We start from the raw sequence: 378,470 nt of genomic DNA on the forward strand, positions 1-378,470 counted from the left end.
CTGTTCGCCATCTGTTTTTGCATTCATGAAGGCTTATCCGACGGGTTTGGTGCGGCGTTTGGCTGGGCCGGCTTGTCTTCACTTGGGGGGGCTATGGAGTCGCCTTTCTGATCCTGGTCCGGCTCAGACTGTTGCGCGCTCGCTGACTTGCCGGCAGGTTTATCCGACAAGACCATATGCTCATATTTTTTGGCTTCATCCAGAGCACCACGCACGGTCTTTTTTACGTCATCCAGGCCCACATCACCGGCTTCGCTCAGCTCTTTCCTCAGCTCTTCGGCTTTCAGTTGGCGATCCAGCTCCGAGGTGAACTGGGTGACCATGCGGCGCGCGCCACCAACCCAGCGCCCAGCCGCCCTCGCAGCCGTGGGAAGCCGTTCGGGGCCAAGCACCAATAGAGCTATAACGCCGCAAATCAGCAGCTCAAGAAAGCCGATATCAAACATCTTGTCTGGTCTCAGCTTTTGGCTTTTTCCTTGGGCTTGTCTTCAGCCGCCTGTCGCGTCTGTTCTTCCTGAGTGCCTTCCAGCGAATCCGGGTCGCCCGGTTTGCTGTCTTCGTCATTCATGGATTTTTTGAAGCCGCGAATCGCTCCACCAAGATCGGTGCCAATGTTGCGCAGCTTCTTGGTTCCGAACAACAGAATCACAATGCCCAGTACAATAAGAAGTTGCCAGATGCTGATGCCCATTACGGGATCCTCGTTTTGATGTTTTCGTAGATTAGCATTATACGTTACCAGAGCCGGGTGGCGGAAACCCCCGTTAGGGGTATTACCTGCTCACTTGCTCCGGGACGCCTTTTCTTCCAGCCCGGAAAGGTCGAAACGGCTGCTCAACTCAGCCAGTATATCCTTGGAACTCAGGCCCAGGTTGGAAAGCATAACCATGCAGTGAAACCAGAGATCTGCTGTTTCACTGATGACTGCCCTGGTCTCCCCCGAGTGCTCCGCATCCTTGGCGGCCAGCAGTGTTTCTGTACACTCTTCGCCAACCTTTTCCAGAATCTTGTTCAGGCCTTTGGCGTGGAGGCTGGCGACGTAGGATTTCTCAGGGTCGGCTGATTTACGGGCTTCCAGAACCCGTGTCAGATTTTCCAGAACATCACTCAATACATCCACTCCTCAGTTACTGCCATAAATGGCATCCGGATCTTTAATGACGGGTTCAACGCCCACCCACTGGTCGCCCTTTAATGAGCGGTAAAAACAGCTACGCCGGCCAGTGTGGCATGCAATGCCGCCTTTTTGCTCTACTTTTAGCAGGATAACGTCCTCGTCACAGTCGAGGCGAATATCCTTGACCACTTGCTGGTGCCCGGACGTTTCGCCCTTGCGCCAGAGTTTACCCCGTGAACGTGACCAGTAAACCGCCTGGCCCTCTTCAGCTGTGAGGCGAAGGGATTCCCGGTTCATCCAGGCCATCATCAGGATATCGCCCGTGGCAGCATCCTGTGCGATCGCAGGAACCAGGCCGTCCGCAGTCCAGCGAATGGCATCGAGCCAATCAAGGGTGTCTAGATTATCAGATAAGTCTTTCATTTTTATGAATCCTGAGCATTTAGTCGCCGCAATCCCGACGCCATGGCCGTCGCAGCGAACACGAGCATAAGCGCGACAAAGGTAATGGTAATTTGATACCGGCCATTCAGAGTGTTGATCACAGCCTCGTAGGGGGGCTTCGGGTTGACCAGCAATGGCACCTCGTCTCCCGTTTGTAGTGATTTAAGGCGCCCGAAAAAGTCCAGAATCCCGCGCCTTGTTACAAACTGATGGGTCTGGCCCTGAATACTATAACGGATAGTGTAATCCCTGTACTGATGGGCGGTTACATGGCCAATAGTTGGCTGCGATTCAAAATGCTTTGAGGTTTCCCATACAAAAGACAGAGTACAGACAACCAGTAGAAGGACGAATATCCGGGTCAGAGCAGCGTGTGGGGATGCGTTCATGGAGCTTTTGCCTTGTATGATCTATAGCTTCGCACGAAGCAGGTTCAAACCAAGCCCGATGTACACAAGCCCAGTGACTTTACTTATCACTCCAGACAGGCGCGAGTCCGACCTGGCTGCGCTTGAAAAGCTGGCAGCAAATGTGACTAGAAAAAGACACCACAAGGTGCCGCCCAGCACAAAAATACCGCCTAAAAACAGAAATACTGCCGAGCTGTTACTGGCTCCGGGCGCCACAAACTGCGGCAGGAAAGCGAGAAAGAAGATTGCGATTTTCGGGTTCAACAGGTTGGTCAGAAAACCCTGGTAGAACAGCTGTGAGCGGCGCCGAAAGGCGGTTACAGAGGCTGGCGCGAGCTTGTTGTGAGCGCGCAGGGCCTGGATGCCAAGGTAGGCCAGATAGGCAGCTCCAACAAACTTGACCGCTGTGAATGCCAGTGCAGACGTTGCCAGCAGTGCTGATAGCCCGGTTGCAGCAAACAGGGTGTGTGCCAGTATGCCCGCGCTTACACCGAACACCGATAACAGCCCGGCAACGCGCCCCTGGGACAGGGTTCTGGCTAAAATGTACACGGTGTCTGGTCCTGGAGTTATCCAGAGTAAAAAGCTCGCACTGAAAAACAACCAGAACTCGTGGGCCTGCAGCATCTGAGGCTCCTGCCTGTATTTGTGACTTCGCCGCCAATATACCCGCTATAACGACAATTCATCCAGAGCAGGGTGTGTTCTTCGAATGCGGCACCGGACCCTGGCAAACGACTCGGGATGAATTTATCGCAACCTGGAAAGCATTGTTAAACGCAGGCTGCTGTGCCAAGTTTACTATCGATGTTGCGGCTTGCGGTAGACATAGCAAGCTGGATATTCCTTTTATCCCGGCGGCGCTTTGTTTTTACGTCGCCCTGTTAACTTGAGGAAATCGTTATGAACAAAGACATCATTGAAGGCAATTGGAAGCAGCTTAAAGGTAAGGTACGCGAGAACTGGGGCAAGCTGACAGACGACGATCTGGATGAGATCGCCGGCCGCCGCGACCACTTTATTGGTAAGGTTCAAGAGAAATACGGCACCACCAAAGAGGACGCGATGAGAGAGTGGGAAAAGCTCACTAATTCCTGAGCATCCATAGCCGCTAAGACCTTCAAAGCCGGTATCTGCTCAACCACAGGCACCGGCTTTGAGCTACACACCCGGAAATAAAACTGTGAGCAGTTCCCAGCGAAGTGACAGGCATCAGGCAAAGCCTGGTGGAAAAGGTTTACACCCCAAAAATCTTCACAAGCAAGGCTACGATTTTACATCCCTTATAAAAAGCCACCCGGCATTAACACCCTACGTTAAAGCAAACGCCTACGGTAACCTCTCCATAGAGTTCGCAGATCCAAAGGCAGTAAAATTGCTGAATGCCGCCCTGTTGAAACACTACTACGGCATTGTTGGCTGGGATATTCCGGAAGGCGCGCTTTGCCCTCCCATTCCGGGGCGAGCAGATTACATTCATCACGTGGCTGAACTGTTTGGGGAGCTTGAGCCATTTGCGAATCAGGCTAGCACCCAAACCGGCATAACCTTGCTCGATATAGGCACAGGGGCTAATGGCATATACCCGATACTGGCATGCCAAATGTACGGCTGGCATTGCGTTGGCAGTGATATAAGTGCTCAGTCGCTTGAAAACGTTGCCCGCATTATCGCCAACAACCCCATACTGAAAGACCGTTTCACCCTGCGCATGCAAAGTGACAGGCACAAGATCTTCGACGGAATTATTCGGGAAGGAGAGTTTTTTGATGTCAGCGTGTGCAATCCCCCCTTCCATGCTTCACAAGACGAAGCACTCAAGAGCAGTCAGTTAAAGCTGAAAAACCTTGCGCGCAACCGGGGTGAGACAAAGCCCGGGGCTGCATCGCAAGCTCTGAACTTTGGTGGCCAGGAAGCGGAACTATGGTGCAAAGGCGGCGAACAGATGTTCCTTAAAAAAATGATAAAAGAGAGCCAGCTATTTGCAGTGCAATGCCGTTGGTTTACAAGCCTGGTTTCGAAAGCCGAGAACGTAAAGCCCTCCACCAAACTGATGCGCAAGCTTGGGGCGACCGAGGTACGGGAAATCGAGATGAGGCAGGGGCAAAAGGTTACGAGAATATTGGCCTGGTCATTCGCATAGGCTAATCAATTATGCCTTGGCCGACACTTCTCAAAACCTCGGGATCAATATGAATTTCAAACGCGATAGATGCTGCTTTAACAGCAAGTGCCACAAACAGGCCTGTTAGCATAATCCCGCACCAGGCAATGGCGATAGAGAGTACTTTTGAGGGTTTACGCAACGGGCGCATGTCTCCGTAGCCAACGGTAAAGGCCGTTATAAACGCCCAGTAAAGCGCATCGAACCTTCCCCAGGACTCCAGGCGGCCAACAAACAATCCGAGAGCAATAATAGAAACACAGATCGAAAGTAGAATCGGGAGCGAGAAGTACGTTCCCCAAAGAAACAATTTAAAAAATGTAATCGAAAAATCCATAGTTTATCTGCTTTGGGTCAGGTTTTTTGGCTACACGTTTAAATCAAATCCAGCGCCGGACACGTGCCTTGTACGCAGTATATTCTGAACCGAAGATCGCATCGAGAGCGCGTTCTTCCGGAATAATCTGAAATCGGGTTATATAGAGCGCAAACCCGATAGGGCCGAGCAATGCTCCGGGAGAGGAAAGAAAGACAGCCCAACCAATCAGCACTAGCACCATGCCCACGTACATGGGGTTACGCGTAACCTTGAATATTCCGGAAGCTACCAGCAGAGATGCCTTTTCCGGTCTGGTTGGGTTGATGGTGGTTTTCATTCGGCGAAAAGAGATAACGCCAACCAAACTTATGCAGCCGCCAAGTAGTGCGACTGAGGTGGCCGCAATGACTCGAATGGTGTCGTGAAATTGGAGTGGCGGTGTCACCAAATCCATGCCCCACATGATAAGCGCCGCAATAGCGGCAACTGCGGGAGGTGGGATTCTAAGCTCTAGTGACGACATGCTTGTGATATAACTCCTAGCGTTTTCTCGAACTATGTCATATCCGATGAACAAAGATAATACTTGGAATACGATGCCGGAGCCTCTATGAAACGTGTGATCATACCTAAAGCTGGAAGCAGCAGTGTACTGGCACTCAAGGAGTTTCCAAGCCTGGAGGTTGGGCCAGGTGAGGTGCGAATTTCGGTTAAAGCCTCGGGGCTGAATTTTGCCGATATTATGGCGCGCCAAGGTTTGTATCAGGATGCCCCAGGCTTTCCCTTTACGGCCGGGTATGAAGTGTCAGGTGTGATCGACTCCATTGGCGACGGTGTCGAAGAAAAGTGGTTGGGTAAGCCTGTAATGGCTTTGACCCGGTTTGGCGGCCATGCCTCCCAGGTAGTTGTTTCGCTCAACCAGATCTTCGAGAAACCAGGCCGGCTCTCCTACGCGCAAGCTGCAGCTATCCCCGTGAACTACCTGACCGCATGGCAAGCCCTTGTTATTTGCGGCGCACTGCAACCGGAAGATACAGTGTTGATTCACAATGTGGGAGGTGGAGTAGGCCTTGCCGCATTGGATATTGCACAACACATTGGTGCCACCACCATTGGGACAGCCAGCCCTGGAAAGCATGAATACTTATTGTCTCGCGGGCTTAACTACGCCATAGATTACCGAAATAGCGACTGGTACACAGAGCTGATGCACCTGACTGATGGCAAAGGCGCTGAGCTGATTCTTGACCCGTTGGGTGGAGAGAGCTGGCGTAAGAGTTACAAGGCGTTGCGTGCGTCCGGGCGCTTGGCGATGTTCGGAATATCGGCCGCATCTGGCAATGGCATTGGCAGCAAGTTGGCGCTGGCGAAAACCGCAGTGATGATGCCCATTTTCCACCCCATCAGTTTGATGAACGAAAACAAATCTGTATTCGGAATTAATATGGGGCGGCTTTGGCATGAGCCTGAAAAGATCCGTGTGTGGATGGGCAAAATCATAGCAGGCGTGGAGGAGGGTTGGATCAATCCCACCATCGCCGAGTCCTTCAGCTTTGAGGATGCCGCATTGGCCCACGACTACATCGAAAGCCGTGCCAATATAGGCAAGGTAGTGTTAACCCCCTAGCTGCGTTGGCAGCGCTGAAGCGTACCTGTGATCACAGGAGGGTGCCGGGATTATGCGCGCCCTTCCAGCTTGGACACCGCATTTGAAAGGTTCTCCCTGGCTTGGCGCTCACGTGCTTCCGGGAATATCCCGGACGTGTAAATCTGCGGGCGCTCCATAAATCCCCGGAGCACAGCGGCACGCTTCTTTCGGTAGATAAACGAAGGCACGAGCCGGTACTCCTTGCGAACCCCTTGCTCAAAAATCTCGTAGGTTTCCGGAGACGTTCCCAGAATCGAAAGATCAATATCCACAAGAATCGATTCGTCACGGGATTGGGTAGGTGCATCATGCTCGGTGACCATAATGAGCCTGTGAACACGATCGATTTCCTCAGCGCTTGCGCCGGACTCTGCCAAAAACGAAGCTGCCCAATCGGCGCTTTCCAGTTCATTTTTGCTGGATAAAGGCTTGTAAATGGCATCGTGGAACCAGAATGCGAGCTCCACCTCTCGCGGGTGGTCAAGCAAGGCCGAGCAGTTATCCAAATGCCGAAGGCAGGCTGAGATATGCTCCAGCGTGTGGTAATGCCGGCCCTTCCCGGAATAGGCGGTGATCAGGGAATCATAGGTTTCCTGATGCGGGGCAAAGCCCCAGGTACCCATAAGTTGCGCCCACCGGTCATTATCCATTGTTGCCTCTTGAAAACTTTTTGCGCCAGGAACCAAGCGCCAGCTAAGCGCAGGGCTGCAAAGAAAACAGGAAAAGCCCGAACCAGACATTCGCTAATAAGATCAAAACCTTTATCGCATCTCTGGCAAATGACGGAATGTCTTTGGATTGGTAAAGATAGCCGATGACGACCCACTGAATAAATAGCCACGCATACGTGAGGTAGAGAAAACCCTTGTGGCATGCTGCATTGGGCGATGTGTAATAGGTGTAGAACCAAGCAAACGCAGTTCCTGTGACCATAATCAGGAAAGCCGCGGTAGAGAGCAGGTTTTGCCATTGTGGATAGTCGGTGCTTAATAGATTCTCTTTGACCTGCTTGAGTCCCATGGTCGCTCTCAGCGGCTGCCACGCCAAACCAACGCCCCTGCTGCAGCAAGCAACACCCAAGACCACACTGGCGCGTGTTCTGCCCACTCACGGGCTTCTGGCTGGGTTCCGATAACAGCTGCGGCAACCAGTGCTATCGCTGCAATCCCCCGGCGCCAGCGGCGGTCGCTTCTGAGCTGTTGTTCGCGGAGCAGTGCCAGGGTGTCCTGGTTCTGTTTCTCGGTGGGGCCGGCGCTGCGCAATTGCAGTAGAGCATCGTGAACCAGTTGGGGCATTTCAGGGGACTGTTCCAGCCATGAGGGCAGGTGGGTTTGCAGGGATTTTATCAGGCCGCTTGGGCCTATCCGCTTGCGCATCCAGCCTTCCAGGTAAGGTTGGGCCGTGCTCCAAAGATCCAGTTCCGGGTACAGCTGGCGGCCAAGGCCCTCTACGTTCAGCAGGGTCTTTTGCAGTAGAACCAGCTGTGGTTGCACTTCCATGTTGAAGCGTCGCGCGGTCTGGAACAGGCGTAGCAGGAAGTGACCGAAGGAAATGTCTTTCAGGGGCTTCTCAAAAATCGGTTCGCATACGGTGCGGATGGCCGCTTCGAATTCGTTTACCCTTGTATCTGGTGGTACCCAGCCAGATTGAATGTGAAGCTGCGCCACTTGCCGGTAATCTCGGCGGAAGAAGGCCAAAAGATTGCGCGCCAGGTAGCTTTGATCGTCCGGCGCCAGGGTGCCCACTATGCCAAAGTCGATGGCGATGTATTTCGGGTCTGCGGGGTTGGAAACGTCGACAAAAATGTTTCCCGGGTGCATATCGGCGTGGAAGAAGCTGTCCCGGAATACCTGGGTAAAGAAGATCTCGACGCCTTTTTCAGCCAGCACTTTCAGGTTTACGCCAGCCGCTTCCAGTGCGGGAACATCGGCAATGGGAATGCCGTAGATACGCTCCATTACCATCACGTTTTTGCGGGTGTAGTCCCAGTCGATAAACGGAATGTAGATCAGCGAGGAGCCTTCAAAGTTGCGGCGCAACTGGCTTGCGTTGGCCGCTTCCCGCTGCAGGTCCAGTTCGTCATGAATGGTGGAATCGTAGTCGGCCACCACTTCTACCGGGTGCAGTCGCTTGCCTTCTGTCCAGTATTTCTCCAGCAAGTTGGCCATCAGGTACATCAGAGCAAGGTCCTGCCGGATCACTTTCTCAATACCCGGGCGCAGTACTTTCACCACAACATCCTGGCCGTTCAGCAGAGTAGCCGCATGAACCTGTGCAACGGAAGCCGAGGCCAGCGGGTCTGCGCTGAACTCTTTGAATAGCTCAGCTACCGGCGCTCCAAGAGACCCCTCAATAATGTTGCGGGCAACGTCGCTGGAGAAGGGCGGAACGCGGTCCTGAAGGGTCTTTAGGGATTCCGCCATATCGTCTGGTAACAAATCGCGGCGGGTGGAGAGTATTTGGCCGAACTTTACGAATACCGGGCCAAGCTCTTCCAGGGCCAGGCGCAGGCGATCACCGCGGCTAAGTTTTGGTTGCGGAAAAAGATGCCAGGGCGCCAGCAGAAAAAATACCTTCAGCGGTGCGGGAAGCTCCGCTATTGGTAAAAACGTGTCCAGCCGGTAGCGGCAGAATACCCAGGAAATGCGAATCAGGCGTTGCAGGCGGGTCACGGAGTCTCCGGTTTGTCAGTAGTGCCGCGGCTTTCAATCTGGCTTATGCGCGCTGCCAGGCGCTCGGTGCGCAGGTTCAGGGCGTCTATGTCTTCGAACGTGGCTTCCAGTTCGCGGCGGCCGGGCAGGGCGCGGCTTTCCTCATGCACATATTCTTCAATGTTTGCGTTCAGAGCGCCGAATGCCTGTCGGCTCCAGCTGACGGCGTTGCGAATACGCTTGCCGATGAAGTGAGTCGGCACGTCGCCTATGTGTCTTGCCATGGCCGCTTCCCAGTCCGGGTTCAGCTTGTCCAGCGCGCGTTGGAACTGGTGTGCCAGGGCGGTGTCACCGGTAACGCTCAACCGGTTATCGGTGAATACACGGTTATCACCGGTGGCCAACGCTGCGAAGGCCAGGGGCTTGCCACTGATTTCCAATGCGGGATCTTCAACTGGCTGGCTGCGCACCTGCACCCGATTGCCTGCTCTGTGCAGTGAGCAGGTAAGAGAAATCGGGTGGGTAATGCGGAACTGTACTGGCCCTTCAAGAGAGCCCAGCAGCGCCTGCTGGCCGGCGGGGTCCAGTTCAAGCGCGTGGTTCAGTGCCCGCTCGATTATGGCAGTTAGCGCCGTAAGCAGGGTCGGGCCGGGAAACATCAGGGTTTGGTTCCCACGTGCAGGGCAACAATACCGCCGGTCATGTTGTAGTACTTGCAGTTCACCATGCCCGCGTTTTCCATCATGCCTTTGAGCGTGTCCTGATCCGGGTGCATGCGGATGGATTCGGCCAGATACTTGTAGCTCTCGCTGTCGCCGGCGATGAGCTGGCCCATCAGAGGCAGGGCTGTAAACGAGTAGGTGTCATAAGCCTTGCTCAGCAGCGGGTTGGTGGGCTTGGAAAATTCCAGCACCATCAGCTTCCCGCCGGGCTTGAGCACTCGCATCATGTCCCGCAGAGCCTGATCCTTGTCGGTTACGTTACGCAGGCCAAATGCAATGGATACGGCGTTGAAGCTGTTGTCCGGGAAGGGTAGGTGCTCTGCATCGGCTTGCACGTACTCAATGTTGCCGGCGTAGCCGCGATCGGTCAGGCGGCTGCGCCCAACCTGCAGCATGGAGGCATTGATGTCGGCGAGAACCACTTTGCCATCACGCCCAACCAGATCAGAGAACTTCATGGTGAGATCGCCGGTGCCACCGGCAATATCCAGAACCTGGTGCCCCGGGCGAACGCCGGAAAGTTCGATGGTAAAGCGCTTCCACAACCTGTGAACACCCATGGACATAAGGTCGTTCATGAGGTCGTATTTGCCTGCGACGCTATGAAAAACCTCGGCTACCTGGCTGGCTTTCTGGCTCTTGGCCACATTGCGGAATCCGAAGTGTGTAACGTCGTCCTGGCTGTTGCCGGGAATGGTTGGCGTTTGTTGCTCGCTCATGGGGCATGTCCTGTCAGAATCTGAACCCCGTATTCTAACGCTTGACGGAGTTGCTACAAGGGTAGCTGCACGTTTAATACCGCCTTACACTGTAAAACCGTTCAATTTTGAAGAGAAAACTGATTCATGTCCGTAATCGATGTACATCGCGCCCACACTCTTGATAAAGAACATGCTCGTGAAGCTGCAGAAGCGCTTGCCAAGGATCTTTCCAGCAAGTTTGAGCTCAATTACCAGTGGGAAGGTGATCAGCTCAAGTTCAAACGCTCGGGCGTTAAAGGGCACTTGAACATTACCAGCAACGACCTCAATGTGCGCCTGGAGCTGGGTATACTGCTACGGCCTTTCAAATCAAGGATTGAACAGGAAATTCACAGCCAACTTGATCAGATTCTGAAGGCTTGATCGATCAAAGGTCACCCGGGAGCGCAAATGGCTCAGGGTGGCCGTTGAGAATGTTTTCCATAACCCGCTGTTCACGGGTTACCAGCCGCTCAATCAGCAAGTCCACCTTGTCCATTTTGCGAAATGCAGAGTAACCCCGATGCAGGAAGTTGTGCAGATCACTCAGGTCGGCCATTTCCGCGGGCGCTCGGCTCATTGCAAGCAGCCAGCCAAGGGTTCTGTTGCGCACATAACGATCCAGCTGCTGCCCCACATCGGCGACTAACACAACCTGCCTTCTGCGCTGTTCCAGTTTCTGGCTGGCACGGTAAACGTCACAGTAGTGTTCTGCGGTGACCAGGTGTGCAGGGATGCGGCGCTCATCAAGCAGCTCCGCCAGCTCAAGATCCAGTTGCTGGGTAATCAGGTTCAGCTCCACCAGTCCGGCCAGTACTTCAAGTTGTTGATCCGGCAGCCATTTGACCATTTTCGGGAACACCCGATCTATGTTGTCGTCGCGGCGGGTCATGCTCGAGGGTGCGTAAAGGTCAGTTAGCAGAAACTCCAGGCCTTCGTGATAGCCAGGGTGCTGATACAAATCCTGATGAGTCGCCTTCAGGCGCCCAGCCTGCCAGTCAGCGATAACAAATGTGTTATCGAGCAGCCGGTGATTCGTCTTGTGGAGGCGGAAATCGTGATATTCCAGCAAAAGTTTCTGCAGGCGGCTGGCGCTTTCTGAGCGCACGACTGTGCCAACAAGGCGCTCACGATACATGGTGCCAACTCCGGTGGTTCTGCTTAGAAGCGGACAGTTTACCGAAGGGGAGCTCTATGTGCAGCAAACCCGGCCAAGTGCCGGGCGCTGCATCATGAGCAGAGGTGTTTAGCCCTAGCCTTGAGCAACAGCGGCCAAAGACTCAAAACCCGGCAGCCACTCTTTGCTATCGAGAGTTACGAAGTGGCTGGGCGCGCCTGTTTCGATAATGCGCATGGTGGTGGGGCTCTGCCGTGCGCTGGCAAGCATGGCCTGCCGATCCAGTATGCGGTCTACACCGGGAACCAGGAAGGTGCCGTGGCGCACGTGCTTGTACACGTTGGTGTCGGTGCGCTGCATCCAGTCCAGTATGTTCTCTATGTTGCGAACAATCGTCAGTTGGTCACGTGTAGAGTAAAACAAACTGGCCAGCAACTGCTTTTTACGCGGGTTCATTTTCCCGAAGAAGGATTGGCCGTAAGCAGACGCGGGTGCGTTGCTGATCAGGCGGATCAGCCAAGGCCACATACCGTGGCTGACAGGCTCCAGAAGAGCAGATATTAAAGGGCTGATTTTGCCTTGGGGAAGTGCCGGTGCTTCAAGAACCACTTCAACGTTTTCGTAAAGCTCCGGGCGCTGTTTTATTGCCTCCAGCGTCACTGCTCCGCCCCGGGAATGGCCGTGAATGCGCACATTTCGGGTGCTGGGCAAGTTTGAAAGCGCCTGGTTCAAGATGCAGGCATCGTATTCAATGGTGCCTTCCAGGTGCTTGATCGGAACTTCCCATTCGGGGGTTTCCGGCGTTACGCCATTCACCGGGATGTGATAATTGCTGCAGGTAAGCAGGATCAGTTCTGTTGTTGGTGCGTCATAGGTCTGAGTGAAGTAGCAATGATTTTCCAGAAAGCCATGAACGCCAATAACGGTATGTTCGGCCTCGCCACTGTGATTGCGAATAGACACTGCACCTTCGCCAACACGGTATACGCGCCCTGAGAACATCTCTGAATAGGCGCTGTCGATTGGTCTGATGAGCTTGCGAATGTGGCTTGCTTTCATACTGCATCTCCTCCCAGCACGGCAGTTGCCTGTTTTTAGAGTGTGGTCATTTGACCTTGGTTGTGCTGGTAACCTTGTTGTACATCGCTTCGCTCTGATCTTTATTGGCGCTGGTAACGCAGTTTTTGCATGCCTGCGGCCAATAGGCAGTCGAAACCTTATGCTAATAACTATTACACCAAGCCTTATAACCAGTATAGGGTGAAGGTATATATATGTGTAACATTTTGTAATCTTGGGTGCCGTGCAGCTTTGTGGAGCCAGTAGTGTATGTCTGGCACAATGTCCGACTCTGTGTTTTTCACTTCACCACTTCCGGGGATGTTCGGGTTTGAGTCACGAGCAAACGCACCTCATGCTGCCTGCGGATTCCGCCTGGCTGGCCTTGGAGTCCCCCAAAAACCCTATGACTATCACCGTCATGTTTCGGGTCGAAGGCCTTACTGCGCCCAGACTCCGGGAGTTTATGCAGGTTTACTGGATGGCGTGGGAGCGCTTCCGGTATATGCCGGTCAAACGTGCGCCAGAGTGGTATTGGGAGCCAGATCCGGTTTTTGATATCCGGCACCATCTGGATGTGGTGCTTGATCGCTTCACGGAAACGTCTCTGCAGGAGTGGGTTTCAGAGCGACTTAATCAGCCATTTCCTGCCTACCGCCCCCCATGGAAGTTTTGGTTGGTGCCTAATGCTGAGGGCGGCGCCGCATTGTTACTTCGAATACACCACTGCTATGCCGATGGCGTTTCTCTAACGGGTATTTTTGATCGCCTGTGCTCGGCTTCGCCACAGCAATACCCGGCAATATATGGCGTGCAGCAAACGGAAGGCTTTTCCCCTTGGGTATCCGCGGCCAAAGACCGGCTTGAGCAACTGGTTAGCGGAGACTTGGCTTCTGATGCGGGTACTGATAACCAGAGCCCGGAATCGGAAACTCAGGGGGGCAGCTGCAGCGAATGGTTGGAGAAGCTGGCTCACAATGGTTTGAAGTTGGTTAATGAGATGAGTGATTTTCTGGCTGAGCCGGAGGATACACCGTCAGATCTCAAGAGGCCGTTACTGGGCCAGCGCCATTGTCGCTGGTCGGAACCAGTCCCTCTCGACCAGTTTCGGTCAATTGCCAAGGCGACCAATGTCACCATTAATGATGTTTTGCTCAGTTGTGTAGCGGCAGCAGTTCGACCCCGCCTTGGAATTGCTGGACCGGCACTGGACGACGCCATGTTGCATGTTGCGGTTCCTGTGGATATTCGCAGCCGCCTGCCGGAAGACCTGCAACCAGAGCCGGGAACACTTGGCAATTATTTCGGTACTGTGTTTGTCCCTCTGCCCATCGATGGTGAGAGTGCGTTGGAGCGGCTCTATCGCATCAAGCAGGAAACCCGTCGCCTCAAAAAGAGTTGGCAGCCCGGCATAGCCTGGGGTTTGGCGGCCTGTGCCTCTCTTATCCCGGAAGCATTGCGCCAGCCACTATCGGATATGTTCTATCGCAAAGCCAGTGCTGTGGTCTCCAACGTTCCCGGTACACGGGAGGCGCGCTACATTGCCGGTTGCCGAATAACCGAACAGATGTTCTGGGTGCCTCAGGCAGGCGATATCGGGCTTGGAGTCAGCATTGTCAGCTATGCCGGGCAGGTTCAGTTCGGTGTGGTTGCAGATGAAGCAATTCTGACAGACCCCCAGGAGTTTCTTGAAGACTGCGTGCAGGAGTTGTCAGAACTCCCCGGAGGTTCACCTATTGTTGTTTGAGGTCTACAGTGAATGAGTAAACGCGTATGACCGCGTTGTCATTCACAACCACAACAAAAGGTGACGACCATGATATATGCACAACCTGGAAAAGACGGCTCCGTCGTTTCCTTCAAAACCCGTTACGGAAACTACATTGGTGGCGAGTGGGTTGCTCCGGTTAAAGGTGAGTATTTCGAGAACATAACGCCGGTGACTGGTGATGTGATTTGCGAGATTCCCCGTTCCACCGCTGAAGATATTGATTTGGCTCTGGATGCTGCGCACAAGGCTGCACCCGCCTGGGGCAAAACCTCTCCGGCAGAACGCTCTAACATTCTGCTCAAAATTGCTGATCGCATTGACGCCAATCTGGAAAAGCTGGCTGTCGCAGAAACCTGGGACAATGGCAAGGCGATACGTGAAACCCTGAATGCTGACATTCCATTGGCAGCAGACCACTTTCGTTATTTTGCCGGTTGCATCCGCGCCCAGGAAGGGCACATGGGCGAGATCGACCACAATACGGTGGCCTATCATTTCCATGAGCCCCTCGGAGTGGTGGGGCAAATCATTCCCTGGAACTTCCCGATTCTGATGGCTGTATGGAAGCTTGGCCCTTGCCTGGCGGCCGGCAACTGTACGGTGCTCAAGCCGGCAGAACAGACGCCCGCCAGTATTCTGGTGCTTATGGAAATCATCGGTGACCTGCTGCCGCCGGGCGTCGTTAACATTGTTAACGGCTACGGCATCGAAGCGGGTGAAGCGCTGGCAACCAGCAAGCGCATTGCCAAAATTGCCTTCACAGGCTCAACCCCGGTGGGCTCGCACATTCTTAAGTGCGCGGCGGAAAACATCATTCCGTCAACGGTTGAGCTGGGTGGCAAATCTGCCAACATCTACTTCTCTGATGTTATGAAGTCTGAGCCTGAGTTCGTGAGCAAGTGTGTGGAAGGTCTGGTTCTGGCGTTCTTCAATCAGGGTGAGGTGTGCACCTGCCCATCTCGAGCGCTGGTGCAGGAAGATATGTACGAAGAGTTTATGCAGAAGGTAATTGAGCGAACCAAATCCATCAAACGTGGTAACCCGCTGGATACGGATGTGCAGGTGGGTGCCCAGGCCAGCAAGGAACAATACGACAAGATTATGTCTTACCTTGAGATTGGCAAGCAGGAGGGCGCCGAGCTACTCACCGGAGGGTTCAAGGAAGAAATGGGTGCCGAATTCAAAGACGGCTTCTATATTCAGCCCACTCTGTTCAAGGGCGACAACAAGATGCGGGTGTTCCAGGAGGAGATCTTTGGCCCGGTTGTAGGAGTGACTACGTTCAAAACCGAAGAGGAAGCTGTGGCGATTGCCAACGATTCCGAGTTCGGCCTGGGTGCGGGCGTCTGGACCCGCGACACCAATCGAGCTTATCGGGTAGGGCGTAACCTTGAGGCCGGCCGGGTGTGGATGAACTGTTATCACGCCTACCCGGCACACGCAGCCTTTGGCGGTTACAAGAAATCCGGTATTGGCCGTGAAACCCATAAGATGGCGCTGGAACACTATCAGCAGACCAAGTGTATGCTGACCAGCTACGACATCAACCCGCTGGGCTTTTTCTAAGCCGGCCATAACAAGCAGGCCCATGCATGGGCCTGCTTGTGTTGATTTCACTCCTTTGATCAGCCCCACGTAAGACCTTCTTACAGACAGCTACGCTCTTGCCACGGAATACTGCCCCCAACCGGCCCTGATACCGGAATGATTTCAAACATCTGAGGGGGAAGCAGATGAAAGCAAGAGCGAATTTGTGCGGCAGTAGATTTAAAACAATCAGGTACTTGGTCGTGGCCATGCCTGTGTTGTTTTTTGCCGGGTGTGGTGGGGATACAGAGGTGTCCAGCCCATCTGATTTCGAAGCACCGAGAGAGCCAGTAAACCTGGGCGGCGATGGGGATCTATACGCCCCGAACCGGTTGCTGGAGATTAATATATCCATGGCCGCCAGCGAGTTTGACCAGCTCCGAGCTGAAGGCCGAACATTGGCCAGTACGGCGCGAGAGTGCCTGTCCGATTACGACTACACCGAGTTTTCAGCCAGCGTCACCATCGATGGTGTTGCCATGAAGGATGTGGTGGTTCGCAAGAAAGGCTATATCGGCTCGCTCAGCCCGAGCATCCCCTCCCTAAAACTGGATTTTAACGACCTTTGGGATGGCAGAACTTATCAGAACAGTTCCCGGATGACCCTGAACAACAACCGTCAGGATCCATCCAATGCCCGCCAATGTCTGGCTTACGAGCAGTTTCGTCAGGCCGGCATTGCAGCCCCCCGGTGTAATTACGCCCGGGTTCGGGTGAACGGCCAAAATCTTGGCATCTTTACCAATGTAGAGCCCATCAAAAAGCCATTTCTTGCCCGTGCCTTTGGTAATGATGACGGCAATCAATATGAGGCACAGACTTCTGATTTTGGCACCTGGTTAAGCCAGAGATTCGAGAAGAAGACCAACGAAAAGGAAAACGACCGCAGTGATCTGCAATCGGTGACCGATGCGCTGGCGCTGCCAGATGACCAATTGATGAACGTGCTGCCGCAGCTGGTGGATGTGGATCAGTTTATTCGCTTCTGGGCCGTTGAAACCCTTATTGGTGCCTGGGATTCCGCTACCGGCAACGCCAATAACTTTCATATCTATCGATCCCCGGCTGATGGCCGCTTCCATTTCATTCCCTGGGGGGCAGATACCGCCTTTCGTGGAGAGCACCCGCTGAAACCGGGCACCGGGGTGTTCTACAGAAACTTTTCTCTGGCAGACCGCCTGTTTAATCTTCCGCAATACCGGGCTCAATACGAAGCTGAGTTGGAGGATTTGCTGGCGACCCAGTGGAACGAGAGTCAATTGCTACAGGAACTGGAGCAGGTTCGGGTGCTGACGGGTATCTCTGAGGCCAGTGTGGCCAGCCTCAAAGCATTTATAGCGGGCAAGGGTGAGCCCGCAGATGACAGTTATCGCATGCCTCGCAGAGTTGCACTGGAGCAGGCGCTGGCGGAAGACCCACCTTCTGGTGCGGTATACCGGCTTGCGGATACCCGGCCCGATTGCAGTGCGCCGGTTACCACACCTTTAACCGGCAGAGTGGCTGCGTTGAATGGCACGGATACTGGAGCTTTCCAGTTCAATCTGCCGAGTGGGCAACCTGTAACGGCCAGCCTGACCTTTGCGTCCTTCGGTGTGGATAGTCTGGTTTACTCCGTGGACACTGAGTCCTCACCGGAAGTTATTAGCTTGTTGCTTATTGGTGTGGATGCAAGCAACGCCTATAAGCCCTACGTTCTGCAACTGTTTATCGAAGCATCAGACTATGTGCCAGGCACCCATGAATTTCATGGTTTTGCCACCAACGCCTTGCTGTTCGAAGTGGATGAGAGTCTGCCTGGCGATGTGCGCACCTTGGCTCTTGGGGCAAAGGGCAAGGTCACTTTCATCAAGGTTGGCACAGGTGCCAGCGCAGGCGATGTTGAGTTGACGCTGGATGCGACACTTGAGTATGGGCCTGATGTGCAATGAATATGGCTGTTCTCAATCCTCTGGCAGGCTTTTGTGGCCACGGCCTGGCCGACCAGATGCGGGTTGCGTTGATGGACCGGGTCGATGCCAAGTTTGTGGTGCGGCCTGGGGCTCTGGAGCAGTGCCTGCAGGGCCTGCGAGGTGCCTACACGATACTGGATATGGATGGATGCCGGCGCTTTGTCTACGACACCCTGTATTTTGATAGCCCGGACCGGCGCCTGTTTCTGGACCACCATAACGGCAAGCTCAATCGGCTCAAGGTTCGGCTAAGGCACTATCGCCATAGCAAGATCATGTTTCTGGAAGTGAAAAAGAAAACCAATCGCCAGCGCACGGTAAAAACACGGGTGCCGGTTACGTTTGAATCCTTCGTGGATGGCTCGGCCACAAGGTTTCTGAAAGAGCAATCAGGCCTGCCGGTTGCAGGGATGCAGCCGGCTCTTTTTGTGTCCTATCAGCGCATTACCCTTATTAGCACCCAGAACCCTGAGCGGATCACGATAGACACTCAGCTTGCCTTCCACTCCCCCGACCGAACCCTGTCTGTTGACCTGCCTGGCGTGGCCATTGTGGAAGTAAAGCATGATCGTCACTCAGGGTGCTCCCCCATGCTGCAAAGCCTGGCCAGGCACGGCTGCCGCCCGGTGGCATTCAGTAAATACTGCGTGGGCACGAGCCTGCTTTATGGGTCTCAATTAAAAACCAATCGTTTCAAGCCGTTGCTAAGGAGTCTTTATGGAATCGGCAGTTGATCTCCATTTTGTGATCCGGCTGATCATCAACACGGTTTCCGTATTTGTTCTGATTCGGTGCTATTACGCCTTTTCTCGTCACAGGGAGAACGCGGCCTCTTTCATTCTGTTTGGGGTGGGCGTTTTTCTTGTTACCTCGTTACTGCACTCGGTTACGGTGACCATGGGCTTTGCGTTCGGTCTGTTCGCAGTGTTTTCAATGTTGCGCTATCGAACGGAGGCGCTTGGCATCAAGGAAATGACTTATCTCTTTCTGGTGATTGCCATGGCACTGCTGGCGGCAGTGGGCACTATGCAGCACTACGAACTGGCGGGGCTGAACCTGCTGATTATTCTTTTGGCACGGGTTCTTGAAACCCGACTATTGCTACCCCGGCACGGAGAAAAAGAGGTCGAGTACGAAAAAATCGAGAATGTACATGCCCGGCAACAAGCGGTGTTAATTGCAGATTTGCGCGAGCGAACCGGGCTGGATGTGTTTCGGGTAGATGTGGTGTCCATCAGCTATCTGCGGGATACCGCTATGCTCCGCATGCATTTTCGTCTGGAAGGGCACAATGCTTGCTGACCTCCACCGGACCTGGCTGATAGCAGGGTTGGCGTTGGTTGTTTTGCTTCCGCCATCAGCGTTGAGGGCTGACCCGCTGGAACTGGATCTTGGTGGGTATATTGCCGCCGGAGTTGACCGTTTTGGGCCTTTTTATAATGAAGAGGGCGACCCTGATACCACCAGAGGCATCGTGCGCAACGCCAAACTGGAACTTGAAATGGAATGGGGAAGCAATTGGGCTGCAGAAATAGACGGAAGCTACAAGGCTCGGGGTAACCGCGGGGAAACCGAACTGGGTGATGCGTATGTTCAATACCAAGGCGCGAACGGGTTTGAGGCAAAGCTGGGGCGCTTCAAAGAGCCTTTTGGGTTTGAGCGTCTTACTGGTTATACCAACATCAGCACCAGTGAGCGCTCGATGGTGACATCGGCTTTTGCGCCAGGTCGTTCGCAAGGCCTGGCGATTGGGCAATTGAATAAAGCCAACACCTGGTTTTTCGGCGTGTTTACCAAAGAACCGGAGGGGGAGGAGACCCGGGCAGTGACGGGCCGCTACACCGTTGCTCCCGTTCAGAATAATCGGAACACACTGCATTTCGGCATCGCCGCATCCTGGCGCGATTTGAATGGCGCTCGGTTTCAGGTCAAAGATAGAGGCGAGGTGTTCAGTGCTGACAATATCCTGCGCAGTCCGCGCTTTGAGGCCCGGCACACTACCTTGGGAGGGCTGGAAGCAGCCTGGTCGTCAGGGCGGCTAACTGTGGTGAGTGAGGCGATGGCGCAGCAGGTTGAACGTGAGAACGGAGAGCACTGGCGGTTTAGCGGTGCTTACCTGCAAGCAGGCTTTTTCCTCACCAATGACCACCGCCGATACAAACACGGTGAGTTCAAGGGCCCCGATTCGCCGGGGCCGGCGGGGGCCGTTGAATTGGTGGCTCGCTATAGTGCGGTCGACTTGCAGGACCGGGATCTAGGCGCGCGAGCGGCGATTGCGCTGGTCGGGGCAAACTATTACCTGGGTAACCAGTTTCAGCTTCGGCTGAACTGGCTGGTACCAAAGGTGGAGGGCACTATCCTCGCACCAGACCCGACTGGCAATGCGTTCACGCTGAGAGTGCTTTTCCGGTATTAGTGTGGTGACTGAGGCAGAGTAAGGATAACTTCCGTCCACTCACCTGGCTCGCTGCAAATCTCCATCTGGCCGTTATGGTGACGCATGATGGTCTGGCAGATACTCAGCCCGAGGCCAAGATTGTCCGGCGTCCTGTTGGTTGAGTAGAAGGGGTCTGTCAGCCGTTTAATGTCCTCGGGTGCTATGCCATGGCCATTGTCCCGTATGCCTATAGTCAGGTTCTCAGCCTTTGGCGTAGCCGTTATGTCGATGCGCCGCGACGCCCGCCCCTTTTCCAGTGCGGATGCCGAATTCAGCAACAGGTTTACAAAAACCTGGGTCAGCGCCGACGGATAACAGGCCACCGACATATTTGCCGGAATGCCAAGACGCACATCCGTGCCCCTGAGTTGGTGTTTGCATAAGCGCAGAGCCGTTTCAAAGAGAGCGCCCAAATCGGCTGTTTCTATATCGTGATCCGGCTCTGGCCGCGAGAAATCGATCAGGTCAGACACTATGTCGGCGATGCGTTTCTGGTGCAGTGCCGCATCGTCCAGTGCTTCTGACAAGTCGCTGTTCCGGTTGATGGCACTGGCGTAGTCCACGGCCTGGCTGGCGCAGTTCAGCGGGTTCATGATTTCATGCAGAAGACCTTTTGCCATATGGCTCAGGGCCTGATGCTTTTGCTCCTGGGCCAGCCTGCCTTCGGTTATCTCCAGTGCATGCAAGGTCCGAGATAGTTTGCGGTTGCGATCTTTGAGCAGGAATTGCAGGGCTAAAAGATTGCGCAAGAACATGCGAAAAAAGTGAGCCGATACAGGGGCAATGAGTAGGCACATCAACACCAGCCAGTTGGTGAGTATTGCTGTTAGCGCGCTGCCAAAGTCACTGGCCGGTACAGCCAGTGCAGTAGCCACCGTCAACAGGCCCAGGTTAATCACCAGTATGATGATGGTATGGACCATGGACAGGGTGATGATCCCTACGGAGCTTATGAAGAGAAGCAGGCCCACGATAGGGGGCAGCGAAGCACTGGTGACGATGTAACCCAAATAGCTGAACAGTGCCATGTGGAAAAACACCAGATAGACAATCAAAGGAGACGCTCGTCGCAGCCCCGTAAAGCGGTGAGCGGCTATCAGCCCTGCAAGAACGGCGGTGTAAAACAGGTGAGTACCGCTAATACCCGGCGCTGTGGGCGATAGGGCAAGCCCAGACAGGAATATGAGAGTCCCGATAAAGGTGATGCCCAGAGACACATCCGCAAAAAGTGGCAGCACCCGGAACCGGGACTGGCTGCGATAGAAGCGCTCGTAACGTCGCTGCTGGTGTGCTGGCAACTGTCGAACCTGATCCATGCCGGAGAGCAATGTCATGCCGCGGCTCCATTGTGGTGGCGTTTCATGAACAGGATCAGTTCTGGCAGGCGCTCGAACCCGAGCTTGACGAAAATTCTGTCCTTGTAGGAGTGCACTGTTTTGCAGGACACACCTAACTGTTCGGCAATATCCTTGATGGGAGTGCGGCTGGCTATCAACCGGGCGACCTCTCGCTCACGGCCTGACAGCGCATTGTAGGCATTCAGCATACCTTGCGATGGCGCGTCCGGCTTTTGCCAGGCCCCCACATATACTTGCCCGTTGCGGATGTAGAACAGAGTTTTAACCAGATCTTGAATGGGCTGGTGTTTCGATACAACGGCCTTGATGCCAGCCTCCAGATAAATCACCAGCCTGTTGGCGCTAACCGGGGTATCTGAAATCAGTAACACCGCAATGGTCGGGTGTTCGCTCAGTGCATGCTCAGCAATGGTCAGGCCATCGTTGTCCGGCAAATTCTCTTCGATAATCAAGACGCCTGGTCGGGCAGATTCCAGATTTTTCAAGGTGTCGATTCCGCTTTCGGATTCACCCACCAGATCAATTTCGTTGTGCAACAGGAGCTGGAATAGCAAGCTGTCCCGAAACAGTCGCTGGCCAATGGTTACGTAAAGCCTTAGCTTGCGGTTACTCTGAGACATCAGACCACCGTTGCTTTAGCCAGCGGCAAGGAAAGCACAAGCTCGTACGACTGGGCCGCGCCGTTGATCTGTAGCCAGCCCCCCAGCTGGTACGTGGTTACGACAAGCAAGAGAAGCGCCACCTGTTGCTCCAGTAGTGGTCGGGATAGCCTCGTCAGTGGTGCAAGCAGGTGTGCATAGAGCTTCAGCGGAACTGTGCTGGCCAGTACCAGTTGATTGTCAGAAGACTGGCTCAGTTCCAGATTGCGCCAGTCCTGCCCGGAAGCTGCTAAAAGCGTTGTGAGCGTCTGGCAGAGCACTGACAGTGTTGATGTTGCGTTGTAGCGTTCATCTTTGGCCAGCCCGGCGCTTTGCAATGCAGCGCGAACAGACGCTTCGTCAAGCTTCGTGCTGGCAGAAGCGGTTACTTGCAACCGTGTTAGTTGCTGCTGTACCTGTTCACCAAATTGCTGAACCAGGTCCTTCTCAAGGTTGGTTTCGAGGCTCGCTCTCAGGTGTGATGAGTTGGCTGCCAGGCAAGGGATGGCATCCAGGGCCTGCAAAAAAAGCGACATGGCTGGTGCGCCAGCGGCGGCATTTACAGAGTCTGAAAGATTTTCCAGAAGCTGTGCACGGCGCTGTTTGCGTAGCTCTGAAAATTGGCGCTCCAGTTGAGATAATGTGTTTTCCCTCGCTGACGCCAAGGTCAGGTGCCGGGACACGGCCTCCTGAAAGAGGGGCAACAACTCCGTTGCCCGCCAGGGTTTCTTTTGGTATCGGAAAATCTCCCCCTCGTTCACGGCATCAAGCGCTACGCGCACTTCGCCGTATGCCGAGGTGAGGATGCGGATAGTTGCCGGGTGTGATTGTTTGAGTTCATCGATGAGTTCCTTGCCCTGCATGCCCGGCATTCGCTGGTCTGTCATTACTACAGCCAATGTTCCACTTTGTGACTGGATGGTTTCCAGAGCCTGCTCGGCACTGTCGGCGCACAGCACACGAAAATCGTTCTGCATGCGCTCCAACTGGCGGGCAAGGTACTTTGTGGCCGTCGATTCATCATCCACGATCAGGACGATCGGTGCTTCTGCGGCAGGCACTGAAACCCTGCCGGGCAAACCGGGTTTGCTGGCCAACGCGGAGGTAAGAACGTGGGAGCGTATGAGGTCCGGATCCACCGGCTGTTCAAAACAGCGATCAACCAGTCGCTGTTCCAGCAAAGAAACCAGCATGTCCAGCGGAACAGTATCGCTGATCAGGATTTTCAACAGGTCGGGGTGGGTATCTCGCGCATGCACCAGCAGCGGGGGGCTGGCTTGGATTGGCGACTGGCTTGCTAAAATGAACAAGGCGTTGGGTGACGCTGGGCCGCGTTCCAGGGCCGAGATAGCGGCTTGATCCGTTGGAAATGCATCAATGCGCAGGTCGTTACCGAGCTCTTCTTCAAAAATATTGCGCGCATTTTCGCAGTCGTAACGAAGGAAAATGTGTGGTTCTTCCGTAATGGCCATTGTGGGTGCAGTCCTGAAATCTCGCCTGACAAGAAGATTAGCAATCCCGGCACGCTTTGCTGTAGGAATTTCCTACAAACGTGCCTGGAGTCCGCTGTTCGTTGGGGTTATGTGACTGCATTGGCGTTTCTATCTTGAGAAAATATGCCGAGCTTTAGTTGATACACTAACGCGGTCGTGCCATACAGATGCATAACCTGATGCGTAAACGGATGGATAGGAGGGAGTGATGAGCGAGTACAGAACAGAAACCGACAGCTTGGGCGATGTCCACGTGCCGGCAGACGCTCTTTGGGGCGCCCAGACCCAGCGTGCCGTTGATAACTTCCCGGTTAGTGGTCAGCCCATGCCGCCGGCTTTTATTGCGGCGGTTGCCCACGTTAAACAGGCCGCTGCGGAAGCCAATGCCAGTTTGGGGCTGCTTGATAACAACCGTTGCGATGCGATTACCGACGCATGCCGAGCGCTCATTCGCGGAGAGTTTGCTGACCAGTTCCCGATTGACCGTTATCAGACCGGCTCGGGTACCAGCACCAATATGAATGTGAATGAGGTGATTGCGTCCATTGCCGGCAGAAACGGCGTAGAGGTGCACCCTAACGATCATGTGAATATGAGCCAGAGCTCTAACGATGTGATACCAACCGCTATTCACGTGAGTTCAGTAATAGGCATTCGGGAGCGGCTCATTCCCGCACTCATGCATATGTGCGGCGTAATATACGAGCGCGAAGCCCAGTTCTCTGAACAGGTGAAAACAGGCCGCACCCATCTTATGGATGCCATGCCGATTACCCTTGGGCAGGAATTGCGCACCTGGCGCGAGCAGCTGCTGGCGGTTGAGAAGCGCCTCGATGCTGCAGCAAATGAACTGCTTGCCGTTCCTCAGGGCGGCACTGCCGTAGGTACCGGCGTGAATGCCTTGTCGGAGTTTTCCGGTCAGTTTGTGAAGTTTCTCAAAGCCAACACCGGATACCCGTTCCGTTCCATGGAGCACAAGTTTGTAGGGATAAGTGCAGTGGATGGCCCGGTGGCGCTGTCAGCTCAATTGCGCGGGATGGGCATCGTTCTAACCAAAGTTGCCAACGATTTGCGCTGGATGAACAGTGGCCCGATTCATGGGCTGGCGGAAATCAGCCTTCCAGCCCTGCAGCCCGGTAGCAGTATCATGCCCGGCAAGGTAAACCCGGTAGTTCCCGAGTCTGTGGCCATGGTGGGCGCACAAGTAATGGGGCTGGACAGCGCCAATGCGATCGCAGGGCAGTCTGGTAACTTTCAACTCAACGTTATGCTGCCGCTTCTGGGGGCTAACCTGCTGGACATGATTGGCCTGCTTGGCAATGCAACCAACATGCTGGCGGACAAGAGCGTCCGGGGTTTTACTGTGAACACAGACACGCTGAATGCCAGCGTGGGCCGCAACCCGGTGCTGGTAACAGCACTGAACCCGGAGATTGGTTACAGCCTGGCGTCGGAGATCGCCAAGGAAGCATACAAAACGGGTCGTCCGGTTATTGATGTTGCAGAAGAGAGAAGTGGTCTTGCCCGAAAGCACCTGGAAGAGCTTATGGACCCGCTAAAGCTGACACGGGGCGGAGGCGATTGATGGGGGAACATTGATAAACTGATCTGTTTGCGGCCACAATCAGTAAACTGGTAAAGACACGCACACTACTAGCAGAGGTCATTATGACATCATCTTGCAGCATTCCAGGCCTGACAGTACCTCGCAGCCGCTTCCCGGAGCCGGAGCAGGATCTGCCAGCGGGAGACAGTGAGCAGAGAGTGGTTCTTGCCGGTGGCTGCTTCTGGTGTGTGGAGGCAGTGGTTCTGGCTCTGGATGGCGTTACACGGGTTGAATCCGGTTATGCCGGCGGATCAGCAGATACAGCCAATTACGACGCTGTGTGCTCGGGCACCACGGGCCACGCAGAGGTTGTGAACGTTCACTACGACCCCCGCCAGATTAGTTTCGGGGAGATACTCAGAGTGTTTTTCTCGGTGGCGCACGATCCAACCCAGCTGAATCGGCAGGGTAACGACCGGGGTACGCAATACCGCTCTGCGGTGTTTTATGAAACACCGGAACAGCGGCGGGTGGTGGAATCCTACATTCGTCAGCTTGATGAAGCCGGGGTATATCCTGACCCTGTTGTAACAACACTGGAGCCTCTGCAAGCATTTTATCCGGCTGAGGCACATCATCAGAATTTTGCGGCGAGGAATCCGTACCAGCCATACATCATGGCTGTTGCCGCCCCCAAAATGGAAAAGCTGGTTGAGGGCTTCAGTGATCGACTAAAACCGGAATACACCGATTCCAACGACAACCTGGCTTGAGGAGATAGGTAATGAGCAGTTCTGCTGCAGGTTATGACCTGACACCTCTTACAGAGGCACAGATTCAAGAGAAAGCCGCAAGCCTGACGCCAGAAGAGCGTCAGGTATTGCTGGATCATGGAACGGAGCATCCATTTTGTGGCACTTTGCTGGATAACAAGCTGGCTGGGGTCTACCACTGCCGGCTGTGTGATCTTCCGTTGTTCAGTTCAAGCGCAAAGTTTGATTCCGGCACTGGCTGGCCGAGCTTTTTTCAGCCATTCGACAAGGAACATATTCACTACATTGAGGATACAAGCCTGGGAATGTCTCGCACGGAAGTACGTTGCCCCCGTTGCGATAGCCACCTCGGACACGTATTCCCGGATGGCCCGCCTCCCACGGGGCAACGCTATTGCCTGAACTCCATTGCCATGGTGTTCAAAGAGGGCGATTGAGCGTCGTTTATCATCAGCAGCAACGACAGTTGCTGTCAGCTAGCGCTGGCAGCAACAACGGTTGATAGCAGGTAGCCGGTATAGGCAACGTAAACCAGCAAAAGAATAGAACCATCAAACCGGCTGATCATCTTGCGCCAACCGGTCATTCCGAAACCCATCACCAGCAGGCCAACCGTTAGCGCCAGCATCAGCGTCCAGTCCCGGTAAAGGACCTCCGGTTCTACCGATAGCGGTTGAATAACCGCAGCCAAACCCACAACCGCAAGCGTATTGAAGATGCCTGAGCCGAGAATGTTGCCCAGGATCAGGTCATGTTCGTTCTTCCTTACAGCGGCCAGAGCTGAGGCCAGTTCCGGCAGCGATGTGCCAATGGCTACGATGGTCAGGCCGATTACCAGGTCGCTCACACCAAGACTTTGGGCAATAGTAACTGCGCCCCAGACCAGCAGGCGGGAGCTGACAACAAGGAGAATGAGGCCAATGATCAGCCAGATTATGGCGGATCTCATGGGCATCAGATTATCGGTCAGCTGGGCATCGGTTTCTCCTCCCAGCGCGTCCCCCTTGCCTCGTAAGCCCTGAAAGATCGACCAGCCCATTACCACAGCAAACACACCCAGGAGTATCCAGCCATCCAGCCTGGAGAGTTCACCATCCAGTAATTGCGCACCGGCAATCAGGGTAAGGACCACCAACAGGGGAAGTTCTTTGCGGATTACCTGGGAGTGCACGGCGATAGGTGCGATAACGGCCGTAAGGCCAACAATTAACGCAATATTGGTGATGTTGGAGCCATAGCCATTGCCCAGGGCGAGCCCCGGGTTACCATCGGCCGCGGCCATAGCGGATACGGCCAACTCGGGTGCAGATGTGCCGAACCCGATGATGACCATGCCGATAAGTAGCGCGGGCATGCCCAGATGCTTGGCAACGGCGGCAGCGCCTTCAACAAATTTGTCTGCACTCCAGACCAGTAATACAAGGCCGGCGATAATTGCGCCAATAGCCATAACCATAGATTCAGCCCCAGTCATGTTGCATCTGAAAAGCAGGTGCATGAGCGCTCTGTGTAATCAGAGGCGCAAGCACCGGAAAGGTGTGCAAGATACCGCATATGTGCGGTTGAGGTCAGCCCCTTTCGGATGAGCTGGCGTGATCACAGGTTCACGGCGGCCTGCCGCCAGCCACATCAGGATTATTACCTATGATTCAGCGCAAGCCACCGTTCGTATGCAGGGCTAACAACCGTTAAACTAACGTGCAATTTACGCACAGGTCCGGGTTCTTTAATAATCACAATTTATATTTTTGTGAAAACCCGGATAATTACGCGCTCATTCAAAACGGACGCCCAAGGCAGCGCCACTTACCTCGCGACTTGCCCGCGCCCGTCAGGCCTCTTCTTGAATCTTGAAGGGGCGAAAGGCTCAATACTAGCTAGGATGAAAAACCAATGGCCGCTAAACAGGCAGACGTAGTGCTGGTCGGAGGTGGTGTCATGAGCGCCACCCTCGGCGTAATGCTCAGGCAGTTGGACCCGTCCCTGAAAATTATCATGCTGGAGCGTTTGGATCACGTTGCCCATGAAAGTACGGACGGATGGAACAACGCAGGAACGGGGCACGCAGGATACTGCGAGCTGAATTACACGCCCGAGACCGAAGACGGTGATGTAGCGATCGAGCGTGCGCTCCAGATCAATGCGCAATATGAGGTTTCGCTTCAGCTGTGGTCGCATCTGGTAGAGCAGGGCATGCTGCCCGAGCCATCAAAGTTCATAAACCGTACGCCGCACCAGAGCTTTGTTTGGGGTGAAAAAGATGTCGCCTTTCTCAAGCGTCGTTATGAACTTCTGAGCGCACACCACCTGTTCCGCGAAATGGAATACACCGAGTCCCCGCGAGAGCTTGAAAGCTGGATGCCTCTCGTTGTTGAAGGCAGGGACCCAATGCAGCGGGTTGCTGCAACCCGCATTCGCCATGGCTCGGATGTGGATTTTGGTTCGCTTACCCGCAGCATGGTTGAGTACCTGCAAAGTCAGCCCAACTTTGAGTTGATGTTGAGCTGCCCGGTGCATTACATCGACCAGCGCGATAATGGCCGTTGGAAAGTCAGGGTTAAAAACCAGCACACCGGTGAGCTCACAAAGCTGGAAACCGGCTTTGTATTCCTGGGTGCCGGTGGTGGTGCGCTACCATTGTTGCAGAAATCCGGCATTGCAGAAGCCCGAGGCTATGGTGGCTTCCCCGTTAGCGGGCAGTGGCTGGTATGCCGCAAGCCTGAGGTCGTAAAACAGCACCACGCCAAGGTATACGGCAAGGCACCCATTGGCGCACCGCCCATGTCGGTACCGCACCTGGATACCCGTATAATCAACGGCGAACCGGCACTGCTGTTTGGCCCGTTTGCCGGCTTCACGACCCGCTTCCTCAAGCAAGGCTCCATCTTCGATCTGTTTGGCTCGGTGCGCACCAGCAACCTCAAACCCATGTTGTCGGTGAGCAAGAGCAACATGGATCTTACCCGCTACCTGATCGGCGAAGTTTTCCAGTCCCACAGCGACCGTGTGGAAGCGCTCCGTAACTTCTTCCCGGAAGCTGAGGAAGAAAACTGGGAGTTGCGGAATGCCGGTCAGCGCGTGCAGATAATCAAGCAGGCTGAAGGCGGTGGCGGGAAACTGGAGTTCGGGACTGAAATCGTGGCCTCGAAAGACGGTACCCTGGCGGCTCTTCTTGGGGCATCCCCTGGTGCATCGACAGCTGCAAATGCAATGATCAGCGTTATTGAGCGCTGCTTTGCACAGAGCATGCAGACACCTGAATGGCAGGAGCGCATGAAGGTGATGGTGCCTTCCTACGGCCAGTCACTGGTGAATGACGGTGAATTGCTGGCGAAAGTACGAGAAAGAACGCTCTCTACCCTGAAGTTGAACGGATAATCGCTGAAACATCAGGGCGATCGGGATATCTATGTATAATCGGGTGATGCACTAACATCTAAGGGGTTTGGTGCAAGCCCCGAGGAACATCGTTTGAACGATCAATCATCTGACCATGCAGGTCCGGCAACGGATCTGCATGGTTTGGCGCACAAGCTGGATGATGCTATCCGTGCCTTGGACGAAAGCGAGAGTTTGGCCAGATTTGGCAAGCTCACCCTTGTATTCGAACTTGTGCGCCAGATACTCGTGCAGCCGGAAGGTTGCGCATTTGTTGAAGCGCGCGCAGAGCGCCTTGAAAAAGCCGGTGTATTCACAGGTTCGGACTGGGCAGAGCCCGCCACCTTGCTCCCCTCCTTAACCACCCACTCTTTGCAAAGCCCGAACGCAGATACGGTAGTAATCGAAGCACTTAGCGAGCTTCGTTTGCTGGCGGTTGTCCGGGGCGCCTATTTGCATCCTCTGGTGTCTGCTGAGCAGGCACGGGACTACCTGACGCAGGTTCTGGCAATTAACCTTGGCCTGCTGTTCGGTATGGCCGGCGAGGCGGAGCGTGAGCAGGGCAAGCTGGCACTTATCAGCCAGCACGTTGTGCAGCACGTGGCCGAGCATATTGGCTACGAACACGTTATTGATAGCCTGATTGAGGAGATTTGGCGCATTCTGCAGCAGCGCCCGATTCAGGTGGGTGACGCGCGCAAGATGATTACCCAGATTGCCATTTGCAGGGCTGAGCCCAATGTCGATCTGGGCAACGCGGGACGTGGTGCGGACCGACTCATATCCAGCTTGTACGGGCCGACTCGGGCGTGCAGCGAAGACCCGGGTATTGTGGTGTACCAGCAGCGGCTGGAATCCATGGATGGCCCAACGCTGCAGAATGAAGCTACCGGCTTTGCCCGTTCCATGCACGATACCGGCCTGGTGTCGCCCTACCATGCCTGCTTTGTGCGCTACATACTGGAGGGGCAGGATTACCTGCTCAGCGAAGCCCTGGGGCTCTCAAGTACCGGCCGCGATTGCATGATGTGCTACCGGGAACTGGTGTATGCCCTCATCACTGAAGGTGTTTTTCCTGAGACAGCGCAGGGGCTGTATGGCCTTGCACTGATGCTGGAGCGGGGCATTCTTTATCAGCCCCCAGTGGCACCCGCGCTCTGGCGCCAAGCCAGATTGAATCTTTGCCCAGAGGCCCGTGAACGCCTGCAGCTTGCCTATGGCTATCAACCTCAGGCAGGCGCCTGGTTGATCCAGGGTGTGCTTAATATGCTGGGGCAGCCTTTGGGCGTGGGGCAGGGTAACAATCCAACCTGTCAGTCTGCTCGAGCTCTGTCCATGTGGGCCTACAACGACCCTGACTATCTCTTGCAGATGGTTGCCTGGGCGGCCAGAGACAACGAAATTGTCATGCATTTTGAAGGGCAGCCGGTTTCTTCAACGCAAAGCCTTGGTGGTGTTGCTTCGGAAGTGACCTTGGATCTCGACCCGGTCTCGCTGGTTGTGGTGCCCCACCTTGACCGGGTATACGGGGAGATGGGCCGCATGTGCATAGGGCGTGAGGGCGACCCGCACCGGTGGGTAAACCCGGAATTCCATGGCTGGTCTGCCGGGCGAGGGTTTGCCATCAATGTGGATGTCGCTACCGGTAACCTGCAGGATCTCGAGGGGTTCATCAGGCATTTCTATGCCAGTTACCACCCTTATTACAATGGCAATCAACCTCTGATACACCCCCAGCCTGCAGGGATTGCCGTAACCGACAGGGCCGCACGTTTCATTGGCTGGCACGCGATTACCATTCTGCGGATAGCATTGGATCCGGAAGGCGAGATGCGCGCGTATTTCTACAACCCAAATAACGACAGTGGCCAAAACTGGGCTGATGATGTGCACGTGAGCACGGAAGGCATGGGGGAGCGGTTTGGAGAAGCGTCTCTGCCGTTCGAGCAGTTTACCTCCCGGCTATACATCTTCCACTTCGATCCACTTGAGCGGGGTGAACCGGCGGATGTTGGTGAGGAAGAGCTAAAGCGGGTAATGGCACGGGTCTATCGTAGTTGGGGAGAAGACCGGATGCCCGTTAATCATCTTCAGGCTGAACCACCCCAAGCAGAATAATCCGGTCATTCTCCTATTGCCTGGGCGGGCAGCCTCTGAGCATGGCGTTTAGCAATTCGTCTGCATCAAACTTGGTTAAGGCCTCGTTTGCGCCTACCTGATTGGCATAGCTCAGGCTCATTTGGCTGTTCAAGGATGTGTGCAGAATGATGAATGGCTGTTTCAGAGTAGCCCTGTCCCGAACGTTAAACGTCAATTCGTAGCCGTCGAGACCGGGCATCTCGATATCGCTCACCAGAATATCGACCGGTCTACCGAGTTCGTTATCGTTCAGCAGGATTTTCAGCGCTTCGTCACCGTTGGTGGTGACCTGGTAGGGGATGCCTTTGGCGTCGAGCACATCACACAGTTGCTTGCGAGCAACTCTGGAATCATCCACTAAAAGAATGTTCAGGGCTTTCAAGGCTTCGCGCTGCACGTCTGTGAGCGCAACATCGCGGGTTTCCAGCGAATCGGGGTATACGTTCGCCAGCAGAAGCTCAACATCCAACAGCTGAACAATCTCGTCATCCACGTTCAGCAGGCCGGTAATAAATGCCCTGTCGCCCAGCATCGCCGGTGGGGACGTCACCTTCTTCCAGTCTGTCTCGATGATTTTCTGCACACTACGCACCAGAAAGCCTGTTTCCTGGCGTTGAACATCCGTGATAATAATGGTCGACGTTTTTTGCTCGTCTGCGGTTAACGCCGGATAACCAACGGCCGCAGCCATATCAATAACCGGCACGGCTGAACCACGGAAACTCGTTGCTCCTACAACCGCGGGATGACTGTGAGGCATTTTGGTGAGCGGTTTGAAGGGCAGTATTTCGCGGATTTTCAGTGTGCCAATCCCGAATAGCCGCTTGCCGGACAGGTTGAATAACAGCAATTTCTGGGATTGTGTGGCTTTACTGGACATAACACCCGGATCCTTGAAGATAGCCCCCCTCATAATGCCAGAGCGAGTAAGGGGAGCAGATCACATTCGATACGGGCTAACGATAGCAAGCTTACGAGCCGTTATCATCAGAAAAGTTAGAGCAGTGATGGCAATGAGTGTTCGTGGCTTAAGGTACAACCGCATACGCGAGGATTTCCACCAGCATTTCTTCACGGGCAAACCCGGACACAATAATGGCGGCGCGGTTGGGGTAAGGCTCGGATACAAAATCTGCATATACCCGGTTCACCACAGCAAGATGTTCCCGGTCGGTCACGTATATAACAACCTGGGTCAGGTCGGATACACGGCTCCCCGCGCTTTCCAGTGTGTGCTTCAGATTGGCCAGGGTCTGGATAATCTGAGGCTCAATACCACCATCCACAACCTTTCCCTCTGCATCAATGGGAATCTGTGCTGTAAACAGCATGCCATTGCCCACGGTTGCCCAAGCCAGAGGGGACTTGGAAGCAGGTAAGTCTGTTTTAACCGGATATGGATTCATCAGTGACTCCTTAGTCGTTATCGGTTGTTCCGGCGCCTGCGCCCTGACGTGAATCGTCGGAAGCTTCCACCAGCATTTTCGTTGCCAGTACTTTGAGTCGCTCCCAAAGAACAGTGTCTACTTCGATGCCATCAACGAGTGATCGTTCATGCCAGTCCAGCATTGCGGCGCGGTTTTGCAAAATCAGGTCATTTGCTGGCGCTTCGGGCTTAAGGTTTGGCAGAAGGTCTACGTGGTTCACCATCACCAGTGTTATGCCGTTATTGGGCTCGGTGTCATCTGGAATGGATGGCAAGCCGTACATGCATATCTCTGGCTCAGCCTCGCCTGATTTAAAGCTCACCAGAATTTCCGTCAACGGCTCGTGAGAGTTGCGCCAGAATGCGGTAACACTCATGTCACGGCGGGCGATGCGGGAAAGGTATCCCACAATCAGCATCCGGTTATGGCAGTGGCGAATTTTGGTAACCGAGAGGCCTCTGGCCCGGCACTTTGCATAGCCCAGCTCAATTGCCAGGCTGGCGTGGCCAAGAATCGTCTTGTTCTGGGCATCTACAACGCACAAATCCGCATCCTGGTAGATCAGCTTGGGTGGCTGGGATTTGTCTTCGTTGAGCAGAAAGTCCAGACCTTTGCCCAGAGCCTCCAAGCCATTAAGGCCATGGGCTTCCATCCAGGCCACCATGTCAGCCGCATCGCTGGCATCGCCATCGTCAAAACCAATGCCTATGAATGCTTTTCGGGAGAGCCCTTGCAGCTCGTTGTATGACACTTTCATAGCTTGCCACCCAGGGTTTTCTGGTCGTTCACAATACTTTCGAGGCCAGGTTCCAGAGGAAAGCCCCAGTCATCCAATTGGTGTAACGGTAGCCTCGGATCGTTCAGCTCACAGGGTAGCGGCGCCCCCTGAAACAACGTGATGCGAACCCAGCGGTCAGACTTCGGATCAAACCGGCTGGCGCCAAAAAATGACAGTTTGGTCCTTAACAGGTGCATGGGTTTCATATCCCTGTGCCAGAGGTTTGCGCGGATCTCTCCGTAAGGTGTATCTCCGATGGTCTGGATGCGGCGTACGCACTCCTTTTGCCCCGGGTTGGCCAGGAGGAACTCCACTACTATGGCATTCGGGTTGCTCTCCAGAAATTCATCGAGCTTTGTAAGACAGCGGCTAATCCGTGGGCCAACCGCGAGGGCCAGTTCCTTCTCGGCGCCGGACTCCGTTCCGCGAATGCCTAACCTGGGTTCTTCTTTTTCGACGGAGCGATACCAGAACCAGTAGTTGTCATCCGGGCAGTCCTCGCGGTAACTCAGAGCCCAGTCAAACTTCTCGTGAATCAGGTCGCGCAGTTTCGAGGCTTTCATGTCGGGCTTCAGATCCATGGATTCCTGACAGCCCAGTTCATCATCAATAGGCTCAACCAGTTCCGGGTACAGCTCTATCAGCATGGTGTTGATGAGTTCCTGGGCTTCCAGGGAACAGTGATTCCCGGCCCAGCTTATGAGTTCTTTATAAAGCCCCTGGTGCGCTGGCGTGCGATCGAGCCATTCAATAACTTCAATAACCGACTTGGCTGTTTCCCGATTGCGCAGGGTCTGTTCTTCATCTTCAGTGATGGTCTGCTGCAGGTGCTTCAGAGCGCGAGCCATCAGAGATCGCAATGCCTTGTGGGTTTGTTCATTCGCAGGCTCTGCACGGGCAAAGGCCAGAGCGCGCTCCCTACCGTAAACCCACTGCTGAATCAGTTGCGGGTGGTTGATAAGAAACGGAGCCATACCAAGCCCCGTGGAATTGCCAATGCCCAAATAGCGTTGCAGCTCCGGGTGCAAAGGCACGGCCCGATCGGGCGACTGCACTTTTGCCAGATGATTCAGCTGTTCCACTGAGAACTGCCGTAGCACGTAAACGGCCAGCATCTGGGCTGCAAATGGACGATTAAAATCCGGATTGCGCTCAAGCCGGGCAAAGTCAGCAATGCCAAACTTGCCGTTGCCATAAACCGCCGTGGTTCTGTAGAGATAGCCAACGGCCGTTAGCCACCCAGGATCAGGTTGTTTTCCCGCAGAAAGAGCCGCCAGAAACTGGCTGAAATTGCGCAGGCTCCTGTTGGCCCGTGAGAGCACAAGTACCCTCGGGTGCTGGCGGCCGGCTTCCTGCAAGGGTACGTTGGCCGCCATTTGTTCCAGCAGCGAGCTTTCTGCTTCGCCTTCAACCAGGGCAAAGGTGACATCCCATGCTTCCGCTATTACCCGGTCGGACCGCTGTTCTGGCTCCAGATCCCTGGAAAAAATCACACACTCGTAGTAGTTACCCGGTGTTGTGATGCGGTAGATCGCCAGGCCGTGGCCCTTTGAATCCAGATCAAACACCGTATTGGTAATCTGCCAACTTTCAGCGATCATTTTTCGCATTAGCGATCTGACAAAGCTGAGCCGGCTGGCAAACATGCTGCCCAGCCGTTCCAGCTTCATCACCTCACTTGCAGGGCGTAGGTTGTCGTGTGGTGCGGATGCTGAGGTTGCTGAAATCATGATCTCACCCTTGCCCTTACAGGCATATCTACAGGCTAGTGTTCAAAGTTATCAGGATATGAGTTTCTGCTCTCGTGCCATGGCATAGGCCGCTTTGGGCCCAAGCCACAGCGATGGCAGCAGTACCAGCGACACCGGAATAGCGGTGATCACAATAAACTGTTGAAGCACACTGATCTGCCCGGCGCCCATGTACAGCAGGATGGCGGCCATGCCGGCCATCGCCAGGCCCCAGAAGGCCCGCACAAAGGTATTTGGCTGGTCGTGGCCTGAGCTTACTACGGCAATGGAGTAGCTCATGGAGTCACCTGTGGTGGCGACAAAAATGGTAGTCAGCACCAGAATTGCCAGCGCCATGAATGCGCCACCGGGAAGGGATTGGGCAACCGTGAGGGTGGCCACATCAAAGCGGAAGTTGTTCAGTGCTTCGGCAAGATCAATCACGCCGGTCATCTGGTAGTAAATGCCTGAGCCGCCCAGCAAGGTAAACCAGATAGTGGTGGCAATAGGCGCCATCACGGCAACCGCCAGGATCATGTCGCGGATGGTTCTGCCGCGAGAGATGCGGGCCACGAAGATTGCCATCAGCGGTGCATATCCAATAAACCAGGCAAAGAAGAATACGGTCCACCATTGCATCCACCAGCCCGGCGCCGTCTCAGCGGTCATGGTGGCCATTTCCATGAATGAAGACACGTACTGCCCCATGCTCTGGAAATAGGTGTTGGTGAGGAACAGTGTTGGCCCAAACACGAAAATGATCGCGGCGACAGCCAGCGCCAGAAACACGTTTAGCCGGCTCAGGAACTGTATGCCGCGGTGAATACCCGTTACCGCTGAGGTCACGTAGATAATTGCGAGAACCACCAGAATGGCCATTTGTGTGGCGAGACCGTCTGTCATGCCGAACAACTCACTGAGCCCAAAGCTCATCTGGGTGGCCAAAAAGCCGATAGGGCCAACGGTTCCGGCAACGACAGCAATCACGCAGCAGGCATCCACCACACTGCCCAGCCAACCGCACATAATGCGTTCACCAAATACCGGGTACAGCAGTGTTCTTGGCTGCAGCGGTTTGCCCTTCACATAGTGAGCATGGGCCAGAACAATCGCCGCGAGAGTTCCCAGAACCGCCCAGGCCAGAAAGCCCCAGTGCATGAAGGACTGTGCCATGGCATTGGACACCGCGGCTGCGGTACCAGGTTCTGTTGTATACGCAGGAGGTGTCACAACAAAGTGATAGATGGGTTCACCGGCCGCAAAGAACACGCCGCCGCCGGCCAGCAAGGTGCACATAATGATGGAGAGCCAGCGGAAGGTGCTCATCTCTGGCCGATCAAGGTTGCCGATCTTTGCCCTGGCAGCCGGTGTGCAAGCCAGGCCCATGGCGATAAAGAAGGTTGCCAGCAGCAACATCTGGAAGTAAGTGCCAAACACTTTGGCCGTCCACGCAAAGCCACCGCCAATCAGATCAGCCACGCCTTTAAGATCAAACAGCGAAAATCCGACAAACAGAACGATAAAGCCCACGCTTAACGCAAGGACAATGGGGTCGCCAAGTTGAGCTATAGAATAGTCTCCACCGGCCTTGATGTTGTTGTTTTTCATGATGCCTACCTTTGTTGTTTTTGCACCTTGCTCTATCTGTGCTGTTTGGCCATCCGTGCATGCTGGCATTTCAGGATCATTACAAAGGCTTGGTACCGATTTTCAGTTGGTTCAGCCAGTTAAGACCCATGATTTTCTCTATCTCTGTCTCGTTAAATCCTTTTTGTCGCAACCCCTCGATAATGGCAGGGAAGTCGCGGTTGTCCTTGAACCACGACAGAGGCCTGGGCCATCCGGCGTTGTTCTTGTTGCCCTCGCCAAAGTCCATTTCTTTCGACCAGCGGCCGTTGCGCATCCAGTCCAGAACCGACTGCGGCTGACCTTGGCACAAATCCGTGCCAATGCCGATGTGGTCTATGCCCATCAAATCCGCGGTATCGGCCACCATGTTGCAGAAGCTTTCGAGGGTGCAGTCCGGCCCGTCTTTCAGGTGAAAGGGGTATACGGAGAAACCAAGTAACCCGCCGCTTTCCGAAATGGCCTTCAGTACCCTGTCTGATTTGTTACGCTTCGCCGGATGAAACGAAGCCGGGTTGGCGTGGGAAATAATCACCGGCCGGCTGGAGAGTTCAATGGCATCCAGCGTAGATCTTTCCGAACTGTGGGACATATCGATGATCATGCCCACACGGTTCATTTCCGCGATGGCCTGTCGACCAAACCGGCTCACGCCACTGTCTTCAGCTTCATAACAACCAGCGGCCAGCAGGCTTTGGTTGTTGTAGGTGAGCTGCATGATCATCAGGCCAAGGCGGCGCATCACGGCAATCATGTCGATGTCATCTTCGATGGGCGAGCAGTTCTGGGCGCCAAAAAAGATGCCGATTCGGCCAGCTTCCTGTGCTACCTGGATATCCTCGGCTTCATAGACCGGCATGATCAGGTCGCTATGTTGTTCGAAGCGCCGGTTCCAGTCACCAAACCGTGAGAGAGTCTCCCGCGTGTTCTCGTGGTAAACCAGAGTGGCGTGCACAGCGGAAACACCGCCGGCACGCATCTGCTCGAATATCTCCCGGGACCAGTTGGAGTACTGAAGCCCATCAATGGTGAGCATGGAGTTCATCCTCTTATCAGGCCCGCACGTAGCAGGTTTTCACAACGGTGTAGAATTCGCGGGCATACTGACCCTGCTCACGGGGGCCGAAACTGGAGTTTTTGCGGCCTCCAAACGGAACGTGGTAATCCGTACCTGCGGTTGGCAGATTCACCATCACGCAGCCGGTTTGTGCCCGGGCTTTGAAGTCTGAAGCAATTTTTAATGAGTTGGTGATGATGCCGCCTGTCAGCCCATATTGGGTGTCGTTCAGGGTGGACAGCGCGGTTTCGTAGTCGGGTACCTTGATGACGCACGCAATGGGGCCGAATACCTCATCCCGGTTGATTTCCATATCATTAGTGGTGTCGGTGAAGAGCGTAGGCTGCATGTAGTAGCCATCGGTTTTGGTGTCTACTCTGGAGCCACCAAACGCGAGTGTTGCGCCGTCGGCCTTGGCGCGCTCAATCCACGCCATGTTGGATTCCAGCTGACGCTTGTCTGCGATGGGGCCAATCTGTACACCTTCTTCAAGCGCGTGACCGACCTTGGCCTGCTCAAGCCGTGCCTTCAGTTTTGATACAAACTCATCATGAACAGCTTCTGTCACGATCAAGCGCGAGGATGCGGTGCACTTTTGCCCACTACCTGAATAGGCACCGTTGAATGCGGCTTCTACGGCAAGGTCGAGGTCTGCATCATCAAGCACGATCAGGGCGTTCTTTGAGCCCATTTCGAGCTGGCACTTAACCAGATTGCCTACGGTAGCTGCTGCAACTCTGCGGCCTACCTCGAGGGAACCGGTAAAGGTAATGGCTTGTACATCCGGGCTGTTGATCAGTGTTTCGCCGGTTTCGCCACCGGAGCCCATCACCAGGTTAAAGGTGCCAGCAGGCAGGTTTTGCCTGCTGATAATTTCTGTCAGGGCCCAGGCGCTGGCAGGAACCAGGTTGGCGGGCTTGAATACCACCGCGTTGCCAAAGGCCAATGCCGGGGCAATTTTCCAAACAGCGGTTGCCATCGGGAAGTTCCATGGGCTGATGATGCCCACAACACCAAGCGGCTCACGCCGAACGTCGATTTCCACGCCAGGGCGAACGGAGTCTGCACGCTCATCAATCTGGCGCAGAACTTCGGCGGCGTAGTAATGGAAAAACTGGCCAGAGCGATAAACCTCGCCTTTGCCTTCTGCTAGAGGCTTGCCTTCCTCTCTGGAAAGCAACTCGCCCAGTTCATCCTGGCGGGCAATCAGCTCGTTACCGATTGCCATCAGAATGTTATAGCGCTGCTCAAGGCCACTTTGGCTCCACTGGGCAAAACCGCTTTGGGCGGCACTGATGGCCTCTTTGGTTTGCTCGTTGGTAGCCTGATCATACTCGCCGATAACATCGCTGAGATCAGACGGGCTGGTGTTGGTGATACTGCTAGCCCCGGTTACCCATTGGCCATTGATATAAAGCGGATGCGAAGTGGACATGACGACCTCCTTATTTACGATGCATGCATACTAGTCAAGATGTAATAATAAAAATAATCAATTATAAAGATTGAGCGATAAGGAGTGCTTATCAGGTGAGTGCAATATTGCCAGAGCTGAAAATTCAGCAGTTACGCTATGTGATCACGGTTGTGGAAGAGGGTAGTTTTCACGGGGCATCCCGGCGATTGCACCGTACCCAGCCAGCCATCTCAATGGCCGTGCGTGAGCTGGAAAACCGCCTTGGGCAGAACCTGTTTGAGCGTGGCGCACAAAACAAGTTAACGCCGTTTGGTGAGTACTGCCTGCCAAGGTTCCGTGATCTGGTAGGCCAGCATGACCGCACTGCAAAAGATGTGGTGAGCCAGGCTGGTGGGCAGCAGGGCCACATACACATTGCCACCGTGCCCTCGGTGGCCAGTCGGATTATGCCGTCGTTCCTGGCGGAGTTTATTGAGCAGTTTCCCGGTCTCAATATCAGTTTGCATGATGAAAACGCCCACTATGTTTGTCAGATGGTGGCGCACGGTGAGGTTGATCTGGGAATAACCAGTCTTTGGCAAAATACTGATGACTTGGAATACACCCACCTCTTTGAGGACAAGGTTGGGGTGGTGTGTCGTAAGGATCATGTCTTTGCTGCGGCAACGTCGCTGGATTGGCGCAGCTTGCAGGGTGAAAAGTTGATTCGGAACGGAACATCCCGGCTATTGATGGGCACTGAGGCTACGGAGTTGGTGGAGAACAGCGCTTTTTACATTTCCAATATGATTTCACTGATTGCCATGCTGGAAGCGGGTGCTGGCATAACAACCCTGCCGCGATTGGCGTTCCCGGAGCACAGCGCTAACCTTTGCTTTATCCCGTTAAGTGATCCGGATGTGGTGCGCAGAATTGGATTGGTGCAGGCGGCAAACCGCACGCTCAGCCCGGCAGCTCAAGCTATGCACTCTTTTGTTCTGGAGAAGTTGCAGTATGACGTGGTGTGACGGGGCAGGGTGCTGATGTGCTTGCCCCTCCCGCAAAGCAGAGCGCTTGTCGGGAGGAGCAAGAATGTTTCACAGCCTGAGAGCGACGCTCCCGAGGCTGCTGATCAGTATTGTTTATTCAGGAATCAGCTTCTGTTCCCGCGCCATGGCATAAGCCGCTTTGGGGCCGAGCCACAGAGAAGGCAGCAGGATCAGAGATACCGGAATGGCTGTGATCACAATGAACTGCTGAAGCACACTGATCTGCCCCGCACCCATGTACAGCAGAATGCCTGCCATGCCTGCCATTGCCAAACCCCAGAATGCGCGCACAAAAGTATTCGGCTGATCGTGGCCAGTGCTCACAACAGCAATGGAGTAACTCATGGAGTCACCGGTGGTGGCAACAAAAACCGTGGTTAGTACCAGAATAGCCAGTGCCATGAAGCCGCCGCCTGGCAGAGCCTGGGCAACCGTCAAAGTTGCTATATCGAAGCGAAAGCTGTTCAGAGCCTCAGTCAGATCTATCACGCCGGTCATCTGGTAGTAGATGCCTGAGCCGCCCAGCAGGGTAAACCAGATGGTAGTGGCAACAGGTGCCATAACCGCAACCGCCAGAATCATTTCACGAATGGTTCTGCCGCGAGAGATACGGGCAACAAAAATGGCCATCAGCGGTGCATAGCCAATAAACCATGCGAAGAAGAACACAGTCCACCACTGCATCCACCAGTCCGGGGCGGTATCGGCCGTCATGGTTGCCATAGCCATGAAGGAAGAAACGTATTGGCCCATGCTCTGGAAGTAGGTGTTGGTGAGGAACAAAGTAGGGCCGAAGACAAAAATAATGGCTCCGATGGCCAATGCCAAAAACACGTTCATCCGGCTCAAAAACTGAATGCCACGGTGAACGCCGGTTGCCGCTGAGGTCACGTAGATCATAGCCAAGGCAATCAGGATGGCCATTTGTGTTATCAGGCCATCAGTCAGGCCAAACAGTTCGCTGAGCCCAAAGCTCATCTGGGTTGCGAGAAAGCCGATGGGGCCAACAGTACCGGCTACAATGGCGATTACGCAGCAGGCGTCTACTACACTGCCCAGCCAGCCACTCATAACGCGCTCACCGAATACCGGGTAAAGCAGTGTGCGTGGTTGCAGTGGTTTGCCCTGCACATAGTGGGCGTGAGCCAGAATGATTGCGGCCAAGGTGCCGAGAACGGCCCAAGCCAGGAAGCCCCAGTGCATAAAGGACTGAGCCAGTGCATTGGAAACTGCAGCCGCAGTGCCCGGCTCTGAGGTGTAGGCAGGCGGTGTTACTACAAAGTGATAGATGGGCTCGCCAGCCGCAAAAAATACGCCACCACCGGCCAGCAGAGTACACATAATGATAGAGAGCCATCGAAAGGTGCTCATCTCTGGCTTGGCAAGGTTGCCAATCTTGGCTTTGGCTGCCGGGGTACAAGCCAGACCAATAGCAATAAAGAATGTGGCCAACAACAACATCTGGAAGTAAGTGCCAAACACTTTGGCTGTCCAGGCAAAACCGTTACCAATCAGCTCAGCTACGCCTTTGAGATCGAACAGAGAAAAGCCAACAAACAGCGCAATAAAACCAACGCTGAGCGTGAGTACTACTGGGTCGCCAAGCTGAGCTATTGAATAGTCTCCGCCTGATTTGTCGTTGCCCTTAATCATAAACTAAACCTTTTTTAATAAATTCTGGCGCGGGACAGTGCCATAAAAACCCTGCCAATACCAATCCAGGCCCGGTTTTTCTGCCCATGGAGGCGCTCGTTTGGCGGCTTCTGGGAAGCATGCTGAGGAACATCCGAACTCAGCAGTCATGTCGAGGTTCAAGAGTGATATCGGGAGGGCTATATCCAGTTGATGCTCGCAGGCTAGCTGGGCATTTCGACAGCTACGCTCAATCCCCTGGAAGTGCATGAGAAGGTTATGTTCCCACCGTACCGCTCAACGATCTCACTTACGATGGCGAGTCCCAGGCCATGCCCGGGTATCTGTTCATCCAGACGCAACCCGCGCTGGCCCAGGCTGGACATTTCATGAGCTTTGACTCCGGGGCCGTCATCAGTCACAACGATGCTGGCAATGCTTTTTCCTTGTGTCAGAGAAAGTTCAACGCACGAGGTCGACCATTTACCGGCATTATCGAGAAGGTTCCCTAATATTTCGTTCAGGTCCTGTTCCTCGATTGGCCAGTGACACTCGCCGCTGAGTGACGTTGACAGTTCAAACGACTTTTCGGGATAGAGCCGGCCCAGCATCCACAGGAGATCGCGGGCTTGCTGAACGGGATAGGCGCTTTTACCCACCTGAGGACCCGCAAACCGGCTGCGCCGCATTTCCGCTTCCAACTGCCGGTCAATATCACTCAGGCGCGATCCCATCTCGTGCCTCAGATCATTTTCCAGCGGGCGGCTGGTATCTTCGAGAACCTGCCTGACGGCAGCGATGGGCGTTTTAACGCTGTGAGACAGGTTTGCGAGCGCTTCCCGGGAGCGCTCAAGCCGCTGGTCCAGGGAGTCCAGAAGTTGGTTGAGTTGCTGCACCAGTGGCCGGAATTCTTCCGGAGCCTCCACGTTTATCCGGGAAATTTCACCGCTCTGTAGGCGCTTGAGAGCAGCTTGGAGCGAGACCACGGGGCGCATCGACAGATTGATGCCGAACCAGATAATCCCCACAAGCAACAAGATCAGCAAAATCGATACGATTGCTGTCCAGGCATGCAGTTCGGCTTGGCTGTTTTGCAGCGCGCCCATATCTTCTGAAACGATCACGGTGAAAGGTATATCGTTTGCCAAAAATGATTTTCGATAGGCGAGAATGTCGGAGGGCGCATTCGGAATCTCAGCACCGTGCACCCTGATGCTGTTCTGGTCATTCGATAACAGCATGGGGCTCAGCAACGGTTGCCAGGATTGTGGAGATATGACTGTTTGAGCCGGAGACTGGATAGCAAAAGCATGATGGAATACTTTCTCAAAATAATCTCCAGTCTTGAGCATGTCTGTCTGGCCATCAGCCTGGCGAATATGATGCTCCAGAAAAGCCACTTCATCCTTTAGGCGGCTCTCGACAAATTCCCGGGACATTCGTTCCAGAAGCAATCCATGCACAAACCATGCGATGGCCATCAAGCCTATGCCTGCGGGTAATAGCAGGAGCAGAAGTGCCCCTTTTATGGAAACAGGCTTTCTAAACAGTGTCATTAAACAGATATCCCTGACCGCGCCGGGTTGCGATGGTTTCTGCGCCAACCAGCTTTCGCAGGCGCCGGATGTAAGCTTCGATGATATTTTCGTTGGGGCTTTCGTTTAGATTATATAGCTGCTCCATGAGCTGCTCTTTGGAGAAAATATGACCAGGCCGTCCCATCAGACAGCGCAGTAACCGGAATTCCGTACCGGTCAGGCTGTGTTCCGTGCCATCTTCGATTTGCAGGCACTGCCGATTTTCGTCGAGTTCAAACCGCCCCACTTTTACCGTTGAGTGAACCCTGCCTTCGCTTCTGCGCATGATGGCATTCAAGCGGGCAATCAGCTCCTCCGTTTGAAAGGGTTTGGCCAGGTAGTCATCCGCGCCTGCTTTGAGGCCGTTTACCTTATCTTGCCAGTCCCCCCTTGCGGTCAGGATCAGTACCGGAAAGGCAACTTTGTTTGCGCGCCACCGTCTCAGCACATCCAGGCCATTTCCGTCTGGCAGCCCGAGATCCAGCACGCCTGCCTTGTAGTCTTCCTGCTCACCTAAAACCACCGCTTCTTTGGCTGTGTGGGCGATATCCACACTGAATCCAGCCTTCTCAAGTTGGCTAGAAAGCCCCTCCGCAAGCAGTCGATCATCCTCTACCAGCAGCAGTCTCATGTGTCGCTTCCTTCTTACGTCAAAACAGTCGGCAGCAGTGTCGCTTATCAAACTGAACTGAGCCTGAACTGCAAATAAATCCGGATTTTCAGAAAGAGTTCAGGTTCGTGCGCGATGGTATCAGGCGTTTTAGCACAACATTCACGTTGCGGGGCAAACACAGGTTTTGAACGCACGTTACGCCGCACCACAGGAGAAGATTTGATGAGTCTAGCAAAGTTCGCAGTTGCAGCAGTTGCCATTTCAATGCCCTTGGCAGCACTTGGAGCAGGTACCCACGGAGGTGGGCATGGTCACAGCGCCAAGAGCGGCGAACCGGGTAAAGCCTCGGACGCCAGCCGCAGCATCACCGTGGAGATGTATGACAACTACTACGAGCCTGAAAAAATCGAGGTAAAGCCAGGAGAAACGGTGCGCTTTGTCGTTCAGAACAAAGGGCAGTTGGTGCACGAATTCAATATTGGCACCCCCGATATGCACGAAGCACATCAAAAAGAAATGATGATGATGGTTGAGCACGGCGCTATTCAGGGCGGCAAGCTCAATCACGACATGATGGAAATGGATATGGGGCACGGCAAGTCCATGAAGCACGACGACCCGAACAGCGTGCTTTTAGAGCCGGGAGAGAGCCAGGAAATCATCTGGACGTTTTCCGAAAAGGGCAATATCGAGTTTGCCTGCAACGTTCCAGGGCACTATCAGGCAGGCATGTACGGCGAAGTGAATTTCAACTGAATCCTTTTGAACAAGTAAGAGTTTAGCGCGCCCGCTCAATAGCCGGCGCGTCGGGATCTTTGAATACGACGAAGTAGTTCGGGAGCAGTTGATCATGATGAGGACCCTTGTCGCAGGCGCATTGAGCCTGCTTTTGCCCGCTATTGGCTTAGCGGGTGAGTACAACCTGACCGTGGACCGAGTGACAATCGATACCGGGGAATTTGTGAAAGAGGGGGTTGGTTACAACGGCACATCTCCTGGCCCCACTTTACGCTTCAACGAGGGAGAAGAGGTTTCTATCAACGTCACCAACAACCTTGACGAGATGACCTCTATTCACTGGCACGGTTTGATTCTTCCCTTTGAGCAGGATGGTGTTCCAGGGATCAGCTTTCCTGGCATCAAACCCGGAGAGACGTTCACCTACAGGTTCCCCATTACACAATCGGGAACCTACTGGTTCCACAGCCACTCGGGCTTTCAGGAGCCGGAGGGGGCCTTTGGTTCCATTATCATCGAACCAGAAGGGCGAGAGCCGTTTCGCTACGATCGCGAATACGTGGTTCAGTTGACGGATAAACACCCGCACGCCAGCGAACGGGTTATGCGCAACCTCAAGATAACGCCGGATTACTACAACCGTAAACAGCAAACCGTGGGGGAGTTCTTTTCGGACGTTTCAGAAAACGGCTTCCTGAGCACGGTGAAAGAACGCCTGGCATGGGGCGACATGCGCATGATGCAGGCCGATGTTGAGGATCTGCAGGGTTTTACCGGCATGATTAATGGCAAAGGTCCGGAACAGAACTGGACCGGTCTCTTTGAGCCCGGCGAGCGAATTCGGCTGCGTTTTATAAACTCATCCGCAATGACCTATTTCGACATCCGGATTCCGGGCCTGAAAATGACCGTTGTCCAGGCTGATGGCAATAACGTACAGCCGGTCAATGTGGATGAATTCCGTATTGGTGTTGCGGAAACCTACGACGTGATCGTTCGGCCCAAGGACGAGCAAGCCTATACGATTTTTGCCGAGTCTATGGGGCGTTCCGGCTATGCGCGAGCAACGCTGGCGCCAGAGGAAGGAATGGAAGCGCCTGTTCCCGGATTGCGCGAGCCCGCACGATTGACCATGGCGGACATGGGCGGCATGCCGGGAATGGATCACGGTGACATGGGCAGTGCAAACAAAATGGCTGAGATGCCCGATATGGACCATTCCAATATGGAGGGTATGGATCATAGCGCCATGATGATGCCTGAAGGCGGTGCAAGTGATCCGTTTTACGCTAAAGGTAGCGGGCTGGTTCCAACCGCAGCCAATGGCGGCAAATTTCTATCCTATGCCGATCTGAAAGCACAGAAGCCTCTTTATGAAGAACGGGAGCCCGCACGAGAAATCGAGTTGCGGCTTACCGGCAACATGGAACGCTACACCTGGAGTATCAATGGCGTTAAATACGAGGACGCTGAGCCCATACGCCTGAAATATGGCGAACGAGTTCGCTTCAAATTTGTAAACGAAACCATGATGACGCACCCCATGCACCTGCACGGTATGTGGTCGATTCTCGATGTCGGTGCTGGCCAATGGAATCCGATCAAACACACAGTCAGTGTGCAGCCTGGTACGACGGTTTACATGGAAACCGAAGTGGATGCGCCTGGGCAGTGGGCCTTCCATTGCCACCTGACTTACCACATGGCGGCTGGCATGTTCCGAAAAGTGATTGTTGAGGGTGGGCCGGAATCCACTCAGGCCGCATTCAGTGAGCAGCCGAGCGAAATTGGGGGTGACGTATGAAGCTTTGGATGCCGTTGATTGCAAGTGCGGTTGTTAGCTTGAGTGTCATACCGGCGCTGGCGTCTGCTCAAGAGCGGATGCCGGATACCACCCAGCGTAAGCAGCCGCTGAAGGTGTGGGGCGCGCAGTTCGAAGAACTTGAATACCGTTACAGTGACAGTGATGAAGAAATAGGTGTTTGGGATGCGGATTTCTTTTATGGCACTGACAATTTCAAAGCTCGCTGGCTTTCCAGTGGGGAGTATTCCTTCGAAGAGCAAGCTTACGAAAAACTCGAAAACCAGTTGGTGGGGCAAATCCCGATATCAACATTCTTCGATGCAAAGGCCGGGGTACGATTCGACACTCCGGAAGGCCCGGATCGAACCTATGCAGTTCTCGGTGTGGCAGGCCTGGCGCCGCAGTGGTTTGAAATCGATGCGAACCTTTACGTGAGCAAGGACGGCGACACTTCTGCTGATCTGGATGCGGAGTATGAATTGCTGCTCACCAATTACTGGATACTCACAGCTACTTTCGATGCAACAGCAGCGTTCAGCGAGGATCGGGAAATTGGAGTAGGGAAGGGCCTGGTGTCCACAGAAACCGGGTTACGGCTGAGCTACGACCTTGTTGACCGCGCTTTCTCGCCTTACGTTGGTGTTGTTCACGAACGCAAATACGGTGATACAGCGGATTTTGCCAGGGCCGATGGCGGTAGCACGGAGGATTGGTTTGTAGTCGTTGGGGCGAGGCTCTCCTTTTAAGAGAAGAAGCATAAAGGAAGATAGATGAACACCACCACTGAATAACTTAGGTGCACGAATTGAATGCGTAAGGTAAAAATTTCATTTGGAATTCTTTTAGCAGGATTGATCAGTGGTTGCAGTGACGGGACGGTAGATGGCCGCTGGTACACCCAGGCCCAGGTCGAACGTGGCTCCACCGTATTCGACGACAACTGCGCAAGCTGTCACGGCTCCAACGCCCAAGGCGCCTTTAATTGGAGAAAACGGCTGGAGGATGGCTCCTATCCACCGCCACCACTTAACGGAACGGGGCACGCCTGGCATCATCCATTCGACATGCTGATGGGTACGATCAACCAGGGTGGCGCTCCCATGGGTGGCCAAATGCCCCCGTTCGGAAATGAACTCTCCAGGGACGATCAAAAAGCCGCCATCGCGTTCTTCCAGAGCAAATGGGATAAGCGGATTTATGATGCATGGTTTGAAAGGAGTGGGATGTAATTTGGCTTTTGGATCATTATGGAATGAATAGGCATAAAAAAAGCCCCGTTTCCGGGGCTTTGGGGCGTTTCAGTGGGTCTCGCTGGACCCCTTGAAACTCTTGGTTGGTGGAGACGGCGTCACCCAAATACCGCATATAACCTTTTGTTTTATATAGTTTTAAATAATATATTTTTGATCATTACCCACAAAATTACCCACAAAAATGGATTTGCAAAGCCTGCACAGGTGCTTGTGCGAATCTCACCGGAATAGACTGCCCCTGCCAACGAGAAATCGCAATTAGTGCTTCATTGTTTTTGAAATCAATGACGGATGGTCTTCTCATAAATCGTTATCCTCAAATCAGAAGTGTAACGCTACGCGGCCAACATAATCTGATCGATCATTTTCAAAAGTGATGGAATCCCTCGACCAAGATCCGTGCGTTTCGGTGGAGGGGCAGATTCGCAGATATGGTTTACGAAAAGGTATGAGTGGGAGACGCCACGGCTGAGTTCGCGAATTCTATCTCGGTCAGCACTTAACAGGGAAAGAAATGACGCCATTACTTCTGTAATCGAAGTTTGCTGGTAGTCCCAAGCATCTTCAGTTGGACAAGCGATCAACTGCGTCCGACTAGCATCGAATGCTCCGAGATCCCTTAAGCGATTGGCAAGTGTTTCGGCATTCTCAAAATCCCATGGCGCAGCGACTAAATCTTTAAAGATCTGTTTTTTTCGTTGCCAAAGAAGGATCAACACCAATGCTCCCACAGTGAAAGTCTTCTCGCCCGACGCTGTGCGCGTTTTCCGTAAGACGTCAAACGTTGCGGCTAACTGATGTTGGGATCGCATGTCCAGTACAAAAGCATCAGAGACCCACTCAAAGTCGCGAAAAAATGATTCGTGTTTCGGTTGATCTTCAATAATTGAACAAGTTACCAGAGAATTTAGGTCATCTTCGCCTACAATCATCCCGTACTCACCGGCTAATGCCTTGGCAAATTGATAATTGTCAGGAAGGCGGAGGTGAACTTCTCGAGAAAAGATCCGATTAAAGTACACCTCTGCGTCAAACCCTGGGCCATACATGCCGCATAGGGATGCTTGAAGCTGATCGCCGTCGGTGGCAAAAACAAAGAAAATGTTATCGACGTTGCAGATGTGTTTCACAACCTCGATCAGCTCGATCGTAAAGTTGGGACGGCATCGGTCTAGTTCATCGATAAAAATGAACAAGGGTGCTTTGAAATATTTGTTTCCAGCATTCTCATGCTCTTTTATGGTGTTTATTACGTTTGACAGCTTCTCTTTGAAACCTTCAACAGCATTCTTTCTTTCTTTCTCTGCCTCATAGGGATCAGCGGGTAACTTCATACCATCGGGCAACTGCAAGCCAGTTGTAATGGTCACCAATGAGCGCATCAACTGAAAGCCGTTACTTTTTAGGAAGGCGGTGAGTTTTTCGTTAGCTGCCTGACTGGTATCCGCATTTTTGACAACTTGCGCGTCGGTATTTTCTTGAGCAATTTCAGTAAGGCGTTGGCTGAGTTGGGAACTGATCTCATACAAGAAAGACATCAAAGGGTCTTTCGAATAATCGTTTTCCCACGCATTGAAGCCCAACACAATGTGGTTATGCTCCTCAAGGTCTTTTCGCCAGCGTTCAAGAAAGAATGTTTTTCCAAACCCCCATGAAGAATTTATATTTAGAACGAATTGAGACGTCCGATATTTGTATTGCTCCATTAAGAAATTTGTCAGAAGGTCTGCCTGCTCTTTCCTTCCCAGTTTGTCATCATCCCAATGATTGGTGACCTCATGGCTCTCGGTCGGCACTTCTGAAGGCATAAACAATTCCGTTAGGGTCGGTGACTGAGTTTAATCTGCATTTTCCTTTTTAGAGGAATTCGAAGATATCCCGAAACGTTTAAGTGTTACAAACTGTGTCAGGTGGATTTTTGAACTTTAGCTTGAAATTAGCTCAAGGATCATACGAAGCCCTCGATCCAATCAAATCTCAAACCTATATCACCTCTGTGAACCCAGGCACTGACAGTGCCTTCCCTCCCAATTCACAGAGGTAATTCCCAATGTCTGAACAATGCCCCAACTGCCTGTCCCGGCGGATTGGCAAGAACAACTATGGCAAGAAAACCGCTGGTGTGGTCGGTGCGTCTGCCGGTACCTACGGCGGCTATGCGGCTGCCACGGCCGGTGCCCAAGCGGGCGCCGCCCTGGGAATCGTTGCTGGTCCCGTGGGCGCAACCGTGGGCGGTATTGGTGGCGCTGTCATCGGTGCGCTGCTGGGTGGCGCTTCTGGTGCCTCCGCTGGCGTGATCCTGGGCGATGTCCTGGACGACCGTGTGCTGGATAACCACCGCTGCCTTGATTGCGGCTATTCCTTCAGTGTCGACTCTGACTCGTCAGACAACATTCGTTAATTCCCCCCATTCGTAAATTCAAAGGAGAACGACCATGGCTCACCTAATCGAGCAAATGGCCTACGTTGGCCAAACCCCCTGGCATGGCCTGGGGAATGAACTGACCTCAAATCAGCCTCTGGAAGTCTGGGCAAAACAAGCAGGTCTGGACTGGCAGATCCAGGAAAGCCCTGTCCGCTATGTCACTAACGCTAGTGGCACCCTAGGCGAGATCTTGTCTTATCCGGATTCCAAGGTGCTTTACCGGTCGGATACCAAAGCACCGCTTTCAGTAGTCGGTAACCGTTTCAAAGTGGTTCAGCCCGAGGAAATCCTGGAGTTCTATCGGGACCTGACCGAAGTCTCTGGTTTTGAGCTGGAAACTGCTGGCGTGTTGAAAGGTGGCCGGAAAATGTGGGCGTTGGCCCATACTGGCCAGTCCGGCACGCTCAAAGGCAACGATCAAACCAATGCCTACGTCTTGCTGGCCACCGCGTGTGACGGCACGATGGCAACGACATGTCAGTTCACCAGTATCCGCGTGGTGTGCAACAACACGCTGGCTGTTGCCCTGAAGGGCTCTGCGGCCAATGCCGTTAAGGTGAAGCACAACACGGCCTTCGATGCAGACCTGGTGAAGAAGCAACTGGGGATCTCCGTTTCCGCCTGGGATGACTTCATGTACCGCCTGAAGACCCTGAGCGAAAGGAAGGTGAGAGCCACAGAGGCTAGGAACTACTTCCTAAAGGTGTTCACTGACGATTCCGGCACCGGTGTCGGCAAAACTAACGAACGCTCCATGGCGAAGGCCCTGGGTCTGTATGAAGGCGAGGGTATGGGCGCCAACCTGGAATCTTCGGAAGGTACAGCCTACGGACTGTTGAATGCGGTAACGGAATTCATCGATCACCAGCGCCGGGCCAAAACCGTTGACCACCGGCTCGATTCCGCCTGGTTCGGAACCGGCGCAGCCATCAAGAACCGTGCGTTAGAGCAGGCCATGTCACTGGTGGCCTGAGCCAACCCCACAAATCTCAAAACCGCCATAAAGCCCGCCGGAGCCTGATGCTCTGGCGGGCTTTTTTATGTCTGGAGGACAATACGATGGGCATGAGTGCAAACACAATTCAAAAACAGCGACCGGCCTTACGCCTGGTCTCCACCAAGGGCCTCAGCAGGGATGAATGGCTGAAGGTCCGCAAGCAGGGCATTGGCAGTAGCGATGCCGCTGCAGCAGTGGGCATGAACCCTTACCAGTCCCAACTGGAACTCTGGATGGTCAAGACCGGCAGAGATGCGGGCCTGCCGAAACCGGACTCCGATGATCCCACCTCACCAGTCTACTGGGGCCATATCCTGGAACCAATTGTGGCCGAGCAGTACAGCCAGCAAACGGGCCGCAAGGTGCGCCGGGTGAATGCAGTGCTGCAGCACCCAGATCCTGAAAGGCACTGGATGCTGGCCAACCTGGATTACTCGGTCGTGGCCGATGAAGATGTGCAGATCCTCGAGTGCAAAACAGCCGGAGAATTCGGGTCACGACTCTGGAAAGAGGGCGTGCCGGATTACATCCAATGCCAGGTTCAGCATCAGCTGGCGGTTACCGGCAAGCACTCGGCAGACGTGTGCGTGCTGCTGTGTGGTCAGGAACTGAAGATCTACCGCGTTGACCGGAACGAGGAACTTATCAAGGCGCTGTATGTGCTGGAGCGCCAGTTCTGGGATTTCGTGGAAACGGATACGCCGCCACCCGTTGACGGTACCGATTCTGCCGAACGTGCCTTGCGCCACCTTTATCCGGTGGACCGAGGGGAGACCTTGGACTTCAGCCAAAGCAAGGAGCTGTCGGATGCGTTTGACGAGCTGCTGGCCATCCGTTCGGAAATGGAAAGCCTCAAATCCACCGAATCCCACCTAAAACAGCGAATCGAAAGCCAGATGGGTGAAGCGTCAAAGGCAACCTTCCCCAGTGGCAGCGTCAGCTGGAAGCGGAGCAAGGATTCCGTTGGGCTCAACGTGAAGCAACTGCTGAAGGATCAGCCAGATCTTCTGGATCAATACCCACTCACCAAGCTGGGCAGTCGGCGGTTTCTCATTCAAGCATAAAACCCCTATTGGCCACGCGGGCGTGACGATCGCCTCGTGGCCCTTTTTCTGAGGAGAAGCATCATGATTAAAGGTTTAGCCATCACGCCTCCCGTGTTGGGGCGTATTAGCATCGGTCGGGTCGTTGAAAAGAACGGCATCCGGCTGCCACAGAAAGACGACCAGTTCACCATCACCTCTCAGATTCAGGAGAAAGACTCCGGATGGGTTTTGCATCCCCTGGACGAGGAGCTCAGAAAGGATGCTCCAAACGGAAAACTGCGAACCATCCCGGTACGCATGCTGTTCAACGATGCGGATCTCAACCTGCGCGCCGAGTACACCATGTTTGACCGTAAAAGCGGGCGCCCAATGTGTGTTGGTAATGGCGAAACATGTAAGCGCCTGACGCAATCAGGAGTGCAGTCTTTGCCATGCCCGGGACCAACGTTGTGTGAGTTCGGCAAAGGTGGTCTGTGCAAGCCTTATGGCCGTCTGAACGTGAAGGTCGGTGACGACGATGATCTCGGCACCTTCATCTTCCGGACGACCGGTTACAACAGCATCCGAACCCTTGCGGCCAGGCTGAGTTACTACCAGGCAGTTTCTGGTGGTCTATTGGCGTACATGCCGTTGGAATTGAAGCTACGGGGTAAAAGTACGACGCAGAGTCACCGAACGCCGATCTACTATGTGGATTTGGTGATCAAGGAGGGGCTGTCATTGTTGGAAGCGGTGGCTGAGGCAAGGGAAAGGTTTAGGCAGTTCAAAGAAGAAGGCGTTGATCAGGCTGCGCTGGACGGGGCGGCTTCAAGGGGATTCGGTAATGCGCTGTTTGAGTATGATGAAGATGAGATGGATCAGGTTATTGACGAGTTCTATTCATCAGGAGCCAATGAAGGGTTGCGGAGCAGCTCCGAAATAATGTCAAAACTAAGAGAAGATTTGGATGCTCGACGTTTGGCTTCTGGATGAATTGTGAGGAGTGGCCTCTAGGCCACTCCTCACAAATAAGCCTGTTAAGGTCTTTTTTTTTGTGTACCTACGAAACCGATACGGTCTGTCAAATTAGCTTAGGCTTTGGCTTAAAAGTGGGTTTTCAAAATTGTTCTGGTCAACCGAGAAGCTGCCGAGCTCGGATTGGAAAAACGGTTTTAGGGCGACTAGTCTCCACAAAACGTCGAAAAGGAATGATAGATGACGGCTGTCAGAGAGCAGATCCAACAAGCGGACCAGGTAATTTGTCAGAATATTGAATTATTGGGTGATCAAAGGACGTTGCTCTCGCAAAACGTCCTCTCCCAACTACGAAACCTCGTCGAAGGAATTGTTGTTTATCTCCACAAAGGGGTTTCTGATGCTGACTTCAACTATTTAGCTGTTGAGCCCGGACTCGCGTTCGTTAGAGGGAAGGCAAAGCTAAATTTTCTTGGGAAATTCCACAAGCTGATTCAGAAGAGTTCTTCCCATTTTACGATGGATGGAGATACGTCAGAGCGTTTGATGCTTAAGTACTACGAGTATCTTCATCGCACCCGCAGCTTGCTTCGAGATCAATTCGGCATCGCTGTGCTTGCAAATCTTGAGGCCTTCCCGATCAATCTTGACCCATCGCTGCGTGAGTATCACGAGAAGATTGCTGCGCGAATTGGAGCGGCACGTTCAACTGACCTAAATAGAAGCCCAAGTGATCGATATTATATCCACAAGACACGACCATTCTTCTTTGGCGAGCGCATCTTCTACGAGGTCACGTTTTATCGCGCCGTTAACAAAGTGAGCAAATTCGATCGCATAATTGCATTCACCGACATCGACATAAACGACAAATACGCGGCGATGTTAACGCTTCAGCGGGATTCGATTGAAGTGCTTGGACGAACAATGCCGATCACAATTATTCGGAGGTGGGAAGTCTCGATCCGGCCGTGCGAGTTTAATAACTTTGCCCTGCTCTTAGGCTTCGCAATTAAGGTGCAGACTAAGTTAGCAGAATATCGCTACCTTATGAGTTGCCTAACGGAAGGGGGTGACGGGCTTCTCGAGTTCGTCGATATGTCGGACGAACGGTATGCGGCAGTTAGGGCGGCAGGCACGGCTGGAGGAGTAAAGCCGCAGATTTTTCCAGTGCTGGATTCAGTGCGCCGCATTGTGAGGTCTGCGGCTCCTGGTCACAACGTTCTACGTTATCTGTTGCTCCGAATGCACAACCAAATTCTTAAGTCGCAGTATGAGCGGACAGGCTGTGGCCTCCTCTCCGGATTGAGGCTTCGGTATGGCTGCACTCCCTTCGATACAATGCCATTTTGTACTTCGCTCCCAGGACACAATCCTCGTTATTGGGATATCGTTGAGAGCCTGGACGTGGCAAACCGGAACCATGAGCTGCTCGCGCGACGAGTGAAGAATAATGTCGAGCGTCACGGAATCCTTTATACGCCCATAGCTGGCCTGAAGGAGTTCGGAGACGTCAGCGGCCTAATTGGCGCGCATAACAACAAACTTTATTACAAGCATACTGAGCGCAGGTTAGAAATCGACAAAGGGCACGTTTTCGTTCGTGGTTATGAGAATGACACGGTAGCCATCATTGAGAAGCTTAAGGAATATGCATCTTCTGGAGTCGCCGGATACACGCAGGCTGTCCAACGCTGGTTAGATAATACGCCTCGTGGTATTGACGATCCTGTGAAAGAGATGGCACTCAAAAAGTTGTTTAGTCAATCTAGTGCTGCCCTAATTTATGGAGCCGCTGGCACCGGAAAAACCACAATGCTGGACAACATTGCGCACTATTTTAACGACAAGGAGAAACTTTTCCTTGCGCATACGAATCCCGCAATCGACAACCTAAGACGAAAGGTAACCGCGCAAAATTCCCAGTTTCGGACAATCAGTAGCGTCATCCGAAAGAATTCGGCTGATCGAGAGTACGATCTCCTTATAATTGACGAGTGCAGCACGGTTAGCAATGCTGACCTAATTAAAGTGCTTGAAAAAACTCCATTTAAACTTCTCGTTCTGGTAGGTGATGTCTATCAGATCGAGTCGATCCAATTCGGTAACTGGTTTGGTATCGTTGACTCCTTTATACCTGGCACGTCGGTTTTCGAGTTGACTACTCCTTTCAGAACCAAGAACAGCGCCCTGCTTCAATTCTGGAAAAAGGTCCGTGATCTCGACGATGATATCGCCGAAATCATGGCTCATAATTCGTATTCGACCGTTCTCGATAAGACTCTGTTTCAGAGTCAAGACCAAGACGAGATTATTCTGTGTCTGAATTACGATGGCCTCTATGGAATCAACAATATTAATCGGTTCCTGCAAAGCAGCAATCCTGGAGCAGCGACCACATGGAGAGTTTCCACTTATAAAGTCGGTGATCCTATTCTCTTTCACGAGACTGAAAGGTTCCGGCCAGTTATCTACAACAATTTAAAGGGAAGAATAGTCCGAATTGAACAAGGTCCTGGTCAGATTGAGTTCGATGTTGAGCTCGATCGACCGCTCAGCGAATTCGATGTGCATGACGTCGATGACCTTGAATGGATCGACGACTCAATCGTGCGGTTTTCCGTTTATGAGCAAGACACTAGTGATGAAGACGACGATTCACTGAATACGACCGTGCCATTTCAGGTGGCGTATGCGGTATCCATCCACAAAGCGCAGGGCCTTGAGTATGACTCGGTAAAAATAGTTATTACCGATGCAAATGAAGACGACATCACGCACAGCATCTTCTATACAGCAGTAACGCGGGCCCGGGAGAGCTTGCAGATCTTCTGGACGCCTGAGACGCAGCAGCGCGTTCTGAATAGCCTCACGCGCAATGTCAATCGAAAAGACGTAACCCTGCTGGCCAGTCGTCGCGGTCTTGCGCCGGTTTGAAAAGCTTCAACAGAGATTGGTTGCGAAGGGGTTGCTTTGGAGAAGGTGGGGAGCACGTCAGATCAGATGGTATCGATCTATGGTTTGGTCTAACCTGCTGATTAATTGAAGGGAGTTGCAGCCCTATGGAGTTCCACCTAACTTCTGTTCAAATTATCAGCAAGGAAGCGGGGAAGTAGCCTTGAAAACCAATTATGTACTGATCGACTTTGAAAATGTACAGCCGAACAACCTCGAGCTCCTAAAGGGGCATGGCTTTAAAGTCCTTGTTTTTGTTGGTTCGAAGCAGGTGAAAATTTCGTTCGATCTCGCTTGTGCAATGCAATCTCTCGGCCCTGACGCGGAATACGTGAAGATTGAGGGAAATGGACCGAACGCTCTGGACTTCCATATAGCGTTCTACATTGGGAACATCGCGGCAAACGATCCCGATTGCTACTTTCATGTGATTTCAAAGGACACCGGCTTTGATCCGTTGATCAAGCACCTGAAGACTAAAAAAATATACGCTCAGCGAGAAAAGGATATCTCCGAAATTCCACTTCTGAAGATCGCAAACTCCAAGTCTATGGCAGAGCGTATCGATGCCATCGTTGAGTTTCTTAAAGCCCGCGGATCGGCCAAACCAAGAGCCCTGAAAACACTCTCTAATTCAGTGAACTCCTTATTCATGAAGAACCTTGAAGAGGAAGAGTTGGCGAATATCATGGACGAACTCGTTCGTCAGAAAATCGTTATCACTAATGGGGCGAAGGTAAGTTACCAGTTACCGAGCAAGCCCTAAAAAGCTGTCTAAGATGACGGCTGTCAGGCCGAATTCCACTTCAGGTTTAAAGTCTGAGAGGTAGTATGGCATCACTTTATGACAAACCAGTGCGCTCACTTATGCATGACATGGTGCATGATATTGAGCTAAAGCCAGATGCCGTAATTTCGCGAGATCGAGTTCGGTCATGGTTCAAGGAGCGATACCCTAAGATCAAAGATGGAACGATTGCTGCGCACCTGCTTAGAATGTCGGTCAACTCGAAAAGCCGAGTTCATTACGGGGCTAAGCCCGGAGAGGACGATCTGTTCTTCCAGGTGGACCCAAAGCATTTTCGTTTATATCAGCGCCACAACGACCCAGCACCGATTTATCCAGGAGATGGCGTTGAACAGGCAGTAAAGGAAGAGGTTCAAGAGCTGGCAGAGGAGGGGAGTCCCGAGTTCGCTTACGAAAAAGACTTGCAGAACTACCTCTCAAAGAACCTTCATCTCATAGAATCTGGACTCACGCTTTTCGAGGACGAGGGGATTAACGGCGTTGAGTTTCCTGTGGGTGGAAGGTTTGTCGATATCCTAGCCACGGACTCAGACGGCAATTACGTTGTCGTAGAGCTAAAAGTATCCAAAGGATATGACAGAGTCGTCGGTCAGCTTCTGCGCTATGTGGCCTGGATACGGAAGAACCAGGCGGAACCCGGGCAATCGGTTCGAGGCATCATAGTTGCCCGACATATCTCAGAAGATTTGTTGCTCGCCTGTTCTGGCGTGCAGGGTGTTCAGCTTTTCGAGTATGAGTTGTCGGTCAGCCTCCATGAAGCGCGAGGGGTCTGAGATCGTAGGGGCGGCGGTAATGGTCGGGGGAAAGTTAAACTGCTTTCTGGCATCAGTCAGCCTCTAAATGGTGAGCTCTACTGCATTACGATTTCGCCCTCAATGCAAATCAATACTCGCGAGCGTGAGCGCCCACCCCGCGAATGGCCCGCCAAACCACCCTTTGTTAGACTGCTGGCGGACGAAAAGCACTTTGTGGTCTCAAACTCAGCGCCAGTGTAATTAGCGCCTAATCTTGATTCACCGCCGTTGAAGCGGCCGAATATTGCGCGACTTCGGACCTCTCAATTCTTGGAGGTCGATCACTGGGGTTTGTGCTATCGGCGCCGACGAAGAATAAGAACACTGTCAAGGAGTGAATGGCAGCCATGGATAAATTCCAGCTCAGTGAGCGCGATATCTGCACCAAGTTCATTACGCCGGCTATTCAGCAGGCGGGCTGGCAGCATCATCAGTTCCGCGAGGAGGTGAAACTCACTGACGGTCGGGTCATGGTGCGTGGCCAGCTCGCTGCGCGCATCAAGAACCCCGATGCCAAAGGCGGCCCCAAACGGGCAGATTTTGTGCTCTACGCAAGGCCGAGTGTTCCTATCGCCGTTGTGGAAGCCAAGCAAGCGAAATTCTCTGTGGGGCATGGCATGCAGCAGGCATTAGCCTATGCCGAAATGATTGACGCCCCTTTTGCCATTAGCAGCAATGGCGATGGCTTCTTGATCCACGACCGAACCGGCATCACGCAGCCCACCGAGCGCGAGCTCAAGCTCGGCGAATTTCCGGCATTGGAAGATCTTTGGCCGCTATACCAACAATGGAAAGGGCTGTCAGCGCCAGAAGCGGTCAAGCTCATTGAACAGCCCCTCTATACGGATGGCAGTGGTCGCGAACCCCGCTACTACCAGCGCGTGGCTATCAACCGTGCCGTGGAAGCCATAGCCAAAGGCCAGCAGCGCGTACTGCTGGTCATGGCCACAGGCACAGGCAAAACTTATACGGCATTTCAGATCATCTGGCGGATGTGGAAGGCCAAGGCAAAAAAACGCATCCTGTTCTTGGCAGACCGCAACATCCTTGTCGACCAGACGATGCAGCAAGATTTCGCCCCATTTGGCGAAGTGATGCACAAAGTGACCAATCGCGAGATCAAGAAAAATTATGAGATCTATCTCGCCTTGTACCAGGCGGTAACAGGTAAAGAAGAGTGGAAACAGATCTACAAACAGTTTCCGGCAGATTTCTTCGATCTGGTGGTCGTTGATGAGTGTCACCGCGGCAGTGCCGCCGATGACTCCGCTTGGCGTGAGGTGCTCGAATACTTTAACAGTGCTACCCACATAGGCCTCACTGCCACGCCAAAGGAAACCAAAGAGGTTAGCAACATTACGTACTTTGGTGACCCGATTTACGTCTACTCGCTCAAGCAAGGAATTGAAGACGGCTTTCTGGCGCCCTACAAGGTGATCCGTATTGCAACGGATTTGGATGCGATCGGGTACACGCCCGAGAAAGGCAAGGTCGACAAACATGGTCAGGCGGTAGAGCAGCGCCAGTTCAATACCAAGGATTTCGACCGCACTCTGGTGCTGGAAAAACGCACCCAACTGGTTGCCAGCAAAGTTTGGGAATACCTTAAAGCCACTGATCCGATGGCCAAGACCATCGTGTTCTGTGACGACCAGGATCACGCTGAGCGCATGCGGCAAGAATTGGTCAAGCTGATCCCGGCCGCCGCTAGCAACCGTCGTTACGTGATGCGCATCACCGGCGACGATAACGAGGGGAAAGCTCAACTTTCGTACTTTATCGATAACGACGAGCCCTTCCCGGTCATTGCCACTACCTCCAAACTGCTCACCACTGGTGTAGATGCCAAAACCTGCAAACTCATCGTTCTGGACCAGAACATCAACTCGATGACCGAGTTCAAGCAGATTATTGGGCGCGGTACTCGTCTGCGTGAGGACTACCAGAAGCTCTACTTCACCATCATGGATTTCAAGGGCGCCACACGCCTGTTCGCTGACCCGGATTTTGATGGCGAGCCTGTGGTGATTTACGAACCTGAACCCGGTGACCCTGTAATACCGCCCGACGATATCAACCCACCGACCACTTGCGAACCAGAGTCACCGCCGTACGGCCCCAGTCCCATCGGTGGCGACGACGCCCCAACCGGCGAGGACAACGGAGGCGGCCGCATTAAGTACGTGCTCGATGACGTGAATGTGCGACTCGCCGTTGAACGCTCACAATACCTCAACGCTGACGGCAAGCTGATCACCGAGGACTACCGTGTTCTGCTCAAGGACGATATCAAGAAGATGCTTAGAGCCGAGTTCGGTACAATGTCCGACTTTCTGCGTCGGTGGGGAAGTGCTGAACGCAAACAGGCTGTGCTTGAGGAATTGGCTGAGCATGGTGTTCCGCTCATCATCCTGCAGCAGGCAGTGGCCAACGGCAGCGAACTTGATGCTTTTGATTTGGTCGCCCATGTGGCCTTTGACCAAAAACCACTTACTCGCCGGGAGCGCGCCGACAATGTTAAGAAGCGCAATGTTTTTGGTAAATACGGCGAACAAGCCCGTGCGGTGCTCGGAGCTTTGCTAGAAAAGTTCGCTGATCACGGAGTGCAGGATATTGAAGACGCTAAGGTACTGGAGTTGCCGCCGTTCGATCAGTTCGGCAGTAAAACCCAGATTAGGCGTGGCATCTTCGGTAGCGTCGAGAAGTACACCCAGGCGGTACACGAACTCGAACAAGCACTCTATGACAACTCTGAACAAAAGGAAGCTTGAGCGGCAGATTAATGCCAGCTCTGGGTTCTACGATATGAGAGCAACACGATGAACCTCAGCAGTACCATCAAGTCCATTCAGGACATCATGCGCAAAGATGACGGAGTCGACGGAGATGCCCAGCGCTTGGGCCAGCTCACTTGGATGCTCTTTCTCAAGGTCTTCGACCAGCGCGAGGAAGAGTGGGAAGACGACGATCCTGACTATAAGTCGCCCTTACCTGAGCGTTACCGCTGGCGCAATTGGGCGGCCTACAAACTCGATTCAAATGGCAAGAGCAAGCCACAAATTCCAGGTAGTGAGCTCATCAGCTTCGTCAACAACGAGCTATTCCCGACGCTCAAAGACCAGATCGATGCCAGCAAGAGTCCGAAGCACAAAGTAATAAAGCAGGTCTTTGAAGACGCCAACAACTACATGAAATCTGGCCCCCAGATGTTGGCGGTCATCGAAAAGTTGGAAGAGGCAATCAACTTCCATGATTTCAAAATTCGCTCCAGCTTGGGCGATGTCTATGAGCAGATGCTCAACGACTTGCGTGGCGCAGGCAATTCCGGCGAGTTTTACACTCCAAGAGCTCTAACGGCCTTCATGGTTGACCGCGTTTACCCTAGCCTGAAAAAGCGCGAGAAGGTACTAGATCCAGCCTGCGGGACCGGTGGCTTTTTGAGCGCGGCCATCGACTACTTTCGCAACCAACTTACTACCAGATCCGGAGCGGAAGATCAGCGAGCGATAGATACGCTGATTAAAGGTTTTGAGAAGAAACAGCTCCCCCATCTGCTGTGCACTACGAACATGCTTTTGCACGGCATCGACGTACCTAGTCAGATCGAGCACAAAAACACCTTAGGAATCGGGTGGAATGAATGGAGCCCAAACGACAAAGTCGATTGCCTGATTACAAACCCGCCCTTCGGTGGTTATGAGGATGATACGGTCGGTGGTGACTATCCAGAGGATCTCAGAACGCGCGAAACCGCTGACATGTTTATGGCGCTGATCATCAAGAAACTGCTCAAAGAAAACGGCCGCGCGGCCGTCGTGCTGCCCGATGGTTTTCTCTTTGGGGAAGGCACCAAAAGTAAACTGAAAGAGCTACTATTGCGCGATTGCAAGCTGCATACCATCATTCGCCTGCCGAAGGGTGTTTTTTCGCCCTACACCACCATCAAAACGAATCTCCTGTTCTTCACCAAGGGTACCAGGGTGGCGGATGGCACGGAGCACTTCCACACAGACACCATCTGGTTCTACGAGCACCCCTACCCTGATGGCTATAAAAGCTATTCAAAGACCAAACCTATTCGGTTCGAAGAATTCAAGCCTGAGCAGGACTGGTGGGGCGAGGAGGCCAACGACTTTGCTGATCGTGTGGAAAACGAGTTCGCCTGGAAGTTGGATTTCAAAGCAAAGCGTCAGCAGGCCGAAGCCGACGCGCATCCACACTGGCAACGAGCGGAAAACCTGAATAACCAGGCCGCCTCGCTGGAAGGTGAAGCTAGCGATTTGCGAAAAAGCTTGGTTGGCAGTACTGACGCAGGCTACCGAGCTAAGGTTGAAGCCCAAATTGCTGACCTCCGCGCCCAAGCTGAGCCGTTGCGGTTGCAAGCGCGCGACGCCCAAGCGACTGGCGATCGAATTTACTGGCCTATTTTTAACCTGGACATCAAAAATCCCAATGCTCCGGAAGAAGAAAATCACGATCCTGATCTGCTGTTGGAAAAGTACAAAAGAATATTGGGTGAAATTGAAGAGACCGAAAATCAGCTTAAGAGTGAACTGGCTGCTGCATTGGCGCATCATTTCGCAGGCGAGGAAGCCTGATGGATGCGAAGCAATTTTTGGCAGAGCTTAGGCACTTTGTGGAGGCGCCGGGAGGTATCGGGCAGCTCCGCGAAATGATTTACCAGCTTGCTATTACTGGCGCGCTCACGCAGCAATTAGAGACTGACGGTGATGCGCGTGTACTTCTCGCTGATGTAGCTGCCACAAAGAATCGATTGATCAGGGAAAAATCATACAAGCGCTTGCCGAAGCTGGAGAGCGAGGCAATAGACTTGCCGAGAACAATCCAACTGCCCGAAACTTGGTGTTGGACTCGCCTCATTGATATTGGCGAAGTAAACCCGAGAAACGATGCACCTGACGATGCGGCAGCTTCTTTCATTCCGATGAGTGGCTTATCGCAAGCCCACAAGGGCCAACTGGCTCCCGAGGCGAGTAGGTGGGGAACTATCAAAAAGGGATATACCCACTTTGCCAATCGCGATGTCGTTGTCGCTAAGATCACGCCTTGTTTCGAAAATGGCAAGGCAGCTGTTGTTCAGGACCTGGAGCATGAAATCGGCGCGGGCACGACGGAGCTTCATGTATTCAGGCCAATTCACGCGGGTATCCTGTCAGGGTACATCTACCTGTTCTTGCGATCACCCTATTTTACGGTTGAGGGCAGAGAAAGCATGACAGGGACTGCCGGACAAAAGCGTTTGCCAGCGAACTACTTTGCAACTCGCGCTGTGCCCCTACCTCCGACCAAAGAACAATCTCGGATCGTTGCGAAGGTTGATGAAATGATGGCCTTGTGCGACACGCTGGAAGAGCAACAGCAAGCCCGTCGTAAGCTGCAAACCAACCTCCGTCAATCTACGTTACAAACGGTCGCCACTGCGACCAGTCCGTACGAACTACAAACTGCCTGGACCCGTTTGGCTGAAAACATTGGGGAATTATTTAATGCCACTGAGGATGTTGATGACCTACGGAAGGCTATTCTTGACCTCTCTGTGTCTGGCTATCTGAGTGCCCAGGATGAGCTAGACGAGTCGGCAACATACCTGAAAGCGAAAATTTTAGCTGCCAAAGAAAAGGGGATCGCAGACGGTTCTGTATCGCGAAAAAAACATGTCAAGCCAGAGGAGCTAAAGGAAACAATGTTGCCTCCCCATTGGGAATCCATCACATTGGATGAGGCGATTTCCAAAATTGATGCTGGTTGGAGTCCGGCGTGTTTGCCAAGAGCTCGTGGCGACGAAAGTAAATGGGGAGTGTTGAAAACAACTGCTGTACAGGTTTTACGTTTTCTTCCTGATGAGCATAAGGAGCTGCCCGCTTCACTTGATCCTCGCCCCCAGTATCAGATTAAAGTAGGGGACATTCTAATCACCCGCGCAGGCCCAAGGAACCGCGTGGGTATTTGCTGTGTGGTGGACTTTGCACCACCGAGGTTGATGATTTCGGACAAGTTAATTCGGTTTCATATCGTTGACGATCTTATCAATCCTCGCTTCGTTTCTCTTTGCCTATCTGCGGGAGAACCCGGTCGCATCGTTGAGCGACTGAAGTCCGGTATGGCGGACAGCCAGATGAACATATCGCAAGACAAACTGCGGTCAATAACTATCCCTCTTCCGCCAATCGAGGAACAACAGAGAATACTGACAAAGATCGACGGCTTAATGGATCTTTTAGACGCCTACTGCGAGCGACTTCGCAATAGTGAGCGCTTGGCGGAGCAGGTTGCGGCAGCTACAGTTTCAGCCCTCACCGGCATCGCCATCGAACAAGAAGAGGAACCCATGAAAGCTCCGAAAACTGAATTGGTTGCGCCGCTGCGCTTAGGCACTCTGCCTGGCATCAGGGACCAGGCCCCGTTGGCGACCATCTTGGCGCGCAACAACGGCGAGTTGACTGCAAAAGATTTATGGCAGCGTTTCGGCGGTGAGATCGATGACTTTTACGCACAACTGAAAACTGAAGTTGCCCACGGTTGGATTTTGGAGCCAGCACCCGGCGAGATGCGTGAGAAGCAGAACGACACGGTGGGTGCCTGATATGCAGTTGCGGCACCTTCATATTTCAGCCTTCCGTAACCTGCGGGATCTCGATATCGCTTTTGATTCCGAGTTGCAGCCTGCTCCTGGCTCGCCCTCGGATGCACCGCCTAAGTACATCCGTAGTCACGCATTGATCGGCCAGAATGGCACGGGAAAGTCTAATCTGCTCGAAGCGCTGATCATCATCTTCCGAGACGTGGATCTGGACCGCGAAGCGGCTTTCGATTACACGCTCGAATACAGTATACGAGGCCATGTAGTCCGCATTGAGGCGGACACATCAAAGCAGAAGCGACCTTATGTCTGGGTGGATGGCGACCGTGTTAATCAGGCGTATCTAATAAAAAACGACCCTCAGGATAAAGAACCACAGGACCGGCGTCGCGGTCCACGCCTACTTCCGACCCATATATTTGCCTACTACTCTGGACGAAACGAGCGCATCGAGGCGCTGTTTCAGGAGCACCAACGACGCTTTAACCGGCTTCAGGAAATCACAACGGACGAAGTGCTTCCTGAGCAATTGCTAGAGAACTTTACCGGCTCCGAGGCGGATATTCGCGCGTTGGAGGAGGCCAAGCGGCGTCGTGAGTCGCAGTTTAAGAAGGCGGGCGACGACCGCTTGCGCCGTTTGTTCTATTGCCGTGGTGGTCACAGTCAATTGGTGTTATTGGCCTGTTTACTGTCTGAAGACCCGATATTTCAGAAAGTCCTCGAAAATCTGCACATCGAATCCTTGGAATCTGCGCTGTTCGTTTTGAAAGAGCCACATCGCCTGCGCGAAAAGCGTCGAGGTGGAAAGTTCGACGAACAAGAACTGTATGAGGGCGATCCCCGTTTCTGGTATGCGCGTGGGGATGTAGTAAGTGAATTTCTCGATAAGCTTTGGCAAGTTTCCTGGGCTCCCATCGAACAGGAAGTTAGCAAGCAGATCGATTTTCGTGGCCGCACTGAGAAGCAGAGGCAGCTCTATCTATATGTTCCTAATCACGTAAAGCTCAAGGAATTAGGCGATCTTGTCGGTGGAACAGATAGTTTTTTCCGATACGCAGAGGGGGCTTATATTGGTGATTTGATCGACGAAGTGCGGATCACCGTCAAAAAGCGCGGCGGGCAAGGGGGAGAAGTAAGTTTTGCCCAGCTTTCCGAAGGTGAAATGCAGATGCTTACTGTGCTCGGCCTTATGCGCATCACTCGGGAGGATCAGTGTTTGTTTCTCCTTGATGAGCCAGATACCCATTTGAACCCAATCTGGAAACTACGCTATTTCGATGACATCGAAGGTGTACTAAACGGTGAGAAAGACAAGCTGGTACCAGGTGAATCACAGATTCTTATTACCACCCACGACCCGATCATGGTAGGCAGTCTCAAGCGCGAACAGGTGCATATTCTCCGCCGGCAGGATAGCAAAAGTGTTGTGCAAGTGCCCGACGAACATCCGCAGGGTATGGGTGTAACGGGGCTGCTGAAAAGCGAGCTGTTCGGTCTATCTTCTACGCTGGACACTGAAACCGAGCGCCGCTTGTTCCGGCGAAATGAGTTATTTGCGACGGATGATCGCAATCCTGATCAAGACGAAGAGCTTCGGCGATTGAGTGCTGAGCTTGCTGATTTGGGATTTTCGAATGCGGATTTCAAAGACCCGCAATACGCCAAGTTTGTCCGCAGGATGGCGAAACATACTCACTTCCATAAACCGGCACTCTCACCGGAAGAGCAAGCCGAGGAGGACCGTATCGCGGATGAAATAATCAGCGATATTCTGCGGGAGGAGGCTGAAAAGTGATTTTCATCGACCTCGAAAACAAGCTGCCCACCGACGCGGATTTGCGAGACGAGGTCCGATGGGGGCAAGCCGACTGGGATGCGTGGCTGGCGGAATCTGAGCACTTTGTCGAAACGCTGGCTCAGTTGAATGCAGCTGGAGATATTACCGGGCGCAACGAGTTTATTAATAGACACAGTGACCACTGGGGCAAGTTGAAACCCTGGTTGTTAGCGCTTTCCCGCGGAAAGTGTTGGTTTACTGAGGCGAGAGATATTGCCTCGCACCTTGACGTTGAGCACTTCCGACCCAAAAAGGCCGCCCGTGGTGTCAAAGGACCAGAGAGAGATGGATATTGGTGGTTGGCCTTTGACTATATGAATTTCCGGATTGCCGGTACAGTGCCGAATCGAAAGAAGGGTACATGGTTCCCGCTACGATACGGTTCCCCGTGCTCGTCGTATGCACGACGATGTGAGGGTGATGAACTACCTCATTTCCTCGATCCAACTAATGCTCACGACGTTACGCTGCTGGCATTCGACGAGGAGGGCAAAGCTGTACCTGCACCTGGTATAGAGCGTTGGGAGGAGATTCGAGTGAGGCGTACTGTTGATCGATTGAAATTGACAGAGCATCAAGCATTAGCTGAGGAACGTCGCAAGATCTGGCAGCGCGTGAATAGGCTGATCAATGGCTATCGGAAGGCTCTTTCCGAAACACGGTACTCCATTGCAGCTCATGAAAGAGTCAAGGGGTATGCTCGCGAAATTTTGATTCTCTCTAAACCGGATGCGGAGCTGTCTTCTGTCGCAAGGTGTTGTGTTCTTTTTCGCAATGACCCGCGTCTCTTGAGGTTGTTGGGATAACAGCGGAGAAAGCCGCAGGCTCTCTCAATGCTTCAGTAGTGATTTCTTTTTTGTGTTTACTGATAGTGCAAAAAAATCGAGTATGAGAGACGTCCGAATTTTCGAGTGAGATTCTTGTGAGTGAGGGGGAGGAGGTTTGAGGAATCTGGGTATTGATAGGGACACTGGAGATATATACATAGGGAGCCGAGACCGCCATCCTGAAAACTCTCAACAGCTTTCAGTTTTCCCCGTGCAAGTTTATGGGAGGTTCCCAGCGACTATTTCTGGCCCCAAAATCGATTCGTTTTCTATTTCTGAGTATGTTTTTCAGGAGCTGTCATTCGATCCCGTGACTCAAATAAGGCGTGGTTACGTGTGGCACCGAATGGACTCCCAGCCGCAGAGTTGGGGCCATCCTCCTAATCAAGAAGTGAATTTAATCGGTTTTCAATATCAGGGGTTCCTGGGCGTTTTGGGAGGCAGCCTACCAAGCCAAGTCCTCTTCACATTTGGTGGAGAGTCGAATTTTACGGTTGGCGAACTTGTCCATTTTGAACCAGATGCGATTGGTCAGGAACTGCTTACCATAAAGATGCGGCCGCAATTTGGATTTCTGCCTCGATTGAAAAAGAGCGCGATTGATGAGGGCAATCTCAGACGTTTAGAGACGGCTTTGAATGACGTTGCGATGGGCTACCGCTCGTCACCTCCTGCCTCTGTGATAGACCGCTGTAGGGATGCACTGACCGAAGTATTGTCTATTGCTCTAAACATCACAGACAAAGACTTGGGGCATTTGATCAAAAAGTACGATGCTAATGTTAACAACAACCAGCGAACGGTTGTTACAAATCTGGCGCATACGGTCAGCAGGCTACATGCGCGGGCAAAGCCAGCAGAATCTGGTTATCCTCCGATGTCAGATCGGCAGGCAGAATTGGCGGTGGGAGCCGTAGCGGAAGTTCTGATCTCGCTTGGTTGGGCGGAATGGTCGCAAAGCTAGGCAGAAGACTATATTACCTCATTGAGATGCACTCACCGTACCGGGATTCAGCCTCTCATAGCCCTGGTATGGCTGATATAAGTAATGCCAAAAGTACTCGATGGCGCCATCAATCATCTTTTGCGTGTCCGGAATGCTTGTAACTGGCCACTCCGCGCCACCATAGCGGAGAAATAACAGTTTGTATTTCTCACATGCTTTTGCGTTGAATCCGGCTGGTTTCATGCCCGCATAGACAGCGAGCGCGTCCCTCGCAGTTTCTCCTCGCAGTTCACCAAACCCGTTGACTCGGCAACAATCGAGCGCCAGGTCGAGTTTTTCTTTGGCTGTGGAAAAGTCGTTTTGCGACAAGGCGTGTTTTGCCTCGAATTGCAGGATGAATGCATCGAAGCGGTCTGAGGGAGATGCCGTACGGAGCCTCTTTAAAAGCGCTTCCACTATCGTCTCCGCATTGCCGGGGCGGCTACGTTTATCCGGATCGTTTAGGAACTGACCCAGAAGACAGATGTAGCTATACACCTTTTTTGTGCTCGAATCGGCTAACTGTATCATCCGGGTCGCCGCTGCCATTCTGGCCGTTAAATTGACGCCATCTATCGAAGCTAAATTGTTCAGGGCGACCCAGTTGTTCGTTTCGGGTATGGCTTTGTGTAATTGGCCCCAGTTCTGAGCGCTCAACAACCTTTCGGTCTGCTTTTCTACTTCTGCCATTGCCTCCAGAGTTTCGATTTTTGAAACAATCGATTTATTGAGCTCATTTTCCGGAGAATTGAGGGGGGCTTCGTCTTCGAGTGGTTCTCCTGGAAGGCTTTTTATAAAGTACTGGTTTAGTCGGTTCGAAAGCTGCTGTATGGCTGAGTCAAATGAAAGAACTGCCAGATAGGTAGTGCAGGCGTGGAGAGGTCGCCTTTTCTGAAGGCGTTGAGCAAACAGTGACTTTTCTTCATTTTCCGTTGTCGTTTGGTCGCAGCATTCAATGGTCAGATTGTAGATGTCCTGGAAAATCATGAACACCTGCAACGCCTTATTTGTATTTGGGCAGGTCCCAAGGAGGTTGCCCTCTCGGCCATGTAAGGTTTGATACAAGCGTTTGTAAGTATCTTGCGCCGCTGCGGCGATGCGAAGTCTATGGCGTACCCTGGCAATTGAAGGTGTCGCATATCGATCACAGAGCAGTGAATACGCATACTTTTTACCTTCGTCATCGGCTTTGCCAGCCATCAACAGCTCAGCGCCCTTGGCTCCACCGATGGGGATTTGGCGGCTGAGTTCTGTTTCCGACAGCCCCTTACGACGAACAAAGTCTACAAATGCAGTCAGTTTTTCGTCAGCGTTAAGGTTTTTGTTTCGCTCCAAACCGCCCGGAAACTGGAGTAACAAAGCGTCATTGAAGTAGGCCTCGATGGTATTCATTTCCGGAGTCGGGACGCCGGTGAACCAGCTGTTAAGGGTTTTTTGAATGGATTTGAAATCAGCAACAGCCTCTCCATCTTTGCTGAAGACAGTATTCGACTCTGCCAGCATCCTTGATAGATCGTTGATGCTATAGTCCATGAGATCAAGTAGCCACTCCAGCGTCTTCTGAACTGGCATCGTAAGTTCTGCAGGATTTTCGACCGATGGTGAGGGTAGGTACCAAAATTCGCCTCCCGGCATCCCCTCGTCGGTTCGAGCTTGGTAGTCCCAGAAAGCCAAGTGACGGGCAAGTCCGGGAGCATACACATGGGTAGAGAGCATCCAGAGAACCTGACGCATATCAGCTTGGCCAACCCAGGTATTTCTTTCCAGGAAACCGTTCAAGGTCTCCCACCGCGCAAAGTTTATTCTTGCATCTCTTCTCTGATCAGCATTAAGGCCGAGCGCCTTCAGAATGTCATCCGTGTAGTCTTGGATTGTTTTGAGCTGGTAATCAAAGCCTTTGCGAAACGATTCCAGCTGTTTGCGTTTTTTGTCAGGTGGGCCGGCCTGAAATACTTGCCTAAGGAAAGCCAAAACCGATTCCATCGGCGGAATTGAAGCCACTTCAGAGGTCCTTTGGTTTTTTTGAGGGGGTGGGAACTCGTTTTCCCCGGCAACGAGCTACGGACATTTATCTTCTCTTCTTCATCCACAGAAGGAGAGTTAACGATGCTGCACTACAGTGCTCACAATCCGAAACAACTGGTTATCAACTGGCATCTGACAGAAGCCTGCAACTATTCGTGCCGCTACTGCTACGCGCATTGGCAGCGCCATGAATCGGTGAAGGATCTCATTCGGCAAGACTACCAGATACATCAGCTGCTGTCGGAGCTGCGAGGATTCTTCGATCCGATTAATTCCCGGAACCCACTGGCTTGGAAAATGGCCTGGTCGAACACCCGGTTGAACATCGCTGGAGGTGAACCGCTGCTATTTCCCTCCGTTGTCGAGGACACTGTTAAGTTTGCGCGAAGGGTTGGGCTTCGGGCTTCGCTGATAACAAACGGCTCTCTTCTGACAGAGCGGATTGCCCGTCGCATTGGTGCGGGCCTGGAGGTGCTAGGAATCAGCATCGACTCAGCTCAAGCGCTCAGTAACCGCCTTATTGGGCGTATCAATTCGCAAGGGGAGTTCTTGGACTTGGGGCAGCTGCGAAGGGCTGTTGAAGTCATCAGGGAGCGGAACCCAGCGATTAAGATCAAGTTGAATACCGTTGTTAATCGGGTGAACTGGCAGGATGATTTCTCGGACCTGATATCGCTGATACAGCCCGACAAGTGGAAGGTTTTAAGGGTTCTGCCTGTGACGGATCAGTCCATGACTATCACAGATGAGGAATTTCAGTTCTTTTTAAATCGCCACCGAAAGTACCGCAAGATTGCCGTGATTGAAGATAACCAGGATATGGTGGAGTCCTACATCATGGTTGATCCCCAGGGCCGGTTTTTTCAGAACTCACCATGTTCAGCAGGCTATGAGTATAGCCAGCCTATCCTCGGGGTTGGGGCTGAAAAGGCATTCAGCCAAGTTAACTTCGATGTCGATAAGTTCAGCTCCCGATACCCCGGAAACGGCGGGGGAGTGGCATGAAGTATTCCTCGGATAAAGACGTCAACAAGTATGCAAAACAACTGGTTCAAGAGGGGTGGGGCTTCAAGCGTGGCAAGAAACACGGGAAGTTAATTGCCCCAGGCCGCAGGGGCATCGTAGTTGTACCGACAAGCCCAAGCAGTAAAAGAGCGGTTCAGGAGTTGGCGTGGGCCGTTCGTAATCTTTAACCTGCAGCGCGAGTTGACATTACCGCGCCTTGAGCTGCGCCTTCAAATTCCATGGCAGCAGCTCAAGGCCTCGGTTTCCGCTCATGGATTCCGGTAGGTCTTCACCAATCCTGGAAGCTGAGTACTCCTGCTCATAGCGAAGATCATCAGCCTGCGAAATGCTGAGGGGCCGGAATGGCGTCCCTTCAGGTCCATACATGGCCACTGTCTTCACACCCTTAAATTGCTCAACGATGTTCAGGAAGGTTTGTCTATCCGAGTGGGGATAGTGACTTTCGATCATCCGTGAGACCTTGTTTTGCAGGATATCCCGTTCTCGTGTTGTCGCTGTGGGGATAATGAACGAATGCGGGCCGGGCCAGCTATCCGGATCTGCGGGCTGAACCCAGTCCCGTTGAACCCGCTGAATCAGCCGCCCTTGAATTTGTGCGTTGAGCAGATCTCGCGAGACGCTCACGAGACATGTGAATGTTGGTGTGACCTGGAGCTTCCGGTCTGCTCCCTGATGTATCTCAACCTTCAGGAGCCGCAGCGCGGTTCTGACATTGTACCGCCAGAACGGTTGGCTACGGGCGATAGATATGTACTCTATCAGCGTCCCGAGCAGATTTTGGAAATCTGAAGCATCGCATGGCACGCCTGGTAATATGATGGCAACCCAGTGAGGCGCGCGTCTGGGATCGCTTTCAGAAGCGGGCATGGATTCCCTGTCAATCACCGACCGTAGTGCCGATGCCCAATTTCGAGCACGCCTTCGTTGGCAATCGGGGCAGAACCGGTGATGACAGGCCAGCAAGTATGGATTGGTCACGATACGCCCAAACGGATACGTTTTCACTCTTTGCCCGCACTCGCGAATCATTCTCGCTTGGTATTCTGTGTCTTCATTTCCGTCAAAATACGCCGCGACTTCCGCAGCCGTTGGCGGTTGGCTTGGATTGTTTTTCATACGGGTTACTCTTTAAGGCAAAGCGGGGAGGCGAGAAAAGGCGGGGAGTAGGTGTCTACTCAGTTGCCAGGGGTTCTGCTTGTGCCGAAGTTGTGGCTACCTGATCCAAATAGCTTGCTGGCAAGCTTCGCGAAGTAGCTGATGCGACGGAAAAGGTCGTCGTATCGCTCACCATTCCTGATCCGATAGATGGGATTTCTAGGGATGCTCACAAGCCCGTCAGCCACATGTGCGTCCATTCCTAGCGCACTGGCCCAGGCGCTGCTGATCATGCCGTAGAGGCTTCCTGAATAGGGATTGAACTCGCCTAGTCCGCGAAAGGTCTGCTTATTGAAGAAAAGCACGCAGTGATAGTGCGGATGGCCATTCTGTCCAAACTCCCTGGTCCAAATGAAATGGACTTCAGTCGGGTGGAACCTTATGCCATCTCGTATTTTCTTTGCTTGCCTCGCCTTTATTTTGGATTTCAATGAAGCCGTGAACCTGCTGAATACAGGGCGCCAATCTGGTTGACACCTCCAGTCGAACTGGAAAGGAAGTCTAAGGTCGACTCTGACGGCCATTACGCTGGGATGCTCCTGAAGCGCTCCCTGGATAGTTTCATCAATGCGCTGAAGGTAATTGTGAATGAACGGTCCCTGCTGCCAAACAAGAGGCATACCGTTGTAGTAATAGCCATTATAAATCCAGAGGTTTGGATCATAAGAGTGTCTGTAGAGGTAAGGTGTATCAATCATCATTATTTCCTTATTAGTCAATTACCAGACGCAGCAATCCCTAGGTAACCTGCTTGATGCATAGGCTTCATATAGGTATCTGATCTAGTTACTCGATTGGTTGTGATATAGCGATTAGATAGATGGCGTGATGCCGGTAAGTAAATACTATTTAAAACCTACATATAGATTGCCGACGCGCCCTGAATGTTGGGTTCAGTTTTCCCGATAGAGCATGAGAATTTCAAAGCGGTTTTACTCTGCATCAATATCAAGGTTTTTTGGATAGGCGCGGATTATTCACGAGGGAGTCAATCAAGCAACGGAATTACGGTTCATCGGGTGATTTTGGATATCACGGTTTTCAATTCTTTCTGTAATCCACCTGTGTACCTCGGCTTCAACCCACCCCACAGAGCGGCCGCCAAGCGGTATGGGTTCGGGGAAGGTGCCTGCGCTAACGTACTTATATATGGTCGAGCGGGCTAGGCCGGTCATGGCAGCGACCTGTTTAAGCCTGAGAATCTTCATGTTTGGTCTCCTATGATGTTTGTGTCCAAATCATAGGAGCGACCGTGTAAGGAATTATAGATGTCATTGGACGCTGGTAGAGCCTGACGGGATATTAAGAGCTTATTTAACCCTTCGATCTTTTTGATAGATACTTAGTACAAAGTCGATTAGATTCACCACAAGTCATCCTGATACGTATTCAGGTAAGCGCCATGAAGCATTTCGGCATCGAGGTTAGTGTTCTTTTAGAGTCATGAAAATCGACCGCCCTAAAATGGAATAACCGGTCATGATGTTGGAATACATGATGGAGTCGAGATGAGGCAACCCGAGGCTGAGTTGGCTCAGCGGTGTCTAAAAAATCCGGTGCCAATCAGTAATCGGCATACGAAGGTTGTACTTTAACGCAGCGCGAACAGCCATTCTGCCGGGTAAGCGCCGCTTTAGAAGTCAAAAAAACACCTACAAACCGCCTATAAACTGCCTATATAACACCTATTAAAAACCTATATCTGCGCTAGTTTTTGTGTATTTATGTACTATTTATAGACCTAGGTTTGGGCATTGGGGTAGGGTTGGTGGATGTGTCAAGGAGGTTGAAATGGCGATTAAGTGGACTTGGGAAAAGAGAAAGCCAGAAGGGCTGTCTGGTTTTAAGAACAGAGAAATGCTTTGGCTTTGGTGTCGACTTGAGGCAAATGGTTATATCTTGAATTCGAATCTAGTGAGTGATGCCGACAGTCGCGCTAATCACTTGATTGACAACATTGCAGATAATGAGACATTTGAGAGTCTGCGTTTTTATCGTGATGAATGCTTTTCGAATAGTTTAGATAGCTCTGAATTTGATTGGATTAATTATAACGATAAGAGGTTGGTGCATTGGCTTTTTGAAATGATTTGGGGAGGGTATACTGCCGTTACGGTTGCTTCGACAAGCTTTGACCAATCGGCTTTGAAGCCGCGTGAAGTAATAGAGCTGGCCTTTGATTTAAATAATTTGCCCATTAAAGTTAAAAAAGAAGTGATAAATAATCTTCGTAATAACTGGTCACTATTGATTGAGGTTGATCCTGGTCTTGAGTGGGTGGACAAGGAAAACGAAGATCAATGCAGATGGTTGGTCGATGAGATTAGGAAAAGTGACCTCGCTCCATATATATCCCCTGATTTGCAGTCTCCAGTAGATAATGAAGACCGTTTTCTCCTGTTTGTTAATACGCTAGATAGAACCGGCATGCCTTTAAAGCCCAAAAAATTGTTCTTAAGTGAAATGAAGGCGAAATGGCGTCGAAAAAATAAAAAGGCCGATGCAAAAAAAGTGCAGTGCAATCTCAATGTTCTTTCCTCAACAAAGGAGTATATAGAAAAAATCGCCAATGATCGGAGTCTAAAAATGGGTGAATTAATTGATGCGCTTATTGCTGAGGAAATGAAAAGGAAGTATTAATGAGTATTTTCTATTAGGCCATCAAGGTAATTAGCCCAAGACTGCATCATTTCTCGGCGGTCATCAATGAATTCGGTGCGGTTGTAGGCCCGCCCGTGCATATCGGCTACGCGATGACCTAACTGCATTTCAATCAGGTGAACGGGGTACTTGAGCTCCTCCTGCAGCAGAGTCCGTGCCATAGCCCGGAAGCCGTGGGCTGTCATTTTGCCCCCGTACCCCATCCGATCCAGTGCTGCTTTGATCGCCACGTTACTCATGGGGCGTTTCGCATCCCGGGCATTAGGGAATACATATCGGCTCCGATGCTGGGTGACTGGCTCTACTTCCTTAAGAGTGGCGACTGCCTGATGCGACAGGGGCACAATCAAGGGCGCGCCGTTCTTTGTGGTGGGTAGCTCCCACTGAGCCCTGTCGAAATCGATCTGCTCCCAAAGCATCTGTCTGGTGTCACCCGGGCGCGTAAACACCAGCGGCGAGAGCCTCAAGGCGGCTGACGTTGCAAAGTGGCCTTGATAGGTATGGATGTCTTTAAGCAGTTGTGAAACTTCATCGGGGCGAACCAGCGCGTGTTGGTGCTTCACCTGTGTGTTGGGTAAATAACCGGTCAGATCGCGGGTAACGTCGGAGTCGACCCTCGATGTTGCAACTGCATACCGGAATACCAGGCTGATAAGGGTTTTAACCCTGTGAGCGGTCTCTGTGTTGCCTTTTTTGACAATGGAATCCAAGACTTGCAGGACATCTGCAGGCTGAATGGAGCGGATAGGGCGCCTGGCTAGCAGAGGAAAAGTGTAGATTTCCAGCCTTCTCCAGTTCCGGACTGCATGTGCCTCGGTCACTTCAACTGAGTGCTTCTGCTGATACCAGTCTTCACAGAGGGTGCGGAAGGTATTTTCACCGTCGGATACTCTTTGCGTGGATTCCTGCCGTTTGTGAGCGCTGGGATCGATCTTCTGCTGAAGTAATACTCTGGCTTCATCCCGCGCCTGACGAGCGGCGGCGAGAGAGACTTGTGGGTAACTACCCAACGATAGGGTCTTCTCGTTACCCGCAAAACGGTACCGCAACCACCAGTACTTGGATTCGCCCTTGATGACCAGAGTGAGGCCGCCGCCGTCTGCCAGTTTCCGCATCTTCCCGAAATCTTTAGCATTTTTCACTTCGTTGGCGGAGAGTTTGTTGAGCTGGCGGGCCATGGGTATCCATTTTGTGGGTAACGGAACATGAAAAAGGGGCGTTACCCACAATGTTACCCACAAGTGACCGTGGATGCCAATGGATCAATATGGATGTGACAGGCATAAAAAAGCCCCGTTTCCGGGGCCTTCGGGCGTTTCAGTGGATCTCGCTGGACCTCCTGAAACTCTTGGTTGGTGGAGACGGCGGGAATTGAACCCGCGTCCGCCAGCACTGTGCCTTGAGATCTACATGTTTATGTCCTTCTATTGATTTAACCTCGAACGACCCGAAGGCCAGGGTGTAAGAGGCGAGTTCTTTAAATCTTAGCCGTTAGCCAGTGAACTCTGGATAACGGAGCATCCCGTAAGCGATGACGTCCTGAGATGTAGCTCTGGGCTACGGGCGACCCAGTCAGGACGACTAGCGGCCCTTAGGCTGCTAGTGCGTAGTTTTCGTCGTTTGCGACTATTGCGTTGCAGCTTTGGATTTACGAGATTCGCTGCCATCTCGACATGCACCCAAGGGTTCGCCACCAGCGTCGAAGCCATGTCGTCCCCTTACTCACAGTATATGTGGCCGCCTCGCTTAACTTCAAGGCCTCATTGTTGTTGTTTTGTGCGGTCTTGCCTGAAGGGCCAATGATTCTCAGGCTGACTGGTGTTTTTTGCTCTCATGCCGGCCTGCCAGAGCTGCGTGGCTCAAGGCCTCGAAGCTGTCCCGGAAATAGTCCATCACGTCATTCGGGTCGGCATGAATGGCTTTGTCCACAGTAATACCGAACTGCACCGTACCGGCGTAGCTGAAAATGCTCATGCCAATACCTATGTTGCCGCTTTGTGGCACCCAAAACATAGGCTGCACCAGTTTGCTCCCAGCCAGATAAACGGGTTCTCTTGGGCCCGGTACGTTTGTGAGTACCGCCGAGGCTTTATTGCTGAGGAGGTCCAGGGCTCGCCGCTCCAGAATGTCCGGGCCACGCCCGAACAGGTCCAGCAGGCTGTAGGTAACCTGGGCCTGATAGGACTGTTTGAGGCGGTTCATGTTCTCCTGCACCTGCTGGAAACACATTATCGGGTCTGCGATTTCAATCGGCAGGCATACCAGTACCAGGCCAAACTGGTTTCCAAGCGTTTCGATGGGCTGGTTAAGTGGCCGCAAGTTGAAGGGCACGGCAACACGTATCCCGCAGCCCGGGATAACTTCCTTGCTCGCTTTAAAGTGCCTGTGGAGTGCGCCGGTTGTGGCGCACAGGAGGACATCGTTAATAGTGCCACCCAGCGCCTTGGCACAGGCTTTTACTTCCGCAAGATCCAGTGGTTCCGCCCACGCTACCTGCTTGCGGCCAGAAAGTGGGTTTTTGAGGCCTGTTTTGGGTTCAAAGGGCGAAAGGCCCAGCTTTAGCAGGTCCACTGCAACACCGCTGGCAGTGCTGGCAAGCTTTAGGGGGTAGTTGGGTTGGTCCCTTACCGCCTGCATAAACAGGCGAGCCTGCTGTGTTGCTGCTTCGGTGGTATCAAGGGCGCGGTGCAGAACCCGGCCCACGATTGAAGATGAGGGCTGCTTTTGGGCTCGTGTCGGGAATGCTCTCTTGCTGCCGGGTTCCGGTGTTTTGTCTGTGAGTGACAGCAGCACCCGTACAAGGGAAATGCCATCTGCAATGCAATGGTGGATGCGTATCAGGAGCGCGCATCCGCCCTGGTAATTATCGATGTAATGTATCTGCCAGAGGGGGCGACGAAAATCCAGCGAGGTGCTGTTCAGATCACTGGTCAATGCCTGGAGTTCATTCTTTCCGGCTTTGCCAGGGAGAGCTATCCGGTGCAGGTGGTTGTCAATATCGAAGAGCGGGTCGTTCTGCCAGTAAACCTTGTCACCTTCATCAACAATGTGCTGGCGGAACCTCTGAAAACGCAGGAAACGCTCATTGAGGATGAGCTTGAGGCGGCTCGTTGCGATCGGTTTATCGAAAACCAGTACCGCCGAGATCATCATCGGATTACTGGCCGTGTCCATCCGCAACCATGAGCGGTCTACCGCCGTCATTGGGGTTCGTTTAGGTGGCATAGTTCCTCCCTCCGAGGTGCACCGAAACCGCAGTATAGGCAGGATAAAAAACGGTGCATAGAGAGGGAGTATGCGACACAAAGCACCTGCACTTTATGACGCGGATCAGTATAGGGTCGGCTAAAAACTGGTGTCAGGCGTTGCCATCACGCAGAATACGCTGCTTCTGGCGGTCCCAGTCGCGCTCTTTCTCAGTAGCGCGTTTGTCGAATAGCTTCTTGCCCTTCACCAAGGCGATCTCGCACTTTACCTTGTTGTTTTTCCAGTACAGTGCCAAAGGCACGCAAGTCTGACCTGCCTGGCTTGTTTCCCCGATCAGCTTCGCCAACTCCTTGGCGTGCAGCAGCAATTTGCGGGTGCGAGTAGGATCGGCAATAACATGGGTGGAGGCTTCTGTAAGGGGCTGAAAATGCCCGCCCAGCAGAAAAGCCTCGCCGTCTTTTAATAATACATAGGCGTCGGTTATCTGGGCCTTGCCGGCTCGCAGTGATTTCACTTCCCAGCCGAGTAAGACCATACCCGCTTCGAAGCGTTCTTCTATGTGGTATTCGTGTTTCGCCTTTTTGTTCAGGGCGATGGTACTACTCGGCGTACCGGGTTTTTTCTTGCTCATGAATCAATTATCCGGATGCGGACGAATGAACGGGCCGGCCTGTCGCAGGTCGGCAAAAGGCGCATTGTAGCTCAGGAGTGCCAGACTGGTCACGAAATCACCCTCAAAGGTACAGGCGGTTCGTGCGTGGAGGAGTCCTTCGGCTACAATACTTGGCCAGACACTTTCCGAGGCGAAAATGCCTACGCCATACCAAACACATATCGGGTCGTTTACCCGAAAATCAACCTTTTTCTGGGCTGCAGTGGGTGCAACTGTGGGCTTGGCAAACCTGTGGCAGTTCCCTTATCTGGCGAGCTTGCATGGTGGTGGGCTATTTATTCTCCTGTATCTCGGATGCCTGTTGCTGGTTACCCTGCCTCTAATGACTACTGAGGCGGTCATTGGCCGGCATGCCCGTCACGGTATTGTGTTGGCGATGGACGGGCTTATACGCAGCGCTAAACGTTCGAGAGCCTGGATGGCCGTGGGTCGACTCAGTATTTTGGGCGCATTCCTGGTCCTGTCGTTTACGGCGGTTTTCGGGGCGATTGCACTGGCCTATGTGTTTTACGGTGCCGTAGGACGGTTTTCCGGAGTTGGTCATGCAGAGGCTACCGGGATTCTTGCTGCGCTGGTTTCCGACCCCCGCGAGTTTCGCGTATTCATGGGTTGGCATGGGTTCTTCCTGGTGATGGTCTTGTGGGTGTCTGGGCAGGGTGTAGTTGGCGGGCTTGAGCGGGCCTTCAGAATCGTTGTGCCAGGTACGCTGATGCTTATGCTGGCGCTATTTGGGCTTGCTGCCTGGTATGGCCGGATTGATGGCGCCATGAGCCAGATACTCGAGATGCATCCACAGGATCTCACATGGGGCAGCCTGAGCGCGGCATTGTTTCATGCCTTTTATACCCTGGGATTAGGTATGGGTGTGTGGGCGGTTCTGGGTGCTTACACCACACCGAATACGCAACTCAAACGATCCATTCTGGCCGTTGTGTTGATGGATACGCTGGTTGCGATTCTGGCGGGGTTAATGATTTTCGCCATGGCGACGCAAGGCAGTGCTTTTGATGGTGAACGAGGCTTTAGCCTTCTGTTCGTATCGCTTCCGGTTTCGCTTGCTGAACTGCCTGCGAGTCAGTTTGTGATCGCAACTGTCTTTCTGATGGTAGTGATGATCGTCTGGTCGACGGCACTTGCACTGCTGGAGCCGGTCGTTGGCTGGTTCCGTGAGTGGACGGGAGCGCCCCGAGGGTTGTCTGTTTTGTTAGTGGGGTTGGTCGTGTGGCTTGCGGGGCTCGCTTCTTTGTTTTCATTCAATTTGTGGTCGCAATACCGGCTTGGAGGCGCCACGGTATTCCGCTGGCTTGAGTTGTTAACCGGCGGGTTGATGATTCCTTTAGTTTCGATTCTTATAGCGCTCTTTACTGGCTGGTGCCTGACACGCAATCTCTCAAAAAGCATGCTCGGAAAGACCCCGGGGCTTTTTGGCACAATCTGGTTCTGGGTTATGCGCCTGGTCCTGCCTCTGGTCGTTGCTTACATTGGCATTCACTACACTGCAGGTTCACTGGTAAATATGTGCGACACAGGCAGTGAGGCACTCTGGTGCGAACCCGGGCCTGGGCTGGTGCTCCAGGAACAAAATGGCACTCCACCACAAATAATTGAAACGGGTAGTGCGGGTGTTGTCGACGACGGGGCAGGAGAGGGTGCGGGTGAGTTGCTACCAGCAGAGCAGGCGACTGAGAACAAACCTGACCTGCCTCAGTCCCTCCCTCAAAATGCCCCTAAAGACGGTGATATCCTTTATCATAGCGTTTGATCGCAGGTGTGATTGTTGTTGTAGGGCCTGTAGTCGGCCTTAAAGTGTATTTGTAAGCAGGACAACCGGTTCCGATGGCTCATCAGATTGATAAAACAGCCCTGGTTATGCACTCCGCGGAGCGCATGTTTCACTTGGTTAACGATATTGCCCGCTACCCCGAGTTTCTTCCCTGGTGTGCGGGTGCTGAGATTCATCAGCAAAACCCTGAGCAAATTATGGCGTCGCTGGAAATTGCCAAGGGAGGCGTTCGCCATAAGCTCACCACCCGCAACCAGTTGCTGATGCCCGAAGCCATTGAAATGAATCTGGTGGATGGCCCGTTTCGCAACCTGAAGGGCCGCTGGCACTTTAAACCTCTGGATGAAAATGCCTGCAAGGTGATTCTGACGCTGGAATTCGAGTTCTCGGGTTCTCTTTCGCGCATGACCTTCGGGCCTGTATTCAATCAGGCAGCAACAACCATGGTGGATGCCTTCTGTCGTCGTGCGGATGACATCTATAAAGGGGGTGGCTGATGCTCAGGGTTGAAGTGGCTTACGCGCGGCCAGACAAGCAGGAAATAATATCGGTACAAGTGCCTGATGGCGCGACAGCCGTCGACGCTGCCCGGCTGTCAGGAATTGCCACTATTTTCCCGGAGATTGATGTGGACTCCATCAGTATGGGGATATTTGGCAAGGTGATAAAAAAGCCCGCGGATCACGAACTGCGAGAAGGGGATAGAGTTGAGCTATATCGCCCGCTCCAGATTGATCCGAAGCAGGCGCGATTGAACCGGGCTAAAAAGAAGCCCGCAGCTGATCAGTAGGCCGGGGTCTCGTTCAGGAGTTCTGCTTCATAGTGGGTATAACGGTCAGCGTCGTAAAAGACGATGATGCGCTGCTCTTCAATAGAGCCGCCTCTGCGTTGGAAGGTGTATACATAGTACTCCCGGGAGCTATCAACCGGGTTGAGCATTAAAGGGGTCCCGAGTAACGCCTGAACCTGGCTACGGGGCATGCCTTCGTTAAGTTTGGACAGCTCTTCATCGGTAACAATGTTGCCTTGCTGGACATTGATCTTGTATACGCCCGGGAAAGCGCAACCGGAGAGAATGATAGTAAGAATGAGAGCTGTGAGCTTTTGCATCGCCGGAGGAAATCCTCTATCTTGAAATCGCCTGCCAAGGGCAGGTGTGGCACGGGTTAACCGTTAAATGGCGGCTTCATCATACCGGAAGCCGTGAGGCACACCAAAGAGTGAATAGTAACATGTCATCTGAAAACGCCGAACTACGAAAAGTCGGTCTCAAGGTAACTCTGCCAAGAGTGAAGATCTTCAACATCCTGGAAAACGCCAAGGACCATCATCTCAGCGCAGAAGATGTGTACAAACGGCTCCTGGATCAGGGTGATGATGTGGGTCTGGCCACCGTATACCGCGTACTTACTCAGTTTGAGACAGCGGGACTGGTGTTACGTCACAACTTTGAAGGCGGCCATGCAGTATTTGAGATGGCCAGCGAAGATCATCATGATCACATGGTTTGTACCCAGACAGGGCAAGTGATTGAGTTTGTTGATGAAGTGATTGAGGAGCGTCAGCAGATAATTGCGAAAGAGCACGGCTATGAAATAGTCGAGCACAGCCTGATTCTGTATGTGAAACCCCTGAAGTCCTGAAACCGCAGAGTTATCCCCGAATAAAAAAGGGGCAGGCCGTGAAGCCTGCCCCAACAGCTCTCAGGGTCGAGAGGGGGAGTGTTTGGCGGCATCCGTTCAGTGGTGGGTCGCCTGTCCTTTGGAAAACATTTCTGTTGCGTGGGCTATGGTGTGCTCTGTCATATCAACACCCCCCAGCATTCTTGCCACCTCACTGATTCTTCCCTGATCGTCCAGCGATTCGATTTTCGAGAAAGTTGCGTCTTGCTGGGTGAATTTGCTCACAAACAAGTGCTGGTGACACTGGGCCGCAACCTGCGGCAAGTGAGTGACGCAGATAACCTGTCCGTTGGCTCCCAGCGAGCGCAGTAGCTTGCCAACCACCTCAGCTGTGCCGCCGCCAATGCCCACGTCGACTTCGTCAAAGATCAGGGTTGGAGTGGTAGACGTTTGCGCGACTACTACCTGAATTGCCAAGCTGATTCGTGAAAGTTCGCCGCCGGAGGCAACTTTTGCCAAAGGTCTTGCGGGTTGCCCCGGGTTTGCACTAACCAGAAATTCCACTTCTTCCAGCCCATGAGGTGCCGGTTCGTTCTGGTTGTTGTTGCTCAGGTGGGTAACAAACTGAACCGATGGCATGCTCAGCTGGGCAAGTTCACCGGCAATGCGCTGATCCAGCTCAGCTGCTGCTTTAGCGCGGAGATCGGAGAGTTTGCCTGCCAGTTCATTGAAGGTGGTGCGGTGGCTTTCAAGGTCTATTTCCAGTTGTTCCAGGCTGCCTTCGCCGCCATCCAGTTCGGCCAGTTCCGCACTTTGCCGCAAATGAAACTCCGGGAGATCTTCGGGGTTGATGCGGTGTTTGCGCGCCATCTGGTAGATGGCGCTTAGTCTGTCTTCAACTTCGGTCAGGCGCGCAGGGTCGGCTTCGTAGTCATCTACAAAGTGGCGAAGGTTGTCGCCCGCTTCACTGATCTGGATCTGCGCTTCGTTGAGCATTTGAATCGTGTCGGCCAGCGCAGGTATTTCAACCGGTAACTGCTCTAATTGCTGTAGCGCCTGGCGCAATAAGCCAGCTGCGCTGGTTTCATCTTCTGTGCACAGCAGTGCTGCCTGATGGCTATTGTGAAGAATTGCATCGGCCTGGCTCAGTTGTTCCTGCTCTTGCTCAAGTTGCTCTTGCTCCCCGATTTCGAGAGCAAGGCGGTCAAGTTCTTCCACTTGATAGCGCAGCAACTGCAGTCGGGCTTCGGACTCCTCTGCATTTTGCTGGCGCTCGATCAGTTTTGTGCGAATCTGGTTCCAGGCTTTCCATGCTTCGCGAGTCTGGTTGGCAAGATTTTCCGCGCCCGCGTATTCATCTATCAGCTTGCGATGGGTTTCTTTTCGCAGGAGTGATTGGTGCTGGTGTTGACTGTGGATGTCCATCAGCAGTCCACCCAGGTCTTTCAGATGCGCCAGAGGGCAGGGTTGGCCATTAATGTATGCTCGAGACCGACCGTCCTTGCTGATGACGCGGCGCAAAATGCAGTCGTTGTCGTCATCCAGTTCGTGGTTTTCCAGCCACTGTTGGGCATCTGATATGCCCGAAACATCAAAAGTGGCTGTAATGTCTGCACGCTTGGCGCCATGGCGCACAGCACCCGCATCGGCGCGTCCGCCCATGGCCAACCCCAGTGCGTCCAGCACAATGGATTTGCCTGCTCCTGTCTCGCCAGTAAGAGCTGTCATGCCCTTGCTGAATTGCAGTTCTACTCTTTCGGCGATCGCGTAGTTGGAAACGGTGAGCTGTGTGAGCATGCAGATAACCTCCGCTCTTGAAAATATACTGTTCGTTCATACAGTGACTGTGAATATATACAGGGGTTTTCGGGTTTGCAATCACTTCGCAGATATTTTCTCAAGGAATGGTGCTTTTAACGGTTGAAACCTGAGCGCTGAACCCCATATCGGTTCGCAATAGCATTCTTCTGGCTCCGTGGGGTCAGAGCCTATGTTCAATTGGCCGCGTTCAAGCCGGCCGCCGAAGATCTGGCAGGAGTATTCATGAGCACCGAAGAAAACCGCAACGAGCAGTTGGATGAGTTGAATGAAGCCGCCAAGGCAGCAGCTGAGGATGCGCAGTCTGGCGAGCAGGTAGTAGAGCAGGAAGAGGTTTCCGAGCTGGACTCCCTGAAAGAGCAGCTTCAGGATTCGCAGGAGCAAATGTTGCGCTTGCATGCGGAAATGCAAAACGTGCGTCGCCGCGCCGAGATGGATGTTGAGAAGGCGCATAAGTTTGCCTTGGAAAAGTTTGTTAAAGAGTTGCTGCCTGTGGCAGACAGTCTTGAGAAGGCGGTTGAGAGCACAGAAGGGCAGGAAGGTGCTGGTGAGTTAGTGGCGTCTATCCGTCAGGGCGTGGAAATGACGCTCAGCTTGTTTGTTTCCAGTCTGAAAAAATTCAATGTGGAGCCGCTGAACCCTGTGGGCGAGCCGTTTGATCCCCAGCAGCACGAAGCCATGTCGATGGTGCCAGCACCCAATGCTGAGCCCAACAGCGTGGTAGCGGTAATCCAGAAGGGCTACCTGCTGAACGGGCGCGTAGTGCGTCCGGCAATGGTGATGGTGGCCAAGGCTCAGGATGCACCAAAAATTGATGAGCAGGCTTGAAAAGTCACTTAAAGCGCCAATATAGCCATTAAGCAAAACTAACCGGATTTATATTTTTCCGGGCAACCATTAAGTACCGCATTCAGAAGAACTGGAGTGATTAAATGAGCAGAATTATCGGTATTGACCTTGGAACAACGAACTCGTGTGTCGCCATTATGGATGGCGATAAAGTCCGGGTTATTGAAAACGCAGAGGGTGATCGCACCACTCCATCTATCATCGCTTACGCTGATGACAATGAAATTCTGGTGGGTCAGTCTGCCAAGCGTCAGGCGGTTACTAACCCGCAAAACACAATCTTCGCTATCAAGCGTTTGATTGGTCGTCGTTTTAAAGATGATGTTGTTCAGAAAGACATCAAGATGGTGCCTTACAAGATTGCCGAGGCAGATAACGGCGATGCGTGGGTAGAAGTAAAGGGCCAGAAAATGGCTCCTCCCCAGGTGTCTGCAGAAATCCTGAAGAAAATGAAGAAGACTGCAGAGGACTATCTGGGCGAGAAAGTAACCGAAGCGGTAATTACTGTTCCGGCCTACTTTAACGACAGTCAGCGTCAGGCTACTAAAGACGCGGGCCGGATTGCAGGTCTGGATGTGAAGCGCATCATTAACGAACCGACTGCTGCAGCCCTGGCTTATGGTCTGGACAAGAAAACTGGCGACCGCACAGTAGCAGTTTACGACTTGGGTGGTGGTACGTTTGACCTCTCCATCATCGAAATTGCAGATGTTGATGGCGAGCACCAGTTTGAAGTTCTGGCGACCAACGGTGACACCTTCCTGGGTGGTGAAGATTTCGATATGAAAATCATCGAATTCCTGGCCGACCAGTTCAAGAAAGACAGCGGCATTGATCTGCGCGGCGACTCACTGGCCATGCAGCGCCTGAAAGAAGCGGGTGAGAAGGCCAAGATTGAGCTTTCCAGCAGCCAGCAGACCGACGTTAACCTGCCGTACATCACTGCAGATGCTAGCGGTCCCAAGCACATGAACGTGAAGCTGACCCGTTCCAAGCTTGAATCTCTGGTAGAAGATCTCGTTGAGCGCAGTCTCGAGCCTTGTAAGGTTGCCCTGAAAGACTCAGGTTTGAGCGTTGGTGAGATCGACGAAGTTATCCTGGTTGGTGGTCAGACACGTATGCCGCTGGTTCAGGAAAAAGTTAAGGCATTCTTTGGCAAAGAAGCGCGTAAGGATGTGAACCCGGACGAAGCTGTTGCAATGGGTGCAGCGATTCAGGCGGCCGTACTGTCTGGCGATGTGAAAGACGTTCTGCTTCTGGACGTAACTCCGCTGACCTTGGGCATTGAGACCATGGGTGGCGTTGCTACACCAGTAATCGACAAGAACACCACGATCCCGACCAAGAAGTCGCAGACCTTCTCTACGGCAGAAGACAACCAGACAGCGGTTACCATTCACGTTGTTCAGGGTGAGCGCAAGCAGGCGACGCAGAACAAGTCCCTGGGACGTTTCGATCTGGCTGATATTCCACCTGCTTCACGTGGCGTGCCGCAGATCGAGGTTACTTTCGATATCGATGCCAACGGTATTCTGAACGTGTCTGCGAAAGATAAGGCTACCGGCAAAGAGCAGTCCATCGTTATCAAGGCCTCTTCTGGCTTGAACGATGACGAAATCGAAAAAATGGTGCAGGACGCCGAAGCGAATGCTGAGGAAGATCGCAAGTTTGAAGAGTTGGTTCAGGCTCGCAACCAGGGCGACGGCATGGTTCACGCCGTGCGCAAGACCCTGACTGACGCTGGAGACAAAGTCAGCGACAGCGAGAAAGAGTCTATTGAAGCGGCCATCAAGGACTTGGAAGAAGCACTGACCGGTTCTGATAAAGACGACATCGAAGCTAAAACGCAGAAGCTCACGGAGGTTTCTGGTGAGTTGGCTCAGAAGATGTACGCAGATCAGGATGGCCAGGCACAGCAGGCTGGTGGACAGGAAGAAGCTCAGTCAGCCGACGATGCAGTGGATGCCGAGTTCGAAGAAGTTAAAGGCGACGAAAAGAAGTAATTCGGACGTTTATCAGGTAGTTGGTTGGAAAACGCGGAGTTGATCCGCGTTTTCCGCGTTTAAAAAACAGGGTTTTGAAGCATGGCCAAGCGCGATTATTACGAAGTTCTCGGGGTTTCCCGGAGCGCGGACGAGAAAGAGATTAAGCGAGCTTACAGAAAGCTTGCGATGAAATACCATCCCGATCGCAACTCCGAAGACAAAGACGCCGAGAGCAAATTCAAAGAGGCCACTGAAGCCTACGAAGTGCTGGCAGACCAGACCAAGCGTGCGGCATACGACCAATATGGCCATGCCGGCGTAGATGGACAAGCCGGCGGTGGATTCGGCGGTGGTGGTAACTTCTCCGATATCTTCGGTGATGTGTTTGGTGACATCTTTGGTGGCGGTGGCAGAGGCGGCCGCAATACCCGTGGTTCGGATCTGCGTTACACCCTGGAACTGGATCTTGAAGAAGCGGTAAAAGGCAAAACCGTAAAAATAACCATTCCCGGACACAGGGAGTGCGATACCTGTGATGGCAGTGGTGCGGAAAAAGGCTCCCGTCCTGAAACCTGCGGTACTTGTAAGGGTATGGGGCAAGTGCGCATGCAGCAGGGTTTCTTTGCCGTGCAGCAGGCGTGTCCCACTTGCCGTGGTTCCGGTCAGATTATCAAGAACCCCTGTAAGTCCTGTCATGGACAGGGCAGGGTGCAGGAAGAGAAAACCCTCTCTGTTAAAGTGCCGCCCGGTGTTGATACTGGCGACCGTATAAGGCTCTCCGGTGAAGGCGAGATGGGCATAGATGGTGGTCCGCCAGGCGATCTGTATGTGCAGATGTCGGTTCGTGAGCACTCAATCTTTACCCGCGACGGGCGCAACCTGTACTGTGAAGTGCCGATCAGCATTATTGACGCCACGCTGGGTGGTGAGCTGGAAGTGCCAACGCTGGATGGTCGCGTGAAGCTGAAAATCCCGGCCGAGACCCAAACAGGTAAGTTGTTCCGGTTGCGCAACAAAGGCGTTAGCCCTGTGCGCGGTGGCCCATCAGGTGATCTCTTGTGCCGTGTGATTATCGAAACACCGGTTAACCTGACCAAACGCCAGAAAGAACTGCTTCAGGAGTTTCAGGTAACTCTCGACGGCAGCAACAACGGCACGAACCATGCCCCGAAGAAAACGTCCTGGTTTGAGGGTGTTAAGAGCTTCTTCGACGAAATGAAATTCTGATCAGCTTCACATAAGGAAAAGGCCATGAGGGTAGCAATCATCGGCGCCGCCGGGCGCATGGGTAAAGTGCTGATTGAGGCGGTTGACGGCACAGAGGGGCTCGAGTTGGGCGCGGCCATTGTCGAGCCAGGCAGCAGCCTTATCGGAGCCGATGCCGGCGAAATGAGCAGCATCGGCAAAACCGGCGTAAAGATGGCGGGCGCCCTGGCTGACGTGAAAGATGATTTCGACGTGCTTGTCGATTTCACCTTCCCGGACCTCACCCTGGAAAACGCCGAGTTCTGCGCAGCCAACGGCAAAATGCTGATTATCGGAACCACCGGCCTGACCGATGCCGAAAAGCAGCAGTTGGCCATGGCGGCAGAATCTACCCAGGTAGTATTTGCGCCCAATATGAGCGTTGGCGTTAACGTAGTGCTCAACCTCCTGCGCACCGCTGCAGCAACGCTGGGCGACGACTATGACGTCGAAATCATCGAAGCCCATCATCGCCATAAAAAAGACGCGCCCTCCGGCACAGCTCTGCGCATGGGCGAAGTGGTTGCTGATGCACTGGGCCGCGATCTCAAAGAGTGTGCAGTCTATGGCCGTGAAGGCTTCACTGGCGAGCGTACCCGCAAGGAAATCGGTTTCGAAACCATCCGCGCCGGTGACGTAGTGGGCGATCACACAGTCCTGTTCGCCACCGAAGGTGAGCGCATTGAAATTACTCACAAGGCAAGCAGCCGGATGACCTTCGCAAAAGGCGCCATGCGAGCAGCTCTGTGGCTGAAAGACAAGCCTGCTGGCTTGTACGACATGCAGGATGTTTTGAGCTTGAAGTGAGCATTCTTTCCGAGGAGTTCTGACGACTTGCTCTGAGGCAGGGGCTTGGGATCTTTGCTCCGGGAATGTCGTAGGCCAGGGATGGCCGGAGACAAGCGCACATGGATGTGCTCGTAGCGGTTCCCGGAGCAAAGATCCCAAGTGCCGGCCGGTGTTTCAGCCGTACTCTAAAGCAGGGCGATTTTACATGGACACAAAACCGCAAATTTCATACAATAAGGCGGTTTAACTGCACCAAGCGTAGGCTTCGAAAAGCCCAAGGGACCAAAAAGTCCCCGGATAACAATAAGCGGGACGGAGTTTTTACTCCCTCTCGCTTTTTTGCGACCTGAATTTGCGCTTGCGTTCCTGCACGTGACGAAACGAAACGCCACTCGATGAGGATACAAGCCTTGAGCACACCCGCAATCCTTGCACTCGCAGACGGAAGCCTGTTTTACGGCACCGCCATTGGCGCTGACGGCGAAACCAGCGGCGAAGTGGTGTTCAACACCGCGATGACCGGCTACCAGGAAATACTGACCGATCCGTCCTACGCCCGCCAACTCGTTACCCTGACATACCCGCACATCGGAAACACAGGCGTAAACGAAGAAGACGTAGAATCAGACCGTATACAGGCTGCCGGCCTGATTATCCGCGACCTGCCACTGGTTGCCAGCAACTGGCGCAGCACCGGATCGCTCGACGAATACCTGCGAAGCAACAACATTGTCGGAATAGCCGATATAGACACCCGACGCCTAACGCGCATCCTCCGCGACAAAGGCTCACAAAGCGGCGCCATTGTGGCTGGTGCTGACGCCACTGCCGAGCGCGCACTGGAACTCGCAAACGCGTTTCCCGGGCTCGAAGGTATGGATTTGGCAAAAGTGGTTAGCTGCGAAAAGCCGTACAAATGGACCCAGGGAGACTGGACGCTCGGTAAAGGATACGCAGAAGGCGGCGAGACCAAGTTTAAAGTAGTGGCCTGGGATTACGGAGTTAAGTTCAACATCTTGCGCATGCTTGCCTCCCGCGGCTGCGAAGTCACTGTTGTGCCTGCCCAAACCCCTGCTTCAGAAGTGCTGGCCATGAATCCGGATGGCATCTTCCTGTCTAACGGCCCGGGCGATCCAGAGCCCTGCGATTATGCAATCAAGGCAATCCAGGAAGTGCTCGAAACCGAAATTCCGGTGTTTGGCATCTGCTTGGGGCATCAGCTTCTTGCCATTGCCAGCGGTGCGAAAAGCATGAAGATGAAGCACGGCCACCACGGTGCTAACCACCCGGTTCAGAGGATACCCAACGGCACAGTCATGATTACCAGCCAAAACCACGGCTTTGCAGTGGATGAGGCATCCTTGCCTGCGGTGTTGGAAGTTACCCACAAGTCGCTGTTTGATGGCACCTTGCAGGGTGTTCGCCGTACCGACAAACCAGCATTCAGTTTTCAGGGGCACCCCGAAGCAAGCCCGGGTCCCGGTGATGTGGCGTCATTGTTTGATGAGTTTGTCCAGCTGATGGAAGCCAGAACGGCCTGAAGCCGATTCATGGCAAAAGTGCCACACCAGACACGCGCCGCGTTTATGCGCTGCAAGAATTTAAATGTTGCTGACAGGTTTACCAAGACATGCCAAAACGGACCGATATTAAAAGCATCCTGATTCTGGGCGCAGGCCCGATTGTAATCGGGCAGGCGTGCGAATTTGACTACTCCGGAGCCCAGGCCTGTAAAGCCCTGCGTGAGGAAGGCTACCGCGTCATCCTGGTTAACTCGAACCCGGCCACCATTATGACCGACCCGGTGATGGCGGATGCCACCTACATCGAGCCGATTACCTGGCAAACCGTTGCCAAAATTATAGAAAAAGAAAGACCTGATGCCGTACTGCCAACCATGGGCGGCCAAACGGCACTGAACTGCGCACTGGAATTGGAAAAGCACGGAGTGTTGGCCCAGTACGGTGTGGAAATGATTGGCGCCAACGCCGACACCATCGACAAAGCCGAAGATCGGAGCCGTTTCGACAAGGCGATGAAGGCAATTGGCCTTGAGTGTCCTCGTGCCTCCATTGCACACACTATGGAAGAGGCGTGGAAGGTCGCTGCAGACATCGGCTTCCCGTGCATCATTCGTCCCTCGTTCACCATGGGTGGCTCCGGCGGTGGTATTGCATACAACCGGGATGAGTTTGAGGAGATCTGTACCCGCGGGCTTGATCTCTCGCCCACCAACGAGCTGCTCATCGATGAGTCGCTGATTGGCTGGAAAGAGTATGAGATGGAAGTTGTGCGCGACAAGGCAGATAACTGCATAATCGTGTGCTCCATCGAGAACTTCGATGCCATGGGTGTCCACACGGGTGACTCCATCACCGTCGCACCAGCGCAGACGCTGACTGATAAAGAATATCAAATCATGCGGGACGCCTCCCTGGCTGTACTGCGTGAAATCGGCGTGGAAACCGGTGGTTCCAACGTGCAGTTTGGTATCCATCCGGACACCGGCCGCATGGTTGTGATTGAAATGAACCCAAGGGTTTCCAGGTCATCGGCGCTGGCCTCCAAAGCAACGGGTTTCCCGATTGCCAAGGTTGCTGCCAAATTGGCCGTTGGTTACACGCTGGACGAGCTGCGCAATGAAATTACCGGTGGTATAACACCGGCATCGTTCGAGCCCAGCATCGACTATGTCGTTACCAAAATCCCCCGGTTTACATTCGAAAAATTCCCCCAGGCCGACGCCCGCCTTACCACCCAGATGAAATCTGTGGGTGAGGTCATGGCCATCGGTCGCACCTTCCAGGAATCCCTGCAGAAAGCCCTTCGTGGGCTGGAGGTCGGCTCAGACGGATTTGATGAGCGGCTCGAAGAATTTACCTCGGAAACCTCTCGTGAAACCCTCACTCGCGAACTCAGTGTTCCCGGTGCCGAGCGTATTTGGTACATCGGTGATGCGTTCCGTGCCGGGCTAACCGTGGAAGATGTATTTGAGTACACCCATGTAGACCCTTGGTATCTGGTGCAGATCGAAGATCTGATTCGAGAAGAGCAGGCGCTGAAATCAGCCGGTAAGGCCGATATTGATCACGCCACCCTGTTCCGCCTGAAGCGTAAAGGCTTCTCGGATGCCCGTTTGGCCAAGTTGCTGGGCATTACGGACGTGAGCATGCGTAAGCTGCGGCACGATCTGAATATTCGCCCCGTATACAAACGTGTTGATAGTTGTGCAGCAGAGTTTGCCTCCGATACCGCTTACATGTACTCCACCTACGAGGAAGAGTGCGAAGCAGAGCCGACTGATCGCGAAAAAATCGTGGTTATTGGTGGTGGCCCTAACCGGATTGGTCAGGGCATCGAGTTCGATTACTGTTGTGTTCACGCGGCACTGGCCATGCGGGAAGATGGCTACGAAACCATCATGATCAACTGCAACCCGGAGACGGTATCCACCGATTACGATACCTCTGACCGCTTGTACTTTGAGTCAATTACTCTGGAAGACGTGCTGGAAATTATCCACATAGAAAAGCCCAAAGGCGTGATTGTCCAGTATGGCGGGCAGACACCCCTGAAACTGGCTCGTGGCCTGGAAGCCGCCGGAGTGCCCATTATTGGTACCAGCCCGGATGCGATAGACCGCGCGGAAGATCGTGAGCGGTTCCAGCAGATGATTCAGCGCCTTGGGCTCAAGCAGCCGGAAAACGCCACCGTGCGCAGTCTTGAAGAAGGAATTGTTGCAGCCAGTAAGATTGGCTATCCGCTGGTGGTTCGCCCCTCCTACGTGTTGGGTGGCCGGGCAATGGAGATTGTTTACGGCGAGGACGAGTTGGTGCGTTACATGCGCAGCGCCGTGCTGGTTTCCAACGACAGCCCGGTTTTGCTGGACCACTTCCTGAATGCAGCCATTGAAGTCGATATCGATGCCATCTGCGACGGTACCGATGTCGTTATTGGTGGAATCATGCAGCATATTGAGCAGGCGGGTATTCACTCCGGTGACTCTGCGTGCTCCTTACCGCCATACACGCTGCCGCCGGAAGTTCAGGATGCCATGCGTGATGCGGTCAGGAAGATGGCTCTCGAGCTTGAGGTTGTCGGGTTGATGAACGTTCAGTTGGCATGGCAGGATGACGAGATCTACGTGATCGAGGTCAACCCGCGTGCTTCAAGAACGGTGCCTTTCGTATCCAAGGCTATTGGAGTGTCTCTGGCCAAGGTTGCAGCGCGTGTTATGGCGGGCACCTCACTTGCCGAGCAGGGCTTCACCAAAGAAGTCGTGCCCAGCTACTATGCGGTAAAAGAGTCTGTATTCCCGTTCAACAAGTTCCCCTCGGTTGATCCGATCCTGGGGCCCGAAATGAAGTCCACGGGTGAGGTAATGGGGCTTGGTGATAGCTTTGACGAGGCCTTTGCCAAGGCGTCGCTGGCGATTGGCGAGCGTTTGCCGTCCAGCGGAACCGTATTTATGTCGGTTCGTGATGTAGATAAGGCAGGAGCAATTCAGGTTGCCCGTGATCTGGTGGCTATTGGCTTCGAACTTGTTGCTACCACTGGAACTGCGAAAGCGCTCCGTGCTGAGGGCATCGAAGTGGAGCGGGTTAACAAGGTTGGCGAAGGGCGCCCGCATATTGTGGACGCCATCAAGAATGGCCAGGTTCAGCTCATCATTAATACTACCGAAGGTCGCAAGGCTGTGTCTGATTCGGCGCAGATTCGCCAGTCAGCTCTGCAGACCAAAGTAGCTTATACAACAACACTGGCGGGCGGCGAAGCCTTCTGTCGGGCCATCAAATTTGGCCCGGAGCGTACAGTACGCCGCCTGCAAGACCTCCACGCAGGGAAGTAAGATTATGAGTGATAGAGTGCCTATGACCAAGGCGGGCGAAGCCCGCTTACGTGAGGAGCTCCAGCAGCTGAAATCCAAGGATCGGCCGCGGGTTATTGCGGCCATTTCGGATGCTCGCGAGCACGGTGATCTCAAGGAAAATGCTGAATACCATGCTGCCCGTGAGCAACAGAGTTTCATAGAGGGCCGTATTCAGGAAATCGAAGGCAAGCTTTCTGCGGCGCAGGTAATCGACGTAACGGAAATGGAAAATACCGGCAGGGTGATCTTCGGCACCACGGTCCATCTGTTGAATATGGATACTGACGAAGAGGTGGTTTACAAAATCGTCGGTGAAGATGAGGCGGATATCAAGGAAGGCAAATTATCGATCTCTTCGCCCATTGCGCGGGCACTGGTAGGCAAGAGCGAAGATGATGTTGTCGCCATCCGTGTGCCATCAGGTACTGTGGAGTACGAAATCGGAAAGGTTGAATACATCTGATTTTGCAGCGCTGGTAAATCCAGCCCACAAAGAAAAGCCGGCTGAGTGATATGCAGCCGGCTTTTTGTTTTATGAGTTACAGGAAAGTCAGTTCCTGAGGCGCAAGAGGTTAGACAGCTTCGGGTTTGGCTTCTTGGCTCTGCGCAGCAACACAGCAATCTTGCCAATGGTTTGCACTAGCTCAGCGCCACTGGCTTCGCACAGGGCAGTGATTGCTTCCTGGCGGGCTTCCCGATCCTGGCTCGCCACTTTGATCTTGATAAGCTCGTGGTCGTTCAGGGCGCGCTCCAGTTCTTCCTGGAGGTTTTCGGAGAGTCCCTTGTCGCCCACAATGATGACGGGTTTCAGGTTGTGGGCGATGGCCCGGTATTCCCGGCGCTGTTCCGCTGAAAGGCTCATGATGTATTCTCTTTATCGGTGCAATTAACAAAAGGTCAGCGGCATATTCGCTGGCAACGTCGTATAATCGGCGGATTGTAACAGACAACCTTGTATACAGATCACCCTGCAGGCGTTGTAATTTCCGAGATAAGGCCCACATACAAGGAACATGGGGATTTATCCGGCGTTCAGGAACGTCTTCAGGTTGATCCGCAGCTACGTTTTTCTGTGGCCGTTACGGATGGGCCGTTTCTGGTGGATAGACGTATAATTGGTGTAAGGTGTCAGTAAAGAGTAGTTCCTTCGATGGCCTGCTCTTCAATTCACAGGTGATGATCCTTGAACGATATGGCAAAAAATCTGGTTCTCTGGCTGATAATAGCCGCGGTACTGTTGATGGTGTTTCAGAACTTCTCTCCCACCACCACCGGTCAGCAAGTCAATTACTCCCAATTCGTTGAGATGGTCCAGCAGGGCCAGGTCAATAAAGTCACTATTGATGGTCTGGAAATTCAGGGCACCCGTGGCGATGGTTCCCAGTTTCAGACAATTCGCCCACAAGTGGCGGACAACAAGCTGATGGACGATCTGCTGGCGAACAAGGTGGAGGTGATCGGTAAAGAACCCGAGCGCCAGAGCCTGTGGACGCAGTTGTTGGTTGCAGCTTTCCCGATTCTGATCATTATTGCGCTGTTTGTGTTCTTCATGCGCCAGATGCAGGGCGGAGGTGGTGGCAAAGGCCCCATGTCGTTCGGCAAGAGTAAAGCGCGCCTGATGAGCGAAGATCAGATCAAAACCACGTTTGCCGATGTGGCCGGTGTGGATGAGGCCAAAGAAGATGTTAAAGAACTGGTGGATTTTCTTCGGGATCCCAGTAAGTTCCAGCGTCTTGGTGGCAGCATTCCCAAAGGCGTATTGATGGTGGGGCAGCCAGGTACAGGTAAAACCCTGCTGGCCAAGGCCATTGCCGGCGAAGCGAAGGTTCCGTTCTTCTCGATTTCCGGTTCGGACTTTGTTGAGATGTTCGTGGGTGTTGGTGCATCCCGTGTGCGGGACATGTTCGAACAGGCGAAGAAACAAAGCCCTTGCATCATCTTCATTGACGAAATTGATGCGGTCGGTCGTCACCGTGGCGCTGGCATGGGTGGTGGTCACGACGAGCGTGAGCAGACCCTTAACCAGTTGCTGGTTGAAATGGACGGCTTTGAAGGCAACGAAGGCGTTATCGTTATCGCTGCCACTAACCGCCCGGACGTTCTGGATCCGGCGCTGCTGCGCCCAGGTCGTTTCGATCGCCAGGTGGTTGTTGGTCTGCCCGACATCATTGGTCGTGAGCAAATTCTCAAGGTGCATATGAAAAAAGTGCCCCTGGATGAGAACGTTGAACCTGCGCTGATTGCTCGTGGTACTCCGGGCTTCTCCGGTGCTGATCTTGCAAACCTGGTTAACGAGGCAGCGCTCTTTGCAGCTCGCCGGAATATGCGCCTGGTATCCATGGAAGAATTTGAGCTCGCGAAAGATAAAATCATGATGGGCGCCGAGCGCAAGTCCATGGTGATGAGTGAAAAGGAAAAGCTGAATACTGCTTTCCACGAGGCGGGCCACGCGATTGTTGGCCGGTTGATGCCTGAGCATGATCCGGTTTACAAGGTGAGCATTATTCCTCGTGGTCGCGCTCTGGGTGTGACCATGTTCCTGCCCGAAGAGGACAGGTACAGCCACAGCAAGCGCTTCCTGATCAGCTCTATTTGTAGTTTGTTTGGCGGTCGTATTGCGGAAGAGTTGACGCTAGGCTTTGACGGCGTTACCACCGGTGCCTCGAATGATATTGAGCGTGCCACCAGTCTGGCGCGTAATATGGTCACTCGTTGGGGCTTGTCCGAAAAGCTCGGGCCATTGCAGTACGATACTGACAGCGAAGAGCCGTTCCTTGGTCGTTCGGCCGGCCAGGCGCAAACGGTATACTCTCCCGAAACGGCGCAGCGTATTGATGAGGAAGTCAGAAATATCATCGATTCGTGCTACGAGAAGGCGACAGAGATTCTGGTCGCTAACCGGGATAAGCTCGATGCTATGGCAGAAGCCTTGATGAAGTACGAGACCATTGATCGTCATCAGATCGATGACATTATGGAAGGTCGCACTCCGCGTCCGCCCAAAGGCTGGGATGATCGGGGTTCAGCAGGTGGTGCCAAAGCAGGCGGTTCCGACAGTGCTTCCGAATCCAGGCCGGCTGACGATGGCAAGCGGCCAGATGTAGGTCGTCCAGCGGGAGAGCATTAAGCTTCCTGGCTTCAAAGCGCTCAAGCTGATTGACGCCGCCCTGACTATGGGCGGCGTTTGTTTTTGCAAGTTGCTCTTCCCCCGGTTCAGGTATGCCAGTCCAGAAAGGTTTTTTATGGAAATGAAATTTGCCGGACGAGCGTTGGACATGTCCCGTTGTCATGTAATGGGTGTCCTTAACGTGACACCAGATTCGTTCTCCGATGGCGGTCGGTTCAATCAGCTTGATGTGGCGCTTCTGAAAGCCCGTCAGATGGTCGCTGATGGTGCAGCATTTATTGATGTGGGTGGTGAGTCAACCCGCCCTGGTGCTGCAGTTGTGTCGGTCCAGGAAGAGCTTGATCGGGTTTGTTCTGTGGTTGAGGCTATTTCCCGGGAGCTGGATGTGGTGGTTTCCGTTGACACAAGTACTCCGGCAGTCATGGCTCAGGCGGTTGAACTGGGGGCTGGGCTCATTAACGATGTACGTGCACTGCAAAGAGATGGAGCCTTGGCTGCAGCAGCAGCTGCCGATGTGCCTGTGTGCATTATGCATATTCAGGGGGAGCCGCAAACCATGCAGGAGCGCCCCGAATATCAGAACGTAATGCGAGAGGTGGGGGAGTTTTTGGTTCAGCGCGTTCACCTTGCAGCGAAGGCTGGAATTTCTGCGGAGAACATCATTCTCGATCCTGGCTTTGGGTTTGGGAAAAACCTTGAGCATAATTTGCGCCTGCTGGCTAATCTGGATCAGCTTCGGGCGCTGGGGCATCCGTTGCTGGTGGGTATGTCCCGAAAGTCCATGCTTGGCCATATTACGGGTCGGGACGTTGATGAAAGGTTGCCGGCGAGCCTCGCGGCCGCGACAATATCTGCAATGAAGGGTGCCAGTATTATTCGTGTGCACGATGTCAGGGAAACTATAGATGCCGTCAAGATTGCGGCGGCCGTAAAGGGGGCAAGTTAATGGCCGGAAGAAAATATTTTGGAACCGACGGCATACGCGGCAGAGTGGGTGAGCATCCAATTACCCCTGAGTTTATGTTGCATTTGGGTTGGGCTGCCGGACAGGCATTCAAGAAAGCAGGTCAGCGCAACAGTGTGCTGATTGGCAAAGATACCCGCTTATCTGGCTATATGTTCGAATCTGCGCTCGAGGCAGGTCTGTCAGCAGCGGGAGTGGATGTGAAGCTTCTGGGGCCAATGCCCACGCCGGCCATAGCCTATCTGACTCGTACATTTCGGGCATCTGCAGGTATCGTGATCAGTGCCTCCCACAATCCCCATCACGACAACGGTATCAAGTTCTTCTCCGCTGAGGGCACCAAACTCGATGATGCTCTGGAGGCAGAAATTGAGCGTTGGCTCGAGACGCCCATTGAGGTTTGCGGTCCGGGAGAGTTGGGTAAGGCCTCAAGAATAGAGGATGCGCCGGGGCGTTACGTTGAATTCTGCAAGAGCACCGTGCCGAATGAGTTTACCCTGGATAACCTGAAGATCGTACTTGACTGCGCGCACGGCGCTACGTACCACGTAGCACCAAAGGTATTTCGCGAGCTGGGAGCCAAGGTGTTTGTTATTGGTGCGGAGCCAGACGGGCTGAACATCAATCTGAATGTTGGCTCTACACATCTGGATGCTCTCAAGCAGGCAGTTATCGATAAAGATGCTGATCTGGGAATTGCCTTCGATGGCGATGGTGACCGGGTACTTATGGTTGACCGTGACGGCTCCGAAGTTGATGGCGACGAGTTACTGTACGTCATGGCTGCCCAGAGGTTTGAAGAGGGGCGTCTCAAGGGTGGCGTGGTTGGTACGCTTATGACCAATCTTGGGGTTGAGTTGGCCCTGACAGAGATGGGGATATCATTCGAGCGTGCCAATGTCGGTGACCGCTATGTGATGGAGCGGTTGATCGCAAATGATTGGGTGCTAGGTGGCGAGGGCTCTGGGCATATGGTCATTCGGGATTGCACCAGCACCGGTGATGGTATCGTTTCGGCGCTCCAGGTGCTTTTGTCAATCTGGAAGTCTGGAAAAACGCTTGCTGAAATGCGCAAAGGCATGAGTAAGTTGCCCCAGACCATGATAAACGTGCGCGTAGAGCAGCGCTTTGATCCATTCAGTCGTGCGGATATTGTTGAGGCCGTGAAGAAAGCAGAGCTGGAGCTTGGTGATGCGGGCAGGATTTTGCTACGGGCATCGGGGACTGAGCCCTTGATACGAGTGATGGCGGAAGGCCGGAATGCCGGAGATATACGTCGCGTTGTGGAAAAGCTGGTGAAAGTTGTAGAAAACTCAACGCCCTGATTTTGTTGAATTCAGGCGGTTGTCTGTTATGAGGGACTGCTGTATAGTGCGCCCTCCCTTACATTCGGGAACTGTTATGCGTCGCAGGATTGTAGCCGGTAACTGGAAAATGAACGGGTCGAAAGACCTTTCGGAAAAACTGGTTGGCTATGTCCGGTCTGAGACCGGATCTCTTGATAATGGCGTGGAGGTTGTTATTATTCCTCCCGCACTATATGTCGGGGATGTGTTGAGGCTGGCGCAGGATGCTGTTTCAGTTGGCGTCCAGAATGTAGGGCAGTGGCAGGCAGGCGCCTATACCGGAGAGATTTCTTCGGAAATGGCAAAAGATGCCGGCTGTCGTTATGTGCTGGTTGGGCACTCGGAGCGACGTCAGCTTTTCGGTGAAACTGATGAGCAGGTCGCTGAGAAGGTGTCGCTGGTTCTTGCCAGTGGTTTGACGGCCATTGTGTGTGTTGGCGAAACGCTCGAAGAGCGGGAGTCCGGGCAGGCAGAATCGGTTGTTGCTGCTCAGGTTCGTGCAGGATTGTCGTCAGTAGTTCGGGCAGCAAGTAGCGCAAGTGCATGGAAGAATATCGTAGTCGCCTACGAGCCAGTTTGGGCTATCGGTACCGGTAAGACGGCTACTGCAGAAGACGCTCAGGCTATGCATGCATCAATACGCGGCGTACTTAAAGATATGGGCGCCCCGGCCGAAGAGATTTCATTGCTTTACGGCGGCAGTGTAAAAGCGGATAATGCAGCGGCGCTTTTTTCTGAGCCCGATATAGACGGCGGTTTAATCGGTGGCGCATCGCTGGTCGCAGAAGATTTTGTTAGTATTTGCCGGTATTTCCCGGCGGGTGCATAAAGTTAAAGGTTTGCGAGAATCGATATGGATTGGATGGAGACACTGGTAGTCGTTGTGCACGTGGTTATCGCGGTGGCACTGGTGGGTCTTGTTCTGATCCAGCAAGGCAAAGGTGCGGACGCGGGTGCAGCCTTCGGTGGCGGCGCGTCGCAAACGGTATTCGGTAGTCAGGGTAGTGGCAGTTTCCTGACCCGTATGACAACCTTGCTTGCAATCGTGTTTTTTGTAACAAGTTTTTCGTTGGCAGTATTTGCCAAGCAGCGCGCTGAGGTGGCTGGAGAAGCCGGTATTCCAACTGTTAAGGAATCCCGCCAGGCTCCGGTTCAGGATGCGGCTGGAAGCGAAACCGGGAGCGGGGAGTCTGATCTTCCCGAGCTCGAGTGAGGTTTGCCCAAGTGGTGGAACTGGTAGACACGCTATCTTGAGGGGGTAGTGGCGAAAGCTGTGCCGGTTCGAGTCCGGCCTTGGGCACCAATTGAATGAGAAAACGGCTTGGATTATCCAGGCCGTTTTTTTGAGCAGTCCTTGACCAGTCCGTTCGGCGTCTCTATACTCCGGCGGATATTGGAGTCTGACATCTTTTGTTGTTGGGCTTCTGGCAGGCCAGGTGTCTGTCAGCAGGAAGCGGTTTACCGGTTTGCTTCCTGCGAGTTCTTGCAACAAAAGGCCCCGGTTATCGGGGCTTTTTGATTAAGGGGCCTGGCGCAACAGGCCCTGGTGCGTAAAAAGGGCTGATCAACAGCCCTTTTTTTGTTTTTTGGGCCGGTAAATTTCATACGGAGACCGCCTAACTTGTCAGGCAAGCTTAAACAACTGGAAGACATTCTTCGCCCTGTGGTCGAAGGCATGGGTTACGAGTATTGGGGCATTGAGTATCGCTCCAAGGGCTATCAGTCCATGCTTCGGGTTTTTATAGACGATGCCGAGAAAGGCATTGGTATCGACGATTGCGAGAAAGTCAGCCGTCAGATTAGTGGTGTTATGGATGTAGAAGACCCCATCCAGACCGAGTACACGCTTGAGGTTTCATCACCGGGAATGGATCGACCGCTGTTCCGGCCTGAGCAATATCAGGCGTTTGTGGGGCATCAAGTACAAATTCGCTTGCGCATGGCGTTTGAAGGTCGACGCAAGTTTCAAGGGCTTATAAAGGGTGTGGAAGACGACGAAGTTGTGATTGTTGTAGACGATCATGAGTATTTGTTGCCTTTTGACAGCATTGAAAAAGCCCAAATCATTCCGGTATTCGAGTGAGCTATTTGAACAACTCAGTAGATGCACAGTTTATTTTCAGGGCAGGGCAATCCAATGAGTAAAGAGATCTTGCTGGTAGTTGAGGCCGTCTCGAACGAAAAAGGCGTCGAGAAGGAAGTGATTTTCGAGGCAATCGAACTGGCACTCGCCACCGCGGCAAAAAAACGCTACGAAGATGAAGAGTCGGATGTGCGTGTTTCTATCGACCGTCGCACCGGAGAGTATGAAACTTTCCGTCGCTGGCTGATCGTTGATAACGATGCGGTGCCTGCTCTTGGCACCGAGCTGACGCTTCAGGAAGCCGAAGAAATTGATCCCGAACTGAAACCGGGCGATACCTATGAAGAAAAGGCTGAGTCGGTTGCCTTCGGTCGCATCGGGGCTCAGGCCGCGAAGCAGATTATCTTCCAGAAGGTTCGTGAAGCTGAGCGCAGCAAAATTGTCGACAGCTACCGTGACCGTGTTGGCGAGCTGGTTTCAGGTACCGTCAAAAAGGTTACTCGGGATAACGTAATTGTCGATCTTGGCGCTAATGCTGAAGCCTTGCTGCCCAGAGAACACCTGATTCCGCGTGAAACCTTCCGCATGGGCGACCGGGTTCGTTCGCTGTTGCTGGAGATCCGCACGGATCACCGCGGTCCACAGCTGATTCTTAGCCGTTCGGCTCCGCAGATGTTGGTTGAACTGTTCCGCATTGAGGTTCCCGAGATCGCCGAGGACTTGATCGAAATTCGTGGTGCTGCCCGTGATCCTGGCTCCCGCGCCAAGATTGCAGTGAAAACCAACGACCGTCGTATTGACCCTGTTGGTGCTTGTGTAGGTATGCGCGGCTCCCGTGTTCAGGCTGTTTCCAACGAACTGGGCGGTGAGCGTGTTGATATCGTTCTTTGGGACGACAACCCCGCACAGTTGGTTATTAACGCCATGTCTCCGGCAGAAGTGGCCTCCATTGTGATGGATGAAGATCGCCACACCATGGAAGTAGCTGTAGCGGCAGACAACCTGGCTCAAGCTATAGGCCGTAACGGTCAGAACGTGCGCCTGGCGACCGAGCTGACAGGCTGGACTCTTAACGTTATGACTGAAGAGGAGGCCGGTGAGCGTCAGGAGCAGGAGTACAATACTCTGGTTGAAACATTTACTGCGCATCTTGATGTGGATGAAGAATTTGCCGGCGTGCTCATTGACGAAGGCTTTACCTCTATTGAAGAGGTTGCCTATGTACCCATGGAAGAAATGCTGGCAATTGAAGGTTTTGATGAAGACACAGTCACCGAGCTGCGCCGCAGAGCCAAAGATGTCCTATTGAACCAGGCTCTGGCTAGCGAAGAGGCCCTCGACGGCGCAGAACCCTCAGAAGATCTTCTGGGCATGGACGGAATGGATCGTGGTCTGGCGTTTAAACTCGCCGGCATGGGTGTACGTACCATGGAAGATCTGGCGGAGCAGTCGGTTGATGATTTGCTCGATATCGAAGGTATGGATGAAGAGCGTGCAGGCCAGTTGATTATGGCAGCACGCGCCCCCTGGTTTGAAGACCAGGCTTAATTCGGGAGGAGACCAGTATGGCTGAAGTAACGGTAAAACAACTGGCCGAAGATGTAGGCGCTCCCGTGGATCGTTTGCTGAAACAGATCGTGGAAGCTGGCCTGAAAGCCCGCTCGGAAAACGACGCTGTATCCAGTGATGAGAGGCAGCAGCTGCTGACCTATCTGAGAAAGACCCACGGTGAAGCAGGCGCTGAGCCGAACAAGATTACTCTCAAGCGTAAGACCACTACCACGCTCAAGGCTGGTAAAGCCAAGACCGTTAATGTGGAAGTACGCAAGCGCCGCACTTATGTCAAGCGTGCGGAGCTGCAACCGGAGCCAGAAGTGGCAACGCCAGCACCAGTAGCAGAAGAGTTGCCGGAAGAGCAAAAAGTAGAGCAGTCCCAGGCAGAGCAGGCGCCAAAGGTAACTGCGCCTCAGGCCGAGACGGAAGTGCCTTCTGAGGCAGCCAAGGTGGAAGGACCGGTTGTGGATGAGCCGGCAGCAGCTGAAAAAGCTGAGCCCAAGAAAGCGGCAGAAGCTGATCCGGTGATTGCTCCGGAAGATATCCCGATGCCGCCGCCTGAAGGTGATGGTAAAGATCGCAAGCCCAAGAAGAAGAAAGAAAAAGTTCGCGAACGTGGCGACGATGCTGAAGATGGTAAGCCCAAGAAAAAGCAGGCTGGACATCGTGGGCCACGCAGTCGTCCTGCAGATGCACCGCTGGTAGTCTCGGAAGATGATGATGACACCACGCTGCGCAAACCACTGCGGGCGAAAAAGAAACCCAAAGAGAAGCGTCATGGCTTCGAGAGGCCGACCAAACCAATGGTCAGAGAAGTAGAAGTTCCCGAAGTGATTACCGTTGGCGATCTTGCCCAGCGGATGGCCGTCAAATCCGGTGATGTCATCAAAGCATTGATGGGCATGGGCGTGATGGCAACCATTAACCAACCTCTGGACCAGGAAACATCGACACTGGTTGTTGAGGAGCTGGGTCACAAGGCCAAGCCGATTAGCGATGACGCTTTTGAGCATGACGTGCTCAGCGAATTCAAAGTGGAAGGCCAGGAAAAGGCCAAGCGTGCCCCTGTTGTGAGTGTTATGGGCCACGTTGACCATGGTAAGACGTCGCTGCTGGATTACATTCGGCGTACCAAGGTCGCTTCAGGTGAATCCGGTGGCATTACGCAGCACATTGGCGCATACCACGTTGAAACCGACCACGGCATGATTTCGTTCCTGGATACCCCGGGCCACGCGGCTTTCACAGCGATGCGTGCTCGTGGAGCCCAGTGTACGGATATCGTTATTCTGGTAGTTGCATCTGATGATGGCGTTATGCCACAGACTAAAGAAGCGGTGCAGCATGCCCGCTCTGCTGGTGTGCCCATTGTTGTGGCAATCACCAAAATGGACAAAGAGCAGGCCGACCCGGATCGCGTAAAGAACGAGCTCTCTGCTATCGAAGTTATCCCGGAAGACTGGGGCGGCGACGTACAGTTCGTACCAATCTCCGCGCACACGGGCGAAGGCGTTGATACGCTTCTGGAAGCAGTTTTGCTTCAGGCCGAAATTCTTGAGCTTGAAGCCTCTCCTGACGCGCCAGCTAATGGCGTTGTTGTTGAGTCCAGTCTTGAGCGCGGTCGTGGTTCTGTAGCTACTGTATTGGTTCAGAACGGTACATTGCGCCGGGGCGATATGGTTGTAGCTGGGTCCTTCTTCGGTAAGGTCCGGGCAATGACTGATGAGGCTGGCAAGCAAGTTAAAGAAGCGGGTCCGTCTATCCCTGTTGAGATTCTGGGTTTGAACGGTACGCCTAACGCCGGTGATGAGTTCTTCGCTGTAGCTGATGAGCGCAAGGCGAAAGAGCTGGCAGAGTTCCGCCACGTACGTGAGCGCGAGCAGCGTTTGCAGCGGGCACAGGCAGCCAAGCTTGAGAACCTGTTCGAGAACATGGGTAAGGATGAAGTTAAAACCCTCAACCTGGTTCTCAAGACAGACGTGCGCGGTTCTCTGGAAGCGATTACCAAGTCGCTGCAGGATCTGGGTAACGAAGAAGTTCAGGTGAAAATTGTGTCGTCTGGCGTTGGTGGTATTGCTGAGACAGATGTAAGCCTGGCTATGGCAACCAATGCCGTAATTTTCGGCTTCAACGTGCGTGCTGATACATCAGCCAAGCGCCTGGTTGAACAGGAAGGTCTGGATCTGCGCTACTACAGCATCATTTACAACTTGCTGGACGATGTTAAAGGCGCGTTGACAGGTATGTTGGCACCGGAATTCCGCGAAGATATTGTTGGCATTGCCGATGTTCGCGACGTGTTCCGTTCACCAAAGTTTGGTCAGGTAGCTGGCTGCATGGTGACCGAGGGCAACGTATACCGGAACAAGCCGATTCGTGTGCTGCGTGACAACGTGGTTATCTTTGAAGGTGAGCTGGAATCCCTGCGCCGCTTCAAGGACGACGTACCCGAAGTCCGTAACGGCATGGAATGTGGTATCGGTGTTAAGGGATACGATGTGAAGGTCGGTGACCAGATCGAAGTCTTTGATCGTATCAGGGTCGAGCGTAAGCTCGAATCCACGGGGGCCTAATGGCTAGAGAGTTCAGTCGTATTGATCGCATTGGCGATCAGATGCAGCGTGAGCTTGCCCTGCTGATTCAGCGTGAGGTCAAGGATCCGCGGTTAGGCATGGTAACGGTGAATGCGGTCAAGGTCAGTCGTGACCTTGGCTACGCCGATATCTATGTCTCCCTGTTGACTACCGAGGAGCTCACTGCTGAGTCTCCCGAGGTCGTGGATTCGATTTCCGTACTGAACAGAGCGGCGGGGTTCCTGCGTGGGCAAGTGGGAAGAGCCATGAAACTGCGGGTTATACCGCAACTTCGCTTCCACTTTGATGCGCTTCAAGGCTACAGCCGCAGAATGGACAACCTGATTCGCGAGGCGGTTGGCGACAAGCCAGCCGTTACGCTGAATGAAGAAAGTCAGGACGACAGTCAGAGTGATCCGGAGTCAAACGCTTGAGCCGCAGACGCAAAGGCCGTGAAGTTAATGGCATTCTGGTAATCGATAAGCCGTTGGGTATTACCTCCAACGGCATTTTGCAGCAGGTAAAGCGCCTTTACGGTGCTGCCAAGGCTGGCCATACCGGTGCTCTCGACCCGCTTGCAACTGGCGTGCTTCCCCTGTGTTTCGGCGAAGCGACAAAGTTCTCCCAAATGATGCTGGACAGCGATAAAGCCTACATCGCTACCGCGCGGCTCGGTGAGCGTACCGAAACCGGTGACAGTGAAGGCGCTGTGGTTGCTACCAAACCAGTACCTGAAAATCTTACACCGGAAGTGCTTGAGCCGGTGCTTGAACAGTTCCGTGGTGATATCCAGCAAGTCCCTTCCATGTATTCCGCGCTCAAGCACAATGGACGTCCGCTCTATGAATATGCCCGCGAAGGCATCGAAATTGAGCGCCCGGCACGCCCGGTAACCATTTACGAGCTTGAGCTTCTGGCTGTGCGCGAAAATGAGCTGGATATTGCGGTTAAATGCACCAAGGGTACGTACATTCGCTCACTCGTTGAAGATATCGGCGAGGCCTTGGGTTGTGGGGCTCATGTGATTGAGCTGAGGCGCACTCTGGCTGCCGGGTTTACCCTGGCGGATGTGCATGCAGTGCCTGATCTTGAGGCTATGCGAGAGCGTGATGAAAGTCTGGATGGCCTTCTGGTTGCACCGGATGCAGCACTTTCGATGTTCCCGGAGCACCGCCTGTCGGGGCAGCCTTTGGTGTCGATATTGAATGGACAACCGGTTAGAATACCGGGCCAGGCTTATGACGGCTTCGTTCGCATTTATGGCAACGAAGGTTTTGTCGGGCTGGCAGAAGCATTGCCGGAAGGCGAGGAGACCAAACTGGTTCCACGTCGGCTGGTGAGTGACAGCGGCAAGCGTTAAGCGCGCCGCTGTTTAGCCGGGCTGTAGAGATGCGCGGTTCGGCCGGATTAGACAGCATCGCAAACATTGAGGTGAGTTATGGCATTGTCTGCCAATGAGAAAGCACAGATCGTTAAAGATTATCAGCAAGCTGAAGGTGATACTGGTTCTCCGGAAGTGCAGGTTGCACTGCTGAGCGCCAACATCAACAAGCTGCAGGATCACTTCAAGGTTAACAAGCAGGATCACCACTCCCGCCGTGGCCTTATTCGGATGGTAAACCAGCGTCGTAAGCTGCTGGACTACCTTCGTAAGAAGAACGGCGATCGTTACCTGGAGCTGATCAAGCGCCTGGGTCTGCGTCGCTAAATCCGGTCTTACGACCTGACGGCTGCTCCGGCATTGTTCCGGAAGTAGCCACCAGCCGGCGGGTTCCTCAGGGGGCCTGCCGGTTGTGCTTTTCATCACTGCATTGAGTAATTTGGTGAAACTGGGCTTTTCTGTCGTATTGGAAAGCTGAATTAGATAGCAGGTTGTTGAAAGCCCGGGCGGTACGCGATGTCAGCGTGCCGACTATCCAGCCGGGGTTTTACAACAGCCTGTTAGCTTTCAGGCAGAGTGTCTTCAGAATCACACTTCAATCATTCTGAACAGATAACGCAGGAGTTCGTTGTGGATCTGCAACCGCGTAAGAAATCATTTGAACTGGGTGGCGAAACCGTCACTCTGGAAACGGGCCGTATTGCTCGTCAAGCTACAGGTTCCGTTCTGGTCACCATTGGTGATATTTCGGTTCTGGGTACTGTTGTTGGCGCCAAAGAAGCCAAGCCGGGTCAGCCATTCTTCCCGCTGACTGTTAACTATTTTGAAAAAACCTACGCTGTGGGCAAAATCCCCGGCGGTTTCTTCAAGCGTGAAGGACGTCCTTCCGAGAAAGAAACTCTGACGTCCCGTCTGATCGACCGTCCGATTCGTCCGCTGTTCCCGAGCGGGTACATGAACGAAACCCAGGTCATCTGTACGGTAATGTCGTCCAGCAAGAAGCAGGATCCGGATATTGCTGCCATGCTGGCTGCTTCAGCCGCTCTGGCTATCTCCGGTATTCCTTTTGACGGCCCTATTGGTGCTTGTCGCGTTGGTTACACCAACGAAAGAGGTTACTTCGTAAACCCAAGCTTTGAAGAGCTGGAAAGCTCACTGCTGGATATGGTTGTGGCCGGTACGGACGAAGCCGTACTTATGGTTGAGTCTGAGGCCAAAGGCCTGACCGAAGACCAGATGCTTGGCGGCGTGCTTTATGCTCACCAGGAAATGCAGGCAGCCGTTACTGCAATCAAGGAATTCGCAGCCGAAAATGGCAAGCCCCGTTGGGATTGGCAGCCAGCTGCTGAAAACACTGAACTACTGGGCGCGATCAAAGCCGAGTTTGCCGGTGCGATCGAAGAAGCCTACGGAATTCGCGACAAGATGGCTCGTTACGAGCGTCTTGGCGAAATCAAAGCCGCTGCGGTTGAAAAGCTTGCCGGCGAAGAGGAAGGCGAGCCTTCTGCGGAAGATGTTAAGAAGAACTTCGGTAAGATCGAGAAGGCAGTTGTTCGTCAGCAGGTTATCGACGGTAAGCCCCGTATCGATGGCCGTGACAACAAGACAGTTCGTCCGATCGAAATCGAAGTGGGCATTCTGCCAAGCGTTCACGGTTCTGCACTGTTTACCCGTGGTGAAACTCAGGCAATCGTTACGACGACTCTGGGTACTTCCCGCGACGTGCAAACTATCGATGCACTCGAAGGCGAGCGTAAGGATCCGTTCCTGTTCCATTACAACTTCCCTCCGTACTCGGTAGGTGAAGCGGGCCGTGTTGGCACCCCAGGTCGTCGTGAAGTTGGCCACGGGCGTCTTGCCAAGCGCGGTGTGATGGCTGTTATGCCGACTTTGGAAGAATTCCCGTATGCCGTTCGTTCGGTGTCCGAGATTACTGAGTCCAACGGCTCCAGCTCTATGGCGTCTGTTTGTGGTTCAAGCTTGGCGTTGATGGATGCTGGTGTTCCGCTGAAGGCAGCAGTTGCCGGTATCGCCATGGGTCTGGTCAAGGAAGGCGACAAGTTTGCCATCCTGACCGACATTCTGGGTGATGAGGATCACCTGGGTGATATGGACTTCAAGGTTGCCGGTACCAAAGACGGTATTACTGCACTGCAGATGGACATCAAGATCCAGGGTATTACTGACGAAATCATGGAACTTGCTCTTGAGCAGGCTTATGGCGCGCGTCAGCACATTCTGGGTGAGATGAACAAGGTTATCTCTGAGTCGCGTACCGAGCTTTCTCCGCGCGCTCCAAGCATCACTGCGATCAAGATCAACCCTGAGAAGATTCGTGACGTTATCGGTAAGGGCGGCTCCATGATCCGTTCTATCTGTGACGAAACTGGCGCTTCCATTGATCTGGACGACGACGGTAACGTGAAGATTTACGCAGATAACCAGGAAGCGGCTCAGGCGGCGGTTAACCGGGTTAAGGAAATTACTGCTGAGATTGAGGTTGGTGCTATCTACAAGGGCCGCGTTGAGCGCATTGTGGACTTTGGTGCCTTTGTTAACATTCTGCCTGGCAAGGATGGTCTGGTGCACATTTCCCAGATCTCCGAGCGCCGGATTGAGAACGTGACTGACGAGCTGAGTGAAGGTCAGGAAGTTCTGGTCAAGGTTCTGGATGTTGATAACCGAGGCCGTGTGAAGCTGTCCATGAAGGAAGTGAAAGAAGGCGAGCAGCCGACTGACTTTTCTGACTGATAGTTAGCAGCTAATAAAAACCCGCCTTTCCTATGGATTGGCGGTTTTTTTGTTTTCCGGGCTTTAGTTTGGGGAAGGCAGGGTGTTGGGGAGGGCTTTTCAAAACACGCTGTGAATACTTCCCTGTACGCTTGGCTACGCCATCCATGGCTCCGCACAGTTTTGAAAAGCCCTCCCCAACACCCTGCCGCCTGCGAAATTACTCCTTCTTCAAAAACTCCAGTACGGATTCCTTATAAGCAGGAATTATGAACGTAGCCGTATGAGGAGTATCTGTTGGCAGGAATTGCTTTGGTTCGCCAGCAGCTTCATAAAGCGCCTGCCCGTGGTGGAAAGGGATTATGCCGTCGCGCACGCTGTGGATGATCATAATCGGGGTGGGGCTAATATTGGCGATAAGGTCTACGCCTTCGTATTCGTCCGGGATGGTCCAGCTCAGGGGGATCTGGAAGGCCCAGGTTAACCAGAACTCTGAGAGCTTTTCTCTCGCAATGCCACGGAAGCCGGAGAAGGTGCCGTCGAGGATGATGCCGTTGAGTTCCGGGGTTTCGTTTCTTTGTACCCATTCGCTGGCGAGAGTTAGCCCTAAGGCGCCGCCCAGGCTTTGGCCCAGGAGGAAGATGGGGGTGTTTTTGGTTTCAGGCTTTGTGGCTAGCCAGCGCAGGCCGGTTTCGGAATCGTGCAGGGCGCCTTCTATGTCGGGCGCGCCTGTTGAGTTACCGTAGCCCCGGTAGTCTATGGCGAATACGTTGTAGCCTTCGGCTGGCAGCCAAGCCACGTTGAGCAGGTGGCTGCTGATGTTTTGGGCGTTGCCATGGAGGAAGTATACGGTGCCTTGTACTTCGCCCTTTGCGGGTAACCACCAGCCGTGGAGGGTTTCACCGTCTGCGGTGTTGAGGTGGATGTTTTCGTAGGAAAGATTCAGGCGATCGGGGGTGATGTAGGTGTTCTTGTCCGGAAAGAAGAACAAGCTGCTGCAGCCGCCCTGCATAAGTACTGCGGCTGAGACGAAAAGCGCCAGCAGGGGCGCTTTCAGCGAGCGTGTTTTCAGAAGTAAACGTGGAGTCCGGCGTGCCATGCGCTCTGGTACCTGTCGTAGTGATCTTCTCTGGTAAATTCGGCGAAGAGGCTGAATTCGCGGCCGAAGTGCCAGTCGCCTTTGGCGTAAAGTTGATCTTGCCGGTGTTGACTGCTGACGATCCAGGCCTTGGCTTTTGCACCGGCCAGCAGGCTGAATTGGTTGTTCTGGTGCAACAGGCCGATGTCAGCGCCGGGTGCCGCATCGTAGCCGCGACGAAGGTCGTCATCGATTTCCACATCTGCAGTAAAAACGGCGAAGGCCTGCGTTTGCTGGCCCAAGCGCCAGCTCCCACCTGCACCACCTTCCAGGTAGGGCGTCAGAACCCGTTTGTAGCCGGTATCGGTACGACGACCACCAAAGCCCACCTGCCAGGATAAAGGTGAGAAAAACGCATCTCTCGGGCTCAGGGAGCGGATTTCAACGCCAGTAAGCTGCTCTAGCTGAAGTTCGTCGTTGTTTGTGTAGTAGCGAGCATCCAGGCGCAGGAATTGTAACTGTGCCCCACTGCGATAGCCGGCCGGTGGGTCAAGAACGTCGTGGTAGGCCGGTCGGAATGTGAGCTGGGTAAACTCACGATGGTCCAACTGGCCGGCTCCCAGGCTTATGCGGAAAGTGTCATGTCCCTGATCGTCACGCACCTGAGGTTCTGGTGGTTCATCAAGGGAAACTACACCGTGAATTTTGCTGCGCTCGCGTAGAAGGTTGTGGGATAGAGGAGCAGCGACCTCTCTAGGCCAGCTATCCGCCTCAGTTTGATAGCGCACGTAATCGTAGGTGGCGTCTAGCAGGTGCGCCCGTTCTTGAGCTGGCAGGGCAAGTACTTCGTCGCTGTCTGGCTCCACATAGCCATTTGCGATGGCTGCGGCAAGAGTCTGCTGTGGTTTGGGTAGCGCATCCAGGCTGTGGGCTACAGCCGTGGCGGCAGACGCACGGTAGTGCACCTTCTCAACCAGATCTTTATCGACCACCCAGCGCACGGTGTCAGAAGGAATGGCGTGAGTGCTGACTTCGCCCAGGAGGTTGGTGCCAGGGCGCGCGATGTCGATGAGTGCCAGCAGCCGGTAGGCGCAGTTTTCATCGAAAAAGTAGTAATCAAAATTCCGGTCCCGGATTTCCCAGGCGTGAGCCAGCATGAAGTCTACTTCCTGCTGATTCAGGTTGAGTTTGTATTCCCAAAGATCCCGGTGCTCTATATCCGAGTAGAGCCGGATTTTTTCGTAATAAGGCTGAATGGTTGTAATGCCGGGGTAACCACCAAAGATTCCACGATAGGCGAACAGCAATTCGCTGTCGTGGGCAGCGGCATCAGCCGCATAAGAGATCGTATTGGCGAGCAGCAGGTTGGTTTGCTCGTCTTCCTGGGGTGGGTCCAGTCGCAGAAATGTGTGCCCGAACATTGATGAAGGGCTGTTCAGATATGAGGCAGCAAAAACCAGCGTAACGCTTTCAGTATTCAGCGTTTCCGTCCATTTCTGATAACCCGGGCACGCTGCTGCCGTTGCCGGTAGCTCCAGACGTTCACGAAGCCAGGCATCCCGCGCAGGAAAACGGCATCGGGCATGATTATCGCCGCTGCCAGTTTGTTGTATTGCTGCCAGTGTCGCCTCCAGTTCTGCCTTGGGGGAGGTTTTGCCATCCTCGCTCAGAAAAAAGTCCGGGTCGTCGGCTTGGCTGGTATGGCCATTCCCGAGCAGGTCGGGCTGATAATGAATGAGTGTGAGCCAGGCCGGATCCAGATGGAGCGGGTCTTTGGTGGCCTGAGTCTGAGCCTGTAGAGGTAAACTGGCGATGAGCCAAAGCACCACTGGCCCAATGCGAAGCGTTTTGCCCATGGGTTAATACAAGGTCCGGTCGGGAGTTATGAAGCGAGGGGAGCGCGCCATCCTTGGCGCTTGGTGCATCCCTACGGTTTAGCTATCAGGCCGCTACGTATTTGCTCAGCGACTCATTCTTCTCCAGCAGGGCGACGATTGCGTCTACTGCTTCACCAGAAGTGGTGTCGGAGCTTGGGAAGATAGCAGCAAAGTTGTCCTGCAGAATCTGACGGAAATCGCCACGATCTGCTTCTTCAACACCCAGAAGAACTGCCAGAGTCTCCAGGTTCTCGCCGTTGCCGCGAGACATGTCGCGAGCTACTTTGTCGATGTTGCTGTCCATGTACATCGCCATTGACTGAACAGACTCGTTGGTCGTGCAGCCCAATGTGCCAGAAGTCATGCCGAAGGTCTGGTTGCCGAATGTGCCGTTAGTTGTAGCAGCCAGTACGTGCGGAGCAATACCTGATTGGCCTTTCCAGATCATGGCGCCAACGCCACAGCCAGGCTGAGCAAAAGCCATGGAAGAAGCACCCAGAAGAATTGCACCTGCGATCAATTTTTTCATTATCCACTCCTTTGTATTTTATACAGTCGTCGCAAAATCCACATGGCCAGCTCGGTTGCTGGCTGTGGGGAACGGCCCTGACGGGCTCCCGTGGAGACAGGCATTAAGACCGTTGCCTTGAGTATAGTGCAGATTTGATAAAGGCAAGTCTACACTTCTGTGACTATTTGATTTCGCCAGACTATTTGCCTTTTTTCATTTGGCGGGATAGAAAACGGGCATAAAAAAACCGGAGCAGGCTCCGGTTTTGAGTCACGCGAATTGACGCTTAGCCCCCCAGATAGGCGTTTTGCACGTCCGGATTGGCGAGCAGGTTTTTGCCTGTGTCATGCAGGCGAATTTTCCCTGTTTCCAATACATAGCCACGGTCGGCGAGATTCAATGCCTGGTGAGCGTTCTGCTCCACCAGGAACACCGTAATGCCTTCGTCCCGCAGGTGGCCGATGATCTCGAAGATCTGTTTGATGATCAGTGGCGCCAGCCCGAGTGAGGGTTCGTCCAGGATGATCATGTGGGGGCTGCTCATCAGTGCCCGGCCTATGGCCAGCATCTGCTGCTCGCCACCAGACATGGTGCCCGCACGTTGATTCTCACGTTCTTTCAATCGCGGGAAGAGTTCGTATACATGGGCCTGGCTTTTGCGAATCTCGGATTTGCTGGTGAAGAACCCGCCCATGTGCAGGTTCTCTTCAACCGTCAGGCCAGAGAATATACGCCGACCTTCTGGCACTATGGCCAACCCTGAACGCATGATCTGCGCGGTGGGCTCGCGGGTGATATCCCGGCCTTCCAGAATGATGCGCCCGGACGTGGCTTGAGGCATTCCGCATACTGTCATCAGCAGCGTTGTTTTCCCAGCGCCGTTGGCCCCGATTAACGAGACAATTTCCCCTTTGTTTACCTCAACAGATACCCCATGCAGGGCCTCAATCTTGCCGTAGTGGGTGTGGACATCTTCTAGTACAAGCATGCTCATAGTCAGGCCTCGCCCAGGTAGGCTTTGATCACGTCGTCGTTGTGGCGGATTTCTTCCGGGGTGCCGCTGGCCAGGGGTTTGCCCTGGTTGATGACGTTAATCCGGTCGGAAATATCCATTACCAGGCTCATGTCGTGCTCAATCAGCACCACGGAAACGTTGTAGTCCTCTTTCAGGCTCACAATCAGCTGGTTGAGTTCTTTGGTTTCCGCCGGGTTCAGGCCAGCCGCGGGCTCGTCGAGCATGAGCAGTTTGGGCTCGGTGACCATGCAGCGAGCAATTTCAAGCCGCCGCTGCTGGCCGTAAGCCAGATTGCCTGCATCCCGGTTGGCGAGATCCAGAAGGCCAACACGCTCCAGCCAATAGGCTGCGCGATCCAGCGCTTTCTGTTCCCGTTCCTTGTAATTGGGCGTGCCCAGCAGGCCGGCAATCATGTTGGTGTTAAGGTGGCGGTGCTGGGCTACAAGCAGGTTCTCCACAACGGTCATCTGAGTGAACAGGCGCACGTGCTGAAAGGTTCGCACCATACCCAGCCGGGAAATCTTGTAGTCCGGTATACCCTGTATCTCTTTGCCTTCAAAAATGACTTTGCCGCCCGTGGGCTTGTAAAACCCGCTCAGGCAGTTGAATACGGTGGTTTTTCCGGCGCCGTTAGGGCCGATGATGGAAACGATTTCCCGTTCCTGCACGTCCAGTGAAACGCCGTCAACTGCCAGCAGGCCGCCAAAACGCATGGACAGATTTTGTACTTCAAGCATCGTCTGTCACCCCTGCTTGTTCAGTGTGATTTGGACACGGCGCACAGGCAGCAAGCCTTGTGGTCGCCACACCATCATCAGCACCATGGCAGCGCCGAAAATAAGCATGCGGTACTCGGAAAACTCTCGTGCCAGTTCCGGCAGGATGGTTACCGCAATAGCCGCCAATATAACGCCAAGCTGAGAGCCCATGCCGCCCAGAACCACGATTGCCAGGATGATGGCGGATTCAAGGAACACGAAAGATTCGGGGCTGATGAACCCCTGCTTGGAGGCAAATACAGTGCCCGCAAACCCGGCAAAGAAAGCGCCAATGGTGAAGGCAGATAGCTTGACCGCGGTCCGGCTAAGGCCAAGGGAGCGAGCTGCGATTTCGTCTTCGCGCAGAGCTTCCCAGGCCCGGCCAACTGGCATCCGCATGAAGCGTCGGATGATCAGCGCCGTAATAACCGCAAGCACCAGAGCAATCAGATACAGGAAGATAACCTTGTGCTCGCCGCTATAAGCAATGCCAAAGGTTTCGTGGAAGGAGGTGTTGCCTTCTTCCTTCACGCGTCGGCCGAACTCCATGCCAAACAGGGTGGGCTCGGGAATGCCGCCAATGCCATTGGGGCCGCCGGTCAGAGTTGTCCAGTTGTTGAGCAGGATGCGGATGATCTCGCCAAAGCCCAGGGTGACGATCGCCAGATAATCCCCCCTCAGCCGTAATACCGGGAAGCCCAGAATCATTCCGGTCAAACCGGCCAGCAAGGCCCCGATAGGCAAGGCCATCCAGAACGAAATGCCAGTGTACTGGGACAGCAGGGCGAAGGTGTAAGCACCAACTGCATAGAATGCCACGTACCCGAGATCCAGCAGGCCCGCGAGGCCTACGACTACGTTAAGGCCCAGAGCCAGCATGATATAGATCAGTACCAGCGTTGCCAGATCCACCGAGCCCCGTGACACAAGGAACGGCCAGAACAGTGCAAACACCACGATACCTGTCAGTAACCAGGATTCGAGCTTTACCCGTTTGTTCTGTTCCATTGGCTCTCTGCCGGCCAAGGGGTTGAGGTTGGGTAGCTTGCCCAGCGCGCCCATGAATGTATCGCGGAAGATCTGGAACACAAACACGGCAACCGCAGCCAGCACTATGGCGACATAGGTTGAGGTTTTTGCGCCGGAGAGCGTGATGTTGACGCCCTTGGCTTCGAGGCTAAGGCCAAGAATAGGGAAAGAAATGATTAGTGTGACAATCGCGCAGAACAGGGCGTGTCTTATGTTGTTAGCAGCCATCAGATCTTCTCAACCTCCGGTTTGCCGAGCAGGCCCGTGGGTTTGAACAGCAGTATGAGAATGAGCAGGCCGAAGGAGACCACGTCTTTATACTCACCGCTGAGATAGCCAGATGTCATGCTTTCCGAGACCCCGAGAATCAGGCCGCCAAGCATGGCGCCGGGAATGCTGCCGATACCTCCAAGTACTGCCGCGGTAAAGGCTTTGAGCCCCGCGATAAAGCCGAATAATGGATCAACCGAGCCGTAGTACATGCCAAGGAGCAGGCCGGCAACTGCTGCCAGTGCTGCGCCGATGATAAAAGTGGCGGAAATGATGCGGTTGGTGTCTATGCCCAGCAGGCTGGCCATGCCGATATCCTGGGAAACAGCCCGGCAGGCTCTGCCTGTGCGGGAGCGGGAAATAAAGAGCGACAGTGCGGTCATACAAATCAATGTGGTAATAAAGATGGTGATTTGCATATAGGAGAGCGACATCTCGAATGCACCATCAGCGCTGAAGTTGAACCCGCCTTCTATGAGCGCAGGAAAGCCGATGTTGCGGGAGCCCTGAGCCAGGTGAACATAGTTTTGCAAAAAGATGGACATGCCGATTGCAGAGATCAATGGGATCAGGCGGTGACGGCCGCGAACTGGCCGATAGGCGACTCGTTCTACTGCCCAGCCCATGGAACTGGAGACGAGCATGGCACACAGAAGTGCAACGATAAGAATCAGTGGTAGCCAGGCAAGGCCGAGAGCTGTCAGGCCGGTAATGGCGATGAGCGCGGTGTAGGCGCCGATCATGTAGATCTCACCATGGGCAAAGTTGATCATGCCAATGATGCCGTAAACCATCGTGTAGCCGATGGCGATCAGGGCATAGGCACTCCCGATCGTAAGCCCGTTAATGAGCTGCTGAGAGAAATAAAGGAGGTCTTGCATTATTGTTTGACTCCGGAGGCCCGCTCCCTCCGCTGTTTCAGCCTGGCGCAGGATAACTACGCCAGGAATGAGACAGAATTAACGGGAGCCTAGAAAAACACCTTCTCCCGGATCGCGGTGAGAAGGTGCTCTTTTGATTACCGTTTAGTAACGATCTGGCTTAGTTTACCGGAGTTTTGCTGCCATCTGAATGCCATTCGTACACAACAAACTCGAATGACTTCATATCGCCGGCTTTGTCGTACTGCACTGTGCCGATTGGCGTTTCAAAGCTGCCACTGCGAAGTGCTGCTGCCACGTCGAATGCATCCGTGGATTTCGCTGCTTCAATGCCTTGGGCAACCAACTGGACGGCGGCGTAAGATGTCAGCACAAACGGGCCTGATGGATCTTCACCTTTGGCTTCGAATGCTTTAACCAGTTCCTTGTTCTCGGCCTTTTCATCAAAGCTGGGTGGCAGAGTTACCAGAAGGCCTTCTGCGGCTTCGCCGGCAATAGTGTTGATGTCTTTGTTGCCAACGCCTTCAGGACCCATGAACTTGGCTTTCAGGTCTGCCTGGCGCGCCTGGCGCAGAATCAGGCCCAGTTCAGGGTGATAGCCGCCAAAGTAAACGTAGTCCACGTCGGCTTGCTTGAGCTTTGTCACCAGAGAAGAGAAGTCTTTGTCACCGGCGGTGACACCTTCAAACATGGCGATTTCGACGCCTTTGTCTTTCAGAGTGTCGCGAACGGCGGTGGCGATACCTTCACCGTACTGCTGCTTGTCGTGCACGACAGCAACGCGCTTGGGGTTCTGGCTGGCGATGTAGTTGCCGGCAACCGGGCCTTGCATGCTATCGAGGCCGATGGTGCGGAACACCAGTTCATAACCACGCTCGGTGATTTCCGGGCTGGTTGATGCAGGAGTGATCATCAGAATGCCTTCGTCTTCATAAATGTCAGACGCAGGCTGGGTTGAACTTGAGCAGAGGTGGCCAATGACATACTTGACGCCATCATTTACCAACCGGTTCGCAACAGTAACGGCCTGTTTGGGGTCGCAAACGTCGTCGTACTCTACAGCGACGAGCTTCTCGCCCATTACACCACCGGCTGCGTTGATCTGTGCAATGGCCATACGGGCGCCGGAGAACTGCATGTCGCCATACTGGGCAACCGGGCCGGTCATTGGACCAGCGATACCAATCTGGATGTCTGCAGCTGCGTAGCCTGCGCCCATGAGTGCAACGGAAGTGCTAACGGCGGTTACGAGTTTTTTTAGTGAAGTTGTCATTGAGTCTGTCCTGTTAGGTTCAGGGTTATTCTTATGTTCTCAGATAGCTAAACAAACACTACACATCCTGCCTTGTCAAGCTAGCCCGAGGCTTCTGCGATCATTTAACATTTTCCAGTTAAAGTCCCGGTGATGTAGAGATGATCTGTGAGTGCCAGTGTGCGGAAGCTTTCGTTGTCGCGCAACTGTTCAAAGCTCACATTAAAAAAGTATTGCGTGCAGTGGGGAAAAAAGGAAGCAGGCGCGTGTATTTGCTTGCATTCAGGGGTACGAAAACCTCTAATAGTTAGTGGTGTAAGCAATGGCCGGTAGGCCTTATTGGAGCAGTAATACAGTGCAGAATTATGAACATGTTCTGGTGGCACTCCGACGTGTTATCCGGGCAACAGATCTTCATTCCAAGCGACTCAGCAAGAATGCGGGGCTTACCGGGCCGCAACTCCTGATTATGCGGACCATCCGGGATCTGGGTGAAGTCACGATTGGCACCATTGCCGACAAGGTGAGCCTGAGCCAGGCAACCGTCACTACCATTCTTGATCGCCTGGAGCATCGGCAACTGGTTTACCGTGTTCGCAGTACGCAAGACAAACGCAAGGTTCATGCGCATCTGACGGAGAGTGGTGCCGACATACTTTCTCGCGCGCCCAACCCCTTGCAAGAAGACTTCATCAAGAAATTCCAGAGCCTTCATGAATGGGAGCAGAACATGATTCTGGCCTCCCTTCAGCGAGTCGCCAACATGATGGATGCCGACGACATTGATGCTTCACCCGTGCTGGATGTCGGCCCTGTGCTGAAGGATGATGGCTGGAAAGAAAAGGCCTGAGCCTTTTCTTTCCCCGGCCTCAATGCACCACTGAACCGGTTTTGGGTTTGTTGCCAAAGCACACCTGGAACACATCGTTATAGTGTCGGGCAAAGTTAACGGTCAGACCCTCTTTGAGATAGTCCGGTAGTTCGTCGTAATCTCCTCGGTTCGCTTCCGGAAGAATCAGGTTGCTGATTTTCTGTCGGCGGGCCGCGATGACCTTTTCGCGAATGCCTCCCACGGGTAGCACTTGGCCGGTGAGTGTCAGCTCTCCTGTCATTGCTGTGTTTTGCTGAGGTGCTTCCCGGCGGGCAATGGAAAGCAGTGCTGTTGCCATGGTGACACCTGCACTTGGCCCATCCTTAGGTGTTGCGCCTTCCGGTACATGAAGGTGTACGAATGACTTGTCGAAAAAGCCAGGGTCACCCTTGAACCGCTTCAGATTCGAGGCAACGTAACTGTAGGCGATCTCTGCGGATTCCTTCATGACATCACCAAGCTGGCCGGTCAGCTTGAAGCCTCGTTGGCTACTATGAATTCGTGACGCCTCAATGCTCAGCGTTGCGCCGCCCATAGAGGTCCAGGCCAATCCGGTGACCACCCCAATTCCTTTCAGGGCTTTCTCTTTGCGGAACGCAGGCTGGCCCAGATATTCCTGCAAGTCCGATACGCCTACCCTTATTGGCTCGTCCGGGGATTCGAGCAGCTTTACTATGCCTTTTCGCATGACCTTGTGAAGCATCTTTTCCAGATTCCGCACGCCCGCCTCCCGGGCATAGCCTTCAATAATCTGGCGGATGGCAGCATCGGTAATATTGAACTGCTTCTTGAGCAATCCGGCCCGCTTCAGTAGACGTGGAAGCAGGTGATGTTTGGCTATCGCCAGCTTTTCTTCGGTGATATACCCGGACAGGCGAATAACATCCATGCGATCCAGCAACGGGCGGGGAATGGTATCCAGTTGGTTGGCTGTGCAAATAAACAGCACCTTGGACAAGTCCATACGCACATCCAGGTAGTGATCCAGAAACTCCTTGTTCTGTTCCGGATCCAGGGTTTCCAGCAGTGCAGACGCGGGGTCGCCCTGATAAGACGCACCGATCTTGTCGATTTCGTCCAGCATGATCACCGGGTTGGCCACTTTTGTGTCTTTCAGTGCCTGCACAAATTTACCGGGCATGGCGCCGATATAGGTGCGCCTGTGGCCCTTGATTTCAGCTTCATCGCGCATGCCGCCAACGCTGAATCTGTAGAACTTGCGCCCGAGCGCGTCCGCCACTGAGTGGCCAATGGATGTTTTACCCACACCCGGCGGGCCAACAAGCAGTAGTATGGAACCGCTCACTTCGCCCTTGAACGTACCCTCGGCGAGGAACTCGATAATCCGGTCTTTTACATCATCGAGGCCATCGTGATCGCGGTTCAGAATGCTGCGGGCTTTTGCCAGATCAAACTGATCCTCGGAATGCTGGCCCCAGGGCACCTGGGTGAGCCAGTCGAGGTAGTTGCGGGTAACACCATACTCCGGCGATCCCTGTTCCAGAATCTGCAGCTTTTGCAGTTCTTCATCAAAGCGCTCCTGCACAGCCTCGGGCGGATCAAGTTCCGCCATGCGCGCTTCGAAGCGCTCTGCATCGGCCGTTTTGTCGTCTTTCGACATGCCCAGTTCGCGCTGGATAACCTTGAGCTGTTCTTTCAGGAAGAAGTCTCGCTGGTGCTTCTGCACCTTCTCATTCACTTCGTCGCTGATTTCAGTCTGGAGCCGTGCAACTTCCAGCTCTTTGCGCATCAGTAACAGCACCTTTTCCATGCGTCGGAGCAGCGGGACAGTGTCTATAACTTCTTGCAGCTCCGTGCCGGGCGCGCTGGTCATGGATGCGCCAAAATCTGTCAGCGGGGAGCTGTCTTCCGGACCAAAGCGGGAGAGATACTGCTTTACTTCCTCGCCATAGAGCGGGTTGGTGCGTAGCAGTTCTTTAATGGCGCTGATGATGGCAAGGGTGTATGCCTTTGTTTCATCGGCGTCTTCTTCGGGCTCCTGAGGGTATTCCACTTCGACCAGATACGGCGGTTTGCGGCGCAGCCACTGAACTATGCGGAAGCGCTGCAGACCCTGGGCTATAAATTGAACGTTGCCATCCTTGTTCTGCGCATGGTGAACCCGTACAGCGCAGCCAATCGTGGCCAGTTCGCCGCTCTCGGGTATGTTCTGCCCAGGCTGGTGATCATCGACGAAACAAATGCCAAGCATTTTGTGGTCGGTTTCGGCTACGCGTTTGAGGGTCTCCTGCCATGGGTTTTGATTAACCACGACAGGTTGCACCTGTGCCGGAAAAAATGGCCGGTTTGATACAGGCAATACATACATCCGCTTGGGCAAGGATTGTGCCGGCAGTGCCAACTCCTTGCTGTGTTCATTTTTGCCAATGTATTCGGTGATGTCTTCCTCGAATTCTTCCAGCGAGTCTTTGTCGGTGTCGTGATTCATGCTGCTAATGCTTCCTGATAAGAGGCGTGTCTGTTCACTACCTAGAGCCTAAAGTTATATTTTCAAGCTCAAGGGCACACAAGCCTTGGCCTGACGCTCTTGAATTCCAGTTCTGTAACCCCATTTATGCTTTAACCAATATACGAACATTTCAGGTGCCCTACATGAGCAGCTCTCCCCATATTTTTGAAGCCACCATGGAAAACTTCCAGCAGGAGGTTATGGATGCCTCCTCTACCACGCCCGTACTTGTGGATGTGTGGGCCGAGTGGTGCGCGCCCTGCAAACAGCTAATGCCTTTGCTGGAAAAGCTGGCTATCGAGTACGAGGGGGCCTTTCGGCTTGCGAAGGTCAATGCGGATGAGCAGGAGCAGCTAACTACCAGCCTGGGTGTGCGCAGCCTGCCAACCGTTATTATGGTGAAGGATGGACAGGCCGTTGATGGATTCAACGGGGCATTGCCTGAGAGTGAAATCCGCAAGGTGCTAGAGAAACATGTTGAGCTTCCTGAGGAAGCGCCATACGAGAAAGCCCACCGCATCTGGGAGGAAGGTGATGTTGATGAAGCGTTGGCTATTCTCACTGAGATGAACCGGAAAGATCCGGAAAATATGAAGGTGCTGATCGATCTGGCCCAGCTGAAAGCCGAAAGTGGTGACATAGAAACCGCCGAGCAGGTGCTTGAAAGCCTTCCGCCAGAGGAAAAGCTGCAGCATCAGGCAAAACAGCTGGCGGCCAGAATAAAGTTCCTGAAGCAGTCTGCAGAGCTACCGCCCATGAAGGATCTTGAAATGGCGCTGGAGCAGAACCCGAAAGACCCCAATGCCTTGCACCTTTTGGCGCTGCACAATGTGCTGCAGGACAAAAATGCGGAAGCGATGGAACTACTCATCAAACTTATGCAGGTAGACAGTAAATACAAAGACGAGGTGGCTAAAACCACCTTGGTTGAGTTGTTTGAGAAGCTGGGGAATAACAACCCGGATGTGCGCGTATACCGGCGCAAGCTTTATACCCTTATGCACTGATCCCATTATTTAGCGGGTTGTCCGCCATGACGATGGCCCGCTAACTTCCTCGAAAATCCCTGATAGCCCGTTTTTCTCTACATATCGTTGAGTTTCTTCTATAGTTTGGTTAGCGGAAGCAAGTAATAAGTTCCCGTAACAATAAAAACCAACTACGTGGGAGAGCTGATGGAGTCTCAATCGCTTCATGGGGCATATAGCCACCAGGAAGTCCTTCCAGATGAGCCTGAGTTGATTCGGTGCCTGTATGAGTCTTTACAGCACCAAGCCGGCTTCCATGATTTTCTGGCTATGCTGACGGCCGCCATTAACGGATGCGCAGCCCAGCTTTCCTTCATCCGCAAGGCGCCCCGGGCGATAGAGCATCTCTGGCACGCCGGGCTCTCTGATGAGGTTCTAGCCTGGTATCTTGACAACAATATGATTGAGCATGATGCAGTCACCAATTATGCGATTACTCAGCCGCCAGGCGAGTTCAATTCCGCCTTGCCGCTATTGGAGAATGGCCCGTCCCGGCGACGATTATGATCGGTGGGAGTCAGATCAGAGCATGCTTGATTCGGCGTGGTTGGTGGTTGATGCATCAGACACCCACATTATATTGCTTACCGTTCAACGTACTGTCGCTCAAGGCCCCTATGTACCGGGAGAGCTTGAAGCCTTGAACCGCCTTGTGCCATTTGTACGGCAAACGGTCGGCCTGGCGCAGACCTTTCACCAGCATCCAAGCGCGGAACAATCACTTTCAGCAATAGCAGAGCTGATTTCCGAGGCGGCGTTTGTTTTGAACAACCGGGGGCATGTGGTGCTTTCGAATCAGCGAGGTGATGAGTTGATGGGCCGGGAACAGTGCCTGGCTATTCGGGGTCAGCGCATCTGCTTTCAGTCCAGTGTTGTTCAAAAGGCCTTTCTTGGTGCAGTTACGCGCGCTTCTGGTGTCGTCGTAGGCGATGAGACCGCGCGTCCTGAAACCCTGATCATTGGTCGGGATAAAGAAACCCCGCTGGTAATGACCTTAAGGCCTCTTGAGCATAATGAGTTGCTGACCGGGGGTGTATTGATAACGGTGATAAATTCAGATTCGAGAGTGTTTCCCAGTGCCGAAGAGATTGCCGAGTACTTTTTACTTTCCCCGGTGGAAGCGGAGGTTTGTGAGGATCTTGTTACCGGCCTCAGCCTGAAAGACATTGCCGCAAAACGGCATAAAAGTGAGGCGACCATTCGTAGTTATCTGAAACAGATATTCCATAAAACCGGTCAGAGTCGGCAGGGGCAATTGATTAGTACGATTCTGTCGGCTTTGTTGCGGTAGATGTGCTGCTTGTGTGGTGAACAGCAGGGCGCTCGGATAAGGGGCGCTCTGCTGTTTCGGGTGTTTATTAACTGTTGGTTTTTACCAGAATAACGATGCCGAGCTCGTCAGGATCGCTTCCAGAATCAGCATGGCGGAGCGTGAAGATACCCAAGGTCGCGCCATTGTTGAAGAAGCCCTCGATGGTCATTGTGCCTTCAGTGTCTCCTACTGTAAGTGTCGCCGCCCCATTACTGGCGATATTGGCTGTAAGATCTGTACCTGACACTGTATACGTCTCGACTGAAATGTCGCCACCAAGATTCGGCTTTATGACTTCAATGAATGCGCCGTCCACAGTTCCCTCTATGGCGGAACTCATGTTCACATAACTGTTAAATTTGCTTGAAGAGAGAATGAGTTCGCCACTATCACTCAGCTGCATAGCCACCAGGAGCATTCGGTATTTGTTGTTCGTTACATCGGGCGCGACAGTTGGGAGCTTCAGCAAGAACGTCTGGCCAAAGTTTGCATCTTGCGTATTGGTGCCGTCCGCATCGGTAAAGGCGCCGTAAGTGAAGGTGCCGTCCCCTGCAAACGTGAGAGTGTTGGTCTCCGTGAGTAGTTCAATATGACTCGTGGACATGCCGGCCTCGATATAGACTCGGCCAAACTGGCCCACTAGATCAGTGTCGCTGAAATTTGTCGGTTGACGACTGAACATTTCGAGATTTCGGAAGATTTCGTCGCCACTTTTTTGTTGTGGGTCGATTGCATCCTTTATTCCATCGCCATTGGTATCAATGGTGACATACCGGACAGACGCTTCGTTTGTAAGAAGAAAGAAAAGCCCCGAATCGCCAACTTGTGAAAAGTTGTATGCCATTGGAGGGTAGCGCCAGCCAAAATCGCCATCGATATCTTCTTCGAACTCGCCAGAAACGGAAAGGATGCCATTGGCAGAGAGTTTCCCGGGGAAGGTCTCGTTGATATTGGGCTCCACCTCGCTCTCATAGTAAACGCTACCCTGGTTTACTGCTGTACCACGTAGGTCGCCGAATGCGCTTTCCTCGTTTAGAATTGTGAGTGAAAGATTGTTGGCTCCATTGTCTGCAAACGCAAAATCGCCCGTCCATACGTCGATTGCAAAGGAGCCATAGCCATTGCTCTCACTGTCACTGAGCCCGAATGAAAAAGCGGCGTTACGGTAATTTCCTGCAATGCTGGCAGCGTTACCGGCAGGTGCGGTGGAAACGGCCACTTCATTTTCAACGAAATCCCCTATTTCACTTTCCAGGGCTGCAAAAACGGCGTCCAGATTGGCTGCGGCTGCCAGAGTGATGTCAAACTCCTCCGCTCGGCCAGAAAGCTTAACAACATCCGATACTGCCAGTTGGTCCAGTGCTGCGCCTTGGTCGATGAACTTCTGCAGCACGAACTCGGATACCGGCGAGATGTCCACATCCCTCTCTACTACTTGGGCGTGGAGAGCATCATTGCTACCGGTAATTCTTACAACCAGGTTGCCTGCAAGATTGACTCCTTCAGGAAGGGTGAGGGTATAGTCCCCGGTGATTGAGGTTGCTGTAGTTGCCAGCACACCCCCTACTTGGGCCCCACTATTGTCGACCCGGATAAGTTCAACCGTCGCACCACTCTCGCTGCTCGATGATCCACCACAGCCAACAAGTAACAATGTGGAGGACAGCGCGCCCGCCATAGCAATATGTTTTATTTTTTTCCTTGGAAACCCCTTATGAATCGACAATGTTAACGGCGAAGAAGTTAGCATGTGCCTTTTGGGGTGCATGCCCCTATATGGGGGTGTCCCGGGTTCAGTATTTTCGAGGTGGTTGTAGCAAAAAGAGGGTTTAGCCCAGTAAGGGCAGGCTTTCGAGGGGGATAGGTGGTTAAACTGCAGATATATAAAGAAACACAATTCTACACTGTTTGACAGATTTTGAAGAGAAGACAGCATACTAAAAGGCCGGGTTAATCCTTCCACCCGGCCTCTCTCGCAATCTGCGATGCTGCTCATGCAGCAGCGTTAGCCAATCCCCTGCTTCATCGCCTCAAACTCATCCTCAAAGAAGAATTTCTCCTCACCAAACGCTGGCTCCAGCTCATGCAGCCAGGTAGCCGTCTCGCTGTATTTGGCGAAGAAAGGACGCTGTACCCAGTCCGGGTTGCGGCCCTGCAGGAAGCGCAGCACGAAGACTTTCTCGCCAGCGACTTCCGCAATGCCCTGAACTTCAACCTTGCCGGGGCCTGCGCTCATGCTGGGGCCGCGGGCGGTTCGGGCCAGGCCGCTGACCTTTTTCATGGCCTCGCGGTAAATGTTAAAGGCTTCGGCCAGGGGCACTTCAAAGTAGTTCTTGGCGCCTGTGTCCCGCTCCACAAACATGTAGTAAGGGATGATGCCCAGCTGTACTTCTTTCTTCCAGAGCCTGGCCCAATCATCCGCATTGTCGTTAACGTGCTTGATCAGCGGGCCTTGCGCGCGAATTTCAGCGCCCGTGGCGCGAATGCGGCGAATGGCCTCTTCGGCGATGTCGGTGGTGATTTCCTGCCAGTGGTTGTAATGGGCCATGATCGCAATGTGTTTGCCCGCATCCACCAACTTGGCGAACAGGTCAATCAACTCATCTGCATCTTTGTCGGTTACAAAGCGGTAAGGCCAGAAGGTCAAAGCCTTGGTGCCAATGCGAATGGTCTGGATGTGGTCGAATTCCGGCTGCAGCAGAGGCTCAAGGTACTGAGCCAGGCTCTTGGTTTTCATCACCATGGGGTCGCCACCGGTAACCAGAAGGTCAGTTACTTCGGTGTGCTCCTGCAGGTAGCCGTGCAGCTTGTCTGCCTCGGTGCTGGACATCTTCAGGTCTTTGTCGCCCACAAACTGCGCCCAGCGGAAGCAGAAGGTGCAGTAGGAGTGGCAGGTCTGGCCCTGGGCCGGGAAAAACAGCACGGTTTCGCGGTATTTGTGCTGCACGCCGTCGAGCACTTCGCCTTCCAGTTCCGGCATGTTCATTTCCATCTGGCCAGCCGGGTGCGGGTTCAGGTCGTCGCGGATCTCTTTGGCGACGGCCTGAATCTCTTTTTTCTCGGCACCTTCACGGTGCAGCTTGGCCATGCGCTCAAAGTGTTCGTCTTTGAGCATGCCCTTTTGCGGGAATACCAGTTGGTAGATGGGGTCGTTGGGTACTTTGTCCCAGTTGATCAGCTCATTGATCACGTATTCGTTTACGCGAAACGGCAGCACGCTGGCCACCACCTTCATTTCAAACAGAGTCTCTTCCGGAAGGTTCTGGATGATTTCGATTTTGTCTAGCTGGCGGTCTGTATAAACCTTGAAGCGTCGCTCCTCGAATTCTGTGGTGGGAATCCGATTAGGGAAGGTGACGATTGAATTCATAGTTCGCCCTCTGTGGTTAAAAGAATGAAGTGACTGGAGGGCAAAAGTAACGCCGCTCCGATGGCCAAAAAATGGGCAGGCGAGTATACATAAATTGTTGTTTAGTTTCAGGTCTAATTAAAAATGAGTTGAATAAAGTTGCTCCAGGTTTCAGTTGTTTTCTATAGCGTTGAAATATAAGAGTATTGTTTGAGTTTTTTCTCGGGTAGTTTCTGTTTTGATCATTTAGCGTGGTAATTAAAAAGTGATGGTTTGCGGGACTAAGACGTTGGTCTGAGGCTGGTTGTTTGGTGTTCGGAAAAAAGGCATTATTGCGTAACTAATCGAAATAATTTTGCTGTTTTCCGCAAGGCATCACGTTCTCAAGGGTGGATTTGGAGTTTTGTGTAGTAAAAAGACTACGGAATTTGGGCTCTTGTCCAGGGGGTTGGTCGAGTTCGTGTTGCAAGTTGGCCATCCTTATAGGGGGCAGGCAGTAAAAGTGGAAAAGCTGTTCTATGCTTGATGAATACAGTTTGTACCCTTGGCCGGTAAGTCTTCCGGCAGAACACTCATAGAAAAAACTGTCGTTGTCACAGTTTTTATTGTTACCGCATGCGCGGATGCCACGACTGGCATCTGCAGCATTTTTGGATGCGAAGGGGGAAGGTTTGATGTACCAGGATGATGATCCCATTGAAACGAGCGAATGGCTTGAAGCGCTTGAATCGCTCATGGAGAACGAAGGAATAGATCGGGTTAAGTACATTCTGGAGCGCCTCTCCGAACGCGCCAGCCGGGATGGTACCGAATTACCTTATTCGATCACGACGCCTTTCCGGAACACCATTCCAGCAACGCAGGAAGCGAGGATGCCGGGCGATCTGTTTATGGAGCGCCGGATTCGTTCGCTGATTCGATGGAACGCCATGGCCATGGTAGTGCGGGCGAACAAGCGCCCGGGCGATCTGGGCGGCCACATTTCCACATTTTCTTCGGCAGCCACGCTTTACGACGTGGGCTTCAACTACTTCTTCCACGGCGGTGATGAAAAGCGCGAGTCTGATCTGGTTTATTTCCAGGGCCACGCATCGCCGGGGAATTATGCCCGCTCCTTTCTGGAAGGGCGGTTCACAGAAGAGCAGCTTGATAAATATCGCGAAGAAGTTGACGGAGACGGCCTTTCTTCCTACCCGCACCCGTGGTTGATGCCGGATTACTGGCAGTTCCCTACAGTTTCCATGGGCCTTGGGCCGATTCAGGCTATCTACCAGGCCCACGTAATGAAGTATCTGGACAGCCGCGAACTCGTTGAAATGGGTGACCGCAAAGTCTGGTGTTTTGTAGGTGACGGTGAAACTGACGAGCCTGAAACGCTCGGGTGTATTTCAAAGGCTGGTCGGGAGAATCTCGATAACCTTGTGTTCGTAGTGAACTGTAACCTGCAGCGTCTGGATGGGCCGGTGCGGGGTAACGGCAAGATTATCCAGGAACTGGAAGGCGCCTTCCGGGGTGCTGGCTGGAACGTGATCAAGGTAGTCTGGGGCAGGGTGTGGGACACCTTGTTCGATCAGGACGAACACGGCGTTATGCAGCGTGCCATGGACGAGATCTGCGATGGCGATCTGCAGAACTTTACCCACAACGGGCCTGCTCACACCCGCAAGCATTTCTTCGGCAAGTACCCGCAGTTGGCCAAGTTGGTAGAAGGCTGGACGGACGAAGACATCAACAAGCTCAACCGTGGTGGTCACGACCCATACAAAGTATATGCCGCGTATAAAAAAGCGGCGACTGAGGCCAATGGCAAGCCCACTGTTATTCTCGCCCACACCATCAAGGGCTACGGTTTTGGTGCAGCGGGTGAGTCCCAGAATACGGCTCACTCCTTGAAGAAGCTGGATCTTGAAACCCTCAAATCATTCCGTGATCGCTTTGCGATTCCGCTGAAAGACGAAGAGCTGGAAGACGTACCCTATTACCGCCCGGCGCCAGACAGTCCAGAGCTGACGTATATGAATAAGCGCCGGCAGGAACTGGGTGGTTTCTATCCTCGGCGCCGCAAGGACTGCCAGCCACTCCAGATTCCTGATCTGGATATTTTCAAGCAGGTTCTGGAAGGTTCAAACGGCCGTGAAATATCCACAACCATGGCGTTTGTGCGGTTGCTTGGCGCGCTGGTCAAGGACAAACGCATTGGCAAGCGCATAGTGCCGATTGTGCCTGATGAAGCCCGCACCTTCGGAATGGAGGGCATGTTCCGCCAGCTGGGTATCTACACATCTGAAGGCCAGAAATATGTGCCCCAGGATCGTGAACAGATCATGTATTACCGGGAGGACAAGAAGGGGCAGATCCTGCAGGAAGGTATCAATGAAGGTGGTGCTATGGCCGCGTGGATAGCGGCTGCGACATCCTATAGCAACAACAACTTCCCGCTGATTCCTTTCTATGCGTTCTACTCCATGTTTGGCTTCCAGCGGGTGGGAGATCTGGCCTGGGCCGCGGGCGATATTCAGGCGCGTGGCTTCCTGATTGGCGGTACCGCAGGGCGCACCACGCTGAATGGCGAGGGTTTGCAGCACCAGGATGGTCATAGCCATGTGCTGGCAAACACCATTCCCAATTGTAAGGCCTATGACCCTGCCTTCGGCTATGAAATGGCTGTGGTAATTCATCGCGGTTTGAAGGAGATGTTTGAAGAGAACAAAAACGTTTTCTACTACATCACCATGGAAAACGAGAACTATGAACAGCCGGCCATGCCCAAGGGTTGTGAAGAAGACATCATCAAAGGCATGTACAAGTTCGAATCTGTTGAAGTGAAAGGCGGCAAGAAAAAGCTGCGTGTACAGCTATTGGGTGCAGGCGCCATTCTCAATGAAGTGCGGGCTGCTGCTCAGATGCTGAAAGACGACTGGGGTGTTGCCTCGGATGTCTGGAGTGTGACCAGCTTTAACGAGCTTGCCCGTGATGGTCAGCACGTGGAACGCTGGAACTTGCTGCACCCGGATGACAAAGTCCGCAAGGCCCATGTCACTCAGTGCCTGGAAAACCAGGTAGGCCCGGTCGTCTCGTCGACAGACTACATCAAGCTGCACTCCGAACAGTTGCGGGCGTTTATCCCCAAAACATTCCTGACATTGGGTACAGATGGTTTTGGTCGCAGTGACACTCGCGAGAAGCTGAGAAGCTTCTTCGAGGTGGATCGTTATTACGTAACGGTTGCTGCTCTGTCTGCCTTGGCGAAAGATGGCGAGGTCAAGCAGGAACAGGTTCTTGAAGCCATGCGCAAGTACGGTATCGATCGTAACAAAACGAACCCGGCGCACTGCTAAGGAGACCGTCATGAGCGAACAGGAAATCAAGGTTCCCGATCTCGGCGGGGCAGATGAAGTTGAGATAATTGAGATTCTGGTAAGTGTCGGCGATTCGGTGGAGGCAGAGGACTCGATTCTGACTGTTGAAACCGATAAGGCCTCCGTAGATTTGCCATCCCCTGGTGCCGGTAAGATCACCAAGCTTTCCGTGAAGGTTGGAGACAAGGTGAAAGAAGGCGACGTGGTGGCGATGATGGACGCGGAAGGCGCCGCTGGCGGAGCGGAGGATGAGCCGGAAGCGAAAGCAGAAAGTGGCGCCAGTTCCGATAACAAATCAGAGCCTGAAAAGAGCAAGCCGGAGCCGAAGAAAAAGTCTGGCGGCTCCCGCAAGGAAACGGTGCTGGTTCCGCCTCTGGATGGGATGGAAGAAGTGCCGGTTATCGAAGTCAACATATCTGAAGGCGATACCATTGAGGTAGATGCATCTTTGGTGACGGTTGAATCTGATAAGGCATCCATGGATATACCGTCACCTTATGCTGGCAAAGTGGTAAAGGTTCTGGTTGCCGAAGGTGACAAGCTTTCAGAGGGTGACAAACTTCTGGAGATGATGGTTGCCGACGACGGTGATGAAGAAGTTGAAGAGCAGAGCGAGGAATCGTCAGGCTCCAGCCAGGATTCGAAGCCTGAGCCCAAGTCAGAGGGAGCACCACCGAAAGAGCCGGAGGTGCAGCCGCAAAGTTCAACCTACGAGCCACCCTCACCGGGTGCCAGAGTTCATGCTGGCCCGGCTGTGCGCAAACTGGCTAGAGAGCTGGGTGCAGATATGACTCGCATCAAAGGATCTGGCCCGAAAAGCCGGATTCTGAAAGACGATGTGAACGACTATGTGAAAAGTCAGCTGCAACAGACTCAGCAGGGAGGCTCGGGCGCTGGTACGGGATCGGGAATACCGGGTGTGAAGCTGCCAGATTTCAGCCAGTTCGGCGACATAGAGCGAGAGCCTATGTCACGGATGATGGCGGTTACTGCCAGCAACATGCAGCGTAGCTGGCTTAATGTGCCCCACGTAACCCAGTTTGAGGATGCGGATATCTCCGATATGGAGGCATTCCGAAAATCCCAGAAAGCGGCGGGTGAGAAGAAAGGCGTGAAGATGACGCCTCTGCCGTTCATTCTGAAGGCCTGTGCAACGGCACTGGCCGAGCTGCCGCAGTTCAACGTGTCTCTTGATATGGAGCGCAAAGAGGTGGTTCACAAGCAATACATTCACATTGGTATTGCAGTGGATACACCCAACGGGCTGATGGTTCCGGTGATTCGTGATGTGGATCAGAAGGGACTGTGGGAGCTGGCGGCAGAAAGTGCCGAGCTTGCCCAGAAAGCCCGTGACAGGAAGTTAAAACCTGCAGAAATGCAGGGCGCCTGTTTCACCATCACAAGCTTGGGCGGTATCGGTGGTACGGCATTCACGCCGATTGTGAATTCGCCGGAGGTAGCGATACTGGGGGTTTCCAGAGCGGCTATGAAGCCTGTGTGGGATGGAAGCGAGTTTCAGCCAAGGCTGATGCTGCCGCTGTCTTTGTCCTACGATCATCGTGCCGTGAATGGCGCTGATGCGGCGCGCTTTACCTCGCTGCTCAGTCAGCTACTAGGGGATATTCGTACCCTGTTGCTCTAAGCTCTGGTAGGTTGATAACGTTGAATCCGCCTTCAGTCTTCCTGGCTGGGGCGGATTTTTTGTATTCTGTCACCATAAAGTGATTCAGAGACCCATCAGAGATGCTCGTCATGAACCCCGCTGAAGTTCTTTCCAAACCGCTAAAGCTCAAGAACGGATCCGTTATTCCCAATCGCTTCGCCAAGTCTGCCATGAGTGAGGCTCTGGGCACGATTGATAACCGGGCTACCCAAGAACTGGTTACGCTCTACCGCACCTGGGCTGAAGGCGGAACGGGGTTGTCGATTACCGGAAACGTGATGATCGATCGCCGGCATATTGGCGAGCCACAGAATATTGTGCTGGAGGATGAGCAGGACATCGAGCTTCTCAAGGCGTGGGCTGCAGCCGGCAAGGTGGGGGGTAAGCAGATCTGGATGCAGCTGAACCATCCGGGTAAACAGATCCCGAAGATGCTCAACAAGGCGCCGGTGTCGCCGAGTGCTATCCCGTTCCGCAAGGAAATGCAAAGCATGTTCGGCACGCCCAGAGCACTCACCGGGCCAGAAGTTGAGGACATTGTTCAGCGATTTGCCCGCAGTGCCGCCATTGCCGAGAAGGCAGGATTTGATGGCGTGCAGATCCACGGCGCTCACGGGTATCTGGTAAGTCAGTTTTTGTCGCCGCACCACAACCAGCGCACGGATGAGTGGGGCGGATCCGCAGCGAAACGGATGAGGTTTGTGCTTGAAGTTTATCGAGCGATTCGTGCGTCAACTCAACCCGGTTTTTGCGTGGGTATCAAATTGAACTCGGCGGATTTTCAGCGTGGTGGTTTCACCGAGGAGGAGTCCCTGGCGGTTATCGATGCTCTGGCGAGCGAGGGAATTGACCTGGTTGAGATCTCAGGGGGCAATTACGAGAGCCCTGCCATGGCGAAGGGAACCAATAAAGGCAAAGGGGATGGAGACGTAAAGCAGAGCACCCTGGCACGGGAAGCATACTTTCTGGCATTTGCAGAGAAGGTGCGCAAGCGCGCGGATGTGCCTTTGATGGTTACCGGGGGCTTTCGTACCAGCGAGGGTATGGCCCATGCTCTGGCCTCCGGAGCGACGGATCTGGTGGGATTGGCCCGGCCGCTTGCGGTGGAGCCGGATCTGCCCAACCGGGTCATGTCGGGGGAAGCCTTCACCAGCCTTGTAAAACCGATCAAAACCGGTATTAAGGCAATCGACAACATGGCGTTGATGGAGGTGAGCTGGTACGCGCGCCAACTTGGGCGCATGGGCAATGGCAAGCCGCCTCGACAGCACGACCGGGGGCTGTGGTCACTGGTTGAAGTACTGGGTGTAATGACAACCAGGGGCGTCAGAACCCGGTTGCGCGCTGGTGAATAGGTCCGAAATTATGAGCACAGAATTGAACCTCGCCGCTGTTATCTACGACAACGACGAGCAGCCCGTGGATAAACTGCTGCACATGGTCGCAGCGACACTGAACCAGCGTGGTGACAGAACCGCCGGTCTGGCGATGGTATTGAATGAACAGGGCCTGCGCCGAGCGCCAATGGCGCTTCAGGATCTGGAAACCGGCAAGGAATATTCCATTGCCCAGAACCTGGGGAAGGAGTCGCAATCCTGTTGCCTCGACCCGCATGGGCTTGCGGATGCAACCAAGGTGTTGCGAGCGTTACTGAATCAGCCGCCGCGGCTGGCTGTTGTGAATCGGTTTGGGCAGCAGGAAATAGATGGCAAAGGCTGCCGCGCAGAGATTATTCAGTTGCTTGATGCTGGTATTCCGGTTTTGACGGTGGTCAAGCGCAAGTTCCTTTCCCAGTGGCATGAGTTTGGTGGTGGCCAGGCAATAGACCTGCCTTTTTCAGAAGAGGCTGTGTTGCAGTGGTGTGACGGAGCTTTACAGCGGCGATAGCGCCAGATGTGCTGAGGCATCAAGTGGCGTAGTATAAGTGACTGATCCGCACACCTACTTACTTGCCTACGCCGGCAACTCTACTATTTTTATAGGCTTAACTGCTTTTCCGAGAGAGATCTATGAACAAAGAACCTGTCAGCCGAGAACTGTTTGATGAAGTTATGGTCCCCAACTACGCACCGGGTTCTATTATTCCCGTGCGAGGCGAGGGTTCCCGGATTTGGGATCAGGACGGCCGCGAGTTTATAGATCTTCAGGGTGGCATTGCCGTGAGCTGTCTCGGGCATTCGCATCCCGGGCTGATTGGTGCATTGATGGAGCAGGCAGAGAAAATCTGGCACCTCTCTAACGTGATGACTAACGAGCCGGCTTTGCGTTTGGCCAAAACTCTATGCGATCTCACGTTTGCCGAGCGAGTGTTCTTTGCCAACTCCGGTGGTGAAGCCAACGAGGCGGCGTTCAAGCTGGCACGTCGTTATGGCTGGGAGCACACAGGCCCGGAGAAGCACGAAATTATCTCCTTCAAGAACGCCTTCCACGGCCGTACCTTGTTCACCGTGAGTGTGGGCGGACAGGCAAAATACCTGGAGGGATTTGAGCCTGCGCCAGGTGGTATTCACCACGCAGACTTTAACGACCTGGAATCCGTCAAAAAGCTGATCTCCAAGGCGAAGACCTGCGCTGTGGTTGTGGAGCCGATTCAGGGTGAAAGCGGTGTGGTTCCGGCTGACCCTGAGTTTCTGGAAGGTTTGCGCAAGCTCTGTGATGATAACAATGCCTTGCTGATTTTTGATGAAGTGCAGTCTGGAGTAGGCCGTACAGGCCATTTGTATGCATATCAGATGTACGGTGTGGTGCCTGATATTCTTACCAGCGCCAAAGGTTTGGGCGGTGGTTTCCCGGTAGCCGCCATGTTGACCACGGCAAAAGTGGCAGCCAGCCTTGGTATTGGCACCCACGGCAGCACCTATGGCGGCAATGCGCTGGCCTGTGCCGTTGCCCAGAAGGTACTCGATACCGTGAGCCAGCCCGAGATCCTGAAAGGCGTTAAGGCCCGCGCTGATCACCTGCGTAAAGGCATGATGGATATTGGCAAGCGTTATGATGTCTTCAGTGAAGTGCGCGGTGAGGGGCTTTTGCTGGGTTGTGTGCTGACTGAAAAATGGAAAGGCAAGGCGAAAGAGTTTCTCAACGCTGGCCTGGATGAAGGTGTGATGGTGTTGATTGCTGGCGCTGATGTGATTCGGTTGGCACCTTCGCTGATCATTCCGGATACTGATATTGATGAAGCGCTTGAGCGTTTCGAAGCGGCGGTGAAGAGACTGACTGCCTAGGAGATCTTATGTGGTTGGTACGTCCGGCACTACCGGATGACGTGAACCAGATACTGGAAATTGCAGGCGCGGCTGGTTCAGAAACCGCCCGCCTTTCATCCACGCTGCCCCGGCAGCGTGAAGCCCTTGCCGAAAAAATAAAACACTCGCTTACTTCTCTCGCCGGTAAAACCATTGCTGGCGGCCCATTGCCAAGATTTCTGTTTGTTCTGGAAGATACCGCCACTGGCAGGGTTCACGGCGCAGCTGGTATCGATGCCCGCGCGGGCAATGGTCAGCCGTTTTATAACTACCGCCGTGATGCATTGATTCACGCCTCCCACGAACTTGGCATATCAAGCCGCGTAGATGTTCTCTATCCCAGCCACGGATTGACCGATCACACACTGCTGTGTTCGTTTTCCATTACCCCGGAATTGCGCAACACGGAAGCCTTTGAACTCTTGTCGAGAGCCCGAATCCTGTTCATTGCCGGGCATCGCGACTGGTTCACCCAGCGCGTTGCAGTGGAAATTCAGGGCGTTCAGCATGCAGATGGCAGCGTGCCATTCTGGGACAGCCTGGGGCGTCACTTTTTCAATATGGACTTTGAAACGGCGGACCAGCACTCGGGTGCGCTCAGTAAAACCTTTATTGCGGAGCTTATGCCGCCGCATCCTGTGTATGTCACTTTGCTTTCCGAGGCAGCGCAGGAGGCGTTAGGGCAGCCCCATGAACTGACAGTGCCAAACCTTGAACTGCTACAGAGAGAAGGGTTCCAAGCCGGCTGTTATCTGGACATTTTTGACGGCGGGCCAGTGCTGGAAGCGCGCACTGATGCCTTACACACGCTGGTGACCAGCCAGCTCAAAGCTCTCCATGGTGCTGTGGGTGATGCTGACGATGGAGGTGGGGATCTTTGCCTGATTGCAGCGGGTGACGGCGCCGGATTTCGTTGCACTCTGGCCCGCGCAGCCGGCACGTTTGAGGGTACCCTTAAGGTACCTGTGAAGGTCTGGAGTTTACTGGAGAAGACCGCTGGTGATGAAGTGAGGGTAGCGCCATGTTAGTCATCCGACCGCTCCAGCAAAGCGATCTTGAAGATCTCTATACTATGGCGCAGAGAGCGGGCAAAGGACTGACTTCGCTGCCAGCCGACCGGGACATGTTGCAGCGTAAAATTAACCAGGCGCAGGAAACCTTCAATCAGCGCTGTGCACCGGAAGCGGGCCTGTACCTGTTTGCCCTGGAAGATACAGATACTGGCAAAGCTGTAGGGATTAGCGGTATTCAGGCCCGTGTGGGCCTGGATGAGGTGTTTTATAACTATCGGCTCAGCGTTACCGTAAACGCCTCCAAAGAGCTGGGTGTGCATGTGCGTACGCCCACACTGCACCTTTCAAACGATATGACAGACACCAGCGAGATATGCTCGTTGCTGCTATCCAGCGATTACCACGGCGGTGGCAATGGTTTGCTTTTGTCCCGTTGTCGCTTCATGTTTCTTGATGAGTTTCGAAAGCACTTCTCTGAAAAAGTATTTGCAGAAATGCGCGGCGTGTCTGATGAGCAGGGAATGAGCCCGCTTTGGGATGCGCTGGGCAGCAAATTTTTTGATATGGAGTTTATAGAAGCCGACATGCTGTCCGGGCTTGGCAATAAATCGTTTATTGCTGAGCTGATGCCCAAGTACCCAATTTACCTGCCCATGTTGCCGGATTCGGCCCGGGCAGTTATTGGGCGGGTTCATGGCAATACGGCTCCGGCGCTCACCATGCTGAAAGCCGAAGGATTTAACTTTAATGGCATGGTCGACATCTTTGATGGTGGCCCGGTAGTTGAGGCGTTCGTGCACACCATTCGCACAGTTCGGGACAGCTTCAACCGCTATGCCTCGGTGACCCGCAAAGCCATTGATCTTGATGTGCCAGCTGATAAGCGGGTGATGATTTCCAATCGTTCGTTCCGTAACTTCCGGGTAACAACGGTGCCGGCCAGTTGCGTTGGCATAGATACGGTCAGTCTGCCACCGGAAGTGGCAGAGGCCTTGCAAATCGAATCTGGCGATCCGGTTCGGTTGGCGCCTCTTAAGGAAAGGTCTCAGGCACCGGCAAAGGCCGCAAACTAAAAACTTATTATTCCAGCAGCAGGAGAGTTAGTGATATGGCAAACCTGACAGGCGAACTGTTTATTGGCGGGCTTTGGCTGCAAGGCCACGGGGCCGCGTTTGAGTCTGTTCAGCCCGTTACCGGTGAGGCCGTATGGGAAGGCACCGGCGCGAGCCTGGCCGATGTGGATGCAGCCGTGCGGAGCGCGCGGGACGCCTTCCTGAAATGGCGACGCAAGAGCTTTGCCGAACGCCTGGCGGTTGTTGAAGCTTTTGCTGAGTTGCTGGACGCAAACAAGGAAGATCTGGCCCACCAGATTGGCCTGGAAACCGGCAAGCCCCTGTGGGAGTCCCGCACGGAAGTGGCTGCCATGGCAGGCAAAATCGGCATTTCGGTGAAAGCCTATAATGATCGCACCGGGCATTCTGAATCGGATGTCGCCGGTGGTCATGCAGTACTTCGCCATAAGCCCCACGGAGTGGTTGCTGTATTTGGCCCGTATAACTTCCCCGGCCATCTCCCTAATGGCCATATTGTGCCTGCACTGTTGGCGGGCAATACGGTTGTATTCAAACCCAGTGAGCTGACCCCCGGCGTGGCGGAACTGACGGTTAAGTTGTGGGAAAAGGCGGGACTGCCGGATGGTGTAATCAACCTGGTTCAGGGTGCTGCGGATACAGGCAAGTCGCTTGCGGGCCACCCTGCAATTGATGGTTTGTTCTTTACGGGTAGCTCAACGGTGGGCCATAAGCTGCATGAGCAACTTGGCGGTCAGCCGGAGAAGATCCTTGCCCTGGAAATGGGCGGCAACAACCCGCTGATTGTGCAAGATGTTTCGGATGTTGATGGCGCGGTCCATCACGCTCTGCAGTCCGCATTTCTGTCTGCTGGCCAGCGTTGCACTTGCGCGCGAAGGTTGCTGGTTCCAAAAGGCGCGAAGGGCGACGAGTTTCTGGATCGCCTTGTGACTGTGTCTGCCCGTATCCAGGTGGGGGAGTTTGATGACAAACCCCAACCGTTTATGGGGTCGGTAATCTCCGCACAGGCGGCGGAAAAGCTTTTGGCGGCTCAGGCCAGCATGCTCGAAAAAGGCGCAATATCGCTATTGGAGATGAAACAACTCAAGCCAGATACCGGCCTTCTTTCTCCGGGCATTGTGGATGTAACCGGGTTGGAACTGCCGGATGAGGAGTTCTTCGGGCCCCTGTTAACCGTCTACCGGTACAAGAGTTTTGATGATGCCCTGGAGCTGGCTAACAACACCCGTTATGGGCTTTCTGCCGGCCTGCTTTCAGACGACAGAAAGCTCTACGAACGATTACTGGAAGAGGCAAGGGCAGGCATTGTTAACTGGAACCGCCCTCTGACCGGCGCCAGTAGTGCCGCACCCTTTGGAGGCGTAGGCGCCAGCGGAAATCATCGGGCCAGCGCCTACTATGCGGCCGATTACTGCGCCTGGCCTATGGCCTCTCTTGAAGCGGGCAAAAGTGAGGTGCCGGAAAGCCTGGCGCCGGGCCTTAACTTCGATTCCTGATTGGCAACGTTGAGATTTATTCCCTGAATCCGGATGGACGGAATTCCCAGACATGGCAAAACATGCGGTAGAAGCAAACTTTGATGGCCTGGTTGGCCCAACCCACAATTATGCGGGCCTGTCCTGGGGCAATGTGGCATCGAAGTCCAATGTGAATGCGCTATCCAACCCCCGGGAAGCTGCGCTTCAGGGGTTGGCGAAAATGAAGCGCCTGGCAGATCGGGGCTACGTTCAGGGTGTATTGCCACCCCATGAGCGCCCTCATATACCTTCTCTGAAAGCGCTTGGGTTCAGCGGCACGGATGCACAAATTCTGGCGCGAGCAGCCAAATCCAGCCCGTCGATCTTGGCGGCTGTGGCCTCGGCTTCGTCCATGTGGACAGCCAATGCGGCTACGGTTTCACCCAGTGCCGATACAGACGACCACAGGGTGCATTTCACCCCCGCCAACTTGAGCGCCAAGTTCCATCGCTCCATTGAGCACAGGGTAACTGGCCGCATGCTCAAATCTATCTTCGCGGACGAAGGGTATTTTGCCCATCACCCGGCGCTGCCTTCGGTCAGTCACTTTGGTGATGAAGGCGCAGCCAACCACACCCGTCTTTGCGGCGGATATGGTGACCCGGGGGTGGAGCTATTTGTGTATGGCCAGATTGCATTCAACGAGCAAGCCCCGGCTCCGAAAAAATACCCGGCCCGGCAGACTCTTGAGGCCTCACAGGCTATCGCCCGTCTGCACGGCCTGAAAGATGGGCATCTGGTATTTGCTCAACAAAACCCGGCAGCCATTGATGCGGGAGTGTTTCATAACGACGTTATCGCGGTGGGTAACGGTAATACGCTCTTCTATCACGACCTGGCGTTTCTTGATGAACAGCGGGTGCTGTCAGATATTCGTGCCCGGTTGACTGGCGCTGAGCTGGAGGCTGTTCGTGTAAGCAGTGCGGAGGTGCCTGTTTCAGACGCGGTGGCTTCTTACCTGTTCAACAGCCAGTTGCTGAATACGCCCGATGGCATGTTGCTGGCGGTTCCGGGGGAGTGCAGGGAAGTGCCCTCTGTGAGCAAGTACCTCGATAAGCTGCTGGCCTCTGGCGGGCCTATTACCTCGGTGGAAGTGTTTGATGTGAAGCAGTCCATGCGCAATGGCGGCGGCCCTGCTTGCCTGCGTTTGCGAGTGGTTCTGAATGACGACGAACTAAAGGCCATGCATCGGGGCGTGATTCTGACCGATGCGCTCTATGAGCGCCTGACAACCTGGGTTGAAGCCCACTACCGTAGCGAACTTGGCAGGGAAGACCTGGCCGACCCCATGCTGCTGGAAGAAGTGCGCAAAGCGCTGGATGAACTGACCGGAATTCTGGGGCTGGGTTCTATTTACGATTTCCAGATGTAGCAGCCTTCCCCGTTGCTCAGAAAAAGCATGGTCAGGGTGCCGCAATCGAAGAAGCCAGCATATCCATCGTGTGTCGGATAAGGCTTTCGGCCGGGAAGTTATCGCCACTCTCGCTGGCTTCGGATTGGCACAACAAGAGAGCGCCGTGCAGTGCCCCGCGCAGATAGAGCGCGGTCTGCTCCGGGCTGTGGATACGTTGACGGCTCATGGTGCCATCTTTCAGCCCCAGTTCTATGGCCTCAGTCATCAGCGCCATCAGCTCTGTCTTTGAGCAAAGCATTTCTTTGGCTTGGGTTTCATCTGCCTCAGCCATAGCGGTGGAGGCTTTGGTGAGGGCAGAGAAATAATCTGGCTCATCCAGATAGAAGCGATAATAGGATTCCCCCATAGCGCGAATTTGCGCCAGCCCCGTATCGGCAGTCAGCCGTGCCTTTCTGAAGCGTTCATACAAGCTATGCCCTGCACGCAGCATGATGCCCCGTTGAATTGCCGCCTTATCCTTGAAGTAGACATACAGTAGAGCCCGGCTCAGGCTTGCCGTGCGGGCAATGTCATCCATGGAGGTGCGTTCGTAGCCCTTCTCTGAAAAGACCCGTTCAGCGGCGTCCAGAATCGTGTCGTAGCGGGCCTGTTTTTCCCGTTCACGGCGTGTTTTCAGCGGTTCAGTCATCGGGTTCTCTCGTCAGGCTCTTTCAACGGTTAATTTTTCAATTGGAGAATGAAAGCTGATTATTGACATAATGTCAAAGAATGACATCATGTCGGGCTTAACGCCCCGGATTTCCGCAGGAAGCGGTATCAACAACAACTTGAGCACGGACGAAAGGATACTTTATGACACCATCGCGTACCCCTGTTGCCCTTTTATTTCTTGCTGCCTGCGGCCTGTTTTTATCTGGTTGCCTGGCTGATGATGCCCCCGCTGCCTCGGGTGGGCATGTGGTTTCGGTGCGTGTTTCAGAGGTTACGGGTGGCGAAGCTCAGGAAATAACCCTGCGTTTTTCCGGCATTGTAAGGTCAACCCAGCGTGCAACGCTTACCTTCCAGGTTAGCGGAACGCTTCGGGAACGGGCAGTGGAATTGGGCCAGACCGTCGCCGCCGGCGACTTGTTGGCGCGAGTTTACAATCCGGCGCTGGAACCGGCGCGGGATTCGGCAAAAGCCAAGCTGGACGAGTTGAACACCCGTTATGATCAAGCCAAGCGTGAGTGGGAGCGTTCGAGTCGTCTGCACGAGCGGGGTGTTGTTTCAGAGCAAAACCTTGAGCAGATTGCGGCTCGCCGGGATTCGTTGAAGGCCAGCGTAGCAACAGCCCAGGCCGCATTGGCTGAGGCCGCTCAACTGTTGGAAGAAAGTGCTTTGCGAGCGCCGTTTGGTGGTCGTGTGGAAGCGCTACTGGTCGAAAGAGACGAGTTTGTAGCGGCCGGCCAACCGGTAATGCGCCTGTCTTCTCCTGAAGGTAAGGAAGTAGAGGTACGGGTGCCTGCCTACCTGCTCGCCCATGTTGCGGTAGATGAAGAATTGCCGGTATGGTCTGTGCAGAATCGAATTGAGGCTCCGGTACTTGGCTCGGTTGTTGAAATTGCTCAGGCGGGCGCTATCCGGGGTGAGTTGCATCCGGTTCTGGTTAGCTTGCCGATCAATACCCTGGATACCGGTGAGCCTGTTGAAGTGGGTATTACACCCACTCGGGAATCAGCCATGACAGTGCCGCTTTTGTCCGTGCTCCGCAGCGCGGATGGCATGACGGTATTTCGGGTACGTGAGGGCATTGCCCGGCGAGTTCCCATACAGGTTGAGCGTGTTGTAGGTGAGCGCGTTGTGGTGCGGACAGGTGAGCTGGAACCCGGCGATCAAGTGGTTTATGCAGGTATGACGCGCCTTGCAGACGGTGATGCCGTGGAGGTGCGCTGATGACGCGCCGTTTGCTCAATTACCAGCGATTGTTGGGCATGGTGGTTACCATGCTGTGTTTGCTAGGTATCGCGGCATACAGCACCATGCCGCGCCAGGAAGATCCCTCATTTCCCTACCGGGCCGGGCTGGTCTCGGTAAGCTACCCGGGGGCCAGTGCCGATGCTGTAGAGCGACTGGTGCTGAGACCTCTTAGCGATGAGCTGCGCCAGGTTGAAGAAGTGGATGTTGCCCAGGGCACGGCGCGCACCGGCGTTGCCCTTGTAAGATTGCGTCTCAACGATAACATCTACAATACAGACCCTGCCTGGGATCGAGTTCGCCAAGCAATGGAGCGTGCACAGCAGGACTTCCCGGACGACGTTGGTCAGATGGCTCTGGATGATCGTCTGATCGATAACCCGGCCATTGTTCTGGCTATTGGCGGCGCGCCTTCGGTGAGTGAGCTGACGGGTGTGGCGGAACGCCTGAAAGAAAACCTCTCCGATCTCAGCGGTGTATCCCGAATTGAGCTGGAAGGTGATGCCGACGAGCAGATTACCCTGGCTCTGGATGATGCGGCGCTTTACCGCCTGGGCATCTCGCCGGCGCGAATTCTGCAAACCCTTGCCCAGCGCAACCAGACCACCCCCGGCGGTTTTGTGGTTGTCGACGGCCGGCGATTGTCAGTGCTCCCCAATACCGAGTTTGCGGATATTGATGCCATTCGAGCGACACCGATCGAACTTCCGGACGGCTCTCAGGTGCCGCTGGCGGCGGCGGCCGATGTATGGCGTGGCCCCGCAGAGCCACGCCAGCCAGAAACCTGGTTCGATGGTGAGCGAGTTGTATTGCTCTCGTTGATTATGGAAGAAGGTTCGACTGACGCGATCCGCTTTGGTGAACGGGTGCGAGAACGGCTTGCCCAGATTCGCCCTGACTTTGAGCCCTACGAAATCCGCGAGATGTTCTTCCAGCCGGATAAGGTCTCGGAGCGCCTGGATAATCTGGCCTGGAGCCTGGTGCTTTCGGTGTTGATCATCGTGGCTGTGGTGTTCACCGGCATGGGTATTCGAATGGGCCTGCTGGTGGCTTCCATTCTGCCGATGGTGGCTCTGATCAGCGTTGGGCTTTACGATCTTGGCGGTGGCGTGCTGCATCAGATAGCCGTTATCGGGATGGTTATTTCCCTGGGTATCCTGATCGATAACGCCATTGTGATCGTGGAGAACATTCAGGGCCATCTGGATGAGGGCATGCGCCGTTTGGATGCTCTGCGCAAAGCGGTTAGTGAGCTTGCGGGACCACTGGGAGCTTCTACCGGCACTACACTCGCCGCCTTTGCTCCGCTTTTGCTTGCCAAGGGCGGTGCGGCAGACTTCACGCGGGGCGTGCCAGTGATGATCATGCTCACGTTGTCTGTGAGTTACCTGTTGGCGATCTCGGTGGTGCCCCTGCTGGCAGCACGCTTCCTCAAGCCCCGCCGCAATGCCGAGGCCGACCGGCTGCTAGGCCTGGCGCGTTTTCTTGGTGGCATGGTGTACCGCCATCCAAAGCGCCTGATTGCTGCTGGTGCTTTTCTGGTTGTGGTCAGTTTGTCCATGACGACATTTATGGCACAGCAATTCTTCCCCAATGCCGATCGGCCTCAGGTGATTGTCGAGCTCTTTATGCCCGAAGGCACAGATCAGCAGCGAACTGCTGAAGCGGCCGCCAATCTGGAGCACGCCATACGTACTCAGCCCAAAGCGCTACAAATTCACCGGTTTGTTGGCTTTACCGGCCCCGCATTCTATTACAACCTCCAGCGCGCACCTCAAGCACCAAACAGAGGCCGGCTAGTGATAGCGACACCAACGCTGGAAGACACAACCGAAATGATTCGCTGGATTCGTGCCCACGTAGATGAACAGATGCCCGAGCTGGATGTTGGCGTAGGTGTTCTGGGACAAGGGCCGCCAAGCATTGCCCCCGTGGAGGTGCGCGTTTATCACGCCGATGAACAGACCCGCACGCACGCGGTGGAACAGTTGTTCAGTGCATTGCGCCAAGTCGAAGGCACCGTGGATGTGCGGCACGACCTGAATATTGGTGTGCCCAGCATTGCCATAAATGTGGACGATGCCACCGCTGCAAGATACGGGCTTACCCGTGCGGATGTGGCCCAGAGCCTGTATGGCCAAAGCTTTGGTGTGGTTGCCGAGCGTTACCGCCAGGAGAAAGACCCCATACCACTGGTGCTGCGATCCCAGGAAGGCACGTCGCTGCCACTGGAACGATTGCTTTCGGTGAATATCTATAACGATCAGGGGCAAGCAGTTCCACTTTCTGCTGTTGCCAGTGTGGAGACCACTTGGGAGCCCGCCGCCCGCTATCTGCGCAACGGTACCCGACTCAATACAGTTACGGCTAACCTGCTGACGGGCTACAGCTTCAGCCAGGCGCTGGACGGATTGCAGCGCGCGCTGGAAGATAATCCTCTGCCTGAAGGTACCCGTTTGGAAATGGGTGGTGATGCTGAAGGCTCCGGCGATGCTAATGGCGCACTGCTAACCGCAGCACCCATTGGCATACTCTTGCTGCTCTTCTTCCTGCTGCTGCAGTTCAACTCATTCCGCCGCGTGGGCATCATTCTGCTGACCGTACCCTTGGCCACTGTGGGCATAATCCCCGGCCTGGTGCTTTCCGGCTCACCCTTCGGGTTTCAGTCGCTGTTGGGTGTGATTGCATTGGTGGGCATTGTGGTGAACAACGCCATAGTACTGCTTGATGTGATGGATAGAGAGCTGGAAAACGGCGAGAACATTCACGAAGCCATGCGCAAAGCCGTAATCCAGAGAACCCGGCCCATCCTGCTGACCACGGCAACCACCGTAGCAGGCCTGCTGCCACTAGCCTTCTCCAGTTCCACACTATGGCCACCTATGGCCTGGGCGATTATCTCAGGGCTGCTGGCTTCAACAGTACTGACCCTGCTGGTCATCCCCGCGGTGTGTACGCAGCTGATCAAGGTGAAAGTGGCTGAACCGGAAAACGCTCCGGCGTAGCGTTGTGCTGGCGGGGCTTAACGGGGCCTGATCAACAGGCCCACCCGCTGGCCAACCGGCACATCCCGGTTTGGAAACACAATCGCCTCTGGAATCTCGCCAACCTTGTAACAGGTATCGTCATCCTCCCAGATGACGGTACCCGGGGCGTACTCGGTAAAGTTGGCCACATCATCCGGAATGTGAAACTGAAAGTTTTTCCCTGTATTCAGAATCTCGTACACCACCTCAAACACCGTGAGATGGTCAAAGGGTGGTTGTGTGGCAGGAGCGGGTTCACCACAAAACCGCCGCCGAAGTGCATTTTTAACACCCTCGAATCGAGTGAGATCATTCATACCGAAAGGATGAACCTTGCCCAGCTCCACCGTAAAACTTTCAGCTCTCAGCACGGATGAGGAAAACGACGAAAACGTAGTGCCCACCTTATGCTGCAACAGCAGAGTTTCCACCTCCGCCTCCAGCAAGAAATCACACTGCACCTCCGGCACCTGCCTGCCTTCAACAAACGGATAAAGCGCAAACTTCTCCCGTTGGGAAGGCCTTATGGCCGTATGCAAATCATAGTGGGAGAGCGCATGTGGATGCGCCATGGCAAACTGGCGGCACGTCTCCTCAAGAAACTGCGCCCGAGCTGCTTCCGGCAGCCCCTTATACTCTGACCTGCCATGGGCACCGTTAAACAACCGGTTAAGATTCACATCCAGAAAACGCTCCCCGGCCACCATGGCTGGCGGGTTCCCAAGAATCAGCAACAGCGGACAAGCCAGCTGCCACTCTCCGTTCAACAGCTCGCTGAGCAGCGCGTTAAGAACTTCTATGGGAGCGGTTTCATTGCCGTGAATTCCGGCTGAGACAATCAGCGCCTCTTGATTCGGATTGGCACGATCAGGTGGCGGCGTAAGCTGTAAAACACCAACAGCTTTGCGGCTGATGCAGGTGCCATCAGAAAGGATGGTTTTGGTTTCCGGGAGATCGACTGCGGCGTGGGCAAGCGTATGAGCTAGCCAGTCAGGATTGGGTTCAAATAAGTGTATTTGTGCAGTTGCTGTCATGAAGGCTCCCCGAAGAGCTCGGAGGGCGGGCGGTTACGCTCCTTCCGGGAGTGTCTGAAGCCATGGATGGCTTCAGTCAAGCCCACATGGATGTGCTCGTAGCGTCTCCCGGAAGGAGCGTAACCGCCTGCCCTGGCACATTGTTTCAGGCGGTGCTTTTAATCATTGATCAAGAGCCCACAGGCCGCTGATGCCGCAACAAATGATTCTCAAGTTTGCGGAACGCAAACACCAGAATAAACGTAAGCACCATGTAGCAAAGCGCCACAAAAATAAACGCATCAAACGGCGCATAAAACCGGGAGTAAATATTCCGCGCAGCCCCCGTAAGATCCACAATCGTAACCACACTCGCAATCGCACTCGAGTGCAGCATGAAAATAACCTCATTGGAATACGCCTGCACCGCCCGCCGCGCAGCACTGGGCAACACAATACGCCGCATCCGCATAAACCAATTCATACCGTAAGCCTTCGCAGCCTCAATCTCACCATGGGGTGTCGAAATGATCGCACCGCGAATAATCTCAGTGGTGTAGGCGCAGGTATTCAAAGTGAATGCCAGCAGGGCAGGGTAGAAGGGCTCCCGGAAAATCTCCCACCAGAAAGTTTCCTGAATGCCGGGAATCTGGGCAACGCCATAGTAAATAATGTACAGCTGAATCAGCAGCGGCGTGCCACGGAAAAGATAGGTGTAAAGCCACACCGGGCCAGACACAAACGGGTTCTTAACCGTACGAAGAATTGCCAAAGGAACCGCAAACGCCAACCCGATAATCAGGCACAGAAATACCAGTTGAACAGTCGTAACCATCCCATCCCAGTATTCCATGATGGTCATGGCTGTAAAAATATCGTTTTTGTTGAGCCAGGCAGCAATAAAGTCGGGTGGCATCGTCAAGTCTCCTGAATCACGCCGACATTGGCTCGTTTGTCGAGCCACTTAATGAAAAGCTCGGAGCCTGCCGTGAGGGCGAGATACACAAACGCCACCGGAATGAAAAAGTGAAAGGGCATGCGCTCCGCCTTGGCCGCCTCCTCCGCTACACGGACCATATCCGTGAGGCCGATAATAGACACCAGAGCTGTGGTTTTGAGCAGTACCTGCCAGTTATTGCCGATGCCTGGCAGGGCATGGCGCAGCATTTGTGGAACCATCACTCTGCGGAAGGTGTGCCAGGTACTGAATCCGTAGGCGCGGGCGGCTTCAATCTGCCCGGTTTCAACCGCCAGAAAAGCGCCCCGGAAAGTCTCGGTCATGTAGGCGCCGAAAATCAGCCCTATGGTTATTACGCCGGAAATGAACGGATTAAACTGGAAGAAAAAATCGACTTCGTACGTCTCCCAAATATAGTCGGAGAGCATGTTCACGCCCACCTGGCCGCCGTAATAGAACAGCAGCATCATCACCAGATCAGGAACACCACGAATCAGGGTGGTATATGTGGTCGCAAGGCCAACAGCTACGCGGCTGCCAGACAGCTTGGCCGCCGCACCAATCAGCCCCAGAACGAGTGCCAGGGCAAGAGACAGGAAGGCCAGTTCAATGGTGACAACTGCTCCGTTCAGCAGCTCCGGGCCATAGCCTTTCAGATCAAACATGGGAATGTCCGGTAGTCAGGTGCAGCCGTTAAGGCTGCACCTGAGGCTGGTAGTGTTAAATCCTGACGGTCAGACTTTTACGTCGTAAGCGAAGTACTTCTTCATGATGGCGTCGTAGGTGCCGTTTTCCTTCAGCTTACGCAGTGCCGCGTTAACCTCTTCGGCAACATCTTTGTCGCGCTTGCGCATGGCAACGCCAACGCCTTCACCCAGCTTTACGGGCTCGCCAACTTCCTTGAAGCCTTCTTTCGTGAGAACAGTCTGTTCGCCTACCGGGTAGTCAACAAACACAACATCCAGACGCTGGCCTTCGAGATCCAGAACCATGTCATCTGCGGTGGTGTAACGCTTGATGGTTACTACGCCGCTCATTTCCTCGGTGACAAAGGTATCCATGGTGGTGCCACGCTGAACACCTACGGTTTTACCTTTCATGGCGCTCATGTCGGTAACGTCTGCGTTGAAGCTGTCAGGGCCAAACCAGCCGCCTGGGGTGTTGTAGTAGGGCTCGGAGAAAAGAACCCGCTCAGCACGCTCCGCAGTGATCGACATGGAAGACATGATCAGATCGAATTTACGGGCCAAAAGACCGGGGATCATGCCGTCCCAAGCCTGAATAACAAACTCGCAGTCTGCTTTCATTTCTTCGCACATGGCAGCGGCCAGATCAACTTCGAAGCCTGTCAGCTCACCATTTTCATCTTTGTATTCAAACGGCTCATAGGGTACGTCGAAAGCAATGCGCAAATTACGCTCATCTGCCTGTGCACCTGTGGCAAACATGGCCAGAGCGCAGCTTGCTGCAATTATCAGTTTTTTCATGTGTCACTTCTCCAGTGGGTCGCCTCTAGGGCGTTATTTTTTTGGAAATTATATGTCCAACAGCGATAAAGATAGCACCGCCTGTCAGAACTTGGGAGCCAGGAACTGTTTCATGCGCTCCGAGTCAGGGTTATCAAACACCTTCTGGGGTGTTCCCTGTTCCTCGATAACGCCCTGGTGTAAAAACAGCACCTGAGTCGACACATCCTTTGCAAATGCCATTTCGTGAGTTACTACGATCATGGTGCGGCCTTCCTCAGCCAGACTTTGCATAACTTTCAATACTTCCCCAACCAGCTCCGGGTCCAGTGCTGAGGTTGGCTCGTCAAACAGCATTACTTCTGGTTCCATCGCCAGTGCTCTGGCTATGGCTGCCCGCTGCTGTTGGCCACCGGACATCTGAGCCGGATAATAATCCTTGCGCTCGTATATTCCCACCTTGTTCAGGTAAGCCTCTGCCCGTTCAATGGCTTCCTTTTTTGGAACCTTGAGCACGTTGATTGGCGCTTCAATGATGTTTTCCAGCACCGTCATGTGAGACCAGAGGTTGAAGCTCTGGAATACCATGGAAAGCTTGGCGCGAATCAGTTCTACCTGCTTGTTATCTGCCGGAATACGCTCACCCTTCCGGTTGGTGGTGAACCTGATGGGGTCGCCGTGCACAATAATGTCGCCAGACGTTGGGGTTTCCAGCAGATTAATGCAGCGTAGAAAGGTACTTTTACCAGAGCCGGAACTGCCGATCAGAGAAACCACATCGCCTTTGCGGGTTTCGAGTGAAATACCTTTGAGCACTTCGAGCTCGGCAAAGGTTTTGTGTATGTCTTTGCAGATCAAAGGCGCTTGGTCCGCCATGGAGGGCTCCTGAAACTGAAATTCAAGGGCGCTTTAAGGGTTGTGGCGGCAGAAACCAATGCCGTGCGCACATACAATATTACTATTTCCCAGCGCCTCTATTTGAGATCCCGTATTGTGGCGGAATGAGTGTTCAATGCAAGCATTTTGCAGGTTTCAGCCGATGCTGGAGTGCTGGCAGCCTGCAGTTTCCGGAATAACCGGAATGCGTATAAGTTCGCTGCCTTCGTTCTCCATGTCGCGCAGTGATTCACTTACAAAGCGAACATGCGCCATGGCAACCTTTTGAGCACTGGCCGGCCGCCCGGCCATAATGGCTTCATACAGTTGCCGGTGCTGCTGCACAATTTTCTTACGCTTCTCGGCCCGAGGGTTGAGATTGGCGACCGATGCTTGCACCGTCATCAGCATCATGTTCTTAAGGCTGTTGAGTACATGAACCAGAATCGGGTTATGAGAAGCCTCAACAATTGCCTGATGGAAACCGTGATCCGGGCGTGCATTGCTTAGTGGGTCGGTTTCTTCCAGTGCCCTGAACGCTTTGGTGATCCGGTGATGGTCGAGGCTGGTTGCACGCTTTGCGGCCAGGAACGCTGCTTGCCCTTCCAACTGCTCACGAACTTCCAGCAAATCGTAGAGGGTTCGTGGATGCCCTTCAAAAAGATGCATCAAGGGGCCCTGCTCGCGGAGATCGTCAGACCCGGGCACCATTGTAGAAACGAAGGAGCCCTTGCCGTGGCGGGTTTCTATCACACCGCGCCCCTGAAGCTCATGAAGCGCTTCACGAATCACCGACCGCGAAACCCGAAGGCGCGCTGCAAGTTGCCGTTCTGAAGGTATTTTTTGTTCCGGCGCCAGGCCCCCATCAAGGATGAGCCTTTCCAGCCGGTATGAGACTTCACGTGAAATTGCCATTTTCTTGCCTGCGGGATCACTGGTCTGACCAGTGATGGTTGTAATTGTTGTTATCAGGTTAACGCTGCCCGCAATACGACAGCCCTTTGAATATGGCCGATTGGGCCGCGTTCGTCCATTTTGCCAGTTACAGAAACTGGTCGGACCAGTTGTCTCTTTGCTGGACTAAACAGGTACTGCCAACGAATATCGTTTTTGATGCCGGGTATGAAGCCGGTGTTGCTCAGAGCTCTACAAAAAACATAACAACAATTTTAACGGAGATGTCTCGATGAAACCGAGCAAGACCAATACTAATAATTGCGAAGCCGGTGCAGCTTCGCAGCGCAGGGGTTTTCTGAAAACCGCAGCCCTTGGGACCGCTTTGGCTGGTGCCCTGATGATGGGGGCAGGCCAGGCTCACGCTGCAACAACCTGGAAAATTCAGTCAGTTTGGGATGCGGGCACTGTCGGTTACGACCTGTTCGAAGAATGGTGCGAGAGCATCAAGGAAAAAAGCGGCGGAGAGCTTATTTTCAAGCCGTTCCCGGCCAAGGCGGTTGCTGCCGATAACAACGCCTTGTTTGAGGCTGTGCGTAATGGCGTGTTGCAAGGTATGAACCCGTTCACCTTGTATTGGTCTGGCAAGATTCCAGCATCGGTATTTTTGTCTTCCTATCCTGCAGGCCCGGATCAGCCGCACCAGTGGGACACCATGTTCTACTCCATGGGCATGTTGGAGAAGACCCGGGAAATCTATAAAAAGTACGGCTTGTTTTACGTAGGCCCCATTCAGCACGATGCCAACATCATTCACTCCAAAAAGCCGGTTAACAAACTGAGCGACTTGAAGGGCATGAAGATTCGTGTGCCCGGCGGAATGGTCGCCGAAGTGTTCCAGCAGTTTGGTGTCTCGACTGTAAGCTTACCCGGCTCTGATATTTTCCCTGCACTGGAGAAAGGCACCATTGATGCGGCGGATTATGTTGGCCCGGCGGTGAACTATGAGCTGGGCTTCTCCCAGGTAACCGACTACATCATGTTCGGCCCTCCCGGTGTTATGTCTATCTACCAGCCAGTGGACTTGATGGACCTCACCGTCAACTTGCGAAACTGGAACAACCTTGATCCGAAACTGCAAAAACTGGTTGAGGATGAAGTCCGCAATTACTCCCAGATTCACTACCTCACCATTCAGAAGCGCAACATCGAAGCCATGAAGAAGTTCCGGGCCGACGGCGATACGGTAACCCGCCTCAGCCAGGATGACCTTGCCGAGTTCCGCCGTGCCGCGATTCCCATCTGGTACAAGTGGGCAAACAAGGATGAGGATGCCCGCGCCATCTTCGACATGCAGCTTGAGTACATGATGAACGACACCGTTGGTTATGTGAGCGAGTCTGATCTGGAAGGCGTCAAAGGCAAGTAAGCCTGCGTTATCTGACAACAATAAAAGCACAGTGGGGAAGGCTAGGGATTGCTCTTGAAAAGCGGAGCGCCTCCTTCCCCGTTTTATGGCTGAGGTAGTAACGACATGTCTGATCTGGAAGGCTTCGGATTTGTAATGCCGCACTGGATGTATTGGGGCTGGCTGGCGGTGATGCCGCTCATCATGATGGGATGGCATAAGTGGGCTTGCGCTCGGGGCGGCGAACCCGCAGAGCCTGGCATGACGCCGGGTGAGTTGCAGGCTATGGAAGATGACCCTCTGGTTTACCTGAAGTTCGAAGGTAACTGGTTTACCCGCATTATTGACTGGATCAGTGAGAAATCTGGCGAGTTTGTCGCCTTTTGGACGGTCAACGCGGTGGTTTTCTATTTTTTCGAAGTTGTCATGCGGTACATGTTCAACCAGCCCACGGTGTGGGTGCATGAAGCCAGCTTCCTGTTGCTGGGGATGCAGTACCTGCTGGCAGGCGCCTTTGCCATGCTCCATGGCGCTCATGTGCGAGTGGATGTGGTTTACAACCTCTTGCCGGTGCGGGGCAGGATTGGCATGGATATTTTCACTTCAATGTTCTTCTTCGTGTTTGCCTTGGTACTCATGGTTACCTCCTGGACCTTCTTCGAGAATTCATACTCCATGAATGAAACCACTGTTGAGACCTGGGGCATTCAGTATTGGCCGGTAAAAGGCATGATGATGCTTGGCTCCACCTTGTTGCTGCTCGCGGGCATATCCAAGCTCATTAAGGATATTGTCCTGTTTGTTCGCCTGGGACAGGAGCGTGTCGCATGACTACCAGTACACCGACTGCTTCAGGTCCTACTCTGTCGGGTAAGCTCGGCACCTGGTTGATGATTCTGGCCACCATAGGGTTCGGGTTTGTCATCTGTGTCGAGATGATCAATATCCTGTTCTACGATCCATTCAGCGACGAGAAATTCCTTTTCAAATTTGCTGGCAGCCTTGCCAGTGTTGAAATCGGCCCGCTTACTTATCTGATGTTTGGCTCGCTTTTCGTTGCCCTGATGATGGGCTTGCCACTGGCCTTCGTTACGGGCGGCCTCGGGGTGCTGTTTGTGTATCTGGTGGGCGATTCCATGATGCTCAACATCGTGCCCAGCCGCATATTCCCGATGATGACCAACTCCGATCTGGCTGCGATTCCGCTATTTATTTTCATGGCGTCTATGCTGGAGCGTGCCGGGCTGATCGAGGAAATGTTCAGTGTGGTCTACAAATGGATGGGTGGCCTAAGTGGTGGTCTTGCAACAGCAACCATACTGGCCTCTACGCTTCTGGCTGCCATGGTTGGCGTAATCGGTGCTGCGGTTGTAACCATGGGAATCATCGCGTTGCCTGCCATGCTGAAGCGTGGCTACGACCACAAGATTGCCATTGGCTCCATTATGGCGGGCGGTACCTTGGGTATTCTTATCCCACCGTCCATTCTTGCCATACTCTATGCAGTGGTAGCGCAGCAGTCGGTGGGCGAGCTTTACCTGGGTTCAGTTATTCCCGGGCTAATGCTCTCCGGCCTATATATTGCGTATGTTCTGATTCGCAGTTGGCTGAACCCAAGCCTTGGGCCTCCTGTTCCGGTTGATGAGCGTATTTCCCTGAGGGAAAAGCTGCTTCTGCTGAAAGGTTTGATTGCTCCTCTGATTCTGGTGGCGCTGGTTCTTGGGCTGCTGTTCGGTGGCATAGCCACGCCGGTTGAGGCCGCGGGTATCGGTTCATTCGGTGCCATTGTGGTTGCCATCATGCACGGCAAGTTCAATATCAGTGGCCTGCGTGAAGCCTCCATAACCACGGCTAAAGCCTCTGCCATGGTGTTGTGGATCATGTTCGGGGCTTCTGTGTTCGTTGGCTTCTACATTCTGCAGGGTGGCCAGCAGTTTGTAACAGACTCCATTCTGAGTACCGGCATGTCCTCCTACGGCATTCTGTTTCTGCTGATGGGGCTGTTGATCGTGCTGGGCATGTTCCTGGATTGGGTTGGCATCCTGCTTTTGGCTGTTCCTATCTTCATTCCGATTGTGAAAGCGCTGACGTTTGAAGGCCTTTTCGGATTGCCACCAGTAGAGGGTGATGACGTCGTGCTCTGGTTCGGGGTGCTGTATCTGGTGAACATGCAGATGTCGTTCCTTAGCCCTCCCTTTGGCTATGCACTGTTTTACATACGTGGCGTGTGCCCTCCGGAAATATCCATGGGCACTATCTTCAAATCCTCCCTGGTGTTCCTTGCCATTCAAGCCTTTGGTTTGATGGTGTGCATCGCTATTCCGGGTGTTGTTACCTGGTTGCCAGGGCTGGTTTACGGCTGATCCATTCTGGAGGTTAGTAACATGTTAACTATCAAGAGACTTGATCTGGCCGAAGCCCGGCTGTTGATTGCCGGGGCGGCTGAAAAGGCCCGGGAAATCGGAGTGCCCATGTGCATCGCGGTTGTTGATGAGTCTGGCAACGTGATTGCCTTCGAGCGCATGGATGGAGGCAAAATCACGAGCGTTACCATTGCCCAGGACAAAGCGTTCACGGCGGCAGCGGCCAGGAAAGCAACCCATGAATACAATGCCGTTAACGTACCTGGCAGCCTGGCTTTTGGTATCCATACAGAAGTAGGCGGGCGCGTAAGTTCTGTGGGTGGAGGTTTGCCCGTGATCGTCGATGGCGAGGTTGTGGGTGGTATTGGATTGAGTTCCGGCACGCCACAGCAGGACATGGATTGCGCCCAGGCGGGGCTTGATTACTTTGCAGCCCAACGAGGCTGAAACAGGCGGTTTGAGGAAGGCCTTATGAAAACCAAGCCAACCATCAGCAAAGCGGAGCTGGCTGAACAGCTCCGGGCCTTTGTTGATGCAGATTTCGTTATCACTGATGACGAAACCATGAAGCCCTACGAATGCGACGGCATGTCCATGTACTGCGAAATGCCGTTGCTGGTAGTGCTACCGGAAACCGTAACCCAGGTGCAGCGGATTATGCGGATTTGCCATAAGCATGGGGTTCCGGTTGTTGCCCGCGGAGCGGGTACGGGGCTCAGTGCCGGTGCCATGCCGAACAAGGAAGGCGTGGTGCTGTCGCTTGCCAAGTTTAATCGCATTCTGAACATCGACCCGCTGGCACGAACGGCCAGCCTGCAACCTGGAGTTCGCAACCTCGCTATCAGCGAAGAGGCGGCTCAATACGGTCTTTACTATGGCCCCGATCCTTCGTCGCAGATTGCCTGCACCATTGGTGGCAACGTGGCGGAGAACTCTGGTGGTGTGCACTGCCTGAAGTACGGGCTGACGGTACACAATCTCCTCAGTGTGGAAATAGTCACCGCTGAAGGTGATGTGGTAACTGTGGGGAGCGACGGGCTGGATAGCTGTGGTATGGATCTACTCGCTCTGCTAACCGGATCGGAAGGCCTGCTGGGCGTGGTAACAGAAGTTAAAGTAAAGCTATTGCCCAAGCCTGAAGTGGCACAGGTAGTGATGGCCGGTTTCGATAGCGTACAAAAAGCGGGTGATGCCGTTGGTGGCATTATTTCCCACGGCATAATTCCAGGCGGCCTGGAGATGATGGACGGCTACGCCATTGTGGCAGCCGACGACTTTGCCGGTGCCGGCTACCCCCGAGACGCCAAAGCGCTGCTTCTTTGTGAAGTAGATGGCACCGAAGAAGAAGTTCACGAGCACATTGCAGAGGCCGAAGAGGTTTTCCGAAAGCTTGGCGCCACCTCGGTTCGCACCTCCCAAAGCGAAGAGGAGAGGGCGCTGTTATGGCTGGGCCGGAAATGCGCGTTTCCTGCAGTCGGGCGCATTTCCCCTGATTACTACTGCATGGACGGCACCATTCCCCGCCGACACATTGCTTATGTGTTGTCTGAGATGGACAAAATGTCTCAAGAGTTCGGCTTGCGAGTCGCCAACGTATTCCATGCCGGTGATGGCAATTTGCACCCGTTGATCCTGTTTGATGCAAACGTGCCGGGAGAGTTCGAGCGTACCGAAGCCTTTGGTGCGGCAATACTGAAAATGTGTGTGGATGTTGGTGGTTGTATTACCGGCGAGCATGGCGTGGGCGTGGAGAAGATTCGCCAGATGGCGATTCAATTCAACGATGAAGAACTTCAGCAATTTCACGATGTGAAAGCCGCGTTTGATCCAACAGGCATTCTCAATCCGGGCAAAGCTGTGCCTGCGCTGAAGTACTGTCAGGAATATCGGTCGCTCAAATACAAACAACACAAGCACGAACATACGGAAGCCGCACAACATGGCTGATATCTCTCAACAACTGCAGGAGCAAGTGCTCCAGGCCCGCGCTGGCGGGGAGAAGCTCAACATAGTGGGCGGCAACACCAAAGCCTTCATCGGCCGGGAGCCCAGTGCAGATGCCGGCACCCTCAACGTGAGCGAGCACACAGGCATAGTGGATTACCATCCCGTAGAGTTGGTAATGACCGTACGTGCAGGCACGCCCCTGGCTGACATTGAAGCGGTGCTGGCCGAACAAGGCCAAGCGCTCCACTTTGAACCCCCTCACTTTGGCCCAGAATCCACCATTGGTGGCACACTCGCCTGCAACCTGTCTGGCCCAGCCAGACCCTGGACTGGATCGGTCCGAGATCAAGTTCTGGGCATTCGCCTGATTAACGGCAAAGGCGAGCATTTGCGGTTTGGCGGCGAAGTGATGAAAAACGTCGCCGGCTATGATGTCTCCCGACTTCAAGCCGGAGCTTTAGGCACCTTGGGGCTCATCACTGAAATCAGCCTGAAAGTAATGCCCAGCCCCGCCGCTAGCATGACCTTAGTGCAGGAAGTGGGCATGGACGAAGTCCTCCACTACATGAACAGCCGCTCAGCCGAACCCAAACCCATCACAGCCGCCTGCTGGGTAGACGGCAAAGTCTATCTACGCCTCTCCGGAGCCAAAACAGCCGTAGAAGCCACCGCAGAAAAGTGGAGTGGTGAGGTAATGGAAGCAGGCGCAGAATTCTGGCGCTTAGTACAAGACATGCAGCACGACTTCTTCACCGGAAGCGACGAAGCGCTATGGCGATTCTCCGTTAACTCCACTGCTGCGAACCCCGCCATCGAAGGCGACTGGTTCATAGACTGGGCAGGCTCCCAGCGCTGGTTCCGGGGTACGGGACAGCTGAGCGATATGGAACCATTGGCTCGCGTCGCTGGCGGGCAGGTAGGCCTGTTCCGGGGTGGCGACAGAAGTGGTGAAGTGATGCACAGCCAGCCTGATGCGCTTAAAAGGATTCAGCAGCGGGTGAAGAACTCATTTGATCCCGACGGAATATTTAACCCGGGCAGGTTATATAGCTGGATGTAGATTCGCCAAAGTCAGAACAGCGATGGGGCGGATAACTCTCTGAAACTGTGCGAAGCCATGGATGGCGTAGCCAAGCGTACAGGGAAGTATTCACAGCGTGTTTCAGAGAGTTATCCGCCTCATCGCGACACCACCGATTTTGAAGCTTTAGCAGGCACGATATGCAAACAAATTTAGTCCAACAGTTCGCCAACACAACAGAAGGACAGGAAGCAGAAGCCATACTGCGGGCTTGCGTCCACTGCGGATTCTGCACCGCAACATGCCCCACCTACCAGGAATTGAACGACGAGCGCGACGGCCCCCGAGGCCGCATCTACCTCATGAAAATGTTCCTCGAAGGCGCCGAAGTTACCGAAAAAACCCGTGAACACCTCGACCGCTGCCTAACCTGCCGCAGCTGCGAAACCACCTGCCCCTCGGGCGTTAAGTACGGTCGCCTTCTGGATATCAGCCGCGACCTTATTGATAAAGAACTGCCACGCCCCCCGAAAGAAAAGTGGATGCGCTGGGCGCTCGCGCGAGTAGTCCCCAACCGGGTGCTGTTTGGATACCTGCTGAAACTCGGGCAAACCTTCGCCCCAATACTGCCCGCCAAACTGCGAGCCAAAGTACCCCCGAAAAAACAGGCCAGCCCCTGGCCCGCCGCAAGCCACAACAGAATAGTTTTGGCGCTGGCGGGCTGTGTACAGCCATCTGCAACACCGAACACCAACGCCGCTGCCGCTCGAGTGCTGGACAAGCTCGGCATCACCATGGTCGAAGCCCCGGAAGCCGGATGCTGTGGCGCGGTGAACTACCACCTTTCAGAGCACGAGAAGGGCCTGGAGCGCATGCGCCAGAACATCGATGCCTGGTGGCCAGCCATCGAATCCGGCGCAGAAGCGCTGATTATGACCGCCTCAGGTTGTGGCGCCATGGTGCAGGACTACGGGCACTTGTTAAGAAACGACCCGGTTTACGCAGCTAAAGCCGCTAAGGTCAGCGAGCTATGCACCGACCTTGGTGCATTTTTGCTAGAACAGGACCTCGAAAGCCTCAAGGTGCAGAACACCTCTGGCAAAGTTGCCTTTCATTGCCCCTGCACACTTCAGCACGCTATGAAGCAGAGCGGTGTTGTGGAGCAGGTGCTTACCAAGGCAGGCATCAGCTTGGCCATCACCAAAGACAAGCACTTATGCTGTGGTTCTGCCGGTACCTATTCGGTGTTGCAGCCAGAACTAAGCCAGAAACTGCTGGGCAATAAGCTCAAAGCACTGACGGTGGATAACCCTGACTGCATTGTAACGGCCAACGTAGGTTGCCAAATGCACCTTGAGACCAAAGCCCAAGTGCCGGTGCAGCACTGGATAGAGCTGCTTGATCAATAAGTAGTAAGGCTAGCCTGCTCTGTATTCCTTATGATGATTGTGATGCTCCCTCAGTGATTTCCGTCACTAAGGGAGTGTATTTTGCTGCTATGCGCTAGACTGCTAAGTTGTAAGCACGCTAACAATCCACGGTTTCAGCATCTTCTGCCTGGCCTCTCTCATTTGGATACCGATTTGAATACAACCCCTATGTCCCACCTTCAACTAGCTGTCCTGCTAGGCATGACCGTTGCCTTGGGGCCATTGGCACTTGATGCGTACCTACCGGCCTTCCCGGAAATCGCTGATGAATTAGGTGTTGGCCATGGAGGCGTCGGCCTCACGCTGAGCGCTTATATTGGCGCTTTGGGGCTTGCGCAGTTGCTGGGTGGGCCATTGTCCGACCGCTATGGCCGGCAGCGGATATTGTTCGCCGGGCTGCTGGTGTTTGCTATTGCCGCCTACATGGTTGCCCAGTCGGAAACGCTTACAAACATGCTGGGATGGCGAATCGTGCAGGGCATTGGTGGTGCCTTTTGTGCAGTGTCTGTGCCAGCCATTGTTCGCGATCAAACCAGTGGTCAGGATGCTGCCCGGTTGTTCGGGTTGATTGGCCTGGTTATGTTTATCGCGCCTGCCGCCGCCCCCTCCATAGGCTCAGCATTGCTGTACTTTAGCGAGTGGCACGTGATCTTCCTTATGCTGGCAGGCTACGCAGCCCTGCTAGCCGTTGTTCTGCACTTTATGCTTTTCCAGCGGTTACCTGCCCGGCAAACAGAGCGCACGCCAATAGTTACATTGATCACCAACTATGGGCTGGTACTCCGCCATGGTGTAACCATGCGCTTTGTTGGTCTGCAAGCCCTGTGCTTCAGCTCCATGATGGTGTTTATCACCCACGCATCCTTCATTTACCAGGAGTGGTTCGGGCTCTCAAATTCCATGTTCTCAGGCCTGTTTGCTGCAAACATAGTGGCTATGGCTGGCCTGAATCTGCTTAACCGCCGCCTGCTGAACAAGTATGAGTCGGTGCGGATTCTCAGAGCCTGTGTTTTTCTGCAGGCTGTAGCTGTCAGTGCACTGATTATATGTGCCTGGGCGGGCGCGCCATACTGGGTTATAGCTGGCTGCATTATTGTTGCGGTTGGATTTATGGGTGCCATTATTCCCAACAACATGGCCAATGCCCTGGAGTTTTTTCCCCATCTTGGCGGCACTGCAGCAGCAATGTTGGGTGCTGCACAGTTCACGATTGCGGGTGTGATAAGTGCACTGTCAGCCACCCTGGCTGGTGGAACCTTGTTGCCAATCGTATTGGTTATGGCGGTGTGCGTTTATGGCGCTGCTGTGCTGGCTGCTGGCGGACCAGCAGCCATTGAGCGTAAGAAACAGGAACTGGTTGCCACAAGCTAGCTTTTGACGCGCCGCGCCTTTGCTGCATTGCTCTGTTTGGCAATTGAGGCGCGGGAGCTGATGCCCTGATCAATGTACAGCACCGCATCTGGTATCTGGGGGAACATGTGTTCGGCCAGAAAATACTCACGCAGTGCCGCTGATTGTGTAAGCGTGTCGCGCACAGGGCCTATCAGGCTAACCAGATAAAACTCAATCCCTTGCTCCTGCAGATTTTCGATCACGCTCTCCAGCATGATCAGGGAGGTGCTGTCGATGCTGCTTACAGATTGAGCATCCAGTATCACCGCTTTCAAGGCACCTTCCGGCCGCTTCTTGATAAGGCTGTATAGCCGGGATTTGAAATAGTCTTTGTTGGCGAAATAGAGCGGCGCATCAAAGCGGAAAATCAGCAAATCCTTACGCACGCTAATGCTTTCGAATCTGTGGATGTTGCGATAAAGATCTTCGCCATCAAGCTTCCCAAGCTCAGCCATGTGTGGGGTTGTGCTGTTATAAATCACCAGCATCAAAGACACAGCCACACCAATAAGCAGGCCCTGCTGTACGCCCAGTAAAATGGTGATAACAAAGGTAACCAGCAGAATCAGAAACTCCCTCCTGTCCTGTTGGAACAATCCCTTTATCTCTTTGTACTTGAATAGCCCCAGCACAGACATAACGATAATTGCTGCCAGTGCCGCTTTCGGCAGGGGGTAGTCGGTGAATAGTGGTGTAAGGAAAACCACTGTAATGGCAATCAGACCAGAAGAGATGAGCCCTGATATTTGAGTCAGCGCCCCGGCCTCGCGCATGGCAGCACTGCGTGAAAAACTGGCAGAAACAGGAAAACTTCGGAACATGGCGCCCAGAGCATTGGCCAGGCCAAGCGCAATCAACTCCTGATTAGGCTGTACACTGCGCTTGTCCTTTGGCGATTCCTGGGATTTGCAAATCGACATGGTGCCTACAAAGCCCATGAGGGCTACGGTAAATGCCACCGGAAGTAACTCGCCGAGTTTTGCCATACTGAGCTCGGGGAATTGCAGAGAAGGGAAGCCCTGAGGCACAGAATTAATAACCTCAACACCAGCCTGGCCGGCATGGAAGAGCCCGGATAACAGCATGGTGCCAACCAGCAGAATGAGCGCGTTCGGCACCTTGGGTGCCCGGCGTTTACAAAGAAAAATAAACAGCAAACTGGCTACAGAAATTCCCACCGTAATGACATGCCAGTCACCAATTCTCAGTAATAGCTGATAGCAAAGGTCGAGCACGTTGGCACTTTCGACATGAACCCCAGTCAGGCTCTGAAGTTGGCTGCCGATAATGATGATGGCCGCCGCTGAGGTGTAACCCACAACAACCGGGTAGGAAAGAAAGTTGGCGATAAATCCAAAACGCAGCAGCCCGAACAGAAACTGAATCAAGCCAACCAGAAGGGTTAATTCAATCGCAAGCTGAAGGTATTGATCAGAACCGGGCTCGGCGAGCACACTGAGCCCGGAAAGAATAAGAATGGCATCCAGTGCCACCGGCCCGATAGAGATTTTGTTCGAGGTGCCCAGTAATGCGTAAAGCAGCGGCGGAAAGATCGAAGCGTAGAGCCCAAACTCTGGTGGCAAGCCGGCCAGCACCGCGTAGCCCATGCTTTGCGGGATCAACATGACGCCAATAGCCAGGCCCGACACCACGTCTTGTCTTAGGGTGTGGGCCGTGTATCCCTGCAGCCAGAGCAAGCCGGGAAATAGTTTGTAGAGCATAAACGCAGCTTATCGCTTGAGGGCTGGCCTACAAGTGTGTGGAAATCAATTGGCTGAATCAAGCAGTATCAGCGGGTGCCCTTAGTAGGCGCCGCGAATCAGATCGATTCCAGGCGTGAGCACTTCTCTCCAGGCTTCCCCAAGCTCCCTGGTGTATTCCGGGTCATGAAGGCGAACAGTTTTCAGTAACGCATCCAGCCACAGTGAATACCACTCGGGATTGATGTTGAAGTTTGAGCGGTTGTGGCTTTCGCCAAGCGCTCTGAGCTTGCGGTCTGACATGCCGCGAGACGTGAGAATCAGCTGCAAAACCCCGTGACGAAGAAGGTGTCGTTGTGCGGGCATATCTGTATTCACAAAGCGGTTCTTGATGGCATCCGAGCTCGACATGAAATGGTCGTAAAAATCCACGAAAAACTCATCACGGTTGCAGCACCTTCCGTAGCTTTGGAAAACCAGATCGGTGTTATTCATATGCGTTTAAAGGTCCTTCAGAATAGGGGGTAATTGAGTAGGGCGCTAAGGGTAATGGTTGGCCGTGTGTACTTCTGTTGAGTTTTGTTAACGAGTAGGAAGGACAGGTGCGCAGAAAACACGGCAGAGGGCAGACAGGATATGGGATGCGTGTCTTTCCTTATGCTCTTTGATGTATCGGTAAATGCTATGATGTGAGCGTTAGAGCACAACGGCCAATGGAGAGATTACTATGGCGAAAAAGAAGGCGATGCTTACAAAGCACAGTGCGGTGCAGCGGGAACTCAAAACCCCGAAGTATCAGATGCGCGTGGTTGAAGATAAGAGCAAGTACCGCCGCAACCGCGATAAGAGTGTACGGATGGAGGATTTTCGCAAAGCTGCCTGATGGGCTGTTTTACGAAAATTCTTCGTTCGTCCTCTTCGTTGTAATTCCCTCCAGAGATTTGCGTTTGGTGCCATTGAGCAGGTAAGCGCAGGCATACAGACAGACCACTACTACCACTGACAGGGCTGCTTTTTTCCACAGAGGCAAGCTGAACTGCTCAAAAAGCAGATGGCTGATAACAGGAAGAGTGGCTAAAAACAGGGCAATCGCCGTAATTTTTTGCCAGAGGTTTACTTCCGGGTCGTACTTTTTATAGTTCTCAATATCATAGGGCTTCCAGGGATCGTTTTCAGTGACATCCGCGGGGCGCCAGCCTGTTGGCATGAACCAGAGTTTGATTTTGTCGCTCCATTTTTCTGTATTCACTGCGTCTTTCCACAGCCTTGCCCACCAGTCAACATGAGCGTATAGAGGGTCCCAGCTTCGATAGGGCTTACGCACGCCGTAGATGCAGGGCTCGTCATCCCGCTCTTCTGCCCAGGTTCCAAAAAGCTTGTCCCAAAGCATGATTACCCCGCCGTGGTTTTTGTCGACATACCGTGGATTAACCGCGTGGTGTACACGATGAGCCGATGGCGTGTTTAAAATACCCTCAATAAACGGCACCCTGCCAATGGCTTTAGTGTGTATCCAGAACTGGAAGAACTTGTTCAGCAACAGAACGGTTGCGAAGACTTCGATGGGGCAGCCCATAAATGCCATTGGAAGAAAAATCGGGAATACCAAAGTGTCTTGCAGGGCGCCTTGGCGAAGGGCTACCGTAAAATTGTATTCCTCACTTTGATGATGAGGGAGGTGGCCATTCCACATAAAGTTGATGGTGTGGGACAGTCGGTGGCCCCAGTAGTAAAAGAAGTCGTAAACGAAGAAAAACAGAATCCAGGTAAACGCAGAGTTCATGCTCCATTCAAACAGGCCGAACCTGTTGGACAGATAGGCAAAAATCACGAACAAGCCACCCTTGGTGAACAGTTCGAATATCAGCGTGATTATTCCGCAACTCATGTTGGTGAGGCTATCGTTCACACGCAGCGAAGTCCGGTTTTTACGCCAGAAAAACAGTGATTCCAGACCTATAAACAGCAAGAAAAACGGAATGGAAAAAGCTACAAAGTGATCAGCCATTGCTACCCTCATTATTTTTATTGATGGCTTGAAGTTACAGTGGCAGCAAAACAAAAGCTTGTGCTAATGCGACACTTGGTTGTTTTTAGGCGCGGGGCCAAGGGCCTGTGGCATTTGGCAATGCCAGAAGCGGTCTATGCTATGGTGATTGAGTACTCAATAGAAATGGAGACGTGTCATGGCAAAAGATCCTGCCTGCATAGTGGTTGCATGTGACGGCTCAAAGCACTCAGCGGAGGCGGCCAGAATGGCGGCTTTACTAGCCAAGGCGACGGGGCAGCCACTCAAACTCTTAACGGTGTTTTCGAGTGCCCGGATAGAAAAAAAGGTAATTAGTGGAAAAATGCCGGAGAATATTGATGCAGAGGTGCAAAGCTACGGACGCGAAGTGTTTGCCGCTGCCAAGGAAGCTATCGGCGACGTTGTTGAGCCAGCTGTAGAAGTGCTACTCAGGGGTGACCCTGCCAAGGAAATTATCGACTACCTGGAAAGTAATCCGGGTGACCACCTGGTTTTGGGGAGGCGAGGACATTCTTTATTACGGAGTCTCACGCTTGGCAGTATCAGCGAAAAGGTCGTTCGGCATGCTACGGGGCCAGTTACTGTTGTGAATGGATGATGCGGATTTCCCCAAGGGCACCGACAAAAACACCTGGCAGAGGAATTTTATACATTCTTCTGCTTTGGGCTGTGAGTTTTGCGGGGTACGCAGCGCCGCCTCTGGATGTGAGTGGTGAAGAGATCCGGTTGGCGGACTTTCCGGTGGGTTATTTCGTGGATAACGAGCAATCGCTTGATTACGAAACTGCCCGCAATCACGCCTTCGAGCCCGCAAACAGCACCGCTACGCTCGGCACGGGGGCATCGGTTACCTGGCACCGGATTGAGCTGCATAACCCGGGGCTTGAGGCAAGGGCCCTGTTTCTGCACATGCCTGCGGCCTATCAGGTGCGGGCAATAGATATTTATGAGGAGCGTTCCCAAGGCTTGGTGGGCCGGGCGACGGTTAATCTTAACGATGCCAGCGACAACCCCCTGATGTATCGGGGCACAATCGTCTATCCGTTTTCGGTGCCAGCAGGAGAAACCACGGTTTTCTATATCCGCAGTCATCTGTATTCCCATCAGTGGTTTGCGGCGGAAATTTATGACGATAAGAACTCGCGAAAGGCTTTGGTTGGCGGCCATCTCGACATCGCACTGCTGGTAGGAATGATGATGGCGCTGGTGTTCTACAACGGCCTGCTTTACTTCGCCACCAGCAAGAAAGAGAACATACTTTACTCCCTCTACCTGATATCTGGCGTTATCTGGATAGCGCTTTCTTACGGATTGCTTGCCAAAGCGTTCAACGTATACGGAGATGCCGTTTTTATATTGAACCTTTCGGTATTTACCATGCCGATTTTTCTTGTGCTGTTCATGATGGTGATTTTCGAGACTCGAGGGTTTTACGTTACCGAGCATCGAATTCTGAAGGGATTGCTGGTTTTGCTCGTTGCAGGCTTCTGTTACGGCCTGTTTGATATTGAGGGGGCTTTAATACCCGCAAGCACCCTGGCTGCGCTAATGATGGTAGTCACTTTTTCGGTAAGCCTCTCGATATTACGCAAAGGCCACCCCTTGGCGAAATTCTTTCTCGTGGGGCACAGTTTCTTTGTGGTATTCAACGGCCTCGCGGTGCTGTTCTATAAGGGTTTGATTGAGCCAAACTACCTCAATAGCCGCGGTGTCGGGATTGGCATTGTGCTGGAAGCGATCACGCTGGCGTTCATCATTTCGTACCGGATTAAAGTGCTGGAGGATATCCGGGCCCAGCAGGATGAACTCAAACGACAGGCCGCCACTGATCCACTTACTCAGCTTTATAATCGGCGGTTTTTTATGACTGAGGGTGAGTGTCTGGTTCAACAGGCTAGAACTACAGGGGAGCAGGTGTCTGTCATTGCCCTGGATATCGATCATTTTAAGGCAGTCAACGACACCTACGGGCACCACGCCGGAGACCTGGTTTTGAAGGATATGGCGGGTATTTTTCAGAAATTCAGTCGAGACAGAGATCTGGTTGCCCGCTTTGGCGGTGAGGAATTTATGATTCTTTTACCCGGCGCCGACCACGTAGAGGCCGAAGGCTGTGCTGAGCGCATTCGCCAAGGCGTTGAAAAACATGTTGTCGAGGTCGGCAATGGTGTAAGCATTCGGATTACGGTAAGTATGGGCGTTGCACAAGTTAATAGTGCTGCAGAATCGGTTGAAGACGCCACCGAGCGGGCCGACAAGGCGCTGTATGAGGCCAAAGCCGGAGGGCGAAACCGCGTGTGCTCTGCGGCCTGATGGCTGTATTTCGAATAATGGATGCACAGAAACAACAAAACCCGCACGAGGCGGGTTTCATCTGAATTCTTAATGGTGCCCGGAGGCGGAATCGAACCACCGACACGAGGATTTTCAATCCTCTGCTCTACCGACTGAGCTATCCGGGCAAGTTGCTTTACTGCTATGCAACGGGGCGCTATTAAACCGGTTTCGGTGTAGTGAGTCAAGGCCGGCCCGGAAAAATATCTGAATCTTTTCAGGGTTGATCAGCCTTTGACCAAACCGGGGTTATTTTTCTGGTGGCACGTAGCCTTCAGCTTTGTCGTAAGGCTCGTTGTTAAAGAAGTGCTCCATTTGCGCCTGTATGTATTTGCGAGTGTTCGGATCAATCAGGCTAAGGTGCTTTTCGTTAATGAGCATTGTTTGCTCGTTTTGCCATTCTTCCCAGGCCTGCTTGGAGATGTTGTCGAAAATGTCCTGGCCTCTGGCGCCGGGCATGGGTGGAAAGCTCAGGCCTTCCATGTCTTTTTGGTATTTTCGGCAGAAAACAGTGCGGCTCATGATCGCTCCTGATGTCAAAGGTAAGTTGTTGGATGATAACAGATGGCACTGGCTGAGCCAGTGTGTGGGCTGTCGTCACAGCAGACTGACCTGCTCCGGGCTGGTGAGCAGTGTGCGGATTGGCGCTGGTAAGCCCAGAGCCAGGGCTTCGTGCCGGTGCAGCCATTTCTGATGGGCATCGTCCTTCACGGTGTTTTGCCTGGTTACATTCAGCCGAGCGGGCTGAATGTGCAGGTGGTAGTGGGAAAATGTGTGACGAAAGCCATCGATCAACTCTGGCTCTGTGCAATCAACCCCAAGGCTTCTCTCACAAGCATCCTGCAATTCATCTGCGCCATATGCCGGGTCCAGTTCAGGTAGGCTCCACAGCCCTCCCCAGATGCCGCTAGGTGGTCGGCGTTCCAGCAGTATGCGACCATCCCGGTCTTCAAGTATTACCATCCAGGTGGTTTTTTCCGGCTTCGTTTTTTTCGGTTTTGAGCCAGGGTAGAGGGTGGCTTCTCCTCTGGCGTATGCCGTGCAGCCTTTTTTCAGAGGGCAGTCCTCGCAGGCTGGGCGTGTGCGCGTGCACACCAGTGCGCCAAGATCCATGATGCCTTGGGTATAGTCCCGAACACGCTCATTGGGTGTGTGCGCTTCTGCGTGTACCCAAAGCTGCTTTTGCACTGAGGCTTGGCCGGGCCAGCCGGGAACGGCGTGGTAGCGAGCAAGCACCCGCTTTACGTTACCGTCGAGTATGGCTGCACGCTTGTTATACGCTTGGGCAACGATAGCGGCGGCAGTAGAGCGACCAATGCCAGTGAGGGTTTCCAGTTCTTCCTGTGCGGCCGGGAAGGTGCCGCCGAAATCTTCCATAACGGTGCGGGCGGCCTTTTGCAGGTTGCGGGCGCGGGCGTAGTAGCCAAGCCCCGACCAGTGGCTGAGTACGTCGTCTGTGGGCGCCTCCGCCAAAGATTGAACATCCGGGAAGCGCACCATGAACGCTTGATAGTAGGGGATAACGGTTGCTACCTGGGTTTGCTGAAGCATGATTTCAGAAACCCAAACCCGGTATGCCGTGCGGTTGTGGTGCCACGGCAGGTCATGCCTGCCGTGTTGGTCGTACCATTTCAGAAGATTTTCAGCGAAGCAGTCTGCTGTCACTTGAACAGGCCTTTGAGCGTATCTTTTACTTTATCGGCAGCCCCTTCTCCGAGACTCTCTTCCAGTTTTTCGCGTACTTTTTCTTCCGCCTTTCCCTTCGCCCTGTCCACTTCCTCATTGGCCTTTTTGCGCGCGGCATTGGCTGCAATGGTTTTTAGCGTATCGCGGAAGCGTGAGCCATCAAAGGAGCACAGGCTGGCTGCGCCGCCAGAGAAGTCGCCACGGCATTCCACCGGTATAACCACGTCTTCCACATATTCAGTTACGCGGCAGGCGTTGTCGCGGTGGATATCGCCCACAATTCTCAGGCCTAATTCGTAATCGACCAGGGTTTGCTTCAGGTCAACGTTGCCTTTGCCTTCCAGTTTCATGCCGGCGAGCGAGGCGACCAGATCGGTATTATTGAATACGTTGCCATCAATCTCGAGAACGCCATGCATGTCGTTGAACGGCGTGGTGTCGCCCCAGTCATCCGTTGACAGCTGGTCCTGGTTGACCAGAGCAATGCCTTGGCATGCCAGGTGAGTCAGGTTCATTTTGCGGAATTCACCTTCTGCAAGATTGAAACTGATCTTGCCGTCGGCCTTGTCTCTCAATACCGAGATGCGGTTGCCGGAGGTTGTGGCATCCACTTTGAGGTTAGCGCCACCGGACAGCATGGTGATTTCTGCAAGATCTGCCAGCAGAGGAAGCGTTTGCACATTGCTCACGTCTGAGTTGATGGTCCATTTTGGATTGTCGGTGCGGGCATCAATAGTGGCATTTGCGCCAAAGCTACCTTCATAGAGTTTGCCGCTGAACTCGTCCACTTTCAGTACGCCCTTGCTGGCGGTTGTACTGGCTTTGATCTCATTGATGCTCAGGTTGCTTACAATCAGTTCACCCAGTCCGAAGTTGATATCCAGCAGCAGGCCGCGCAGGGTTTCCAGTGGCAGCAGGTCGCCTTCCGTGCCGCTGGCAGCGGTTTGAGCAGGTGCATTGTTTTTTGCTTCAGCACCCTCAACGGCTGGAGGCAGGTAGCGATCTGCGTTGAGCTTGTCACCCTGAAGGTTGAACACAATGCCGCCATTGTCGAGGTTGTAGCTACCTGAACCTTTGAAGGTGGTGTCATCCAGTTTGATCATCAGGTCAGACAGCGCAGGCTTGCCTGCAGGGCCGCCGATATTGGTGGACAACGCGATGGCCTGAAGAACTGCTTCATCGGTTGTTGCAATAGCAGGTTGCCCCAGGTTTTCGAGCAGATCTTTAAGGGAAAACTCATCGATGGCCAGTGTGCCTTTGAGGGCTGGCTTGGCGCCAAAGCCTTTAACGTCCAGGTTCGTGTTCAGGGTCAGATTTGCGAGGCTGGCGGTAAAGTCGCTTAGCGTTGCAGTTTCATTTTCCAGATTGGCGTTCGCTGAGCCCGACAGCTTGGCGGTCACGGATTTGCCACCAAATGGCTCTCCGTTCATTTTGAATTCTGCTTTCAGGCCGGAGACTGCGAAATCGTTCAGTGCTTCGTTCGCGGCAAGACGGGCTTCGATGCTGCCATCCACTGCGAATTGTGGCTGGGCTGTTTCTACACGAAAACCAATTTCCAGCGGAAACTCAGAGCCCAGAGTGATATCGCTGGCGTTTACCGAAAAATCGTCAAGAGTCACCTTCTGGCCGGTGCTCAGATCGCTGTAATGCACCTGGGCATTGCTGATTTGCACGTTATCGACATTGAAGTTGAGGGCCTTGCCGCCTTGTTCATCGCTGGTATCTGCAGCGGCAGTTTGCTCTGGTGTGCTGGTAAGGTCCTGTCTGCCCTTGGCATCGCCTTCTGCGGGTTCAGGCATGATGCGAGTCCAGTTGCCTTCCCCCTGCTCGTTAATGCTCAGATGGGCCTCTAGCCCGTCGAGCACGAAGGTGTCTACCTGTGGCGACATGGCTATCAGAGACCAGAGGTCAATCTGCGCCACCAGCTGCTTCAGCGCAACGAAGCGCTCGCCATCCAGAGTGGCTTCTACATCGTTCAGTTCGAGCCCGAGAGGAATGAAAGACCAGCCAATATCGCCTTCCAGAATGAGGTCAAGGTTGGTGTTATCCTCAACAGCTTTTTCGATTTGCGGCTTGTAATCGTTCGGGTCGATAACAGCCATGGCTATAGCAATCGCGGCAATGGCGAGAATAATAACTGCAACGATGGCGATCAGCACATAACGTATGGCTTTCATGTTTCGGGCGTCCTTTTTGTTGCGAGAACTAGCTGCGAGAGTTTTCAGGATTCAAGGTGAATCCGTATGCGAATAAGCTAAAGGATAACGCAGGGTTAACAAATTAACAGGGTGGGAGTATGACAATGCCGTAGTGTTAGGCCAAAATACTCCCATTGTTTCTGCGCTGAAATTACTGAATAACCATAAAAAGGAGTTCGCTGTGGCTATTACTGTTTCGATTGAACTGAACCGAGAGCTCGAAATACCCGGCAGTTATGACGAGGTGTTCGACCTGCTGGCAGATGTGCCGCGCTCTGCTGCTCATTTTCCAAAAGTGAATAAACTCACTGATCTGGGTGACAACACCTACCGCTGGGAAATGGAAAAGGTGGGTATCGACAAGCACGCAATTCAGTCTGTGTACGCAAGCAAGTACGTTTCAGATAAAGACACAGGGAAAATCACCTGGGAGCCTGTGAAAGGCGAGGGTAATGGCGTGGTGCGTGGGTCCTGGGTGCTGAAGGCTAAAGGTGATACTGCCACCACTGCCAAATTTCAGACCAGTGCTGAGCTGACACTGCCACTGCCTGGGCTTTTAAAACTGGCCATCAGCCCTGTTATCAAACATGAGTTTAACGGCCTGGTGGATACCTATATGGCCAACCTGAAGAAAGCCTTCTGATTTTTTTTGGTCAGGCAAACTATCGTACCGATTAGCCCGGTTATGGGACTCCTGAGAGCATAAAAGGTATAATCCCGGAATTGATATCTTCCGGCGTTGTGCCACTTAATTTGCTACGGAGTCTCCATGGCCGAACGTAAGGCTCGGGTAGAACGAAATACCCTTGAAACCCAGATCACTGTCGACATTAATCTCGACGGCACCGGCAAATCCAGATTTGATACCGGAGTGCCATTTCTGGAGCACATGATGGAGCAGATTGCCCGTCATGGGATGATGGATCTGGATATCGTTTCCAAAGGCGATCTGCACATAGATGACCACCACACAGTGGAGGACGTTGGCATTACTCTAGGCCAGGCGTTCAAACAGGCTGTGGGAGATAAAAAAGGCATTTGCCGGTATGGCCACGCTTATGTACCTATGGATGAAGCCCTTTCGCGGGTTGCGATTGACCTGTCTGGTCGCCCTGGCCTGATTATGGAAGTACCCTTTACCCGGGCTGTTGTGGGTGGCTTTGATGTGGATCTGTTCGAAGAGTTTTTCCGTGGATTTATCAACCATGCCATGGTGACTGTGCATATTGATAACCTGCGCGGCAAGAATACCCACCACCAGATCGAAACTGTGTTCAAGGCATTCGGCCGTGCTCTGCGCATGGCGGTTGAAATGGATGAGCGCATGGCGATGGCGGGTGTTACCCCGTCTACCAAAGGTTCGCTGTAAGCTGCCATTCCAAGCCACTGAAGGACACAGAACTGACCATGAAAACCGTTGCCATCATAGACTACGGCATGGGTAATCTTCACTCTGCCCGCAAGGCGGTAGAGCACGTTGCCCCGGATACCAGAGTTCTGGTGACCGACAACGCAGACCAGATTCGTGAAGCCGACCGGGTGATTCTGCCCGGTGTAGGTGCCATTCGTGATTGCATGGCAGAAATTCGTCGGCTTGGTGTGGATGAACTGGTGCGCGAAGTTTCCCGCGACCGCCCGTTTCTCGGCATATGCGTAGGCATGCAAGCGCTGATGTCCCGCAGTGAAGAAAATGGCGGAGTTGACTGCATTGGTCTGTTTCCTTCAGAAGTCCGCTATTTTGGCGACAGCCTGGTAGAAAACGGCGAGCGCCTGAAAGTGCCACATATGGGCTGGAACGAGGTTTACCACACGGTTGAGCATCCTCTGTGGCAGGGTATTCCCGATGGCGAGCGCTTCTACTTTGTGCACAGTTATTACGCTGAGGCAGAAGCTAACGCAGACATCGCCGGGCGCAGCCATTACGGCGTTGATTTGGCAGCGGCAGTAGCGCGCAACAATATTTTTGCAGTGCAGTTCCACCCGGAGAAAAGTGCCGGGGCGGGGCTGCAATTACTCAAAAACTTTACTGATTGGAACGGAACATGCTGATTATTCCCGCCATTGATCTGAAAGACGGCCGATGCGTTCGCTTGCGCCAGGGTCGTATGGAAGATTCCACCGTGTTTGGTGGCGACCCGGTTGATATGGCCACCCGCTGGGTGGAGGCTGGAGCCCGTCGTTTGCATCTTGTCGATTTGAATGGTGCCTTTGCAGGCGAGCCGGTTAACGGGGAAATTGTTAAGGCCATTGCCCGGAAATACCCGGATTTGCCTATTCAGATTGGCGGCGGCATTCGCTCAGCAGAAACCATCGAGGCCTACCTGAAAGCCGGCGTGCAGTGGGTGATTATTGGAACCAAGGCGGTCAAAGAGCCTGAATTCGTGACGGAAATGTGCAAGCGCTTCCCTGGTCACATCATTGTGGGTCTGGATGCCAAAGACGGCCGCGTTGCTACAGATGGCTGGGCCGAAGTCTCCGAAGTTATGGCTATTGATCTGGCCAAGCGATTTGCCAACGATGGCGTTGAATCAATTGTGTACACCGACATCAACCGCGACGGCATGATGCAGGGCGTAAACGTGGAAGCCACGGCTGCTCTTGCTGAAGAAGGTGGAGTTCCGGTAATTGCTTCCGGTGGCGTAACCAATATGGATGACCTTAGGCGTTTGGCGCCAGTTGCCCATAAGGGCATCATTGGTGCGATCACTGGCCGGGCGATCTATGAAGGCACGCTGGATGTTGCTGAAGCTCAGGCGTTTTGTGACTCACTGAAAGGCTGATTAGGGCAAATATTATGGCATTGGCAAAACGCATTATTCCCTGCCTGGATGTGGACAAGGGGCGCGTTGTTAAAGGCGTAAACTTTGTGGATATCCGGGACGCCGGAGACCCGGTAGAAGTGGCTCGCCGCTATAACGAACAGGGCGCCGACGAGATCACCTTTCTGGATATCACCGCAAGCAGTGAGAGTCGCGATACGACCTATGAAATGGTTGAGCGCATGGCAGCAGAAGTCTTCATTCCGCTAACCGTTGGTGGTGGTGTTCGTGCCGTTGAGGACATCCGCAAACTTCTAAACGCTGGCGCAGACAAGGTCGCGATCAACACGGCTGCCGTGTTTAATCCAGAGCTGGTAAAAGAAGCTGCAGAGCGGTTTGGTAGCCAGTGCATTGTGGTTGCGATTGATGCCAAGCAGGTAAGTGCTGAAGGCGAAGAGCCCCGCTGGGAGATTTTTACCCATGGTGGGCGTAAGCCGACAGGGCTGGATGCCGTGGAATGGGCGTGCAAAATGGTAGAAATGGGTGCTGGTGAGCTTTTACTTACCAGCATGGATAGAGACGGAACCAAAATCGGTTTTGATCTGGGCCTGACTCGCGCAGTAAGTGATGCGGTATCTGTTCCTGTGATCGCTTCGGGCGGCGTTGGCGAGCTTCAGCATCTGGCAGATGGCGTCACCAAGGGTGGTGCAGATGCGGTGCTGGCGGCCTCGATATTTCACTTTGGTGAGTACACCATTCCCGAAGCAAAGGCCTTCATGAGGGCTCAAGGAATTGAAGTCCGGGATTAGTCTTTCTTGGCAAAAGCAGGTCGTATGGTCTGCTTTTCGCCTACCGCAAACATTCTCTGGTTGTTGTTGCGAATAGCCCATAGCCCGCTCACGGTAGCAATAGCGATGCCCTGCTCATCCAGTAGGGGAAGATGCTTTTCCAGATAGTCGACAGTCACTGTGTGTGGGTGGCCGATGCCAATCGCACTACCGTTTTCCTTCGCTTGCCGAATCAATTCCTTGAATTGCCGATCTACAAACTCTTCCGTTTGCTCGTGGTCCAGGAATACGTCCCGTGTCAGTGTGGGAATCTGATAAGCCGCGGCAACGTCGCCCGCAATGGATGAGGCAATGGTGCGGCTATCGACAAAATAAACCGGGTAGCGATACAGTTCCTTCATTACCCAATCCATGGGTTTCAGTTGCTGGGTTAGCAAGCTGCCCATGTGGTTATTCACACCTTGTACAAAAGGGATGGACTGCAAGGCCCGACGCAGGGTCGTTGTTAAGGCTGGCTCATCCATGTCTGGCGTCAAACCGCCAGGCCCGAGGCCAAAGTTCCGGGTGTTGGCCATAGGTGCGTGCAGCATGATCTCCTTGCTCTGGCTATGGGCCAAACGCGCAAGGGAGTCTGTGTGCCGCCGGTAGGGCAGAAACGCCAGGGTAAGCGGCTGATCCATATTGGCCAGGCGCTCGCCCTCGTGCAGGTTGTGCCCCATGTCATCAATGATGATGGCAATAGTTGGCGGAACACCCTGCGGGGCCGGATCTGCAGCTGCTTTACTGGCAGTAATGCTTGCCAATAAAGCCAATGCAAACCTCAGCAGAGTTGAAGTCGCCAGGGCTCGAATAGAGAGTGCCTTCACTGTGCTGCGTCAGCTCCCTTGCGGTTCAGAATGTTCAGCCCTTTCAGCAGATTGAGTGCTGAGCGTAGCTGATAATCCCTGTCGGCAATAGAGCCAGGTTGGTCTTCACCCTCCGACTGCTTGCCTTTGCCTTCCGTTTCTTCGTCCTGACCAATCAAGTGTCCGCTCAGATCCGCTTCGGTAAAAAATGGGCGGCTATCCAGTTCTTTCAGTTCGGCCGGCTTTACTTCGATGTCTGGCTTGATGCCGGTGGCCTGTATGGAGCGACCGTCAGGGGTGTAATAGCGCGCCGTTGTCATTTTGATGGCGTGAGTTTCATCCAGTGGGATAACAGTCTGAACGCTGCCTTTGCCAAAGGACTGTGTGCCCATAATGACAGCCCGCCTGTGATCCTGCAGGGCGCCGGCAACAATTTCAGATGCAGAGGCCGAGCCGCCGTTAATCAGTACAACAATGGGGGTGCCAGCCATCACGTCGCCATCTTTGGCGCTGAAGCGGAGGCGGGAACTCTGAATTCTGCCTTCGGTGTATACAATCAATCCTTCGTCCAGCAGGGCATCAGCGGTTGCTACGGCCGCCTGCAATACACCGCCGGGATTGTTGCGAAGGTCCAGTACCAATCCGTCCAGATCACCGCCGTGTTCTTTCTTCAGTTTGTTCAGGGCTTTCGTAAACTGTCCGCCGGTTTCAGCCTGGAACTGGGTCACCCGCACGTAGCCGTATCCGTTTTCGATCATGCGGCTCTTTACACTGGTTACCTTGATAACCGCGCGCTCAACATCGATCTCTATGGGGCCGGTTTGCCCCTCTCGCATAATGGTCAGCGTAAGGACGGTGCCAGGCTTGCCCCGCATAAGTTGAACGGATTCTTCCAGGCTCATGCCTTTTACGGGCTTTTCGCCAAGCTTGATAATCAGGTCGCCGGCCCGAACACCAGCTTGCTGAGCGGGTGTGTCATCAATGGGGGCAATAACCTTTATAAAGCCATTTTCCATGCCCACTTCAATGCCCAGGCCGCCAAACTCGCCGGAAGTGCTTTCTTCAAGCTCTTCGTAGTCTTTCGGGGCCAGGTAGGTGGAGTGCGGGTCGAGGTCGGAGAGCATGCCCTTAATTGCGCTTTCCAGCAGTTGGCGGTCCTCTACTTCTTCAACGTAGGCTGCCTTGATGCGGCTGAAAACCTCGGTGAATTTGCGCAGATCGTCCAGGGGAAGTTGTTTTTCCGGGTCAGGCAGGGTGATTTCAATGCGTTCACCTTCCTGAATGCCTTCCAGTACCTGGGTGTCGTCTCCCGGGTTATCCTGGGCGAAAGCCAAACCGGGGAGTGAGATGAAACAGACGGCAAGGATGGCTGAGCGCAAAGGTGATGCTTGGAGTGTACTTCGGACCCGTTTCATTCACATATCCCGTGGTTATTCCGGTAGTTGGACTGAACCTTCTATAATCCCGACAGTATGGCGGCAGCGGGCTCATTTGTCAGCCCCGGCCCGGCTGTTCAGTTGGTCAGCCAGCGGCCCGGGTTATCAGGTTTGCCGTTATGGCGAACTTCAAAATAGAGTGCTGGCGCGTCTGTTCCACCGGTACGGCCTGCTTGTGCGATGGCTTCCCCTGCTACAACCCAGTCCCCCGGGCTGGTGAACAGGCTGCTGCTGTGGCCATAGAGTGTCATGTAGCCATCGCCATGATCAATAATTGTTATCAGGCCAAAGCCCCGGAGCCAGTTGGCAAAAACAACCCGGCCATAATGAATGGCTTTGATCTCGGCTTCTTCCCCGGTCTGAATGATCAGCCCGTTCCTGCGCAGTTTGCCATCTGCGTATTTTTCTCCAAAACGACTGACTACCTTGCCTTGTGCAGGCCATGGAAGCTTGTTGCGCAGCGACGGGAAGGGCTTGGATTCATTGGGCGACGGGATGCTGGCGATGGCTTGCTGAACCTCGGAAAGCAGCTCCTCCAATCGCTTTCGATCGGATTCCAGTTCGTCTTTTTCGCTACGGTGACTGCGGATATCCTGGTTAAGCGCTGCGAGGGTTTTTTCGCGTTCCAGGCGGGACGCTTTTAACGCCTGCTGGCGTTTTATTACGCCCTCTTCAGCGTTCGCGAGTTCGGCCCGGGTGCTTTGCACGGCCGCTTGTGTGACCTTGAGTTCTTCGAGGTTCTTATGGAAAATTTCCAATCGCCGTACTGTGTCGCGACTGAGATATTCGTAATAGGTCATGGTCCGGGCAATGTTGTCCGGATTGATTTCGTTGAGCAGCACTTTTACAACGGGTGCATCGCCTTCCATCCAGGCGGTGCGTATCTGTTTTTTCAGGCTTTCCCTCTGGCTCTCCAGGGTGCGCGCCAGCTCCCGCTCTTCACTTTGCAGTGTGGTCAGCTTCTGCTGCTGTACCTTTACCTGTTCTCGCAGGGATCTGCGCTCGTGAGTCAACCGGCTGATGGTGCGTTCAGCTTCAGCCAGCTGTCGTTCAAGAGAGGAGCGGTCCTTTTCGGCATTGGCCAGCCATTTGTCGATACCCTCAATACGTTTCTTGAGGGCTTCGATCTGGGCTGGCGTTACCTCTTTAGCAAACGCTAACGGTGCTGCACCCAATAACAGTGCGAGAGTCAGCGTCAGTACTGCAGTCAGTCGCAATGCTGTGGCCTGTTTCCGGATCAACCGACTTTAACCAGGCTATGCCCGGTCATTTCCTTCGGTAGTTCCAGGCCCATCAATGCGAGCAGGGTGGGAGCTACATCGCTCAGGCTGCCGTCATCACTCAGGCTTACTTCGCGGCTACCTGTGTAGACCAGGGGAACTGGCCCGATGGTGTGTGCTGTGTGCACCTGACCAGAGTCGGGGTCTGTCATCTGTTCACAGTTACCGTGGTCAGCTGTTATCAGTGCCTGGCCACCGACTTCATCCAGTGCTTCAACTACGCGCTGTACGCACTGGTCGAGGCATTCTACTGCTTTGATGGCTGCATCCAGCTTGCCCGTATGGCCCACCATGTCGCCGTTGGCGTAGTTGCATACCACCAGGTCATACTTTCCGCTTTTGATGGCCTCTACCAGCTTGTCGGTAACTTCCGGAGCGCTCATCTCAGGCTGCAGATCGTAGGTTGCCACTTTAGGGGAGGGCACCAGAATTCTGTCTTCGCCGGCAAAAGGCGTTTCCTGCCCGCCGTTAAAGAAGAAGGTGACGTGGGCGTATTTCTCGGTTTCGGAAATGCGGAGCTGGGTTTTGCCTAGCCCTGCCAGGTATTCACCCAAACCGTTGATCAGCTGTTCTGGCGGGTAGGCGCAGGAGGTTTTGATATCTGCCGCGTACTCGGTGAGCATTACAAAGTCTGCGAGATTCGGGTGTTTCTTGCGTTCAAACCCGTCAAAACCCTCATCTACAAACGTGCGGGTCATTTCCCGGGCTCGGTCAGCCCGGAAGTTCATAAACAGGACGGCGTCGCCATCATTGATTGTGGCCGCAAGTTCGCCGGCGCTTTGTATGAGGGTTGGTTTAACAAATTCGTCGTTTTCACCACGCTCGTATGCTTGCTCCAGGCCTGAAACAGGATCGGCGGCCATGAATTCTGACTCACCTAACGTCATCAGGTTGTAGGCTGCTTCCACCCTGTCCCAGCGGTTGTCCCGGTCCATAGCGAAATAGCGGCCGACAATTGAGGCTACACGGCCTACGCCCAGACTTTTCAGCTTTGCAGCCGCCTTTTCAAGGGAGGGGCGAGCGCTGCGAGGTGGCATGTCGCGGCCATCGAGAAATGCGTGAATGTAGACTTCTTTAGCGCCCCTGGCAGCTGCAAGCTCAGCGGCTGCAAGCACGTGGTCTTCATGGCAGTGAACGCCGCCGGGAGAAAGCAGGCCCATGAGGTGAACAGCGCCGCCATTGCTTATGGCTTTGTCGATTGCTGCGCAAAGAACCTTGTTTTCGTTAAAGGTTCCTTCCTCTATATCCTTGTCGATGCGCGTCAGGCTCTGGTAAACCACGCGGCCCGCGCCAAGGTTCATGTGCCCGACTTCGGAATTGCCCATCTGGCCCTGGGGCAAACCTACAAACATACCGGAGGTGTTGATGAGCGTTTTGGGTCTGGAAGCCCAAAGCTTGTCCCAGAAAGGCGTATTGGCGTTGCTGATGGCGTTATCTTCGGCGGGTTTACGATGGCCCCAGCCGTCGAGAATTATCAGTGCTGTCGGCTTGCGCAATGCTGTCATCATTCAGTCCGGAGGTAGAGTTGCAGTAAATTTACAGAAGTAGGCGTGAAGCTTATCCATTTTTACACTTTGAGGCCACAGTCGTCACCTGTATGGTCACCTTCTGTCCGGCGAGCAGGCTGTGTATAATCCGCCCAAACTTATTTTCAGGGTAACCTCATGGATCGGTTGTTTGAATTTGTCGTTAACCACTACGTTCTCGCTTCACTTTTTGTGGCTTTTCTTGTTGCTATTCTGGTGCTGGAGTCCCGGCGGGGTGGAGCCAAGATTTCTGCTCAAGGCGCTGTTAGCCTGATCAACCGGGACGAAGCCATAGTGGTTGATATCCGTGACCGCAAAGAGTTTGGCGAGGGCCGCATTACCGGCTCAGTCAATATTCCGTTGAGCAGTCTCAAAAGTCGGGCTGCCGAGCTGAACAAGCACAAGAGCAAACAGATTATTGTGGCGGACAAAATGGGGCAGCATTCCGCCATGGCCGTCAAACAGCTGAACGCAGAGGGTTTCACCAATGTGGTGCGACTCAACGGCGGGGTTAGTGACTGGAAGGCCAGTAACTTGCCGCTGGTAAAAAAGTAGAAACTGCGACATAACTTGATCTGCGCGCCGATCTGCCGCACTGTTTCACATAACTGATCGACGCCAGACAGTAGACTGTCACGGCAGATGTAACCATAACAACGGGCCCCGAGCCCTCTCTACGACTCCCTACTAAAGCAAAAGGACTTAACATGGCTGAGAATCCGCAAGCCGCCGCAGGCAACGAAAACCAGAACCAAGCTCAGTTTGCTCTTCAGCGTATCTACGTGAAGGATCTGTCTTTTGAGTCCCCGAATTCACCGGTGGTATTTCAGGAGCAGTGGAAGCCCCATGTAAATCTGGATCTCAACACCGCTCACACAAAAGTAAGTGATAACCAGTATGAAGTGGTTTTGTCGCTGACCGTTACGGCGAAAATTGACGACAAGGTTGCTTACATTGTCGAGATTCAGCAGGCGGGTGTTTTCCTTGTTTCAGGTATTGACGGGCCGCAGCTTGGCCAGATGCTGGGTGCCTATTGCCCCACTATTCTGTTCCCCTATGCCCGTGAAGCAATTGATGGTGTTGTTAACAAGGGCAGCTTCCCGGCATTGATGCTGGCGCCTGTTAACTTCGATGCTATCTACGCTCAGGCATTGCAGCGCAAGCAGGAAGAGGCCGCCGGTGAAGCCGGTGCCGAGCAGAAAACTCACTAAGAGTGTTGCTCTACCCTGACTGCAAAAAAACCCGGCAACTGCCGGGTTTTTTGTTTATGAGGTGCTGCCTGGTGAGCCCTCAAAGCCCAGTTGCCTCCAGGCTTCGTAAACCACTAGAGCGGCGGTGTTGGAAAGGTTGAGGCTTCGGCTATTCGGGCACATAGGTACCTTCAGGCAATGCTCTGCAGATAATCCTTCGAGTACATCTTCTGGAAGGCCACGGGTTTCCGGGCCGAACATCAGGTAGTCGCCTTCCTGATAGGCCACCTGGTGGTAGTAACGGTGGCCTTTTGTGGTGAGGCCAAACAGGCGCCGAGGCTCCTCACTGTCGAGGAACGCCTGATAGTTTTTGTGCACTTTTACCGTGGCGTATTCGCTGTAGTCGAGCCCGGCACGCCGCATCTGCTTGTCCTCCAGAGTGAATCCCAGAGGCTCAATCAGATGCAGGTTGCAGCCGGTATTGGCGCAGAGCCGGATGATATTGCCCGTATTGGGTGGAATCTCCGGCTCGTACAGCACCACATTCAGCATTCGGCTTTAGCGCTCGACTGCAAGGGCAACGCCCATGCCGCCACCGATGCACAGAGTCGCCAGACCTTTGTGCGCATCACGGCGTACCATTTCGTGCAAAAGTGAAACCAGTATGCGGCAGCCAGAAGCACCAATGGGGTGGCCCAGAGCAATAGCGCCGCCGTTGACGTTTACTTTGCTGGTATCCCAACCCATTTCCCGGTTTACAGAGATAGCCTGGGCAGCAAAGGCTTCGTTGGCTTCAACCAGATCCAGATCATCAACGCTCCAGCCGGCCAGTTTCAGGCAGCGCTGGCTGGCGGGGATTGGGCCGGTTCCCATGATGGTCGGGTCAACGCCGGCATTGGCGTGGGCTTTGATGGTTGCCAGCGGGGTCAGGCCCAGCTCTTTTGCTTTTTCAGCACTGCACACCATGACCGCTGCTGCGCCATCATTCAGGGATGATGCATTACCTGCGGTCACCGTGCCGTCCTTTTTGAACGCCGGGCGCAGTTTGCCCAGGCCTTCGCCGGTTACGCCATCGCGGGGCCCTTCGTCCTTGCTGATAACGATTGGATCGCCTTTCCGCTGAGGAATGGACACCGGCACGATTTCACCATCAAAGCGACCGGCTTCTCTGGCTGCAACTGCCTTTTGTTGGGAGGCTGCTGCGAACTCGTCCTGTTCTTCGCGGCTGATGTTGTACTTCTCAACAATATTTTCAGCAGTGATGCCCATGTGGTAGTCGTTAAAGGCGTCCCAAAGACCATCGGTAACCATGGTATCGATCATGGTCCAGTTGCCCATGCGCTGGCCATTGCGGCTGTTGGGCAGAACGTGGGGTGCCTGGCTCATGTTTTCTTGTCCGCCGGCAATCACTATCTCGGCATCGCCACAGCGAATCGCCTGAACCGCCATGTGAACAGCTTTGAGGCCAGAGCCGCATACTTTGTTGATGGTTATGGCCGGGACAGAATTGGGAAGGCCGGCATTGATCGCCGACTGGCGTGCCGGGTTCTGGCCAGAACCTGCGGTCAGAACCTGGCCCAGAACAACTTCATCGAGCTGGTTGCCGGCAACACCGGTTTCTTCCAGCAGTGCTTTAATAACAGCGGCGCCGAGCTGATCCGCACGAAGGCTGGAAAGGCCTCCGCCAAATGCTCCAATAGCTGTACGCCGAGCGGCAACGATGACGACATCACGCATGAGAGTTCTCCGTTTTAAAAGTTGGCCGCATTGTAGCCGGAAAGGACAAGCGGGCAAAAGCGTAGGCCCAACCCTCGGCCTACATGTTGAGGCTTCTGCCACCATCGACTGAAATGATTTGCCCGGTAATAAATGGCGCTTCGGCCAGCAGAAACACGATGGTGCGGGCTATATCATCCGGAGTGCCGGTGCGATTAAGGGGCGTTTTGGCCAGTATTATACTTTGGTAGCCTACATCAACCGCTGCGTCGCCCTCTGGCCAGAGGATAGCCCCGGGAGATACACCATTTACCCGTACCTCTGGGGCCAGGTCTTTGGCCCAGGACCGGGTGAGTGCCGCGAGTCCTGCTTTGCTGGCGCAATAGAGTGGGTGGTCTGCCAGCGGCTTTTCACTATAGATATCAATGAGATTTACGACACTGCCTGAGCTTGCCCGCAAAGCCGGAAGACACGCCTGCAGCAGAAAAAATGGCGCCTTCAGGTTAGTGTGCATAATGCTGTCCCAGTCGTCTTCCGTGGCCTCAGGCGTTGGGTTTGGATAAAACACGGATGCGTTGTTAACCAGTGCATCCAGACGTCCCCACTGAGCTGCTGCTTCGGTGCCCAAGCGCCTGATGTCGGTGATGTTACTCAAGTCTGCCTGCAGTGCGACGGCAGAGTTTGGCCGCTGCTGGTTCATTGATTCAGCAAGACTGTGAGCCTGATCTTCGCGGTTACGATAATGGATAGCGATGTTCCAGCCCCGCTCCTGGAGTATTTGCGCAGTGCGGGCTCCAAGGCGATGGGCAGAACCGGTAATCAGGGCGACAGGCGCATGTTCAGGCATGGTGGTTCCTCAGGATAGTAAGCTGCTTAGTGCCTGGTTAATACGCGCAAGACGCTCGGTACGGATTGCATCGCCCAGTTCTTTGCCCAGGAAGCCTTGTTCCATCAGTATTTTAGGGTCAACGGTTGACGCAACTTTTGCCGCATTTTGGAGTGCTTCAAGTTTTGCCCGATTTGCGGGTTCAAGAGTGCATGCAAGTACATTTAGGAGTTGCGCGAACCGCTCTGGTCGTCGCCACAAGTCGGCCTTTTCCAGCAGCTTCAGCAAAACGCCTGCATCTGGCTGCAGCGGGTCGAGCTGCTGTATGGCGGGCGTGAAAATCATAGTCAGGCGGGCCAGTTGTTGGCAATCATTGGGTGCTTTCAACGCTTTGGCTCTTGCTGTGCCCGCAGGCTCGTCAAGTGCGCATAACAGTGAAGCAAATCGCTCTGCTGTTGAGCCATTGCTGGCGTGAACCCGTTGCAGGCCAGCAATGGCTGCGCTGAAGTGCGCCTCAGGGGAAAGTTCCGGAATCAACACGGCTAGCGCGCCGCAGTCTCTCAACACCTGAAAGAACGTAGCCGGATTATTTTCATGCAGGGCTCGCTGAATCTCCTGCCACACTCGCTCAGGCACCAGATGTTCCACCTCGCCCTCGGCAACCATAGAGCGCATGAGTTCCATGGTTTCTGCGCAAACACGAAAACCAAGGGGTTGAAAGCGCGCAGCAAACCGTGCAGTGCGCAAAATTCTCAGGGGGTCTTCTTTGAACGCCATTGAAACATGTCGCAACTCTCGTGCTTCAAGGTCTTTGCGCCCATCAAAGGGGTCGCTCAGCTCGCCCTGTTCGGAGCGCGCCATGGCGTTGATGGTGAGGTCCCTGCGTAACAGATCTTCTTCCAGCGTGACATCAGGAGCACTGTAAACCGAGAAGCCGTGATAACCGTGGCCCTGTTTGCGCTCGGTGCGAGCGAGGGCATATTCCTCATGTGTTTTGGGGTGCAGGAATACAGGGAAGTCTGATCCTACCTGGGTAAATCCACGGGCGAGCATTTGTTCCGGGGTTGCACCAACAACCACCCAGTCCCGATCTTTAACTTTCAGGCCCAGTAGTTCGTCGCGAACAGCGCCGCCAACCAGATAGGTTTGCATGGAGGGTTCGGTTCCTTTCCGAGAAGTATCCGGGAATTATCCGTTTCCCGGGCGTGTCAGGCAAACCTGTATAGTCTGGTGGGTTCGCCTGACACCGAAAGAAGTGCTCGAACAATAATCAGAATGCTGTGCCAAGCTCCAGAGATGCGCCGATATCCGCATCGCTAAACAGGGCGCCAAGATCAAAGCGAACGCCTAACAGATTGACTCCCAGGCCAGCTGTGAACTGGGTTTCCTCGGCAATGCCGTCGTTGTCATTGTTGCTTGCAAGGTTGTAACGAACACCCGCGCGAAGCTGTGCGTAACGGAACGCGTCGAACTCTGCACCCAAGGCGAGCCACTGGGTGTCATCTTCAAAGCCAAAGGCTTCTTTTTTGGTGAGATCCACCTCTGCAGTCACAACGTGATAGTCGCTCTTATGAGCGATGCCGACGGTTGCCATGGGGTTGAGTTTCAGAGTGCGTACTTCCTCTCCAAGATCCGCCCGGCTTGCAGCGGAGTCGAGCTTCATGGGAATCAGGTTTTTTACCAGGATTCCTGCGTTCCACTGCTTTTCATCTCCGAACGCATAAGCAGCACCTATATCGAGGTTAAAGCCGCTCTTTTCAGTTTGGGACTCATCACTGTCGAAATCGTTGTCATCAAAACCGGAAACGGTTTCCGTGTATTGAAACGTTTGTAGCTTTACGTATTTTGGGGAAAAACCCAGCTGGAGAGATTCACCATTACTCAGCTCCAACGCGTGAGCAAAGCTTATGCCTGCCTCTATCACCGCTGAAGCAAGGACCTTACCGCGGGAATTTAACGTCAGAGTGCCACCAGGGAGAGAGGTTACCGTGCCGTCTTCTATGTCTGCCAGTATTGCGTCGTCACTTTCGTCGTACTCTCCCCTGGCTGTTGCAGTCAGATTGCCGTTGGTGAACACACCCATGGAAATTGTCTTTCCGGGAACGGCAACAGCAAAGCCAAGGCCGAGGTTGCCTCGGACGGTGTCTCTATCAAATCCGGCAAGTTGTTCACGCAACTGCCCCGCCTGCTTTTTAGTTTCGGTTGAATTGTTAAAGCTGATGGCGCTCTCAAGCCCGTCAATTGAGTCCTGGATATCATCAATCTGATCAATGGTTTCTTCTTCATCCGCAACCCGCACGTTGACAGACGGCAGCGTGAGGCCGAAATCATCTGCCCAGTCGTGCTGGTCTGCAGCCATCATTGCGGGGTTTGCAGACGTGGCGGAAGCCGGATGCGCAATAGCCACCCCGGTGCCACCCATTGCAAAGGAGCGTGAAGACATAAACGACTGCGGACTGGCGAGCGCTGAGGAAGTTGCAAGGGACAGTCCCACGGCAATGAACAATCTGGACAGGCGATATTGATGCATTTCGGTACCTTGGAGATAAGTGTGTTTCTATGAACAATGAGAGTACTGAAAGGTTAGATCAATATGCGTACGGGAACACGGCATAACCGGTAACGGTTTGTTTTTGATATGTAAGCGGAGGCAGTTATTTGCCGGTTTAGCGGGCTGTATTGTAGCTTTGTTCAATAAAATCCATTCAATCAGTGTGTTAGAAAAGCTGGCGCGATTTTTTCATGGTTTCCGGTAATGGTTAGCTGAAACGAATTCTGGAGACAAGATAATGGCCATTCGCTGGATAACAGTTCCTTTTTTGGCTTTCATACTGGCGGCCTGTGCGCCTGTTGGTGGGCACCGGGATAGTGAGAAGAGTAAAGCACAAAGCGAACCCAGGCTGGAGCCTATAACCGTGCGCGTAAGCGGTTTTGGAACTTATGAAGACGCCAGTAAAGATCGCCTCAACACGCGTAAGCGTTTGATGGCGCGCCGGGCCTCCCAGATGGATGCCTACAGGAACCTCGCTGAGCGAGTGTATGGCACGGTCGTCTATGGCAGCTCTACAGTAAACGACTTTGTTCTACGAAATGATAGTTTTCGAACATACGTGGATAGCTACATTCGTGGCGCAAAAATGGTTGCTGTTAACGAACATAGCGACGGCGTTGTCGAAACGGTAATGGAGCTGAAGCTGGAACCACGTTTCCGGGCTTGCGTGTCGAAAGTAGATGCCGATCAGGTGCAGGATTTGTGTCCGATACCTATGCCCAGATACAACGACAGTGTTGGTGATGTTCAGAGCAAGAACGTGGATTCCCTGTACTATCTCGACTAATGTCGCCATCGGGGTTTGATTATAGGGATACTGGTGTAGAGGCCTTGGAAGCGTGGCACATTTGGAAATGCGGGAATGAAAAGATGCGCGGGTTTATGAAGCAGTTTTTTCGCTTGGCGCTTTGGTGTGCGTTGACGCCGCTGATGCTTATTGCCAGCGCTCAGGCGGTTGTTCTGGAAGGTGTGGGCCACGCCAGCATCCATAACGAGGACCTCGCGACTGCCCGTGCAGAGGCCCGTAATGCGGCCATGCGTGATCTCGCTCTTCAGTATGAGGCGCAGGTTAGTACCAGAGATACCATGGAAAACGGTGTTCTTACCGAGTCCAGAATGCGCCTGGCCTCCAGTGCGAGGGCGCGGAATGTTAAAGTGATTGATGAGCACCGCATTGGCAATCTTATGCGTGTGACCGTACGGGGGGATATTTCTGCCGGTGATGCCAGTTGTGACGGCGGAGACTCCGGGCGTTTGAGGAAGCGGGTGGCAGTAACCGGGTTTCCGCTTCTATACCCTGAGCAGGCCCGTGTAGGGCGCATTGATGATGCTGGTGAAGTTCTGCCGCAGTTGTTGCAGCAAGGTTTGCGGGAAGCTGGAAATTTGCAGGTGCTTTCCGCCTCTACCTCCCGTCTGTTCCCCGATCTGTTGAACGCGCCAACGTTGCAGCAGGGTAGTAATCGCCTAACCAATGTGATTCAGGTAGCCCGTGAAATGGGTGCTCAGTTTGTTGTCACGGGCGTTATCCGGGATCTTGGCGTTGCAGACCCTACGGCGTGGGGCACATCGGTTCTGGACAAGATGCAAAGAGGTATTGGTGCCGTCGATAAGCGCCGGCGGTTTGCAGTGGATCTGGTGGTTCTCGATGGCTTTAGCGGTTCGCCTGTCTATCAGCAACGTTTTGAGGCGGCCGCGGACTGGAATGGGAGCGTGGGCAGTTCTACAGGGTTTGGCTCAGAAGGATTTCGAAAAACCCAATATGGAAAGGCGGTTGCTGGTGTTCTGGGTGACATGACTCAGGCAGTCACCGAAGCATTGGCATGCCAGCCGTTTATGGCCCGCATTACCCGGGTAGATGGTCAGCAGGTAACACTGGCTTCAGGTGCAACCGCTGGCCTGAGGCCGGGTGATGAGCTGCATTTGTATCGCAGTGCCCGGTATTTTGATTCCCTGGGAGGGACGCCTGAATTGAGCGACAGCCAGGTGACAGTCACCCTGAATAATGTTCATCCGGACTTCAGCAATGGCAATATGCCCAGCCTGGGTGGGCAGGTAAACATTCAGCGAGACGACATTGCCATAATCTGGTAGCTCACGCTAAACCGGTGAGCGGGTCACTCAGCCGCGTGGGCTGCCGCTATGTCGCGAATCTTTCCGATCATGGAGCGCAGGCCGTTGCCGCGGGTCGGAGAGATATGGCGGAACAGGTCGAGTTGTTCAAACAGCTCGTCGATATCGGTAGCCAACAGGTCTCTTGGGGTTTTCCCGTTCAGCGCAATCAGAATCATGGCGGCAAGGCCGCGGACGATCATTGCGTCAGAATCGATCAGCAAATAAAGTTTGCCGCTGGCTTCGTGGAAGTGGGAAATCACCCATACCTGGCTCTGACAGCCGTGGACGTAGTTCTCTTCAATCCGGGCTTCGTCCGGAAAAGCCGGTAGCTGCTTGCCCAGATCAATAATAAACGCGTAGCGCTCTTCCCAGTCGTCCAGAAACTCAAAGCCGTCGAGTACGTCTTCCAGAGTCGGGTTTTTTCCGAGCGGATTGTTCAGAAAATCCTGTTCTGTCGCAGGCATTTACAACATTCCCAGTTCGAGTTTGGCTTCGTCGGTAAGCATATCGTTGTTCCAGGGGGGATCAAAGGTAAGCTCTACGGTTACCTTGTCCACGTTGGGCACGTGCTCCACCTTGGTCTTCACATCTTCAGTAATAACCGGCCCCATGCCACAACCAGCGGCTGTGAGGGTCATCAGGATGAAGACGTGATTGCCCTCTGGCGTACCGTTTTCAATGCGGCACTCGTAAATCAGGCCCAGGTCCACTACGTTTACCGGAATTTCCGGGTCGTAGCAGTTGCGCATGGCTTCCCACACCTGGTTTTCGTTGATAGTTCCGTCTTCCGGAGTATCAAAGCTGCTTTCCAGTGGCTTTTTGCCCAAGGCATCTGCGTTGTGACCTTCGATGCGGGCAAGGTTGCCATTAACTGCAACCGTGAAGGTGCCGCCCAGAGACTGCGTGATGGTTACAAAACTATCTGCCGGAATCATGATTTGGGTGCCAACAGGAACAAGGCGGGCTTCCACCTCGCGCTTGGTCAGGACAACTTCTCTTTCTTGCATTCCTGGTTATACCTCGTTTGGCGCGGAGAGTGGACGAATCAGCTTATGGTAAAGCTCTCGCCACACCCGCATTCGGCGGTGGCATTTGGATTGCGGAACTGGAACATGGAGTTGACGCCTTCGGTCACAAAGTCGATCTCGATGCCATTCACCATGGCAAGGTGTTCCTCTTTCACAAACACATCAACCCCGTCAATGTGGAATATTCTGTCGTCGGATGAAGCTTCGTCCACCCACTGGGTTTCGTACTTGAAGCCTGAGCATCCGCTTTTTCTGATCGCCAATCGGATACCTTTGGCGCTCGACGCTTTGTCGAGTTGCTTGCGCACGTGCTTGACGGCACTTGGCGTCATGGTGAGGCCTACGGTCGGCGTGAAGACTTCAGCTGTCATGGTGTCTCCTCCATCAGGCAAACAGGCGCTGGATTTTTTGTAAGGCGGTAAACAGTTGTTCCACCTCGTCCAGTGTATTGTAGAACGCAAAGGAAGCCCGGGCTGTACCGGGAACTCCGTAGAAATCCATCAGTGGCATGGCACAGTGGTGCCCAGTACGAATGGCGATGCCTTGCTGGTCCAGTAATGTACCTACATCACTGGGGTGCAAGCCTTCGATTTTAAAGGACATCACGGGAACTTTCTGCTTTGCCGTGCCGATAATGCTCATGCCGGGAACGGTCTCAACCAATTGGTTGGCACGTACCATCAAGGCATTCTCCGCCGCTTCCATTGCCGGCCGGTCCAGCCCGTTAAGGTAGTCTATTGCCGCGCCCAGACCCACCGCCTCGGCGATTGCCGGCGTACCTGCCTCAAATTTGTAAGGCAGAACGTTCCATGTGGTGCGTTCAAACGATACCCGCTCAATCATCTCGCCGCCGCCCTGGTAGGGAGGCATGTCTTCCAGTAGTGCGGCTTTGCCATAAAGCACGCCAATACCTGTCGGGCCAAACAGCTTGTGAGATGAAAAAACGTAAAAATCACAGTCCAGCGCCTGCACATCCGGCTGGAAGTGGGGGACAGCCTGGGCGCCATCTAGCAGGGTGATCACACCGCGCGCCTTCGCCTTGCCCACCAATTCGTTTACCGGATTGATTGTGCCCAGAACGTTGGAAACGTGGGTGATGGCCAGTACACGGGTGCGGTCGCTCAGCAAACGATCAAAGGATTCAAGATCCAGTTCGCCCGCAGGCGTAACGTGAATCGGCACCACTTTTGCGCCAGTGCGCTCGGCAATCATCTGCCAGGGCACAATGTTGGCGTGGTGCTCCATGTGGCTCACCAGAATTTCGTCGCCGGCTTTGAGTTTGGGGGCCAGGCCATTCGCTACCAGATTGATGGCTTCTGTTGTGCCTTTTGTCCAGATGATTTCCCGGGTACTGCCAGCATTCAAAAAGCTGCGAACGGTTTCCCGGGCACCTTCAAATGCGGCAGTGGCGCGGTCGCCAAGGGTGTGGGCACCCCGGTGTACGTTGGAGTGCATTTCCCGGTAATAACGGTCCATGGCATCCAGAACGGAGCGCGGCTTTTGTGCCGACGCGCCGTTATCCAGGTATACCAGCGGTTTTCCATTTACCTGTTGGGACAGGATGGGAAAGTCCCGGCGTATGGCTTGTACATCAAACGCCTTTTGGGTTGCTGTGCTTGCCATGGACAGGTCATTCATACCGGTCAGACCTCCTGGAAGGTTTGATCAAAAAACTGGTTCAGGCGGATTTGTACCGTATCTTTCACGGCATCCACTGGAATCTGGGCAACCAATTCGTTGATGAACGCCATGGTCAGCAGAACATTGGCTTCACGGAGGCCGATGCCACGCGATACCAGATAAAACAACGATTCCTTGTCCAGTTGGCCGATTGTCGCCCCGTGGGCGCATTTTACGTCATCAGCGTAGATTTCCAGCTCGGGCTTGGTATCGATCTCTGCACCGGTAGAAAGCAGCAGGTTCTTGTTGCTCATATTCGCATTGGACTTTTGGGCATCCGGGTGAATATGGATTCTGCCGTTGAACACAGCGTGGGATTTATCCGCTGCGATGTTGCGATAGGTTTCTTCACTGTCGCAATTAGGCGCTACGTGCTCAATGGTGGTGTGGTTGTCGTAATGCTGTGTGCCCTGGGTTACAACAACGCCGTTGAGCTTGCACTCTGCGCCTTTGCCTTCCAGTCGTACCCTCAGGTCGTGGCGCCGCAGGGGGCCGCCGAAGCCTACGCAGTGGCTCTCGAAGCGGGAGCTACGCTGCTGGGTTACGCCAGTGGCGCCGATGTGCTGTACCTTCTCGCCGTCCATGCTCAGGCGGATGTTGGTAACATTTGCGCCCTCTGCAAGAGTGAACTCGGTAACGGAGTTCACGAACACCGCTTCCTGTCCACTGGAAATAAACTCTTCAACCAGAGTGATCTGGCTGTTTCGGCCTGCTTCTACAAAAATTCGTGGGAAGGCAGATCCGCTGGCGTCGGCTGTCACTTCATGGATGATGAACAGAGGCTGGTCAAGAACCGCGTCTGGCTTCAGGCGAATGAGAAGGCCATCTTCAAAACGCGCAGTGTTCAGCCCTGCAAATTGCACGGCCTTGGCGTCGAGAGTGCTGTCCAGGCGCTCAGCCAGCTCATTGGCTTCGGCCTCAGAAAGATCACCAAAACGCTGGATAAGGATGTTATCCAGATCCGGATACTCACTGGCTTCCGGAATCACAACGCCATTAATAAAGACGACTTTGTAGCCGGGCACAGCAAGGGCGCTGCCTGTTTTACCAGTAGTTGGCAAAGAAGCGGCCATCTCGTCGGTCAGCTTCAGGTACTTGCTGGAGTATTTCCAGTTCTCGGTTTTCCGCGTTGGCATGGGCATATCTACCAAGGCGGCACCACGCTGTTTGCGCAGGGCAAGCAGGGGGGCTGGTAACGCCTGGCCAGCCGGCTGCAGGAACGCGCTGGAAAGAAGACTTGGTGCTGGTTTCATTCCGCGATCTCCTTAGTTGGCTGAACTGGCTGCAGTTTCGTCATCCTTGATGCCAAGCCATGCGTAACCGCGTTCTTCCAGTTCCAGGGCCAATTCACGGCCGCCAGACTTCACAATCTTGCCTTCGGCCAGAACGTGAACAAAATCAGGAACAATATGGTCAAGCAGGCGCTGATAGTGAGTTACCATCAAAATGGCACGGTCTTCGGCACGTAGAGCATTAACACCGTCAGAAACAACCTTGAGTGCGTCGATGTCGAGGCCAGAGTCAGTTTCGTCCAGAATGGCCAGCTTTGGCTGCAGCATCAGAGCCTGCATGATTTCGTTACGCTTCTTCTCGCCACCGGAGAAGCCTTCGTTCACGCCGCGCTTGAGAAATGCAGGGTCAAGATCTACCTGCTTTGAAATTTCCCGAGCCATCTTCATAAACTCAGCGGCGTTCATTTCTGACTCGCCCCTGTGGTGACGCATGGCATTCACCGATGTACGCATGAATTGCAGGTTACTGACGCCCGGAATCTCTACCGGGTACTGAAACGCCAGGAACACACCATCCCGCGCCCGCTCTTCAGTCGCTTTCTCAAGCAGGTCCTCACCATGCATGGTGACGCTGCCAGACGTGACTTCAAATGCGTCGTTGCCTGCAAGCACCTGGGCCAGCGTGCTTTTGCCCGAACCGTTCGGGCCCATGATGGCATGTACTTCCCCGGCTTTGATCTCCAGGTTGATGCCCTTGAGGATTTCTTTGCCCTCAACGGAGGCGTGCAGGTTTTTGATGCTCAGCATTTGTGGCTTCTCTCTTTAATCTGAAAATCTGTGTGTGTAATTTAACCAACAGAACCTTCAAGGCTAACTTCAAGAAGCTTGCCGGCTTCAACCGCAAACTCCATAGGAAGTTCCTTGAACACGTCCTTACAGAAACCGTTAACGATCATGGAAACGGCCCGCTCCATATCAATTCCGCGCTGGCGGCAAAGGAACATCTGCTCGTCGCTCACTTTCGAGGTGGTGGCCTCGTGCTCAACGATGGCGGACTTGTTCAGGCTCTCAATGTAAGGGAAGGTGTGTGCACCGCACTGGTCTCCGATTAACAGCGAATCGCACTCGGTGAAGTTACGAGCGCCTTCGGCACGGGGACCAAATTTGACCAGGCCGCGATAAACGTTGGAGCTTTTACCGGCCGAAATACCCTTGGAGATGATGGTGCTGGTGGTGTTTTTGCCCAGGTGAATCATCTTGGTGCCAGTGTCGGCCTGCTGGTAGTTGTGGGTAAGTGCTACAGAATAGAATTCACCAACGCTGCCTTCACCGCGCAGGATACAGCTGGGGTATTTCCAGGTAATGGCCGAGCCGGTTTCTACCTGGGTCCAGGAAACCTTGGAGTTCTTACCGATACAGGCCGCGCGTTTGGTCACAAAGTTGTAGATGCCGCCTTTGCCATTTTCATCGCCCGGGTACCAGTTCTGTACCGTGGAGTACTTGATCTCGGCATCGTCCAGTGCAATCAGCTCAACCACGGCTGCGTGCAGCTGGTTTTCGTCACGCATCGGGGCGGTACAGCCTTCCAGATAGCTGACGTAACTGCCTTCGTCGGCAATGATCAGAGTGCGCTCGAACTGGCCTGTGTTTGCCGCGTTGATGCGGAAGTATGTGGACAGTTCCATGGGGCAGCGAACACCCTTGGGCACATATACAAAGGTTCCGTCTGAGAAGACTGCGGCGTTAAGGCCGGCAAAGAAGTTGTCAGTATGGGGAACAACAGTACCGAGGTATTTTTGCACCAATTCGGGGTAATCGCGCACGGCTTCTGAAATAGAGCAGAAGATAACGCCTGCTTTTGCCAGTGGCTCTTTGAACGTGGTGGCCACCGAAACAGAATCAAATACTGCATCAACGGCTACGCCGGCGAGCTTTGCGTGCTCGTGCAGTGGGATGCCAAGCCGCTCATAGGTTCTCAGCAGTTCGGGATCTACCTCATCAAGACTCTGAGGCATGTCTTCTTTGCGCTTCGGGGCTGAGTAGTAGGAAATATCGTTGTAATCGATTCTTTCATAGCCCAGGTGAGCCCAATCGGGTTCTTCCATTTCAAGCCAGCGACGATAGGCCTTGAGGCGCCATTCCAGCATGAACTGAGGCTCTTTCTTGATTTCAGAAAGGCGGGTGATCACGTCTTCATTCAAACCGGGCTCGAAGGTATCTACTTCGATGTCTGTTACGAAACCGTGTTCGTATTCCCGTTTGATCAGTTCGTTCACCTCTTTGTTGGCGGTCGTCATGATCGTCGCTCCGTATTCTCTCTCGCGGGCTCTGAGGCCCTTTGATTTGCCGGCAACCAAGACTGGGTTGCGGGGCCTGATCTGTTGCTTGTGGATCGTAATTGTACAATACCAGACTAAATTAGTCAGGTATTAAATGTAAGGATGATCAAGTATATCGTAATACACCCGCCAGACGCTAAGTCTGGCGGGTGTAGCACGGGTTTGATAGGCGTATATACGGAGCTGGAAACGCTGGGTGGCGTTAGCTTTCTGGCGGCAAGATACGGGTGAGGTAGCTGTATTCCAAAGCTCCCGGAGTGCCGGTTGGGCGGGGGATGCGAACGATATGTCCACTACCTGGAGCGAAATCCATACGCACGCCATTGCGGTTTTCCATGACTGGAATTGAGAACTGCAGGTTGCCAGAGGGAGTGATCAGTTCCATCTGGTCGCCGGGGGCGAATTTGTTTTTCACATTGATGGTGAGCCATTGCCCGTCATCATCGGTGATGGTGCCCACAACTTGCTGAGTGCCCAGATAGGACGAGCCACGTTCGTAGGTCTGGTATTCCTGTGGCATGTGCCGGCGCAGAAAGCCTTCTGTGTAGCCTCGGTTGGATAGTGCCTCCAACTCATTCATCAGGGTCATGTCAAAAGGTTTACCCTGTGCCGCCTGATCAATGGCATTGCGGTAGACCTGAGTAGTGCGGGCAACGTAATAGGTGCTTTTAGTGCGGCCCTCGATTTTCAGGGAGTGAACACCCATGGCAGCCAGTTCCGCCACGTGCTGCACGGCACGCAGATCCCGGGAGTTCATGATGTAGGTGCCGTGCTCATCCTCATAGGCAGGGATAAAGCTGCCGGGCCGGTTGGGCTCTTCCAGCAGAATTTCTTTCGGCTCAAAACTTTGAACATCACTTGCTGCGGATGTGGCAATCAGGTCGCCGGTTTGGTCCTGGGTGTGGGCAACTTCCTTGTAGTTCCAGCGGCAGGCGTTGGTACAGGCTCCCTGGTTGGCATCCCTGTGGTTCATGTAGCCGGAAAGCAGGCAGCGACCGGAGTAGGCCATACACAGAGCGCCGTGAACGAATACTTCCAGTTCCATTTGCGGAACCCGTTCGCGAATGTCGCGGATTTCACCCAGAGCCAGCTCCCGGGAAAGAATCACCCGGCTGATGCCTTGCCGTCGCCAAAACTCCACTGTTGCCCAGTTTACGGCATTGGCCTGCACCGAAAGATGAATGGGCTGATCTGGCCACTTTTCCCGAACCAGCATAATCAGGCCCGGGTCTGACATGATCAGTGCGTCTGGTTTGTATTCCAGCACCGGTTCCAGATCCCGCAGGTAAGAGCGTACCTTGTCGTTGTGGGGTGCAATGTTCGACACCAGGTAGAATTGTTTGCCCAGTTCATGGGCGCGCTGGATACCGGAACCCAATGCTGTGGTGTCTTTAAAGCTGTTGTTGCGTACCCGCAGGGAGTAGCGCGGCTGGCCGGCGTAAACTGCATCAGCGCCATAGGCGAATGCGGTCTCCAGATGTTCAGGGGTGCCGGCGGGTGCCAGCAGTTCCGGGATATTCATGTGGGCTCCGGGTAGATCAGTGGTGGGCTATTTTGCCGCAGGCTAACGTGTATTCCCTTGATCCTGCTCAAACGTCTTATTGATTGTTTTCAGCTAACATGTGTACGCTGTAACTTGGAGTAAGCAATTGGATAGTTATGAATCTGGAGGGTAAAAAGATGGCGTCAGGCCCCCTGAGCCAAGACGTGGCGCGGGTTTCATTAGGTAATAGAGTGAGTTCGCTGATCAGTATTCAGCTTGCCCGGGGCAAGGTGGGCGTTGAGGTGGTGGCATCTCAGTTGCACATGAGCCGATATACGCTTCACAAGAAATTGAAGCGTGAAGGTTTGACCTTTGCCCGCATACTTGAGGATGTGCGCCGTAAGCAGGCGCTAACTTACATGCAGGATAAAACCAAGCCGCTGGTGGAAATTGCCGAGCAGCTTGGGTTTTCAGAGTTAAGCGCGTTCAGCCGGGCATTCAAACGCTGGATGGGCACTTCCCCGGCTGAGTATCGCTCTGTCAGGCTGTCCTGACGCTTAGGCTTGGAACTTTTTGAATACCAGTGTTGCGTTGGTACCACCAAAACCAAAGCTGTTACTCATGACGAGATCCAGGTTCTGGTTGTCGAGCCGCTCACGCACGATTGGGTAGCCTTCGGCACCTTCATCGAGGTTCTCGATGTTCGCTGAGGGCGCAATAAAGCCATCCCGCTGCATGATCAGGCTGTAGATCGCTTCATGAACACCGGCTGCGCCAAGAGCGTGGCCGCAAAGAGGCTTGGTAGAACTCAGTGGCGGAATTTTGTCGCCAAAGGTTGCTTTCAGAGCCTTCAGTTCCGTTACATCCCCAGCGGGTGTGCTGGTGCCGTGGGTGTTGATATAGCTGATCTCACCATCCAGGTTTTTCATAGCCTGGTGCATACAGCGAATAGCGCCTTCACCGCTTGGAGCAACCATGTCGGCGCCGTCTGATGTGGCTCCAAAGCCAACCAGTTCGGCAATAATGTTCGCGCCGCGAGCTTCTGCGTGCTCCAGAGCTTCGAGCACCAAGGTGCCGCCGCCGCCAGAGATTACAAAACCATCCCGGTCTGCATCATAAGTGCGGGATGCTTTTTCGGGCGTGTCGTTGTACTTGGTTGAAAGCGCGCCCATGGCATCAAACATCAGGCTCAGGGTCCAGTGGATATCTTCGCCGCCGCCGGCAAGCATCACATCCTGGCGCCCCAGGGCAATCTGGTCAGCGGCATGGCCAATGGCGTGTGCGCTGGTGGCGCAGGCCGAGGTAATGCCGTAGTTGATACCGGTAATGCCAAATGCCGTTGCAATGGTCGCGTTGATTGAGCTGCCCATGGTGCGGGGCACACGATAAGGCCCAACGCGACGGATGCCTTTGGCGCGGTGGGTGTCGATCGCATCGAGAAGCTCAACCGTTGACGCGCCGCCGGTACCAAACACGGCGCCAGTGCTGTTGGCTGTGAGGTGTTCTTCGGTCAAGCCAGCTTGCTCAATCGCTTCGCAGGCTGCGAGATAAGTGTATGCAGCAGCCGGGCACATGAAGCGCAAAAGCTTGCGATCAATCAGCTCAGGCAAATCCAGGTTGATTTGCCCGCAAACGTGGCTGCGCAAACCGTTGTCACGGGCTTCTTCACTGAAGGCGATCCCGGGAATGGACTCCTTCAGGGAGCGAGTGACTTCTTTTTGATTGGTGCCAAGGCTGGAGACAATCCCCATGCCGGTGATAACAACACGCCGCATCTTGTTAACTCCTAGAAATCATCGGTGGAAGTGAACACGCCAACCCGCAGGTCTTTGGCTGTGTATATTTCTTTGCCATCCACTTCCATACGTCCGTCGGCAATAGCCATTGTCAGCTTGCGCCGGATTACACGTTTGAGGTCGAGGTAGTAGGTTACCTTTTTATTGGTCGGGAGAACCTGGCCGGTGAACTTGACCTCTCCTGCGCCCAGCGCGCGGCCCTTGCCTTCGCTGCCGCTCCACGCCAGGTAGAACCCAACCAGTTGCCACAAGGCATCCAGGCCCAGGCAGCCAGGCATAACCGGGTCATCCACAAAGTGCACTTTGAAGAACCAGAGGTCGGGATTGATATCCAGCTCTGCCACCAAGCTACCTTTGCCGTAGATACCGTCATCTGTGCCTATGTGGGTGACGCGGTCAACCATTAGCATCTCATCAATGGGCAGCCGCGTGGCGCCCGGGAAAAGTTTGCCATGACCACACTTAATCAGGTCTTCCTTGTCAAAATGATCCGGGTTCATAGTGCCATCGTCTCTGTTACAGAATGATTTATTGTTACTTTAGCTGTTATTTCGAGAGTCGCTATTGACCATTAGTGGATGATTAACGTTTAAGGGTTGCAGTTGCAAGCCTGGGCTGCTCTCCGGGGGCGGTCAAAAAAATAAAAAAAGCAGGCTACTGCGAGCCTGCTCATGCATCTAAAGCTTCAGGAAACCTGGCCAGGGCGTCAGCCTGCACGGCCATCCGGTCTGGGGCTTGCAAGTATTTTCGTGTAGCGCACCAGGAACATGCCGAAGGCGAAAACCCAAAGCAGGCTGCTACTGCCAATACCGGGATGCCAGGGAATGATATCGAAAGCCGTGAGAACACGAACCACTGCCGCGAGTTGCAGTGCAATAAATGCCACAACCATGCCTTTGGGTAGCACCAGGGGGCGGCCAGTGTGGCCGAGAGTCACCCTCGCGATTACACCCAGAATCAGGCAGCCAATAGCGCCAGTTCCTGCTGCATGACTCCAGGCGTTAGATGGCCAGCCGGAGAAAATGGTGCCGGCCAGCAGGTAGAGTGACACCGGGACCCAGAGAATAGAGAGGTGAAGAACCCACAACAGAGGCTCTTTGCGAACGAGCCAGCCTTTCCAGTTAGCCAGTCGCACCAACACAAGAGAGCCAGCAATGATCGCCAGAATGCCTGTGATGGCTTGCCAGCCGGTTACCAGCGACGCCATGAGCAGAATCATGGAAAACAGCGAAGCCATATCGAGCGCCGGGATGTTTTTTACCGCGTCTGCATTCAGCCCTCGCTGGCGCAACCAGCCAGTAGTGAACGCCGGCGTTATTCGCCCACCCACAATGCTGATAAGCGCCATAGCCGCAATCAGTGCTCCGTGGCTGTAAGTCATATCCACGCGGGTAACAAAGCCAATTTGCATCAGCCACAGCAAGCCGAGAACCACCAGAAGCATAAGTTGGCGTTTTTGCTTGGCCTGCCAAACCCGCCACCCGGCATCCAGCATCACCAGCGGTAGAAACGCCAGGTTTACCCCTTGCACTAGCCATTCTGGCAGATCTGCGCCAAATGCGAGCAGCAGGCGCCCGGCCAGCCATACGCCCCAAAGCAGCATCAGTCGGAACCCGTGGGTGCGTTCGGTCTGAGTCCAGACGCAGACAGCTGTCAGTAAAAAGCCGGCAATAGCAGCCGTCAGAAAGCCAAACAGCATCTCATGCTGATGCCAGAACAATCCCGGCATGGCCAGCGGCATGCTGACGGCGCCTGTTACCTGCAGTACCCAGAGAGGAATGGCGACAATCGCCAATACCGTCATGGACAGGAAGAAGATTCGGAACGGGTAGCCGAAAAGCTGGTTGAAGCTGGCGGGCCCAGCTTTTTGGGGTGTTGAAGTCGCTTGCATGTTGGTTCCTGTCAATACATATATGTTAGTTATATGTTAAGCGGCTGTGAGCAGAATTAACATACCCGGTTAGGGGTATCTTTGCGTACAATGCCGCTATCGTTTTGATTCACAATGGAATGGTTTATGAACTCATACATGATTTTGAAGCACCTCCACATGACCACAGCCTACCTCACGGTTGTCTTGTTTTCACTGAGGCTGTTGATGGACGCTGTGGGGCGCCCCGGCTGGCGTATGACTCCACTGCGCTGGATTCCCCACGCTAACGACACAGTACTGCTGGTTGCGGCGATCAGTCTGCTGTTTGTGGGTGGTTGGAACCCGCTGGAGCAAGGCTGGCTTCTGGCAAAAATCGCATTGTTGCTGGGCTACATCGCTGCCGGACTATTCGCTTTGAAAGTGACCGTCTCGCGCCCGATTCGCGTTGTGGCCGCAGTATTGGCCCTGGTGCAGGTATCCGCTATTTTCCACCTTGCCATGGCCAAACCCGTCTTATTTTGATTCATTCAAGGTACGCAATACCCGAGCCCAAACCCCGTGGGCCAGTATCCTGACAGTTATATGGAGCAAGCAATGTGGGACGAGCGATTCAGTAGCGAACACTTTGTATACGGAGAAGAGCCAAACTCCTTTCTTGTGGAGCAGTGGAGCGCATTCGAGCTGGATAAAAGCAAAGGCAAAGTGTTGTGCCTGGCAGAGGGAGAGGGCCGAAATGCCGTATATCTGGCAGAGCGAGGGCATACTGTAACCACGGTCGATTTGTCTGAAGTCGGGCTGCAGAAATCTGCCAGGCTTGCTGCCACTCGTGGCGTGGAGCTGGAAACCGTGCATGCCGATTTGGCAACCTATACCCCGGAATCAAACACCTGCTCGGCGGTTGTCATGATTTTTGCCCACACTCCAACCGATATTCGCAAGCGTTCGCTTCAAATCGCAAAAGACGCGTTGCGAAGCGGTGGCCATTTGATTCTGGAAGGCTATACAGAAGATCAAATTGGGCGAGGTACTGGCGGGCCGGGCAATAAAGCCATGATGTTCAGCAAGCAGGAGCTGGAACAGTTTTTTGAGCCCGAGGAAATACTTCTTTCCCGCGAACTCGTCCGTGATATTCGTGAAGGCCCACTTCATGATGGTGAAGGGGCTGTGGTTCAGTTTGTGGCTCGCAAGGCATAGATCGGGCGGCTTGCCGCCCTCTCTATCTCTCCAGCTTTTTTGACAGCTCGTCCAGCTTGCGCTGAACCGAGTGGAGCTGCTGAACAATCTCATCCCGCTCGTCGTGGGCTTGCTGGGCCTGTTTGGCGTTCTGCTCTTCGCTCATCACTTCCAGAATCGCTCCAATCATCATGTTCAGGAACACGAAGGCCGTGAGGAAAATGAACGTCAGATAGTAAATCCAGCTTAGGGGGTATTGCTCCATGGTTGCGTACATCACGTCTGTCCAGTCCTCAAACGTGGCCACGCGGAACAGCGTGAGCATGGAAATTGCGACATCACCCCAGAGATCCTCATCCACTTTGGCAAAGAACATCGAACCCATGGCGGCATAGATGTAAAAAATAATAAACATCAACAGTGCAATGTAACCCATGCGTGGGATGGCTTTGAGCAGGGAGTTGATCAGAAAACGCAGCTCCGGCACCACAGAGACCAGACGCAATACCCGGAAAACCCTCAACAATCTTCCAAGCAAGACCGCCTCCGAGTTATCCAGAGGAATCAGGCTGCCAATCACCACCAGTGTGTCGAAGACGTTCCAGCCGTCCATGAAGAAGCGGCGTTTGACCGGGCTGGCGGCAAAGCGGAAAAGAATCTCGATCAGGAAAAACAGGGTGATAGCTGTATCCATAACGCCCAGTGACTGCTCCACCAGTGGTGGTAAGTCATAGGTTTTCGCGCCTATGGTCAGGGCAGACAGGATGATGATGGCGATCACTACGCCCTGAAAAAGCGTGCTGGATTCAATACGGCGCAACTGGTTGAAGCTGGCCGAGGGAGAAAGATCCAGGGACATGGGGGTTACTGCTCCAGGTGAAATCGGGAGTGCGAATTCTAAAGGCACTGCCAGCGCTGGAACAGTACTGTTACAGAGATTTCAAGAAACTCGCACCGAACCTTTTATTGCGGGGCTGATCCTGTGCCGCCTTTCTGGCTGTGTTTGCGGTTCAAGGGGTAGAAGAGCTGAGGTGATGCCAGTTCCGGCAAGTCGGTTTGCTCCTTGTTTGCGGCCCACTCAACGCGTTCGGCTGAACGAATGGCGTAATGCATCCAGGCGAGAGCAGCGGCGGCAATTATGAACATCAGCATAAAGCAGCTCTGCCAGATGCCGGTAACGTCGTTCAAAACTCCGAAAGTGAGCGGCAGAATGAATCCACCCAGTCCGCCGATCATCCCCACCACGCCACCAACAGCGCCCACATGCATGGGGTAGTAAACCGGTATGTGCTTGTAAACCGCTGCCTTGCCCAGAGACATGAAAAAGCCCAGGGTGAAAATCAGAATAATAAACACCGGCAAGCTCATTTCCAGTGTAAAGCGCACGTCGCCGTCGATGCCGTGTACCACATAATCAGTAGGGGGGTAACTCAACAGGAAAGTGCAGATGACCGACGCAATAAATGTCCAGTACATCACGCGTCGAGCGCCGAAGCGGTCAGACATCCAGCCCCCAAGAATACGGAACAGGGAGGCGGGAATGGTATAGAGGGCCGCGATCATGCCTGCGGTTGTTATGTCCAGGCCGTAAACGCCAATCAGGTAGTGGGGCAGCCAGAGTGCCAGGGCCACAAAGGCGCCAAATACGAAGAAGTAGTAAAGCGCAAAGCGCCAGACCCGAAGATCCCGCAGCGGCTCCATCTGCTCCATAAACGAACGTTGTTGCTCGTCTTTTTTTCGGCCTGCAGAAACAGGGTCTTCTTTTGCCAGAATGATGAAGGCAATGCCCATAACCGCCAGCACAGAGGCATAGATCTGGGCGGTGGTCTCCCAGCCAAAAGCCACCAGCAAAAAGGGTGCACCAAAGTTGGTTACAGCAGAGCCGACGTTGCCTGCACCAAAGATGCCCAACGCTGTGCCCTGTCGGGAGGGGGTAAACCAGGCTGCTGTATAGGCTACGCCCACAATAAACGCGCCACCGGCAAGGCCCACACCCAGAGCACCAATCAGCAACATCAGGTAAGTGGTGGCGAAGGTGAGCAGGTAAACACAGGCCGCCGTGGTCAGCATGAGGATGCCGAATACCCAGCGCCCGCCGTACCGGTCCGTCCAGATACCAAGAAACAGCCGGCTGATTGAGCCAGTCAGAATAGGGGTGGCCATAAGAAGGCCAAGCTGGGTGTCAGATAGCCCAAGATCTTCCGCAATGCGGATGCCAATGATGGAGAAAATGGTCCATACGGCGAAACACAAAGTGAAGGCCAGCGTGGAAAGGCCAAGTGCGCGGTACTGCTGTGGTTTGGTTGGCGAGATCATTACTGCGGCCTTGTCTGTTTGCATATACGGGCCATTGTTCAGAGCCTCTATAACAATATCAAAAGCGGCTTTTTCCGTGTGGGGGCATTGGGGGTACCTCCAGCAGGGTGGGCTGGTGGTAGGTGCCGACAGGGATTTGCTGTCAGGGGGTAGAGCTTCGATTGCTCTGGTGGGGTATCTGGCGCTGTATTTGACTTAAATCAAATATGCGCCACTACTGAGTGTGGGCTAATACTGAGTAATATCAATTGGCGCTGTGCCTGTGTGGCACTTTTGCCTTCGGAGACTGCTATGAAAATCATGATTGCCTACGACGGCTCCAGGAACGCGAAGCTGGCGCTGGTTCAGACGATTACGATGTTTCGCGAACTGAAGCCTCAGATCATCCTGGTGGCTGTGGCGGAAAACCCCAGAGACATCACGGCCAGCAATGAAGACATGTTTCAGGAGGAGTTAGAGGAACTCAAAAACCATCTGCTTGAAGCGCAGGGGGTTTGTGAGAAGGAGGGAGTTTCTTCTGAAACGCTGCTTCTGGAGGGCGACGCTCGAAAAATGCTGCTATATGCCGCTGACAGCAAGGTTAAGCCCGACATGCTCATCATCGCTCGCCACAGTGATGAGGTTGACGGCGGCTTGATCGCCCGCTCGCTAACTTACTTTGTGGATGAGTTGGATTACATGACATTCGGTAAAGTCAGTTCGTTTCTGGCTCGCCGGGTGCAATGCCCGCTACTTATCCTGCCCAGCCGCTAAAAGCCACTGGCACTGAACTGGAAGCCCCCGGAGGCTGAAATGAGAGTTGCAGACGTATTCCGCTTCAAAAATCCAGAGATTAAGGCATTACACCTGACCTGGATAGCATTTTTTATCACATTTTATGTGTGGTTCAACATGGCGCCACTGGCGTCCAGCATGCTCAAAAGTGTCGATTGGCTGACCCCGGACGACCTTCGCCTATTCGCCATTTGTAACGTGGCGCTGACGATTCCTGCTCGTATTCTCGTGGGCATGGCCCTTGATCGCTTCGGCCCGCGCCGGGTGTTTTCCATACTGATGATTCTGATGTCGATTCCGGCACTCACCTTCGCCTTTGGCGACACCATGACCCAGTTGCTGGTCAGCCGTTTGGTGCTCAGCTCCATCGGTGCGAGCTTTGTGGTGGGCATTCACATGACCGCCATGTGGTTCAAACCCCGGGACATTGGTTTTGCCGAGGGTTTCTACGCTGGTTGGGGTAACTTTGGTTCTGCTGCTGCAGCACTGACTCTACCTACTATTGCACTGCAAATGTATGGCGGCGATGACGGCTGGCGCTGGGCTATTGCCCAGAGTGCTATCGTGATGGCGCTTTACGGCGTGTACTACTGGTTTGCTGTTACCGATGGTCCTGCAGGCACCGTACACCGCAAGCCGCGTAAAGCGACTGCGCTGGAAGTCAGCACCTGGGGTGACATGGTCAAACTTATTCTGTGGACCATTCCCTTGATTGGTGTTCTGGCAATCCTTGTTTGGCGCATCCAGAACATGGGCTACCTGAGTGTGACTGGTGCGATCATTGCCTACTCAGTCATTGTTGCCATCGTGCTTTATCAGATCGTACAGATTCTGCGAGTAAACGTACCTATCCTGAAAAAGGGTGTGCCTGAGGACGACAAGTACCCGTTTAACAGCGTTGCTGCGTTGAACAGTACCTACTTTGCCAACTTTGGTGCAGAGCTGGCAGTGGTTTCCATGTTGCCAATGTTCTTTGAAGAAACCTGGAGCCTGAGTGCCGCTGCTGCGGGTATGGTTGCTGCCTCCTTTGCTTTTGTAAACCTGGTGGCTCGTCCTATGGGTGGCATGGTTTCAGACCGCATGGGTAACCGCCGGTTCGTGATGCTGAGCTACATGCTGGGTATATCCGTTGGCTTCGCACTGATGGGCTTGCTCAACTCCAGCTGGCCGCTAATCATTGCGGTAGGTATCACTGTATTCACTTCATTCTTTGTGCAGGGTGCAGAGGGTGCAACCTTCGGAATCATCCCGTCAATCAAGCGCCGCTTAACCGGGCAGATATCGGGAATGGCGGGTGCATATGGCAACGTAGGGGCTGTGGTCTACCTGACTATCTTCACCTTCGTAACGCCTAATCAGTTCTTCTTCATCATTGCAGGTGGCGCCTTTATCAGCTGGGTACTTTGCTTGATGTGGTTGAAGGAGCCTGAGTCTGGCTTTGCTGAAGAGTACGATGTGTCTTCTGTAGATCTTCAGATCGAAGAGGAGGAGCGCCAGCGCCAGGCAGCAATGGGCAAGGCGTAACCTGTTGAGGCAGTAACTCAGTAAAGTTGTAATCAGCACCAAAGCCCGCCGGGAGTGATCTCGGTGGGCTTTTTTTTGGTTGATAGCTCCCCCGCAAGTGGACGTTCAAAATCCTTCTGCTAACTTGAAATGATGCCTATGCACACATTGAAAGGTGGCTAAAAACCAGTGGACGTCGTCGCACTGGCTTCATAACAAGGATTGGATAGCACGACGACTCTATCTTTTATGCCTCTGAAACAAGGGGCTGTGGTGGATTCCGGGCATCGTTTTGATGCCAGTCGCCACTGGGCCGCCTCCCTCACACTGGGGTTCTGTGCCCGCGCAGACGGTGATGTCAGCATCACCCGCATGACGACAGCTCGCCACTATGGCCCCCTGCGGGTTCAACGGCCGTTTTATCCTGAAGGACGTGATGGCTGCTGCCACGTTTATCTTTTACACCCGCCAGGCGGCGTAGCCAGTGGGGATTCGCTCAATATAGATGTCAATGTCGGGGAGGGGGCTCACACCCTGTTAACTACACCCGCCGCGAACAAACTTTATAGAGCCGACAGCAACGGTGTCGCCTGGAGCCAGCACACCCAGCTTAAAGTGGCTAATGGTGGGACGTTGGAGTGGCTGCCCCAGGAAACTCTGGCTTTTGATGGCTCCCGAGGTGAGCAAACTCTCATTATTGATCTGCAAGACAACGCCAAATGCCTGGGCTGGGAGATTCTCGGCCTTGGTCGCCCGGCGAGCGAATTGCCGTTTGCAAGCGGCTATCTGGAACAAGGCTTTAAACTCACTCGAAATGGCCGGCCGCTGTGGCTGGAACGCCAACGCATTGATCCTGGCCATCCGCGGTTTACCGGCAAATGGGGCCAAGGCGGCGCCACGGTTCACGCCACCATGTGGGCGGTAGGGCTGAGCGATCCTGAAGAAGCTGTTCAAGCGCTGCGAGAGCACATGCAGGCGTCCAGTCACTGGGCTGTTACCTGTCGTCGCGGAGTGATTTTGCTGCGCTATCTGGGCACTGAACGTAATCAGGTGTGGGATCTGTTTCAGCAGGCGCGGGATCTGCTCCGGCCGCGCCTTACAGGCCACAAGGCTATTGTACCGAGGATCTGGCTGACCTGACTGCTCATGCTGAAGCTGTCGTACGGGTACAGGCCACTAACACAATAATATCGACAACAACGGAGTTAGTGATGGAATTAGCACCAAGAGATAAAGACAAACTGCTGTTGTTTACCGCTGGCCTGCTTGCTGAGCGCCGCAAGGAAAAAGGCCTCAAATTAAACTACCCGGAATCAGTCGCGCTGATCAGTTGCGCCATTATGGAAGGTGCCCGCGAAGGTCGTACTGTGGCGGATATGATGAGTGCCGGCCGCGAAATACTGACCCGTGACGATGTGATGAAAGGCGTTGCCGAGATGGTTCAGTCCGTTCAGGTAGAAGCAACCTTCCCCGACGGTACCAAACTGGTCACCGTCCATAACCCCATTGTGTGAGGAGGCACGCCATGATTCCTGGTGAATATCAGTTGAAGAGCGAAGACATTGAGCTGTGCGTGGGGCGGGAAAGTATTTCTATGAGCGTCGCCAACACCGGCGACCGCCCAATACAGGTCGGCTCCCATTATCACTTTGCAGAAACCAACCCCGCTTTACGTCTGGACCGAAAAAAAGCATACGGCTATCGCCTCGCCATCGCAGCGGGTACAGCGATTCGTTTTGAACCTGGCCAGACCCGCGAAGTGACATTGATACCCTATGTAGGTTTGCGCCGCATCTACGGTTTTCGTGGCGAAGTGATGGGCCCTTTGGATAAGAACCCGAACGAGGGAGCAAAATCATGAAGATTTCCCGGCAAGCTTATTCAGACATGTACGGCCCTACCACCGGCGACCGTATTCGCCTGGGTGATACGGAGCTGTGGATCGAAATCGAAAAGGATCACACCCATTACGGCGAAGAGGTGATGTTCGGTGGCGGAAAGGTTATTCGCGATGGCATGGGCCAAAGCCAGCGCTGTGATGATGCCGTAATGGATACAGTGATCACCAATGCGATTGTTATTGATTGGTGGGGCATAGTTAAGGCCGATGTGGGGCTTAAAAACGGTCGCATTGCCGCCATCGGCAAAGCCGGTAACCCCGACACCCAGCCCGATATTGACATAGTTATTGGTGCCGGCACTGAAATCATCGCCGGAGAAGGCCAGATACTTACCGCGGGCGCTGTCGACACTCACGTTCACTATATTTGCCCGCAGCAGGTTGATGAGGCCTTGATGAGCGGTCTTACCACCATGATTGGCGGCGGTACCGGGCCGGCAACGGGTTCCGTTGCGACCACCCACACTCCTGGCCCATGGCACTTGGGTAAAATGATGCAGGCGGTGGATGACCTGCCTATCAATATAGGTTTTCTCGGTAAAGGCAGCGCCAGTACGCCAGAAGCGCTGGAGCAGCAGGTGAAAGCCGGAGCCATGAGCCTGAAAATCCATGAGGATTGGGGCGCTGCGCCGGCCTCGATCAGCAATGCACTGGATGTAGCGGATCGCTACGATATACAGATTGCCATCCATGCCGACAGCCTGAACGAGTCCGGTTTTGTCGAGGACACCCTGGCTGCCTTCAAAGACCGTTGTATTCACACTTACCACACAGAAGGTGCAGGCGGTGGCCACGCGCCCGACATTATCGTTGCCTGCAGCCTGCCTAACGTGCTGCCGTCGTCTACCAACCCGACCCGGCCATATACCATCAACACTGTTGATGAGCATCTCGACATGTTGATGGAGTGCCATAACCTGGACCCCAACATCCCGGAAGACGTGGCTTTTGCGGATTCCCGTATTCGTCGTGAAACCATCGCCGCTGAAGACATTCTCCACGACATCGGCGTGATCTCCATGATCTCGTCAGACTCCCAGGCCATGGGTCGCATTGGTGAAGTGGTCTGCCGCACCTGGCAAACCGCCCACAAAATGCGGGTTCAGCGAGGCTTGCTGCCGGAGGATCAGGAACGCGGTACCGATAATTTTCGAGTGAAGCGTTATATCGCCAAATACACCATCAACCCAGCCATTACTCACGGTGTTGGCCATGAGGTTGGCTCTGTGGAAGTGGGTAAGTTGGCGGACCTTGTGCTTTGGAAACCCGCCTTCTTCGGCGTTAAGCCATCGATCATCCTCAAGGGCGGCATGATTGCAGGCGCGGCCATGGGCGATCCCAACGCTGCCATCTCCACGCCACAACCCGTGCATTACCGGCGCATGTTTGGGGCTTTGGGCAGGGCGGCCGCAGCCACCCGAATGACCTTTGTAAGCCAGGCGGCAATGAACACAGGGCTGGAAGAAAAGCTGGGTCTAAAGAGCCCGCTGGTGGCTGTTAAAAACGTCCGCCAGATGCGCAAGAGCGATATGAAGTTGAATAGCGCCTGCCCAAAACTGACGGTTGATCCGCAAACTTATGAAGTTCATGCAGACGGCGAGTTACTGACCTGTGAACCCCTCACAGAAGTGCCACTGGCTCAGCGCTACCACCTGTTTTAACCGTTTGTAAGGACATCAAAATGCTTGAGTTAACACAAAGGCTGGATGGCAGTTCTGAAGGAGAGATCTACGACAGTCTGACCCTGCCATACGAATTACGCATCCGGGGTCGGTTACGGGCCAAGACCGATAAGGGGCGCGACGTGGGATTGTTCCTTGATCGTGGTCCTGTGCTGCGTCATGGAGATCTGTTGCGCTCCAGTGGTGGCGAGACAGTTCGTGTTTGTGCTGCTGATGAGTCGGTCACAACCGCCTATATTGAAAATGGATTGCCTTTGGCGCGTCTGTGCTACCACCTTGGCAACCGCCATGTAACGCTTGCCCTGGGTGTTGAGGCAGACGGGCGCCACTGGGTCAGGTTTCCGCCAGATCACGTGCTGGAAGAGCTGGCGCAGCTGTTGGGGGCAAGCCTGGAGCACCATCTGGCGCCCTTTGATCCTGAGTCCGGTGCTTATGCCCATGCGGGGCGCGAGCACTCACATGGTCACGGGCACTCCCATAGCCATTCTCACCGTCACGACCATTCCCATGGTCATAGCCATGATGAAGAGCATAACCATGCACACTGACAGCCAGCCCACCGTGCCGAGCGACTTGGCGTTGCTTGGGTTGATGCAACTGGTCAGCCCGGCTTTACCGATAGGAGCTTTCGCCTGGTCGCAAGGCCTGGAAAGCGCCTTTGAATTGGGTTGGGTTCGAAACGAAGAGGAGTTGGGCGAGTGGTTGGAAGGCGTTCTTGAGGATGGCTTGAGCCGGTGCGAGTTGCCGGTGTTATGCAGGTTACACAACTGTTGGGCCAAGGGTGATAGCCGCGGCCTTGCATACTGGAACGATTGGTTGCATGCCAGCCGGGAAACCGCCGAATTGAGTGACGAAGGAACGCGGTTAGGGCTGGCATTGCTTCGCCTGCTGACCAGCTTGAAGCTTGAGCCGCAGGCTGACCAGCTGCCGGAAGAGCCGGATTACGTGACGGTGTTTGCCTGGACGGCTTTCCAGCGACAAGTACCAGTGCGCCATAGCATGCTCGGGTTTGTGTGGGGGTGGCTTGAAAATCAGCTCGCCGTTGCCTGTAAGGCAATGCCTTTGGGGCACACTGCAGCGCAACGCCTGAACGAACAGCTACGCCCGAAACTGGTGGCGGCGGTTGAAAGCGCACTGTCGCTACCAGACCAACAAATGGGCCCCATGCTGCCAGGGCTGGCGCTTGGCAGTGCCCAGCATGAAACCCAATATTCAAGGCTATTCCGAAGCTGATTGCTTTGAGTACACAGAGGGACAAACAACGATGAAACATTGTTTACGAGTAGGCGTTGGTGGGCCGGTAGGTTCCGGAAAAACGGCCCTGTTGCAGCAGCTGTGCAGTGCTTTGAAAGATCACTACGACATAGCGGTAGTCACCAACGACATCTACACCCGTGAAGATGCCGACTTCCTGCTGAAACACGAGGCGCTGCCTGCAGACCGTATTTTGGGGGTAGAAACCGGGGGGTGCCCGCACACGGCTATCCGTGAAGATGCGTCCATGAACCTGGCGGCCATTGATGACCTACAGGCGCGCCATCCAAATCTGGAGCTTGTATTGGTGGAATCTGGTGGCGACAACCTCGCAGCTACGTTCAGCCCGGAGCTGTCGGATTTGACCCTGTACGTTATCGATGTTGCGGCTGGCGACAAAATTCCACGCAAAGGCGGCCCCGGCATCACGAAGTCAGACCTGCTGATCATCAACAAGATCGACATCGCTGAATACGTACATGCTTCGCTGGATGTGATGGAGCGGGATTCCAGAAAAATGCGAGGTGATCGTCCCTTCGTATTCACCAATCTGTACGACGGTGTTGGCCTTGAAGAGATAATCAGCTTCATTCTGAAACAGGGCATGCTGCCCGAACGTCGACCTGAAAAACTCACCGATACCGCCTGAGTGCACACAAGCCTGACAATAAACGCAGAGAATAGACGGAGAGTACTATGACCAGAATAACCAAGTTGCTGATGACCGTTGGTTTGATGTTGACTGCTACCCTCGCTGTGGCGCACACGGGTCAGGCTAACCACACCCATAGCGGTTTTCTCAGCGGATTGTTGCACCCGATGTTGGGCATAGACCATTTGTTGGCCATGGCCGCCATTGGTTTCTGGAGCGTTCGACAGAACCGGGTCATGAAAAACGCAATACCGTTATTTGTAGTGGGAGGCATGGTGTTGGGCGCAGCTATCGCCTGGGGTGGTGTTAGCCTGGTGGGTGTGGAAACCGGCATTGCCATGTCGGTGCTCCTGGCCGGAGTGCTGATTGCCACCATGGCAAAACTGCCAACGGTTGTCGGGGGCGCTTTGGTTGCTCTGTTCATGATCACCCACGGTTATGCGCACGGCACTGAAATGGCTGCAGGCTCCAGTTTGGTGGCATACATGGCCGGCTTCGTTGTGGCTACTCTGGCGATTACCTTTGTGGGGCGTGGTTTGGGAACCTTGATGTTGAAGGCCGATAACCGTGTTACCCGTGCATTGGGTGGAGTGGTTGCTGTTGTAGGCGGTGTTTTGGCTGCAGGCTGATGTCTTTGGATAGTTAAAGCATTCCAGCCACACTAAGAAGCCCGCCGGGGATATCCTCGGCGGGCTTTTTTTGTCTGCGGTTTAGCTGGGCGCTTTAAGGGTTCTTGATGTATGCGCCTTTGCGCAGGTAGAACCACCAGTTAACGACCAGGCACAAAGCGTAGAACACTGCGAACCCGTACATAGCCACTTCCGGAGTGCCCGCCTGAATCTGCTGACCTAGCAGCTTGGGCGCAATAAAGGCACCGTAGGCGGCTATGGCGCTGGTCCAGCCAAGTACCGGGCCCTTCTGCTGCTGGTTAAAGATATAACCAATGCTGCGGAAGGTAGAGCCGTTGCCGATGCCGCTGGCCGCGAACATCACAATAAACAGGATCAGGAACAGGGCAAAGTAGCTGTTGGGGTCGGTGGAGTTGTAGGCCAGCATCATCACATAGCCAGTCGCTACAGAGGCCACCACCATTACCACCGAGATGATCTGGGTAACGATAGAGCCACCGAACTTGTCGGAAATCCAGCCACCTACAGGGCGAATCAGAGCGCCTACAAAGGGTCCCATCCAGGCCCAGGTCAGTGCGCTCGGTGCATTCGGGTTAACAACGCGGGTTACAGTGCCGTCGGCAGCCACTTCCATCATGTTGCCGAAGATAACGCCTATAGACAGTGGCAGCGCAGCAGAGAAGCCAATGAACGAGCCAAAGGTCAGAATGTACAGCACGGTCATGGACCAGGTGTGCTTGTTGCTGAAAATGGCAAACTGGTTCTTGATGTTGGGCTTGATGTCGCCGGGGATCAGACGCAGAAGAACCACAGTCAGAATGATGGTTAGCGGCAGGGCCAGCCACATGTTCATCACTGTGAGGGCCCAGACACCGATTACCGAGGTGAGAATGCCCACACCGTAGAGACCAAGTATTTTGCTGAAGGCAGACACAGGGTTGCCCGGGTTAGGGGTAACGACCTTGAGGTTGTTCATGCCAAACCAGCCGGCAAAGGCCAGGGGAATGAGGAATACCAGCCAGATAAAGCCGGCGTTCTGGATCCAGGTGTCGGTGCCGGCTTCAATACGGCCGATGAGGGTTCCGCTTGGACTTTGCAGTTGCATAGGGTCGCCGGCCAGGACTCCGAATATGCCGACTGTCATCACCAAAGGGATCAGAACCTGCATGGTGGTAACGCCAAAGTTACCGAGGCCCGCATTCATGCCAAGACCATAGCCTTGCTTGCTTTTGGGGTAGAAGGAGCTGATGTTGCTCATAGAGCAGGCAAAGTTGCCGCCACCGATGCCCGAGAGCAGGGCAAGAGCCTGGAACACGATGAATGGAGTATCGGGATTCATCAGTGCAATACCGGTGCCCGCAGCGGGTATCATGAGCAGCGCAGTGGTCAGAAAGATGGTGTTGCGGCCACCGGCAATCTTGATCATGAACGATGCCGGGATCCGCAGAGTAGCACCGGACAAGCCGGCAATCGCCGAAAGAGTGAAAAGCTGTTCAATGGTGAAGTCAAAGCCCAGGTTTTTCATCTGGGTTGTGATCATTCCCCACATCAGCCAGACGGCAAAGCCCATCAACAGACTGGGTATGGATATCCACAGGTTACGGGAGGCAATACGTTTGCCTTCCTTTTCCCAGAATTCATCATTTTCGACATCCCAGTGTTCGATGTCGGCGTTGGTTTTAGCCATAAAAATACTCCTCGGTTAGCCTGCCCGGTGCCGCATGGGGCGCGGTTTGCGGGCTTCTTGTTACCATTGTGCAAAGTGATGCACCTGACTAATCATGATATTAGTCAAGGAAAAAAATTTGGCAGCGAGGTCAGCCGGGACGCTTGATGCCCGATGCTGGAATTGGCGTTATTAATCTATATAAATCATGTGGATACAGCGGTGATATCACCAAGTAGGTAGCCATTTCGGGCAAAAGCGCAGGAGAGGTAGCCATTCATTTCCTGCGGTTTTTGGAATGTTTTGCAAGAAACAGGAGCCTGAGGGTGACCCATAGATAAGCCAGCGCCCAAGTGCCGGCAGATAGCCAAAGCAGTGTTGGCGCACTAAAGGGGGAGCTGCCTGCAATAAAGCGGCTAATGGCGGCGATAGCCAGAAGTGCCGCAATAGGGAAAACCTCGCTGGCGGGCGGCGGTTTTCGGTGGCTTCTTTGCCAGGCCAGCCGAAGCATTATGCTTGTAGACAAGGTTCCCAGTGCCCCAATAGTAATCAGGTGCAGGGCGGCGGCTGGCAACCAGCCCTGCATGAGAGCAATGCCTGTGCATAGAGCGCCAATGGCTAGCCACATGTAACCCAGGGCCAAAACCAGTAAATCAGCGCGTTCAAGGCAGTACCAAAGCTTCCAGCGCAAGGTGCGAATGGCGATCAGCGCGGCAGCAGCAATGAGCAAACTGCCGGTTAGCAGATTTGCGGCTGGAAATGCCATGAGAAAAATGGAACTCCCCAGTACGAGGATTAATAAACCCTCAATTCGCGGTTGAACCCGCGCCTCCAGAGGTATGCCCTTTTTCTCCAAGGTGCCTGCAACCGCTGGTGCAATGAGTCGCCCTCCCATGAAGGTCATTAACAACAGCAGCCCAACAATGGCGGATTGCATAAGCGGGATTGGGCCAGGTAACCAGGCCGCGATCGGGGAATACAGGGAGGAAGAAAACCAGAATGCGAGCGCCAGCAGGCAGATCAGCAGAATCAGCGGCCCGACCATTTTGTTTCGCCATTTTTTCGCAGCGCTGAAGCGAGGCACCACGTGCCAGGCAAGCAATAGAGCGAATGCAGGGCCCAAAATCTCAGCCAGAAGGCTGTGAGGCTGGAAAATCCAGCTCAGCCTTGCAGCCAACCACAGACCAAACAGCGGATAAAGCAGAGTGGCAGACTGTGGACCCAGTGTGTAACCCGCAACCAGCGTCAGAGCAAAGCCGAAAATTAATTCATGGCCATGCCCGGAACCAAGCAATCCAGCGGGCCAGCCAGTACCTGACCAAACTGCCCACACAGTCAGCGGAACGGCAAGTGCAGCCAGTAAGCTTGCCGCCGGGAAAAACAACCAGAAGGCCTGAGACTTGTGTTTTCGTATGTTAGTTGAGTTGTTCAAGGTCATCCCGGCTAATTGACGGTTCAGGGAAAGGCGCCTAAAAAGAATAAGTAAAAGCCATCATAATATTGCAAAAGCTGTCCCGTGAGGCAACTCCGCCCACTCGAGAGCAAGGAGGTTCACCATGAATGTTTCAAACCTGTTAAAACTCCCGTTTTCCAGCAATGGGGGGTGGGCTGAACTTCAGGATAGGCAGATCTCCATACCAGTTCTTGCCTGGTTTGTTGTTGTGCCCATGTCGCTCATACCGCCTGTAATGTTGTATTACGCTGGCACTCACTACGGCAACGACTTCATTGCCGGCTTCGGAGACAAGGAATGGCGCTTTATTACCACCATTCTCTTTCTGGCGGAGCTACTGACATTTTTTGTGATGGGCTGGCTGATACACAGTGTGGTTGAAGGTCATAAGCTGGAAATCAGTTACAACGACGCCTATTTGCTTGCGGCGATTGCGCCCTTGCCACTATGGCTATCGTCACTGGCGCTACTTGTGCCTGTGGTTATGGTTAGTGTGCTGGCAGTGCTGGTTGCAATGGCACTGTCCTGCACCCTTGTGTATCAGGGCATGAGATCCTTGTGCCACCGCAGTCCTGGCGATGTTATCAGTATGTCCGTTGCCTACACCGTAATGGCAGCGTCCCTGCTGGCATGGGGAGTATTGATGGCGCTGGTTTGGGCATATTGATTCAGTCGCGGTAAATCATTTGGCCTGTGGGGCTGTAAAAAGCCCCGCGTGGTCAACAAACTTTCCTCGTGCTCCATTTATCATTTCGTGCTTCATGGTGTCGGGAATCGACATCTTCTCGACGTTTTGCGGATTAACGGCAACCCCGATCAGTTCGCCCTTGGCAAGGAACTGCCCGGTCTTCGCATTTCGAAACTCCGTGGTTAGCTCAAACGACGTGTTGCCCACATGGGTGACGTTGACTGATATTTCCAAGGTGTCGCGATAGCGAGCCGGAGCCTGCCATTCAATGGTCAGCTTGACCACCTGATAGTCAAAACTGCTCTCCAGATCTGGCAACTCAGCGCCCACAATGTACAGGAACTCAGTGGCTGCCAGTTCAATGTAATCCCCGTAGCGGGCATTGAAAACCACAAGCTGAGCGTCGCATTCGCTATACCGAACCTGCATGAAATACCTGAACGGCTTGTCTTCAGAAGGCTTTTGCTCAGGTGTCTCCAGTGCTTTTGTCATTGTTGCTTTCCTTGTTCCTGCAAAAATGTGCTTACCAGGTATCGATCATCGGCCTGCGCCGGCCCTGCCTTGGCCCCGCTTTCTTCGCAGACTTGAGCCCCCGAATAATCCAGCTTCGGGTTTCGAGGGGGTCAATTACCGCGTCAATTTCCAGCGATACCGCCATGCTCAGGGCTTTACCCTGCTCATAGTGCTTGGCGACCAGCTTATCAAATAGAGCTTTTTGCGCGGCCTCGTCGCCAGCCTTCGCAAGTTCATTCTTGTACCCCAGGCGTACTGCACCTTCCAGCCCCATGCCTCCAAACTCCCCAGTGGGCCAAGCCACGGTGAAGAAAGGGTTGTGGAAGGAGCCTGCGGCCATGCCCATAGCGCCAAGCCCATAGCCTTTGCGCAGCACAACGGTGAACACGGGAATCTGCAGGCTGGCTGCCGTCACAAACAGGCGGCTGGTATGACGAACCAGTCCGGATTTCTCGGCCTCTGGCCCGACCATGAAGCCCGGGGTGTCGCACAGGCTTACCAGCGGCACATCGAAGGCATCGCACAGCTGCATGAATCGGGCAGCCTTGTCTGAGCCATTGGCATCAATGGCGCCGCCAAGGTGTCTCGGGTCGTTGGCCATGATTCCTACGGGGCGGCCTTCAATGCGGGCAAAGGCGGTGACCATGCCCGAGGCGAAATCTGGCCTTAGCTCAAGGTAGCTGTCGGTATCGGCCAAGGTGCGAATCAATGCACGAATGTCGTAGGAGCGCAGGCGGTTTTCCGGAATGCTTGAGCGCAGCAGGCGTTGGTCGTCGCATCGCCAATCGGGGGTGGCCCCCTGGAAATAGGACATGAGCTTGCGGGCTACCTGAGCGGCCTCTTGCTCGTTCTCTACCAGACAATCCACTACACCGTTGGCTACCTGCACAGACATGGGGCCAACATCTTCTGGCGCAAATACACCCAGGCCACCACCTTCGATCATTGCGGGGCCTGCCATGCCCAGGCTTGCGTTGCGGGTGGCAATCAGCAGGTCACTGGAGCCGGCGAACACCGCGTTCCCGGCAAAGCAGCGGCCAGACACTATGGCAATGCGTGGCGCCAAAGCGCTTAACCTGGCGTATTGCAGAAAGCTGGGAGTGTGCAGGCCAGCGATCAGGGTTGCATCATCGGTATCACCGGGGCGGCCACCTCCACCTTCAGTGAAGAATATTACCGGTAGATGTTGCTCTTCCGCGACATGCAGAATCCGGTCAGTCTTCCGGTGGTTCATGGTGCCCTGGGTGCCGGCAAGTACAGTGTAATCATAAGCCAGCACCGCACAGCGAGCCTGATCTTTGCTGAAACTGTCACCGTTCACCGCGCCCACGCCCGTTACCAAACCGTCGGCCGGTGTCGATTGCATCAACTCTTCGGCTGACCGACGCTTGCGCTGGGCGGCGAAGGTGAGGGCACCGTATTCCATGAAACTGCCCGGGTCGCAGATATTGGCGACGTTTTCCCGTGCCGACAGCATGCCCCGCTTGTGGCGCTTGGCCATTACCTCCGGGCGGGCTTCATCCTGAGTCAACCGGTGACGCTCAAAGGACTCTGCCAGATCCGGGCGTATGTGGTTCAGGTCGACCGCTTTCTTGGTCGTTTCTGTGTTTTGGGTTCCCTCGCCAGGTTCGATATAGGCAATTGCCTGACCTTCGCTCACGTAGTCGCCATGTTCAAGTGGAAGGCTATGAACACTGCCTGAAACAGACGCTTGTATCTCATGCTCCATTTTCATGGCTTCAATAATGGCGAGGGTTTGGCCTTTGTGTACGTTTTCCCCTACCGCCACCAGAGATTTGATTAACTGCCCTTGCATGGGAGCTGAGGCAGCCTCTGTACCTTCCGGCGCCTCTGTTCCGGGCGTGGTGCTCTCGGTTTTTTGTGCAGGTCCTGTGGTGGAAAACAGGCGAGGATGCTCCTGCTCGCACTTGGCAACCAGCGCCGCCATCTGGTCGTCCACATAACGGGTATACACGCGGTTATCCGCAACATCGGATTGGGACAGCAAAGCCTGCAAGAAACTGATGTTTGTTCTGACGCCTTCAACCCTGAACTGGCACAGTGCCCGGTAGGCTTTTCTTACCGAATGGGCGTAATCCTGTGAGCGGCTGTGCACGATAACCTTGGCTAACAGGGAGTCGAAATTAGGGTTGGTGGTGTACCCGTTGTAGCCGTAGGTGTCGACCCGAACACCCGGGCCGCCGGGTGGTTCGAATACGCTCAGCGTGCCGCCGCTTGGGAGGGTAACTCCACTGGCGTCCAGGGACTCCATGTTGATACGACACTGAATGGCAAATCCGTTTGGTGCAGGGATATCGGCTTGTTGTAGCTGAAGACTCTGGAGGCTGGCTCCGCCAAGCACAGCAATCTGCGCCTGAACCAGATCAATTCCGGTGATTTCTTCGGTAATGGTGTGTTCTACCTGAAGCCTGGGGTTGGCCTCCATGAAGTAGAAGTCAGAGCCGTTTGCGTCCACCAGAAATTCAAAGGTACCAAGGCCTGCGTAGTTTACTTCCTGTGCCAGGCGTAAAGCCGCTTCCAGAAGTCGATTTCGGGTGGCTTCGGAAAGCGTGGGGCTGGGAGCAATTTCAATCAGCTTCTGGTTGCGCCGCTGCAGGCTGCACTCACGCTCCCATAGGTGTACGGCGTTTCCAAGGCCATCGCTCAACACCTGCACTTCGATATGGCGGGCCCGCTCAATGAGTTGTTCAACGTATAGATCGTCGTCGCCGAAAGCGGCTTTGGCTTCACGGGCACAGGCGTGGAAATTGGCTTCAATATCATCGCCGGGCTGAACAATGCGCATGCCCCGGCCACCGCCGCCGGATATGGCTTTGATCACAGCTGAGGTATTGCCGCTTTGGTTGGCAATGAACGCTTTGACCTCCTCGAGGGAGGTGCGGCCTTGGGTGCCGGGTGTAATGGGCACGCCACAACTCTGGGCAAGGTGCCGTGCTGCTGCCTTATCCCCAAGCTGTTCAAGCGTGCTGGCATCCGGGCCGATAAACGTAATGCCTTGTTGCACGCAGCGGCGGGCCAGTTCCGGATTCTCGCTCAAAAAGCCATACCCAGGGTGCAGGGCATCGGCTCCTGCCTCAATCGCGGCTGCTATGATCGCCTCAATATCCAGATAGGCTCTAGCACCTTTACCGGGCAGCTTGATAGCCTGATTCGCATGCTGGATATGCAGGGATTCGCTGTCGTCTTCAGAGTAGACAGCAACACACTCCAGCCCCATGTCCCCGGCTGCTCTGGCGATTCGAATGGCGACTTCGCCACGGTTGGCGATCAGTAGCTTGTTGAATTTCACTCACGCACCTTTTTGTTCTGATTGCTTTGTTCTGTGATTACCCGTTGACCCGCGGTTGTCTGGGCTTTGAGATAATCGACATAAATGAATGTGGATTCAATGCATCAGAAGAGTAGCACGCTTATTAATCGCTGCCATCATGTAGCGTAAGGAAGTACACCAAAATAAATGGCACTGAAATGACAGGCACTGCCGCCGATTACGAACAGGTGCCAAACCGCATGCATATAGGGAATGCGATCGGCCAGGTAAAAGGCAACACCAGCGGTGTAAACAATGCCGCCAGCAATAGTGAGGGTTAGTGCGGTTTCGTTCAGGCTTGCCACCAGATCTGAGGAGGCAAACGTGATGAGCCAACCCATGGCGATGTAGATGCCCACCCGCACCAGCTTGAAGCGATTGGCAAAGATGACTTTCAAGACCACGCCGGTAATGGCCAGCGACCATATTATTGCAAACAGTGTCCAGCCGACGGTTCCGCGCATGTTTACCAGAAGAAATGGGGTATAGGTGCCCGCAATCAGCAGGAAAATGGCGCAGTGGTCGAGGGTTTTGAAGGCTTTTTTCAGCTCAGGCCGGCGTGCGCCATGGTATAGGGCGGAGGCCATATACAATAGAATCAAGGATGCGCCGAATATGCTGAAGCTGACAATTTTCCAGGTGTCGTGTAACTGCGTGGCGCCAATGATCAGTGCGATGGTGCCTATGACGCTGAGCAATGCGCCAATACTGTGAGTGGCGCTGTTCAGCCATTCCTCTATCCGTTTATGGGCAGGTTGGCAGCGGAGTTGTGGCGTATTCATTGGGGCAAAGTCCGTGTTGTATCGTCGCAACACGGTACTTCAGCGTACACCTGTACGCAATGACTGACGGTAGCGGTTTTGTGAGCTGGCCGTCAGTATTTTATGGCACCGGTTTTAAGCCGGGAGAAGGTTGCAGGTACAACGCCCAGCCATGAGGCAAGCTGGTTGTCTGGCACGCGCTTTACCAGCTCCGGGTACTCTTCGAGTAGTAATTGATAGCGCTCTTTGGCCGACATGGTGTGCTTGCGGAACTCCCGCATGCTGGCAAGCTCTGCCAGTTCTTCTGTGAGTGCCATTGCGAACTTTGGCCAGATTCCGTCACCGTGAGAGTGAATTGCAGCTCGGAAAGCTGCAAAGTCGGCGACCCATACGGTGGCTGGTGTGACAGTGGTGAGGCAAAGGGTGTTGCGCACTGTGCGACTGCGGCCAAACACAGGCCAGACCATATCGCCTTCAGTAAAAAAGTGGTGTATCGCTACCTTGCCACTGGGCGCTTCTCTGAACAGGCGCATGATGCCGTGCTGAATCAGGTATACGTTGGCCCAAGGGGTGTCGTGCTTTTCCATTTGTGCTTCGGCGTCGACTCGGCGCTGATGAAACAATCGCGTGAGGTCACTCAAAAACCTGGCCTCAGGGGTGTCCTGCTTTTCGGTTACACGTATCCCGAACACTCGGCTCAGACCGTTGAGCAAGGCCGTTGACTGCGGCGCTGTCCCGTACTGAACGATGTCTGGATTACTTTCTCCAAGCATGCAGGGGGAGGAGGACAGTTTTGGATTTGTGTTGCGGATCATTGCGTAGTCGCCATTGGAATATGTGTCAATTATCCTAACAGAGAGAGGCTACAGGAAATGACTTAAATCATTAAGGCTTTTTCATTCACTCGATAAGCAAGCCTCTCGGGGTGACACCCTGTTACCGCAAATCCACGACTTTACTGGCAGCCGACCTGTCTGTCGTCAGTATCTACTATAATAGGCATGATCGATTGCACTGCACCAGTTGATTGTCGAACCTCCGAAAGGCGTTGGAAATATGAAAAAGCTTCCCCTCAAGATCAAGCTGTATGCTCTGGTCATCGGCTTGCTGCTGCTAATGGGTATCAGCATGGTGATGACTGCGCAGTTGTCACTCCGTCAAATGGAGAACCGCCTGGCCCTGGAAACCGGCACACTGGTGCAGGGGATAGTAATGGACCGCCTGTTAGCAACGGCAGGTGAGTATGGCGAGCAGGTGAGTGGCAAGTTCAATTCAGCGTTCAAAGTGCCGGGGGTGGTGAGAAACATAATCGAGGAAAATATAGCGGCGGATAACTCCGACCGGATCAGCCGCAGTGCACTGTCTGATGCCGTGCGTTCGGTGCTGATTGCAGAGGAGGACCTGAGCACAATCTACGCCCAGTTTGAGCCTGACGGGTACGATGGCCAGGATCGCTATTTCACCGGGGGGGTTGAGGAGCACAGTACAGATATAGGCACATTGGAAATCTACTATTTTCGTGACCGTATGGGGGATATCAAGCTTGAGCAGGTTGATGATCCCAACGAGAAGTATGACGACACATTGAACGAGTTTGGCTTGCGTGAAGCAGAGTGGTATTTCTGCCCGATGGAAACGAAGTCCAGCTGCATTATGGAGCCATACAACTACCAGATTGAAGACGGCTACACCAAGCTCGTCACCACGCTGGTGGTGCCCGTGATGGCAGGCGGCAACTTTGCCGGTGTTGTGGGTGTAGATATCAATCTTGATACATTGCAGGAAACTGTGAAAACAGTAAGTGAGCAGCTTTACGGTGGGCAGTCGCGAGTCACTCTGCTGAGCGAGAGGGGCCTGATAGTGGCAGCGAGCCATTATGGCAATGCTCTGGCCAGGCCTCTGGCGGAGGTAATGCCCGGGTTGGCGGGGGAAATGGCCGAGTTGCACCGCACGGATGGTCGTTATGATGATGGCGAAACCTTGGCCGTTTCTTACCCGGTTCGGGTCGCCGATACTGGCAAAGAGTGGTCTTTGCTGATCGAGCTGCCAAGAGCTGCAGCATTGGCAGAACTCACAGAGATCACCGCACTGCTCTCAGCTGAGGTTTCAGCAACAGCCCAACGACAGTTGCTGGTGGGCATTGTCGTATCAGTATTATCGGTATTGATGCTGATCGTGATGGTGCGCTCGGTAACCCGGCCGTTGGATGAAATTCGTGACCGGATGAATAACCTCAGCAGTGCCGAAGGTGACCTCACCCATGAGCTTGATATTGATACCCATGCTGAATTGATTGAGCTTGCCAGCGGCTTTAATGCCTTCACTTCGCGCCTGCGGGAGATGATCAATGATCTGAAGGCCGTGAATGCTCGTGTGCATCAGCAGGCATCAGATGTTGGTACTGTTGCACGGGAGACAGAGGAAAATACCGAACGGCAACACCGTGAGGTGGATAGCGTGGTTGCTGCAATGAATGAAATGTCAGCAGCGGCCAGTGAGGTTGCGGGCTTTGCCAGTGAGTCTGCCGAAAACGCCCGCCAGGCTCGGGATGGAATTGGCTTTACTCAGGCTACGCTTGGTTCTGCCGTTGAGGGGGTTAGTGCCCTGGCCAGCGATATGGGCGAGGCCAGTGAGGCGATTGGCCATGTTGCCAATCGCAGTGATGAGATTAACCGTATTCTTGAAGTGATTCGGGGCATTGCTGAACAGACTAACCTCTTGGCACTTAATGCCGCCATTGAGGCTGCCCGGGCTGGCGAGCAAGGCCGGGGATTTGCTGTGGTAGCAGATGAAGTCCGCACCCTGGCATCACGTACCCGGGAGTCAACCGATGAAATCAGCCAGATGATTGAGGGTCTGCAGCAGGAGGTACGCCAGACAGTCTCGGTCATCGATGCTGGTGTTGACCGCGCCAGCATGGCCGTCGATGGGACCCGTGAGGCAGGCCACTCGCTGGCAGCCGTAGTCGATCGTATTGGAACCATCGTGGAGCATGTTACCCAGGTGGCGACTGCAGCCGAAGAGCAAAGTTCGGTCAGCGAGGAAATTAACCGCAATCTGACGGCCATTGGTGATGCAGCCAGCGATCTGCGCGAGCTCGCCCATCAGGCGCGGAGCAGCGGCGAGTCCCTTGATGAAGAAGTTAAAATACTCGATAGCGAACTGAGCCGGCTGAAAACCTGAGCCGGCTCAGCTGATGCCTCTAACCTAGTGGCTGGTGCCTTCCTCGTAGTTGATTTTGTTCCATACGTTGTACTTTCCCGATGGCTTGTTCATCGGGATTCGCTTTTCTTCCTCCAGGGTTTCGGCGTCATAGACAATAACGGCTCCGTCTTCGTCCCAGATGCTCAGCAGCAGTTTTTTACCGTAGCGGTCGAACTCAACATGTGCCGCTACTTTGCCGGGAGCTGGCTGGAGGGTTTTTACGATCTCCAGAGTTTGTTTGTCGATCACATGAACTTTGTCTTTGTTTGGCCCGAAGAAGACGTCTACCCATGCGTAGCGTGAGTTTTCGTGGCTGCGCATGAAGAAGCCGGGGCCTGCCGTTTCCAGAGTTTTGATTACCTTCCAGGTGTCCATGTCGATGATGGAAACAGCGCTGGAGCGGAAGTGCGGAGTGGCCATTACCCGGGTGCCCTGATAGTCCCAGGTAATGCCGGAGCCCAAGTGAGGCATGCCAGGCAGGGGCAGGTCGGCGGTGGTTTTGCCGGTGTCCATGTTGATTACCAAACCGTGCTTGCCATCGCGGGCTGCACCAATGAGATGCTGGTAACCCGGGTCGAAGAAAAAGTCATCAAGCCAGGTATCGGTTTGCATTCTGCGCACTTTGGCTTTGTCGTTTTCTACGGTGATCTCCCAGGCTTCCGGAATGTCTTTCAGCGCAGCGATAAAGCTATTCCGGGGTGGAGCGGCGTAAACGGCGCTTACCCGAGAGCTTTCTTTTGCATCGTTCTCAACGGGGATGATTTCCAGCAGGTCAAGGTTGTCTGCATCGAACAGCACCAGCGTGTGGGGCAGGTAGTTGGCCGCCATTATGTGGCCACCATCAGCGGAGACAGCAATGTTACGCATGTTGATGCCAGCGCGGATTTCTGCGACTACTTTGAGGTTGTAGAGGTCGTATTTGGTAATCCAGCCATCCCGTGAGCCGAAGTATACATAGCGGCCATCGGGGCTGTACTTTGGGCCACCGTGCAGGGCATAGCGGCTGGCAAAACGATGGATGGGTTCCATGCTATCGCCGTCGAGCAGAGTCACGTGGTGGTCGCCGATCTCCACTACGAGGAACAGGTTCATCATGTCGGCTTCATAAGCCGGCTTGTCAGGGAGCGAGCCCGCCGGGTGAGGCAGCAGGTGGCTGGCGGCAATTTCGCTTTTGCCCCATACGGGCTCCTGCTCTGGTGGCTGATAGATATATTCAGCCAGAGCGGTAATGGATTCCTCGTTCAGCACGTCGGCGAACCCAAGCATTTGAGTGGCGGGCCGGCCGTTGCGAATGGCGTCCTCAGCCTGGTCTTTTTTCAGGCGAGAGAGATTGTCCGGCAGCAAGGCCGGGCCCATGCCGCCAAGTCTGTCGCTGCCATGGCAGCTTGCGCAGTGTTGTTGATACAGGGCTTCTGTTGTCTGTTCGCTTGTGTTTGCGTTAGTCAAGGGCGAGGCCAGCAGGCCTGCAGTCAGCATCAGGGTTTTCAGAGTCTGTTGCATCGAGTTTCCAGTTTGGAGCATTGGTAATGTCTTCAGGCCCGTTTCGTTTATGCTGGCCGCTGCGTAGCGGTGGCAGCGGCCGAACCAACTAACGCGCTGTTCCAGCCTGCCTGGCCCGGTTGTGCGAGCTTTTCTGCCAGCTGCACAACCTCGCCAACAATAATCAGCGTGGGCGGCTGAAAGCCTTCCATTTTGATGGTTTCTTCCAGGTTTTTAAGCGTGGTCACGGTCATGTGCTGTTGCGGGGTTGTGCCACGTTCCACCAGAGCCACAGGGCATTCTCCGGACAGGCCGTTGGCCATCAACTCGCGCACAATGGTGGGTGCGTTATGCAGGCCCATGTAGAACACGCGAGTCTGGTTTGGTGCCGCCAGAACCTTCCAGTTCAGATCCAGTGCATGGTCCGCTTTGCGGTGGCCAGTTACGAATGTGACGCTTTGAGCGTAGTCCCGATGTGTGAGAGGAATGCCACAGTATGACGCACAGCCGGCTGCAGAGGTAATGCCCGGCACAACCAGAAAATCTATGTCGTTATCCGCCAGAAACTCGGCTTCTTCACCGCCGCGGCCAAAGATATACGGGTCGCCGCCTTTCAGTCGTACAACGCGGCGTTGCTTTACCGCCAGCTGCACCAGAAGTTCGTTGGTATCTTCCTGGGCAACGTAGTGGCAGCCGCTGGCTTTACCCACGTGGATTCGCTCGGCGGCCGGGTTAACCAGTTCCATAATCTGTGGCGACACCAGTCGGTCGTAAACGATGGCGTCGGCCTGCTGGATCAGCATCAGGGCTCTGAGGGTCAGCAGACCGGGATCGCCCGGGCCGGCACCTACAATGGCGACCTCACCGGCTCGGAAGGGCTGTTCCGCCAGCTGGAATTCCACCAGGCACTTCTTTCTCTGGCTGATTGTCATGCTGCGTTCCTTACAGATTGTTGACTGGAATTTCGACCACCGGGGTGGCGACGCGCCTGGGCATATCAATAACACCAATCTCTTCATTGGTGAGGTAACAGCCGGGGTCTTCCTCCCAGAAGTCACCGGAAACGTTGTAGGCCCTTACCCGGGTGTTGCCGTTACAGATGGCGAGATACTTGCACTCTGCACAACGACCTTTCACTGGTCTTGGTTTTTGCCGGAAGCCCAGCATTAATTCGTCGCTGGCCTCGGACCAGATTCGCGAAAAAGGTTTCTCACGTACATTGCCCAGGTTGTAGTCCCACCAGAAGGTGTCCGGATGCACCACACCCAGGTTGTCTATGTTGGAAACGTTCTGGCCTGAGGAATTACCACCCCAGTTAACCAGCCGCTGTTCCAGAGCGGGTACCTGATCAGGATAGTGTTCAGCCGCCCACTGGAGCAGGAAAGGGCCGTCGGCATCGTTGTTGCCGGTTACGTATTCCCGCTCGATACCGCGCTTCAATTCGTCGTGGCAGTGGTTGAACAGCAGGTTCATGGCATCACGGGTCATGTCATACCAGGCATCGCGCTTGCGGTTACGACCGCCCCGGCCGGAGTAGTTCAGGTGCGAGAGATAGAACTTGTCGATGTCGTGCTCGTCCAGCATTTTGAGCATGTCTGGCAGCTGAACGGCGTTATCCTGTGTGAGAGTGAAACGCAGGCCTACTTTGATGCCAACATCCTTGCACAGCTTGACGGCCTTCATGGAGGCGGCGAATGCGCCTTTTTTCTGGCGGAATTCGTCGTGAGTTTCTTCCAGGCCATCAATGCTAATGCCCACGTAATCGTAGCCGGCATCAGCAATCTGCTGAATGTTGTCCTCGGTAATCAGAGTGCCGTTGCTGGACAGGCCTACGTAAAAGCCCATGTCTTTAGCCCGGCGTGAAATGTCGAAAATATCGGGGCGCATCAGAGGTTCGCCCCCTGAAAGGATTAACACCGGAACGCCAAAGGACTTGAGGTCGTCCATAACGGTATAGACCTCATCAGTGCTCAGCTCTCCCTTGAAGTCGATATCCGCAGAGATCGAATAGCAGTGCTTGCAGGTGAGATTGCAGCGGCGGATCAGATTCCAGATCACCACGGGGCCGGAGGGCTTGGGGATGGCTCTCACCGGGGCCGGATTCATCAGGCTTTTGATGTAGCGGGTCATTCTGAACATGGTGCTTCCCCTTGCGTTATTTGCGCAGCCGCAGGCCGGTTTTTTTCAGGATGGCCGAGCTGTAAAGAATGGTGTGCTGGCGGCAGTCATCGCCCAGCACGGCACGAATTTGTGCGGCTTTGTCTTCCACCTCTTCCCGTGTGGTGCCGTGCACCATGGCAAACAGGTTGAATGACCAGTAAGGCAGGTGGCGTGGCCTGCGGTAACAATGGCTCACGAAAGGTAGTTCACCAACGGCAGTGCCGAGTTCTGCAATGCGGTCATCCGCAACGTCCCACACCGTCATGCCGTTGTAGCGATAACCCAGGCGATAGTGATCAGGCACTGCAGCGACACGGCGTATTACGCCGGCCTGTTGCATAGCCTGAAAGCGAGCAAGTACCTCGTCGGCATCCATGTCCAGTTGCTTGCCCAATTCAGCCCAGGGATCGGAGACCAGAGGCAGGCCGGCTTGAGTGGCGAGGATCAGCTCGCGGTCGCGTTCGGATATTGCAAAGCCGTTTGGTGCTGCGGCTTCAGACAGGGAAGTGGAGGTGGACATGGAACTCCTGCTCCTTTGGCATGTTGTAAACCGGGTGGCCGGTTGTGTCTTCTATGGCGCTGATGGTGCTGGCAATGGCGCTTTGGGTTTCGGTTGCCAGTACGAACCACATGTTCAGGTCGTGCTCACGGCGGTAGTTGTGGGCCACCTCATCAAAGCTGTTTACCTGCTCGGTAACCCGCTCAAAATCCGCTTCTGGAATGCGCATGGCGGCCAGTGTGAGTGCGCCGCCCATTTCGCCAGCGTGGAACATGGGGCCAAAGCGAGTCAGTACGCCGTCAGAAAGTAGTTTTTTTACCGTATCGAGGATTTGTTGCTCGCTGAGTTTCAGCTCATCTGCAACGGCTGCAAAAGGGTTGCGAACAAGTGGTAAGCCGTGCTGTAAACGGTTGATCAGAACTTTTTCAATCGGGGTCAGGTCTGCAACCGGGGCCTGGCGCCGGGATTCAGTCGTGGCTGACATAACGACCTCCTCGCTGGCGGTAGGCTTTGTTGCTGAACAACACCGCATATTGAATGTGCTGAAGGTTGTGGCCAGCAATCAGACTGTCCAGTTGTGCCAGCACGCGTTCACGGTTGGTGCCGTGAATCATGCAGAACAGATTGTAGGGCCAGTCCGGGAGTCGCCTTGGGCGTTGATAGCACAGGGTGATAAAAGGCACGTCGGCCATGGCTTTACCCAACGCCTGCACTTGCTCGTCAGGGATGTCCCAGACCACCATGGCATTTGCGGTGTAGCCCAGGGTGCGGTGCTTCACGACCAGCCCCAAGCGTTTGATCAGACCATTGCTTTGCCATTGGGTAATGGCATCCATCACTTCCTGTTCGGAAAGGCCGGTGCGCTCTGCAAGGACGCGATAGGGGCGAGGTACAAGTGGTAGCCCCTGTTCGAGTTGCTGCCTGAGCCGCAGTAGTCCCCAGGCGCTAACTTTGGTCGCGTCTGAATCCGGGGAGTCCATGGGCAGGTAATCGGCCGAAAAAAGTTGGCTCATGACAAGGCCTCCCAGTCGATATCGAAGCCCAGGTCAATGTGGTAACCCTCAACCATGGGTAGGCGAAGCATGGGCAATTTCAATTCCTTTTCCAGTTCGTCGAGATGCTCTTCCAGAAGCTCGTTATCCGGTGCAGTCATGACAAACCAGAGGTTGTAGGTGTGCTCCCGGGCGTAATTGTGATTCACCCCGGGAGCACGATTTATGCGGGCGGCCACCAGGTCCATTTGCTCCTCAGGAGCCGCCACGGCAGCCAGCAGGCTTGCGCCCGCCTGGCTGTGTTCAAACACCGGACCGACCCGGCTGAGCACCTTTTGATCCTGGAGGGCAGACAGCCGCTGGATTACCTCCTCTTCGGTCAGGCCCAGGGTTCGGCCCATTTCCTCGTAGGGGCGTTCACAGACTGGCAGGCTACGCTGGTAGCTGTCGATCAATTGTCTGTCTGCCGCATCCAGTCTCATCATTGTGCTCCTTCAGGCCGGGGCCGGGATCAGTACACGTCGTGCTGAGTGTTGTAAGTATTAAACTTACCGGTCGGGGTGACCATGTAGTCGCCCTTGATAACCTTCTTCAGCTTGCGTGTTTTGTCATCGACTACAACAATCGCGGAGTTCTTGTCCTGGGTATTCCAGACAGAGAACCAGACTTCGTCGCCCGCCCTGTTGTATTCCGGCTGTACCACACGCTTGGGACCTTCACCCAGTTCAGCCCATTCGGCAATCGGCAGCACTTTGTAGCCCGCATCAAAGTTATTGATGTCGAATACGGCGATGCTCTGGCTTACAGATTCCGCCGGGTTCAGGGCAGTGTCTACCCACAGGTTGGTGGACTTCGGATGGGTTTTCACAAACAGTGAGCCGCCGCCCTGGCCATTAACGGTGCGAACTACTTTCCAGGCTTTGTCGGGGTGGCCTTCGGGGTCGGTACCGATCATCTGGATGGTTGGATCACCCAAGTGGGACGTTGCCCAGACAGGACCGTGGTCCGGGTCTACAAAGTTGGCGCCACGGCCCGGGTGAGGAATCTTACCCACATCGATAAGCGCTTCAAGGTTACGGTCCTTGGCATCAACAACCGCAATTTTGTCGGAGTTGTTAGCTGCCGTCATGAAGTAACGCATGCTGGCATCCCAACCGCCATCGTGCAGGAATTGTGCGGCATCAATGGAGGTGATGCTCATGTTGTCCAGATCTTCGTAGTTGGCCAGCAAAATTTTGCCGGTTTCTTTTACGTTGATGATGAACTCCGGGTGCTCGTGGGAAGCCACGATGGCGGCAACTCGTGGCTCAGGATGATATTCCTGCTCGCCTACGGTCATGCCCCGGGTGCTTACAATTTTCTTGGGCTCCAGGGTGTTGCCATCCATGATCACGAACTGCGGCGGCCAGTAAGTGCCTGCAATAGCAAGCTTGTCTTCCCAGCCCTTGTACTTGGAGGTTTCAACAGAGCGTGCCTCCATGCCCACTTTAATTTTGGCAACGGTTTGTGGCTCTTCCATCCACAGGTCGATCATGTTGATCAGAGCGTCACGACCAATAACCATTACATAGCGGCCTGAGGCAGACATCCGGGAGATGTGTACCGCGTAACCGGTATCGATGATTTTTACGATTTCCTTGGAGTCGCCGTCGATCAGCGCAATCTGGCCGGCATCACGCAAGGTAACGCTGAAGATGTTCTCCAGGTCCAGATCGTTCATCTGCTTCTTGGGGCGATCCTCTGGTGACACGATCACTTCCCAGGTTTTCTTCATGTCAGCCAGGCTGAATTCGGGAGGCATGGGTGGCTCGTGCATGATGTACTTGGCCATCAGTTCCACGGTTGCTTCGTCAAAGTCACCCGAGGTCAGCCAGTTCGGCATGCCCGCAGGGGAGCCGTAGCTGATGAACGCTTTCAGGTAATCGATTCCGCGCTCCTGGGTGATATCGGGAGTCAGCGGCTTGCCGGTGGCGCCTTTACGCAGCACACCGTGGCAACCAGCGCAGCGCTCGAAGTAGATCTGTTTGGCTTGTTCAAATTCTGCGTCAGAAAGATCCGGGGCCCCGGGTGTACGGACTGTCTTCGCAGACGCCGCGTCGATAGGGCTGGCGGTTCCTTCGTAGGCGGTTACAGCAGGATCGGGATTCTTTGGGGCGGCGTTTGCGGACATCACGCCGAAAGACGCTACAGCCACGGCAATTGCCAGTGGTTTCAGAAATGGGTTGGTTGCTCTCATCAGGGTCTCTCCTTGGATTTAAGAGTAGTGCTAGGTTTCTCTTCTTTACTCCGATGAACATTGATTTAAGTCAGGCCGTTTTAAAATATCCAGTGAGTACCCACCCATGGGTATAACCAAAGAGTGGTTGTGGAGGGAGCTGTTTTTAACCAATATCAAAGATGTGTTTGAGAAGCGGCACCACTATATTAAAAGCCCGCTACAGATTCATGGGAGAGCACAAGTTGTGAAGGGTTCCAAAACAAGGAATGCCAGGCGACATAATGGATTCAAAGGTGTATTTTTCATGATACTTTGCGCGCCGTTGTCGCTGCCGGCAGGAACTTTGCCAAAGCCGATGTCCGATGTGGCGGAGCTTGAAAACTTTGTGATTCAGGATTGTGGCTCCTGCCATGGGTTGGCCCTTAAAGGAGGATTGGGCCCGCCGCTACGCCCTGAAAATCTTGACCACCTTCCAGAGGCAGCCATCGCGGCAATAATCCGTGAAGGCATCCCTGGCACGGCCATGCCGCCCTGGAAACCACTCCTCACGCCTGCCGATATTGAATGGATCAGTCATCAGTTAAAGACCGGTAAACTGGTCTCGCCCTGACAATTTGTTTGGAGGAATAGCCCGATGCTATGGATAACCCGCTGTGCGAAGCGCGTGTTTTTACTGTCATTTTTGGCGATGCTGGTGAGTGGTTGCCAGGTTTTTTCCGGCTCTGAGGAGACGGGTCACGGTTTGATGGGTACCGGCGATCTGGGCCTGATTATCGAGCGCGCCACCGGCTCATTGCTGGTTGTAAACACCACCAGTCACAGCGTGATCAATCGTATCGAAGGGCTGGGGGATCTCTCCCATGCATCAGTGGTGTATTCGCGGGATGCTCGTTACGGCTTCGTGTTTGGCCGCGACGGTGGTCTCACCAAAGTGGACCTGCTCACTCAGTCCATTGTTGGCCGGGTCATCCAGTCCGGTAACAGCATTGGTGGCGCTATCTCACAGGATGGTCGATACGTTGCCGTGTCGAATTACGAGCCGGGTGGAGTAAAGGTTTTTGACAGCAAAACCCTGGAGCTGGTGGCTGATATCCCTGCTACCTACACCCGGCAAAATGGTGAAGCCGCCCAATCAAAAACGGTCGGGTTGGTAGATGCACCGGGTAATCGTTTTGTGTTCAGCCTGTTCGATGCGGGAGAAATCTGGATTCTGGACATGCCGGATGGCGCTGAAAACAGCAAGCCTGAAGTGACCCGTTTCGATGCCGGAAAAGCCCCTTACGATTCCATGATCACGCCAGATGGGCGCTTTTACATTGCGGGGCTGTTTGGAGAAGACGGCCTGTCCATGTTGGACCTGTGGGATACCGATGCCGGAGTGACTGAGATCTTGCCCAATTACGGTAAAGGCGAACAACAGCTTCCTGTGTACAAAATGCCTCACCTTGAAGGCTGGACGGTGGCTGATGGGCGGGCGTTCGTACCGGCAGTCGGTCATCACCAGGTGCTGGTGGCGGATATGAACGATTGGTCGCTGGTGGATAAAATCCCGGTGCAGGGACAGCCGGTTTTTGTAATGGCCAGCCCCGATAATCGCAGAATATGGGTGAGTTTTGCGCACCCGAAAAACGATGTGGTTCAGGTAATTGATTCCCAGACCCGGAAAATAATCCGCACACTGGAGCCGGGCAAGGCAGTGCTTCACATGGAGTTTACCCCGAGGGGAGAGGAAGTCTGGGTGTCGTCCAGAGACAGTAACCGGGTAACGGTATACAGCACCCACACATTGGAGCCTGTTGCCGAACTGGAAGCACAAAAGCCCAGTGGGATTTTCTTTACCAGCAGAGCCCATGTGCTTGGATTATAGGCGCACAGGAGCTGTCGCGTTTACGGCGCTTCTGCTCGCCATGCCTGTGGCCCAGGCGGCAAGAGAGGCGCGGGTGGTGCTGACGATTGATTCGGTTACCCAGGTAACAGACGTTGCGCGCTACCGCCTTGGCCAGCATCTGGCTAAGCAGGGATGCCAGGCCGATATTCGTTTTAACCGCGACCCCGATAAAGCAGCACTGGTGTTCAGCTTGTCCGGCGAGGGCAATCCGGGGGCAGCTGCACTAATCGCAAACAACCGCGATGGCGACTGGGCCAGGCCGGTCTGGATTACGCGCAAAACCGCAGGTGTTCGGTCGATTTCTGAGCTAAAGGATCGGGACTTGGCCACGGTTGCGGGGGAGGATCCTTTTGCATCGAAACTGCCGCTTGCCGCCCTGGGAGCTGCCGGAATATATCCGCCGCAAGAGAAGATCTACGAAGCTGGGGATTACAGCTCAGCGCTGAGCTTGCTGTTGCATAACAACACCCATGCAGCGATGTCCGAAGCAGGGTTTGCCGGGCAGTTTCTTACCAGCCGGGATCTCGAGATTCTCTGGCTCGGCAGCCCGGTAAAAACAGTGGGCTGGTATCGGGGTAAAGGTTGGAGTGAGCAGGCACAGAACTGTGAAGAGGCCCTCAGCCGGCTGAGTCGAACGGATGACAAACAGGCGTTTTCGGTTTTTCCTGAATGGGTTCATGGCTTTGCCAGAACCGACAATCAGTAACAGAGGATTGTGATACATGACGTTTTACCAGCCAGTTGGTAATGAAATAGAGTTGTTCCAGGCGGCAGCCGACAACGGTTTGCCGGTTCTGATCAAAGGCCCCACAGGCTGCGGTAAAACCCGGTTTGTTCGCTACATGGCGGAGAAGCTTAACCGGCCGGTTTATACCGTAGCCTGCCACGACGACCTGACCGCAGCCGACCTGGTCGGGCGGCACCTGATCGGCCCTGAAGGCACCTATTGGCAAGACGGCCCCCTGACTCGAGCCGTTCGTGAAGGCGGCATTTGTTACCTCGATGAAGTGGTTGAAGCCCGAAAGGACACTACAGTCGTTCTGCACCCGCTGGCGGATGACCGCCGGGAATTGCCCATAGAGCGCACCGGGGAACTGCTCACCGCAGCACCCGGCTTTATGCTGGTGGTCTCTTACAACCCGGGTTATCAGAGCCTGCTCAAAGGCATGAAGCCCAGCACGCGTCAGAGATTCGTGTCCTTGCGATTTGATTACCCCGCAGAAGAGGCGGAACAAACCATCGTGGCGGAAGAGTCTGGATGCGACCGCGATCTTGCCAAACAGCTCGTGAGCCTCGCCACAGCCCTGCGCAACCTTAAGGATCACGATCTCGAAGAGGCCGCATCAACCCGGCTGCTGATACACACAGCCTTATTGATACGCGCTGGCCTGCCAGCGGCAGAAGCATGCCGTGCAGGCATGATCGAACCATTGTCAGACGACGAAGCAACAGTTATTTCATTGATGGAGGTGGTATATGCAGTATTCGGGCGCCCGGAAGAAACCCGCTAGCGGGGCGGTTGTACCTGTAGTCTGGTATTTGCTGAACTTGTTGGCAACGCCGGTTATAGGTTTCCTGGTTTTGCTCTGGCTGTTTCTTAACAGTTCAGGAACAAATGAACTTCGCAGGGCTCATACCCGTGCGGCTATGTTCATGTCGCTGCTTGGCTTTATTCTGATCAGCTCCGGGATAGTTATTAGCTGGGTTTTCATTGGCGATGTGGGTCACTTCGGTACCTTTGCTCTGGTATGGGCAATCGCGCTTCACACAGGGTTTGTATTGTGGGGGATGATTTCTCTGGCACAGGCTATGTCTGAGAAGATGCCTTACTTTCCCGCCAAGTGGCTCTAGTCTGATAGATGGGAGGTAGCCCCGGGGCAGAGGCCCTCCCAAAACACGCTGTGAATACGTCCGTGTACGCTTGGCTCCGCCATCCCTGGCTCCGCACAGTTTTGGGAGGGCCTCTGCCCCGGAGCTTATCGGGCTATTGCGGTGTCTGCCTTCTTCTTTATGGGGTGTTAGGTTTTTCTGGGATTATGTGATGGTATGAAATCCCGCAACCGCAACAATGACCACCGGCGCCCAGGACTGGGCAATCAGTCTCCAGCCGCGCGGTGCATGCTTCATTTCCATGAAGTGATCTACCAGCAACATGGCTTTCACAATCACCATTCCAAAAACCAGCCAGGCCAGAAACTCGGGGCCTATACCAGCCTTTAGAGCAATCACCGGCAAGGCCGTGCAAATCATCAGTGCAAAATAGACAGTCAGCATCCCAAGCCCTCCCTAGGCCAGTACGTAAATCATCGGAAACAACACCAGCCACACCAGATCCACCATGTGCCAGTATGAAGCACCGGACTCCATGCCATTCATATCCGAACCGTCGTAGTCACCGTTGCCGACTTTAACCGCTAGAACAACCAGAATGACCTGCCCCAGAATGACGTGCATGAAGTGAAAAAACGTCAGAAAAAAGTAGAACATGAAGAAAGTATCTGTACCCAGGTTATAGCCTTGGCTGTACAGGTTCACGTACTCGTACATTTTGCCCACGGTGTAAATGCAGGAAACTGCAACAGCAAGCCAAAGCCGCCATTGAGTTCCAGATCGCCTGTGGCGAAGTTGATGAACAGCGGTTGCGACGAAATAGCTGGCGGTAATCAGCGCAGCGGTATTCAGCAGCCCAACTAGAGGATGCAGAACTTCGCGGCCAGCGTGAAACGTCGCCGGGTCCATGCTACGTGCAACCGCAAAACCGATGAACATGATGCCGAATACCGCCAGTTCGGCGAAAATAAAGATCCACACCGCTATGTCACCAGGAAGTTGGCGAGTATTGGGGTCTGGAGAAAGGTTCTGGTTCGTCATATTGCTCATGTCGCTCTTATCATTGCGTCAGGTTCAGATAGAGTTTAGGAAGCTGCAATGGCAACTGTGCCGGGTCGCGGATGACTACGAAGTTGCTGCTGCCGAATACATAGGGCAGGTATTCGCTGGCCTCGTCATCAATGGTGACGCAGAAGGGGGTCAGCCCGGCTCTTTGCGCTTCCTGCACCGCCATGCGTGTATCTTCCACGCCGTAACGCCCTTCGTAGATGTCCAGATCGTTAGGCTTGCCATCGGTCAGCAGCAACAGGATTTTCTGATGCTCATGGCGCGTCTCCAGTAGTTTGGTAGCCTGGCGAATGGCGGCGCCCATGCGGGTATAGAACCCCGGTTCCAATGCCTGAATACGGCCCCGAATGGTGCTGGTATAGGGCTCGTCAAAGCTTTTCAGATGGTGGAATCGCACATGGTCGCGACGCCGGGATGAAAACGCGAACAGCGCAAAGGGGTCGCGACTTGCCTGTAAGGCTTCACTGAGCAGTTGCAGGCCGTCACGGGCAACGTCGATAACGCGCTGCTGGTTGTTGATGTAGGTTTCGGTCGAGAGCGATATGTCTGCCAGTACCAGACAGGCAAGGTCGCGCTGGCTTTGCTGGCAGCGGCGGAACAGCTTTTGATCGATAATGCCTTGGCCGCGCCGGTGTTGTACTTCCCTCTCTAGGCAAGCATCAAGATCCAGTTCATCTCCGTCCAATTGCCGTTTTTGCCATTGCTTGAGTGGCTTCAGGGCGCTGAATTGGCGCTGTAGGCGCTTTGCTGGCCGGCGTAATACTTCGGGAAGCTCCGCAGGTACCGCGTCCTTGGCTAACAAGGGCTGGAGACAGCAGAAGGCTTCGCGATAGCTTTGGCTGCGCCAGTCCCACTCCGGTAAATGAATGCCAGGGCCGAGGTGCAGGTCGTCGTGTTCTTCCGAGGGCAAATCCAGATCAAACTTGATTGCCGATGACGCTTCTTTGCGGTCGTTGGATACGGAAATCATGTCCATATCATTGGCAACGGCTTCGGCATCTTCCTCGTCGGTATCGTCGCCTGCCCGGTCAACCGGTATAAATTCAGTCCAGGAGAACAGGCTTTCCAGCCGGAAAATCATCAGGCCCTGGTCGCGGTCAAAAGCCTCTACCCGCTCTGCCTGCTTACGCTTGTTCTTTTTGGTAAGGCCGCCCGGGCTGGATTGAGTGTCCTCATCTCCGGTTACCTGACCGCTGGCTTTTCCTTGTTCCAGAGCCGGGTACAACCAGAGGATAACAGGCCAGGGGTCGGTGTCGGCAGATGGCAGGGCAGGGACACTGCCCGGGTGAATCAGTGCCTGGCAGATAGCCTGTTCGCGGATGGATTCCGGATCAGTCAGGCTGTCCGGGTCAGGGCGCCAGTACAGAACGTGTTTGACCAGACGCTGGTATACATTTTCCAGGCCTGGCCAACGTGAGAGAACATCCTGTACCAGAGCCTGGTTTCCGGTAAACCAATCACTGTCCGCCGGGGGCGGGGTGGCCGCAAGCGCAGCCAGCCAGATATAGAGATCCCGGTTTAACTGCTTCGATGGGAAGCGTGCAACTTTTTCAGGCAGGCGCAGGTTTTGGTCGTCCCGCCATGCCAGTTCAAATTTACGATGTGTTCCTGCAAGCTTGTGCAAAAATTTACGGCGCAGGCGAAAGTGCCGGGGCTCTGCGGTCACCAGGCTTAACGCCGGATCGCCTCCAAAGGCACGGAACACAATGCCCAAACTGCGGGCTTCGTCTTTCAGGTAAACGGCGTGCTCGGGGAATTCCCCCAGAGCCTGGCGAGTAATGTACTCATGCCATTTGTAGCCGACCCACTCTTCCATTTCGAGTTCCTTTTAGGCCCGCGTGCTGACAGGTTTGCTGTCGCGTCGGGGGGCGGTGGTTAATTGGCGAACAGGAATCAGAATTGTTTGCCGGCTGGGCTCGCCTGGCTGCCATTGCAGCAGACTGCCCTCCGGATTGTTTTTTTGCACCTCACGGCAAGCACTCACGCATTGCAGGCACTGGGTGCAGGAGAATTTTGCGCGCTTGTGGCTGCGGGTGGGCAGCCGCATGGGGCAGGCTTCGTCGCAGGCCTTGGTGCAGTCGCGACAGGCCGCGGCGCGGGTAGTATCAAAAGTAACCAACTGCCCACGACCGTGAGTCATCCAGGCAATACTCTGTACCACACCGAAGGCGCAGCCATATTTGCAAAACAGATGGCGCGCGAACAGGAAATCCAGGGTAAACACCAGGGTTGCTATGGCCAGAAAAATAGCGGGGTAAAACGCCAGATTACCTGTCACCAGGTCTGTATATAATGGAATGGGCGGCAGCAGGTAAGAAAGCATCGCCAAAGCCCAGGAGAAGCCAATCAGGCCGCACACCAGCGTTAGGCCAGCCCAATGTATAACCTTGCCACGACGGCCTTTTTTTAAGGCTTCCCAGAGTGTCGGGCGGCCCGTAATGCGGGTCATCAGGTCGTTGATGGTTTCCACCACAGAAAAATGTGGGCACAGCCAGCCGCAGTAGATGCGACCCCATTTCCAGGCAACCCAGAGCACAAGGGGAACCAGAACAAGAATGGGGAGGATAAACCACAGTAGAACCTGGCTGGCGACGTCCACAGGGGAACTTTGCGCCACCCAGTCGAGATTCAGGTTGAACGAAAGCGGAAAGCCGAGCAGTACAAATCGGGCATCCGTTAAGTCATAACGAAAAATATTCAGAACCGGCGCCAGCAGGAACAGCCCAAAAAACGCAGCGCGAGAGATCAGGCGCTTGTTCTGGAGTGTGTCTTTGGGGTTTGCTTGCTGCACGGTCACAGGTCAGTTCCAGGGTAGACAGGGCCGGAAACAAGTTCCGGCCCTGTGGGTTAGACGGACGCTGATTTACGCGTCCTGAATGGCAGCGCCTCGAACTTCTTCGTCAAAAGACGCTTGTCCCTTGATAAAGAAACTACCGAAGTACACCACCAGGCCGGCCATGAAGAAGCAGCCGGCAATCATACGCGCCCAGTAGAAGAGTGCGATGTTGTCCTGGGTAGCCATGAATGACAGGGCTTCGCCGCTATCCGGTATGCGTTGCAACCAGATTTGCAGGATGCCGGCACCGGTCAGGAACAGGGTGATGAACACCATGGAGATGGTCATCAGCCAGAAGCCCCACATTTCCACAACCTGGGCAGTATTGCTGTTGCCGTATGGTCGGCCGCGCATGATCGGCACAGCGTAGGAAATGATGGTAAGCACAATCATCACATAGGCGCCGTAGAAGGCCATGTGGCCGTGGGCCGCTGTTAGCTGGGTACCGTGGGTGTAATAGTTGATCGGTGCCAGTGTGTGCAGGAAGCCCCATACACCTGCGCCGAGGAATGCCATTACCGCAGTACCCATGGCCCAGAGAATGGCTGCCTTGTTTGGGTGATTACGCTTGCGCCGGTTAATCATGGTGAAGGCAAACAGCACCATCATGAAGAACGGCAGGGGTTCCAGAGCGGAGAACACAGAGCCCAACCACAACCAGTATTCAGGTGGCCCAATCCAGAAGAAGTGGTGACCTGTGCCGATGATGCCGGTAATCAGCGCCATGGCAATGATCACGTACAGCCACTTCTCGATGACTTCCCGGTCTACCCCGGTGAGTTTGATCAGTACGTAAGCCAGAATGGCCGCCATGATCAATTCCCACACGCCTTCAACCCACAGGTGTACCACAAACCACCAGAAGTACTTGTCTGTGGTCAGGTTGCTTGGGTTGTAGAAGGAGAAGAGCCAGAGTACTGCCAAACCAATCAGGCCTGTAATCAACACAATGTTGACCACGGTTTTACGGCCTTTCAGGGCAGTCATCATGATATTGAACAGGAACCCGACCACCACCAGGGCTATGCCTACCTTGGTAATCGTTGGCTGCTCAAGGAACTCCCGGCCCATGGTTGGCAACAGCTTGTTCATGGTGATGTCTGCCAGAGTGGCATAATCCACAAACAGATAACCAAGAATGGTCAGCGTGCCGGCAACGGCAAACACCCAGAACAGAATCCAGGCAAGCAGCGGGCTGTAAAGCTCGGTTTGTGCTTCTTCCGGCACCAGGTAGTAGGTTGCACCCATAAAACCGAACAGCAACCACACAATCAGCAGGTTGGTGTGAACCATCCGCGCAACGTTGAAAGGGATTTCCGGAAACAGGAAATCGCCCACCACATATTGCATGCCCAGCACCAGACCGAACACGATCTGACCGGCGAAGAGTACCAAAGCAAAGATGAAGTAGGGCATGGCGACCCGTTGAGACTCGTATTTCATGTTTTCTCCCTTACCCTTCGATGTTGGGTGGCCAGCCGTTGTCATCGATCTTGGATGTCCACTCGAGGAACGAGGACAGATCGTTGATTTCCTGGTCGGTCAGTTTGAAATTGGGCATTTGCCGGCGACCGGGTATGTTGGTGGGCATAGCGTTCATCCAGGCATTCATGTATGCCTTGAAGACTTCGCTATCAGCCGCGCCACGACGGTCAAATACGTTGGCAAGTTCCGGTGCAAAGTACGCACCTTCACCCATGAGGGAGTGGCAGCCGACGCAGTTGTTGTTTTCCCAGACGTGTTTGCCTCTTACAACCTCTTCGGTAAGTTGATCCCTGTTATCCCTTTCGGGCATTGCCCGCGATTGGGTGTCAAAAGTCAGAACCAGAAACAAAAGGATGAAGAATGTACTTCCTCCCAGATATATGTTTCTGGCCATGCTTTTGGTAAAGCGTTCGGCCATTGGTCTCTCTCCTTGGTCGTTGTGGAATACCTGACTGCCTTACTAGGATATAAAGATGTATTAGCAATGCTGTTGATGATTATCAATCATGGCTGAAAATCACACTACTGTGCAGGGGAGTTACCTCCTGAGGGGTAGGTGATAGACTGCCCAACCTGTTTTTTTTGAACCCGAATGCCCGGAGCCTTTATGGCCGCAGCACTGGCGCTGTTTATCAAGCTTATTCCGCTTTATGTCACCGTTGCCCTTGGTTGGGTGGCCGGCCGTTATCTGGAGGCGAGCGGCAAACATATTGCGGGCATCATGCTCTACATTGTTACGCCTTCTGTGGTTTTCTCCGGCGTGATGGCGGCACCGCTTTCGCCCGAAGTGATCTTTCTGCCGTTTTTGGTGTTCGGATTTGCGTCGGTACTGGCGCTTGCCCATTTAAAACTGGCGCGGCGGGTATTGACTGATGGCAGTGCCGGCATGATTCCCCTGTGTGTTGCCTCGGGGAATACGGGGTACTTTGGTGTGCCGGTCGCGCTGCTGTTGTTCGGGGAAGAAGGGCTGGCGATTTATATTGTGTGCATGCTGGGCGTCACCCTGTTTGAAAGTTCGGTGGGGTATTACCTGGCCGCACGGGGCCGGCATGACCTGAAAGATTCTCTTTTGCGAGTTGCCAAACTGCCTTCGGTATACGCCTTTTTGGCGGCTGTACTGCTTAACCTTTCGGATGTCGGTATTCCTGAGGTGTTCGTGCCGCTGTTCGATAACCTGCGCGGCGCCTACAGCATACTGGGCATGATGATTATTGGCATGAGCATCAGCAGCTTCCGGGGGCTGGCTGGTAATATACGGTTTACTGCCCTGGCATTTTTCGGCAAGTTTGTAGCCTGGCCATTATTGGCAACGGTGTTCTGGTGGCTGGACTCCCAGTTTTTGGGCGTTTACGAACCGGCAGTGCACAAGGCGATATTTCTGATCTCCATTACGCCGATAGCAGCCAACACCGTTGTTATAGCTACCTTGTTGGACACTTCTCCGAGGCAAGCAGCAGGCACGGTTATGCTATCGACGCTTTTTGCGCTGGTGTTTATCCCGGTGATGATTTCGCTGGCGTTCTGAACAGCATCTCCGCCAGGATCGACAGCAGGCCTGCAATGGCACCGGTGAGCGCACCAAGCCAGTGCGCCTGGAGAATCACACGTCCACCGATTAAGGGATTTACCATTTCTTGTGTGTAGAAGGTGTCCTCCAACGCCAGTTTCAACACTACAAACCCCAGCACCAACAGGCTCCACCGCTGCTCTGAGCGCAGGTTAAAGAGCGCTGTAAATACCAATAACCCGTGCAGACACCCCGAAAAGCCCCGATACCAGAGCAGATCCGGCGCCAGCCACACAAGACCAAGGGATATAACAAGCGGCGAGACAAGCAAATAACCAACCCACTCAATCAAAGGTGGGTGGCGCTTGAACAGCAAGCAGATGACCATCAACCCGGAGAGGTTAAGTGCCAGGTGCCCAATACCAAGATGAACCCAGTGGCCGGTTGCCAGCCTCCAGTATTCGGTGCTAGAGAGACCGCTGCGAGACCACTCGAACAATGTTGGCGGCAAACATGCGCTTGCACCCAGCACGAAGGCCAGCACTACAAAGCGCCGCCAGCAGGGGAGCGGCAGAATTCGGGACACAGTTGTCATATACACATAACGTTACGCAACCTTCATAGCAGGTCAATCGAGTATTGGTTAAATTCCTGATGATCCTTTCAAAACCGGGTTTTACCATGTCTATCAAGTTTATACCTATTGTTGCGTCCGCTATTTTTATGGCGTTCTTGCCTGTGATGTCATCGGCCGCCCAGTCTGAAATCGTCCAATCTGTCTGGATTGATGGCCACAGCTATGACGCACAACTGGATAGAAACCTGCGCTTTGGTGCCACTGAAGGTGAGCACTACGAAGGCCGCTTCCCTGAAGACCCGGACAGCTGGGTGCGTATTTCCCGACTGGATAGCGGCTGGGAAGGTTTGGCCTATGCGTTCGGGCGTATGCATACCATTGGCGGCAATGAAAAGCCTGCTACGTTCAGCTTCAGTCAGATTGGTGAACTCCCGCAATGCGGTATGGACCATCTTCATGGCCAGTCACGGATTACGCCTGAAAGCCTGATCGGCCCTGCAATGGCTCAAGCCGTATCTGCCAACTACGATACGCTTTGTGCGGACAAGGTTGATGGTGTCTGCCTGATGCTGGAACTGGAGCTGGCGTTTGATCTGCAGTTTCAGGAGCGCTTTGCCAAGCCGAGCGAGCAGGCCGGGGCCATCATGAATATGGTGGAGGGCTTCTATAAGGATCAGTTCGGAATTGTGTTTGATACCTTGTCACTGACGTTTCTCGATAATGCCCAGGACGATGTGTTCAGCAAAACAACAGTAGCGGAAGATTTGCTCTCGGATGTCAGCGACAAACGCGATGCTGGTGCCCTTGATTTTCTGAAAAGTGACCGGTCCATTTTCCACTTTGTCAGTGGCAGGGACTTCAATGGTGGCACCGCCGGGATGGCTTGGGTTGGCTCGCTCTGCGGTACCGGACGCTATGCAACCGGTGTTACCAATGCATTTGACAGCAACGCCATCACCGCGCTGGTGGTTGCCCACGAAATTGGCCATAACCTCGGTGCAAGGCATGATGGCCAGGATGGAGAAGGCGCGGCGTGCCAGTCCGGCCAGTACATTATGGGCCCGAGCATCAGTGCCAATGCGAACAGTTTTTCACGCTGCTCATACGATTCCGTGACCCGGAAAATCTCCACACTGGGAGCTATTGAACGGTGCTTTAATTTCCCGGCCGATGTGTCACTTTTGGCAGTCGGTGGTAACCCGTCAGAAGTCGCTCAGAAAGCCCCGTTCCAGGCAAACTTCCGGATTGACTATCAGGATGCAGGCATTGAAAAGGCGGACCGCATTGCCGTTGGTGGCGTGATTGGAGAGGGTAATGGTCGCCTGATCGGGGTCAGCCTCGGCAGGACTGCGTGCACTTTAACGGGGTCGACCGACAAGGCTGACGGCTTCAGTTGCCCCGAGGCGGCAGCAAAGACAGGTCTCACGCTAAGCGTTCAAGCCGAAGCCGGTACCAGCACTACATTCGACCTGCTGCAGAGCGTAACGCTGATAAGCGACAGTGGCGAAGTGAAAGACATTCTGCCGCAGAACAATGAACTGGTGACCCGGATTGTGCTTGCCGAAGTTGAGCCCCGTGCGCCTGAAGAGCCAGGCAATGAAGGCACTCAGCCTTCAGCGCCAGATGTGCCAGCGAGTAGCAGTTCGAGATCTGACAGTGGCGGCGGTGGCGCTATCAGCCTGGCCTGGTTGCTGATGGGCGTGATTGCAGTGGCCGCTCGTCGGAGGCGCTTTATATGATGCGGGGGCTGCAAGGGAAAACGCGCTGCCTGTGGGCGCTCCTGCTGAGTTTAGTGCTTGTAGGGTGCGGCACAACTGTGCCCGACGCCCCTGCCGGAAATACAACAAACGGACCAGAAACCCTTGATCAGGCTCAGGCGCTTTGGAGCGACAAAGGCATCGCTGATTATCAGGTTACGATTCAGAAAACCTGCTTCTGCCCGGTGGATCTGCTTCAGCCCATCCGCGTCACCGTTGTCGACGGCGAGATGGTTGATTTAAAAGGTCTTGAGCAGCCTATCCGGGATCAGAGCCAGTTTGATGCCAGCCGGCTGACTATCGCCGGACTATTCGAATTCATCGAACGGTCGGAGCAGCGGGGCGTTCACAAGCTGAACGTAGATTACGACGCCCGTTACGGTTTTCCACTGCGCATCGATTACGACGGGCACGAAATGATTGCCGATGACGAGTACCAGTACGAACTATCGGACTTCCAGGCTAGCGCGCCCCGCTGAAGCTTGTTTCGAATCAGCAATGTCTTGCCGGGCATGGCGCGTTACGCTAACCCCGGCGGTTATCGCCAAAGTACCCATAATGGCGGCCACAACAAGATCCGGCCAGGCGCTGGCGGTGCCAAACACACCCAGCGCGGCGGCCATAACAGCCAGGTTGCTGATGGCATCGTTTCTGCTGCATAGCCATACCGAGCGCATATCAGAATCACCATCCCGGAATTTGAAAAGTATTAATGCAACGCAGAGGTTGGCGACCAAAGCCAGCAGGCCAATAGACCCCATGGTAAAGGGTTCGGGGATGGTTCCTTGTTGCACCACCCAAAGCGCGCGTACCCAGACAACCGTGCCGAACAAGGCCATGGTAATGCCCTTGACCAAAGCCGCGCGACCCCGCCAGAGCATGCCCATGGAAAGAACAGAAAGCGAAAGAATATAGTTGGCGCTATCGCCAAAGAAGTCGATGGCGTCTGCCATCAATGACACAGAACCCGATTGCAGGCTGGCAACACCTTCCACGAAAAACATGGCGAGATTCACCCACAGAGCAATCCAGAGTGCCCGACGAAAGCCGGGGGCTGGGGATTTCAGTTCTGGTCCGGAGCAGCTGCATGCCATAAACACCTCCATTGATAGGCAGGCTTGTATTGAAAGCCCTGTAGTTACTACAGGGTCAACCCCCTTGCGGCAGCTTTTACGGAATCTCAGGTTTTGCCGGGCCTGTGGGTTCCGGGCACATGGTTCTCATGGTCGGCCCGCTCTTTGCGCGGCACGTCCAGTTCGGTGCTACTGAGCCCTCCCATAATTCCGCACTCCTGAACAGTGCCGGCATCCGAGCAGGCTTTTTGAAGTTGCTGCAAGGTTTTCTCAAGGTTAGACAGTTCCTTCAAACGCTCCCGAACATGGCTGAGGTGGCTGGCCAGAAGCGAATCCACTTGTTGGCAATCTGCCTCGGGGTTTTCAGAAAGCCGGATCAGTTCACGAATCTCGTCCTGGGCCATATCAAGATTGCGGCAGCGCTTTATGAACAGGAGGCGGTCCAGATGTGCGGTACGATAAGCACGGTAGCCGCTGGGGTCCCGCTCCGGTTTCGGCAGCAGACCGATTTTTTCGTAGTACCGGATGGTTTCCACGGCAACAGATGAGTGTTTGGATATCTCACCGATCTTCATTGTTTTGGCACTTCCTGATTATTATTGACGTGGTGCGTGACGGGGTGGCTCTGTAATCGTTATGGTAAAAGACAACCCTATCATTTGTGAACTTTCACAGGGAGGCTTACCTTGCTGGAGCGGCTGCAACGCTTGCTTGGATTGCAGACAATACCTGGCGTGTTTTTTACGTCCGCAGGGGTGGCTGCATTGTTTGTTGCGCTTGCCATACCGTTTGACCAGGCCGTTGCGAACACCTTCGGAACCCTGACTGGCTGGGTTGCGCAAAACCTTGGCTGGTTCTACATACTCTCGGTTACCTCGCTTTTACTGTTTCTGCTCGGGCTGGCGGTTAGCCGCTATGGTTCTATTCGCCTGGGCGCTGATGATTCCCGGCCGGACTACTCCAACCTCACCTGGTTCACCATGCTGTTTGCTGCAGGCATAGGCACCATTCTGATGTTCTGGGGCGTGGCCGAGCCGGTTTCCCACTTCGCCAAACCGCCGTTCGAGGGAGTGATTGCTGGCAGTGAGCGCGCAGCCAGCGACGCCATGACCATAGCTCTGTATCACTTCGGCCTGCACACCTGGACCATATTCGCCATGCCCGGCCTGGCGATTGCGTACTTTGCCTACCGGCACAACCTGCCCATGCGTATCAGCAGCTTGTTCTACCCATTGTTGGGCGACCGGATATACGGGCCCCTGGGTTGGACGGTGGATGTGATTGCGGTGCTGGGTACCTTGTTTGGTGTGGCGACGTCTCTTGGGCTTGGCACCTTGCAGCTCAACAGCGGTTTGTCCTACCTGTTTGGCACACCTTCCACAGGATGGGTTCAGGTGCTGCTGATTACAGTGATTACCAGCATCGCCGCCACCTCTGTGGCGCTGGGTCTGGACAAGGGGGTGCGCCGTTTATCCCAGATCAACATTGTGTTGGCTTTGCTGCTTGTTTTGTTTGTGCCGGTGGTGGGGCCTACGGTATTCATTGCGGAGGGTATGGTTCAGAGCATTGGTGACTACTTTGATGCCTTACCCTGGCTCGCGTTCTGGACGCAAACCTACGCCGAATCCGACTGGCAGCGGCAGTGGACTCTGTTTTATTGGGCCTGGACGATTACCTGGGCACCTTATGTGGGCATTTTTATTGCCCGGATTTCCCGGGGCAGAACCATTCGCGAGTTTGTGGCCGGCGTACTCTTCGCACCAACCATTTTTACCCTGGTGTGGTTCGGGGTGTTTGGCCTCTCTGCCATAAACGTAGAAATGAGCGGTGAGGTGGGATTGTACGAGCAGGTACAACAAGACCCATCTGTGGCCATATTCGCCTTCCTCGAAGCTTTTCCACTGGCGGAACTTGCCTCGTTATTGAGTATCATCATTATCGTTATTTTCTTCACCACCTCATCAGATTCGGCGTCTCTGGTGATTGACATGCTCACGCGTAGAGAGGATCAGCCCTCTTTGGTGCGCCAAAGGATTTTCTGGGCCGCAGCCCAAGGTGTGATTGCCGCAACCCTGCTGTTGGCCGGCGGCCTGGATGCGCTGCAGAATGTAATTACCTCGTTGGGGCTGCCGTTCTGTGTGTTGCTTATTTTTATGGCTGTGTCGCTATTCCGGGCTTTGAGAGCCGATCATCGCGGATATTCCGTGAGTGAACTTGTGCAGGGGCGTGTTTTCCCGGAAGTGGAAGGCACTGCTGTGCGAAAAGAGGAGGGTCAGAATGTACCGTAAAATACTGTTGGCCATTGACTATGAAGACGATGGCGAAGGCAAGCGGGCTCTGGAAGAGGGCGTCAGGTTGATGGGTGAAGACAGTGAGCTGCACCTGGCAACCATATTCAACCCGGGTGGTGCTGGCTTTTTTCCCCATGTAACCACAGATGCTCCGGAAGATCGGGAAAACGAGGTGAGGGAGAGTCTCAGCCTCTTGGCACGCAAGTACTTGCCCATGAAGCACAGCGCCAGCCTGCACGTTGTGGCCGGTACGCCGGGTGAGAAATTGTTGGCGCTGGCGGCAAATATTGGTGCTGACCTGATTGTTCTGGTGTCCAAAGGCGCCAGTAGCCGCTGGCCGATGCGCCGGGCTACGGTTGAATATGTTGCGGTTAACGCATGCTGCGCGGTACTTATCCTTCCGTCTCTGATAAAAGCGCCGGAAGAGGCCGAAGATAAGACCTGAGCCGGTTCAGGTCTTATCCGGTTTTTGGTGGCTTAACACCCCGAAGCGTTCGGGCAGCCGGTAACCGCGCGCTCCCATTGAATGGTCACATGCTGGATATTGAAGTCGTGATTCAGCATGTGAGTGGCCTGTTCGATCACCTGATCGTCATCTGCGGAATCCGGCTTTATCAGGTGCACGGTCAACGCGTTTTCGGTGGTGCTGAGTGCCCAGATATGCAGGTGATGGGCTGATTCCACGCCGGGCAGAGCCTGCAGCTTCTCAAGTACCTCAGCCGGATTGATACTCTTGGGTACGGCGTCTACGGCAAGGCTCAGGGAGTCTTTCAGTAACCGCCAGGTGCCGATAAAAATCACAGCAGCAATAACCAGGCTGACAACGGGATCAATCCAGAGCACATCGGTGAACAGAATAACTACCCCGGCAATCACTACGCCTACCGACACTAGCGTATCCGCTGCCATGTGCAGGAATGCACCCCGAATGTTCAGGTCGCCTTCCTGGCCCTTGAGAAACAGCAACATGGTCACGCCGTTAATCAGCACGCCGATGCTGGCCACAATAATGATGGTCAGGCCTGCCACTTCGGCGGGCTCGTTGAACCGGCGAATGGCTTCCCAGGCGATGCCACCAACGGCGGCGATCAGAAACAGGGCGTTGAATAGCGCGGCCAGAATGGTGGTTTTCTTGAGACCGTAAGTATTACGATCTGTGGCTTTACGGCTGGCCAGCCAGCTGGCAACCCAGGCCATAACCAGCCCCAGAACGTCACTCAGGTTGTGTCCGGCATCGGCGAGCAGAGCCAGAGAGCCCGACAGCACACCGTAAACGGCTTCAATGATCACGAACCCGAGGTTGAGAACGACCGCTATGGCAAACGCCCGGTTGTGGGTGTCAAAGTGGTCTGCATGGCTGTGACCGTGACTATGGCTATGATTGTGCATAAGCGGGCTCTGAACCAATGAAGTGGATTTGTGTCAGTAAAAACCCTGTAGCTAATACAGGGTCAAGCCACATTGGAACGGCTTTTGTATATTTGGTCAATATGGCGTTAACTGATCGGCGGCAATCACAGGATTCTGAATAGCCAAAGGATTGTTTATGGATCGCTTGAGTGAACATGTGGCAGCACCCTCGGTACTGATCTTTGACTGGCATGGGACTCTGGTAGACACCCACGATGCCATGTTCAGCGCTATGGAAGACATGCTGCCGCAGTTGGAAGAGCTTGGACTGGTGGATCAGCTGTTACCGGAAGAAGAGTGCCGCACCGATGACGATGCCAGATTGGTGCGATACATTCGCATATTCCGGCGTTTGCACCCGCGTATTCTGGCTGAGCGGCGCGTATCGAGAACGGATATTTTCAATGCGATTTTTGGCGACAATACAGCGGCCAAACTGATAGCCCATCAGGCCTACAATCAGGCCTATCGGCGCTATTTCGGGCAGGTTCGGCCGTTTCAGCCGGGTGCTTACGAATACTTGTCAGCGCTGAAAGCCATGGGCATCCGTTTGGCCGTGGCCACCAACAGAAACCGGGAGTTTTTCGATAAGGAGCTGAAAACCGTTGACGAGGGGCGTTGGCAGGATCTGTTTGAGGTGGCAGTGTGTGCTGACGATGTTACGGAATACAAACCTGACCCCCAGGTGATTCACTCTATACTGGAAAAAATGAACCTCCCGGCAAACGGGCGTGCCTGGTATGTGGGCGATAGCTACGTGGATATGCTGACTGCACACCGTGCCGGGATTTCCGGCGTTTTTTATAACGGTGCCCAATGGGAGGCGAACCGTATTCGAAGCTGGTTTACCCGCCGGGACGAGCCCGTGGCGGTTCTGGACAGTTTTGAAGAATTGATGGATCTGCTGGCGCTGATTGAGCGGGATGAACCTGAGCAATTCCTGCAACTGCCAGCAGAAGTGCGGCCGGCTCCCTTCCCGCCACCGGAGCGCCCGGAACCCCGCATAGAGCCAGACTGGCACCCCGCAGTGGTCAAGCTTATACGGCCCGAAGTGATCCTTTTTGATTGGCATGCCACCCTAGTGGACACCCTCGATGCCATGTACCACGCAGTGGATGACATGTTCCCGGATTTTCACAAGCTCGGGTTGATGGAGCGCATGGTCGCCCCTGAAGACAGTAAAACACCAGAAGATGCGCGATTGGTGGCCTATGTGCGCGAGTTTGCCAAACTTCACCCCAAGGTAAAGGCCGACCGCAAGATCTCCCGTACGGATATTTTTGAAGTGCTCTTCGGTGACGATCAGGAAGCAAAGCAGATCGCTCACAAGGCGTTCAATCACCATTACCGCAATCACTACGGCACCGTAAAAGCCTTTGAGGCTAAAGTGCGGGCAGTGCTGGAAGGTTTGCGCCGCCTGAACATTCAGGTGGGCGTGATTACCAATCGGGACCGGGAGTTTTTCGAGCACGAACTGGCGGCTGTTGAGGATACCGGCTGGGTGGAGCTGTTTGATGTGGACGCTTGCGGCGATGACACGCCCCTGCGCAAACCCCACCCGGATCAGCTCTTGCTGGCGGTGCAAAAGCTGGATTACCCGCCCGACCCCAGCGTCTGGTACGTGGGTGACAGCACCACCGATGTGATTGCCGCCAAACGTGCGGGCATGACTTCCGTATTTTTCAACGGCGCCCAGTGGGATTTGCCTTGGCTGAACCGCATATTCCCGGGTACCCACAAGCACCCGGACAAGCCGGATGTGGTGGTAAATGATTTCTCGGAGTTCTGGGCGCTGGTTTTGGCGTGCGAAGTTGGGCCGCCTTGATGCCTCGGCTTAAAGCTCTTCAATGTGCTTTAGCAGGTAATCGGCCCGTTTGAGCAGGGCTTCTCGCTTTTCCGGTTTCTGTTTATCCCAATTGCGGTACATCATGCCCATACGCGGATTACCCTCGAAATCCGCCCGGTGCCGATCGATGAAATGCCAATACAGGGAATTGAATGGGCAGGCGTCGGGCTCGGTGCTTTTACTGACCTTGTAGTGGCAATTGGCACAGTGGTCAGACATGCGTTGAATGTACTTGCCGCTGGCGGCGTAGGGTTTTGAGCCAAGGTAGCCACCGTCGGCATGCATCACCATGCCCAGTACGTTGGGCAACTCTACCCAGTCATACGCATCCGCATAGACGGCCAGGTACCAGTCGCAGATTTCATCCGGCGTTATGCCTGCCAGCAGTGCGAAGTTGCCGGTCACCATCAGTCTCTGGATGTGATGGGCGTAGGCGTTGCGCCGGGTTGCATCTATGGCCTTGTGCATGCAGCGCATTTTTGTCTCGCCGGTCCAGTAAAACCAGGGCAGGGCGCGGGTGTTACCAAGGCGGTTTTCCTGCGCGTAGCCGGGCATGTGCAGCCAATAGATTCCCCGAACGAACTCGCGCCAGCCAAGAATCTGGCGGATAAAGCCCTCTACTGCATTGATTGGTGCTTGCCCGGCGTACCAGGCTCTTGCGGCGGCTTCGCATACAGCAAGAGGATCGAGCAGACCGCAGTTGATGTAGGGCGAGAGAATCGAGTGGAATAACCAGTCCTCGGTGTCAGACATGGCATCCTGGTAATCGCCAAAGCAGGGCAGGGCGAACTCGATAAAGTAATTCAGGGCTTCCTGCGCATCCTCTGGCGTGACCGCAAAGTGAAAACCCTCGGTGACTCCAAAGTGGTCGGGGAAGTGCTGCTCCACCAGATCAATTACCTCCCGGGTTATGGCATCCGGCTCTATTCTGAAGGGCGCGGGCGCGGGTGGTTTGCCGGTCCATTTGCGCCGGTTGTCGGCATCGAAGTTCCAGTTGCCGCCTTCCGGTTTGCCGTCTGGATTCATCAACAGCCCGGTCTTGCGGCGCATTTCCCGGTAAAAGAACTCCATGCGTAACTGTTTGCGACCTTCGGCCCAGTCTGCGAACTCGTGTTTGCTGGCAATAAAACGTGTGTCGGCGCGGATCTCCACCGGCACGCCGAGGCGCTCCTGCCACTGGCTGATCTGCTCATGCAAGCGCCATTCGCCGCATTCGGTTGTGATTATCTTGTCCGGGCGCAAATCTTCAAGCAGGGAAGACACAACACCTTCAAGGCTTTGATGTTGGTTGTCCGGATGATAGTGCTGGTAATGAATCTGCCAGCCGTCTTGCTCCAGCCGCTTTGCGAAATGGCGCATGGCACTGAACAGCAGAACCAGTTTCTTCTTGTGGTGATTGGTGTAACTGGCCTCTTCGTGAACCTCTGCCATCACAAGGGTGTCGCAGTTCGGATCAGCCCCTTCAAGGGCGCTGATATCGTTTGCCAGCTGATCACCAAGAATCAGAATGAGGTTGGCCATGAGGTTATGCGCTCCGGTTTTTGGCTTGTTTTCCCTGAAAGTCGCTGGGACTGTTAACCCATAGTAGGTAGCCAGAATACGCACTAGGCACAAGGGTGGTTCAGGTTCCAAGCTGTTAAAATCCAGTCTACGGTCGACCAATAGTCGTCGAAATGACTCGCATCAAGATGCGCTCAGCCTGCCTCGCCTAGAATGCGTCGCTCTCCGGCTGGCACCACACATCACAGGCTCAGAGCTTTTATTATGACTTCCAGACCCGCACCGAAAACTGCTGAATCCACCCTTCCGGAATTCATGTGGGATGATGCGCTGATCAAGCGTTACGATCTCAGTGGTCCGCGCTATACATCGTATCCGACGGCTGTGGAGTTTGATCAGAATTACCCGGTTGAGCAGATGATAGAAGCGGCCGCTCGCAGCAAGGCCAGCAACCGACCGCTGTCGCTGTACACGCACCTGCCATTTTGTGCGCACCTTTGTTACTACTGCGCCTGCAACAAGGTGATTACCAAGAAGCGTGACAAGGCCATGCCCTATGTTGAGCGTGTTCTTAAAGAAGCGGCGATGCAGTCGAAGCTGTTTGGTGCGGATCGCCCGGTAAAGCAGCTGCACTGGGGTGGTGGAACACCCACATTTTTACCCAGGGATGTGATGCAGGAACTGATGGGTGGGTACGCAGAGCTATTCAATCTGCAAAGCGGTGCCGAGCACGATTACAGTGTGGAAATTGACCCGCGTGAGGTGGATCAGGACACCCTGCCAACCCTTTGGGAGCTTGGCTTTAACCGAATCAGTCTCGGGGTTCAGGATGTCAATCCGGAGGTTCAGAAGGCGGTTAATCGCATACAGCCCCGGGAAATGACCGAGGCGGTGTTGAAGGAAGCCCGGCGCCTTGGCTTCGGTTCCATTAACCTGGATCTGATCTACGGTTTGCCTCACCAGACTCCGGAAAGCTTTTCAGAAACCCTGGAAGCGGTGCTCGAAATGTCGCCAGACAGGCTGTCTGTGTTCAGTTACGCGCACCTGCCAGATCGTTTTTATCCGCAAACCCGAATCAAGGGCGATACGCTGCCAACGCCCCAGCAAAAGCTGACTATATTGCACAATACCATCAACCGCCTGCTTGAGGCTGGTTACGAATACATCGGCATGGATCACTTTGCCAAGCCGGACGACAGCCTGGCGGTGGCTCAGCGTGCCGGCCGGTTGCACAGGAACTTCCAGGGTTACACCACCCACTCGGACTGCGATCTGGTTTCTCTGGGGGTGTCGGCCATCGGTCAGACAGACGATGCCTACTTCCAGAACAACCACGATCTGCCTGCCTGGGAAGCGTCTATCGATGCTGGCCAACTGGCGATCACCAAGGGCGTGAACCTGAGCCGTGACGATCGTTTGCGGCGTTGGGTGATTGGGCAACTGATTTGCCAGTTCCGCCTGGATCGCCAACAGTTTGCTGCTGAGTGGCAGGAGGATTTTGACAGTTATTTTGCGGATGAACTTGCCCGCCTGAGGCCGATGATTGTCGATGAGCTCATTGGCGATAATGGTCAGATTTTGCAGGTAGAGCCTGCCGGCCGTCTGTTGATTCGCGCCATCTGCCAGATTTTTGATCTGTACCGCAAAGAGGGCGCGAGCCAGCGGTTTTCCCGCATCATCTGATTTTTTTGATTTGCACCACCCCGGGGCCGTTCTGCGCCCCGGTGAAATTGTTATGACCTCTAAACACTGGACTCTTTCCTGTATATCGAGTAACTTCTAGTGCTTCCTTTCAGATGAAACGCTCTGGATTAAAGGCTTTGCGCTTGTAGTAATTCTTTTGTGACCCTCCTTTCTGGTCTAAAAACAGCCGCCGCCAGATCAATTCAGGGCAGAAGAGGCTGTAATTGCAATGACGACTAAACAAATTTCAAAGCTCTATATTCACTTCCGCTTTCTTTAGCGACCCTCATGCCTTGGCGAATTAGCATCGCCGCTGTTCGCTGACACCCCATGGTGTTCTCGTAATTTCCATTTTCCGCGCTTTGCGGTCTTTCTGAATGCTTGTGCCCCAAGTAATCGAATGCGTGTGTTCGCACACTGTTCAGCTGGCACTGCGGTAGTAAAGAGGTTTTGGTTTGAACGAAAGTGGCTTTGTTCAGTTCTCAATACTGACAATCATGATTTTGCTGGTCAGCTTTTATGGCGGCACCTATCTGCTCACCCTGCTGATTCGCAAAAAAGAAGAAGATACTTCCGGCTTTATGGTTGCGGGCCATAACGTAGGTTTTGGCATGGGCGCTGCCAGTATGACTGCAACATGGATATGGGCAGCATCCTTCTATGCGGCGGCAACCTCGGGCTACACCTATGGTGTGTCCGGGCCGATACATTACGGCTTTTGGGGCGCGTTGATGATTCTGTTCATCTACCCGTTTGGCCGGCGTTTCCGCAAGCTGGCGCCTAATGGCCATACTCTTGGTGAGCTCATTCATGCCCGCCATGGATCGTCCAGCCAATTGATCCTGGCCGGCTCCAACATTCTGGGCAGTATTATCAGCCTGATGGTGAACTTCACCGCTGCGGGCGCTTTGGTATCAGTGCTTTCGCCTCTGTCGTTCCAGACGGGCGTGGTGGTTGCCGGGGTTGGCGTGCTCAGCTACACACTCACATCAGGCTTCCGGGCCTCCGTGTTTACAGACTTTGCACAGCTTGTCGCGTTGATGGCTATTACCGTGGTGATCATTCCCGCCGTACTGTTTGCTGTTGGCGGGCCATCCGCAATGGTCGATGGCATGAAGAACCTGACGAATCAGCAGGCTGACTTCTTTTCTGTCGATGCGATTATGAATCAGGGCGCGCCTTTCTTTGTGGCGGTGCTTGCCTATGCCATTGGTAACCAGACCATCTCCCAGCGCTTGTTTGCGGTGCGGGAAAAGCACATCAAGCGCACCTTTGTTACCGCAACACTTGGCTACGGAGCCATCGTTATCGGCCTTGGCATGATTGGGTTGATGGCATTAACGGTCGGAGTGGAGCCGGTAAACGGCAACATGAACAACCTGATTCCGCAGATGGTGTCCACCTACTTGCCGCCGGTATTCGTTGGACTGTTCTTTGTGTTGGTGATTGGAGCCTTGTCGTCCACCGCCGATTCGGATTTGTCTGCCTTGTCGACCATTGTGATGGCCGATATTTATGGCAAAAACATCGCCGGGGACAATCCCAATCCTAAAACAATGCTGCTGATTGGTCGCTCCACCATGATTGTGGCAACCGTGGCCGGTTTGATTTTTGCCAGCTTTTCACTGGATATTCTGGTGATGCTGGTGTTCGTTGGTGCGCTTTGGGGTGCCATCGTATTCCCGGTCATTATCAGCTGCTACTGGGACAGGGTAACCAACGCGGCATTTACATGGTCGGTTGTTGTCGCCATGGCCCTGTTCTGCATCGCCCGCTTTCAGCTGCTGGAAATGACCGGTGCGACGGTACTCTTCTTTGAAATATTGGCCTCGGTTGGCGGCGCGGTTGTGTTCGGGCTGATGGCGTTTGGCTTCTTTGGCCGCGTGGTGGGCCTGGTTGTCGGGGCTGTCTCCGGCGTGATCTTGCTGATCTATGCAACAGGCTTTCTGCGGGATTACATGGTTCTTACGGCGTCCCTGACAGCCTACGGTGCCAGCGCCATCGTATGCACCGCAATGACATTACGTAATAAAGAGAGATTTGATTTTGACCTGATCAAGCAGCGCGTTGGCAGCTATGACGCGCCTGCTGCTGAAGAAGAAAATGAATCCACAATGATCCCACAAGGAGCACGTTCATGAGTGAACTCGTCTATGGAACTTATATTCTGGTTTGGCCGGCACTGACCCTGGGAGTACTGGCCGTGATTTGCAGTGCGGTTATCAAAGATGCCGTGCATGCCCGCAAGTCTGATCGTAATGTGGTTTGACCTGAGAATCGCGGGAGCTTGAGGGCTCCCGCTTTTGTTTATCTGGCCTTTACCCCCTCAGGCCACTGAAACCTTGAACTCATTGGCCAGATCCTGAAGTTGCCGGGCCAGTCGAGCCTGTTCGCCGGTAACATGGGATATTTCCTGGGAGCCGGTAAGTGTGAGTATGGCTACCTCGCTGACGGCTTCCATGCTACCTGCCAGCTCGCGGGTAACGGCAACCTGCTCTTCTGATGCAGCGGCTATTTGTGTGGCCATACCGGATATGTTGTTAACATCGCTGAGAATGGCGGCAAATGCACGTTCCAGCTCCGAAGATTGCTCGCTGGTTTCATGGGCCAGTTTATGACTGGTAGTAATAGATCTGCTGGCATTTTCGGTGATCACCCTGAAACCGTTCACAATGTCTTCAATCTGTGTAGTAGAATCGTGAGTTTGGCGAGCCAGTGTTCGAACCTCATCTGCCACTACAGCAAATCCCCGCCCGTGCTCGCCTGCTCGGGCAGCCTCAATGGCGGCATTCAAGGCCAGTAAGTTAGTCTGATCTGCGACCTTTCGGATAACATCCACAACCTCCACAATGCTGCTGCTCCTGTTCTCCAGCTCTTCTATAACATCGTTTACATCATTAACAGAGCTGGCCAGCGAACGAATGCGGCTTACACTGCCTTTTAGCACTTCTTCCCCGGTTCGGCTTTGATCCATGACGTTGGTGGCGGCATCTGCTACTTGCTGGGTATTCTGGGAGATTTGCTCAGAGGTGGCAGACATTTCTTCAGTGGCGGCGGCAACCTGCTCAATCTGCTCCTGTTGAGTCTTGGTTTGCATGGCATTCTGATTAGCGGTTGAGCTGGTTTCCTCGGTGGCTGTTGCAAGCTGCACACTGGCCTTGTCGATATGCTGAAGAGCGCTGCCAAATCTGCTGAAAAGTTCGTTAATTGCCCTCCCGATGTTGCCCACTTCATCTTTGCTCGAAATGTGTATTTTCTGAGTCAGGTCCTTGTTGTCCATGGCAAACCGAACACCTTCGAGGAGGCTGTTGACCTGCCGGTTAATCACACTGACCATCAGCAATATCAGAGCAAAAACGATAATAATTGCGGCCGCTGCGATAGCTGATTCCACAACCAGCTGATTTCGGGCATTTGCTGCAGCAGCCTCTGCTGCAGAAAAGGTTCGCTCCAGCAGGGTCTTGCGGAATTCGTTGAGGTTGCCCAGTCGGTCAGTTGTGATATCGAACCACTCTGCAGAATCCAGGGCATACATGCCCGAGGGGCTACTGAACAGCGTGTCCCGTTTCTCTTGCAGGTTGCGGCTCTCTTCGGAAGATGGAAGGTTGTTTAATGCCGTCAGCAGCTCGGGCTCGGATATAAGCATAGCGCCTGCTTCCCGCACAAAAGCTTCCTGATGGCCCTCAAACCCCGCAATTCTCTGAATGGAAGGAAGGTCAAAGTCGCCGCTACTTATGAGTGCTGCACCAGTTGCCCGCTCTTTACCTGCTGCTTCCGCAGCTTCGGCCAAAGCATAGTATGCATTGATGTCGCGGGTGAGCGCCGGGTCAGTTGAGCGGGAAATAATCAGTGGGATCCTGCTAATCAACCCATTAATCAGTTGAGTGTACTGCTGGCCGGCTTCGAGCCCGCTCAGGGAGCCCCTGTCGACCTGATTGCGAAGGCTCGCAAGGCCAGTCAGCCCCTGTGCTACATCCTGAATACTGCTGGTGAGTTCAGCCTCAAAGCTGACTTCCTGCTGGAGGGTCGCAAGCCCTGAGTTGTAGCCAGCTCTGCGCTCGTCTGTTTCTCTGCGCTGGCTTGTCAGTTCCTGCAAAGCGCGCTTGGCGGCATCGCTGTCTGAGCCGGCCGAAAGCACAACGGCAGAGCGCCCACGTTCTTTCTGAAGCGATTCAATCAAAGGGTCGCCGATATCCGCGAGCTGGACCAGGGAGCGTAGTTGACGCATATCGCTCAGTTGCCCGGCATTCAGTGCGATGCTGTCGATCGCAAAATAGATGATTACCAGTAAGGCAGGCACTACTAGCGTGGTGAGCTTACCTCGCATGGACAAGTTGTTGATGATGTTTTTCATCGGGATCACCCTTGTGTGTGAATGGCGCCTATTGTGATCAAGTGTAGTCGCTCTCACCATTGGCGATACGAGGTATTTTGGGGGTAGGTATATGCAGGTAACTCTATGTTTTTTAATGTTAAGTGCCAGATATCACGAAGGAATATCCGGCAATACGTAATGGTGCGTGGAGTACCTCTTGGTGAGTAGGCGCAGTGGTCGTTCCGGGTATCTTTGATTCTGCTGATAAAGGTCAATGCCCCGGAAGTCCCTCCCGCGTATGGTCTTTGCAAACTTTACAGGGGGAGTGTCCATGGAACTTGTTTGTCCGGCCGGTAGCTTGCCGGCATTGAAAGCAGCGGTGGATAACGGCGCCGATGCGGTGTATCTCGGGTTCAAAGACAGCACCAATGCCCGCCAGTTTGCAGGACTCAACTTTAACGACAAGCGTGCAGGTGAGGGGATTGAGTACGCCCACAGCAAAGGCGCGAGAGTGTTCTGTGCCATCAACACCTACCCGCAGCCGGACGGCTGGGAAACCTGGAAGTTTGCCGTTGACCGTGCTGCCGCCTTGGGCGTGGATGCGATTATCCTGGCCGATATGGGGCTGTTGGAGTATGCCGCCAACAAACACCCGCAGGTACACCGGCACCTTTCGGTGCAGGGCTCGGCCACCAGTTACGAGGCCCTGCGCTTCTATAAGGACAATTTTGATATCCGCCGCGCCGTGTTGCCTCGCGTGCTGTCTATAGATCAGGTACGCGGTGTCGCAAAACACAGCCCGGTAGAGCTGGAAGTGTTTGCCTTTGGCAGCTTGTGCATCATGGCAGAGGGGCGGTGCTACCTGTCCTCCTACCTTACCGACGAATCCCCTAATACCCGTGGTGCCTGCTCACCGGCCAAGGCTGTGCGCTGGCAGGAAACCCCGAACGGTCTGGAATCCCGTCTTAACGACGTGCTGATTGATCGCTATGGCAAAGGCGAATCTGCGGGCTACCCAACATTGTGCAAAGGTCGTTTTGAGGTGGAGGGCAGCGTTTACCATGCTATTGAGGAGCCGGTTAGCCTGAACACACTGGATTTGCTGCCAGAGCTGCAAGAGCTGGGAATCAGTGCGGTTAAAATTGAAGGGCGCCAACGTAGCCCCTCTTACATCGCAGATGTTGCCAGCACCTGGCGGCAAGCGCTGGACAGGCTGGGCTCGGGCAATGGGGACTTCCATGTGGACCCCGCCTGGAATAGCACCTTGGCGGGTTTGTCGGAAGGTGGCTTGACCACCATCGGCGCCTACCACCGCAAATGGAAATAAGGCTGAGCAACCCATGATGAAACTTTCTCTGGGCCCGATCCTCTGGTTCTGGTCCAAGCAGTCCGTGTTTGATTTTTACGCCAATGCCGCTGAATGGCCGGTTGATACTGTGTACCTGGGGGAAACCGTCTGTTCCCGCCGCCGCGAGCTGAGGCTGGCTGATTGGCTGGAGATTGCCGGTGTGCTCAAGGAGTCTGGTAAGCAAGTGGTGCTTTCTACACAAACCCTGATCGAATCGGAGGCAGACCTGCGGGCGTTGCGCAAAATTTGTAGCCAGCAGGACTATCTGATCGAGGCAAACGATCAAAGTGCACTGCAACTGGCCACCCAGAACAATCTGCCGTTTGTGACCGGCCCTTCGATGAACATCTACAACAGCGCAACCCTTAAGCTATTGGCAAAGCAGGGGCTGAAGGGGTGGAGCTTGCCCGTCGAGTTGGGCCAGGACACCTTGCAGCAATTGATTGCCGAGCTAAAAGCGGAAGGGCTGGATTTGCCCGCGGAAGTCTTTGCCTGGGGCTTTCTGCCTCTGGCCTGGTCATCCCGCTGCTTTACTGCCAGGCACTACAATCTGCCTAAAGATAATTGCGAATTTCGCTGTCTGCAGCACCCGGATGGGTTGGAGTTGCGCTCCCGGGAATCCCAGGAGCTGTTTCGCCTGAACGGGACCTCCACCTTGTCTGGCTCGCGCTACGACCTGATGCGGGAAATGCCGGGCATGGAGCGAATGGGTGTGGCGACTGTGCGTCTGAGCCCGGAACACGAGGGTATGGAAGAGGTTGTTCGCCGTTTTGATCAGGTTCGCCGCGGAGAGATACCCGCGACCGACCCATTACAGCTGGTAGAAGCGCCACCTTGTAATGGGTACTGGTACGGCAAGCCAGGCATGGACCAGGTCTCATCCTCCAGCCTTTAACGATAAGGGGTAGATCATTTGAGCGTCAGATTGACCAAGTTCAGCCACGGTGCTGGCTGCGGCTGCAAGATTGCCCCCGATGTACTTGACCGGATTCTTCACGCCAAGGTTCCGGAGCGGCCCGATGCCCGGCTGCTGGTGGGTAACGAGAGTCGGGATGATGCAGCTGTTGCGGATATTGGTAATGGCACAGGGATTATCAGCACCACGGATTTCTTTATGCCTGTGGTGGATGAGCCCTACGATTTTGGCCGCATTGCCGCTGCCAATGCCATCAGCGACGTTTACGCCATGGGAGGGCGCCCGATCATGGCCATTGCCATTTTAGGGTGGCCGGTGGCCACATTGGCACCGGAGATTGCCGGGCAGGTGATCGACGGCGCTCGAGCCGTCTGTGCCGAGGCCGGCATCACCCTGGCGGGAGGTCATAGCATCGACTCGCCGGAGCCTATCTTCGGGCTTGCGGTGACCGGGCAGGTGGCCACAAACCGCATTATTCGCAACAACACGGCTCAAACAGGGGATTTGTTGTACCTCACCAAGCCCCTGGGTGTGGGCATTCTGACCAGCGCCTTGAAGAAGGAGCGGATTACTCCGGCGGATTTGGCCACAGCCGTTGAAACCATGGCGACCCTGAACAAAGCCGGCGAGGTTTTTGCGGAGCTGGCTGGCGTAAGCGCGATGACCGATGTCACAGGGTTCGGGCTTGCCGGTCACTTGTTGGAAGTTTGCCGTGGCAGCAACCTGTGCGCTCGTATCAATCGCAAGGCGGTACCGGTTCTGCCGAATGTACAGCGCTACATTGAAGAGGGTTGTATCCCGGGCGGCACCTATCGCAATGCTGCGGCCTTTGCCGGGGAAATTGCCGACATGGCCGATGCAGACACCCTGATATTCTGTGACCCTCAAACCAGTGGTGGGCTGCTTGTTACTGTGGCCCCGGCGGAGTCACCGGCTTTTGAGAGTCGTGCCCGGGATCTGGGTTTGACGCTAATGCCCATAGGGGAGTTGCATGCAGCGGGCGCTCAGGAACAAACGATAGCGATTAGTGAGTAGTGAGTAGCCAGAAAGCTATTCACTAATCACCGGCCCAAATAGCCGCCTTTCCCAATCCTCAACCTTGCCGGTTTCCAGCCGTTTTTGTGCCAGCCCGCGCAGGTTAGGGGTGAGCTGTTTCAGCTCAGCCATGTCTTTCAGGGCCGTTCGCTCCAGTGTGGAATCGTACAGCAGCGATAGTATCCGGCTCAGAGGCCATTCGGGGTTTGGCCGTTGGTCGAGAGTCAGGGTGTCACCCCGGTGAATGATCCCTGGCTGCAATACCCGGTAATACCACCCGGTTCTCAGGCTGCTTTGCAGTCGCTGGGACATATCCGGAATGCCAAAGCGCAGATTCAGTCGCCAGCAGGGCTGACGCGGCTGGGATACCTGAACAATAGCCTCCCCAATCCTGAAAACATCGCCGGAACAGACATCGGTTTCGGTAAACCCTTCGGTGACAAGGTTTTCACCAAAGGCACCCGGTTGGCAATGTCCGGAAGCGGGCTCAGGAAGCAACTGCCGTAACCGGTTGTAGTGTTCTGATGCAAAGTGATGCAAGGCCTTTTCCGGCCCGCCATGGTGGTGTTTGTCACCTTGGTGGTCGTCGCTCAGGCCGTTTGTATTGAGGTAGGCCGAGCCAACTTCTTGCTTGTAGATACCGCTGAGGGTGGCGGTATCGGCCAATGTCTTGAGGCTGCCGATTCGGAGCTGTCGGATCACAACACTTTTTTCCATTTGGGTTCTCCAAAATCTCCCGAATCGGAATCACATCACCAGATTGACAGCATGGCGCCGCTACCCAAAATCAGTGAGCCTCCCACCTCAGCCACAATCAATGCCACCATAAAGCCGTGGACGATCCAGGACGGTAAGTTTATGGCTCCCAGTCGGTGGGGCTTGCGTAGCTGGTTACTGGTATCCCGCAGAAAACCATGGATGATATAGGTGCCAATAGCAAAGGCAAAAAAGCCCAATGCGCACACGGCGGCCAGTGTGTTCAGCCAATCCGGGTACACACTGTGGCTGGCAAGCCAACCCAGTAACATGGCCGCGAAGCTGTACATGAGGGAGCTGCGGTGGGCTATGTCCACATACCGGGGCGCTGCGGCCTTCGGACTATTGGCCATGCACCAGTATTTCCAGATGCCTGTCAGTAGCCCTGTCATAAAGAATACAAAGGCCGCTGTAAGGCTGAGTTTTTCAGCCAGGGTCATTATTTGAATGTTGTCCATCCGTGCGCTCACTGTGTGAATCCGTGCAGGATTCTGTGTTTAGGTTCTGTGTGTCTGTTGTTGAACCATCGCACAGGGTCGCATGGGTTTGATATGGCTCCAGTAACAGAGGGCGTCAGAATAAATGCAACTTCGGGAGTTTGAAATCCCACTCCAGGCTGTCCAGCAGATTTTTCAGCCCCAGGCCCAATTCAGTATCACCCTCAACTACCAAGCGTCTTTGAAAGAATAGTTGGTCAGGGTCTTGCCGGCGCTCCGCGAGGGTTTTGAAGGCCAAAAGGGAGCCTCTGATGGTGGCTTCGCCAGGGCCGTCCAGCACTCGGAGCCTGCCTGCCCAAAAACCGAATGTAATGCCCGGGTGACCGCCGTTTATTTCCAGGCGGATACGGCGCCCTTCAAAATCATCAAATTCACCATCGGCAATGGCCTCGGCAAAAAAACGGTTGAGAGGCGCTTCGGCAACGAGCTGCTTTATGGGAATCGGGATCGACCGGTCTATGGCGCCAAGCAAGGGAAATGGCGACGGGAGGTATTCAGAAAGTAACGCCAGAGAATCGCTGACCAGGGGTTTAGGGGGCAGGGGTAACCTAATAGACACGGGCAGGGCCATAATCAACTCCGGGCAGTGAATTCAGACTGCCCAGAGTAAACAAAATGCGCCGGGTTTGATTTGATATAGCTCAGCCCTTGTGCAGGCCTTCTTCTACAGCCCACACAGCGACTTCCACACGGGAGCGCAAGCTGAGCTTTTTAAGCAGGTGCTTTACGTGCACTTTTACCGTGCCGTCACTGATATCCAGTTTGCGGCCAATCATCTTGTTGGAAAGGCCTTCTGCGATAAGCCGAAGAATGTCCTTTTCCCGGGGGGTCAGGCTGTCGAAGTCCGGGCGCGAGGCCTGTTGGGGCTTGTTGGAGCGCAGGGCCTCAGCAAGCAGTGTGGTCAGCCTGTCGCTGATGACCATCTTCCCCAAGGCCGCCTGGCGCAACTGGGCAATCATGTCTTCCGGTTCCATGTCTTTCAGAAGGTAGCCGTCGGCACCGGCACGCAGAGCAGCGACTACGTCATCTTCCTGGTCAGACACCGTAAACATCACGATGCGCGAGCTCACATTCAGTTCCCGCAGTTTTTTCAGTGCGTCAATGCCGCTTACTTCCGGCATGTTGAGGTCCATCAGAATCAAGTCGGGTTCGAGCTCGGTTGCCAGTTGTATGCCGTCGGAGGCATTGCTTGCCTCGCCAGCGACTACCATATCCCCTTCCATTTCGACGAGCTGTTTGATGCCTTGGCGCAACAATGGGTGGTCGTCGATCAGCAATATGCTGGCGGGTGTGTCAGACGCTACATCGGGCATGGTACTTCGCTTCCTCTCTCTTGATTGCATGGCGGCTCATGTGAATTGCCGCTTTTTTTTGATATTCAGGCGCTCGGTGCTTCGGTGGGAATCAGGTGCCGGCTTTTCGGAACGAATGTCAGGATTACCTCAACGCCACCGCTTCCGTGGTTTTGTACCACAACCTGCCCCCCGAGAGTACGGGCACGGTCCTGCATGATGATCAGCCCGTAATGGTTGACTGGCTGACCGTCCTCCGGCAAGCCCTTACCATTGTCTCGTATTTTTGCCTTTACCTGGGGCGACTCAAATAGTATGTCCACGCTAACTTCTGTGGCGTCTGCATGTTTAACCGCGTTGGCCAGGCCCTCACGCACAATTTGCAGTGTGTGTATTTCCTCGTTGGGCGACAGGGCTTGGGGAGGTAGATTGTAATTCAACCCTACGGGTTTCCCCAAACGCGTTGAAAACTCCTCAATGGTTTTGCGCAGAGCTGTGAGTAGATCGGGGGTGTCCAGCTTTAGCCGGAAGGTGGCCAGCAATTCCCTTAGCTGGCGATAGGCACTGTTCAGCCCCGTGCTCAGCTCGTCCAGAATGGCCTCGTGGGCGTTTTTCTGGTCGCCCTCAATGTTCAGCCTGCGCATGCGGGCTACCTGCATTTTCAGATAGGACAGCGATTGTGCCAAAGAATCGTGGAGCTCCCGGGCGATGACGGTGCGCTCCTCGGCCAGTGTGAGCTGTTGCTCTTCGTTAATCTGACGTTCAAGGAAAATGGCGGTTGCCAGTTGGTCGCTAAGCGTTTCCAGCAGGCGCCGAGCGGTATCCGAAAGCCCGGTTTCTACAGGGTACCACACCTCCAAAGTGCCGAGGAGTTTGCCGGGTGTACGTATGGGCAATAGCAACCTGCGCCCATCGTTATCTTCTATCGGAAGCTCGTCGTAGATTTCCGGTGTAACCAGACAAGCGTTGCAGTGGTGGTCACGGCAATAGAAAGGGCGGTCTGTTGAGGCGGTAGTAACAACCTGCACAGGCTCTGCAGCTTCTTTGTCGTGAAGGTAAAGCCGAATTGGTCCTATATCCAGGAGCTGTTCCAGCTCTTGCAACATGGGCACTGCGCCGCTGCACAGATCATGGTTGGCAAACAGGTTGCGGCTGGCAGTATGGAGCAATTGGAGGGCCGCATGGCTTTTTTCCAGTTCATCGGTTTTGCTGCGAGCGCGCTCTTCAAGTTCATAATAGGTGAGGGCGAGTTCGCTGCTCATCTGATCAAACGCGCTGCCCAGCTGTGCCAGTTCGTCGCTTCCCTTCATGTTGGCCTTCTGGGTGAAGTCTTGCTCACCAACAGCCCCCGCAATGTTCACCAGCTTGCGCAGGGGTTTAAGCACTCTGTTACGCAGGTCAACAAACAGGGCAACAATAATGAGGATGGAAAAGGCCAGGCTGATGATCTGGATAAGGTGTAACAGGCCAATTCGCGCTTCGGTGCGTCGTTCAAGCATGCTGACGAGTTGGTTTACGGAGCTTACATAGGTTTCCGTAGCCAGAAGCATCTCGGCGCTCACAGGTGCCCCCTGTGGGTGTGCTTCCAGGCCGGGGCGCAGGGTTTGCTCCCAATAGCTGCGGATGGTTTGATACTGTTTTGCCAGAGGGTGATCTTCAGCAGCAGGAATAGAGCGAACGATATTGCGGTCGTTAAGGCCGAGTTCGTACCGGGATGTCAGGCTCTGAATGCTGTTTTTGCTGGCTTCGCCTTCGCCCGGGCTGGCAACGTGAGACAACAGCCGGAACGCACCCATACGCAGAGCGCCCGCCAGATTAATAGCAGTTGCGTTCCCTTCGATGCTTTTTGAAACCGCCAGCGTCGTAGCCATGCTGACAATAGAGGTCAGCACAACAGCGCACACTACGATAGCAATCCGGTTAACAAGAGGGCTTCTGGATTTCATTCAGTCTCATCTTGACAGTCGCCGGGCTTGAATACCTCCTTGAGGATAGTCAATTACCCCAATGGTTGGTATCCCATCATAGTCTTTGACCTGTCTCAGGGCAAAAGCTGACACTGAAAGACGGTGTGAATAGTGGCTCAAAAAGGCGCTGTAGGATGGGGTCAGAGGCGGATCAGGAAGACGGACGGCTGGCATCACTTGCCGTTGTTTTGCCGCTTGCAGTAACAGGCTTTGTTATTGCGGCTGGCTGCTGGACGCTGTTTGCAGTGGCTGGGATACACCTGAGAGCCGAGCTCAGCCTTAGCAATCTTCAGTTTGGCCTGCTGCTCGCCATGCCCATGGCGGTTAGCGCTTTGCTTGCTGTACCTGCCGGGCTCGCCGCCCGGAAGTTTGGTGCCCGGCGCATAATGCTTTTTTGTCTTGCCGGGCTTGCAGTCTGCATGGTGGTGTTACTTACCACAGATACGTTTCCGGGTTATCTGCTGGCAGCGGGCGGGCTGGGGCTTGCCGGCGGCTTTTACAGTGCCGGATTGCAGTTTGTTACCAGCAATTGCCAACCCCAGAGGCTTGGCCTGGTGCTGGGAGTGTTTGGTGCCGGCGTTACCGGTGCCGGGTTTACCTATTATCTTGTCCCTCTCTTTCATGAAGCCTTCTCCTGGCATGGCGTTCCCTTGGCGTACCTCATTGTTCTATTGCTGGTGCTGGCGCTGCTGCTTTTGCTTACCGATCCTGATGATGCGATTGCTGACCCGCAAACGGAAACCTCCCTGAAGGTTTTGTTCGGGCACCTCAACCAACAAAGTGTTTGGCAGTTGGGTGCCTTCTTTGGCGTGGTTGCCGGAAGTTTTTTTGCGTTGGCTTTGTGGCTTCCGGATTACCTTTCCTCTCAGTTTGGCCTTCAGGTGGGAACGGGTGCCAGGCTGGCGCAGTGGTTCATTATACCCGGAGCGCTGGCGCAGATTCTCGGCGGAGGCATGTCTGATCGATATGGCAGTCCTAAAGTTATTAGTCGGTCTCTTTTTGTTGGGTTGGTGGCCTTGGTGGTGTTGTCTTACCCGCCTATGACACTGTTTATTCGGGGTGTGGATGCAACCATCAGGATTGAGTTTGCTCTACCCATGAATGTTGAAAGGATTTTTGTGGTTGTGCTCGGAGTGGCGCTTGGAAGTGCCATGGGCAGTCTGCAGAGAATGGTTATTATCGAGAGTCGTAACAATGCTGCATTTGTCGCTGGACTGCTGCTGGTCGGCGCCTGCTCAGTGGCTTTCCTGTTGCCTGTTCTGTTCGGTGCGGTGAATCACTGGTTGGGGGTTCGCAGTGCCGTATTCATGATCGTGTTTATCCTGCTCTGTGTGTGCCAGTTCATGTTTGCCCGCTTTAACCGCCGCCACGAACGAAACGCACTCCTCCATCCGGGGATATAACGGTTATACCTCCTCGGTGGTAGAGCCGGGTTATGTGGTAGTAACCACGCAGATTTCAGGGTTTTTCTCCCACACAATGGTTCTAATTCGGAAAAACGATCCGCAGACGGGTTGATGGAGAGAGAGACCATGAGTCATTTGATCGACAAGCTGAGCTACTTCAGTAAAAAGCGCGAGTCCTTCGCGAACGGCCACGGCGAAACCCACGATGTAAATCGTGACTGGGAAGATAGCTATCGCCAGCGCTGGCAGCACGACAAAATTGTGCGCTCCACCCACGGCGTAAACTGCACTGGCTCCTGTAGCTGGAAAATCTACGTCAAAAACGGCCTGGTGACCTGGGAAACCCAGCAAACCGATTACCCCCGTACCCGTCCGGATCTGCCTAACCACGAGCCTCGCGGCTGTCCACGTGGCGCCAGTTATTCCTGGTACATGTACAGTGCCAACCGCCTGAAGTATCCACTGATGCGTAAGCATTTGATGCAGCTTTGGCGCGCAGCCCGCATCCAGTTCAATGACCCGGTTGAAGCCTGGGCTTCCATTGTAGAAGACCCCAAGAAAACCGCCGAGTACAAACCCCGCCGTGGTATGGGCGGTTTTGTGCGTTCTAGCTGGGATGAAGTTAACGAACTGATTGGTGCGGCAAACGTATACACCGCCAAGAAAGTTGGCCCGGACCGCATCATCGGCTTCTCGCCAATCCCGGCTATGTCTATGGTGTCCTACGCCTCTGGTAGCCGTTATCTTTCGATGATCGGCGGCGTGTGTCTGAGCTTCTATGACTGGTACTGCGATTTGCCACCGGCTTCTCCGCAAGTCTGGGGTGAGCAGACCGACGTTCCTGAATCTGCCGACTGGTACAACTCAGGCTACATCATTGCCTGGGGTTCCAACGTGCCTCAAACCCGTACGCCGGATGCCCACTTCTTTACCGAAGTGCGCTACAAGGGCACCAAGACCGTTGCCATTACCCCGGATTACGCAGAAGTCTCCAAGCTGTCGGATGAGTGGCTGAACCCCAAGCAGGGTACAGATGCCGCTCTGGGTATAGCTATGGGGCATGTCATCCTCAAAGAGTTCCATCTCGAAAACCCCAGTGAGTATTTCACCGATTACGTGCGTCGCTACACCGACATGCCGTACCTGGTAAAGCTCGACAAAATGGAAGATGGCCGTTACGTACCTGGCCGGTTCCTGCGCGCCAGTGATCTGGTGGGTGGTCTGGGTGAAGAGAACAACCCCGAGTGGAAAACCATTGCCATTGATGAAGCCAGCAACCAGCTGACCGCGCCTAACGGCTCTATCGGCTATCGCTGGGGCGAAAAGGGCAAGTGGAACCTGAAGCAAACTGCCAAAACTGAAGATGTCAGCCTGCAACTGTCCCTGGTTGAAAAGCATGACGAAGTGGTTGATGTAGCTTTCCCGTACTTTGGCGGCATCAAGCATGACCACTTCAAGTCCGTTGAAATCAGCGACACTCTGACTCACAAGTTGGGTAGCCGCAAAATAGAGTTGGCCGATGGTGGCGAAGCTCTCGTGGTTACCGTGTACGACCTGATGATGGCCAACTACGGCATCAGCCGTGGCTTGGGCGAAGACGACGGCGCAACCTCCTACGATGAAATCAAGCCGTACACTCCGGCCTGGCAGGAGAAGATCACCGGCGTACCCGCTGAAAAAGTGATTCGTATTGCCCGTGAATTTGGTGAGAACGCCCATAAAACCAAAGGCCGTTCCATGATCATTGTTGGTGCCGGTATGAACCACTGGTATCACATGGACATGAACTACCGCGCGCTAATCAACATGTTGGTTATGTGTGGCTGTATCGGCCAGAGCGGTGGTGGCTGGGCTCACTACGTAGGCCAGGAAAAGCTGCGCCCGCAGACTGGCTGGCAGCCGCTGGCATTTGGTCTGGATTGGCAGCGTCCACCACGTCAGATGAACGGTACCTCGTTCTTCTACGCCCATTCCGGGCAGTGGCGCTACGAGAAGCTGGATGTGAGCGAGATTCTGTCGCCTCTGGCCGACAAGTCCAAGTTCGGTGGAAGCCTGATCGACTACAACGTGCGTGCCGAGCGCATGGGGTGGTTGCCATCTGCGCCACAGCTTAATCGCAACCCGCTGACCATAGCAGCAGAAGCTGAAAAAGCCGGTATGGATGTGCCTGCCTACGTGACCCAGTCCATGAAGGACGGTTCACTGGCCTTTGCATCGGAAGATCCGGAAGCGCCTGAGAACCACCCGCGCAACATGTTTATCTGGCGCTCCAACCTGCTGGGCTCTTCCGGTAAGGGTCACGAGTACATGCTCAAGTACCTGCTGGGTACCACCAGTGGGCTGCAGGGCAAAGATCTCGGACACAATGGCGGCATGAAGCCAGAGGAAGTGAAGTGGCGTGACGAGGCTCCTGAAGGCAAGCTGGACCTGTTGGTTACACTCGACTTCCGCATGTCTACCACCTGCCTGTATTCAGACATAGTTCTGCCTACCGCTACCTGGTACGAAAAGAACGATCTGAACACATCAGATATGCACCCGTTCATCCACCCGCTGACCGCTGCGACCGATCCCGCGTGGGAATCCCGCAGTGACTGGGAAATCTACAAAGGCATCGCCAAGTCCTTCTCCAAGGCGGCGGAAGGCCATCTGGGTGTTGAGAAAGACGTGGTTACCCTGCCGCTGATGCACGATGCCGCAGCCGAGCTGGGCCAGCCGTTCGATGTTAAAGACTGGAAAAAAGGCGAGTGTGAGCTGATTCCGGGCAAAACAGCGCCGAGTTTCATCACCGTGGAGCGGGATTACCCAAATACCTACGCGCGCTTTACCTCCCTTGGGCCTTTGATGGACAAGCTGGGTAACGGCGGTAAGGGGATTAATTGGAACACCGAAAAAGAAGTGAAGTTCCTGGGTGAGCTGAACTACAAGCACATCGACGGAGCGAACGCAGGCCGTCCGAAAATTGAAAGTGCCATTGATGCAGCAGAAGTGATTCTGACGCTGGCTCCGGAAACCAACGGCCATGTGGCGGTTAAAGCCTGGGCTGCGTTGTCGGAGTTTACCGGTCTGGACCACAGCCACCTGGCGGTGGGCAAGGAGCACGAGGCGATTCGTTTCCGCGACATAGTCGCTCAGCCGCGCAAGATCATCTCCAGCCCCACATGGTCTGGTCTGGAAGACGATCACGTGTCCTACAACGCTGGTTACACCAACGTGCATGAGCTGATCCCCTGGCGCACGCTGACAGGCCGTCAGCAGTTCTACCTGGATCACGAGTGGATGCGTGCCTTTGGTGAAAGCTTGCTGGTGTACCGTCCGCCCATCAATACCAAAGCGGCTGCACCTCTGCTGAATGCCAAGCCTAACGGCAACCCTGAGAAAGCGTTGAACTTCCTGACGCCGCACCAGAAGTGGGGCATTCACAGCACATACAGCGATAACCTGATGATGCTTACCCTGTCTCGCGGTGGCCCCATTGTGTGGCTGAGTGAAGACGATGCCCGCGATGTGGGTGTGGAAGACAACGACTGGGTAGAAGTGTTCAACGCCAACGGTGCTATTGCAGCCCGGGCGGTGGTGAGCCAGCGGGTTATGCCGGGCATGATGATGATGTACCACGCTCAGGAGCGGATTGTGAACATTCCGGGCTCTGAAGTTACCGGTACCCGCGGCGGTATCCACAACTCAGTAACCCGGGCCTGCCCGAAGCCCACTCATATGATTGGTGGCTACGCGCAGTTCTCTTACGGCTTTAACTATTACGGAACCGTGGGTTCCAACCGCGACGAGTTTGTGGTGGTGCGCAAAATGAAAAACGTTGATTGGCTTGACGGCGAAGGCAACGACACTGTTCAGGAGGCTGTAAAATGAAGATCCGTTCCCAAGTAGGCATGGTGCTGAACCTGGACAAGTGCATCGGTTGCCATACCTGTTCAGTGACTTGTAAAAACGTGTGGACCAGTCGTGAAGGCATGGAATACGCCTGGTTCAACAACGTAGAAACCAAACCCGGCATTGGTTACCCGAAAGAGTGGGAAAACCAGGACAAGTGGAAAGGCGGCTGGATGCGTGATGCCAGTGGCAAAATCCGCCCGCGCATTGGCGGTAAGTTCCGGGTACTGGCGAACATTTTCGCTAACCCGGACCTGCCGGAAATTGACGATTACTACGAGCCGTTTGATTTCGATTATCAGCACCTGCACACCGCAGGCGACAGCAAGCACCAGCCGGTTGCACGGCCACGTTCGCTGATCTCCGGCAAGCGCATGCAGAAAATCGAGTGGGGCCCGAACTGGGAAGAAATCCTGGGTACTGAATTTGCCAAGCGTCGTAAGGATAAAAACTTCGACCAGATTCAAGCCGACATTTACGGTCAGTTTGAAAGCACATTCATGATGTATCTGCCGCGTCTGTGCGAGCACTGTCTGAACCCTACCTGTGTGGCAAGCTGCCCAAGTGGCGCTATCTACAAGCGGGAAGAAGACGGCATCGTACTGATCGATCAGGACAAGTGCCGTGGCTGGCGGATGTGTGTATCCGGCTGCCCGTACAAGAAGATCTACTTCAACTGGAAAACCGGTAAGTCTGAAAAGTGCATTTTCTGCTACCCGCGGATTGAAGCTGGTATGCCGACCGTGTGCTCCGAGACCTGCGTAGGCCGTATTCGCTACCTGGGTGTGCTGCTTTACGATGCCGACCGCATTGAAGAAGTGGCCAGCACTCCGGGCGAGCATGAGCTTTACGAAAAGCAGCTTGAGATCTTCCTGGATCCGAACGATCCGAAAGTCATTGAGCAGGCCACGAAAGACGGCATACCAATGAACGTAATCCAGGCGGCTCAGCGCAGCCCGGTATACAAGATGGCAGTGGACTGGAAGCTGGCTCTGCCACTGCACCCGGAATACCGCACTCTGCCGATGGTTTGGTACGTTCCGCCACTAAGCCCGATCCAGTCTGCAGCTGAAGCTGGCAAGGTTGAGTTTGACGGCATACTGCCGAAGATCGAAAGCCTGCGTATCCCGGTGAAGTATCTGGCCAACCTGCTTACCGCGGGTGACGAGAAGCCGATAGTGCGTGCGCTCAAGCGCATCATGGCCATGCGCCTGTACAAGCGCGCAGAAACCGTCGATGGCGTTGAAGATCTGCGTGCACTGGAGGAGGTCGGCCTGACCAAGGCTCAAGCCGATGAAATGTACCGTTATCTGGCTATTGCGGATTACGAGGACCGTTTCGTGATTCCCACCAGCCATCGTGAACTGGCGAAGGAAGCCTTCCCGGATGCACACGGTGAGCGCGGTGGTTGCGGCTTCAGCTTCGGCGACGGTTGCAGCGGTGGTGACAGTGAATTCAGCATGTTTGGTGGTCGTAAAAACACTACCTCCATGGTGCAGAAGCTGACCACGGTGAAGCAAGTCGACCCCAAACAGCTGCAGAAGTAAGGAGGCCGCATGAAATTATTGAAAGTACTGGCACGAATTCTGGAGTATCCCTCCGCTGAACTTCAGGCCTCCAAAGACGCCATGGTTGCTGCTGTCCTGGAGGACAGCAGGCTGCCACGGAAAAACAAGGAGCAATTGCTCGAGTGTATTGACCGCTTGTGTGAGGGTAATCTGCTGGACCTTGAAGAAGCCTATACGGGCACCTTCGATAAGGGCCGCGCCACCTCGCTGTTGTTGTTTGAGCACGTGCATGGAGAATCCCGTGACCGTGGCCAGGCGATGGTTGATCTGATGGAGCAATATCGCGCCAACGGGCTGGAAATCGATGCCAAGGAATTGCCGGATTACCTTCCGCTGTTTCTGGAGTATCTGTCGACGCGGCCCTGGGAAGAAATCCAGAACTGGCTGGAAGACATCCACCACATTCTGGGTCTTCTGGGCGAACGTCTGTATCAGCGCGAAAGTATGTATCACGTAGCCATGGACTCGTTGCTGGAACTGTCCGGACGTAAAACAGACCGTCAGGAACTGGCACAACTCGTGGCCTCGGAAGAGCGTGACGATACAGCGGAAGCGCTGGACAAGGTCTGGGAAGAAGAAATGGTGAAGTTTGTGGATGACCAGGGCAGTTCCTGCAATACAGGTGGTGTTGTTGGCCAGCGCCGCCGTGAGATGGAGCAGACCCAAACCATTCACCTCAGTGATCATCTGATGACGGATGTAACGCCCGCTCAGGCGCGTGCTGCCGCGAGAGACGCCTGAAGGCGCAAGAGGAGACCAAGATGATGTCTTATCTGAATACACTGCTTTTCGGAATTTATCCGTACATCGCTCTGGTAGTGATGGTTGTAGGTACCTGGGCGCGGTATGACCACGGCCAGTTCACCTGGAAGGCTCACTCCACCCAGATGTTGAGCAAGAAAAACATGGTAATGGCCAGCGTGCTATTCCACGTGGGCATATTGGTGATTTTCTTTGGCCACCTGGTTGGCCTGTTAACTCCGCACTTTATGTACGAGCCGTTCATGACCGCAGGCACCAAACAGGTGTTGGCAATTGTGGTTGGCGGTATTGCAGGTGTGATGTGCCTGGTAGGGGGCGCCATGCTGGCCTATCGCCGGCTGACCGATCCCAGGGTCAAGGCCAGCAGTACCTTCGCTGACAACATGATCATCATCATACTGGTCGTTCAGGTTGTGCTGGGTTTGTTGACTATCTTCCCGACACTGGGCCACCTTGATGGCGGCACCATGCTGCAACTGGCAGGCTGGGCACAGGCAATATTCACCTTCCAGGGTGGCGCTGCAGACTACGTGGCTGGCGTACATTGGATTTACAAGCTTCATATGTTCCTGGGCTTGACGATCTTTGTACTCTTCCCGTTCACCCGTCTGGTGCACATGTTGAGTGTGCCGCTGGAGTACTTCGGCCGGAAATACCAGGTTGTGCGCAAGCGGGCGTAAGAGATAAAGCGCTTCCTCGCCCCTCTCCCCTCGCGGGAGAGGGGCTGGGGGAGAGGGGGTAGCCCCACTGAAAACATATACGGAGACCTACCATGCAACTTATCCCCACCGGTGAACCCGAAAAACCCAGAAACCAGTTTCCGCCAGTGTATGTGGGTGAAACCCTGATATCTGAAGAGGATATTGCCAGGGAAATGCAGCACCACCCGGCAGAAGAAGTTGCCGAAGCCTGGCACGAAGCTGCCAAGAGTCTTGTTATTCGCGAACTTCTGTTACAGCAGGCCCAAACGCTGAAGCTACCAGAAGAGCTGGATGAAGAGGCCATGATTGCCCGGGTGCTGGAGCAGGAACTGGATGTGCCGGAACCCAGCGAAGCCGACTGTGAGCGCTTCCATGCAGCCAATCCCGGGCGCTTCCGTAGCCCGACCCTGATGGCAGTGAGCCACATACTGCTGGCTGCAGCGCCGGACGATGTGCAGGAGCGTATGCGTCAGGAAGAAATCGGGCAGCAGTTACTGACTTCGCTGATCGAAGGCCGCGCCCAGTTTGCGCCGCTGGCCAAGCAGTACTCTGCGTGTGAATCCCGTCACCAGGGTGGTAGCCTCGGGCAGATAAGCAAGGGGCAGACCGTAGAAGAGTTTGAGCGGCCAGTACTGACGCTCAAAGAGGGCCTGAACCCGGAATTGATCGAAAGCCGGTACGGCTGGCACATTGTGAGAGTCGATCAACGTATTGATGGCGAACAGCTGCCGTACGAGCATGTAAAACCGCAAATTCGTCAGTACCTCAGTGAAAGTGTGACCCGCCGTGCGTTTCGCCAGTATTTGCAGGTTCTGGCCGTCGAGACTGGCGTTGAGGGTGTGGACCTTGAGCTGCCTGACTCACCCTTGATGCAGTAATTAAAAACATGAACACGGGCGTTTTTCTGGAAAATAGGTAGCAATGCGAAATATTGCGTTAAGTCAATTATTGCCAAGTATCCGTGATACTACCCCCATGGGGGGAGCGATTTTTCAGGAGTATCCTCCTATTATCTAAAACATGATTTTGAATGCATGATTTGAAAGGGGATAAATCAATGATAGCTGCGCAATCTGCACAAACCCGCTACGCCAAACCTGTTGTGTTGGCGGTCAATGAGTTCACCAGCGGTGAAAGTGGACTGCAGCCAATGCGCAGCCACGCCCTGTTTAACACGCTCAGCGACGAAGACTTTGAAAATCTCGTACTGCAATCCCGCCGCCTTCGCCTGGGGCACCACCAACTGCTTTACCGGCAGGATATGCCGGCCCACCATTTCTTCTTTGTGGTATCCGGGCGCTTGCGCTTGTATCGGCTGGATTCCTCCGGCATTGACCGCACTCTTGACAGCATTGCCCCTGGCGACTGCTTTGCAGAAGTGATGATTTATGCCGATCCGGCCCGCTATGCCTGCTACGCTGAGGCATTGAAATCCAGTGAAGTTCTGATGATTCCGGTGAAAGCCTATCAGGACCTGCTTGAGAGCAAGCCGGAGTACGCCAATGCAGCCCTGCGGCATTACGCCAAGCGCGCTGTTTCCCGGTTTCACGATCTTGAGATTATGACGGTTCAAAACGCCCGTGATCGATTGATCCGATACCTGATCGACTTGCTGCCCAATGGTGTTTCCGAGGGGGGAGAGGTGGAATTGCCTTTGCCAAAGTGTCTGGTTGCGTCCAGGCTTGCCATGCAACCGGAAACCTTTTCGCGGATTTTGGCAGATTTGAAGTCCAACGGACTTGTGCGCGTAAACCGGAGCAAACTGTTTATCTCCGACCCCAAGCGATTGATCGAAATCAGTCAGTAGAAAATCGAAAGGATATTGTCTTCATGATTAGCAGTTACAGTGATTTGATCAAAACAGCAAAAAGCGAACACGAGCCCCAGCGCCTTTTGTTTGTTTTTTGTCGGGCGGAACTGCCAGATGATGCATCTGCAGACGAAAAAGCCGCGTTCGAGCGAGGCGAGGGTGGCGCGCTTACGCCTGTTATCTGCGTAGACAAAGCACTGGAAGAGGTTTTGGAGTTTGCAGCACTGGTTGAAGAGTCGGAAGGCACGGGCCAGTCATGGGACGTGGTATTCGTTGCGGCCATGTCGGGCAGAGGGGGCACACCTCCATCTACCGATGAAGCCCAGCAGCCACTGACCATGATGGTTGAGTCTATTCGTTTGGGACATGTCAGCAATTACCTTCCGTTGGATAAGAGTGGGAACGCGGTTAGCCTCGGTTGATCTGACTCTTTGTTTTCCCATTCATTGCAAACAGTATCCATAAAGAGGTATTTGTTTTATCTGACAATCACTTAGGCTGTTTGATTCAGGCATAAGTGATTCGTTGGTTTCGTCGGGAGCTTGTTTTGAACGTTATTTTCCGCAGTGTCTTTTGTTTCTTTGTCCTGTTTCTGGCGACCATGCCGGTGGCTCAGGCCGAGCCGCTCAGCCAGTATGAGCCAATCTCCGGTCGACAGGTTATCCAATCGGCCTTCCCCGAAGTAACCCGGTTTGAACCACGGGAAGGCAACCGAGCCATTCAAGAGCTGTACGCCGATGACGAGCTGAAAGGTTATGCCTATCAGTCTCTTGATTTTGTCCAGACTCCTGCCTATTCCGGCAAGCCACTCAATGCCATGGTGGTGCTGGATACCGAAGGCACTATCCGCTTTGCCAAAGTGATTCACCATGATGAGCCCATACTTCTTGTGGGTATTCCCGAAAGCAAAATGCACGCTTTTACCGATCAGTACACCGGCTTGAAGGCAGATCAGCGGGTCACTGTTGGTGGCACCTCTACTGAGCGCAAGATTGCTGTTGATGGCCTATCCGGTGCCACAGTAACGGTTATGGTAATCAACGAAGTCATAATGCGAACTGCCCATCGGGTGGGTGTCGAGCTTGGGCTTGTAGAAGGCAGTGGCACCAAGCGTCCGCCAACGGCCGAGGTTATCAAAGACGGTTTTGTGCCTCGCACTTGGGAAGAGTTGACCGGCGACGGCTCAATTCGCCGCATGTTGCTCAGCAAGGGTCAGGTAGATGACTCCTTCAAGGGCACCGAGGCAGAAGGCGTTGAAATTGCAGCTCCTGGTGAGCGTGATGAGCCGCTGATTGATCTGTATGCGACCTACCTGGATACACCTGTAATTGGCCGGAACCTGCTGGGCGAAAAGCAGTATGACTGGTTGATGTCTGAGTTGAAGGAAGGCGAGCAGGCGATTGCCGTAATGGCTAACGGCGAGTATTCCTTCAAGGGTTCAGGCTATGTGCGCGGGGGTATATTCGACCGCGTTCAGATTCGTCAGTACGGCGATACCTTCAACTTCCGCGACCTCGACTTTTTCCGCCTCAGCGATGTTTACGCAGCGGGCATGCCCAGCTTCAAGGAAATGGCGATTTTCATTATTCGCCAGCAGCACAACTTTGACCCGGGCGCGCCCTGGACTCTGGAGCTGACTGTAAAGCGTCAGACGGGCCCTCTGGACAGTGAGTTTCAGGTCTTTCCACTCGAATTCCAGCTGCCGGACCAGTATTACACCCGTGCAGAGCCTGTCCTTACCGAAGAGGAATGGCTGGAGTCTCAGCCACTGTGGGTTCAGGTTTGGTATCAGCGCCAGTTCCAGGTAATCGTTCTGGGCATCGGAATTGGTGTGCTGTTACTGATTCTGTTCTTCCAGGACTGGCTGGTGAAAAAGCCAAAGATCACCCGTTGGATTCGCCACGCATTTCTTACCTACACCCTGTTCTTCATTGGTTGGTATGCGCTGGGCCAGTTGTCTATCGTTAACGTGTTGGCGTTTGTGCACAGTCTGGTCAGCGGCTTCACCTGGGAAACCTTCCTGATTGATCCGATTATCTTTGTGCTCTGGGCTGCCGTGGCTGGCATCGTGCTGCTATGGGGACGTGCTGTTTATTGCGGTTGGCTGTGCCCATTCGGAGCCTTGCAGGAACTGATCAACGAGATTGCACGGTTCTTGAAAATACCTCAGTACACCGTGCCCTGGCCCATCCATGAGCGCTTGTGGGCGTTGAAGTACATCATTCTGCTGGTGCTGTTCGGGGTGTCTCTGGACTCCCTGGCGACGGCTGAGAAAATGGCAGAGATCGAACCCTTCAAAACTGCGATCACCCTGCATTTTGATCGTAGCTGGCCCTTCGTGACTTACGCGCTGCTCCTGCTGGTGGTGAATATTTTCACCCGCAAGGTCTTCTGCCGCTATATGTGTCCGCTGGGAGCTGCGCTTGCACTGCCAACCAAGTTGCGCGTTTTCGACTGGCTGAAGCGTCGGAAGGAATGTGGCAATCCCTGCCAGCTGTGTGCCAAGGAATGTGAAGTTCAGGCTATTCATCCTGACGGCACCATCAACTATCAGGAATGTCATTACTGTCTGGATTGCCAGATGACTTATTTCGATGACCATAAATGTCCTCCGCTTATCGTTAAGCGTCGTGGCAAGCGTCGTGGTCATAACGCACCGGGCCACCCGGAGGGAATTCCAGTGGTGCAGGTGACGTAGCAGTGTAAAACCAAAAAAAAGAGAAACAGAAATAGAAATAGAACCGCCATTACCAATAACGGAGTTCAATGCTATGAAAAAGAAAGATGAGTTAGGAACCGAGGTTGCCGAAAATGGCGAAAGTGGGCTAAGCCGTCGCCGTTTCCTGGGAGCGACTGCACTGGCTGGTGCAGTGGGTGCTGCTGGCCTGGGTGGTGCTGTAATGACTCGTGAGTCTTTTGCTGCTGCAGCGAAGGAAGCCCAGAACAAGATCCACGTTGGGCCAGGCGAGCTGGACGAATACTACGGATTCTGGAGCGGTGGTCACCAGGGCGAGGTTCGTGTTCTTGGCGTTCCCTCCATGCGTGAAATCATGCGGATCCCCGTATTCAACGTTGATTCAGCTACAGGCTGGGGTATCACCAACGAAAGTAAGGATATTCTGGGCCGCGACAAAACCTACCTGAACGGCGATTGTCACCACCCGCACGTTTCCATGACCGACGGTCGTTACGATGGCAAATACCTGTTCATCAACGATAAAGCCAACACTCGTGTAGCGCGTATCCGTCTGGATATCATGAAGTGCGACAAGATTACTCACATCCCGAACGTGCAGGCTATTCACGGTTTGCGCCTGCAGAAAGTGCCGCACACCAAGTATGTGTTCTGCAACGCAGAATATATGATTCCGCATCCCAACGATGGTAGCGATTTCTCCATGGAGAACAGCTACACCATGTTTAACGCACTGGATGCGGAAACCATGGAAGTCGCCTGGCAGGTAATTGTAGACGGCAACCTGGACAACACCGACGCCGATTACACTGGCAAATATGCGGCTTCTACCTGCTATAACTCCGAGAAAGCCACGGATCTGGCCGGTACCATGCGTAACGACCGCGACTGGGTAGTTGTGTTCAACATTGAACGCATTGAGGAAGCCGTCAAGAATGGCGATTTCAAGACCCTGGGCGACTCTAAAGTTCCAGTGGTTGATGGCCGTGGCAAATCCAGGCTGACCCGTTACATTCCTGTGCCAAAGAATCCGCACGGCGTTAACACCTCACCAGATGGCAAGTACTTCATTGCCGCCGGTAAGTTGTCGCCAACCTGCTCGGTGATTGCCATCGACAAGCTGGACGATGTGTTTGATGACAAGATTGAACTTCGTGACGTGATTGTTGCCGAGCCAGAGTTGGGTCTTGGGCCTCTGCATACTACCTACGATGGCCGTGGTAACGCATACACCACGCTATTTATCGACAGTCAGGTAGCCAAGTGGAACATTGCAGATGCCATCAAGCACTACAATGGTGAAAAGGTGAACTACCTGCGCCAGAAGCTGGATGTGCATTATCAGCCAGGCCATAACCATGCGTCTCTGACGGAATCCCGCGATGCCGATGGCAAGTGGCTGGTTGTGTTGTCGAAGTTCTCGAAGGACCGTTTCCTGCCGGTTGGCCCTCTGCACCCGGAGAACGATCAGTTGATCGATATTTCTGGCGAGGAAATGAAGCTGGTTCACGATGGTCCTGCGTTCGCAGAGCCACACGACTGTATTCTGGTTCGTCGTGATCAGATCAAGACCAAGAAGGTATACACTCGCGACGATCCGTATTTCGCCGGTGCTCGTGCTCAGGCAGAGAAAGATGGCGTTACGCTGGAGTCTGACAACAAGGTGATTCGCGACGGTAACAAGGTTCGCGTATACATGACGTCGGTTGCACCTATGTTTGGCTTGAATGAGTTCAAGGTAAAACAGGGCGACGAGGTGACTGTGTATGTTACCAACCAGGATACCATTGAGGATGTGACTCACGGTTTCTGTATGGTAAACCACGGCGTGAGCATGGAGATCAGCCCTCAGCAGACGTCTTCGGTGACCTTTGTTGCGGATAGACCGGGCGTTCATTGGTACTACTGCAACTGGTTCTGTCACGCTCTGCACATGGAGATGACTGGCCGGATGTTGGTAGAGAAGGCCTGATTTAGCTATGAAATCCGGGGCCCTGTGACGGGCTCCGGTTTTTCTGACTTTGGAGTAGCAAGACACTGGAAGAGCGCTTTTCAAAACACGCTGTGGATACGTCCGTGTACGCTTGGCTGCGCCCTTTAGCGCTAATGCTCCTGCGTCGCGCTAAAGGTCCTGGGCAAGCCGTCCATGGCTTGCCCGTGAAGTGCTTCGCACTCCACCCATGGCTCCGCACAGTTTTGAAAAGCGCTCTTCCAGTCCCTTGCCCGAATTTGGCAGTCGCTCTTAGTTCGAGAACTTATTTAATGCACCACAATTTGCGTTTAGGGGTGGCCCTGACAGTCGCCGTGCTATCGCTGACCGCGCAGGCTGATATTCAGCAACAGCTGGATGCTCTGCAGCCTGGCGCTACCTTTGAACTCCCTTCTGAAATCCTTCCCCCTATGGCCATTCGGGTGCCGGGGGTGACTGTGGCTTGCCGCCCGGAAACACTGATTGATGGTGGCGGTGCGGGCAATGCGGTGGTGATTGAGGCAGAGGATGTAACCCTTTCAGGGTGCCGTATCCGTAACTGGGGTACGGACTTGAACCAACTTAATGCAGGCGTTTTCGTAAAGCGAGAGGCCCGTGGCGCGACGGTGGAGAACAGCGATCTGCAGGGTACGGCGTTTGGTATCTGGCTGGATGCGGCGCCAGATGCGACGGTGAGGAACAATACGATTTGTGGCGATGCGAGAGTTCGCCCGAACGATCGGGGTAATGGTATCCATCTGTTCAATACCACCGGTGCGCTGATTGAAGGTAATGATATTCGCCAGACCCGGGATGCGATTTATATTGAGACGGCGAACAAGAACAGGATTCGCAATAACACCATGGCGGATTTGCGTTACGGGATTCACTACATGTATTCCATGGACAACCTCCTGGAAGGCAATGTGACCCAAGGCACTCGAACCGGTTATGCGTTGATGCAGAGTAAGCGTCTAACGGTGATCAATAACCGTTCCGAGAACGATGAGAATTACGGCATTCTGATGAACTTTATTACCCAGTCGGTGCTGCGGGGGAATGTGGTTTCAGGGGTGTCTCAAGGCCAGACTGCCGGGGTGTCAGTTTCCGGGGCAGAGGGTAAGGCCGTTTTCATTTATAACTCTTTGTACAATACCTTCGAAAATAATGTGTTTCGGGACAGCGGTGTAGGCATTCACCTGACCGCAGGCTCGGAAGACAATCACGTTTTCCGTAATGCGTTTATCAACAATCAGCGCCAGGTCAAATATGTAGCGCTGCGCACCCAGGAGTGGTCGAAGGACGGTGTGGGCAATTTCTGGAGTGATTACCTGGGCTGGGATCGTAACCAGGATGGCATTGGTGATGTGCCTTATGAGCCCAACGATAATGTTGATCGTCTGTTATGGACCTACCCTGAAGCAAAAATCCTGATGTTCAGTCCAGCGGTGGATACGCTGCGTTGGGTTCAGGAAGCGTTTCCTGTTGTTAAGGCCGCGGGTGTCAAAGATTCTCACCCCTTGATGAGCCCCCCAAAATTGTTGGAGCCGGAGTCCTGATGAGCTGTTTTCGTCTTGAGAATGTGAGCTACCGGTATGATAAAGCGCTGGTGCTGAATGGCGTTGATCTGCGCCTTGAGCCCGGAGAGATCCTCGGGTTGTTTGGCCACAATGGCGCTGGCAAAACCACCAGCATCAAGCTGATTCTGGGGTTGATGACGCCGTCCCAAGGTAAGGTATCTGTGCTTGGTGGCGAAGCGGGCGATCCTAAAATCAGCCAGTACATCGGCTACTTGCCTGAAAATGTCATGTTCTACCCGCAGCTGACTGGTCGCGAAATCCTGGCGCATTTTGCACGCCTGAAAGGCGCTAATCTGCGCCAGGTTCCTGAGTTGCTGGGGCAGGTGGGGTTGGATGATGCCATGGATGCACGGGTCAAAACCTATTCCAAAGGCATGCGCCAGCGCCTGGGCCTTGCTCAGGCTTTGCTTGGAAAGCCGCGTCTGCTGATGCTGGATGAACCTACGGTAGGCCTCGACCCTATTGCTACCGCTGACCTTTACCGTTTGTTGCGCACGCTGCGGGATGATGGAACGGGCATTGTTTTGTGCTCCCACGTACTTCCGGGTGTAGAGCCTTATATTGATAGGGCCGCGATTCTGACCGATGGCAGTCTGAAGGCGGCGGGAGACCTTGCTTCACTGCGCAGGCAGGCCAACATGGCCACAACGCTGTCTATTGAGCCCGAAGGCACTGTGGCAGCGCTGGAAACGGTTGTGAATGATGCCAAGGCTTCTGCGGGGTTGATGATGCGACACGAAAATGGGCGGCTTCACGTGGATGTTCGGCCCGCCGAGAAGATGGACTTGGTGAAAGCGTTAATGGAATCGGGCCAGGTGCGTGATCTGGGTATTTACGAGCCGACTCTGGAGGATGTGTACGTGCACTTTATCGGGTCTGGTGGCCTTGCTCATCGAGGAGGCGCCCAATGAACAGCATTTGGACCATTGCGCGTAAAGAGTTAAGCGACAGCCTGCGCAACCGTTGGCTGATCGCCATTGCATTAGTGTTTGCTACCCTTGCGGTGGGCATTGCCTGGTTTGGTGCAGCGGCTTCCGGGCAGGTGGGTTATGCGTCTACCCCTGCAACCATCGCCAGCCTGGCGAGCCTGGGTATCTTCCTGATCCCGCTCATTGCTCTGTTACTCGCCTACGACGCCATTGTGGGTGAGGAAGAGGGCGGCACGCTTCTGTTGTTGATGACCTACCCACTAAGCCGTGGGCAGCTGTTGTTCGGTAAGTTTCTGGGGCACGGGCTGACATTGGCTCTGGCTACCTTGATAGGGTTTGGCGTAGCGGGTGTTGCCATTGCCATACTGGTAAAAGACGTTGCCGTTGGTGCGCTGGCTGTCGCCATGCTGCGCTTTATTATTTCTACCACTCTGCTGGGTTGGAGCTTCATTGCGCTAGCGTATGTGGTTAGTGTGCGGGTCAGTGAGAAGCCCATTGCCGCTGGATTGGCCTTGGCGATCTGGTTCTTTTTTGTGCTTATTTTCGATTTATTGTTGCTGGGCATGCTGGTCGCCAGCCAGGGCGAGTTCAACCCGGAGTTGTTGCCATGGCTTCTGCTGCTCAACCCGACCGACATATACCGTTTGCTGAACATAGTTACTTTTAGTGATAGCACTCAGCTTAGCGGTGTTCTTAGTCTTGGTTCTGATTTGCCCATTGGCCCGAACGGGCTTTGGCTGGCACTGGTCCTTTGGTTTGTTATTCCTTTAGCCGGCGCCTGGGCACTGTTCCGTGGCCGCCGTATCTGATTCACGTAACCACACTATGGCTAAAACACTATGGAGAGCTCCATGAAGTTTGCTCAATTAAAATCCCTGCCGTTATTGTTGATGTTCGCACTGCTTTTGGTGGGATGCTCGGGCGAAGCAGAGAAGGTTGTCGAAAAGCCTGCGCCAGTGCACATTGAATCCGGTGACGAGTGCCACGTATGCGGCATGGCTATAACCCGTTTCCCAGGGCCCAAGGGCGAGGTTATTACCGAGAAAGAGCAAACCGTTCACAAGTTCTGCTCCACTCGCGACATGTTTGCCTGGGTACTGCAGCCAGAGAACGTTATGCGCAAGCATACTCTCTACGTTCACGACATGAGCCAAACCGAATGGGCCAGCCCTGACGACACGGCTTTGATCGACGCCCGTGAAGCAGTTTACGTAATTGGTTCAGAACGCAAAGGTGCCATGGGCCAGACTATGGCGTCCTTCTCTACAGAGGCGGCCGCCCATGATTTCATGAAGGAATACGGTGGTGAAATGCTGCGCTACGACGCAATCACCCTCGAGCATCTCAATACCGAGATGCCCATGGGTGATATGCACGGTGACATGCATAGCGATATGCATGGGGAGATGAAGCACTAAGGCCGGACTTTTCTCCAAAGAGCCCGTCCTACAATCCTCACCTTGTCCCGGGTTGCCATTCTGCCAAGGTTGGTTTTTACCACGCCTTTGGTGAACCGGGTCGATTTGGAATAGTCGATGCGCACGTCTACCAGAACCGGCCGCCCGGCGGCCGACTTCAGCAGTGCGATCTCCAGGCTGTCAGAAATATCCTCATTTCCCGCCATTGAAACAAACTCCACGCCAACGGCTTTGGCAAATGCCTCGTAGTCCATTGCGCCAAGTACAGTGCAGGTCTTCTGGTTGTACGGAATTTGCTGTGCCTGGGCGATCTGCGACAACTCGCCATCGTTGAACACAAAAATCATCACTCCGACGCCAAGGCGCGCAGCGGTTACCAGTTCCATGCCAGTCATCAGTAAAGCCCCGTCGCCTACAATGCCGACTACCTGGCGCTTTGGGTTTGCCAGCTTTGCACCGATAGCATCAGGAACGCAGTAGCCCATGGCGTTGAAATCGCTGGGAGACATGTAGTTCCGTGCGCCCAATATGGGTAATAGCTCGGCCACCAGGAAGGTATGGTTACCATCGTCAGCGACGACAATTGCATCGTCATCAAGGCGTTCGCGCAGGTGGCTGAAAAACAGCTCCGGGTTTACCCGGTCGCCGCTGTCGTGGTCCCGCCACTCTTTCTTGTAGGCGGCTTTGTCTTGGGCAATCTGCTCGCGAATTCCTGTGTTGGCTGCAGTCGGCTGCAAGGTTTTTACCGCTTTCAGAAGCGCGGGCAGTGTAACCCTCGCATCTCCCTCGATGGTATGGCTGGCCGGGTAGTTGGCGCTGAATACCTCAGGGTTGATGTCCATGTGAATCAGGGTTTCTGGCGGGTTAATGCCATAGCTTCCGGTGGGGATTTCGGAGAACCGGGTTCCTATAGCTAACAGGCAATCTATCTTTGCGAAAGCATTGGTTGCTGCAGGAACCGCGTAATTACCCATGCCCATCCCGGTGTGCAGAGGGTGGTTGCCCGGGAAGGCGCTAAGGCCCTGAAGGGTTGTTGAAACGGGTGCATCCAGCAGTTCTGCCAGCTCGATCAGCTCAGCCTGTGCATCAACCGAACCCCAACCTGCGAAAATTCCCGGTTGCTTTGCTTGCACCAGTGCCTGGGCTGCGGCATCAACCAGCGACTGCTCTGGCTGCTTTGGTTCGGGTGGCGCCTTGTAAAGAGGCATGTCATCCACGTCGCCCAAAAAATTGCTTATGTTGACCGGGATTTCGATAAAGACCGGCCCGGGCTCGCCGCCCATGGCTATGTCGTAGGCTTCGTAAAGGGTAGGGATGATTTCCCGGTGGCTGGCAATGCGCCAGGTCTTTTTGGTGATCGGTTTGAGCAGAGCGTGCTGATCCATCTCATGGAGTTGGTATCTGTGTCCGGATTCTGAATGGATTCCACCGGAAATGATCATCATGGGGATGCCATCGATACCCGCTTCACCAATGCCGCTGGCAGCGTGGGTAACACCTGCCGCCGGTACGATCAGCATGGTGCCAAGTTCGGCACCGGTGCGGCTGATGGCATCGGCCATGAAGGCTCCACCACACTCATGGGTGACAAGGGTTGGCTCAATGCTTTCTGAGCGGTTCAGTTCATCATAGATTTCGGTGGTGTGAACGCCTGGGATGCCGAATGTGCGACGTATGCCGAGCTGTTCCAACGCATGGCGAACGAGAGTCGCGCCAGTTTTCTTCATGGGTATGCCCTGATAATTATTATTGTGGGTTAGCAGTGCTTTGCATGGTTTGGCGGGGAGCGTGACTAATACCGGAGGGGATCACCCTCCGGTCATATTCATGAAGCGCAGGATCTGCACATCGCCGTTGCTGGAGAAGTGATGACGCTCCGGCTTCAGGTCCATGGAGTCTATGATGGTTTGCCGCAGTTTGTCATCGGTCACCGGGTGGCCCCGAAGTACCCGGCGAAGGTCTACAGAATGCTCGTTACCCAAGCATAGAAGTAATCGGCCTTCAACGGTTACCCGCACCCGATTGCAAGTGGAGCAAAAGTTGTGGGAGTGGGGCGAAATGAAGCCTACCTTGATTGGGCTGTCTGACATTCGGTAATAGCGAGCGGGGCCGCCTGAGTCTTCAGGGGTTGGCATCAGGTCGTGGTGTTGGCGAACAATGTCGCGCACCTCATCACTGGTGCACAGTGCCTGCCCGCGATCGTGCTCGGAAATCTCGCCCAAAGGCATTTCTTCGATAAAGGTAATGTCGACGTTTTTCTTCCGGGCAAACTCGATCAAATCCGGAACTTCGTGATCATTCCCGCCTTTCATTACAACGGTGTTCAGCTTGATGCCTTTAAAGCCGGCGTCTTTTGCAGCGTCTATGCCTTCCAGTACCCGCGACAGTTTGCCGGTGCGCGTAATGCTTGCGAATTTTTCCGGGTCCAGAGAGTCCAGGCTGATATTCAGTCGCTTCAGGCCCGCTTTGCGCAGAGGTTCTGCCATGGTGGGCAGCTGGCTGCCATTGGTGGTCATGGCGAAATCACGCAGGCCGTAGGTGCCTATCTCCCGAACCAGCTCAATAATGTCTTTGCGAACCAGAGGCTCGCCACCTGTAAGACGGATTTTTTCCGTGCCCAGGGATACAAATGTTTTGGCAACCCGGGCAATCTCCTCAAGCGTCAGAACCTGTTGCCGGGGGAGAAAAGTCATCTCCTCTGCCATGCAATAAACGCAGCGGAAGTCGCAGCGGTCGGTAACGGACAGGCGTACGTAGTTGACGGTTCTGCCAAAACGGTCTGTCAGCTTGCTGTTGGGCATTGGTTTCTTTCCTGTAACTGCTGAATGCGCTTACGGATTGAGTATAGCTCCAGTATCGCAGAATCAAACCCCTAATCAGATACCCCTCGCGGGGTAAGCCTGGCAGCTCAGTTTAATGGCAAGCATTGTGCGGGTCTTTTTGATCCGGTCAGAAAATGATTGATTTTTGACCGTAACATTACTATAAAATACATGTTAATGGCTGGCGGCGTAAGCCAGAAAATATTTTGCTGGGGGATAGAATGGAAAAACTGCTGTTTCGAGCCAATAGTGCGATGGTGTGGTCTCTGATTGGGTTGGTTGCCACAGTCTTGATGGCGTATCCGCTGGCAGGCCGGTTTCCCATGATGATTCAAGTCCTGGCCCATGTGGGGACCTTGTTGTTTGCCGTTGGTATCAAAATATCCTACGTCGCACGGCTCGTGTTTTTAAGCCGCTTGGGGAGACCTGTTCACTGATTAGCGATAGAATAGGTGAAAGATTGAACAGTGCTGAGGGTCCCGCTATGACCGTGCGATCCGGAAAGACCGGTTTCAGGGTTCTTGCGTACATATCCATAGGGTTAGCCGCAATCGGGGTGGTCTTGCCATTGTTGCCGACCACGCCCTTTGTGCTGCTGGCGGCCTTTTTTGCGAGCAAGGGCTCCCCCGCTTTTGCCAGCTGGCTTGAAGAGCATCCGTCTTTTGGTCCTGCTATCAGGGATTGGCGCCGGAATAGGGTTATACCCTTAAGGGCCAAAGTTCTCGCATGTGGCATGATGTTGCTGAGCTGGGGAATTTTGTTCGCGATGGGCGCTGCCACTGTGGTTTTGGCCATCTCGGGAACTTTCCTCGCGGGTGTAGCGTCTTATTTGCTTACCAGACCCTCGTACTGACCGCTTTCACAGAATAACCGGAGTGTTGAATGCACATTACCCGTTACACCGATTACTCGCTTCGCGTGTTGATTTATCTTACGGTGCAGGGTGATCGCCTGACAACGATCCAGGAAATTGCAGACAGCTACGACATTTCCAAAAACCATCTGATGAAGGTCGTGCACCAGCTTAACAAGAAGGGTTACATTGAAACGGTGCGTGGGAAAAAAGGTGGTATGAGATTGCACAGGGCGCCTGAAGACATCAACGTGGGTGTGCTGGTGCGTGACACAGAGCATGACCTCAGTCTTGTTGAGTGTTACTCCTCTAAAAACACCTGCAAAATCTCCCCGGTTTGTGGTCTTAAACCCATATTTGGGGAGGCCTTGCAGGCGTTCCTCTCGGTGCTCGATAAGTACACGCTGAAAGACATCATGAATGAGCAGCATCAACCGCAATTATTAAGACTGCTTCAGATCGCCTGATATCCCCTTTTTGCTTTTCCATTCCCGGCCTGTTTCAGGCCGGTTGGCTCTCAAGCCTCATGCGCAAACGGTCCGGTAACGAGTACTTCAGTATTCTTTTTACGACCGTGCCGTATTGGTGCCTGAAACTACCGGTGTTGTAGCGGATGCCATGCTTGCGGCAGACGCTCTGAACCCTTTCGGAAACCTCGGGGTACCGGTGTGCTGGCAGGTCCGGGAAAACGTGATGCTCTATCTGATAACTCAAGTGCCCGCTAAGCAGGTGTATAAGTTTGTTGCCGGTGAAGTTTGACGAGCCGGTAAGCTGGCGCAGATACCAGTGCCCCTTGCTTTCATTCTCGCAGTCTTTCTCATCAAAGGTTTCAGCGTCCTCCGTAAAGTGGCCGCAGAAAATCACCGTGGACGACCACAGATTGCGCATCAGGTTGGCGCCAAGGTTTCCGGCCAGCACGATGGGCGCCACAGGAAAGGTAATGAGCGGAAAGAACACATAATCCTTGAAGGCTTGACGCCCACCTTTGTGAAGCGCGTCTTTCAAAAACGGAAGCTTGTCGCGCAGGCGAATCTCGCCGCGCCTTACCCGCTCAAACTCCAGTTCATGCAAGCCAACGCCCCACTGGAAGAACACGCTGAGCATCACATAGCTTAAAAACTGCAGGCTGTGGGCCGGATGCCATTGTTCGTCATCACTCAGGCGCAGCAGTGCATAGCCGTAGTCCCGATCCTTGCCGATGATGTTGGTGTAGGTGTGGTGTTCGTAATTGTGCGTGCGGCGCCAGGAGTCGGATGAACAGGCGGTGTCCCACTCGTAGGTTTGAGAATGCAGAGAGGGGTCGTTCATCCAGTCATACTGGCCGTGCATCACGTTATGGCCAATTTCCATGTTCTCTATGATTTTGGAAAGGCCCAGCGAGACCGTTGCCGCCACAAAAACGGGTGGGATAAAACCGAACGGCATCATTACCCGGCCACCCACTTCGAGGGCGCGGTGCAAGCGAATTACGCGGCGAATGTAATTGGCGTCACGCTCTCCCAGATCCGCGACGATTTCATCGCGGATGCTGTTCAGATCTTGTGCCAATTCCTGGAGCTGGTCTTCGGTCATCTGTGACATGGGGTTGCTCCTTAAATCTCGATGGTGACAGGGCCATGGGGGATGGATATGCAAAGCTGAACGCTCTCTTCCCCTGGCCCGGAAGCCTTGCCTGTGAGCCGGTTAATCACTGTGCCGCTGGTTTTGCGGCAGCTGCATTGGTGGCATATGCCCATACGACAGCCGTGGCGGGGCGAAAGACCGGACGCCTCTGCGATTTCCAGAAGACTGGCGTCGCCCTCAGAACTGGCTTCCAGATTGCTCTTTCCAAACTGAACCTTGCCGCCAAGAACCTGGTTCGCAAGGTCGGCATTCAGTGCCGGCGCTGCGGTGGAAAAAAAGGTGCTGTGGATGTCTTTTTTGCGTATGCCATGCTCGTGCAATTGCTTGTTGGCCAGGTCCATCAGTCCCTTGGGGCCGCACAGGTAGACCTGCCTTGCTTTGAGCCCGGGCACAGTGCTCAGGTCCTGGCTTTTTAAGTACCGGGGTTTGTCGCTTTCATCCGTCGCGATGATTCTCAAAGTCAGCGCGCTGTAGCGGCGTTCAAGAGCATGCAAACGCTCGGCGGCAATGATGTCCTGCTGGGTGCGCACGAAATAGAGCAGAGTGACCGGTGCCCGGAAATCCTGAGCTGCCATAGTTTCCAGATGGCTTAAAACGGGCGTAATCCCGCTACCGCCGGCAATAAAGAGCACAGGCTGCGGGGGTTCTGGCAGCAGGAAATCGCCGAAGGCCTCGCCCAGTCCCAGCACCTGACCCTCACTCAGGTTGTCGTGCAGCCAGTTGGTTACCAGGCCGCCCGGCAGACGTTTGATGGTCAAGGTGACAAGCCCTTGTTTGGCCCACAACTCCGGGGAACTTGAAAGACTGAAGGTGCGGGTGCGCTGAACGCCATCAATTTCAACGCAAATGTTTACGTGTTGGCCCGCTTGAAAACCCGCCCAGCGTGCGGCAGGTTTCAGTGTAAATGTGCGGGTATCAGAGGTTTCCTGAATTACTTGCTCAACCCTTGCGAGGGTTTGCCCCTGCACCAGCATGGGGTTGAGTGTCTCAAGCAATGGATCGAAGAAAGCAGCCGGATCATTCCGGTTAAAAAGCTGCCTTCCTAGCCAGTGCAGAGCTCGTGTTTGGGGAATTCTTGCCAGCATGATGCTTTCTCCTTATGCGGCCTGACCAATGTGTACACTTGTTCACATGTTGTGTACGACTGTACACATGGCCTTTCGGGCGCACAATGGAGATGGTTTCTTTGGCGCAATATGACAAGTCTCCGGTGTTTTAAAGTCCTCGTCTGTGTACACTTGTGACTTGGACTCAATGATAACGGCAGTATGGGCAGGTGATGTCGGAACGAAAAAGGCGCAAGCCCGGTGAAACCCGTGACAAGCTGATGAGTGCGGTGCTTACATTGGTGGGCAAGGGCAGGCATTTTGCCAGTCTTGGTATTCGTGAGGTGACCCGCCAGGCTGGCGTGGTGCCCACATCGTTTTACCGGCACTTCCGCAATATGGACGATCTCGGGCTGCAGCTGGTTGATGAGCTTGGACTAGTCCTGCGCCGAATGATGCGGGAGGCGCGGGAAAACGTGCTTCAGGCGGACAAGCTGATTGAAGAGTCGGTGGGGATTTTTGTCAGTCACGCCCAGGCAAACCGCAGCTTTTTTCTGTTTATGGCGCAGGGACTAGCCGGTGAAAGTCGGGCTATTCAGGACGGTATTCGCAGTGAAATGCGGTATTTTGCCAGTGAGCTGGCGAACGATTTGCGGCGTCTGAAAATGGCGGATCATCTTTCAGATGGCGATCTGGATATGACCTGTGATCTGGTAGTTCGCAGTGTGGCCTTCAGCCTTACAGATCTGATCGGTGTGTCGGCAGAAGACGAGTATCAGGTAGAGCAAATAAGGAAGCGAACATGCCGCTTCCTTCAGCTTATCTTTGTGGGTGCGGCCCACTGGAACAACCCGCAGCCCTGAACACAGGGCTGCCTGCGGTCAAGGCTTCGTGCTTTTGCTGGCCCGTGCTTTTTTCGGTTTGCGCTTGGGCGGAAGAATCAACTTCTCCAGTTCATCCAAAGCTTCTCCTGTGTACACCGCAAGCTTCTGCATGCTGGGCAGGGTATCCCGGCATCCGGTAAACCCGAAGTTCAACGATCCCGCGTAGCTCAGGCAGGTAATGTTCAGTGCGCCGCCATGGGCAATCAACGAAACCGGATACATGGCTTCCAGTTTGGCACCCTCGTAATACAAGGGTTCCTGAGGGCCGGGTACGTTCGAGATGGTAACGTTGAACACTGGGCGCATACGGCCGCCAAGGCCTGATAGAAGCTGCAGAATATAAGGCGACATCAGCAGCATGGTGTACTGGGTGAGGGCGCTCTTTGGCAGCTTTTGCAGGTGTTCTTTTGCTTGATGGGTGGATGTCTTGATGTTCTGCAAACGAGTAAGTGGATCGGATTCGTTTGTGGCCAGAGATGCGATCATAAAGCTGATTGCCGTGCCCGTGCCCTGATCATCTGCAGGCCGTATGTTTACGGGAATGCCTGCTGTAAGAGCGGTATTTGGCAGATCACCCTGCTCCATCAGAAAGCGCCGAAGTGCCGTGCCGCATAGATAAAGAACGATGTCGTTCAGGGATGACTTGGATATGTGGGCCAGATCTTTCAGGCGGTCAAGCTGGTAGTGCTGCGTGGCGAAGCGACGCTGGCCTGTTACCCGGTGGTTGATCTTGGATACCGGCCCGGCAAAGGGTGCAGTAAGGCCGGTCTCCGGGTGGCGAGCAGACTGCATGAGACGGTTACCCGCACGCAGCAGCGTGGGTGCCATATCAGCCTGCAGTTTGACCGCCCCCAATGCCTGAGAAAAAATGGCGGGAACACTTTGCCTGGTCTCGCTCTTGCGGGGTTTGAGCCTTTCTGGCCGCATAGCCCAAGGCGGCAACATGCCTCGCTCACCAGGGTCTTTGCTCAAAACCCGCTGGAGTAAACGCACGCCACTGATACCATCAATCATTGAGTGGTGCATTTTGGTGTAAAGCGCAAAGCGGTTGTTTTCCAAACCTTCAATAACGTGGCATTCCCAGAGCGGGCGAGCGAAATCAAGAGGGTTGGAGTGCAGGCGCGATACCAGAACGCCGAGTTCCCTTTCGCCGCCAGGTTTTGGCAGGGCTGAGTGGCGTACGTGGTAGTCAAGATCGAGATTCTTATCGCGTATCCAGGCCGGTGCAATTAGCCGGCCGATCGCGCCTGACCAGGCAAGTTTTGTACACCAGGGGGGCGCAATTTCCCCGGTTTCCTTCATGCTGCGCACCATATCGCGAAGGAAGGTGTCAGGAGCACCCTCCGGTAGCGAAAAGATCAGCATGTTACCGACATGCATTGGTGTGTCTTCAGACTCTACAGCGAGCCACGAGGCATCCAGTGTTCCCAGGCGTTTCATTCCTTGCGCACCTCTGCCCAATTGGGGGCTTGAAAGTTGGACTTTGAAAAGTTGGACTTTTAGTTGTTGCTTGCAAGTATACGGGTTGCAGACCCTACAGACGATCACCTGGATGAAAAAAAGTAAGAATGGATCACAAGCTGTTCGAGGCTTTTGTTACATTCATGCTCCCGAAAGTGAAACGCTTGTGATAGGTTCACAGTATTGGATTAATAAAAACAACAACATCGGAGGCGCTGTGGAATCCAGCCCCCTTATCTCAGCCGGACTGCCAATCGCTCTGTTTATTATTATGATCGGTATAGGCATGACCCTCACCCTTCGTGATTTTCGCCAGGTGGCCGTTTACCCCAAAGGCATGGTTGTGGGCACAGTCGCGCAGATTGTATTAATGCCCATTATTGCCTTTGCGTTGGCGTCATTACTGGCACTGCCGCCCGCCATCGCGGTGGGGTTGATTATTATTGCCGCCTGCCCCGGTGGAACCACCTCCAACCTGTTTGTACTGCTTGCCCGGGGTAATATCGCCCTCTCCATTGTGCTGACCGTCAGCGCCAGCCTGATTACCATTATTACTCTGCCACTGATCACCAATATGGCTCTTCAGTTTTACATGGGTACCGAAGAGGACATTACGCTGCCGGTAGGGAAAACCATTGGCATGCTGGTTGGTATTGTTCTGTTGCCGGTGGCGATAGGTATGCTGGTGCGTTCTCGCAAACCTGAAGTGGCGCGCAAGGCAGAGAGTATTGTGAGTGTGTTTGGCGGCATTGTGCTGGCGGTGCTGATTGTGGCGCTTGTCTACGGAACGCGGGATCAGATCTGGAAGCTGCTGGCGCAAGCGGGACCGGCAACGCTGTTGCTGAACGGGGCGGGCATTTTTATCGGTTTGCTCGCCGGCCGTGCAGCCAGCCTGACGCAGCGGGAATCCCTGGCGGTGGCGGTGGAACTGGGAGTTAAGAATGGAACGATTGGCCTGATGGTCACGCTCACTCTGCTGGAGTCCAGCACTATGTCCATTCCGGCAGCGGTCTACGGCGTGCTCATGTTCCCGATCGGATTTTTGCTGGCTATGTATGGTCGGCGCGTTATCCCCAAAACCACGGCGGGCCTTGGGGAGTAGGAGCTGCCGGCGCTCCCTCGCCGGCGATGATCAGGTAATTACTTCCGGCCGTCTTTATCTATTTTGGTAGGCTCCAGACTGCCATTGCGGAAATCGATTTCCAACTCATACCCGTCGGCATTATCACCTTCCACTTCAATATCGCCTTTGGCGTTGATGCTGATTTCCTCAATCCGGCTCATGCCCTGATTCATACTGGCATCAATGTAATCAGATACTTCGGCGGCAGACAGGCCCCAGGGGCCATCTGTACGCTTGCGGCGCTCTTCTTTTTTAATGGTGCCATCGCTGCTTACATCCAGCTCGACAAACCACTCCCCATCTACCCAGCCTTCGATTTCCATGCTGCCATCATCGTTGCGGTCATCTTCCAGTTCAATGCTGTGAAAGTGGGAAATACCATAGTCTGAACCGATCTGGATGGCGCGTTTGGCGTCGTCAATGGTTCCGGATGCAAAGGCCAGTGGTGCGGCAACAAGGCTGGCGGCAAGTACAGATGCGATAAGTTTTTTCATAGTGTTACTCCTGACTCGTTGGTTGCAATGTGTCTTTCAATCGTCTTTTCAGTGCTTGTGGCAATGCGCCCGAGGCAAGCTGGCTGATGCAGGGCTTCCTGAGCGTTGAGTGCATCTTAAGTAACGCCTGCTTGCAGGAGGGTGAGTGTTTCGTTCATGGTTCATTCATGTTGGCTCTGACAGAATGAACCCATGAAAAAACTGCCCTGCTATCTTCTGAAGCTGATCATCCCCACCGCTGCGTTTATTGTTGCGGCGTTTGCCATTGCCTTGTGCCTGACCCTTCCCATGCCAGCCTCCGCAGATGAAGACTGGCGCAAACTCCATGAAGAGGTGCAGGCCGGCCGCATAAAGCCCTTGGGTGATATTCTGGACAGCCTGCTGCGCGACTGGGATGGCCAGGTGATTGATGTGGAGTTTGAGGAAGACGATGGCCGGCGGATCTACGAAATCGAACTGCTGGGCTCACAAGGCCAGGTGGTGGAGTTTGAAGTGGACGCAGTAACCGGTGAGCTGATCGGCATTGAGGGCAAAAACATCAAGGGAATGAAGCGCCAATGAAAATTTTACTGGTAGAGGATGATCAACCGCTGGCACAGGGGCTTGCCGCTTCACTTGAGGATGCCGGCTTGCTGGTGGAGATCGCAGGAGACGGCCGTACCGCGGATTTTCTGATCACTACCGAGCGCTACGACGCAGTGATTCTGGATCTCGGGCTACCCGATGGCAACGGCGCTCAATGGTTGTCCGGATGGCGCGAACAGGGCATTGAGTTGCCGGTTCTGATTCTGACCGCGCGTGAACGCTGGTCAGACAAAGCCGCAGGTTTTTCTGCGGGCGCCGATGACTACGTCACCAAACCGTTTGAAACGGCCGAAATCCTGTTCCGGTTGCGAGCCCTGGTGCGCCGGGCCCATGGCCACGCCCACCCGGTTATCCGCATAGGAGATATTTCTCTGGATACACACAGTGCACAGGTTACCCGTGCCGGAATGCCGGTATCCCTGACGGCTCAGGAATTCCGGCTGCTTTCCCATCTTGTACATGCCGCGCCTCGCGTGGTCAGCCGTGCGGAGTTAACCGAGCATGTGTATGACGGCGACACAGAGCCTGATTCCAATGTGATTGATGTTCAAGTCAGCCGCCTGCGGCGAAAACTGGGCAGCCGGAGTATTGAAACCTTGCGCGGCCAGGGCTACCGGATGGTTTCGGATAACACGGCATCATGATATCGGCAGACAAGCTGCGCCGTCTTCCAATAGCCACACGAATGCTGGCGTCGGCACTGGTGCTGACTGTGCTGATACTGCCGGCTGCCGGCGCTCTGTTGTCGTGGAATTTCAGGGAGGCGGTGAATACCGCCTTCAATGAACGACTTGAAAGCCTGCTCAATGTGGTCATTGCCGGCGTCAGTTATGATGTTCGGCAAGACACTCTGGTGACCAACAGACAGCTGGGTGATTCGCGTTTTGATCGTGTGTTTTCGGGCTGGTACTGGCAAGTGCGTGATGAGGGTGAGCGGGTGCTTACTTCCCGCTCGCTATGGGATCAACGGCTGGCCATTTCTCATGAGCCTGGCATGGCCTTTCGAACCATCATCGGGCCCAGAGATAAACAGCTCCGGTTGCTGGAGCGCGATATACGCCTTCCCAACCTTGATGAGGTTTTACATGTGCAGGTGGCCGCCAGCCTGGATGAAGTCGAAGCACAGGTTGCGAGGTTTCAGACCTTACTGTGGTTGTCGTTGGCGACACTGGGCGGTCTTCTTATTGTGCTGACCGGATTGCAGATCCGCTGGGGACTGGCGCCTCTGCGCCGGATTGAACAAAGCCTGAAAGCGGTAGAACAGGGTCGCCAACCAGCCATTGAGACGAACCTGCCCAGAGAGTTGGCACGGCTGGCGGACGCGATCAATACCGTGCTGGATAGAGATCAGCGCCTGATGGAGCGGGGTAGAACAGCTGCCGGTAATCTGGCTCACGCCCTGAAAACTCCGGTCGCGGTACTGGGCACTCTGGCAGAGCGCTTGCCCCAGGAGCAGCAACAGGCCATGGCTGCGGAACTTAAACGCCTGGATGAGGCTGTAAGGCACCATCTTGCCCGTGCTTCCGCAGCAGGGCCGGTCGCACTGGGAGCGGAACAGGAACTCATTGTCGTACTCAAGCCCGTGGTTGAGGGTGTTCGGCGCCTAGCGGGCAGGCGCGGCCTGGAGTTTCATAGCGAGTTGAACTCAGGGCTCAGGGTGCGGATTGATGCCCAGGACTTGCAGGAAATTGTCGGAAATCTGCTGGAAAATGCGATCAACTGGGCTAAAAGTTTCATAAATTTGACCGGCACCGTTGAAGGGGGCTGGCTGGTGCTCAGCGTTTCAGACGACGGGCCTGGCATGTCTCCGGAAACCCGCCAGCAGGCTCTGAGCCGTGGTGGCAAGCTGGATGAAGCAAAGTCCGGTTCCGGGCTGGGGCTATCGATAGTTACTGAATTGGTGGAGTTGCACGGCGGCGAGCTCCGGCTGGATGACAGCCCCGAAGGCGGCTTGCGAGCCGAAGTGATTCTGCCCCTGGCCCAGCTGCGCTCAGGGGGTTAACGGCGGCGGGTGCGGGCAATGGTACTCATCTAATACCCTACCTTCGTCGACACTTTCAAGATGCACATCAAAGCCCCAGAGCCTGTGTGCATGCCGCAGCACCTCTTCTGTATCTTTGCCCAGAGGCACTCTGTCCACCGGCACATGCCTGAGCATCAGTGAGCGGTCGCCCCGTAAATCCACGTTCCACACCTGAATATTGGGTTCCCGGTAACTGAGGTTGTACTGGCGTGCCAGTTTCTCCCGCAATTCCCGGTAGCCTGGCTCGTCGTGAATGGCCGTTACCTTGTAGTTGTCTTCCATATCGTCATCCTCAATGGCAAACAGCCTCAAGTCCCGCATCACTTTGGGCGAAAGGAACTGCTGGATAAAACTCTCATCCTTGAAGTTGGCCATGGCAAAGTGCAGGGTTTTCACCCAGTCCGTGCCGGCGATGTCGGGGAACCATTCGCGATCCTCATGGGTGGGTGTTTCGCAGATTCGGCGCAGATCGGTGAAGATCGAAAAGCCAAGAGTGTAAGGGTTGATGCCGGAGTACCAGGGGCTATTGAATGGTGGCTGGTACACCACCGCCGTGTGGCTCTGCAGGAACTCCAGCATGAAGCCATCGGTTACCAGACCTTTCTCGTACATTCTGTTCAGCAAGGTGTAATGCCAGAAGGTAGCCCAGCCTTCGTTCATCACCTGGGTCTGGCGCTGTGGATAGAAGTACTGAGCCAGCTTGCGCACAATCCGGATAATCTCCCGTTGCCAGGTTTCCAGTAGCGGGGCATTTTTCTCGATGAAGTACAGCAGGTTTTCCTGAGGCTCCTCCGGGTAGCGTTTTTTGCGCTTTACCGGGTCTTCATCCTCGCTCATTTTTGGAATGGTGCGCCACAGATCATTCACCCTCCGTTGCAGGTATTCTTCCCGCTCTTCCTGGCGCTGGGCTTCCCTGGCGGCAGAAATGGGTGCAGGTCGCTTGTAACGGTCAACGCCGTGGTTCATTAACGCGTGGCAGGAATCCAGTATTTGCTCAACTGCATCCACGCCATAGCGCTCTTCGCATTCGGATACATAATTCCGGGCAAACACCAGGTAATCAATAATGGCACTGGCGTCTGTCCAGGTGCGGAACAGGTAATTGCCTTTGAAGAAGGAGTTGTGGCCATAGCAGGCATGGGCGATGACCAGTGCCTGCATGGGCAGAGTGTTTTCTTCCATCAGGTAGGCAATGCAGGGGTTGGAGTTGATGACTATTTCATAGGCCAGCCCCATCTGCCCGCGCTGGTAGCCTTTGGAGGTGCTGAGAAACTGCTTGCCGAAGGACCAATGATTGTAGCCAACCGGCATGCCAACCGAGCTGTAGGCATCCATCATTTGCTCGGCGCTGATTACTTCAACCTGATTGGGGTAGGTGTCCAGGCCGAACTCGGCAGCGCACTTGGCGATTTCTTCATCGTACTGCCGAATCAGATCGAAGGTCCATTCCGAGCCAGTGGAGATGGGCTTGCGAGTGGCCGGGCTGTCATTGCCTGGCGCATTGGGGCGGTCTATTGCATCGCTCATGCCGCTTTCCTCTCAAACAGCCGACGGAAAACCGGGTAGATCTCGCTCGGGTCGGCAATTTGCTGTTGGGCAAAACTCCCCGGAAATTGCTCCTGTACCCGTTCGTATTCATGCCAGAGCATCTGGTGATCCTGGGGCGTAATCTCTACATAGGCGAAGTACTGCACCAGGGGCAGAATGCGGTCAGTTAAAAGCTTGCCGCAGATGGGGGAGTCGTCGTTCCAGTTGTCGCCATCGGAGGCCTGGGCTGCATAGATATTCCACTCTGCAGGCGAGTAGCGGGAGTCGATGATCTTGTGCATCAACTTCAAAGCACTGGAAACAATGGTGCCACCGGTTTCCCGGGAATAGAAAAACTCTTCTTCATCCACTTCCTTGGCGCTGGTGTGGTGGCGGATAAACACCACATCGATTTTCTTGTAGTTTTTTCTCAGGAACAGGTACAGAAGGATGAAAAACCGTTTGGCGGTATCCTTGTGCATCTGGGTCATGGAACCGGACACATCCATCAGGCAGAACATGACGGCGCTGGTGGCCGGTTTGTGCTGCTTCAGGTGCTGTCGGTAGCGCAGGTCGATTTCATCAATGAAGGGGATGCGTTTTACATTGGCTTTCAGCCGGGCAATTTCGTCCTCAAGCACCCGGATTTGATCATCGTGGCTGAAGGCTGCATCCAGATCGGCAGGCGCGCTTTTGAGGTCCGCGAGTTGGGCCTCAAGTTCACGAATTTTCTTCTTGCGTGCGCCACCCAGACCCAACCGGCGAGCATGGGCACCGCGCAGTGACCGGATAACGTCGAGCTTGGCGGGTACGCCTTGGGTGCTGAACCCGGAACGCACATAATTGAAGGACTCGGTATCCTTGAGCTGCTTTCGGACAAGGTTCGGGAGTTCCAGATCATCGAACAGGAAGTTCAGAAACTCGTCCTGGGTAATCTGGAAGGCAAATTCATCCATGCCTTCGCCATCTGGGCTGGCATTGCCTTGCCCCTGACCCTGGCCGCCACCACCTTCGGGCTTGGGCAACAGGTCTCCCGTTACAAAATCCCGGTTGCCCGGGTGAACCATCTCGCGATGACCACCCTGGCCGTGATGAAACACCGGCTCATCAATGTCCCGCGTGGGAATACTGACGCTCTCCCCCCGTTCTATGTCGGTGATTGAGCGCCGGTGCACCGCATCCGAAACCGCCTTCTTGATGTGATGCCGGTAGCGGCGCAAAAACCGCTCCCGGTTCACCGCGCTCTTGTTCTTGCCATTCAGTCGTCGGTCGACAATGTGGGTCATACCCATAATTCACACTCCACTTACACGTTCGGGGCAAAAGCTGCAGGCCGGTTGTGCCCGGCCATACTGCCCTGCTAGTGCGACTTGCGAACTCGCAGGTACCATTCTGCAAGCAGGCGCACCTGCTTCTCGGTGTAGCCCCGATCGACCATGCGTTCGACGAACTGCTTGTGCTTGCTTTGATCCTCCTGGCTGGCTTTGGGATTGAATGAAATAACCGGCAGCAGGTCTTCGGTGTTGGAGAACATCTTCTTCTCGATCACGCTGCGGAGTTTTTCATAACTGAGCCAGGACGGGTTCTCACCCTGATTATTGGCTCGTGCCCGCAGCACAAAGTTGACCACCTCGTTGCGGAAATCCTTTGGGTTGCTGATGCCCGCCGGCTTTTCGATTTTTTCCAGTTCCTCGTTGATAGAAGAGCGGTCGAGAATTTCACCGGTTTCAGGATCCCGGAATTCCTGATCCTGAATCCACAGGTCGGCATAGGTTACATAGCGGTCGAAAAGGTTCTGGCCGTATTCGCTGTAGCTTTCCAGATAAGCGGTCTGGATTTCCTTACCGATAAACTGAACGTAGTGGGGAGCCAGGAATTCCTTGATGAAGCGCAGGTAGCGCTCCTGAACTTCTGGCGCAAATTGCTCCTGTTCAATCTGCTTCTCAATTACATACAGCAGATGAACCGGGTTGGCGGCCACTTCGGTGGTGTCAAAGTTGAACACCTTGGAGAGAATCTTGAACGCAAACCGGGTAGAGAGGCCGTCCATGCCTTCGTTTACGCCTGCAGCATCCCGGTATTCCTGAATGGATTTGGCTTTGGGGTCTGTGTCTTTAATGTTCTGGCCATCGTAAACCCGCATCTTGGAGAAGATGCTGGAGTTCTCCGGCTCCTTGATGCGGGAGAGCACAGAGAACTGCGCCAGCATGTCCAGAGTATCCGGTGCGCAGGGCGAGCCGGCAAGGGAACTGTTTTTCAGCAGCTTCTTGTAGATCTCCACTTCTTCCGTAACCCGCACACAGTAAGGCACCTTGACGATATACACCCGGTCAAGAAACGCCTCGTTGTGCTTGTTGTTGCGGAAGGTTTGCCACTCCGACTCGTTGGAGTGAGCCAGAATAACGCCATCGAATGGCACCGAACCCATGCCTTCGGTGGTGTTGTAGTTGCCCTCCTGAGTTGCGGTTAACAGTGGGTGCAGTACTTTGATGGGCGCTTTGAACATCTCCACAAATTCCATCAGCCCCTGGTTGGCTTTGCACAAGCCGCCACTGAAGCTGTAGGCATCGGGATCATCCTGGGAGTAATCCTCCAGCATGCGGATGTTCACCTTGCCCACCAGGGCAGAAATGTCCTGGTTGTTGTCGTCTCCCGGTTCGGTTTTGGATACGCCAATCTGGTCCAGCACAGAAGGGTATTTCTTTACCACGCGGAACTTACTGATATCGCCGCCAAACTCGTGCAGGCGTTTCACTGCCCAGGGGGACATGATGTTCTTGGTGTAGCGTGTTGGGATCCCGTACTCTTCTTCCAGGATGGCCGCGTCTTCTGCCGGATCAAAAAGCCCCAGGGGGGATTCGTTTACCGGGGAGCCCTTGATGGCATAGAAGGGCACCTTCTGCATCAGGTATTTGAGCTTTTCCGCCAGTGATGATTTACCGCCACCAACCGGTCCCAGCAGGTAAAGGATCTGTTTCTTTTCTTCCAGGCCCTGAGCTGCGTGCCGGTAGAACGACACGATGTTTTCTACGGCTTCTTCCATGCCATAGAATTCCGAAAACTCCGGGTATCGCTTGATGATTTTGTTGGAAAAGATGCGCGACAGACGTGGGTCGCGGGACGTATCGACAAACTCAGGTTCGCCGATGGCGATCAGTAGTCGTTCTGCGGCCGATGCATAGGCCGTTGGGTCTTTCTTGCAGATCTCGAGATATTCCTCGAGGCTGTATTCTTCTTCCTGGGTGCTCTCATACCGGTTTTTAAACTGCTGCAGTATGCTCATGGGTAGCCCCTCGCTCGCGGTTCTTTAGCTTCTAATGCACGCAATATCCCCGTTGGGTTTACGGTCGCCATGGTGGCGATTCGTTTTGGTTATGGGTGGCTGGAATCATCCGTTCTGGCCGGCCGCGATCTGTGTCGGGTTTCGGCCTGCTCTGTCTGAGCTTAGTCCACGGTCACGAGGTTGGACAGGGAGCAAATGGTTAAGGTTCATTAAATTATGTTATTGCCATGGCCTCAGCCTCAGCGTTTGGTAAGCTGGAAAACACTCTCCGTAGCGCTGGCAAGGCCTTTGCGTTTGGTGAATGGATTGTCGCTGGCAAGAGTGTTGGTTAGAACACGCTTGATGTCATAGTCAGCGCTGTAGAGCTCGTGAACTTCATCGTCGCTAACGTTGAATGGCGGCCCGGTGATTTTTGCGTTGTAGTCCAGAGTAATGAGCAGAATGCGTGTGCCGTCGGGGATGACGGCCGTAAGATGATCCACATAAGGCTTGCGCATCGACTGGGGTAAGGCGATCAAGGCGGCGCGGTCATATACCAGACGTATGTGTCGCAGATCATCTGGCACCAGTTGAAAGAAATCACCGCACCAGAGTTGCAGGCTGCCGTGCTCGAAGGTGGTAAATGGCTCGCTTGGGTGCACCATGGCTTTCTCGCCAGCCTCAGCAAAGAAATCCTTGCAGGCGATTTCGCTCAGCTCCACGCCGATGACCGGGTGCCCGCGATCATGTAGCCACCACATATCGTGAGCTTTGCCGCACAAGGGCACCAAAACACCCTCTGTGCCGCCGCCAGAGAGTTCGGGCCAATGGTCGTACAGGTATTTGTTGACGGAACCTTCGTGGAAGCCGATTTCTTTTTTGCTCCAGCGTTCGTGCCAAAAGTCATGTTCCATGGTTGCTGCTCCCTTACTTGGACGTTTGATTCAGTCTACCCTAATCTTTGCGCATATTGACGAAGGACAAACCTATGAAAGCCGTGTTTCTTGATGCCACTACGCTTGGCAACGATGTCGATTTGACCCCCATTGAGCAGGTTGCCGGCGGCATAGTGAAACATGCCGCGACAGCGCCGGGTGAAGTGCTTGAGCGAATTAGGGGCTTCGATACGGTGCTGGTGAACAAGGTGGTACTTACCCGGGCGCATATCGAACGATGCCCGGAGCTGAAAACCATTGCTGTTGTAGCTACCGGGCTGAACAACGTTGACCTGAAGGCGGCAAAAGATCACGGCGTTCGGGTGCTGAATGTCACGAATTACGGGCGCTCAACCGTGGCGCAGCACACCATGGCACTGATGCTGGCGCTGGCAACACGCCTGCTGGATTATGACCGGGATGTGAGGGCAGGGCGCTGGGGCAAAAGCGACATGTTTTGCCTGATGGATCACCCGATCCTGGAACTGGAAGGCCGAACCCTCGGTATTATTGGCTATGGCGATCTGGGCCAAGGCGTTGCTGAGCGGGCCAAAACCTTTGGTATGAAAATATTACTCGGTGCCAGGCCCGGGCAGCCGGCGGGGGAGACAGACGGCTACCCGCGGATTCCCCTCGATGAATTGCTGCCGCAAGTAGACGTGCTCTCGTTGCACTGCCTGCTCACCGACGAAACCCGAAATTTGATTGGTGCCCGGGAGTTGCAGATGATGAAGCCCGATGCCCTGCTGATTAATACCAGCCGCGGAGGTTTGGTGGATGAACAGGCGCTGGCCGATGCACTTCGTAATGGCGTGATCGGCGGCGCCGGGTTTGATGTGCTGACAGAGGAGCCGCCACAAAATGGTAATCCCTTACTCGCCGATGGAATTCCGAATCTGATTGTTACACCGCACTCGGCTTGGGCCAGTCGCGAAGCGCGGCAGCGGATTGTGGAAATTACCGCGCATAATCTTGCATCGGTTTCTTGAAGGATCATAAGGCGGGGGAGCAACAGAGAGTGGCAGGGGGATATGGTTTGCAGGGTATGACGGTTTGATAAAACCTTGGTGTGCAGTTTTTGTAGTTGTTGCGGCGGCCATGCTTTCAGGGTGTTCGACAGCGCAGCATCGCGACCAGCTAGCCTTGTTCAACTCAGCCTATGCTGCCGGGGACTACGACTCTGCACTGAAGGCGGTGAGCTTTAGCCAACCCGAAAACAAGCCAGTTGATCCCGGGGCGCACCTGCTCGAATTGCTGCATCAGGGCGAAATGTACCGTTTGACTGATCGCAACAGTGAGTCTGTGAAGGCTTATGATCTGGCTGAAGACGGAATGAAAAACCTCGACACGGCGGGGCTGTTTGAAAACACCGTGGAAGGCTTGATGGCCGTGATGGTTAACGACTCCGAGCGCGACTACAAAGCGCTGATGTCTGAGGCGGTTCTCGTCAACACATACAAAGCACTGGCGTTCCTGGCTGAGGGCAACAATGACTATGCCAGAGTGGAATTTAACAGAGCCAATGATCGTACCCGACGCGCCGTTGAATTTTTTCGCAAGGAAATCGCGGAGCAGCAAGCCGTTCTGAAAAGTGAGGCTCAGAGCGGCAACAGAAAAGCCTCTATGGTGCAAAGCAGTCTCGGGAGCAGGGAATTCCAGTCAGCAGTCCATAATCGCTACGGTTCATCGTCGACCTGGTCTGTGTTCCCTGAATTTATTGTACCCGCAAGCACCTGGCTACACGGCATCTATTTTCTGGCCAATGCCGAAGGCGGTGCTGACTATGAGCGTGCCGCCACCTCACTCAAGCGGGTGGCAGAAATCAGCCCGCAAAGCGCTGCGCTGCGGGCTGATGCAGACTTGGCAACCGGCCTTGCCTCCGGTACTCAGAGCCTTGCAGCCTTGCCATCACAGGTGTGGGTTGTGTATGAAAACGGGTTGGGCCCGGTTTTGAGAGAGTCGCGCCTCGATGTGCCTCTGATATTGCTTCATGGCAACCAGCAAGTACCGGCCTATTTTGGAATTGCGTTGCCTGAATACGCCGAACGTCCCGCTATACCCGGTAGTATTGGTGTGTCAGACGCCTCTGGCCAAGTGGCAACAACGGAACGAATCTCGGATATGGGCAAGGTGTTTCGTACTGAAATGAAAGAGCGTTTTCCGTGGGTGTTGGCCCGGGCCGTTACATCGGCGATTGGCAAGGCAGTTCTTCAAAAGGAAGCCGCTGATCAGTTCGGCCCGATAGGCCAGCTTTTCGCGACCGTATTGACTGTTGCAACAACCCAGGCGGATCTGCGCAGTTGGCAAGCCCTGCCTAACCATTGGCAGGCTGCTCGCATCGACCGCCCGGACGATGGGCGCCTGACACTGCTGGGTCATCGGGGTGAGGTGTTGGGTAACCTGGACGTTCCACAACAGCCCTTCACCCTGGTGTATGTTAAACGACCGACCGCTCAGGCACCGGCAACAGTGATAATCATGGATTTGCAGGGTAAAACGAATGCGACTTTTGCACGCTTTCCCGAGTAGCATGAACCTTCACGGGTTTCACAGATCAAGTAATCAATACACCAGAAAAGCAGGATGTTCGTTATGAAATCGTTATTCTTGGCCAGCTTGCTGGTTCTTGGTTTGGTGGGCTGCGCTTCTCAGCCAGAAACCAACACTACAATGATCGACCGTCAGGAGCTGAGGGTCGATCCTGAAGTGGTCTATGCCGCAGACGTAACAGAACTCTTCAAATCGAGACTGACACTGCCTGATGGCAGCAGCCTCCTGCAGGTGCAGTTTGCTGTGGAAGCGAGATCAGATACAGAGCTGGCTTGGAAGGTTACCTGGTTCGATGACCTTGGCAGGGTGGTGAAGGGTGTTGGCGAGAGCTACCGCCAGGCGACGTTGCTAACTGGCCAGCCCCGCTATTTTAAAGCGACCGCTCCGCATTCCCGAGCCACCAGTTTCCAGTTACATCTTCGTGAACCTAAATAAGAAGGAAAACCCAATGTTGATACGTGCCCTTGCCATTTCTGTCGGTATTGCTGTTCTGGCCGGCTGTGCCGCGCCCACCCGTTATATTGACCCGGCTGCAGACGATGGTCCTGTAGCAATGACCATGGATTACCGGGACTTTGAAAAAGCGGCAACCGACGCTGTAGAAGATATGCTCTCCAGCGGTGCCGTGAACAACCCGGACGGCAGCCGTTACATCATGGTGGTAAGCCGCATAACCAACGACACCATGCAGCGCATTGATACCGACCAGCTCACCAAGAAAATCCGCGTATCACTGCTGCGCTCAGGCAAGGTTGTGACTACCACCGCTGTTGGTCTCAACGGTGCTGAAGATGAAATGAATATGAAGGCGCGAGAGCTGCGAGATTCCGAGGAGTTTGATCAATCTGGCGTGCAGCGCAAAGGCACGCTCCAGGCGCCCGACCTGAGCCTTTCAGGAAAGATTCTCCAGCGTAATCACAAGGTAGGAAAAGAGCAGCAGGTTGAGTATTACATCCAGCTGTCTTTGACAGAATTGGCGTCTGGTCTGGCCATTTGGGAAGGTGAAACCCCTATCATCAAACGGGGGTCTGACAAGTCGGTTACCTGGTAAAAGCAGGCGGGGGTGCCCGCCTGCTTTAAGCTCAGAACTGGTAGCCAACGCTTAAAGAGGTACCGATCTGGGTCATACCCAGTTCAATTTCCTGGCCGGGGCCCATGGGGTTATCGCCCCGGACGTTTTTACGTGGTGAGTAAAATGCCATGCCGGACACTTCCAGGCTTTCGCTGAAGTGATGGGTGAAGCCGCCGGTGAAGTGCCACTCCTGAACGCCCGGTGCAAGGATATTAAACAGTACTTCCTCATCGGGAATCGGTTGTTTGCCGTAGCTGACACCGGCGCGCCAGGTTTGAGCTGCGTCTTGCTGCCACTGCCACCCCAGTTTGACGATGGTCATGTCGTCCCAGCCAAAGCCGGCACCCTGATCATCACCCAGTTGAGCTTGCATCAGATTAGGCATCATCGGGTTGCCGACGCTGTTGATGTCGCTGTAACGGATGTGCTGAACATCCAGCAGAAGCCAGTGGTTTTGAATGCCAGACCATGCAACGCCTGCGTTGAACATTTGTGGAATATCGAAACCACCTTGCTCGGCAAACAGACCTTCGTATTTGCTGAACTCTTCCATTTCGATAATCGTGCGCCAGCTAGCCCCAGCGCGAAGAGTTTCTGTTACTTGCCCCTGCCAGCCAATTTGAAGGCCATAGCCCCAGGCATCATCGGTGCCGTTGTTGGTTAATGCGTTCGGGTTGGAGGAGAAGCCCGAAAAATTGCGCAAACCTTCGGCCTTGAAGCGCTGGTAGGCAATCAGTGGTGAAATGCCCAAAGCTTGCCCTTCAGAGAACTCCCAGGACCAGGTGGGCGCAATGAAAACCTGCTCCAGATTTACTCCGGTTTTACCCCCTCCAAACGTCCCGCCATTATCACCAGAGTATTCGGTGTTCATGCCGCCATTGGCAAATATAGACAGACCCAGGCTGTGGCCGTTGTCCAGATCACGGTTATAGCCGAAGTGAGGAATGAAAAAGGCTTTGTTCTCACTGGATACAGCACCTGGCGCCAGATAGAAGGTCTGCGCTGTATTGGGGGCACCACCTTCAACTGTGTAGCTCCGGCGAGGAGAGAAAATTTCCAGCCCACCGTCTGATCTGCTGCCAACAAACGCCATGCCTGCCGGGTTGGTCGCCGCTGCCAGGCTGTCTTGTGATAACGCCGAACCTGCGCCTGCCATACCAGCGCTGATGGTTCCGTAGCCATGGCTGAAGTAGCCGTTGGTTGCGAGAACGGTGGTTGGGAGAGTTGCGAGAGCTATAGCTCCTAAAGCAGATTTGATGCGCATGTAAAGACCCGGTTGGTTAAGCGACATATCTAAGGTAGGCGTCTTTTTACAGAATTGTTGTTATAAGGGGAAGTGAAAAATGATGATATGGTTATATAGAATTGAGTGTCTCGCAAAAAGCTGTTAATCAGTCATACTTGAGCGGTATCGGATATCTAGCTGATAATCTGAACAAAACAGGAACAACAGGATCTAAAGTGGCCTCTTTCCAATTCAAAGAACGACTCCAGGCAGCAGAGACATGGATTCTTGCAAACCCGAATCCGCCGCAAACCTGGCCCTGGACCCTGTTATACAAGGCCGGGCGTTCCATTTATGCTCTCATACGTGATGTCGTCAGCGGCCAGTTAACCCTGCACGCCATGAGCCTGGTATACACCACACTGCTGAGTATTGTGCCGCTGTTGGCGTTGAGTTTTTCGGTGCTGAAAGCGCTTGGTGTGCATCAGCGCATGGAGCCTTTCCTGTTTCAGTTTTTTCAGCCTATGGGGCCTGAAGGCGTTGAAATGGCAGAGCGCATACTGGGCTTCGTAGACAACATGAAGGTGGGAGTGCTGGGCTCTGTGGGTCTTGCGTTACTGGTGTACACCGTGGTGTCGCTGGTTCAGAAAATAGAGCGGTCATTCAACATGATCTGGCGGGTGCCAGAGATGCGCTCCGTGGCCCAGAGGTTCAGTAACTACCTGAGCGTTATCATGGTTGGGCCTCTGTTAATGGTATCGGCTATTGGCGTAAGTGCGACGATTTTTTCTTCGTCTTTTGTGCAGACGCTGATTGCCATTGAGCCATTTGGCTCAGTGATTCTTGTGCTCAGCCGCTTTACGCCGTTCTTTCTTGTGGTGGGCGCCTTCACCTTTGTATACGTGTTTATGCCCAATACCCGCGTAAAGCTGCGGTATGCGTTTATTGGTGGTCTGGTTGCCGGGGTTTCCTGGCAGGCTGGCGGAATGCTGTTTGCGTCGTTTGTCGCAGGCTCAGCCAAGTATGCCGCAATATATTCCAGCTTTGCGATCGGCATTATCATGCTGACCTGGATATACCTGAACTGGATGATTCTGCTTTTGGGCGCCAGCCTCGCGTTCTATTTGCAAAACCCGGGTTCGGTTGCCAAGCGCAGTCATGTTCAACTGTCTCCAGAGCTTCAGGAAAAAATTGCTTTGGCCATGATGTGGCTGGTGGCTCGCCCCTTCAGTGAGGGCAGTACAGCACCGCAGCAGGAGGTTCTGGAGCAATCCTTACGAGTGCCAGGAGAAGTTACGCGAGGAGTAAGTGACAAGCTGATTCGTGCCGGCATACTCACGCTTGCCGGCCGCCAGGGTGATCAGTTGGTGCCGGGGCGGGCGCTGGATCTTATTACGGTGGGAGATGTGCTGAAGGCCGTTCGCCACGACGAGGATCGCGTGGTGGACCGGCTGCCTCCGGTGTTCCCCCCTGAGTTGCTCAAAGGAGAGCGGGAGAATGAATCTACTACGTTTGCCGCCTTGCTGAAAAATGCCCCTGGCGCAGAGGCTAACCGCGAGCGCCAGCGCTGAGAGCGGCCTTCAAAGCTACCCGTACGCGGCCTGTCTGTTCTGTATCAAGGCTTAGGATTTTCTCGAGGTCTTCCTCGGGCAGGTTGCGCTGGTGGGCATGACGTAATACTTCTCGGCTGCCTATCACCATGCCATCCACCAGGGTTGTACCTTCCCGAGCGGGCGCCGGGCGTTCTGCAGACATAAGGTACGCATGGTATTTGGGCGGAAGCCCCCACTCACTGGCAATCACCTGCGAAGCCACCCACTGATAGCGTGCCAGAGCTGTGCGAACCAGTACCACGTTTGGCTCTCCAGCCCCAGGCTGAGCCTTGCATATCTGCTGAAGCTCTCTACGGAGGGTGATATAGGATAATGCCGGTAGCAGACCGACGGTGAAGCAGGCGCTTGCGTCCTCCCCACGAAGCTTTGCTATAAATTCTGCTGCACGGGCACACGTAAGGCCCCATTGCCAGGCACGCTGGGCAAACAGTGCTTCCCGGCTATTTCGGGCTGCCATCATAGGGCGCATAACAGCTGCTGAAATCACATTCCGGATGCCATCAATACCAAGGATGAACACGGCCTGGTCGACAGACTCAATGGTGTGATCGCCGGTGCGGAAATAAGGGCTGTTGGCAATCTGCAGTATCTGATTGGTTAAAGAGGGGTCTCCCAGAATAATCTGGCTCAGCTTCTGCCGATCGCCAGACTCGTCCGAGAGGGCTCTCATAAGCATGGGGAGCGTCATGGGCTGCCGTGGCAGCTCTTCCATCTTTTTGTTCGTGAGGCGGTGTTCCAGCTCTTGCAAGGCGCGTTCAGATAATGACTGCTCATCCCGTAGCCTTGCGGGGCCGGTGTCGAGTAACCAGCAGAAGAGATTTTCTTCAAGCTGCATTGTCAGGCTTTGTGCGTCTTCGGCTGATTCGGCAGGCTCAGTAGTTTTCGCAGGATTGAACAGTCGCGCCTCAGGAGCCGGAGGAGGTGAGGGTTGCTCAGTTTTAAAAAAATCTGCTACCCAGGAAAAAAAGCCTGGCATCCGTTGCCTCCGAATGAATCAGTCGTGAAACTGTACGTGCCTGTAACTTGCAGTATAGGGGGCCGTCGCTGCATTGCACAGGCTAAACCTTTGCTACCAGTAAACTATTTACACCAGCGCTCCACCGAATACAAAAATGAGCTGGCAGACACCTGCCGCACACCCAAGCATTGCGCCTACAAGAATCAGCTTGATTTCATCTTCCTGGAAGCAGGGGCGAAGCAAATCCTGAAACTCCTCGGAGGAGAGGGCAATCATTCGCTCCACCATAATTGCTTCAACAGCACGGGCACGGTCAGTCTCAAACATCGGGTTGCTGAAAGATGTTTTTGATATTTCGATAGCCTTTTCGCCCACCTGGTTTTTCAGAGTAGCAAAACCGGTTGGACCAAAAGCCATTTGGGTCAGAGCTTTGCCCATGCCAGCGGTTTCATCAACCAGCGGCTTGATATGCTTTTTAACCATATTGCGGGCGCGATCACCTTTTGGGCCCTTCATTATGGCTTCAATGATATTGCCAACCGTTAGAATCTCGTGAGTGATAATGTGGCAGAAAGAATGGGCCACCTCAGGTTGCCGCTTGAGGAACAGCCCCTGAATCTTGAAAGGGCCGACCTTTTTGGCATGCAGAGGCCGGAAGATCACGTTCAGGGCGATCCAGTTGGTGGCCCAGCCCACCATCAAGCCGAAGAAAGGCAGTACCCACCAGCTTTGATAAAAGTACCAGACAGCCATCTGAATAAGGCCGAACAGGAAGCCGAAATAGAGACCGGAATTCACAATAAAGCGAAACTCTGCGTCGCCACACTCCAGGAAAATGCGGTTCAGCAATTGCTTGTCGGCCGTCAGTTTCTCAATGGTCATGGTTTTGATATCAAGCAGGTCTTCTACGTTGTTGGCGATATCGTCGACCAGGTTGTCTACCAGTTGCGGTGCAGATTTGCGCACCCGGTCGTAGACCATTTTCCGGGCAGAAGCGGGGAGGTTTTCCCAGAACGTCGGGTACTCCCGCAGCATCATTTCGTCCACATACTCTTCGATGCGGGGCTCTACAGATTGGACAATATGAGCCGCGAGTATTTTGGGGTCAATCTGTTCAAAAATCTCCCGCACGGTGCCGATTTTGGAAATAGTGGCGTCTACGGCGATGGCGGCCATTTTACCTGCTTTGGAGGGAATGATGCCCTGCCAGCCCAGCAGAGGGGGCTTGCCAACAAACTCTAGCGGAAAGAAGGTCATTTTGATGGCAAGCCAGTTAGTGATCCAGCCAATCAGGGCAGCAATAATGGGAATACTGAGGTATTGCCAGAATTCGGGGTTGCTAAACAGGTTTGTCATCCGGAGGTTGCACTCGCTTTTTTGTTTATGTCTGCGGGCAGAAGCATGTTTGGAAGGTGCGCGGCTGTCAATGACCTGAGAGCCCTCCCGGGATGGCGGAATGATCTAGCCTGCCATGTCACCCCATAACCACTGACACAAAGCCATGGCGGCAACGGGTGCAGTTTCTGTTCTCAGCACTCTCGGACCGAGAGCCACAGGCAAAAACCCTTCCTTCTCCGCTTGGGCAATTTCATCGGCGGTGAGACCGCCCTCGGGCCCAATCATCAAGGCTACGCTGTCAGGCTTGGCCATAGAGCTCAGTGATTGTTCAGTGCGGTGGTGCAGCACCAGCCGCAAATCGCAGCTACGACTGTGCTCCAGCCATTGCGCTACGGTCATAACCGGCAGGATTTCCGGTATACGAGCACGACCGCATTGTTCGGCAGCGCTTATGGCAATTGACTGCCATTGGCGCAAACGCTTGTCTTCCCGGTCGCCTTTAAGCTTTACCTCACAGCGCTCAGTAGTGAGCGGCACGATTCGGGATACGCCCATTTCTACCGCTTTTTGAATGGCATAATCCATGCGGTCACCCTTCGACAAAGTCTGACCAAGGGTGATTAACAGGGGGGATTCAGTAAGGTTGGCTTCGGGCGCAGCGACTAGCACTTCAACACGCTTCTTGCTCGCTTCCGTAATGGTGGCGGGGTAATCCTGGCCATCCCCGTTGAAGAGTCTCAAAGCTTGCCCTGGCTGCATGCGCAGCACCCGGCCGACATGCTGGGCAGCGTTTTCATCCAGATCCGCGTGAGAGCCTTCGCTCAAAGGCGAATCGGTATAAATTCTGGGGATGCGCATGCGTGTGTACCTTAATCAGTCCCTAACGGCTATATCGATACCTTCGGTCGCAACCTGGGCCAGATGGCGTATCTGATCTTCAGTAATGACGTAAGGCGGCATGAAGTAAACCACATTACCCAGGGGGCGAAGCAAGGCCTGGCGGGTGAGAGAGTGCTGATACACACGAACACCCCGGCGCTCCTGCCAGGGGAAGGGTGTTTTCGAGGCTCTGTCTTTCACCATCTCAATTGCCAGAGTCATTCCGTGCTGGCGGATATCCCCAACATTCGGGTGATCAGCCAGGTGAGCTACGGAATCAGCCATGCAAGCCGAAAGTCTGCGGTTGTTCTCAATCACGTTATCATCCCGGAAGATGCCCAGAGTGGCCAGTGCCACGGCGCAGCCGATGGGGTTGCCGGTGTAGCTGTGGCTGTGCAGAAAGGCCTTCAGGGTTTCGTAATCATCGTAAAAGGCGTTGTAAACCGTATCGGTGGTCAGCACAACGGAGAGTGGCAGATAACCAGCCGTCAGGCCTTTGGAAAGGCACATGAAATCCGGGGTGATGCCAGATTGCTCACAGGCAAACATGGTGCCGGTGCGGCCAAAGCCCACCGCAATTTCATCTGCAATCAAATGCACACCGTAGCGGTCACAGGCTTCACGTAGCTTGGTGTGGTAAATCGGATGGTGCATGCGCATGCCGCCGGCGCACTGGATCAGCGGTTCCACCACAACGGCACAGATTTCTTCGTGCTTTTCTTCCAGCAGTTTTTCCATGGCTTCAAACTGACGCAGGGCATAGGCCTCGTCGGTTTCGCCTTCTTCCTTGTTGTAGGCGTCGGGTGAGGGCGCGGTCAGCACTTCCATCAGCAATGGCTGATAGGTGTCCTTGTACAAAGCCACGTCGCCCAGTGCCAAGGCACCCAGGGTTTCACCGTGATAACTGTTGCTCAAATTCACAAAATTCTTTTTGCCGGGTTTGCCCTGGTTCTTCCAGTAATGGAAGCTCATCTTGAGCGCAGCCTCGATGGCCGATGATCCGTTGTCAGCGTAGAAGCATTTGTTCAGGCCTTCGGGGGTTACTTCGATAAGCCGTTCAGACAAATTGACCACAGGCTCGTGGGTAAAGCCCGCCAGAATGACATGCTCCAGCTCATTGATTTGCTTGTTGATGGCTGCGTTTATTCTGGGGTTGGCGTGACCAAAAAGGTTAACCCACCAGGAGCTGACTGCGTCGATAAACCGGTTGTTTTCAAAGTCCTCCAGCCAAACACCTTCGCCTCGTTTGATGGGCACCAGGGGCAAGGTTTCGTGGTCTTTCATCTGTGTGCAGGGGTGCCATACAGATTTGAGGCCGCGGGCGACGAGGTCGGCATTGCGCATAGAAGTTCTCCGGTAAGGCGATGGTTCTGAACAATTTATGTGTCGGCTGTTAACCCGGATAGATAATACAGTTAACGGCGGCGACTGACTACTGTGCCAATACCCGTCGACCGACAGGCCAATGCACGCATCAGGCTGCCCCCTGACAATTCCGGAATAATAAAACAGAGGCGTGTATACGATGGAAGTTCAACTGACTCACCCATATCAGGCAGGCATTGAGCGAGTGCTTGGAGCCTTCTTCAGCGAGGATCATATCCTTGAGAAAAACGCCTTGTTGGGCTCCCGCAATGTGCGAGTGGCGGAGCTGGATAGGGGCGAGTCTACGGTAAAGCTGGTTGTTGAGCGGCAGATGACAACGTCAATGGAGGTGCCGGGCTTTCTCTCCCATTTTCATCGTGAGTGGAACCAGGTCCGGCAGGAAGAGCACTGGTTTCGCAAGAGTGACGGCGAATGGCATTGCGAATTTCGTGTGCACGTTGAAGGTGTGCCGGCAAAAATCAAAGGCATGATGAGGCTGGAAGGCTCAGATGAAGCCTGCACCAATCATGTGACCCTGAGTGTGCGCTGTGATGTGCCGCTGGTGGGTAAGAAAATCGCAGCATTTCTGAGAGACGACTCACACGCCAAAATAGAGCGTGAGTATGAAACCATACTGCAGCTGCTATAATGCGCCCTCACGGATGAATACAACGCAAAGGATGCGTCATGAGCAAAGCAGTTGTGCTTCTCGGAGACTTGGGCTCTGATCACCAAGGTTTCCCGCCTACGCCGGTGCTAGCCGGCTCCCCCGATGTACTGATTGATGGCAAACCAGTCGCCCGAGTGGGCGATCCATTGGCGCCTCACTCCAAACCGAAACATCCTCCACACCCACGCGCCATTGCTGCCGGTTCTGGCACTGTGCTGATTAATGGCATGCCCGCAGCAGTGACTGGTGGTGCTATTACTTGTGGTGGCGTGACGATTGGTTCGGGGTCGGTGGTCATTGGCGATATTCATGCGCCGGCAGCATTTTCTGGCGTGACGCCCATGGCATTAACCGCCAGGAGTGCACCTGCAGCCAGACAGGCTTCGTTGTCGGAGAAAAACACATCTACCGCTGAAGCATCGAAAGCTCCCAGTCAGACGGGAACACAGCGAGAACAGTCCGCCCCTGTTGCGAGCCTGAACACCGCTGAGAAAGCCACTGGTGAGCCTGTCGTCAAACAGGATCCGACGGTGAGTGAGCCTGGTTTCCACGTTGTTCGTCAGCCAATGAGCAAAAACGAATTACTCACACTGCTCTATGGCGATGCGTCTGCCAAACCGGATAATTTTGAACGCCTAAATCCCGGATTAAATAACCGGATATTGCCTGGCGAAATGATTGTGATCGCCGATCCCAACAGTCTTGAATGCACGATTGAAGAAAACAACCTGATGGAAGTTGCCCAACAGGTAAACCAGGAGGTTCGTCAGTTAAGTGAGCAAGAAGCTCAATTCATTGTCGACCATTACGACCTGCTGGAAATGATGACATCTAATGCCGCAACGGGTCTTGGTGTGGGGGCCACCATGATTGGGCAACAGATCAAGAGCATCAACACTACATTGAAAGAACTGGAGGTTCTGCATCAGGATACCTTCCGAAAGCATGGAAAGCTGAGCCATCCGGAGTTCTTTGAGCAGCGTCAACGTTTGTTTACCAAGCTGGACTTCGCGCTTGGTAAAGTGGCCAAGAAAGGGATGTCACTGGATGATAATGCGAAACTCAAGCGGGCGCTGGGGTTGTCGTCCAAGAGCATTGTTCATGAGTGGAAGGCTTCGGGCGTGGGTGGTATTCCGGGGTATGGCACGAATTACACAAAAGTTTCTGGTGCTGCTCGTTTCATTGAGAACGGAGGGCGATTGGCTCTAGCGTTGGATGTTGGCTTAACGGGATATAAGATCTATGAGGCGTGTTCGGCTGGTCGAGCGGAGCAGTGCGAGCAAGTTGGGTTTACTGAATCTGGGCGATTGGTAGGAGCTGTTGCTGGAGGAACTGCTGGCGCTGTCGTTGTCCCATTGCTCTGCGTCGCTATTGGCGTCGGAACTGTGGGCGTTGGCGGTATTGCGTGCGGAGTTGTTGCTTCAGGTGTAGGCAGTGTGGTCGGTGGCAACGTGTTTGGTGAGCTGGGAGCCTCGGCCGGAGAGTTGATATACGAGGTGCACAATGCTGACTGAGGAAGTTAGGATTATCGCAGCTTATATTGTGTATGGCGGTATCTTTATCAGTCTGTTGCCGATTCTAGTAATGGTTACTTGCGGGTTTATTTACGTACGCAAAGTTGAGGAGCTTGTAGCGACGAAAGAGGGAAGCATATCTAGTGTAATGACAATTTGGTCCGACGGTGTGATTGGCCGCTTGGTAAGGAGTAGCCATATTTTTGCGTATATAGTTCTGAGAAATTGCCGCGTGTCACCCTTAAAAAAAAGAGCGGCTTTGCTCGGAGATCCGGATGTGCCCTTGCCTAGAAGTTGGCAGGCCTGGTGTTTGATACCTGCCTTGGCAATGTATGGGGTTCTTGCTGTTGTTCTGGTGGCCGGAGCTGTCCTTTAGCGCTACTTGGGGTTTGTTTTAGGATACGTCTGATTGATATTAACTGTGTGCGAAGTGATGACTGACGAAAGTATTGTCATCGCGGCATACATCGGCTTCGCCAGCCTTTTTTTGGGCCTGATACCTCTTCCTATTATTGTCACTATTGGGTTTCGATACGCAGCTCTAATCGAAGATCGCGTGGCCACTGATTCGGGCGGCATCGAAGCTGCAAGAATGTTTTGGCAGGGACGAATGATCGGTCGTTTTTTCAGAAGTAGTAACGTATTCGCATACCTCGTGCTGCGAAGCTTCCCCGGTTCCTTTTTTAAGCAAAGGGCATCTTTGCTTGGGGATCCAAATGTTCCTCTACCGAGGCTCTGGCAAGCCTGGGTATTGATACCGGTGCTTTTTCTTTACTTGATGGTTGGGAGCGTACTTATCGCAAGTGCGATTACCAAGATGCTCTGATGAAAGACCAAGAGAAGTCTGGGGTTAGACGGGTATTTCTAAATCGGCTTTCTATGACATCGCAACAAAAGGCAGCCGTGCAATGACCGGGATTATTCGCTCGTTCTTAATTTTTGCGATCATTGGCGCCATGATGGGATGCACGTCAGAGCCAAAAACCTATGCGTATTCGATCATAGTTGCTGGCGGACCTTCTGGCTGGCCGGTTTGGGTTGAGGAAGTTACGCTAAATGGGGATCGAAGAGTGCCAGCAGGTGCAATAAGTTATGGCTATGATCAAACGCCGCCCACCGGCGGAAGAGTTGTTATGGGACCCTCCTCTGCGCCGGAGTATGTTGAAGCTCGTTGGTTCTCTCATCGAACCGGGACGTTTCATGAGATATTGTTATCGATGCCAGAAGGATTCGAAAAATCTTTGAGTACATGGTTTGATCGTTATCCCACGCCAGCATACCGGCACTATTTTATAGTCGGCTTTTCTGGAAAAGGAGAGGCGTTGGCGTGGTGGCGAGCCTCATGTACTGATTGTGAGGATGCCCAAGACGGTGGTTTTGCTGCGCCGATTGTGGCCAGTTTTCCGGCTGAAACGGTCAAGGGTGACACATCCGGATACGATGCGCAGACTCAGTATTACATCGATAAAGGAGCTATCCCGCCTGTTAGATAATAGCGCCGCCGATCGAGAGTGTCACCACTACGTCGAGCTGGGCTCGGACAATGAGTGTATGGTCCTTTTTCATATAACGGAACCTGCCTATGGCGCTATGATGATTTCGGTGTCCACGTTAAAGCGGGCGTTCGGAAAAGCTGCACTCCGTCACTTGTTGAAAGTGCAAGCTAGGCAGGCAAGCGCTGTGGTCTGACCCAAAGAAAAAAGCCCCCGAATTGGGGGCTTTTTCGTTATGGCCTAGCGCACCAGCACCCTCGATAAAAACGCCTGAGTCCGCTCATTCTGAGGATTATCAAACACGTCGTCTGGCTTGCCTTCCTCCACAATCTGACCTTCATGAATGTAGATCACGCGGTCGGCCACTTCCCGGGCGAAGCCCATTTCGTGGGTGACCACCATCATGGTCATGCCTTCTTTTGCCAGTTCACGCATTACGTCGAGCACTTCACCGATCATTTCCGGGTCCAGCGCCGAGGTGGGCTCGTCGAACAGCATCAGGCGTGGTTCCATGGCCAAGGCGCGGGCGATAGCAACTCGCTGTTGCTGACCACCGGATAGGTGGCTGGGGAATTTGTCAGCCTGGCTGCCAATGCCCACACGTTCCAGTAGGCGCTCAGCTGTAGCGTTGGCAACCACCTCAGATATGTTCTTTACTTTCTGCGGTGCCAGCATGATGTTCTTCTTCACCGTTAGGTGAGGGAACAAGTTGAACTGCTGAAACACCATGCCCACTTCTTTGCGGATTTCTGCAAGAACCTGCTGATTGCCGCCTTTCGGGGCAAGCGCCTGGCCATCCACTTCAAGATGGCCGGATTCAAACTCTTCCAGGCCATTCACGCAGCGGATCAAAGTGGATTTACCGGAGCCACTGGCGCCGATAATGACCACCACTTCGCCTTGCTCTACTGATAAGTCGATATCTTTAAGGACATGCAGCTTGCCGAAGTACTTGTTCATGCCCTTCATTTGCACAATATGATTCATGGGTCAGGTTCCTTCAGACAGAGGCCAGTCCGCGCCGTTCAACCAGGCGGAGAATCAGGGACAGCGAGAGGGTAATGGCCAGATACATAATCGCGACCACAAAATACACCTCAAAGGCGGTGAAGGTACTGGCAATGTAAACCTGGCCCTGACGAACGAGTTCGCCCACGCCAATAACCGAGAACAAGGAAGTGTCCTTGATGCTTACAATGGCCTGGTTTCCAAGCGGCGGAATCATGCGCCGGAAGGCTTGTGGCCAGATGATCGACCAGAATGTCTGAGTGCGGGACAAGCCCAGAGAAAGCCCGGCTTCTGCCTGGCCTTTGTCGATGGACTGAACGCCACCGCGTACCACTTCAGAAATGTAAGCGCCCGAGTTCAGCGCAATCGCAGCAATGCCCGCGGTAAGAGGATCGATAGGGCCTCCGATCAGATCTGGCAGGCCGTAAAAAATAAACAGAACCTGAACAAGAATCGGGGTGCCTCGGAAGATTTCGATATAGGCCGTTGCGGGCCATTTCAGAAACCATTTTTTATTGATGCTCAGCAGACCAAAAAGAATGCCCAAGGCAAAGCCGATCAACAGGCCGCCAAAGGAAATCATTAAAGTGTAGGGAATCCCCTTGAGAAGGAAGGGAATAGAATTGATGGCTGCTTGCCAGTCGAATTGGAACTGGGAATCCACAGTGTGCGTCTCCGCAGGGGTTGGGGTCAGAAGTCGCCGGAGCACTTAGCCCCGGCGCTACACATCAAAGAGCCTGGCGGCCCTTTAGCCTTTACTTGCCTTCCGGCATTGGGCCAAACCACTTTTCGTAAATGGTTTTGTAGGTTCCGTCTTCTTTCATTGAAGCGAGGGCCTCGTTAACCGCACCCACCCACTTGCTACCGTCTTTCAGCGCTATGCCATACTGCTGGCCTTCGTACAGTTTGCCAACGGTTTTAACTTTGCCTTTACCCTTGGTGCTGGCGAAGTAGCCAACGTTCGGGGCGTCGTAGAACACTGCGTCTACCGCACCAGACATCAGTGCCATATACATATCTGAGCTGCCCGGATAGGGGGTAACGCCGTTGTTCTTATCCAGATTTTTCTTCAGGAAGTCGTAACTGGTGCTGCCAATCTTGGAACCGATTTTCAGGCCTTCAAGGTCGGTGATTTCTTTTACTTTATCGTTGTTCTGACGAACCAGAATCCGCAAACCGGAGTCATAGTAAGGGTCGGAGAAATCAACGATCTTTTCACGCTCGTCGGTAATGGTAATGCCGGCTATGGCGATATCCACGTTGCCTGTTTGCAAGGCAGGAATTATGCCGTTGAAGTCCATGGTGTTGAGCTTGTAATCAAAGCCCGCACGCTTGGAGACTTCAGCAATAATTTCCATGTCAAAACCGATCATTTCACCGGTTTCCTGGTCCAGCATCTCAAACGGAACAAAACTGGGGTCGGTAGCCACTCGCAAGGTTTCAGCGCTTAGGGTGCTAGCTGCGATGGTAAGGGCCAGGCCTGTACCCAGAGTTTTCAGCCATTTCGTGCTCATGCTTTCTCCTTTCGTTCTTATTGGGGCTCCATTTGCCGGATAAGGCAAGCCGGAAGGTTCACTGTTGATGACCGTGCCGCCCGGGGAGCATTAGTGGAACTGCATCACGTACACTCTAGACTATGACTCAGGTGAACGCCGGAAATCAAATGCTTGGGGAGGAAAACTCCCTCTCCGCGAACGGGAGAGGGGTGGAGCGAAAGGTGGGCGGGAAACCTCAGAAAGAGATTCTCTCCCGCTCACTGATACCCAGATTTTTCCAGATACTGATGCTTGGCTCAGCCTGGTTCAGGGTATAGAAGTGCAACCCCGGGGCGCCGGCTTTCAACAGCTTCTCGCACATATCTGTGATCACTTCCTCACCGAACTTGCGGATGCTGGCAGTGTCGTCGCCATAGGCTTCAAGCTGCTTGCGAATCCAGCGCGGAATTTCAGCGCCGCACATATCAGAGAAACGCACCAGGCTTGAGAAATTCACGATGGGCATAATGCCGGGTACCACAGGAATGGTTACGCCGAGCTTTTCCAGCCGATCAATGAAATAGAAGTAGCTCTCCGGGTTGAAGAAGTACTGAGTAATGGCGCTGTTGGCGCCAGCCTCTACCTTGCGGGCAAAGTTCTTCAGATCTTCTTCAGCGTTACGTGCCTGCGGATGAAACTCCGGGTAGGCCGCTACTTCCAGGTTGAAGTGATCGCCGCTGTGCTCGCGGATAAACTCAACCAGTTCATTGGCGTAACGCATCTCGCCGGATGCACCCATGCCAGAAGGCATGTCACCCCGAAGGGCCACAATCCGGTTGATGCCATTCTCTTTATACACATCCAGCAGTTCCGCAATCTCAGCCCGCGTACCACCGACGCAGGAGAGATGTGGTGCTGTTGAAATGCCCTGCTTGTGCAGGTCGAGCACGGTTTCAATGGTGCGGTCCCGGGTGGAACCGCCCGCACCGAAGGTGACCGAGAAAAAGTCCGGATTCACCTCGGCTAGTTGATCGCGAACAACCTGAAGCTTTTCCTTGCCCAAGTCGGTCTTGGGCGGGAAAAACTCAAAGCTGAAGCGGCGTTTGAATTGTTTCTGGGATTGCATCTTGTTACCCGATTAGTACTTGTAGCTTTCTGGCTTGTACGGGCCTTCGACCGGTACACCAATGTACTGCGCCTGTTCCGGAGTCATCTTGGTGATTACGCCACCAAAGCCTTCAACCATGGCGAGGGCAACTTCTTCGTCCAGCTTCTTCGGCAGAACCTGAACATAGATGCCTTTAGCGCGGGCCTCTTCCGGCAGGTCTGCGAACTTGCGCTCGAACAGGTACATCTGCGCCAGAACCTGGTTGGCAAAAGAGCCATCCATGATGCGTGAAGGGTGGCCCGTCGCGTTGCCCAGGTTTACCAGGCGGCCTTCGGAGAGCAGAATCAGGTGGTCGTTTACAGCCTTGTCACGGTAGATCACGTGAACCTGAGGCTTAACTTCGTCCCATTCCCAGTTCTTGCGCATGAACGCAGTATCGATTTCGTTATCGAAGTGACCGATGTTGCACACAACCGCACCGGACTTCAGAGCCTTGAGCATGTGTGCATCGCACACGTTCATGTTGCCCGTGGTGGTTACCAGAATGTCGGTGTTTTGCAGCAGGGCTTTGTCGACACCTGCTTCGGCGCCGGTGTTGATGCCGTTGATGTACGGGGAAACAACCTCGTAGCCATCCATGCAAGCCTGCATGGCGCAGATGGGATCAGCTTCAGTTACCTTAACGATCATGCCTTCCTGACGCAGTGAAGCAGCAGAGCCTTTGCCCACATCGCCGTAACCGATTACCAGCGCCTTTTTACCGGCCAGCAGGTGGTCAGTACCACGCTTGATGGCATCGTTCAGGCTGTGGCGACAGCCATACTTGTTGTCGTTCTTGGACTTGGTAACGGCATCGTTCACGTTAATGGCCGGAACTTTCAAGGTGCCGTCGCGCAGCATTTCCTGCAGACGGTGTACGCCAGTGGTGGTTTCTTCGGTAACACCGTGGCAGTTGGCCAGGATTTCCGGATATTTTTCATGGAGCAGAGCAGTCAGGTCGCCGCCGTCGTCCAGAATCATGTTGGGTTCCCAGCCTTCTACGTCGGCACCGATGGTGCGCTCAAGGCACCATTCGTATTCTTCGTCGGTCTCGCCTTTCCAGGCAAACACAGGGATGTTCTGGGCAGCAATGGCTGCAGCCGCCTGATCCTGTGTGGAGAAGATGTTGCATGATGACCAGCGAACGCCAGCGCCCAGCTCGATCAGTGTTTCGATCAGCACGGCTGTCTGGATGGTCATGTGGATGCAGCCCATGATGTTGGCGCCTTTCAGCGGCTGCTCAGCCTTGTACTTTTCGCGCAGAGCCATCAGGGCTGGCATTTCGCCTTCGGCAATTTTGATTTCTTTGCGGCCCCAATCGGCCAGGTTGATATCGCGGACTTTGTAGTCGTTGAAGCTGCTCATTGGTGTTCTCCAGTCAGTTCGGTTTAGGCGCATGAAAAGATTCATACGCCTGAAAATTGTTTAGATACCAGCAGCGTCTTTAAGAGCTGCTGCGCGATCTGTCTTTTCCCACGGGAAGGTGGTGAACGTCTTGCCCGCAACAGTTACTTCTTCCGGTTCGCGACCGAAGTGGCCGTAGGCTGCGGTAGCCCGGTACATGGGGTGCAGCAGGTCTAGCATGTTGGTGATGGCATAAGGACGCAGATCGAAGTGCTGGCGTACCAGTTCGATGATCTTGTCGTCGCCGATTTTGCCGGTGCCGAAGGTGTTTACGGAGATAGACGTTGGCTGTGCCACGCCGATGGCGTAGGACACCTGAATCTCACACTTGTCGGCCAAGCCGGCGGCGACGATGTTTTTGGCAACGTAGCGGCCAGCGTAAGCGGCAGAGCGATCAACCTTCGAGGGGTCTTTGCCGGAGAAGGCGCCGCCACCGTGGCGGGCCATGCCACCGTAGGTGTCTACGATGATCTTACGGCCGGTCAGGCCGCAGTCGCCAACGGGGCCACCGATAACGAATTTGCCAGTCGGGTTGATGTGGAATTGGGTGCCTTTGTGCAGCAATTCTGCAGGCAGCACGTTCTTCACGATCAACTCCATTACGGCTTCTTTCAGATCCGCCTGGCTAACGTCCGGGTCGTGCTGGGTTGAGAGAACAACCGCATCAATACCCACCACCTTGCCGTTTTCGTAGCGGCAGGTTACCTGGCTCTTTGCATCCGGGCGCAGCCAAGGCAACACGCCGTTTTTGCGGGCTTCGGCCTGGCGTTCTACCAAACGGTGAGCAAAGGTGATCGGTGCAGGCATCAGCACTTCGGTTTCGTTGCTGGCGTAGCCAAACATCAGACCCTGGTCGCCCGCGCCCTGATCTTCCGGCTTCTGGCGGTCAACGCCCTGGGCGATATCAACAGACTGTTTGCCGATGATGTTGATGATGCCGCAGGTGTCGGCGTCGAAGCCTACGTCTGAGGAGGTGTAGCCGATGTCTTTGATTACGCCACGAACCAGGTCTTCCAGATCAACCCAGGCGCTTGTGGTGATTTCACCGCCTACGATCGCAACGCCGGTTTTTACCATCGTCTCGCACGCAACGCGGGCGTGAGGATCTTCTATAAGAATAGAATCCAGAACCGCATCGGAGATTTGGTCGGCCAGTTTATCCGGGTGGCCTTCAGAGACCGATTCGGAGGTGAAGATGTTGTAGTCAGACATAGCGTTGCTCCTTTGTGAGCGTTTCGAAATCTTGCCGGTGGCCGCTGCAGGGGCCGGCTGAGTTATTTGTTTTGGTTCGAGGTGTAGGTACTACTACTTACGTCAATATCAAAGTTTTTTGATATTCCGTGCCAGAGGCCGGAATCTCAGGGTTTGATGCGTATTCGCTTATCGCAGCGGTAACTGGGTTTTCCAGAATTCCCTTACCTGAATCTGGAAGCCGTTTCGTAAGCCGATAAAAAGCTGCTCACCGGCCTTCAAGCCTGCTGCGGTAGCCCATGCGGTCAGCTCTTCCGGCTCGAAACCAAGCCACAGGTCGCCGCAGTTTTCTTTTGCCCAAATCTGATCGTGCCGGCACAGGTCGCTGATCATCAGACAGCCGCCGTTATTCATCAGGGCTGCCGCATCCAGAAAAATGTCTGCCGGGCTGGGTACGTGGTGCAGCACCATGTTGGCCACTACAAGATCAAACGCATCCCCTCGAGCTAACAATGTGTCGGTAACACCTTCAATCAAATCAATATTGTTCAAATGCTCGTCAATGCAGGTGCGCGTTGCCTTGGCGAGCATGTCCCGGCTGTTATCCAGGGCCACAACGTGGTCACACAGCTCCGACAGCACCGGCAGAAAGCCGCCTTCGCCGGGGCCGATTTCCAAGGCTGTTTGCCAGTGTTTCTTCTTCGTCCGCTTGCGGATCATGTCTGCTACAGGCACGGCATACAGGTCGAACGCGGCAATCAGCTCCTGCTGCTCCCGGAACTGCTCCGAATGCCGCGAAAAGAACGCCTGTGACTGGTCTGCTCGCTGATCACGAATGGACTCAATTTTCTCCTGCAGCTGCGCTGGTAAAGGCGCGCGGTCTACTGCTTCAAAAATCTGACGAATGGTCAGGTCTGTTGGCTTGTCGTTGTCCAGATGCAGCGGGCGACGGTAAAAAATCGCGTTGCCTTCACGCTGCGGCTCAACCAGGCCGGCCTTATGCATCACCTTCAGGTGATGGCTCATGCCGGATTGGCGCATATCGAACAGCTGGCTCAACTCCAGCACACCAAATGTGTCCCGGCGCAGCACTCGCAGTATCTCCAGCCGCAACGGGTCGCCGCTTGCCTTGAAGATCGGGGCAAGAACGTCCACGGAGGATATTTGGTGAGAGTGCGTGCTTAAAGTTGTCATGGTTGCGGAGTGTAAGGGGGTTGGGGCGCTCAATCAATAGGCATATCAAAATTTTTTGATATAGATTTATCATTCTTTGAAATCAGTCTCTTTCGGTAATTCCCAACCGAATAACCCGAGATAAGGCGTACGCCGATTTGCCCCGGCACACCCTAATCGGCGAAAATACGCGCCTTATTTTTAAGCAGCTTTTTATTGCCCTTTGAAAAGCACTGGTTTGTTACTTACTTCCTTGAAAAACATTGGAGAAACGTAAATGCCCTCTCGTAAAGATCTCGCCAACGCCGTTCGCGCGCTGAGCATGGATGCGGTTCAGAAAGCCAAATCCGGCCACCCGGGAGCGCCCATGGGTATGGCGGATATCGCCGAGGTGCTGTGGAACGATTACTTGAGCCACAACCCGGCTAATCCTGAGTGGGCCAACCGCGACCGCTTTGTGCTCTCCAACGGCCATGGCTCCATGCTGCAGTATTCACTGTTGCACCTGAGCGGTTACGACGTTTCTATTGAAGACATCAAAAACTTCCGGCAGCTGCACTCTAAAACTCCAGGCCACCCGGAATACGGTTACACCCCGGGCGTAGAAACCACCACCGGCCCACTGGGGCAGGGCCTGGCCAACGCTGTAGGCTTCGCGCTAGCAGAGAAAACCCTCGCAGCACAGTTCAACCGCCCTGGCCATAATGTTGTTGACCACTACACCTACACCTTTGTGGGCGATGGCTGCCTGATGGAAGGCATTTCTCACGAAGTTGCCTCGCTGGCCGGAACCCTGGGCCTTGGCAAGCTGATCTGCATCTACGACGACAATGGCATATCCATTGATGGCAAAGTTGATGGCTGGTTCACCGACAACACGCCGGCACGTTTCGCAGCCTACGGCTGGCAGGTACTTGCGGGTGTTGATGGCCACGATGCCGATGCCATCAGCTCCGCCATGGAAGTGGCTCGCTCCACTACCGACAGGCCTACGCTGATTTGCTGCAAAACCGTTATCGGTTTTGGTTCCCCCAACAAGCAGGGCAGCGAATCTTCCCACGGCGCGCCTCTGGGTGACGACGAAATTGCACTGACCCGCGAAGCACTGGGCTGGGCTCACGGGCCGTTTGAAGTTCCAGCTGATATCTACGCTGCATGGGACGCCAAAGAAAAAGGCGCCAAGGCTGAAAGCGACTGGAATAAAACTTTCGCAGCCTATGAAAAAGCCGAGCCAGAGCTGGCGGCCGAGCTGAAGCGCCGCATGGCGGGTGATCTGCCAGCCGACTTCTCTGAAAAAGCCCAGGCGTACATTCAGGAATGTCAGGACAAGAGCGAAACCATTGCCAGCCGTAAGGCTTCCCTCAACACCCTGAACGCATACGGCCCAATGCTGCCGGAACTGCTGGGCGGCTCTGCCGACCTGGCTGGCTCTAACCTCACTATCTGGGGCGGCACTAAAGGTGTCACTAAAGAAGACGCCAGCGGCAACTACATCTATTACGGCGTTCGCGAGTTCGGCATGGCGGCCATCATGAACGGTGTTGCCCTGCACGGTGGCTTCGTGCCCTACGGCGCAACCTTCCTGATCTTCATGGAATACTGCCGCAACGCCGTGCGCATGGCCGCACTGATGAAGCAGCGCGCCATCTATGTATTCACCCACGACTCCATCGGTCTTGGCGAAGACGGCCCAACACACCAGCCGATCGAGCAGCTGGCCAGCCTGCGCACCACGCCGAACATGAGCACCTGGCGCCCGGCCGACGCAGTAGAATCTGCCGTAGCCTGGAAAGCCGCTCTTGAGCGTAAAGATGGCCCCAGTGCTTTGATCTTCTCCCGTCAGAACCTGCCAGCTCAGGCTCGTGATGCGCAGCAGTTGGCAGACGTAGCCAAGGGCGCTTATGTGCTGTCTGACAGCGAAGGCACCCCGGATCTCATCTTCATCGCTACTGGCTCTGAAGTAGGCCTGGCACAAGATGCCGCAGCCAAACTGCGTGAGCAGGGCAAAAAGGTACGGGTTGTTTCCATGCCATCTACCGATGTATTCGATGCCCAGAGCGCCGAGTACAAGCAACAGGTGCTGCCACTGGAAGTGACCAACCGCATTGCTATCGAAGCTGCGATTGCGGATTACTGGTACAAGTATGTTGGCCTGGACGGTCGCATTGTGGGCATGACCACCTTCGGTGAATCGGCACCCGCCGGCGAGCTGTTCAAGGAGTTCGGCTTTACCGTAGAGAACATCCTGGAAGTGTCTGCAGAGCTGCTGGACGCCTGATGACAGACTCCGTGCCCTTTCGTATTGCGATCAACGGGTATGGCCGTATTGGCCAGTGCGTGTTGCGTGCCCTGTACGAAAACGGTTTTCGCGATCACCTGCAGGTGGTCGCGATTAACGAGCTTTCTGATATCGACACCATTGCACATCTGACCCGCTACGATTCCACCCATGGCCGGTTTACCGGAAGCCTGGCAGTGCAGGGGCAGGATTTGATCATGAACGGTGATCCTATCCGCATACTGCGCCATGCAGACCCAGCAGAACTGCCTTGGAAAGAGCTGGATATCGATCTGGTGCTGGAGTGCTCTGGTTCCTATTCAGACCGGGCGACGGCTGAATTGCACCTTCAGGCAGGTGCCAAGCGGCTGCTGTTCTCCCAGCCAGCAGAGTCAGACGTCGACCGCACCGTGGTTTTTGGCATTAACGAAATGGAAATCACCGCAGACGACCGCATAGTGGCCGCAGGTTCCTGCACCACCAACTGCCTGGTACCGGTGATAACCGTATTGGATAAAGCCTTTGGCGTGGAGCAGGGCAGCACCACCACCATTCACGCCGCCATGAACGACCAGCCGGTGATAGATGCCTACCACCAGCAGGATTTGCGGCTTACCCGCAGCGCGTTGCACAACATAGTGCCGGTGGATACCGGGCTGGCGCGGGGCGTTGAACGTTTGCTTCCGCACATGGAAGGTCGCTTCAGCTCAGTGGCCTTGCGTGTGCCCACCATGAACGTGTCTGCCATCGACATGGTGTTCAACGTGCGCGAAGCCACCGACGTACCCTCGGTAAACCGTGTATTGAAGGATGCCGCAGATGGCCCCCTGAAAGGCATACTCGGGTACACCGACGAACTGCTGGCCAGCTCCGACTTCAACCATGATTCCCACTCCGGTGTAGTAGATGGCGGCCAAACCCGCGTAACCCGGGGCACCATGGTGAAAGTGTTATGCTGGTTTGATAACGAATGGGGATTTGCCAGCCGCATGCTGGATGTAAGCCAAAGCTGGCTGTCCCGGCTTTAAACTCTTTGCCAATTAATTGAATTAACGGAACCCAGATCATGGCCATTAAGAAAATGACCGACCTGAACCTCGCTGGCAAGCGGGTTCTGATCCGCGAAGACCTCAACGTGCCGGTAAAGAACGGCGTGATTTCCAGCGATGCCCGCATCCGCGCCTCCCTGCCAACCATCAAGGCCGCCAGAGACGCTGGTGCCAAAGTGATGCTGATGTCGCACCTGGGCCGCCCGGAAGAAGGCGTTTACGACGAAGCCTCCTCCCTCAAGCCAGTTGCAGACCACCTCACCAAAACCCTGGGCCAGGAAGTACGCCTGATTAAAGATTACCTCGGCGGAGTTGAAGTGGCCGACGGCGAAGTGGTTCTGTTTGAAAACGTACGCTTCAACAAAGGCGAAAAGAAAGATGACGAAACCCTGGCCAAGCAATACGCGGCCCTGTGTGATGTTTACGTGATGGACGCCTTCGGCACAGCCCACCGCGCCCAGGCATCCACCCACGGTGTTGCACGCTTTGCACCGGAAGCCTGTGCTGGCCCATTGCTGGCGGCAGAGCTGGAAGCCCTGGGCAAAGCCCTGGATAACCCGGCCAAGCCAGTAGTCGCGATTGTTGGTGGCGCTAAAGTATCCACCAAGCTCGACGTACTCAACGCGCTGGAAAAAGTGTGTGACCAGATCATTGTAGGTGGCGGTATTGCCAACACCTTCCTGGCCGCAGCCGGCCACCCGGTAGGCAAATCCCTGTGCGAGCACGACCTGCTGGATACCGCCAGAGACATAGCTTCCCGCGTTAACATCCCGCTGCCGGTAGACGTAGTGGTTGCCAGTGAGTTTTCTGAAAACGCCACTGCAACCATCCGGAACATCGCAGACGTTACCGAAGACGACATGATTCTCGATGCTGGCCCGCAAACCGCTGCCCAGTTTGCCGAATTGCTCAAGAACGCCAAAACCATTCTGTGGAATGGCCCGGTAGGCGTGTTCGAGTTTGAGCAGTTTGGAAACGGCACCAAAACCCTGGCCGAAGCCATCGCCGAAAGCGATGCCTTCTCACTGGCCGGTGGCGGAGACACAGTGGCTGCCGTTGACAAATACGGCATAGCTGACAAGATCTCGTATATTTCCACCGGCGGTGGCGCCTTCCTGGAGTTTGTGGAAGGCAAAGTGCTGCCAGCCGTAGCCGTACTGGAAGAGCGCGGCGCGTAAAAATTTCTGACCAGATTTCAAACTAATGAGTAACTAAGGAGACAACCAAATGGCCCTGATTTCGCTGCGGCAACTGCTGGATCACGCCGCCGAGCACGGTTACGGTGTGCCAGCCTTTAACGTAAACAACCTGGAACAGATGCGCGCCATCATGGAAGCCGCCGACAAAACCGATTCCCCGGTTATTGTTCAGGCCTCTGCCGGTGCCCGCAAATACGCTGGCGCCCCCTTCCTGCGCCACCTGATCCTTGCCGCTATTGAAGAGTGGCCACACATCCCGGTGGTCATGCACCAGGATCACGGCACCAGCCCTGCCGTGTGCCAGCGCTCCATTCAGCTGGGCTTCAGCTCCGTAATGATGGACGGCTCCCTGGGTGAAGATGGCAAAACGCCTATGGATTACGATTACAACGTAGACGTAACCCGCCGCACCGTAGAGATGGCCCACGCCTGTGGCGTTTCTGTAGAAGGCGAACTGGGTTGCCTGGGCTCTCTGGAAACCGGCCAGGCCGGTGAAGAAGACGGCATCGGCGCCGAAGGCATTCTGGACATGGACCAGATGCTGACCGACCCGGAAGAAGCCGCCGACTTCGTGAAGAAAACCCACGTAGACGCACTGGCCATCGCCATCGGCACCAGCCACGGCGCTTACAAGTTCACCCGCCCACCTACGGGCGACATACTGGCCATCAACCAGATCAAAGCCATTCACGCCCGCATTCCAGATACCCACCTGGTAATGCACGGCTCCAGCTCCGTACCCCAGGAGTGGCTGAAAGTAATCAACGAATTTGGTGGCGAGATTCCCGAAACCTACGGTGTACCGGTTGAGGAAATTGTAGAAGGCATCAAGCACGGTGTGCGTAAAGTAAACATCGACACCGACCTGCGCCTTGCAAGCACCGGCGCAGTACGCCGCTTCATGGCCCAAAACCCGGCCGAATTCGACCCACGCAAATTCCTGCAGGCCACCATGGTTGCCATGACAGACATCTGCGTAGCTCGTTACGAAGCCTTCGGCTGTGCTGGCCAGGCTAGCAAGATCAAGCCCATCAACCTCGAGCTGATGTATCAGCGCTACGAGTCTGGTGAGCTGGACCCGAAAGTTAAGTAAGCTGCTTTGAAACAGCCCTGGGTGTCTTGCCTGGGGCTGTGCTATACCCTCCAGACCCCCTCTCGTTAACACCCGCATTCTAGAATTAACTAAATTTTGCAAAAGCCGAAGGTAAATTGCCGCGATATAGTCTAATGTAACCAGCTATTCGTAATGGACGCGCTTGCTAGTTAAGGATAACGGCCGATGACCTCTTTAGTACGACTCCAGATTCTCGATTTCAATTCCGGGTACTTCGCCTCATTTAAGCCTATTGGGCACAGCTATGTCTGTGGCTGCTGCACTGCTGTTTGAAAGAAAACTTAGAGCGGCTATATGAATCAGCAGTCGAGTGTGAAGAAGTGGCTTCATCTACAACACGCACTTGTCTTAATAATCTCGATGCTAAAATGCCTTAATCCCAGAAGCTGGCAATAAATTAGGTGTTTGGTAGCGAAGTTGCGTTAAATATTACCTTTTAGTTTATGAGGTTTTGTGCTGTTTATCGAAAATGAAATGTAATTGCTTTGTCTTCCATGTTCTACACGTCATGTACAACGAAAAAAATCATCAACCATAAACTCATAAAGGAGTTGAAATGAGCAGTAAAGCAATAGAGAAGTTTGGATCAGCTTACGAATATGCAGGATTTTGGATCAGGGTTGGAGCATCATTGATTGACGGGATTATTATTTTATGTATTACAGTTCCCATTTTGTACATGATTTACGGGGACTCATATTTCTATTCTGATGATTTTATATTGGGTGGCGCTGATTTTTTAGTATCCTATGTGCTGCCTTTTGTCGCGACAGTGTTGTTTTGGATGTATAAGTCAGCAACGCCAGGAAAAATGGCGGTAAAAGCTATTGTCGTTGATGCTCGGACTGGAAATAGCCCTACAGCTCAACAGTCGGTTATTCGCTATATTGGATATGTTGTTTCTACCATTCCTTTATTTTTGGGTTTGTTCTGGGTGGCCTGGGATAGCAAGAAGCAGGGTTGGCACGACAAAATGGCAGGTACCGTCGTGATCCGCCCAAAGAACAGAGGCGTTCAAAGTGTTGAGTTTACAGAAAGCTAAGAACTAGTTTATATCAATCAAGCCGGGATGGAGCATATTAGCTGCGATTCCTTTTGGTAGAAGACATACTGCAACCATCGGACTTTGCCCTGATATTGAGAACGTAATATCAAATGTGCACCTACCACCAGCCAACAGCACGCCCCACTGTCGCCTGGCCAATAAAACCGGGGCATAAAAAGGGAATTTGAATGAACTGGTATCTGGAAGTCTTAAAGAAATACGCCGTATTCAACGGCAGAGCGAGAAGATCGGAATATTGGTGGTTTGTCTTGTTCAATATCATCATCAGTCTTGCTCTTGGAGCAATTGATGGGGTTACTGGAACATTTAGCCAAGCAGCCGGGTTGGGCTTGCTTGGCGGGCTATACACACTGGCCGTATTGCTCCCCAGCCTAGCGGTAACCGTGCGCAGGCTTCATGACACTGGCCGGAGTGGCTGGTGGTTTCTGATTATGTTTGTTCCGCTTATCGGTGCAATCGTGCTACTGGTGTTTATGCTTCTGGACAGTAAACCTGGGCAAAACCAGTACGGCGCGAATCCAAAGGCGGTAACCGCCTGATAGTGCAGTTCAGGGGCGGGTGCGCGCATGTGCACCCGTCCTCTGAACAGTCAAAGGGGGAATTATGGAGTTAGCGGTTTTAATCGCGACCGGCTTGCTGGTCGCGGCTACCTTATTACCGTTGTCGCGCCATCCCCATTGGTTTGTAAGGGGAATGGATTTTCCCCGCCTGCAGCTTGCGGTCATCGCAGCAGTATTAATCCTGATTCAAGTCCTGCTCCTGGATCATGCAAAAGCGCAGACCTGGATTCTTGTGAGTGCCACAGCGGTTTGTCTGGCTTGGCAGCTGTGGTGGGTGCTGCCATATACCGTTTTCTGGCGAGCGGAAGTTAAAGCAGAAAAATCCCCCAGCCCGGATCGCAAACTAAGTATTCTCACGGCCAATGTACTAACACCCAACAAGCAAGCCGATGCCTTGCTGCGGTTGGTCAACCAATACAAACCGGATGTACTGGTAACGTTGGAGTCTGACGCCTGGTGGCAGGGTCATCTCGATACCCTGCAACAGGACATGCCCTACAGCATGAAATGTCCTCTGGATAACCTGTACGGCATGCATGTGTACTCCCGCTTGCAGCTTGATGAAACAGAAATATCCTACCTCGTTGAAGAGGGCATTCCATCAATGCACGCCCTGCTCAAGCTGCGCACGGGCGACCAGGTGCGTGTGCATTTTCTTCATCCTGCGCCACCAAGCCCCACTGAGAATCCCGAATCCGCCGAACGGGATGCCGAGCTGGTGATTGTTGCCCGAACCATCGTAGACAGCGACCAGCCTGTAATCGTGACAGGGGATCTTAACGACGTGGCCTGGTCAGCGACCACACGTTTGTTTCGCAAGCTCAGCGGGCTGCTGGACCCGCGGGTAGGGCGCGGCATGTTCAACACCTTTCACGCCAAATACCCGTTTCTTCGCTGGCCACTGGATCACCTGTTCCATAGTCACCATTTCACCGTGAGTTCGATCAAGCGCTTGCCCTACTTTGGTTCAGATCATTTTGGGCTGTTCACAGAGTTGTCGTTCCGCCCTGTGCGGGGTAAAGATCAGGAAGGGGTGAGGGCCGATGCTGATGACGAGTCCTGGGCTAACTCTATTGCTGACGAACAGGATGTCGATTCGAAGGATGTACCTGCGCCGGGTGAATAGACAATAATACGATTCCTGCTGTTGGTGCGCCCTGGAGGCTTCCGGCGCTTGTCATTAGGAGCACTCGAAAGTGAATCATCCCAAAAACATTGATTCTGTTGTTGAGCTGCAAGGCGACCTTGCAGGCAAACACAAGGCCTATGTGCCCACTGAGGCGGAAGCAACCAAAGCGCTGGTTGCCCAGGATTTCGAAACCCTGCAGAAAAACGGCTTTGTGATTATCGAAGGGTTGCTCAGCGATTCAGAACTGGAGTTAATTCGTGCGGAAGCCTCGCCACTGCTGAATAAGCCCGGCCGCAATAATTTTGAGGGCGTGAAAACGCAGCGGGTTTACAATGTTCTGGAACAAACCCGGGTTATTGACACCCTTGCCGTTCACCCGAGAATTACGGGCCTTCTGAACCGGCTGTTTCAGCCAAATTACCTGCTTAGCCAAGCTCAAATAATCAACATCTTGCCGGGAGAAGCCGCCCAGCCGCTGCATTATGATGATGGCTTCTATCCCATACCCCGCCCACGCAAGCCCCTTGGCGCCGCTACGGTATGGGCGATTGATGAGTTCACAGAAGATAATGGTGCAACGGTTCTCATCCCGGAAAGCCATCTGCTTGGACAGGAAATAGTCACCGATCGCAGCAAGGTCGTTCCAGCCGTCATGCCTGCGGGGTCGGTTGTTTTCTTCCTTGGTACAACCTGGCACGGTGGCGGCAGCAACCAGTCAGCAGCATCCCGGTTGGCTGTTACATGCCAGTACTGCGAGCCCTGGCTTCGTCCGCAGGAAAACTTCTTTCTGGAATTAAGCCAGGAAACCCTGGCCGCCATTCCTGAACAGCTACTGAGCATGGTTGGCTATTCGATTCATCCGCCTTTTATGGGCATGGTGAATGGAATGCATCCCAAGCGTACTTTGAGTGGTAAGACAAAAGGCAGCTAATACAGAGCTGTGTCTTATTCCTGCAACCGCCCCGTCATTTTCCTTCCGTATGCTGCCCTCTCGATTTGAGCAGCAACGGAGAGTGAAGCATGAGCAAGCAGTTCCTTTACGTGATGATGTTGGCGGCCATTGCCGGTCTCGCCGGGTGTAACAGCGGTTCCAACAGCGGCGGTGTTGATTCCCCAATAACCAAACCAGACCCGACGCCTGACCCGGAACCAGATCCGAAGCCGGAACCGGAACCCAATCCTAAAGTGTTGTTGCAGGAAAACTTTGAAGCCGTGGCCGACGGCAAGCTGCCCGAAGGTTGGGTAGCCATGAGCGGCACGGAGGATATGTTTTACACCAACAATGGCAGCCTGTTTGTAGACGGCCGGGGAAATAACTACACCCCCGTCAGCCTGAAATTGCCCGAGTCGCTTCAGGATAAAAGCAACTACCGCATTGATGTTGTGTTTACGATTCAGGAAGCAAACACTGACACTCGCTGGGTTGGTTTCCAGTATCGCGTAGGCATGGGTGTCGAGCCCTACTATCAAATGGCGATTCGCCAGAAAGCCACTGCTGAAAACGGTACAGAGCATGCGCTACGCAACCAGGGCGAGTGGGCGATTGTAGACAAACAACGGTATTCAGAAAACATTGCGTCGGACCAGATGTACACCGCCACAATCGTTGCCCATGGCGATCGGGTTCAGCACTTCCTGAATGGGCAGTTGATGCAGGATTCTGAATTGGACAGCCAGTTTGCCCAAGGGGGTGTGGCTTTCCAGGCGGCCGGTAGTCTTCTTCGGGTTGATGAAGTGACCGTGACCGAGCAATTAACAGCACTGCCGCCATTGTCGCCGATGGCTGAAGTAGCAGAGCTGGATACTGGCGCTTCCATGGCTCCGAGCATTGCTACCGCAGTGCCGACCCTGGCTGAACTGGCGCTAGAGCCGTCCCTCCCGATTTTCTTGAAGCTCGACGACCAGTTGATGCTGACGACCGAAGACGGCGGCAGTTTGGGATATTTGGACAGCCTTCTTGAAGGTGAGCAGTTCAACGCGCTGCCGATGTTTTATGTAACCTCACAGGCCGCCGTGGATGCGCTGGTTCCCGTGGTAGAGAAGCATCAGTTGTTCGACATCACCCTGGTATCGAACAATGCAGAGATTTTGCAGGATGCACGGGTAAAAATGCCGATGATCCGCGCGGCGATGGATTTCACGGGTGCGGGCCTGACAACGGCTCCGGCAGATCTTTTGAGCATCACGCAGGAAACCAATCGGGCTAAAGCCAAGATTGCGATACTGCCGGCGCCTCTGCTGGATAAAGCCTCTGTGATATACCTTCAGAACCGTCTGGTATCTGTTTGGGGCAGTCTGGTAGCGCCAACCAACGAGCAAACCACTGACGTGCTATTGGCCGGTGTGAATGGCTTGGTGACGGATACACCCGAGCAGGCCCAAGAGTTCCTGGCCAAACTGCCGGAAAACACCCTGTTGAGAAAGCCGCTGATAGTGGGTCACCGAGGTGTGCCATCACTGGTGGCAGAAAACACCGTGGCTGGCGCTGTGAAAGCCGCCGAGTTGGGAGCGGATGCGGTTGAATCCGATATCTACCTCACCAAGGACAACCACATTGTCGTGATACACGATGGCACCGTAGATCGGACCACCGATGGCACAGGGCCGGTTGAGGAAAAAACGCTGGATGAACTGAAAGCGCTGACGGTGGAAGGCGCACACGCTGTGCCGACAATGGACGAGTTCTTTACTGCCTTGAAAGGTAAAGAGGTGGTTCACTTCATCGAGATAAAGAGCGGCAAGCTTGAGATAGTGGAGCACTTGAAGCAGGCGATCGATCGCAATGACGTTTGGGACCAGGTTATCGTAATCTCATTCAACTCCGATCAGTTGCTGAAGTTGCAAGAAGTGATGCCCGGCGTCTCCGGTGGTTTCCTGACCGGCTTTGCTACCGACAGCAATATGACGAAAAACCTGCGCCAGATCCTGAAAGCGACGCAGCTGTATTCGTCTACGTTCAACCCTTCCTATAAAAACCTGTCGCCGTCGGTTATGGAGGCTTCCAGGCACCGTGGCACAACCTTCTGGCCCTGGACGTTCCGGGATCAAACCGAGGCAGAAAGCTACTACCTTGCGGGCACCCATGGCATGACGACGGATTACGCCCAGTGGTTTAGTGATTACCCCGTAAGCGTTGATCCGGTGTTGGGTAACATTAATGTAGCAGCCAATGTTGGCGTGGCAGTGGATGTGACCCTGACCACGCAGCTGGGTGAAACTCAGGCGGCTGAAGCAAATCGCTTCATTGTGCTGACCAGCTCGGTGGACTACACCAACGATGGTGCTTCGCTTATGTTTACAGCGCCCGGCACGGCGACCCTTCTTCCCGTGTATGAATACACGCTGGGCAACGGAGCGGCTTATCGCGTGATTGGCGCGCGTGTGGCAGTAACCATCAACTAAAATGAGTCTTGGGTAGCACCAAGCGATTTTTACTGCCTTAAAGGCACGGGGCATACTCCCCGTGCCTTTTTTGTTGGCTTGAGCAAGGCTTGTCAGGCAACCGGCCGCTTTCTCTTTAGTTCCCGGGTCGATTGGCGTTACGCTATTCCTGTGTGGCAAGAAAAAGGCAGCTAACCAATGGTGAAATTAAAGTATGAGCAGTGAACAACCGAATAACCCTCTGCACGGCATTACGCTGGAGCAAGTCGTAACACGGCTGCAAGAACATTATGGCTGGGACGGGCTGGCTCAGCGGATCAACATCAATTGCTTCAAAAGCGATCCTTCGATTAAGTCATCGCTGAAGTTTTTGCGCAAAACCCAGTGGGCCAGGGATAAGGTTGAGGGTTTGTATATTTCAACGTTTGCTTGAGGCTGGCGCCGCGAAGGCATACGTTATTCGTTATCAGGTATATGTCATGTCGAAAAAAGTAGTCATGTTTGAGTACGAGAAAGAAACTAAAAACAGTGTGCGCTACAAGGAGGTTCCTGATGAAGGCACGGCTCCTATTGTGGGCTCTTTGTATGTGCAGAAATGGTTCGCGGGCAGCAGTAAGACGATTGAGATAACGATTGATAAAAAGGACTAGTACGGCACAGATTCAGGCCAACCAAGGTTCTTTGCAATAGGCATAAGGGGGCAAGCCGTGAAAGAGACCGGTAAAATCAACTACGTAGAAATGCCGTCACGAGACCTTGAAGCCACAAAGAAGTTTTTTTGTGATGCATTCGGGTGGGCGTTTATCGACTATGGCCCTGAGTACGTTGCAATTCAGAACGCGGGTCTGGATGGCGGATTCTTTAAATCAGACCATGTGGCGACGACCAGCAACGGAAGTGTGTTGGTGGTTCTTTATAGTAGCGATCTGGAAGCTACGCTCGAAAAAGTGAAGCAGGCTGGAGGGAAGGTTGTTCTGGATATTTTCACTTTCCCCGGTGGTCGCCGTTTTCATTTTAGTGATCCGAGTGGCAATGAATATGCCGTTTGGTCAGAGCTAGGTGCTTAACAAGTCTGAGCGAGTCGGTAACGCTAAGAAGACAATAACACACCTTTTTGATGGCCCGGAACTGGCCGTTTATGAATAAGCGCAAGGAGCGAAATATGAAAAATGAAATGGTTTATGCCATGACTGAGAGCTTTGAGGGCCATGCCCAGAAGACTGAAAATGGCGTTGAGTACTGGCTGGCCAGGGATCTCCAGCAACTACTAGGTTATAGCGAGTGGCGTAATTTTTTGTCCACTATCACCAAGGCAAAAACGGCCTGTGAAATATCAGGGCATGATATCGGTAACCATTTTGTTGACGTCAACAAAATGGTCGAACTAGGCTCAGGTAGCCAGCGTGAGATAAATGACATCATGCTGACTCGTTATGCCTGTTATCTGATCGCCCAGAACGGCGATCCCAGAAAGCAGGAAATTGCCTTCGCACAAACCTACTTCGCCATGCAAACCCGCAAGGCCGAGCAAATCGAGCAGCGCCTGCTGGAAGCCGAGCGTGTCTCAGCCCGCAAGAAACTGTCCGCAACAGAAAAAGAGTTATCCGATGTGATCTACGAACAAACCGGAGGCAACCAGAACTTCGCCCTGATCCGCAGCAAGGGTGATACTGCTCTGTTCGGTAAAAATACCAAATCCATGAAAGCCCATTGGCAGGTGCCGGATAACCGCCCGCTGGCAGATTTTGCGCCTACTATTATCCTGAAGGCCAAAGACTTCGCCACCGAGATCACAATTCACAACGCCCGCGAAAAGGCCATGAGTCGCGAACCGGAGATCTCGCAAGAGCACGTTACCAACAATGAGGCTGTGCGCCAGACCCTGCTCAGCCGAGGCATTCGCCCGGAAGCCCTGCCACCAGGGGAAGATGTAAAAAAGGTCGAGCGTCGACTGACATCGGCCCAAAAGAAAGCGATTAAAAACCCCGACGGGCTGGAGGAAGAGTAAGCATTGAAAAACACAGCTAAATTATCCGAGTGCAGGAAATACCGTTTCGCCCTGTGGCGAACCTGGGATGAATCGAAACCCTATGTGATGTTTGTTGGGCTCAACCCATCCACTGCGGATGAGACAACTGACGACCCAACACTAATCCGATGCGTCAACTATGCGAAAGCATGGGGTTTTGGTGGTGTGTGCATGGCCAATATTTTTGCATTTCGTGCCACTGCGCCAAATGATATGAAGGCGGCACAGGATCCGATAGGCTCTGAGAATAACGAGTGGCTAATAAAGCTGTCTGGCGATGCGGGTTTGGTTGTGGCTGCATGGGGAAATGATGGTTCATTTCTGGGCCGTTCTGATCAGGTGAAGGGGCTTCTGCCGAACCTGCACTGTTTGAAGTTGAACAAGTCAGGTGAGCCAGCGCACCCGCTGTATCAAAAAGCGGATAGAAAGCCCGTGCCAATGAGTGATTAAAAACCGCGACATATAGCGGTTCTCCGAGGAGATGTGACTTTGCGTTTGCGAATACTGTCGGATCTGCACGTTGAGTGTTTTCAGGAAGGTCGTGAATTGCCGGAGGTAGCTGCGGATGTGGTTATTCTTGCCGGTGATATCCACCGCACAACAGAAGGTCTTGCTTGGGCGGCAGAGCGGTTTGGCGGGCAGGAGATAATCTACGTTGCGGGTAATCATGAGTTCTACGGAACCAGCATGCCCGAGGCCCGCGCAGCATTACGTGTCGAAGCCCGGCGGCTAGGGATTCACCTGCTTGATAACGATACGGTCGATATTGATGGTGTGCGTTTTCATGGCACCACACTATGGACAGATTTTGGGTTGTACCAAGGCCAGCCGAATGATGATCCGGTGGGCACCCGTCAGCGCGCCCAGGCGTTCATGCCGGATTTTCGAATTATCCAGCAGCCAGCAGGTGAGGTGTTTACGGTTGATGAGAGCCAGAGGTTGCATGCCGAAGCCATCGCCTGGCTTGAGGCAGAATTAAGCGAGCCTGTGCCCGGGCCGCGAGTGGTGGTTAGCCACCATGCACCCTTGCCAGAGTGTATACCGCCCAAGTACCAGGGCGACTCCCTGTCGCCAGCTTTTGCTTCGAACTTGCGGGCGCTGATGGGGAGGATGGATCTGTGGGTTCACGGCCACGTTCATGAGCCAGTTGATTTGCAGGTTGAAGGTACTCGCGTATTCGCCAACCCCGGTGCTTATCCCAGAGAATATGACCCACCGCTGTTTGCTGCAGACAGAATTATCGAGGTGTGAGTGCATAACCGGTCTTATGGCATCAAGGCTTTGATTTATGCCATTCAACTATTCTCATAAACCAGTATCATGAATGCTTCATTTAAAGGTTGAGTGAATATCATGACAGCAGATTTGAATAGTCGGCACGGATTGAACCCTGCGCACAGTGAATTGGCAGAGGCGTGCAAAGTTATTGAGCCATGCAAAGCCCTCGATATGGGCTGCTCCAACGGGCGTAACGCCTTATACCTGAGCCAGCTTGGTTTTGATGTGACGGCCGTGGACAACAACCCTGGCGCTATCAGCATGCTGCAGCAAATTGTCAGCAAAGAGGGGATCGCCAATGTTGAGGCGAGGGTATACGACATCAATAACGCCGAGCTTGGGGCGGATTATGGGCTGATTGCCTGCACTGTCACCTTGATGTTTCTCGATCCGGCCCGTGTGGGTGCAGTCATTGCTGACATGCAGAAGCGCACTCTGCCCGGTGGCTATAATCTGATTGTTTGCGCCATGAATACCCCGGAATACCCATGTCCCGTTCCCTTCCCGTTTACCCTTGAGTCGGGGCAGCTGAGAACAGCTTATGAGGGATGGGAGCTGGTTAAGTACAACGAGGATCTGGGCACCATGCATAATGGTGCCCAGTTGCAGTTTGCTACCATGTTGGCGCGGAAACCTGGTTAGATGCAGTGATCGCTTATCAAAAGCAACTGCTCATGATAGTTGCCACTGGCTGGATCTCGGCCGCAGGCGCCAATGACGCTTGTCTGGCGTCTGCCCAGTCTGACCTGGAGCGTCTGTACTGCGAGGTTGTCGAACTTGGAGGCGGTGCAGGGCTTCCTTCTATGGTGGATTTCAAACGCAATGACCCAAAGGTGCAGGCGCTGTTGTTACGGCAGCCTGCCAAGCGTTTGAGCCTTACACTGCCTGAGGTTTCGGCCGGGCGTGAATCTGAATCCAAGCCCGCACGCAAGCCAGCGGCGGCCGAACCGCAGCGGGAACCGGCGAAGGAGTCCGTCTCTGAACCGTCGGTTGCCCAAGGCTTGGCGGATTGCCAATTGAGGGGAGAGCTGATTCAGTGCCCGAATACGGCATTCAAGTTAGCAGGAAATCGCACGCTGGCATCACTGGAAGATGGTGTTCTGGAGCCGGGTAACCGCCTGGGAATCGTGCCTTTCAACGGCGCTCGTAGTGATGATGAGGCCGTGCGATCCTACCTTTCAACTGCTTATGATCGTTACATCCCCAAAATGCTGGCCATTGGTCTTGGCGCAAACACCATGAGCTTCACGGCATTTCATAACGCCTTTCACACCCTTGAAAGCGGCGGCGTGGATTTCTCCGAGCGTATGGAGAAAACCTACGAGTTGCTCAAGCAGGATCGAAAAACTTTGGGCGTGAAAGCCCGCTATCACGATGAACTGCCAGAAAACCTGGCTCAGTGTGTGACCATCGATCGCAGTATCATTGTGTGCGACAACGTCGGGACCAACTGGGTGTTTGTTCGCACAAAGTAGAGCGTGGTTTACAGCTTTTTGTAGCGCCGTTCTGGCCGGCCGATGCTGCCATAGCTGACTTCGGCTACAACGGTGCCTGTGCCGGTCATGTATTCCAGATAACGCCTGGCAGTTGTGCGGGATGCGCCCATGGCGTTGCCCACTTCTTCAGCGCTCCAGGGCTTGCCGCCGGCAATCAGTTCGCGAATCTTGTCCAGGGTTATAACATCAATGCCTTTTGGCAGGCGGTGATTGTGATCCTGGTTTGTGTCGCCGGAATTGCGTGGGAGTATGGCGTCTACTTCATCCTGCCCCAGGAGTTTTAGTGCCGACAGGCGCGCAAGATGGTCGCGAAACCGGTTGATGGCTTCTTCCAGGCGCTCGAATACCAGTGGCTTCAGAATGTAGTCAAACACGCCCCCGCGCAGGGCAGTGCGTAGTGTTTCCACTTCTTTGGCGGCGGTGATCAGAATGATATCGGTGCTGTTGTCGCTGGCGCGCAGTTCGCGCAATAAATCCAGCCCGCTGCCGTCGGGAAAATACACGTCCAGCAATATCAGGTCGGGCTGCAGCACTTCAGCCTGCTCTCGGGCATCAGCCAGGGTGTGGGCTATGCCGCACAGTTCCACCTGGTCCAGTCGCTGCACAAAGCGGCGCTGGATTTCTGCAATCTGGCGGTCGTCTTCGGCGATCAGCAGTCGGATGGGGGGCACGATGGGCTCCTGCCTGTTGGTTTTTTGGGTAAGTATAGAGTGAAGCGGCTGCCACCAGCCACGCTCAGGTTTTCCACCGTAATCGAGCCGCCCCAGCTATCCAGAAACTTGCGTACCAAATGTAGCCCAAAACCGTGTTCATGGCCGGCTTTGCTGGTTACGCCCTTCTCGAAAATCTGGTTTTGCAGTTCCGGTGCGACACCGGGGCCTTGATCTTCTACTTCAAAGATCAGTTCCTGGCCAAGATCTGTCATAGACAGCTGTACTCTGCCGTTTGGGCCAGTGTGGCGGCGGGTGGCTTCCAGTGCGTTATCAATCAGGTTGCCCAGTACGCTGACCAGCTGATCGCGGGGCAGGTTGTCTGGCAGGTCGGTCATCTGGCTGTCCGGGTCTATGTCCAGATGCAGGCCCATTTCCCGCGCCCGGTTATGTTTGCCCAGCAGGCAGCCGGCAATGATGGGGTCTGGTACGGCCTCCAGCAGCAGGTGAATCAGAGCCTGATGGCTACTCACTTCGCTGCCGATAAGCCCCAGCGCATCGTTGTAGGCGCCCAGTTGGATCAATCCGGCAATGGTGTGCAGTTTGTTGGAGTATTCGTGCGTCTGGCTGCGCAGAGTGTCGGCGTATTGCTGGATGTGGGTGAGTTGCTGGCTAACGTGGTCCAGCTCGTTGCGCAGGCGGAAGCTGGCCACTACCCCGATAATGTCGTCGCCCTGGCGCATGGGCAGTCTGTTGACCACCATCTGCTTGTTGCGAAGCCATACCTCGCGATCGAAATCCGGTATGCCACTGCTCAATACCGACATCAGGTCGCTTTCGGGGAGTATGTCCAGAATGGGGCGGCCGGCTACGGGCGTGTCCTCATCCAGGCCCAGGGTGGTCAGTGCGGCCAGGTTAACGGTGGTTATAATGCCGTCGCGATTGATGGCAATAATGCCCTCACGCACCGATTGCAGTGTGGCATCCCGCTCCTGGAACAGGCCGGCAATTTCTTCCGGCTCCAAACCAAAAATTGCACGCTTGAAGCGGCTGGCAATCACCACCGCCGCGAGAATACTTATCAGCAACACCACGCCTAGTACGCCGTACAGTATGAAGTTGTAGTGCTGCACAGTGGCCTCTACCTGGGCCACGCTGTACCCCACTGACACTATCCCGATGATGGCGCCATTAGTGGGGTCAAGTACCGGGGCTTTGCCGCGCATGGACTCGCCCAGATTCCCCATGGCGCGGGCAATATAGCCTTCGCCCTCCACCAGGGCCTTGTGGCCGTAGTCGCCATCATCGTCGGCCATGGAGTGGCCAATGCGGGCGGGGGAAGGGTGGGCCAGACGGATGGCATCGTGGTCGCCAATAACAATAAACAGGGCTTCGTTGGTGGTGGCAAGCGTGTGGGTGAGGGTGTTCAGGTCTTCAACGTTGCGTTGCTGAATGCCGTTGATAATCGCAGGGCTTGCGGCGATGGTTTTAGCCACCATCAAGGCGCGCTGGCCAATCTCGTTATACAGGGATTCGCTGAGGTAGTAGCCGGCAAACAGCCCAATAAGCAAGGTTTGCAACACGCTCACCAGGCCCAGGGTGAAAATCATGCGGGTTTTGAGTTTTGTGCGTCGCTTTGCAGGCATAGGCTTTAATCAGAATCGTCTATTGGCGGCAAGGTTCAGGGTAAAACACCCCAACCGGGTTTGCCCGTGAACTTTATGAACAAAAAGCACAGTAGTTTTTTTAAGTGAGTTACGCTCGCAAACTTCAGCAAATACGGATTGCCTTCTAGTCTGTTTATTGAAACAACAACGAGGTGATCAATATGTTTTTCAAAACAACAATAGCATTTGCAGCAGCGGCTGCGTTCAGTATGTCTGCCATGGCCTGGGAGCCCAGCGGAAAAGTTGAGTGTCTGGCACCGGCTGACCCCGGCGGCGGTTGGGATTTTACCTGCCGCAGTGTGGGTAAGGTTATGCAGGAGCTGGACCTGGTAAGTGGTTCAGTACAAACCGTGAACATGGCGGGCGCAGGTGGCGGTGTTGCTTATGCCCACACCGTAAGTAAGCGTAAAAACGACGACAAACTGATTGTTGCGGCCTCTACCGCTACTACCACCCGGCTGGCTCAAAAGCAGTTCCCGGGGATGGATGCCTCCATGGTTAAGTGGGTTGGCGCATTGGGCGCAGACTACGGCATCATCGCTGTAAGCAAAAACTCCAAATATGAAAACCTGAACCAGCTGATGGATGCGGTGAAAGAGAACCCGCGTTCAGTCAAATTCGCTGGCGGCAGTGCCCGTGGCGGCTGGGATCACCTCAAGGTGCTCATAGCAGCAAAGGCTGCAGGTGCTGAGAAACTGCCTTCTATTCCTTACCTGTCGTACAACAACGGTGGCGAAGCCATGACACAAGTGGTTGGCGGCCAGGTGGACGCATTCACGGGTGACGTATCCGAAGCCACTGGCTTTATGGAATCCGGTGATTTGCGCGTGCTGGCGGTGCTGTCAGAAGAGCGCCTGCCGGGCAAGTTCGGCAACATTCCTACCGCTCGTGAGCAGGGCATTGATGCCCTCGGCCCTAACTGGCGCGGATTTTACATGCCAAAAGACACCTCCGCAGAAGCGCAGCAGTATTGGGTAGGCGCAGTCGACACCCTTTACGCCAGCGATGAGTGGAAGGCGGTCATGAAAAATAACGGCTTGATTCCATTCCACCCGAAAGCCGGTGAGTTTGAAAGCTTTGTAACCAACCAGGTGCAGGACATTGAAACCCTGTCCCGGGAAATTGGTCTACTGAAATGACTGGCCTGGGCGACCGTATTCTGGGCTTGTGCCTGTTGGTGCTGGCGGTTGCCTATGGCTGGGTGGCGCAACAGTGGCCTGAACCCTTCGGTGGTACCGAGGGGGTAGGGCCGGAAACCTTCCCCACCATGCTGGCCGTTGTGCTGGTGGTGGGGAGCCTGTACCTGATGATCAAGCCGGATGCCGACACCCAGTGGCCTGTTGGGAAAACAGCCCTGGAGTTGGTGGTTTCGATCATTGTGCTGGTGGTTTACGCGCTGCTGCTTGAGCCATTGGGCTTTGTTATCTCCACTACCCTGGCGGTTGGCGCGTTGAGCTGGCGCATGGGTGCACCTGCTAAATCAGCGTTTGCAATTGGGCTGCTCAGTGCCGTTGTGGTGTTCGGGTTGTTTAACTATGGCTTGTCTCTGAGCCTGCCCACTGGCTTGCTGGGAGGCTTTTAACCATGGAAACACTTGGTTTTCTGATGGACGGGTTTGCGGTGGCGTTAACGCCGTACAACCTGATGTTTGCGCTGTTTGGTGCCTTCGTGGGCACCCTGATTGGCTGCCTGCCAGGCCTGGGCCCGGCGAATGGTGTGGCCATTCTGATACCTCTTGCCTTTACCTTGGGCTTGCCGCCTGAAACGGCAATGATTCTGCTCACATCGGTTTATGCGGGTGCCATGTACGGCGGCCGGATTTCATCGATCCTGCTGAATATCCCGGGCGATGAGCCAGCCATGATGACCTGCCTTGATGGCTACCCCATGGCGAAAAAAGGCCGTGCGGCAGATGCCTTGGCAATCTCGGCGATTGCCTCCTTTGCGGGCAGTCTGATCGGGACCTTGGGGCTGATCATGCTGGCGCCAGTGCTGGCGCGCTTTGCGCTGACCTTTGGGCCGGCGGAATACTTCGCGCTGTTCTTGCTCGCCTTCGCTACGCTGGGAGGCATAACCGGCAAGAACCCGATGAAGACGGTGATTGCAGCTGCGCTGGGCATCATGATTTCCACAGTGGGAATCGATATCTCTACCGGTACCCAGAGGTACACCGGGGGCGTGCTGGAGCTGTATGAGGGCATCGATTTCATTTTGGCGATTGTGGGTCTGTTTGCCATATCCGAGCTTCTGTTTTTTGTAGAAGCACGCATGGGCAAAGGCCGCAGCAAAGTGAATATGGGCAAGCTGACGCTGACCTTCAAAGAGATTGTATCGACAATTCCCACTCAGCTGCGTGGTGGTGTGCTCGGCTTTATTGCCGGAGTTCTGCCAGGCGCGGGGGCCTCATTGGGAAGCTTTATAAGCTATACCCTTGAGAAGTCGGTGCTCGGCAAAAAAGGCCGCTTTGGAGAAGGTGATATTCGTGGTGTAGTGGCGCCGGAAGCCGGTAACAATGGTGCCGCGTCGGGTGCCTTGGTGCCCATGCTAACCTTGGGTGTACCCGGAAGTGGTACTACAGCAGTATTGCTGGCGATGTTGATTTCCCTCAATATTACGCCCGGGCCTCTGATGTTCACCCAGAATGCGGATATCGTGTGGGGTGTAATCGCCGCACTGCTGATTGGTAACGTATTGCTGCTGATACTGAACATTCCGATGATCGGAGTGTTTGTAAGGCTGCTGTCTGTACCGCCTATGTACCTGCTGCCAATCGTCACCATGGTGGCGTTTGTAGGTATCTACTCCATCAGCCACAGCACCTTTGATCTGTACTTCATGATTCTGTTTGGTGTTGGCGGTTATATTCTGCGAAAGCTGGAAATTCCTTTGGTTCCCATTATTCTGGGCCTGTTGTTAGGGCCCGAAATGGAAAAGAACCTGGGCCATGCGCTGATACTGTCTGATGGTGACTGGACCACACTCTGGTCGAGCCCACTGTCGATAGGGTTGTGGCTGGTAGCCGGCCTTGGTTTGGTGTTGCCGACGTTGGTCGGACCTGTTCTGCGTCGTCGTATGCGCAGCGCCATCAAGGAAGGGCCTGTTAGCGACTAAGCGCTAAGGTAAGCCGTTTCGGCGGGTATTATGAAGGATGTGCACCGGGCTTTGCCCGGTGTTTTTATTTATCGAAGCACAGGAAGTTATGTCAGATTTTTCTCTAATCCAGTATGCCCTGGTCGCACTGATTTTTATCTGGAGCGGGTTCGTGCGCTCTGGCCTGGGCTTTGGCGGAGCGGTGCTGTCGCTGCCGTTCCTGTTGCTGGTGAAAGACGACCCGCTAATCTTCCTGCCCATCATTGCGGTGCACCTGCTGTTTTTCTCATCTTTGACCATCTGGATGAACAATCGCAAAAGTCGCACCGGCAAAACCGGTGATGGTAGCCAAAAGCTGACCGGGTTCGGGCCAGATGCAGCCGCAAAAGCACCCGAAGGCACGGTTGATTGGTCCTACCTCTGGCGGATGCTGGGCATCATGCTGGTACCCAAATTGATTGGCGTGTTTGGCCTGTTTACGCTGCCGTCTCACGTGCTGAGTGCAATTATTTTTGTGATTGTCGCGGTCTACTCGGTGTCTTACATCATCAACAGACCTTTCCGCAGCAGAAGTAAAACCGTGGATGTGATCTTGCTGATGGCCGGTGGTTACATCAGCGGCACCTCGCTGATCGGCGCACCGCTGATTATTGCGGTTGCGGCACAGCACGTGGCACGGGAGAAGCTGCGCGACACCTTGTTTGGCCTTTGGTTTATTCTGGTGTTGATCAAGCTGGCCGCATTCATCTGGGTTGGGCTTGATCTGCAGTTGATCCATCACCTTTGGTTACTGCCGTGTGCCGCGGTAGGGCATGTGATCGGGCTACGTTTTCACGAGCGTATTCTGAAAGCGGAAACACCGGTGTTTTTCCGCATGCTGGGGGTGGTGCTGTTGGTGGTCAGTAGTGTGGGTATGGTTAGCGTATTGCTTTAACAGCACTATTCTATGAACAGAATTCGATCTGTATTACGCAGTTTGATGGCTATGATTGAACGCTAGGGTCTGACGTTTATGCCGGATTTATTAAGGTCTGAGTTATAGGGATGTGCAAGGCCAGGACAGTGCCGTAGTTTATGCAAGCCTTAGTAAAGCGAGCAGTAATAAGCCTGCTCGCTTCGGTTAGACTCAGGCTTGAAGTACATTGCCCGTTTTTTATGTTTACGTCCAAATACTTGGAGGCAAGTAGCAACTACCCTCTACGGCACCAATCCGGCCGTTATCTTAAGTGCCGTGTTTGCGAGGTGAACACTCCGATTACATGCAGGGTCTATGGCGCCCTTCATGAATCTTTACCCGGTCAATGGCGAAACCGTCAAACTGTCTCATGTAGGCACCATCTCCCACCTTTTCAAAAACACTGCAACCGCCACGATGTCCGTAACCCACGTTGGTGCAGAATTCTCCATCTTTTACTTCCCAGGTTCCGAGATATCTCGTATAGCCAGAAGCTTGTTGAGCTCGCTTTTCCTGACCATAGATTTTGCCATCCTCCGAAAAGTACTCATAAAACGTGCGACGACACTCACCACCTTCCTGGTAATCTGCTTGCAAAGTATTCCCTACAAGTAGCTTGGCAATCTGCTCCCCATCGAGAATTTCCTGACTGAGAACAACGCTGGAAGCAGAAAACAAGAACGCCAACATGGTGATAGCAAATGTTTTTTTCATAATATTCCCTCAAGAGTTAATCCACGGTTCAGAGTATAGGATATCTGCCCTACTTTTCCATTCTTACTGCAGCGCCGTGAAAACTTGCAAGCCCCAACATAACAGCGTGTTGGTTGCCCTGGGCCTCAATAGAGCATGTGGTCGGGCTGCGCTTCCATGAGCGTATTCTGAAAGCGGAAACACCGGTGTTTTTCCGCATGCTGGGTGTGGTGCTGTTGGCGGTCAGTAGTGTGGGTATGGTTAGCGCGTTTTTTTGAACTAACCTTTTCGCCCCAATCTTTCCAGCGCCATTAGCGTGTCTGTGTATTTCACCAGCCGGTTTAGATACTCCGGCGACAACTTCTGCATTTCGGCCATTGCCAGGCTCACCAGGCGGTGTGCGTTCATGGGGCCGGCGTCTTCGGGGGCCTGTTCGATGGCGCAGCGAACACGGTCCTGAAGGGCTTGCTCTCCCCGGTCTGCCGATGCTCTGGCCATGGCTTTTAGAGGCTGGTGGGAGCTGGTGTTGGCAATGCTCTGTGGGGCTTCTGAGCTTTCTTCGGGCGCTCCAAACACCAGCTGTTCAAGCGTCGACCGGGGTTGTGTTTGAGGTGTACTCTGGGTTTGATTCAGCCTGTCCAGCAAAGCTGAGAGCGGCGAAGGGCCAGGTGCTTCAATGGTTTTTGTTGACTGCTGAAGTGCTTCGAACCTTTCCTTGTAATCTGCGGCAGCCTGCTCCAGCTTCTGCCAATGGCGGGTGTGCTGCAGACATTTTGCTTCCAAGCGCAGCGCCAAGGCTTCCAGGTAGCGGAAGCGAGCCGGGTTCATCTGGTCGGCTCCGGCGTTTCGGAGGTCTTCCAGTTGCGGGTGAAAGCTGGTGGCTTCGGCTAACGCATTCATCCGCTGCCAGCCTCCGCTTCAGCCGTTGCAGGTGATTGAGGTGCCAGAGGTACAGTGCTAATTTCTACTCGCCGATTCTGAGCTCGGGATTCTGAATCAATATTGGGCACCGCCGGATGGTGCGGGCCAAAGGCTGCGGCGAATACCCGATCGTTGGGCAGGCCAAGTTCTATTAATGTTCGGGTGACTGTAAGTGCCCTCTGGGCAGACAGCCCCCAGTTGTCTTGGTACCGGTTGCCGCTGTGCATGGGCAGGTCATCGGTGAAGCCGCTGATCATCAGCAGTTCCGGGTGCTGAGTCAGATAGGTTTGCAGCGGGGTGATGAGGGCTTCCAATACTTCCACGCCATCGGCTTGCAGCTGATCCGAGTTCAGCTCAAACAGCACGTTGCCACTGATGCCAATGCGGCCATTGTGAAAGGTCACCAGGCCTTTGGTGAGCGGATCTTCCAGTGCTTGCTCCAGGGCAATCCGCCGCTGTTCTTCGGCTTCCCGCTTGGCTTTTTCTTCCTCAAGGGATTGGCTCAGTTCCAGTTGAACGCCAATCACCCACACCAGTATCAGCACCAGAATACCCACCAGCGCAGCCATCAGGTCTGAGAATATTGCCCAGATAGGGGTGGACTGCTGTTCACCGTCTTCCAGATATTCCATCAACTGGCTCCGCTGGTCTCGGCGTGATTGGCGATCAGAGCTGTAGCCGCATCAATCACGTCTTTCTGGGAGCTTACGGAGAGGTCGATAACTTCTCGGGCCTGGGCAACGTAATAGGCCAACTGTTCATCGTGGCGCTTGCCGGCTCCATCCAGTGCTTTCTGAATGTTGGCCAGGCTTTCCTGAAGCTGAGTGTTAGACGCGCTGAACAGTTCTACTGCGGCAAGGAAGGATTCGCTGAGGGCGCCGACTTCCTGGCTGCTGCCGGTGATGTCTTCGCCCAGCTTGCCGAGTTGCTGGCTTTGCTCCTGAATCAGAACATTAAAGCGTTCGCTGATGCCTGTGAGGGTGTCGCCTGCACCACTGATAAGAGAATCCACCGCCTCGCGCTGGCTGTCTGCATTGCTGCGCTGGGATTCCAGAAGGCTGTCCAGCTCCTGAACCAGCCGCTGACGCTCTTCCAGCAGTTGGTTTTCCCGTTCGCTGTTGCGGGCCATTTCGCTTTGCAGTTGCGAGATCACCCGTGCGGCGGCTTTGGGGGTTTCCGACGCGGTTTCTATCAGGCGGGTCATGGGGGCTTCCAGGCCGGCGCCCAATTCGGTCAGGTGTTTGGTGACGGTTGCTTCCAGCTGGGCCAGGCGTTCATTGGCCGCGTCGCCTCGGGTTGCTTCTTGCTCATGCAGTTTGGAAAGCTGCTCGCTGATTCGGGTGATGAGAGCATTCAGGCCTTGTTGCTGATTGGTGGTGAGCTTGGCGCTTTCTTCACGGAAGTGGGATTGGTATTCCTGCAAGGTATTCTGCAGAGCTTTGCTGTGTTCAGCCGAGGCTTGTTGCTGAGCCAGAAGATTTTGCTGCCAGTTATTACCTGCTTCCTGTGTGGTTTTCTGGAAGCTATCTGTGAGTTCAGCAAGCTGCTGCTCGGTGGTGGCAGACCAGTCTTCCTGGAGCTTTCCGGCGCTGGACTGCAGAGTTGTCATGGCTTCGGTAACGATCGGCTCTATGCGCTCAGCGGCCAGGCGGCTGCTCGATTCCAGAGCTTTCTCAAGAGACTCGGCCACAGACGTTGCCAGGGTCTGGTAGTGACCGCCAACGGTGGTGTGGAACTCTTGCTGATTTCGGGTAAGGGATTGCTCAAGCTGCTGCCCTAGCTGCTCCATGCGGGCGGTCATGGATTCCATGGCAGTTGCCAGTTGGGGCAGGGCTTCTGCTTGGGATTCCAGTGCTTTGAACGCCTGTTGGCGCTGATAGTCTGTCGACAGGTGGTGTAACCGCTGGCGCAGAGTCTTATCCAGCTGGCGGGATACCTGTAAGAGTTCCCGGCGGCTGAGGGTGGAGGCCAGCCCCAACATTGCGGACGCTGCCACACCGGCAATGGAGGTGCCGAAGGCCAAGCTCAGCCCGGCAATCGGGGCGGCCAGAGCGCTGCGAATCACACTGAGTTCGGTGCTGCCATCCAATGCAGATGCCGCGCCGCTCAAGGTCACAATCATGCCGGCAAAGGTGCCTAGCAGGCCAAGCATAACCAATAGGCCAACCAGGTAGGGCGTAAACTGCGGGCTTGGCAGTGCAGCAAAATGCCCATCAATGCGCCTCTGTACTGCAAACTGAACTTGCTCCGGCAGGCCGGAGAGCCAGCTTGTCAGTTGCTCGCGGCTTTCCGGTGTGGTGCCCAGCTTCTGTTGCAGTTTTCGGGTTGTGCTCCGGAACCCCATCAACTCAACAAACCCCAGCGTGTAGACCGCCGCAATGATGACCGTTACGGACAGCGCCAGCAGGTCAGAGCCTAAAAAGCGCTGGCCAATCCAGGCCGTTACCGCCAGGCCTATGGCAAAAGCGAAAAAGAAGAAAAGTCTGCTCATGGAGAATCCATTACCTCGTTGTGGCAGGCCTCAAGTAATCCCAGTACTGGCTCCAGCCGAACATCCAGTTCAGCGAGTAAAAGATTCTGCGCTTCTTCGCAGTAACGGTGGAGCCAATCATCCGGCGCAATGCCGGTTTCGTGGGAGGGATCAGAGGTTGTTTGTTCTGCGGGAGACAGCGCGTGAAATCGCTGCTCCAATACTTTGGAAATATGAGAGAAACACTGGCTGGTGTACCCGGTCATTGCCTGGTCGAAGGTTGAATCCAGCTCTGCCAGCCTGGCCAGATTCTGGTTGTGATCCTTCATCGCTTTTCGGGTTTTGTCGCGAAGCTGACGGCTGGCGGCGATCACTCTGCGTTGCAGGGTTAGCCAGCTATTCAAATACAGTTCAAAATCCACATTATCCGTTGGCTCAATTTCATCGCCGTACTTGGAGATTTTTCGAACGAGTGCTGTGCGAGTGGTGGCCAGTTCCTTAATGATTCGTTCAAAAGCTGGCCCTTGATCCATGCCCGGATGGCGGGATCGAAAAGCAATCGCGGAATCCAGAACAAGGGTGTCTGAAAGCCCAAACAGTCGCCCCAGGCGTTCGCCACAACAGGGCAGCGGGCCGTCAGCAAGCGGCGCCCCGGATTGGGCTAGCAGCTGCAGCAGCCTTGGTGGTGAAACCCCGGCAGAATGTGAGGGTGATTGAGTCATCAAATAATCGCGCACAGGTTGGGTAACAGGAAAATCCCGGGCTTTCTGGGGCGACTATTCTAAAGGGTATGGGAGGTGATTGATAATGACTGAATTGCCAGAAATATATGCCCGAACAGACTATGCCCGGGCATATATGCAGTGCTAACCGATCAGCGCTTGGCCATCAGTGCTTCAAGTTCATCGGCGCCGCCAACCAGCTGGCCGTCGATAAATACTTGCGGGGTTGTGCCTTTGCCGGTCACTGCCTGCAGGGTGCTGTAAGACAAGCCGCCACTGCCCAGCTTGATCTCTTCATACTTGTAACCCTTGCTCTGTAGCAGCGATTTGGCGCGCGTACAGTGCGGGCACCCGGGCTTTGTGAATACTGTTACCCGTGCCGGCAGGGTTGCATCCGGCTTGATGTAGTTGAGCATTGTGTCGGCATCGGACACTTCAAACGGGTCGCCAGGCCTGTCTGGCTCTATGAACATCTTTTCAATGGTGCCGTCTTTCACCAGCATGGAATAGCGCCAGCTGCGGTCACCAAACCCGATGGCGCTTTTGCTGACCAGCATGCCCATTTCACGGGAGAAGTCGCCGTTGCCGTCTGGAATGAATTCGATGTTGTCGGCGTGCTGGTCTTCAGCCCATGCCTGCATGACGAAAGGATCGTTCACCGACAAGCAGATTACCCGGTCTACGCCCAACTCTTTGAATACCGGTGCCAGCTCGTTGTATCGCGGCAAGTGAGTGCTTGAACAGGTTGGTGTAAACGCGCCCGGCAAAGCGAACACAATGACTGTTTGGCCGTTGAATAGCTCGTCGCTGGTTACCGATGTCCACTCGTTGTCACGACGAATGGGAAACGTAACCTGAGGGACTTTCTTACCTTCCGATGAACTTAACATTTAAAACTCCTTGGAGTTCGTGGGTTATTTGTTCGATAGGGAAACTGTATCGCAATCAAACCTTTCTGGACACAGGAGATTGTCAGAGCCAAGTATAAAGTCGAGAGCCCCTTCGTAAGTCAGTTCAGCCCATACTGCCGGGGCCGTTCAAACCGGTAAAATCCTTCCTCTTCTTCCCGGGCGATGGTCGGCGCAGCCATTCCGAAGTGCTTCTCGCGCAATTCGTTGAGTGCTGTTTTGAGCGCTTCCCCAGACAGGCGCTGGTTTAGAGCGTCCCGTTCGGTGGTGTAGACTTCGCCCTTCTGCCATTTGTCTTCCCGGACCTGATCCTGTTCGGCCATTCGCTCCACGGCGCCTTCGGAAAAGCCTAGTTGGAGTCTGAGGCTGTTAATGGCTTGCTGGCGTTGGTTCGGGGGCAAGTTTTTGAGTTTGGTTTGCACGCTTTCCAGGCTGAAAAGAGCATGCCCCAAGGCGCCAGAGCCTGCGAACTGGAAGCCCAGATCTCCACCGTAAACCTCTTCTGCATTGGTTTTCAACTGGTGTGCCAGCTCTGTTAGCTGCAGTTCACTGGCTTCATTCAGGTGTGTCATTTTTTGCTGGAAGACCTGTGACTTCTCTTCCAGATAGGACTTTTCTTCCCCCCATATCTGGCTTGCTATAGCCCCGAAGAGGGCTTCCCGCTGTTGCCAGAGCTCCATTTCCTGTTGAAAAACAGGGAGTGCATGCAGGCGCAGCTCGTTGTTGTCCAGCCACGTGTTATAGCGGTCGAGGTTGGCCATGAGGGCTATGATTTGGCTGCGTAGTTCTGGAAATGCCGTTTCTATCGCGCGCTCAAACAGTTGAGCGCCAACGTCGGGGTACTGTTCCAGCAAGGCTCGTCGTTCGTTATACAAACGAGCTTGAGTTGCGGGCTCGGCTATGGAGTCTCCATAACTTTCCAGATATTGCACAGCCAACTTTATAGCCAACTGTGATGAATCTTTTGCCGCGGGATCTTCAAGTGAGTGTTCTGAGTTGGCGCTGTGTCCGGTTCCGTTCGTTATCTGATGCACCTGTTCATCTGATTGATGAAGGAGCATGTAGCCACCGATTGCGCCAACGGCGACGATGACGGTAAGAAGGCCATAGCGTGTCTTTGAGCTCATTGTTTTGCCTTTGAAGCATGGTGGCCGCGAATGCGGCCACCAAATTCCAGTTACTGATTAGAGCAGAGGTTGAAGCTTGGGCCAGATCAGATCTGCAATTTTTTTCGAACCGCTATCTGCAGGGTGAATGCCGTCGAAAATAATGTCGCTGTTGCTGATGACCGGGCGGGTATCAACAAAGGTGCAGTCGAGCACGGAGTTCTTGCACGCACGGGCCAGAGTGGCATTGCCGTAATCGATGGCTTCTTTCATGTCTTTCAGGCGGAATAGCCCGTTTTTGGTGTAGTAGTACCCTACAAAAATGCCCTTCCGGACACCGGCTGCCGCCATTTCATTTAGGAAATCTACGCCTTCAACGTAAGTGTTATCAATAATGTCGATACACTTCTGGCTCAGTCTTCCGAAGCGGTACCACGGCGTTTTGCAGCTGTTCGAGTTGAACATGATCGCGGGGATCAGAAGGTCGTTACCGCCGCCATCACCTACCACTATGTCGATGTTCGGGTCGTCAGAGACCGCCTCGCGAAACTGGTTAGGAATGGAAGGTGCAATCAGCTCTCCGCTAAGCTCGGCACCGGATACGGTGTAGCGCCGGAAGGTTTCACCTGCTTTTGATTCAAGCTGATTCTGTATCTCGCCAGACAGGGCGAAGATTGAGTCACCAACAAAAACCACCTGGTTGTTGTCTGCATCCGTCACCTTGTCGTTGCTGAGCAGGTAGCCCAACTCACTGCAGCCGGTGAATAGAAACGCGGCACAGACCACAACGGCAGCCCGAAGATGGGCGGCGCGGCTTGGTACCGAGACTGCGGCTCGTTTTTTAATATTGTTATCCATTATTGCAACTCCGTTTGTAAGGGAAGTACTTTTTTTCTTTTGGTACTGCAATATGGATAGTGGCTTGTAGTGGGGGTTTATAGAAACGGAAAAACGCGGTTTGGCTTGTCCTAAGCGGCCAGTTGCAAGCCACTGTGAGCGGGGTCACATTGGATTCCAAACGGACTATTAACCTTTGTGTAAAAGGCGGTGGTGGTCAGCCTGCAATTGAGCCGGGGTGACCACCACTTCAAGGCTTTTTAAGACAATATAACCAAATGATTTGGCAGTTCATCTTTCTGGTGGGTGGCAGGTACCTTGGCTTTCAGGTGCTTTCCACAGTCTTCAATGCAGGAAATGAAGCCCGTCAGTGTCTCGCCCTGTTTTACTTGCTTGGTGAATGCCGCAATGATGTCTTCCCAGGCGTCGTTGCCTATTCTTTCCGATATGCCCCGGTCTACCAGAATCTCAACGTAGCGCTCGGCTTCAGAGACGAAAATCAGCATGCCAGTGGCGCCTGCGGTGTGGTGCAGGTTCTGTTCCAGAAACTGACGCCGGGCCAGGTTTGACGCACGCCAATAGCCTACGGATCGGGGGATCAGCCGCCTGTTGATGCCGGGTATCCGGAACACCAGACTGAGCAGGGCAAACACGCCCCATTGGCTGAGGAGGAGTACATCTGCCGACAGCCAGCTGGTAAGGTAATTAATAATACCGGGCACCAAAAGCGCAATGATCCCGGCCCAGAGCAGGGGGATATATGCGTAATTGTCGGCCTGGGCGGTTAGCACCGTTACCACTTCTGCGTCGGTTTCACGCTCAACTGCGGTGATAGCGGCCGCCACTTGTTCCTGTTCCTGCTTGCTTAGTAATGTCATGGGGTATCACTGTTTGTTGGGTTGAAGGTTGCCTTTCCGATGCGTGCTTGATCGCTACCAGCCACCAGATGCCCCTCCGCCGCCGAAGCCTCCGCCCCCGCCGCCAAAACCACCTCCACCGAAACCGCCACCACGGCCACCCATGCTGGCGCCTAGCAGTGCACCACCTACCAGAGCTGCGCCTGAACGGCCGCCTTGGCCGCGGCCACCACCCATGAAGAAAATGACAGCCATAATGAATAGGAAAAACATCAACACCGTTTTCGGGTTGGGTTTTTCCTGGGGGCCGCTTCCGGTTCTGGCCGGCGCAGCCAGGGGCTCGCCGCCAAGAACTTGCACCATGGCGGCAGCGCCATTGGCAATGCCTTGTTCGAACTGACCTTGCTTGAAATCGGGGGCGATTATCCGGTTGATAATGGTGGCTGAAGCCGCATCAGTAAGGTGCCCCTCTAGGCCATAGCCCACTTCTATCCGAATTCTGCGTTCCTCCTTGGCAACGATCAACAGAGCGCCATTATCTTCACCTTGCTGGCCTATGCCCCAGTGACGGCCTAGCTGATAGCCATAGTCTTCTATGCCATAACCCTGAAGATCCGGCACGGTGACGACCACAACCTGCTCTGTGGTGCTTTGTTCGTGGGCCTCAAGCATTTGGGCTATCCGGCTTTCGGTAGCAGGGCTCAGCATCTCCGCCTTATCCACCACCCGACCCGTCAGTTCCGGGAACTCTGGCGCAGATTGCGCCAGCGCCGCTGATACAGGCAGTACAATCAGGGCAAGTATGACCGCAACGGGGTGGATAAAGGCGTAGCGCAAAGAGTGTCGCGAAGGAAATTGCATTTAAAACGTTACCTTGGGCGCTTCGTCGGCATTGTCGGCCGTAGCCTTGAAGTTTTCACGCACTTCCATTTCGCTATAGAGAATGCTGTGCCAGATTTTGCCCGGGAAAGTCCGGATCTCGGTGTTGTAGCGCTCTACCGATTGAATAAAGTCGCGCCGGGCAACAGCGATGCGGTTTTCAGTGCCTTCAAGCTGCGACTGCAGGGCCAGGAAGTTTTGGTTCGATTTCAAATCCGGGTAACGTTCGGAAACCGCCATCAATCGGCTCAATGCGCTGCTGAGTTCACCCTGAGCTTGCTGAAATTGCTGGAGCTTCTGAGGGTTGTTCAGAATGCTTTCATCAACCTGAATGGAGGTTGCCTTGGAGCGCGCCTCAATAACCGCCGTGAGCGTTTCCTTCTCCTGAGCAGCAAAGCCTTTCACTGTTTCCACCAGGTTAGGTACCAGATCTGCCCGGCGTTGATACTGGTTTTCAACCTGCGACCAGGCGGACTTAACTTTTTCATCGTAGGTGGGAATGTTGTTGATGCCGCAGCCGGTTAGCAGAAACGCCAGCATGAGCAAGGTTATGAGTTGCCGCATCGAACGCATGGGTGTGTATGTTGGCTGTGTTTGCATGGTGTAAGAGTTCCCTGATGATGACCAATGCCCCCGAACCAAGGGCTGTTAATGGTAGAAAGGGTCTCACACTCAGCCATTTCAAAACAGCCTGCTAGACTATCAATACTGATATCCGGTTGGCTGTTTAAGATCATACTGGTTGAGAGCTGGGTAGCCATTGAGCCATCTTCCTTCTTTCGTTTGTTCCGCGTATGTTGGAGCGAAATGTATCTGCCGGTCAGCTGGCCGGTAAAGGCGCACCGGGTTCATCCCAGGCATTGATATAAGGAAGGGTGCCATGCAAGGGGTAAGCTGCCCGCATAAAGTTATAACTCCGGGCTTGCAGGAAATTTACAAACGCACTGTTAACCAGATTGGCTGGGTGGTCATCGCCATCGCTGCTTTGGTTGTGGTGTCGTGGGTTTTCGATATTGAGGCAGGAAAACGCATACTGCCGGCCTTTGAGTCCATGAAGTTTAATACCGCACTTTGCTTTCTCGCCTGTGGACTGATTTTTCAATGTAAAGCGATCTTTGGCCGCGCCTCGGGCGGAGACTACATTGTTGCTCTGCTGGCGGTTTTTATACTCCTGATATCGGGGGTGACGCTTCTCGAATATCTAATGGGATGGCAACTGGGCATCGATGAGGTTCTGGTTAAAGACCCTGAAACGCCGCCTGGCGAATGGCCCGGGCGCATGTCTGCTGCCACCGCATTATGCTTCAGTGTGATAGGTGTCGCCTGGCTGGCTACAGTGCTAACGGTTCGCTACGCCACGCTGATTTTGCAGACCCTGGCGCTGGCGGTAATCATGGTCAGTGGAGCAGTGCTGGTCGGCTATGCTTTTGGTGTGCAAAAGTTCAGACTCTTTATTTTCTCCACCATGGCCTTGCACACATCTTTGCTGTTAGTGCTCTGCGGTGCCGGCATGCTGTTCGCCCGGCCAGATGATGGCCTGGTGCGTTCTGTCACAAGTTCCTACATTGGTGGGCGGTCTCTGCGCCGGCTAATGCCGTTCATTATCGTCACACCGGTAATAACCGGCTGGCTAAGCATGCAGGGAGTAGTGGCGGACTACTATTCGCCTGCGTTCGGCTTCGCACTGAGTAGTCTCTCCAGCATTCTGGTGCTTGGCTTTATTGGCTGGCGTGGGGCGGAAGCCCTGAACCGCGAAGAAGCACGATTTCGCTCGACTATAGATGCATCTCCTGTAGCCACGATCATGATCGATGACAGTGGCATCATCCAAATGGCCAACAAGCTTGCGCACACTCTGTTCCTCTACCCGGCAGGCGAGCTATTAGGCCGGTCAGTAGAACAGTTGGTTCCTGAAGAGGCTCGCAAGGGACATGAGGGGTATCGCCATGACTACGAGCGCACCGCTGGGGTGCTGATGAGTTTATCGTTTTGCTACCAGGCCAGAGTGCCGCAGAGGTATCGGATGTTGCTAAATGCATAGTGGGTGAGTTGCACTCAGTTATCGTGATGGACGAGGGCCGGGAACTCTTTGTCTCATGCAGTATGGGCATTGCAGAATACCCGCGTAGCGGGACGGATATGGATGCGGTAATCAATAGCGCCCGAAGTGCCATGGTGGCTATCAAGGCACAAGGTGGCAATGATTATCAGCACTTCGACCCCGTGAGCGACAATACCTCCGGTGATGGGCTGGCGCTGGAAACATCATTAAGGCATGCCTTGGACCGTAACCAGTTCTTGCTGCATTATCAGCAGCAGATTGATATTGCCACCGGGCAGGTTGTGGGGCTTGAAGCACTTCTACGCTGGAATCACCCAACAGAAGGCATGGTGGCTCCAGACCGCTTTATCCCCCTGGCAGAAAAGACAGGGCTAATCGTTCCTATTGGTGAATGGGTATTGCGCGAAGCCTGCCGCCTGGGAGCCGCTGGCCGCGATTTGAAAATGGCCGTGAACCTCTCCGCCCGACAGTTTCACCAGAAGAACCTCCTTGGCGTAATTCAGCAGATTCTGGAAGAAACCGGCATGCCGCCGGCCAACCTTGAATTGGAGATCACCGAAAGCGCTCTCCTATACGACGTTGAGTCGGCAATAGGAATAATGACAGAGCTGGCTGGTTTGGGCCTGAGCATTTCCCTGGATGATTTTGGCACGGGATACTCAAGCCTGAGTTATCTCAAACGCTTCCCTATCGATACCCTGAAGATCGACAAATCCTTTATCGCAGAAGTAACAACAGATCCGGGCAGTAAAGTGATCGTTAACACCATCATCGCCATGGCTCATGCCCTGGAGCTCAAAGTCGTGGCTGAAGGTGTGGAAACCGAGGAGCAATTGGCGCTGCTGTATGAGCGCGGCTGCGACCAGGCCCAAGGCTACCTGTTTGCCCGGCCGTTGCCATACGATGAGGCAATAAACGCAGGGCGGTCTTGATCACTTCACATTTTCTTCGCCACCAGGTTGCACCACAGCAGGGCGCCTTGCTTCCGGGTGCACGTTATTGGGCTCCTGGCTATTGGTTATAGAGCCTCATTTCTTCTTGTTTTTCATTCTAATTCATTGAAAAAACATAAGTTTTCATGCTGTGGAACGGCTGATGCAGAAGAGGGTTGCGTTACTGACGAACGGCGCAACCCACTCGAATGCAAAGGACGATGAAATGAGCATCAAAAAACACGTGAAGCTGGGCCTCTCTGCACTGGCACTTTCCATCTCGTTCAACTCCGTTGCCGCGGAAGATCCTATCAGGGTCGGCATTCTGCACTCCCTCTCCGGCACCATGGCGATCAGTGAATCCACCCTGAAAGACACCATGTTGATGCTGATCGAAAAGCAGAACGAAGCCGGCGGAGTGCTGGGCCGTCAGCTTGAACCGGTTGTTGTGGATCCTGCCTCCAACTGGCCGCTGTTTGCGGAAAAGGCGCGCGAGTTGCTGGCAAAAGAAAAGGTAGATGTAATCTTCGGCAACTGGACTTCGGTTTCCCGCAAATCCGTACTGCCGGTGATTGAAGAACTGAACGGTTTGTTGTTCTATCCGGTTCAGTACGAGGGTGAGGAGTCCTCCCAGAATGTGTTCTACACCGGGGCGGCTCCCAACCAGCAGGCCATTCCAGCGGTTGATTACCTGATGAACGACATCGGCGTCGAGCGCTGGGTTCTTGCAGGCACCGACTATGTGTACCCCCGCACCACCAACAAGATTCTTGAGACCTACCTTAAAGATAAGGGCGTCGCGGCTGAAGACATCATGGTCAACTATACGCCGTTTGGTCACTCCAACTGGCAATCCATTGTTTCCGACATCAAGGCATTTGGTGCGACCGGCAAGAAGACTGCAGTAGTTTCAACCATCAACGGTGATGCAAACGTGCCCTTCTATCGTGAACTGGGTAACCAGGGTATCGATGCCGCAGACATTCCGGTGGTTGCTTTCTCCGTGGGCGAGCAGGAGTTGTCTGGCATAGACACTGGCCCACTGGTGGGTCATTTGGCGGCGTGGAACTATTTCATGAGCGTGGAGAGTGACGCCAACTACGACTTCATTGATGCCTGGGTTGCTCATACCGGGAACGAAGAGGCAGTTACCAACGACCCCATGGAAGCCCACTACATCGGCTTCAATATGTACATTGAAGCCGTTAAAAAGGCCGGCACTGCGGAGGTGGATGCAGTGAAAGACGCCATCATTGGTGTATCCGTTCCTAACCTCACCGGTGGCTTCGCCACCATGATGCCGAACCATCACATCACCAAGCCCGTGCTGATTGGCGAAATTCAGGACAACGGCCAGTTTTCTGTGGTGTGGGAAACGCCGTCTACCGTGGCAGGCGACGCCTGGTCTGATTTCCTGCCGGGCTCCAAAGACCTGATCAGTGACTGGCGCAAACCGCTGTTCTGCGGAAACTTCAATGTGGTTTCCGGCACCTGTGGCGCCCAGGCGAACGTGGCTAACAAGTAGCGTTTGAGGCGAATTGAAGCAGGTGGGGGCTTTCCTCGCCTGCTCATTAACATGGCGTTTTTCCCATACCCTCTTATTCAACCGGACAGGACTCAATGATGAGCACCTCCAAACTGCTCGGCCGTGCGCTGTTTGCTTGTTTTCTTTTGTGGGCCGGCGATTTGCTGGCGCAAACAGAAGACGCCGAAGCACACCAGTTGCTCACGGTATTGGCCGAATCTTCATCCACGCAAAAGAAAGCGGCGGTTCTCCAGATCGCTGGAAGTGGCGATGTGCGTGCTCGAGGCTGGCTAGAATCGTTTGCCAACAACAAGCTGGGCCGCATCGAATCCAGCGGTCAATTCATAATTGTGCTGGAAAACCGGGGCCGGAACTGGACCGTGGAAAGCGCACTCACCGGCGAGAACCTCGGTAAAGTTTCCCGCCGCGACATAGACACCGTTCGTGTAAACAATGCCTTGCGTAATGAGCTTGAAGGCATTCTCGCGGTGATTGATCTCAAGAGCCCGGAAGAGCACAGCCGCTTAACCGCCGCCCGCGCTTTGAAAGGCAGCGTGGATGGCACTCTCGCCGAGCGACTGCCAGAACTGATGAACGACGAAAAGAGCGACGCCGTTCGGGCGGCGCTGACTGAAGCCCTGGCGATTTATAAAGTGAAAGAGCAGGGCGATGTTGCGGCTGTAGCGACCCTCTCCGGCAGCCTTAACTCAGAAGCCCGCGCTGCTCTGCAACAAGCCATGCGCAGCGACGATGCTGTTTTGGTAGCTGCGGCCACCGAAGCCATGGCGAGCATCGAACAAAAGCTGAAGCTGAACCGTGCCGCCGAGACCCTGTACTTCGGTCTGTCTCTCGGTTCCGTTCTGGTGCTGGCGGCCATTGGCCTTGCGATCACTTTCGGTGTGATGGGCGTTATCAACATGGCCCACGGCGAACTGATGATGCTGGGTGCCTACACCACCTGGGGCATGCAGCAACTGATGCCGGGCCAGCCCGGTTTGGCGTTGATTCTGTCTATCCCTGCAGGTTTTCTGGTGGCGGCATTGGCAGGCGTCGCTATAGAAAGAACGGTGATCCAGCACCTGAAAGGCCGACCGCTGGAAACCCTGCTGGCCACCTTTGGTGTCAGCCTGATTTTGCAGCAGCTGGTGCGTACTGTGATCTCCCCCCTCAACCGCACCGTGATCACCCCGGACTGGATGAGTGGCTCGGTGATGATCAACGAAGCGCTGTCACTCACCCTGAACCGCCTTTACGTGATCGGCTTTGCCCTGGTGGTGTTCGCCGGCCTGATGTTGATCATGCGCAAGACTCGCCTTGGCCTGGAAGTGCGCGCCGTTACCCAGAACCGTGCCATGGCCCGCTCCATGGGCATCAAAGCCACCAAAGTGGACATCCTTACCTTTGCGCTGGGTTCCGGCGTGGCGGGCCTGGCCGGTGTTGCGCTCTCCCAGATCACCAACGTTGGGCCCAATCTGGGCCAGGCCTACATCATCGACTCCTTCATGGTGGTGGTGTTCGGCGGCGTGGGTAACCTCTGGGGCACCCTTCTTGCGGGTATGGCGCTGGGCACCATCAACCAGCTTCTGGAGCCCTGGGCTGGCGCCGTGCTCGCCAAGATTTTGGTGCTGGTGTTCATCATCCTGTTTATTCAAAAACGCCCTCGGGGACTCTTTCCCCAGAAGGGCCGTGCAGCAGAGGGCTGAACTATGTGGTTAACGAGACCTTTGCAGGAGCGTTCTACCCGTATTTTTTTGGGCGTTCTTTTCGCGGCCCTGGCGATTGTCAGTGTGCTGCATGTGTTCATGCCGCAGGACAGCGCCCTGTATGTAAGCGCATACACCGTTACGCTGCTGGGTAAGTACCTGTGCTACGCGCTGCTGGCGGTGGCGGTGGACTTGGTGTGGGGTTACCTCGGTATTCTCAGCCTGGGCCACGGCGCTTTCTTTGCGCTGGGTGGCTATGCCATGGGCATGTACCTGATGCGCCAGATTGGCGATCGCGGCGTGTATGGCGACCCGATCCTGCCGGATTTCATGGTGTTTCTGAACTGGCAGGAACTGCCCTGGTACTGGCTGGGTTTCGACATGGCCTGGTTCGCCTTCATCATGGTGCTGCTGGCCCCGGGCCTTCTGGCCCTGGTGTTTGGCTTCCTCGCCTTCCGCTCCCGGGTAACCGGGGTGTACCTCTCCATCATCACCCAGGCGCTGACCTTCGCGCTGATGCTGGCCTTCTTCCGCAATGAGATGGGCTTCGGCGGCAACAACGGCCTGACCGATTTCAAAGACATCCTTGGCTTTGATCTGCGCACTGATGCCACCCGGCTCGGCCTGTTCATCGCCACGGGCATCGCACTGGCCATCGGCTATGTGATCTGCCGCAGCATTGTGACCAGCAAGTTGGGCCGCGTGAGTGTGGCCTGCCGGGATGCCGAGGCACGCACACGCTTCCTCGGTTACCGGGTGGAGCGGGTGCAGCTTTTCGTGTTCGTGGTCTCCGCCATGCTTGCTGGTGTGGCAGGTGCGCTCTATGTGCCTCAGGTTGGCATTATCAACCCCAGCGAGTTCTCGCCGCTGTTCTCTATTGAAGTAGTGGTTTGGGTGGCACTCGGTGGCCGCGCCACTCTCTACGGTGCTGTTATCGGCGCCATATTGGTGAATTACGGCAAAACCGTGTTCACCGGCATCATGCCAGACGCCTGGCTCTTTGCCCTAGGTGGCCTGTTTGTTCTGGTTACCGTGTTCCTGCCCAAAGGTATCGCAGGCCTGCTGTTCCGCACTAAGAAAGCCGATAACAATGACAAACTGCCCGCCGCACATGAGGCTATCGCATGAGTATTTTTCAGGAATTGACCAATCGGGATCGGGTATTTGAATTTCTTGCGCCCGCGCAGTCCCCGGTAGATGTGCGGCACGGGCCTATCTTATATCTGGAAGATGTGAGTGTGAGCTTTGACGGCTTCAAAGCCATCAACAATCTCAACCTCACCATCGACGATGGCGAACTGCGCTGCATCATCGGCCCGAATGGTGCAGGTAAAACTACCATGATGGACATCATCACAGGCAAAACCCGCCCTGACACCGGCTCGGTGTGGTTCGGTAGCCGCCACAACCTGCTCACCAAAAGCGAACCAGACATTGCCTCTCTAGGTGTAGGGCGAAAGTTTCAGAAACCTACGGTGTTTGAAGCGTTAACGGTATTTGAAAATTTAGAGCTGGCCATGGCAGCGGATAAGCGGGTCTTACCAACCTTAACGGCCCAAATGAAACCTGAATACCGGGATCGCATTGATGAAGTGTTGGCATTAATTGGTCTTAAAGAACTGCGTCAGGCATTCGCTGGCATTCTTTCTCACGGCCAAAAACAGTGGCTGGAAATCGGCATGTTGCTGATGCAGAAGCCGCGTTTGTTGCTGGTGGATGAGCCGGTAGCAGGCATGACGGAACAGGAGATGGAACGCACCGCCGAACTGCTTACCAGCCTTGCTGGTAAGCAATCCGTGGTGGTAGTGGAACACGACATGGGCTTCGTGCGCTCGATTGCCCGCACAGTGACCGTTTTGCATCAGGGCAGTGTGCTGGCGGAAGGTTCGATGGATCAGGTGTCCAGCCACCCGGATGTAATCAAGGTGTATCTCGGGGAGGAAGCCTAATGCTTATAGAAAGCGCGATGCTGAAGATCGACAAGCTTAACCAGTATTACGGCGAAAGCCACACGCTGTGGGATCTGGAACTGGAGGTGCCCCAAGGCCAGTGCACCTGCGTGATGGGCCGCAACGGCGTGGGCAAAACAACTCTGATGAAATGCATCATGGGCGAGGAACCCACCAAAAGCGGCAGCATGGAATTTGCCCGCAACGTGGCGCTTACTAAAAAGCGAATTGAAGATCGCTCTAGACTTGGTATTGGCTATGTACCTCAGGGACGGCAGATTTTCCCGCTGCTCACAGTAGAAGAGAATCTACGCACAGGCTTGGCCGTGCGTAAAGATGGGAGCAACAAAATCCCAGCACGAGTGTACGAGTTGTTTCCGGTACTAAAAGAAATGCGCCACCGCCGCGGTGGCGACCTTTCTGGTGGGCAGCAACAACAGCTCGCCATTGGCCGTGCACTGGTGATCGAGCCCCGCTTGTTGATTCTCGATGAGCCGGGGGAAGGTATTCAGCCAAACATCGTCACCCAGATTGGCGAGGTTATCCGCAAATTGATAGAGGAGGACGGCCTAACCGTGCTGCTAGTGGAGCAAAAGTTGCCTTTTGCCCGCAAGTACGCAGATCGTTTCGCCATTCTTGATCGCGGTCGCCGAGTGGCAGAAGGGGAAATTGCGGGCCTGACTGATGAGCTCATCAAGAAGCATCTCACGGTATGACAGCTATTCAGCGGCTAGATGATTACCGGCAATCAGGTTACGAATCAGGGCACCGCTTCGATCTGGAGCGCCGCTGGGCTGCTAGCTTGTCACTTGGTTTTGAAGTGCGAGAGGGCATGAAGGGCAGTGTTGGGAGCAAAGCGGTTACCCGTCTGGCGCACCGAAAACATCACGGCCCTCTCAGAGTGCAGCGACCGTTTTATCCGGAAGGGCGTAATGGCTGCTGCCACGTGTACCTTTTGCACCCACCAGGCGGGCTGGTGAGTGGCGATGAGCTTCGCATCGATGCATCGGTGGGCAAGGGTGCACACGTGCTGCTGACCACGCCCGCAGCGGCAAAGCTCTATAAGGCTGACAGTCATGGAGTTGCTTGGGGCCAGCACACCCGGTTGCAGGTCGCTAACAACGGCATCCTCGAATACCTGCCTCAGGAAACGCTCGCCTTTGACGGTTCCAAAGGTGAGCAGACCACCACCATCGAACTGGAAACGGGCGCAAAGTGCATCGGCTGGGAAATTCTCGCCCTTGGCCGCCCAGCCAGCAACTTGCCGTTTGTCTCCGGCTACTTGGAACAGTGCTTTCGCCTGCTAATGAACGGCCGCCCTCTGTGGCTCGAACGCCAGTTGATGGACCCCGCGCACCCCCGCTTCAAAGGCCACTGGGGTCAGGGCGGCGCTACCGTACAGGCAACCCTCTGGGTGGTCGGCCTCGAAGACGAAGCCGCTGCCCTAGAAGAACTCAGAGAAATCCTGCCCGCCAACCATCGCTGGGCTGTCACCCGCCGCCGTGGCGTAGTGCTGCTGCGCTATCTAGGGCAGGAGAGAAACGAAGCCTGGGCGCTATGCCAGCAAGCCTGGGAGCTGCTGAGGCCAAGACTCACCGGCCAGCCGGCCATGGTGCCTCGAATATGGCTGACCTGAAATTTGGTGTAAGAACAGAGCGGGGCAAACCGTCCGGGGCACGTTGTGAATACGTCCCTGTACGCTTGACAAAAACATCCCTGTTTTTGACATCCCCGGACGGTTTGCCCCGCTCAGTTCATAAGCATTTGGTATCGGCCTGCCAAGAAATACGAGTTAAACGGAGGACAAAATGGAACTGACACCTAGAGATAAAGACAAGCTGCTGCTATTTACCGCAGCACTGCTGGCCGAGCGCCGCAAAGCCCGCGGCCTGAAGCTGAATTACCCGGAAGCCATCGCCCTGATCAGCGCTGAAATCATTGAAGGCGCCAGAGCGGGGCGGTCCGTTGCGGAGTTAATGAGTAGCGGCGCGGACATTCTGACCCGCGAAGACGTCATGGATGGGATCGCCGACATGATCCCGGAAGTGCAGGTGGAGGCCACCTTCCCGGACGGCACCAAGCTTGTCACCGTCCACAACCCGATTGTTTGAGGAACACGCCATGATTCCCGGCGAATACCAACTCAAAGACGACGACATAGAACTGTGCGCCGGTCGACCGCGCATCTCATTAGATGTGGCCAACACTGGCGATCGCCCTATTCAGATCGGATCCCATTATCACTTCGCCGAAGCCAACCCCGGTTTGCTTTTCGACCGTAATCAAGCAAAGGGGTACCGGTTGGACGTAGCTGCGGGCACCGCGATTCGCTTCGAGCCGGGCCAGGTTCGGCAAGCCACCCTAATTCCGTTTTCAGGCAATCGCGAGATCTATGGCTTCCGTGGCGATGTGATGGGCAAGTTGGAGGGCCCTGAATGAAAATATCAAGGCAAGCATACGCTGACATGTACGGCCCCACCGTGGGCGACCGCGTGCGGCTGGGTGATACCGAGCTGTGGATTGAAGTCGAGAAAGATCACACCCATTACGGAGAAGAAGTAAAATTCGGCGGCGGCAAAGTTATTCGCGACGGCATGGGCCAGAGCCAGCGTGCCGATGATGCAGTGATGGACACAGTAATCACCAACGCCCTGATTCTCGACTGGTGGGGCATCGTTAAAGCGGATGTAGGTATCCAGAACGGGCGCATTGCCGCTATTGGTAAAGCCGGCAACCCAGACACCCAGCCAGATGTCGATATAGTGATCGGCCCCGGCACCGAAATCATCGCCGGGGAAGGCAAAATTCTTACCGCCGGTGGCGTCGACCCCCATATTCACTTTATCTGCCCCCAGCAGGTGGAAGAAGCCCTGATGAGCGGCATAACCACCATGCTGGGCGGCGGCACAGGCCCGGCAACCGGCACCAACGCAACTACGTGCACACCCGGTGCCTGGCACATGGGTAAAATGCTGCAGGCAGTAGACAGCCTGCCCATGAACATCGGCTTTCTGGGCAAGGGTAACGCCAGCCTGCCGGAAGCGCTGGAAGTGCAAATCAAAGCCGGTGCCATTGGCCTCAAGCTGCACGAAGACTGGGGCACCACCCCGGCCAGCATTGATAACTGCCTGACCGTTGCAGATAAATACGACGTACAGGTGGCCATCCACACCGACACGCTGAACGAATCCGGCTTTGTGGAAGACACTCTGGCCGCTTTCAAAGAGCGCTGTATTCACACCTTCCACACCGAAGGTGCTGGCGGCGGCCACGCGCCGGATATCATCACCGCCTGTTCCAAACCCTATGTGCTGCCGTCTTCCACCAACCCCACGCGCCCTTACACGGTGAACACCATCGACGAGCATTTGGACATGTTGATGGTTTGCCACCATCTGGATCCCAACATTCCGGAAGACGTTGCCTTTGCTGACTCCCGCATACGCCGGGAAACCATCGCGGCGGAAGACATCCTTCACGACATGGGTGTGATCTCCATGATCTCCTCCGACTCGCAGGCCATGGGCCGGGTAGGGGAGGTGATCTGCCGCACCTGGCAAACGGCCCACAAAATGAAAACCCAGCGCGGTCTGCTGCCGGAAGACGAAGAATTGGGTGCCGACAACTTCCGCGCCAAGCGCTACATCGCCAAGTACACCATCAACTCCGCCATCACCCACGGTATTGCCCACGATGTGGGGTCAGTGGAAGTGGGCAAGCTGGCGGACCTGGTGCTCTGGAGCCCGGCATTCTTCGGCGTGAAACCCGCCTGCATCATCAAGGGAGGCATGATTGCCGCTGCGCCCATGGGCGATCCCAATGCGTCGATTCCCACGCCGCAGCCAGTGCACTATCGCCCCATGTTCGGTGCCTTTGGTAAAGCCGCCAGTGCCACCCGCCTGACCTTTGTTAGCAAGGCGGCGCTGGCAGCCGGTATTGGCAAAGAGCTTGGCCTGGACAGCACGCTTTCTGCCTGCACCAACGTACGGCAAGTGCGCAAAAGCGATATGAAACTGAACGACGCCTGCCCGCACCTGACCGTAGACCCGCAAACCTACGAAGTGCACGCAGACGGCGAGCTGCTGACCTGCGAGCCAGCTTCCCAACTGCCGTTGGCGCAACGCTACCACTTATTCTGAGCTGGATGCCGGAGAACCTTATGTTGGAACTGATCAAACGCATCACCAATGTGGAAACCACAGAAATTTTAGACAACCTCACTTTGCCCTACGAACTGCGCATGCGGGGCCGGTTACGCGCCACCACAGAAACCAGCCAGGACGTTGGCCTGTTTCTGGACCGTGGCCCGGTATTGCGCGACGGCGACCTGCTGCAAGCCAAAACCGGCGAGGTTATCCGCGTCCGCGCTGCGGAAGAGCCCGTGGTAACCGCTCGTATACATGGCGGCCTACCGTTGGCACGTTTGTGCTACCACCTGGGTAATCGCCATGTTTCCCTCGCCATAGGTGAAGATGAATTGGGCAGCTGGATTCGCTTTCCGCCAGACCACGTTCTTGAAGAGCTGGCCGAGCGGTTAGGCGCCGTGCTTGTTCGCCACACGGCACCCTTCGATCCCGAACCGGGAGCTTATGCGCAGGCCGGAAAAGCCGACGGCGGACACAGCCATAGCCACGGCCATCACCATGCTCACTCCCACTAACGCCGCATCAAGTGATCTGGCACTTTTGGGCCTGATGCAACTGGTCAGCCCCGCGCTGCCCATAGGTGCCTTTGCCTGGTCGCAAGGGCTGGAAAGCGCCTTTGAACTGGGCTGGGTAAACAACGAAGCAGAGCTACAGCAATGGCTGGAAGGCGTGCTTGAAGACGGCCTGAGCCGCTGCGAACTGCCGTTGCTGGTGCGCCTGCAACGTGCCTGGGCAGCCGGGGATGCCGACGCTATTGCCCAGTGGAACGACTGGCTGCACGCCACCCGGGAAACCGCAGAACTGAGTGACGAAGACACCCGCCTGGGTGCGGCGCTGGTCACCCTGTTGCGCAACCTCGGCTTGCTGCCGGAGGCAAAGCTGATTCCAGACGAACCCGGATACATCACCATGTTCGCCTGGGTGGCCCATTACCGGAAGGTACCCGAGCGCCAGACCTTGATCGGCTTCGCCTGGGCCTGGCTGGAAAACCAGCTGGCGGTTGCCTGCAAAGCACTGCCCCTCGGCCACACCGCCGCCCAGCGCATAACCGAACACATGCGCCCCTTATTGGTAACCGCCGTAGAGATCGCTCTGCAGCGGGATGACGAAGAGCTTGGCCCCATTCTGCCCGGCCTGGCCCTCGGCAGCGCCTTACACGAAACCCAGTATTCACGGCTTTTCAGAAGCTGAAACATAAAGACATTCACTCCGAGGTCTGGAGCGGCGGTCAGTAAGTCCTTCCGGGACTGTCTGCAGCATGGATGCTGCAGTCAAGCGTACAGGGATGTATTTACAGCGTGTCCCGGAAGGACTTACTGATCGACGCAGATGCGGAGTCCGAAGATAAGAGGATAAAGCCATGAAACATTGTTTGAGAGTTGGAGTCGGCGGCCCGGTCGGTTCCGGAAAAACCGCCCTCTTGCGCCAGTTGTGCAAGGCCCTGAAAGACCACTACGACATCGCCGTAGTCACCAACGACATCTACACAAGAGAAGACGCCGACTTCCTGCTGAAACACGAGGCCCTGCCGGCTGACCGCATCCTCGGCGTGGAAACCGGCGGCTGCCCGCACACCGCCATCCGCGAAGATGCCTCCATGAACCTGGCCGCCATCGACGACCTGCAAAGCCGACACCCCAACTTGGAACTGGTACTGGTGGAATCCGGTGGCGACAACCTCTCTGCCACCTTCAGCCCGGAGCTGTCTGACCTCACCCTGTACGTGATCGACGTCTCCGCCGGCGACAAAATCCCCCGCAAAGGCGGCCCCGGCATCACCAAATCCGACCTGTTGATCATCAACAAGATCGACATTGCCGAACAGGTACACGCCTCCCTCGACGTGATGGAGCGGGACAGCAAGAAAATGCGCGGTGAACGGCCTTTTGTGTTTACCAACCTGTATGACGGAGTAGGGCTGGAGACGATCATCAGCTTCATTCTGGAGCGGGGCATGCTGCCGGAAAGACGCCCCGAAAAACTGGCAGAACCAGCCTGAGCTAACCGAATCCGAACGAATCCAGAACCACCAGGAGAAATACCATGAAACTCACAGCCAAACTCCTTACCGCCGCCGCGTTGCTGGCCGCCTCCGCCTCAGCAATGGCCCACCCCGGCCATGCTGAAGGTGGATTCATCAGCGGCCTGTTACACCCGATGCTTGGCCTGGACCACCTGCTAGCCATGGCCGCTATTGGGTTCTGGAGCGTGCGCCAGTCCGCCACCCTGAAAAACAGCACACCCCTGTTTGTGATCGGCGGCATGATCCTTGGTGCGGGAATCGCTTGGGCTGGCTTTAGTCTGCCTGGTGTGGAAACCGGCATTGCACTTTCGGTGCTGCTGGCCGGTATCCTGATCGCCACTATGGCCAAACTACCGACCGCTGTAGGCGGAACATTGGTTGCTGCATTTATGGTATTCCACGGCTTTGCTCACGGCACTGAAATGCCGGCTGGCGCGGCGTTGGTGGCTTATCTGGCTGGGTTCTCCATCGCCACGCTGGCGCTTACGTTTGTAGGCCGGGGACTTGGTGCTTTGATGCAGAAGACCGATAACCGCTTTGGTCGAGTGCTGGGTGGTGTGGTTGCTGCTACGGGAGCTTTTCTGGCTGCTGCATAATGGCTTTCGCTTAGAAAACAGAGTTAAAAGAGAAAGCTGTGCGGGATGGCCGCACAGTTTTTTTGTGGAATTAAGATATGTATTTTCATAATAGGGGCCGGCTGAGTGTGCTGAGATGGTCTACATTAGATAGCTAAACACTATGGAGGCACCAACTGTTATGGATGCCGGCCGATGGGTGCCTCTGCGCTGGCACCGCATTTTGTCAACCTTTGGTATTTCGTGCCATTCTCACTGAGGGAAAGCAACCTGCGTTCAGTGGAATCACCGTTGCTGACTTTTATTGGCTTAAAAGGATACGAGTAATCTTAATGTCACTTCACCATTGATACGCTAAAGTCACATACATACTGCACCACTGCATTTTCCAATTCTGGCTACTGCTGTTTGCGCCTTTCTTCCTCGGATTTCCTAGGGTGAACTTTCTTTGAGCATGCCATTTTTCGTGACTTGTTCGATACCGGAGGGGCTACTGCCCACCTGTATCATTGTTTTGGCTTCCTGTAAGCTAAGCGGTTGAACCGAGAAATGAGGGGCGTTAGGGGGGGGGGCAGGTTTTTACTTACATAAACGTAATGAGTGGTGAGAGATGGAAGGTCAGCGATTCGTCACCGGAGATAGCAAAAGGATTTTTGTAAATACAGCTCTAGGCTGTAATTCATCTTGTTCATACTGCTATTTGCCTGCGGAAGGATATAGGACTGGAGTGCCCCCCGAGGTAAATATCAGCCTTGAGGCGGCAATTAATCTCATTAGAAGTTCTGGTCTTTATGTCCAAGGGAGATATGGAACAATTATTTCAATTGGATGCTTTTCAGAGTGCTGGGACTCGAGCAATCTTCAAAAGACTAAGGGGATTATTTCTTGGGCGCTAAAGAATGGGAATCCTGTCCAGATGGCGACAAAAAGAGTTGTTTTCCCTAATCAGGTCAAAGATCATTGTGAATTGATTCAGTGGAAAGGGCAGTATTCGATATTCTTGTCAAGCGCCACTATTTCCCAATGGAAGGAGTTTGAGCGTGGCACGTCGAATCCATTTAAACGGTTCTATCATATTGGCGATTTAATTAGTCTTGGTGTTGTATGTTATATTTATATAAAGCCGGTAATAGAAGGTGTGACTTTAAAAGATGGGTTGATTTACTCTGACATTGCGAACGAAAAAGGTTGCGGAGTTGTTATAGGTTCGCGCTTTGATGATAGTGTTTCTGATGGTGTTCCGGCACCTATAGACTCCGTTTCTGGTTTGCGCATGGTCGCTTCTAACGAAGAGGATCAGCTAGCTGAGATTTTCCCGCCCACGATACCAGTATACTGGTCTAGCGTAGATGCAATTAATAGTTGGAGGTGAGTGTGAATAGGAAAGATTGTATCCAAAAGGCAAAGAAGACAGTTTTTGAGGGCTTGGATAAAAGTTTGTCTGAGACTCTGGGATTAATTGAATCTGTTGATGCGATAAGTTTAATTTCCGCACTTATATATTCGCTAGGATACGAGAGTGTCAATATTTCTGAGAGTAAGTCTCTTGTAAGGTTCTTTGGTACGTGGATGAGTGGCGACAGTGAGGTGCTTGTCTTTGATAAAATATCGAAAGATATAAGCGGGCCTCTAGAGAAAGAAATGCCATCAACATTTTTTTTGGTACAATCGATTGAAGGTATTCTTAGCAATTCCTTAGAGTTGCCCCATGAAATGCGCCAAAAAAGAATTAAGTCGATTATTGGTGAGGCGGGTGTGACAGAGGATCGTTATAGTCTTATATTAAAGAATTGGAAGAGTTTTTAGTATGTGGTGGGACTTTGATTTTGATGATTTGATATTGGTTGTGCTATCAATATCTACTTTTTCATCAGTGCTGATCTGGACTGGATTTATGCCAGCTTGGATTACGAAGCGTCTTGCAAAGAATAGGTTAACTGAAACGGTCTTAGTTCTTAGGGAGTTTGGGATCGATGTTGAAAAATACAGGAAGTTAAATCTATCTCGAAGTGTCGACAACCACGTTGATGCTAACAATATTGAGCGATCGTTGAGTCGGATTTTAGATGGTTCAACGATAAAAAAGCGTGTGCACGTCGGGAAAACTGACCAAGTTGAAGTTGATCACTACGTAGATGCAATGAGTTTAAGCACAGGTCCTTCTGACTCAGTTCAACTCGCTAGGATCCTTGCATCATTTTGGAGAAAAAAACTTTCCGAGGAAGACCCAACAATCCGAATCGCTGACTTTGATTATATTGTCACGCCAAAGGAAGGGTCCCCAATACTTGGTTATGAGTTTTCAAAGATTTTAGGTAAGCCTCTGATTTTGCATTGTGGTAGTGAGAAAAAGTTCGAAACAGGGTGTGCAAACCTTGCGTTTCAATCGACGTTCGACACCCGAACTGTACCCAAAGCTGGTGCAAAAGTGATTTTAGTTGATGACAGTACAACCGGGGGGCGAAAGGTAAGGCAGGCCATAGACGACTTAAGGCGCAATGAGATAGTAGTTCATGACTGCTTGGTTTTGTTTGAGCCTACAGTAAAGAATGTTCGGAAGCGGGTTGAGGAAATGGATGTAAGTTTACATGCGGTGATCAGGAAATAATTGATGAGCAGACTAATAGCTATTGAAGGTATAGATGGCAGTGGTAAGAATACCCAGACAGAGCTTCTATTGAGCCGACTTAATACTGAAGGCAAGAAGGCTAAGAAGATATCATTTCCTTGTTACTCCGAAACGTTTTTCGGGAAAGAGGTAGGGCGCTATCTAAATGGTGAATTCGGATCTTTGGATCAGGTCCATCCAAAGCTTGCAGCAATGCTATATGCGGGAGATCGTTACGAAAAATGCAGGTATATTAGGAAGCTTCTGTCCGAAGATGTCTTGGTTATTGCGGACAGATATGTACCATCAAATATTGCACACCAGTCTGTAAAAGTTGCTACCGATGTTCGCGATGAGTTTTCCAAATGGGTGGAAGATCTGGAGTATGAAATATATAAGATGCCAAAGCCGGACTTGGTGGTTTTTTTGGATGTTCCGCCTGGAAACTCCCAAGAACTTATTTTGATGAAGGAGAAGCGTGACTATACGGAAAAAGCTAGAGATCTCCATGAAGAGGATGAGGACTATTTGAAAAAAGTTTACAAGTGTTTCTTAGACCTTTCGGCCAAGCCTGGCTGGACCAAGATAGAATGCTCACATGAAGGGCGGCTAAGAAGTGTCGATAGTATTTTCGTAGATCTTTGGGAGACGGTGAGTCAAGTAATTAATAAGTAAAAGTTTTTGAAGGAAAATTGGAGCAGATTTTTTTCTCTGTTTCTTCTGAAAACTGGGACGGATTTTTTTGGATTCGTGAACGAGGGTCTTGGTGACTCGGTAAGCATTATCTATGAAGAGTTTCGGAGAATAGAGCATATATGGATTATACGTACTGGCTGGATTTTGCCCCTTCTGCGCTTTCGGCTACCGCTGGATTGGCAGCAGCCATTGCGGCCTTTAATTCCCTGAAAGTTAGTCGCGAGTCCCAAACGATTGCAGAGCAAAGCGCGCTTGCGATCCATCACGATGAGGCGTCACGAAAACTTGCCGATGTTTCACAAGCAGTCTCCGTGCAGGCCAGAAACTTGCACCAATCTGCCAAGGATGTATGGACCGAGTTTCCTAGAGAAGTTGAACGGTCTGACCTTCGTGATGCTGGCGGTACTGACCCACGCCCGCTCAGGCATGTGTTAAACAATGCCAGTGAGATGCTGGAGAGGTATGCAACCAATGACGGGAAACAATACTCTCGAGCTCGGCATGGCATTTTCTCAGTAATTCGCAACGGTATGGGGAAATTGTCAGACTCAGAATATCGTAAGCTTCTAAAGGTGGCAGACCGAACTTATGGTGATTTCGAGAGCATTTTTGGAGTTCCTCGCAAAGACGCGAGTATCTCCGAATCATTGGCATTCAGGTGGGCATACTATCAACTGGAACGGCGAGTGGGGGGCGAAGAGTGGGGTCAAATATGGGGGAGCGCTTGGTCATCTGGCGGCCGACTTAAGAGATATAGAGATGAGTTTGAACAATTAAAGCCCACGCTCGAAAGGGAGCTTGCAGTACTGCAGGTTGAAAGAAGAAGATTACAATATACGGTCTTTCCGCTCGCCAGAAACGAGCCTCTTTATCGCGATTATCTTAGGGCTATCGGTATCCTTGAGGGTTTGGTTGATGTTATCGAGTTGGATCTGTTCGATGGGTATATTCACGACCCCCACCCTGCTGACCTAATTCCGTTAGTCATTTCATCAGTTGCTGCTGCCATTATGACGGCCCGGGCTATCGACGATTTAGAGGAATCCGAAACGGAGTAATTGAACCCAAGCAAAATTGGGACGGATTTATTTTCTGATGCTTTGCGGAAGATCTGGTTTGAACAATGGCCGACGGTTTTTGGCAATGCTGCTCTTACTTATTTCGCTAGCGACTTACGGAGTGGAGATGAACAACCTGGGCGACTATCAATGGAAAAACCGGCTGATCCTGGTTCAGGCATCGTCGGAAACGGAGGACGTTGTTGAAACCCTCAGGGCTGCCCATGCCGAACTCGATGATCGTGACATTATCTGGTTCGTGAACACCGAGGCCGGTCTGGTCTCAAATCAGGCAAGGGTGTCCGGTGGTGTTGAGCACGACGTCAACGAACTGTTTGCAAAGGTCCGCTGTAAGCGTCCGGCAAACCCATCTTGAGTGTGATGCCGAAGGCTTCAAGATAGTGTCCACTTATTCTTTAGTGGACACTATCTATGAACAACGTAAGCGTAACCCGCCCTTACCGAAAACGTCGCCGACACGCTCCGGAATTTAAAGCTCGGCTGGTGGCCGAGTGCCACAGACCTGGAGCTTCTGTTTCCCGCATTGCCCTGGATAACGACCTCAACGCCAACCAACTTCGGCGCTGGATCAGAGAGTCGAAGCAAGACGATGGAAGCCAAGCCCCAGCCTTTCTACCGGTTCGTTTTCCAGCGACGGCCGTGCATACCACGAAACCTGCCGATAAGGATCGCACCATCCGCATCGAGATTCCGCGAGCCGGCGGCCCGGTTGTGGTGGAATGGCCCGCCGATCAAGGTCAGCAATGCGCGGCGTTTCTGCGCGAACTGTTGCCATGATCCGCATTGACGAGATCTGGCTGGCCACCGAGCCCTTGGATATGCGGGCTGGGCCAGACACCGCGTTGGCGCGTGTCGTCCAGGTGTTCGGCTCAGCCAGGCCCCATTGTGCGTACCTGTTCGCCAACAAACGGGGCAACCGAATGAAAGTGTTGATCCACGACGGTCTTGGTATATGGCTCTGTGCCCGTCGATTGAATCGCGGCAAGTTCCACTGGGGCGAAACCTGGCGTGGCAAGCAACTGTTATTAACAGACGAACAATTGGCTGCGCTGGTTCAAGGGTTGCCGTGGCAACGCCTCGGTGCCGCCGGTGTGATCTCGATTCTGTAACCACAAGCCGGTTACCCAGACCATCATCAGAATGGCGAATCGTCACAGTGGCCGTGACTTGGGATACTGTTCTGCATGTCACAACGTCCCGACCTTAATCAACTCTCCGCCGATCAACTCCGTGCCCTAGTCACGGATCTGTTCGATCGCGTAGAAAATAAGGATCGAGCACTCGTACACCGCGATGCAGTCATCGAGAAACTGACCCACGAAGTGGCCATCCTTAAACGCCACAAGTTCGCCCGTCGCAGCGAACAACTGGATGCGGTTCAAGGCCGCTTGCTGGATGAGCTGATCGACAGCGACATTGCTGCCATCGAGGCTGAACTGGCACAACTCACAGCCGCCGAAACACCGCCCAAGCCAAAAATACAACCCAAGCGGGCTCCACTGCCACCGGAGTTGCCCCGCACCCTGATCCATCACGAACCCGAGAACACTCAGTGTCGCTGCGGCTGCCAGCTCAAGCGCATAGGCGAAGACGTCAGTGAAAAGCTGGATTACGTGCCGGGCGAGTTCACAGTGGAGCGCCACATCCGCGGCAAATGGGCCTGTGAGCAGTGCGAAACCCTGACCCAGGCACCGGTGCCTCCGCAGGTTATCAATAAAGGCATTCCCACCGCCGGATTACTGGCTCAGGTGCTGGTGGCCAAGTACTCGGATCATTTACCACTATACCGTCAAGAACGTATCTTCGGTCGTGCTGGCCTCGCTATCCCGCGCTCAACTCTGGCGGAATGGGTAGGCGCTTGCGGTGTGCAGCTGCAACCGCTGGTGAATGCTCTTAGAAATGCACTACTGGAACACGGCGTTCTGCACGCCGATGAAACACCGGTCAGCATGCTGGCTCCGGGCAAGAAAAAAACCCACAAAGCCTATGTCTGGGCCTATTGCACCACACCGTTCTCCAATCTGAAGGCCGTTGTTTACGACTTCGCCCCAACCCGGGCGGGTGAGCACGCTCGAACCTTCCTGGAAGGCTGGCAAGGCAAACTGGTCTGCGACGATTACTCGGGCTACAAGGCGGGCTTCGGCAACGGCATCACCGAAATCGGTTGTATGGCCCATGCCCGTCGCAAGTTCTACGACCTACACCAAGCTAACCAGAGCCAAATAGCGGCACAGGCTCTGGAATACATCGGTCAGCTGTATCAGATCGAGCGAGAAGCCAAAGACCTGCCGCCGGATAAGCGACAGCAAATCAGAAATGAAAAGGCCAGACCAATAGCCGATGCCCTGCATCAATGGATGTTGGCGCACCGACAGAAAGTGCCGGATGGCTCCGGCACGGCCAGAGCCTTGGACTACAGTCTCAAACGCTGGACAGCGCTGACGCGCTATCTGGACGATGGCGCAGTGCCCATCGACAACAACTGGATGGAAAACCAGATACGCCCGTGGGCATTGGGTCGGAGTAACTGGTTGTTCGCAGGTTCATTGCGAAGTGGTCAACGCGCTGCTGCGGTGATGACGTTAATCCAGTCCGCAAAGCTCAATGGGCATGATCCGTATGCCTATTTGAAAGATGTTCTGACGAAACTGCCGACGCAGAAAAACAACGCCATTGATGAACTGCTACCGCACAACTGGAGGCCGGTGAGCATTAGCAAGGTGTGATGGGCGGACGCTTAC

At 54.0% G+C, this 378,470-nt stretch carries 355 protein-coding genes, 2 tRNA genes and 1 other RNA gene (1 of these 358 cut by a window edge); 203 read left to right on the forward strand and 155 right to left on the reverse strand.

Features of this window, described 5'->3' with window-relative positions; translation table 11 throughout:
- From tatC to RKA07_RS13710, 7 genes are all read right to left on the reverse strand, one after another.
- Nucleotides 1-27: the 5' end (the start) of a twin-arginine translocase subunit TatC gene (gene tatC / locus RKA07_RS13680; RefSeq protein WP_310966567.1), read on the reverse strand. 735 nt of this gene lie to the left of the window's left edge; 27 of the gene's 762 nt are visible here — the first part of the coding sequence; its start codon is at nucleotides 25-27; its stop codon lies off the left edge, out of view.
- Nucleotides 24-446: a Sec-independent protein translocase protein TatB gene (tatB, locus tag RKA07_RS13685; RefSeq protein WP_200369713.1), complete on the reverse strand. Its 423-nt coding sequence runs from the start codon at nucleotides 444-446 to the stop codon at nucleotides 24-26. The genes tatC and tatB overlap by 4 nt, the downstream gene beginning before the upstream one ends.
- Before the next feature lie 11 nt (nucleotides 447-457).
- On the reverse strand, nucleotides 458-691 hold the full coding sequence (tatA, locus tag RKA07_RS13690; protein WP_200202137.1) for a Sec-independent protein translocase subunit TatA: 234 nt from the start codon (nucleotides 689-691) through the stop codon (nucleotides 458-460).
- A gap of 90 nt (nucleotides 692-781) precedes the next feature.
- Nucleotides 782-1,111 carry a phosphoribosyl-ATP diphosphatase gene (locus RKA07_RS13695; RefSeq protein ID WP_200369712.1) on the reverse strand — a complete coding sequence of 110 codons (330 nt, stop codon included), beginning with the start codon at nucleotides 1,109-1,111 and terminating at the stop codon, nucleotides 782-784.
- Between the two features lie 12 nt (nucleotides 1,112-1,123).
- Complete coding sequence (gene hisI, locus RKA07_RS13700; protein ID WP_200202135.1) at nucleotides 1,124-1,540, reverse strand: phosphoribosyl-AMP cyclohydrolase; 417 nt, start codon at nucleotides 1,538-1,540, stop codon at nucleotides 1,124-1,126.
- Nucleotides 1,541-1,542: 2 nt separating this feature from the next.
- On the reverse strand, nucleotides 1,543-1,950 hold the full coding sequence (locus RKA07_RS13705; protein ID WP_200202134.1) for a DUF3592 domain-containing protein: 408 nt from the start codon (nucleotides 1,948-1,950) through the stop codon (nucleotides 1,543-1,545).
- 21 nt (nucleotides 1,951-1,971) lie between these two features.
- Nucleotides 1,972-2,598 (reverse strand): LysE family translocator, encoded by a 627-nt coding sequence (locus tag RKA07_RS13710; protein WP_310966568.1) that lies wholly within the window; start codon nucleotides 2,596-2,598, stop codon nucleotides 1,972-1,974.
- 276 nt (nucleotides 2,599-2,874) lie between these two features.
- Between RKA07_RS13710 and RKA07_RS13715 the strand changes: the two genes are divergently transcribed.
- Together RKA07_RS13715 and rlmF are read left to right on the forward strand one after the other, a co-directional pair.
- The gene (locus tag RKA07_RS13715; RefSeq protein WP_200202132.1) at nucleotides 2,875-3,069 is read left to right on the forward strand and encodes a CsbD family protein; all 195 of its coding nucleotides are present in this window, start codon (nucleotides 2,875-2,877) and stop codon (nucleotides 3,067-3,069) included.
- A gap of 85 nt (nucleotides 3,070-3,154) precedes the next feature.
- Complete coding sequence (gene rlmF, locus RKA07_RS13720; RefSeq protein WP_310966569.1) at nucleotides 3,155-4,114, forward strand: 23S rRNA (adenine(1618)-N(6))-methyltransferase RlmF; 960 nt, start codon at nucleotides 3,155-3,157, stop codon at nucleotides 4,112-4,114.
- A 1-nt stretch (nucleotide 4,115) separates the two neighbouring features.
- Here rlmF and RKA07_RS13725 read toward each other — a convergent pair whose 3' ends face one another.
- Nucleotides 4,116-4,472, reverse strand: a complete 357-nt coding sequence (locus tag RKA07_RS13725; RefSeq protein ID WP_200369708.1) for a potassium channel family protein — start codon at nucleotides 4,470-4,472, stop codon at nucleotides 4,116-4,118.
- A gap of 43 nt (nucleotides 4,473-4,515) precedes the next feature.
- Nucleotides 4,516-4,977 (reverse strand): methyltransferase family protein, encoded by a 462-nt coding sequence (locus RKA07_RS13730; RefSeq protein WP_310966570.1) that lies wholly within the window; start codon nucleotides 4,975-4,977, stop codon nucleotides 4,516-4,518.
- Nucleotides 4,978-5,064: 87 nt separating this feature from the next.
- On the opposite strand from RKA07_RS13730, the gene RKA07_RS13735 reads away from it, so the two are divergent.
- Nucleotides 5,065-6,081, forward strand: a complete 1,017-nt coding sequence (locus RKA07_RS13735) for a zinc-binding dehydrogenase (RefSeq protein ID WP_200203078.1) — start codon at nucleotides 5,065-5,067, stop codon at nucleotides 6,079-6,081.
- 50 nt (nucleotides 6,082-6,131) lie between these two features.
- Here RKA07_RS13735 and RKA07_RS13740 read toward each other — a convergent pair whose 3' ends face one another.
- The 5 genes from RKA07_RS13740 to ubiE are packed head-to-tail and all read right to left on the reverse strand — an operon-like array spanning nucleotide 6,132 to nucleotide 10,194.
- Entirely contained in the window at nucleotides 6,132-6,752 is a 621-nt protein-coding gene (locus tag RKA07_RS13740; RefSeq protein ID WP_200203076.1) for an HD domain-containing protein, read from the reverse strand.
- Between the two features lie 43 nt (nucleotides 6,753-6,795).
- On the reverse strand, nucleotides 6,796-7,149 hold the full coding sequence (locus RKA07_RS13745) for a hypothetical protein (RefSeq protein ID WP_310966571.1): 354 nt from the start codon (nucleotides 7,147-7,149) through the stop codon (nucleotides 6,796-6,798).
- The gene (gene ubiB / locus RKA07_RS13750; protein ID WP_310966573.1) at nucleotides 7,131-8,774 is read right to left on the reverse strand and encodes a ubiquinone biosynthesis regulatory protein kinase UbiB; all 1,644 of its coding nucleotides are present in this window, start codon (nucleotides 8,772-8,774) and stop codon (nucleotides 7,131-7,133) included. Before ubiB ends, RKA07_RS13745 begins: the two co-directional genes overlap by 19 nt.
- Nucleotides 8,771-9,412: a ubiquinone biosynthesis accessory factor UbiJ gene (locus RKA07_RS13755; RefSeq protein WP_310966575.1), complete on the reverse strand. Its 642-nt coding sequence runs from the start codon at nucleotides 9,410-9,412 to the stop codon at nucleotides 8,771-8,773. The genes ubiB and RKA07_RS13755 overlap by 4 nt, the downstream gene beginning before the upstream one ends.
- A complete protein-coding gene (gene ubiE / locus RKA07_RS13760; protein ID WP_200369703.1) occupies nucleotides 9,412-10,194 on the reverse strand; it encodes a bifunctional demethylmenaquinone methyltransferase/2-methoxy-6-polyprenyl-1,4-benzoquinol methylase UbiE in 783 nt (260 codons plus the stop codon). Before ubiE ends, RKA07_RS13755 begins: the two co-directional genes overlap by 1 nt.
- Nucleotides 10,195-10,320: 126 nt before the next feature.
- Here ubiE and RKA07_RS13765 point away from each other — a divergent pair, with 126 nt between their 5' ends.
- Nucleotides 10,321-10,599 carry a polyhydroxyalkanoic acid system family protein gene (locus RKA07_RS13765; RefSeq protein WP_310966576.1) on the forward strand — a complete coding sequence of 93 codons (279 nt, stop codon included), beginning with the start codon at nucleotides 10,321-10,323 and terminating at the stop codon, nucleotides 10,597-10,599.
- A 4-nt stretch (nucleotides 10,600-10,603) separates the two neighbouring features.
- Here the strand turns inward: RKA07_RS13765 and RKA07_RS13770 are convergent, their stop codons facing one another.
- Both RKA07_RS13770 and RKA07_RS13775 read right to left on the reverse strand, forming a co-directional pair.
- A complete protein-coding gene (locus RKA07_RS13770; protein ID WP_200203063.1) occupies nucleotides 10,604-11,353 on the reverse strand; it encodes a DUF8198 family protein in 750 nt (249 codons plus the stop codon).
- Nucleotides 11,354-11,467: 114 nt separating this feature from the next.
- The gene (locus RKA07_RS13775; protein ID WP_200369701.1) at nucleotides 11,468-12,391 is read right to left on the reverse strand and encodes an alpha/beta hydrolase; all 924 of its coding nucleotides are present in this window, start codon (nucleotides 12,389-12,391) and stop codon (nucleotides 11,468-11,470) included.
- A 331-nt stretch (nucleotides 12,392-12,722) separates the two neighbouring features.
- Here RKA07_RS13775 and RKA07_RS13780 point away from each other — a divergent pair, with 331 nt between their 5' ends.
- From RKA07_RS13780 to RKA07_RS13805, 6 genes are all read left to right on the forward strand, one after another.
- Nucleotides 12,723-14,138: a WS/DGAT domain-containing protein gene (locus tag RKA07_RS13780; protein ID WP_310966577.1), complete on the forward strand. Its 1,416-nt coding sequence runs from the start codon at nucleotides 12,723-12,725 to the stop codon at nucleotides 14,136-14,138.
- A gap of 69 nt (nucleotides 14,139-14,207) precedes the next feature.
- Nucleotides 14,208-15,728: an acetaldehyde dehydrogenase ExaC gene (gene exaC, locus RKA07_RS13785; RefSeq protein WP_310966579.1), complete on the forward strand. Its 1,521-nt coding sequence runs from the start codon at nucleotides 14,208-14,210 to the stop codon at nucleotides 15,726-15,728.
- A 230-nt stretch (nucleotides 15,729-15,958) separates the two neighbouring features.
- Complete coding sequence (locus tag RKA07_RS13790) at nucleotides 15,959-17,677, forward strand: CotH kinase family protein (RefSeq protein ID WP_310966751.1); 1,719 nt, start codon at nucleotides 15,959-15,961, stop codon at nucleotides 17,675-17,677.
- Nucleotides 17,674-18,432 (forward strand): polyphosphate polymerase domain-containing protein, encoded by a 759-nt coding sequence (locus RKA07_RS13795; RefSeq protein WP_310966580.1) that lies wholly within the window; start codon nucleotides 17,674-17,676, stop codon nucleotides 18,430-18,432. The genes RKA07_RS13790 and RKA07_RS13795 overlap by 4 nt, the downstream gene beginning before the upstream one ends.
- Nucleotides 18,416-19,000: a DUF4956 domain-containing protein gene (locus tag RKA07_RS13800; RefSeq protein ID WP_310966582.1), complete on the forward strand. Its 585-nt coding sequence runs from the start codon at nucleotides 18,416-18,418 to the stop codon at nucleotides 18,998-19,000. Before RKA07_RS13795 ends, RKA07_RS13800 begins: the two co-directional genes overlap by 17 nt.
- A complete protein-coding gene (locus RKA07_RS13805; RefSeq protein ID WP_310966584.1) occupies nucleotides 18,990-20,114 on the forward strand; it encodes an OprO/OprP family phosphate-selective porin in 1,125 nt (374 codons plus the stop codon). The genes RKA07_RS13800 and RKA07_RS13805 overlap by 11 nt, the downstream gene beginning before the upstream one ends.
- Here RKA07_RS13805 and RKA07_RS13810 read toward each other — a convergent pair.
- Genes RKA07_RS13810 through RKA07_RS13820 form a run of 3 tightly spaced genes read right to left on the reverse strand, consistent with a single transcriptional unit; the run spans nucleotide 20,111 to nucleotide 23,603 of the window.
- A complete protein-coding gene (locus RKA07_RS13810) occupies nucleotides 20,111-21,469 on the reverse strand; it encodes a sensor histidine kinase (RefSeq protein WP_310966585.1) in 1,359 nt (452 codons plus the stop codon). The genes RKA07_RS13805 and RKA07_RS13810 overlap by 4 nt on opposite strands.
- Nucleotides 21,466-22,113 (reverse strand): LuxR C-terminal-related transcriptional regulator, encoded by a 648-nt coding sequence (locus RKA07_RS13815; RefSeq protein WP_310966586.1) that lies wholly within the window; start codon nucleotides 22,111-22,113, stop codon nucleotides 21,466-21,468. Before RKA07_RS13815 ends, RKA07_RS13810 begins: the two co-directional genes overlap by 4 nt.
- A complete protein-coding gene (locus RKA07_RS13820) occupies nucleotides 22,113-23,603 on the reverse strand; it encodes a response regulator (RefSeq protein WP_310966587.1) in 1,491 nt (496 codons plus the stop codon). The genes RKA07_RS13815 and RKA07_RS13820 overlap by 1 nt, the downstream gene beginning before the upstream one ends.
- 229 nt (nucleotides 23,604-23,832) lie before the next feature.
- Here RKA07_RS13820 and RKA07_RS13825 point away from each other — a divergent pair, with 229 nt between their 5' ends.
- The 3 genes from RKA07_RS13825 (at nucleotide 23,833) to msrB (ending at nucleotide 26,380) form a co-directional block, all read left to right on the forward strand.
- Nucleotides 23,833-25,209: a class II fumarate hydratase gene (locus RKA07_RS13825; protein ID WP_200369694.1), complete on the forward strand. Its 1,377-nt coding sequence runs from the start codon at nucleotides 23,833-23,835 to the stop codon at nucleotides 25,207-25,209.
- A gap of 83 nt (nucleotides 25,210-25,292) precedes the next feature.
- A complete protein-coding gene (gene msrA, locus RKA07_RS13830; RefSeq protein ID WP_200203049.1) occupies nucleotides 25,293-25,943 on the forward strand; it encodes a peptide-methionine (S)-S-oxide reductase MsrA in 651 nt (216 codons plus the stop codon).
- An 11-nt stretch (nucleotides 25,944-25,954) separates the two neighbouring features.
- Entirely contained in the window at nucleotides 25,955-26,380 is a 426-nt protein-coding gene (msrB, locus tag RKA07_RS13835) for a peptide-methionine (R)-S-oxide reductase MsrB (protein WP_200203047.1), read from the forward strand.
- Between the two features lie 35 nt (nucleotides 26,381-26,415).
- Here the strand turns inward: msrB and RKA07_RS13840 are convergent, their stop codons facing one another.
- Nucleotides 26,416-27,399 carry a calcium/sodium antiporter gene (locus RKA07_RS13840; RefSeq protein WP_200369932.1) on the reverse strand — a complete coding sequence of 328 codons (984 nt, stop codon included), beginning with the start codon at nucleotides 27,397-27,399 and terminating at the stop codon, nucleotides 26,416-26,418.
- A gap of 437 nt (nucleotides 27,400-27,836) precedes the next feature.
- Here RKA07_RS13840 and mqo point away from each other — a divergent pair, with 437 nt between their 5' ends.
- Both mqo and RKA07_RS13850 read left to right on the forward strand, forming a co-directional pair.
- A complete protein-coding gene (gene mqo, locus RKA07_RS13845; protein WP_200369693.1) occupies nucleotides 27,837-29,321 on the forward strand; it encodes a malate dehydrogenase (quinone) in 1,485 nt (494 codons plus the stop codon).
- Between the two features lie 93 nt (nucleotides 29,322-29,414).
- Nucleotides 29,415-31,439 (forward strand): hypothetical protein, encoded by a 2,025-nt coding sequence (locus RKA07_RS13850; protein ID WP_310966588.1) that lies wholly within the window; start codon nucleotides 29,415-29,417, stop codon nucleotides 31,437-31,439.
- Nucleotides 31,440-31,452: 13 nt separating this feature from the next.
- On the opposite strand, the gene RKA07_RS13855 is transcribed toward RKA07_RS13850, so the two are convergent.
- The 7 genes from RKA07_RS13855 to RKA07_RS13885 form a co-directional block, all read right to left on the reverse strand.
- A complete protein-coding gene (locus RKA07_RS13855; RefSeq protein ID WP_200369692.1) occupies nucleotides 31,453-32,340 on the reverse strand; it encodes a chemotaxis protein in 888 nt (295 codons plus the stop codon).
- Nucleotides 32,341-32,488: 148 nt separating this feature from the next.
- Nucleotides 32,489-32,866: a RidA family protein gene (locus RKA07_RS13860; RefSeq protein WP_200203041.1), complete on the reverse strand. Its 378-nt coding sequence runs from the start codon at nucleotides 32,864-32,866 to the stop codon at nucleotides 32,489-32,491.
- Nucleotides 32,867-32,876: 10 nt separating this feature from the next.
- Nucleotides 32,877-33,644 (reverse strand): DUF3726 domain-containing protein, encoded by a 768-nt coding sequence (locus RKA07_RS13865; protein WP_310966589.1) that lies wholly within the window; start codon nucleotides 33,642-33,644, stop codon nucleotides 32,877-32,879.
- A complete protein-coding gene (locus RKA07_RS13870) occupies nucleotides 33,641-35,395 on the reverse strand; it encodes a hypothetical protein (protein ID WP_310966590.1) in 1,755 nt (584 codons plus the stop codon). The genes RKA07_RS13865 and RKA07_RS13870 overlap by 4 nt, the downstream gene beginning before the upstream one ends.
- A 51-nt stretch (nucleotides 35,396-35,446) precedes the next feature.
- A complete protein-coding gene (locus tag RKA07_RS13875; RefSeq protein WP_310966591.1) occupies nucleotides 35,447-37,003 on the reverse strand; it encodes a BCCT family transporter in 1,557 nt (518 codons plus the stop codon).
- A gap of 79 nt (nucleotides 37,004-37,082) precedes the next feature.
- Complete coding sequence (locus tag RKA07_RS13880; protein WP_227714709.1) at nucleotides 37,083-38,066, reverse strand: dipeptidase; 984 nt, start codon at nucleotides 38,064-38,066, stop codon at nucleotides 37,083-37,085.
- A gap of 7 nt (nucleotides 38,067-38,073) precedes the next feature.
- Nucleotides 38,074-39,513, reverse strand: a complete 1,440-nt coding sequence (locus tag RKA07_RS13885; protein WP_310966592.1) for an aldehyde dehydrogenase family protein — start codon at nucleotides 39,511-39,513, stop codon at nucleotides 38,074-38,076.
- A 104-nt stretch (nucleotides 39,514-39,617) separates the two neighbouring features.
- Here RKA07_RS13885 and RKA07_RS13890 point away from each other — a divergent pair, with 104 nt between their 5' ends.
- A complete protein-coding gene (locus RKA07_RS13890; RefSeq protein ID WP_200369930.1) occupies nucleotides 39,618-40,502 on the forward strand; it encodes a LysR family transcriptional regulator in 885 nt (294 codons plus the stop codon).
- Nucleotides 40,503-40,616: 114 nt separating this feature from the next.
- Here RKA07_RS13890 and RKA07_RS13895 read toward each other — a convergent pair whose 3' ends face one another.
- The 3 genes from RKA07_RS13895 to RKA07_RS13905 all read right to left on the reverse strand — a co-directional run bounded on the left by RKA07_RS13895 (nucleotide 40,617) and on the right by RKA07_RS13905 (nucleotide 44,363).
- Nucleotides 40,617-42,176, reverse strand: coding sequence for a BCCT family transporter (locus tag RKA07_RS13895; protein ID WP_200369688.1), 1,560 nt, complete (start codon nucleotides 42,174-42,176; stop codon nucleotides 40,617-40,619).
- A 203-nt stretch (nucleotides 42,177-42,379) separates the two neighbouring features.
- A complete protein-coding gene (locus RKA07_RS13900; protein ID WP_310966593.1) occupies nucleotides 42,380-43,711 on the reverse strand; it encodes an ATP-binding protein in 1,332 nt (443 codons plus the stop codon).
- Nucleotides 43,698-44,363 (reverse strand): response regulator transcription factor, encoded by a 666-nt coding sequence (locus RKA07_RS13905; RefSeq protein ID WP_310966594.1) that lies wholly within the window; start codon nucleotides 44,361-44,363, stop codon nucleotides 43,698-43,700. The genes RKA07_RS13900 and RKA07_RS13905 overlap by 14 nt, the downstream gene beginning before the upstream one ends.
- 204 nt (nucleotides 44,364-44,567) lie before the next feature.
- On the opposite strand from RKA07_RS13905, the gene RKA07_RS13910 reads away from it, so the two are divergent.
- The 4 genes from RKA07_RS13910 to RKA07_RS13925 all read left to right on the forward strand — a co-directional run bounded on the left by RKA07_RS13910 (nucleotide 44,568) and on the right by RKA07_RS13925 (nucleotide 48,116).
- Nucleotides 44,568-45,101: a cupredoxin domain-containing protein gene (locus RKA07_RS13910; protein WP_200203022.1), complete on the forward strand. Its 534-nt coding sequence runs from the start codon at nucleotides 44,568-44,570 to the stop codon at nucleotides 45,099-45,101.
- Nucleotides 45,102-45,195: 94 nt separating this feature from the next.
- Complete coding sequence (locus RKA07_RS13915) at nucleotides 45,196-46,887, forward strand: copper resistance system multicopper oxidase (protein WP_310966595.1); 1,692 nt, start codon at nucleotides 45,196-45,198, stop codon at nucleotides 46,885-46,887.
- Nucleotides 46,884-47,633, forward strand: a complete 750-nt coding sequence (locus RKA07_RS13920) for a copper resistance protein B (protein WP_200369683.1) — start codon at nucleotides 46,884-46,886, stop codon at nucleotides 47,631-47,633. Before RKA07_RS13915 ends, RKA07_RS13920 begins: the two co-directional genes overlap by 4 nt.
- Before the next feature lie 63 nt (nucleotides 47,634-47,696).
- A complete protein-coding gene (locus tag RKA07_RS13925; RefSeq protein WP_310966596.1) occupies nucleotides 47,697-48,116 on the forward strand; it encodes a c-type cytochrome in 420 nt (139 codons plus the stop codon).
- 359 nt (nucleotides 48,117-48,475) lie between these two features.
- Here the strand turns inward: RKA07_RS13925 and RKA07_RS13930 are convergent, their stop codons facing one another.
- A complete protein-coding gene (locus RKA07_RS13930) occupies nucleotides 48,476-49,948 on the reverse strand; it encodes a KAP family P-loop NTPase fold protein (RefSeq protein ID WP_310966597.1) in 1,473 nt (490 codons plus the stop codon).
- 242 nt (nucleotides 49,949-50,190) lie between these two features.
- Between RKA07_RS13930 and RKA07_RS13935 the strand changes: the two genes are divergently transcribed.
- From RKA07_RS13935 to RKA07_RS13995, 13 genes are all read left to right on the forward strand, one after another.
- A complete protein-coding gene (locus RKA07_RS13935) occupies nucleotides 50,191-50,541 on the forward strand; it encodes a hypothetical protein (protein WP_310966598.1) in 351 nt (116 codons plus the stop codon).
- A gap of 34 nt (nucleotides 50,542-50,575) precedes the next feature.
- The gene (locus tag RKA07_RS13940; RefSeq protein WP_310966599.1) at nucleotides 50,576-51,538 is read left to right on the forward strand and encodes a DUF932 domain-containing protein; all 963 of its coding nucleotides are present in this window, start codon (nucleotides 50,576-50,578) and stop codon (nucleotides 51,536-51,538) included.
- Nucleotides 51,539-51,624: 86 nt separating this feature from the next.
- Nucleotides 51,625-52,626, forward strand: a complete 1,002-nt coding sequence (locus RKA07_RS13945) for a YqaJ viral recombinase family nuclease (protein ID WP_310966600.1) — start codon at nucleotides 51,625-51,627, stop codon at nucleotides 52,624-52,626.
- Nucleotides 52,627-52,689: 63 nt separating this feature from the next.
- Nucleotides 52,690-53,580 (forward strand): recombination directionality factor, encoded by an 891-nt coding sequence (locus RKA07_RS13950; protein ID WP_310966601.1) that lies wholly within the window; start codon nucleotides 52,690-52,692, stop codon nucleotides 53,578-53,580.
- Between the two features lie 222 nt (nucleotides 53,581-53,802).
- Complete coding sequence (locus tag RKA07_RS13955; RefSeq protein WP_310966602.1) at nucleotides 53,803-56,499, forward strand: ATP-dependent DNA helicase; 2,697 nt, start codon at nucleotides 53,803-53,805, stop codon at nucleotides 56,497-56,499.
- 181 nt (nucleotides 56,500-56,680) lie between these two features.
- A complete protein-coding gene (locus RKA07_RS13960; protein WP_310966603.1) occupies nucleotides 56,681-57,283 on the forward strand; it encodes a PIN domain-containing protein in 603 nt (200 codons plus the stop codon).
- Between the two features lie 65 nt (nucleotides 57,284-57,348).
- A complete protein-coding gene (locus RKA07_RS13965; RefSeq protein WP_310966604.1) occupies nucleotides 57,349-58,098 on the forward strand; it encodes an endonuclease NucS domain-containing protein in 750 nt (249 codons plus the stop codon).
- A 368-nt stretch (nucleotides 58,099-58,466) separates the two neighbouring features.
- Nucleotides 58,467-60,890 (forward strand): EcoAI/FtnUII family type I restriction enzme subunit R, encoded by a 2,424-nt coding sequence (hsdR, locus tag RKA07_RS13970; protein WP_310966605.1) that lies wholly within the window; start codon nucleotides 58,467-58,469, stop codon nucleotides 60,888-60,890.
- A 48-nt stretch (nucleotides 60,891-60,938) separates the two neighbouring features.
- Nucleotides 60,939-62,717 (forward strand): class I SAM-dependent DNA methyltransferase, encoded by a 1,779-nt coding sequence (locus RKA07_RS13975; RefSeq protein WP_310966606.1) that lies wholly within the window; start codon nucleotides 60,939-60,941, stop codon nucleotides 62,715-62,717.
- Entirely contained in the window at nucleotides 62,717-64,723 is a 2,007-nt protein-coding gene (locus tag RKA07_RS13980; RefSeq protein WP_310966607.1) for a restriction endonuclease subunit S, read from the forward strand. The genes RKA07_RS13975 and RKA07_RS13980 overlap by 1 nt, the downstream gene beginning before the upstream one ends.
- A gap of 1 nt (nucleotide 64,724) precedes the next feature.
- Complete coding sequence (locus RKA07_RS13985) at nucleotides 64,725-66,515, forward strand: AAA family ATPase (RefSeq protein WP_310966752.1); 1,791 nt, start codon at nucleotides 64,725-64,727, stop codon at nucleotides 66,513-66,515.
- Nucleotides 66,512-67,363 carry a hypothetical protein gene (locus tag RKA07_RS13990; protein WP_310966608.1) on the forward strand — a complete coding sequence of 284 codons (852 nt, stop codon included), beginning with the start codon at nucleotides 66,512-66,514 and terminating at the stop codon, nucleotides 67,361-67,363. The genes RKA07_RS13985 and RKA07_RS13990 overlap by 4 nt, the downstream gene beginning before the upstream one ends.
- Nucleotides 67,364-67,499: 136 nt before the next feature.
- A complete protein-coding gene (locus tag RKA07_RS13995) occupies nucleotides 67,500-68,348 on the forward strand; it encodes a hypothetical protein (RefSeq protein ID WP_310966609.1) in 849 nt (282 codons plus the stop codon).
- Between the two features lie 18 nt (nucleotides 68,349-68,366).
- Here RKA07_RS13995 and RKA07_RS14000 read toward each other — a convergent pair whose 3' ends face one another.
- Entirely contained in the window at nucleotides 68,367-70,370 is a 2,004-nt protein-coding gene (locus tag RKA07_RS14000; RefSeq protein ID WP_310966610.1) for a hypothetical protein, read from the reverse strand.
- 105 nt (nucleotides 70,371-70,475) lie between these two features.
- Between RKA07_RS14000 and RKA07_RS14005 the strand changes: the two genes are divergently transcribed.
- Nucleotides 70,476-71,399 carry a viperin family antiviral radical SAM protein gene (locus RKA07_RS14005; RefSeq protein ID WP_310966611.1) on the forward strand — a complete coding sequence of 308 codons (924 nt, stop codon included), beginning with the start codon at nucleotides 70,476-70,478 and terminating at the stop codon, nucleotides 71,397-71,399.
- 207 nt (nucleotides 71,400-71,606) lie between these two features.
- Here the strand turns inward: RKA07_RS14005 and RKA07_RS14010 are convergent, their stop codons facing one another.
- From RKA07_RS14010 to RKA07_RS14020, 3 genes are all read right to left on the reverse strand, one after another.
- Nucleotides 71,607-72,536, reverse strand: coding sequence for a hypothetical protein (locus tag RKA07_RS14010; RefSeq protein ID WP_310966612.1), 930 nt, complete (start codon nucleotides 72,534-72,536; stop codon nucleotides 71,607-71,609).
- A 59-nt stretch (nucleotides 72,537-72,595) separates the two neighbouring features.
- Complete coding sequence (locus tag RKA07_RS14015) at nucleotides 72,596-73,273, reverse strand: inovirus Gp2 family protein (protein WP_310966613.1); 678 nt, start codon at nucleotides 73,271-73,273, stop codon at nucleotides 72,596-72,598.
- Between the two features lie 294 nt (nucleotides 73,274-73,567).
- A complete protein-coding gene (locus RKA07_RS14020; protein WP_310966614.1) occupies nucleotides 73,568-73,783 on the reverse strand; it encodes a helix-turn-helix transcriptional regulator in 216 nt (71 codons plus the stop codon).
- Between the two features lie 583 nt (nucleotides 73,784-74,366).
- On the opposite strand from RKA07_RS14020, the gene RKA07_RS14025 reads away from it, so the two are divergent.
- Nucleotides 74,367-75,215: a hypothetical protein gene (locus RKA07_RS14025; RefSeq protein WP_310966615.1), complete on the forward strand. Its 849-nt coding sequence runs from the start codon at nucleotides 74,367-74,369 to the stop codon at nucleotides 75,213-75,215.
- Here the strand turns inward: RKA07_RS14025 and RKA07_RS14030 are convergent.
- The 4 genes from RKA07_RS14030 to smpB form a co-directional block, all read right to left on the reverse strand.
- Nucleotides 75,212-76,414, reverse strand: coding sequence for a tyrosine-type recombinase/integrase (locus RKA07_RS14030; RefSeq protein WP_310966616.1), 1,203 nt, complete (start codon nucleotides 76,412-76,414; stop codon nucleotides 75,212-75,214). The genes RKA07_RS14025 and RKA07_RS14030 overlap by 4 nt on opposite strands.
- Nucleotides 76,415-76,589: 175 nt before the next feature.
- Nucleotides 76,590-76,954: a transfer-messenger RNA gene (gene ssrA, locus RKA07_RS14035) on the reverse strand.
- An 88-nt stretch (nucleotides 76,955-77,042) separates the two neighbouring features.
- Nucleotides 77,043-78,461, reverse strand: coding sequence for a WS/DGAT/MGAT family O-acyltransferase (locus RKA07_RS14040; protein ID WP_200203013.1), 1,419 nt, complete (start codon nucleotides 78,459-78,461; stop codon nucleotides 77,043-77,045).
- 133 nt (nucleotides 78,462-78,594) lie between these two features.
- Nucleotides 78,595-79,074, reverse strand: a complete 480-nt coding sequence (gene smpB / locus RKA07_RS14045; RefSeq protein WP_200203011.1) for an SsrA-binding protein SmpB — start codon at nucleotides 79,072-79,074, stop codon at nucleotides 78,595-78,597.
- 178 nt (nucleotides 79,075-79,252) lie between these two features.
- Here smpB and RKA07_RS14050 point away from each other — a divergent pair, with 178 nt between their 5' ends.
- The 3 genes from RKA07_RS14050 to RKA07_RS14060 all read left to right on the forward strand — a co-directional run bounded on the left by RKA07_RS14050 (nucleotide 79,253) and on the right by RKA07_RS14060 (nucleotide 81,689).
- A complete protein-coding gene (locus tag RKA07_RS14050) occupies nucleotides 79,253-80,878 on the forward strand; it encodes a sodium-dependent transporter (RefSeq protein WP_310966617.1) in 1,626 nt (541 codons plus the stop codon).
- A gap of 74 nt (nucleotides 80,879-80,952) precedes the next feature.
- The gene (locus RKA07_RS14055) at nucleotides 80,953-81,396 is read left to right on the forward strand and encodes a type II toxin-antitoxin system RatA family toxin (protein ID WP_200202998.1); all 444 of its coding nucleotides are present in this window, start codon (nucleotides 80,953-80,955) and stop codon (nucleotides 81,394-81,396) included.
- Complete coding sequence (locus tag RKA07_RS14060) at nucleotides 81,396-81,689, forward strand: RnfH family protein (protein ID WP_200202996.1); 294 nt, start codon at nucleotides 81,396-81,398, stop codon at nucleotides 81,687-81,689. Before RKA07_RS14055 ends, RKA07_RS14060 begins: the two co-directional genes overlap by 1 nt.
- On the opposite strand, the gene RKA07_RS14065 is transcribed toward RKA07_RS14060, so the two are convergent.
- Nucleotides 81,683-82,009 carry an outer membrane protein assembly factor BamE gene (locus tag RKA07_RS14065; protein ID WP_200202993.1) on the reverse strand — a complete coding sequence of 109 codons (327 nt, stop codon included), beginning with the start codon at nucleotides 82,007-82,009 and terminating at the stop codon, nucleotides 81,683-81,685. The genes RKA07_RS14060 and RKA07_RS14065 overlap by 7 nt on opposite strands.
- 122 nt (nucleotides 82,010-82,131) lie before the next feature.
- Here RKA07_RS14065 and fur point away from each other — a divergent pair, with 122 nt between their 5' ends.
- Nucleotides 82,132-82,542, forward strand: a complete 411-nt coding sequence (gene fur, locus RKA07_RS14070) for a ferric iron uptake transcriptional regulator (protein ID WP_310966618.1) — start codon at nucleotides 82,132-82,134, stop codon at nucleotides 82,540-82,542.
- Nucleotides 82,543-82,638: 96 nt separating this feature from the next.
- Here the strand turns inward: fur and recN are convergent, their stop codons facing one another.
- Nucleotides 82,639-84,318, reverse strand: a complete 1,680-nt coding sequence (gene recN, locus RKA07_RS14075; protein WP_200202989.1) for a DNA repair protein RecN — start codon at nucleotides 84,316-84,318, stop codon at nucleotides 82,639-82,641.
- A 246-nt stretch (nucleotides 84,319-84,564) separates the two neighbouring features.
- On the opposite strand from recN, the gene grpE reads away from it, so the two are divergent.
- The 7 genes from grpE (at nucleotide 84,565) to greA (ending at nucleotide 94,540) form a co-directional block, all read left to right on the forward strand.
- Nucleotides 84,565-85,167: a nucleotide exchange factor GrpE gene (grpE, locus tag RKA07_RS14080; RefSeq protein WP_200202986.1), complete on the forward strand. Its 603-nt coding sequence runs from the start codon at nucleotides 84,565-84,567 to the stop codon at nucleotides 85,165-85,167.
- 104 nt (nucleotides 85,168-85,271) lie between these two features.
- Nucleotides 85,272-87,191 carry a molecular chaperone DnaK gene (gene dnaK / locus RKA07_RS14085; RefSeq protein ID WP_310966619.1) on the forward strand — a complete coding sequence of 640 codons (1,920 nt, stop codon included), beginning with the start codon at nucleotides 85,272-85,274 and terminating at the stop codon, nucleotides 87,189-87,191.
- 81 nt (nucleotides 87,192-87,272) lie between these two features.
- Nucleotides 87,273-88,400, forward strand: coding sequence for a molecular chaperone DnaJ (dnaJ, locus tag RKA07_RS14090; RefSeq protein WP_200202975.1), 1,128 nt, complete (start codon nucleotides 87,273-87,275; stop codon nucleotides 88,398-88,400).
- Nucleotides 88,401-88,424: 24 nt separating this feature from the next.
- The gene (gene dapB / locus RKA07_RS14095) at nucleotides 88,425-89,225 is read left to right on the forward strand and encodes a 4-hydroxy-tetrahydrodipicolinate reductase (protein ID WP_310966620.1); all 801 of its coding nucleotides are present in this window, start codon (nucleotides 88,425-88,427) and stop codon (nucleotides 89,223-89,225) included.
- A gap of 392 nt (nucleotides 89,226-89,617) precedes the next feature.
- Nucleotides 89,618-90,748, forward strand: a complete 1,131-nt coding sequence (carA, locus tag RKA07_RS14100) for a glutamine-hydrolyzing carbamoyl-phosphate synthase small subunit (RefSeq protein ID WP_227715306.1) — start codon at nucleotides 89,618-89,620, stop codon at nucleotides 90,746-90,748.
- Nucleotides 90,749-90,837: 89 nt separating this feature from the next.
- Nucleotides 90,838-94,056, forward strand: a complete 3,219-nt coding sequence (gene carB / locus RKA07_RS14105; protein ID WP_200369675.1) for a carbamoyl-phosphate synthase large subunit — start codon at nucleotides 90,838-90,840, stop codon at nucleotides 94,054-94,056.
- Nucleotides 94,057-94,060: 4 nt separating this feature from the next.
- Nucleotides 94,061-94,540 carry a transcription elongation factor GreA gene (gene greA / locus RKA07_RS14110; protein WP_200202970.1) on the forward strand — a complete coding sequence of 160 codons (480 nt, stop codon included), beginning with the start codon at nucleotides 94,061-94,063 and terminating at the stop codon, nucleotides 94,538-94,540.
- Between the two features lie 87 nt (nucleotides 94,541-94,627).
- On the opposite strand, the gene yhbY is transcribed toward greA, so the two are convergent.
- On the reverse strand, nucleotides 94,628-94,939 hold the full coding sequence (yhbY, locus tag RKA07_RS14115; RefSeq protein ID WP_200202969.1) for a ribosome assembly RNA-binding protein YhbY: 312 nt from the start codon (nucleotides 94,937-94,939) through the stop codon (nucleotides 94,628-94,630).
- A gap of 321 nt (nucleotides 94,940-95,260) precedes the next feature.
- Between yhbY and ftsH the strand changes: the two genes are divergently transcribed.
- From ftsH to pnp, 13 genes are all read left to right on the forward strand, one after another.
- A complete protein-coding gene (gene ftsH / locus RKA07_RS14120) occupies nucleotides 95,261-97,204 on the forward strand; it encodes an ATP-dependent zinc metalloprotease FtsH (RefSeq protein ID WP_265091919.1) in 1,944 nt (647 codons plus the stop codon).
- Nucleotides 97,205-97,319: 115 nt separating this feature from the next.
- Nucleotides 97,320-98,150, forward strand: coding sequence for a dihydropteroate synthase (folP, locus tag RKA07_RS14125; RefSeq protein ID WP_310966621.1), 831 nt, complete (start codon nucleotides 97,320-97,322; stop codon nucleotides 98,148-98,150).
- The gene (gene glmM / locus RKA07_RS14130; RefSeq protein WP_200202967.1) at nucleotides 98,150-99,493 is read left to right on the forward strand and encodes a phosphoglucosamine mutase; all 1,344 of its coding nucleotides are present in this window, start codon (nucleotides 98,150-98,152) and stop codon (nucleotides 99,491-99,493) included. The genes folP and glmM overlap by 1 nt, the downstream gene beginning before the upstream one ends.
- 76 nt (nucleotides 99,494-99,569) lie before the next feature.
- Nucleotides 99,570-100,343, forward strand: coding sequence for a triose-phosphate isomerase (gene tpiA / locus RKA07_RS14135; RefSeq protein ID WP_310966622.1), 774 nt, complete (start codon nucleotides 99,570-99,572; stop codon nucleotides 100,341-100,343).
- Between the two features lie 24 nt (nucleotides 100,344-100,367).
- Entirely contained in the window at nucleotides 100,368-100,727 is a 360-nt protein-coding gene (gene secG / locus RKA07_RS14140; protein WP_200202965.1) for a preprotein translocase subunit SecG, read from the forward strand.
- 5 nt (nucleotides 100,728-100,732) lie between these two features.
- Nucleotides 100,733-100,817 (forward strand) — tRNA-Leu (locus RKA07_RS14145).
- Nucleotides 100,818-101,135: 318 nt separating this feature from the next.
- Nucleotides 101,136-101,597: a ribosome maturation factor RimP gene (rimP, locus tag RKA07_RS14150; RefSeq protein ID WP_200202964.1), complete on the forward strand. Its 462-nt coding sequence runs from the start codon at nucleotides 101,136-101,138 to the stop codon at nucleotides 101,595-101,597.
- A 54-nt stretch (nucleotides 101,598-101,651) separates the two neighbouring features.
- Entirely contained in the window at nucleotides 101,652-103,145 is a 1,494-nt protein-coding gene (gene nusA, locus RKA07_RS14155; protein WP_200202963.1) for a transcription termination factor NusA, read from the forward strand.
- 17 nt (nucleotides 103,146-103,162) lie between these two features.
- On the forward strand, nucleotides 103,163-105,724 hold the full coding sequence (gene infB / locus RKA07_RS14160) for a translation initiation factor IF-2 (RefSeq protein ID WP_310966623.1): 2,562 nt from the start codon (nucleotides 103,163-103,165) through the stop codon (nucleotides 105,722-105,724).
- Complete coding sequence (gene rbfA / locus RKA07_RS14165) at nucleotides 105,724-106,158, forward strand: 30S ribosome-binding factor RbfA (protein WP_200202961.1); 435 nt, start codon at nucleotides 105,724-105,726, stop codon at nucleotides 106,156-106,158. Before infB ends, rbfA begins: the two co-directional genes overlap by 1 nt.
- Nucleotides 106,155-107,084 carry a tRNA pseudouridine(55) synthase TruB gene (gene truB / locus RKA07_RS14170; RefSeq protein ID WP_200369671.1) on the forward strand — a complete coding sequence of 310 codons (930 nt, stop codon included), beginning with the start codon at nucleotides 106,155-106,157 and terminating at the stop codon, nucleotides 107,082-107,084. The genes rbfA and truB overlap by 4 nt, the downstream gene beginning before the upstream one ends.
- 78 nt (nucleotides 107,085-107,162) lie before the next feature.
- Nucleotides 107,163-107,432: a 30S ribosomal protein S15 gene (rpsO, locus tag RKA07_RS14175; RefSeq protein ID WP_100638168.1), complete on the forward strand. Its 270-nt coding sequence runs from the start codon at nucleotides 107,163-107,165 to the stop codon at nucleotides 107,430-107,432.
- A 309-nt stretch (nucleotides 107,433-107,741) separates the two neighbouring features.
- Complete coding sequence (pnp, locus tag RKA07_RS14180) at nucleotides 107,742-109,856, forward strand: polyribonucleotide nucleotidyltransferase (protein WP_227714746.1); 2,115 nt, start codon at nucleotides 107,742-107,744, stop codon at nucleotides 109,854-109,856.
- A 199-nt stretch (nucleotides 109,857-110,055) separates the two neighbouring features.
- Here the strand turns inward: pnp and RKA07_RS14185 are convergent, their stop codons facing one another.
- From RKA07_RS14185 to RKA07_RS14220, 8 genes are all read right to left on the reverse strand, one after another.
- On the reverse strand, nucleotides 110,056-110,934 hold the full coding sequence (locus RKA07_RS14185) for an alpha/beta hydrolase (protein WP_310966624.1): 879 nt from the start codon (nucleotides 110,932-110,934) through the stop codon (nucleotides 110,056-110,058).
- Nucleotides 110,904-112,769 (reverse strand): Lnb N-terminal periplasmic domain-containing protein, encoded by a 1,866-nt coding sequence (locus RKA07_RS14190; RefSeq protein ID WP_200369669.1) that lies wholly within the window; start codon nucleotides 112,767-112,769, stop codon nucleotides 110,904-110,906. The genes RKA07_RS14185 and RKA07_RS14190 overlap by 31 nt, the downstream gene beginning before the upstream one ends.
- A gap of 85 nt (nucleotides 112,770-112,854) precedes the next feature.
- Nucleotides 112,855-113,319 carry a DUF3015 domain-containing protein gene (locus tag RKA07_RS14195; RefSeq protein WP_200369668.1) on the reverse strand — a complete coding sequence of 155 codons (465 nt, stop codon included), beginning with the start codon at nucleotides 113,317-113,319 and terminating at the stop codon, nucleotides 112,855-112,857.
- Between the two features lie 268 nt (nucleotides 113,320-113,587).
- Nucleotides 113,588-114,289 carry an ABC transporter ATP-binding protein gene (locus tag RKA07_RS14200; RefSeq protein ID WP_200369928.1) on the reverse strand — a complete coding sequence of 234 codons (702 nt, stop codon included), beginning with the start codon at nucleotides 114,287-114,289 and terminating at the stop codon, nucleotides 113,588-113,590.
- 8 nt (nucleotides 114,290-114,297) lie between these two features.
- Nucleotides 114,298-115,053 (reverse strand): high-affinity branched-chain amino acid ABC transporter ATP-binding protein LivG, encoded by a 756-nt coding sequence (gene livG, locus RKA07_RS14205; protein WP_200202953.1) that lies wholly within the window; start codon nucleotides 115,051-115,053, stop codon nucleotides 114,298-114,300.
- Between the two features lie 6 nt (nucleotides 115,054-115,059).
- The gene (livM, locus tag RKA07_RS14210) at nucleotides 115,060-116,331 is read right to left on the reverse strand and encodes a high-affinity branched-chain amino acid ABC transporter permease LivM (RefSeq protein ID WP_200202952.1); all 1,272 of its coding nucleotides are present in this window, start codon (nucleotides 116,329-116,331) and stop codon (nucleotides 115,060-115,062) included.
- The gene (livH, locus tag RKA07_RS14215; RefSeq protein WP_200202951.1) at nucleotides 116,331-117,254 is read right to left on the reverse strand and encodes a high-affinity branched-chain amino acid ABC transporter permease LivH; all 924 of its coding nucleotides are present in this window, start codon (nucleotides 117,252-117,254) and stop codon (nucleotides 116,331-116,333) included. The genes livM and livH overlap by 1 nt, the downstream gene beginning before the upstream one ends.
- Nucleotides 117,255-117,414: 160 nt before the next feature.
- Entirely contained in the window at nucleotides 117,415-118,527 is a 1,113-nt protein-coding gene (locus RKA07_RS14220) for a branched-chain amino acid ABC transporter substrate-binding protein (RefSeq protein ID WP_200202950.1), read from the reverse strand.
- A 334-nt stretch (nucleotides 118,528-118,861) separates the two neighbouring features.
- On the opposite strand from RKA07_RS14220, the gene RKA07_RS14225 reads away from it, so the two are divergent.
- Entirely contained in the window at nucleotides 118,862-119,356 is a 495-nt protein-coding gene (locus RKA07_RS14225; protein ID WP_200202949.1) for a MarR family winged helix-turn-helix transcriptional regulator, read from the forward strand.
- Nucleotides 119,357-119,375: 19 nt separating this feature from the next.
- On the opposite strand, the gene lon is transcribed toward RKA07_RS14225, so the two are convergent.
- Nucleotides 119,376-121,826: an endopeptidase La gene (gene lon, locus RKA07_RS14230; RefSeq protein ID WP_200369667.1), complete on the reverse strand. Its 2,451-nt coding sequence runs from the start codon at nucleotides 121,824-121,826 to the stop codon at nucleotides 119,376-119,378.
- A 164-nt stretch (nucleotides 121,827-121,990) separates the two neighbouring features.
- Between lon and trxA the strand changes: the two genes are divergently transcribed.
- The 3 genes from trxA to RKA07_RS14245 all read left to right on the forward strand — a co-directional run bounded on the left by trxA (nucleotide 121,991) and on the right by RKA07_RS14245 (nucleotide 124,166).
- Entirely contained in the window at nucleotides 121,991-122,854 is an 864-nt protein-coding gene (gene trxA, locus RKA07_RS14235) for a thioredoxin (protein WP_200369666.1), read from the forward strand.
- Nucleotides 122,855-123,022: 168 nt separating this feature from the next.
- A complete protein-coding gene (locus RKA07_RS14240) occupies nucleotides 123,023-123,382 on the forward strand; it encodes a hypothetical protein (protein WP_200369665.1) in 360 nt (119 codons plus the stop codon).
- A 22-nt stretch (nucleotides 123,383-123,404) separates the two neighbouring features.
- On the forward strand, nucleotides 123,405-124,166 hold the full coding sequence (locus tag RKA07_RS14245) for a helix-turn-helix transcriptional regulator (protein ID WP_310966625.1): 762 nt from the start codon (nucleotides 123,405-123,407) through the stop codon (nucleotides 124,164-124,166).
- Nucleotides 124,167-124,233: 67 nt separating this feature from the next.
- On the opposite strand, the gene RKA07_RS14250 is transcribed toward RKA07_RS14245, so the two are convergent.
- Both RKA07_RS14250 and RKA07_RS14255 read right to left on the reverse strand, forming a co-directional pair.
- The gene (locus tag RKA07_RS14250) at nucleotides 124,234-126,123 is read right to left on the reverse strand and encodes a hypothetical protein (RefSeq protein ID WP_310966626.1); all 1,890 of its coding nucleotides are present in this window, start codon (nucleotides 126,121-126,123) and stop codon (nucleotides 124,234-124,236) included.
- 69 nt (nucleotides 126,124-126,192) lie between these two features.
- The gene (locus tag RKA07_RS14255) at nucleotides 126,193-127,557 is read right to left on the reverse strand and encodes a KamA family radical SAM protein (protein ID WP_200202944.1); all 1,365 of its coding nucleotides are present in this window, start codon (nucleotides 127,555-127,557) and stop codon (nucleotides 126,193-126,195) included.
- 653 nt (nucleotides 127,558-128,210) lie between these two features.
- Here RKA07_RS14255 and aceE point away from each other — a divergent pair.
- The 9 genes from aceE to astB all read left to right on the forward strand — a co-directional run bounded on the left by aceE (nucleotide 128,211) and on the right by astB (nucleotide 140,796).
- Nucleotides 128,211-130,874 (forward strand): pyruvate dehydrogenase (acetyl-transferring), homodimeric type, encoded by a 2,664-nt coding sequence (gene aceE, locus RKA07_RS14260; RefSeq protein ID WP_310966753.1) that lies wholly within the window; start codon nucleotides 128,211-128,213, stop codon nucleotides 130,872-130,874.
- 10 nt (nucleotides 130,875-130,884) lie between these two features.
- Nucleotides 130,885-132,537: a dihydrolipoyllysine-residue acetyltransferase gene (aceF, locus tag RKA07_RS14265; RefSeq protein ID WP_310966627.1), complete on the forward strand. Its 1,653-nt coding sequence runs from the start codon at nucleotides 130,885-130,887 to the stop codon at nucleotides 132,535-132,537.
- A 110-nt stretch (nucleotides 132,538-132,647) separates the two neighbouring features.
- Entirely contained in the window at nucleotides 132,648-133,913 is a 1,266-nt protein-coding gene (locus tag RKA07_RS14270) for an NADH:flavin oxidoreductase/NADH oxidase family protein (RefSeq protein WP_310966628.1), read from the forward strand.
- Nucleotides 133,914-133,923: 10 nt separating this feature from the next.
- Entirely contained in the window at nucleotides 133,924-134,445 is a 522-nt protein-coding gene (locus RKA07_RS14275; RefSeq protein ID WP_310966629.1) for a DUF2478 domain-containing protein, read from the forward strand.
- Nucleotides 134,446-134,567: 122 nt separating this feature from the next.
- On the forward strand, nucleotides 134,568-135,782 hold the full coding sequence (locus RKA07_RS14280) for an aspartate aminotransferase family protein (protein WP_200202940.1): 1,215 nt from the start codon (nucleotides 134,568-134,570) through the stop codon (nucleotides 135,780-135,782).
- Between the two features lie 8 nt (nucleotides 135,783-135,790).
- Nucleotides 135,791-136,831, forward strand: coding sequence for an arginine N-succinyltransferase (locus RKA07_RS14285; RefSeq protein ID WP_310966630.1), 1,041 nt, complete (start codon nucleotides 135,791-135,793; stop codon nucleotides 136,829-136,831).
- The gene (gene astA / locus RKA07_RS14290; RefSeq protein ID WP_200202938.1) at nucleotides 136,825-137,889 is read left to right on the forward strand and encodes an arginine N-succinyltransferase; all 1,065 of its coding nucleotides are present in this window, start codon (nucleotides 136,825-136,827) and stop codon (nucleotides 137,887-137,889) included. The genes RKA07_RS14285 and astA overlap by 7 nt, the downstream gene beginning before the upstream one ends.
- Before the next feature lie 35 nt (nucleotides 137,890-137,924).
- Complete coding sequence (gene astD / locus RKA07_RS14295) at nucleotides 137,925-139,403, forward strand: succinylglutamate-semialdehyde dehydrogenase (protein ID WP_200369660.1); 1,479 nt, start codon at nucleotides 137,925-137,927, stop codon at nucleotides 139,401-139,403.
- A 52-nt stretch (nucleotides 139,404-139,455) separates the two neighbouring features.
- Complete coding sequence (gene astB / locus RKA07_RS14300) at nucleotides 139,456-140,796, forward strand: N-succinylarginine dihydrolase (RefSeq protein WP_200202936.1); 1,341 nt, start codon at nucleotides 139,456-139,458, stop codon at nucleotides 140,794-140,796.
- A 31-nt stretch (nucleotides 140,797-140,827) separates the two neighbouring features.
- Here the strand turns inward: astB and RKA07_RS14305 are convergent, their stop codons facing one another.
- Complete coding sequence (locus RKA07_RS14305; protein WP_200202935.1) at nucleotides 140,828-141,466, reverse strand: TetR/AcrR family transcriptional regulator; 639 nt, start codon at nucleotides 141,464-141,466, stop codon at nucleotides 140,828-140,830.
- Between the two features lie 164 nt (nucleotides 141,467-141,630).
- Here RKA07_RS14305 and RKA07_RS14310 point away from each other — a divergent pair, with 164 nt between their 5' ends.
- On the forward strand, nucleotides 141,631-142,710 hold the full coding sequence (locus RKA07_RS14310; protein ID WP_200202934.1) for an efflux RND transporter periplasmic adaptor subunit: 1,080 nt from the start codon (nucleotides 141,631-141,633) through the stop codon (nucleotides 142,708-142,710).
- Nucleotides 142,710-145,736, forward strand: coding sequence for an efflux RND transporter permease subunit (locus RKA07_RS14315; protein ID WP_310966631.1), 3,027 nt, complete (start codon nucleotides 142,710-142,712; stop codon nucleotides 145,734-145,736). Before RKA07_RS14310 ends, RKA07_RS14315 begins: the two co-directional genes overlap by 1 nt.
- A 17-nt stretch (nucleotides 145,737-145,753) precedes the next feature.
- Here the strand turns inward: RKA07_RS14315 and RKA07_RS14320 are convergent, their stop codons facing one another.
- The 6 genes from RKA07_RS14320 to RKA07_RS14345 all read right to left on the reverse strand — a co-directional run bounded on the left by RKA07_RS14320 (nucleotide 145,754) and on the right by RKA07_RS14345 (nucleotide 150,985).
- On the reverse strand, nucleotides 145,754-146,791 hold the full coding sequence (locus RKA07_RS14320; RefSeq protein ID WP_310966632.1) for a succinylglutamate desuccinylase: 1,038 nt from the start codon (nucleotides 146,789-146,791) through the stop codon (nucleotides 145,754-145,756).
- A gap of 169 nt (nucleotides 146,792-146,960) precedes the next feature.
- Nucleotides 146,961-147,686 carry an ABC transporter permease gene (locus RKA07_RS14325; protein WP_200202931.1) on the reverse strand — a complete coding sequence of 242 codons (726 nt, stop codon included), beginning with the start codon at nucleotides 147,684-147,686 and terminating at the stop codon, nucleotides 146,961-146,963.
- A 2-nt stretch (nucleotides 147,687-147,688) separates the two neighbouring features.
- On the reverse strand, nucleotides 147,689-148,393 hold the full coding sequence (locus RKA07_RS14330; protein ID WP_310966633.1) for an ABC transporter permease: 705 nt from the start codon (nucleotides 148,391-148,393) through the stop codon (nucleotides 147,689-147,691).
- Nucleotides 148,394-148,462: 69 nt separating this feature from the next.
- The gene (locus RKA07_RS14335) at nucleotides 148,463-149,215 is read right to left on the reverse strand and encodes a transporter substrate-binding domain-containing protein (protein ID WP_200369655.1); all 753 of its coding nucleotides are present in this window, start codon (nucleotides 149,213-149,215) and stop codon (nucleotides 148,463-148,465) included.
- An 84-nt stretch (nucleotides 149,216-149,299) separates the two neighbouring features.
- A complete protein-coding gene (locus tag RKA07_RS14340) occupies nucleotides 149,300-150,070 on the reverse strand; it encodes an ABC transporter ATP-binding protein (protein WP_200369654.1) in 771 nt (256 codons plus the stop codon).
- 156 nt (nucleotides 150,071-150,226) lie between these two features.
- Nucleotides 150,227-150,985, reverse strand: coding sequence for an FCD domain-containing protein (locus tag RKA07_RS14345; RefSeq protein WP_310966634.1), 759 nt, complete (start codon nucleotides 150,983-150,985; stop codon nucleotides 150,227-150,229).
- A gap of 271 nt (nucleotides 150,986-151,256) precedes the next feature.
- On the opposite strand from RKA07_RS14345, the gene dctP reads away from it, so the two are divergent.
- From dctP to RKA07_RS14385, 8 genes are all read left to right on the forward strand, one after another.
- Nucleotides 151,257-152,393 carry a TRAP transporter substrate-binding protein DctP gene (gene dctP, locus RKA07_RS14350; RefSeq protein ID WP_310966635.1) on the forward strand — a complete coding sequence of 379 codons (1,137 nt, stop codon included), beginning with the start codon at nucleotides 151,257-151,259 and terminating at the stop codon, nucleotides 152,391-152,393.
- 105 nt (nucleotides 152,394-152,498) lie between these two features.
- Complete coding sequence (locus RKA07_RS14355) at nucleotides 152,499-153,203, forward strand: TRAP transporter small permease subunit (RefSeq protein WP_200202925.1); 705 nt, start codon at nucleotides 152,499-152,501, stop codon at nucleotides 153,201-153,203.
- Nucleotides 153,200-154,735, forward strand: coding sequence for a TRAP transporter large permease (locus RKA07_RS14360; RefSeq protein ID WP_200369651.1), 1,536 nt, complete (start codon nucleotides 153,200-153,202; stop codon nucleotides 154,733-154,735). The genes RKA07_RS14355 and RKA07_RS14360 overlap by 4 nt, the downstream gene beginning before the upstream one ends.
- A gap of 21 nt (nucleotides 154,736-154,756) precedes the next feature.
- Nucleotides 154,757-155,182, forward strand: a complete 426-nt coding sequence (locus RKA07_RS14365; RefSeq protein ID WP_200202923.1) for a GlcG/HbpS family heme-binding protein — start codon at nucleotides 154,757-154,759, stop codon at nucleotides 155,180-155,182.
- Nucleotides 155,183-155,206: 24 nt separating this feature from the next.
- Complete coding sequence (locus tag RKA07_RS14370) at nucleotides 155,207-156,682, forward strand: FAD-linked oxidase C-terminal domain-containing protein (RefSeq protein WP_310966636.1); 1,476 nt, start codon at nucleotides 155,207-155,209, stop codon at nucleotides 156,680-156,682.
- Complete coding sequence (gene glcE / locus RKA07_RS14375; RefSeq protein ID WP_200369650.1) at nucleotides 156,675-157,742, forward strand: glycolate oxidase subunit GlcE; 1,068 nt, start codon at nucleotides 156,675-156,677, stop codon at nucleotides 157,740-157,742. Before RKA07_RS14370 ends, glcE begins: the two co-directional genes overlap by 8 nt.
- A 161-nt stretch (nucleotides 157,743-157,903) precedes the next feature.
- The gene (glcF, locus tag RKA07_RS14380; protein ID WP_310966637.1) at nucleotides 157,904-159,112 is read left to right on the forward strand and encodes a glycolate oxidase subunit GlcF; all 1,209 of its coding nucleotides are present in this window, start codon (nucleotides 157,904-157,906) and stop codon (nucleotides 159,110-159,112) included.
- Between the two features lie 174 nt (nucleotides 159,113-159,286).
- The gene (locus tag RKA07_RS14385) at nucleotides 159,287-160,504 is read left to right on the forward strand and encodes a multidrug effflux MFS transporter (protein ID WP_310966638.1); all 1,218 of its coding nucleotides are present in this window, start codon (nucleotides 159,287-159,289) and stop codon (nucleotides 160,502-160,504) included.
- On the opposite strand, the gene RKA07_RS14390 is transcribed toward RKA07_RS14385, so the two are convergent.
- Entirely contained in the window at nucleotides 160,501-162,246 is a 1,746-nt protein-coding gene (locus RKA07_RS14390; RefSeq protein WP_310966639.1) for a SulP family inorganic anion transporter, read from the reverse strand. The two genes, RKA07_RS14385 and RKA07_RS14390, sit on opposite strands and share 4 nt — an antisense overlap.
- Before the next feature lie 81 nt (nucleotides 162,247-162,327).
- The gene (locus RKA07_RS14395) at nucleotides 162,328-162,720 is read right to left on the reverse strand and encodes a globin (RefSeq protein ID WP_200202918.1); all 393 of its coding nucleotides are present in this window, start codon (nucleotides 162,718-162,720) and stop codon (nucleotides 162,328-162,330) included.
- A 232-nt stretch (nucleotides 162,721-162,952) separates the two neighbouring features.
- On the opposite strand from RKA07_RS14395, the gene RKA07_RS14400 reads away from it, so the two are divergent.
- Nucleotides 162,953-163,108: a hypothetical protein gene (locus RKA07_RS14400; protein ID WP_310966640.1), complete on the forward strand. Its 156-nt coding sequence runs from the start codon at nucleotides 162,953-162,955 to the stop codon at nucleotides 163,106-163,108.
- 9 nt (nucleotides 163,109-163,117) lie between these two features.
- On the opposite strand, the gene RKA07_RS14405 is transcribed toward RKA07_RS14400, so the two are convergent.
- On the reverse strand, nucleotides 163,118-164,233 hold the full coding sequence (locus tag RKA07_RS14405; protein WP_200202916.1) for a sterol desaturase family protein: 1,116 nt from the start codon (nucleotides 164,231-164,233) through the stop codon (nucleotides 163,118-163,120).
- A gap of 178 nt (nucleotides 164,234-164,411) precedes the next feature.
- Here RKA07_RS14405 and RKA07_RS14410 point away from each other — a divergent pair, with 178 nt between their 5' ends.
- Nucleotides 164,412-164,852 (forward strand): universal stress protein, encoded by a 441-nt coding sequence (locus RKA07_RS14410; RefSeq protein WP_200202915.1) that lies wholly within the window; start codon nucleotides 164,412-164,414, stop codon nucleotides 164,850-164,852.
- Between the two features lie 71 nt (nucleotides 164,853-164,923).
- Nucleotides 164,924-166,567, forward strand: coding sequence for a sensor domain-containing diguanylate cyclase (locus RKA07_RS14415; protein WP_310966641.1), 1,644 nt, complete (start codon nucleotides 164,924-164,926; stop codon nucleotides 166,565-166,567).
- A 73-nt stretch (nucleotides 166,568-166,640) separates the two neighbouring features.
- On the opposite strand, the gene RKA07_RS14420 is transcribed toward RKA07_RS14415, so the two are convergent.
- From RKA07_RS14420 to RKA07_RS14435, 4 genes are all read right to left on the reverse strand, one after another.
- A tRNA-Phe gene (locus RKA07_RS14420) sits at nucleotides 166,641-166,716 on the reverse strand.
- A gap of 121 nt (nucleotides 166,717-166,837) precedes the next feature.
- Nucleotides 166,838-167,110, reverse strand: a complete 273-nt coding sequence (locus RKA07_RS14425; protein ID WP_310966642.1) for an oxidative damage protection protein — start codon at nucleotides 167,108-167,110, stop codon at nucleotides 166,838-166,840.
- 75 nt (nucleotides 167,111-167,185) lie between these two features.
- Nucleotides 167,186-168,253 (reverse strand): A/G-specific adenine glycosylase, encoded by a 1,068-nt coding sequence (gene mutY, locus RKA07_RS14430; RefSeq protein WP_310966643.1) that lies wholly within the window; start codon nucleotides 168,251-168,253, stop codon nucleotides 167,186-167,188.
- Entirely contained in the window at nucleotides 168,250-170,451 is a 2,202-nt protein-coding gene (locus tag RKA07_RS14435; protein WP_200369643.1) for an AsmA family protein, read from the reverse strand. Before RKA07_RS14435 ends, mutY begins: the two co-directional genes overlap by 4 nt.
- Nucleotides 170,452-170,653: 202 nt before the next feature.
- On the opposite strand from RKA07_RS14435, the gene RKA07_RS14440 reads away from it, so the two are divergent.
- From RKA07_RS14440 to hisF, 5 genes are all read left to right on the forward strand, one after another.
- Nucleotides 170,654-171,115, forward strand: a complete 462-nt coding sequence (locus RKA07_RS14440) for an SRPBCC family protein (RefSeq protein WP_200202911.1) — start codon at nucleotides 170,654-170,656, stop codon at nucleotides 171,113-171,115.
- Nucleotides 171,116-171,241: 126 nt separating this feature from the next.
- Entirely contained in the window at nucleotides 171,242-171,841 is a 600-nt protein-coding gene (gene hisB, locus RKA07_RS14445; protein WP_200202910.1) for an imidazoleglycerol-phosphate dehydratase HisB, read from the forward strand.
- 38 nt (nucleotides 171,842-171,879) lie between these two features.
- Nucleotides 171,880-172,521 carry an imidazole glycerol phosphate synthase subunit HisH gene (gene hisH / locus RKA07_RS14450; RefSeq protein ID WP_200202909.1) on the forward strand — a complete coding sequence of 214 codons (642 nt, stop codon included), beginning with the start codon at nucleotides 171,880-171,882 and terminating at the stop codon, nucleotides 172,519-172,521.
- Nucleotides 172,515-173,252 carry a 1-(5-phosphoribosyl)-5-[(5-phosphoribosylamino)methylideneamino]imidazole-4-carboxamide isomerase gene (gene hisA / locus RKA07_RS14455; RefSeq protein ID WP_200369642.1) on the forward strand — a complete coding sequence of 246 codons (738 nt, stop codon included), beginning with the start codon at nucleotides 172,515-172,517 and terminating at the stop codon, nucleotides 173,250-173,252. The genes hisH and hisA overlap by 7 nt, the downstream gene beginning before the upstream one ends.
- A gap of 14 nt (nucleotides 173,253-173,266) precedes the next feature.
- Entirely contained in the window at nucleotides 173,267-174,040 is a 774-nt protein-coding gene (hisF, locus tag RKA07_RS14460; protein WP_200369641.1) for an imidazole glycerol phosphate synthase subunit HisF, read from the forward strand.
- Here hisF and RKA07_RS14465 read toward each other — a convergent pair.
- The 4 genes from RKA07_RS14465 to gpmM all read right to left on the reverse strand — a co-directional run bounded on the left by RKA07_RS14465 (nucleotide 174,037) and on the right by gpmM (nucleotide 179,085).
- Nucleotides 174,037-174,843 (reverse strand): divergent polysaccharide deacetylase family protein, encoded by an 807-nt coding sequence (locus RKA07_RS14465; protein ID WP_413785010.1) that lies wholly within the window; start codon nucleotides 174,841-174,843, stop codon nucleotides 174,037-174,039. The two genes, hisF and RKA07_RS14465, sit on opposite strands and share 4 nt — an antisense overlap.
- Before the next feature lie 38 nt (nucleotides 174,844-174,881).
- Nucleotides 174,882-176,279 carry a S41 family peptidase gene (locus RKA07_RS14470; RefSeq protein ID WP_265092106.1) on the reverse strand — a complete coding sequence of 466 codons (1,398 nt, stop codon included), beginning with the start codon at nucleotides 176,277-176,279 and terminating at the stop codon, nucleotides 174,882-174,884.
- Between the two features lie 98 nt (nucleotides 176,280-176,377).
- Complete coding sequence (locus tag RKA07_RS14475) at nucleotides 176,378-177,475, reverse strand: murein hydrolase activator EnvC family protein (protein ID WP_413785025.1); 1,098 nt, start codon at nucleotides 177,473-177,475, stop codon at nucleotides 176,378-176,380.
- Between the two features lie 62 nt (nucleotides 177,476-177,537).
- Nucleotides 177,538-179,085 carry a 2,3-bisphosphoglycerate-independent phosphoglycerate mutase gene (gpmM, locus tag RKA07_RS14480; RefSeq protein ID WP_200202905.1) on the reverse strand — a complete coding sequence of 516 codons (1,548 nt, stop codon included), beginning with the start codon at nucleotides 179,083-179,085 and terminating at the stop codon, nucleotides 177,538-177,540.
- A gap of 159 nt (nucleotides 179,086-179,244) precedes the next feature.
- Here gpmM and RKA07_RS14485 point away from each other — a divergent pair, with 159 nt between their 5' ends.
- Together RKA07_RS14485 and secB are read left to right on the forward strand one after the other, a co-directional pair.
- Complete coding sequence (locus RKA07_RS14485; protein ID WP_200202904.1) at nucleotides 179,245-179,661, forward strand: rhodanese-like domain-containing protein; 417 nt, start codon at nucleotides 179,245-179,247, stop codon at nucleotides 179,659-179,661.
- 152 nt (nucleotides 179,662-179,813) lie between these two features.
- The gene (gene secB, locus RKA07_RS14490) at nucleotides 179,814-180,317 is read left to right on the forward strand and encodes a protein-export chaperone SecB (protein WP_200202903.1); all 504 of its coding nucleotides are present in this window, start codon (nucleotides 179,814-179,816) and stop codon (nucleotides 180,315-180,317) included.
- Nucleotides 180,318-180,371: 54 nt separating this feature from the next.
- Here secB and trmL read toward each other — a convergent pair whose 3' ends face one another.
- The 5 genes from trmL to traF all read right to left on the reverse strand — a co-directional run bounded on the left by trmL (nucleotide 180,372) and on the right by traF (nucleotide 185,368).
- Nucleotides 180,372-180,848, reverse strand: coding sequence for a tRNA (uridine(34)/cytosine(34)/5-carboxymethylaminomethyluridine(34)-2'-O)-methyltransferase TrmL (gene trmL / locus RKA07_RS14495; protein WP_200369639.1), 477 nt, complete (start codon nucleotides 180,846-180,848; stop codon nucleotides 180,372-180,374).
- Between the two features lie 6 nt (nucleotides 180,849-180,854).
- Nucleotides 180,855-182,033, reverse strand: coding sequence for an acetyl-CoA C-acetyltransferase (locus tag RKA07_RS14500; protein WP_200202901.1), 1,179 nt, complete (start codon nucleotides 182,031-182,033; stop codon nucleotides 180,855-180,857).
- 79 nt (nucleotides 182,034-182,112) lie between these two features.
- Nucleotides 182,113-182,859: a pteridine reductase gene (locus RKA07_RS14505; RefSeq protein ID WP_200369638.1), complete on the reverse strand. Its 747-nt coding sequence runs from the start codon at nucleotides 182,857-182,859 to the stop codon at nucleotides 182,113-182,115.
- Nucleotides 182,860-182,868: 9 nt separating this feature from the next.
- Nucleotides 182,869-183,990 carry a tRNA nucleotidyltransferase/poly(A) polymerase-related protein gene (locus tag RKA07_RS14510; protein ID WP_200202899.1) on the reverse strand — a complete coding sequence of 374 codons (1,122 nt, stop codon included), beginning with the start codon at nucleotides 183,988-183,990 and terminating at the stop codon, nucleotides 182,869-182,871.
- A gap of 118 nt (nucleotides 183,991-184,108) precedes the next feature.
- Nucleotides 184,109-185,368, reverse strand: a complete 1,260-nt coding sequence (gene traF, locus RKA07_RS14515; RefSeq protein WP_200202898.1) for a conjugal transfer protein TraF — start codon at nucleotides 185,366-185,368, stop codon at nucleotides 184,109-184,111.
- A 259-nt stretch (nucleotides 185,369-185,627) separates the two neighbouring features.
- On the opposite strand from traF, the gene RKA07_RS14520 reads away from it, so the two are divergent.
- Nucleotides 185,628-186,176, forward strand: coding sequence for an LPP20 family lipoprotein (locus tag RKA07_RS14520; protein WP_200369636.1), 549 nt, complete (start codon nucleotides 185,628-185,630; stop codon nucleotides 186,174-186,176).
- A gap of 95 nt (nucleotides 186,177-186,271) precedes the next feature.
- Nucleotides 186,272-187,480 (forward strand): flagellar assembly protein T N-terminal domain-containing protein, encoded by a 1,209-nt coding sequence (locus tag RKA07_RS14525; RefSeq protein WP_200202896.1) that lies wholly within the window; start codon nucleotides 186,272-186,274, stop codon nucleotides 187,478-187,480.
- A gap of 23 nt (nucleotides 187,481-187,503) precedes the next feature.
- Here RKA07_RS14525 and RKA07_RS14530 read toward each other — a convergent pair whose 3' ends face one another.
- From RKA07_RS14530 to trhP, 8 genes are all read right to left on the reverse strand, one after another.
- Entirely contained in the window at nucleotides 187,504-187,965 is a 462-nt protein-coding gene (locus tag RKA07_RS14530; protein WP_310966644.1) for a SufE family protein, read from the reverse strand.
- Nucleotides 187,966-188,508, reverse strand: a complete 543-nt coding sequence (gene sufT, locus RKA07_RS14535) for a putative Fe-S cluster assembly protein SufT (RefSeq protein ID WP_200202894.1) — start codon at nucleotides 188,506-188,508, stop codon at nucleotides 187,966-187,968. It abuts the gene before it with no gap.
- Nucleotides 188,509-188,546: 38 nt separating this feature from the next.
- Nucleotides 188,547-188,900, reverse strand: coding sequence for a HesB/IscA family protein (locus tag RKA07_RS14540; protein ID WP_200369634.1), 354 nt, complete (start codon nucleotides 188,898-188,900; stop codon nucleotides 188,547-188,549).
- A 13-nt stretch (nucleotides 188,901-188,913) separates the two neighbouring features.
- Entirely contained in the window at nucleotides 188,914-190,167 is a 1,254-nt protein-coding gene (locus tag RKA07_RS14545) for an aminotransferase class V-fold PLP-dependent enzyme (protein WP_310966645.1), read from the reverse strand.
- A gap of 5 nt (nucleotides 190,168-190,172) precedes the next feature.
- Nucleotides 190,173-191,462 (reverse strand): Fe-S cluster assembly protein SufD, encoded by a 1,290-nt coding sequence (sufD, locus tag RKA07_RS14550; RefSeq protein ID WP_310966646.1) that lies wholly within the window; start codon nucleotides 191,460-191,462, stop codon nucleotides 190,173-190,175.
- Between the two features lie 12 nt (nucleotides 191,463-191,474).
- On the reverse strand, nucleotides 191,475-192,248 hold the full coding sequence (gene sufC, locus RKA07_RS14555; protein ID WP_200369631.1) for a Fe-S cluster assembly ATPase SufC: 774 nt from the start codon (nucleotides 192,246-192,248) through the stop codon (nucleotides 191,475-191,477).
- A gap of 41 nt (nucleotides 192,249-192,289) precedes the next feature.
- Nucleotides 192,290-193,738 carry a Fe-S cluster assembly protein SufB gene (sufB, locus tag RKA07_RS14560; protein ID WP_200202889.1) on the reverse strand — a complete coding sequence of 483 codons (1,449 nt, stop codon included), beginning with the start codon at nucleotides 193,736-193,738 and terminating at the stop codon, nucleotides 192,290-192,292.
- A gap of 244 nt (nucleotides 193,739-193,982) precedes the next feature.
- Entirely contained in the window at nucleotides 193,983-195,302 is a 1,320-nt protein-coding gene (gene trhP, locus RKA07_RS14565; RefSeq protein WP_310966647.1) for a prephenate-dependent tRNA uridine(34) hydroxylase TrhP, read from the reverse strand.
- 158 nt (nucleotides 195,303-195,460) lie between these two features.
- Here trhP and RKA07_RS14570 point away from each other — a divergent pair, with 158 nt between their 5' ends.
- Entirely contained in the window at nucleotides 195,461-195,817 is a 357-nt protein-coding gene (locus tag RKA07_RS14570) for a helix-turn-helix transcriptional regulator (protein ID WP_200202887.1), read from the forward strand.
- 3 nt (nucleotides 195,818-195,820) lie between these two features.
- Here the strand turns inward: RKA07_RS14570 and fabB are convergent, their stop codons facing one another.
- The 3 genes from fabB to RKA07_RS14585 all read right to left on the reverse strand — a co-directional run bounded on the left by fabB (nucleotide 195,821) and on the right by RKA07_RS14585 (nucleotide 198,950).
- Nucleotides 195,821-197,038: a beta-ketoacyl-ACP synthase I gene (gene fabB, locus RKA07_RS14575; protein ID WP_200202886.1), complete on the reverse strand. Its 1,218-nt coding sequence runs from the start codon at nucleotides 197,036-197,038 to the stop codon at nucleotides 195,821-195,823.
- An 11-nt stretch (nucleotides 197,039-197,049) separates the two neighbouring features.
- On the reverse strand, nucleotides 197,050-197,559 hold the full coding sequence (fabA, locus tag RKA07_RS14580) for a bifunctional 3-hydroxydecanoyl-ACP dehydratase/trans-2-decenoyl-ACP isomerase (protein ID WP_200202885.1): 510 nt from the start codon (nucleotides 197,557-197,559) through the stop codon (nucleotides 197,050-197,052).
- A gap of 206 nt (nucleotides 197,560-197,765) precedes the next feature.
- On the reverse strand, nucleotides 197,766-198,950 hold the full coding sequence (locus RKA07_RS14585; RefSeq protein WP_310966648.1) for an NnrS family protein: 1,185 nt from the start codon (nucleotides 198,948-198,950) through the stop codon (nucleotides 197,766-197,768).
- A gap of 126 nt (nucleotides 198,951-199,076) precedes the next feature.
- On the opposite strand from RKA07_RS14585, the gene RKA07_RS14590 reads away from it, so the two are divergent.
- Nucleotides 199,077-199,454 carry a SirB2 family protein gene (locus tag RKA07_RS14590; RefSeq protein WP_200202883.1) on the forward strand — a complete coding sequence of 126 codons (378 nt, stop codon included), beginning with the start codon at nucleotides 199,077-199,079 and terminating at the stop codon, nucleotides 199,452-199,454.
- A 72-nt stretch (nucleotides 199,455-199,526) separates the two neighbouring features.
- Nucleotides 199,527-200,126, forward strand: coding sequence for a class I SAM-dependent methyltransferase (locus tag RKA07_RS14595; RefSeq protein WP_310966649.1), 600 nt, complete (start codon nucleotides 199,527-199,529; stop codon nucleotides 200,124-200,126).
- Nucleotides 200,127-200,148: 22 nt separating this feature from the next.
- On the opposite strand, the gene RKA07_RS14600 is transcribed toward RKA07_RS14595, so the two are convergent.
- Both RKA07_RS14600 and RKA07_RS14605 read right to left on the reverse strand, forming a co-directional pair.
- Nucleotides 200,149-200,964: an ion transporter gene (locus tag RKA07_RS14600; protein WP_200202881.1), complete on the reverse strand. Its 816-nt coding sequence runs from the start codon at nucleotides 200,962-200,964 to the stop codon at nucleotides 200,149-200,151.
- Nucleotides 200,965-201,068: 104 nt separating this feature from the next.
- Complete coding sequence (locus RKA07_RS14605) at nucleotides 201,069-202,445, reverse strand: MFS transporter (protein WP_200202880.1); 1,377 nt, start codon at nucleotides 202,443-202,445, stop codon at nucleotides 201,069-201,071.
- Between the two features lie 267 nt (nucleotides 202,446-202,712).
- On the opposite strand from RKA07_RS14605, the gene RKA07_RS14610 reads away from it, so the two are divergent.
- The 10 genes from RKA07_RS14610 to RKA07_RS14655 all read left to right on the forward strand — a co-directional run bounded on the left by RKA07_RS14610 (nucleotide 202,713) and on the right by RKA07_RS14655 (nucleotide 210,815).
- Entirely contained in the window at nucleotides 202,713-203,174 is a 462-nt protein-coding gene (locus RKA07_RS14610; RefSeq protein ID WP_200202879.1) for a universal stress protein, read from the forward strand.
- 39 nt (nucleotides 203,175-203,213) lie between these two features.
- Nucleotides 203,214-204,719, forward strand: coding sequence for an MFS transporter (locus RKA07_RS14615; RefSeq protein WP_310966650.1), 1,506 nt, complete (start codon nucleotides 203,214-203,216; stop codon nucleotides 204,717-204,719).
- Between the two features lie 228 nt (nucleotides 204,720-204,947).
- Nucleotides 204,948-205,838 carry an urease accessory protein UreD gene (locus tag RKA07_RS14620; protein WP_310966651.1) on the forward strand — a complete coding sequence of 297 codons (891 nt, stop codon included), beginning with the start codon at nucleotides 204,948-204,950 and terminating at the stop codon, nucleotides 205,836-205,838.
- A gap of 71 nt (nucleotides 205,839-205,909) precedes the next feature.
- On the forward strand, nucleotides 205,910-206,212 hold the full coding sequence (gene ureA, locus RKA07_RS14625) for an urease subunit gamma (RefSeq protein WP_310966652.1): 303 nt from the start codon (nucleotides 205,910-205,912) through the stop codon (nucleotides 206,210-206,212).
- Between the two features lie 11 nt (nucleotides 206,213-206,223).
- The gene (locus RKA07_RS14630; RefSeq protein ID WP_200202876.1) at nucleotides 206,224-206,559 is read left to right on the forward strand and encodes an urease subunit beta; all 336 of its coding nucleotides are present in this window, start codon (nucleotides 206,224-206,226) and stop codon (nucleotides 206,557-206,559) included.
- Nucleotides 206,556-208,259 (forward strand): urease subunit alpha, encoded by a 1,704-nt coding sequence (gene ureC, locus RKA07_RS14635; RefSeq protein ID WP_310966653.1) that lies wholly within the window; start codon nucleotides 206,556-206,558, stop codon nucleotides 208,257-208,259. Before RKA07_RS14630 ends, ureC (RKA07_RS14635) begins: the two co-directional genes overlap by 4 nt.
- 20 nt (nucleotides 208,260-208,279) lie before the next feature.
- A complete protein-coding gene (ureE, locus tag RKA07_RS14640) occupies nucleotides 208,280-208,828 on the forward strand; it encodes an urease accessory protein UreE (protein ID WP_310966654.1) in 549 nt (182 codons plus the stop codon).
- Nucleotides 208,818-209,513: an urease accessory protein UreF gene (locus tag RKA07_RS14645; protein ID WP_310966655.1), complete on the forward strand. Its 696-nt coding sequence runs from the start codon at nucleotides 208,818-208,820 to the stop codon at nucleotides 209,511-209,513. The genes ureE (RKA07_RS14640) and RKA07_RS14645 overlap by 11 nt, the downstream gene beginning before the upstream one ends.
- A gap of 31 nt (nucleotides 209,514-209,544) precedes the next feature.
- A complete protein-coding gene (gene ureG, locus RKA07_RS14650) occupies nucleotides 209,545-210,183 on the forward strand; it encodes an urease accessory protein UreG (RefSeq protein ID WP_310966656.1) in 639 nt (212 codons plus the stop codon).
- 47 nt (nucleotides 210,184-210,230) lie between these two features.
- Entirely contained in the window at nucleotides 210,231-210,815 is a 585-nt protein-coding gene (locus tag RKA07_RS14655; protein WP_310966657.1) for a HupE/UreJ family protein, read from the forward strand.
- Nucleotides 210,816-210,909: 94 nt separating this feature from the next.
- On the opposite strand, the gene RKA07_RS14660 is transcribed toward RKA07_RS14655, so the two are convergent.
- The gene (locus RKA07_RS14660) at nucleotides 210,910-212,502 is read right to left on the reverse strand and encodes an MFS transporter (RefSeq protein WP_200202872.1); all 1,593 of its coding nucleotides are present in this window, start codon (nucleotides 212,500-212,502) and stop codon (nucleotides 210,910-210,912) included.
- Nucleotides 212,503-212,758: 256 nt separating this feature from the next.
- On the reverse strand, nucleotides 212,759-213,919 hold the full coding sequence (locus RKA07_RS14665) for an NnrS family protein (protein WP_310966658.1): 1,161 nt from the start codon (nucleotides 213,917-213,919) through the stop codon (nucleotides 212,759-212,761).
- A 118-nt stretch (nucleotides 213,920-214,037) separates the two neighbouring features.
- Here RKA07_RS14665 and RKA07_RS14670 point away from each other — a divergent pair, with 118 nt between their 5' ends.
- Nucleotides 214,038-214,601, forward strand: coding sequence for a Yip1 family protein (locus RKA07_RS14670; protein WP_200202870.1), 564 nt, complete (start codon nucleotides 214,038-214,040; stop codon nucleotides 214,599-214,601).
- Nucleotides 214,602-214,616: 15 nt separating this feature from the next.
- On the opposite strand, the gene RKA07_RS14675 is transcribed toward RKA07_RS14670, so the two are convergent.
- The 4 genes from RKA07_RS14675 to RKA07_RS14690 form a co-directional block, all read right to left on the reverse strand.
- Nucleotides 214,617-215,114 carry an acyl-CoA thioesterase gene (locus RKA07_RS14675; protein ID WP_310966659.1) on the reverse strand — a complete coding sequence of 166 codons (498 nt, stop codon included), beginning with the start codon at nucleotides 215,112-215,114 and terminating at the stop codon, nucleotides 214,617-214,619.
- A 31-nt stretch (nucleotides 215,115-215,145) separates the two neighbouring features.
- Nucleotides 215,146-218,445: a carboxyl transferase domain-containing protein gene (locus tag RKA07_RS14680; protein WP_310966660.1), complete on the reverse strand. Its 3,300-nt coding sequence runs from the start codon at nucleotides 218,443-218,445 to the stop codon at nucleotides 215,146-215,148.
- A 137-nt stretch (nucleotides 218,446-218,582) separates the two neighbouring features.
- Nucleotides 218,583-219,248, reverse strand: coding sequence for a PAQR family membrane homeostasis protein TrhA (gene trhA, locus RKA07_RS14685; protein ID WP_310966661.1), 666 nt, complete (start codon nucleotides 219,246-219,248; stop codon nucleotides 218,583-218,585).
- A 92-nt stretch (nucleotides 219,249-219,340) separates the two neighbouring features.
- Entirely contained in the window at nucleotides 219,341-220,042 is a 702-nt protein-coding gene (locus RKA07_RS14690) for a Crp/Fnr family transcriptional regulator (protein ID WP_200202866.1), read from the reverse strand.
- Nucleotides 220,043-220,283: 241 nt separating this feature from the next.
- Between RKA07_RS14690 and RKA07_RS14695 the strand changes: the two genes are divergently transcribed.
- Complete coding sequence (locus tag RKA07_RS14695; protein ID WP_200368853.1) at nucleotides 220,284-222,410, forward strand: methyl-accepting chemotaxis protein; 2,127 nt, start codon at nucleotides 220,284-220,286, stop codon at nucleotides 222,408-222,410.
- Between the two features lie 24 nt (nucleotides 222,411-222,434).
- On the opposite strand, the gene RKA07_RS14700 is transcribed toward RKA07_RS14695, so the two are convergent.
- Genes RKA07_RS14700 through RKA07_RS14735 form a run of 8 tightly spaced genes read right to left on the reverse strand, consistent with a single transcriptional unit; the run spans nucleotide 222,435 to nucleotide 229,731 of the window.
- Nucleotides 222,435-223,931 (reverse strand): nitrite reductase, encoded by a 1,497-nt coding sequence (locus RKA07_RS14700; RefSeq protein WP_200368854.1) that lies wholly within the window; start codon nucleotides 223,929-223,931, stop codon nucleotides 222,435-222,437.
- A gap of 47 nt (nucleotides 223,932-223,978) precedes the next feature.
- Nucleotides 223,979-224,842 (reverse strand): uroporphyrinogen-III C-methyltransferase, encoded by an 864-nt coding sequence (gene cobA, locus RKA07_RS14705; RefSeq protein WP_435404620.1) that lies wholly within the window; start codon nucleotides 224,840-224,842, stop codon nucleotides 223,979-223,981.
- Nucleotides 224,843-224,852: 10 nt separating this feature from the next.
- Entirely contained in the window at nucleotides 224,853-226,049 is a 1,197-nt protein-coding gene (gene nirJ, locus RKA07_RS14710) for a heme d1 biosynthesis radical SAM protein NirJ (RefSeq protein ID WP_200202862.1), read from the reverse strand.
- A gap of 16 nt (nucleotides 226,050-226,065) precedes the next feature.
- On the reverse strand, nucleotides 226,066-226,590 hold the full coding sequence (ahbB, locus tag RKA07_RS14715; RefSeq protein WP_200202861.1) for a siroheme decarboxylase subunit beta: 525 nt from the start codon (nucleotides 226,588-226,590) through the stop codon (nucleotides 226,066-226,068).
- A complete protein-coding gene (locus RKA07_RS14720; RefSeq protein WP_227714614.1) occupies nucleotides 226,565-227,008 on the reverse strand; it encodes an Lrp/AsnC family transcriptional regulator in 444 nt (147 codons plus the stop codon). Before RKA07_RS14720 ends, ahbB (RKA07_RS14715) begins: the two co-directional genes overlap by 26 nt.
- A gap of 28 nt (nucleotides 227,009-227,036) precedes the next feature.
- Nucleotides 227,037-227,549 (reverse strand): siroheme decarboxylase subunit beta, encoded by a 513-nt coding sequence (gene ahbB, locus RKA07_RS14725; RefSeq protein WP_200369571.1) that lies wholly within the window; start codon nucleotides 227,547-227,549, stop codon nucleotides 227,037-227,039.
- A gap of 29 nt (nucleotides 227,550-227,578) precedes the next feature.
- Nucleotides 227,579-228,043, reverse strand: a complete 465-nt coding sequence (locus RKA07_RS14730; protein WP_200203120.1) for an AsnC family transcriptional regulator — start codon at nucleotides 228,041-228,043, stop codon at nucleotides 227,579-227,581.
- 29 nt (nucleotides 228,044-228,072) lie between these two features.
- Nucleotides 228,073-229,731: a cytochrome D1 domain-containing protein gene (locus RKA07_RS14735; protein WP_435404623.1), complete on the reverse strand. Its 1,659-nt coding sequence runs from the start codon at nucleotides 229,729-229,731 to the stop codon at nucleotides 228,073-228,075.
- A gap of 352 nt (nucleotides 229,732-230,083) precedes the next feature.
- On the opposite strand from RKA07_RS14735, the gene RKA07_RS14740 reads away from it, so the two are divergent.
- From RKA07_RS14740 to RKA07_RS14760, 5 genes are all read left to right on the forward strand, one after another.
- Nucleotides 230,084-230,389 (forward strand): c-type cytochrome, encoded by a 306-nt coding sequence (locus tag RKA07_RS14740; RefSeq protein ID WP_200203117.1) that lies wholly within the window; start codon nucleotides 230,084-230,086, stop codon nucleotides 230,387-230,389.
- A 78-nt stretch (nucleotides 230,390-230,467) separates the two neighbouring features.
- Nucleotides 230,468-231,646 (forward strand): cytochrome D1 domain-containing protein, encoded by a 1,179-nt coding sequence (locus tag RKA07_RS14745; protein WP_310966754.1) that lies wholly within the window; start codon nucleotides 230,468-230,470, stop codon nucleotides 231,644-231,646.
- The gene (locus RKA07_RS14750) at nucleotides 231,630-232,373 is read left to right on the forward strand and encodes a PhnD/SsuA/transferrin family substrate-binding protein (RefSeq protein WP_310966663.1); all 744 of its coding nucleotides are present in this window, start codon (nucleotides 231,630-231,632) and stop codon (nucleotides 232,371-232,373) included. The genes RKA07_RS14745 and RKA07_RS14750 overlap by 17 nt, the downstream gene beginning before the upstream one ends.
- Nucleotides 232,374-232,389: 16 nt before the next feature.
- A complete protein-coding gene (locus tag RKA07_RS14755) occupies nucleotides 232,390-233,178 on the forward strand; it encodes a CbbQ/NirQ/NorQ/GpvN family protein (protein WP_200202857.1) in 789 nt (262 codons plus the stop codon).
- Nucleotides 233,144-233,518 carry a hypothetical protein gene (locus RKA07_RS14760; protein WP_200202856.1) on the forward strand — a complete coding sequence of 125 codons (375 nt, stop codon included), beginning with the start codon at nucleotides 233,144-233,146 and terminating at the stop codon, nucleotides 233,516-233,518. Before RKA07_RS14755 ends, RKA07_RS14760 begins: the two co-directional genes overlap by 35 nt.
- A gap of 183 nt (nucleotides 233,519-233,701) precedes the next feature.
- Here the strand turns inward: RKA07_RS14760 and RKA07_RS14765 are convergent, their stop codons facing one another.
- The 6 genes from RKA07_RS14765 to RKA07_RS14790 form a co-directional block, all read right to left on the reverse strand.
- Nucleotides 233,702-233,941 carry a cytochrome C oxidase subunit IV family protein gene (locus RKA07_RS14765; protein WP_200202855.1) on the reverse strand — a complete coding sequence of 80 codons (240 nt, stop codon included), beginning with the start codon at nucleotides 233,939-233,941 and terminating at the stop codon, nucleotides 233,702-233,704.
- 12 nt (nucleotides 233,942-233,953) lie between these two features.
- Nucleotides 233,954-234,547, reverse strand: a complete 594-nt coding sequence (locus RKA07_RS14770) for a cytochrome c oxidase subunit 3 (RefSeq protein ID WP_227714522.1) — start codon at nucleotides 234,545-234,547, stop codon at nucleotides 233,954-233,956.
- Nucleotides 234,548-234,557: 10 nt separating this feature from the next.
- Nucleotides 234,558-236,381, reverse strand: coding sequence for a nitric oxide reductase activation protein NorD (locus tag RKA07_RS14775; RefSeq protein ID WP_310966664.1), 1,824 nt, complete (start codon nucleotides 236,379-236,381; stop codon nucleotides 234,558-234,560).
- Nucleotides 236,382-236,393: 12 nt separating this feature from the next.
- A complete protein-coding gene (locus RKA07_RS14780) occupies nucleotides 236,394-237,362 on the reverse strand; it encodes a 4Fe-4S binding protein (RefSeq protein WP_310966665.1) in 969 nt (322 codons plus the stop codon).
- A gap of 66 nt (nucleotides 237,363-237,428) precedes the next feature.
- A complete protein-coding gene (locus RKA07_RS14785) occupies nucleotides 237,429-238,889 on the reverse strand; it encodes a cbb3-type cytochrome c oxidase subunit I (protein ID WP_310966666.1) in 1,461 nt (486 codons plus the stop codon).
- A complete protein-coding gene (locus RKA07_RS14790; protein WP_200202851.1) occupies nucleotides 238,855-239,304 on the reverse strand; it encodes a c-type cytochrome in 450 nt (149 codons plus the stop codon). The genes RKA07_RS14785 and RKA07_RS14790 overlap by 35 nt, the downstream gene beginning before the upstream one ends.
- 189 nt (nucleotides 239,305-239,493) lie before the next feature.
- Between RKA07_RS14790 and RKA07_RS14795 the strand changes: the two genes are divergently transcribed.
- On the forward strand, nucleotides 239,494-240,411 hold the full coding sequence (locus RKA07_RS14795; protein ID WP_200368859.1) for an AEC family transporter: 918 nt from the start codon (nucleotides 239,494-239,496) through the stop codon (nucleotides 240,409-240,411).
- Here the strand turns inward: RKA07_RS14795 and rrtA are convergent.
- Nucleotides 240,380-240,988: a rhombosortase gene (rrtA, locus tag RKA07_RS14800; RefSeq protein ID WP_200368860.1), complete on the reverse strand. Its 609-nt coding sequence runs from the start codon at nucleotides 240,986-240,988 to the stop codon at nucleotides 240,380-240,382. The two genes, RKA07_RS14795 and rrtA, sit on opposite strands and share 32 nt — an antisense overlap.
- An 86-nt stretch (nucleotides 240,989-241,074) precedes the next feature.
- Here rrtA and RKA07_RS14805 point away from each other — a divergent pair, with 86 nt between their 5' ends.
- Both RKA07_RS14805 and RKA07_RS14810 read left to right on the forward strand, forming a co-directional pair.
- Nucleotides 241,075-242,709: a M12 family metallo-peptidase gene (locus RKA07_RS14805; protein ID WP_310966667.1), complete on the forward strand. Its 1,635-nt coding sequence runs from the start codon at nucleotides 241,075-241,077 to the stop codon at nucleotides 242,707-242,709.
- A 77-nt stretch (nucleotides 242,710-242,786) separates the two neighbouring features.
- Nucleotides 242,787-243,206: a DUF6174 domain-containing protein gene (locus tag RKA07_RS14810; protein WP_200368862.1), complete on the forward strand. Its 420-nt coding sequence runs from the start codon at nucleotides 242,787-242,789 to the stop codon at nucleotides 243,204-243,206.
- Here RKA07_RS14810 and RKA07_RS14815 read toward each other — a convergent pair.
- Both RKA07_RS14815 and cadR read right to left on the reverse strand, forming a co-directional pair.
- Nucleotides 243,174-243,821, reverse strand: a complete 648-nt coding sequence (locus RKA07_RS14815; RefSeq protein WP_200368863.1) for a cation efflux transmembrane domain-containing protein — start codon at nucleotides 243,819-243,821, stop codon at nucleotides 243,174-243,176. The two genes, RKA07_RS14810 and RKA07_RS14815, sit on opposite strands and share 33 nt — an antisense overlap.
- Nucleotides 243,822-243,907: 86 nt before the next feature.
- Nucleotides 243,908-244,375, reverse strand: coding sequence for a Cd(II)/Pb(II)-responsive transcriptional regulator (gene cadR, locus RKA07_RS14820; protein WP_200368864.1), 468 nt, complete (start codon nucleotides 244,373-244,375; stop codon nucleotides 243,908-243,910).
- A gap of 111 nt (nucleotides 244,376-244,486) precedes the next feature.
- Here cadR and RKA07_RS14825 point away from each other — a divergent pair, with 111 nt between their 5' ends.
- Together RKA07_RS14825 and RKA07_RS14830 are read left to right on the forward strand one after the other, a co-directional pair.
- On the forward strand, nucleotides 244,487-246,088 hold the full coding sequence (locus RKA07_RS14825) for a BCCT family transporter (RefSeq protein ID WP_310966668.1): 1,602 nt from the start codon (nucleotides 244,487-244,489) through the stop codon (nucleotides 246,086-246,088).
- Nucleotides 246,078-246,536, forward strand: a complete 459-nt coding sequence (locus RKA07_RS14830) for a universal stress protein (protein ID WP_200368866.1) — start codon at nucleotides 246,078-246,080, stop codon at nucleotides 246,534-246,536. The genes RKA07_RS14825 and RKA07_RS14830 overlap by 11 nt, the downstream gene beginning before the upstream one ends.
- Before the next feature lie 32 nt (nucleotides 246,537-246,568).
- Here the strand turns inward: RKA07_RS14830 and RKA07_RS14835 are convergent, their stop codons facing one another.
- Nucleotides 246,569-247,480: a cation diffusion facilitator family transporter gene (locus RKA07_RS14835; protein ID WP_310966669.1), complete on the reverse strand. Its 912-nt coding sequence runs from the start codon at nucleotides 247,478-247,480 to the stop codon at nucleotides 246,569-246,571.
- A gap of 157 nt (nucleotides 247,481-247,637) precedes the next feature.
- On the opposite strand from RKA07_RS14835, the gene RKA07_RS14840 reads away from it, so the two are divergent.
- Nucleotides 247,638-249,326, forward strand: coding sequence for an HAD family hydrolase (locus tag RKA07_RS14840; RefSeq protein ID WP_310966670.1), 1,689 nt, complete (start codon nucleotides 247,638-247,640; stop codon nucleotides 249,324-249,326).
- 9 nt (nucleotides 249,327-249,335) lie between these two features.
- On the opposite strand, the gene RKA07_RS14845 is transcribed toward RKA07_RS14840, so the two are convergent.
- A complete protein-coding gene (locus tag RKA07_RS14845; RefSeq protein WP_200368869.1) occupies nucleotides 249,336-250,868 on the reverse strand; it encodes a cryptochrome/photolyase family protein in 1,533 nt (510 codons plus the stop codon).
- Nucleotides 250,869-251,111: 243 nt separating this feature from the next.
- On the opposite strand from RKA07_RS14845, the gene hemN reads away from it, so the two are divergent.
- The 3 genes from hemN to RKA07_RS14860 all read left to right on the forward strand — a co-directional run bounded on the left by hemN (nucleotide 251,112) and on the right by RKA07_RS14860 (nucleotide 254,799).
- A complete protein-coding gene (gene hemN / locus RKA07_RS14850; protein ID WP_200368870.1) occupies nucleotides 251,112-252,530 on the forward strand; it encodes an oxygen-independent coproporphyrinogen III oxidase in 1,419 nt (472 codons plus the stop codon).
- A gap of 455 nt (nucleotides 252,531-252,985) precedes the next feature.
- The gene (locus RKA07_RS14855; protein ID WP_200368871.1) at nucleotides 252,986-254,671 is read left to right on the forward strand and encodes a sodium:solute symporter family protein; all 1,686 of its coding nucleotides are present in this window, start codon (nucleotides 252,986-252,988) and stop codon (nucleotides 254,669-254,671) included.
- Nucleotides 254,668-254,799, forward strand: coding sequence for a putative transporter small subunit (locus RKA07_RS14860; protein WP_227714523.1), 132 nt, complete (start codon nucleotides 254,668-254,670; stop codon nucleotides 254,797-254,799). The genes RKA07_RS14855 and RKA07_RS14860 overlap by 4 nt, the downstream gene beginning before the upstream one ends.
- A gap of 57 nt (nucleotides 254,800-254,856) precedes the next feature.
- On the opposite strand, the gene RKA07_RS14865 is transcribed toward RKA07_RS14860, so the two are convergent.
- On the reverse strand, nucleotides 254,857-256,884 hold the full coding sequence (locus tag RKA07_RS14865; protein ID WP_227714524.1) for a methyl-accepting chemotaxis protein: 2,028 nt from the start codon (nucleotides 256,882-256,884) through the stop codon (nucleotides 254,857-254,859).
- A 292-nt stretch (nucleotides 256,885-257,176) separates the two neighbouring features.
- Between RKA07_RS14865 and ubiU the strand changes: the two genes are divergently transcribed.
- Genes ubiU through selD form a run of 3 tightly spaced genes read left to right on the forward strand, consistent with a single transcriptional unit; the run spans nucleotide 257,177 to nucleotide 260,144 of the window.
- Nucleotides 257,177-258,172 carry a ubiquinone anaerobic biosynthesis protein UbiU gene (gene ubiU, locus RKA07_RS14870; protein ID WP_200202842.1) on the forward strand — a complete coding sequence of 332 codons (996 nt, stop codon included), beginning with the start codon at nucleotides 257,177-257,179 and terminating at the stop codon, nucleotides 258,170-258,172.
- Between the two features lie 13 nt (nucleotides 258,173-258,185).
- On the forward strand, nucleotides 258,186-259,088 hold the full coding sequence (locus RKA07_RS14875) for a U32 family peptidase (protein ID WP_200368873.1): 903 nt from the start codon (nucleotides 258,186-258,188) through the stop codon (nucleotides 259,086-259,088).
- Nucleotides 259,089-259,106: 18 nt separating this feature from the next.
- The gene (gene selD, locus RKA07_RS14880; protein WP_310966671.1) at nucleotides 259,107-260,144 is read left to right on the forward strand and encodes a selenide, water dikinase SelD; all 1,038 of its coding nucleotides are present in this window, start codon (nucleotides 259,107-259,109) and stop codon (nucleotides 260,142-260,144) included.
- Nucleotides 260,145-260,159: 15 nt separating this feature from the next.
- Here selD and RKA07_RS14885 read toward each other — a convergent pair whose 3' ends face one another.
- From RKA07_RS14885 to RKA07_RS14905, 5 genes are all read right to left on the reverse strand, one after another.
- Nucleotides 260,160-260,861 (reverse strand): MOSC domain-containing protein, encoded by a 702-nt coding sequence (locus RKA07_RS14885; RefSeq protein WP_200202840.1) that lies wholly within the window; start codon nucleotides 260,859-260,861, stop codon nucleotides 260,160-260,162.
- A gap of 35 nt (nucleotides 260,862-260,896) precedes the next feature.
- Entirely contained in the window at nucleotides 260,897-261,370 is a 474-nt protein-coding gene (locus tag RKA07_RS14890) for a hypothetical protein (protein WP_227714525.1), read from the reverse strand.
- A gap of 103 nt (nucleotides 261,371-261,473) precedes the next feature.
- Nucleotides 261,474-261,968, reverse strand: a complete 495-nt coding sequence (gene ubiT, locus RKA07_RS14895; protein ID WP_310966672.1) for a ubiquinone anaerobic biosynthesis accessory factor UbiT — start codon at nucleotides 261,966-261,968, stop codon at nucleotides 261,474-261,476.
- 70 nt (nucleotides 261,969-262,038) lie between these two features.
- Nucleotides 262,039-262,710 (reverse strand): two-component system response regulator NarL, encoded by a 672-nt coding sequence (gene narL / locus RKA07_RS14900; RefSeq protein ID WP_310966673.1) that lies wholly within the window; start codon nucleotides 262,708-262,710, stop codon nucleotides 262,039-262,041.
- Between the two features lie 65 nt (nucleotides 262,711-262,775).
- Nucleotides 262,776-264,635, reverse strand: a complete 1,860-nt coding sequence (locus tag RKA07_RS14905) for a histidine kinase (protein WP_310966674.1) — start codon at nucleotides 264,633-264,635, stop codon at nucleotides 262,776-262,778.
- 155 nt (nucleotides 264,636-264,790) lie between these two features.
- Between RKA07_RS14905 and RKA07_RS14910 the strand changes: the two genes are divergently transcribed.
- The 14 genes from RKA07_RS14910 (at nucleotide 264,791) to RKA07_RS14975 (ending at nucleotide 283,385) form a co-directional block, all read left to right on the forward strand.
- Complete coding sequence (locus RKA07_RS14910) at nucleotides 264,791-266,059, forward strand: MFS transporter (RefSeq protein WP_310966675.1); 1,269 nt, start codon at nucleotides 264,791-264,793, stop codon at nucleotides 266,057-266,059.
- Nucleotides 266,060-266,188: 129 nt separating this feature from the next.
- Nucleotides 266,189-269,932 carry a nitrate reductase subunit alpha gene (locus RKA07_RS14915; protein WP_310966676.1) on the forward strand — a complete coding sequence of 1,248 codons (3,744 nt, stop codon included), beginning with the start codon at nucleotides 266,189-266,191 and terminating at the stop codon, nucleotides 269,930-269,932.
- The gene (gene narH / locus RKA07_RS14920) at nucleotides 269,929-271,500 is read left to right on the forward strand and encodes a nitrate reductase subunit beta (RefSeq protein ID WP_200368879.1); all 1,572 of its coding nucleotides are present in this window, start codon (nucleotides 269,929-269,931) and stop codon (nucleotides 271,498-271,500) included. The genes RKA07_RS14915 and narH overlap by 4 nt, the downstream gene beginning before the upstream one ends.
- Nucleotides 271,501-271,509: 9 nt before the next feature.
- Nucleotides 271,510-272,262, forward strand: coding sequence for a nitrate reductase molybdenum cofactor assembly chaperone (gene narJ, locus RKA07_RS14925; protein ID WP_200368880.1), 753 nt, complete (start codon nucleotides 271,510-271,512; stop codon nucleotides 272,260-272,262).
- A 23-nt stretch (nucleotides 272,263-272,285) separates the two neighbouring features.
- A complete protein-coding gene (narI, locus tag RKA07_RS14930) occupies nucleotides 272,286-272,963 on the forward strand; it encodes a respiratory nitrate reductase subunit gamma (RefSeq protein ID WP_200369575.1) in 678 nt (225 codons plus the stop codon).
- A gap of 92 nt (nucleotides 272,964-273,055) precedes the next feature.
- Nucleotides 273,056-273,862 carry a peptidylprolyl isomerase gene (locus RKA07_RS14935; RefSeq protein ID WP_200368881.1) on the forward strand — a complete coding sequence of 269 codons (807 nt, stop codon included), beginning with the start codon at nucleotides 273,056-273,058 and terminating at the stop codon, nucleotides 273,860-273,862.
- Nucleotides 273,863-274,041: 179 nt separating this feature from the next.
- The gene (locus RKA07_RS14940; RefSeq protein WP_200202831.1) at nucleotides 274,042-274,791 is read left to right on the forward strand and encodes a Crp/Fnr family transcriptional regulator; all 750 of its coding nucleotides are present in this window, start codon (nucleotides 274,042-274,044) and stop codon (nucleotides 274,789-274,791) included.
- 23 nt (nucleotides 274,792-274,814) lie between these two features.
- Nucleotides 274,815-275,216: a ribonucleotide reductase subunit alpha gene (locus RKA07_RS14945; RefSeq protein WP_200202830.1), complete on the forward strand. Its 402-nt coding sequence runs from the start codon at nucleotides 274,815-274,817 to the stop codon at nucleotides 275,214-275,216.
- A gap of 179 nt (nucleotides 275,217-275,395) precedes the next feature.
- On the forward strand, nucleotides 275,396-277,492 hold the full coding sequence (gene nosR / locus RKA07_RS14950) for a transcriptional regulator NosR (protein ID WP_310966755.1): 2,097 nt from the start codon (nucleotides 275,396-275,398) through the stop codon (nucleotides 277,490-277,492).
- A gap of 73 nt (nucleotides 277,493-277,565) precedes the next feature.
- Nucleotides 277,566-279,461 carry a TAT-dependent nitrous-oxide reductase gene (nosZ, locus tag RKA07_RS14955; RefSeq protein WP_200368882.1) on the forward strand — a complete coding sequence of 632 codons (1,896 nt, stop codon included), beginning with the start codon at nucleotides 277,566-277,568 and terminating at the stop codon, nucleotides 279,459-279,461.
- Nucleotides 279,462-279,751: 290 nt separating this feature from the next.
- The gene (locus tag RKA07_RS14960; RefSeq protein ID WP_310966677.1) at nucleotides 279,752-281,017 is read left to right on the forward strand and encodes a nitrous oxide reductase family maturation protein NosD; all 1,266 of its coding nucleotides are present in this window, start codon (nucleotides 279,752-279,754) and stop codon (nucleotides 281,015-281,017) included.
- Nucleotides 281,017-281,949, forward strand: coding sequence for an ABC transporter ATP-binding protein (locus tag RKA07_RS14965; RefSeq protein WP_200202827.1), 933 nt, complete (start codon nucleotides 281,017-281,019; stop codon nucleotides 281,947-281,949). Before RKA07_RS14960 ends, RKA07_RS14965 begins: the two co-directional genes overlap by 1 nt.
- A complete protein-coding gene (locus RKA07_RS14970) occupies nucleotides 281,946-282,776 on the forward strand; it encodes an ABC transporter permease (protein WP_200202826.1) in 831 nt (276 codons plus the stop codon). Before RKA07_RS14965 ends, RKA07_RS14970 begins: the two co-directional genes overlap by 4 nt.
- Before the next feature lie 42 nt (nucleotides 282,777-282,818).
- On the forward strand, nucleotides 282,819-283,385 hold the full coding sequence (locus tag RKA07_RS14975; protein ID WP_310966678.1) for a nitrous oxide reductase accessory protein NosL: 567 nt from the start codon (nucleotides 282,819-282,821) through the stop codon (nucleotides 283,383-283,385).
- Here RKA07_RS14975 and RKA07_RS14980 read toward each other — a convergent pair.
- Nucleotides 283,382-285,112 carry a thiamine pyrophosphate-binding protein gene (locus RKA07_RS14980; protein ID WP_310966679.1) on the reverse strand — a complete coding sequence of 577 codons (1,731 nt, stop codon included), beginning with the start codon at nucleotides 285,110-285,112 and terminating at the stop codon, nucleotides 283,382-283,384. The genes RKA07_RS14975 and RKA07_RS14980 overlap by 4 nt on opposite strands.
- A gap of 81 nt (nucleotides 285,113-285,193) precedes the next feature.
- The gene (gene moaA / locus RKA07_RS14985; protein WP_200202823.1) at nucleotides 285,194-286,186 is read right to left on the reverse strand and encodes a GTP 3',8-cyclase MoaA; all 993 of its coding nucleotides are present in this window, start codon (nucleotides 286,184-286,186) and stop codon (nucleotides 285,194-285,196) included.
- Nucleotides 286,187-286,428: 242 nt separating this feature from the next.
- On the opposite strand from moaA, the gene RKA07_RS14990 reads away from it, so the two are divergent.
- Genes RKA07_RS14990 through RKA07_RS15000 form a run of 3 tightly spaced genes read left to right on the forward strand, consistent with a single transcriptional unit; the run spans nucleotide 286,429 to nucleotide 287,527 of the window.
- On the forward strand, nucleotides 286,429-286,644 hold the full coding sequence (locus RKA07_RS14990; RefSeq protein WP_200368886.1) for a hypothetical protein: 216 nt from the start codon (nucleotides 286,429-286,431) through the stop codon (nucleotides 286,642-286,644).
- Nucleotides 286,645-286,691: 47 nt separating this feature from the next.
- Nucleotides 286,692-287,060, forward strand: a complete 369-nt coding sequence (locus RKA07_RS14995) for a YbaN family protein (protein WP_200202821.1) — start codon at nucleotides 286,692-286,694, stop codon at nucleotides 287,058-287,060.
- Nucleotides 287,061-287,089: 29 nt separating this feature from the next.
- Entirely contained in the window at nucleotides 287,090-287,527 is a 438-nt protein-coding gene (locus RKA07_RS15000) for an RrF2 family transcriptional regulator (RefSeq protein ID WP_200202820.1), read from the forward strand.
- Nucleotides 287,528-287,561: 34 nt separating this feature from the next.
- Here the strand turns inward: RKA07_RS15000 and RKA07_RS15005 are convergent, their stop codons facing one another.
- Both RKA07_RS15005 and RKA07_RS15010 read right to left on the reverse strand, forming a co-directional pair.
- A complete protein-coding gene (locus RKA07_RS15005; RefSeq protein ID WP_200202819.1) occupies nucleotides 287,562-288,641 on the reverse strand; it encodes a fatty acid desaturase family protein in 1,080 nt (359 codons plus the stop codon).
- Between the two features lie 11 nt (nucleotides 288,642-288,652).
- Nucleotides 288,653-289,768, reverse strand: a complete 1,116-nt coding sequence (locus RKA07_RS15010; RefSeq protein ID WP_310966680.1) for a ferredoxin reductase — start codon at nucleotides 289,766-289,768, stop codon at nucleotides 288,653-288,655.
- A 194-nt stretch (nucleotides 289,769-289,962) separates the two neighbouring features.
- Here RKA07_RS15010 and RKA07_RS15015 point away from each other — a divergent pair, with 194 nt between their 5' ends.
- Nucleotides 289,963-290,592 (forward strand): TetR family transcriptional regulator, encoded by a 630-nt coding sequence (locus RKA07_RS15015; RefSeq protein WP_200202817.1) that lies wholly within the window; start codon nucleotides 289,963-289,965, stop codon nucleotides 290,590-290,592.
- 18 nt (nucleotides 290,593-290,610) lie between these two features.
- Here the strand turns inward: RKA07_RS15015 and RKA07_RS15020 are convergent, their stop codons facing one another.
- Complete coding sequence (locus tag RKA07_RS15020; protein WP_310966681.1) at nucleotides 290,611-292,053, reverse strand: WS/DGAT/MGAT family O-acyltransferase; 1,443 nt, start codon at nucleotides 292,051-292,053, stop codon at nucleotides 290,611-290,613.
- A gap of 238 nt (nucleotides 292,054-292,291) precedes the next feature.
- Here RKA07_RS15020 and RKA07_RS15025 point away from each other — a divergent pair, with 238 nt between their 5' ends.
- A complete protein-coding gene (locus RKA07_RS15025) occupies nucleotides 292,292-293,176 on the forward strand; it encodes a bile acid:sodium symporter family protein (protein WP_200202815.1) in 885 nt (294 codons plus the stop codon).
- Nucleotides 293,177-293,214: 38 nt separating this feature from the next.
- Here the strand turns inward: RKA07_RS15025 and RKA07_RS15030 are convergent, their stop codons facing one another.
- The gene (locus tag RKA07_RS15030) at nucleotides 293,215-293,691 is read right to left on the reverse strand and encodes a hypothetical protein (RefSeq protein ID WP_200368890.1); all 477 of its coding nucleotides are present in this window, start codon (nucleotides 293,689-293,691) and stop codon (nucleotides 293,215-293,217) included.
- 192 nt (nucleotides 293,692-293,883) lie between these two features.
- On the opposite strand from RKA07_RS15030, the gene RKA07_RS15035 reads away from it, so the two are divergent.
- From RKA07_RS15035 to RKA07_RS15045, 3 genes are read left to right on the forward strand one after another with little or no spacing between them, the layout of a single operon-like run.
- Nucleotides 293,884-294,252 (forward strand): PepSY domain-containing protein, encoded by a 369-nt coding sequence (locus RKA07_RS15035; protein ID WP_200202813.1) that lies wholly within the window; start codon nucleotides 293,884-293,886, stop codon nucleotides 294,250-294,252.
- On the forward strand, nucleotides 294,249-294,920 hold the full coding sequence (locus RKA07_RS15040; RefSeq protein ID WP_200368892.1) for a winged helix-turn-helix domain-containing protein: 672 nt from the start codon (nucleotides 294,249-294,251) through the stop codon (nucleotides 294,918-294,920). Before RKA07_RS15035 ends, RKA07_RS15040 begins: the two co-directional genes overlap by 4 nt.
- On the forward strand, nucleotides 294,917-296,278 hold the full coding sequence (locus RKA07_RS15045) for a sensor histidine kinase (protein WP_200368893.1): 1,362 nt from the start codon (nucleotides 294,917-294,919) through the stop codon (nucleotides 296,276-296,278). The genes RKA07_RS15040 and RKA07_RS15045 overlap by 4 nt, the downstream gene beginning before the upstream one ends.
- Here RKA07_RS15045 and RKA07_RS15050 read toward each other — a convergent pair.
- From RKA07_RS15050 to tmpT, 4 genes are all read right to left on the reverse strand, one after another.
- Nucleotides 296,267-297,826: a SpoVR family protein gene (locus RKA07_RS15050; RefSeq protein WP_200368894.1), complete on the reverse strand. Its 1,560-nt coding sequence runs from the start codon at nucleotides 297,824-297,826 to the stop codon at nucleotides 296,267-296,269. The two genes, RKA07_RS15045 and RKA07_RS15050, sit on opposite strands and share 12 nt — an antisense overlap.
- On the reverse strand, nucleotides 297,823-299,118 hold the full coding sequence (locus tag RKA07_RS15055; RefSeq protein ID WP_310966682.1) for a YeaH/YhbH family protein: 1,296 nt from the start codon (nucleotides 299,116-299,118) through the stop codon (nucleotides 297,823-297,825). Before RKA07_RS15055 ends, RKA07_RS15050 begins: the two co-directional genes overlap by 4 nt.
- Before the next feature lie 68 nt (nucleotides 299,119-299,186).
- Entirely contained in the window at nucleotides 299,187-301,109 is a 1,923-nt protein-coding gene (locus tag RKA07_RS15060) for a PrkA family serine protein kinase (protein ID WP_200202808.1), read from the reverse strand.
- Between the two features lie 239 nt (nucleotides 301,110-301,348).
- The gene (tmpT, locus tag RKA07_RS15065) at nucleotides 301,349-302,002 is read right to left on the reverse strand and encodes a thiopurine S-methyltransferase (RefSeq protein WP_310966683.1); all 654 of its coding nucleotides are present in this window, start codon (nucleotides 302,000-302,002) and stop codon (nucleotides 301,349-301,351) included.
- A gap of 74 nt (nucleotides 302,003-302,076) precedes the next feature.
- On the opposite strand from tmpT, the gene RKA07_RS15070 reads away from it, so the two are divergent.
- The 4 genes from RKA07_RS15070 (at nucleotide 302,077) to lpoB (ending at nucleotide 305,624) form a co-directional block, all read left to right on the forward strand.
- Nucleotides 302,077-303,012, forward strand: coding sequence for a D-2-hydroxyacid dehydrogenase (locus RKA07_RS15070; protein ID WP_310966684.1), 936 nt, complete (start codon nucleotides 302,077-302,079; stop codon nucleotides 303,010-303,012).
- 64 nt (nucleotides 303,013-303,076) lie between these two features.
- Nucleotides 303,077-304,552, forward strand: coding sequence for a COG3014 family protein (locus RKA07_RS15075; protein ID WP_310966685.1), 1,476 nt, complete (start codon nucleotides 303,077-303,079; stop codon nucleotides 304,550-304,552).
- Between the two features lie 63 nt (nucleotides 304,553-304,615).
- A complete protein-coding gene (locus RKA07_RS15080) occupies nucleotides 304,616-305,008 on the forward strand; it encodes a DUF1425 domain-containing protein (protein ID WP_227714528.1) in 393 nt (130 codons plus the stop codon).
- Nucleotides 305,009-305,021: 13 nt separating this feature from the next.
- Nucleotides 305,022-305,624, forward strand: a complete 603-nt coding sequence (lpoB, locus tag RKA07_RS15085; protein WP_200202804.1) for a penicillin-binding protein activator LpoB — start codon at nucleotides 305,022-305,024, stop codon at nucleotides 305,622-305,624.
- A gap of 31 nt (nucleotides 305,625-305,655) precedes the next feature.
- On the opposite strand, the gene RKA07_RS15090 is transcribed toward lpoB, so the two are convergent.
- Nucleotides 305,656-306,909 carry an OmpP1/FadL family transporter gene (locus RKA07_RS15090; RefSeq protein ID WP_200202803.1) on the reverse strand — a complete coding sequence of 418 codons (1,254 nt, stop codon included), beginning with the start codon at nucleotides 306,907-306,909 and terminating at the stop codon, nucleotides 305,656-305,658.
- 197 nt (nucleotides 306,910-307,106) lie between these two features.
- On the opposite strand from RKA07_RS15090, the gene RKA07_RS15095 reads away from it, so the two are divergent.
- On the forward strand, nucleotides 307,107-308,441 hold the full coding sequence (locus RKA07_RS15095; protein WP_310966686.1) for a YihY/virulence factor BrkB family protein: 1,335 nt from the start codon (nucleotides 307,107-307,109) through the stop codon (nucleotides 308,439-308,441).
- Here RKA07_RS15095 and RKA07_RS15100 read toward each other — a convergent pair.
- The 4 genes from RKA07_RS15100 to RKA07_RS15115 all read right to left on the reverse strand — a co-directional run bounded on the left by RKA07_RS15100 (nucleotide 308,419) and on the right by RKA07_RS15115 (nucleotide 313,002).
- Nucleotides 308,419-309,459, reverse strand: coding sequence for an HDOD domain-containing protein (locus RKA07_RS15100; protein WP_310966687.1), 1,041 nt, complete (start codon nucleotides 309,457-309,459; stop codon nucleotides 308,419-308,421). The two genes, RKA07_RS15095 and RKA07_RS15100, sit on opposite strands and share 23 nt — an antisense overlap.
- Nucleotides 309,460-309,567: 108 nt before the next feature.
- Nucleotides 309,568-310,797: a DUF445 domain-containing protein gene (locus RKA07_RS15105; RefSeq protein ID WP_310966688.1), complete on the reverse strand. Its 1,230-nt coding sequence runs from the start codon at nucleotides 310,795-310,797 to the stop codon at nucleotides 309,568-309,570.
- Nucleotides 310,798-310,902: 105 nt separating this feature from the next.
- The gene (locus RKA07_RS15110) at nucleotides 310,903-311,637 is read right to left on the reverse strand and encodes a 16S rRNA (uracil(1498)-N(3))-methyltransferase (RefSeq protein WP_200202799.1); all 735 of its coding nucleotides are present in this window, start codon (nucleotides 311,635-311,637) and stop codon (nucleotides 310,903-310,905) included.
- Nucleotides 311,638-311,652: 15 nt separating this feature from the next.
- Nucleotides 311,653-313,002, reverse strand: a complete 1,350-nt coding sequence (locus RKA07_RS15115) for an adenosylmethionine--8-amino-7-oxononanoate transaminase (RefSeq protein ID WP_310966689.1) — start codon at nucleotides 313,000-313,002, stop codon at nucleotides 311,653-311,655.
- Nucleotides 313,003-313,183: 181 nt separating this feature from the next.
- On the opposite strand from RKA07_RS15115, the gene RKA07_RS15120 reads away from it, so the two are divergent.
- From RKA07_RS15120 to RKA07_RS15135, 4 genes are all read left to right on the forward strand, one after another.
- Nucleotides 313,184-313,672, forward strand: a complete 489-nt coding sequence (locus tag RKA07_RS15120; protein WP_310966690.1) for a DUF2505 domain-containing protein — start codon at nucleotides 313,184-313,186, stop codon at nucleotides 313,670-313,672.
- 38 nt (nucleotides 313,673-313,710) lie between these two features.
- Entirely contained in the window at nucleotides 313,711-315,207 is a 1,497-nt protein-coding gene (locus RKA07_RS15125; RefSeq protein WP_310966691.1) for a type VI secretion system PAAR protein, read from the forward strand.
- A gap of 433 nt (nucleotides 315,208-315,640) precedes the next feature.
- Complete coding sequence (locus RKA07_RS15130) at nucleotides 315,641-316,033, forward strand: hypothetical protein (protein WP_310966692.1); 393 nt, start codon at nucleotides 315,641-315,643, stop codon at nucleotides 316,031-316,033.
- An 82-nt stretch (nucleotides 316,034-316,115) separates the two neighbouring features.
- On the forward strand, nucleotides 316,116-316,700 hold the full coding sequence (locus tag RKA07_RS15135; RefSeq protein ID WP_200205132.1) for a hypothetical protein: 585 nt from the start codon (nucleotides 316,116-316,118) through the stop codon (nucleotides 316,698-316,700).
- A 240-nt stretch (nucleotides 316,701-316,940) separates the two neighbouring features.
- On the opposite strand, the gene RKA07_RS15140 is transcribed toward RKA07_RS15135, so the two are convergent.
- The 7 genes from RKA07_RS15140 to RKA07_RS15170 all read right to left on the reverse strand — a co-directional run bounded on the left by RKA07_RS15140 (nucleotide 316,941) and on the right by RKA07_RS15170 (nucleotide 324,119).
- Nucleotides 316,941-317,687, reverse strand: a complete 747-nt coding sequence (locus tag RKA07_RS15140; protein ID WP_200368905.1) for an amino acid ABC transporter ATP-binding protein — start codon at nucleotides 317,685-317,687, stop codon at nucleotides 316,941-316,943.
- 13 nt (nucleotides 317,688-317,700) lie between these two features.
- Nucleotides 317,701-318,372 carry an amino acid ABC transporter permease gene (locus RKA07_RS15145; RefSeq protein WP_310966693.1) on the reverse strand — a complete coding sequence of 224 codons (672 nt, stop codon included), beginning with the start codon at nucleotides 318,370-318,372 and terminating at the stop codon, nucleotides 317,701-317,703.
- Nucleotides 318,373-318,463: 91 nt separating this feature from the next.
- Nucleotides 318,464-319,222: a transporter substrate-binding domain-containing protein gene (locus RKA07_RS15150; protein WP_200368907.1), complete on the reverse strand. Its 759-nt coding sequence runs from the start codon at nucleotides 319,220-319,222 to the stop codon at nucleotides 318,464-318,466.
- 217 nt (nucleotides 319,223-319,439) lie between these two features.
- Entirely contained in the window at nucleotides 319,440-320,309 is an 870-nt protein-coding gene (gene metF / locus RKA07_RS15155) for a methylenetetrahydrofolate reductase [NAD(P)H] (RefSeq protein ID WP_200368908.1), read from the reverse strand.
- Between the two features lie 12 nt (nucleotides 320,310-320,321).
- The gene (gene ahcY / locus RKA07_RS15160) at nucleotides 320,322-321,695 is read right to left on the reverse strand and encodes an adenosylhomocysteinase (protein WP_417538571.1); all 1,374 of its coding nucleotides are present in this window, start codon (nucleotides 321,693-321,695) and stop codon (nucleotides 320,322-320,324) included.
- A 60-nt stretch (nucleotides 321,696-321,755) separates the two neighbouring features.
- Entirely contained in the window at nucleotides 321,756-322,946 is a 1,191-nt protein-coding gene (gene metK / locus RKA07_RS15165) for a methionine adenosyltransferase (RefSeq protein WP_200368910.1), read from the reverse strand.
- A 168-nt stretch (nucleotides 322,947-323,114) separates the two neighbouring features.
- Nucleotides 323,115-324,119, reverse strand: a complete 1,005-nt coding sequence (locus tag RKA07_RS15170) for a metalloregulator ArsR/SmtB family transcription factor (protein WP_200368911.1) — start codon at nucleotides 324,117-324,119, stop codon at nucleotides 323,115-323,117.
- Between the two features lie 256 nt (nucleotides 324,120-324,375).
- Here RKA07_RS15170 and tkt point away from each other — a divergent pair, with 256 nt between their 5' ends.
- The 17 genes from tkt (at nucleotide 324,376) to RKA07_RS15255 (ending at nucleotide 340,656) form a co-directional block, all read left to right on the forward strand.
- Nucleotides 324,376-326,376, forward strand: a complete 2,001-nt coding sequence (gene tkt, locus RKA07_RS15175; RefSeq protein ID WP_200368912.1) for a transketolase — start codon at nucleotides 324,376-324,378, stop codon at nucleotides 326,374-326,376.
- Nucleotides 326,376-327,404, forward strand: a complete 1,029-nt coding sequence (locus RKA07_RS15180) for a type I glyceraldehyde-3-phosphate dehydrogenase (protein WP_200205123.1) — start codon at nucleotides 326,376-326,378, stop codon at nucleotides 327,402-327,404. The genes tkt and RKA07_RS15180 overlap by 1 nt, the downstream gene beginning before the upstream one ends.
- A gap of 38 nt (nucleotides 327,405-327,442) precedes the next feature.
- A complete protein-coding gene (locus RKA07_RS15185; RefSeq protein ID WP_310966695.1) occupies nucleotides 327,443-328,603 on the forward strand; it encodes a phosphoglycerate kinase in 1,161 nt (386 codons plus the stop codon).
- Nucleotides 328,604-328,652: 49 nt separating this feature from the next.
- Nucleotides 328,653-329,717, forward strand: coding sequence for a class II fructose-bisphosphate aldolase (fba, locus tag RKA07_RS15190; protein WP_200205121.1), 1,065 nt, complete (start codon nucleotides 328,653-328,655; stop codon nucleotides 329,715-329,717).
- 577 nt (nucleotides 329,718-330,294) lie between these two features.
- A complete protein-coding gene (locus RKA07_RS15195) occupies nucleotides 330,295-330,780 on the forward strand; it encodes an RDD family protein (RefSeq protein WP_200205120.1) in 486 nt (161 codons plus the stop codon).
- 191 nt (nucleotides 330,781-330,971) lie between these two features.
- On the forward strand, nucleotides 330,972-331,343 hold the full coding sequence (locus RKA07_RS15200; protein WP_200205119.1) for a DUF805 domain-containing protein: 372 nt from the start codon (nucleotides 330,972-330,974) through the stop codon (nucleotides 331,341-331,343).
- 64 nt (nucleotides 331,344-331,407) lie between these two features.
- Nucleotides 331,408-332,490: an endonuclease/exonuclease/phosphatase family protein gene (locus RKA07_RS15205; protein ID WP_310966696.1), complete on the forward strand. Its 1,083-nt coding sequence runs from the start codon at nucleotides 331,408-331,410 to the stop codon at nucleotides 332,488-332,490.
- A 70-nt stretch (nucleotides 332,491-332,560) separates the two neighbouring features.
- Nucleotides 332,561-333,424 carry a phytanoyl-CoA dioxygenase family protein gene (locus RKA07_RS15210; RefSeq protein ID WP_310966697.1) on the forward strand — a complete coding sequence of 288 codons (864 nt, stop codon included), beginning with the start codon at nucleotides 332,561-332,563 and terminating at the stop codon, nucleotides 333,422-333,424.
- 89 nt (nucleotides 333,425-333,513) lie between these two features.
- Complete coding sequence (locus tag RKA07_RS15215; RefSeq protein WP_310966698.1) at nucleotides 333,514-335,895, forward strand: glycerophosphodiester phosphodiesterase family protein; 2,382 nt, start codon at nucleotides 333,514-333,516, stop codon at nucleotides 335,893-335,895.
- A 193-nt stretch (nucleotides 335,896-336,088) separates the two neighbouring features.
- A complete protein-coding gene (locus tag RKA07_RS15220) occupies nucleotides 336,089-336,307 on the forward strand; it encodes a VF530 family protein (RefSeq protein ID WP_310966699.1) in 219 nt (72 codons plus the stop codon).
- Between the two features lie 46 nt (nucleotides 336,308-336,353).
- On the forward strand, nucleotides 336,354-336,524 hold the full coding sequence (locus tag RKA07_RS15225) for a hypothetical protein (RefSeq protein ID WP_310966700.1): 171 nt from the start codon (nucleotides 336,354-336,356) through the stop codon (nucleotides 336,522-336,524).
- A gap of 57 nt (nucleotides 336,525-336,581) precedes the next feature.
- On the forward strand, nucleotides 336,582-336,941 hold the full coding sequence (locus RKA07_RS15230; RefSeq protein WP_310966701.1) for a VOC family protein: 360 nt from the start codon (nucleotides 336,582-336,584) through the stop codon (nucleotides 336,939-336,941).
- A 95-nt stretch (nucleotides 336,942-337,036) separates the two neighbouring features.
- Nucleotides 337,037-337,882: a DNA damage-inducible protein D gene (gene dinD, locus RKA07_RS15235; protein ID WP_310966702.1), complete on the forward strand. Its 846-nt coding sequence runs from the start codon at nucleotides 337,037-337,039 to the stop codon at nucleotides 337,880-337,882.
- 3 nt (nucleotides 337,883-337,885) lie between these two features.
- A complete protein-coding gene (locus RKA07_RS15240) occupies nucleotides 337,886-338,353 on the forward strand; it encodes a DUF1643 domain-containing protein (RefSeq protein ID WP_310966703.1) in 468 nt (155 codons plus the stop codon).
- Between the two features lie 39 nt (nucleotides 338,354-338,392).
- A complete protein-coding gene (locus RKA07_RS15245; RefSeq protein WP_310966704.1) occupies nucleotides 338,393-339,154 on the forward strand; it encodes a metallophosphoesterase family protein in 762 nt (253 codons plus the stop codon).
- A gap of 102 nt (nucleotides 339,155-339,256) precedes the next feature.
- Entirely contained in the window at nucleotides 339,257-339,823 is a 567-nt protein-coding gene (gene tehB / locus RKA07_RS15250) for a tellurite resistance methyltransferase TehB (RefSeq protein ID WP_310966705.1), read from the forward strand.
- Nucleotides 339,824-339,855: 32 nt separating this feature from the next.
- Complete coding sequence (locus RKA07_RS15255) at nucleotides 339,856-340,656, forward strand: hypothetical protein (RefSeq protein ID WP_265091961.1); 801 nt, start codon at nucleotides 339,856-339,858, stop codon at nucleotides 340,654-340,656.
- A gap of 8 nt (nucleotides 340,657-340,664) precedes the next feature.
- On the opposite strand, the gene RKA07_RS15260 is transcribed toward RKA07_RS15255, so the two are convergent.
- Entirely contained in the window at nucleotides 340,665-341,348 is a 684-nt protein-coding gene (locus RKA07_RS15260) for a response regulator (protein WP_200205103.1), read from the reverse strand.
- The gene (locus RKA07_RS15265) at nucleotides 341,327-342,973 is read right to left on the reverse strand and encodes a sensor histidine kinase (protein ID WP_310966706.1); all 1,647 of its coding nucleotides are present in this window, start codon (nucleotides 342,971-342,973) and stop codon (nucleotides 341,327-341,329) included. The genes RKA07_RS15260 and RKA07_RS15265 overlap by 22 nt, the downstream gene beginning before the upstream one ends.
- Nucleotides 342,974-343,155: 182 nt before the next feature.
- On the opposite strand from RKA07_RS15265, the gene RKA07_RS15270 reads away from it, so the two are divergent.
- From RKA07_RS15270 to RKA07_RS15285, 4 genes are all read left to right on the forward strand, one after another.
- On the forward strand, nucleotides 343,156-344,133 hold the full coding sequence (locus RKA07_RS15270; RefSeq protein ID WP_310966707.1) for a Bug family tripartite tricarboxylate transporter substrate binding protein: 978 nt from the start codon (nucleotides 343,156-343,158) through the stop codon (nucleotides 344,131-344,133).
- Entirely contained in the window at nucleotides 344,130-344,576 is a 447-nt protein-coding gene (locus tag RKA07_RS15275) for a tripartite tricarboxylate transporter TctB family protein (protein ID WP_200205100.1), read from the forward strand. The genes RKA07_RS15270 and RKA07_RS15275 overlap by 4 nt, the downstream gene beginning before the upstream one ends.
- A 2-nt stretch (nucleotides 344,577-344,578) precedes the next feature.
- Complete coding sequence (locus tag RKA07_RS15280; protein WP_310966708.1) at nucleotides 344,579-346,105, forward strand: tripartite tricarboxylate transporter permease; 1,527 nt, start codon at nucleotides 344,579-344,581, stop codon at nucleotides 346,103-346,105.
- Between the two features lie 88 nt (nucleotides 346,106-346,193).
- Nucleotides 346,194-347,018, forward strand: a complete 825-nt coding sequence (locus RKA07_RS15285; RefSeq protein ID WP_310966709.1) for a TSUP family transporter — start codon at nucleotides 346,194-346,196, stop codon at nucleotides 347,016-347,018.
- Nucleotides 347,019-347,339: 321 nt separating this feature from the next.
- On the opposite strand, the gene RKA07_RS15290 is transcribed toward RKA07_RS15285, so the two are convergent.
- On the reverse strand, nucleotides 347,340-347,753 hold the full coding sequence (locus RKA07_RS15290) for a hypothetical protein (protein WP_310966710.1): 414 nt from the start codon (nucleotides 347,751-347,753) through the stop codon (nucleotides 347,340-347,342).
- A gap of 113 nt (nucleotides 347,754-347,866) precedes the next feature.
- Between RKA07_RS15290 and RKA07_RS15295 the strand changes: the two genes are divergently transcribed.
- Nucleotides 347,867-348,010 carry a hypothetical protein gene (locus RKA07_RS15295; protein ID WP_310966711.1) on the forward strand — a complete coding sequence of 48 codons (144 nt, stop codon included), beginning with the start codon at nucleotides 347,867-347,869 and terminating at the stop codon, nucleotides 348,008-348,010.
- Nucleotide 348,011: 1 nt separating this feature from the next.
- Here the strand turns inward: RKA07_RS15295 and RKA07_RS15300 are convergent, their stop codons facing one another.
- The 10 genes from RKA07_RS15300 to RKA07_RS15345 all read right to left on the reverse strand — a co-directional run bounded on the left by RKA07_RS15300 (nucleotide 348,012) and on the right by RKA07_RS15345 (nucleotide 357,005).
- Complete coding sequence (locus RKA07_RS15300) at nucleotides 348,012-348,632, reverse strand: DUF2894 domain-containing protein (protein ID WP_310966712.1); 621 nt, start codon at nucleotides 348,630-348,632, stop codon at nucleotides 348,012-348,014.
- Nucleotides 348,629-349,285 (reverse strand): OmpA family protein, encoded by a 657-nt coding sequence (locus tag RKA07_RS15305; protein WP_310966713.1) that lies wholly within the window; start codon nucleotides 349,283-349,285, stop codon nucleotides 348,629-348,631. Before RKA07_RS15305 ends, RKA07_RS15300 begins: the two co-directional genes overlap by 4 nt.
- Nucleotides 349,285-351,144, reverse strand: coding sequence for a DUF802 domain-containing protein (locus RKA07_RS15310; protein ID WP_310966714.1), 1,860 nt, complete (start codon nucleotides 351,142-351,144; stop codon nucleotides 349,285-349,287). Before RKA07_RS15310 ends, RKA07_RS15305 begins: the two co-directional genes overlap by 1 nt.
- A complete protein-coding gene (locus RKA07_RS15315) occupies nucleotides 351,141-351,845 on the reverse strand; it encodes a DUF3348 family protein (protein ID WP_310966715.1) in 705 nt (234 codons plus the stop codon). Before RKA07_RS15315 ends, RKA07_RS15310 begins: the two co-directional genes overlap by 4 nt.
- Nucleotides 351,846-351,997: 152 nt before the next feature.
- A complete protein-coding gene (locus RKA07_RS15320) occupies nucleotides 351,998-352,735 on the reverse strand; it encodes a glutathione peroxidase (RefSeq protein WP_310966716.1) in 738 nt (245 codons plus the stop codon).
- Nucleotides 352,736-352,854: 119 nt separating this feature from the next.
- Nucleotides 352,855-353,880 carry a hypothetical protein gene (locus RKA07_RS15325; protein WP_310966717.1) on the reverse strand — a complete coding sequence of 342 codons (1,026 nt, stop codon included), beginning with the start codon at nucleotides 353,878-353,880 and terminating at the stop codon, nucleotides 352,855-352,857.
- A 57-nt stretch (nucleotides 353,881-353,937) separates the two neighbouring features.
- Nucleotides 353,938-354,717: an SGNH/GDSL hydrolase family protein gene (locus RKA07_RS15330; protein ID WP_310966718.1), complete on the reverse strand. Its 780-nt coding sequence runs from the start codon at nucleotides 354,715-354,717 to the stop codon at nucleotides 353,938-353,940.
- Nucleotides 354,718-354,956: 239 nt separating this feature from the next.
- Complete coding sequence (locus tag RKA07_RS15335; protein ID WP_200368933.1) at nucleotides 354,957-355,574, reverse strand: TPM domain-containing protein; 618 nt, start codon at nucleotides 355,572-355,574, stop codon at nucleotides 354,957-354,959.
- A 54-nt stretch (nucleotides 355,575-355,628) separates the two neighbouring features.
- A complete protein-coding gene (locus tag RKA07_RS15340; RefSeq protein ID WP_310966719.1) occupies nucleotides 355,629-356,414 on the reverse strand; it encodes a TPM domain-containing protein in 786 nt (261 codons plus the stop codon).
- Nucleotides 356,415-357,005: a LemA family protein gene (locus RKA07_RS15345; RefSeq protein WP_310966756.1), complete on the reverse strand. Its 591-nt coding sequence runs from the start codon at nucleotides 357,003-357,005 to the stop codon at nucleotides 356,415-356,417.
- Nucleotides 357,006-357,312: 307 nt separating this feature from the next.
- Here RKA07_RS15345 and RKA07_RS15350 point away from each other — a divergent pair, with 307 nt between their 5' ends.
- From RKA07_RS15350 to tnpC, 24 genes are all read left to right on the forward strand, one after another.
- Nucleotides 357,313-358,473, forward strand: coding sequence for a PAS domain S-box protein (locus RKA07_RS15350; protein WP_310966720.1), 1,161 nt, complete (start codon nucleotides 357,313-357,315; stop codon nucleotides 358,471-358,473).
- Nucleotides 358,422-359,426 (forward strand): putative bifunctional diguanylate cyclase/phosphodiesterase, encoded by a 1,005-nt coding sequence (locus RKA07_RS15355; RefSeq protein WP_310966721.1) that lies wholly within the window; start codon nucleotides 358,422-358,424, stop codon nucleotides 359,424-359,426. Before RKA07_RS15350 ends, RKA07_RS15355 begins: the two co-directional genes overlap by 52 nt.
- Nucleotides 359,427-359,652: 226 nt before the next feature.
- Nucleotides 359,653-360,951 (forward strand): urea ABC transporter substrate-binding protein, encoded by a 1,299-nt coding sequence (gene urtA, locus RKA07_RS15360; protein WP_310966722.1) that lies wholly within the window; start codon nucleotides 359,653-359,655, stop codon nucleotides 360,949-360,951.
- 98 nt (nucleotides 360,952-361,049) lie between these two features.
- Nucleotides 361,050-362,654 (forward strand): urea ABC transporter permease subunit UrtB, encoded by a 1,605-nt coding sequence (urtB, locus tag RKA07_RS15365; RefSeq protein WP_310966723.1) that lies wholly within the window; start codon nucleotides 361,050-361,052, stop codon nucleotides 362,652-362,654.
- Nucleotides 362,655-362,657: 3 nt separating this feature from the next.
- Nucleotides 362,658-363,782, forward strand: coding sequence for an urea ABC transporter permease subunit UrtC (gene urtC / locus RKA07_RS15370; protein ID WP_310966724.1), 1,125 nt, complete (start codon nucleotides 362,658-362,660; stop codon nucleotides 363,780-363,782).
- Complete coding sequence (gene urtD / locus RKA07_RS15375; protein ID WP_310966725.1) at nucleotides 363,779-364,603, forward strand: urea ABC transporter ATP-binding protein UrtD; 825 nt, start codon at nucleotides 363,779-363,781, stop codon at nucleotides 364,601-364,603. The genes urtC and urtD overlap by 4 nt, the downstream gene beginning before the upstream one ends.
- Nucleotides 364,604-364,620: 17 nt before the next feature.
- Entirely contained in the window at nucleotides 364,621-365,319 is a 699-nt protein-coding gene (gene urtE / locus RKA07_RS15380; protein WP_310966757.1) for an urea ABC transporter ATP-binding subunit UrtE, read from the forward strand.
- The gene (locus RKA07_RS15385; RefSeq protein WP_310966726.1) at nucleotides 365,316-366,239 is read left to right on the forward strand and encodes an urease accessory protein UreD; all 924 of its coding nucleotides are present in this window, start codon (nucleotides 365,316-365,318) and stop codon (nucleotides 366,237-366,239) included. Before urtE ends, RKA07_RS15385 begins: the two co-directional genes overlap by 4 nt.
- Nucleotides 366,240-366,411: 172 nt before the next feature.
- On the forward strand, nucleotides 366,412-366,714 hold the full coding sequence (locus tag RKA07_RS15390) for an urease subunit gamma (RefSeq protein ID WP_310966727.1): 303 nt from the start codon (nucleotides 366,412-366,414) through the stop codon (nucleotides 366,712-366,714).
- Nucleotides 366,715-366,724: 10 nt separating this feature from the next.
- The gene (locus tag RKA07_RS15395) at nucleotides 366,725-367,042 is read left to right on the forward strand and encodes an urease subunit beta (RefSeq protein WP_200367269.1); all 318 of its coding nucleotides are present in this window, start codon (nucleotides 366,725-366,727) and stop codon (nucleotides 367,040-367,042) included.
- Nucleotides 367,039-368,742 (forward strand): urease subunit alpha, encoded by a 1,704-nt coding sequence (gene ureC, locus RKA07_RS15400; RefSeq protein WP_310966728.1) that lies wholly within the window; start codon nucleotides 367,039-367,041, stop codon nucleotides 368,740-368,742. Before RKA07_RS15395 ends, ureC (RKA07_RS15400) begins: the two co-directional genes overlap by 4 nt.
- A gap of 20 nt (nucleotides 368,743-368,762) precedes the next feature.
- Nucleotides 368,763-369,263 carry an urease accessory protein UreE gene (gene ureE / locus RKA07_RS15405; protein ID WP_216007453.1) on the forward strand — a complete coding sequence of 167 codons (501 nt, stop codon included), beginning with the start codon at nucleotides 368,763-368,765 and terminating at the stop codon, nucleotides 369,261-369,263.
- The gene (locus RKA07_RS15410; RefSeq protein WP_310966729.1) at nucleotides 369,247-369,939 is read left to right on the forward strand and encodes an urease accessory protein UreF; all 693 of its coding nucleotides are present in this window, start codon (nucleotides 369,247-369,249) and stop codon (nucleotides 369,937-369,939) included. Before ureE (RKA07_RS15405) ends, RKA07_RS15410 begins: the two co-directional genes overlap by 17 nt.
- Before the next feature lie 169 nt (nucleotides 369,940-370,108).
- Nucleotides 370,109-370,747 (forward strand): urease accessory protein UreG, encoded by a 639-nt coding sequence (gene ureG, locus RKA07_RS15415; protein WP_310966730.1) that lies wholly within the window; start codon nucleotides 370,109-370,111, stop codon nucleotides 370,745-370,747.
- Between the two features lie 44 nt (nucleotides 370,748-370,791).
- Nucleotides 370,792-371,367 (forward strand): HupE/UreJ family protein, encoded by a 576-nt coding sequence (locus RKA07_RS15420; protein ID WP_310966731.1) that lies wholly within the window; start codon nucleotides 370,792-370,794, stop codon nucleotides 371,365-371,367.
- A gap of 589 nt (nucleotides 371,368-371,956) precedes the next feature.
- Nucleotides 371,957-372,718: a radical SAM family protein gene (locus tag RKA07_RS15425; protein ID WP_310966732.1), complete on the forward strand. Its 762-nt coding sequence runs from the start codon at nucleotides 371,957-371,959 to the stop codon at nucleotides 372,716-372,718.
- A 2-nt stretch (nucleotides 372,719-372,720) separates the two neighbouring features.
- Nucleotides 372,721-373,152, forward strand: coding sequence for a hypothetical protein (locus RKA07_RS15430; protein ID WP_310966733.1), 432 nt, complete (start codon nucleotides 372,721-372,723; stop codon nucleotides 373,150-373,152).
- Nucleotide 373,153: 1 nt separating this feature from the next.
- Complete coding sequence (locus tag RKA07_RS15435) at nucleotides 373,154-373,954, forward strand: phosphoribosyltransferase (RefSeq protein WP_310966734.1); 801 nt, start codon at nucleotides 373,154-373,156, stop codon at nucleotides 373,952-373,954.
- Between the two features lie 3 nt (nucleotides 373,955-373,957).
- Nucleotides 373,958-374,629 (forward strand): dTMP kinase, encoded by a 672-nt coding sequence (gene tmk, locus RKA07_RS15440; RefSeq protein ID WP_310966735.1) that lies wholly within the window; start codon nucleotides 373,958-373,960, stop codon nucleotides 374,627-374,629.
- Nucleotides 374,630-374,769: 140 nt separating this feature from the next.
- Nucleotides 374,770-375,708: a hypothetical protein gene (locus RKA07_RS15445; RefSeq protein WP_310966736.1), complete on the forward strand. Its 939-nt coding sequence runs from the start codon at nucleotides 374,770-374,772 to the stop codon at nucleotides 375,706-375,708.
- A gap of 127 nt (nucleotides 375,709-375,835) precedes the next feature.
- A complete protein-coding gene (locus tag RKA07_RS15450; RefSeq protein ID WP_310966737.1) occupies nucleotides 375,836-376,084 on the forward strand; it encodes a DUF4174 domain-containing protein in 249 nt (82 codons plus the stop codon).
- Between the two features lie 56 nt (nucleotides 376,085-376,140).
- Entirely contained in the window at nucleotides 376,141-376,506 is a 366-nt protein-coding gene (gene tnpA / locus RKA07_RS15455) for an IS66-like element accessory protein TnpA (RefSeq protein ID WP_200371919.1), read from the forward strand.
- Nucleotides 376,503-376,838 (forward strand): IS66 family insertion sequence element accessory protein TnpB, encoded by a 336-nt coding sequence (tnpB, locus tag RKA07_RS15460; RefSeq protein WP_200371918.1) that lies wholly within the window; start codon nucleotides 376,503-376,505, stop codon nucleotides 376,836-376,838. Before tnpA ends, tnpB begins: the two co-directional genes overlap by 4 nt.
- 75 nt (nucleotides 376,839-376,913) lie before the next feature.
- Complete coding sequence (gene tnpC, locus RKA07_RS15465) at nucleotides 376,914-378,455, forward strand: IS66 family transposase (RefSeq protein WP_200371917.1); 1,542 nt, start codon at nucleotides 376,914-376,916, stop codon at nucleotides 378,453-378,455.
- Nucleotides 378,456-378,470 lie beyond the last annotated feature (15 nt).

The organism is Marinobacter xiaoshiensis (genome assembly GCF_031631795.1).
GTDB lineage: Bacteria > Pseudomonadota > Gammaproteobacteria > Pseudomonadales > Oleiphilaceae > Marinobacter > Marinobacter xiaoshiensis.

Bases quoted from the DNA above. Each gene is read 5' to 3' on its own strand.
- livG (WP_200202953.1), bottom strand. From the start codon at position 115,053: ATGCTTGAAGTACAAAATCTGTCCATGCGTTTTGGCGGCCTGCTGGCA.
- RKA07_RS14500 (WP_200202901.1), bottom strand. From the start codon at position 182,033: ATGCGTGATGTCGTCATCGTTGCCGCTCGGCGTACAGCTATTGGAGCA.
- RKA07_RS15205 (WP_310966696.1), top strand. From the start codon at position 331,408: ATGGAGTTAGCGGTTTTAATCGCGACCGGCTTGCTGGTCGCGGCTACC.
- RKA07_RS14860 (WP_227714523.1), top strand. From the start codon at position 254,668: ATGAGTGAACTCGTCTATGGAACTTATATTCTGGTTTGGCCGGCACTG.
- RKA07_RS14040 (WP_200203013.1), bottom strand. From the start codon at position 78,461: ATGCCACCTAAACGAACCCCAATGACGGCGGTAGACCGCTCATGGTTG.
- RKA07_RS15090 (WP_200202803.1), bottom strand. From the start codon at position 306,909: ATGCGCATCAAATCTGCTTTAGGAGCTATAGCTCTCGCAACTCTCCCA.
- astA (WP_200202938.1), top strand. From the start codon at position 136,825: ATGTTAGTCATCCGACCGCTCCAGCAAAGCGATCTTGAAGATCTCTAT.
- RKA07_RS14600 (WP_200202881.1), bottom strand. From the start codon at position 200,964: ATGTCCCTGGATCTTTCTCCCTCGGCCAGCTTCAACCAGTTGCGCCGT.
- RKA07_RS14590 (WP_200202883.1), top strand. From the start codon at position 199,077: ATGAACTCATACATGATTTTGAAGCACCTCCACATGACCACAGCCTAC.
- mqo (WP_200369693.1), top strand. From the start codon at position 27,837: ATGGCCGCTAAACAGGCAGACGTAGTGCTGGTCGGAGGTGGTGTCATG.
- RKA07_RS14240 (WP_200369665.1), top strand. From the start codon at position 123,023: ATGGAGTCTCAATCGCTTCATGGGGCATATAGCCACCAGGAAGTCCTT.
- RKA07_RS14340 (WP_200369654.1), bottom strand. From the start codon at position 150,070: ATGGCGGACCAAGCGCCTTTGATCTGCAAAGACATACACAAAACCTTT.
- RKA07_RS13800 (WP_310966582.1), top strand. From the start codon at position 18,416: ATGGAATCGGCAGTTGATCTCCATTTTGTGATCCGGCTGATCATCAAC.
- RKA07_RS15060 (WP_200202808.1), bottom strand. From the start codon at position 301,109: ATGAGCATACTGCAGCAGTTTAAAAACCGGTATGAGAGCACCCAGGAA.
- RKA07_RS14695 (WP_200368853.1), top strand. From the start codon at position 220,284: ATGAAAAAGCTTCCCCTCAAGATCAAGCTGTATGCTCTGGTCATCGGC.
- recN (WP_200202989.1), bottom strand. From the start codon at position 84,318: ATGCTCACACAGCTCACCGTTTCCAACTACGCGATCGCCGAAAGAGTA.
- RKA07_RS15340 (WP_310966719.1), bottom strand. From the start codon at position 356,414: ATGCAATTTCCTTCGCGACACTCTTTGCGCTACGCCTTTATCCACCCC.
- RKA07_RS13910 (WP_200203022.1), top strand. From the start codon at position 44,568: ATGAGTCTAGCAAAGTTCGCAGTTGCAGCAGTTGCCATTTCAATGCCC.
- RKA07_RS15120 (WP_310966690.1), top strand. From the start codon at position 313,184: ATGGAAGTTCAACTGACTCACCCATATCAGGCAGGCATTGAGCGAGTG.
- RKA07_RS15200 (WP_200205119.1), top strand. From the start codon at position 330,972: ATGAACTGGTATCTGGAAGTCTTAAAGAAATACGCCGTATTCAACGGC.
- RKA07_RS14975 (WP_310966678.1), top strand. From the start codon at position 282,819: ATGAAGTTTGCTCAATTAAAATCCCTGCCGTTATTGTTGATGTTCGCA.
- RKA07_RS13980 (WP_310966607.1), top strand. From the start codon at position 62,717: ATGGATGCGAAGCAATTTTTGGCAGAGCTTAGGCACTTTGTGGAGGCG.
- dnaK (WP_310966619.1), top strand. From the start codon at position 85,272: ATGAGCAGAATTATCGGTATTGACCTTGGAACAACGAACTCGTGTGTC.
- exaC (WP_310966579.1), top strand. From the start codon at position 14,208: ATGATATATGCACAACCTGGAAAAGACGGCTCCGTCGTTTCCTTCAAA.
- RKA07_RS14435 (WP_200369643.1), bottom strand. From the start codon at position 170,451: ATGAAAGCCATACGTTATGTGCTGATCGCCATCGTTGCAGTTATTATT.
- RKA07_RS15410 (WP_310966729.1), top strand. From the start codon at position 369,247: ATGCTCACTCCCACTAACGCCGCATCAAGTGATCTGGCACTTTTGGGC.
- RKA07_RS13825 (WP_200369694.1), top strand. From the start codon at position 23,833: ATGAGCGAGTACAGAACAGAAACCGACAGCTTGGGCGATGTCCACGTG.
- RKA07_RS15270 (WP_310966707.1), top strand. From the start codon at position 343,156: ATGTTTTTCAAAACAACAATAGCATTTGCAGCAGCGGCTGCGTTCAGT.
- ahbB (WP_200369571.1), bottom strand. From the start codon at position 227,549: ATGGACTCCCCGGATTCAGACGCGACCAAAGTTAGCGCCTGGGGACTA.
- RKA07_RS14390 (WP_310966639.1), bottom strand. From the start codon at position 162,246: ATGCTCTACAAACTATTTCCCGGCTTGCTCTGGCTGCAGGGATACACG.
- RKA07_RS13740 (WP_200203076.1), bottom strand. From the start codon at position 6,752: ATGGATAATGACCGGTGGGCGCAACTTATGGGTACCTGGGGCTTTGCC.
- astB (WP_200202936.1), top strand. From the start codon at position 139,456: ATGGCAAAACATGCGGTAGAAGCAAACTTTGATGGCCTGGTTGGCCCA.
- RKA07_RS13840 (WP_200369932.1), bottom strand. From the start codon at position 27,399: ATGGTTATGGCTATTGGCGCAATTATCGCCGGCCTTGTATTACTGGTC.
- RKA07_RS13985 (WP_310966752.1), top strand. From the start codon at position 64,725: ATGCAGTTGCGGCACCTTCATATTTCAGCCTTCCGTAACCTGCGGGAT.
- RKA07_RS14025 (WP_310966615.1), top strand. From the start codon at position 74,367: ATGGCGATTAAGTGGACTTGGGAAAAGAGAAAGCCAGAAGGGCTGTCT.
- RKA07_RS15055 (WP_310966682.1), bottom strand. From the start codon at position 299,118: ATGGGTATGACCCACATTGTCGACCGACGACTGAATGGCAAGAACAAG.
- lon (WP_200369667.1), bottom strand. From the start codon at position 121,826: ATGAATCACGACACCGACAAAGACTCGCTGGAAGAATTCGAGGAAGAC.
- RKA07_RS14675 (WP_310966659.1), bottom strand. From the start codon at position 215,114: ATGACAAAAGCACTGGAGACACCTGAGCAAAAGCCTTCTGAAGACAAG.
- RKA07_RS14400 (WP_310966640.1), top strand. From the start codon at position 162,953: ATGGCGAAAAAGAAGGCGATGCTTACAAAGCACAGTGCGGTGCAGCGG.
- RKA07_RS14065 (WP_200202993.1), bottom strand. From the start codon at position 82,009: ATGCAAAAGCTCACAGCTCTCATTCTTACTATCATTCTCTCCGGTTGC.
- RKA07_RS15110 (WP_200202799.1), bottom strand. From the start codon at position 311,637: ATGCGCATCCCCAGAATTTATACCGATTCGCCTTTGAGCGAAGGCTCT.
- RKA07_RS15385 (WP_310966726.1), top strand. From the start codon at position 365,316: ATGACAGCTATTCAGCGGCTAGATGATTACCGGCAATCAGGTTACGAA.
- RKA07_RS14485 (WP_200202904.1), top strand. From the start codon at position 179,245: ATGGATCGGTTGTTTGAATTTGTCGTTAACCACTACGTTCTCGCTTCA.
- RKA07_RS15325 (WP_310966717.1), bottom strand. From the start codon at position 353,880: ATGAGCTCAAAGACACGCTATGGCCTTCTTACCGTCATCGTCGCCGTT.
- RKA07_RS13710 (WP_310966568.1), bottom strand. From the start codon at position 2,598: ATGCTGCAGGCCCACGAGTTCTGGTTGTTTTTCAGTGCGAGCTTTTTA.
- lpoB (WP_200202804.1), top strand. From the start codon at position 305,022: ATGTTGATACGTGCCCTTGCCATTTCTGTCGGTATTGCTGTTCTGGCC.
- sufC (WP_200369631.1), bottom strand. From the start codon at position 192,248: ATGCTGAGCATCAAAAACCTGCACGCCTCCGTTGAGGGCAAAGAAATC.
- glcE (WP_200369650.1), top strand. From the start codon at position 156,675: ATGGCTGATATCTCTCAACAACTGCAGGAGCAAGTGCTCCAGGCCCGC.
- trmL (WP_200369639.1), bottom strand. From the start codon at position 180,848: ATGCTGAATGTGGTGCTGTACGAGCCGGAGATTCCACCCAATACGGGC.
- RKA07_RS15345 (WP_310966756.1), bottom strand. From the start codon at position 357,005: ATGCGTTCGATGCGGCAACTCATAACCTTGCTCATGCTGGCGTTTCTG.
- RKA07_RS15305 (WP_310966713.1), bottom strand. From the start codon at position 349,285: ATGGAATATCTGGAAGACGGTGAACAGCAGTCCACCCCTATCTGGGCA.
- RKA07_RS14285 (WP_310966630.1), top strand. From the start codon at position 135,791: ATGTGGTTGGTACGTCCGGCACTACCGGATGACGTGAACCAGATACTG.
- RKA07_RS14940 (WP_200202831.1), top strand. From the start codon at position 274,042: ATGATAGCTGCGCAATCTGCACAAACCCGCTACGCCAAACCTGTTGTG.
- RKA07_RS13885 (WP_310966592.1), bottom strand. From the start codon at position 39,513: ATGTCCACTTCGCATCCGCTTTATATCAATGGCCAATGGGTAACCGGG.
- RKA07_RS15050 (WP_200368894.1), bottom strand. From the start codon at position 297,826: ATGAGCGATGCAATAGACCGCCCCAATGCGCCAGGCAATGACAGCCCG.
- RKA07_RS13765 (WP_310966576.1), top strand. From the start codon at position 10,321: ATGTCCGTAATCGATGTACATCGCGCCCACACTCTTGATAAAGAACAT.
- tkt (WP_200368912.1), top strand. From the start codon at position 324,376: ATGCCCTCTCGTAAAGATCTCGCCAACGCCGTTCGCGCGCTGAGCATG.
- RKA07_RS14005 (WP_310966611.1), top strand. From the start codon at position 70,476: ATGCTGCACTACAGTGCTCACAATCCGAAACAACTGGTTATCAACTGG.
- RKA07_RS13940 (WP_310966599.1), top strand. From the start codon at position 50,576: ATGGCTCACCTAATCGAGCAAATGGCCTACGTTGGCCAAACCCCCTGG.
- RKA07_RS14190 (WP_200369669.1), bottom strand. From the start codon at position 112,769: ATGGGCAAAACGCTTCGCATTGGGCCAGTGGTGCTTTGGCTCATCGCC.
- RKA07_RS13725 (WP_200369708.1), bottom strand. From the start codon at position 4,472: ATGGATTTTTCGATTACATTTTTTAAATTGTTTCTTTGGGGAACGTAC.
- RKA07_RS15020 (WP_310966681.1), bottom strand. From the start codon at position 292,053: ATGAAACGCCTGGGAACACTGGATGCCTCGTGGCTCGCTGTAGAGTCT.
- RKA07_RS14995 (WP_200202821.1), top strand. From the start codon at position 286,692: ATGACCGTGCGATCCGGAAAGACCGGTTTCAGGGTTCTTGCGTACATA.
- ureE (WP_310966654.1), top strand. From the start codon at position 208,280: ATGCTTGAGTTAACACAAAGGCTGGATGGCAGTTCTGAAGGAGAGATC.
- urtA (WP_310966722.1), top strand. From the start codon at position 359,653: ATGAGCATCAAAAAACACGTGAAGCTGGGCCTCTCTGCACTGGCACTT.
- urtD (WP_310966725.1), top strand. From the start codon at position 363,779: ATGAGTATTTTTCAGGAATTGACCAATCGGGATCGGGTATTTGAATTT.
- RKA07_RS14760 (WP_200202856.1), top strand. From the start codon at position 233,144: ATGCAGTATTCGGGCGCCCGGAAGAAACCCGCTAGCGGGGCGGTTGTA.
- urtE (WP_310966757.1), top strand. From the start codon at position 364,621: ATGCTGAAGATCGACAAGCTTAACCAGTATTACGGCGAAAGCCACACG.
- RKA07_RS14795 (WP_200368859.1), top strand. From the start codon at position 239,494: ATGGCCGCAGCACTGGCGCTGTTTATCAAGCTTATTCCGCTTTATGTC.
- RKA07_RS14970 (WP_200202826.1), top strand. From the start codon at position 281,946: ATGAACAGCATTTGGACCATTGCGCGTAAAGAGTTAAGCGACAGCCTG.
- RKA07_RS13810 (WP_310966585.1), bottom strand. From the start codon at position 21,469: ATGACATTGCTCTCCGGCATGGATCAGGTTCGACAGTTGCCAGCACAC.
- RKA07_RS14015 (WP_310966613.1), bottom strand. From the start codon at position 73,273: ATGATTGATACACCTTACCTCTACAGACACTCTTATGATCCAAACCTC.
- greA (WP_200202970.1), top strand. From the start codon at position 94,061: ATGAGTGATAGAGTGCCTATGACCAAGGCGGGCGAAGCCCGCTTACGT.
- RKA07_RS13950 (WP_310966601.1), top strand. From the start codon at position 52,690: ATGATTAAAGGTTTAGCCATCACGCCTCCCGTGTTGGGGCGTATTAGC.
- ureC (WP_310966653.1), top strand. From the start codon at position 206,556: ATGAAGATTTCCCGGCAAGCTTATTCAGACATGTACGGCCCTACCACC.
- astD (WP_200369660.1), top strand. From the start codon at position 137,925: ATGGCAAACCTGACAGGCGAACTGTTTATTGGCGGGCTTTGGCTGCAA.
- hisA (WP_200369642.1), top strand. From the start codon at position 172,515: ATGCTGATTATTCCCGCCATTGATCTGAAAGACGGCCGATGCGTTCGC.
- RKA07_RS14410 (WP_200202915.1), top strand. From the start codon at position 164,412: ATGGCAAAAGATCCTGCCTGCATAGTGGTTGCATGTGACGGCTCAAAG.
- RKA07_RS14355 (WP_200202925.1), top strand. From the start codon at position 152,499: ATGTCTGATCTGGAAGGCTTCGGATTTGTAATGCCGCACTGGATGTAT.
- RKA07_RS14805 (WP_310966667.1), top strand. From the start codon at position 241,075: ATGTCTATCAAGTTTATACCTATTGTTGCGTCCGCTATTTTTATGGCG.
- trxA (WP_200369666.1), top strand. From the start codon at position 121,991: ATGAGCAGCTCTCCCCATATTTTTGAAGCCACCATGGAAAACTTCCAG.
- RKA07_RS15280 (WP_310966708.1), top strand. From the start codon at position 344,579: ATGGAAACACTTGGTTTTCTGATGGACGGGTTTGCGGTGGCGTTAACG.
- fabA (WP_200202885.1), bottom strand. From the start codon at position 197,559: ATGAACCCGGATCATTTTGACAAGGAAGACCTGATTAAGTGTGGTCAT.
- ureG (WP_310966730.1), top strand. From the start codon at position 370,109: ATGAAACATTGTTTGAGAGTTGGAGTCGGCGGCCCGGTCGGTTCCGGA.
- RKA07_RS13855 (WP_200369692.1), bottom strand. From the start codon at position 32,340: ATGTCCAGTAAAGCCACACAATCCCAGAAATTGCTGTTATTCAACCTG.
- RKA07_RS14830 (WP_200368866.1), top strand. From the start codon at position 246,078: ATGTACCGTAAAATACTGTTGGCCATTGACTATGAAGACGATGGCGAA.
- hemN (WP_200368870.1), top strand. From the start codon at position 251,112: ATGACTTCCAGACCCGCACCGAAAACTGCTGAATCCACCCTTCCGGAA.
- metK (WP_200368910.1), bottom strand. From the start codon at position 322,946: ATGTCTGACTACAACATCTTCACCTCCGAATCGGTCTCTGAAGGCCAC.
- RKA07_RS14195 (WP_200369668.1), bottom strand. From the start codon at position 113,319: ATGAAAAAATTGATCGCAGGTGCAATTCTTCTGGGTGCTTCTTCCATG.
- ureA (WP_310966652.1), top strand. From the start codon at position 205,910: ATGGAATTAGCACCAAGAGATAAAGACAAACTGCTGTTGTTTACCGCT.
- RKA07_RS14320 (WP_310966632.1), bottom strand. From the start codon at position 146,791: ATGACAGCAACTGCACAAATACACTTATTTGAACCCAATCCTGACTGG.
- RKA07_RS14840 (WP_310966670.1), top strand. From the start codon at position 247,638: ATGGATCGCTTGAGTGAACATGTGGCAGCACCCTCGGTACTGATCTTT.
- trhP (WP_310966647.1), bottom strand. From the start codon at position 195,302: ATGAATATCCCGGAACTGCTGGCACCCGCCGGCACCCCTGAACATCTG.
- RKA07_RS14200 (WP_200369928.1), bottom strand. From the start codon at position 114,289: ATGCTTGTACTAGAAGATGTCCACACCCACTACGGCAAGATTGAGGCC.
- RKA07_RS13730 (WP_310966570.1), bottom strand. From the start codon at position 4,977: ATGTCGTCACTAGAGCTTAGAATCCCACCTCCCGCAGTTGCCGCTATT.
- grpE (WP_200202986.1), top strand. From the start codon at position 84,565: ATGAGCACCGAAGAAAACCGCAACGAGCAGTTGGATGAGTTGAATGAA.
- RKA07_RS15140 (WP_200368905.1), bottom strand. From the start codon at position 317,687: ATGAATCATATTGTGCAAATGAAGGGCATGAACAAGTACTTCGGCAAG.
- RKA07_RS14865 (WP_227714524.1), bottom strand. From the start codon at position 256,884: ATGAAAAACATCATCAACAACTTGTCCATGCGAGGTAAGCTCACCACG.
- RKA07_RS14010 (WP_310966612.1), bottom strand. From the start codon at position 72,536: ATGAAAAACAATCCAAGCCAACCGCCAACGGCTGCGGAAGTCGCGGCG.
- sufD (WP_310966646.1), bottom strand. From the start codon at position 191,462: ATGAAACCAGCACCAAGTCTTCTTTCCAGCGCGTTCCTGCAGCCGGCT.
- RKA07_RS13870 (WP_310966590.1), bottom strand. From the start codon at position 35,395: ATGATTTCAGCAACCTCAGCATCCGCACCACACGACAACCTACGCCCT.
- hisB (WP_200202910.1), top strand. From the start codon at position 171,242: ATGGCCGAACGTAAGGCTCGGGTAGAACGAAATACCCTTGAAACCCAG.
- hsdR (WP_310966605.1), top strand. From the start codon at position 58,467: ATGGATAAATTCCAGCTCAGTGAGCGCGATATCTGCACCAAGTTCATT.
- RKA07_RS15035 (WP_200202813.1), top strand. From the start codon at position 293,884: ATGAAAAAACTGCCCTGCTATCTTCTGAAGCTGATCATCCCCACCGCT.
- RKA07_RS15255 (WP_265091961.1), top strand. From the start codon at position 339,856: ATGATAGTTGCCACTGGCTGGATCTCGGCCGCAGGCGCCAATGACGCT.
- RKA07_RS13935 (WP_310966598.1), top strand. From the start codon at position 50,191: ATGTCTGAACAATGCCCCAACTGCCTGTCCCGGCGGATTGGCAAGAAC.
- RKA07_RS14875 (WP_200368873.1), top strand. From the start codon at position 258,186: ATGATGAAACTTTCTCTGGGCCCGATCCTCTGGTTCTGGTCCAAGCAG.
- tatA (WP_200202137.1), bottom strand. From the start codon at position 691: ATGGGCATCAGCATCTGGCAACTTCTTATTGTACTGGGCATTGTGATT.
- RKA07_RS15225 (WP_310966700.1), top strand. From the start codon at position 336,354: ATGTCGAAAAAAGTAGTCATGTTTGAGTACGAGAAAGAAACTAAAAAC.
- RKA07_RS14570 (WP_200202887.1), top strand. From the start codon at position 195,461: ATGGCGTCAGGCCCCCTGAGCCAAGACGTGGCGCGGGTTTCATTAGGT.
- RKA07_RS15195 (WP_200205120.1), top strand. From the start codon at position 330,295: ATGAGCAGTAAAGCAATAGAGAAGTTTGGATCAGCTTACGAATATGCA.
- ubiE (WP_200369703.1), bottom strand. From the start codon at position 10,194: ATGAGCGAGCAACAAACGCCAACCATTCCCGGCAACAGCCAGGACGAC.
- carB (WP_200369675.1), top strand. From the start codon at position 90,838: ATGCCAAAACGGACCGATATTAAAAGCATCCTGATTCTGGGCGCAGGC.
- aceF (WP_310966627.1), top strand. From the start codon at position 130,885: ATGAGCGAACAGGAAATCAAGGTTCCCGATCTCGGCGGGGCAGATGAA.
- cadR (WP_200368864.1), bottom strand. From the start codon at position 244,375: ATGAAGATCGGTGAGATATCCAAACACTCATCTGTTGCCGTGGAAACC.
- RKA07_RS14660 (WP_200202872.1), bottom strand. From the start codon at position 212,502: ATGGCTAAAACCAACGCCGACATCGAACACTGGGATGTCGAAAATGAT.
- RKA07_RS13775 (WP_200369701.1), bottom strand. From the start codon at position 12,391: ATGAAAGCAAGCCACATTCGCAAGCTCATCAGACCAATCGACAGCGCC.
- RKA07_RS14585 (WP_310966648.1), bottom strand. From the start codon at position 198,950: ATGCAAGCGACTTCAACACCCCAAAAAGCTGGGCCCGCCAGCTTCAAC.
- ubiT (WP_310966672.1), bottom strand. From the start codon at position 261,968: ATGGCCCTGCCCGTGTCTATTAGGTTACCCCTGCCCCCTAAACCCCTG.
- RKA07_RS15215 (WP_310966698.1), top strand. From the start codon at position 333,514: ATGAGCAAGCAGTTCCTTTACGTGATGATGTTGGCGGCCATTGCCGGT.
- RKA07_RS14310 (WP_200202934.1), top strand. From the start codon at position 141,631: ATGACACCATCGCGTACCCCTGTTGCCCTTTTATTTCTTGCTGCCTGC.
- RKA07_RS15420 (WP_310966731.1), top strand. From the start codon at position 370,792: ATGAAACTCACAGCCAAACTCCTTACCGCCGCCGCGTTGCTGGCCGCC.
- RKA07_RS14540 (WP_200369634.1), bottom strand. From the start codon at position 188,900: ATGACAGCTGAAGTCTTCACGCCGACCGTAGGCCTCACCATGACGCCA.
- fabB (WP_200202886.1), bottom strand. From the start codon at position 197,038: ATGCGGCGTGTTGTTATCACCGGCATGGGGATTGTCTCCAGCCTTGGC.
- RKA07_RS13820 (WP_310966587.1), bottom strand. From the start codon at position 23,603: ATGGCCATTACGGAAGAACCACACATTTTCCTTCGTTACGACTGCGAA.
- RKA07_RS13965 (WP_310966604.1), top strand. From the start codon at position 57,349: ATGGCATCACTTTATGACAAACCAGTGCGCTCACTTATGCATGACATG.
- RKA07_RS13875 (WP_310966591.1), bottom strand. From the start codon at position 37,003: ATGAAAAACAACAACATCAAGGCCGGTGGAGACTATTCTATAGCTCAA.
- RKA07_RS13975 (WP_310966606.1), top strand. From the start codon at position 60,939: ATGAACCTCAGCAGTACCATCAAGTCCATTCAGGACATCATGCGCAAA.
- hisI (WP_200202135.1), bottom strand. From the start codon at position 1,540: ATGAAAGACTTATCTGATAATCTAGACACCCTTGATTGGCTCGATGCC.
- RKA07_RS14670 (WP_200202870.1), top strand. From the start codon at position 214,038: ATGAATGTTTCAAACCTGTTAAAACTCCCGTTTTCCAGCAATGGGGGG.
- RKA07_RS14835 (WP_310966669.1), bottom strand. From the start codon at position 247,480: ATGCACAATCATAGCCATAGTCACGGTCACAGCCATGCAGACCACTTT.
- RKA07_RS13865 (WP_310966589.1), bottom strand. From the start codon at position 33,644: ATGAAAGTGTCATACAACGAGCTGCAAGGGCTCTCCCGAAAAGCATTC.
- RKA07_RS13735 (WP_200203078.1), top strand. From the start codon at position 5,065: ATGAAACGTGTGATCATACCTAAAGCTGGAAGCAGCAGTGTACTGGCA.
- RKA07_RS15030 (WP_200368890.1), bottom strand. From the start codon at position 293,691: ATGAAAAAACTTATCGCATCTGTACTTGCCGCCAGCCTTGTTGCCGCA.
- RKA07_RS15310 (WP_310966714.1), bottom strand. From the start codon at position 351,144: ATGAGCAGACTTTTCTTCTTTTTCGCTTTTGCCATAGGCCTGGCGGTA.
- RKA07_RS14785 (WP_310966666.1), bottom strand. From the start codon at position 238,889: ATGACAACGGCTGGCCACCCAACATCGAAGGGTAAGGGAGAAAACATG.
- RKA07_RS14815 (WP_200368863.1), bottom strand. From the start codon at position 243,821: ATGGCATGCAGCTGCTCCGGACCAGAACTGAAATCCCCAGCCCCCGGC.
- RKA07_RS14305 (WP_200202935.1), bottom strand. From the start codon at position 141,466: ATGACTGAACCGCTGAAAACACGCCGTGAACGGGAAAAACAGGCCCGC.
- RKA07_RS15105 (WP_310966688.1), bottom strand. From the start codon at position 310,797: ATGACAAACCTGTTTAGCAACCCCGAATTCTGGCAATACCTCAGTATT.
- ureE (WP_216007453.1), top strand. From the start codon at position 368,763: ATGTTGGAACTGATCAAACGCATCACCAATGTGGAAACCACAGAAATT.
- gpmM (WP_200202905.1), bottom strand. From the start codon at position 179,085: ATGACAGCATTGCGCAAGCCGACAGCACTGATAATTCTCGACGGCTGG.
- RKA07_RS14425 (WP_310966642.1), bottom strand. From the start codon at position 167,110: ATGAGCCGCACTGTTTTCTGCCGAAAATACCAAAAAGACATGGAAGGC.
- RKA07_RS13915 (WP_310966595.1), top strand. From the start codon at position 45,196: ATGATGAGGACCCTTGTCGCAGGCGCATTGAGCCTGCTTTTGCCCGCT.
- RKA07_RS14750 (WP_310966663.1), top strand. From the start codon at position 231,630: ATGTGCTTGGATTATAGGCGCACAGGAGCTGTCGCGTTTACGGCGCTT.
- RKA07_RS15010 (WP_310966680.1), bottom strand. From the start codon at position 289,768: ATGCTGGCAAGAATTCCCCAAACACGAGCTCTGCACTGGCTAGGAAGG.
- RKA07_RS15445 (WP_310966736.1), top strand. From the start codon at position 374,770: ATGGATTATACGTACTGGCTGGATTTTGCCCCTTCTGCGCTTTCGGCT.
- RKA07_RS13925 (WP_310966596.1), top strand. From the start codon at position 47,697: ATGCGTAAGGTAAAAATTTCATTTGGAATTCTTTTAGCAGGATTGATC.
- RKA07_RS13715 (WP_200202132.1), top strand. From the start codon at position 2,875: ATGAACAAAGACATCATTGAAGGCAATTGGAAGCAGCTTAAAGGTAAG.
- ureG (WP_310966656.1), top strand. From the start codon at position 209,545: ATGAAACATTGTTTACGAGTAGGCGTTGGTGGGCCGGTAGGTTCCGGA.
- RKA07_RS13880 (WP_227714709.1), bottom strand. From the start codon at position 38,066: ATGAACTCCATGCTCACCATTGATGGGCTTCAGTACTCCAACTGGTCC.
- RKA07_RS15300 (WP_310966712.1), bottom strand. From the start codon at position 348,632: ATGAATGCGTTAGCCGAAGCCACCAGCTTTCACCCGCAACTGGAAGAC.
- RKA07_RS13860 (WP_200203041.1), bottom strand. From the start codon at position 32,866: ATGAATCCATATCCGGTTAAAACAGACTTACCTGCTTCCAAGTCCCCT.
- RKA07_RS15315 (WP_310966715.1), bottom strand. From the start codon at position 351,845: ATGACTCAATCACCCTCACATTCTGCCGGGGTTTCACCACCAAGGCTG.
- RKA07_RS15425 (WP_310966732.1), top strand. From the start codon at position 371,957: ATGGAAGGTCAGCGATTCGTCACCGGAGATAGCAAAAGGATTTTTGTA.
- RKA07_RS13900 (WP_310966593.1), bottom strand. From the start codon at position 43,711: ATGACACTGTTTAGAAAGCCTGTTTCCATAAAAGGGGCACTTCTGCTC.
- RKA07_RS15000 (WP_200202820.1), top strand. From the start codon at position 287,090: ATGCACATTACCCGTTACACCGATTACTCGCTTCGCGTGTTGATTTAT.
- RKA07_RS15450 (WP_310966737.1), top strand. From the start codon at position 375,836: ATGAACAACCTGGGCGACTATCAATGGAAAAACCGGCTGATCCTGGTT.
- RKA07_RS15290 (WP_310966710.1), bottom strand. From the start codon at position 347,753: ATGAAAAAAACATTTGCTATCACCATGTTGGCGTTCTTGTTTTCTGCT.
- glcF (WP_310966637.1), top strand. From the start codon at position 157,904: ATGCAAACAAATTTAGTCCAACAGTTCGCCAACACAACAGAAGGACAG.
- hisH (WP_200202909.1), top strand. From the start codon at position 171,880: ATGAAAACCGTTGCCATCATAGACTACGGCATGGGTAATCTTCACTCT.
- rrtA (WP_200368860.1), bottom strand. From the start codon at position 240,988: ATGACAACTGTGTCCCGAATTCTGCCGCTCCCCTGCTGGCGGCGCTTT.
- RKA07_RS14605 (WP_200202880.1), bottom strand. From the start codon at position 202,445: ATGCAAACAGACAAGGCCGCAGTAATGATCTCGCCAACCAAACCACAG.
- sufB (WP_200202889.1), bottom strand. From the start codon at position 193,738: ATGACGACCGCCAACAAAGAGGTGAACGAACTGATCAAACGGGAATAC.
- RKA07_RS14845 (WP_200368869.1), bottom strand. From the start codon at position 250,868: ATGGCCAACCTCATTCTGATTCTTGGTGATCAGCTGGCAAACGATATC.
- secG (WP_200202965.1), top strand. From the start codon at position 100,368: ATGGATTGGATGGAGACACTGGTAGTCGTTGTGCACGTGGTTATCGCG.
- RKA07_RS14965 (WP_200202827.1), top strand. From the start codon at position 281,017: ATGAGCTGTTTTCGTCTTGAGAATGTGAGCTACCGGTATGATAAAGCG.
- fba (WP_200205121.1), top strand. From the start codon at position 328,653: ATGGCCCTGATTTCGCTGCGGCAACTGCTGGATCACGCCGCCGAGCAC.
- RKA07_RS15320 (WP_310966716.1), bottom strand. From the start codon at position 352,735: ATGTTAAGTTCATCGGAAGGTAAGAAAGTCCCTCAGGTTACGTTTCCC.
- RKA07_RS14935 (WP_200368881.1), top strand. From the start codon at position 273,056: ATGCAACTTATCCCCACCGGTGAACCCGAAAAACCCAGAAACCAGTTT.
- tpiA (WP_310966622.1), top strand. From the start codon at position 99,570: ATGCGTCGCAGGATTGTAGCCGGTAACTGGAAAATGAACGGGTCGAAA.
- RKA07_RS14360 (WP_200369651.1), top strand. From the start codon at position 153,200: ATGACTACCAGTACACCGACTGCTTCAGGTCCTACTCTGTCGGGTAAG.
- livH (WP_200202951.1), bottom strand. From the start codon at position 117,254: ATGCAAGACCTCCTTTATTTCTCTCAGCAGCTCATTAACGGGCTTACG.
- RKA07_RS14775 (WP_310966664.1), bottom strand. From the start codon at position 236,381: ATGGAAGAGTGGGTCGGCTACAAATGGCATGAGTACATTACTCGCCAG.
- RKA07_RS14370 (WP_310966636.1), top strand. From the start codon at position 155,207: ATGAAAACCAAGCCAACCATCAGCAAAGCGGAGCTGGCTGAACAGCTC.
- metF (WP_200368908.1), bottom strand. From the start codon at position 320,309: ATGCAATCCCAGAAACAATTCAAACGCCGCTTCAGCTTTGAGTTTTTC.
- rpsO (WP_100638168.1), top strand. From the start codon at position 107,163: ATGGCATTGTCTGCCAATGAGAAAGCACAGATCGTTAAAGATTATCAG.
- dctP (WP_310966635.1), top strand. From the start codon at position 151,257: ATGAAACCGAGCAAGACCAATACTAATAATTGCGAAGCCGGTGCAGCT.
- RKA07_RS14790 (WP_200202851.1), bottom strand. From the start codon at position 239,304: ATGGCCGAACGCTTTACCAAAAGCATGGCCAGAAACATATATCTGGGA.
- RKA07_RS14610 (WP_200202879.1), top strand. From the start codon at position 202,713: ATGAAAATCATGATTGCCTACGACGGCTCCAGGAACGCGAAGCTGGCG.
- narH (WP_200368879.1), top strand. From the start codon at position 269,929: ATGAAGATCCGTTCCCAAGTAGGCATGGTGCTGAACCTGGACAAGTGC.
- RKA07_RS14730 (WP_200203120.1), bottom strand. From the start codon at position 228,043: ATGAGACTGGATGCGGCAGACAGACAATTGATCGACAGCTACCAGCGT.
- cobA (WP_435404620.1), bottom strand. From the start codon at position 224,842: ATGACAATCAGCCAGAGAAAGAAGTGCCTGGTGGAATTCCAGCTGGCG.
- RKA07_RS14545 (WP_310966645.1), bottom strand. From the start codon at position 190,167: ATGAATGACCTGTCCATGGCAAGCACAGCAACCCAAAAGGCGTTTGAT.
- RKA07_RS13920 (WP_200369683.1), top strand. From the start codon at position 46,884: ATGAAGCTTTGGATGCCGTTGATTGCAAGTGCGGTTGTTAGCTTGAGT.
- RKA07_RS15015 (WP_200202817.1), top strand. From the start codon at position 289,963: ATGTCGGAACGAAAAAGGCGCAAGCCCGGTGAAACCCGTGACAAGCTG.
- folP (WP_310966621.1), top strand. From the start codon at position 97,320: ATGGAAATGAAATTTGCCGGACGAGCGTTGGACATGTCCCGTTGTCAT.
- RKA07_RS14505 (WP_200369638.1), bottom strand. From the start codon at position 182,859: ATGCCTGAACATGCGCCTGTCGCCCTGATTACCGGTTCTGCCCATCGC.
- RKA07_RS14910 (WP_310966675.1), top strand. From the start codon at position 264,791: ATGGGGTCAGAGGCGGATCAGGAAGACGGACGGCTGGCATCACTTGCC.
- RKA07_RS15350 (WP_310966720.1), top strand. From the start codon at position 357,313: ATGCAAGGGGTAAGCTGCCCGCATAAAGTTATAACTCCGGGCTTGCAG.
- RKA07_RS14055 (WP_200202998.1), top strand. From the start codon at position 80,953: ATGGCTCATCAGATTGATAAAACAGCCCTGGTTATGCACTCCGCGGAG.
- RKA07_RS14700 (WP_200368854.1), bottom strand. From the start codon at position 223,931: ATGCAACAGACTCTGAAAACCCTGATGCTGACTGCAGGCCTGCTGGCC.
- hisF (WP_200369641.1), top strand. From the start codon at position 173,267: ATGGCATTGGCAAAACGCATTATTCCCTGCCTGGATGTGGACAAGGGG.
- RKA07_RS13790 (WP_310966751.1), top strand. From the start codon at position 15,959: ATGCCTGTGTTGTTTTTTGCCGGGTGTGGTGGGGATACAGAGGTGTCC.
- RKA07_RS14770 (WP_227714522.1), bottom strand. From the start codon at position 234,547: ATGAGCAATATGACGAACCAGAACCTTTCTCCAGACCCCAATACTCGC.
- tnpA (WP_200371919.1), top strand. From the start codon at position 376,141: ATGAACAACGTAAGCGTAACCCGCCCTTACCGAAAACGTCGCCGACAC.
- RKA07_RS13955 (WP_310966602.1), top strand. From the start codon at position 53,803: ATGACGGCTGTCAGAGAGCAGATCCAACAAGCGGACCAGGTAATTTGT.
- nusA (WP_200202963.1), top strand. From the start codon at position 101,652: ATGAGTAAAGAGATCTTGCTGGTAGTTGAGGCCGTCTCGAACGAAAAA.
- RKA07_RS14245 (WP_310966625.1), top strand. From the start codon at position 123,405: ATGCTTGATTCGGCGTGGTTGGTGGTTGATGCATCAGACACCCACATT.
- tehB (WP_310966705.1), top strand. From the start codon at position 339,257: ATGACAGCAGATTTGAATAGTCGGCACGGATTGAACCCTGCGCACAGT.
- nosZ (WP_200368882.1), top strand. From the start codon at position 277,566: ATGAAAAAGAAAGATGAGTTAGGAACCGAGGTTGCCGAAAATGGCGAA.
- RKA07_RS15150 (WP_200368907.1), bottom strand. From the start codon at position 319,222: ATGAGCACGAAATGGCTGAAAACTCTGGGTACAGGCCTGGCCCTTACC.
- RKA07_RS14335 (WP_200369655.1), bottom strand. From the start codon at position 149,215: ATGAAAAAACTGATAATTGCAGCAAGCTGCGCTCTGGCCATGTTTGCC.
- RKA07_RS14645 (WP_310966655.1), top strand. From the start codon at position 208,818: ATGCACACTGACAGCCAGCCCACCGTGCCGAGCGACTTGGCGTTGCTT.
- RKA07_RS15285 (WP_310966709.1), top strand. From the start codon at position 346,194: ATGTCAGATTTTTCTCTAATCCAGTATGCCCTGGTCGCACTGATTTTT.
- RKA07_RS14060 (WP_200202996.1), top strand. From the start codon at position 81,396: ATGCTCAGGGTTGAAGTGGCTTACGCGCGGCCAGACAAGCAGGAAATA.
- RKA07_RS14510 (WP_200202899.1), bottom strand. From the start codon at position 183,990: ATGCAAACCTATCTGGTTGGCGGCGCTGTTCGCGACGAACTACTGGGC.
- RKA07_RS14960 (WP_310966677.1), top strand. From the start codon at position 279,752: ATGCACCACAATTTGCGTTTAGGGGTGGCCCTGACAGTCGCCGTGCTA.
- RKA07_RS13705 (WP_200202134.1), bottom strand. From the start codon at position 1,950: ATGAACGCATCCCCACACGCTGCTCTGACCCGGATATTCGTCCTTCTA.
- RKA07_RS14030 (WP_310966616.1), bottom strand. From the start codon at position 76,414: ATGGCCCGCCAGCTCAACAAACTCTCCGCCAACGAAGTGAAAAATGCT.
- RKA07_RS14615 (WP_310966650.1), top strand. From the start codon at position 203,214: ATGAGAGTTGCAGACGTATTCCGCTTCAAAAATCCAGAGATTAAGGCA.
- tnpB (WP_200371918.1), top strand. From the start codon at position 376,503: ATGATCCGCATTGACGAGATCTGGCTGGCCACCGAGCCCTTGGATATG.
- secB (WP_200202903.1), top strand. From the start codon at position 179,814: ATGGCTGAGAATCCGCAAGCCGCCGCAGGCAACGAAAACCAGAACCAA.
- RKA07_RS14990 (WP_200368886.1), top strand. From the start codon at position 286,429: ATGGAAAAACTGCTGTTTCGAGCCAATAGTGCGATGGTGTGGTCTCTG.
- ureC (WP_310966728.1), top strand. From the start codon at position 367,039: ATGAAAATATCAAGGCAAGCATACGCTGACATGTACGGCCCCACCGTG.
- RKA07_RS14020 (WP_310966614.1), bottom strand. From the start codon at position 73,783: ATGAAGATTCTCAGGCTTAAACAGGTCGCTGCCATGACCGGCCTAGCC.
- ahbB (WP_200202861.1), bottom strand. From the start codon at position 226,590: ATGTCCACCTCCACTTCCCTGTCTGAAGCCGCAGCACCAAACGGCTTT.
- urtC (WP_310966724.1), top strand. From the start codon at position 362,658: ATGTGGTTAACGAGACCTTTGCAGGAGCGTTCTACCCGTATTTTTTTG.
- RKA07_RS14250 (WP_310966626.1), bottom strand. From the start codon at position 126,123: ATGCTGTCTTCTCTTCAAAATCTGTCAAACAGTGTAGAATTGTGTTTC.
- aceE (WP_310966753.1), top strand. From the start codon at position 128,211: ATGTACCAGGATGATGATCCCATTGAAACGAGCGAATGGCTTGAAGCG.
- RKA07_RS14915 (WP_310966676.1), top strand. From the start codon at position 266,189: ATGAGTCATTTGATCGACAAGCTGAGCTACTTCAGTAAAAAGCGCGAG.
- rbfA (WP_200202961.1), top strand. From the start codon at position 105,724: ATGGCTAGAGAGTTCAGTCGTATTGATCGCATTGGCGATCAGATGCAG.
- RKA07_RS15435 (WP_310966734.1), top strand. From the start codon at position 373,154: ATGTGGTGGGACTTTGATTTTGATGATTTGATATTGGTTGTGCTATCA.
- moaA (WP_200202823.1), bottom strand. From the start codon at position 286,186: ATGCCCAACAGCAAGCTGACAGACCGTTTTGGCAGAACCGTCAACTAC.
- RKA07_RS14520 (WP_200369636.1), top strand. From the start codon at position 185,628: ATGGCCATTCGCTGGATAACAGTTCCTTTTTTGGCTTTCATACTGGCG.
- narL (WP_310966673.1), bottom strand. From the start codon at position 262,710: ATGCCCGATGTAGCGTCTGACACACCCGCCAGCATATTGCTGATCGAC.
- nosR (WP_310966755.1), top strand. From the start codon at position 275,396: ATGCCGGTGGCTCAGGCCGAGCCGCTCAGCCAGTATGAGCCAATCTCC.
- RKA07_RS13815 (WP_310966586.1), bottom strand. From the start codon at position 22,113: ATGTCTCAGAGTAACCGCAAGCTAAGGCTTTACGTAACCATTGGCCAG.
- RKA07_RS14665 (WP_310966658.1), bottom strand. From the start codon at position 213,919: ATGACCTTGAACAACTCAACTAACATACGAAAACACAAGTCTCAGGCC.
- RKA07_RS13755 (WP_310966575.1), bottom strand. From the start codon at position 9,412: ATGTTTCCCGGCCCGACCCTGCTTACGGCGCTAACTGCCATAATCGAG.
- RKA07_RS14885 (WP_200202840.1), bottom strand. From the start codon at position 260,861: ATGGAAAAAAGTGTTGTGATCCGACAGCTCCGAATCGGCAGCCTCAAG.
- RKA07_RS15080 (WP_227714528.1), top strand. From the start codon at position 304,616: ATGAAATCGTTATTCTTGGCCAGCTTGCTGGTTCTTGGTTTGGTGGGC.
- RKA07_RS14405 (WP_200202916.1), bottom strand. From the start codon at position 164,233: ATGGCTGATCACTTTGTAGCTTTTTCCATTCCGTTTTTCTTGCTGTTT.
- sufT (WP_200202894.1), bottom strand. From the start codon at position 188,508: ATGCAAGAAAGAGAAGTTGTCCTGACCAAGCGCGAGGTGGAAGCCCGC.
- RKA07_RS14050 (WP_310966617.1), top strand. From the start codon at position 79,253: ATGCCTACGCCATACCAAACACATATCGGGTCGTTTACCCGAAAATCA.
- RKA07_RS13930 (WP_310966597.1), bottom strand. From the start codon at position 49,948: ATGCCTTCAGAAGTGCCGACCGAGAGCCATGAGGTCACCAATCATTGG.
- yhbY (WP_200202969.1), bottom strand. From the start codon at position 94,939: ATGAGCCTTTCAGCGGAACAGCGCCGGGAATACCGGGCCATCGCCCAC.
- narJ (WP_200368880.1), top strand. From the start codon at position 271,510: ATGAAATTATTGAAAGTACTGGCACGAATTCTGGAGTATCCCTCCGCT.
- RKA07_RS15180 (WP_200205123.1), top strand. From the start codon at position 326,376: ATGACAGACTCCGTGCCCTTTCGTATTGCGATCAACGGGTATGGCCGT.
- RKA07_RS14315 (WP_310966631.1), top strand. From the start codon at position 142,710: ATGACGCGCCGTTTGCTCAATTACCAGCGATTGTTGGGCATGGTGGTT.
- RKA07_RS14330 (WP_310966633.1), bottom strand. From the start codon at position 148,393: ATGTTTGATCTGAAAGGCTATGGCCCGGAGCTGCTGAACGGAGCAGTT.
- RKA07_RS15220 (WP_310966699.1), top strand. From the start codon at position 336,089: ATGAGCAGTGAACAACCGAATAACCCTCTGCACGGCATTACGCTGGAG.
- RKA07_RS14220 (WP_200202950.1), bottom strand. From the start codon at position 118,527: ATGACAACTTCACTAAAAAAACTCGTAACCGCCGTTAGCACTTCCGTT.
- RKA07_RS14595 (WP_310966649.1), top strand. From the start codon at position 199,527: ATGTGGGACGAGCGATTCAGTAGCGAACACTTTGTATACGGAGAAGAG.
- RKA07_RS14325 (WP_200202931.1), bottom strand. From the start codon at position 147,686: ATGCCACCCGACTTTATTGCTGCCTGGCTCAACAAAAACGATATTTTT.
- RKA07_RS14740 (WP_200203117.1), top strand. From the start codon at position 230,084: ATGATACTTTGCGCGCCGTTGTCGCTGCCGGCAGGAACTTTGCCAAAG.
- RKA07_RS13945 (WP_310966600.1), top strand. From the start codon at position 51,625: ATGGGCATGAGTGCAAACACAATTCAAAAACAGCGACCGGCCTTACGC.
- RKA07_RS14620 (WP_310966651.1), top strand. From the start codon at position 204,948: ATGCCTCTGAAACAAGGGGCTGTGGTGGATTCCGGGCATCGTTTTGAT.
- RKA07_RS14690 (WP_200202866.1), bottom strand. From the start codon at position 220,042: ATGATCCGCAACACAAATCCAAAACTGTCCTCCTCCCCCTGCATGCTT.
- RKA07_RS15275 (WP_200205100.1), top strand. From the start codon at position 344,130: ATGACTGGCCTGGGCGACCGTATTCTGGGCTTGTGCCTGTTGGTGCTG.
- RKA07_RS14470 (WP_265092106.1), bottom strand. From the start codon at position 176,279: ATGAAACGGGTCCGAAGTACACTCCAAGCATCACCTTTGCGCTCAGCC.
- dinD (WP_310966702.1), top strand. From the start codon at position 337,037: ATGAAAAATGAAATGGTTTATGCCATGACTGAGAGCTTTGAGGGCCAT.
- RKA07_RS14185 (WP_310966624.1), bottom strand. From the start codon at position 110,934: ATGGCACGCCGGACTCCACGTTTACTTCTGAAAACACGCTCGCTGAAA.
- msrA (WP_200203049.1), top strand. From the start codon at position 25,293: ATGACATCATCTTGCAGCATTCCAGGCCTGACAGTACCTCGCAGCCGC.
- tnpC (WP_200371917.1), top strand. From the start codon at position 376,914: ATGTCACAACGTCCCGACCTTAATCAACTCTCCGCCGATCAACTCCGT.
- tatB (WP_200369713.1), bottom strand. From the start codon at position 446: ATGTTTGATATCGGCTTTCTTGAGCTGCTGATTTGCGGCGTTATAGCT.
- RKA07_RS14945 (WP_200202830.1), top strand. From the start codon at position 274,815: ATGATTAGCAGTTACAGTGATTTGATCAAAACAGCAAAAAGCGAACAC.
- RKA07_RS14655 (WP_310966657.1), top strand. From the start codon at position 210,231: ATGACCAGAATAACCAAGTTGCTGATGACCGTTGGTTTGATGTTGACT.
- RKA07_RS15045 (WP_200368893.1), top strand. From the start codon at position 294,917: ATGATATCGGCAGACAAGCTGCGCCGTCTTCCAATAGCCACACGAATG.
- RKA07_RS14630 (WP_200202876.1), top strand. From the start codon at position 206,224: ATGATTCCTGGTGAATATCAGTTGAAGAGCGAAGACATTGAGCTGTGC.
- RKA07_RS15390 (WP_310966727.1), top strand. From the start codon at position 366,412: ATGGAACTGACACCTAGAGATAAAGACAAGCTGCTGCTATTTACCGCA.
- RKA07_RS13805 (WP_310966584.1), top strand. From the start codon at position 18,990: ATGCTTGCTGACCTCCACCGGACCTGGCTGATAGCAGGGTTGGCGTTG.
- RKA07_RS13770 (WP_200203063.1), bottom strand. From the start codon at position 11,353: ATGTATCGTGAGCGCCTTGTTGGCACAGTCGTGCGCTCAGAAAGCGCC.
- RKA07_RS15395 (WP_200367269.1), top strand. From the start codon at position 366,725: ATGATTCCCGGCGAATACCAACTCAAAGACGACGACATAGAACTGTGC.
- nirJ (WP_200202862.1), bottom strand. From the start codon at position 226,049: ATGTTCAGAATGACCCGCTACATCAAAAGCCTGATGAATCCGGCCCCG.
- RKA07_RS14530 (WP_310966644.1), bottom strand. From the start codon at position 187,965: ATGCCTGCGACAGAACAGGATTTTCTGAACAATCCGCTCGGAAAAAAC.
- RKA07_RS15135 (WP_200205132.1), top strand. From the start codon at position 316,116: ATGACCGGGATTATTCGCTCGTTCTTAATTTTTGCGATCATTGGCGCC.
- RKA07_RS15115 (WP_310966689.1), bottom strand. From the start codon at position 313,002: ATGCGCAATGCCGACCTCGTCGCCCGCGGCCTCAAATCTGTATGGCAC.
- msrB (WP_200203047.1), top strand. From the start codon at position 25,955: ATGAGCAGTTCTGCTGCAGGTTATGACCTGACACCTCTTACAGAGGCA.
- urtB (WP_310966723.1), top strand. From the start codon at position 361,050: ATGAGCACCTCCAAACTGCTCGGCCGTGCGCTGTTTGCTTGTTTTCTT.
- RKA07_RS14745 (WP_310966754.1), top strand. From the start codon at position 230,468: ATGCTGGTGAGTGGTTGCCAGGTTTTTTCCGGCTCTGAGGAGACGGGT.
- RKA07_RS15265 (WP_310966706.1), bottom strand. From the start codon at position 342,973: ATGCCTGCAAAGCGACGCACAAAACTCAAAACCCGCATGATTTTCACC.
- RKA07_RS15185 (WP_310966695.1), top strand. From the start codon at position 327,443: ATGGCCATTAAGAAAATGACCGACCTGAACCTCGCTGGCAAGCGGGTT.
- RKA07_RS15330 (WP_310966718.1), bottom strand. From the start codon at position 354,717: ATGGATAACAATATTAAAAAACGAGCCGCAGTCTCGGTACCAAGCCGC.
- ubiU (WP_200202842.1), top strand. From the start codon at position 257,177: ATGGAACTTGTTTGTCCGGCCGGTAGCTTGCCGGCATTGAAAGCAGCG.
- RKA07_RS14280 (WP_200202940.1), top strand. From the start codon at position 134,568: ATGAACAAAGAACCTGTCAGCCGAGAACTGTTTGATGAAGTTATGGTC.
- RKA07_RS13895 (WP_200369688.1), bottom strand. From the start codon at position 42,176: ATGATTAAGGGCAACGACAAATCAGGCGGAGACTATTCAATAGCTCAG.
- RKA07_RS15170 (WP_200368911.1), bottom strand. From the start codon at position 324,119: ATGACAACTTTAAGCACGCACTCTCACCAAATATCCTCCGTGGACGTT.
- trhA (WP_310966661.1), bottom strand. From the start codon at position 219,248: ATGAATACGCCACAACTCCGCTGCCAACCTGCCCATAAACGGATAGAG.
- smpB (WP_200203011.1), bottom strand. From the start codon at position 79,074: ATGAGCAAGAAAAAACCCGGTACGCCGAGTAGTACCATCGCCCTGAAC.
- RKA07_RS13905 (WP_310966594.1), bottom strand. From the start codon at position 44,363: ATGAGACTGCTGCTGGTAGAGGATGATCGACTGCTTGCGGAGGGGCTT.
- RKA07_RS15335 (WP_200368933.1), bottom strand. From the start codon at position 355,574: ATGACATTACTAAGCAAGCAGGAACAGGAACAAGTGGCGGCCGCTATC.
- RKA07_RS14755 (WP_200202857.1), top strand. From the start codon at position 232,390: ATGACGTTTTACCAGCCAGTTGGTAATGAAATAGAGTTGTTCCAGGCG.
- tmk (WP_310966735.1), top strand. From the start codon at position 373,958: ATGAGCAGACTAATAGCTATTGAAGGTATAGATGGCAGTGGTAAGAAT.
- RKA07_RS15100 (WP_310966687.1), bottom strand. From the start codon at position 309,459: ATGCCAGGCTTTTTTTCCTGGGTAGCAGATTTTTTTAAAACTGAGCAA.
- narI (WP_200369575.1), top strand. From the start codon at position 272,286: ATGTCTTATCTGAATACACTGCTTTTCGGAATTTATCCGTACATCGCT.
- livM (WP_200202952.1), bottom strand. From the start codon at position 116,331: ATGGCTGCTAACAACATAAGACACGCCCTGTTCTGCGCGATTGTCACA.
- RKA07_RS14255 (WP_200202944.1), bottom strand. From the start codon at position 127,557: ATGAATTCAATCGTCACCTTCCCTAATCGGATTCCCACCACAGAATTC.
- RKA07_RS14395 (WP_200202918.1), bottom strand. From the start codon at position 162,720: ATGAATAACACCGATCTGGTTTTCCAAAGCTACGGAAGGTGCTGCAAC.
- glmM (WP_200202967.1), top strand. From the start codon at position 98,150: ATGGCCGGAAGAAAATATTTTGGAACCGACGGCATACGCGGCAGAGTG.
- RKA07_RS15070 (WP_310966684.1), top strand. From the start codon at position 302,077: ATGAAAGCCGTGTTTCTTGATGCCACTACGCTTGGCAACGATGTCGAT.
- RKA07_RS14275 (WP_310966629.1), top strand. From the start codon at position 133,924: ATGAGCACAGAATTGAACCTCGCCGCTGTTATCTACGACAACGACGAG.
- fur (WP_310966618.1), top strand. From the start codon at position 82,132: ATGTCATCTGAAAACGCCGAACTACGAAAAGTCGGTCTCAAGGTAACT.
- ahcY (WP_417538571.1), bottom strand. From the start codon at position 321,695: ATGAGCAGCTTCAACGACTACAAAGTCCGCGATATCAACCTGGCCGAT.
- dapB (WP_310966620.1), top strand. From the start codon at position 88,425: ATGAGGGTAGCAATCATCGGCGCCGCCGGGCGCATGGGTAAAGTGCTG.
- traF (WP_200202898.1), bottom strand. From the start codon at position 185,368: ATGCATCAATATCGCCTGTCCAGATTGTTCATTGCCGTGGGACTGTCC.
- RKA07_RS14270 (WP_310966628.1), top strand. From the start codon at position 132,648: ATGAACCCCGCTGAAGTTCTTTCCAAACCGCTAAAGCTCAAGAACGGA.
- RKA07_RS14525 (WP_200202896.1), top strand. From the start codon at position 186,272: ATGAAGCAGTTTTTTCGCTTGGCGCTTTGGTGTGCGTTGACGCCGCTG.
- RKA07_RS14365 (WP_200202923.1), top strand. From the start codon at position 154,757: ATGTTAACTATCAAGAGACTTGATCTGGCCGAAGCCCGGCTGTTGATT.
- RKA07_RS14905 (WP_310966674.1), bottom strand. From the start codon at position 264,635: ATGAAATCCAGAAGCCCTCTTGTTAACCGGATTGCTATCGTAGTGTGC.
- RKA07_RS14765 (WP_200202855.1), bottom strand. From the start codon at position 233,941: ATGCTGACTGTCTATTTTGCACTGATGATTTGCACGGCCTTGCCGGTG.
- RKA07_RS13795 (WP_310966580.1), top strand. From the start codon at position 17,674: ATGAATATGGCTGTTCTCAATCCTCTGGCAGGCTTTTGTGGCCACGGC.
- RKA07_RS14345 (WP_310966634.1), bottom strand. From the start codon at position 150,985: ATGGCAATTTCACGTGAAGTCTCATACCGGCTGGAAAGGCTCATCCTT.
- dnaJ (WP_200202975.1), top strand. From the start codon at position 87,273: ATGGCCAAGCGCGATTATTACGAAGTTCTCGGGGTTTCCCGGAGCGCG.
- infB (WP_310966623.1), top strand. From the start codon at position 103,163: ATGGCTGAAGTAACGGTAAAACAACTGGCCGAAGATGTAGGCGCTCCC.
- RKA07_RS14980 (WP_310966679.1), bottom strand. From the start codon at position 285,112: ATGAAGAAAACTGGCGCGACTCTCGTTCGCCATGCGTTGGAACAGCTC.
- tmpT (WP_310966683.1), bottom strand. From the start codon at position 302,002: ATGGAACATGACTTTTGGCACGAACGCTGGAGCAAAAAAGAAATCGGC.
- RKA07_RS15040 (WP_200368892.1), top strand. From the start codon at position 294,249: ATGAAAATTTTACTGGTAGAGGATGATCAACCGCTGGCACAGGGGCTT.
- RKA07_RS15130 (WP_310966692.1), top strand. From the start codon at position 315,641: ATGACTGACGAAAGTATTGTCATCGCGGCATACATCGGCTTCGCCAGC.
- RKA07_RS14735 (WP_435404623.1), bottom strand. From the start codon at position 229,731: ATGTCCGCAAACGCCGCCCCAAAGAATCCCGATCCTGCTGTAACCGCC.
- RKA07_RS15005 (WP_200202819.1), bottom strand. From the start codon at position 288,641: ATGTCACAGATGACCGAAGACCAGCTCCAGGAATTGGCACAAGATCTG.
- RKA07_RS15125 (WP_310966691.1), top strand. From the start codon at position 313,711: ATGAGCAAAGCAGTTGTGCTTCTCGGAGACTTGGGCTCTGATCACCAA.